The organism is Pseudomonas sp. TE3552, assembly GCF_056278945.1.
Genome location: NZ_JBWBQJ010000001.1, coordinates 5,632,493 through 6,090,429, shown reverse-complemented (window position 1 = coordinate 6,090,429; position 457,937 = coordinate 5,632,493). Strand labels below are relative to the sequence as shown.

Below are 457,937 nucleotides of genomic sequence, written 5' to 3'. Positions count from 1 at the left end.
CGGTCTTGTCACGCCACAGCAGCAGGTTGCGGTTAGGCTGCTTGATGCCGTTCCAGAAGAACTCTTTCTGCGAGTAAATCGCATAGTGAGCCGGGTCTTCGTGGATGATCGCGCGGGCCAGCACGGCCATGTCGTGAGCCGACGAGTAGTGTTCCGGGTTCGGCAGACCGGTCGGGTTCATGAAGTGGGTGTTGGTCATGCCCAGGTCGGCCACAGTTTTGTTCATCAGGTCGGCGAAGGCGTCTTCGCTGCCGGCGATGTGCTCGGAGAGCGCAACACTGGCGTCGTTGCCCGACTGAATGATGATGCCGTGCAGCAGGTCGCTGACGGTGACTTGCGAGCCGACCTTGATGAACATCCGCGAACCGCCGGTACGCCAGGCGTTCTCGCTGACGGTCACCGGATCGTTTTCGCCGATCTGGCCACGACGGATTTCCAGGGTCGCGATGTATGCGGTCATCAGCTTGGTCAGGCTGGCCGGTGGCAGACGCTGGTCACCGTTGTTCTCTACCAGCACGTTACCGCTGCTGGCGTCCATGAGTACGTAGGCTTTGGCGGCCAGTTGCGGTGGCGACGGCATCATCTCGACCGCGAAAGCGGCAGGCGAGAGGAGCAGCGGGACTAGCAGGCACAGGCGTTTGGCAAAGGTGGTGATGTTCATCCGTCTCTCGAAATCGCTAATGGAAACTGCCCTCGCGGGCAAAACTAATCAGACAACCCTGACGGGTCATCGCGTGTTCAGTTGCTCACTCTGTAACCCTTGCCGGGCTTTTGTTCTTCAACGAGCCAACAACCCGGTGCGCCCCCCAAACCGCAAGCGAACCGTCAATCAAGTACTACGTATTACTCGGCGCTGACCAGGCTCGGCGAACCGAGATTGGCCAACCGCACGCTGTTCTGCACCTGCTGGATTTCACCCGGCGAACCAATCGGCCCCAGGCGCACCCGATGCAGTGTCTGTTGGTTGCGCACGATCGAGCTGATGAATACCGGAGCGCTCACCGTCGCGCTGAGCTTCGATCTCAGCAGCTCTGCAGCGTCCGGGTTGGCGAACGCGCCCACCTGCAGATACTGGCCAGAGGCTGGTGCAGAAGCGTTTTTTTTTGCATCGAGCTGCACCGGCACAACGGCCGCAGCGTGTTGCTGCGGCGGTGGCGTCCATTGTTCGACGGTGCCGGTAGAGGCCGTCACGGTCGGCGCGGTATTTTGCGCTACTTGTGGCTCGTTGAGCATCAACGGCGCCGGACGGCCTTTCTGTGCCCACCATTGCTGCGGGTCGATGCCTTCGACCTTGACCCGTGCCGTACCGGTTTCGGCATAGCCGAGCTTCTTGGCCGCCGCGTAGGACAAGTCGATGATCCGGTCCGAATAGAACGGCCCCCGGTCGTTGACCCGCAGGATGACCGTCTTGTTGTTGTCCAGGTTAGTCACCCGAACGTAACTTGGCAGTGGCAAGGTCTTGTGCGCGGCACTCATGCCGTACAGGTCATAGACTTCGCCGTTGGCGGTGTTCTGACCATGGAACTTGGTGCCATACCAGGACGCAGTGCCCGAGGCCACGTAGGTCTTGGATTCTTGCATCGGGAAATAAGTCTTGCCCAGCACCGTGTACGGGTTGGCCTTATAGGGGCCGGAGTGCAGGGTCGGCGTGGCGTCCGGGATGCGCGAAACGTCGACGTCCCACCAAGGTGCGCCGTCTTTGTGCGCGCGATTGATGTCCAGCCCCGGCGCTGAACGCACGGCGCTAGAGGATTTCTGAGTCGGCGAGCGGCTGGTCGAACAACTGGCGACCAGTACCGCCAACGCGGCGAACGCCATGAGCTTCAGGGGTTTATTCATAGGCAATGCCCGCATTACTTGACGCCCCGTGCTTGGACCAGCTGTTCAGACAGTTGATGTACGGCCATGGCGTACATCACGCTGCGGTTATAACGCGTGATCGCGTAAAAATTCGTCAGGCCCATCCAGTATTCAGGGCCATTGTCACCTTCCAGGCGGAAAGCCGTGACCGGCATATCATCGCGCAGCGCATCATGACTCGACCAGCCCAGCGCCCGCAACTCCCCGACGGTTTTCGTCGGTTCGATGCCGTCGGTCAGCCCGTCGTCCACCTGATCGCCGCGCACATCGGCACGGCTGACCACAGGTTCGCCGGCGACCCAGCCGTGGCGCTTGAAATAACTGGCGACGCTGCCGATGGCATCAATCGGGTTGGTCCAGATATTAATGTGCCCGTCACCGTCGAAATCCACCGCATAGGCGCGAAAACTGCTCGGCATGAATTGCGGCAAGCCCATGGCCCCGGCGTAGGAGCCTTTGAGGGTCAACGGGTCGACCTGCTCTTCACGGGCCAGCAGCAGGAATTCACGCAATTCCTTGCGGAAGAATTCAGCACGGGGAGGATAGTCGAAACCCAGGGTCGACAAGGCGTCGATCACCCGATAATTACCGGTATTGCGCCCAAAAAAGGTCTCGACGCCGATGATCGAGACGATCACCTGCGCCGGCACGCCGTATTCCTGCTCGGCACGGGCCAGCACCGCTTCGTGCTGGCGCCAGAAGTCCACGCCACGGGCGATGCGCGCGTCGGTGATGAACATCGGGCGATATTCTTTCCACTGTTTAACCCGTTCGGCGGGTTTGGAGATCGCGTCCAGAATCGACTGCTTGCGCTCGGCTTCGCGGAACACGCCCATCAGCTGTTCACCGGCAAAGCCGTAGTCGCGGGTCATTTCACCGACGAACTCGGCCACCTGGGGTGAGCCTTCGTAATCGCCGGCCAACGCTTGCTGCGCGGAACCAAGGATGCCTACCAGGCCGACCCACGGTGCGTATCGAGTCGCCCAGCCGCGCATTACCTGCATTGAAATCTTCACCTTATTCAAACCTGTGCGATCCACTTACGATGGGTATGGATCGACATCAAAACCCCAAACGCTGACAGTAGCGTCACCAGCGAAGTTCCTCCGTAGCTAATGAACGGCAACGGCACACCCACCACCGGCAACAGGCCACTGACCATACCGATGTTGACGAAAACATAAACAAAAAACGTCATGGTCAGGCTGCCCGCAAGCAGTTTGCCGAACAATGTCTGAGCCTGGGCGGTAATCACCAGCCCGCGGCCGATCAACAGCAGGTAAATCAGCAACAGAGCGCAGATGCCCACCAGGCCGAACTCTTCGCCCATCACCGCAATAATGAAGTCGGTGTGGCTTTCCGGCAGGAAGTCCAGGTGCGACTGGGTGCCAAGCAACCAGCCTTTGCCGAACACGCCGCCGGAACCGATGGCCGCTTTCGACTGAATGATGTTCCAGCCCGTACCCAGCGGATCACTCTCTGGATCGAGGAAGGTCAGGATTCGCTGCTTTTGATAGTCGTGCATGATGAAGAACCACATCGCCACGGCCACCGGCACTGCTGCAGCGACCACGCCGATGATCCAGCGCCAGCGCAGGCCGCCCATGAACAGCACGAACGCGCCACCGGCGAGGATCAGCAGCGAAGTGCCGAGGTCGGGCTGACGCACGATCAGAATGAACGGGATGCCGATCAGCACCAGACTGATCCCGACATGCTTGAGCTGTGGCGGCAAGGAGCGCTTGGCCAGGTACCAGGCGATGGTCGCCGGCATCAGGATCTTCATGAATTCCGAGGGCTGGAAGCGGATCACCCCGGGGATATTGATCCAGCGGGTGGCGCCCATGGCGTTGTGGCCCATCACGTCCACCACTACCAGCAAGATCACGCCGACCACATAACCGAGCGGCACCCAGCGGGCCATGAAACGCGGTTCGAACTGGGCAATGACGATCATCGACACCAGGCCGATGCCAAAGGAAGTGGCTTGCTTGGCCAGCAGATCCCAGCTCTTGCCGCTGGCCGAATACAGCACGAACAGACTGCCGGCGGCGAGGGTCAGCAGCAGGATCAACAATGGGCCGTCGATGTGCAGGCGTTGCAGCAGCGTCGCCCGGCGACGCATCACATCCTCGCTGGAGAGCATGCGATCGAAATTATTCTTCACGGGCCGTAGCCTCCGCACTGATAGGGCTGGCGTATTCGGCTTTCAGTCGGCCGTCCTGGTCCAGGAGCCAGGCGTCCATGACTTGACGCACCACCGGCGCGGCGACGCCAGAACCGGACTCACCGTTCTCGACCATCACCGACACCACGATTTTCGGGTTGTCGGCCGGGGCGAAGCCGACGAACAAGGCGTGGTCGCGGTGGCGTTCCTGAACCTTGGAGCGGTCGTACTTCTCGCCCTGCTTGATCGCGACCACCTGGGCCGTACCCGACTTGCCGGCGATTCGGTATTGCGCGCCGATCGATGCCTTGCGCGCCGTACCACGGGCACCGTGCATCACCTGCTGCATGCCGTGGTTGACCTTGGTCCAGTCCGACGGGTCGCGCAGGATGATGTCCGGCATCGGATTTTCATCCTTCGGCTTCTCGCCCTCGATGGTCTTGGCCAGGTGTGGACGATTCCAGACACCCTTGTTGGCCACCAGTGCCGTGGCCTGCGCCAGTTGCAACGGCGTGGACTGCATGTAGCCCTGCCCGATCCCCAGAATCAGCGTCTCGCCCGGGAACCAGGCCTGACGACGGGTCACGCGCTTCCATTCCCGTGTCGGCATCAGCCCCGGCGACTCTTCGAACATGTCCAGGGAGACCTTCTGGCCAATGCCGAATTTGCTCAGGTAGGACGACAACCGATCAATCCCCAGCTTGTGCGCCAGGTCATAGAAGTAGGTGTCGTTGGAACGCATGATCGCCGTGTCGAGGTCGACGAAGCCGTCACCGGTACGGTTCCAGTTACGGTATTTGTGGTCATAGTTGGGCAGCATGTAGTAGCCCGGGTCGAACACCCGGCTCGAGGCCGTGACCACGCCCGCATCCAGGCCGGCAATCGCCACCGCTGGCTTGATGGTCGAACCCGGCGGGTACAGACCGCGCAGCACGCGGTTGAACAGTGGCCGGTCGATGGAGTCACGCAGCTCGGAGTAGGCCTTGAAACTGATGCCGGTGACGAACAGGTTCGGGTCAAAACTCGGCTGGCTGACCATCGCCAGCACTTCGCCGGTCGCCGGATCCAGCGCCACGACTGCGCCACGGCGACCGCCGAGTGCAGCTTCGGCGGCTTCCTGCAATTTGATGTCCAGGCTCAGGACGATGTCCTTACCGGAAATCGGTTCGGTACGTTTGAGTACCCGCAGCACGCGGCCACGGGCGTTGGTCTCGACTTCTTCGTAACCGACCTGACCGTGCAATTCGGGCTCGTAGAAGCGCTCGATGCCGGTTTTGCCAATTTGATGGGTGCCGCTGTAACTCACCGGATCCAGAGACTTGAGCTCTTTCTCGTTGATCCGCCCCATATATCCCACCGAGTGCGCAAAGTGCGCGCCCTGCGGGTAATGCCGTACCAACTGCGCGACCACTTCCACACCGGGCAGACGGAACTGGTTCACCGCGATGCGGGCGATCTGCTCTTCGGTCAACTCGAACAGGATCGGCACCGGCTCGAATGGCCGACGCCCCTGACGCATGCGTTTCTCGAAAATCACCCGGTCTTCGGGCGTCAGCTCCAGCACTTCGACGATTACGTCGAGCACTTGCTGCCAGTCGCCGGAGCGTTCGCGGGTCATGCTCAGGCTGAAGCTGGGCCGGTTGTCGGCCACCACCACGCCATTGCGGTCAAAGATCAGCCCGCGAGTCGGCGGAATCGGCTGCACATGGACGCGGTTGTTTTCCGACAGGGTCGAGTGGTACTCGTACTGGATCACCTGAAGGAAATACAGCCGCGCGATCAGCACGCCGATCAGCGTCACTACCGCAATAGCCCCGAACACGACGCGGCCACGCACCAGACGGGCGTCTTTTTCGTGGTCCTTGATGCGGATCGGCTGGGGCATGAGGGCAGAACTACTTGTGGTAAGGGTGGCCGGACAGCACTGTCCAGGCACGATACAGCTGTTCGCCGATCAGAATCCGCACCAGTGGGTGCGGCAACGTCAACGGTGATAACGACCAGCGTTGATCTGCCCGGGCACAGACTTCCGGCGCCAGCCCCTCGGGGCCGCCGACCATGAAATTCACCGTGCGCGAGTCCAGCCGCCAGCGATCGAGTTCGACCGCCAGTTGCTCGGTGCTCCAAGGCTTGCCGTGGACTTCGAGGGTGACAACGCGCTCGTTCGGCCCGACCTTGGCCAGCATGGCTTCGCCTTCCTGACGGATAAAGCGCGCCACGTCAGCGTTCTTGCCGCGGGTGTTGAGCGGAATTTCCACCAGTTCCAGCGCCAGCTCGGAAGGAAGACGCTTGGCATATTCATGCCAGCCTTCTTCCACCCACTTGGGCATGCGTGAACCGACGGCGATCAGTCGCAGTCGCACAGCGTTCCCTTATTGCTGGTCTTTGTTGAGCTTGGTGAAATGCTCATGGGTGTTTTCCGGGCTGTGATGCGCAGCGCTGGCCGAACGGCTTTGCTCGGCGCCGGCCCACAGGCGCTCCAGGTCATAGAACTGGCGAGCCGAGGCAGTCATCATGTGCACGATTACGTCATCCATATCCAGCAACACCCAGTCGCTGTCGCCCTTGCCTTCTTCACCCAGCGGCTTGACGCCTTGGGCTTTGACGGCTTCGCGGACCTTGTCCAGCATCGCGCCGATCTGGCGGTTGGACGTACCGGTGGCGATGATCATGTAGTCAGTGATGCTCTGCTTTTCACGAACGTCGATCACCTGGATGTCCTGGGCCTTGACGTCTTCCAGGGCTGCTACGGCAACCTTGACCAGCTCTTCGCCGGCCAGTGGCGCGCCAGTTGGTGCTTCTACTGGCAGCGGTGCGCTCTTGAATGTGCCCTTGCGCTTTACTTTGTTTACGTCTTTGTCAGTCATATAAAACTCGTTTTGCTCGTATGTTCGGGCGCTTCGATACACGCATTCACGTGCCTTGAAGCGCGCCCTTTTTCAGTTCGACGCACGGTAAAGTCCGTGCGCATCGATGTAGGCCAGGACCGCGTCGGGCACCAGGAAACGTACCGACTTACCGCTGGCCAGCAGTTGACGGATCTGGGTGGCGGATACCGCGAGCGGCGTCTGCCAGACGAATGCAATCTGTCCGCTCGGCCCTTTGAGGGCCAGCGGGTCGCTCACCGAACGCGCTGCCAGCAGGTTGCGCAAGGCATCCGGCGGTTCGCTGTCGGCATCCGGGCGTTGCAGCACCAGGATGTGGCAATGCTGGAGCAACTCTTCCCAGCGGTGCCAAGTGGGCAGGCCGCAAAATGCGTCCCAGCCCAAAAGTAGAAAAACCTGATCTTGTGCGGCCAGTTCGGCGCGCATCAGTTCCAGGGTGTCGATGGTGTAGGACGGTTTGTCCCGCTGCAATTCACGGGCGTCCACCACCAACGGTGCCACACCGGCCACCGCGCACTTGACCATCGCCAGACGGTCCTTCGCCGACACCTGCGGCGTGCCCCGATGGGGCGGCCTGGCACTGGGTGTCAGGCGCAACTCATCGAGCGCCAGCGATTCGGCGACTTCCAGCGCACCGCGCAAATGGCCGATGTGCACCGGGTCGAAGGTCCCGCCCAGTACGCCAATGCGTCGAGGTCGGGGCTCGTTCGCGTTCGCTTGGGCCGACAGGTCGAGGTCGCCCAAGTCAGACCGACGCCTGGCCGCGCAACTGACCGTCACCGACCACGATGTACTTCTCGCAGGTCAGACCTTCGAGGCCCACCGGGCCGCGGGCGTGCAGCTTATCAGTAGAAATGCCAATCTCGGCACCCAATCCGTATTCGAATCCATCGGCAAAGCACGTCGGGGTGTTGATCATCACCGAAGATGAATCGACTTGCGCCACGAAACGCCGGGTGTCGGCCAGGTTTTCGCTGACGATCGAGTCGGTGTGATGGGAGCCGTACTTGTTGATGTGTTCGATGGCCTGATCCAGCCCGTCGACCACGCGAATCGAGAGGATCGGCGCCAGGTATTCGGTGTGCCAGTCTTCTTCAGTGGCCGCAACGGCCTCGATGATTGCCCGGGTGCGCTCGCAACCGCGCAGCTCAACACCTTTTTCGCGGAACTGTGCCGCCATCGATGGCAGGAAATCCCGGGCGACGGTTTGGTCCACCAACAGGGTTTCCATGGCGCCGCAGATACCGTAACGGTAAGTCTTGGCGTTGAACGCGATACGCTGGGCTTTCGCCAGATCGGCGTGGGCACTGACGTAGACGTGGCAGATGCCGTCCAGGTGCTTGATCACCGGCACGCGCGCGTCACGGCTGACCCGTTCGATCAGGCCACGGCCGCCACGGGGCACGATGACGTCGACGTATTCAGGCATGGTGATCAGCGCGCCGACGGCGGCACGGTCGGTGGTTTCGACCACTTGCACCACAGCGGCCGGCAGACCGGCTTCGGCCAGGCCGCGCTGGATGCAGGCGGCAATGGCACGGTTGGAATGAATTGCCTCGGAGCCGCCACGCAGGATGGTCGCGTTGCCGGACTTCAGGCACAGGCTGGCGGCATCGATGGTCACGTTCGGCCGCGACTCGTAGATGATCCCGATCACGCCCAACGGCACGCGCATCTTGCCGACCTGAATGCCCGACGGCCGAAAGCTCATGTCGCGAATCGCGCCAACCGGGTCCGGCAGTGCCGCAACCTGGCGCAAACCGACGATCATTCCGTCGATACGCTCAGGGGTCAGTGCCAGACGTTCCAGCAAAGCAGGCTCCAGACCATTGGCGCGGCCGGCGGCCAAATCCAGTTCGTTGGCCGCGCTCAGTTCGGCGCGCGCGGCGTCCAGCGCATTGGCGGCCGCCTGCAAAGCGCGGTTTTTCTGCGCGGTGCTGGCACGGCCGATCACGCGGGAAGCCTCGCGGGCAGCGCAACCCAAACGGGTCATGTAGTCAAGAACGGACTCAGTCATGGTCTGTAGTGGTCTTTGCTAAGGTCTTGGTAAAGAGTAAAGCGGCAGATTATAGCTGTCGCGTCCCGGGACTAACAGCGGTGACAGGCGGATGGTCGAAATGGAGGGCAATTTGCCGACGTTCAGCCGGGATTAAGCTGGTTATTGTTATCATCACGACTCAATCAGCCTTGATAAACGCTGTTCATCATGACCAACCTGCCTGTTCGTGCGTCCGCTACGCGCCTGCCCAAGGGACTGCCGGATGCGTTTTTCGACCGCGACGCCCAAACGCTGGCGCGGGATTTACTGGGCAAAATCATTCGTCATAAGGTCGGCGACCTATGGCTCAGTGCCCGGATCATCGAGACCGAAGCCTATTACTGCGAAGAAAAAGGCAGCCATGCCTCCCTTGGCTACACAGAAAAGCGTAAGGCTTTATTTCTGGATGGCGGCCACATCTATATGTACTACGCCCGGGGCGGCGACTCCCTGAACTTCAGCGCCCAGGGGCCGGGCAACGCCGTATTGATCAAATCCGCCTATCCATGGGTCGATGAACTGAGCGGGCCTGCGAGCCTGGCGCAGATGCTGCTGAACAATCCCGATGCCCAGGGCCGCCCTCGCCCCTCGCAAAAGCTATGTGCCGGGCAGACGCTGCTTTGCAAGGCGCTGGGGCTGAAGGTACCAGTCTGGGACGCCAAACGCTTCGACCATGAAGTGCTGCTGGTGGAAGATGTCGGGCCAGCGCCCGGCCACGTCATCCAGACCACGCGCCTGGGCATTCCCCACGGGCGCGACGAACATTTGATGTACCGTTTCGTCGATGCGGCTTATGCGCCTTACTGCACGCGCAACCCGCTGCGCCGGGGCCAAATGGAAGGGCGCGATTATTTTTTGCTGTCCTGAATATTGATACGGGTTTGATGCAACCAAAATCCCTGTGGGAGCGGGCTTGCCCGCGATGAGGCCATATCGGTCGATATCAATGTCGACTGAGCCACCGCCATCGCGGGCAAGCCCGCTCCCACAGGTGTTTTATGGCGTTGTTTAAATTGTGTTCGCCCACCAAGGGCCAATTGAATCAGACGGAGTTGTTTTTATGGGCCCATGGCTCGATAGCGTGACCGGTTGGCTGACGGTCAATCCACAGTGGCTGGCCGCGGCAGTGTTCATCGTGGCTTGTGTGGAATGCCTGGCGATCGCCGGGCTGATCGTGCCCGGCACGGTGTTGCTGTTTGCCGTGTCGGTGCTGGCCGGCAGCGGCGCGCTGTCGCTGGGTGAAACGCTGCTGCTGGGTTTCCTCGGCGGTGTGCTGGGCGACATCGTTTCGTACTTTTTGGGGCGACACTTCCACCAGAACATCCGGCGCCTGCCGGGGTTGCGCCATCATCCGGAATGGATGGCCGGGGCCGAGGCGTATTTCGAGCGTTATGGCATCGCCAGCCTGTTGGTCGGACGCTTTATCGGCCCGCTACGCCCGATGCTGCCGATGGTCGCCGGGATGTTCGACATGCCGTTCCCGCGCTTCGCCGTCGTCAGCCTGCTGGCCGCCGCGGGCTGGAGCGTTGCGTATCTGCTGCCCGGTTGGGCTACGGGGGCGGCCATTCGCTTGCCGTTGCCGGATGGTTTCTGGGCCGAGGCCGGAATTGTCGCGGGCAGTATTGCGGTGATGGTGGGGCTGAGTGCAACCAGCAGTCTGCGTCGGCATCGCAAGGCCACGATGTTCATCACCGGTATGAGCTTTCTGATTCTGGCGGGGCTGTTCATCGGCTATCCGCACCTGACTGCCCTCGACCAAGGCCTGATGACCCTGATACAGGAACACCGCAACCCGATGCTCGACGAAGCGGCCGTGGTGTTCACGCTGATCGGCGAGTTCCGCAACATGCTGATATTCAGTGTCCTGCTGACAGCGTTGCTGTTGCTGACGAGACAATGGCGGCATGCACTCTTCGCTGGCGGCACTTTGCTCTTCACCGCGCTGGGCAACACCGCGACCAAGCACTTTTTCGCTCGCCTGCGCCCGGAAGTGCTGAGTGATCCACTCACCAGCTACAGCATGCCCAGCGGCCATGCATCAGGGTCTTTCGCACTGTTCCTGACGCTCGCGGTGCTGGCCGGCCGCGGGCAACCACCAAGAATGCGCCTGACCTGGTTGCTGGTGGGCTGCTTGCCGGCACTGACGATTGCCTTGTCGCGGGTCTATCTGGGAGCGCACTGGCCGACCGATGTGCTGGCCGGCGCGATGCTGGCGGCGTGCATCTGTGCAGCCAGCCTGTGGCTGAGTCAGCGCCAGACACCGCTCAACGCCATGCCACCGAAAATCTGGTGGCTGGTACTGCCGTCGCTGGTGGCATTGTTCGGGTTTTTCGTGTTGCGGCATTTGCCGCATACGTTGTTGCGGTATGCGTACTGATCAGTAGCAGCTGCGATCTTTCAGCGCAACGTCAGGCAAACAAGTCACCCTGCAACTTATCCAGCAACGCCTGAATCGCATCCAGGCGCTGCTGCGGATCATCGAGCTGCAGCAGGTCAATCTTGTCCATCTCGGAAAACGGCAACAGATACGCCAACTGATTGGCCAGCGACTGTTGCCCCGTCGCTTCGGTGCCCATGCTCAGCGCTTCGACCATCGGGTGTTCCGCCAGCGCCTTGAGCAACGCGACCAGGTCGGCGTCTTCACTCTGTAGCGGTTGCCCAGGCTCATCTTTGAGCCACTCGACTTCGGCGACGATCAACTGGTCGCGCTGCACCTCGGTGCGCACAACGTGGAAACGCCGCCCGCCCTTCACCCGAATGCCCAACAGGCCGTTGTCCTGCTGGTGAAAATCGGTGATCAGTGCCTCGCACCCCACCCGTGCATAGCCTTCGGGGGCGATGCCGACTTCTTCGCCTTCGAGAATGCACACCACGCCGAAGCCGCCGCCCTGCTTCATGCAGCGACCGATCATGTCCAGGTAGCGCGCCTCGAATATCTGCAAGTCGAGGATGCAGTCCGGAAACAGCACCGTGTTCAGCGGAAAAAGCGGCAGACTCATAGACATTTCCTTACACCACCATCGACACCGCCAACGGCAGGAAGACCGCCGTGGCCACGCCCATCAGACTCATCGCCAACGCCGCGAAGGCGCCGCACTCTTCACTTTCCTGCAAGGCCACCGAAGTGCCGACCGCATGGGCAGTCATGCCAAGGGCCATACCACGGGCCTCTGGGCTGTGGACACCGAGCCGGGTCAAAAGACTCGGCCCGAAGATCGCCCCGATCACTCCGGTAATCAATACGAACACCGCCGCCAGCGCCGCGACACCGCCGATCTGCTCAGCCACCAGCATGGCAATCGGCGAGGTGACCGACTTCGGCGCCATGGTCATCAGGATCATGTGTTCGGCGCCAAACCACCAGCCCAGCAATACGCCCATGCCCGTGGCGACCACGCCACCTATCACCAGCGTAGTAAATATCGGCCAGAACAACTGCCGGATCCGCCGCAGGTTGAGGTACAGCGGCACCGCCAGCGCAACCGTGGCGGGCCCGAGCAAGATGCTCAGGATCTCGGTGCTCTTGCGGTATTCGGTATAGCTCAGGCTGCAACTGACCAGGACACCGATGACCAGCAACATAGACACCAGCACCGGTTGCAGAAAGATCCAGCGGGTTTTCTCGAACGCCGCCAGCACCAATTGATACGCACCCAACGTAATGCCGATACCGAACAGAGGATGATGAATCACCGACGTCCAGGCGCCGTGCCAATCGAAAATCATTGGCTATCCTCGGGCTGGGAATGACGCTTGACCAGGCGCTGCATCAGCACGCCGGCAAAGGCCATCGACAGCAACAGCGATAGCACCAGCGCACCGGTGATCGCCCAGAAATCCGCGGCGATGTCGGCGGCGTAAACCATCACACCCACGGCCGGCGGCACCAGCAGCAACGGCAGGTAACGCAGCAGGCTGCTGGCCGCGAGGCTCAGCGGTTCACCGACTTGACCACGGATAATCAGATACCCCAGCAGCAACAGCAGGCCAATGATCGGCCCTGGCAGCACCGACAAAAACAGATGGTTGAGGGCGGTGCCGAGCAATTGAAACAGCACCAGCCAGGTCAGGCCACGTAACAACATCCACACCTCCCGCGCGCGCTCCCCACAAAGAAGGGGCCCGGCATTATAAGCACGCCAACGCTATGAATCGGCATTCGCCAAAAGCATGGTTAGTTGACCGGAGCAATTTGTCATGTTGATCTAAAGTGGTTCGCAGGGAGATCAAATACCCCACTCGAAAACTATAAAACCGATGACCCAAGGAGAGTCTCAATGCCCTATGTTCCAGTTGCAGAGCTCAAAGATTATGTCGGCAAGGAACTCGGACGTTCCGAATGGCTCACCATCGATCAGGAACGCATCAACCTGTTCGCAGAAGCCACAGGCGATTATCAGTTCATCCACGTCGACCCGGTCAAAGCCGCGCAAACCCCTTTTGGCAGCACCATCGCCCATGGTTTCCTGTCGTTGTCGCTGATCCCCAAGCTGATGGAAGACATCCTCATCCTGCCCCAGGGCGCGAAGATGGTGGTCAACTATGGTCTGGACAGTGTGCGTTTCATCCAGCCTGTAAAAGTCAATTCCAGGGTTCGGCTCAAGGTCGACATGAACGAGGTCACGGAGAAGAAACCCGGCCAATGGTTGCTCAAGGCCACCGCCACGCTTGAAATCGAAGGGTCGGACAAACCGGCGTATATCGCCGAGCCACTGTCCCTGTGCTTCGTCTGACACATGCCTGATTGCGAAACAGCTCACGCTGTTTCGCGCTGTGTCTGTGCCGTGTCTCTATAAATGCGACACATAGCTGCGGCATACTCGGTCGCCTAATTGCCCGGATCCCGCTATGCGCTCACTTGCACTCCTTGTTCTGACCCTGTTGCTCACCGCTTGCGGCGATGGCGAATCGCTGCTGCCCCCCGATGCCCGCCTGCCGGACGGCGGACGCTATCGTGGTGATCTGGTCAACGGGTTGCTGCAAGGCGAGGGCCGCATCGATTACCCGAACGGCAGCTGGTATGCCGGCCAGTTCGACAAGGGCCAATGGCATGGCCAGGGCGAATGGCACGGCAGCAACGGCGAGGTCTATCGCGGGCAATTCCAGCAGGGGCTGTTCGACGGCCAGGGCACGCTGACCACCACTGGCAGCAGCTACACCGGCGGCTTCAAAGCAGGCAGACGCGACGGTGAAGGTACCCTCAAAGAAAACGCCATGACCTACCGCGGCGAGTTCAAGGCCGACCAATATTCAGGGCTCGGTCGTCTGGAACTCGAAGACGGCAGCCAGTATCAGGGTCAGTTCGCCCACGGCAAACCCAACGGCGAAGGCCAGCGCAGCGATGCCAGCGGCAATCAGTTCACCGGGCATTTCGTCGACGGTCAGCTGGAAGGCAACGGCACCTTCAACAGCGCCGACGGCGATATCTATGTCGGCGGCTTCAAGAACAATCAACTGCACGGCAAGGGCCGCTACGAGAACGCCGATGGCGATGTCTGGCTCGGTCAGTTCAAGGAAGGCGTGTTGAGCGGCAAGGGCGAGTTGATCGGCGCCGACGGCAGTCACTACATAGGTCAGTTCAGCGACTGGCGCTTCACCGGGCAGGGCCGCTTGAACCTGGCCGATGGCAGCTTCTATATCGGCCAGTTCGACGGCGACAACTACCAAGGTAAAGGCACATTGGTGCTGACCGACGGCACGGTCCTGAGCGGCATCTGGATCAATAGTCAGCGGGTGCGCGATGCCGACGGCAAGCTACTGCCCGACACCCTCGAACTCGGCTTGCTGGCTCAGGGCCGCTTGCTCGACGAAGCATTGGCCGCCGTGCCGGCTTCGACCCCGGCGGTCGAGCTGTACACCTTGACCCTGGGCGGTGACGGCAAGCAAAGCGTATTCCTGCGCGAATCCGACTACGTCGCCAACATGCTTTCCAGCCGTTTCGGCGCCTTCGGCCAGATCCGCCTGGTCAACCATCGCGACCACCTCGGCGACCGGCCGATGGCCACCCGGGAGAACCTGCGCCGCGCTGTCCAGACCCTGGCCGAGCGCAGTGGCCCGGAAGACTTGCTGTTCATTTACCTGACCAGCCATGGCTCCAGTGAACACGAATTGGTGCTCGACCAGCCACGCATGGAACTGGCCGACCTCCCGGCCGACGAACTCGCCGCCGTCCTCGCGCCCCTGAAGAAGCGCGACAAAATCATCGTGATTTCGTCCTGCTATTCCGGCGGCTTCATCCCGGCCCTCAAGGACGAACGCACCCTGATCATGACTGCCTCGCGCGCCGATCGGGTGTCATTCGGGTGTTCGGAAGAAGCCAACTTCACGTATTTCGGCGACGCGCTGTTCGCCCAGGCGCTGAACCAGACCGATGATCTGGAGCAAGCCTTCAAACTGGCCAGCGCCACTGTGGCCGAGCGTGAGCTGGCCGATAATTTCGAAGCGTCCGAGCCGCAAATCTGGGCGCCGAAAACCGGTTCTCGCCCACTGGCAATTGTTACGCAAGCAGCAGGCACGAAAGGCACTGCAAAGTGTCTCTATCAGCAAGGATGAAAAGAGCAACTAAGCTGAATAGTATCAAGGGGAAAATATTATGTACTTGACGCCTCAGCATGTATTGCTTGCCGGAGCTACCGGGTTAACCGGTGAACATTTACTTGACCGTCTGCTTAATGAGCCAACGATTGCACGAGTATTGGCCCCCTCACGCCGGCCACTGGCCGAGCATCCACACCTGGAAAACCCGGTCGGTGACCCGACTGTGTTTCTGCCGCAATTGAACGGTCGCGTCGACGTCGCCTACTGCTGCCTCGGCACCACAATCAAGCAAGCCGGCTCCGAGGAAGCGTTTCGCGCGGTGGACCTGGACATGGTCGTGGCCTTCGCCAAACGGGCCCGGGAAATGGGCGCACGGCACCTGATCGTGATCAGTGCCTTGGGGGCCGACCGCAGATCGCCGATTTTCTACAACCGGGTCAAAGGCGAGATGGAACACGCATTGCGCGCGCAGAATTGGCCGCAGTTGACCATCTGCCGGCCTTCGCTGTTGCTGGGCGATCGCGCTGAGCCGAGACTGGCCGAACGGGTTGCCGGTCCGTTGTCGAAATTGATTCCGGGCAAATACCACGGCATCGAAGCCTGCCAACTGGCCCGCGCCATGTGGCGCCTGGCGCTGGAAGAGCAAGATGGCGTGCGGATTGTCGAGTCGGATGAGTTGCGCAAATTAGGCAAGTAATTCAGCGGACCTGTGGCGAGGGGGCTTGTCGGAACGCCGCATCGCCCCGTTCGGCTGCGAAGCAGTCGCAAATCCAGGCGACTCAGTGCAGCTGAAGAAACGGAGGGCCGCTGCGCGACCCAACGGGGGCAAGCCCCCTCGCCACATGGCTCTCTTACAATCCACCCGTCGCCTGAAAACTCACGCCAATCACCGTCAACAACGACAGCGGCAACAGCAGCGTGTCGAGCAACGCACTGGCCGGCAGGTCAACACCCGGATAACTCGGCGCCTCTGCGCCAAATCGGTCCATGGCGCAGCACCCACCGTTCATTGCATACAAATCCAGACGCGTCCCCGAATACACCACTGGCGCCCCCGGTTTGGCGGCATCAAGGGTGCGCGCCGTGGCGCAGCCCGCCAGTTGTACAGCCAACAGGATGATCAGTAGCTTATTCATCGCTGCTCAAATGGTGCTCACCCCAACGTGGCAGCATGTCTTGCGGAATGTTCAGCAGATTGAGAATTCGCGCCACGACAAAGTCGATCAAATCATCAATGGTCTGCGGCTGATGATAGAAGCCCGGTGATGCCGGCAAAATCGTCACGCCCATGTTCGACAACTTGAGCATGTTCTCCAGGTGAATGCTCGAATACGGCGCCTCGCGCGGTACCAGAATCAGCTGGCGACGCTCCTTCAACGTCACGTCGGCAGCCCGCTCGATCAAGTTGTTGCAGGCCCCGGTGGCGATAGCCGACAAGGTCCCGGTGGAACACGGGACCACCACCATCGCCGCTGGCGAGCCGGAGCCCGAAGCCACCGGCGACATCCAGTCTTCCTTGCCGTACACCCGAATCTGCCCGGCGGCGGCGCCGGTGTATTCGGTGAGGAAGGCTTGCATCATCTGCGGTTTGGACGGCAGCGAGACGTCGGTCTCGGTGGCCATCACCAGTTGCGCAGCCTTGGAGATCAGGAAATGCACCTCGCGGTCTTCACGCACCAGGCAGTCGAGCAGGCGCAAACCATACTGAGCGCCCGAAGCGCCGGTCATCGCCAGCGTGATGCGTTCCGGACCATTGTTCATTGCAGCGCCTCGGCCAGTTTGCCGTGCAGGCCGCCGAAGCCGCCATTGCTCATGATCACCACGTGAGTGCCGGGCTGGGCCTGGCTCTTCACACGCTCGATGATGCCTTCCAGCGAATCGCTGACGATCGACGGCACAGTGCACAATGCCGCGGTGGCGCCCAGATCCCAACCGAGGTTGGCCGGCGAATACCAGATCACCTGATCGGCATCGACCACACTTTCCGGCAAGCCATCACGGTGCGCGCCAAGTTTCATGGAGTTGGAGCGCGGCTCGATGATCGCGATCAGCGGCGCATCGCCGATACGTTTACGCAGACCATCAAGGGTAGTGGCGATGGCGGTCGGGTGATGCGCAAAATCGTCGTAGATCGTGATGCCACGAACTTCAGCGACTTTTTCCATCCGCCGCTTCACGCTTTTGAACGCGCTCAGTGCCGCGATCCCCATCGACGGCACGACGCCGACGTGACGCGCGGCGGCCAAGGTAGCCAAGGCGTTGGCGACGTTGTGCTGCCCGGTCATGTCCCACTCGACCACGCCTTGGGCGACGCCTTCGAACATCACTTCGAACTTCGAACCGTCTTCGCTGAGCAGTTTGACCTGCCACTGACCGCCGGCACCGGTGGTTTGCACCGGGGTCCAGCAGCCCATTTCGATGACACGCTGCAAGGCCGGTTCAGTGGTCGGATGGATCACCAGGCCTTCGCTCGGAATAGTCCGCACCAAATGGTGGAACTGCCGCTCGATGGCTGGCAAATCGGGGAAGATATCGGCGTGATCGAACTCAAGATTGTTCAGGATCGCCGTGCGTGGGCGGTAGTGGACGAACTTGGAGCGCTTGTCGAAGAACGCGCTGTCGTATTCATCGGCTTCAATCACGAAGAATGGCGTATCGCCCAGACGCGCCGACACCGAGAAATTCTGCGGCACGCCGCCGATCAGGAAACCTGGGCTCATACCGGCGTGTTCCAGGACCCAGGCAAGCATGCTGCTGGTGGTGGTTTTGCCGTGAGTACCGGCAACCGCCAGCACCCAGCGGCCTTGTAAAACGTGATCCGCCAGCCATTGCGGGCCAGAGACGTACGGCAGGCCTTTGTTCAGCACGTATTCGACGGCCGGGTTACCGCGGGACATGGCATTGCCAATCACCACCAGGTCCGGAGCCGGATCGAGCTGCGCCGGATCATAACCTTGGGTCAACTCAATGCCCTGGGCTTGCAGCTGAGTGCTCATCGGTGGATAGACGTTGGCATCGGAGCCGGTCACGTGATGGCCCAGCTCTTTGGCCAGAACCGCCATCGAACCCATGAAAGTGCCGCAGATACCAAGAATATGAATGTGCATAGTCGACCTCGTAAAACATGGCCGCAGGTTAGCGTAGGGTGGGAAAATTCGCACTCTTTAGCTGAACGTGACACAACCGCCGGGCTGATCGAGCGCGTTTTTTTGTGGCGAGGGAGCTTGCTCCTGCTGAGTTGCGAAGCAGCCCCAAAACCAGCCAACGCGGTGTATTAGTTGGATCACGGTTGCCAACTTTACGACTGCTGCGCAGCCGAGCGGGACGGTGCGGCGATCCGACAAGCTCCCTCGCCACAAAAGCAATTATCGGGCGATGCCGTGTTTGCGCAGCTTCCGGTAAAGGGTATTACGGCTGACGCCCAACTGTTCGGCGGTGTGGGTCATGTGCCAGCGTTGTTGCTCCAGCGCCGCCAGCAACGCCAACCGTTCGGCATCGTCCAGCGGATATGCGGACGGCTCTTCAACCGTCGCCACCGTCACCGGCCGGGCCTGGCGAATCATCGCCGGCAAATCTTCCAGCCCGATCCGACCGCCATCACACAACGCGGCCAGGGTGCGCAGCACATTGCGCAATTGCCGCACATTCCCCGGCCAGGCAAAGTCCAGCAACGCCTGCCGAGCCGTAGCATCAATCAGCACCGCCTCCCCGCCCGCCTCTTCGGCCAGCAAAAAGTCGAGCAACTGTGATTTGTCAGAACGCTCACGCAACGCCGGCAATGCGACTTCCAGTCCATTGAGCCGGTAATACAAATCCTCGCGGAAACTGCCGTCCCGCACCCTTTCGAGCAGGTTGCGGTGAGTGGCGCTGATGATCCGCACATTGACCGATTCCGGCTCGCCGCCAATCGGCACCACCTGACGGTCTTCCAGCACCCTTAATAGCCGGGTTTGCATGCTCAGCGGCATGTCGCCGATTTCATCGAGGAACAACGTCCCGCCATCGGCCTGCTGCAACTTGCCGCGCATGCCTTCCTTGCGGGCACCGGTGAAGCTGCCGCCGCGATAGCCAAACAGTTCGCTTTCGATCAGGCTTTCGGGAATCGCTGCGCAATTGAGGGCGACGAACGACTTTTCCGCCCGTTGACTGGCCTGATGCACGGCTTTGGCGAAAGCCTCCTTGCCAGAGCCGGTTTCACCGTTGATCAGCAATGGCACGTCTCGCTCGAATACACGCAAGGCCTTGCGGAAGTCTTCCTGCAACGCGACATCACCCAGGCAAATGCCCGACAGCCGTGGACGCTCGGCCACTGCCGGGCTTTGCACCACCGGTGCAGGAATGCTGCGCGGCTGCCCACGCAACACGGCAAACAACCGCCGCCCGTCACGGGTGCGCAATGGCCAACTGGCGGTGGCATTGGCGCTCGCGCGGCCGAGTAACTCATCCAGCGAGCAGTCGAAAAACGCCTCCACCGGTTTGCCCAACAACCCGCCGCGAATATGCCCCAGCAAATTCAGCGCACTCTGGTTGACCGCGCTGATCCGCCCTTCCCCGTCGAACGCCAGCAACCCTTCACTGAAGAGCCCGACGGATTCGGCCTGCAAGTGAAAACGCAGCAACCATTGATTGTCGAAATAACGCAGGAAATAACAGCTCTCGATCATCTTCGCCGAAAGGTTGACCAGTGCCATGGTGTGAAACTGGCTCTGACGCGAAACCTCATGACGCGCCGAAGACACGTCGAGCACCGCCAGCAGCTCGCCGTGCGGATCGAACACAGGGCTCGCCGAGCAGGTCAGGCCGGTATGACGGCCACGAAAATGTTCGTCCTGGTGAATGGTCAGGGGTTGGCGCTCCACCAGACAGGTGCCGATACCGTTGGTGCCTTCGCAGGCTTCGCTCCAGTCGGCACCAAGCCAAAGGCCGGCGCGCTCGAAAATCTTCCGTTCGGCGGGCGCGGTGACGCAGTTGAGGATCACCCCGCGGGCGTCGGTCAGCAGCACCGCGTGGCCGGCGCCGGAGAGTTGCTGGTGGAGACTGGTCATTTCGTTGCCGGCGATCTGCAGCACGTGCTGCAAACGTTCGCGGCTTTCCAGCACGCGGCCATGTTCGAGCACCGTCGGCGCCATGGTCAGGGCCGGATCGAGGTGATAGTCCTCAAGGCAACGCAGCCAGGAGCGGGCTATGGACGGGTCGCTGCCGGGACCGTGCAGGTGGGATTTACCCTGGGTCACGGTCAACACTTGCTGGGCATGGCGACTCAAATGGTTATCGTGCATTTCTTATTATTCTCCCCGATAGGTGAGGGCTTACCTATAGCCACTTCCTGTGGCGAGGGGGCTTGCCCCCGTTCGGCTGCGCAGCAGTCGTAAATCCTGTGTACGCGGTGTATCCGGGAAATCGAGGTGACTGGTTTAGGGGCCGCTTCGCAGCCCAACGGGGGCAAGCCCCCTCGCCACACAAGCCCCTCACCACACATCGCCCCTCACCACAGAGGATTACCTGTGTGGCAATTTGAGGCCCAGCATCCTCCAGCCATCGACGCATTGCAATGCTGGCAAGACCCATCGGTCACAGGCTGTGCCACAAGCGGTACAAAGTGTCACACGGGTTGTACCGCAAGCGTCACAAGCACCGGCCAGCCGTCCGACAAAAAATACACAAGCCCTTGATTTACCTGACCTGCAAGGCGCTGGCCCGACCTTTGCTCTACGCTTATGCAGCGCTCTGGCGCGTCCTCCCTTATAAGCACAAAAGCCAAGGAGAAACCCATCATGCGTTACGCTCACCCCGGTACTGAAGGCGCTATCGTTTCGTTCAAGAGCAAATACGGTAACTACATCGGCGGCGAGTTCGTCGCGCCTGTCAAAGGTCAGTACTTCACCAATACCTCGCCGGTCAACGGCCAGCCTATTGCCGAATTCCCGCGTTCCACGGCCGAAGACATCGAAAAAGCCCTGGACGCTGCCCATGCTGCCGCCGATGCCTGGGGCGCCACGTCCGCCCAGGCACGCTCGCTGGTCCTGCTGAAAATCGCCGATCGCATCGAACAGAATCTGGAACTGCTGGCGATCACCGAATCCTGGGACAACGGCAAAGCCGTGCGCGAAACCCTCAACGCCGACATCCCGCTGGCCGCGGACCACTTCCGCTACTTCGCCGGTTGCATCCGCGCCCAGGAAGGCAGCGCCGCCGAGATCGACGGCAATACCGTGGCCTATCACATCCATGAACCGCTGGGCGTGGTCGGGCAGATCATTCCGTGGAACTTCCCGATCCTGATGGCCGCCTGGAAACTCGCCCCGGCCCTCGCGGCCGGTAACTGCATCGTACTCAAGCCTGCCGAGCAAACCCCGCTGGGCATTACCGTGCTGATGGAGCTGATCGGCGACCTGCTGCCGCCGGGTGTGCTCAACGTGGTGCAAGGCTTCGGCAAAGAAGCCGGTGAAGCCCTGGCCACCAGCAAGCGCATCGCCAAGATCGCCTTCACCGGTTCGACCCCGGTCGGCTCGCACATCATGAAATGCGCGGCCGAAAACATCATTCCGTCCACGGTGGAGCTGGGTGGCAAGTCGCCGAACATCTTCTTCGAAGACATCATGAAAGCTGAGCCAAGCTTCATCGAAAAAGCTGCCGAAGGCCTGGTGCTCGCATTCTTCAACCAGGGCGAAGTCTGCACCTGCCCGTCCCGCGCCCTGGTGCAAGAGTCGATCTACGACGAGTTCATGAAAGTGGTCATGAACAAAGTCCTGCAAATCAAACGTGGCGACCCGCTGGACACCGACACCATGGTCGGCGCCCAAGCGTCCGAGCAGCAATTCGACAAAATCCTTTCGTACCTGGAAATCGCCAAGGGCGAAGGCGCCGAACTGCTGACCGGTGGCAAGGTGGAAAAACTCGAGGGCAGCCTGGCGACCGGGTATTACATCCAGCCGACCCTGCTCAAGGGCACCAACAAAATGCGCGTATTCCAGGAAGAAATCTTTGGCCCGGTGGTGAGCATCACCACCTTCAAGGACGAAGCAGAAGCCCTGGCCATCGCCAACGACACCGAGTTCGGCCTGGGTGCCGGCCTCTGGACCCGCGACATCAACCGCGCCTATCGCATGGGCCGCGCCATCAAGGCCGGTCGTGTGTGGACCAACTGCTATCACCTGTACCCGGCGCACGCCGCGTTCGGGGGCTACAAAAAGTCCGGCGTCGGCCGTGAAACCCACAAAATGATGCTCGATCACTATCAGCAGACCAAAAACCTGCTGGTGAGCTACGACATCAATCCGTTGGGCTTCTTCTAAAAACCGGGGGCGACACCGATGTTTCTGTGTCGCCCTTCAGATGGCTATCGCGGGCAAGCCCGCTCCCACGGTGATTTGGGTCACCCCCAATAGGTGAATTTACCCCATGACCCTGTGGGAGCGGGCTTGCCCGCGATGGCGTCCTTAAACGCACCGTAAATCATTGCCCTGCCTGTCTGGCATGGGCTTTGCGTGCCCGCATCACACATAAATGCCATACCCGAAAGTCCAACAGATCAAACAATAAAAAAGACAGAGAGGACTTATGACTTCTACGACACAGCTCAAACCCACACTCGGCACCCTGCACCTATGGGGCATTGCCGTCGGCCTGGTGATTTCCGGCGAGTACTTCGGCTGGAGTTACGGCTGGGGCACCGCAGGCACCCTGGGTTTTCTCGTCACCGCACTGATGGTGGCGACGATGTACACCTGTTTCATCTTCAGTTTCACCGAATTGACCACCGCCATTCCCCACGCTGGCGGGCCGTTTGCCTACAGTCGACGGGCCTTCGGCGAGCGCGGCGGACTGATTGCCGGCATCGCCACCCTGATCGAATTCGTCTTTGCACCACCGGCGATTGCCATGGCCATCGGCGCCTACCTCAACGTGCAATACCCGGAACTGGACCCGAAGGTCGCCGCCGTTGGCGCCTATTTCGTGTTCATGGGCTTGAATATCCTCGGCGTGAGCATCGCAGCCACGTTCGAGTTGGTGGTCACCGTGCTGGCGGTCGCCGAATTGCTGGTGTTCATGGGCGTGGTCGCCCCGGGCTTCAGCTTCAGCAATTTTGTACTCAATGGCTGGTCAGGCTCCAACGAATTCACCATGGCCTCGATTCCCGGCATCTTTGCGGCAATCCCTTTCGCGATCTGGTTCTTTCTCGCCATTGAAGGCGCCGCCATGGCCGCCGAGGAAGCCAAAGACCCGAAACGCACGATTCCCAGAGCTTATGTCAGTGGCATTCTGACCCTGGTGTTCCTGGCCATCGGCGTGATGGTGATGGCTGGCGGGGTCGGCGACTGGCGCCAACTGTCGAACATCAACGATCCGCTGCCTCAGGCGATGAAAGCGGTGGTCGGCAATAATTCGAGCTGGATGCACATGCTGGTATGGATCGGCCTGTTCGGCCTGGTGGCGAGTTTCCACGGGATCATTCTTGGCTATTCGCGACAGTTCTTCGCCCTGGCTCGCGCCGGTTACCTGCCCAAAGGGCTGGCCAAACTCTCGCGCTTCCAGACGCCGCACCGGGCAATTCTGGCTGGCGGCGTGATCGGCATCGCCGCGATCTACAGCGACGGCCTGGTCAACCTGCAGGGCATGACGCTGACGGCTGCGATGATCACCATGTCGGTATTCGGCGCCATCGTGATGTACATCATCAGTATGCTGAGCCTGTTCAAACTGCGTAAAACCGAGCCGAACCTGGAACGCACCTTCCGTGCGCCGGGCTACCCTATCGTGCCAGGGATCGCGCTGTTTCTGGCGGTGGTATGCCTGGTGGCGATGGCGTGGTTCAACACCTTGATCGGGTGCGTGTTCCTCGGGTTCATGGCGGCCGGTTACCTGTATTTCCAACTGACTGCCAAGCAGCGTTCCGACGCACCGGCGGATGCAATGCTCGAAGGCGTCTGAGTTGCACCGGCGCCGGGCTGATTCCCGGCGCCTGCCATATTGAAGTGCACGCAGTTCCCATGTGGGAGCAGGCTCGCTCCCACAGGGGTTCGGCGGTGCATTTGAGTTATTTATTGAATCAGAAGGACACCGCCCCATGGCCGTATTTGCCCATACCGTCGGCGCCCAGACCTACCGCTTCGACAGCCTCAAGGACGTCATGGCCAAGGCCAGCCCCGCGCGTTCCGGGGATTTTCTGGCCGGTGTTGCCGCCCTCAACGATGGCGAGCGAGTGGCCGCGCAGATGGCCCTGGCTAATCTCCCGCTCACCCACTTCCTGCAGGAAGTACTGATTCCTTACGAGACCGATGAAGTCACCCGGCTGATCATCGACACTCACGACAAGCAGGCTTTTGCCGTCGTCAGCCACCTCACCGTCGGCGGTTTTCGCGACTGGCTGCTCAGCGAGGCCGCTGACGAACAGAGCCTGCGCGCGCTCGCTCCGGGCCTGACCCCGGAAATGGTCGCCGCCGTGTCGAAGATCATGCGCGTACAGGATCTGGTGCTGGTGGCGCAGAAAATCCGCGTGGTCACCAAATTTCGCGGCACTCTCGGGTTACGCGGCCGGTTATCCACACGCCTGCAACCCAACCACCCTACCGACGAACCGGCCGGTATCGCCGCGAGCATTCTCGACGGCCTGCTGTACGGCAACGGGGACGCGATGATCGGCATCAACCCGGCCACCGATAGCATCGCGTCGATCTGCGCCATCCTGGAAATGCTCGACGCGATCATCCAGCGCTACGACATTCCGACCCAGGCCTGCGTGCTGACCCACGTCACCACCTCCATCGAGGCAGTGAATCGCGGCGTTCCACTGGACCTGGTGTTCCAGTCGATTGCCGGCACCGAAGCGGCCAACGCCAGTTTCGGTATCAACCTCAACGTACTGCAGGAAGGTTATGACGCGGGTTTGAGCCTGAATCGCGGCACACTGGGCCAAAACCTGATGTATTTCGAGACAGGGCAAGGCAGTGCCTTGTCGGCCAATGCCCACCACGGCGTCGATCAACAGACCTGCGAAACCCGCGCCTACGCCGTGGCACGCCATTTCAAACCGTTTCTGGTCAACACCGTCGTAGGCTTCATCGGCCCCGAATACCTTTACAACGGCAAACAGATCATCCGCGCCGGCCTCGAAGACCACTTCTGCGGCAAGCTGCTGGGCGTCCCCATGGGCTGCGATATCTGTTACACCAACCATGCCGAAGCCGACCAGGACGACATGGATACTCTGCTGACCTTGCTGGGCGTGGCCGGGATTAATTTCATCATGGGCATCCCCGGCTCCGACGACATCATGCTCAACTACCAGACCACCTCGTTCCACGACGCCCTCTACGCCCGACAAACCCTGGGCCTGAAACCGGCGCCGGAGTTTGAACAGTGGCTGGCGAACATGGGCATCTTCACCCAGGCAGACGGCAAAATTCACTTCGGCAACAGCCTGCCTCCGGCCTTCCGCCAGGCATTGGCGCAACTGGGATGAGTGTTGATATGGATAAACCACCCGTCGATCCGCAGAACCCGCTGCTGGAGCTGCGTCGCCTGACCCCTGCGCGAATTGCGCTGGGCCGCACCGGCACCAGCCTGCCCACCAGCGCGCAGCTGGATTTTCAGTACGCCCACGCACAGGCTCGGGATGCGGTACACCTGCCGTTCGACCATCCGGGGCTCAGCTCGCAACTGGCCGAGCGTGGCCGTGAGAGTTTGCTGCTGCACAGCGCCGCCACGGACCGGAACAGTTATTTGCAACGCCCCGATTTGGGGCGAAAGTTGAGTGATGAGTCGGCGCAGACGCTACGCAATTACGCGCGGGCCAATCCTGGCGGGGTGGATCTGGCGGTGGTGGTTGCCGATGGCCTCTCGGCACTGGCCGTTCATCGCCACACCTTACCGTTTCTGACGCGCATGGAAGAACAGACCGCCGCTGAAGGCTGGTCCCTGTCGCCGGTGATTCTGGTGGAACAAGGCCGGGTCGCGGTGGCCGACGAGATTGGCCAGCTACTGGGGGCGAAAATGGTGGTCATATTGATCGGCGAACGCCCTGGCTTGAGCTCGCCAGACAGCCTGGGGCTGTATTTCACCTATAATCCAAAGGTCGGACTGACGGACGCCTATCGCAACTGCATCTCCAATGTCCGGCTCGAAGGCTTGAGCTACGGTATGGCGGCACACCGTTTGCTGTATTTGATGCGCGAAGCCTGTCGGCGGCAGTTATCGGGGGTGAGTCTGAAGGACGAAGCCCAGGTTCAGACGCTGGAGTCGGACACAGGAGCAGACATGAAAGGTAATTTCCTACTGAGCCCGGCGAATGCCTGAACCGTTTCCGCATTGCGTTTCTATTCCGGTTTAAGGCAGGATCGATGCACGGCCGCCAGGGGGTTTCCCATCGCCGTCACCCAGTAAGACAGCCACTTGAAGACGAGACCTACCATGCGGATTATTCAAGCGACCCTCGAACACCTGGATCTGCTGACCCCGTTGTTCGTCAAATATCGTGAGTTTTACGGTTCTCTGCCGTATCCGGACTCGTCCCGGGCATTCCTCGAGAAGCGCCTGCGGCGCAAGGAATCGGTGATCTACCTGGCCCTGGCCGATGACGACAACAACAAACTGATGGGTTTCTGTCAGTTGTACCCCAGCTTTTCGTCCCTTTCGCTTAAACGCGTGTGGATCCTCAACGACATCTACGTCGCCGAAGACGCCCGCCGCCAGTTGGTGGCTGACAACCTGATCCGCACCGCGAAGAAAATGGCCAAGGAAACCAATGCCGTGCGCATGCGCGTTTCCACCAGCAGCAACAACGAAGTCGCGCAGAAAACCTACGAATCCATCGGCTTCAAGGAAGACACCGAGTTCAAGAACTACGTGCTGCCGATCAGCGACGGGCTGTAACGCACTGGGGGCCTCTGTGGCGAGGGAGCTTGCTCCCGCTCGACTGCGCAGCAGTCGTAAACCTGCCAAAGCGATTATCCTGATACACCGCCTCGTCGGACCAGGAGCGCCTCGCACTGGAGCGCCAGCCCGGTCCTGCGGGAGCAAGCCCCCCTCACCACAAGGACCGTGCAAAACCAACAGACTTGTGGTTGCCCCCTCGACATTCCTCGCTACAAACTCGACGCGTTTTTCACTTCTCTCCCCGTATAATGCCGATCTTCAAGGCTCGTAAGAAAAATCACACTCAGGTGTAGTCTTACGCGAAGCCATCCGCACAGGCCTGCCGAGTCGGGCCATCACCACAGGTGCTTTCCATGGATTTCAACCCGATCGACGTTATTCTGCATCTCGATGTTTACCTCGAGATGCTGGTGAACAACTACGGAGCATGGATCTACGCCATCCTGTTCATGGTGATTTTCTGCGAAACCGGGCTGGTGGTGATGCCGTTCCTGCCGGGCGATTCCCTGCTGTTCATCGCGGGCGCCGTGGCGGCCGGTGGCGGCATGGATCCGGTACTGCTGGGCGGCCTGCTGATGCTGGCGGCGATCCTCGGGGACAGTACCAACTACGTGATCGGCCGCACCGTCGGCGAACGGCTGTTCAGTAACCCGAACTCGAAAATCTTCCGCCGCGATTACCTGCAACAAACCCACGATTTCTACGACAAACATGGCGGCAAAACCGTGACCCTGGCGCGTTTCATGCCAATCATCCGTACTTTTGCCCCGTTCGTCGCCGGCGTTGGCAAAATGCCTTACCCGCGTTTCTTTGCCTTCAGCGTTTTCGGCACCATCCTCTGGGTGGGTGGCCTGGTAACCCTCGGTTACTTCTTCGGCAATGTACCGTTCATCAAGAAAAACCTGTCGCTGCTGGTCGTGGGCATCATCCTGCTGTCGCTGCTACCGATGATCATCGGCGTGATCCGCAGCCGCCTCGCCAATGCTGCGTCCAAAGCCGAACCACGCTGACCCACGATGTGGTCCCTTAGCGCCTGGCGACGCCAGCGCACTCTGGCCAGGCACCCGATTGCCGACGACATGTGGCAACGGGTGCGCCATCACCTGAGCTTTCTCGATGGCATCAGCGAGGCCGAAGACCGCTGGCTGCGCGAAGCCAGCGTATTGTTTCTGCAAGACAAACACCTGACCGCCTTGCCCGGCGTCGAACTCCACCAGGAGCAACGCCTGCTGCTGGCAGCCCAGGCCCAATTGCCGCTGCTGCACTTGGGCGATCTGAACTGGTATCAGGGCTTTCACGAAATCATCCTCTACCCCGACGATTTCCTCAGCCCCCAGCGCCATCGCGATGCCAGCGGCGTCGAGCACGAATGGGACGGCGAACACAGCGGCGAAGCCTGGCAGCAAGGCCCGATCATCCTCGCCTGGCCCGGCGTGATGGCCAGCGGTGGTTGGGAAGGCTACAACCTGGTGATCCACGAACTCGCGCACAAACTCGACATGCTCAACGGCGACGCCAATGGCTTGCCACCGCTGCATGCCGACATGCGCGTCAGCGACTGGGCCAGGGTCATGCAAGAGGCCTATGACGACCTCGACCGGCAACTGGACCGCAACCCGGACGCTGAAACTGCCATCGACCCGTACGCAGCGGAAAACCCCGCCGAGTTCTTCGCCGTCACCAGCGAATACTTCTTCAGCGCCCCGGATTTGCTGCACGAGGCGTATCCTCGGGTTTACGAGCAGTTGAAGCTGTTTTACCGGCAGGATCCACTTTCGAGACTGCGGCAACTTCAGGCCGAAGATCCGGTCTATCAGGCACACCACTAGGTCTCTACGACCTCTGGCGCATGGCATCGTCGGCAGAATATGCCTATAATCGCCGCCACTTTTTGGTCAATCCGGCCAAGTGTTTTTGGTCAACTAACGGGGGCACCGCCCAATGAGCTACAGCAAGATTCCGGCTGGCAAAGACCTGCCGAACGACATCTACGTCGCGATCGAGATCCCGGCCAACCACGCGCCGATCAAATACGAAATCGACAAAGACAGCGATTGCCTGTTCGTTGACCGTTTCATGGCCACCCCGATGTTCTACCCGGCCAACTACGGTTACATCCCGAACACCCTGGCTGACGACGGTGATCCCCTCGACGTGCTGGTCGTGACCCCTTACCCGGTTGCTCCAGGTTCGGTGATCCGCGCGCGTCCAGTCGGCATCCTGAACATGACCGACGACGGTGGCGGCGATGCCAAAGTGATCGCGGTTCCACACGACAAGCTGTCCCAGCTGTACGTCGACGTGAAGGAATACACCGACCTGCCTCCACTGCTGATTCAGCAGATCGAGCACTTCTTCGCGAACTACAAAGATCTCGAAAAAGGCAAATGGGTGAAGATCGAAGGCTGGGCCGGCGCAGATGCCGCCCGCGACGCCATCACCAAGTCGGTTGCTGCCTATAAAGGCTGAGAAGCTGCACTAAGCTTCCAGCCGCCAAGCTTCAAGAAGAACCCCGGTTGATCCGGGGTTTTTTGTGCGGCTTGCAATGCCTCTTTTAAACGTGTCGTTTAACACCCGACTGCTTTGGTTTTTTCTTGTTTAATTTCCCCTAAAAGCGTCTTACATCCAGTCTTAAATTTCCCTCGAAATTTGAACGGATCGTTTATTCAAACCCCCATCCTGCGCCCGTAAACTCGTGTTTATGAAAAAGAACACTAGCGGCCCACGGTTTAAAGCGCTCCTCGAAGCAGCGAACATCACCACGACAGGATTTGCCGCTTTCTTCGACACGGAAGCGCAAAACATCCATAACTGGTACACCCGCGGTGTGCCCGCCTACCGCATGGAAGAGGTCGCCAGACTACTGTCAGTAAACAGCGACTGGCTCAAAACCGGCGAAGGCCCAAAAGACTCCAAACACCTGCGCCTGCTCGACGAATCCGGCAACACCTTCGACGCCCAGGCCATCCGCGGCATCTACACGGTAATAGAACCCACCGATGTCGAACTGCCCTTCTACAAAGAAACAGCCACCGCCCCGGGGTCCAGCAAAACCCATGTCATCGAAGACCCCACCCAATCCATCCGCCTGCCCCGCAGCCACCTCGACTCCCTGGAAATCAACCACGCGGATGCCATCTGCATCCATATGATCGGCAACAGCATGGCCGAAAAGATTGAAGACGGTTCAACCCTCGCCATCGATCGCGGGCTTACACAGGTTATCGATGGAGAAATTTATGCGATCGAGCATGACGGAATGCTGCGGATCAAGTACCTGCACCGAATGCCGGGGAATGCGCTGCGGCTACGCAGCTACAACAAAACCGAGCATCCAGATGAGATTTTCAACGCCGAGCAGATCGACAAGCAGAACATCAGGGTATTGGGGTGGGTGTTTTGGTGGTCGACGCTCAATAAACGCAGGCCGTCGGTGCCCTTCCTGTAAGCATGCAATCCTGTAGCCGCTGGCGAAGCCTGCGTCCGGCTGCGCAGCGCGCCGTATACCCCTGCACCGCGGTGTTTCAGCCATACCGTGAATGATGGGTTTACGACTGCTTCGCAGCCGAACGCAGCCTTCGGCAACGGCTACACCTCGCCGCAATCGCTCTACCCCACACGCCAAGCTGGGAATTCCTCAAAAAAATCAGTATGCTGCGCCGCACATTTGCGCATCGACCCTTCCTAAGGCTCAGATCGCACCGACAAGGCAGATGACTTTCTCGCCAAGTCCCACAGCCGGACGCAAGATCCGGGTGTACGTTTTGAAGGCTGGCGCGGTTTACCAAAAATAAACCAAGCCAGTCCCCGAGAAGCCGGCCACAAGCCGGCTTTTTAATGCCTGAAAAATACAGCCCGCATTTGCTTTAACCAATTGACCTGGCCAACCCACATGCTGTGCGATTCGATCGCAGCCGCATGTGAGCGACATGCTGTCCGACAACTGGACGGTGAGCCGAATAGACGTCATATTCGGCTCACTATATGAGCCGAATAGCATTTTTAATCGGCTCACTCACTCCAAGAGTACCGACTCCATGGCACCTCACTGGATCTGGCAGCAGCCTGATTGGCCGAACTTTCAATGGCAAGCGGAGCGTTTGGCGCCACTGTTGCGCGACTGCGTTCAGGCGCAGGGTCGGTTGATGGGGATGGCCAGTTCGGTAGGCAGTTCGTTGAGCGCGCAAAACGAACTGGATGCGTTGTTGCAGAACATCGTGACCTCGTCCGCTATCGAGGGTGAACAGCTTAATGTTGGCTCCGTACGCTCCTCTCTGGCGCGACGGTTGGGGTTGGACCTGGTCAATGGCGGTAAGGTGAGCCAGCGCAGTGAGGGCCTGGCGCAGTTGATGCTCGATGCCACCCGGCATTTCGCTGAGCCACTGACATTGGTGCGATTGCTGGATTGGCATAAATGGCTGTTTCCTGAGCAAGACACGGATCTCGCCGCCCGGTCGATCCGTGTCGGTGCCTTGCGCGGCGACGAGCCGATGCAAGTTGTTTCGGGGCGACTCGACAGGCCGACCGTTCACTTCGAAGCTCCGCCTCGCCTTGGTCTTGAACGACAACTCGAAACCTTCCTGGCCTGGTTTGAAGCCAGCCGAAATCAGGTCGGCCTCGACCCATTGCTGCGGGCCGGCGTCGCGCATTTCTGGTTCGTGACGTTGCATCCTTTCGACGATGGCAACGGTCGCCTGACGCGAACAATCACTGATCTGGCCCTGGCTCAGGGTGAGGCTCAGGCCATCCGCTTCTACGCCATGTCGGCGAGCATTCTGGATGATCGTTCAGGCTATTACCGATTGCTGGAAACCAGCCAGAAAGCCACGCTGGATATCACCGAGTGGCTGGAGTGGTTCCTGCAAACCTTGTTGCGCAGCTTGCAGCAAGCCATGACGCGGATCGAGTCGGTACTGGGCAAGGCGCGTTTCTGGCAGGCGCATCGGGAATCCGGACTGTCGGTCGAGCAAACCAAAGTACTGAATCGCTTGCTCGATGGCGGGGAACGAGGTTTCGATAATGGCATCAGCGCCGCTCAATACCAGGCAGTGGCAAAGGTTTCCAAAGCCACCGCAACCCGTCATCTGGCCGAACTGCTGGAAAAGGGCTGCCTGAAACGCCTGCCCGGCGGCGGGCGCAGTACTCGATATCAAATCAGCTATCCCGATGACTCAACACATTAATCATGATCGATACCGCACTGTGGCGAGGGGGCTTGCCCCCGCTGGGTTGCGAAGCGTCCCCTAAACCATACGTGCGTTTGTCAGCCATACCGCATTCAGCAATTTGCGACTGCTTCGCAGCCGAACGGGAGCAGGCTCCCTCGCCACAGGGTGTGTTTTCACCCGGAAACTGCAGCGTCATAGACCCCGCTCATTTGCCCATAACCCCCATGTCTGCTAGTGTCGCGCCGGTTTAACGTCAACCGGAAATAGCCGCCATGGCCCGCAAAAAAGCTGCACTGGATTTCGAACAATCCCTCGCTGACCTGCAAACGCTGGTGGAGCGTCTGGAGAATGGCGAATTGTCGCTGGAAGACTCGCTGACCGCTTTCGAGCAGGGCATCGGCCTGACCCGTGATTGCCAGGCGGCGCTGGCCCAGGCCGAGCAGAAGGTTCAAGTGCTGCTCGAGCGTGATGGCGAGTTGGCCGAGGAACCCTTCGACGCGGATCAGCCAGAATGATTGCGGCGTATTCGGCGACCAGCCAGGCTCGTGTCAACGCGGCACTGGAAACCCTGTTCAACCCGCCGAGCCCCGAGCTCGCGCGCCTTTACGAAGCCATGCGCTACAGCGTGATGAACGGCGGCAAGCGCGTGCGTCCGTTGCTGGCTTATGCCGCGTGTGAAGCACTGGGCGGCAAGGCCGAGCAAGCCAACGGCGCGGCTTGTGCGGTGGAGCTGATCCACGCCTATTCGCTGGTGCACGACGATTTGCCGGCCATGGACGATGACGATCTGCGTCGTGGCCAGCCGACCACCCATAAAAAATTCGACGAAGCCTGCGCGATCCTCGCCGGTGACGGCTTGCAGAGCCTGGCCTTCAGCGCCCTGCTCGACCCGCGCCTGAGTTCGGCAGACGCCGAAATCCGGCTGCAGATGGTCAGCGCCCTGGCGTTGGCGGCAGGCCCGGCGGGCATGGTTGGCGGTCAAGCCATCGACCTTGGCTCGGTGGGCCTGAAGCTCGATCAAAAAGCCCTTGAATACATGCACCGGCACAAGACTGGCGCGCTGATCGAAGTCAGCGTCAAGCTTGGCGCCCTGGCCAGCGGTCGTGCGGCGAAGGACGAACTGAAGTCCCTGCAAAGTTATGCACAGGCCATCGGTCTGGCATTTCAGGTCCAGGACGACATTCTCGACGTCGAAAGTGACACCGAAACCCTCGGCAAGCGCCAGGGCGCCGACATTGCCCGGGACAAGCCGACCTACCCGGCCCTGCTCGGACTTGACGCGGCCAAGGCCTATGCACTGGAACTGCGTGACCAGGCCCTGCACGCGCTGCGACCGTTTGACGCGGCGGCCGAGCCGTTGCGCGACCTGGCCCGTTATATCGTCGACCGGCGCAGCTGACGGCGTATCCGCCAAAAAAAACCAACGCGTGGGCAGGGGGCGATGCATCAGGTAAACTGCCGCATCTTTTATACCTATAACGATTCGCCTGATGCCCACGACGTTTCATGAGATTCCCCGCAAGCGCCCGACCACGCCCCTGCTCGACCGTGCCAACACGCCGGACGGCCTGCGCCGGTTAGGCGAAGCCGAGCTGGAAACCCTGGCCGATGAGTTGCGCCTGGAACTGCTCTACACGGTCGGCCAGACCGGTGGGCATTTCGGTGCCGGCCTGGGCGTGATCGAGCTGACCATCGCGCTGCATTATGTCTTCGACACCCCGGACGACCGGCTGGTGTGGGACGTGGGTCATCAGGCCTATCCGCACAAAATCCTCACCGGCCGTCGCGAGCGCATGAGTACCCTGCGCCAGAAGGACGGCGTTGCCGCCTTCCCGCGTCGTTCCGAGAGCGAGTACGACACCTTTGGCGTCGGCCACTCCAGCACCTCGATCAGCGCAGCGCTGGGCATGGCGATTGCCGCCCGCCTGCAAAACAGTGATCGCAAGGCGATCGCGGTGATCGGCGACGGCGCACTGACCGCCGGCATGGCCTTCGAGGCGCTGAACCATGCGCCGGAAGTGGACGCCAACATGTTGGTGATCCTCAACGACAACGACATGTCGATCTCGCGCAACGTCGGCGGGCTGTCGAACTACCTGGCGAAAATCCTTTCCAGCCGCACTTACGCGAGCATGCGCGAAGGCAGCAAAAAGGTCCTGTCGCGCCTGCCCGGTGCCTGGGAAATCGCCCGTCGCACCGAGGAATACGCCAAAGGCATGCTGGTTCCCGGCACGCTGTTCGAAGAACTGGGCTGGAACTACATCGGACCGATCGACGGCCACGACCTGCCGACCCTGATCGCCACCCTGCGTAACATGCGCGATCTGAAAGGCCCGCAATTCCTGCATGTGGTCACCAAAAAAGGCAAAGGCTTCGCCCCGGCGGAAGTCGATCCGATCGGTTACCACGCCATCACCAAACTCGAACCTGTGGACGCTCCGGCCGCCACGCCGAAAAAATCCGGCGGGCCGAAGTACTCCGGTGTGTTCGGTGAGTGGCTGTGCGACATGGCTGCTGCCGATCCACGCCTGGTCGGGATCACCCCGGCGATGAAGGAAGGCTCCGACCTGGTGGCCTTCAGCGAGCGTTTCCCGCTGCGCTATTTCGACGTAGCGATTGCCGAGCAACACGCCGTGACCCTGGCTGCCGGCATGGCCTGCGAAGGCGCGAAACCAGTGGTGGCGATCTATTCGACCTTCCTGCAACGCGGCTACGACCAGCTTGTGCATGATGTGGCAGTGCAAAACCTCGACGTGCTGTTCGCCATCGACCGCGCAGGCCTGGTGGGCGAAGACGGCCCGACGCACGCGGGCAGCTTCGACCTGTCGTTCCTGCGGTGCATCCCTGGCATGCTGGTGATGACCCCGAGCGACGAAAACGAACTGCGCAAAATGCTCAGCACCGGCCACCTGTACAACGGCCCGGCAGCGGTGCGTTACCCGCGTGGCACCGGCCCGAATGCTCCGATCGAGAAAGACCTCGAACCGATCGAGATCGGCAAGGGTGTGGTTCGCCGCCAGGGCAGCAATGTCGCCCTGCTGGTGTTCGGCGTGCAATTGGCCGAGGCGCTGAAAGTCGCCGAGAAGCTGGATGCGACAGTAGTCGACATGCGTTTCGTCAAACCGCTCGACGAAGCACTGGTTCGTGAAATCGCCGGCAGCCACGAGTTGCTGGTGACCATCGAAGAGAACGCCATCATGGGTGGCGCCGGTGGCGCGGTCAGCGAGTTTCTCGCCCGCGAAAACATCCTCAAGTCGATGCTGCACCTGGGCTTGCCGGATGTCTATGTAGAGCACGCCAAGCCTGCGCAAATGCTGGCCGAATGCGGGCTGGACGAGGCCGGGATCGAAGAGGCGGTGCGTCAGCGCCTGCAACTGCTGAACCTCTAAGACATATACAAAACCTGTGGGAGCGGGCTTGCCCGCGATAGCGGAATGACAGTCGACTTATTCATTGACTGACACTCCGTCATCGCGGGCAAGCCCGCTCCCACAGAGTTTTGTGCAGCCTCAAGAATGTGCTCGCTTTAAAGCGCCAACGGATTGCCCATGAAACTCCCCCGCCTCGCCCTGACGCTGACGCTCCTGCCAGCCGGCCAACTTCTGGCTGACACCTTCGAACGCGATCAAGCCCTGAAACTGTCGGACGTACTGATCAGCGCCAACCGCCAGGTCGAGGCGCGCAATGACAGCAGCGCCGCCAACACCGTGTTCACCCGCGAAGACATCGACCGCCTGCAACCTGGCAGTGTCACTGACCTGCTGCGCCGGGTACCGGGCGTACAGGTCGGGCAAACCGGTGGGCGCGGCAGTTTGCCGGGAGTCTACATTCGCGGCACCAAGTCGGCGCAAAGCCTGGTGCTGGTCGATGGCCAGCGCATCGGCAACTCGACCTCCGGCGACAGCAACCTGCAACACATCAACATCGAACAGGTCGAGCGCGTGGAAGTGCTGCGTGGTTCGCGCTCAGTGATTTACGGCAGCGATGCGATTGGCGGGGTGATCCAGATCTTCACCCGCCGTGGTGGCGAACAGGGCTTGCAACCCCGCATGCACGTGGGGGTTGGCAGCAATCAGACCTGGGAGCGCAGCCTTGGATTGTCTGGCGGCGATGGGCAGACACACTTCAATCTCGGTGCCAGCCTCGATGAAACCGCAGGCATCAATCGCACCCGCGAGTCTTACCCCAGCGACGGCGATCACGACGAATACCGCAATAAATCGGTCAGTTTAAGCCTGAGTCATGCGCTCAACGATGACCTTGAGATCGGCGCCAACCTGCTGGATAACCGAGGCAAAAGCGCGTTCGACAATCCGTTCGGTCGCTTCGACATGAACACGTTCGAGTCGCTCCAGCAACAGCCCTACAGCGAGTTCACGGTGAGCAGCGTCAGCAGTTACGTCGACGCGCGAATCAATGACCAGTGGAAAACCCGCGTCGAGTTCGGCCACGGCGAAAACCGTGAGAAGACGCTCGACAAGCTCAGCGATGAGCGCAGCGTGTTCAACACCTACCGCGACTCGGTGAACTGGCAGAACGACCTGAGCGTTGATGAGCGCAATAGCCTGATCCTCGGCGGAGACTGGTACGAAGACCGAATCAACAGCAGCACAGCGTTCGATGAAGACAGCCGCTGGAACCGTGCGGCATTTATCCAGCATCGCTATCAGGCCGACAGCTTCTCCACCGAACTGGGCCTGCGCCGCGACCAGAACCAGCAGTTCGGTGGCCAGAACAGTTGGAGCGGCACCTTCACCCTGCCACTGAATCCGGATAACGACGTGCTGTTGACCTACAGCGAAGGCTTCCGCGCACCGACCTTCAACGACCTGTATTACCCGGATTTCAGTAACCCCGACCTGAAACCCGAAACCTCGAAAAGCTACGAGCTGCAATGGCGTAGCCAACTGACGCAGAACAGTCGCCTGGAAACCTCGCTGTACCGCACCGATCTTGAAGACGCGATTATTTTCGGCAGCAACAACCGCCCGGCGAATGTCGCCTCGGCGCGCATCAATGGTTTCGAAGCCGCTTTAAAACAAGAGTTGTTTGGCTGGCAGAGCAACCTCGGCGTAGCGATCATCGACCCACGGGATCGCGACAGCGACCACACCCTCGCCCGCCGCGCACGGCGAACCCTGAGCCTGGACCTCGACCGACAGTTCGATCGACTGGGCCTCGGCGCCAGTTGGCAAGCGGTGAGCAGCAGTTATGACGATGAGAACAACCAGCAACCGTTAGGCGGGTATGCGTTGCTGGGGTTGCGTAGCAGTTGGGAGCTGAATCGCGAGATCAAGCTGGAGTTGAAGGTCGATAACCTGCTGGACAAGGGCTACAGCCGGGCGTTGTACAGCCATGACGGCAGTCAGTATGGGTATCGCGAGGAAGGCCGGGCGTGGATGTTCGGGGTGACCTGGATGCCGGATATCTGAAGCCGTCACCCGATCACTGTGGCGAGGGAGCTTGCTCCCGCTCGGTTGCGTAGCAGCCGCAATCCAAGCTGATACGGCCCACCTGAATAGAACTCGCTGGCAGGTTTTGGGGCCGCTTCGCAGCCCAACGGGAGCAAGCTCCCTCGCCACAGGTTAGAGGTCGGGCGCGATCAACTGGCACAACTTGGCAGTCGCTTCGATCATCTGCCCGCTCGGCCGTTCCAGGCCTTTGTTCGTCACCAGCAACAATCGCCCCTGCACCACCGCCGTTACCTGAGGCCAGGCTTTCCACGCATCGAGTTGCGCCTGGTCACTGGCCAGGATCACCTCGGGATTGCGCTGCAACACCGCCTCCACACTGACCTGCGGTGCAGGCTGTGTCAGGTCGCCAAACACGTTGCGCGCCCCGCATACCTGCAGCGCATCGCTAATGATCTGACCGCCGCCCACGGTGTACAGCGGCCGATCCCAGACCTGGTAAAACACCCGTAGCGGTTCATCCCGTCGATAGCGCTGACGCAGGGAATTCAAGCGCTGACGCAGATTTTCGGCCAATGAAACGCCCCGCTCCGGCCGGCCAAGTTGCGTAGCGATCACTTCAATCTGGGCGGTAAGTTGTTCGAGGTTGTGGGGGTCTGCAACATAGGTGGGAATGTTCAGCCGTTTGAGCTGTTCCCGCTGAGCCGGCCCCACACTGCCCGGCCAAAGCAGCAACAAATCGGGCTTGAGGCTGAGCAATCGCTCCATGTCCAACTGACCGTAGCTGCCCACGGACGGAATGCCTTTGAGCTCGGCAGGACGTTCACCGGCATCCAGCACACCGACCAGCAGGTCAGTCGAGTTCAGCTCAATGACGATTTCAGACAGCGACGGTGCCAGACTGACGACCCGTTCGACCGCGGCGGCCGAGATGCTGACAGCCAACAACAAAACTGCCAGCCACAGGCTGCGCATCAGGCGAGTTGACGCGGGATACGGTAGAGGTAGAACAGCACCGCAGTCGACAACGCCAACAGCATCAGCGGCACGGCTTCCAGACCAACGAAGACTGCCAGTGCACCGATCCAGGCGGGCAGGCCGGCGACCAGAAACGCGATGCGCCGCTTCGCGGCCAGGGCGATCCAGGCAGCGGGTTCTTCAGGGGTATCGAGGGCTTTCTGCGTGGCGATCAGCGCATGTTTGTAGCCGCCAAAAAACTTCAGGCTGACAAACATCGACGCCACACCGGCGATGAACAATGGCATGGCCAGCACCGGCACAATTGCCTCGCTTTGGCCGAATACGCCGTTGATCACGAACAATGGCATCAAGGCCAGGGCCAGGTATTGCCACCAGTTGACGGACAGTCGCCGCCGTACCTGACCGCGGGTCACGCCCGGTCAACCTCGCCCTGGTGCTCGTTGCCCATCATGTGATCGAGCTTGCTGGCCTTGGTGGCCAGATAGAGTTTGTTATGCGGGTTGTGGCCGGTGTGCAACGGCACGCGCTCGGCGACCACGATGCCCATGTCGGTCAAGGCTTTGACTTTGCGTGGGTTGTTGGTCATCAGACGCAGGGACTTCACGCCCAGGTGTTCCAGCATCGGCAGGCACATGGCGTAGTCGCGCTGGTCGGCGGCGAAGCCCAGGCGTTCGTTGGCTTCAACGGTATCGGCGCCACCATCCTGCAATTCATAGGCGCGGATCTTGTTCAGCAGGCCAATGCCGCGACCTTCCTGACGCAAGTAGAGCAACACGCCACGGCCTTCACGGGCGATCGCCTGCAGGGCTGCCTCGAGTTGCGAACCGCAGTCGCAACGCTGGCTGAACAAGGCATCGCCAGTCAGGCATTCGGAGTGCAACCGGCCGAGTACCGGAGCACCGTCGGCAAATTCACCCAGGCTTAGTACTACGTGCTCGCGCCCGTTCTCTTCATCGAGAAAGCCATGCATGGTGAATTGCGCAAAAGGCGTTGGCAGCTTGGAAGCGGCGACAAAAACGACAGGCACCGGTGTGCTCCTGATCTATAAGTACTGAAGATTCGCAGAGGCGGCATTGTAACAGCACGTTCCTACAGACGCTTAGGCTGAATTATGGGGCATAACGATCAATAAGTTTGATCATCGGGTCGACGCGATACATCCCTGTAGCAGGGCGCAGCCTGCGTTCGGCGGCGCAACCGTCGTGAAACCTGTCGACTCGGTCAATCTGACATACCGCAGCGCCTGAATTTACGACGGCTTCGCCGCCGAACGCAGGCTTCGCCAGCGGCTACAAAGGCTGCATTCTGTTTGCAACGAATGGGTACGGCTGTTTCCACTTGGCAAAAATCGGTTTCAGCTGGCCACTTTTTACCAGCAATGCCATACGCTGATCGAACAGCGCCATCAGTTGCCGGGCCCCAGGGGTATCGGCGAAGCACAGGTACAGTGGCAAGTCCGCGATGTGCGTACGACGAAACTGCGACGGGTCCTTGGCTCGGCTGGCGATGTAATCGATTTCGGTCAGCGCGTCGATGTAGTAGTCGATGCGGTTGTGGGTCAGCATCGACAGAATCCCGGTACGCCGCGCGACTTCGTTATAGCGCTGCACGTTGGGCAGGTAAGCCTGGTACTTGTAGCCGCGTACCCAAGCCAATCGATAATTGCCCAGGGTTTCCGGGGTCGGTGCAGGATTGCTGGCCAGGCCCAGTGCATAGATCGGGTCGGTATCGAAACTCCAGCGCGGATAGAGCACATCGCTGACTTCATCCCGATAGGCACCGACACAGGCGTCCACTTCGCCACGCTGTGCCAGGCCCGTGGCCCGCGTGTACGGTTCGATTCGAATATCCAGTTTGACACCCGCCGGCTCGAACACTTCGCGCAACACGTCCCAGCCCAAACCTTGACCATCGGCGGCGGTGAAGTCTTCCCAGGCTTCGCTGGCAAGGTGAATCACGGATGGCGTCTTCGGTGCATCCTCCGCCCGGGCGAGCGAGCAAAACGTCGCGAACACCATCACCATCAACCAGCGAGCCATCTTTTGTCCTCAACTGCAGCCTTCAGGCGAACAGCCACACCAGCCCTTGCATCCCCAACCACGCAAACACCCCGGCCAGTACATCGTCGAGCATGATCCCGACGCCACCGTGCACATGCCGGTCGATCCAGCGAATCGGCCAGGGCTTGAGGATGTCGAAGAAGCGGAACATCAGGAACCCCGCCAGCAACCAATACCAACCTTCCGGCACCAACCACAAGGTGATCCACATCCCGACCATTTCGTCCCAGACGATGCCTTCGTGGTCGTGCACGCGCAAATCATCGGCAACCTTGCCGCACAGCCAGAAGCCGAACAGCATGGTGATGCCGAGCATCAGCCAATAGCCCCAATCGGGCAGCATCTGCCATAACGGAATGAAGGGTAGCGCCACCAACGAACCCCAGGTGCCCGGCGCTTTTGGCAGGGTGCCCGAACCGAAGCCGAACGCCAGGAAATGCCAAGGATTGCGCCAGACCGACGGCGGTACGAACTCTGCCGGGACCTGTTTGGGATGATCTGTCACGGTGTCTCCCGAAAATGTTGATAACCCCGGATTGACGGGGTGATGTCGTGTCCGTCGGCATCCAGCAATGTCACGCCCTGCCCTGCAACAACCTGCCCGAGCACATGGACCGGCCAGCCGTCCGCCAGCAACGATGGCAACTCGGCGGGCGGCAAAGTGAAGGCCAGCACATAATCGTCACCACCACTCAGGGCGGCGTGCTCAGCGCCAGCCTGACCGAGCAAGGCCAGCAGCGCCTTGGACAACGGCAGCTTACTGCGCTCCACCTGAATCGCGACGTTCGACGCCAGGGCAATATGCCCGCAGTCGGCGAGCAAGCCGTCGGAGATATCCAGCGCCGCAGTGGCTCTGCCGCGCAACGCCTGGCCCAGCGCCAGTTGCGGTTGCGGCGACCAGTAATGAGCCAGCAACGGATCGGCGATAGCCGCCTCGGCCGTCTGCTGGCCGAGCACCAGCGGCAATGCGCCCGCACCGTTACCCAGTTCACCGCCCACACACAGTAAATCGCCTGCCCGTGCGCCGCTGCGGGTCAACGCCAGACCGGTCGGCACCCGACCGAATACCGTCATGGTCAGGCTCAACGGCCCACGGGTGGTATCGCCACCCACCAGTGCCACACGGCAATGCTGCGCCATGAGGTTCAAACCACGGGCGAAAGCTTCCAGCCAATCGGAAGTCCCGCTCGGCAAGGTCAGGGCAAGGGTAAAGGCAACAGGGGTGGCGCCCATGGCGGCCAGGTCACTGACGGCCACGGCCAGCGAGCGCTGACCGAGCAGAAACGGGTCGCAAGGGTCGGCGAAATGCACACCGGCCACCAGCGTGTCGGTGGAAATCGCCAACTGCTCCCCGGGGGGAACAGCCAGCAAGGCGCAGTCGTCGCCGATCCCGAGGGCAACGCCTTCGCCGCCCTGCGCACAAGGCGCGGCGGCAAAGAAATTGCGGATCAGCTCAAACTCACCCATGGCTTCGTGTCGACATTCCAAGCGCCGATCAGCGCTTGAACGCCTTCACTTCAGCTTCACGCAGACGTGGGGCCAGCTTGTCGAGTACGCCGTTAACGAACTTGTGGCCGTCGGTGGAACCGAAGACCTTGGCCAGTTCGATACCTTCGTTGATCACAACGCGGTACGGCACGTCGACGCGCTTGAGCAGTTCCCAGGTGGACAGGCGCAGAACCGCCAGTTCAACCGGGTCCAGCTCTTCGATGGTCAAGTCCAGGCAAGGCTTGAGCGCGGTGTCGATCTCGGTCTTGAACTGCGGAACCCCATGCAGGATTTCGCGGAAGTACGCGCCGTCGACATCGGTGAAATCGTTATCGACCCGGAACTGCGCTTCGATCTCGTTCAGCGACTGCTTGGCCATATGCCACTGGTACAGCGCCTGAGTCGCGAGCTGACGGGCTTCGCGACGCTTAGCGCTTTTCGATGGCTTGCCGGCATCCGCAGGCTTTGGATCGCGCGGGTTGAAACGATCGCTATCGTCGCTAATCACTTGGCCTCCAACTGCGCCAGCAGGCTGACCATTTCCAGGGCGGACAGGGCAGCTTCAGCACCTTTGTTACCGGCCTTGGTGCCGGAACGTTCGATGGCTTGTTCGATGGAATCAACGGTCAGCACGCCGAAAGCGACCGGTACGCCGAACTCCATGGACACCTGGGCCAGGCCCTTGGTGCATTCGCCCGCCACGTATTCGAAGTGCGGAGTACCGCCACGAATGACCGCGCCCAGAGCGATGATTGCCGCGTACTCGCCCTTCTGAGCGACTTTCTGCGCAACCAGCGGGATTTCGAAGGCGCCAGGCGCACGGATGATGGTGATGTCGCTTTCGCTCACGCCATGGCGAACCAGGGCATCAACTGCACCGCTGACCAGGCTTTCAACGACGAAGCTGTTGAAACGGCCTACTACCAGAGCGTAGCGGCCTTTAGGGGCGATGAAGGTACCTTCGATGGTCTTCAGGGTCATTCGTTAGATCTCTTAAAGAGCCGGGACGCGTTTTCTACGCGTCCCTCAGTGATATTTGAACCGCGAATACAACGCCGGAAATCACGCATCGGTGTTCACTTGCAAATCGTTGTGGCGAGGGAGCTTGCTCCCGTTGGGCTGCGTAGCGGCCCCTCTTGTGGGCGCTGCGCACCCAAGCGGGAGCAAGCTCCCTCGCCACAGTAAATCAAACATGCCTTAAGTGAACAACGAGGACAGAACCCGGTGTCTTATTCGGAGGGCACGTATTCTACAACTTCCAGATCGAAACCGGATATCGCATTAAATTTCATCGGCGCACTCATCAGGCGCATTTTGCGCACGCCAAGGTCGCGAAGGATCTGCGAACCGGCACCGACGATGCTGTAGGTGGTCGGTTTTTTCACCGCGTTGTGGTCGGCGGTTTCGCGGATGTGCGCCAGCAACACGTCGCCGTCGAGCGGGTGACCGAGCAACAGCACCACGCCACTGCCAGCCTCGGCAACCGCGGCCATCGCGGCGCGCAGGCTCCAGCGACCCGGTTGCTTGACCATCAACAGGTCACGCAGCGGGTCCATGTTGTGCACCCGAACCAGGGTCGGTTCTTCGGCGCATACGGTGCCCAGGGTCAGGGCCATGTGCACGTCGCCTTCCACCGAATCACGGTAGGTCACCAGGTTGAACTGGCCCAGTTCGCTATCCAGCGGCTGCTCGGCAATCCGCTGAACGGTACGTTCGTGGATCATCCGGTAGTGAATCAGGTCGGCAATGGTGCCGATCTTGATATCGTGTTCGGCGGCAAACGCTTCGAGTTCGGCGCGACGGGACATGGTGCCGTCGTCGTTCATCACTTCGCAGATCACACCGCTCGGTTCGAAACCGGCCATGCGTGCCAGGTCGCAAGCCGCTTCGGTGTGGCCGGCGCGGGCCAACGTACCGCCGGCCTGGGCCATCAACGGGAAGATGTGGCCGGGGCTGACGATGTCTTCAGCCTTGGCGTCTTTGGCGGCGGCAGCCTGCACGGTGCGCGCACGGTCGGCGGCGGAGATACCGGTGGTCACGCCTTCAGCGGCTTCGATGGACACGGTGAACTTGGTGCCGAAACCGGAACCGTTGCGGGGCGCCATCAACGGCAGCTTGAGCAGTTCGCAGCGTTCGCGGCTCATCGGCATGCAGATCAGGCCACGGGCGTGCTTGGCCATGAAGTTGATGTGTTCAGGCTTGCAGCATTCGGCGGCCATGATCAGGTCGCCTTCGTTCTCGCGGTCTTCGTCATCCATGAGGATGACCATCTTGCCTTGGCGGATGTCTTCAACCAGTTCTTCGATGCTATTGAGCGCCACAAGGCACCCCCTTGAGTCAGGATTTGAGATAGCCGTTGGCGGCCAGAAAGCTTTCAGTAATATTGCCGGATGTTGGCTCAGCAGCCTTGTCGCCCAGCAACAGGCGCTCCAGGTAACGTGCCAGCAAGTCCACTTCCAGGTTCACCCGGCGACCTGGCTTGTAAGAAGCCATGATGGTTTCGCTCAGGGTGTGCGGAATGATCGTCAGCAGGAATTCGGCGCCATCGACCGCGTTCACCGTCAGGCTGGTGCCGTCGACGGTGATCGAACCTTTATGGGCGATATACTTGGCCAGTTCTTTCGGCGCGCGGATGCGAAATTCCACGGCGCGGGCATTGTCGGTGCGCGAGACCACTTCGCCGACACCGTCGACGTGACCGCTGACCAGATGCCCGCCCAAGCGGGTGGTCGGCGTCAGGGCTTTTTCCAGGTTGACCGGGCTGCCGCTTTTGAGGTCATTCATGGCGGTGCAGTCGAGGGTTTCGCGACTGACGTCTGCTGCAAAACCATTGCCCGGCAGTTCAACCGCGGTCAGGCACACGCCGTTGACGGCAATGCTGTCGCCCAGTTTGACGTCGCTCAAGTCGAGCTTGCCAGTTTCGACGTAAACCCGCACATCTCCGCCTTTTGGGGTCAATGCACGAATACTGCCGATGGATTCGATGATGCCGGTAAACATGGAGTCCTCCTCGAGAACAGGGCCGTCTGGGCCGCAGTCGGGAATTATACGCTGGCCGCTGGCAGAGGGATGGCAATGACTCGCCAGTCATCGCCAACCGCGCGGATTTCGGTGATTTTCAATTCGGGTGCGTCTTTCATTTGCTCCAGCGGCCAGTCCAGCAGCGGTCGCGCCGTGGAGCCCAGGAACTTGCCGGCGATGAAGATCTGGAACTCATCCACCAGCCCTTGCTGAGCAAAGGCCCCGGCCAGACGCGGGCCGGCCTCGACCAGCACCTCGTTGACGCCACGGGCAGCAAGCTCAACCAACAGTTTGTGCAGGTCGACCAAGCCATCGTCGCCGGCCACGATCAGGCATTCCGGACCGTTGGCATATTGTTCTTCGATCGCCATGCACGTGGCGACCAGTACCGGGCCAGCCTTGAAGAACGGCGCGTCCAGCGGCACCCGCAGGCGACCGTCGATCAGCACGCGCAGCGGTGGACGACTCATGGCCAAGGCTGTTTGCTCAGGGTCCAGGCCCAATTCATCGGCACGCACGGTCAACCGCGCGTTGTCCGCGAGCACCGTATCCGCGCCGGTCAGCACCACACTGGCCTGGGCGCGCAGCCGCTGTACCGCCGAACGCGCCGCCGGGCCGGTGATCCACTGGCTCTCGCCGCTTTCCATCGCCGTGCGGCCGTCGAGGCTCATCGCCAACTTGACCCGCACGAACGGCAAGCCGTGTTCCATGCGTTTGAGGAAGCCTTCATTGAGTTTGCGCGCCTCGCCTTCCAGCACGCCGCTTTCAGTGGCGATGCCGGCCTGGGCCAGACGTTGCAGGCCGCGACCGGCGACTTCCGGGTTCGGGTCCTGCATTGCCGCAACGACGCGCGCCACACCGGCATTCACCAGCGCATCGGCGCAGGGCGGCGTACGGCCGTGGTGGCTGCACGGTTCGAGGGTCACGTAAGCCGTGGCGCCCCGTGCCTTGTCACCAGCGGCGCGTAGCGCGTGGACTTCGGCATGGGGCTCGCCGGCGCGCACATGCCAGCCTTCGCCGACAATCTGCCCGTCACGCACCACCACACAGCCAACCCGCGGATTGGGGTGTGTCGTGTAATGACCTTTGCGCGCCAGTTCCAGGGCGCGGGCCATGTAATGCGCATCGAGGATGGCAAGTTCGGGGGAGGTGGTCATTCTTTCACCGGTTCACGGGCGAGGCGATCGATCTCTTCGCGGAACTCGTTGAGGTCCTGGAAGCGTCGATACACCGAAGCGAAGCGGATATAGGCGACTTCATCAAGTTTTTTCAGCTCGGCCATCACCAGTTCGCCGACCACGAGGGATTTGACCTCGCGCTCGCCGGTGGCGCGCAGCTTGTGCTTGATGTGCACCAGCGACGATTCGAGGCGCTCGACACTCACCGGGCGCTTCTCCAGCGCCCGCTGCATGCCGGCACGCAGTTTTTCTTCGTCGAACGGCTGGCGACTGCCGTCGGTTTTGATCAGGCGCGGCAACACCAGTTCAGCGGTTTCGAACGTCGTGAAACGTTCGCCGCAGGCCAGGCATTCACGCCGGCGGCGCACCTGTTCGCCCTCGGCGACCAGACGCGAGTCGATGACCTTGGTGTCGTTGGCACCGCAGAAGGGACAGTGCATGGTGGCTGGCAACAAAAAATGGGAGGGCCATGGTAGCGCATCCCCATGGCAAGACAAGCCATAGGGTTTGCGGTATACAGACTGGCTGTCTATGGATTTCATTTACTGGAGCCGCCAATGCCGTTACGACCGCTCGTTTTGCTCAGTCTTTTCAGCCTGCTGGTGGCCTGTGGCAGCGATGCACCCAAGCCCCAGCCACCAACACCAGGCCCAGCGCCACAACAGGCGCAGAAGAAAGCCAAGGCGTCTGTCGAGCTCGGCCCGCTGCCGGCTTACCAACGTGAAATCAGCGGCACCCTGCTGGGCGTGCCGGCCGATGCCGAAGTCGAACTGGCGCTGCTGGTGATCGACGACAAGGATCGCCCGCAACAATTGCTCGCCAGTGCCAACCTGATCGGCACCAATCAGGTGTTGCCATTTCGCCTGCGATTCAACCCTGAATCCTTCCCGGTTGGCGCTCGCGTTGAACTGCGCGGCCGCGCCAGCCAGTCCGGGCAGTTGATTCTGCATCTACCGGCACAAATCATCACTCAGCCAACGACCCAGGCGCTGGGTCAGCTGCAATTCGTCAAAGCGCCATGATTGCACCGCTCGACCTGCAACACGCGTTGGGTGAACTGCTCGGGGATGCACAGCTTGTCGCCTGTGAATTACCGGGCACCGAGCTGAAACTCTGGCTGATCGACGGCGACAATATGGACCGCGCCTTCAGCCCGGAAGAAACCCGGCGCATTCTTCACGAGCCACCGTACTGGAGTTTCTGCTGGGCCAGTGGCTTGGCCGTGGCCCGTTATCTCGCTGAGTATCCGCAATGGGTCGAAGGCAAGCGAGTGCTGGATTTCGGCGCCGGCTCCGGGGTGGCCGCGATTGCGGCGGTGAAGGCCGGGGCGCTGGAAGTGGTGGCCTGCGACCTCGACCCGCTGGCGATTGCCGCGTGCCGAGCGAATGCCGAACTCAATAATGTGCCCCTGCGCTACTCAACTGATTTTTTCGCCGAAGCGGATCGGTTTGATCTGATTCTGGTGGCCGACGTGTTGTACGACCGGGAAAATCTGCCGCTGCTCGATGAGTTTCTCAGCCGTGGCCGGGAGGCGTTGGTGGCGGATTCGCGGGTACGGGATTTTCGCCATCCGTTGTATCGGCGCATCGAGATGCTGGAGGCGATGACCTTGCCGGATCTGGCCGAACCCGAAGAGTTTCGGCATGTGAGCCTTTACCATGCGCGGCGTTGCTAAAAGCTTCGCGGGCAAGCCATCACTCAATGGTCACCCCGCTTTCAGCCGCCCCCCACCAAGCCGTATAGTTGACCCATCCACGCTTTTACGAGATCCCCCATGAGTCAGGAAACGCCGTACATTTTCGATGCCACGACTGCCGATTTCGACCAGTCGGTGATCGAGAACTCTTTCCACAAGCCGGTGCTGGTGGATTTCTGGGCCGAATGGTGTGCGCCGTGCAAGGCCTTGATGCCGATGCTGCAAACCATCGCCGAGAGCTATCAGGGCGAGCTGCTGCTAGCCAAGGTCAACTGCGACATCGAGCAAGACATTGTTGCGCGCTTCGGCATTCGCAGCTTGCCGACCGTGGTGCTGTTCAAGGATGGTCAGCCGGTGGACGGTTTTGCCGGTGCGCAGCCGGAATCCGCAGTCCGCACGATGCTTGAGCCGCACGTACAGATGCCGCCGCCGGCAGCTGCCGACCCGTTCGAGCAAGCTCAGACGCTGTTCGATGACGGTCGTTTCGCCGACGCCGAAGCCACGCTCAAAGTACTGCTGACTGAAGACAACACCAATGCCAAGGCACTGATCCTCTACGCCCGCTGCCTCACCGAGCGCGGCGAACTGGGTGAAGCGCAAATCGTGCTCGACGCAGTCAAGAGCGATGAGCACAAGGCCGCGCTGGCCGGCGCCAAGGCGCAGATCCAGTTCCTCGGCCAGGCCAAGGACTTGCCGGATGCGGCCGACCTGAAAGCGCGCCTGGCGAAAAATCCGCAGGACGATGAGGCGGTCTACCAACTGGCGATCCAGCAACTGGCCCGTCAGCAATACGACGCTGCGCTGGACGCGTTGCTGAAGCTGTTCATCCGCAATCGCAGCTACAGCGAAGGCTTGCCACACAAGACCTTGCTGCAAGTGTTCGATCTGCTGGGCAACGATCACCCGCTGGTGACCACGTACCGTCGCAAGTTGTTTGCCGCGCTCTATTAAGATTTTTTGCGGCTTACTCGATCCAGCTGTAGAGCGGCGTATCCCCGCCGCTCACCACTTTGACGTCTGCGCAGTGACGCAAGCGCACCAACAAGCGCTTGCCCGCCGCGGCACTGCCAGTCAGCCCTTCCAACTGCTCCAGCAAATCCGGCCCACTCAATTGCCCGGCCTTGCGCAGCAATTCTTTGGCGATCTGCCACAGCGCATCATCCTGATTCACCGGTTTGGCCGGTGTCGCACTCGCCTCGGGTTTTGCAGCCTGTAACTGCGCACCGAGCTGCGCCCAGTCGCCCTCATCCAGTTCCAGGGTCAAATCCACCGGCCAGTCGCCGATGCTTCCGCGTATTCGCAACATAAGTCTGCTCCTGCACATACCTGACTCGCATGCTCCCATGGGTCTTGCGCAACGCCAAGCAGACGGTCAAACTCTCGGCACTTTCGTTATAAGATTACATAACAAATCTTTCATTTTACTTTTCGGAGACCCGCCATGCGCCGTTTGTTGTTCGCTTTGCCGTTTGCCTTGTTGCCGCTGGCTGTCGCCCATGCTGCCGATGAACTTGATCATGAGCACGGCAGCCTCAGCGCCCACGAACATGGCGTCGGTCGCCTGAACGCGGCGCTGGATGGCCAGACCCTGGAGCTGGAGCTGGAAAGCCCGGCGATGAACCTGGTGGGTTTCGAACACGCCGCCACCACCGATGCCGACAAGGCCAAAGTCGCCGCCGCCCGTGCCCAGCTGGAAAAACCACTGGTGCTGTTCAACCTGCCGAAAGCCGCCGGTTGCGTGATCGCGACCCAGGAACTGGAAAGCCCGCTGTTCGGTGACAAGCCGGATGCCGACGATGACCACGACGAAGCGGACAAGGACGGTCACGAGCATCACCACGACCACAGTGAGATCCACGCCCATTACCAATTCAGCTGTTCGGCCCCAGGCGCGCTGAAGACCCTGGACCTGGCGAATCTTTTCAACACATTCCCGGCCACCCAGAAAATTCAGGTACAACTGATCAGCCCGAGCGGTCAGCAAGGAGTTGAAGTGACGGCCAAGGCTGCCGCCCTGAAATTCTAAACTCACCGAAGATCTCCTGTGGGAGCGAGCCTGCTCGCGATAGCAGCCGAACAGTCGACATCCATGTTGAAAGTAACGGCCTTATCGCGATCAGGCTCGCTTGTATGGTAGGACTTGAAGGGAGGAGAAGGGACAAGGCTCGATTCTGACTGTTGACGCAGTACAGACCGTGGGAGAGTTCGCCCCTCCTCCTTTCACCCAAGCGCCGATAAAGAATGCATCTGGCCTAGACCGACGATAGGAACAAGCCTGCGCCCCTGGGTGAGCCCTTCAAGTGCTTAAAACCATATCCCGGAGGAAATCCTATGGCAATGCCGGTTTCTGCTTCAAAGCCGATCGTGGGCGTGGATGTCGCCAAGAATGAGTTGGTGATTTATCACGCCGAACTGAGCCTGCTTGAAGAGATTCCCAACAACAAAACAGCCATCAAGAAGTGGTTGAAGGCCTTGCCGAGTACGGTGGCCATTGCCGTCGAAGCCACCAATATCTACCACTTGGAGTTCGCCGATCTGGCCTACGAGGCCGGATGCGTGATTTACATGGTGGGCGGCTATGAACTCAAGCATTACCGCGAAGGTGTGAAGGTCCGCGCCAAAACTGATGCACTGGATGCCAAGCTGCTTGCTCGGTATCTGAAAAATGAACATGAAGAGCTTCACCCATGGACCCCGCCATCCCCGCTATACCGCCAGCTTCTGGGTCTTTTCCGCCGCCGGGCGGCGTTGGTCCAGGCAAGGGTCGGCCTGGTGCAAAGCTGGGCCAATGAGCCGCTGCTCAAGACCGCTTTTGCCGAACAAGTGAAGTCCATGCAACAGCTTGAGATGCTGATCGAGAAGACGATCAACGATCAGCTCAAAGAAGCCGGTTTGCTGGGCCAGTTAAAACGCTGCCTGAAAGTGGAAGGCATTGGTTTTTTGACAGGAGCGCGTTTGATCACGGCGTTTCAGAGGGGTGACTTCAGAAACGCGGATGCTTTTATCGCCTTTCTGGGAATGGATTTGCGGGTATCAAAATCGGGGCAAAAAGATGGCCGCCGCAGTTTGACCAAGCGCGGTGACCCGGAAGCTCGGCGGCTGCTGCACAATGCGGCAATGTCGGCGAGTCGCACCGAGGCCTGGAAAGATTTTTATCAAGAACAAAGAGCTCGGGGTTTCAGCACGACTCAAGCATTGGTGATGCTGGCTCGAAAGCTCGCTCGGGTGGTATTCGCTCTGCTAAAGGGGCAGGACGAATACCAACCGAAAGTCAGTTGAGGGCTTCCCCTCAACCATAGAATCTCCCACAAGGGGTTGGTGTTGAATGTGAAGTCGAGACAAGTACCCAAATCCCATGAAATCGGCGATATGACCCAAGCACTCATCGAACTGTCCGACCTGGGCTTCAGCTGGCCCGGGCATCCGCCGTTGCTGGACATTCCGGCGTTTCGCCTGGAACCTGGTGAAACGCTGTTCCTCAAGGGCCCCAGCGGCAGCGGCAAAACCACCCTGCTCGGCCTGCTCGGCGGTGTGCAAAAGCCTGATCGCGGCAGCATTCGCCTGCTGGGCCAGGAGCTGACCGAACTCTCGGCCGGTGCTCGCGACCACTTCCGGGTCGATCACACCGGCTATATCTTCCAGCAGTTCAACTTGCTGCCGTTTCTGTCAGTGCGGGAGAACGTCGAACTGCCCTGCCACTTCTCGAAACTGCGCGCCGAGCGGGCGAAACAGCGCCACGGCAGCGTCGATCAAGCTGCCGCCACCCTGCTAGCCCATCTGGGCCTGAAGGATGAAAACATTCTGGGCCGCCGCGCCGATTCGCTGTCCATCGGCCAGCAGCAACGGGTCGCCGCCGCACGTGCGTTGATCGGTCAGCCGGAGCTGGTGATCGCCGACGAACCGACCTCGGCGCTGGACTACGACGCTCGCGAAAACTTCATTCGCCTGCTATTCGCCGAATGCCGTGAAGCCGGCTCGAGCCTGCTGTTCGTCAGCCATGACCAGAGCCTCGCGCCGCTGTTCGATCGCCACCTGTCGCTGGCCGATCTCAATCGCGCCGCCACTCCGTCCGAGGTTTGAGATGTATTTGTTTCGTCTAGCCATGGCCAGCCTGGCTAACCGTCGCTTCACCGCGATCCTCACCGCGTTCGCCATCGCCCTGTCGGTCTGCCTGCTGTTGGCGGTGGAGCGGGTACGCACCGAAGCCAAGGCCAGTTTCGCCAGTACCATCAGCGGCACCGATCTGATTGTCGGTGCACGCTCCGGTTCGGTGAACCTGCTGTTGTACTCGGTGTTCCGCATCGGCAACGCCACCAACAACATCCGCTGGGACAGCTTCGAGCACTTCGCCAACAACCCGAAAGTGAAGTGGGCGATCCCGATGTCCCTGGGCGATTCCCATCGCGGATATCGGGTGATGGGCACCACCGAGGCGTACTTCGAGCACTACCAGTACGGTCATCAACAGCACCTGGAACTGGCCGACGGCCGCGCCTTCGCCAGCGACCCGTTCGAAGTGGTGCTCGGTGCCGAAGTGGCCGATGCGCTGCACTACAAACTCGGCGACAAACTGGTGCTGGCCCATGGTGTGGCGGCGATCAGCCTGGTCAAACATGACGACAAACCATTCACCGTGGTCGGCATTCTCAAACGTACCGGCACCCCGGTAGACCGCACGCTGCACATCAGCCTCGGCGGCATGGAAGCGATCCACATCGACTGGCACAACGGCGTACCGGCGCGTGGTAACGGCCGGATCAGCGCCGATCAGGCGCGCAACATGGACCTGACGCCGCAAGCGATCACCGCGTTCATGCTCGGCCTTAACAACAAGATTTCGACCTTCGCGCTGCAACGTGAAATCAACGAATTCCGTGGCGAACCGATGCTGGCGATCCTGCCGGGCGTGGCGTTGCAGGAGTTGTGGAGTTTGATGAGTACAGCGGAAAAAGCCTTGTTCGTCGTCTCGCTGTTCGTGGTGCTGACTGGGTTGATCGGCATGCTCACGGCGATTCTCACCAGCCTCAACGAGCGGCGCCGCGAGATGGCGATTCTGCGTTCGGTGGGCGCGCGGCCATGGCATATTGCGACTTTACTGGTGCTGGAAGCGTTTGCCCTGGCACTGTCGGGAGTGATTGCCGGCGTGGCGCTGCTGTATGTGGGCATCGCCGTGGCGCAAGGTTACGTGCAGTCGAATTACGGCTTGTACCTGCCGCTGGCCTGGCCGAGCGAATATGAATGGACGCTGCTCGGTGGCATCCTGATCGCCGCGCTGCTGATGGGCAGCGTGCCGGCCTGGCGTGCTTATCGCCAATCCTTGGCCGATGGCCTGTCGATCCGCCTGTGAGGACGTTGAACATGCCCCGCGCTCTGTTTGCGCTGTTGATGCTGGTCGCCCTGCCGCTATGGGCGGCCGAGCCGAAAGACCTGACCTGGTCAGAAATGATCCCGCCGGATGCGGCGCCAGAAATACCGAACATGACGCCGCTGCATGACCTGTCGAAGATGAGCGATGCGTTGTCCGCGGAATCAGCCCCGGCCGCCAAACAGGACATGCCGAACGCCCCGGTGGTGAAAAGCCTCGATGGCCAGAACATTCGCTTGCCGGGGTACATCGTGCCGCTGGAAGTCAGTGAAGAAGGCCGCACCACGGAGTTTCTGCTGGTGCCGTATTTCGGCGCGTGCATCCACGTACCGCCGCCACCGTCGAACCAGATCGTGCATGTCAAAAGCGAAGTCGGCGTGAAGCTTGACGAGCTGTATCAGCCGTACTGGATCGAAGGTGCGTTGCAGGTCAAGGCGTCCAGCAGCGAGTTGGCGGATGCCGGGTATCAGATGGAGGCGGACAAGATTTATGTGTATGAACTGCCGCAGTGACCGGTAGTTATCTGTCGCCTACAAGACTGCCTTCGCGGGCAAGCCCGCTCCCACACGTTCTGCATTGCCTTTGAGGGAGCGGGCTTGCCCGCGAAGAGGCCATCAAAGGTTCCGCAAAAATCCGGGCCATCACTGTTTCATTGAGCTGAGTCAAAAGACCGTATCAGTTGGATCCCTACCATTGGACATCGAACATTTTTAACGTCCTCTGGAGCCCCCATGCACAAGTCCCTGCTCAGCGCTTCGCTGCTTGCCCTCGCGCTCGCAGCCCCGCTCGCCAATGCCCACAACGCCGGTGACATCATCGTTCGGGCCGGTGCGATCACCGTCAACCCTGAAGCCGACAGCTCCAGCGTCAAGGTCGATCAGGGCCCGCTGAAGGGCGCCGATCTGGGTGGCAAAGCCACCATGAGCAGCGACACGCAACTGGGCCTGAACTTCGCTTACATGATCACCAACAACCTGGGGATCGAACTGCTGGCCGCCTCGCCATTCGAGCATGACGTGAAGCTCAAAGGCACTGCGCTCGGCGCCGCCAACGGCAAACTCGGCACCCTGAAACACCTGCCGCCGACCCTGAGCCTGGTCTACTACCCGCTGGACGCCAACTCCGCGTTCCAGCCCTACATCGGCGGCGGTATCAACTACACCTGGATCTACGATGAGCAGCTCAGCAGCGAAGCGCGCGCCAACGGCTTCAGCAACTTCAAGACGGAAAATTCCTGGGGTCTGGCCTGGCAGGTCGGTGCTGACTACATGCTGACCGACAACGTGATGATCAATGCCCAGGTGCGCTACATCGACATCGACACCCGTGCGACCGTGGAGAATAACGCTGTTGCGCCGGGCACCCGCGCACGGGTGAACGTGGACGTCGATCCGTTCATCTACATGGTCGGTCTGGGTTACAAGTTCTAAAGAACCGTGGCGAGGGGGCTTGCCCCCGTTCGCCTGCGCAGCAGGCGCCATCCAGCCGATGAGGACGTCAGGCGAAATGCAGTGGGGCTGCTTCGCAACCCAACGGGGGCAAGCCCCCTCACCACAAGGAACTGCACCGGTCATATTCGACACACAAAAAAGGCGCCTTCAAGGCGCCTTTTTCACGGCTGTGTAAAACCTCAGCGCCCCAACAACCGCGCCAGGCCAACGCTCATTGGCGTCTGCTCCGGGTAGGTGAACCGCTCCAGCAAACGCCGGTTATTCGCTCGTGAATGGCGGATGTCACCGGAACGCGCCGGGCCGTAGCTAACGGGCGGCAGCTTGCCGACCACTGCTTCAAGGGCTTGAAGCATCTGCTTGAGAGTCGTCGCCTGATTCCAGCCGACATTCACCGCCCCGATCTCGACCTGCGGTTTCTCGATGGCTTGCACCAACACGTCCACCAAGTCCTCGACGTAGACAAAATCCCGAGTCTGCTCACCATCACCAAACACGGTGATTGGCAGTCCTTTCTGCGCGCGCTCGCTGAAAATGCTGATCACCCCGGAGTACGGCGAGGAAGGATCCTGGCGCGGGCCGAAGATGTTGAAGAAACGGAAAATCACCGGTTCCAGACCATGCTGGCGACGATAGAAATCGAAGTAATGCTCGCTCGCCAACTTGTCCGCCGCATACGGCGTCAATGGTGCCTTGGGTGTGTCTTCGTCGATCGACTCACCTTCGCCATTGTTGCCATAGACCGCTGCGCTGGAGGCGTACAACACCCGTTTGACGCCAGCCTGACGCATGGCTTCGCAGACATTCAGCGAGCCGATGAAATTGCTCTGATGCGTTTTCACCGGGTCATCCACCGAAGCCTGCACCGAAGCCACTGCGGCCAGATGCGCCACCGCGCTGCAACCGAGCATCGCCTGCGCCACCAGGGCAGCATCGGCGACGTCACCCACGATCAGTTCGACGAGGGGATTGTCCAGCGGCAGGTTGCTGCGTTTGCCGGTGGACAGGTCATCGAGAATCCGCACCGAATGCCCTTTGGCAAGCAAGGCGTCGGTCAGGTGCGAACCGATGAAACCGGCGCCGCCGGTGATTAAAACAGGGCCGTCAGCCATGGCGATAAAACCTATCCAGTAAGCCCGGGAGTGCCGCGCGCCAGGCGCGGGGCTTGATCCCGAAAGTGTGCAGAATTTTCTTGCAGGCCAACACCGCGTGTTGCGGTTCTTCGGCGGCGTCGGGCCGTGCGGCGTGAGCCTGGGCGGTCGGCGTTTCGATGGCCAGCGGGTGCAGGGCGCGAGCTTCGGTGAGGATCGCCTGCCCCAGTGCCAACGGCGTGGTCGCCTCATGCCCGGCGTAGTGGTAAGTACCCCACAGCGGGGCCGCGCAGTCGAGTTGCTTGAGCACCGAAATGATCACCCGGGCGGCGTCGTCTACCGGCGTCGGATTACCGCGACGATCATCCGCCATCAGCAGTTCTTCCGCTTTCTCGGCCCGGGCCAGGAATCGCCCGAGGGTGCCGTCGGGGCTGTCATCGAGCAGCCAGCCGAAACGCAGCAGCACATGCTGTGGACAGGTGGCCCGCACACTTTGCTCGATGCGCCACAAGGCCTGACCGCGCAGGCCCAGCGGTACCGGTTCGTCTTTCTCGCTGTAGGCGGTCGCCCGGGAGCCATCGAACACCCGATAACTCGAGGGTTGCAGCAGCACGATGTTGTGATGCTGGCACAATTCGGCCAGTCGCTCGATGGCTCGTTCCTGCCCGGCCAGACGCTGTTCGCTGACAGTCTCCGCCTGGAACCAGTCGAAGTAGTAGGCGAGATTGATCAACGCATCCGGACGGGTATCGTCGAGCAGTTGCGTCAGGCTCGCGGCGTCCCAGCCGTCTTGTGGTGGGCGGGGGGCGAGGAAACCGATGTCTTCCTCCGCACCGAGGCGAATCAGCGCCTGCCCAAGGGCATTTCCGCCGCCCAGTAACATAAGGCGCATTCGCATAGAGTCAGCAGGCCCAGTCTGATTGGAACGATGGTTTTATCGACAGCGCCCGCAGGCGATGTCCTCAATAATTGCCGGAATCGTTGCATTTTGCGGGTTTAGTTCGCAACCGTCATCCGTAAAGTGTAGTTCTCGGGGATTTGTGGTGCTGCTACTGGCCTCAGGATCAACACAGCCCCTGAGCGGTACTTGCAACTTCCCGCCCCCACCCGCATAAATTACTCCATGAATCTGCCCATCCCCACGGACGCTGCACTGGCAGGCTTCCACCCCGCCGTCAGCGCCTGGTTCAGCAACGCCTTCCCGGCGGCCACCGCCGCCCAGGCCCGGGCGTGGCCGCTGATCCGCCAGCGCCGCTCCACGCTGATCGCCGCGCCCACCGGCTCCGGCAAAACCCTTACCGCGTTTCTCGCCGTGCTTGACGATCTGGTCCATCGCGGCCTGGAAAACCCGGATGGCCTGCCAAACGAAACCCTGGTGGTCTACGTTTCGCCGCTCAAGGCGCTGTCCAACGACATCCGGATCAACCTGCAAAACCCGCTGGCCGGCATCACCGAGCAGTTACGCGTGATGGGCCTGCCCGACGTGCCGATCAGCACTGCCGTGCGCACCGGCGATACGCCGCAAAAAGACCGTTCGGCCATGCGCAAAACCGCGCCGCACATTCTGGTGACCACCCCGGAATCCCTTTATGTGCTGCTCGGCTCCGACTCCGGGCGGCAAATGCTCGGCACCACGCAAACGGTGATCGTCGACGAAATCCACGCCATCGCCGCCAGCAAACGCGGCAGCCACCTGGCCCTGAGCCTGGAGCGCTTGCAAGCGCTTTGCTCACACCCGCTGGTGCGTATTGGCCTGTCCGCCACACAAAAACCCATCGAAGCGGTGTCGCGCTTTTTGGTTGGCCGTGATCGCGCCTGCGAAATCATCGATATCGGTCACGCCCGCCCACGGGATCTCGATATAGAAGTGCCTCCCGTGCCGTTGTCGGCGGTGATGGCCAACGACGTGTGGGAGCTGGTCTATGACCGCCTCGCCGCCCTCGCCCGTGAACACCGGACCACGCTGATTTTCGTCAACACCCGACGCCTGGCCGAACGCCTGAGCCGGCACTTGAGCGAGCGCCTCGGCAAAGACGCGGTGGCCGCCCACCATGGCAGCCTGGCCAAGGAATTTCGCCTGGACGCCGAGCAACGGCTCAAGCGCGGCGAGCTGCAAGTGCTGATCGCCACCGCCTCGCTGGAGCTGGGGATTGATATCGGCGATGTCGACCTGGTGTGCCAGATCGCTTCGCCACGCTCGATTGCCGGTTTTCTGCAACGGGTCGGTCGCTCCGGGCACCAGGTCGGCGGCACGCCCAAGGGCCGGTTGTTCGCCACCACCCGCGACGACCTGATCGAATGCGCCGCCCTGCTCGATTGCGTCCGTCGTGGCGAACTCGACATCTTACAGATCCCCGAAGCACCGCTGGACGTGCTGGCCCAGCAGATCATCGCCGAGATCAGTTGCCAGGAATGGCAAGAGCAAGCGCTGCTGGAAATGCTGCGCAAAGCCTCGCCTTACGCCAACCTCGACGAAAAACATTACCAGGCACTGCTGCAAATGCTCGCCGAGGGCTACAACGGTCGCCTGGGTATTCGCAGCGCTTACCTGCATCGGGACGCCGTAAGCCGCACCTTGCGCAGCCGTCGAGGGGCCAAGCTGACCGCCGTGACCAGCGGCGGGACGATCCCGGACAACGCCGACTACAGCGTTTTGCTGGAACCGCAGGGGCTGAACATTGGCAGCGTCAACGAAGACTTCGCGGTGGAAAGCATCGCTGGGGATATCTTTCAGCTGGGCAACACGTCATATCGAATCCTGCGGGTCGAAACCGGCAAAGTCCGGGTCGAAGACGCTCAGGGTCAACCGCCAACGATTCCGTTCTGGCTCGGCGAAGCACCCGGTCGCAGCGATGAACTGTCGTTCGCCGTAGCACGCCTGCAAGCGCAACTCGATGAGCTGCTCGGCGCCACGCCCGGCAACCTGCAGCCAGCCCTCGACTGGCTGACCAACACCCTCGGCCTGAATCTCGCCAGCGCCGAACAATTGGTCGATTACCTGGCGCGGGCACGGCTGACCCTCGGCGCCTTGCCGTCGCAAGACACGTTGCTGATGGAGCGGTTTTTCGACGAGTCCGGCGGTACGCAACTGATCATCCACTCGCCGTTCGGCAGCCGCATCAACCGCGCCTGGGGCCTGGCCCTGCGCAAGCGCTTCTGCCGCACCTTCAACTTCGAATTGCAGGCCGCCGCCAGCGAGGACGCCATCGTGCTGTCGCTGTCCACCAGCCACAGCTTCGAGCTGGACGACGTCTGGCGCTACCTGCACAGCAACAGCGCCGAACATATCCTCATTCAAGCGGTGCTCGAGGCGCCGCTGTTCGGCGTGCGCTGGCGCTGGAACGCCGGGGTCGCTTTGGCGCTGCCACGCTACAGCGGTGGACGCAAAGTACCGCCACAGATCCAGCGGATGAAAAGCGAAGATTTGATCGCCAGCGTGTTTCCCGATCAGATCGCCTGCGTGGAGAATCTCGCCGGCGAGCGCGAGATTCCCGACCATCCGCTGGTGGAACAAACCCTCGACGATTGCCTGCACGAGGCCATGGACAGCGAAGGCTGGCTGGCGTTGTTGCGGCGCATGGAACAGGGCGACATCCGCCTGATAAGCCGTGATTTGCCGGCGCCTTCGCCACTGGCAGCAGAAATCCTCAGCGCTCGCCCCTACACCTTCCTCGACGACGCACCGCTGGAAGAACGGCGCACTCAGGCGGTACTCAACCGCCGCTGGAGCGATCCGCAATCCACCGACGACCTCGGTGCGCTGGACGCCGAGGCGATTGCCGCAGTGCGCGACGAAGCCTGGCCAACGCCAACCGGCATCGATGAAATGCATGAAGCACTGATGAGCCTGGCGTGCATTACCGAAAGCGAGGCCCAGGCCAACCCCAATTGGCTCGATTGGCTGAACACCCTGGCCGACAGTGGCCGCGCCAGCCGTTTGCAGATCAACATAGGGCAATCATTGTGGCTGGCGCTGGAACGACTGACCTGCCTGCGGGCCATTTATCCACAGGCCATATTGCTTCCACCGTTGGAGGCGTTGCCGGGTTTCGATGAAACCTGGGCGCCGGACGAAGCGCTGCTGGAAGTGATCCGTGCGCGGCTCAGCGCGTTTGGTCCGTTGCCGCTGAAGGCGATTGCCGAGCCGCTTGGATTACCGGCGCTTCAAGTCACTCAGGCCTTGGCACAACTGGAACGCGAAGGCTATGTACTGCGTGGGCAATTCAGCCCGGGCAGCCGTGAGGAAGAATGGTGCGAACGGCATCTGCTGGCGCGGATTCATCGCTACACGATCAAACGGCTGCGACGGGAAATCGAGCCAGTGGCCCTGCAGGATTTCATGCGTTTTCTGTTCGATTGGCAGCATCTGTCCGCCGCGAGCCAAGGCCAGGGCAGCGCGGTGTTGCCGGCGATCATCAGCCAGTTCGAAGGCTACCCCGCCGCCGCTTCAGCGTGGGACAGCGACATACTGCCGGCGCGACTCAAAGACTATTCGGCGAGCTGGCTGGATGAGTTGTGCCGCAGCGGCAAACTGGTCTGGACCCGCCTGACCGCGCGCAACAAGAGCGCCAGCACGGCATTGCGCAGCACACCGATTCTGCTGCTACCGCGCTCTCAGGTCGGGTTGTGGAGCGGTTTGACCGAACAGACGCCGGTCAGCGAACTGTCGCCAAAAACGCAAAAAGTCCATGCAGCGCTCAGCCAGCACGGCGCACTGTTCTTCGATGAGCTGATCCACGAAGCCCATCTGCTGCGCTCGGAACTGGAAATCGCCTTGCAGGAGCTGGTCGGTGCCGGATTGGTAAACGCCGACAGCTTCGCCGGCCTGCGGGCGCTGATTACCCCCGCCAGCAAACGCCAGAATCGCAGCAGCCGACGCGGGCGCGGTGCGTTTGTCGGCGGGATGGACGATGCCGGACGCTGGGCGTTGCTGCGACGCGGTGCCGCCGCGCCGGTTGTGGATAAGCAACGACCGGCGCCCACACCCAGCGAAACCCTGGAACACATCGCCATGACCTTGCTGCGCCGTTATGGCGTGGTGTTCTGGCGCTTGCTGGAACGTGAGGCAGACTGGTTGCCGAGTTGGCGGGAGTTGCTGCGCACGTTCCATCGGCTGGAGGCCAGGGGCGAGATTCGTGGTGGACGGTTTGTCAGTGGCCTGGCCGGTGAGCAGTTTGCGTTGCCCGAGGCGATTGCGTTGCTGCGCGAAGTCAGGCGGCGGCCCCATGACGCAAGTCTGATCGTGGTGTGCGGAGTGGATCCGCTGAACCTCGCCGGCACCCTGTTGCCGGGCGCGAAAGTGCCAGCGCTGGCGAGCAATCGACTGGTGTACCGCGATGGCGTGCCAGCCGCCGCCGAAATCGCCGGCCAGCAACATTTCTGGCTGGAGCTGGATCAGCAGGCCAGTGCCGAGGTGCGCAATAAACTGACCCGCCACAGTTGATCGGTGGTGTTTTGTCGAGTGTTTACCGTCCGTAGCCCCGTCGAAACTTTCCCGCACAACCCACAGTCATCAAAAGACAGGGTTGTCCGAGGACGGGAGACGACATGGCGGCGATTCATATCGGTATTTCAGGTTGGCGCTACACGCCCTGGCGGGGGGAGTTCTACCCGAAGGGGCTGACCCAGAGTCGCGAATTGCAATTCGCTTCACGGGCCGTCAACAGCATCGAAATCAATGGATCGTTCTACGCCCTGCAACGGCCCGAACGTTATGCCCAGTGGTACGCCGATACCCCGGCGGGCTTCGTGTTCAGCGTCAAGGCGCCGCGCTTTATCACCCACATCAAGCGCCTGCGGGACATTCATAAACCCCTGGCGAATTTCTTTGCCTCCGGGGTACTGGAACTCAAGGAAAAACTCGGCCCGATCCTCTGGCAATTTCCGCCCAACTTCAAATTCGACCCAGAGCTGTTCGAAAGTTTTCTCGAACAATTACCCCACGACACGGAACAGGCCGCCGCCCTCGCCCGCCAGCATGAGCCGCGCTTGAACGGTCACGCCAGCCTGAAGGCCTACGGAAAAAAGCCAGTGCGCCATGCCGTGGAAATCCGCCACGAGAGCTTCGTCGACCCGGCCTTCGTGCGCCTGCTCAAACGCTACAACACCGCTCTGGTCATTGCCGACACCGCCGGCAAATGGCCGTACCGCGAAGACCTCACCAGTGATTTCGTCTACCTGCGCCTGCACGGTGCCGAAGAGCTCTACGCCAGCGGTTACACCCCACAAGCGCTGCAACGCTGGGGCGACCGGATCGAGGCCTGGCATCGCGGCCAGCAGCCGGCGGACCCGCAACTGATCGCGCCCCGGCAAAAGCCAAAAGTGCGCAAATCCCGGGAAGTGTTCTGCTATTTCGATAACGACATCAAAGTCCGCGCGCCCTTCGATGCCCGCCGCTTGCTTGAACAGTTCCATCTCGACAAAGACCTTGCCACCGCACCCGGCGAGCCGGCTGCCGAAGGAGCGCTGCCATGAGCATTCCGGAACCTGTCGGGGCAACGGATGAACAACAGCAAATCATCACCTCGGTGAGCCGCTTCACCGTGCTGACAGTCAATACCCACAAGGGGTTCACCGCACTCAACCGGCGCTTCATCCTGCCCGAATTGCGCGAAGCGGTACGCACTGTATCCGCCGATGTGGTGTTTTTGCAGGAGGTCCACGGCACCCACGAGCATCATCCCCGGCGCTACAACAATTGGCCGGCGATGCCCCAGTATGAGTTCCTTGCCGATACCTTGTGGCCGCAATTTGCCTATGGGCGCAACGCGGTCTACCCGGCGGGTGATCACGGCAATGCGCTGTTGTCGAAATTCCAGATCATTCGTCACGACAACCTCGACGTGTCCATCAGCGGTCATGAAAATCGTGGAATCCTGCATTGCGTGCTGCGGATGCCCGGCGATGGCCGGGAAGTGCATGCCATCTGCGTCCATCTGGGGCTGCGTGAAAGCCATCGCACGGCACAACTCAAGCTACTGCGCCAACGTATGGAAGAGTTACCGCAGGATGCCCCGGTGGTGGTTGCCGGTGACTTCAACGACTGGCGCCTGCGCGCCGATGCGCAGCTCAACCCTTGCGGTTTACGTGAAGTCTTCGCTGAACTGCATGGCAAACCGGCCCGCAGTTTCCCCGCGCGTTTGCCGGCGTTACGCCTGGACCGCATCTACGTGCGCAACCTCAAGGCCAGCCATCCGCAAGTACTGGCGGCACGGCCCTGGTCACACCTTTCCGACCATGCCCCGCTATCGGTGGAGATCGAGCTATGACCGGCCCATTGATGGAAAAAACCACGGTCGAACACGTTTCCACACCTCCGCCGGTACGCAAGCCCGCTGTGGTTGATATCGAATACGGTTGGCACGGTAACAATCGGGTCGAATTACTGGAGAACGGCGAGGAATACTTTCCACGGGTGTTTGAAGCGCTGCGTCAGGCCCAGAGTGAAATCCTGCTGGAGACCTTCATTGTGTTCGAGGACAAGGTCGGCAATGAGCTTCAACAGATCCTGATTGAAGCGGCTCAACGCGGTGTGCGCATCACCGTCAGCCTCGACGGCTTTGGCTGTGGCGAATTGAGTACGGAGTTTCTCGCCGCCCTGAGCAATGCAGGTGTGCGCCTGCAAATATTCGACCCCGCTCCGCGTCATCTGGGCATCCGCACCAACTGGTTCCGCCGCCTGCACCGCAAGATTGTGGTGGTCGATGGCACGATTGCGTTCCTCGGCGGAATCAACTTTTCCGCCGATCATCTGGCCGACTTCGGCCCCGAGGCCAAACAGGATTACTCGGTGGAAGTACAAGGTCCGACGGTGGCTGACATTCATCACTATGCCCTGCTACAAAGCGGTCGCCCGGCCCGGGCCAAATACTGGTGGCAGCGCCGCAGGCAGAGGCACGAGGAACTGGCGGTCAACGATCATGATGGTCAGGTGCGGCTGGTGTTTCGCGACAACGCAGAACACCCCAGCGATATCGAAGATGTGTATTTGCAGGTAGTACGCAGTGCCCGCCGTCGCGTGGTAATCGCCAACGCCTACTTCTTTCCGGGCTATAGGCTGCTGCGCGAGATCCGCAATGCGGCGCGTCGAGGGGTCGAGGTGCGCCTGATTCTTCAGGGGCAGCCGGATTTGCGGGTGGCCAGGCTCGCCGCGCGCATGACCTACGACTACCTGCTGCGGGCCGGGGTGGTGATCTACGAATATTGCGACCGCCCCCTGCATGGCAAGGTCGCCCTGGTTGATGAAGACTGGAGCACCGTCGGCTCAAGCAACCTCGACCCGCTGAGCCTGTCCCTGAATCTTGAAGCCAACGTGTTGATCCGCGACCGCGCCTTCAATCGCGACCTGTTCCAGCGCCTCGACGAGTTGAGCAGCAATCACTGCAAGGTCATATCGGCTGACAAGGCGCCTCGCGGACGGGTCTGGGATATGACCATCGGCTTTCTGGTGTTTCACTTCCTGCGGCATTTCCCGGCATGGGCCGGTTGGCTACCGGCGCATAAACCGCGCCTGAAACCCTTCATCCATCCGACCGGGAGCGATAAGGCATGAGCCATTCCGATGCACAACCTGCCCCTCACTCCAACACGCCGACCAAATCTCACTGGCATCGCTGGAAGAGGCCGCTGACGTTGCTGTTTTTCCTGGCGTTGATCGTGCTATTCACGATGCTCGCCCAGCGCATCGAATGGGGCGAAGTGTTCGATACCCTGGTCGACTTCAAGGTGCGCACGCTGATCATCGCCTCAGCGGTGACGCTGATGAGCTTTCTGGTCTACGCCTGTTTTGACCTGATCGGCCGCACCTACATCCGGCAGAACCTGACTTGGCGGCAGATCCTCCCGGTGGGGATTATCAGTTATGCCTTCAACCTGAACCTGAGCGCCTGGGTCGGTGGCATCGCCATGCGTTATCGCCTGTACTCGCGGCTCGGCGTGAGCAAAGGCAACATCGCGAAAATCCTCGGGCTGAGCCTGGCGACCAACTGGTTCGGCTACATGGTGATTGCGGGTACGGTGTTCAGCAGCGGCCTGGTACGCATGCCACCAGGCTGGAAGTTGAGCAGCGATGCCCTGCAAGGTGTGGGCGTGTTGTTGCTGCTATTGAGCATGGGGTATCTGGTGGCGTGTCAGTTTTCCGGACAACGGGAATGGTCGATTCGCGGCGTGGAAATCAACCTGCCGTCATTGCCCATGGCAATCTTGCAACTGGCCCTCGGCGCGCTGAACTGGTCGCTGATGGCAGCGGTGATCTTCACCCTGCTGCCGAGCAAACTGGACTATCCGCTGGTGCTTGGCGTGTTGCTGATCAGCGCCATTGCCGGGGTCATCACCCACATTCCGGCCGGGCTCGGCGTGCTGGAAGCGGTGTTCGTGGCGCTGCTGCAACACGAGGTTTCGCGAGGAAGCCTGGTGGCAGGGCTGATCGCTTATCGGGCGATCTATTTCATCCTGCCGCTGCTGATTACCGTGGTGATGTACCTGGTGGTGGAAGCCAAGGCCAAGTCGTTACGGATCCCGAAGAAATCTTCTTGAGAATGATCGCAAGAACACCACACATCTCATGTCGACTGGATAATGCTCAACCGCTCGCCCACCACCATTTCCGTGATCCAGCCCACCAGGATCGAGGTATACGCCTGCTGCGAAACAGGCTCGCTCAGGGCGTGATCCGCACCGTCGATGATGCGGTGAGTCAGCGAATGGGTCTGCTGACACGCCGCGCGGTAACTCATGATGGTCGCGTGGGGCACATAGGCGTCAGTCTCGGACTCCACCAGCAACACATCCCCGGTAAATTGCGAGCAGGCATGCAGGGCACGATTGCTGTCGGCGCTGACCTGCGTACTGCGGTAATCATGTAGATCGACCTTGTCCAATTCACGCTTGGGCGTGTGCCACAAATCGTCGCGATACAACGCCGGCGCCCGCAGCGCCAGCCAGCGCACCGGGCGCAACGATGTCAGGATCGCCGCCAGATAACCGCCATAACTGGTACCGACCACCGCGATTGCAGAGGTATCGAGCGCCGGGTGGGCGAGCAAGCGGTCATAGGCCGCCAGCAGGTCGCGCAGGTTGTCTTCACGGGTCACCCGGGCCAACGGAATACCGGTGCCGCCAGTGTGCCCGCGCAAGTCGAACGTCAGGCACACACAACCCCAACCCGGCGATGCCTTTGGCACGCTCCAGGTCGCGCTCCTGACTACCGCCCCAACCGTGGACGAAAAGCACACCCGGAACTTTCGATTTGGGGCTGAGGAAGGTCCCGCTCATCTGCTCATCGTCAATGTCGATCGCAATGGTTTCACTTCTAGCCGTCATAGGATTTGACCGTTACGTACTTGAGAAGAAAGTCACTGTGTTGCGCTGGCCCGCGATAGACCTCAATGGCGTTGGCCGGCAGCGGCTGGTCGCTATAGGTTTCGACCGACGACACGCGAATCGCGCGAATGTCGGGGTTGTTGAGGAGGCTCTGCAGCGCCGCGACTTCGGCACTGCTGGCGCCGCCCAGACGCCAGGACTGTTCGAGCACTCCGCTGCGTGGTTTGCCGTTGCAGTCCAGCCCTTGGGCGATGTCGTAGTTGCGCCGCGAGGCATAGAAACCGGGGTAGGCTTCATCCGCCGCGCTGTCAAATACCTGTGCCTGCTGAATCGCCAGCCGCACGTCGTCCGGCAGCTCCAGCGCCAGCAGATCCTCGTAATACCCGCGAACCACTAACAGGTTGGAGCCTCCATAAACCTGCTCGCCCTGACCGTCTTCGGTCAAGTATTGATCACCGCAATAACTCAGCACTTTGTCGCCGATAAAACTCTGGCCGACGCTGTGGGTGGTCACCTCGGTCAAATCCTGTTCCAGCACCACGCCTTCAGTGAACAGTGTTTTGGCATCGGGACCAGCGAGGATAGCGTCGAACTGGTCGAGGCTTTTGATGACTGTCTGACCGCGCCCGGCGCAGGCATGAATAGGCTTCATGCGGATGGGGCCGCTGTAGAGCAGATGCTCCGCTGCCGGGCGAGCATCCTCCAGGGAAAACACGCTGAGGCCATCAAGCACGACGCTGCGCACCCGTTCGGAAAACAACGGCGCCCAGCCTTCGGGGGCGAACGCATGGCGGTTCAACAGCCCATGACTGATGGCTTTGGTGCAGATGAAAGCGTGGTCGACGTAACCGCCCCACAAATCCTCCGGCCCTTTGACGCCCAGTTGCCTTGCGGCAGCGACGCCCACCAGCGTCTGGGTCGGCAACAGATAAACGTCACGACCGCTGTGCAATTGGAGGTCGTAACTGCCGCCGTATTCGAGCCCGACGACTTGCGCCAGCCAACGAGCGAGCGCGCGATTGGTTTCGACCTCGTGCAGCGGGGCATCGGGGCGAACCGAATGGGCGAGCACCAGTTTCTTGCGGTTTGTTGGGGTCATGCGTTCCCCTTCAATTTGTGCTTGATGAATGTAGCTGAAGGAGGTGCAGAGATCAGGCCAATGGCGGCTGGAGAGAAACGGGTTTTAAATCAACCGCTTGTGAAATATGCGATAGCACAAGGCCTGTTTTATTCTGCACGACCCCTTTCCCTGCTCCCGGCATTTTGCACGATTCAAGCCTGCCACCAGCCCCATGTGGGAGCGAGCCTGCTCGCGATGTGGGCCTGACATTCAATGTTCATGTTGAATGACACACCCCACATCTTTTGATCTGGTGTGCTCTGGCTAGCGCGCCATGGCGGCAGTCGGCATCACCCCAAACCGCGCCCGGTAATCGCTCGGCGCCAGCCCGGTAATCTTCTTGAACGTTGCCCGAAACGCACTCGGGTCCTGGTAACCCACGGTCCAGGCAATGTGATCAATGGTGCCATTGGTGAACTCGAGCATTTCCCGTGCCTTGCCGACTCGCAGGTGCTGACAGTATTCGGTAGGTTTCAACCCGGTCGCCGCACGGAATCGGCGCAGAAAAGTGCGTTCTTCCAGCCCTGCCCGCTCGGCCATTACCGCCAGCGAAACATCGGTCGCCCCAGTGCTTTGCAGCCAATGCTGGACCTTGAGAATCGACGCATCGCCATGGCTGAGAATTGGTGAAAAGTTACTGCCGCACTCGCTCGCGCTGTCGCTGTGTTCCACCACCAGAAACCGCGCCGTGCCGGTGGCGATGCTCGGCCCCAGCAAGCGGTCGACCATGCACAAACCCAACTCGGACCAGGCCATTAGCCCGGCGGTGGTGATCAAGTCGCCGTCGTCGACGATGGGCGTTTCGGCCTTGAGCTTGATCGCCGGGTAGCGCTCGGCAAAGGCTTTGGCGGAGGTCCAGTGGGTGGTGGCGCTGCGGCCGTCAAGCAGGCCGCTTTCGGCCAGCAGGATCGAACCCACGCAAACGCCGCCCAGCGTCGCACCTTGCGCATGTTGCTGACGGATCCAGCGGATCAGCCCTTGCGGTGCCTGGGCCTCGGAAAACCCGCCAATCGATGGCGGGATCATCACCGCCACCAACGCGCAGTCCGGGCCGGGATGACTGTCGTACACCCGCTCGGGCACCTGATCGCCCTCAACCCGCCAGTGACTGACCCGCAGTAACGGTAACTGCGCAGCCTGATGCTCCGCGGCGATCCGGTTGGCCACCCCGAACAGGTCCGTCAGCCCATGCACCGCCGCCATCTGCGCACCGGGATAGATCAGCACTCCCAGTTCGGCGACTGCCCTTTCTACACCCATTGTCAGTTTTCCCCCTTCTATTGTCGGTGCGGCCAATCCTCGAACGAACGGCCAGCGCCAATACTTCATTCCACACCCGACACACACTTAGAGGAAACAGTCATGGCCAAGCAAGCACTCATCGTAGTCGATATCCAGAACGACTACTTCCCCCAGGGCAAGTGGCCGCTGGTGGGCGCGGACGCTGCAGCAGACAACGCGGCGCGGTTGATTCAGGCGTTTCGCGAGGCCGGTGATCCGGTGGTGCACATTCGCCACGAATTCACCTCCGACGCCGCCCCATTCTTCACCCCGGGTTCCGAAGGTGCGAAGTTGCACCCCAAAGTCCTCAACCGCGCCGACGAGCCGGTGGTGCTCAAGCACTTCGTCAACTCGTTCCGTGAAACCGAACTGGAAGCCGTCCTCGACCAGCAAGGCATTGAAAGCCTGGTAGTGGTCGGGAGCATGAGCCACATGTGCATCGATGGCATCACCCGCGCGGCCGCCGACCTTGGCTACACCGTCACAGTGATCCACGACGCCTGCGCCACCCGCGACCTGGAGTTCAACGGCGTCACGGTCCCGGCCGCCCACGTTCACGCCGCCTTCATGTCGGCCCTGGGTTTTGCCTATGCCAGCGTGGTGTCCACTGACGACTTTCTGGTTGGTTAGATGAGGAACCTGTGGGAGCGGGCTTGCCCGCTCCCACAGGGTTACGCGGCAGACACAATCGTCGGAAAAATCTCACGCGTGAGCTATTGAAGGTCATAAAAATTGCCTGTAGTGTTTCTCACGCGTGAGATTTTCACTACGGAGTCACCAGTATGAAAAGCAGCTCTCCATCAGATCCGCCTACCGGGTCTGTCACCGATTCAGCGAGCCGCAAGGGAGAGCGCTCGAAACCCTCCGCGAAAAAACCATCGAGCTTTTACATGAAGCAGATGCGCGCGGGCCTGGGTGCCGCCGGTTATGTGAAACACGAGACTTGGGTGCTTCCCGAAAACCGAAGCCTGCTCAAGCAGATGGAGAAACAGCTACGCCAACCGATCCTGGCTGGCTCATTCATGTCGGAGAATTACATGAGCGCAGGTAATAACTGGAACATCGATCGCCTCTACAGCGCCCTTCAGGCCCTCGACGAAGTGGTTTCGAACGAAATCACCCTCTCCCTCGTTCAAGGCTCCGAGTCCAGCATCAAGCTGGAAATGAACGATTTCGGTGGCTTGCCGATTTACATCGCGGTGGTTGGCGATCAGATCATCGTCGATACCGTTCTGGTCGATGTCGAGTCGATCAACGATGTGCCGGCCTTCAATGACGCGGTTTTGCGCAGCCGGGAAATGTTCCCGCTGTCCTCGATCGGTATCGAGTCCATGCCCAACGGGCAGGTCGTTTACAACATGTTCGGCGCGCTCAGCTCCGACTCCAGCCTGACCAACGTCGTGACCGAGGTCAAAACCCTCGTCGACAACGTTCAGCGCGCCAGCGAAGCCTTTGAACGCTTCTTTAATTAATTACTCGGGAACAGGAAATATCCAATGACTCAGTCCATCTGGAGCAAATTGTTCACCGCGCTGCGTGGCGGTGCCAACGAAGTCGGCGAATCGATCGTCGACCAACAGGCCCTGCGCATCCTCGACCAGGAAATTCGCGATGCTGACAGCGCGCTGGCCAACGCCAAGCGGGAGCTGGTCACCATCATGGCCAAGCACAAACTGTCGGCCGATCGCGTCAGCGAGTACAACGCCAAGATCAAGGACCTGGAATCCAAGGCCCTGGCCGCGATCCAGGCCAACCGCGAAGACCTGGCACTGGAAGTGGCCGAAGCCATTTCGACCCTGACCAATGAACTGGACGTCGAACAAAAGCAGGCCAGCGAATTTGGCGGTTACGCGGACAACATGCGTAAAGACATCACCAAGGCCGAAAGCCGCATCAAAAGCCTGCGTCAGCAAGTGGACATGGCCAAGGCTCGTGAAAGCGTACAGAAAGCCCAGGTCAGTGCGTCCATCGCCAGTGGCGGCGCCAACGGCAAGCTGGAAACTGCCGTCGGTACGCTGAACCGCCTGCAGGCCAAGCAGCAGCAACGCGCCGCTGAACTGCAAGCCCAGGACGAACTGACCGATGCGTCGACCGGCACCGACCTGGAACGCAAACTGCGCGATGCCGGTATCACGCCGAACGAAGGCAGCGCCAACGCGATTCTGGAACGCCTGAAGAAAAAATCGGCTGAGTAACCCGGTCACTGCGCAGAAGGAAGGGCATTCATTGCCCTGATGCCAGTCAGTCAAGCGCACTGAACCTGTGGCGAGGGAGCTTGCTCCCTCGCCACAAACTTACTCAGTGCTTGTTCTATCTCTTAACTGACAAGCATTAATTCCATGCCTTCTTTTTTGCCGACTCGAGGTCAAGGATGGATGCCCTGAAGGGTTTCAAGACAATCGCAGGCCTGGCCATCTTCATGGTTGTGCTGCAACTGCTCAATGTGGCGACCGGCTACAGTCTTAACGCCTTCGGCCTGGTTCCGAGAACCTTGCTCGGGCTGGCCGGCATTATCACCTCGCCTTTCTTGCACTCCTCCTTTGCGCACCTGAGTACCAACCTGATTGCCTTTTTGATCCTGGGTACCCTGGTCATCGTCGAAGGGCGCAACCGGTTCATGGCCGTCAGCGCTATCATTATTCTGCTGGGCGGTTCGCTGGTCTGGCTGTTCGGTTTTAGAGGCGTACATATCGGTGCCAGCGGATGGGTATTCGGGTTGTGGGCGTATCTCCTGGCGCGCGCCTGGTTCCAGAGGAGCTGGAGTAATCTGATAACGGCCAGTGTCGTGGTCCTGCTCTATGGCGGCCTGATTTTTGGCTTCCTTCCTCGCCAGGGTATTTCCTTCGAAGGACATATCTTTGGCGCGATCGCCGGGTTTATTGCAGCCAAGGTACTGTTATCTACACCGCGCAGCAGGTTTAATGCCGTCCAGTAACCGCAATCGAGCGCTCAGACGTCGTGGCGATGCGTCGCCAGGAATGAGCACCCCATGGAGTCAGGGACGATATGTCGATTTTTCTTTTATTGCGCGCGTACGCTTCGTCCTTCTTTCATCGGTTCGGTTGGGCAGGCCTGGCCATCGCGTTGGGCGTGCACCTGAGCACGGCCTACATCGGCCTGGTACTTTTGGGCGAACAACACCTCACCGCCCCCGCCACGTTCATCTACTTCTATCTCACTACCACGCTTACCGTCGGCTATGGCGACCTTGCGCCACAGACATCCGCAGGACGGATTTTCGTGGCCACCTGGGTCATGCTCGGGGGCATTGCGCTGCTGACGGCAGCCATCGGCAAAACCACCAGCAGTGTCATCGATGTATGGAGAAAAGGCATGAAGGGCAAAGGCGATTTCACCGGCAAGGTCGGCCACACCGTTCTCATCGGCTGGGAAGGTGCGTCCAGCGAGCGGGTCATTGAGTTGTTACTGCTGGACGAAACCTCCAATGACAACCTGATCGTCATTTGCGATTGCGACCTGGAAGAAAACCCCATGCCGGGTAAAGCGGCCTTTATCAAAGGCGAGAGCCTGTCCTCTGCCGCGCTGTTGCTGCGTGCCGGCGTGCCTGGCGCCGAGCGCGTCCTGGTGCGAACCCACTCAGACGATCTGACCCTGGCCACCGTGCTGGCGGTCAATCAACTGAGCCCGCTCGGGCATGTGGTCGCCCACTTCAACGCAAGTGAAATCGCTACGCTCGCCAGCGCCTATGCGCCGAGCCTGGAATGCACCTCAAGCATGGCCATCGAGATGTTGGTGCGTGCCTCCCAGGATCCGGGCTCGTCAGTGGTCATCAATGAATTGCTGTGCGTGGGTCAAGGCGCCACCCAATACCTGATGCGACTGCCCGAGACCTTTGAAGCAACATTCGGCGACCTATACGCCCAGATGAAAGAACAGCACAACGCTACTCTTATCGGCTACCGCGCCAAAGGCGCCCGACAGCCTGCGATCAACCCGCCCGGCGCCACTCGCGTCGAGGGCGGTGAACTCTTCTACATCGCCTCCACTCGCCTCAAGGAAATCTCCAATGGGATGGTTTAAACAGTTGATGGGGCTTGAGGCCCCGAAAGCGACTACAGATTCGAAATGGACAGCCAGCCAAACCCTGCCTGTCACCGGCCCGCTGGGCCTGGCATTGGGCAAGGGCGTGATGTTCGATACCACCCTGAAATTGCTGCTCGACGAAAAAACTGCTGTGGTCATCCCGGGCTCCCAGCAGGTCTGGAGCGCCGGCACCATCGAGCTTGGGCAGTCGAACTGGCTGTCGCGCTATTACATGAACGATGAAGACTACTGGCTGCAAGTGCACACCACGGGTGACATCGCCGGACAGGTCGAGTCGGTGATCCTGTTCAACTACCTCAGTTACGTCACCATCAACAGTGAAGCGGAGCTGCGTCGACTGGCCGGCCCTCAAAGCCTGATCGGCCTGCCGACCTACACCCACAACGGTGTCGAATACACCCGCGAGTGGGGCACCGAGAACGGCCAGACAGAACTGGTGACGTTGAGCGAACGTCTGAACAATCCGGATGAGTCGTACAGCATCGAGCACCGTTCGATGCTGTACGCCCGCGAAACCGGCCTGACCGATCGCCGGGAATTCCTGCTGTTTTCCGTCGAAGAAGACGCCGAAGGCACCATCAGCTTGAGCACTTCGCTGGGCATTTCACTGTACACGACCGACCTGAACACTTTTTAAAAAGGAAGAAGTCCATGCTTGAAGCGCTCTCCATCTCCCTGAACAAAGCCGCTGTGCTCGGGTTTGTTGCGTACATCCTCGGCGCCGCCGTGCTGTTCGCGCTGTTCCAGTTCATCTACACCCGAATCACGCCACACAGAGAGTTCGAACTGATCCGTTCGGGCAACGTCGCGGCCGCGATCGCGCTGGGGGGCGCCATCATCGGTTTCGCCATTCCGGCCAGCAATGTGATTGCCTACTCGATCAGCATTCTGGACTTCGTCGTCTGGGCGGTGATCGCAGCTTTTGTACAACTGCTGGCGTTCCTGGTGACCAGCCTGGTGCTTAAAGGCGCCTCTGAACGCATCAAAAAAGGCGAAATCGCTGCGGGTATTTATATCGCGGCAGTGGCCATCAGCGTCGGCATGTTGAACGCCGCCTGCATGACCCCTTCCCAGAACTGATTGCGCCACGGAGATCCCGATGAAACGAAGCAAGTACGTTCAGCTCTCGCTGGCCGCGTCGGTCGCCATGGCGATATCAGGCTGCGGGCCGACGGAAAAAACCTACGAGATACACAAAAAGTACAACTTCCAGTCCGTCCAGCAGTGCGCCGATGAAAAGCTCCCGGTCGACATCTGTTCTGACGCCTATATGAAGGCCATGGCCCAGCATCGAAGCATTGCGCCGGTGTACGACAACCAGGCTGATTGCGACGCCGACTTTGTCGCCGACTGGTGTCAGCAGGATTCCGCCGGCAAGTTCATCCCCAAGCTCGGCGGTTTCGAGCTGAGTGCCGATGGCGAAGTGACGCAGTCCGAAGTGGACGCGGCCAAGGCTAAATTGCCCGCATCGGAAGCGACTGCCGCAGGGTCGGGCTTCTCCGGCAGTAGCCTGCTGACGGGGCTGCTGATCGGCAACATGCTCAGTAACAACCGCAACAGTTACTACTCCGAACCGGTCTACCGCTATCGCGATGATCGCGGCAGCTACTCGTCCTCGACACTCAGCCAGCGGGTATCGTCAGGTGCAACCTTCAACAGGTCCAATCAGGCGCGCTACGGCAGCAGTAGCAGTTACACCGACACCATCACCCGCAGTAAGCCGGTGTCTGTTGCGGCCTCCACTTCCCGCGGCGGCTTCGGCAGCCAGGCCAGCGCACGCAGCGGCTGGGGTGGATCGAGCAAGGGTTTTGGCGGGTCGAGCAGTTAAGGAAACAGGGCCATGAAGAAAATCCTCTGCGCAGAGCGTCATGACTGGAAACAGACCGCTGAAAGCCTCGGTTTTCTGTTCCATACCATCGACGACGAACCCTATTGGGACGAGAGCGCGTACTACCAGTTCACGCTCAAACAGATCGAGAACGATCTCGAAGACCCGACCACCGAGATTCATGAGATGTGCATGGACCTGGTGGCCCGCGTGGTGCAGAGCGAGGAGTTGCTGGAGCGCCTGAGCATTCCCGCGCCGTTCTTCGACATGGTTCGCACTTCATGGCTCGAAGGCCACCCGCATCTGTACGGGCGCATGGACTTCTCCTATAACGGCACCGGGCCAGCCAAGCTGCTGGAACTCAACTACGACACGCCGACCAGCCTGTATGAGGCCGCGGCGTTTCAGTGGGGCTGGCTGGAGCAATGCATCGAACGCGGCTTGCTGCCCAAACACGCCGACCAGTTCAACAGTATTGACACCAAGCTGCATCAGGCCTTTGCCCAACTGCAGCTCAAACAGCCCTTCTATTTCGCCTCGATGAAAGGCTCGGTCGAAGATAAAGGCACCACCGATTACCTGCGCCTGGTCGCGGAAAAGGTCGGCATCGAATCGCGGCACATCGATATCGAAGACATTGGCCTCACCAGCGATGGACGTTTCGTCGACCTCGAAGATCGCTGGATCCCTCATTTGTTCAAGCTGCATGCCTGGGAGTTCATCTTCCACGAGCCCTTTGGTGCAGCAATTGCACAAAGCGATACACAGTTTTTCGAGCCGGCCTGGAAATCAATCATTTCCAACAAGGGCATCCTGCCGCTGCTGTGGGAGTTCAACAAAGGTCACCCGAACCTGCTCGCGGCGCACCTGGATGCCGACCCGGGCAAAGCGGTACCCAAGGGCTGGGTGCGCAAGCCGTTCTTCTCACGGGAAGGCGCGAACATCGAGCTGCAAACCGCTGACGGCCTGATCGTAAAAGAGGACGGGCCCTACACTGATGCGCCATTTATCCTTCAGGAGTTCGCCCCGCTGCCGAAATTTGGCGACAGCTACACGCTGATCGGCTCTTGGGTGATCGGGGATCAGGCGGCCGGTATCGGCGTGCGTGAGGACAACAGTTTGATTACCAAGGATTCGAGCCGATTCTTGCCGCATCTGATACTCGACTGACCCCGCCATCGCCCACTAAAAAGGCCTGGTGGCGACATATCGTCAGACACCCACAAGACTTACTGCGCAAATGCCGGATAATGGCGGCCATTCGTTTAGCCGCTATTCTGGTAATCCCCCATGGAAATCAAGGTCAACTTTCTCGACAACCTTCGACTTGAAGCCAAGTTCGACGACTTCACGGTGGTGGCCGATCAACCTATCCGCTACAAGGGCGATGGCTCGGCACCGGGTCCGTTCGACTACTTCCTGGCTTCGTCGGCGTTGTGTGCGGCGTATTTCGTAAAGTTGTACTGCGACACTCGCAGTATTCCCACCGAGAACATCCGCCTGTCGCAGAACAACATTGTTGATCCGGAAAACCGCTACAACCAGATTTTCAAAATCCAGGTCGAGTTGCCGGCGGACATCTCCGACAAGGACCGCCAGGGCATCCTGCGCTCCATCGACCGTTGCACCGTGAAAAAAGTGGTGCAAGCCGGGCCTGAGTTTGTGATCGAAGAAGTCGAAAACCTCGACGCCGATGCCCAGGCGTTGCTAATGCCTGCGTCCAGTTCAGAGGCGAGCACTTATATCGCGGGCAAGGATCTGCCGCTGGAGCAAACCATCGCCAATATGTCAGCCATTCTGGCGGACCTGGGCATGAAGATTGAAATCGCCTCGTGGCGCAATATCGTGCCCAATGTGTGGTCTCTGCATATCCGCGATGCGCACTCGCCGATGTGCTTTACCAACGGCAAGGGTGCGACCAAAGAAGGCGCGTTGGCATCGGCGTTGGGCGAGTTTATCGAGCGACTCAACTGCAACTTCTTCTACAACGACCAGTTCTGGGGCGAAGACATCGCCGACGCAGCGTTTGTGCACTACCCGGACGAACGCTGGTTCAAGCCTGGCCGTAAAGATGAGCTGCCAACTGAAATTCTCGACGAGTACTGCCTGAAGATTTACAACCGCGACGGCGAGCTGCGTGGCTCCCATCTGATCGATACCAACTCGGGCAATGAAGAGCGCGGCATCTGCTCGCTGCCGTACGTGCGCCAGTCGGACGGCGAGGTGGTGTATTTCCCGTCCAACCTGATTGAAAACCTGTTCCTGAGCAACGGCATGAGTGCCGGTAACACGCTGGCCGAAGCCCAGGTGCAGTGCCTGTCGGAGATTTTCGAGCGCGCGGTAAAACGCGAAATCATCGAAGGTGAATTTGCCCTGCCGGATGTGCCGGCCGATGTGCTGGCGAAGTACCCCGGGATACTAGCCGGTATTCAGGCGCTGGAAGAGCAAGGGTTCCCCGTGTTGGTGAAGGATGCGTCCCTGGGGGGTGAATTCCCGGTGATGTGCGTCACGTTGATGAACCCGCGTACCGGTGGTGTGTTCGCCTCGTTCGGCGCGCATCCGAGCCTGGAAGTGGCGCTGGAACGCAGCCTGACCGAATTGCTGCAGGGCCGCAGCTTCGAAGGCCTCAACGACTTGCCCCAGCCGACGTTTGAAGGGCATGCGGTGACCGAGCCGAATAACTTCGTCGAGCACTTTATCGACTCCAGCGGCGTGGTGTCGTGGCGCTTCTTCAGTGCCAAATCGGATTACGAATTCGTGGAATGGGACTTCTCCGGCCAGGGTGAAAACTCGAACGCTGAGGAAGCCGCGACCTTGTTCGGCATTCTCGAAGGCATGGGCAAGGAAGTGTACATGGCGGTTTACGAGCATATCGGCGCGAAGGCGTGCCGCATCCTGGTGCCGAACTATTCGGAAATCTATCCCGCGGACGATCTAATCTGGGATAACACCAACAAAGCGCTGTTTTTCCGCACCGATATCCTGAACCTGCATCGCCTGGACGAAGACGAACTGCAAGCGCTGGTTGAGCGCCTGGTGGAAAGTGAGCTGGACGACTACACCGACATCACCACCTTGATCGGCATCGAATTTGACGACAATACGGCTTGGGGTCAGCTGACGATCCTGGAGTTGAAGCTGCTGATTTATCTCGCCTTGCAGCAATTTGAAGAGGCGAAAGAGGCGGTGGAAATGTTCCTGCAGTACAACGACAACACGGTTGAGCGTGGCTTGTTCTACCAGGCCGTCAATGTGGTACTGGAGATGAAGCTGGACGAAGACCTGGAACTGGAAGACTACGAGGCCAATTTCCGCCGGATGTTTGGCAACGAGCGGACGGATGCAGCGATCGGATCGGTGGACGGCAGCGTGCGCTTCCATGGCTTGACGCCGACCAGCATGAAACTGGAGGGGCTCGACAGGCACCTGCGGTTGATCGATAGCTACAAGAAACTGCACATGGCGCGGGCCGGCGTGACTACTTTATCCAGTTAACAGCGCCCACAAAAAAGCGAAGCCAGATCACTGGCTTCGCTTCATATGTTGTTACTTACTGGATAGCTGCTTTTTAGAACGGAATATCGTCATCAAAGCTGTCGAAATCCGGAGCTGGCTGAGGAGCGGCCTGCGGTGGAGCCGGGCGCGACTGTTGCGGTGCCGACTGCTGCGGACGCGGAGCCTGCTGGCGTGGAGCCGGGGCGGACTGCTGGTAGTTATTGCCCCCGCCTTGTTGGTCACCCTGCTGTGGACGGCCGCCCAGCAGCTGCATGGTGCCTTGCATGTCGACCACGATTTCAGTGGTGTAACGCTTGATACCGTCTTTTTCCCACTCGCGGGTCTGCAGCTTGCCTTCGATGTATACCTGCGAACCTTTGCGCAGGTATTCGCCGGCGATCTCGGCAACCTTGCCGAACATCGAAACACGGTGCCATTCGGTCTTCTCGACCTTCTGACCGGTTTGCTTGTCGGTCCATTGTTCGCTGGTCGCCAGACTCAGGTTGGTCACGGCGTTACCGTTAGGCAAGTAGCGAACTTCGGGATCCTGGCCGCAAGTGCCGACCAATATGACTTTGTTAACCCCACGGGCCATAACGTTCTCCTAGGCTACGCACGCTGCCTCGGCCGGGTTGTTCACCAGGCGCTCAAGGGTCGTGCGATCCAATAGTTCTGTGTCCAATTTGATGTAAATCGCCGCTTCATCAGCAACGATCACCGCATCTGTTACCCCTACGACGGCCTTCAGGCGCTCGACCAGACCCGCTTCGCGGATCGCCTCGGGCGACAACGGCAAGCGCAGGCTCGTCACGTAAGGTGGTTCGCGCATGGTAACAGCAAAGGCCAGCCAGAGGGCAGCCAGGCCGGCGCATCCGAGGAATACAACCGACAAACCGCCGTGCTGGAACAGCCAGCCGCCGAGGATCCCGCCCAATGCCGAACCGAGGAACTGACTGGTGGAATAAACCCCCATCGCCGTGCCTTTGCCGCCTGCCGGTGAAACCTTGCTGATCAGCGACGGTAGCGAAGCTTCCAGCAGATTGAACGCGGTGAAAAACACCACCGTGCCGATCACTAGGGCCCGCAAGCTGTCACCAAACTGCCAGAAGAATAGCTCAGTGAGCATCAGCGTCAGGACGGCACCGAGCAAAACTCGTTTCATTTTGCGTCTTTTCTCGCCGTAGATAATGAACGGGATCATGGCGAAGAAGGAAATCAGCAGTGCGGTCAGGTATACCCACCAGTGCTGCTCCTTGGGCAGCCCGGCTTTTTCGACCAACGCCAGGGGCAATGCCACGAAGCTCGACATCAACATCGCGTGCAACACAAAAATGCCCAGGTCCAGGCGCAGCAGGTCCGGGTGCTTGAGCGTCGGTATCAGCGCCTGACGCGCGACACCGGACTCGCGGTGCTGCAATGGCCCCGTGGCGCGCGGCACCATGAACATCACGATGACGATACCGAGCAGCGCCATGCCGCCGGTGGCGAAGAACAGCCCCGAGAGGCCGAAGGCACGGGTCAGCAATGGCCCTACCACCATGGCGACAGCGAACGACAGACCGATGGTCATGCCGATCATGGCCATGGCTTTGGTCCGATGCTGTTCTCGGGTCAAGTCCGACAGCAACGCCATGACCGCCGCGGAAATCGCCCCGGCGCCTTGCAGGATACGTCCGGCGATAACGCCCCAGATCGAATCGGCATTGGCCGCCAGCACGCTACCCAGGGCGAAGACAATCAGCCCCAGGTAAATCACCGGACGTCGACCGATGCGGTCGGAAATGAAGCCAAAAGGAATCTGAAAAATCGCCTGGGTCAGGCCGTAAGCGCCAATCGCCAACCCGATGAGGGCCGGGGTCGCGCCTGCCAGGTCCATCCCATAGGTCGCCAGCACCGGCAACACCATGAACATGCCAAGCATACGGAATGCGAACACCAGGGCCAGACCGCTTGCCGCGCGGGTCTCACTGCCACTCATGCGTTCGCTGTGGGGATCGTGCATGGAAAAACCTCATGTGAACCGGCGGCGATTCTACCAGTCCCATCGATTGACGGGGTACATCGCGACGCTTTGACGCGCAGCTTTCATGTAAGGCTGCGACGCCCTCATTCGATAGTGTGCATCCATCCAGTATTTGGCCGTATACTCCTACGTTTTCGACGCCCGCCGAGCGAGGCCACTTTGGACAAGATCCTGATTCGTGGGGCCCGAACCCACAACCTGAAGAACATCGACCTGACCCTGCCACGGGACAAACTGATCGTTATCACCGGCTTGTCCGGATCCGGCAAGTCGTCCCTGGCCTTCGACACGCTGTACGCCGAAGGCCAGCGCCGTTATGTCGAATCGCTGTCGGCCTACGCCCGGCAGTTCCTGTCGATGATGGAAAAACCTGACGTCGACACCATCGAAGGTCTGTCGCCAGCGATCTCCATCGAACAGAAGTCGACCTCGCACAACCCGCGCTCGACGGTGGGCACCATCACCGAAATCTACGACTACCTGCGCCTGCTCTACGCTCGCGTCGGCATTCCGCGCTGCCCGGACCACGATATTCCGCTGGAAGCCCAGACCGTCAGCCAGATGGTCGACCTGGTGCTGGCACAACCGGAGGGCAGCAAACTGATGCTGCTGGCCCCGGTGATCCGCGAGCGTAAGGGCGAACACCTCTCGGTCTTCGAAGAACTGCGGGCCCAGGGTTTTGTGCGGGCCCGGGTCAACGGCAGGCTCTGTGAGCTGGACGAGTTGCCGAAGCTGGATAAACAGAAGAAGCACTCGATCGATGTCGTGGTCGACCGCTTCAAGGTCCGCGCCGATCTGCAACAACGCCTGGCCGAATCGTTCGAAACCGCGCTGAAACTGGCGGACGGTATTGCGCTGGTAGCGCCAATGGACGACGAACCCGGCGAAGAAATCATCTTCTCCGCGCGCTTTGCCTGCCCGATCTGCGGCCACGCCATCAGCGAGCTGGAACCCAAGCTGTTTTCCTTCAACAACCCGGCCGGTGCCTGCCCGACCTGCGATGGCCTGGGGGTTAAACAGTTCTTCGACACCAAACGTTTGGTGAACAGTGAATTGACCCTGGCCGAAGGCGCGATCCGCGGCTGGGACCGGCGCAACGTCTATTACTTCCAGATGCTTGGCTCGCTGGCCGCCCACTACAAGTTCAGCCTCGAAGTGCCGTTCAACGAGTTGCCTGCCGACCAGCAGAAATTCATCCTGCACGGCAGCGGCTCGCAGAATGTCGACTTCAAGTACCTGAACGACCGTGGCGATATCGTCAAACGCTCGCACCCGTTCGAAGGCATCGTGCCGAACCTGGAACGCCGCTACCGCGAAACCGAATCCGCTTCGGTTCGCGAAGAACTGGCCAAATTCCTCAGCACCCAGCCCTGCCCGGATTGCCGTGGCACCCGTCTGCGTCGCGAGGCGCGGCACGTGTGGGTTGGCGAGAAGACGTTGCCGGCGGTGACCAATCTGCCGATCGGCGATGCCTGCGAATACTTCGGCGTGCTGAAACTGACCGGCCGTCGTGGCGAAATTGCCGACAAGATTCTCAAGGAAATCCGCGAGCGCCTGCAGTTCCTGGTCAACGTTGGCCTGGACTATCTGTCACTGGATCGCAGTGCCGACACGCTGTCCGGCGGCGAGGCCCAGCGTATTCGCCTGGCCAGTCAGATTGGCGCCGGCCTGGTGGGGGTTCTGTACATCCTCGATGAACCGTCAATTGGCCTGCACCAGCGGGACAACGACCGGTTGCTGGGCACCCTCAAGCACCTGCGGGACATCGGTAACACAGTGATCGTGGTCGAGCACGACGAAGACGCGATTCGTCTGGCCGACTATGTGGTGGATATCGGCCCGGGTGCGGGTGTGCACGGTGGGCATATCGTCGCCGAAGGTACGCCGGCCGAGGTCATGGCTCACCCTGATTCGCTGACCGGCAAGTATTTGTCGGGTCGAGTTAAGATCGCAGTGCCAGCCAAACGCACGCCGCGTAACAAGAAGTTGTCGCTGTCCCTTAAAGGCGCCCGTGGCAACAACCTGCGCAATGTCGATCTGGAGATCCCGATCGGCCTGTTGACCTGCGTGACGGGTGTGTCCGGCTCGGGCAAGTCGACGCTGATCAACAACACGCTGTTCCCCTTGAGCGCTACCGCACTCAATGGTGCTACGACCCTGGAAGCTGCGGCTCACGACAGCATCAAAGGCCTTGAGCATCTGGACAAGGTCGTCGACATCGATCAAAGCCCGATCGGTCGCACGCCTCGCTCCAACCCGGCGACTTACACCGGGCTGTTCACGCCGATTCGCGAGCTATTCGCCGGGGTACCGGAATCTCGATCCCGCGGTTACGGCCCGGGGCGCTTCTCCTTCAACGTGAAAGGCGGACGCTGCGAAGCCTGTCAGGGCGATGGCCTGATCAAGGTGGAAATGCACTTCCTGCCGGACATCTATGTCCCGTGTGACGTCTGCAAGAGCAAGCGCTACAACCGCGAAACGCTGGAGATCAAGTACAAGGGCAAAAGCATCCACGAAACCCTTGAGATGACCATCGAGGAAGCCCGAGTGTTCTTCGACGCGGTTCCAGCCTTGGCGCGCAAGCTTCAGACGTTGATGGACGTAGGCCTTTCCTACATCAAGCTGGGGCAATCGGCGACGACGCTGTCGGGCGGTGAAGCCCAGCGGGTGAAACTGTCCCGCGAGCTGTCCAAGCGCGATACCGGCAAGACCCTGTATATCCTCGACGAACCTACCACCGGCCTGCACTTCGCCGATATCCAGCAACTGCTCGATGTACTGCATCGTCTGCGCGACCACGGCAATACCGTGGTAGTGATCGAGCACAACCTGGACGTGATCAAGACCGCTGACTGGTTGGTGGACCTGGGGCCGGAAGGTGGCTCCAAGGGCGGCCAGATCATTGCCGTCGGTACGCCGGAGGAAGTGTCCGAGATGAAGCAGTCTCACACCGGCTACTACCTCAAGCCGCTGCTGGAGCGTGATCGGGCCTGAATCCGGCTCTAAAAAAAAGCCCCTGTCACTTGCTCAGTGACAGGGGCTTTTTGTATCGGTGCAATCAGGCGTGGGATTGCAGGTAGTTCTCGAGACCGATCAACTTGATCAGACCCATCTGCTTTTCAAGCCAGTAGGTGTGGTCTTCTTCGGTGTCATGCAATTGAACCCGCAGCATCTCGCGGCTGACATAGTCCTTGTGCTGCTCGCAGAGTTCGATGCCCTTGCAGAGCGCGGCGCGGACTTTGTATTCCAGGCGCAGGTCAGCGGCGAGCATGTCCGGCACAGTGGTGCCAACATCAAGGTCGTCCGGACGCATGCGAGGCGTGCCTTCGAGCATCAGAATTCGACGCATCAGGGCATCAGCGTGCCCGGCTTCTTCTTCCATCTCGTGGTTGATACGTTCGTAGAGCTTGGTGAAACCCCAGTCCTCATACATCCGCGAATGGACGAAATATTGATCACGGGCTGCCAGTTCACCTGTCAGCAACGTGTTGAGGTAATCGATTACGTCTGGGTGACCTTGCATCGCCCTACATCTCCCTGCTTGAAAGTCTGTAGTTTGAACCAACCCGACCGGAAGGTCACTCGCCTGACGCAATAAAAGCGAAGATATTCTGAGAAAAGCGGTTTAAATAACGCAAAAACCGCCCAAATGAGGGCGGTTCTGCTTATCGTTTAGACTTAGTTAAGCTGTACGTTGAGTGCCTTTGCGATTCCTTCTCCATACGCCGGGTCGGCCTTGAAGAAATGCTGCAATTGGCGATCAACCACATCGCTGGAAACACCAGCCATTGCGCCGGCAATGTTGTTGATCAGCAGAGTTTTCTGCTCATCGCTCATCAGACGGAACAGCGCACCAGCGTGGCTGTAGTAGTCGGTATCTTCGCGATGATCGTAACGATCAGCCGCGCCACTCAAGGCCAAAGCGGGTTCCGCGTAGCGCGGTGCCTGTTTCGGTGATTCTACGTAGCTGTTCGGCTCGTAGTTCGGGGCTGCACCACCATTGCTGCCAAACGCCATCGAACCATCGCGCTGATAAGTATTAACCGGGCTGCGAGGCGCATTCACCGGCAGTTGCTGGTGGTTGGTCCCCACGCGGTAGCGGTGAGCATCGGCGTAGGCGAACACACGACCTTGCAGCATGCGATCAGGCGACAAACCAACACCCGGCACCATGTTGCTTGGACCGAACGCCGCCTGCTCGACTTCAGCAAAGTAGTTCAGCGGATTACGGTTGAGCTCCAGCTCACCCACTTCGATCAGCGGGAACTCTTTCTGCGACCAGGTTTTAGTCACGTCAAACGGGTTCTCGTAGTGAGCCGCGGCTTGAGCCTCAGTCATGATCTGGATGTTGACGCTCCATTTCGGGAAGTCACCGCGCTCAATGGCACCGAACAGGTCACGTTGTGCGTAATCCGGATCAGTACCGGCCAGGCGTGCAGCTTCTGCAGGAGCGAGGTTCTTGACCCCTTGCCTGGTCTTGTAGTGCCACTTCACCCAGTGACGCTCGCCATTGGCATTGATCAGGCTGTAGGTGTGGCTACCGAAGCCGTGCATGTGACGATAGCCGTCCGGGATGCCGCGATCCGAGAACAGGATAGTGACCTGATGCAACGCCTCAGGCGAATGCGACCAGAAATCCCACATCGCCTGCGCGCTTTTCAGGTTGCTTTGCGGCAAGCGCTTTTGGGTGTGGATAAAGTCGGGGAATTTCAGTGGGTCACGAATGAAGAACACTGGTGTGTTGTTGCCAACGATGTCCCAGTTGCCTTCTTCTGTGTAGAACTTCAGTGCAAAACCACGTGGATCACGCTCGGTGTCAGCCGAACCGCGTTCGCCGCCCACGGTGGAGAATCGCAGAAAGGTCGGGGTTTGTTTGCCCACGGACTCAAACAGCTTGGCACTGGTGTACTGCGTGATGTCGCGAGTCACGGTGAACGTACCGTAGGCACCCGAGCCTTTAGCGTGTACACGACGCTCCGGGATGTTTTCACGATTGAAGTGGGCGAGCTTCTCGATCAGATGGAAATCGTCGAGCAGCAATGGGCCTCGAGGGCCGGCGGAGCGGGAATTCTGGTTATCAGCGACAGGAGCGCCACTGGCGGTCGTAAGCGTTTTATTCTGGCTCATGCGATCTATTCCTCTGTCAGTCTTGGAACTGCCGGCTAATCGGCTGGGAGGGAGTATTGACCATCAAGGTGACTGCTACAAATTCATTAACCTGCAGGCATCGATAGAAAATTACTAATGATAGTTCCCCCGCATATAGTGCAGACATAAACAGGATCGAAGCTTGTACAAACCGCGCATTTATTACGGACACAAAAAACCGGGCACTAGGCCCGGTTCCTTGTTTCAGACTGACGTCTTACTCAGCGGATACAGCTTCACCGCCGACAGCACGATCAACCAACTCGACATACGCCATAGGCGCGTTGTCGCCAGCGCGGAAACCGCACTTGAGGATGCGCAGGTAGCCACCCTCACGGGTAGCGTAACGCTTGCCCAGGTCGTTGAAGAGCTTACCAACGATAGCTTTCGAACGAGTACGGTCGAAAGCCAGACGGCGGTTAGCTACGCTGTCTGTCTTGGCCAAAGTGATCAGCGGCTCAGCAACGCGACGCAGTTCTTTGGCTTTTGGCAGTGTAGTTTTGATCAGCTCGTGCTCGAACAGCGACACCGCCATGTTTTGAAACATGGCCTTGCGGTGCGAGCTGGTGCGGCTCAGGTGACGACCACTTTTACGATGACGCATGGTTCATTCCTTACCAAACACAACGTTCGGTGATTACGACGATCAGGCAGTCGCCTTGTCGTCCTTCTTAAGACTTGCAGGCGGCCAGTTGTCGAGGCGCATGCCGAGGGACAGACCGCGGGAGGCCAGAACGTCCTTGATTTCAGTCAAGGATTTCTTGCCAAGGTTCGGAGTCTTCAACAGCTCTACTTCGGTACGCTGAATCAGGTCGCCGATGTAGTAGATGTTTTCCGCCTTAAGGCAGTTAGCCGAACGTACAGTCAGTTCCAGATCGTCAACCGGGCGAAGCAGGATCGGATCGATCTCGTCTTCCTGCTCGACAACCACTGGCTCACTGTCACCTTTGAGGTCGACGAACGCAGCCAACTGCTGTTGCAGGATGGTTGCAGCACGGCGGATAGCCTCTTCAGGATCCAGGGTACCGTTGGTTTCCAGATCAATAACCAGCTTGTCCAGGTTAGTACGCTGTTCGACACGGGCGTTTTCCACCACGTATGCGATACGGCGAACCGGGCTGAACGAAGAGTCAAGCTGCAAGCGACCGATGCTGCGGCTTTCATCTTCATCGCTCTGACGCGAGTCTGCCGGTTCATAACCACGACCACGAGCTACAGTGAGCTTCATGTTCAGGGCGCCGTTAGACGCCAGGTTAGCGATTACGTGATCGGGGTTAACGATCTCGACATCATGATCCAGCTGAATATCGGCAGCGGTAACCACCCCCGAACCCTTCTTCGACAAGGTCAGCGTAACTTCGTCTCGACCGTGCAGCTTGATAGCCAGACCTTTAAGGTTCAACAGGATTTCAATTACGTCTTCCTGTACACCTTCGATGGCGCTGTACTCATGGAGCACACCGTCAATCTCGGCCTCGACTACTGCACAGCCGGGCATTGAGGACAACAGGATGCGGCGCAGCGCGTTGCCCAGGGTGTGGCCGAAACCACGCTCGAGAGGCTCGAGTGTGATCTTGGCGCGGGTTGGACTGACAACCTGCACATCAATATGGCGGGGTGTCAGGAACTCATTTACCGAAATCTGCATGGATGCACCTATTTTCTAGCCCTTACTTGGAGTAGAGCTCGACAATCAGGCTTTCGTTGATGTCGGCGGACAGATCACTGCGAGCAGGAACGTTCTTGAAAACGCCCGACTTCTTCTCAGTGTCTACTTCTACCCATTCTACGCGGCCACGTTGGGCACACAGATCGAGAGCTTGGACAATGCGAAGTTGGTTCTTTGCTTTCTCGCGAACTGCGACCACGTCACCAGCACGAACCTGGTAAGACGGAACGTTTACGGTCTGACCGTTAACGCTGATCGACTTGTGCGATACCAGCTGACGGGATTCGGCACGAGTAGAGCCAAAACCCATACGGTATACAACGTTGTCCAGACGGCATTCGAGCAGTTGCAACAGGTTTTCGCCGGTTGCGCCTTTCTTGCCAGCAGCTTCTTTGTAGTAGCCGCTGAATTGACGCTCGAGAACGCCGTAGATACGACGGACCTTCTGCTTCTCACGCAGTTGGGTGCCGTAATCGGACTGGCGACCGCGGCGTTGGCCGTGGATACCAGGTGCTGCTTCGATGTTGCACTTCGATTCGATCGCGCGCACGCCGCTCTTCAGAAAGAGATCGGTGCCTTCGCGACGAGCGAGTTTGCATTTTGGACCAATGTAACGAGCCATTCTTTACAATCTCCTGGATTACACGCGGCGCTTCTTCGGCGGACGGCACCCGTTGTGCGGGATTGGCGTCACGTCGGTGATGCTGGCGATCTTGTAGCCACAGCCGTTCAAAGCGCGGACTGCGGATTCACGACCTGGACCTGGACCTTTGACGTTGACGTCGAGGTTTTTCAGGCCGTATTCCAGCGCAGCTTGACCAGCACGCTCAGCAGCTACTTGAGCAGCGAACGGGGTGGACTTGCGGGAACCGCGGAAACCCGAACCACCGGAGGTAGCCCAGGAAAGAGCGTTACCTTGACGGTCGGTAATGGTCACGATGGTGTTGTTAAAAGAAGCATGGATGTGGGCGATGCCATCAACCACTGTCTTTTTAACTTTTTTACGAGGACGAGCAGCAGGTTTTGCCATGATTAATTTCCTGTCGATTCGCTGGGGCGATTACTTGCGGATCGGCTTACGCGGACCTTTACGGGTACGCGCGTTAGTCTTGGTACGCTGACCGCGTACTGGAAGACCACGACGATGACGCAGACCGCGATAGCAACCGAGGTCCATCAAACGCTTGATTTTCATGTTGATTTCGCGACGCAGGTCACCTTCAGTGGTGAACTTCGCCACTTCGCCACGCAGCTGTTCAATCTGCTCGTCGCTCAGATCTTTGATCTTTGCCGCTGGGTTTACCCCAGTCACTGCACAAATTTTCTGTGCAGTAGTGCGACCAACACCATAGATGTAGGTCAGCGAGATAACAGTATGCTTGTTATCTGGAATGTTAACGCCTGCAATACGGGCCATTCAGTGGGACTCCAATTGACAGCTACCTACGCCCCGGAAGCCAAGAAATAGGGCGCGAGATAATATCGCTGTAATAACAAATAATCAACCCGGCAGCGCACTAGCTGCCGGGCTTGAAGCACAATCACACTCAGCCTTGGCGCTGTTTGTGACGCGGTTCCGCGCTGCAAATTACTCGAACAACACCTTCGCGGCGAATAATCTTGCAGTTACGGCACAGCTTTTTCACCGATGCACGAACTTTCATCACCAACTCCTCGAACCTTATGGGTACTCAGCGCAACATGCCGCTGCCGTAACCCTTCAGGTTGGCTTTCTTCATCAGGGATTCGTACTGGTGCGAAACGAGGTGCGATTGTACTTGGGACATGAAGTCCATCACAACCACGACCACGATCAGCAACGAGGTCCCGCCAAGGTAGAACGGTACGTTTGCTGCAACCACCAGGAACTGGGGCAACAAGCATACGGCCGTCATGTAAAGAGCACCGAACATGGTCAAGCGAGTCAGAACGCCATCAATGTAGCGCGCAGACTGCTCACCTGGACGGATGCCCGGAATAAAGGCACCGGACTTCTTCAGGTTTTCCGCTACGTCTTTCGGATTGAACATCAACGCCGTATAGAAGAAGCAGAAGAAAATAATCCCTGCACTAAACAGCAGAATATTCAACGGCTGACCAGGAGCGATCGACTGCGAGATGTCCTGCAACCAGCCCATACCTTCAGACTGGCCGAACCAGGCACCCAACGAAGCCGGGAACAGCAAAATGCTGCTCGCGAAAATAGCCGGAATAACACCGGCCATGTTCACTTTCAGCGGCAAGTGGCTGGTCTGCGCAGCAAAGACCTTGCGGCCCTGCTGACGCTTGGCGTAGTGAACAGCAATACGACGCTGACCACGCTCAATGAACACCACGAAACCGATAATCGCTACTGCCAGCAAACCGATGGCAACCAGGGCGAAGATGTTGATATCACCCTGACGCGCAGACTCGAAAGACTGCCCGATCGCTCTCGGAAGACCGGCGACGATACCCGAAAAAATCAACATCGAGATACCGTTGCCAACACCACGCTCAGTAATCTGCTCACCCAGCCACATCATGAACATCGCACCAGCCACAAAAGTGGATACCGCGACGAAATGGAAGCCAAAGTCACCAGTGAACGCAACGCCCTGCCCTGCCAGACCAATGGACATGCCAATTGCCTGAACGAGAGCGAGGACGACAGTGCCGTAGCGGGTGTACTGGCTGATCTTGCGACGGCCAGCTTCACCTTCCTTCTTCAACTGCTCCAGCTGCGGGCTGACAGCGGTCATCAGTTGCATGATGATCGATGCCGAAATGTACGGCATGATCCCCAGTGCAAAGATGCTCATCCGCTCCAGCGCGCCGCCGGAAAACATGTTGAACAAGCTAAGAATGGTCCCCTCATTCTGTCGAAACAGGTCCGCGAGTCGGTCCGGGTTGATACCTGGAACCGGGATGTGTGCGCCTATTCGGTAGACGATAATCGCCAGGAACAGAAAACGCAGACGAGCCCAGAGTTCAGACATACCGCCTTTGCCGAGCGCAGAGAGAGCACCTTGCTTAGCCATTTATTCCTCGAACTTGCCGCCAGCTGCTTCGATAGCCGCACGCGCACCTTTGGTGGCGCCGATTCCCTTTCCGATGGTGACAGCGCGAGTAACTTCGCCGGACAGCATGATTTTCACACGCTGAACGTTGACGTTGATCACGTTGGCATCTTTCAGGGACTGCACGGTGACGATGTCGCCTTCCACTTTAGCCAGCTCGGACAGACGCACTTCTGCGCGGTCCATGGCCTTCAGGGAAACGAAACCGAATTTTGGCAGGCGACGATGCAGCGGCTGTTGACCGCCTTCAAAGCCTGGAGCAATGGTGCCACCGGAGCGAGAGGTTTGACCTTTGTGGCCACGGCCACCAGTCTTACCCAAACCGCTACCGATACCACGGCCCGGACGATGCTTTTCGCGACGGGAGCCCGGCGCTGGACTCAGATCATTGAGTTTCATCGATTAACCCTCGACACGCAGCATGTAGTAAGCCTTGTTGATCATCCCGCGATTCTCGGGAGTATCCTGGACTTCTACAGTGTGACCGATGCGACGCAGACCCAGACCCTTAACGCACAGTTTGTGGTTAGGGATGCGGCCGGTCATGCTTTTGATCAGCGTAACTTTAACGGTAGCCATGATCAGAAGATCTCCTTGACGCTTTTGCCACGCTTGGCGGCAATGGATTCAGGAGACTGCATAGCTTTCAAACCTTTGAAAGTGGCGTGAACCACGTTTACCGGGTTAGTCGAGCCGTAGCACTTGGCCAGAACGTTCTGAACGCCAGCAACTTCGAGGACAGCACGCATAGCGCCGCCAGCGATGATACCGGTACCTTCAGAAGCAGGCTGCATGTACACCTTCGAAGCGCCGTGAGCGGACTTCATTGCGTACTGCAGAGTGGTGCCGTTCAGATCAACTTGGATCATGTTGCGGCGAGCAGCTTCCATTGCCTTCTGGATCGCAGCAGGCACTTCACGCGACTTGCCACGGCCGAAGCCAACACGCCCCTTACCATCACCCACCACGGTCAACGCGGTGAAAGTGAAGATACGGCCGCCTTTAACGGTTTTGGCTACGCGGTTAACTTGAACCAGCTTCTCAATGTAGCCTTCGTCGCGCTTTTGGTCGTTATTTGACATAACTTAGAACTCCAGCCCAGCTTCACGAGCAGCATCAGCCAGCGCCTTGACGCGGCCGTGGTACTTGAAGCCAGAGCGGTCGAAAGCCACCTGCGAGACGCCAGCGGCTTTAGCACGCGTAGCGACCAGCTGGCCAACCTTAGTGGCCGCGTCGATGTTGCCAGTGGCGCCATCACGCAGTTCTTTATCCAAAGTCGAGGCACTTGCCAGGACTTTGTTGCCGTCGGCCGAAATGACCTGGGCGTAGATGTGCTGCGACGAGCGGAACACGCAGAGACGCACGACTTCGAGTTCGTGCATTTTCAGGCGTGCTTTGCGAGCGCGACGCAGTCGAGTAACTTTTTTGTCGGTCATTTGCTATGCCCTACTTCTTCTTGGCTTCTTTACGACGGACGACTTCGTCCGCGTAGCGCACACCTTTGCCTTTGTACGGCTCTGGTGGACGGAAGTCGCGGATCTCGGCGGCCACTTGACCTACCAGCTGCTTATCGATGCCCTTGATCAGGATATCGGTCTGGCTAGGAGTCTCAGCGGTGATGCCTTCCGGCAGTTCATAATCCACTGGATGCGAGAAGCCAAGAGCCAGGTTCAGCACTGTGCCTTTTGCTTGCGCCTTGTAACCAACACCGACCAGCTGGAGCTTGCGCTCGAAGCCTTGGCTTACGCCTTGGACCATGTTGTTCACCAACGCACGAGTGGTACCAGCCATTGCGCGAGTTTGTTGATCGCCATTGCGAGCAGCGAAACGCAGCTCACCAGCTTCTTCAACGATCTCAACGGACGAATGGATGTTCAGTTCGAGAGTACCCTTGGCACCCTTCACCGAAAGCTGTTGGCCTGCGAATTTGACTTCGACGCCGGCTGGCAGCTTAACGGGGTTCTTAGCGACGCGTGACATGCTTATCCCCCCTTAGAACACAGTGCAAAGAACTTCGCCGCCGACACCGGCAGCGCGCGCAGCACGATCCGTCATCACACCTTTGTTGGTGGAGACGATAGACACACCGAGACCACCACGAACTTTCGGCAGATCTTCGACGGACTTGTACTGACGCAGGCCTGGACGGCTAACGCGCTTCACTTCCTCGATGACCGGACGGCCTTCGAAGTACTTCAGCTCGATGGACAGCAGTGGCTTGATTTCGCTGCTGATCTGATAACCCGCAATGTAACCTTCGTCCTTCAGGACTTTGGCAACAGCTACCTTCAAAGTAGAAGATGGCATGCTTACGACGGACTTTTCAGCCATCTGGGCATTACGGATTCGAGTTAGCATGTCCGCTAACGGGTCCTGCATACTCATGGGCTAGACGCTCCTAATACACAAAAAATTAGCCTTGCGGCTACTACGTGTCGCCGAGTACATCCGCGCAAAAAAAGCACGGGCTCAGGCGAGCCGGGTATTCTAGACACACCCCACAAATGAATCAAGCCCCAAAAGGGGCTTGATTCAAGTTCAAGGTCACCGATGGTCAGGATCTTGCGATCCCGAACACCGAGACTTTGATAGTGCTTACCAGCTGGCTTTAACCAGACCAGGCACGTCACCACGCATTGCCGCTTCACGCAGTTTGTTACGGCCAAGGCCGAACTTGCGGTAAACGCCGTGTGGACGACCGGTCAGGCGGCAGCGGTTACGCATGCGCGAAGCGCTTGCGTCACGTGGCTGCTTCTGCAGAGCTACTGTAGCTTCCCAACGCGCTTCTGGACTTGCGTTCAGATCAACGATGATTGCTTTCAGTGCTGCACGCTTTTTGGCGTACTTGGCAACCGTGAGCTGACGCTTCAGCTCGCGGTTTTTCATGCTCATCTTGGCCATTTTCCTACTCCAATCAGTTGCGGAACGGGAATTTGAAAGCACGCAGCAGAGCGCGACCTTCATCATCGTTCTTGGCAGTGGTGGTCAGGGTAATGTCCAGACCGCGGAGAGCATCGATCTTGTCGTAGTCGATTTCCGGGAAGATGATCTGCTCTTTAACGCCCATGCTGTAGTTACCACGACCATCGAAGGACTTGGCATTCAGGCCGCGGAAGTCGCGAACCCGAGGCAGGGAGATCGACAGCAGACGATCCAGGAACTCGTACATACGCTCACGGCGCAGGGTCACTTTGACGCCGATCGGCCAACCTTCACGGACTTTAAAGCCAGCGATGGATTTCCGAGCGTAGGTCACAACGACTTTCTGGCCGGTGATCTTTTCCAGGTCAGCAACAGCGTGCTCGATGACTTTTTTGTCGCCGATCGCTTCGCCCAGACCCATGTTCAGGGTGATTTTAGTAACGCGCGGAACTTCCATCACGTTCGAAAGCTTAAGTTCTTCCTTAAGTTTCGGTGCGATTTCCTTCCGGTAAATCTCTTTTAGTCGTGCCATGGTCTTCTACCTAGCAGTGTTCAAGCATCAACCGCTTTTTGGGTCGACTTGAAGACACGAATTTTCTTACCATCTTCTACTTTGAAACCAACGCGGTCAGCCTTGTTGGTTTCGCCGTTGAAAATGGCGACGTTGGAAGCGTGCAGTGGCGCTTCTTTCTCGACGATACCGCCCTGTACGCCCGACATCGGGTTAGGCTTGGTATGGCGCTTGACCAGGTTCAGACCACCAACGACCAGACGGTCGTCAGCGAGAACCTTCAGCACCTTACCGCGCTTACCTTTGTCTTTGCCGGCGATCACGATGATCTCGTCGTCACGACGAATCTTTTGCATGTCGGATCTCCTTACAGCACTTCTGGGGCGAGCGAGACGATCTTCATGAACTTCTCAGTACGAAGTTCACGGGTCACTGGCCCAAAGATACGGGTGCCGATCGGCTCTTGCTTGTTGTTCAGAAGAACAGCAGCGTTGCCATCAAAGCGGATAATGGAGCCATCAGCACGGCGAACGCCGTGACGAGTGCGGACTACAACAGCAGTCATCACTTGGCCTTTTTTCACTTTACCGCGAGGAATTGCTTCCTTGACGGTAACTTTGATGATGTCACCGATACCAGCGTAACGACGATGGGAGCCACCCAGCACCTTGATGCACATAACGCGGCGAGCGCCGCTGTTATCGGCCACATCGAGCATGGATTGAGTCTGAATCATATAATTTCTCCGACCCCTAGTCCTTAGACTTCCACAGCGCGTTCGAGAACATCAACCAGCGCCCAAGACTTGGTCTTGGCCAAAGGACGAGTTTCACGAATAGTGACTTTGTCGCCGATGTGGCACTGATTGGTTTCGTCGTGCGCGTGCAGCTTAGTCGAACGCTTAACGTATTTACCGTAGATCGGGTGCTTAACGCGACGCTCGATCAGAACGGTGATGGTTTTGTCCATCTTGTCGCTGACAACACGGCCAGTCAGCGTACGGACAGTTTTTTCGGCTTCAGCCATGATTACTTACCTGCCTGCTGGTTGAGCACAGTCTTCACGCGAGCGATGTCACGCTTAACTTGCGAGAGCAGATGAGACTGCCCCAACTGGCCAGTTGCTTTCTGCATACGCAGATTGAACTGGTCGCGCAGCAGGCCGAGCAGTTGCTCGTTCAGCTGCTGTGCGGATTTTTCACGAAGTTCATTCGCTTTCATCACATCACCGTCCGTTTAACAAAGGAGGTGGCGAGCGGCAGCTTTGCAGCAGCCAGGGCGAAAGCCTCACGCGCCAGCTCTTCAGAAACACCCTCGATTTCATACAGGACTTTGCCTGGCTGAATCTGGGCAACCCAGTATTCGACGTTACCCTTACCTTTACCCATCCGAACTTCGAGTGGCTTTTTGGAAATAGGCTTGTCCGGGAATACACGGATCCAGATCTTGCCGCCACGCTTAACGTGACGGGTCAGTGCACGACGCGCTGATTCGATCTGACGAGCGGTGAGACGACCACGAGCTACAGACTTCAGCGCATACTCGCCGAAGCTGACTTTGCTACCGCGCAATGCCAGGCCACGGTTGTGACCAGTCATTTGCTTGCGGAACTTCGTACGCTTTGGTTGCAACATTTGGCGTACCCCTTACTTAGCAGCTTTTTTACGAGGCGCTGGTGCTTGTGGTTTCAGCTCTTCTTGGCGACCACCAATTACTTCGCCTTTGAAGATCCAAACCTTTACACCGATCACACCATAAGTGGTGTGAGCTTCGTAGTTGGCATAGTCGATGTCGGCACGCAGGGTGTGCAGTGGCACACGACCTTCGCGATACCATTCAGTACGTGCGATTTCAGCACCGCCGAGACGACCGCTCACTTGGATTTTGATGCCTTTGGCACCAATGCGCATGGCGTTCTGAACAGCGCGCTTCATAGCGCGACGGAACATTACGCGACGCTCCAGCTGCTGAGCTACGCTCTGCGCAACCAGCATACCGTCGAGTTCCGGCTTGCGGATCTCTTCGATATTGATGTGCACAGGCACACCCATTTGCTTGGTCAGGTCCTGACGCAGTTTCTCAACATCTTCACCTTTCTTCCCGATAACGATACCTGGACGAGCGGTGTGAATGGTGATACGTGCAGTCTGAGCCGGACGATGGATATCGATACGGCTTACGGACGCGCTTTTTAGTTTGTCTTGGAGATACTCACGCACCTTCAGATCAGCGAACAAATAGTCCGCATAAGTCCGACCGTCTGCGTACCAGACGGAGGTGTGCTCCTTGACGATTCCCAGGCGAATGCCAATGGGATGTACTTTCTGACCCATCTCTTCGACTCCGTTACTTGTCAGCAACCTTGACAGTGATATGGCAAGACCGCTTGACGATGCGATCAGCACGGCCTTTGGCACGTGGCATGATGCGCTTCAGCGAACGCCCTTCGTTGACGAAAACGGTGCTGACTTTCAGGTCATCAACGTCTGCGCCTTCGTTATGCTCGGCGTTGGCTACGGCCGACTCCAGCACTTTCTTCATGATCTCGGCGGCTTTCTTACTGCTGAAAGCCAACAGGTTGAGCGCTTCGCCCACCTTCTTCCCGCGGATCTGGTCGGCGACCAAGCGGGCTTTCTGGGCGGAGATTCGAGCGCCCGACAACTTAGCGGCTACTTCCATCGTTCCTTACCCCTTAACGCTTGGCTTTCTTGTCTGCCACGTGCCCACGATATGTGCGGGTACCGGCAAACTCGCCCAGTTTGTGGCCGACCATGTCTTCGTTCACGAGAACTGGAACATGTTGACGACCGTTATGCACAGCAATGGTCAGACCGACCATTTGTGGCAGGATCATGGAACGGCGCGACCAGGTCTTAACTGGTTTGCGATCGTTCTTTTCCGCCGCCACTTCGATCTTCTTCAGTAGGTGAAGATCAATAAAAGGACCTTTTTTCAGAGAACGTGGCACTGTCGTATCCCTCTATTTACTTGCGACGACGGACGATCATTTTGTCGGTACGCTTATTACCACGAGTCTTCGCGCCCTTAGTCGGGAAGCCCCATGGCGATACCGGATGACGACCACCAGAGGTACGACCTTCACCACCACCATGTGGGTGGTCAACCGGGTTCATGGCAACACCACGAACGGTTGGGCGAACGCCACGCCAGCGTTTGGCACCAGCTTTACCCAGCGAACGCAGGCTGTGCTCGGAGTTCGAGACTTCACCCAGGGTCGCGCGGCATTCAGCCAGCACTTTACGCATCTCACCAGAACGCAGACGCAGGGTCACGTAGACACCTTCACGAGCGATCAGCTGAGCCGAAGCACCAGCGGAACGAGCGATTTGCGCGCCTTTACCTGGCTTCAATTCGATGCCGTGTACGGTGCTACCAACTGGAATGTTACGCAGTTGCAGAGCGTTGCCCGGCTTGATCGGTGCCAGAGCACCCGCGATCAGCTGGTCGCCAGCACTCACGCCTTTAGGGGCGATGATGTAGCGACGCTCGCCATCTGCGTACAGCAGCAGAGCGATGTGAGCAGTACGGTTTGGATCGTATTCGATACGCTCGACAGTGGCAGCGATGCCATCTTTGTCGTTGCGACGGAAATCGACCAGACGATAATGCTGCTTATGGCCACCACCGATGTGACGAGTGGTAATACGACCATTGTTGTTACGACCACCAGACTTCGATTTTTTCTCGAGCAGCGGTGCGTGAGGAGCGCCTTTATGCAGCTCCTGGTTGACCACCTTGACCACAAAACGGCGGCCAGGGGAAGTCGGTTTGCATTTAACGATTGCCATGATGCACCCCTTCCTTACTCAGCACTGCTGCTGAAATCGAGATCTTGGCCTGGCTGAAGGGAGATAACTGCCTTCTTCCAGTCATTACGCTTGCCCAGACCGCGAGCAGTGCGCTTGCTCTTACCCAGGACATTCAGGGTAGTAACACGCTCTACTTTCACGCTGAACAGGCTTTCGACGGCCTTCTTGATTTCCAGCTTGGTTGCGTCGGTCGCAACCTTGAAAACGAACTGGCCTTTCTTGTCTGCCAGAACCGTAGCCTTCTCGGAAACGTGCGGGCCAAGCAGAACTTTAAATACGCGTTCCTGGTTCATCCCAGCAGCTCCTCGAATTTCTTCACGGCCGACACGGTGATCAACACCTTGTCGTATGCGATCAGACTAACTGGATCGGAACCTTGCACATCACGTACATCTACGTGCGGCAGGTTGCGAGCAGCCAGGTACAGGTTCTGATCAACAGCGTCCGACACGATCAGAACGTCGGTCAGGCTCATGTTGTTCAGTTTGCCCAGCAGATCTTTGGTTTTCGGCGTTTCAACAGCGAAATCCTGAACCACGACCAGACGATCAGTACGCACCAGCTCAGCAAGGATGGAACGCATTGCTGCGCGATACATCTTCTTGTTCAGCTTCTGGGAGTGATCTTGAGGACGAGCTGCGAAAGTGGTACCGCCGCCACGCCAGATTGGGCTACGGATAGTACCGGCACGAGCACGGCCAGTACCTTTCTGACGCCATGGGCGCTTACCGCCACCAGAAACGTCGGAACGGGTCTTTTGCTGCTTGCTACCTTGACGGCCGCCGGCCATGTAGGCCACGACTGCTTGGTGAACCAGCGTCTCGTTGAATTCGCCGCCAAATGTCAGTTCGGAAACTTCGATCGCTTGAGCGTCATTTACATTTAATTGCATGTCAGCTTCCCCTTAACCGCGAGCCTTGGCTGCTGGACGTACAACCAAGTTGCCGCCAGTAGCGCCAGGAACAGCGCCCTTGACCAACAACAGATTGCGTTCAGCGTCCACGCGCACTACTTCGAGGGACTGCACGGTCACGCGCTCAGCGCCCATATGACCGGACATTTTTTTGCCCTTGAATACACGACCAGGAGTCTGGCACTGGCCGATAGAGCCTGGAACGCGGTGGGACACGGAGTTACCGTGGGTGTTATCTTGCCCGCGGAAATTCCAACGCTTGATCGTACCCTGGAAGCCTTTACCCTTGGACTGACCGGTTACATCAACCAGTTGACCAGCGGCGAAGATTTCAGCGTTGATCAGATCGCCGGCCTGGTACGCGCCTTCTTCAAGGCGGAATTCCATTACGGTACGACCAGCGGCAACGTTCGCCTTGGCGAAGTGGCCAGCTTGAGCAGCTGTAACACGCGAAGCACGACGCTCGCCGACAGTGACTTGCACTGCACGATAGCCATCGGTCTCTTCAGTTTTGAACTGGGTGACGCGATTCGGTTCGATCTCAATGACCGTGACCGGAATGGAGACACCTTCTTCGGTGAAAATACGGGTCATACCGCATTTACGACCGACTACACCAATAGTCATGTTGTAAACCTCATGAGTGTACGGGGCTTTCACCCGCTATGGCCGCCCATTTCAGAGCGTTACACGACTAAGACCGAGTCTTAGCCGAGGCTGATCTGCACTTCCACACCGGCCGCAAGATCAAGCTTCATAAGAGCATCAACGGTTTTATCCGTTGGCTGGACGATGTCCAGAACGCGCTTATGAGTACGGATCTCGTACTGGTCACGCGCATCTTTGTTGACGTGCGGGGAGACCAGAACGGTGAACCGCTCTTTACGGGTAGGCAGTGGAATTGGACCACGCACTTGAGCACCAGTACGTTTCGCGGTTTCCACGATTTCCTGGGTGGATTGGTCGATCAGGCGATGGTCAAAAGCCTTCAACCTGATACGGATTTGCTGATTTTGCATTGGATTTCAGACTCCGGCTGCTATTCCCACCGGGCGCAATACGCCCGTTAAAAGGAGGCGCAATTCTATAGACGCCCCCGATAGGTGTCAACCCAATAAAAAAGCCCCCGCTAAGCGGGGGCTTTTTCAACTCATCGAAACTTACTCGATGACTTTGGCTACGACGCCAGCGCCGACGGTACGACCGCCTTCACGGATAGCGAAACGCAAACCATCTTCCATCGCGATGGTTTTGATCAGAGTGACAGTCATCTGGATGTTGTCACCTGGCATTACCATTTCAACGCCTTCTGGCAATTCGCAGTTACCGGTCACGTCAGTAGTACGGAAGTAGAACTGTGGACGGTAGCCTTTGAAGAACGGAGTATGACGGCCGCCTTCTTCCTTGCTCAGAACGTAAACTTCTGCGGTGAACTTGGTGTGCGGCTTGACGGTACCTGGCTTGACCAGAACCTGGCCACGCTCAACGTCGTCACGCTTGGTGCCGCGCAGCAGTACGCCGCAGTTCTCACCAGCACGACCTTCGTCGAGCAGCTTGCGGAACATTTCAACGCCGGTGCAGGTAGTTTTCTGAGTATCGCGCAGACCAACGATCTCAACTTCTTCCTGGATGCGGACGATGCCACGCTCAACACGACCAGTCACAACAGTACCGCGACCCGAGATCGAGAATACGTCTTCGATTGGCATCAGGAACGGCTTGTCGATCGCACGCTCTGGTTCTGGGATGTAGCTGTCCAGAGTCTCAACCAACTTCTTGACGGCAGTGGTACCCATCTCGTTGTCGTCTTGACCGTTCAGAGCCATCAGCGCCGAACCGATGATGATCGGAGTGTCGTCGCCTGGGAAGTCGTAAGTGCTCAGCAGGTCGCGCACTTCCATCTCAACCAGTTCCAGCAGCTCAGCGTCGTCTACCATGTCAGCCTTGTTCAGGAAGACAACGATGTACGGAACACCAACCTGACGGGACAGCAGGATGTGCTCACGGGTTTGTGGCATCGGACCATCAGCGGCCGAGCAAACCAGGATAGCGCCGTCCATCTGAGCAGCACCGGTGATCATGTTTTTTACGTAGTCGGCGTGACCTGGGCAGTCAACGTGCGCGTAGTGACGCACAGCCGAATCGTATTCAACGTGAGCGGTGTTGATGGTGATACCGCGAGCTTTTTCTTCCGGGGCGCTGTCGATCTTGTCGAAGTCAACCTTGGCCGAACCGAAAACTTCGGAGCAGACGCGGGTCAGAGCAGCGGTCAGAGTGGTTTTACCGTGGTCAACGTGACCGATGGTGCCAACGTTGACGTGCGGTTTGTTACGTTCAAATTTTTCTTTAGCCACGACAATTAACTCCTTGCCTAAAGGACTGAATCAGCCTTGTTTTTTGGTAACGGTTTCGACGATGTGCGACGGAGCCGTATTGTATTTTTTGAATTCCATAGAGTAGCTTGCGCGACCCTGGGACATCGAACGAACGTCGGTCGCATAACCGAACATCTCGCCCAACGGAACTTCAGCACGGATAACCTTACCGGAAACCGTATCTTCCATACCCAGGATCATGCCGCGACGACGGTTAAGGTCGCCCATCACGTCACCCATATAGTCTTCAGGCGTAACAACCTCTACTGCCATGATCGGCTCAAGCAACTCACCACCGCCCTTCTGGGCCAGTTGCTTGGTAGCCATGGAAGCAGCCACCTTAAACGCCATCTCGTTCGAGTCGACGTCGTGGTAAGAACCATCAAACACGGTAGCCTTCAGGCCGATCAGCGGATAGCCGGCAACAACACCGTTCTTCATCTGCTCTTCGATACCCTTCTGGATAGCCGGGATGTATTCCTTAGGAACCACACCACCCACTACTTCGTTCAGGAATTGCAGACCTTCCTGACCTTCGTCAGCAGGTGCAAAACGGATCCAGCAATGACCAAACTGGCCACGACCGCCGGACTGACGAACGAACTTGCCTTCGATTTCGCAACTCTTCGTGATGCGCTCACGGTACGAAACTTGAGGCTTACCGATGTTGGCTTCGACGTTGAACTCACGGCGCATCCGGTCAACCAGGATGTCCAGGTGCAGCTCGCCCATGCCGGAGATGATCGTTTGACCAGTCTCTTCATCAGTTTTGACGCGGAAAGACGGGTCTTCCTGAGCAAGCTTGCCCAGAGCGATACCCATTTTTTCCTGGTCATCCTTGGTCTTAGGCTCTACGGCAACCGAAATAACCGGCTCCGGGAAGTCCATGCGAACCAGGATGATTGGCTTGTCAGCGTTGCACAAAGTTTCACCAGTGGTGACGTCCTTCATGCCGATCAAGGCCGCGATGTCACCAGCGCGTACTTCCTTGATTTCTTCACGGGCGTTTGCGTGCATTTGCACCATACGACCCACACGCTCTTTCTTGCCTTTTACCGAGTTGATCACGCCGTCGCCGGAAGCCAACACGCCCGAGTAAACGCGGACAAAGGTCAAGGTACCCACGAATGGGTCGGTAGCGATCTTGAACGCCAGAGCCGCGAAAGGCTCGTCGTCGCTTGCATGACGCTCCATTTCCTCTTCCTCGTTATCCGGGTTGGAACCCTTGATAGCAGGAATGTCGGTTGGAGCAGGCAGGAAGTCGATAACGGCGTCGAGAACCAGGGGAACACCCTTGTTCTTGAAGGAAGAACCGCAAACAGCCAGAACGATCTCACCAGCGATAGTACGCTGACGCAGAGCGGCCTTGATTTCCTCGATGGAGAGTTCTTCCCCCTCGAGATACTTGTTCATCAGCTCTTCGCTGGCTTCGGCCGCAGCCTCGACCATGTTGCTGCGCCACTCTTCAGCCAGCTCTTGCAGCTCAGCAGGAATATCCTTGCGAACAGGGACCATACCCTTGTCAGAGTCATTCCAGTAGACAGCTTGCATGTTGATCAGATCGATCTGACCCTGGAAGTTGTCTTCGGAACCGATAGCCAACTGGATTGGCACCGGAGTGTGACCCAGACGCTGCTTGATCTGACCGATCACGCGCAGGAAGTTAGCGCCAGCACGGTCCATCTTGTTTACGTAAACAAGACGTGGAACGCCGTACTTGTTGGCCTGACGCCATACGGTTTCCGACTGAGGCTCAACGCCCGAAGTACCGCAAAACACAACGACAGCGCCGTCGAGTACGCGCAGGGAACGCTCAACTTCAATAGTGAAGTCTACGTGGCCCGGGGTATCGATAACGTTGAAACGGTGCTCGTGCGGGTACTGCTTTTCAGAACCTTTCCAGAAGGCGGTAATGGCAGCAGAAGTAATGGTAATACCACGCTCCTGCTCCTGAACCATCCAGTCTGTGGTCGCGGCGCCGTCATGCACCTCGCCCATCTTGTGACTTTTGCCAGTGTAAAAAAGGACGCGCTCGGTGGTGGTGGTTTTACCAGCATCCACGTGAGCAACGATACCGATGTTACGGTAGCGGCTAATCGGAGTAGTACGAGCCATAAAGCCCTCGCAAAATTAGTGAAGCTAAAATTAGAAGCGGTAGTGCGAGAAAGCCTTGTTGGCTTCAGCCATACGGTGCACGTCTTCACGCTTCTTAACAGCAGCACCTTTACCTTCAGCAGCGTCCAACAGTTCGCCAGCCAAACGCAGAGCCATAGACTTCTCGCCACGCTTACGGGCGAAGTCTACCAACCAGCGCATTGCCAGCGCGTTACGACGGGACGGACGAACCTCGACCGGAACCTGGTAAGTAGCACCGCCTACACGGCGCGACTTTACTTCGACCAGCGGAGCGATGGCGTCGAGAGCTTTCTCGAAGATTTCCAGGGGGTCGCTGTTCTTGCGTTCTTTAACCTTTTCCAGCGCGCCATAAACGATACGCTCGGCAACGGCTTTTTTGCCGCTTTCCATCACGTGGTTCATGAACTTGGCCAGGATTTGGCTTCCGTATTTTGGATCGTCAAGCACTTCGCGCTTGGCTGCTACGCGTCTTCTTGGCATGGATAAGCCCTCAAACGGTCTTCAGGTTCGCTCGGAATCGGTGCCCTTTCGGGACGCCTCCGACCTTACTCTTATCGACTCAGAAAAATAGAAATCGGTTTTTTGCTGCAAGCGACTATTACTTCGGACGCTTGGTACCGTACTTCGAACGACCTTGGTTACGACCTTTAACGCCGGAAGTATCCAAAGAGCCGCGAACGGTGTGGTAACGAACACCTGGCAAGTCTTTTACACGACCGCCGCGGATCAGTACCACGCTGTGCTCTTGCAGGTTGTGGCCTTCACCGCCGATGTACGAGGAAACCTCGAAACCGTTGGTCAGACGCACACGGCATACTTTACGCAGTGCCGAGTTAGGTTTTTTCGGCGTAGTGGTATACACACGGGTGCATACGCCACGACGTTGCGGGCAGTTCTGCAGCGCAGGCACGTCGGATTTCTCGACGATACGCTTACGCGGCTGACGTACCAGCTGGTTGATAGTTGCCATCTACTAGCTCCACTGTTGTCTTGCGACGCTATTGTCTTGCAAGAAAAGCAAAATGGCAGGAACGAATCCCCGCCAAATTTAGGGGTACAAGAGTCTAAAGAGGATCTTGCCCCTAGTCAAGGCAAGGCCCCGACCTCTCCCCCCATCCAACCTCGACAAATTGTCTCGACTGGATGAACGGAGCGATCAGGGCCTGCTCTCATTTACTACCGCAGAACTCAGTTACCGCTCGAGTTCAGCGCTTCGGTCAGTGCAGCTTCCACTTCACTGGCGCTCACGCGCAACGGTTTGTCAGCATCACGGCGGCGCTTGCGCTCGCTGTGATAAGCCAGACCGGTACCGGCCGGGATCAGACGACCCACGACCACGTTTTCTTTCAGGCCGCGCAGGTAATCGCGCTTGCCGGTTACCGCCGCCTCGGTCAGTACGCGAGTGGTTTCCTGGAAGGAAGCCGCCGAGATGAACGATTCGGTGGACAACGACGCCTTTGTGATACCCAGCAGAACGCGAGTGAACTTGGAGACAAATTTGTCTTCAGTGCTCAAGCGCTCGTTCTCTACCAGAACGTGAGTCAATTCCATCTGGTCGCCCTTGATGAAACTGGAATCGCCGGATTCAGCGATCTCAACTTTACGCAACATCTGACGCAGGATGGTCTCGATGTGCTTGTCGTTGATCTTCACGCCTTGTAAACGGTAAACGTCCTGGATCTCGTTCACGATGTACTTGGCCAGCGCACTCACACCCAGCAGACGCAGGATGTCGTGTGGATCGCTCGGGCCGTCAGAGATAACTTCGCCGCGGTTTACCTGTTCGCCTTCGAAGACGTTCAGGTGACGCCACTTCGGAATCAGCTCTTCGTACGGATCGCTACCGTCGTTCGGGGTAATGACCAGACGGCGCTTGCCTTTGGTCTCTTTACCGAACGCGATGGTGCCGCTGACTTCAGCCAGAATCGAGGCTTCTTTCGGACGACGGGCTTCGAACAAGTCGGCAACACGCGGCAGACCACCGGTGATGTCACGGGTCTTCGAAGTCTCTTGCGGAATACGAGCGATAACATCACCGATCGCGATTTTCGCACCGTCCGCTACACCGACCAGGGCGTTGGCAGGCAGGAAGTACTGAGCAATTACGTCAGTACCCGGCAGCAAGAGATCCTTGCCATTGTCATCAACCATCTTCACAGCAGGACGGATGTCTTTACCGGCAGCTGGACGGTCTTTGGCGTCGAGTACTTCAATGTTGGTCATACCGGTCAATTCGTCAGTCTGACGCTTGATCGTGATGCCTTCTTCCATGCCCACGTAGGTCACGGTACCTTTCATTTCGGTAACGATCGGGTGAGTGTGCGGATCCCACTTGGCCACGATTGCGCCAGCGTCGACCTTGTCACCTTCTTTAACCGAAATCACAGCACCGTACGGCAGCTTGTAGCGCTCGCGCTCACGACCGTAGTCATCAGCGATTGCCAGCTCACCGGAACGGGACACCCGCAACCAGGCAACCATCCACTCGCTCAACGTGCTTCAGGTTATGCAGACGGACGGTACCGCCATTCTTCACCTGAACGCTGTCGGCTGCGGAGGTCCGGCTTGCCGCACCACCGATGTGGAACGTACGCATGGTCAGCTGGGTACCCGGCTCACCGATGGATTGGGCAGCGATAACGCCGACCGCTTCACCGATGTTCACCTGGTGACCACGAGCCAAGTCACGGCCATAGCACTTGGCGCAAATGCCGTAGCGGGTTTCGCAGCTGATCGGCGAACGCACGATCACTTCGTCGATGCTGTTCAGCTCGATGAACTCGACCCACTTCTCGTCTACCAGCGTGCCGGCAGGAACGATAACTTCCTCGGTACCTGGCTTGAATACGTCACGGGCAATGACACGACCCAATACGCGCTCACCCAACGGCTCAACAACGTCACCGCCTTCAATGTGCGGAGTCATTACCAGGCCATGTTCGGTGCCGCAATCGATCTCGGTCACAACCAGATCCTGCGCCACGTCTACCAGACGACGAGTCAGGTAACCGGAGTTCGCAGTTTTCAACGCGGTATCCGCCAGACCCTTACGAGCACCGTGAGTAGAGATGAAGTACTGAAGTACGCTCAAACCTTCACGGAAGTTCGCTGTAATCGGCGTTTCGATGATGGAGCCGTCCGGCTTGGCCATCAGGCCACGCATACCGGCGAGCTGACGAATCTGCGCAGCAGAACCCCGTGCGCCCGAGTCGGCCATCATGTACATCGAGTTGAAGGATTCCTGGTCGACTTCGACGCCATGACGGTCGATGACTTTCTCTTTCGAGAGGTTGGCCATCATTGCCTTGGAAACTTCGTCGTTCGCCTTGGACCAAAGGTCGATCACTTTGTTGTACTTCTCGCCCTGAGTTACCAGGCCGGAGGCGTACTGACTTTCGATCTCTTTCACTTCGTCGGTGGCTGCACCGATGATGCGGGCTTTTTCATCCGGGATAACGAAGTCGTTAACACCGATGGAAACGCCGGAGATGGTCGAATAGGCAAAACCGGTGTACATCAACTGGTCAGCGAAGATTACTGTCTCTTTCAAACCAACCACGCGGTAGCACTGGTTGATCAGCTTGGAGATCGCTTTCTTCTTCATCGGCAGGTTGACGACGTCGAACGACAGACCTTTTGGCACAACCTGGAACAACAGCGCACGGCCGACGGTGGTGTCGACGATACGGGTGTTGGTCACGCTGCCGCCATCACGGTCGTTGACGGTTTCGTTGATCCGCACCTTGACCTTGGCGTGCAGTGCGGCTTCGCCAGCACGGAACACACGGTCAACTTCCTGCAGATCCGCGAACACACGACCTTCGCCTTTGGCGTTGATCGCTTCACGAGTCATGTAGTACAGACCCAATACAACGTCCTGCGACGGAACGATGATTGGCTCACCGTTGGCTGGCGACAGAATGTTGTTGGTCGACATCATCAACGCACGCGCTTCCAACTGGGCTTCCAGTGTCAGCGGTACGTGCACGGCCATTTGGTCGCCGTCGAAGTCGGCGTTGTACGCAGCACAGACCAGAGGGTGCAGCTGGATAGCCTTACCTTCGATCAGTACCGGTTCAAATGCCTGGATACCCAGACGGTGAAGGGTCGGTGCACGGTTGAGGAGAACCGGGTGTTCGCGAATCACTTCAGCGAGAACGTCCCAAACCTCTGGCAGCTCGCGCTCGACCATCTTCTTGGCAGCTTTGATGGTGGTAGCAAGACCACGCATTTCCAGCTTGCCGAAAATGAACGGCTTGAACAGCTCGAGAGCCATTTTCTTCGGCAGACCGCACTGGTGCAGACGCAGGGTCGGACCAACGGTAATTACCGAACGACCGGAGTAGTCAACACGCTTACCGAGCAAGTTCTGACGGAAACGACCTTGTTTACCCTTGATCATGTCAGCCAGGGATTTCAGAGGACGCTTGTTGGAACCGGTGATAGCGCGGCCGCGACGGCCGTTGTCGAGCAGTGCGTCGACGGCTTCCTGCAACATACGCTTTTCGTTGCGCACGATGATGTCCGGAGCGGACAGATCCAGCAGGCGCTTCAAGCGGTTGTTACGGTTGATCACTCGACGATACAGATCGTTGAGGTCGGAAGTCGCGAAACGACCGCCATCCAATGGGACCAGTGGACGCAGATCTGGCGGCAGAACCGGCAGAACGGTCAGCACCATCCACTCTGGCAGGTTGCCGGAACCCTGGAAGGCTTCCATCAACTTCAGACGCTTGGACAGCTTCTTGATCTTGGTTTCGGAGTTGGTTTGCGGAATTTCTTCACGCAGACGGCCAATCTCGTGTTCCAGGTCGATAGCGTGCAGCAGTTCGCGGACAGCTTCGGCACCCATGCGGGCATCGAAATCGTCGCCGAACTCTTCCAGCGCTTCGAAGTACTGCTCGTCGTTGAGCAGCTGACCTTTTTCAAGGGTGGTCATGCCTGGATCGATAACGACATAGCTCTCGAAGTAGAGAACGCGTTCGATATCACGCAGGGTCATGTCCATCAGCAAGCCGATACGGGACGGCAGCGATTTCAGGAACCAGATGTGGGCAACTGGCGAGGCCAGTTCGATGTGCGCCATGCGCTCACGACGAACTTTTGCCAGTGCGACTTCAACGCCGCACTTCTCGCAGATCACACCACGATGCTTCAAGCGCTTGTACTTACCGCACAGGCACTCGTAATCCTTTACCGGGCCAAAGATCTTGGCGCAGAACAGGCCGTCACGCTCAGGTTTGAACGTACGGTAGTTGATGGTTTCCGGCTTTTTAACTTCACCGAACGACCACGAACGGATCATCTCAGGCGATGCCAATCCAATACGGATGGCGTCGAACTCTTCGACTTGACCCTGGTTTTTCAGCAAATTCAGTAGGTCTTTCAAGGCCTTTCCTCCTGGCGGAGCAGAGAGCGGGCAATCCTGCCCCGCTCTCGATTCGCGTCACGTGTTATTCGGTTTCCAGATCGATATCGATGCCGAGGGAACGAATTTCCTTGATCAACACGTTGAAGGACTCGGGCATGCCCGGCTCCATACGGTGATCGCCGTCCACGATGTTTTTGTACATCTTGGTCCGGCCGTTCACATCGTCCGACTTCACTGTGAGCATTTCTTGCAGAGTGTAAGCAGCACCGTATGCTTCCAGTGCCCAGACCTCCATCTCCCCGAAACGCTGACCACCGAACTGTGCCTTACCACCCAGCGGCTGCTGGGTAACCAGGCTGTACGAACCGGTAGAACGAGCGTGCATCTTGTCGTCTACCAAGTGGTTCAGCTTCAGCATGTACATGTAGCCAACAGTAACCGGGCGCTCGAACTTGTTGCCGGTACGGCCGTCGGTCAGCTGCATCTGGCCACTTTCTGGCAGGTCTGCCAGTTTCAGCATGGCCTTGATTTCGCTTTCCTTGGCGCCGTCGAACACTGGAGTGGCCATTGGAACGCCGCCACGCAGGTTCTTCGCCAGATCCAGGATTTCCTGGTCGGAGAAGCTGTCCAGATCTTCGTTACGACCGCCGATCTGGTTGTAGATCTCGTCCAGGAAGGTGCGGAGTTCAGCAACCTTACGTTGCTCCTCGACCATCCGGTTGATCTTCTCGCCCAGACCTTTGGCCGCGAGGCCCAGGTGGGTTTCAAGGATCTGACCAACGTTCATACGCGAAGGTACGCCCAACGGGTTGAGGACGACGTCGACCGGGGTGCCATTGGCATCGTGCGGCATGTCTTCAACCGGCATGATCACGGAGACCACACCTTTGTTACCGTGACGACCGGCCATCTTGTCGCCCGGCTGGATGCGACGACGGATTGCCAGGTAAACCTTGACGATTTTCAGCACGCCTGGAGCCAGGTCATCGCCCTGCTGCAGTTTGCGCTTCTTGTCTTCGAACTTGTCGTCCAGCAGACGGCGGCGATCAACGATGTAGGCCTGAGCCTTCTCGAGCTGCTCGTTCAGAGCATCTTCAGCCATGCGCAGTTTGAACCACTGGCCATGCTCAAGACCGTCGAGAACTTCGTCGGTGATTTCCTGACCTTTCTTCAGACCGGCGCCGCCTTCGGCTTTGTGGCCGACAAGAGCGGAACGCAGACGCTCGAAAGTGGCGCCTTCAACGATACGGAACTCTTCGTTCAGGTCCTTGCGGATCTCGTCGAGTTGAGTCTTCTCGATCGACAGTGCACGAGCATCACGCTCAACGCCGTCGCGGGTGAAGACCTGTACGTCGATGACAGTACCCTTGGTGCCGGTAGGCACACGCAGGGAAGTGTCTTTAACGTCGCTGGCTTTCTCACCGAAGATCGCACGCAGCAGTTTTTCTTCTGGTGTCAGCTGGGTCTCGCCTTTCGGAGTGACCTTACCTACCAGAATGTCGCCTGCGCCAACTTCAGCACCTACGTAAACGATACCGGCTTCGTCCAGCTTGTTCAGTGCAGCTTCACCCACGTTCGGGATATCTGCGGTGATTTCCTCTGGCCCAAGCTTGGTATCACGTGCCACACAGGTCAGTTCCTGAATGTGGATCGTGGTGAAACGGTCTTCCTGAACAACACGCTCAGACAGGCAGATGGAGTCTTCGAAGTTGAAGCCGTTCCATGCCATGAACGCGATGCGCATGTTCTGACCCAGAGCCAGCTCACCCATATCGGTGGACGGACCGTCGGCCATGATGTCGCTGCGCTGAACCCGATCACCCTTGCTCACCAGCGGACGCTGGTTGATGCAGGTGTTCTGGTTGGAGCGGGTGTACTTGGTCAGGTTGTAGATGTCGACACCAGCTTCGCCGGTTTCAACTTCGTCATCAGCAACACGAACCACGATGCGGCTAGCGTCGACGGAATCGATCACGCCGCCACGACGAGCCACGACGCAAACGCCGGAGTCGCGAGCCACGTTACGCTCCATGCCGGTACCTACCAGCGGCTTGTCAGCACGCAGGGTTGGTACAGCTTGACGCTGCATGTTCGAACCCATCAACGCACGGTTGGCGTCGTCGTGCTCAAGGAACGGGATCAGCGACGCAGCAACCGAAACTACCTGCTTCGGCGATACGTCCATCAAAGTGACGTCTTCCGGCGCCTTGACGGTGAACTCGTTCAAGTGACGAACAGCTACCAGCTCGTCGATCAGGACTTTCTTGTCGTTCATCGTGGCCGAAGCCTGAGCGATCACGTGATCGGCTTCTTCGATGGCGGACAGGAACACGATCTCGTCGGTGACCAGAGCGTCTTTCACCACGCGGTACGGGCTCTCAAGGAAGCCGTACTGGTTGGTGCGCGCATAGGCGGCCAAGGAGTTGATCAGGCCGATGTTCGGACCTTCCGGCGTTTCGATCGGGCATACACGACCGTAGTGAGTCGGGTGTACGTCACGCACTTCGAAGCCTGCACGTTCGCGAGTCAAACCGCCCGGGCCGAGTGCAGAGACACGACGCTTGTGGGTGATCTCGGACAGCGGGTTGTTCTGGTCCATGAACTGAGACAGCTGGCTGGAACCGAAGAACTCTTTCACCGCCGCAGCCACTGGCTTGGCATTGATCAGGTCTTGCGGCATCAGGCCTTCGCTTTCAGCCATCGACAGACGCTCTTTGACCGCACGCTCAACACGTACCAAGCCAACGCGGAACTGGTTCTCGGCCATTTCGCCTACGCAGCGAACACGACGGTTACCCAGGTGGTCGATGTCATCGACGATGCCTTTACCGTTACGGATGTCGACCAGAGTCTTCAGAACCGCAACGATGTCTTCTTTGCACAACACGCCCGAACCTTCGATCTCGGTACGACCGATACGACGGTTGAACTTCATCCGGCCGACCGCAGACAGGTCATAGCGCTCAGGGCTGAAGAACAGGTTGTTGAACAGAGTCTCGGCAGCGTCTTTGGTTGGCGGCTCGCCTGGACGCATCATGCGATAGATCTCGACCAGCGCTTCCAATTGGTTGCTGGTGGAATCGATCTTCAGGGTGTCGGAGACGAACGGACCACAATCGATATCGTTGGTGTACAGAGTTTCGATGCGAACAACGCCCGCCTTGGCAATCTTTGCCAGGATTTCGGTGTTCAGCTCGGTGTTGCACTCTGCCAGGATTTCGCCGGTAGCCGGATGCACGATGACCTTGGCGGTAGTGCGACCCAGGACGTAGTCCAGAGGCACTTGCAGCTCTTTGATCCCGGCCTTTTCCAGCTGGTTGATGTGGCGAGCGGTGATACGACGACCCTGCTCGACAATAACCTTGCCTTTGTCGTCCTGAATATCGAGGACAGCAATTTCACCACGCAGGCGCTGAGGCACCAGTTCCAGGCTGAGGTTTTCACCCTGCACGTGGAAGACGTTGGTGGTGTAGAACGCGTCCAGCACTTCTTCAGTGGTATAGCCCAGCGCACGCAGCAGTACCGATGCAGGCAGCTTGCGACGACGGTCGATACGCACGAATACGCAGTCTTTCGGGTCGAACTCGAAGTCCAGCCACGAACCGCGGTAAGGAATGATGCGCGCGGAGTACAGCAGTTTACCGGAGCTGTGCGTCTTGCCACGGTCGTGGTCGAAGAACACGCCCGGAGAACGGTGCAGCTGGGAAACGATTACACGCTCGGTACCGTTGATTACGAAGGTACCGTTCTCAGTCATCAGGGGGATTTCACCCATGTAGACTTCTTGCTCTTTGATGTCCTTGATCGCTTTGTTCGACGATTCTTTGTCGAAAATGATCAGTCGCACTTTTACCCGCAAAGGTACGGCGTAAGTTACACCGCGCAACACGCATTCTTTGACATCAAATGCCGGTTCGCCCAGGCGATAACCGACGTACTCCAGCGCAGCATTGCCGGAGTAGCTGATGATCGGGAAAACGGATTTGAAGGCCGCATGCAGGCCCACGTCGCGGAACTGATCTTTAGTCGCTCCCGCTTGCAAGAATTCACGATACGAATCCAGCTGGATGGCCAGGAGGTACGGCACATCCATGACGTCCGGCAACTTGCTAAAGTCCTTGCGGATACGTTTTTTCTCAGTATATGAGTAAGCCATCAGCGTTCCCCAGCTTGGTCACCTGCTTGTTTGGCCCCTCCCGACGGGAGCAGCCAGAAAATCGTGCAAACCCCATGGTTTGCGCCACCACATCGGGTGGTTACAGCTCGTTACCGGCACCGACCCAGTCGGCTGCCAATAACGGAAAAAGGCCGGTGGCAAGAGCCACCAGCCATCAGCCTTTCGCTTAACGCTCGGGCTGGAGGAGCAAAGTCGATGCTTACTTCAGCTCGACTTTAGCGCCTGCTTCTTCCAGAGTTGCTTTGGCTTTGTCAGCTGCTTCTTTGGCAACAGCTTCCAGAACCATGGCAGGAGCGCCGTCAACTACAGCCTTGGCTTCTTTCAGGCCCAGACCGGTCAGTTCACGTACAGCCTTGATCACGTTAACTTTCTTCTCGCCAGCTTCGGTCAGCATGACGTTGAATTCAGTTTGTTCTTCAACAACGGCAGCAGCAACAGCTGGGCCAGCGGAAGCAGCAGCAGCGGAAACGCCGAACTTCTCTTCCATTGCCTTGATCAGCTCAACGATTTCCATTACGGATTTTTCGCCGATTGCTTCGATGATTTGGTCGTTAGTCAGAGACATGACTATAAATTCCTGTATTGGGGTGACAGCCTACGCGGCTATCGAAATAAACAATAAACGCTGAAAGGAGTCGCTCAGCCTTAGGCTGCGGCGGCTTCTTTCTGGTCGCGAAGGGCCGCCAGAGTACGAGCCAACTTGCTGGTTGCGCCTTGAATCACGCTCATCAGCTGAGAAATTGCTTCGTCACGGGTCGGCAGAGTTGCCAGCACGTCGATTTGGTTAGCTGCGAGGAACTTGCCCTCGAACGCAGCTGCCTTGATCTCGAACTTATCCTGACCTTTTGCGAACTCTTTGAAGATACGGGCAGCAGCGCCCGGATGCTCTTTGGAGAATGCAATCAAGGTAGGGCCGGTGAACACGTCATTGAGAACACTGTACTCAGTGCCAGCAACAGCGCGCTTGAGCAGGGTGTTACGTACAACACGTACGTAAACGCCAGCTTCACGAGCCTCTTTACGGAGTCCGGTCATCGCGCCTACTGTTACGCCACGGGCATCAGCCACGACAGCGGACAGAGCGACTTTGGCAGCCTCGTTGACTTCAGCGACGATGGCCTTCTTGTCTTCGAGTTTAATTGCCACGGGTTTAACTCCTGCTTGTTACCGTTTCATCCAACCTAAGCCGGATGTCGTTTTGGTGTCTGATTCGGTAAGGAACCGGGAGCACCATCTGCGTAGGCTTGAGGTTTAAGACTTGCGTCGCCTACGGTCTTGGATAGCCCCCGCCAGGCAGGGACCCCAATCTTTCAAATTGGCGCAACTACTTGCGCCAACTTTTGTCTTACGCGTCCAGCGAGCTCTGGTCGATGACCAGACCTGGGCCCATGGTGGTGCTCAGGGTAACGCGCTTGACATAAATACCTTTCGAGGAAGCTGGCTTGATACGCTTCAGGTCAGCGATCAGCGCTTCAACGTTTTCCTTCAGCTTGACGGCATCAAAACCGATCTTGCCAACGGAAGTGTGGATGATGCCGTTTTTGTCGGTGCGATAACGAACCTGACCAGCCTTGGCGTTTTTAACCGCGGTAGCTACGTCTGGAGTTACAGTGCCGACTTTAGGGTTAGGCATCAGACCACGTGGGCCGAGGATCTGACCTAACTGACCTACAACGCGCATTGCATCCGGGGATGCGATCACTACGTCATAGTTCAGGTCGCCGCCTTTCATTTCGGCAGCCAGGTCGTCCATACCTACGCGATCAGCGCCGGCAGCCAGAGCGGCTTCAGCAGCTGGACCCTGGGTGAACACAGCAACGCGAACAGTCTTGCCAGTGCCGTGTGGCAGCACAGTAGCGCTACGAACAACCTGGTCGGATTTACGCGGGTCTACACCCAGGTTTACAGCAACGTCGAACGACTCGCTGAACTTGACAGTCGACAGCTCGGAAAGCAGAGCAGCAGCGTCTACAAAGTTGTAGGCCTTGCCTGCTTCGATTTTGCCGGCGATAGCCTTTTGACGCTTGGTCAGCTTAGCCATTACACACCCTCCACGTTAAGGCCCATGCTACGAGCAGAACCGGCGATAGTACGCACGGCTGCTTCCATATCAGCTGCAGTCAGATCCGCGTTTTTGGTTTTCGCGATTTCTTCCAGCTGAGCACGAGTCACGGTGCCAACCTTAACGGTGTTCGGACGAGCGGAACCGCTAGTCAGACCAGCAGCCTTCTTCAGCAGAACCGAAGCAGGTGTGGATTTGGTTTCGAAAGTGAAGCTACGGTCGCTGTAGACAGTGATGATCACTGGAGTCGGCAGACCTGGCTCAAGACCCTGGGTACGGGCGTTGAAAGCCTTGCAGAATTCCATGATGTTCACGCCGTGCTGACCCAGTGCAGGACCAACAGGTGGACTTGGGTTAGCCTGAGCGGCCTTCACTTGCAGCTTGATGTAAGCGGTAATCTTCTTGGCCATGAGGCACTCCAATTACGGGTTCAAACGCCTCGAAAGGCTCCCCGGTTACTTGCGCGTTTATCCCAGTGACGACAAAACCCCACAGCCTAGGGCTGCGGGGTTGGGATGCTTGCTCAGCTAGACCTTTTCGACCTGACTGAACTCCAACTCTACCGGGGTAGAGCGACCGAAAATGAGCACCGCCACTTGGATCCGGCTCTTTTCGTAGTTAACCTCTTCAACCGTGCCGGTAAAATCAGCAAACGGCCCGTCATTGACACGCACCGACTCACCCGGCTCGAACAACGTCTTCGGCTTTGGCTTGTCGCTACCATCAGCAACACGACGCAGAATCGCTTCTGCTTCTTTATCTGTGATTGGTGCAGGCTTGTCGGCAGTACCACCGATGAAACCCATCACCCGAGGAGTGTCCTTGACCAAGTGCCAAGTACCCTCGTTCATATCCATCTGAACCAGCACATAACCAGGGAAGAATTTGCGTTCGCTTTTGCGCTTCTGGCCATTACGCATTTCAACCACTTCTTCAGTGGGAACCAGAATTTCGCCGAAACCATCTTCCATGCCAGCCAGTTTTACGCGCTCGATCAACGAACGCATGACATGCTTCTCGTAACCGGAGTAAGCATGCACAACGTACCAACGCTTAGCCACGGGACACCCTTAGCCGACGATCAAGGAAACAAGCCAACCGAGCAGGGAATCAAGCCCCCACAACAGCAACGCCATAACCAGAACAACAGCCACAACGATCAACGTGGTCTGCGTGGTTTCTTGGCGAGTTGGCCAAACGACTTTACGAATCTCGGTGCGCGCTTCCTTAACCAGTACAAAGAAAGACTTGCCCTTAACCGTCTGCAGGCCTACAAAGGCAGCTACAGCAGCAATGACCAGTAAAGCGAGCACGCGGTACAGGATCGGCGAAGCAGAGTAATACTGATTGCCAACAACGCCAACAATCACCAAAGCGACTACTACCAGCCACTTGAGCAGATCGAAGCGAGAGCCTTGAGCTTCAGCTTTAGGAGTCATCTATGAAGATCCTGTGAAAAGAAAGCCAGACACACCTAGTGAATCTGGCAGGTCAGGAGGGAATCGAACCCCCAACCTACGGTTTTGGAGACCGTCGCTCTGCCAATTGAGCTACTGACCTAAAACAAAATCAGGCCGACCATTATGCCGGCCCGAAAAAGACTTTACAACAATTTACTCATCGATCCTGGTTATGCACACCAGCACCGAAGATGCACAACACCCTCTCAGGCAACAACGCGCATCTACAAGCCATTAAAACAAAGGCAGATATTTTCATATCTGCCTTGTTATATGGAGCTCTTGAGCGGATTTGAACCGCTGACCTCACCCTTACCAAGGGTGTGCTCTACCAACTGAGCTACAAGAGCGTAACACTTTGCAGGACCTGCAAACCTGGAGCGGGTAGCGGGAATCGAACCCGCATCATCAGCTTGGAAGGCTGAGGTTCTACCACTAAACTATACCCGCGGAGCTTGCAGCTCTCGCTAAAAATGGTGGAGGGGGAAGGATTCGAACCTTCGAAGTCGTAGACGTCAGATTTACAGTCTGATCCCTTTGGCCGCTCGGGAACCCCTCCTAAGCGAGCCGGCATTCTATATCATGCCAGCCTTCTGTCAAGCATTTTCTCATTAAAAACCTGAGGTTAGCTGCGTTGACCTCGCTTTGCACCGTCAACCTTTAAAAGGTCTTCACTGCGAAGCGGGCGCCATTCTATGCAAACTATCCGGCGGGCGCAACCCCCTCACAAGGCATTATTTTATGTTTTAACTCATTGAATTCTTTAGAAAGGTTTTGCAACTGCAAGTCATCCAGCAAACGCCGGCTTTCCGGTGCCACGCGGACCCAATAACCCGCATATTCAGGGAGATCCTTCGGCAAGGCTTGGAACTTGATGTCCATACCACTCAAGCGACGCTCGATTGCCTGAGCCACTTCCTGTCGAGCAGCCCCCCCAAGATAGAGACAACTGCTGTCCACCTGCGTGGATTTTGCTTTGTCTCGAGTCACATCAGTCGCTTCGCTCAACAAGCGAATATCCTGCTGTGAGCCCCGATACAAACTCAAAGGAGTTACATCCTTCGCGCGAAGCGGGGCCTCCTGTTGGTGCCAGACGTAATAGAACCCATTGAGAACAAGCAGCAGCAGGAACAACCAACGCATAAAAACCTCAGGACAAAGGGCACGCCATAGCCAAACCTATAAATACCAGGTCTGGAACAACCCTGGCCTTGGGCACGATCCCGGAGACCAGATCAGCATCCCCCCCAGTGAGAAATACAGCGAAATCTTCTCCCCAATAGCTGCGCGCCAACTCTAGCTGAGTAAGGACAAAGCCTCTCAACATCAGCGAGCAACCTCGCTCGACAGCCTCGACGGTTGTGCGCCCAGGAACGAGGCTCTCCAAAGCACGCTCAGCGGCAAGATCTCCATAGCGAATTCTACGAGTGTGGGTGCGCAACTGGTTGCGCATCAAAGGCATTCCCGGACAGATAAATCCTCCGAGATGCTCCCCATCCCCGGCGATAAAGTCCGCCGTAACAGCAGTACCAAAGTCGAGCACCAGGCAAGCCCCCGATGCCAGATGAAATCCCCCGAGCATTGCAAGCCAGCGATCGAGCCCTAGCCGTTCAAACTCCTCGTAACCATTTCGAACCCCGGACATTTCGCGAGCCGGTGCCGCGCAAACTACAGACACACCGAAAGCCTCTGTAAGCAGAGAAATCAATGCACTGGTCTCTTCGGCAGTCCTGACGCTGACTAACCGACAATGTTTGAGGGCGAGCCCCTTGAGCGCTTTCAGGCTCTCCAGCAGTGCGAGATCCGAATCAACGACACCCTCACCAATCACCCGCCGCACATCCGCGCCAAGTACACGCCACTTGATGAAGCTGTTTCCGCAATCGAGCTCAAGAATCATCACGCAACCTCAGGCTGAGCTCACCACCACTAAATACTTTTTCCACACCATTTACCTTCAAGCGCAAGGCACCCTGACTATCGATACCTAGCACTTCTCCATCTATCTGACTAATACCAGCAATCAACGACACCGCCCGCCCCTGCCATAGATGATTTTGCTCCCACTCCGCCTGAATAGCCGGGAACCCACCGGCCTGGTGGCGATTCAAGTATGCCTGGAGCATCAATCCTAACTCTGCAACCAGGTGATTGCGATCAACAGCCAGACCCGACTCGAGCCGCATGGATGTCCACTGCTGATCAACCTCATCACTCATCTGCATGTTCACATTGATTCCGACGCCAATCACCACATGACACACATCGGCAGGATCCCCCACCAATTCGAGCAATATTCCAGCAATTTTTTTCTGACCAACCAGAACGTCATTGGGCCACTTCAAGCCCACACCCGAAATACCAAGTCCTTGCAAGACCCGCATTACGGCGAGCCCGACAACAAGACTCAAGCCTTCCAGCTGGCGCATCCCACCATCAATACGCAACACCAGACTGTAATAGATGTTTTCTGCGAACGGACTCACCCACTTACGCCCCCGCCGCCCACGACCAGCAGTTTGCCGCTCGGCGAGCACTAGAAATGGCGCAGCCTGGCCACGGTCGATAGTGCGCAAGGCTTCAGCGTTGGTAGAGTCGATGGAATCGAAGACTAGAATGGGCCAGTCACAAGAAGGCGCCCGCGCTCTTATATCGACAGGATCAAGCAGCATCAATGGCGCAGCCAGTTGATAGCCGCGACCACGCACCTTGTGAATGGATAAACCGAGTTCAGCTTCCAAATGCTGAAGCTGCTTCCATACGGCGCTACGACTGATGCCCAAGGCAGCGCCCAGGGCCTGACCCGAATGGAATCGGCCATCCTTAAGAAGCTTTAACAACGTCAGCATGCAAGTCTCGCCTCACAATGAGGCCCGCATGATAGCCATGCCCCGAGCCGTTGCATAGAAACCCTACCAGCCAGATTTTCCTGCGGACAAAACAAAACCCCTACCTGCAGATGCAGATAGGGGTTTCGGAATTTAATCTTGACGATGACCTACTCTCACATGGGGAAACCCCACACTACCATCGGCGATGCATCGTTTCACTGCTGAGTTCGGGATGGGATCAGGTGGTTCCAATGCTCTATGGTCGTCAAGAAATTCGGGTACCGAACCGTCTTTCGACGCTTCAGCAAATTGGGTATGCGATAGTTTGTGTGTTTGCTTCTCGAACTTTCGGTTCATTGCGTCTTCACACACCGCAATCTGGTGCCCTTTCGCTCTTCAGCTCGAAGCATACAAATTGCTTGGGTGTTATATGGTCAAGCCTCACGGGCAATTAGTATTGGTTAGCTCAACGCCTCACAGCGCTTACACACCCAACCTATCAACGTCGTAGTCTTCGACGGCCCTTCAGGGGACTCAAGGTCCCAGTGAGATCTCATCTTGAGGCTAGTTTCCCGCTTAGATGCTTTCAGCGGTTATCTATTCCGAACATAGCTACCCGGCAATGCCACTGGCGTGACAACCGGAACACCAGAGGTTCGTCCACTCCGGTCCTCTCGTACTAGGAGCAGCCCCTCTCAAATCTCAAACGTCCACGGCAGATAGGGACCGAACTGTCTCACGACGTTCTAAACCCAGCTCGCGTACCACTTTAAATGGCGAACAGCCATACCCTTGGGACCGGCTTCAGCCCCAGGATGTGATGAGCCGACATCGAGGTGCCAAACACCGCCGTCGATATGAACTCTTGGGCGGTATCAGCCTGTTATCCCCGGAGTACCTTTTATCCGTTGAGCGATGGCCCTTCCATACAGAACCACCGGATCACTAAGACCTACTTTCGTACCTGCTCGACGTGTCTGTCTCGCAGTCAAGCGCGCTTTTGCCTTTATACTCTACGACCGATTTCCGACCGGTCTGAGCGCACCTTCGTACTCCTCCGTTACTCTTTAGGAGGAGACCGCCCCAGTCAAACTACCCACCATACACTGTCCTCGATCCGGATAACGGACCTGAGTTAGAACCTCAAAGTTGCCAGGGTGGTATTTCAAGGATGGCTCCACGCGAACTGGCGTCCACGCTTCAAAGCCTCCCACCTATCCTACACAAGCAAATTCAAAGTCCAGTGCAAAGCTATAGTAAAGGTTCACGGGGTCTTTCCGTCTAGCCGCGGATACACTGCATCTTCACAGCGATTTCAATTTCACTGAGTCTCGGGTGGAGACAGCGCCGCCATCGTTACGCCATTCGTGCAGGTCGGAACTTACCCGACAAGGAATTTCGCTACCTTAGGACCGTTATAGTTACGGCCGCCGTTTACCGGGGCTTCGATCAAGAGCTTCGCGTTAGCTAACCCCATCAATTAACCTTCCGGCACCGGGCAGGCGTCACACCCTATACGTCCACTTTCGTGTTTGCAGAGTGCTGTGTTTTTAATAAACAGTCGCAGCGGCCTGGTATCTTCGACCGGCGTGGGCTTACGGAGCAAGTCCTTCACCCTCACCGGCGCACCTTCTCCCGAAGTTACGGTGCCATTTTGCCTAGTTCCTTCACCCGAGTTCTCTCAAGCGCCTTGGTATTCTCTACCCAACCACCTGTGTCGGTTTGGGGTACGGTTCCTGGTTACCTGAAGCTTAGAAGCTTTTCTTGGAAGCATGGCATCAACCACTTCGTGTTCTAAAAGAACACTCGTCATCAGCTCTCGGCCTTAGAATCCCGGATTTACCTAAGATTCCAGCCTACCACCTTAAACTTGGACAACCAACGCCAAGCTGGCCTAGCCTTCTCCGTCCCTCCATCGCAATAACCAGAAGTACAGGAATATTAACCTGTTTTCCATCGACTACGCTTTTCAGCCTCGCCTTAGGGACCGACTAACCCTGCGTCGATTAACGTTGCGCAGGAAACCTTGGTCTTTCGGCGTGGGTGTTTTTCACACCCATTGTCGTTACTCATGTCAGCATTCGCACTTCTGATACCTCCAGCAAGCTTCTCAACTCACCTTCACAGGCTTACAGAACGCTCCTCTACCGCATCACCTAAGTGATACCCGTAGCTTCGGTGTATGGTTTGAGCCCCGTTACATCTTCCGCGCAGGCCGACTCGACTAGTGAGCTATTACGCTTTCTTTAAAGGGTGGCTGCTTCTAAGCCAACCTCCTAGCTGTCTAAGCCTTCCCACATCGTTTCCCACTTAACCATAACTTTGGGACCTTAGCTGACGGTCTGGGTTGTTTCCCTTTTCACGACGGACGTTAGCACCCGCCGTGTGTCTCCCATGCTCGGCACTTGTAGGTATTCGGAGTTTGCATCGGTTTGGTAAGTCGGGATGACCCCCTAGCCGAAACAGTGCTCTACCCCCTACAGTGATACATGAGGCGCTACCTAAATAGCTTTCGAGGAGAACCAGCTATCTCCGAGCTTGATTAGCCTTTCACTCCGATCCACAGGTCATCCGCTAACTTTTCAACGGTAGTCGGTTCGGTCCTCCAGTCAGTGTTACCTAACCTTCAACCTGCCCATGGATAGATCGCCCGGTTTCGGGTCTATTCCCAGCGACTAGACGCCCTATTAAGACTCGCTTTCGCTACGCCTCCCCTATTCGGTTAAGCTCGCCACTGAAAATAAGTCGCTGACCCATTATACAAAAGGTACGCAGTCACCCAACAAAGTGGGCTCCCACTGCTTGTACGCATACGGTTTCAGGATCTATTTCACTCCCCTCTCCGGGGTTCTTTTCGCCTTTCCCTCACGGTACTAGTTCACTATCGGTCAGTCAGTAGTATTTAGCCTTGGAGGATGGTCCCCCCATATTCAGACAAAGTTTCTCGTGCTCCGTCCTACTCGATTTCATGGCCAAGAGATTTTCGCGTACAGGGCTATCACCCACTATGGCCGCACTTTCCAGAGCGTTCCGCTAATCTCAAAGCCACTTAAGGGCTAGTCCCCGTTCGCTCGCCACTACTAAGGGAATCTCGGTTGATTTCTTTTCCTCAGGGTACTTAGATGTTTCAGTTCCCCTGGTTCGCTTCTTAAGCCTATGTATTCAGCTTAAGATAACCATCTTATGATGGCTGGGTTCCCCCATTCAGACATCTCCGGATCAAAGTCTGTTTGCCGACTCCCCGAAGCTTTTCGCAGGCTACCACGTCTTTCATCGCCTCTGACTGCCAAGGCATCCACCGTATGCGCTTCTTCACTTGACCATATAACCCCAAGCAATCTGGTTATACTGTGAAGACGACATTCGCCGAAAATTCGCGATTAAACTCACAAATTTTACCTTAGCCTGATCCGTTACCAGTGAAAGTAACGTTCAGTCTATCTTTCTATCACATACCCAAATTTTTAAAGAACGATCTAATCCAAAGACTAGAAATCAACATTCACCATCATCACGATGGAATGCTCATTTCTAAGCTTTCAACAAACAGAAGCAGTAGTGGTGGAGCCAAACGGGATCGAACCGTTGACCTCCTGCGTGCAAGGCAGGCGCTCTCCCAGCTGAGCTATGGCCCCGTATTTCTACAGGCGTTTCCCACACAAGCAAAATTGGTGGGTCTGGGCAGATTCGAACTGCCGACCTCACCCTTATCAGGGGTGCGCTCTAACCAACTGAGCTACAGACCCAATTTCGGGCTGCTTCTTATCGTCTTCTTCAATGAATCAAGCAATTCGTGTGGGAACTTATGGAGCAGCTGATGTCGTCGATTAAGGAGGTGATCCAGCCGCAGGTTCCCCTACGGCTACCTTGTTACGACTTCACCCCAGTCATGAATCACACCGTGGTAACCGTCCCCCCGAAGGTTAGACTAGCTACTTCTGGTGCAACCCACTCCCATGGTGTGACGGGCGGTGTGTACAAGGCCCGGGAACGTATTCACCGCGACATTCTGATTCGCGATTACTAGCGATTCCGACTTCACGCAGTCGAGTTGCAGACTGCGATCCGGACTACGATCGGTTTTATGGGATTAGCTCCACCTCGCGGCTTGGCAACCCTCTGTACCGACCATTGTAGCACGTGTGTAGCCCAGGCCGTAAGGGCCATGATGACTTGACGTCATCCCCACCTTCCTCCGGTTTGTCACCGGCAGTCTCCTTAGAGTGCCCACCATAACGTGCTGGTAACTAAGGACAAGGGTTGCGCTCGTTACGGGACTTAACCCAACATCTCACGACACGAGCTGACGACAGCCATGCAGCACCTGTCTCAATGTTCCCGAAGGCACCAATCCATCTCTGGAAAGTTCATTGGATGTCAAGGCCTGGTAAGGTTCTTCGCGTTGCTTCGAATTAAACCACATGCTCCACCGCTTGTGCGGGCCCCCGTCAATTCATTTGAGTTTTAACCTTGCGGCCGTACTCCCCAGGCGGTCAACTTAATGCGTTAGCTGCGCCACTAAGAGCTCAAGGCTCCCAACGGCTAGTTGACATCGTTTACGGCGTGGACTACCAGGGTATCTAATCCTGTTTGCTCCCCACGCTTTCGCACCTCAGTGTCAGTATCAGTCCAGGTGGTCGCCTTCGCCACTGGTGTTCCTTCCTATATCTACGCATTTCACCGCTACACAGGAAATTCCACCACCCTCTACCATACTCTAGCTCGACAGTTTTGAATGCAGTTCCCAGGTTGAGCCCGGGGATTTCACATCCAACTTAACGAACCACCTACGCGCGCTTTACGCCCAGTAATTCCGATTAACGCTTGCACCCTCTGTATTACCGCGGCTGCTGGCACAGAGTTAGCCGGTGCTTATTCTGTCGGTAACGTCAAAACAATTACGTATTAGGTAACTGCCCTTCCTCCCAACTTAAAGTGCTTTACAATCCGAAGACCTTCTTCACACACGCGGCATGGCTGGATCAGGCTTTCGCCCATTGTCCAATATTCCCCACTGCTGCCTCCCGTAGGAGTCTGGACCGTGTCTCAGTTCCAGTGTGACTGATCATCCTCTCAGACCAGTTACGGATCGTCGCCTTGGTGAGCCATTACCTCACCAACTAGCTAATCCGACCTAGGCTCATCTGATAGCGCAAGGCCCGAAGGTCCCCTGCTTTCTCCCGTAGGACGTATGCGGTATTAGCGTCCGTTTCCGAGCGTTATCCCCCACTACCAGGCAGATTCCTAGGCATTACTCACCCGTCCGCCGCTCGCCACCAGGTACAAGTACCCGTGCTGCCGCTCGACTTGCATGTGTTAGGCCTGCCGCCAGCGTTCAATCTGAGCCATGATCAAACTCTTCAGTTCAAACATCTTTGGGTTTTTAAGAAACCCTAAACTTGGCTCAGCAATCGTTGGTTACATCTTTGATTTCTCGCGGAGTAACTTGTGATGCTGATAATCTTGTTGACTATCAGTCTGACTCCACAAGCACCCACACGAATTGCTTGATTCAGTTGTTAAAGAGCGGTTGGTTAAGAGCTTTCGTCTCAACCGAGGCGCGCATTCTACAGCAGCGCTTGTTGCTGTCAAGTGATTATTTTCAGAAGCTTTCAAAGTTTCGCTTGGAAATCTTTAACAACTTCAACCACTTGCGCTTCCGATCTCTCGTTAGCGGGAGGCGAATTCTACAGCGTTACTCGCTGCTGTCAACACCTGTTTTTCACCGCTTTCGACCGAGACGATCGAACCGTCAAAAGAGCCAAACAACACCGCCCTTTCAACTCCTTCTGGCCTCGATAAACTGAAGCGTAACCGCTGTCGAAAACTGCGTAACTCTTTGTTTACCAAGGAGTTTTCCGTTTCGACTGCGCCGGAAGTGGGGCGAATTATAGGCTTCTAAAATTCGCCGTCAACACTTTATTTCAAGTTTATTCAGCCTTGAGCGTAATACGCGCAAATGCCTTCTTCCCGGCCTGGCAAACATGGGTCGCACCTAGTGCGTATATAAAGGTGCGATCGACCACCTCCCCATCTATACGCACGCCACCAGAACCCAGAAGGTCGCGCGCCACGGCGGAGTTCTTCACCAGGCCGGCCTTATTAAGGACAGCAGCGATTGGCATATCTTCGGTGGCGGTCAATTCGATTTCTGGCAGATCATCCGGCAGCTCACCGTCTTTCATACGGTTGCCCGCGGCACGGTGAGCATTAGCTGCAGCCTCTTCACCATGGAAGCGCGCGACGATCTCTTCAGCCAGCTTGATCTTGATGTCACGTGGATTCGCACCCGCTTCGACATCAGCCCGCAAAGCATCGATCTCCCCCATGGAGCGGAAGCTGAGCAACTCGAAGTAACGCCACATCAGCACATCAGGAATAGAGACCAGCTTGCCGTACATGACGCCCGGCGCCTCCTGGATACCAACATAGTTGCCCAACGACTTGGACATCTTCTTCACGCCATCCAGACCTTCAAGCAACGGCATGGTCAGAATGCATTGAGCCTCCTGACCATAACTACGCTGCAACTCACGCCCCATCAGCAGGTTGAACTTCTGATCGGTACCACCCAGCTCGACATCCGCACGCAAAGCGACCGAGTCGTAACCCTGAACCAGCGGATAGAGGAACTCGTGAATGGCGATTGGCTGATTGGTTGTGTAGCGCTTGTCGAAGTCGTCGCGCTCGAGCATGCGAGCCACAGTGTATTGCGAAGTCAGGCGAATGAAGTCGGCTGGCCCCATCTGATCCATCCAGGTGGAGTTGAACGCCACTTCGGTCCTGGCCGGATCAAGGATCTTGAAGACCTGAGTCTTGTAGGTTTCGGCATTCTCGAGAACCTGCTCACGAGTGAGCGGAGGACGTGTCGCGCTCTTGCCACTCGGATCGCCGATCATCCCGGTGAAGTCACCTATAAGGAAGATCACCTGGTGACCCAGCTCCTGGAACTGGCGCAGCTTATTGATAAGCACGGTATGACCCAGGTGCAAATCCGGCGCGGTCGGATCGAAGCCTGCCTTAATACGCAGTGGCTGGCCACGCTTGAGCTTTTCGATTAGCTCGGACTCGACCAACAGTTCTTCTGCACCACGTTTGATCAGCGCTAGCTGCTCTTCAACCGACTTCATAACAGACCCGCAAGGCTCAGATTCAAAGGGGAACAACCATACAAGATCGCGCACCAAATACAAGTTTTGCCCGGCGCACGGACGCCAATCCACGGACAGAGCATCCGCGGGCTTGCTTCAGAGATGATTTGGTTATATTTTATACAGTTATTTCGTCTTCATCATGTCATTCATCTTTTCCAATTCATCTTTTCAAAGTCAAAACTACTTATGACCCAAGAATCGTCTAAAGCGCCGCCGCTTTACCCGAAGACCCACCTGCTCGCAGCAAGTGGCATCGCCGCTCTTCTGAGCCTGGCACTTCTGGTATTCCCTTCCAGTGATGTTGAAGCCAAAAAAACGACCCTGAGTCTTGAACTGGAAAGCCCTGCAGAACAACTGACACAAGATCAAGACGCCGCCGATACCGTCCAAGCCACAAATGAGCCGGCAGCCTCCCCTTTCGCGCAGATCGAAAACAGCGCCGAAGACACTCAGCAAGCCGCCCAGGTCGCACCCGCGCCAGTCGTCGAAGAAAAGAAGGCGCCAGGCCACAGGGAAGTGATCGTTGCCAAAGGCGACACTCTCTCGACATTGTTTGAGAAAGTCGGCCTTCCGGCCACTTCGGTGCATGAAGTGCTGGCCAGCGACAAGCAGGCCAAGCAGTTCAGCCAGCTCAAACATGGCCAGAAGCTCGAGTTCGAACTCGGCCAGAATGGCCAGCTGACCAATTTGCACAGCAAAGTCAGCGACACGGAAAGCATCAGCCTGACCAAGAACGACAAGGGTTATACGTTCAACCGCATCACCGCCAAGCCCACCGTCCGATCCGCCTATGTACATGGCGTGATCAACAGTTCGCTGTCGCAATCCGCAGCCCGTGCCGGTTTGTCCCATAGCCTGACCATGGATATGGCCAGCGTGTTTGGCTATGACGTCGACTTCGCCCAGGATATTCGCCAGGGTGACGAGTTCGATGTGATCTATGAACAGAAGGTCGTCAACGGCAAAGCGGTCGGTAACGGTCCGATTCTTTCCGCACGCTTCACCAACCGTGGCAAGACTTACACTGCTGTGCGCTACACCAACAAACAAGGCAACAGCAGCTACTACACGGCTGACGGCAACAGCATGCGCAAGGCATTCATCCGTACTCCGGTAGACTTCGCCCGCATCAGCTCGAAATTCTCCATGGGCCGCAAGCACCCGATCCTGAACAAGATCCGCGCCCACAAGGGTGTCGATTACGCAGCACCGCGCGGCACACCGATCAAGGCTGCCGGCGACGGCCAGGTATTATTGGCCGGTCGCCGCGGCGGTTACGGCAATACCGTGATCATCCAGCACGGCAGCACCTACCGCACGCTATACGGCCATATGCAGGGCTTCGCCAAAGGCATCAAGACTGGCGGCAGCGTCAAGCAAGGTCAGGTGATCGGCTACATCGGCACTACCGGCCTCTCCACCGGCCCGCACCTGCACTACGAGTTCCAGGTCAATGGCGTGCACGTCGATCCACTGGGCCAGAAAGTAGCGATGGCCGATCCGATCTCCAAAGCTGAACGCGCACGCTTCCTGGCGCAAAGCCAACCGCTGATGGCACGCATGGATCAAGAGAAAGCCACCCTGCTAGCCTCGAGCAAACGCTAAGCCATGGCGCTCTATATAGGTGTGATGTCCGGGACCAGCCTTGATGGCCTGGACATTGCGCTGATCGAACAAGCCCCGGCGATCAAACTGATCGCCACGCATTACATCCCCATGCCCGAATCCCTGCGCGCCGAGCTACTTGGCTTGTGCGCCAGCGGGCCGGACGAAATAGCCCGCTCCGCCATCGCTCAGCAGAATTGGGTGAAACTGGCCGCACAGGGAATTCATACCCTCCTCGACCAACAGAACCTGAAGCCGGACAACATTCGTGCGATTGGCAGCCACGGCCAGACCATTCGCCACGAACCGGCACGCGGGTTTACGGTGCAGATCGGCAACCCAGCCTTGCTCACCGAGCTGACCGGCATCACCGTGGTCAGTGATTTCCGCAGCCGCGATGTGGCTGCGGGCGGACAAGGCGCGCCATTGGTTCCGGCCTTCCACGAAGCTCTGTTTGAACAACAACCTGGTAACCGCGCGGTCTTGAACGTCGGTGGGTTCAGCAACCTCAGCCTGATCGAACCCGGCAAGCCTGTTGCCGGGTTCGACTGTGGCCCGGGGAACGTTCTGCTGGATGCCTGGATTCACCAGCAACGCGGCGACAACTTTGATCGTGACGGCCAATGGGCTGCCAGCGGCAAGGTTGATCCTGTTCTGTTGAACGAGCTGCTCAGTGATCCATTCTTTGTGACTCAAGGCCCCAAGAGCACCGGCCGCGAAGTGTTCAACCTGCCATGGCTGATACAGCATCTGTCACAGCTGCCAACCTTTGCTGCCGAAGACGTACAGGCCACGCTGCTTGAATTGACCGCGCTGACCATCGTCGAGTCATTGCAAAGCGCCCAATCGGCGACCCAGGAACTGCTGGTCTGCGGCGGCGGCGCGCACAACGCCACACTGATGAAGCGGTTGGCCAGCCTGCTGCCGAACGCAAAAGTCAGCAGCACCGCGACCCATGGTGTAGACCCGGACTGGGTCGAGGCCATGGCCTTCGCCTGGCTGGCTCATTGCTGCCTGGAAGGCATCGCAGCCAACCGCCCGAGCGTCACCGGTGCCCGTGGCTTGCGTGTTCTCGGCGCCATCTACCCCGCCTGAACCCCAGACAGCAAAACGCCGCAAAATCCTGAGATTCTGCGGCGCCTGGTAATGCGATGAGGTGCGATCAGATCGAGAACGAAGAGCCGCAACCGCACGTGGTGGTAGCGTTCGGGTTCTTGATCACGAAACGCGAACCTTCCAGACCTTCCTGGTAATCCACCTCGGCACCTGCCAGGTACTGGAAGCTCATAGGGTCGACCACCAGGCTTACGCCTTCGCGCTCGACGATGGTGTCGTCATCGGCCACTTCTTCATCGAAGGTGAAGCCGTACTGAAACCCTGAACAACCGCCGCCCGTAACGAATACGCGCAGCTTCAAGCGATCATTCCCCTCTTCATCGACCAGGCTCTTCACCTTGTGCGCAGCACCGTGGGTGAATTGCAAAGCCGTGGGGGTGAAGGATTCGACGCTCATGCTGACTATCTCCCGGCGTTACGCCGCCATAATGCGTGATGACGCGCATTATCCGCTTGTCCTAGAAAATCGGTCAACTATTGTTACGGTATATCAATCAACCCAATCACCAGACCAAAATGCAAAAAGGCCCATTCAGGGCCTTTTTGCCGAGCGGATAAAACCTTACGGCAGCATGCCGGCATGGGAAAGGCCCAGGCGCTCATCCAGACCGAACAGGATATTCAGGTTCTGCACCGCCTGACCCGACGCGCCTTTGACCAGGTTATCGATCACCGACAATACCACCACCAGATCACCATCCTGTGGACGATGCACGGCGATACGGCAAACGTTGGCACCGCGCACACTACGGGTTTCCGGATGGCTGCCAGCCGGCATCACATCGACGAACGGTTCGTTGGCATAACGTTTTTCAAACAGCGCTTGCAGATCCACCGAGCGGTCCACGACGGTCGCGTAAAGAGTCGAGTGGATGCCGCGAATCATCGGCGTCAGGTGCGGAACGAAGGTCAGACCGACGTCCTTGCCCGCAGCACGACGCAGACCCTGACGGATTTCCGGCAAGTGACGATGCCCTTTGACGGCGTAAGCCTTCATGCTCTCCGACGTCTCGGAATACAGCGAACCCACCGAGGCACCACGACCGGCACCGCTGACGCCGGATTTGCAGTCAGCAATCAAACGAGTGGTATCGGCCAGACCCGCTTCGAGCAATGGCAGGAAACCCAATTGCGTGGCGGTGGGGTAGCAACCCGGCACAGCGATCAGGCGCGCCTGCTTGATCTGCTCACGATTGACTTCCGGCAAGCCGTAAACCGCCTCTTCCAGCAGTTCCGGCGCGCCGTGCGGCTGGCCGTACCATTTGGCCCACTCATCGGCGTCTTGCAGACGGAAGTCTGCCGACAGGTCGATGACCTTGGTTCCGGCCGCCAGCAACTCACCCGCCAGGGCATGGGCGACACCGTGTGGCGTAGCGAAGAACACCACGTCGCAAGCGCCGAGGGTCTTGATGTCCGGAACGCTGAACGCCAGGCCGTCGTAATGGCCTCGCAGGTTGGGGTACATGTCGGCCACGGCCAGGCCGGCCTCGGATCGGGAAGTGATCACTACCACTTCAGCTTGCGGATGCTGTGCCAACAAACGCAGCAGTTCGACACCGGTGTAACCCGTGCCGCCGACGATACCGACCTTGACCATAAACCTGCCCTCAAACGAACCCACTGGAAAGCCGTCGATAATAGGGGCCGCGCGGCCCTGCGACAACCGTCAAGGTGACGTGCGGGCGCTCTACCCCCTACTATCTTCACTACCGTGAACCTGGGAATAACTGAAAATGCTTTATCTGTGGCTCAAAGCGCTTCATATCGTCAGCATGGTCTGCTGGTTTGCCGGCCTGTTTTACCTGCCGCGCCTGTTCGTCTATCACGCGCAAAGCGAAGACACCGTCAGCAAGGAACGCTTCAGCATCATGGAGCGCAAGCTATACCGGGGCATCATGGGGCCGGCGATGATCGCTACGCTGGCATTCGGCATCTGGCTGATCAGCCTCAACCCAAGCGCTTATTTCACCCAAGGTGCGTGGATGCACGCCAAGTTGACTCTGGTGGTGATCCTGATCGGCTATCACCACATGTGCGGTGCTCAGGTAAAACGTTTTGCCCGTGGCGAAAACACCCGCAGCCATGTCTTTTATCGCTGGTTCAATGAAGTGCCGGTTCTGATATTGCTGGCTATCGTAATTCTGGTCGTCGTTCGGCCGTTTTAAATCCGACAAGCACAACTCACCGGGGTACTTCCAATGTCGCTGCCCGCTTTGCTCGATCAACGTTTGCGTCTGCCCGTGGTGGTGGCGCCGATGTTCCTGATTTCCAATCCTGAGCTGGTGCTCGCCTGCTGCCGTAATGGCGTGGTGGGCAGTTTCCCAGCGCTGAATCAGCGTGAGAGCAGCGGTTTCAAGGCCTGGCTGGAAGAAATCGAAGCAGGACTGGCGACACTGGAAAACCCCGCGCCTTACGCGGTGAACCTGATCGTCCACAACAGCAACCCACGATTGCAGGCGGACCTGGCGATCTGCATCGAGCACAAGGTGCCGATCGTAATCACCAGCCTCGGTGCCGTGAAAGAACTGGTCGACGCGGTACATAGCTACGGCGGCCTGGTGTTTCACGACGTGACGACCCGTCGCCACGCGGAAAAAGCCGCCGAGGCTGGCGTGGACGGCTTGATCGCCGTAGCGGCGGGCGCCGGTGGTCACGCCGGAACCTGGAGCCCGTTCTCGTTGATCGCCGAGATACGCCAGTTTTTCGACAAGACCCTGCTGCTGGCGGGCTGCCTGAACCATGGACATGAGATTCTTGCCGCGCAATTGCTCGGTGCGGATTTGGCCTACTTCGGTACGCGATTTATCGGCACCACGGAAAGTCATGCGCCTGACGCCTATAAGGAGATGCTGCTGGCTTCCAGAGCCGCAGACATCGTCCATACTCCAGCGGTATCGGGAGTGCCGGCAAGCTTTATGCGTCAGAGCCTGGAGGCCGCCGGTTTCGACATGGCGGCGCTGCAGGGCAAGGGCGAGGTGGATTTCGGCTCCAAGCTCAAGCCGTTGAGCGATGAAGCCAAAGCCTGGAAAACCGTGTGGTCCGCAGGCCAGGGCGTCGGAGAAATCGACGACCTGCCGAGTGTCGATCAACTGGTCGCACGTCTCGACACCGAATACCGCAAGGCGCTGGAACTGGCGGCGGCGCTGCCCAAGCGCTGGCCGCGCTGACAGGAAAACTTGGCCAGCCCCTCCCGGCGGGCCTTACACTCGATACTTGCAGCAGCCTCTATTACAAACTATAGCGACAAGGATGCCTCGGCCATGAGTGAAACCCGTTTCAAGATTGTCTTCGACGGCGCTCTGCTGCCAGGTGTCGACGCCACCACCGCGAAGCTCAATCTCGCCGAGCTGTTCAAGACTGATGTCGCGGCCATCGAGCGCCTGTTCAGTGGCCGGACGGTTGCGCTCAAGCGCGACCTGTCGCACGCCGACGCGCAGACCTATCTTCAGGCGCTGACGAAAACCGGCATCGATGCCCGAATCGAAGCCGAACCCTCGATCGAGCTGGACCTGTCCGACGTTCATGTCAGCCCTTCGGCAGAGCCGGAGTCCCCCTATGCACCGCCGCGAGCCACTGTTGGCGAAGCGCTGCCGGCGTTTTCTGTGCTCAAGCCATTCAGTTTCGATGGACGCATCGGCCGATTGCGTTTTCTGGCCTGGACGATGGCCCTTACGCTGGTGACGCTTGGTATTGGCGCCGTATTGTCCGTGTTCGGCTTCGCCCTTATCGGTACTGACTCGACCGCCGGCCTTATTCTCGCGGGTCTGCTGGCCGTTATTCTGGTCGTGGTACTCGCGTTCATCAGCATCCAGTTCAGTGTGCAGCGCCTGCACGATATCGGATGGTCTGGCTGGCTCTGGCTGCTGAACCTTGTACCGTTCGTGGGGAGCGTTTTTCCGTTCGTGATGGCGATTGTGCCGGGCAACAATACTGCCAATCGGTACGGTGCACCGCCGCCGCCCAACAGCAACGCGGTCAGAGTACTGGCTTCGCTGTGGCTGGTGTTTATCGCGATCATGTTCGTTGGCGGGCTGACCGGAGGTCTTACAGCGATCCAGGATGAGTATGAAAGCGCCGCTGATAGAGCCTATCAAAGTAGCTCCGTGACCATCGATGAAGTCGAAGAAGTGCCTGTCGAGACCGAGTCAGAGCCGAATTCAGCCGACGATGCAGCCGAAGCGGCCCAGCCCCCTGTAGACTCTGCGAAAGAATGAACAGCGCTCCCCGCCCGTGACACCGCGTCGCCGGCGCGGAGCCGTTGCGATGGAGAACTGCATGACCCGTTACGCTCTGATCACTGGCGCTTCCAGCGGCATCGGCCTGGCGATGGCCGAAGCGCTGGCCCGGCGCGGCCGTAGCCTGATTCTGGTGGCCCGACAGCGTGATCAGCTGGAAAGTATTGCGATTGAACTGACGCAACGTTTTGGTGTGGAAGTATTGTTTCGTGCCTGTGACCTGGGCGAGCCGTTAAGACTGTCCGGATTTTTGCTGGAACTGGAGGAAGGCGACCGGCAGATCGATTTGCTGGTCAACTGTGCCGGCATCGGCACTTGCGGCCCATTCCTGGCCCAGGACTGGATGACCGAGCAGGACTTGATCGAAGTGAATATCCTGGCCCTCACTCGCTTGTGCCATGCCGTCGGTAACAGCATGGCCCTACAGGGCGGTGGGCAGATACTGAATGTCGCCTCGGTCGCGGCATTTCATCCCGGCCCATGGATGAGTACTTACTACGCCAGTAAGGCTTATGTACTGCACTTTTCCGAAGGTTTGCGCGTTGAACTGAAAAAATGCGCGGTCAAGGTGTCGGTGCTCTGCCCTGGCCCGACACGCACAGCGTTTTTCCGCACCGCACAACTGGACGCCGACAAACTGGTCGAGAGCAAACTGCTGATGAGTCCAGAAGAAGTCGCGCTCTATACCGTACGGGCCCTGGAAAAAAATCGCGCCATTATCATTCCCGGTCGCCTGAATCGCTGGTTCGCGTTCCTGCCGCGGCTCGGCTCGCGCTGGCTGACCCGGACAATCGCGGGCATGGTCAACAAGGCGCACTGCCCGCGCTGACTGCTTTCAAGGTAAAAAACTGGGCTCAAGCAAGGCCCATGAGTACACTCAAGCCAGCCAAATAACGGAGAAAACAGCTGTGGATACTCTGTTCACCAAGATCATCAACCGGGAAATCCCGGCGAAGATCATTTACGAGGACGACCAGGTACTGGCCTTCCACGACATCGCGCCACAGGCCCCCGTGCACTTCCTGGTGGTCCCGAAGAAACCGGTACGCACCCTGAACGACCTCACCGAGGACGATAAGGCGCTGGCCGGGCATATTCTGTTCACCGCGCAGCGTCTGGCCAAGGAACTGGGCTGCGAAGACGGTTTCCGTGTGGTCATGAACTGTAATGAACTGGGCGGGCAGACGGTCTATCACATTCATATGCACGTACTGGGTCAGCGCCAGATGCACTGGCCGCCGGGCTGATGTGGCGAGGGAGCTTGCTCCTGCTGGGCTGCGCAGCAGCCCCCATCCATGCGTCGTATTTTCAACCCGAGCTATGGGCTGAATTTACGACCGCTTCGCGGTCGAACGGGAGCAAGCTCCCTCGCCGCAGATGACCCAGCGCAAACCCTCCCTCGGCCGATTGGGTTAAACTGGCCGCCGAGATTCTTCCCGGAGGTCAGCATGACTACCCAACGTCACTACTCGCCGATTGACCGTCTTCTGCTGCAAGCCGATGCCGCGATGCGTACTTTGCTGCCTTTCAGTGGTCAGCCTTACCGTCCGTCGCCTGCCATCGTGCAGCCGGATGCGCAAATGAGCGACGAAGATACCCGACACGTCGCCGGTTTGATGCGCATCAACCATACTGGCGAAGTTTGCGCCCAGGCGCTGTATCAAGGTCAGGCCCTGACCGCCAAGCTGCCGCAAGTGCGCGCGGCCATGGAACATGCCGCCGAAGAAGAAATCGATCATCTGGTCTGGTGCGAACAACGCATTCACCAGTTGGGTAGCCACACCAGTATCCTCAATCCGCTGTTCTACGGTATGTCGTTCGGGATTGGCGCGGTGGCCGGGTTGATCAGCGACAAAGTCAGCCTGGGTTTCGTTGCCGCCACCGAGCATCAGGTCTGCAAACACCTGAACGAACACCTTGAGCAACTGCCGGCCGAGGATGAAAAATCCCGAGCGATCCTTGAGCAGATGCGCATTGATGAGGAACACCACGCCGAAAGCGCGCTGGATGCCGGGGGGTTCCGTTTTCCTGCACCGGTGAAGTTCGGCATGAGTCTGTTGGCCAAGGTGATGACCAAGAGTACGTATCGGATCTAAGTATTGCAGCGCCCGCGACGTCCCCATCGCGGGCAAGCCCGCTCCCACAGGGACCGCGTTTCGGCAATAAAAAAGGCGACTACCTCGAGGTAGTCGCCTTTTTTTGTACTCGGAACTCTTAGTTCGGCATGTTGCGCGCGTAGAAAACTTGCATCACCTGAGTCTGCACTGCCTTAACGATAGTTGAATGTCGATTCAACCGAGCTCGATGATTTCGTAGTCATGGGTAATCGCCACGCCGGCCGCGCCGAGCATGATCGAGGCCGAGCAATACTTCTCGGCCGACAGCTCGATGGCGCGCTTGACCTGTGCTTCTTTCAGCCCACGGCCCTTGACCACAAAGTGCATGTGGATCTTCGTGAAAACCTTCGGATCTTCGGTCGCACGCTCGGCTTCGAGGAAGGCTTCGCAGCTTTCCACAGCCTGACGGGACTTCTTGAGGATGCTGACCACATCGAAATTGCTGCATCCGCCAACACCCAGCAGGAGCATTTCCATCGGCCGGACACCCAGGTTACGACCGCCGGCATCGGGCGGACCGTCCATGACCACGACATGACCGCTGCCGGATTCACCGAGGAACATGGCTTCGCCAGCCCATTGGATGCGTGCCTTCATCGCCAAGACTCCACTGTATAAAAAAGGGTCGCCAGCTTAGCACAGGGCCCTTGATTGGCAGTGCTTCGCCTTCCTAGGACATAACCGTATGCGCTGTAGGTAAATTCTCAAATCTTCTAGGAATGTGTCTGTTAAGCTGGCGCCAATTCGCTGGCGCATAGCCATCTTTGTAGCGCATAAAACATTGCAGGCTTCGCCAGCTCCTACAAAAAAATAAACACACCGTGCAGTCTTTACGGGATACAACCATGGTTGCTATTACCCCCACACCAAAAATCAAGAACCTCGACAAACTGTTGATGCACTGCCAGCGCCGTCGCTATGCCGCCAAGAGCAACATCATTTGTGCGGGCGACCGCTCGGATACGCTGTTCTTCATCATCAAAGGCTCGGTAACCATCCTGATCGAGGATGACGACGGCCGTGAAATGATCATTGCCTACCTCAACTCCGGCGATTTTTTCGGCGAACTGGGTCTGTTTGAACAAGCCGGGCTGGAACAGGAGCGCAGCGCCTGGGTTCGCGCCAAAGTCGAATGCGAAGTCGCGGAAATCAGCTACGCGAAATTCCGCGAGCTGTCCCAACAGGATCCAGACATTCTTTACGTGCTCAGCGGACAAATCGCACAACGCCTGCGTAATACCACGCGCAAGGTCGGCGACCTGGCATTCTTCGACGTGACCGGTCGTGTCGCACGCTGCCTGCTGGAACTGTGCAAGCAGCCAGATGCCATGACCCATCCGGACGGCATGCAGATCAAGGTGACCCGTCAGGAAATCGGCCGCATTGTCGGTTGTTCCCGAGAGATGGTCGGCCGCGTGCTCAAGGATCTGGAAGAGCGCAATCTGGTCGACGTCAAGGGCAAGACCATGGTGGTTTTCGGTACGCGCTAAACCCGAAAATCAAGCTCCGAGAACTTAAGCCCCGAGCATTTCTGCCAGTAACTGTCGGTACAACGTGTCGAGCCGTTCCAGCGCATGAGGAGCGGCAAACTTTTCATGCAGGGCGATATGGCTTTCAGCGCGGACCCGCTGATCCAGGCCACAGGCTTCATTGAACCGATTGACCGCCGCGACCATCGACTCTCGCTCGTCATCGATCAACATTGCCCCGTGCACCAGACCAACCGGGCGCTGACCGCCCTTGCTCTGGCGCCAACGTTGAGCGGTGCCGACCATCTTTCGACCATCAAGGTTGACGTTGAAACGGCCGTCGCAGAACGCACCCTCGATTTCGCCCAGAGACGAAGTGCCGCCCAGCTCATCCAGTAACTGACAGATCGGATCGCACAGACGCCGGTAGCCGGTTTCGATACGGTTCAGATCGCCTTCGTTACGCGCAGGGGCATAAACCAGCGCGATGTTGATGGTGGAGGCCGATTGCGGCACCGGCTCACCACCGGTTTCACGCAACAGCACCGGCCAGCCGGCGGCGGCGGAGACTTCGCACGCCGCCTCGAACTGTGGCAGACGATTCAAGCGCCGGGGCATGACCAATGCGCGGTCAGTGGGTTGCCAGAACAGCAGACCGAACTCTGACTCACCGGTGCACACGTGGCCCAGCAGATCCTGTTCGGCGAGCAGGCCGGCTTCGATGGTCAGGGGGATTGGCAGCGACATGGACGACTCGGCAGACTTGAGGTCTTTGGGAAATTTGAGGGCCTCATCGCGGGCAAACCCGCTCCCACAGGGGATCGGGTTGCCTGCAAAATGGTCTTCAGTCGAGGGTAGAACCGCTCACTGGAGTGCCGCGCTCGGGAAAGAACAGACGCTGCAGTTCGGTACCCGGGCTTTCAGCGCGCATGAATGCTTCGCCGACCAGGAACGCATACACGTCGCTGATTTCCATCAGCTCGACATCGGCCCGGTTAAGAATGCCACTCTCGGTGATCACCAGACGATCTCGCGGAATACGCGGCAACAGGTCGAGGGTGGTTTCCAGATTGACTTCGAAAGTGTGCAGGTTGCGGTTGTTCACGCCCACCAGTGGCGTGTCGAGGGTCTTCAAGGCCCGCTCCAGCTCATCGCCGTCGTGGACTTCCACCAGCACATCGAGACCGACGCTTTTGGCGACGGCCGCCAGCTCGGCCATTTTCACGTCATCCAGTGCGGAGACGATCAACAGCACGCAGTCAGCGCCCAGTGCACGGGACTCGACGATCTGGTACGGATCAATCATGAAATCCTTGCGGATCACTGGCAGCTTGCATGCCGCCCGAGCCTGTTGCAGATACGCATCGGCGCCCTGGAAGTAATCGATGTCGGTGAGTACCGACAGGCAGGTCGCGCCGCCCTTCTCGTAGCTTTTGGCGATGTCGGCAGGCACGAAGTTCTCGCGGATCACGCCTTTGCTCGGTGAAGCCTTCTTGATTTCAGCGATGACCGCCGGCTGTTTCTTCTTGGCCTGATCGATCAATGCCTTGGCAAAACCACGGGGTGCATCGGCCGCCTTGGCCAGGTTTTCCAGCTCTGCCAGGCTCACACGAGCGCTACGCTCGGCGACTTCCTGGACTTTGCGGGCCAGAATATTTTCCAGAACCGTCGGTACACTCATCCCTCATTCTCCACTTTGAATACCGCGGTAAATGCACCCAATTCCTCAAGTTTTTCCCGAGCGAGGCCTGTGTGCAGCGCATCGTGCGCCAGGGCAACGCCTTCTTTCAAACTGCTGGCAACATCAGCGGCGTACAGCGCGGCACCGGCATTGAGCACGATCATCTCGGCTGCTTTCTGACCGTTCTCGGTCTTGCGCTTGCCCAAGGCATCGCGAATCAGCTCAAGGGAGGCCGCCGGGCTTTCCACCGCCAGGCCGTGCAGGCTTTGGCTCTTCATCCCCAAGTCTTCGGGTTCGACCCAATACTCGGTGATCTGGTCATTCTTCAATTCCGCTACAAAGGTCGGTGCTGCCAGACTGAACTCATCCAGGCCATCCTTCGAGTGCACCACCAGCACGTGTTTGCTGCCCAAGCGTTGCAAGACTTCGGCCAACGGCCGGCACAACGCCTGACTGAATACACCCACCACCTGATGTTTCACGCCGGCCGGATTCGTAAGCGGGCCGAGCATATTGAACAAGGTGCGCAAGCCCAACTCGCGGCGCGGGCCGGCGGCGTGCTTCATGGCGCTATGGTGAGTCTGGGCAAACATGAAACCGATGCCCACGTTGTCGATGCAACGCGCCACCTGGACCGGAGTCAGGTTCAGGTAGATACCGGCGGCTTCCAGCAGGTCGGCGCTGCCGCTTTTGCCCGACACCGCACGGTTACCGTGCTTGGCCACGGTGCAACCGGCCGCCGCGACCACAAACGAGGAAGCGGTGGAGACATTGAAAATGTTCGCTCCGTCGCCGCCAGTGCCGACGACATCGACCACGCCGTCGAGAGTGTTGAGTTCGACCTTGTCCGCCAACTCGCGCATCGCCGTCACGGCGCCGACGATTTCATCAATGCTCTCGCTCTTCATGCGCATGGCCATCATGAACGCGCCGATCTGCGCATCCGTGCATTGCCCGGTCATGATTTCGCGCATGACATCGCGCATCTCTTCGGTACTGAGGTCGAGGTGGCCGACGATACGGCTCAGGGCTGTCTTGATATCCATGGAAAGTCCTTAGCGCGTGCCGCCGGTTTGTTTGAGGAAGTTGGCGAACAGTTCGTGGCCCTGCTCGGTGAGGATAGACTCCGGGTGAAACTGAACACCCTCGATATTCAGCGTCTTGTGACGCAGGCCCATGATTTCGTCGACCGAACCGTCTTCGAACTGGGTCCAGGCGGTCAGCTCCAGGCAATCAGGCAGGGTTTCGCGCTTGACGATCAGCGAGTGATAACGGGTGACCGTCAACGGGCGATTCAGACCCTCGAATACGCCCTTGTCCTCGTGGAATACCGGGCTAGTCTTACCGTGCATGACTTGGCGAGCACGAACCACATCGCCGCCAAAGGCCTGGCCAATGGACTGATGGCCCAGGCAAACACCGAGAATCGGCAGCTTGCCGGCGAAGTGCTTGATCGCTTCGATGGAAATACCGGCTTCGGTCGGGGTGCAAGGACCCGGGGACACGACGATGCGCTCAGGGTTGAGGGCTTCGATTTGAGCAATGGTGAGTTCGTCGTTGCGCACAACTTTAACCTCCGAGCCCAGCTCGCCGAGGTATTGCACAACGTTGTAGGTAAAAGAGTCGTAGTTATCGATCATCAGCAACATGGCGTTAAGAACCTCTTGAATTCACTGACTTTTAATACGGCCTTCGAATGATTTACCCGCAGTGCGCTGCGCTTTGTCAGGTGCTGGAGTGGCGCCAGCAAAGCGGCATTTCATACAGGTAAAGAAGGCAAAGCGGTACAGGTCCGGCCAGGCCGGCAGAAAAGATTCAGGCGCGCCAACGCCAACGGGCGTGTGCCTTGATGACTTGATCCAGGAGTTTGCTGACGATCAACACGGGGAAGGTCTCATTCATACGTCTCGGCACAGTAACTTAGCTGGGCAGAGCGTGCAATATGGCCGGGGCGGCAGCTCGCGAAACAATCGATCGGTTCGCGATGGATGGCAAAAGGCCGGAAGTTTTTGGTACTGTCGTTTCGTTTACTACAACAATAAATAAACGGACTTGCTCATGATCAAACAGACGTTGTTTGTACCGCTCGCCGGATGCCTGCTCGCTGCTGCCTGCGCCCAGGCAATCGCCGCACCCAACCCTTATTCGAATTTCGTCGTCTTCGGCGACAGTCTCAGCGATGCCGGGACCTTCACCGATACCGGCGGGCCTGCCGGGGCGACCCAGCGTTTCACCAATCGTACCGGCCCGGTCTACCTGGACGGCAGCGGTGAAGTGCGCTCGCTCAATGCCACGCAAATTCTCGGCGGGAGACTGGGGTTCTCACCGGACCAGACGGCGTCTTCTTCCTCGGCGGTACGTGCCAACGAAGGCTTGCCCGATGGCAACAACTGGGCGGTTGGCGGTTATCGCACCGACCAGATTCTCGATTCGATCACCAGCACCTCCGCCACAGGCGAACGCACCCGTGCGGGTTATCTGCCGTCGAACAATTTCCGCGCCGACCCGAATGCACTGTATTACCTCTCGGGTGGTGGCAATGACTTCCTTCAGGGGCGTGTGACCAGCCTGCCCCAGGCCAGCGCCGCCGCCGATCGCCTGGCCAGTAGCGCGCAGACCCTGCAACAGGCCGGTGCCCGCTACATCATGGTCTGGCTGCTGCCGGACATTGGCTTTACCCCAGCTTTCAACGGCACACCATTGCAGGCCTTCACGTCCCAGCTCAGTTCTCAGTTCAACACCGAACTGGTCAGCCAACTGCAAAGCATTAACGCCAACATCATTCCGCTGAACATTCCGGTACTGCTCAAAGAGACGTTCGCCAACCCTGGCCAGTTCGGCCTCGCCATCGACCAGAACCTGAGCGCCACCTGCTTCAGCGGCAACAGTTGCACCGAAAACGCTCGATACGGCATCAACAGCGCCACCCCCGACCCGACCAAGCTGATCTATAACGACTCGGTCCACCCGACCGAAACCGGGCAGCGCTTGATTGCCGATTACGCCTACTCCCTGCTGGCCGCGCCATGGGAAGCAACCCTGCTGCCACAAATGGCCCAGGGCACTTTGCGCTCTCATCAGGATGAGCTGCGCAACCAGTGGTTGGCCGATTGGGAAAACTGGCAAGGCGTGGGTCAATGGCGGGCGATTGTCGCCGGCGGTGGCCAGCATCAGGACTTCGACAGCCAGCGCAGCGGCGCCAGCGCTGATGGCAATGGTTACAACCTGAATATCGGTGGCAGCTATCGGCTCAATGACGCATGGCGCGTTGGCTTGGCGGCGGGCTTCTATAATCAGAAACTCGAAGCCGGCGATAACGATTCGGATTACAAACTCAACACCTACATGGGCACCGCTTTCGCCCAATACCAGCAGAATCGCTTTTGGGGTGACGCGGCACTGACGGCCGGGCATCTGGACTACGACAGTCTCAAACGCAAATTCCAGTTGGGGGTCAATGAACGCGGGGAGAAAGGCGACACCGACGGTTACCTGGTCGCCATCAGCGGCCGCCTGGGTTATGACATCGCACCAGAAGCAACCAGCCCTTGGCACCTGTCGCCGTTCGTCAGCGCTGACTTCGCCAAGGTTGAAGTCGACGGGTACTCGGAAAATGGCGTTGACTCCACCGCGCTGACCTTCGATGACCAGTCGCGCATCTCTCGGCGCCTGGGTCTCGGGATTCAGGGCAAGTACCAGATCACCCCGCAGACCCAGGTGTTTGGCGAACTGGCTCACGAACGTGAGTACAACGACGACACCCAGGACGTGACCATGAACCTCAACAGCCTGCCGAACAACCACTACACCCTGGCCGGCTACACTCCGCAGACCAACCTGAACCGTTTGAACCTGGGCGTGAGCCACAACCTCACCAAGGACCTGGCGTTGCGGGCCAGCTACGATATCCGCAAGGATGATGACTTTACCCAGCAAGGTATTAACGTTGGGGTAGCGTTGGACTTCTGAACCGTCGCACACGGTTTGCGCAGGAGCTGGTGCAGCCTGCGATCTTTTGGCGGCACTGGGAGCGACCGAGGTACAAGATCAAAAGATCGCAGCCTTCGGCAGCTCCTACACGGAAATGTCAGGTACAAAAAACGCGGCGCCCTCACAGGCGCCGCGTTTTTTAATGAAGTACTCATGTGGCGAGCGAGCTTGCTCGCGCTCGGCTGCGTAACAGTCGTCAGAAGGTCTGCTTCGCAGGCCAGCGGGAGCAAGCTCCCTCGCCACAAAAGCCCGCTCCCACAGGTTTTTCGTACTTAGTTGTCCGGCGTCTGCTCGGCCAGGGCCACGGCGCGGAACATGGCGCGGCGCTTGTTCAGGGTTTCTTCCCATTCCAGCGCCGGTACCGAATCAGCGACGATGCCGCCACCGGCCTGTACGTGCAGTTCGCCGTTCTTGATCACTGCGGTGCGAATCGCAATCGCGGTGTCCATGTTGCCGTTCCAGGCGAAGTAACCGACCGCGCCGCCGTAGACGCCACGCTTGACCGGTTCCAGCTCATCGATGATTTCCATTGCACGAATCTTCGGCGCGCCCGACAAGGTGCCGGCCGGCAGGATCGCCCGCAGTGCGTCCATTGCCGTCAGCCCAGCCTTCAATTGACCGGTAACGTTGGACACGATGTGCATCACGTTGGAATAACGCTCGATGACCATTTTCTCGGTGAGTTTCACCGAACCGATTTCCGAAACGCGACCGGTGTCGTTGCGGCCCAGATCGATCAGCATCAAGTGCTCGGCGATTTCCTTGTCATCAGACAGCAAGTCTTTTTCCAGCGCCAGATCAGCCTCTTCGTTGGCCCCGCGTGGGCGAGTACCGGCAATCGGACGCACGGTAATCAGGTTGTCTTCGACCCGCACCAGCACTTCCGGCGAACTGCCCACGACGTGGAAGTCACCGAAGTTGAAGAAGTACATGTAAGGCGTCGGGTTGAAGCAACGCAGCGCCCGGTACAGATCGATGGGCGCGGCCTTGAAGTCGATCGACATGCGCTGGGACGGCACGACTTGCATGCAGTCACCGGCCAGGATGTATTCCTTGATGGTGTCGACGGCTTTTTCGTAATCGCTTTGGGTGAAGCTCGAACGGAACACCGGATCGGCCGACTGCTGTTTGCTGAAGTCCAGGCCACGGCGCGGAGTGATCGGCTGACGGAGTTTTTCCAGCAGCGCTTGCAGGCGCGCCTGACCTTGCTCGAAAGCATCGTCCTGCGACGGATCGGCCAGCACAATCGCATGCATCTTGCCGGCCAGGTTGTCGAACACCACCACCGCGTCGGACACCATCAGCAGAATGTCTGGCACGCCCAGCGGATCCGGGTTCGGGCATTTGCCCAGACGCTTCTCCACATAGCGCACGCAGTCGTAACCGAAGTACCCCACCAGACCGCCATTGAAACGCGGCAGACCAGCGATGGTCGGCACGTTGTAGCGCGCCTTGAAGGCTTCGACGAAGGCCAGCGGGTCTTCAACGTCGTGGCTCTCGATCTCGACGCCGTCGTGGGTCACGCTGACGTGGTGATCATGAACCCGCAACACGGTCCGGCACGGCAGGCCGATGATCGAATAACGGCCCCATTTCTCGCCGCCCTGCACCGATTCCAGCAGGTAGGAGTTGGGCTCGTCGGCCAGTTTCAGATAGATCGACAACGGCGTGTCGAAGTCGGCCAGGGTTTCGCAGGCAAGCGGGATGCGGTTGTAGCCGGCAGCGGCCAAACGCAGGAATTCTTCGCGGATCATGAGGTGCCTCGTGGCTTGAGGGTCTAACGGTCAGGTATGCAAACGCGCCGGTACGCCGGCCAGGAACAAGTCAGGCGCGCCAACGCCAGCGGGCCAGGGCCTTGATGACTTTCATCCAGAGTTTGCGAGTGACCACCACGATGGCGTTTCCAGGAGGGGATTGAACAGCGTCGGGCAACGTTATCTCAGCGGCCTGATCGAGGCAACCGGGAATTAGTTTGCGCAGATCATCAATCACCAGCGCCGGCGATTCTTCGGCAATCGGCCGACCATGGTTATAGCCGTAGCTGAGGGCCACGCATTTGACCCCCGCCGCTTTCGCCGCCAGCACATCGCTGCGCGAGTCGCCGACGAACAACGATTGCGATGCCGGAATGTTGGCCATTTTCATCACGAAAAACAGCGCGGCCGGGTCAGGTTTCTGTTGTGGCAGAGTGTCGCCGCCGATGATCCATTTGAAATAACGACCGATCTTCATCTGATCCAGCAGCGGCGCGACGAAACGCTCCGGTTTGTTAGTGATCAGTGCCATCGCCACGCCCTGCTTGTGCAGCCATTTCAGGGTGTCGCGCACGCCGGGATAGACCGCGGTCAGCTCATGCCCCTCACCGTAGGCCTCCATGAAAATCTGCAACGCGCCTTCGGCTTCGCCATCATCGACGGCCGAATGATCGATGCCGCCGGCCAGTGCACGGCGCACCAGCACCGGCGCGCCGTTGCCAACCCATTCACGCACCGGTGCGATACCAACGGGGGTACGCCCGAGTTTGAGCAGCATGTTATCCACAGCCGCCGCGAGGTCGGGGACCGAATCGACCAGCGTGCCGTCCAGATCGAACATCACCAGCCGCGGCAGACGCCCGGGGAACAGCTGCTCAAAGCCACTCATGGGCGAGCCAGCGCCAGTTCGGAGCGCATTTTTTCAATTACTTCCTGATAGTTCGGCGCATTGAAGATCGCCGAACCGGCAACGAAGGTGTCGGCGCCTGCGGCGGCGATTTCGCGAATGTTGTTCACGTTCACCCCACCGTCGATTTCCAGGCGGATGTCACGCCCCGAAGCATCGATCAGCGCCCGCGCCTCACGCAGTTTGTCGAGGGTGCCGGGAATGAACTTCTGCCCGCCGAAACCCGGGTTGACGCTCATCAGCAAAACCATGTCGACCTTGTCCATCACGTACTTGAGTACGTCCAGCGGGGTCGCCGGGTTGAACACCAGGCCGGCCTTGCAGCCGCCTTCGCGGATCAGTTGCAGGGAACGGTCGACGTGCTGCGTGGCTTCCGGGTGGAAGGTGATGTAGGTCGCACCGGCTTCGATGAAGTCACCGACGATGCGATCCACCGGGCTGACCATCAGGTGCGCGTCGATCGGCGCGGTCACGCCGTACTTACGCAGTGCGGCACAGACCATCGGGCCGATGGTGAGGTTCGGCACGTAGTGGTTGTCCATGACATCGAAGTGCACGAAGTCGGCACCGGCGGCCAGGACGTTGTCCACTTCCTCGCCCAGGCGGGCGAAGTCGGCGGAGAGAATCGACGGAGCAATGACGAAGGGCTGCATGACGCACCTTTTTTGAGCAGAATCACGATGGCGCGCATTGTATACCTCATGCTTTGACGCGCGCACCGTGCCGCGATGATTGGGGCTAATAAGCCGCTCGGTAGATCTTCTCGATATCGGCAGCGGTCAATTTGCGCGGATTGTTGCGCATCAGGCGTTCGATGCCGGCGGCTTCCAAGGCCATGGCCGGGATTGCGTCCTCGGGCACCCCGAAACTGCGCAGGCCCAATGGAATTTCCACCGCCGCACACAGCTCGGTCATCGCCTCCACGGCTTTGTCCGCTGCGTCATTGGCGCTCAGGTGGGCGGTCTTCACCCCCATCGCCTCGGCAATATCCTGCATGCGCTCCACGCAGGCCATCTTGTTCCAGGTCATGACATAGGGCAGCAGCAAGGCGTTGCTGATGCCATGGGCAATGTTGAAACGCCCGCCCAGGGGATACGCCAACGCATGCACCGCGCCGACCCCGGCATTGCCGAACGCCATGCCGGCCATCAGGCTGGCGGTGGCCATATCTTCGCGGGCTTGCAGGTGGGATGGATTGGCGTAGGCCTTGGGCAACGCCTTGGTAATCAGCTTGATCGCGCCAATGGCCAGGGAATCGGTGATGGGCGAGGCATTGAGCGACAGGTAGGACTCAATGGCGTGCGCCAGCGCATCGACGCCACTGGCGGCGGTGACACTGCGCGGGCAGGTCAGGGTCATTTGCGGGCTGACCAGCGCCACGTCCGGCAACAGGTAATCGCTGATGATGCCCTTCTTCATCTGCGCGACCTTGTCGGAGAGGATGGCCACGTTGGTCACTTCCGAACCGGTGCCAGCGGTGGTCGGAATGGCGATCAGCGGCGGGCCTTTGCGTGGCACCTGATCAATGCCGAACAAATCCTCCAGCTCACCGTGATAACCGGCGTAGGCTGCCACGCTCTTGGCGATGTCTATGGCGCTGCCGCCGCCCAGACCGATCAGCCCGTCATGCCCGCCTTCGCGGTAAACCCGCATGCAATCTTCGACGATGGCGATTTCCGGGTCTGGCAGTACCCGGTCGAAAATCTCATAGCTGCGCTCGCCCAACTGCGCCAACGCCAGCTCTACCGTGCCGGACTTGACCAGTGCCACGTCGGTGACGATCAGCGGGTTGTCGATATCCAGGCGCGTCAACTCGGCCGCCAGTTGCTCGATGGCTCCTGCGCCGGTGATCAGTTTGTGAGCGATTTTGAAAGAGGAAAGACTCATGTGCGCAGCCTCTTATAGATAGGGGAGCTGGGCACAATAGTAGCTGGGGATTGGGGTTTGTCTGTTATTAAGTTGGCGAATGATCGAGGTGCTTCTGAGCGAGGCTTGCCCGCGAAGAACGATAACGCGGTCTTTCAATTCAACCGGGGCGTCCCCTTCGCGGGCAAGCCTCGCTCCTACAGAGATTGATCGTTCCCGCAGTGTGTGGGAACGATCATTGCGTACGGTCAGACCTGGGCAGTGCGCAATTTTTCGCTACGGCCACGCAGCCATTCCAGCGTCAGCAACAGGACCACCGAGAATGCAATCAGCAGCGTCGCGGCAGCGGCAATCGTCGGGCTGAGGTTTTCACGGATGCCGCTGAACATCTGCCGAGGCAAGGTCGCTTGTTCGGGACCGGCGAGGAACAGCGTCACCACCACTTCATCGAATGAGGTGGCGAAGGCAAACAGCGCACCGGAAATCACACCGGGCGCAATCAACGGCAACGTCACCCGGCGGAACGTGGTCAGTGGCGAAGCACCCAGGCTTGCAGCGGCCCGAACCAGATTCTGGTTAAACCCCTGTAAGGTCGCCGACACCGTGATGATCACGAACGGCACGCCCAACACGGCGTGCACCACGATCAACGAGGTATAGCTGTTGCCGAATCCCAGTGGCGCAAAGGTCAGGTAACTGGCCACACCAATGATCACCACCGGCACCACCATCGGCGAAATCACCAGCGCCATCACCAGCGGCTTGCCCGGAAAATCGCCACGGGTCAGGCCGATCGCCGCCAGCGTACCGAAGATCATCGCCAACACGGTCGCTGCCGGGGCCACGATCATGCTGTTCTTCAACGAGCGCATCCATTCCGCCGAGGCAAAGAAGTCCTGGTACCAGTGCAGCGAGAAGCCTTGCAGCGGGTAGACCAGAAAGCTCCCGGAGTTGAACGACAACGGAATGATCACCAGCACCGGCAGGATCAGGAACAACAAAATCAAGCCGCAGAGGATCCGCAAGCTGTAGAACCACACCCGTTCGATGGGCGACATATAAGGACTCAGCATTTCACTCTCCCCTTAGCTCAGACGCAGGCGACTGGCGCCCACCAGCCAGCTGTAAATCAGATAAAGCACCACGGTCGCCAGCAGCAACAACCCACCGAGCGCGGTCGCCATGCCCCAGTTGATGCTGGTGTTGGTGTAGAAGGCGACGAAGTAACTGACCATCTGATCGTTCGGGCTGCCCAGCAACGCCGGGGTGATGTAGTAGCCGATGGCGAGGATGAACACCAACAGGCAACCGGCGCCGACACCGGCATAGGTCTGCGGGAAGTACACCCGCCAGAAACTGGCAAACGGGTGGCAGCCGAGGGAAATCGCCGCACGCATGTAAGTCGGCGAGATGCCTTTCATCACGCTGTAGATCGGCAGAATCATGAACGGCAGCAGAATGTGCACCATCGAGATGTAGACCCCGGTGCGGTTGAACACCAATTCCAGCGGCTTATCGATGACGCCCATAGCCATCAGGCCGCTGTTGATCAAGCCGCCCGATTGCAGCAACACGATCCACGCGGCGACCCGCACCAGAATCGAGGTCCAAAACGGTAACAGCACCAGAATCATCAGCAGGTTGCTTTGCCGCGAGGGCAGGTTTGCCAGCAGGTAGGCCAACGGATAAGCCAGCACCAGGCAGATAACGGTGATAATCAGGCCCATCCAGAAAGTACGGGCAAAGATGTCGAGGTAGATCGCCTGGTCGGGAGTGGCCCGGGCCAGTTCACCGAGATCGTCGATACGGTGGTCGACGGCGGCCAGCAGGTAATAAGGCGTCACTCCACTGGTGTTGCGGCGCACGACTTGCCAATAGGCAGGATCGCCCCAACGCTCGTCCAGCCCTTCCAGCGCTGCTTTGTAAGACGCTGGCTCAGTGGCGAACGGCAAGGCGCGTGCGGTTTTGGTCAGCAGGCTGCGGTAGCCGGCCAACTCCATGTTCAAGCGCTTGGACAAGTCGCCCAAGGTCTGATTCTTGCGGGCTTCGGCGAGGTCTTCGCTGGCGGCCTTGTACACAGGCTCCGCCGGCAGGCCTCGACCATCCCAACTGGCAATGGCCGCCACGGTGCGTGGCATCACGCCGACTACTTCCGGGTTACCGACGCTTTTGTAGAGCAGCGCCACGATCGGCACCAGGAACACCAGCAACAGAAACAGCACCAACGGCGCGATCAAGGCTTGTGCTTTCCAGCGGTTGACCCGCTCGGCGTGCTTGAGCCGCTGCTTCAAGGTGGGGTCGGTACCCGCGTTCACGGGAACGGCGATAGCCATGGCGTACTCCGGAAATCTTTGATCAATCGAAAATGTGGGAGCGAGCTATTGTGGCGAGCGAGCTTGCTCGCGCTGGGCTGCGAAGCGGCCCCAAAATTTTGTTAACCACTTTCAATTTTGTGAGTGCGCGCACTCAAGCGGGAGCAAGCTCCCTCGCCACAAACGCCCGCCCTCACAGGAGGGCGAGCCCTCTAATTACTTCGCAGCCCAGGAATTGAAGCGCTGCTCCAGTTGCTCGCCGTTGTCAGCCCAGAAGCTGACGTCGATCTGCACCTGGTTGGCGATGTTTTCCGGGGTGGTCGGCATGTCTTTCAAGACATCCTTGGCCAGCAACGGCACAGCCTGGGTGTTGGCCGGACCGTAGGCGATGTTTTCCGAGTAGGTCTTCTGCTGTTGCGGCTGTACCGAGAAGGCGATGAACTTCTTCGCCGCTTCGGCACGGGTTTTATCCAGGCCTTTTGGAATGGCCCATGCGTCGAAGTCGTAGATGCCGCCGTTCCACACCACTTTCAGGTTGCTTTCTTTCTGTACCGCTGCGATCCGGCCGTTGTAGGCCGAGCTCATGACCACGTCACCGGAGGCCAGGTATTGCGGCGGTTGTGCACCGGCTTCCCACCACTGAATGTTTGGCTTGAGTTCATCGAGTTTCTTGAACGCACGGTCCTGACCGTCTTTGCCGGCCAGCACTTTGTAGACGTCTTTCGGCGCCACGCCGTCGGCCATCAGAGCGAATTCCAGGGTGTACTTGGCGCCTTTACGCAGGCCACGTTTGCCCGGGAATTTCTTGGTGTCCCAGAAATCGACCCAACTGGTCGGTGCGGATGCCAGCTTGTCAGCGTTGTAGGCCAATACGGTCGACCACACGAAGAAGCCCACGCCGCACGGCTGGATAGCGCCTTTGACGTAGTCTTCAGACTTGCCGAACAGCTTCGGATCAAGCTGCTCGAACATGTCTTCATCGCAACCACGGGACAGTTCTGGCGATTCAACTTCCACCAGGTCCCAGGACACGCTCTTGGTGTCGACCATGGCTTTGACCTTGGCCATCTCACCGTTGTATTCGCCCGCAACGATCTTGCCGTTGCCCGCCGCTTCCCACGGTGCGTAAAAGGCTTTCACCTGCGCGGCTTTGTTCGCCCCGCCAAAGGACACCACGGTCAGGTCCGGGCCCGCCGCCATCGCGTGTGCCGCACCGATCATACCCATGACCAAAGCGGTGAATTTCAGGGATCTCAACATTTATTGTTCTCTCCACGTGCAGGGTTGGTGTTGGTGAAGCAGGGGGCGATCAATGCGCCTCTAGAAGTGGGTCGAGCGCGCGAACGTGTTCGACCTGCCAGCCAAGCGGTACCACGTCGCCGACAGCCAGCGCGGGATCGAGCTCGGCAATCGGTTGTTTCACGAAGAAGTCGGTCTTGCCGCAGACTTCCAGGCGAACCCGGACGTGGTCGCCCAGATAGATGAATTCCGCCACTCGCCCCGAGAAGCGGTTGACGCAGGATTCGCTCGAACCATTGAGACTCACGCGCTCCGGACGAATCGACAGTGTGACGGGCTCGCCGGTCTTGCCGACGTTGACCGCCAGCGCCTCGACCTTTTCACCACGGCCGAGCTCGACCACGCAGCGGTCGCCGGTGTGGCTGTGCAAGCGGCCATTGAGACGGTTGTTCTCGCCGATGAAGTTGGCGACGAAGGTATTTTTCGGCTCTTCGTAGAGCGTGCGCGGGGGCGCGATCTGCTGAATCTCGCCCTGGTGGAATACGGCGACGCGGTCAGACATGGTCAGGGCTTCGCCCTGGTCGTGGGTCACGTAAACCACGGTCACGCCGAGGCGTTGGTGCAGGTGCTTGATCTCCATCTGCATGTGTTCGCGCAGTTGTTTGTCCAGTGCGCCGAGGGGTTCGTCCATCAGCACCAGTTGCGGTTCGAACACCAGGGCGCGAGCCAGGGCCACACGCTGCTGCTGGCCGCCGGACAATTGCCCCGGATAACGCTGGGCGAAGGCATCGAGCTGAACCATGCTCAGCACACGTTTGACCCGGTCACTGACATCGCTTTTGTTCAAGCCGCGCACGGTCAGCGGGAACGCCAGGTTCTCGGCCACGGTCATGTGCGGAAACAACGCGTAGTTCTGGAACACCATGCCAATGTCGCGCTTATGCGGTGGCACGTTGTTGATGGAACGCCCGGCCAGTTGAATCTCCCCGGCGGTCGGTGTTTCGAAACCGGCGAGCATCATCAGGCTGGTGGTCTTGCCGGAGCCCGACGGCCCGAGCAAGGTAAGAAATTCGCCTTTGCGAATGTCCAGGTTGAGGTCTTTGACGATCAGGTTCTCGCCGTCGTAGCTTTTTTGCACTCCACGAAAGCTGACCAGAATGTCATTGGCCCCTGCGCTTGAATCGACCTGGCTCATACCCACACCTTTGTTGTTGATGACTGCTGTGGATTAAGCCTAGTGGACGCTGGGAGTCGCGCAAATCGGGGCGCAGGAGAGAATTGCCTCAGCCGGATGGAAGGTTGGGGGTAGGGATTGCCCTACAAGGATGGCGGGGATGGATATGTCGATTCGCGATAGCGACAGGCGGTGAGCTGCAGGTCGCAGGAACCGGTAAAAGCGGCTTTGCGCGCATGTCGCAAATGGACATGCCACAACAATCCCGAGCGAGGCTTGCCCGCGAAGGCGTCCTCACTGACGCTAAAGCTTCGCGGGCAAGCCTCGCTCCTTGGGACCGCGTAAAGAATCAGAGGAGTTTGTGTTCCATGGCGTACTTCACCAGTTCGGCCAGGGAGGTGATATTGAGTTTCTGCATCAGCCGCGCCTTGTGGGTACTGATGGTTTTGCTGCTCAAGGCCAGTTGCTGGGCGATGTCGTTGACGTTGGCGCCCTGGGCCAGGCGTTCGAACACCGAAAACTCACGCTCCGACAGCAACGAGTGCAACGGCCGCGCATCGGTCAGGCCGACTTCGAAGACCATGCGATCGGCCAGGTCCGGGTCGATGTAGCGCCCGCCCGCCGCCACCTTACGGATCGCCGTCAGCAGCAATGCCGGATCGCTGTCCTTGGTTGCATAGCCGGCGGCGCCGACCTTCAACGCCCGGGCAGCCATTTGCGCTTCATCGTGCATCGACAACACCAGAATGGCCGGTGGATTGTTCAAGGCGCGAATCCGCGGAATCGCTTCCAGGCCGTTGACCCCGGGCATGGAGATGTCCAGCAATACCACCTCACACGGCACATGGCGCAAGGTATCGAGCAGCTGTTCGCCATTGCTCGCCTCCCCTACCACCAGCAAGTCCTTGGCCAGGCCGATCAATTGCTTGATGCCTTCGCGAACGATGGTGTGGTCTTCGGCTACCAGTACACGGATCACGTTCTGCTCCATTCTTCTTATGTCAAAGACAAGATCTATCGCGGGCAAGCCCACGAAGGCGCCAGCTCAAACAACACAAGACCATCAGGCCTCATCCAGCGGCACGCGCACAGTCAGGGTCGTGCCCTCCCCTGGCTCACTCTCAAGCGACAACTGCCCACCCATGATCAGTACCCGCTCACGCATACCCACTAAACCAAAGGATGTCGGCCTGCCAGTGGCGGCGACAAATCCTACGCCATCATCGCTGACAGTCAGACAGAGTTCATTGCCCTCAAGGGCCAGCGTCAGTTCAACAGTATGCGCCTGGGCGTGGCGCATGACATTGGTCAGCGCTTCCTGAAGGATCCGGAACAGCCCGATGGCCTTGGCATCGCTAAGCACCGGCAAGTTATCCGGCACCTGTACCAGACACGGAATTTGCGTACGCGCCTCGAATCGCCGGGCCTGCCATTCGATGGCCGAGGCGATCCCGGCGTCGAGAATCGGTGGCCGTAGCGCCGTGGCCACATCACGCACCAGTTGAAACAGCTGAGCGATCAAACGTTTCATGCTGTTCAAGCGCTCGTGCAGGCCTGGGTCGAGCTGGGCGTAGGCCAGTTCGCACATGGACGTTTCCAGCTTGAGCACGGTCAGCATCTGACCCAGCTCGTCGTGAACTTCCCTGGCGATCCGGGCCTTTTCCTCTTCCCGCACACTCTCCAGGTGCGCAGACAACTCGCGCAATTGCTCGCGGGAGCTGGCCAGTTCCAGTTCGATGCGCTTGCTCTCGGTAATGTCCCAGACAATCCCGTCCCAGACATAGGCACCGTCTTCGAGCCGACGGGTGATGGCCTTGATCTCAGCCCAACGCTGTTCGCCTTGACGGGTCAGAATCCGCCCCTGCCATGACCAGTCACTGTCGGTATCCAGGGCATGGTCCTGAGTCTGGTGATAACTGGCTTTGTCATCCGGGTGCACCAGACTGCGCAAGCCTTTGTCCCGATGGGCCAGGGTGGCCGGCGAGTAGCCCACCAGGCTCTCGCTGCCTTCACTGATGTAGGCAAAGTCGATCTGCCCGGTCACCGGCGCGCGCTCCAGACGAAAGACCAGCCCTGGCACGTTGGCGGCAATCCCTTGCAATCTCGCCTCGCTTTCCTGCAATGCAGCCAGGGCGCGACGACGCTCTGTGACGTCATTGAGGTAAACCACCAGGTATTCGCCATCGCGAAAACGCAAGAAACTCAACGAAACATCCGCCGGCAGGATACTGCCGTCCGCTCGCACGCAGTTGGTTTCGAAACTTAACGGCCCTTCCTCGCTGGCCCGGGCGCGTTTCCACAGGTTCAGCCAGCGGTCCATGTGCAAGTCAGGCTCGAAATCGATCAATGGCCGATCAATGATCCCGCCCGCCGGGTAGCCGAGCATGGTTTCGGCTGCGCGGTTGGCGTAGCGCACATGGCTGTCCCAGTTGACCCAAAGGATGCCGACGGTGCTTTGATCGATGGAGAACTGCGTGAGGCGCAAGGCCTCTTCGCTGGCCTCGCGCAGGGCAATGTCTTCGCGCGCCGCCAGCAAACGTTGCTCCAGACTGTGTTGCTGACGACGCTGCCAGAACACAATGGCCATGCTGCTCAGCAGCAACACCAGCAAGAGCAGGCAGAGGTTTTTCCAGAAGCCCGGTGAATCGGACAGCCGCGGATACTTGGGTTGCAGCCATTGATTGTGCAGTTGCTCCAGGTCCTTGGCCGGAATCGCCCGCAGCGCGTTTTCGACGATGCCGGCCAGTTCCGGCCAGTCCCGGCGCGTGGCCACTCGCAGCAGTTGCGGGAAACCGATGTCGCCCACCACCGCCAGTCCGGCGAACTCAGGCTCGGCTGACAGACGCCCGAATTGCGCTTCATCGACCACCGCGTAACCGGCCTGCTGACTCAACAACAGTTGCAACGCCTGGCGCTCCAGAGGCACGCCCTGCAGGTTCAAATGCGGATAGGTGCTACGCAAAAAATCGGCGGTGACGCTGGGCATGCGCACGGCGACGCGGGTCTGACTGTCGAGTTTTTCCAGCTCCACCACACCGGTGCGCTTCTGGTCGCTGACCACCAGTTGCGGTACCCGCATGTAAGGATCGGAAAACTGCCAGAGCCGTAAACCGGCAGGGGTTTGCGTCAGCCCCGGTGCGATATCGATGTCGCCTTCACGCGCGGCGGCTTCCAGTTGCGCAAGATCAGGATAATTACGCCAGCTCAGCTCGACCTTGAGCGCCTTGGCCAGCCACTTCATCAGTTCGACGTTAACCCCGGACAAGCGCTGCAAGCGGCGATCGTATTGGGCATAGGGCGCCTGCAACACCACCCCGACCCGCAACTCTTCATGCTGCGCCAGCCATTGCTGTTGCGCCGAAGATAATGACACGACGTGCGCCGGTGGCGCGGGCGCCGCCCAGCCCATCAAGGGAAACCACAAACAGCCGATAACCCACAGGCAGCGAAAATGCATCATCGAAGTCTCACACACTGACAAATACTGACCAACCCATTAGGCTGCCGGAATAACTTCTGGCCTGGAATATCCGATGCCCCCTGTCTACCGCCTGGCACTGCCAGCATTGTGCCTGTCGTTGATCCTGCCTTGCGCCTTTTCCGTCGAAGCGGCCGACCCGGCACCTGCCGCTGCGGAAAAACCCGCAGAAGAAAAACCGCTCGAACGTCAGCCGCTGCTTGAGCGTAGTCAGGAAGAAGCAACAGCTCTTGAGCGAAACATCCCTGCGCAGGAACAGCAACAACTGCAAGCAGGCGCCGACAGTTTTCTCGCCTTATGGAAACCGGCCAATACCGCCGAACCCAAGGGTGCGGTGATTATCATCCCGGGCGCCGGTGAAACCGTTGACTGGCCGCAAGCAATCAGCCCATTGCGCCGTAAATTGCCGGACGCCGAGTGGAGCAGCCTGAGTATCACCTTGCCGGACCTGCAAAGCGAAGCTATTGCACCACGTATTGTCGAAGTGGCACCTGCGCCCAAAGCGCCTGATGCCGGCAGCAAGGACTCCACTACCGCGGCGCCCATCGAACAGGCGGCCGGCGGCGAAGCGGAGGTGGCCGACAAAGCCATCGCCGAAACCACCGAAGAACAGGCCAAAGCCGACGCCGAGCGAATCTTCGCGCGCATCGATGCCGCCATCGCTTATGCCGAGCAGCAAAGCGCTCGTCGTATCGTCGTGCTGGGGCATGGCACCGGCGCTTACTGGGCCGCGCGTTATCTGAGCGATAAACAGCCATCGCAAGTCGAGAAGTTCGTGATAGTCGCCGCCCAGACGCCCGTTACGGCGAAGCCCGGGCTGGCCGAATTGACGCCAACGATCAAACTGCCTGTCGCCGACATCTTCTATATGGACAAACCGCTGGATCGCAACGCGGCACTGGAGCGCTTGCAGGCCAACAAACGCTTGAAGACTTCGGCGTTCAGCCAGGTATCGCTCAAGGCGTTGCCGGGGAATGCCAAGGCCGAGCAAGAGCAGTTGGTTCGTCGGGTGCGGGGATGGTTGAATCCGCAGTCTGCAGCGCAATAGACCGCGTCGCCCCATTCGCGGACAAGCTCGCTCCCACAGGACTTGAGTCGTAGGCAATTTTTGCAATCGACATAAAACCTGTGGGAGCGAGGCTTGCCCGCGATGGCGGTATCCTTGGCGACACAAATCGTTGTTGCTATCGAAAATCCCGCCGCTCACGAATCAACGTGTAGGCATTGTGCAATTCACGAGTCTTGTCTGTCGCCTCGCGAACCTGCAACGCCGTCGCACCGCTGCCGGCAATCTTGTCCGGATGATGCCGACTGAGCAGGCGTCGATAGGCGCGCTTGATCTGTGCCGGCTCACTCGTGGCGGACACTCCCAACAGCTGCAAAGCAGCCTGATACGTGATCGCGCTGTTGACCAACGGTCGTTTCTGCGGCTCGTAGTCGCTGGCCAGTGCCTGCACCTGATGCGACGTCCAGCCCAGCCATTTGCCCCACTGGGCAATCAGTTCGCGCTCACTGCTACCGGCGCGACCATCGGCCCAGACCATCCGCCAACACGCACGCAACACACCTTCCGCGGCATGGGGTTGAGTACTCAAGCGTCGCAGGTAACCGCGCAACCGGTCATGCCCCGACTTACCACGGTTGAACGCCGCAATGGCCCGACGTTGCGCCGGTTCGCTCATTTCCAGTGAACGCATTTCCTGCCGCGCCTGCTGGATGTGGCCATCCACTACCCGCCCATCACTCTTGGCCAATCGGCCCAGCAACACGAACAGCAGTTCATCGTTGCGCAGCACCGAGCGACCACCGAATTTTTCCCATAAATGCGCCCAGCTCTGCAGGTGCAGGCGCCGATCCAGCGCCTGTCCCAACAAAGCGCCGAGCATGGCCCCCGGAATGCTGGCTATGGCAAAGCCCGCTCCGGCTCCAATCAGAGTCCCTGGCCACAACATGTCAGCTTCTCGCTTCTATCAGAGTTTCTACTTCAGCCAAGCGCTCGTGAGTGCCGACATCCACCCAATGCCCGCTCAGGCGTTCGCCAGTCACTTGCCCATCGGCCATGGCTTTGCGCAGCAGCGGCGCGAGCTTGAAGGCCCCGCCCGAGCAACCATCAAACAGATGTGGGTGCAGCACGGCGATGCCGCTGTAAGTCAGGGTTGATGTATCCGGCCGACCGTCCTGCACCTGACCATCGATCAAAGTGAAATCCCCGGCCGGATGATGAGCCGGGTTGTCCGTCAGCACCAAATGCGCAAGCCCGATGATGGGCTGATGCAACACACTGAAATCATAGTCAGTCCAGATGTCACCGTTGACCACCACAAAAGCCTCGTCACCCAACAACGGCAACGCACGGAAAATACCGCCACCGGTTTCCAGCGGTTCACCTTCCGGCGAATACTGAATACTCACGCCATACCGCGCACCATCGCCCAGATAATCTTCGATCTGCTGACCAAGCCAGGCATGGTTGATCACGATCTCGGTAAACCCTGCAGCCGCCAGGGCGTGCAGGTGATACTCGATCAAGGGCGCTCCGCCGGCGCGAACCAGCGGCTTTGGCGTGGTCAGGGTCAGCGGACGCATGCGCTCGCCTTTACCCGCCGCCAGAATCATTGCCTTCATGCCTTCACTCCAGCACGCAGACTGGCCAGCAATATCCCCAGTTCCGCCAGTTCAGGGCGACGAGCAACGACTGCCTCTATATAAGCAAAGAAGCGCGGCACATCGCCGAGGTAGCGTGGCTTGCCGTCGCGATGGCAGATGCGGGCGAAGATGCCGATGACTTTCAAGTGACGCTGCACGCCCATCAGGTCGCTGGCGCGCAGGAAATCTTCAAAGTCTGGCTGAACCGGGATGTCGAGCGCGCCGGCTTGCTGCCAGTAATTTTCCAGCCAGCCACGCACGCGCTCTTCAGGCCAACTGAGAAAGGCGTCCTTGAACAGGCAGGTCACGTCATAGGTCACTGGCCCGTAGACCGCGTCCTGGAAATCCAGCACGCCGGGATTCGGTTCGCTGAGCATCAGATTGCGCGGCATGTAGTCGCGATGCACCAGGACTTTAGGCTGAGCCAGAGCGCTGTCGATCAGCAGGTCGCTGACCTGCTGCCAAAGTGTTTGTTGCGCCGAGTCGAACTCAATGCCCAGCTCACGTTTCACGTACCACTCAGGGAACAGTTCCAGCTCGCGACGCAGCAGCGCCACGTCGTAACTTGGCAGCGGCGCCACCATCGGCAACTGCTGGAAAGCCAGCAGCGCTTGCAGGGCATCCTTGAACAAATCGTCGGCATTTTCGCTGTCGATCACGTCCAGGTAAGTCTTGTTGCCCAAGTCATTGAGCAAAAGAAAACCGCGCTCCAAATCTTCGGCATAAATTTTCGGCACGTTTATTCCGGATTTCGCCAACAGAAAAGCGATATCCACGAAGGGTTTGCAGTTTTCCTGAGGCGGCGGCGCGTCCATCACGACGAAACTTCTGCCTGCGCCTTCCCAGCGGAAATAGCGCCGGAAACTCGCGTCACTACTGGCCGCAGTCAACGTGGCCGGGGGCACGGCGCCCCAGTCTTGTTCTGCAAAGAGGATAGCCAACTGTTCATCGAGCCAAACTTTCAGGTGTTGCAAGCGTACATCTTGGTCAGGCATTGTAAGGGTCTCCGACGGCGCTAGCCGTCAAGCGGGTCATGCTTTATTATCCAGCATCTTTTTCAGACCATCGAGAGGCGTGCGGCCCACACCGCGGGCAGATGGCACGCAGGAAGCCCGGACTAATAAGATGGCATTGAAATCCCCCGCGTTTCGTAAAAAATTTCCGTTGTTGGTCACCGGCAGTCTGCTGGCCCTGCAACCTCTAGCCACTTCGTTCGTGGTCGCTGCGGAACAGTATGACTGCTCAGTCTCTGCTTCGGGTGCCTGGGACTGTGCGCCAAAGACGCCGGCAGCTGCATTGCCGCCGCGTCCCGTCCATGACGGCAGCGCGGTTTCCGCCACTGGCGAAGCCCCGGCTGGCACCGCCTCCAGCGAAGAAACCGGCGCCAAGCCTGTGCTGGTTACCGAGTCCAAGGGCCGCGGCCTGAAGTCGCGTAGTGAAGACTACAGCCACCTCGACTGGGTTCCGCGCGAGAAGCTCACCGCAGCGCAATTGGCCGAAACCGGTCCTTACTGCTCTGGTTCCTATATCGAACCGATTCGTCCTGGCATGAATGACAAGACGAATAAAAGTGACGCACCGACCTTCCTCGGCGCCAAGGCCTCCCGCTATAAGCAGGATGAACAGATCGCTACCCTGGCCGGTGACGTGGTCATGCGTCAGGGCAGCATGCAGGTCGAAGCCGACGAAGCGAACCTGTACCAGGCCGAGAGCCGTGGCGAACTGAGCGGCAACGTGCGCATTCGCGACAATGGCGCACTGATCGTGGGCGACCACGCCGACGTGCAACTCGACACTGGTGAAGCCAAGGTCGACAACGCCGAATACGTGATGCACAAATCCCGTATCCGCGGTAACGCGCTGTACGCCAAACGTGCCGAGAACGCGATCATCCGCCTCAAGGATGGTACCTACACCACGTGTGAACCGAACAGCAACGCCTGGCAACTCAAGGGCAACAACATCACCTTGAACCCGGCGACCGGCTTCGGCACCGCGACCAACGTGACACTGCGGGTCAAGGACATCCCCGTTCTGTACACGCCGTACATCTATTTCCCGATCGACGACCGTCGCCAGTCCGGCTTCCTGCCGCCGACCATCGGCACCGGCAGCGATACCGGCTTCATGCTGGTCACCCCGTACTACTTCAACCTGGCACCGAACTACGATGCCACGTTGTACCCGCGCTACATGAGTAAGCACGGGCTGTTGATGGAAGGCGAATTCCGCTACCTGACCAAGACCAGCGAAGGTCAGTTCGGCGCTGCGTACCTCAACGACGAAGACACCGATCGCAGTGGTCAGACCGACTACCAAAAAAAAACCGCTACATGTACAACTGGCAGCACAAGGGTGGTCTCGACTCCCGCGTCTTCACGCAGGTCGATTACACCAAGATCAGCGATCCGTATTACTTCCAGGATCTGCAGACTGATCAAATCGGGGTGAAAAGCGCTGATTACGTGAACCAGCAGGGTTCTGTCACCTATCGTGGCGACAGCTACACCGCTCGTGTGAATGCCCAGGCTTATCAGCTGGCAACCGTTTCGAACATCACGCCGTACGATCGTTTGCCGCAGATCACCTTCAATGGACAGCTGCCTTATCATCCGGAAGGTCTGAATTTCGATTACGAGACAGAGGTCGTGCGGTTTGACCGTGATTTGAAGAACGGCAACTTCGTGAACGAAGACGGCACTGTCGCATCGCGCCTTGATAACAACGTTCAAGGCCTGGCACGTGCCAACGGCGACCGCTTGAATCTCAAACCGGCTGTCAGCCTGCCGTTGAACTGGACTTATGGCTTCCTGAAGCCTTCGCTCAAGTACCAATACACCCAGTACCAACTGGATCTGGACGGTACTGGCAAAAACCAAATCGTGGCCCAGGATCAAGCCGCAGCTGCAGCCGGGACTGAAAACATCAATGGTCATTTCGGCAGCAACCAGAATCGTGGCGTGCCGATTGTCAGTATCGACAGTGGCCTGTATTTCGATCGCAACACCCAATGGTTTGGCAAGAATTATCGCCAGACCCTCGAACCGCGCCTGTTCTACCTCTATGTACCTGAGGAAGACCAGAAGGATATTCCAGTATTCGACACCGGCGAATACACCTTCAACTATGCCTCGCTGTTCCGCGACAACCGCTTCTCCGGCTCCGACCGCGTCGGCGACGAGAACAAACTGTCCCTGGGCGTGACCAACCGCTGGATCGAAGACAACGGTTTTGAACGCCAACGCATCAGCGTCGGCCAGGCGTTGTACTTCAAGGACCGCGAAGTCCAGTTGCCAGGTATCGATGCGAAAACCCGCGCCGATGCTCAAGCCAACGTTTCACCGTACGCTCTGGAATACGAGTACCGCTGGAACCGCGACTGGCGCACCACGGCTGACTACAACTGGGATCCGGACAGCCGCAGCCCTCGCTCGGGCAGCGCGATGTTCCACTACCAGCCTGAAGACAACCCGAACAAGGTCATCAACGCCGGTTATCGCTATCGCAATGACCAGGTCCGTTATGACCAGAACACCGGTAAATGGTCGGTGGGCGGCGGTGACTATGGCACCCCGGGCACTCCTGGCTACGTGAAGGATTACTACAAGATCAAGCAGCACGACTTCTCGGTGATCTGGCCGATCGTGCCACAGTGGAACGCCATCAGCCGCTGGCAGTATGACTACAACCGCAACCGTACTCTGGAAGCCTTCGGTGGTTTCGAGTACGACAACTGCTGCTGGAAACTACGCCTGATCAACCGTTACTGGGTTTCCTATGACGAATTCAGTCAGGAAGCTCCACAAAACGAAAAAGGCGACCACGGCGTCTTCCTCCAAATTGTTCTGAAGGGACTCGGCGCCCTCACTGGCGCCAAGGTAGAGAGCTTCCTCGACAAAGGCATCCAAGGTTATCGTGAACGTGAAGACCAAGCTTTCTGATTGTCTGCGCCCGCTGATGCTGGGCGCGCTGTTCCTGGGTACCGCGGCCAACGCCGCGGTACAGTCCATCGATAAGGTGGTGGCCATCGTCGACAACGACGTGGTCATGCAGAGCCAACTGGACCAGCGCGTTCACGAAGTTCAGCAAACCATCGCCAAACGTGGTGCTGCCGTACCGCCTGCCGGCGTACTGGATCAGCAGGTACTCGAGCGCCTGATCGTCGAAAACCTGCAATTGCAGATTGGCGAACGTTCCGGCATCCGCATTACCGATGAAGAACTGAACCAGGCCGTCGGCACCATTGCCCAGCGCAACAACATGTCGATTGATCAATTCCGCGCCGCCCTGGCCCGCGATGGCCTGTCTTACGACGCTGCTCGTGACCAGATTCGTCGCGAGATGATCATCAGCCGTGTGCGTCAGCGTCGTGTGGCAGAGCGCATCCAGGTGTCCGAGCAGGAAGTGAAGAACTTCCTGGCATCCGACCTGGGCAAGATGCAGCTGTCCGAAGAGTTCCGTCTGGCCAACATCCTGATTCCTACGCCGGAAAGCGCCAACTCCGACGCCATTCAGAATGCCGCCAAACAAGCCGACGCGGTTTACCAGCAGCTCAAGCAAGGCGCTGACTTCGGTCAGTTGGCAATCGCCAAATCCGCCAGCGAAACCGCTCTGGAAGGTGGCGACATGGGCTGGCGTAAAGCCGCTCAACTGCCACCTCCGTTCGATCGCCTGCTCAGCACCATGGCTGTTGGCGACGTAACCCAGCCAATGCGCACCCCGGGCGGCTTCATCATCCTGAAGATCCTCGACAAGCGTGGCGGCGAGACCCAGGTGCGTGACGAAGTGCACGTGCGTCATATCCTGGTCAAACCAAGCCCGATCCGCGACGAAGAAAAAACCAAGGCCCTGGCCCAGTCGCTCTACTCCCGTATCGAAGCGGGCGAAGACTTCGGCGAGCTGGCGAAAAGCTTCTCGGAAGATCCGGGTTCCGCCCTCAACGGCGGCGACCTGAGCTGGATCGACCCGAACGCATTGGTACCTGAATTCCGCGAAGTGATGGCCAAGACCCCACAAGGTCAGCTGTCCAGGCCGTTCAAGACCCAATATGGCTGGCACGTTCTGGAAGTCCTTGGCCGTCGCGCCACCGACAGCACCACCCAGGCCCGCGAGCAGCAAGCGATGACCGTACTGCGTAACCGCAAATACGACGAAGAGCTGCAAACCTGGTTGCGTCAGATCCGTGACGAAGCGTACGTGGAAATCAAACTCCCTGGTGCAGACCAGGCAACGCAGTGAAACCCAAGCGTTTCGCGCTGACCCCTGGCGAACCGGCCGGCATAGGTCCTGACCTGTGCCTGCTGCTCGCCTCGCAAGCCCAGCCACACCCCCTGATTGCCATTACCAGCCGCGACCTGCTCATCGAGCGGGCCGCGCAGCTGGGTGTGGCTGTCAATCTGCTGCCGGTAACACCGGACAACTGGCCAGACGTTCCTGCCCCCGCTAACAGCCTGTATGTGTGGGATACACCACTCAACGCCAAGGTCAACGCCGGGCAACTGGACAAGGCCAATGCGGCTTTCGTCCTGGAAACGCTGACCCGCGCGGGGCAAGGCTGCCTGGACGGGCATTTCGCCGGCATGATCACCGCCCCTGTACACAAGGGCGTGATCAATGAATCCGGGATCGCGTTTTCGGGGCATACAGAATTTCTCGCTGACCTGACCCACACCGCGCAAGTGGTGATGATGCTCGCCACCCGCGGATTGCGCGTGGCGCTGGTCACCACTCACCTGCCCCTTCGCGAGATCGCCGACGCGATCACGCCGGAGCGCCTGGAGCGGGTCACGCGGATTCTGCACGCCGACCTGCAAGAGAAATTCGGCATCGCCCAGCCACGCATCCTGGTGTGTGGGCTCAACCCGCACGCCGGTGAAGGCGGTTACCTGGGCCATGAAGAAATCGACATCATCGAACCTACATTAGAGCGCCTGCGCGGCGAGGGCATGGACCTTCGCGGTCCCCTGCCCGCCGACACTCTGTTTACCCCCAAATATCTGGAGCACTGCGACGCAGTGCTGGCGATGTACCACGACCAGGGCCTGCCCGTGCTGAAATACAAAGGCTTCGGCGCGGCAGTCAACGTGACCCTTGGCTTGCCGATCATCCGCACGTCGGTCGACCACGGCACTGCCCTGGACCTGGCCGGCAGCGGCAAAATCGACACCGGCAGCCTGCAAGTCGCCCTGGAAACCGCCTACCAGATGGCCGAGACCCGTTTATGACCGAGCATTACCAGCACCGGGCGCGCAAGCGCTTCGGCCAGAACTTCCTGCACGATGCCGGCGTTATCGACCGCATCCTGCGCTCTATCCACGCCAAGCCTGAAGACCGTCTGCTGGAAATCGGCCCGGGCCAGGGCGCATTGACCAAAGGCCTGCTCGACAGCGGCGCCCAGCTGGACGTAGTAGAGCTGGACAAGGATCTGATCCCGATCCTCAACCAGCAGTTCGCCGGCAAGAGCAACTTCCACCTGCATCAGGGCGACGCGCTGAAGTTCGACTTCAACAGTCTGAACGCCGCGCCGAACAGCCTGCGAGTGGTCGGCAACCTGCCGTACAACATCTCTACGCCGCTGATCTTTCATCTGTTGCACAACGCAAGCCTGATTCGTGACATGCACTTCATGCTGCAAAAGGAAGTGGTCGAGCGTCTGGCGGCGGGCCCAGGTGGCGGTGACTGGGGTCGCCTGTCGATCATGGTTCAGTACCATTGCCGGGTTGAGCATTTGTTCAACGTTGGCCCGGGGGCGTTCAATCCTCCGCCGAAGGTCGATTCCGCGATCGTGCGCCTGGTACCCCACGCGGTGCTGCCGCACCCGGCCAAAGATCACAAACTGCTGGAGCGCGTCGTGCGCGAAGCCTTCAACCAGCGCCGCAAAACATTGCGCAACACTCTCAAATTGCTGCTAAGCAACGCCGAAATCGAAGCCGCCGGCGTCGATGGCAGCCTGCGCCCCGAGCAGCTCGACCTGGCTGCCTTCGTGCGTCTGGCCGACAAGCTCAGCGAACAAGTCCTACAAAAGCCTGCCACCACCGACTGACAGGCGATGAGCGCTATCGGGTAGGACGCCACTCTGGTTTACTACCCGATACTTGGCCTAGACTGACTTCTATCAGCTACGCCCCGCGTCCCGCTTCGTTTCTAAGGCCTTTTGCATGTCCGATCCTCGTTATCAGGTCGACGTCAGCGTCGTCACCCGCTATCTGGCAGAACAATCGCAACCCGAGCACAATCGCTTTGCCTTCGCCTACACCATCACCGTGCAGAACAATGGCCTGGTACCCGCCAAACTGCTTTCACGGCATTGGGTGATCACCGACGGTGACGGGCATGTCGAGGAGGTTCGCGGTGCAGGCGTCGTCGGCCAGCAGCCGTTGATCGACGTGGGCAAGAGCCACACTTACAGCAGCGGCACCGTCATGACGTCCAAAGTCGGTACCATGCAGGGCACTTATGAGATGGTCGCCGACGACGGTAAACACTTCGATGCTGTCATCGCTCCGTTTCGTCTGGCGGTGCCCGGAGCCCTGCACTGATGGCGACGTATGCCGTCGGCGACTTGCAAGGTTGCCTTGAGCCGCTGCAATGCCTGCTCAAGCAAGTCGCTTTCGACCCGGCAAAGGATCGTCTGTGGCTTGTAGGCGACCTGGTCAATCGAGGCCCACAGTCGCTGGAAACCTTGCGCTTCCTCTATAGCATCCGCGAGTCGCTGGTGTGCGTACTCGGCAACCATGACCTGCACTTGCTGGCCGTCGGGCAAAACATCGAACGCCTGAAGAAGGCCGACACTCTGCGCGAAATTCTGGACGCACCCGATTGTGCAGAGCTGCTGGAGTGGGTTCGGCAACAAAAGCTCATGCATTACGACGAACAGCGAGATATCGCCCTGGTCCATGCTGGCATCCCACCGCAATGGTCGCTGCGCAAAGCCTTGAAGTGTGCCGCCGAAGTCGAAGAAGCCCTGCACGACGACAACCGCTTCGCGCCTTACCTTGATGGTATGTACGGCAACGAACCGGTGAAATGGGACAGCGACCTCAAAGGTGCGGCCCGCCTGCGAGTCATCACCAACTATTTCACCCGGATGCGTTTTTGCACCAGCGACGGCAAACTCGACCTCAAGGGCAAGGAAGGCATCGACACCGCGCCGCCGGGTTATGCGCCGTGGTTCACTCACAAGGAGCGCAAGACCAGAGGCCTGAAGATCATCTTCGGCCATTGGGCGGCGCTCGAAGGCCAGTGCAACGAGCCGGGGCTCTTTGCCCTCGATACAGGTTGTGTCTGGGGTGGCGCCATGACCCTGATGAACATCGACACCGGTGAGCGCCTGCAATGTAAATGCGACGCCCGAGGTAATACCCGACCGCCAGTCGCCACCTCTATCCCCGAACAAACGTCAGCCAGCGCCCCGCGCTAGACTGCGCTTTCAGCCGAGCCACAGGAGCCCGCCATGAGCGAATTCAAACGTATCCCCCCAGAACAGGCCCAGGCCCTGCGCGAACAAGGCGCGGTGGTGGTCGATGTCCGCGATCCAGCAACTTTTGCCGCGCTGCACATCGCAGGCTCCAGGCATCTGGACAACCATTCTCTGCATGCCTTCATTCAGGGCGCTGACCTGGACGCGCCGACGGTAGTGGTCTGCTATCACGGTAATTCCAGCCAAGGCGCGGCTGCCTATCTGGTCAGTCAGGGCTTCTCCGACGTCTACAGCATGGACGGTGGTTTTGAGCTATGGCGTACGACTTATCCTTCGGAAACGGCGCAAGGCACTTCCGAATAATTTTTTTGTACCGCGCAAGCCCCCAGCTGCCGCGGGCTAGCGCGGTGGCAGACGAACGGTCTGCCATAACTAATTACGTATCTTGCCTTTCTCTCCCGAATTCCCAACTATCCTTAAGCGCAGGCCATCCAAAACAGGGGAGAGCCGGTACACCGGCGCACGGGTCATCGGGAGTAGCTTTCGGAGTAGTCAGCTCTGGAAGAGTTCTGGGGGGTAAACAGCAACTGCCTGTTCGGTTGCTGCCAGCATCGACTGAGTGATCCGGCGTCGGCTCCACGTATCGAGCGAGGTGACGTCATGAGTATCTTTAGCCACTTCCAACAACGCTTCGAGTCCACGCGCCAGGAAGAACTCTCGCTGCAAGAGTATCTGGAACTGTGCAAAAAGGACCGCAGCGCCTACGTTTCCGCCGCCGAGCGTCTCTTGCTGGCCATCGGAGAACCGGAGCTGCTCGACACCTCGACCAACTCGAGGCTGTCGCGAATCTTTTCCAACAAGGTGATCCGCCGCTATCCGGCCTTTGAAGACTTCCATGGGATGGAAGAATGCATCGACCAGATCGTGTCGTATTTCCGCCATGCCGCTCAGGGTCTGGAAGAAAAGAAACAGATCCTCTACCTGCTTGGTCCTGTCGGTGGCGGTAAGTCGTCCCTGGCTGAAAAGCTCAAGCAACTGATCGAGAAAGTGCCCTTCTATGCGATCAAGGGCTCGCCGGTTTTCGAGTCGCCCCTGGGTCTGTTCAACGCCACGGAAGATGGCGCGATCCTCGAGGAAGACTTCGGCATTCCCCGGCGCTATCTCAATACCATCATGTCGCCATGGGCCACCAAGCGCCTGGCCGAATTCGGCGGCGATATCAGCCAGTTCCGCGTGGTGAAACTCTATCCGTCGATCCTCAACCAGATTGCGGTGGCGAAAACCGAGCCGGGCGATGAAAACAACCAGGACATCTCGGCACTGGTGGGCAAGGTCGATATTCGCAAACTGGAAGAGTTCCCACAGAACGACGCCGATGCCTACAGCTACTCGGGCGCGCTGTGCCGGGCCAACCAGGGCCTGATGGAATTCGTCGAAATGTTCAAGGCACCGATCAAGGTGCTGCACCCATTGCTGACCGCCACCCAGGAAGGCAACTACAACAGTACCGAAGGTCTGGGGGCAATTCCGTTTACCGGAATCCTGCTGGCCCACTCCAACGAGTCGGAATGGCATACCTTCCGTAACAACAAGAACAACGAAGCATTCATCGACCGGATCTACATCGTTAAAGTGCCGTATTGCCTGCGCGTCAGCGACGAGGTGAAGATCTACGACAAGCTGCTGTTCAACAGCTCGCTGGCCAAGGCCCATTGCGCGCCCGACACCCTGAAGATGCTCGCTCAATTCACCGTGCTCTCGCGCCTCAAGGAACCGGAGAACTCCAACATCTACTCCAAGATGCGCGTGTATGACGGCGAAAACCTCAAGGACACCGATCCGAAGGCCAAGTCGATCCAGGAATACCGCGACGCAGCGGGTGTCGATGAAGGCATGAATGGTCTGTCGACCCGCTTCGCCTTCAAGATTCTGTCGAAGGTCTTCAACTTCGATCCACACGAAATCGCTGCCAACCCGGTACATCTGCTCTACGTGCTGGAACAGCAGATTGAACAGGAACAATTCCAGGCTGAGACCCGCGAGCGCTATCTGCGCTTCCTGAAAGAGTACCTGGCGCCGCGTTATATCGAATTCATCGGCAAGGAGATCCAGACTGCCTACCTCGAGTCTTACAGCGAGTACGGCCAGAACATCTTCGATCGCTACGTGCTGTATGCCGACTTCTGGATTCAGGATCAGGAATATCGCGATCCGGAAACCGGCGAAATCCTCAACCGCGTGGCCCTGAACGAAGAACTGGAGAAAATCGAAAAACCGGCCGGCATCAGCAATCCGAAGGATTTCCGCAACGAAATCGTCAACTTCGTACTGCGCGCCCGAGCCAACAACAACGGCAAGAACCCAACCTGGCTCAGCTACGAAAAACTGCGGGTGGTCATCGAGAAGAAAATGTTCTCCAACACCGAGGACCTGCTGCCGGTCATCAGCTTCAACGCCAAGGCCAGCAAAGAGGACCAGCAGAAGCACAACGACTTCGTCACACGGATGGTCGAGCGGGGCTACACCGACAAACAGGTACGACTGCTGTCCGAGTGGTACCTGCGGGTCAGAAAATCACAGTAACCCGCTGCCGGTCAGACCGGTTGTCGTTAGCCAGAGGCCTGTGTACGCTTTTTCTGTTACACAGACCTCTGGGAGGTGTTCGAAAGTCGGTAACGAGGTTCAGGCAGCATCCAGAAGCGCTTGGGGGAGCGTGAACATCCCTTGGCACAGAGTCGATGCTGCATAACCGCTCGCCCCTTTCAGGACAGCTTCTAAGGAGCAGTCATGAGCTATGTGATCGACCGACGTCTCAATGGCAAGAACAAGAGCACGGTAAACCGTCAGCGGTTTCTGCGGCGTTACCGTGATCACATCAAGAAGGCCGTCGAAGAGGCGGTCAGCCGGCGTTCCATTACCGATATGGAGCACGGCGAGCAGATCAGCATTCCCGGCCGCGACATCGACGAGCCGGTGCTTCACCACGGCCGTGGCGGCAAGCAGACCATCGTGCACCCGGGCAACAAGGAGTTCACCAGCGGCGAGCACATTGCCCGTCCGCCCGGAGGTGGCGGTGGCAGAGGTCCCGGCAAGGCCGGAAACACAGGTGAGGGAATGGACGAGTTCGTCTTCCAGATCACCCAGGAAGAATTCCTCGAATTCATGTTCGAGGACCTTGAACTGCCTAACCTGGTCAAACGCCACCTGAGCGGCACCGATACCTTCAAGACCGTACGCGCGGGCATCAGCAATGAGGGTAACCCGTCACGGATCAACATAATCCGCACGCTACGCTCGGCCCATGCCCGGCGAATCGCCCTGTCGGGCAGCAGCCGGGCAAAATTGCGTGAAGTCAAAGAGGAGCTGACGCGGCTTAAACGAGAAGAGCCGGACAACTTCGGTGATATTCAGGACCTCGAAGCAGAAATCGAAAAACTCAGCGCGCGCATTCATCGAGTGCCGTTCCTCGACACGTTCGACCTCAAGTACAACCTGCTTATCAAACAGCCGAACCCCAGCTCCAAAGCGGTGATGTTCTGCCTGATGGACGTGTCTGGCTCCATGACCCAGGCGACCAAGGACATCGCCAAGCGTTTCTTCATCCTGCTTTACCTGTTTCTCAAGCGCAATTACGACAAAATCGACGTCGTGTTCATCCGCCACCACACCAGCGCCCGCGAAGTGGATGAGGAGGAGTTCTTCTACTCCCGGGAAACCGGCGGCACCATCGTCTCCAGCGCCCTGAAGCTGATGCAGGAGATCATGGCCGAGCGTTATCCGAGCAACGAATGGAATATCTATGCCGCTCAGGCGTCCGACGGCGACAACTGGAACGACGATTCGCCGATCTGCCGCGACATCCTGATCAATCAGATCATGCCGTTCGTGCAGTACTACACTTATGTTGAGATTACCCCGCGCGAACACCAGGCTCTGTGGTTCGAGTACGAACGCATCGCCGAAGCCTTCTCTGACACTTTTGCCCAGCAGCAACTGGTCTCGGCCGGGGATATCTATCCGGTCTTTCGTGAACTCTTCCAGCGCAGGTTAGTGACATGACCGCCAAAGAGCAGAAGCGCCAACCCATTTCCACCGGCTCCGAATGGACGTTCGAGCTGATCCAGGCCTACGACCGCGAAATCAGTCGTCTCGCGGCCCGCTACGCCCTCGATACCTACCCTAACCAGATCGAAGTGATCACCGCCGAGCAGATGATGGATGCCTACGCCTCTGTCGGCATGCCCTTGGGTTATCACCATTGGTCCTATGGCAAACACTTCCTCAGCACCGAAAAGTCCTACAGTCGCGGCCAGATGGGGCTGGCCTACGAGATTGTGATCAACTCGGACCCTTGCATCGCCTATCTGATGGAGGAAAACACCATCTGCATGCAGGCACTGGTGGTAGCTCATGCCTGCTATGGCCATAACAGCTTCTTCAAGGGCAACTACCTGTTCCGCACCTGGACCGACGCCAGTTCGATCATCGATTACCTGGTATTCGCCAAGCAGTACATCATGCAATGCGAAGAGCGCCACGGCATCGACGCGGTAGAGGACTTGCTCGATTCCTGCCATGCGCTGATGAATTACGGGGTCGACCGTTACAAACGCCCTTATCCGATTTCCGCCGAAGAGGAACGCCGTCGGCAGAAGGATCGGGAAGAGCATCTGCAAAAGCAGATCAACGATTTGTGGCGGACCATTCCAAAAGGCGCGGACAAATACAGCGACAAGGACAACGCGCGTTTTCCCGCCGAACCTCAGGAAAACATCCTGTACTTCATCGAAAAACATGCCCCGCTGCTGGAGCCCTGGCAACGTGAAATCGTGCGGATCGTGCGCAAGATCGCCCAGTATTTTTATCCACAGCGCCAGACCCAGGTGATGAACGAAGGCTGGGCCACGTTCTGGCATTACACGCTGATGAACGACCTGTACGACGAAGGCCTGGTCACCGACGGTTTCATGATGGAGTTCCTGACCTCCCATACCAGCGTGGTCTTTCAGCCCGGTTTCGACAGCCCCTACTACAGCGGGATCAACCCCTACACCCTGGGGTTTGCCATGTATCGCGATATCCGGCGCATATGCGAACAGCCCACCGAAGAGGACTACCGCTGGTTCCCGGAAATCGCCGGCACCGACTGGCTGTCCAGCATCAAATTCGCCATGAGCAGCTTCAAGGACGAGAGCTTCATCCTGCAGTACCTGTCACCCAAGGTGATCCGCGACCTGAAACTGTTCAGCATCCTCGATGACGATCAGAAGGACGATCTGCTGGTTCCGGCCATACACGACGAAGAAGGCTATCGCACCATTCGCGAAACCCTGGCGGCGCAGTACAACCTGGGCAACCGCGAACCCAACATACAGATCTACAGCATCGATCGGCGTGGCGACCGCTCCCTGACTTTGCGGCACCAGCAGCACGATCGCAAACCACTGGGCGACTCAACCGAGGAAGTACTCAAGCACCTGCACCGGCTCTGGGGCTTCGACATTCACCTGGAAACCCTGCAAGGGGATCAGGTGGTGAAAACCCACCACGTCCCCCCTAAAGGCGAGCATGGCGAGGGGGATTATGGCCGCCTGGATCTGGCAGTCATTCATCTTTGATCCTGTTTTCTGCCTCCGTAAGTTCGACGCAAAGGTTATTCTGTCGGGCTAACGGAGGTTTTTTATGCAGATTTATAAAGTCGGTGGCGCGGTCCGCGATCGCCTGCTGGGCAAGCCTGTCACCGATATCGACTGGGTCGTGGTAGGCGCCACCACCGAAGAAATGCTCGCCAAGGGTTTCCGCCCGGTGGGTACGGATTTCCCGGTGTTTCTTCACCCCAAAAGCAGTGAGGAATACGCCCTCGCCCGCACCGAGCGCAAAAGCGGGCGCGGTTACGGCGGCTTCACCTTTCACGCCAGCCCCGAAGTCACACTCGAAGAAGACCTGATTCGTCGCGACCTGACGATCAACGCCATGGCGGAAGATGATCAGCAGAACCTGACCGATCCCTACCATGGGCAGCGCGATCTCGAGGCTCGCCTGCTGCGTCACGTTTCCCCCGCGTTCGCCGAAGATCCGCTCCGGGTTCTACGCGTTGCCCGCTTCGCCGCGCGTTATGCCGGACTGGGTTTCACCGTCGCCCCCGAGACACTTGAACTGATGCGTCAACTCAGCGAGTCAGGCGAATTGGAGGCGCTGACCCCGGAACGCAGCTGGAAAGAAATCTCCCGTGCACTGATGGAAGACCAACCCCAGGTGTTCATCGAGGTGCTGCGCGAGTGCGGCGCACTCAAGGTGCTGATGCCGGAAGTCGACGCCCTGTTCGGCGTACCGCAACCCGAAGCCCATCACCCGGAAATCGACACTGGCGTACACACCCTGAGCGTTTTGGAGCAAGCCGCGCAGCACAAACAACCGCTGACCGTGCGCTGGGCCTGCCTGCTGCATGACCTGGGCAAAGGATTGACGCCCGAGGAAGAATGGCCCCGCCATATTGCCCACGAGCACAAAGGCCTGAAGCTGATCAAAGCGGTCAACGCACGCTTCAAGGCACCGAAGGACTGTCAGGAACTGGCGCTGCTGGTGGGCGAATATCACACCCATGGCCATCGTGCTCTGGAGTTGAAACCGTCGACCTTGCTGGAGTTGCTGCAGAGTTTCGACGTCTATCGTCGACCTCAGCGCTTTGAGGAATTTATCGCGGCATGCGAGATGGACGCTCGGGGACGCAAAGGCCTGGAGCAGAGAAGTTATCCACAGGCGGATTATTTACGTGGCGCGGCCACTGCGGCGCGAAGTATTGCCGTTCAGCCGCTGCTGGAGAAGGGATTCAAGGGACCCGAGCTGGGCGAAGCGATCAAGCGCGAGCGGCTCAAGGCGTTGAAGGCTTACAAAGACGCGGCGTCGACGTGAAAAGCTTCGCGGGCAAGCCTCGCTCCTACAGATTGGCGCCATTCACATGATCGACGCTACCCCTGTAGGAGCGAGGCTTGCCCGCGAAGAGGGTCACACTAAATTCGAAGGGGTCAATTGCTGGCCGCGCCATTCAAAAGCCACCGGCGCCAACACCTGATCGATCCGCGCCTCGCTCCACAAGGTCGCAAAGCTTTTGCCTACGCCTGGATGCACTCTGTCCGGCGCAATCAGCGACAACGGCCACAGCACAAAGGCATTTTTCAGAATCTCTGCACGCGGCAAAATCAAACCATCGAAATTGCCCACGAGGTCGCCAAACAGCAACACATCGATATCCAGCGGCAAACCCTTGCGGTCTGGAGCGTAACGGCCGTTGTCCGCTTCGATGAACTTCAATCGGCGGTCCAGCTCTATCAGCGGCAGATCAGTGAAGGCCGAGACCACAAAGTTGAAAAAAGGCCCGCTCTTGATCCCCACCGGCTGGCTTTCGAATACCGCCGAGCAGCGCATATCCACCAGGAAACCCGCCAGGGCGTCCAGGCCAGCCTGCAAATGGGATTCACGCTCGATATTGCTCCCGAGCCCGAGATACACCTGAGTCAGCGACATCCGCGCTCGATCTCCACGCCCACGCCACCGGTGGCCGCCGGGATAGCGCCCGGCTTGGTCAGCTTCAGGCGCATCCAGGTGATCTTGAATTCGCTCATCAGCACTTGCGCCAGACGCTCGGCAAACGTCTCGACCAGCTGAAACTGCGCCTGTTCGGCAAATGCCTGGATACGTGACGAAACGCTCGCGTAGTCCAGCGCCAGGGTCAGGTCATCACCGGCGGCAGCCGGACGATTGTCCCAGGCGAAGCTCAGATCAAGTCGCAGACACTGTCGGATGCCTCGTTCCCAGTCGTAGGCACCAATCACGGTGTCGACTTCCAGGCCCTCGATAAACACTCTGTCCAAGCACTTCTCTCCGCTGCACGACAAGGGCGCAATGCGCCGTTAGAATCAGGGCGTCCTCGCCCGGAATAGTTAGCATGTTTTGGTTACTGGCGATCCTCGCCTACCTGCTTGGCTCTCTGTCCTTCGCCATTTTGCTCAGCCGCCTGACCGGTAACCCCGATCCGCGAATGAGTGGTTCGGGCAATGCCGGTGCCACCAACATGTTGCGCCTGGCTGGCAAGAAACTCGCCATCCTGACCTTGCTCGGCGACCTGAACAAAGGCCTTCTGCCCGTGTTGATCGCGGGTGCGGCGGGCCTTTCACTGCAGGAACAAGCCTGGATCGGCGTCTGTGCCGTCATCGGTCACCTGTTTCCGCTGTACTTCCGCTTTCGCGGCGGCAAGGGTGTCGCCACCGCCGCCGGCATGCTGCTAGGGCTCTATCCACCCGCCGCACTGCTGGCGGTCTGCGCCTGGCTGCTGACGTTCTACCTGACCCGCACCAGCTCACTCGCAGCCCTGATTGCCACCCCCCTGACCCTGCCACTGCTTGCCTGGCAAGAACCGGCGGCATTGCTGCCCATGAGCGCGCTCACGGGGCTGATCGTCTGGCGTCATCGCGGCAATCTACGCGACCTGTTTGCCGGGCGCGAACGGCATTTTTAAATACCGTACATGAGCGCCGCTCATCACAGCGCCGACAACTGTTCCATCGGCCAGCGCGCCTGCACGCTGATCGCCAGGCTTTCATGCTGACCGGCCTGCAAACGCTGGCATCCGGCAAACGCAATCATCGCGCCGTTATCGGTGCAGAACTCCGGACGGGCATAAAACACGTCGCCCTTCATGTCGCCGAGCATTTTTTCCAGTGACACCCGCAGCGCCTTATTGGCGCTGACGCCCCCTGCGATCACCAGACGCTTGAGACCCGCCTGTTTCAGGGCACGCTTGCACTTGATGGTCAAAGTCTCCACCACGGCCTGCTGGAACGCCAGCGAGATGTCGCAACGGGCTTGATCGCCGTCGTCCCCGGCGCTGACGCATTGCTGCCAGGTGTTCAAGGCGAAGGTTTTCAAACCGCTGAAGCTAAACGCCAGGCCCGGACGATCACACATCGGACGCGGGAAGACGAAACGTCCGTCAACGCCTTGCGCCGCCAGACGAGCAATCTCCGGACCGCCCGGGTAATTGAGGCCCATCATTTTTGCAGTTTTGTCGAACGCTTCACCGGCGGCATCGTCGAGGGTCTCGCCCAAGAGCGTGTACTGACCGATCCCGTCGACCTGAACCAGCTGCGTATGACCCCCCGAGACCAACAAAGCGACGAACGGGAACTCCGGTGGCTGCGGCTCCAGCATCGGCGCCAGCAAGTGACCTTCCATGTGGTGCACGCCCAGCGCCGGGATACCCCAGGCAAAAGCCAGCGCCTGAGCGCAGGAAGCCCCTACCAGCAGGGCTCCGACCAGGCCGGGACCGGCGGTATAAGCGATGGCATCGATCTCGGTCGGCACGCAATCGGCCTCGGCCAGAACCTGACGAATCAAGGGCAGCATGCGTTTGACGTGATCACGCGACGCCAGCTCCGGCACCACACCGCCATAGGCACGATGCAGATCGATCTGACTGAACAGCGCGTCGGCCAACAACCCGCGTTCACTATCGTAAAGTGCGACACCGGTTTCGTCGCAAGAGGTTTCTAATCCCAGTACTAGCATGGGTTTGCGCCTTGTAGAGGCTGAATTCGAAGGCGCGCATAATAGTCGTCGCGTGATGCCCCGACCAGCGGTTTTCGATCAGAGGCTTTGCATTCCGAGCGATGAGGGGTTAACATCCGCAACCCTTAAAAACCGACGTCTTCAAGTGCTCTTTTGCCGCGAGGATGTTGACCCCGGTAATGAATGAAGGTAGCTCTGGATGCCAGCCGTCAAAGTTAAAGAGAACGAACCCTTCGACGTAGCTCTGCGTCGTTTCAAGCGCTCCTGCGAAAAAGCCGGTGTACTGGCTGAAGTTCGTAGCCGCGAATTTTACGAGAAGCCTACTTCTGAGCGTAAGCGTAAAGCAGCAGCCGCTGTTAAGCGTCACGCCAAGAAAGTACAGCGCGAACAGCGCCGCGCCGTTCGTCTGTACTAATACACAGACGATCGTAGCAAGCTTCTGCCAAGCCCGGCCCCAAGCCGGGCTAATGGCATTTGCGGACAACGCTTGATGCTTCACCGTCAAAGCCGCAGACGCGACCGAGACAAATCTGCTTCACAGCGTCAGACCTGGCTCTTCTGCCAGCGGTGCACGTCTTTTCTGACGAGCCTTCCAAGGCTACTGACGAGCACACCCACTGATTCCTCTCACGACGATCAGCCCAAGGCACCTTCTTGCGTGCCCGCTTATGAGCTATCCGAGGCCATTGACTGGCCGTCGCCGGATTCAGCGAAACACTTTCAAATAGTCGAATACTGATTGGTACTAACGTCAGTGGATTTTCGGCAGATACACTTCCCGACAGCGATTACGCAGACGACACTGGTCGAGCCGCACACCTTGCGCGCCTCAAACAACGACCCACGTTCGGCCGCCCTTCGCTTAGGGTCCATTTCAGCGCAGATGACGAGAACGCCATGGCCGGGCTAATTCCCCAGAGCTTCATTGACGACCTTCTGAACCGCACCGACATCGTCGACGTGGTCAGCTCGCGCCTGCAAATGAAAAAGGCCGGCAAGAACTACACAGCCTGCTGCCCGTTTCACAAAGAGAAAACCCCTTCCTTCAGCGTCAGCCCCGACAAACAGTTCTATTACTGCTTCGGCTGCGGCGCTGGCGGTAATGCCCTCGGCTTCATCATGGACCACGACAACCTGGACTTTCCCCAGGCGGTCGAGGAACTGGCCAAAGCCGCCGGCATGGAAATCCCCCGCGAAGAAAGCGGCCGAGCGCACAAGCCGCGCCAGCCCACTGATTCGCCGCTGTATCCACTGCTCACCGCTGCCGCCGATTTTTACCGCCAGGCCCTGAAAAGCCATCCGGCGCGCAAAGCGGCTGTGGATTACTTGAAAGGTCGCGGCTTGACCGGTGAAATCGCCCGGGACTTCGGCCTCGGCTTTGCTCCGCCCGGCTGGGACAATCTGTTCAAGCATCTGAGCAGCGACACCCTGCAACAAAAAGCCATGATCGATGCCGGCCTGCTGGTCGAGAACGCCGAAACCGGTAAGCGCTACGACCGCTTCCGCGATCGCGTGATGTTCCCGATCCGTGACAGTCGCGGGCGCATCATCGCCTTCGGCGGCCGGGTATTGGGCGATGACAAGCCGAAATACCTGAACTCACCGGAAACCCCGGTTTTCCACAAGGGCCAGGAACTCTACGGTCTTTTTGAAGCACGCAAGAACAACCGCAACCTCGACGAAATCATCGTCGTCGAAGGCTACATGGACGTCATCGCCCTCGCCCAGCAGGGCCTGCGCAATGCCGTGGCAACCTTGGGCACCGCCACCAGCGAAGAACACTTGAAACGACTGTTTCGCGTCGTTCCCAGCGTATTGTTCTGTTTCGACGGCGACCAGGCAGGCCGGAATGCGGCCTGGCGAGCGCTGGAGGCCACCCTTCCGAGCCTGCAGGATGGGCGCCGGGCGCGCTTTCTGTTTCTGCCCGAAGGTGAAGACCCGGACACCCTGGTTCGCTCTGAAGGCACTGACGCCTTCCGCGCACGGATCAATCAGCATGCCCAGCCATTGGCCGACTACTTTTTTCAACAGCTGACCGAGGAATCAGACCCGCGCTCACTCGAAGGCAAGGCCCACATGGCCACCCTCGCCGCGCCGCTGATCGACAAAGTCCCTGGCGCCAACCTGCGCACCCTGATGCGCCAGCGCCTGACCGAAATTACCGGGCTCAGCGGTGAAGCTGTGAGCCAGCTGGTGCAAAGCGCACCTCAGGAAGCACCACCAGCGTACGACCCGGGCATCGATTACGACGCCATGCCGGATTACAGCGACTACCATCAGCCACAGGCGCAAGAGATGTATGTGCCGCAGCAGGAGTGGACGCCGAAGAAGCCTGGCGCAGGCGGCAAGAAATGGGACAAGAAGCCGTGGGACAAGAACGGCAAGCGAGGCGGCGATCGCGATCAGCCGCGCGCACCACGGATACCAGCCGCTGTAGAGCCACCCACACTGGCGGCCTTGCGCACGTTGTTGCATCACCCGCAATTAGCCGAGAAAGTCGAGGATGCCGGGCACTTCGCTGCCGAGGACCATACCAACACACAACTGCTGGTCGCCCTGCTCGAAGCCGTACAGAAGAATCCCAAGCTAAACTCATTTCAACTGATTGCGCGCTGGCACGGCACCGAACAAGGCCGACTGCTAAAAGCGCTGGCAGAAAAGGAATGGCTGATTGATGGAGATAACCTTGAACAACAGTTTTTCGACACCATTACTAGCTTGTCAGCACGCCAACGCGAGCGAAACCTGGAACAACTTCTTCGAAAAGCACGTCAAAGTGAATTGAGTGCCGAAGAGAAAAATCAACTGCGCGACCTTTTAAGCCGCAATGTTTGCGCATCAAGCCCGACCTCAACTGGCGCGTGAGGTCATAGCTCAGGTATAATCCTCGGCTTGTTTTTTGCCCGCCAAGACCTTCAGTGGATAGGGTGTTATGTCCGGAAAAGCGCAACAGCAGTCTCGTATCAAAGAGTTGATCACACTTGGTCGTGAGCAGGGCTACCTGACTTACGCGGAGGTCAACGACCACCTGCCGGAGGATATTTCAGATCCGGAACAGGTGGAAGACATCATCCGCATGATCAATGACATGGGGATCAACGTATTCGAGGTTGCGCCAGATAAGGATTCCCTTATGCTGGCCGACGCCGATACCGACGAAGCCGCGGCCGAAGAGGCAGCAGCAGCGTTGGCAGCGGTCGAGACCGACATTGGTCGCACCACCGACCCAGTGCGCATGTACATGCGTGAAATGGGTACGGTAGAGCTCCTCACACGTGAAGGCGAAATCGAAATCGCCAAACGTATTGAAGAGGGTATCCGCGAAGTGATGGGCGCAATCGCGCACTTCCCTGGCACGGTTGACCATATTCTCTCCGAGTACACTCGCGTCACCACCGAAGGTGGCCGCCTGTCCGACGTCCTGAGTGGTTATATCGACCCGGACGACGGCATTGCGCCGCCTGCAGCCGAAGTGCCACCGCCTGTCGATTCGAAAGCCGTGAAAGCGGACGACGACACCGATGACGATGACGCCGAAGCAAGCGATGACGAAGAAGAAGCCGAAAGCGGTCCGGATCCGGTCATCGCCGCACAGCGTTTTGGCGCTGTCGCCGATCAGATGGAAATCACCCGCAAGGCTCTGAAAAAGCACGGTCGCCACAACAAGGCAGCGATTGCCGAGCTGTTGGCCCTGGCTGAGCTGTTCATGCCGATCAAACTGGTGCCGAAGCAATTCGAAGGCCTGGTCGAGCGTGTTCGCAGCGCCCTGGATCGTCTGCGTCAGCAAGAGCGCGCGATCATGCAACTGTGTGTTCGTGACGCCCGCATGCCGCGTGCCGACTTCCTGCGCCAGTTCCCGGGCAACGAAGTCGACGAAAGCTGGTCCGACGCTCTGGCCAAAGGCAAAAGCAAATACGCTGAAGCCATTGGTCGCCTGCAGCCGGACATCATTCGTTGCCAGCAGAAGCTGACCGCGCTGGAAACCGAAACCGGTTTGACGATCGCCGAGATCAAGGACATCAACCGTCGCATGTCGATCGGTGAGGCCAAGGCCCGCCGCGCGAAGAAAGAGATGGTCGAAGCGAACTTGCGTCTGGTGATCTCCATCGCCAAGAAGTACACCAACCGTGGCCTGCAGTTCCTCGATCTGATCCAGGAAGGCAACATCGGTCTGATGAAAGCGGTAGACAAGTTCGAATACCGCCGCGGCTACAAGTTCTCGACTTATGCCACCTGGTGGATCCGTCAGGCGATCACTCGCTCGATCGCCGACCAGGCCCGCACCATCCGTATTCCGGTGCACATGATCGAGACGATCAACAAGCTCAACCGTATTTCCCGCCAGATGCTGCAGGAAATGGGTCGCGAACCGACCCCGGAAGAGCTGGGCGAACGCATGGAAATGCCTGAGGACAAGATCCGCAAGGTATTGAAGATCGCTAAAGAGCCGATCTCCATGGAAACCCCGATCGGTGATGACGAAGACTCCCATCTGGGTGACTTCATCGAAGACTCGACCATGCAGTCGCCAATCGATGTTGCAACCGTTGAGAGCCTTAAAGAAGCGACTCGCGAAGTCCTGTCCGGCCTCACTGCCCGTGAAGCCAAGGTCCTGCGCATGCGTTTCGGTATCGACATGAATACCGACCACACCCTCGAAGAGGTTGGTAAGCAGTTCGACGTGACCCGTGAACGGATTCGTCAGATCGAAGCCAAGGCGTTGCGCAAGCTGCGCCACCCGACGAGAAGCGAGCATTTGCGCTCCTTCCTCGACGAGTGATCACAGAACCCCCGGCCCAGGCCGGGGGTTTTGCTTTATGCAGATTAAATGCCCCGCACGTCCCCCCCGCCGAATAGCCCGTCTACACTCGAAACATTCCCCCAAGCCATAACGAGACCGTTATGCCCAGATTGCCGACCGTGTTTTTTTTGCTGTCGCTGATGACCTGGACCGCAACGGCTGGCGCGCTGACTCTGACCGACGAAGAACGTAGCTGGCTGGCGGCTCATCCAGAATTGCGCCTTGGCGTCGACGCATCTTGGCCGCCGTTTGAATTTCGCGACGAATATGGGCGTTATCAGGGCCTGGCAGCGGACTATATCAACGTCATCCGTCAACGGCTGGCCATCAAGCTCACGCCCATCGAGCCGGTCAGCTGGACCGAAGTCTTGCAGCAGGCCAAAAAAGGCAAGCTAGACATCTTGCCGGGCATCATGTCGACCCCCGAGCGCCAGACGTACCTGTCGTTCACTCGCCCTTACCTCGACTTTCCGATTGTCATTCTGGCTCATGCCGGAGGTCCTCAACCGCGCAAACTCGAAGACCTGTACGGGCTGAAGATCGCGGTGGTGGAAAACTACGCCCCGCATGAACTGTTACGCTCCCACCATCCTGACCTGAATCTGGTGGCAATGCCCAACGTCAGCTCGGCGCTACAGGCACTGGCCACCGACGCGGTGGACGCCGTAGTAGGCGATCTCGCCTCCAGCGTCTGGAGCCTGCGTCAACTCAAGCTCGAAGGGCTCTACGTCAGCGGTGAAACACCCTATCGCTATCAATTGGCGATGGCCGTCCCCCCAAATAACAAGGTGCTGGTCAGTATCCTGGACAAAGTCCTGGCAGACATGACCCCGAGCGAAATCAGCGCCATCCAGGAACATTGGGTCGGTAATGTCCTGGATCATCGAACCTTCTGGTTTGATTTGCTGATTTACGGCCTGCCAGGATTACTGCTTCTGATGATCGTGCTGGCAGTGGTTATCCGGATCAATCGCCGACTGAGTTCGGAAATTGCCCGCCGGGTCGATCTGGAACAAGAGCTGCGCAGCAGCGAATACCACTACCGCGGGCTGGTGGAGAGTCTTTCAGCTATCGCCTGGGAAGCGCAGATCAGCGACTACACCTACAGCTACGTGTCCCCCCATGCCCAGGACCTCCTCGGCTATCCCCTGTCCCATTGGCTGATTCCAGGCTTCTGGCGCAACATCATCCATCCCGCAGACCTGACCCGGGCCCAGGCCTTCTGCGACCGTGAAGTGGCGGCCGGGCGCGATCACAGCGTCGATTACCGGGTCATCACCGCCGATGGCCGCTGCCTGTGGGTCCGCGATCTCGTCAGCCTGATCGAGCACGGCCATGAACCGGTACTGCGCGGGCTGATGATCGACATCAGCGAGGCCAAGCGCACCGAAGAGGCCCTGCGCCTGTCGGAACAGAAGTTCGCCTCGGTGTTCCAGCAATGCCCGGACATTCTGGTCATTGCGCGGCTTTCCGACGGCTGCCTGCTGGAAGTCAACGAAGCGTTCGAAGAACAGATCGGCCTCAAGGCCGAAGACGTCATAGGCCAGACGGCCACCGACCTGAATATCTGGGGCGTACCCGGCGTGGGACCGGGTTTGCTGCAGCGGTTGCAGGCCGGCAGTATCCGCAACCTGGAGATGCCCTTTCGCCGCAGCAATGGCCAGGTGTTCACCGGCCTGATTTCCGCCGAGCCTTTCGATCTCGATACAACCCCGGCCCTGGTAGTCGTTGTGCGGGACATCAGTCAACTCAAGGAAACCCAGCAACAGTTACAAACCTCCGAAGAGAAATTCGCCAAGGCCTTCCATGCCTCTCCTGACGGCTTGCTACTGTCCCGGCAGAGTGATGGCCTGCTGTTGGAGGTCAACGAAGGCTTCAGCCGTATTACCGGCTTCAACAGCGCGATGTCCGTGGATAGGTCGGCGCTGGACCTGGGGATCTGGGTCAATCTCAACGAACGCAAACAAATGCTCGAGTTGCTGCACCGGGACGGTTTCGTTCGCGACTTCAGTTGCCACATCCGCCGCAAAGACGGGCAGATCCGGCTCTGCGAGGTTTCAAGCCGCCCGCTGCCCATCGGCGATGAAGATTGCATGCTGACAATTGCCCGGGACATTACCGAGCGCCACCTGATGCAGGAGAAACTGCAACAGGCCGCCACGGTGTTCGAGAGCACCGCCGAGGGCGTGTTGATCACCGACACCCAACAGCACATCAGCGCGGTCAATCGCGCGTTCACCGAAATCACCGGCTACAGCGAGGCCGAGGCATTGGGCCACACCCCTCGCCTGCTCGCCTCGGGTCTGCACGACAGCGCATTCTATGCGGCGATGTGGCATCAACTAACGGCCGAAGGTCATTGGCAAGGCGAAATCTCCAACCGGCGCAAGAATGGCGAGCTCTATCCGAGCTGGCTGACCATCAGCGCGGTGCGCAACCGGAACAAATTCATCACTCACTTTGTTGCGGTATTCGCGGACATTTCCAGCCTCAAGCACGCTCAGGCCAAACTCGACTACCAAGCGCACCACGACCCTCTGACCGGCCTGCCAAACCGCACGCTATTCGAGAGCCGGCTGTTGACCGCACTGAACAACCAACAGGAAAACGGTGGCCAGGGCGCGGTGTTGTTCCTGGACCTGGACCGCTTCAAACATATCAACGACAGCCTCGGCCACCCGGTCGGCGACCTGCTGCTCAAGGGCATTGCCGTGCGCCTCAAGGAGCAGTTACGCGATATCGACACCGTAGCGCGCTTGGGCGGCGATGAATTCATCATCCTGCTTCCCGGCCTGCAACAGTCCAGCGATGCCGACAACATTGCCACCAAACTGCTCAATTGCTTCGCCGCCCCTTTCCAGGCCGGCGAGCACGAGTTTTTCATCAGCGCCAGCATCGGCACCAGCCTGTATCCCAAGGACGGCGGCGACGTTGCCACGTTGATCAAGAACGCCGATGCCGCGATGTATCGCTCCAAGGCCAAGGGCCGTAACCGGGTTGAAAGCTACACCCGCGACCTCACCGCCCAGGCCAGCGAACGGGTGGCGCTGGAGCATGAACTGCGGCGCGCCATCGAGCGCAATGAGCTGTTTCTGTACTACCAGCCCAAAATCAGCCTCGACGACCATCGAGTGGTCGGTGCCGAAGCGCTGATACGCTGGCATCACCCCACCTTCGGCGATGTCCCCCCCGAGCACTTCATCCCCTTGGCCGAAGAAAACGGCATGATCCTGCAAATCGGCGACTGGGTACTCGAGACAGCCTGCCGACAGATGTACGAGTGGAACCAGGTCTATGAGTGCCTGGGCCCACTCTCGGTCAACCTCGCGGGCGCTCAATTGCGCCAACCGAACCTGCTCGGCCGGATCGAGCAATTGCTCAAGGACAACCGCCTCAAACCCGGCTTCCTGCAACTGGAGATCACTGAAAACTTCATCATGAGCCAGGCCGAAGAAGCGCTGACAGTGCTGCATCAACTCAAACGCCTGGGCGTGCAACTGGCAATCGATGATTTCGGTACCGGCTATTCCTCCCTGAGCTACCTCAAACGCCTGCCTTTGGACATCCTCAAGATCGACCAGTCCTTCGTCCGCGGCCTGCCGGACGACCCGCATGACGCGGCAATTGTTCGCGCAATCATCGCCCTGGGCCGCAGCATGCAATTCACCGTCATCGCCGAGGGCGTCGAAACCCAGGCCCAGCAACAATTCCTCACTGCCGAAGGCTGCGAACAGATCCAGGGCTACATCGTCAGCCTGCCACTTCCCCCCGACGAATACGCCGCGACGTTTCTTCGTACAGCCGTATTGGATTTTTCGGATAGCACAGCCGAGAAACCATCGCTATAATCCGCGACCTACTGAGGGCCTATAGCTCAGTTGGTTAGAGCAGAGGACTCATAATCCTTTGGTCCACGGTTCAAGTCCGTGTGGGCCCACCAACTCCAAAGCCGCGCATTGCGCGGCTTTCGTGTTTCTGGATGGACCGCCGCAGATACAGTCCTATGGTCCAAGGGTACAAATTAGGTACAGTGCTGGTTCGCCAGCCGCCTAGGAGCCCCCTCTCATGGCAACTCTCGTCAAAACTACTTCCGGCACCTGGAAGGCCCTGATTCGCAAAACTGGCTGGCCAACTGTGGCTAAAACCTTCCGCACCAAGCGTGATGCGGAGGACTGCTCTCGTCGTACCGAAGACGAAATGGTCAGAGGTGTGTACATCCAGCGCAGCGGCTCCGAGCGCATGACGCTGGAAGCAGCGCTCAAGCGCTACTTGAGCGACATTACCCCCACCAAGAAGCCCACCACTCAGCGTGGCGAAACCTCGAAAGCCAAGAAGCTCATCGAGCACCTGGGCAAATACTCACTGGCTGCCCTCTCCGCTGACATCATCGCCGGCTATCGCGACAAGCGCCTGAACGAACCCAGCCGTGGTGGAAACATCAGCAACAACACCGTACGCCTCGCAGGGCTCACCCTACGCGGAATCGCAAGCGGTGCCGCCTCACCGATCACCAAGGGGCTTAACCGACAGTCCACGCGCCGCGACATGCAGTCGGGGCAAATGGTCACTGCTGGAAGATTGAACCACCTTGCGGCCGGTAACACAGCTTGGAACCCAGCCTATCGACAGCACGTCATGCAGAACATGGGTAAAAACTGGGGAAGTGCTACCGGGGGCAAAGTAAATCAGTAGCCCCTGACGCACGGCTCATCAGACCTCGCTTCGGCGGGGTCTTTTTTTGAGCGTCAGGCATGGCGCGTTGCGCGCAAACGCAACCAGCTTGGCTGTGGTGGCCACACTGGTGACTTGGAGGCGGAAGTCTTCTACGCACCGGCAAGGGGAAGTGTTAGCCAAAAGCAAGGGGCGCGGGCAACTGCGAATCTGAAGGAAGCCTGAGGCAAAATGCTGGCCAGACGAACAGCAAGCGAATAGAGGCGACCAACATCGTCAAAGCCCGATAATTACGCGGAACGCTGCGACGTAGATACGATCCACCGGCTTAGCCGTATAACCTGAATCGCCATTTGCGAAACGGACGCACGGTGGTATGAGAGGGCGGCGGATGTGAATCCGCCTCCTGGTGGATGCTGGTTACACGGCGCCACAGCCAATGATGCATTGGACTGCTGTGCTTTATTTTTCGGCAGTGTGCCAAGTGGCACATCAGAAGATTTTCAGGGTTAACTGACTCAGGTCCAAATGGCTTTGCAGCAGCATCACCAGCAGGATCAGTGACGTGCATGTCGCCTGACCTAAAACCCCCAGATGGATCTTCTGAGCAGCCGGCAGCCATTGCTCGGCGCTTGGGCTCGTTGCCTCGAGGACTTCGTTGGCCGGGTCGCGCAAACGTTTTTCGAACACCGAATCAAGGGCAAAGATGGCGACGCTGAGCAGAAACCATACCTCGAAACAACGCTGCCAATCCTTCAGCCAGAACATCAGAATGCCGCTAAGGATCAGCCCCCAACCGGCAACGTTATACAAGCGGTCACTGAAAGCCAGGCCTCCCAGCAACAACGGTTTGGTCGCGTCGCTGCAGCTCTTGAGCCTCGCCGAAAGCCAGGGGGCAAACAGTAACGGGCCGGTAGCGGCTACCGCAGCCAGTGCGTGAACGATTTTCAACCCTTCGTAATGGATCATCAGCTATCAACCTCATTGATTGGAGGTGTCTAGGCTAAGGCAGTACGTTGTTGTCTAAAATGATTCGGAGGGACGGATGATCGAACAAAACCGACATGTCTAAGCCAGGCCCTCCAGTGCTCCCGTGCTCGCAGCCTGCAAGGTACTGCGTACCTTGCCTGGGCTGCTGCCGGTGATGCGCCGAAACCAGTGACCAAACGAATCGCCCGAGGCAAATCCCAAGTGCTGCGCCAGGGTCTCGTTGGTGTTCTCGACCGCCAGGCCACGGTATGCCTCCACGAGCAGCAGGCGGTTGTGCCAGTCCGTGTAACGTAAACCGGTATCCTTTCGAAACAGACGTGCCAGAGTCCGCTCGGTGGCGCCTACCTCGCGACCCCATTCGGTCAGGTTCTTACGCATCCCAGGCCTGGCAATCAGTTGCTCGGTGACACGTTTGAGCCGTGTGTCCCGCGGTAAAGGCAGGACCATATTGCTGGGCGCCAGGTCTTCGATGTCCTCGAACAACAATTGCAACATGCTGCCGCGCCGTTGTTCGGAAAGCGGCCGAGTGCTTTCCTCGGCCAATCGGTCGCACAGGGCGATAATCAGCAGGGATGCATCGATCAGCTTGATGCTCGGAGAGAAGCGTTCGCACAACTCCGGGCCAAGGTACAAGACCGTGAGGTCTACCTGGGTGTAAGCCTCACCAGAGTGCAAGGTCTGTGGCGGAATCCAGACCGCCATTCCCGGTTTGAGTAACCAGCGTTGCTCGACGGCATTGCCATGGAGCACGCCCTTTTTCACTAACACGAATTGCCCGAGGTGGTGTCGATGAGGCTCGCTCTCCTCATCGGCCATCTTGGTCAACTGCCTTTCAATAACTAATGCTGTGTGATCCATGTCAGCGAAATGCATTGTTACTCCGTCTACCTTTTTTGCGGTCCGCCGCGCGAAGGCAGTCCAAAGGCAAAGAGTAAACCGACCGTCATCAAAAGACCTAGCAGCAGGAAAGTGATCTGGTAGGCCAGGCTGGGCGGCAGGTACAGCGCAATAGCCACCATCGCATTGACGCCGAACGCCGCCCCAAGGTTACGCAGAAATTGCACCGTGGACGTGTAGGCTCCCAACTGATCATGCGGGGCGCTGTTCTGCGCGAGCACCAGGGTCGTAGTGGCCGTCAAGCCCATCCCCAGCCCGACCAGTACCTGGCCTGCACCAATGGCCAACCACTGCGACCATTGCAGTCCTGCAGCCACCCCTATGCAACCGAGCATCAGCATCGACATCCCAACTATCGCCATGGGCCTGAAGCCGATGCTCGACAGACGCTTGCCACAGACGGTCGCTCCTACCACCCAGCCTAACGCGGCCAGCATGATCAGCACCCCTGTCGACAATGCGCTGCCCGCCGAACGGCTGAGAGCGATGGGCAACAAGCTGACTGTGGCGTACAAACCGATGCTCGAGATAACCACCAAGGCCATGACCGCTCCCAGCGCTGGCCGATCAAAGAACCCCAATGGCACCGGACTGCCGGCGGGTGCCGCGCGGACTCGAGCTACCAGTGCCACAAGACTGATCAGCATCACAATCGCCAGCGTCGGTATCGGGTGCGGGATCATCTCAAGGTGCTGACTGCTCAACATGAACAGTCCAGCACAGGCGGCGATGGCCAAAAAAAACTGCGCCATGGGATCCACAGTCCTGGCTGACTGACCTCGGCCGATCACGGGTGTGAAAAGCAGCACCATCAATGCCAGAAAGCCCAGTGGCAGATTGAGCCAAAAAACTGCACGCCAGCTCAAGGTGCTGCCCAGTACCGTACCAGCAACAGGGCCCAATACCGCAGCCAGGCCCCAGACGCTGCTGAGCATTCCCTGCATGCTGGCACGCTTTGGCCCTTCGAAGAGCGATGCCAGCATCGAGTAGGAAAGAACGATGATGCCACCTGCCCCGATTCCTTGCAGGGCTCTGCCTGCAATCAGCACGACCATGCTCTGGCTACTGGCAACCACTGCCGACGCGGCGATGAAGATCAGCAGGCTGACTTTCATCATCGAAGAAACCCCGAATCGATCAGCCAGTGCGCCGGCTAGCGGCGCAATGAGTGCCAAAGGTAGCAAGAAGCCCGAGACAACCCAGGGATAGAACGTTGTGTCCTGCATTTGCGCATTGATCTGCGGCAGTATGGTGCTGACCGCAGTGCTGTCCATGGCAGCGAGAAACAGGGCGACGAGCACTGCCAGGACGCTCAGGGAATGCTTCTCCTGTCTGACCGATTCAATTGGTGCAAGCGTTTGCGGCTTCATGCCTGCGTCCTTAGTGGAAGTATTGGGTGTGAACCGTGTTGGCCCTGGAAAATTCCCACACGATGGCCGTAGTATCGACATCCATGTGCTCATCGACATTGCGAATCAGGTCGTGCGACTGGATGATCTCTTTGAAGCGCAGCGTCATGTCCAGCTGAGTACTGGCGGCCTTGTTATCTTGCGCGTAATCCAGATTGAATGCCGCCTTGATTTGCTCGGCACTGGTAATGGCCAACTGAGTGTTCATTTCCTCGGTGTCTTGTATCAATTGGTGCATTCGCCGACGTTCAGACGCGGTGAATGAGGGGATCACATGCTCAAAGATGAAGTGATCACACTGGATGTGTCGCGCCTCATCCAGACCATGAAAATGCAGCAGGCGGGTCAGCAGGCTTTGCTGCATGGGGTCGAGCACCTTCAACCGACGTTCGAAGACCGTGATGACGGACTCACCTACATAGGCGGTTGCACAAAGGGCGGCCAGTTTGACGATAGGTGAGTCGTTGCCGTCGTAGAGTGCCCGCCGCTCGTTGAACAGATTGTCCTTGAGCTTTATATCGCGCCCGGACAGGTGCCTGATGTACTGATAGAAGCTACTGGCATGGTTGATTTCTTCCGAGGCGAAACACGACAACGCGCCATACAGGGCGTCGCCTGCAGCCAGGACATTATTGCTCTCGGCCTGCACTTCGCAGAGGATCCGCGTCATAGTGTTGGCAACGTGCATTTCGATTTCGGCCAACTGCCCCAGCTCCTTGTACAGATAAGCCACGGCCTTTTCCGGCTGGTCGGCTTGCCCGACCAGGGCTTTTGACAGGAACTGCAATTCGGCATCGGTACGTGCGCACTCCCAATCCATGCGATTGGGGTGAAGATAATTGATATGAGCCAGTTGGTTGATGGCTTTCAAGGCATTCATGGGCAAGTCTCTCAATCGATATAGGAAAGGGCGTTGAAAATGGTTCGGGCTGGATCGTCGATAGGTCGACGCCCATGCATGACCCGGGTGTTGTCGATCAGCACCACGTCACCGCGCTGCCAGCCGACGTCTACCGTCAAGCGCTGGCAAATCGCGTCCACCTCCTCCAGTAACTGCGGGTCGATAGGCTCACCATCTGCGTAGGTGATCCGCGGTGCCTCGTAATGGTTGGACGGGCCGAAAATACTGTTGGCGAAATGCAGTTCTTCCGCGCTGCCAAGCCGGCTGGTGCGGATGGCGGGTGTGTGAAAGCGATAGGTAATCGAGCCGTCCTCGTTGAGATCGATCTGCGAGGACGCGTCCCCGGCGGTGAGCGACAGCAGGTCCTGCAAGGTGACGGCCTCGACGCTGGCTGGCGTATTTTTGCCTTGCGCCAGCGCGTGGAAGGCATAGGTCTTCCACTTGAGTGCTTCTACTCGTCGGGCATACATGATGTCCCGCTCGGTAAAAGCCGCACGCTGCGCGGGGCTCAAGTGCTGGTAGACGGCATTGCCATCGCACAAGGTCGTTTGCGATCCCCGTGCAGGCGCTATCTGGCAATAGAACCAGCAAAGGTCCGGCCAGAATGGGCTATTACCGTTTTCACAGTGCAAACCAACGCCATCCAGACCGGCATCGACTTTCTGAGCCGTATCGCCATCGAAGCTGCGCGCCGGGTCCAGACTGATCCTGCTACTGGTCTGACGCACCAGCCGGGAAAAGCTTTCGATACTGTGCTCGAATCCGCGTAGTACCAGATAGCCATGGTTGGCTAACAGGTGCTTCAGATAGTGCGGCGCCAGCGCGCTCAATTCCTGTGGTGCGCCCGGCATCACAATCAGGCCGCCATGCGCGGTATGGGCCAGGGTGTCGAGCTTCATGCACAAATCCTCACAGTTGAATCCTTCAGGAACGCCGACAGCTCAGTGCGGCGTGGTCGTCCGGTGACCGTGAACAGCCGCCCCATGACCTCTTCGCTATGGGCAATCAGTACGGGATGCGGAATCTGTTCGATTTCGTTGAGATGCTCGCGGGCAAAACGCGCGATTGCCGCTCTGACCTCGGCCGGCCTTGCGTGGGCATTGATAATGAACAGCCCACCCAGAAACGCCTGGCGATCGCCAAAGACAATCACCTGTTCGACGCCCGGTATCTGGCGGTAGGCCGACTCGAGCCACTCCGGCGACACGTTGCGACCATTGGCGGTAATGATCATGGTTTTCTTGCGGCCAATGATGCTGACGAACCCATCCGGGTCGATGCTGGCCAGGTCTCCGGTATGCAGCCAGCCTTCGGCGTCGATGACGCAGCTGCTGGGATCCTCGTTGGAGTAGCCGGCAAACAGCGAACTGCTGCGCAGGCACAATTCACCATCCTCGGCCAGGCGTAACTCCACATGGGGCAATGCCTGTCCGACACTGCCCAGGCGGTTGGCGCCACGGAAGTTCCAGGTCGCCACCGAACTGTTCTCACTGAGGCCATAGCCTTGGAAAATGTCGATGCCCAATTGCTGCAGACGGAACAGAACCTCATGGTCCACGGGCGCCCCGCCGGCTGCCAATAATGGTAATCGAGGTGTACCAAAGAGTTGTTCGATACGTTGGTGCTCTGAGGGGCCCAAGGTTTCAGCGCGGTGGGCAATGGCTTCCACCAGCGCGGGCGTCAAGGTCATCGCCGTTGGCCGGGCGCTGCAAATCAGAGCCAGGCGTTCGTCGGCGATCGCACCGGGGCTGCCCAATGGCGGCAGACTGGCGGGCGGCAGCACCACCGCACCGCCGGAGGTCAATGGCATGTAAAGTGCCGTGACCTGTTCAATCAGCAGGCTCAAAGGCACCAGCACCAGATAGCGCTGGTAATCATCGCGCCGGGCTCTCTGCCATAGGGCCTGGACTAATGCACTCAAGCCGTCGCGCCGAATCTTTACGCCCTTGGGTTTTGAAGTCGTGCCGGAAGTATGAATGACCTTGATCACGCTGTCGGCGCCCGCTTCGCAAGCGACGGGGTCCGGTATGGGGTGCGCTGCGGCCTGAGTCTCCAAGGCTACCGAGCGCACGGTTGCCGACAACTCGAGCCCGTTAGTGCGCCACTCCTGAAGCTTGCGCGCACCCATTTCATCGATCAGGACCAGCGCGCACCCCTGTAACAAATGCGCCGCCTGGTCTGCGGAAAAAGCCAGCGGCACCGGCACCTCCACACGCTTGCTTATCATCAGCGCCAGATCGGCCAGCACCCACTGGGTGCTGTTGCCCATCACAATGCCGACGGAGCTTGACGGTAGCGTCTCACCCTCAATTTTCCAGGCCAGGTTTTGAGCTTGTGTCACCAACTGCTGGTACGTCAGGGCTACCGACTCGGTGATGGCGGGGTCCTCCGCCAATTGCACTACGGCCGCCGCGTCAGGAGTACGTTGCGCCTGGACCATTATTTCAGTAAGGACATTCATGCGGCGATCTGCTTGGTAGTAGCGGTGAGATGTTCAAAGGCAGAGAACGTCAGTCTTCCGCAAAACTGATTGAACAGGTGGGAGCATTCTTCCAGCAGGATCACTCCGGTCTTGGGCGATTGCGCGTAGTAACTCCCCCACTGTTGCCGCTCCAGCTCCGACAGGCGATTGATGTCGGCGTCCCCGATAATGCGCAGCGGGATACCGTGGTATTCGAATAAGGTGCGCAACCGGCGCGTCGAGGTGCACAAGATCGCCTTGACCCCCATGAACCAGGTGAGAATCGGCAAAGCACGGATGATCTCCGCCGCCGCATTGGGGTCGTCAGAAGCCAGCGAACCGATTTCCACGATTTGTTCACGGCGCGAAACCCGCTGAGTCAGCGACGCTAATACGCTCTCGACCGGGCTGTCGAAATAACGCTCGGAAAAAAGTTGGTTGGTGGGCGATGCAAAGGAAATCCCCGCGCAGGCGGTTAGCGTTCCGTTTGTGTGGTCGCGACGGGAAATCAGCAGGTCGGGGTTGGGAGTAATCTCGGCGTTGTAACGTCGTTGGTAGATATCCCGGATATAAGTCAATGCAGCGGTTGCGCCCTGATCGTTTCTTTTTATTATTTCGAGCCGCGCATGATCATTATCATCTCGATGAGATGTGTGAATAAAACTATTCAAGACGTATCCCTGTACTTGGCATTTACCTGTGATCAGGTTACGTAACGGCCAAGGTTACGAAAATGCTCAATCAGGACAACTAATCGAATGAAACGGACGACGGCCATCGGTCATGCTTCAGCACTCTCGACGTCCTGCCAATGACTCAATCAATGGTCTTTTTGAGAACCTGCATTCCGCTGGAAGCTGCTCAAAAGAAAAAGGCCAACACTCGGCATTGGCCTTTTTACGGTTCTTTCAACAAGCGGATGACGGGTCAAGGGGTTGGTGCGGCCCGCAGGAGCGAAGCGACGAGGACTCGGCCCCTTGACGCGGCAGGAGCGACCAACGCCGCCCTTGACACCACATCCAGCAAAAACCTTGGTACTTTGATCAATGCACGCTTTCACATGTGCCATGTACCTCCACCACATTCACAGTTTACAAGGCGTACTTGCGCGCAACCAGGAACGCTTCAAATCTGAAGTCTTTGTTCATGAACAAGACTTCTTAAAACTCGCCAGGAACCATCGGCTTCACGCCCTTCACCTATTGCTCGGATCAGCCACTGTTCCACGTCAGCGCTGGCGTCCCCATCGTCGACGCATTGACTCAGGCCTCCGATCTGCTGTTCCTCGCCAAATCATTTGCAGAGGACGCAGCCTACGCAAAAGACACCGACCGTCACGCTTGGGCCGCGCACTATCTGACGGCGATGAGCAAAGCGGTGATTGATGATGTGGTGAAAGTGCTTACACCGCGACCTGCTCGGACCAAAGACGAATCCGAGGTTTAGTCGGACCAACCAGAAAGCCACGCAATGCGTGGCTTTTTTGTGCTTTTTCAGACTCTACACTTGAGAAAAGATCAGTCTCCCGTCAATAACAGCAACGAGATCACTCATGCAAAACCCGGCATATCCGCCTATCGAGCCTTCAGCAAAAAACTTGCAAAGCGATGCGGTTGTACCTAGTCTTGCCCGCAACACACCCGCCATGCCTATGGTTGCGTCAGCAGCCAAGCACAAATTGCGCGGGTTTTTTTTGCCCGGAGCTTTTAGGGCATGAGAGTTTTCCATAAGCCCGTCATCGACATCACCGCACAGATCGAATTGCTCAAGCAACGCGGGTTGAATATCCAGGATGACACACGGGCTCGCCACTTTTTACAGGCAGTGAGCTTCTTTCGCCTAACCCCCTACATGCGAACTTTCCAGCAAGCGGAGGACGAAGACCACCCCTTCCGAAAAGGTGCCGGATTTCGTGACCTGACCACGCTTTATGATTTCGACCGCCGCCTGCGTCTACTTGTCATGGATGCCATCGAACGCGTCGAGGTTGCAGTTCGTTCTCTGATCAGCAATCACATGGGACCGAATCATGGTGGACATTGGTACACGGAAGCGCGGTTGTTTCAGCACTCCTATGACCATGCTCGATTGCTGGAAACCATACGTACCAAGCAAAACGCTGCTAGACGCGACTACGAAAAAGAGTGCCAACGGATAGATCGCTTGCAAACCGATGAAGGGCGAAAGGATCACCTAAAACGCCAACGAGCCAAGGAAAGCTACGCCCGGCACTATCCAGTAACGTATGACCAACCATCACTGATGCCGGGATGGGCCATGCTGGAAGAACTGACCTTGGGTGATCTGTCACATCTTTACAAAGGGCTGGCACGAGACGTCGACAAGAAAATCATCGCCAAAAGCCTCGAACTGCCAGCACCACTGTTGCAGTCATGGCTGCATACATTGACCACCATCCGTAACATTTGTGCCCATCATGCAAGGCTGTGGAATCGAGAGCTGGGTATACGGCCAGAACTGCCTAAGAAAACTCGCTTCCCGTGGCCGCTTGCGTTACTTCAGCAGGGACAGCATCCACGGATTTTCTCGGTTTTGTGCATTCTCAATCACCTGATGCGCCAAGTGAGCCCGCACACCAGCTGGGATCGTCGCTTGCGGGATTTGATGCGGGAGTTTCCAAATGTGAATCAGCGAGCAATGGGGTTTCCACAAGATTGGCACCAAGACCCGTTCTGGCAAATAGCTGAGTAATTCAATAGAAAACCAAAAGTCTCGCTGCTCACCAAGACCAAGACTCTAGTGAACATGAATAACAGCCGCTCATTTACGATGTCCCCAGCGCGCCACCGGGGTGCTTACTCCCAAACACTCAACGCTGGGATCGCCTGCACGGGCAGCAGCCCTTCAAGCCCTTCACCCGTCAACACAACCTCATACGAGTCCCCAGCCCTCCCCCAAAGGTCCACAAGGACCATGCGGTCTACCAGAATCTCTGCCAATCCGGTAATCGTGTCGGCCAATGCCTCCACGATCTTTTGAGTCCGCAACCACAAGCGATCATTAATCGCTGTCAGTTCAGCAATGATGCTGTCAGACGACGCTGGGTCCGTATCGGGGTAGGCGATATTTCGAAGCAAATACCGGAGCTCTCTTATTTTCGCGTAGTCCTGTTCCGCGCCAAGCTCTCCTTTGAGGATGGCTCCCGCTTTCGGCTCATCGACGTGTTTTTTGGGTGAGTGTTTTGGAGGCAATGTCTGCCCCATCGCTCCGGCGAAGAGGACCATGATCCGGCCTTCCAAATGCGCCTTCATTTGTTCGATCGACGAGATAGACCGGCTCAAGGTAATGGAAGCCCCCCCATGGTGCGTCAGGCCCATGGTCACTTTCAGGGTCACATCGCCCGTTTCAAAACCCAGGGCTCGGGCTATGACGTAATGCCCCATTTCGTGATTGGCAATCTGCAGTGCATAGTCGCGCAGAGACGCAGGCATGTTCTTCATTTCGATCCCCTCGCTTCACAGCCCCTAGTTGGGCATTCGACTACGAGTGACAATTTGTGTCCATCCAATTAACCCGTTGAGGGTATGGACTGCCTGTAATATGCCTGCCCATTGCTCTGTACCGCTGGAGATGCCCCTTTGCCTGACACTCGCCCGCCCGTTCTCGACGAAATCGACCGCCAATTGATCGCCGCTTTGCAGATCAATGCCCGTGAAAGTGTGGCCATGCTCGCCCGGCAGCTGGGCATCGCCCGCACCACCGTTACTTCGCGCCTGGCGCGGCTGGAAAAGGCCAAGGTAATCACCGGTTATGGTGTGCGCCTGGGTCAGCGCGTGATCGATGGAGGATTGCAAGCTTACGTTGGGATTACGGTGCAACCGAGGTCTGGCAAGGAAGTGCTGCGGCGTCTGAGTGCCATGGCGCAGGTTCAGCAGTTATGTGCTGTGAGTGGCGAATTCGATTATGTGGCGTGGTTGCGCACCGACTCGCCGGAGCAGCTGGATCAGTTGCTGGATCAGATCGGCAGTGTCGATGGGGTGGAGAAGACAACGACTTCGATCATCCTGAGCAGCAAGATTGATCGGGGGCAGCCGGTTTGAGTTTCTGCCGGTAGATCTTCGGCGTCTGGTCGGGCCTCTTCGCGGGCAAGCCTCGCCCCTGCAATGTGTAGCGATACGTCGTCATATTGATCAAGCAATTAGCAAAACGACGACACATTGCGTCTTATTAACGTGTTCTACGCTCTCTAGAATGGCTGCCATCTTTTCCTATACTCAGACGCGCATCCCGCGTCGGGTCGCCAGTAAGGTCAGCCATGAACAAGAACAATCGCCATCCTGCAGACGGTAAAAAACCGGTCACCATTTTCGGCCCGGACTTTCCTTTCGGTTTCGACGACTGGATCGAGCATCCGGCCGGCCTGGGCAGCATCCCGGCGCACAATCACGGGGCCGAAGTGGCGATTGTCGGGGCAGGTATTGCCGGTCTGGTAGCCGCTTACGAATTGATGAAGCTGGGCCTCAAACCCGTCGTCTACGAAGCCTCGAAAATGGGCGGTCGTCTGCGCTCCCAGGCGTTCAACGGCGCCGAAGGCATCATCGCCGAACTCGGCGGCATGCGCTTCCCGGTGTCGTCCACCGCGTTTTATCACTATGTCGACAAACTAGGTCTTGAGACCAAGCCTTTCCCGAACCCGCTGACGCCCGCATCGGGCAGCACGGTGATCGACCTCGAAGGTCAGACCCATTACGCACAGAAACTGGCGGATCTTCCCGCATTGTTCCAGGAAGTGGCTGACGCCTGGGCCGATGCGCTGGAAGCCGGTTCGCAGTTTTCCGATATCCAGCAAGCCATCCGCGACCGCGACGTGCCCCGCCTCAAGGAGCTGTGGAACACCTTGGTGCCGCTGTGGGACGACCGCACCTTCTACGACTTCGTCGCCACCTCCAAAGCCTTCGCCAAGCTCTCGTTCCATCACCGCGAAGTGTTCGGCCAGGTCGGTTTCGGCACCGGTGGCTGGGACTCGGACTTCCCCAACTCGATGCTGGAAATCTTCCGCGTGGTGATGACCAACTGCGACGATCACCAGCACTTGGTGGTTGGCGGCGTGGAACAAGTGCCACTGGGCATCTGGCGCCATGTGCCGGAGCGTTGCGCGCACTGGCCTGAAGGCACCAGTCTCAGCTCGCTGCACAATGGCGCACCCCGTACCGGCGTGAAGAAAATTGCCCACGCAGCGGACGGTCGTTTTGCCGTCACCGACAACTGGGGCGATACCCGTGAATATGCAGCGGTGCTGACCACTTGCCAGAGCTGGCTGCTGACCACCCAGATCGAGTGCGACGAAACCCTGTTCTCGCAAAAGATGTGGATGGCCCTGGACCGCACCCGCTACATGCAGTCGTCGAAAACATTCGTGATGGTCGATCGCCCGTTCTGGAAGGACAAGGATCCGGAAACCGGCCGTGACCTGATGAGCATGACCCTCACCGATCGCCTGACTCGCGGCACGTACCTGTTCGATAACGGCGACGACAAGCCCGGGGTAATTTGCCTGTCGTACTCGTGGATGAGCGACGCCCTGAAAATGCTTCCGCAGCCGGTGGAAAAACGCGTGAAGCTGGCGCTGGATGCGTTGAAGAAGATCTACCCGAAAGTCGATATCGCCGCGCGAATCATCGGCGATCCGATCACCGTGTCGTGGGAAGCCGACCCGCACTTCCTCGGGGCCTTCAAAGGCGCCCTGCCCGGCCACTACCGCTACAATCAGCGCATGTACGCGCACTTCATGCAGGACGACATGCCGCCCGAGCAGCGCGGGATTTTCATCGCCGGCGATGACGTTTCGTGGACACCGGCCTGGGTCGAAGGCGCGGTACAGACTTCGCTTAACGCGGTGTGGGGCATCATGAAACACTTCGGCGGTGAAACTCACGCCGAAAACCCGGGTCCAGGAGATGTGTTCAACGAAATCGGTCCGATCGCCCTTCCTGAGTAAGAGGAATCCGAAATGCGCGTAGCCCTTTACCAATGTCCACCGCTGCCCCTGGATGTCGCAGGTAATCTGCAACGCCTGCATCAACTGGCGCTGGAGGCCAAGGGCGCAGACTTGCTGGTGCTGCCGGAGATGTTCCTGACCGGCTACAACATTGGCGCCGATGCGGTCAACGTACTGGCAGAGGTGCACAACGGTGAATCGGCGCAGCAAATCGCGCGCATTGCCAAAGCGACGGGGATCGCCATTTTGTATGGCTACCCGGAGCGCACCGAAGACGGGCAGATCTACAACGCCGTGCAGTTGATCGACGCCAATGGCGAGCGGTTATGCAACTACCGCAAGACTCACCTGTTCGGTGACCTCGATCACTCGATGTTCAGCCCCGGGCCGGATGAGTTTCCGCTGGTTGAGCTCAACGGCTGGAAGCTTGGCTTTTTGATCTGCTACGACCTGGAATTCCCAGAGAACGCCCGGCGCCTGGCGTTGACCGGAGCCGAATTGATCCTGGTGCCGACGGCGAACATGACTCCCTATGACTTCATCGCCGACGTCACCGTCCGGGCTCGGGCCTTCGAAAACCAGTGTTATGTGGCGTACGCCAACTACTGCGGGAGCGAAGGCGAGATCCAGTATTGCGGCCAGAGCAGCATCGCTGCCCCGGACGGCAGCCGTATCGCCCAGGCCGGTCTTGATGAAGCATTGATTGTCGGGGAGCTGGACCGTCAGCTGATGATCGATTCCCGCGCCGCCAATCGCTACTTCCTCGATCGTCGTCCCGAGCTTTATGGCGAGCTGAACAAGCGCTGATCCACTTAGGGGGCGTTCCCAATCAGTTTCCCCGGCACGGCGTGGAAACTGATTGAGAACGCCCCCTAATCCGCTAGCATTAGCGCTTCTCTGCTCTGGAAGTGCTCATGCCTGCGCTGAATCACCCCAACCTTCACTCTGAAACCCTGGCCAACGGCCTGCGGGTGACGCTGCGTCATGCGCCCGATTTGAAGCGTAGTGCCGCTGCGTTGCGGGTCGCCGCCGGCAGCCACGACGTGCCGCTTGCCTGGCCGGGGCTGGCGCACTTTCTTGAGCATTTGCTGTTCCTGGGCACAGAACGCTTTCCCGCAGGCCAAGGGCTGATGGCCTACGTACAAGGTCATGGCGGGCAGGTGAATGCACGAACCAGCGAACGTACGACGAATTTCTTTTTCGAGCTGCCGCCTCAGGCGTTTAGCGGTGGACTGGAGCGTCTGTCAGACATGCTCGCCCATCCGCGTATGAATCCGGACGATCAGCGGCGGGAACGGGAAGTGCTGCACGCCGAATTTGTCGCCTGGTCGCGGGATGCGACAGCCCAACAGCAATTTGCATTGTTTGACGGGCTCTCGGCGGCTCACCCGTTACGGGCATTTCATGCCGGTAACCGTTACAGCCTGCCAGTGCCGCAGCCCGAGTTTCAGCAAGCGCTGAAGGACTTCTATCAGCGGTTTTATCAGACCGGGCAGATGACGCTAAGCCTGGCCGGGCCACAGAGTCTTGATGAATTGAAGGGGATGGCGCAGCAGTTTGCCATGGCCATTACTGCCGGTGAAAAAGTCCCTCAGACAAAACCCGCTCTGTTGATGGAATCTTCAAACAATAGTTATCAACAGGCTGGAGAACGGCGGCTGGATCTGCTGTTCACCTTCGAAGCGCTGCCCGACTCATCGCCCGAAGCGCTGGCGTTCCTGTGCCATTGGTTGAATGCTGCAAAACCCGGTGGCCTGTTGGCCCACCTGCGAGACTGCGGGCTGGCGGACCACCTGAAAGCCGCGCCTCTCTACCGCTATGCCGGACAAGCCTTGCTGCACATCGAATTCACACTGCCCGCCAACGCCCCGCAAGCGGGCAGCGTGATTCGCGAACGGCTTGTGGATTGGCTGGGCTTTTTTGCCTCCCATCTGGATTGGGCCGAACTGCGCGCAGAATATGCCGCCCTATTGCAGCGCCAACAGAAAGTCAGCAGCGCCTTGCAGCTGGCCCAACGAGACAGTGAGCAGCTTGAAACAGGGCTATCCGAGCCGGGCGTTGTCGCCCTCAAGGCAGTCCTGAAACAGATCGGCGCTGTGGATAACTTCACCGGCCACTGGCAACTGCCGTCCGCCAACCCGTTTTTGCGTGCTGAGGCACCGGCCGCGAATGCCGGTTTGATTCGCGGCCAGACCAGCGCTCACCGCGGCCTGCGGACCTTCGCCCAGGATCGCTCGCGCAGCCGTCGCGAACGTTCGCCGATGCAGTTCAGTCAGGCGTTGCCGGATAACACGGATGAAGGGGCGGTTTATCTGCGCTGGCGTCTGGAATCCGCAGTTCACGAGCGTCTTCAGTCGGATCTGGAAAACAGCCTGCGGCCGTTACGCGAAGATGCACGGCAGGCCGGTGTCGACGTTTCCTTCAGTGCATCGGGCAATGAATGGCTGTTGAACATGAGCGGGCTGCAGGAACCGATGCCGACAGTCCTGGAACATGTGCTGAAAGCGCTGACAACACCTGGTGCGCACGTCTCACAGGAAACGCCGATGGCCAGTGCGTTGATGCCGATTCGACAGCTGCTCAACGCACTGCCCGGTCTGTGCCTTGCGCACACCGCAGCCTCGGAGGATTTGCAGCAACTGTGGTCGAGCGCACGCTGGGATGGTCTGGCGACAGGCCTGTCTGCCCAGACACAAGCGGCGATGGGGCTTGCCCTGAGCCGTGTGCCGGGGACTCCAGACAATCAACCGACGACGCCGTTATCGATCGGCTCACAGTATCTCTGGAACGCCGTCGATACCGGCTCCAGCGAACACGCGTTGTTGCTCTTTTGTCCGACGGCAACCCATGACATTGCTGACGAGGCCGCCTGGCGCTTGCTCGCACACCTGTTCCAGACGCCGTTCTACCAGCGCCTGCGGGTGGAGTTGCAACTCGGCTACGCCGTATTCAGCGGACTACGCCAGATAAACGGTCAGACCGGGCTGCTGTTCGGCGTGCAATCGCCGAGCGTCGCCCCTGTGGATCTTTTGGGACATATCGGGCATTTCCTGCGCGGCTTGACTGAGATGATTGGCGGCTTCGATGACGCAACTTTCATCGATCAACGCCAGGCCCTGGCCGATCAATTCGATAGAACAGCCCTGCCCAACGCCCAAGCCGCCGAACTGCTCTGGCAAGGCAAACTGGCCGGCCACCCGTCGGATTACCTGAAACGCCTGCCTCAGGCGATTCTGATGCTCGACCGTGAAGCCTTGCTGGCGGCGGCACAACGACTGAACCAGGCCGAAGGTGGCTGGCGCTGTCTGGCCAGCGGGCCCTGCCCCGGGACGCCTTGGCAAGTGGCAAAATGATCATTACCGGGGCTGCAATTAGCTTTCTCAAAGATTCGCGGCCAATCGCTCAGTAATTTTGAGTAACATAGCCACCTATCTATCTGAACATCTCCTGCTGGAGGTGGACTATATGTATAGGTCTCAACTGTCCCATCCACCTGAAGGAGCGCTCCCATGTCCTGGTCCAAACCTGCTTACACCGACCTGCGTATCGGCTTCGAAGTCACCATGTACTTCGCAAGCCGCTAAGCTCCGCCATTTGGTAGAGAACGCAGTGCTACGCCTCGGCTCGCCGGGGCGTTTTTATTTTCAGCTTTCAATGATGGAGCGGCCATGTTTGTCCAGATTCTAGGTTCCGCCGCCGGCGGCGGTTTCCCCCAGTGGAACTGCAACTGCGTGAACTGCGCGGGTTTTCGCGACGGCAGCCTGCGGGCCAAGGCGCGTACCCAGTCGTCCATCGCGATTTCCGATGACGGCGTGAACTGGGTGCTGTGCAATGCTTCACCGGACATCCGCGCCCAGCTCCAGAGTTTTGCACCCATGCAACCGGGCCGCGCCCTGCGTGATACCGGCATCAGCGCAATCATCCTGATGGACAGCCAGATCGACCACACCACTGGCCTGCTCAGTCTGCGCGAAGGCTGCCCGCACCAGGTCTGGTGCACCGACATGGTCCATGAAGACCTGAGCACCGGTTTCCCGTTGTTCACCATGCTGACGCACTGGAATGGTGGGCTGACCTGGAACCGAATCGAACTCGATCAGAGCTTCACCGTCTCGGCCTGCCCGAACCTGCGTTTCACCCCGCTGCCCTTGCGCAGCGCCGCCCCACCCTACTCGCCGCATCGCTTTGACCCGCATCCGGGCGACAACATCGGCCTGATCGTCGAAGACCTGAACACCGGCGGCAAACTGTTCTACGCACCGGGCCTGGGCAAGGTCGATGCTCCGTTACTCAAGATCATGGCCAGCAGCGATTGCCTGTTGGTGGACGGCACGATGTGGGACGACGACGAAATGCAGCGCCGTGGTGTCGGCACGCGCACTGGCCGGGAAATGGGCCACCTGGCGCAGAACGGCCCCGGCGGTATGCTGGAAGTGCTGGGGCAATTGCCCAAACAGCGCAAAGTACTCATCCACATCAACAACACCAACCCGATTCTCGATGAGGATTCGCCGGAGCGTGCGGAGCTGGTTCGGCGCGGGGTTGAAGTGGCGTATGACGGCATGAGTATTGTGCTGTAGCGAAGGCGTCAGACCAGACACCAAAGAATCCACCGGTTGTTCCCGGAGAACCGCAATGACTGACATTCCAATGTCCCCCGCCGAATTCGAAGCGGCCCTGCGCGCCAAGGGCGCCTACTACCACATCTACCACCCTTATCACGTGGCAATGTATGAAGGCCGGGCAACCCGCGAGCAGATCCAGGGCTGGGTCGCCAACCGTTTCTACTATCAGGTGAACATCCCGCTCAAGGATGCCGCAATCCTGGCTAACTGCCCGGACCGCAAGATTCGTCGCGAATGGATTCAGCGCCTGCTGGACCATGACGGCGCCCCCGGCGAAGAGGGCGGCATCGAAGCCTGGCTGCGTCTTGGGCAAGCGGTCGGCCTCGACCCGGATCAGCTGCGCTCTCAGGAACTGGTGCTGCCCGGCGTGCGGTTCGCCGTGGATGCCTACGTCAACTTCGCCCGCCGGGCCCGTTGGCAGGAAGCCGCCAGCAGCTCGCTGACCGAGCTGTTCGCACCGCAGATCCACCAATCGCGCCTCGACAGCTGGCCGCAGCATTACCCGTGGATCGACCCGGCCGGCTACGAATATTTCCGTACACGTCTGGGCCAGGCGCGCCGGGATGTGGAGCATGGTCTGGCGATCACTTTGCAGCACTACACTACCCGGGAAGGCCAGGAGCGCATGCTGGAAATTCTCCAGTTCAAACTGGACATTCTTTGGAGCATGCTCGATGCCATGAGCATGGCCTACGAACTGAACCGCCCGCCGTACCACAGCGTGACCGAACAGCGGGTCTGGCATAAAGGAATTACCTTATGAGTTTTGATCGCAGCAAAACCCCGACCTGGCGCCCAGGCTACCGTTTCCAGTACGAGCCGGCACAGAAAGGCCATGTGCTGCTCTACCCGGAAGGCATGATCAAACTGAATGACAGCGCCGCGCTGATTGGCGGCTTGATTGATGGCGAGCGGGACGTCGCGGCGATCATCGCCGAGCTGGGCGCGCGATTCCCCGACGTGCCTGAGCTCGGTGACGACATCGAGCAATTCATGGAGGTCGCCCGTGCTCAGCACTGGATCGAACTTGCCTGATTGCGTGTCAGACAAGTTACCGCCCAAGCCCGAAATCGGCCTGCCACTGTGGTTGCTGGCCGAGCTGACGTATCGCTGCCCGCTGCAGTGCCCGTACTGCTCCAATCCATTGGATTTCGCCGAGCAAGGCAAAGAATTGACCACCGAGCAGTGGCTCAAAGTCTTTCGCGAAGCCCGGGAGATGGGCGCGGCGCAGTTGGGTTTTTCCGGCGGTGAGCCGCTGGTGCGTCAAGACCTCGCCGAGCTGATCTTTGAAGCACGCAAGCTGGGTTTCTACACCAACCTGATCACTTCGGGCATTGGTCTCACCGAGCAGAAAATCAGCGATTTCAAGAAGGCCGGGCTCGACCACATCCAGATCAGTTTCCAGGCCAGCGACGAGCAAGTGAACAACCTGCTGGCCGGCTCAAAAAAAGCCTTCGCGCAGAAACTCGAAATGGCCCGCGCGGTGAAGGCTCACGGCTACCCGATGGTACTGAATTTCGTCACCCATCGGCACAACATCGACAAGATCGACCGGATCATCGAGTTGTGCATTGCTCTCGAGGCGGACTTCGTCGAACTTGCGACATGCCAGTTTTACGGTTGGGCCCAGCTCAATCGGGTCGGCCTGTTGCCAACCAAGGAACAACTGGTTCGCGCCGAACGCATCACCAACGAGTACCGCGCCAAGCTGGAAGCCGAAGGACATCCCTGCAAGCTGATTTTCGTGACGCCGGACTATTACGAAGAACGGCCGAAAGCCTGCATGAACGGCTGGGGCAGTATTTTTCTGACGGTCACGCCGGATGGAACCGCCCTGCCCTGTCACGGCGCCCGACAGATGCCGGTGCAGTTTCCCAACGTGCGCGACCACAGCATGCAGCACATCTGGTACGACTCGTTCGGCTTCAACCGTTTTCGCGGTTACGACTGGATGCCCGAGCCATGCCGCTCCTGCGACGAGAAAGAAAAAGACTTCGGCGGCTGCCGCTGCCAGGCATTCATGCTCACGGGTGACGCGAGCAACGCCGACCCGGTGTGCAGCAAGTCGGAACATCACGGCGTGATCCTCAAGGCCCGCGAAGAAGCCGAGCACGCGACCCAGACCATTGAACAACTGGCCTTTCGCAATGAACGAAACTCACGCCTCATCGCCAAAAGCTGAACCCTTGAGCGCCGCCAGGGCCGTAGCCGCCGGCATCGACTTCGCCGAGTTGCAGGTCGGGCAACATGGCCTGTTCTGGAACGAGTACCGCCCGGAGGATGCCGCCTGCCGGATCTGGCAGTGGCGCGACGGCCAGGCTCATTGCCTGACACCACCCACGTTCAGTGCGCGCAGCCGAGTGTACGAATATGGCGGTGGAGCGTTTTGTCTGACCGATGACGGGATTGTTTTCGTCAACGAGGCTGATCAGCAGCTGTATCGGCAATCGCTGACAGGTGAAACGCCTGAGGTGCTGACTTCAAGTGAATGCCGTTACGGCGATCTGCAATTCGCCAACGGGCAGGTACTGGCGGTGGAAGAAAACCGTGACCGACATCGCCTGGTGGCGATCGATCTGGCTGACGGCCAACGTCATCTGCTGGCCGAAGGCGCCGATTTCTACGCGGCACCGACCCTGAGTCCCGACGGTCAGCGTCTGGCCTGGATCGAGTGGAACCGCCCGGATCAGCCGTGGACCGCGACTCGCCTGATGGTTGCCGAACGCCAGAACGATCGCAGTTTTGCGCAGCCTCGTTGTGTGGCGGGCGATGGTGCTCAGGAGTCACTGCAACAACCTCGATTCGATGACAGCGGCCGTCTGTTTTGTCTGACCGATCGCGGCGGTTTCTGGCAGCCGTGGGTGGAGTCGACCGGCGGTCTGAAGCCACTTCCAAGCGTTGCTGCCGATCATGGACCTGCGCCTTGGCAACTGGGTGGTTGCACCTGGTTGCCGTTGAGCGAAGACACTTACCTGGCGAGTTGGACTGAAGGCGGTTTTGGTCGACTGGGGCGTTGTCATGGCGATGGTTCCTGTGACGATTTCACTGGCGACTACAGCCGTTTCCGCCATCTCGCACAGGATGAGCAATTCATCTACTGCATTGCCGCTTCGCCGATCAGTTCGTCTGCGGTGATCGCCATCGACCGTAGAACCCGGCAGGTCAAGATTCTGGCTGGCGGTGTTGCGCCATTGCCCGCCGAACAGATCAGCCGCCCACAAACCCTGCGTTATCCGAGCGGTTCCGGCGAAGCTCACGGCTTCTTCTATCCGTCGATGACCGGTGATACGAAACCGCCATTGGTGGTGTTCATTCATGGTGGCCCGACATCGGCCTGCTACCCGATGCTCGACCCGCGGATCCAGTATTGGGCACAACGCGGCTTCGCCGTGGCCGATCTCAACTACCGAGGCAGCAGCGGCTACGGTCGGGCTTATCGCCAGGCGTTGCACCTGAGCTGGGGTGAGGTGGATGTGGAAGATGCCTGCGCGGTGGTCGCCTACCTCGCCGAACGTGGATTGATCGACGGCGACAAGGCATTTATCCGTGGCGGCAGCGCCGGCGGGTACACCACGTTGTGCGCACTGGCCTTTCACAAAGTCTTTCGTGCGGGGGCCAGCCTGTATGGCGTCAGCGATCCCGTCGCGCTGGGCCACGCCACCCACAAGTTCGAAGGCGATTATCTGGATTGGTTGATTGGCGACCCGATGCAGGACGCTGAACGCTACGCGGCGCGCACGCCATTGCTGCACGCGCACAACATCGGCGTTCCGGTGATTTTTTTTCAGGGTGAACTGGACGCCGTGGTCGTCCCGCAACAGACCCGAGACATGGTCAGGGCGCTACAGGACAATGGCCTTCTGGTCGAAGCCCACTACTACGCCGACGAACGCCATGGCTTTCGCAAGGCCGGCAATCAGGCCCATGCGCTGGAGCAGGAATGGTTGTTTTATCGACGGGTGATGGCGTTGGCGGACTGAAATCGGCCCCTCCAAATACCTCAATGAAGACAAAAAAACGCCCCACGCCAAAAAAATCAGGCGTAGGGCGATGCGTTATACCGCGAGACGGTTCGGGAATTCGTGCAGGGCGCATCTGATCAGACCGCAATACCTTTGCGGCACTGCAGTTGCGCGGTGCGTACGCGGGAGAAGGCGCGGGCCAGGCGCAGGAGCATTTCGTCGATATTGGCCTTGCTGACGGTGAGGGCTGGGGTAAAGCGCAAGCAATCGGGTTGCGGGGCGTCGAGCAACAAGCCTTCGTACAACGCAGCTTTGACTACGGCGTCAGCCGAATCGTCGGACAGATCGAGCCCCCAGAGCAGCCCTTGCCCGCGCAATTCGCCGTGACCATGGCGATGGGCCAGACGACTCAGGCCTTCGCCCAGGTGCTGAGCGGTTTCCCTCATATGATCGAGAAAGCCCCTGTCCTGCACGTTGTCGAGTACGACAAGCCCGGCGGCACTCAGCAACGCATTGCCATGATGAGTGCCGCTCATTTCGCCTGTTTCGAAACAACAGGCCTTGCCTCGCGCCAACAAGGCCGCCAATGGCACGCCACCGCCGAGCCCTTTGCCGAGTACCACGATATCTGCCCGCACGCCGTAGGACTGTTCGGCAAGCAAGGTGCCGCAGCGACCGATGCCGGTCTGCACTTCGTCGAGTATCAGCAAGATGCCCAGCTCACGACACAGACGCTCGACGCCTTTGAGGTAGTGCCCGGTGGCCGGAATCACACCAGCCTCGTTCTGGATCGGTTCGAGCATGATTGCGACAGTCCGGGCGTCCACCGCCGCATGCAATGCCGGCAGGTCATTGAACGGAACATGGCTGAAGCCCGGCAGTTGTGGCTCGAATCGGTTGATCAGATTCGAACTGTCCGACGCCGAAATCGTCCCGAGACTACGGCCATGACAACCTTTACTGGCAACGATGATCCGCGAAGCGCCGCCACGATGTCTCTGGCCCCATTTGCGTGCCAGTTTGATCGCCGCCTCACAGGCTTCGCTGCCACTGTTGAGCAGGTACGCCTGGTCACTGCTGGTACTGGTACAGAGCCGCTCGGCGAGGCTGCGCACGCCACGGTTGTGCAAACCGAAACCCGGGTTGATCAGCGATTGAGCCTGCTCCGAGATTGCCTTGACCAGTGCTGAAGGGCTGTGTCCGAGGCTATTGGCGCCGCCACCCTGTGAGAAATCCAGATAAGCGCGGTCATCGCTGTCCCATAACCAGGAGCCTTGGCCACGCACGAAAATCTGTTTCGGCCGTTCGACACTGGGCATCAGGCACTCGCTGGAAAAGTTTTCGCTTCTGGACGGCAGGGAGGTAGCCATTGCCAGGTCGTCAAGACTCGGGGGTTTACGTCGCAAACTGAACAGATTCATCGGAGAAAACCTTGTCCGAGGTTTTTTGCCTTGCCTATGTAAACACTATCGACGTAAACGGTATTCATCGTCTTCTATGGCCCTGCAAGCCCTGTGAATGCGGTTAGACTAGGCTCAGGCAAGGCTTTGAGCCATTTCGATTTCCCAGCATTTTCGATAAGTATTATTTATGGATTTCAAGCAACTGCGTTACTTCGTCGCAGTCTACGAAGAAGGTCACGTCGGCCGGGCCGCCGAGCGACTTTCAATCTCCCAGCCAGCGTTGTCCCAGCAGATTCGCCAACTCGAAACAAACCTCGAGGTGAGCCTGTTCGAACGCAGTAGCAAACGTCTGCTGCCAACCCTGGCGGCCCATACGCTGTACAACCATGCCCTGCCCTTGCTCGATGGCCTGCAACGCGCTCGCGAAGCCTTGGGCAATTTCAAGGGCAAGGCGCTGCGAACCTTGGCCATTGGCGTGCTGCAGACCGTCCACTCCAGCCTGGTACCGCAAATGCTCGAACGCCTGCGCAAGGCACAGCCGCATTTAGTGGTGCAGATCTATGAGCTGACCGGCCTGGAAATCGAGCGGCGGCTACTCAATGGTTCGCTGGACATTGGCATCGGCTATCTGCCGCCCCGTCAGCCGGGCTTGCATGGCGTGCAGTTGTACGAAGATGAGCTGACCCTTGTCATCCCGGCGGACCATCCGTTGCGCGAATTCAAGAAGGTCTCCATGAGCCAGGCAGCCGAGTTGCCAATGTTGCTGCTGGGAGAAGAGTTCCAGGTGCGGCAGATCTGGCAGGCACAATTGGCCAATCTGGGACGCCGGCCGCAGGTGCAGGCCGAGCTGAACAACATGGCGGGGATTCTCGACAGTCTGCCGCACACGCGGCTGGCGACCGTGCTGCCCGGACGCTCACAAAAGACCCATGGCGACCAAGAGCTGCTGTGGAAACCACTGAGTGAGCCGCGGGTGCCGCTGAAAGTGGGGTTGGTGTGTCGGGATGTGCAGCGGCAACAGGCTTCGCTGGCATTGCTGCGGACATTGCTGGAAGAGGTGATGGATGAGCACTTGCGTAGCCCGGCGACACTGGACGGATTGAGCTGAGTACTTTTTCGCAGGCAAAAGAAAACCCCGCCGAAGCGGGGCTTTGCAGACTGTTTCCCTGACATCCATTTCACTCCGCCGTCCTGGCAGAATCCTACGTGTCCGTGTTGTTGCTTTGCGCTTCCTGCGCGACGTCCATGTGAAGTAGATTAGCTCTGGATCCAATTTACGCCTATGGGAAAACAGCAGCACGTCATGTAAGAGAATGCTTACATAACGTTCCCGGGTCAGAACTGTCCTGCATCCAACAGGAACAACGATTCGCTACCGGCCTTTACCGAGGCGCTCAGCGAGTGAATACGCGGCAGCAGACGGGCGAAATAGAACCGCGCCGTACCGAGTTTGCTCGCGTAGAAGTCGTCCTGCGCTTCTTTGCCGAAGGCTGCCTTGGCCATCAGTGCCCACATGTAGGCATAAGCCGTGTAACCGAATACTTGTAGATACTCGACCGAAGCAGCGCCGATTTCGTTCGGGTTATTTTTCGCACGGTCCAGCAACCACGCAGTCAGTTCGTCGAGGGTGTCCACTGCATCATTGAGCGGCTTGGTGAACTCCGCCAGGTCAGCACTGGCCGTCGCGGTGAAATGGCGAATCTCGTCAGCGAACAGTTTGTAGAACGCCCCGCCACTACCGACGATCTTGCGTCCTACAAGGTCCAGCGCCTGAATGCCGTTGGTGCCTTCGTAGATCTGCGTGATGCGCACATCACGAACCAGTTGCTCCTGGCCCCACTCACGGATGTAGCCGTGGCCGCCAAAAATCTGCTGGCCGTGAACCGTGGTTTCCAGACCCAGGTCGGTCAGGAATGCCTTGGCCACAGGCGTCAGCAATGCAACCAGATCTTCTGCGCGCTTGCGGGTGGTGGCATCTTCGCTGAACTTGGCGGTGTCCAGTTGCATCGCCACGTAAGTGGAGAATGCACGGCCGCCTTCGTTCGAGGCTTTCATGGTCAGCAGCATCCGGCGCACGTCCGGGTGGACGATGATCGGGTCAGCCACTTTGTCTTTGTTCTGCGCGCCGGTCGGTGAGCGGCTTTGCAGGCGGTCGCGAGCGTATTCGATAGCGTTCTGGTATGAGCGCTCGCCAGTGGCCAGGCCCTGGATGCCAACGCCCAGACGCTCGTAATTCATCATGGTGAACATTGCCGCCAGGCCTTTGTTCGGTTCACCCACCAGGTAACCCACGGCTTCGTCGAAGTTCATCACGCAGGTCGCGGACGCCTGGATGCCCATCTTGTGTTCGATCGAACCGCAGTTCGCCGGGTTGCGTGCACCCAGGCTGCCATCGGCATTGACCATGAACTTCGGCACCAGGAACAACGAGATGCCTTTCGGTCCCGCTGGCGCGTCTGGCAGTTTGGCCAGTACCAGGTGGATGATGTTCTCGGTCAGGTCGTGTTCGCCGCCGGTGATGAAGATTTTGGTACCGCTGACTTTGTAGGAACCGTCGGCCTGAGGCTCGGCCTTGGTGCGGATAATCCCCAGATCTGTACCGGCATGCGGCTCGGTCAGGCACATGGAACCGGCCCATACACCGGCGTACATGTTCGGCAGGTACGCGGCTTTCAGCTCTTCGCTGGCGTGGGCGTTGATCGACAGGCAAGCGCCAGCGGTCAGCATCGGGTACAGACCGAACGACAGGCTTGCGGAGTTGACCATTTCTTCGACCTGCGCCGAAACCGCCTTGGGCATGCCCATGCCGCCGTAGGTCGGATCGCCACCGACACCGACCCAACCGCCTTCAGCGTAAGTCTGATAAGCCTGTGGGAAACCGGTCGGGGTGGTGACGGCACCGTCGGCCCAGCGGCAACCTTCTTCGTCAGCCGCGCGGCTCAGGGGCGCGATGCTTTTGCTGGTGACCTTGCCGGCCTCTTCCAGAATGGCTTCAACAGTCTCAGCATCGACAGTCTCGGCCAGCGCAGGCAGTTCGGCCCAGAGTTTGGCGACCTCGAAAACTTCATTGAGGACGAAGCGCATATCGCGCAGGGGCGCTTTGTAGTCAGCCATGGCAAACCTCGCAAGATCTAAACAGGTGGTTCGTAGAATAGTGATTTCGTTGTGTCCGAGTGTACCTCAACAACTTTTACGACACATAGGGTCAACTCATGACTGTTTTGTTATTTTTAGTCATCAGCATTTCAGCTGAGATTATTCTCGCCTGCCAGAACGCATTCGCGGGCAAGCCTCGCTCCTACGGTCGTGTCGCACGCATTTCACGTGAACGACCTAGAACCGTAGGAGCGAGGCTTGCCCGCGAAGCTTTTCAAGCCTGATCGTCAGAGCGCAAACAACTCCGCCGGCAGTTTCATCAAACAATCGCTGCCTGCCTCGATGGCCGCCCGATGAGCGGCGGTACGTGGCAGTAAACGCTTGAAGTAAAACTCGCTGGTCGCCAGTTTGCCCTGGCAGTAACCGGCATCACCGTTGCCTGCCTCCAACTGCGCCTGAGCCACTAGCGCCATGCGTAGCCACAGGTAGCCGAGGATGATGTAGCCGCTGTACATCAGGTAATCCACCGAGGCGGCGCCGACTTCATCCGGATTTTTCATCGCCGCCATGCCGACCTTGGTGGTCAACTCGCCCCACTGCTGATTCAGACTATTGAGCTGCGCCACATAGCTGCCGAGTTGCGGATGCTCAGCGTTTGCTGCACAGAACTTGTGGACGATTTTAGTGAAGCCGCGCAGCAGTTTTCCCTGACTGCCAAGGACTTTGCGTCCAAGCAAGTCCAGCGCCTGAATGCCGTTGGTGCCTTCGTAGATGGGCGCGATCCGGCAATCACGAACCAGCTGTTCCATGCCCCACTCACGAATGAAACCATGACCGCCAAGCACCTGCATGCCGAGGTTGGTCACCTCCAGCCCGGTATCGGTCATGAAGGCTTTGCAGATTGGCGTCAGGAACGCCAATAAATCCTCAGCGTCCTGACGCGCCGTTTCATCCGGGCTCATGTGCGCAACATCCAGCAACTGTGCGGTGAAGTAAGTCAGCGCCCGATTGCCCTCGTTGAAGGCCTTCATGGTCAGCAACATCCTGCGCACATCAGGATGAACGATGATCGGGTCGGCGACTTTTTCCGGTGCTTTCGGCCCCGTCAGCGAGCGCATTTGCAGACGATCATTGGCGTACTTGATCGCGCCCTGGAAACTTGCCTCACCCAGACACAGACCTTGCATGCCGGTGCCGAGCCGCGCGTGGTTCATCATGGTGAACATGCAGTTCAGGCCCTTGTTCGGCTCACCGATCAAGAAGCCCTTGGCGTCGTCGAAATTCAGCACGCACGTGGCCGAGGCCTTGATGCCCATCTTGTGTTCGATCGAACCGCAGGAAACACCATTGTGCTCGCCCGCCTCGCCCTCGGCACTGGGTAGGAATTTAGGAACGATAAACAGCGAAATGCCCTTGGTACCGGCAGGCGCGTCCGGCAGTTTGGCTAGCACCAGGTGAATGATGTTGTCACTCATGTCGTGCTCGCCGGCGGAGATGAAAATCTTGCTGCCGGAAATCGCGTAACTGCCGTCAGTCTGAGGCACGGCGCGGGTCTTGATGATGCCCAGGTCGGTGCCGCAGTGGGCTTCGGTCAGGCACATGGTGCCGGTCCATTGGCCGGCGGTGAGCTTGCTCAGGTAGGTCTGTTTCTGTTCTTCGGTGCCATGGGCGTGAATCGCCGACATCGCACCGTGAGTCAGGCCTGGGTACATGCCCCAGGAGGTATTGCTGGAACCGACCATCTCACTGATGACCAGCCCCAAAGAACTGGGTAAACCCTGGCCGCCATAAGCCGGATCAGCCGCCAGACCATGCCAGCCACCTTCAACGTATTGTGCGAATGCTTGCTTGAAGCCTGTAGGCGTAGTCACCACACCGTTGTCGAAATGGCAGCCTTCTTCGTCGCCGCTGCGGTTCAGCGGTGCGAGAACGTTCTCACAGAATTTCGCGCCTTCTTCGAGGATCGCATTGACCATGTCCGGGCTGGCATCGGTGGCCCCGAGCGCGGCGTAGTTGCGGTGGAAATCGAAGACGTGGTCGATCAGAAAGCGCATGTCGCGCAGGGGAGCTTTGTACTCGGGCATGGTCATTTCTCCGGCAGCAGTTTGCTCAAACCTACTGCCGCCAACCATGCCTCACAATCACAGTCCAGACGCTGAATGCGCCATCATCACTCAACCCGTAGCGACGTCCATGCGCACCGCGCCACGGCGGTTCTGACCGAAGGCCATCACACAGTTCCGCCCCGCACCCTTGGCGCTGTAGAGCGCCTGGTCTGCGGATTTGAGTACTTCTTCAGGCGTGCGCTGTTCCAGCCGTTCGGCGACGCCGATGCTGACGGTGACCGACACACTCGAGGCACCTGAACCTGCGCGGCGCTGGCGTCCCTGCTGGTCATCCTGGGGACGACTGTCTTGATTGCGCAGCTGGATGTTGTAGGTGGCGATGGATTCGCGGATGACTTCCAGGTGCGGCATGCACTCTTCAAGGGTCTTGCCCGCAAATACCAAAGCAAATTCCTCCCCCCCGTAGCGATATGCCCTACCGCCTCCGCTGATCTTCGACAGCTTGCTGGCGACAAGTCGCAGCACCTGGTCGCCGACATCGTGGCCATGTGTGTCGTTGAATTTCTTGAAGTGATCGACGTCACTCATGGCCAGCACGTAATTGCGCCCCAGCCGTTGCATACGTTCGTTCAGGGCGCGGCGACCCGGCAGGCCGGTAAGCTCATCGCGGAACGCCATCTGATAGGCCTCATGGGCAACCGCGGCGGCAATCATCAACATCACCTGGCTGCACATAATGTTCAGGGTGAAAGGCAGGATGAAGGTTTTCGGCAACATCCAGAACAATCCCAACAGCCCCACCAATTGCGCAGCGTGCAAGGGTCTTGGGTTGCGCCAGTATTGCCAGGCCAGTAACAGGAACGAGGCGATGAACACGGGATAAGACAATTGGATCAAGCTCATCCACGCACCATGCAACGCTGGCCAGCGGATCTCGGACAGCCACATCAGCAGCGCCTGTGGGTAACTTTGCTCCAGCCCCAGCGCCACGCTGCCGAACGCCAGCAACACAGCGAAGCGCGCCACCATGTCCTGGAACAGGTGGGTGCGCTCTTGCCAGGCGGCGAACAAGCCAAACAGCAACGGCAACAACAGACAGCACAGATGGAACACCACCGCGGCGTCTTCACGAACCTTGCCGTTATCGCGGTAGTAGTCAGTCTGGGTGTCGAGCAGGAAGTAGGCGATGTACACCGTGACCATCAGAAACAGTTCACGCTGACGTCGGTAAACCGCGCAATATGCACCGCCGAGCAACAGCACCAACGTAGGCAGCACGTTAAACAGCGAAGTGAAGAAGACGTTGAGATCCTTGACGTAGGCAGCCGCAAGCCCCGCCAGCAACAACAGCAGCGACGGCAAAAAATGGCTGAAACGTACAGCGGAAGAACGCAACAAGGGTAAAGCTCCGACCCGGCAAACAAAGATGGCATTGTGCTTTCAGTTAGGACAATTAAGCACATTCAATGTGACGTGTGTCACATCGCCATCCTCTTTAACGGCAGCAATGCCGTTCTTCTTAGCGTTTTAGTCGGGAATATTTACAGACGTGATCGTTTGCGCCAGGCACAAAAAAACCGCTGCTCCCGAGGAAGCAGCGGCTTTGTGAAGGAGACTGCGTAGGGCTTAGTAACCCAGTGCGAAGTCTTCTTCTTTCATGTCCATCAGGTTGTTGGCGCCCGACAGCATGGTTGCAACGTGAGTGCGGGTACGCGGCAGGATGCGCTGGAAGTAGAAGCGCGCAGTCTGCAGCTTGGCGGTGTAGAACGCCTCTTCGGTGGTGCCGGCAGCCAGTTTCTCGGCAGCCAGACGTGCCATGTCGGCCCAGAAGTAAGCAAGGCAGGCGTAACCGGAGTACATCAGGTAGTCCACCGACGCCGCGCCGACTTCTTCACGGTCTTTCATGGCAGCCATACCGACCTTCATGGTCAGCTCGCCCCATTCTTTGTTCAGCGCAGCCAATGGCTCGACGAACTCTTTGACCGCGTCGTTGCCTTCGTTGGTCTGGCAGAACTTGTGGACGATCTTGGTGAAGCCTTTGAGTGCTTCGCCTTGAGTCATCAGCACTTTACGGCCCAGCAGGTCGAGTGCCTGGATACCGGTGGTGCCTTCGTACAGCATCGAAATACGGCTGTCGCGAACGTTCTGCTCCATGCCCCACTCGGCGATAAAGCCGTGGCCGCCGTAGATCTGCACGCCGTGGTTAGCGGATTCGAAACCGACTTCGGTCATGAAGGCTTTGGCGATTGGCGTCATGAACGCCAGCAGTGCGTCAGCTTTCTTTTTCTCTTCTTCATCGACGCCGTACTTGACGATGTCGACTTGCTTGGCGGTGAAGTAAACCATCGCACGGTTGCCTTCGGCGAACGCCTTCATGGTCAACAGCATGCGACGTACATCAGGGTGAACGATGATCGGGTCTGCGGCTTTGTCCGGCGCTTTCGGGCCAGTCAGGGAGCGCATTTGCAGACGATCACGAGCGTATTTCAGACCGCCCTGGAAGCCGATCTCGGCGTGAGCCAGACCTTGCAGCGCAGTACCCAGACGTGCGGTGTTCATGAAGGTGAACATGCAGTTCAGACCTTTGTTCGCCGGGCCGATCAGGTAACCGGTGGCCGCATCGAAGTTCATCACGCAGGTAGCGTTACCGTGGATGCCCATCTTGTGTTCCAGGGAACCACAGCTCACAGCGTTGCGCGGGCCGATCGAGCCGTCTGCGTTCGGCAGGAATTTCGGAACGATGAACAGCGAAATGCCTTTGGTGCCGGCCGGTGCATCCGGCAGACGTGCCAGAACGATGTGGACGATGTTGTCGGCCATGTCGTGTTCGCCGGCCGAGATGAAGATCTTGGTGCCGGACACTTTGTAGGAACCGTCGGCCTGAGGCTCGGCCTTGGTGCGCAGCATGCCCAGGTCGGTGCCGCAGTGCGGTTCGGTCAGGCACATGGTGCCGGTCCATTCGCCGGAGACCAGTTTGGTCAGGTAAGCCTGTTGCTGCTCGGGCGTACCGTGCTCGGAAATGGTGTTCATCGCGCCATGGGACAGGCCTGGGTACATGCCCCACGACCAGTTGGCTTCGCCAACCATTTCGCTGACGGCCAGACCCAAAGACTCTGGCAGGCCTTGGCCGCCGTGCTCTACGTCGTGAGCCAGGCTTGGCCAGCCACCTTCGACGAATTGCTTGTAGGCTTCTTTGAAGCCAGTCGGGGTTTTAACGCCGGACTCGCTCCAGGTGCAGCCTTCGGTGTCACCCACGCGGTTCAACGGCGCCAGCACCTGCTCACAAAACTTGGCGCCTTCTTCGAGAATGGCGTCAACCATGTCCGCAGTTGCGTCCTGGCAAGCCGGAAGGCTCTGATAGTGCGCTTCGTAGCCGAGCAGTTCGTCACGAACGAAGCGAATATCACGCAAGGGGGCCTTGTAGTCAGGCATAGCGATAAACCTCTGCTGATGTAACCGGGAATGAACGACCGCGTTGATTTATTGTGACGGTCAAACAGTTGTTTGAAACATACGTTTACGCCCAATTCTTGTCAAGCGCCGATCTTTTGCCGTTCGTCTTCGATCTATGGAAATCTCGGGCGCGCAGTTGCGCAACGTCGTTGATTGAGCAACACGTCATGTAGAAGAGATTAGTTGAGGCACAAGGACTTACGCAGAAAAACGCCGCGAACAGTCGCGGCGTTTGGAGTAGCGGATTACGCGAAGGGTCAGGCGAAGGTATCGATCAACGTACCGAGCATTTCATCAGAGGCCTTGGCGACTTTTACGCCCAGTTCCACCTGGAACTTGCCTTGGGACATCTCGACCACACTGCTGGCCAGATCCGATTGCTGGCTGCGGTCTACCGAGCGCAGACGATCGACCTGAACCTCGGAGGACTGACTGGTGACCGAACGCTCGATGGTGTTGTTGGCGATCTGCCCCGAAGCCTGATCGACACGGTTCTGCCCTGTCTGAATAGTGCTCAGACCGGCATAAAAAGCGGTGTTTCCTGAGATTTCCATGGGGGAACTCGTCCTACAAAGGATCAACAGCGGCCATTGAACCAGACACGCCGCCAAAAGGCCCGACAAAAACACTAATGGCACAGTGCCTTATCATAGGTAAAACCCAAGCCAGAAACTTCAGTCCAGCAGATCCAGCTGTAGATGCTCCGCCACCGCTTCGGCTGTCACCGACTTGAGTTTCGGCACCCGTCCCAGGCACGGCGCGGGAATGCGCTCGGCCAGCGTCGCAAGGTTCTCTTCCAGGCGCGAAGTCTTCGGATCGATGATGTTGGCCACCCACCCCGCCAACTGCAAACCATCCCGAGCAATCGCCTCGGCCGTCAGCAGTGCATGGTTGATGCAGCCCAGACGCATGCCAACCACCAGGATCACCGGCAGACCCAGCGCCATCGCCAGGTCCGACAAATTATCCTGATCCGCCAACGGCACTCGCCAGCCGCCAGCGCCTTCGATCAAGGTGAAGTCCGCCTGCAGATCGAGAACCTGTCGCATCGGTGTCAGCAACGATTGCACGGTCAACGCCACGCCAGCCTCCCGCGCCGCCAGATGCGGTGCGATCGCCGGTTCGAACGCGACCGGATTGACCTGATCGTAGGTCAACGGTACCGAACACTCGGCTAGCAGTGCCAGTGCGTCGGCGTTGCGTAATCCCTTGGGTGTCAGCTCACACCCGGAGGCTACGGGCTTACCTGCCGCCGTACTCAAGCCCGCCACTCGAGCGGCATGCAGCAAACCTGCGGCGACGGTGGTCTTGCCGACATCGGTGTCAGTACCGGTGATGAAATAGGCTGCACTCATAAGGGTTTCTCCAGCACGGCGTAAACCACTTGATAAGTCGCCGGCAGTCCCTGTGCCTGACGATATTGCTCGTAAGCCTCGATCAGGCCCAGGATCCGCGCCCTGCCGGTCAAACCGCCCGGCCGACCGGGGTTCAGGTTATGCGCCCCGAGTGCCTTGAGCTCATGGGTCAAGTTGCGGACATCGGGGTAATGCAGCACATGCGCACGCGTTTGGAGGTTGATGGCCTTCAAGCCACTGCCCGCGCAAAGCTGTTGGTAAACGCCGAACTCGCGGAAGCGGTTGACGTGCACCATGCCATCCACCTGACGCCAGCTGTCGCGCAACTCGTACAGCGTGCCTACACACAGACTAGCAAACGCAAAAACACCGCCCGGTTTCAGTACCCGATACGCTTCGTTGAGCACTGAGGCGAAATCCGCGCACCATTGCACCGCGAGGCTGGAGAAGATCAGGTCGCAGGTTGAATCCTGTAATGGCAAGCGCTCGGCATCGCCCGCGATGAAATGTGTGGCACCGCCCAAGGGGCGTGCGTGATTGAGCATCCCTTCGGCGATATCTAGCGCCAGCCCATTACCGGCAGGAAAACGCTCAGCGAGCGCGCGGCTGAAATACCCGGTGCCGCAGCCCATATCCAGCCAACGAGCGGGCACAAAACCCTCCGGCAATCGACTCAACAATTCACTGCCCACGTCGCGTTGCAACTCGGCCACGCTGTCGTAGCTCGCCGCCGCTCGGGAAAAGGACGCCGCTACCTGGCGTTTATCGGGCAAGCCGCCGGGCAAGTTGGGAAGGGACAAATCAGTCATCACCGGACTCATGCAAAAAGGCCTGAATCGCCCCCGCCACACCGTGGGGGTCTTCCAGAAGAAACGCGTGGCTGGCCTGTTCAATCAGACCGATTTCGACATCCGGCAGCAGCGCCAGCAAATCCCCCGCTGCTTCGGCCGGGACCAATCCGTCGAGGCCACCAAACAAGTGCAATTGCGGACCGCGAAACGCCTGCAATGCTTGCCGTGTATCCAGTTGTGCGAGCAACTCCAGGGCGCTCATCAGCACTGACGAAGAGGCATGCGGTGCGCCAGCGAGCAACAGCCGCGATATCCCGCGCGGGTCTTCGGCACCTTGGGCGCAAAGCAGCGAGAAACGTTTCAACGTCATGCGCGAGTCAGCCTTGCAGCCGGCCAGAAACGCATCGAAAGTCTCGCCCGGCATCGCACTCGGCCACTGCTCATGGGCGACAAAAGAAGGGTTACTCGCCAGGGTCAGCAAACCGCAGCAACGGTCGCCACGCCTCGCCGCCAGCTCGGACGCCAGCATGCCGCCCAATGACCAGCCACCGAGCCAGGCATCCTGGGGCAGCGTCGAGTCCAGTTCATCGAGCCATTCTTCAAGGTCACTCGACTCCAGCTCCGGCAGTGGCTCGATCTCAACGCGCAGGTGTTCATCCAGGCCTTGCAAGGCAGCCGCCAAGGGTTCCAGTGGCGAAATCCCGAGACCCCAGCCCGGCAGCAGAATCAGACGATCACGCATGGCTTGGCTCCGGTCCCAGTTGTTGAAAACAATCGGCCAGTCCATTTAACAATAGCTGTACCTGCGCCTCGCTGTGGGCCGCAGTCAGGGTGACACGCAAGCGTGCGCTGCCAGCGGGTACCGTCGGTGGGCGGATCGCGGTCACCATCAGACCGCGCTCGCGCAGCATTTGCGACAACCGGACCGCGCGCCCGGCATCGCCAATCATGATCGGCTGGATCGGCGTAAAGCTGTCCATCAACTCCAGGCCAATCTGTTCGGCGCCATGGCGGAACTGACGAATCAGCGTCTGCAGATGTTCACGTCGCCAGTGTTCGCTGCGCAACAGTTCGAGGCTTTTGAGCGTCGCGCAGGCCAGCGCTGGTGGCTGGCTGGTGGTGTAGATGTAAGGGCGGGCGAACTGGATCAGGCTCTCGATCAACTCTTCACTGCCAGCCACAAAAGCACCGGCCGTACCGAACGCCTTGCCGAGGGTGCCGACCAGTACCGGCACATCGTCCTGACTCAGGCCGAAATGCTCGACGATTCCGCCGCCATTGGCACCCAGCGGACCAAAACCGTGCGCGTCATCGACCATCAGCCAGGCACCTTTGGCCTTGGCTTCCCGCGCCAGCGCCGGCAAGTCGGCGATGTCGCCGTCCATACTGAACACACCGTCGGTGACCACCAGCGTATTGCCGGTGGCCTTCTCAAGGCGCTTGGCCAGACTGGCCGCGTCGTTATGCAGATAGCGATTGAAGCGCGCACCGGACAGCAGCCCTGCATCGAGCAGCGACGCATGATTGAGCCGGTCTTCCAGCACCGTATCGCCCTGCCCGACCAACGCGGTGACCGCGCCGAGGTTGGCCATGTAACCGGTGGTGAACAGCAACGCTCGCGGGCGGCCGGTGAACTCGGCGAGGGCTTCCTCCAGTGCGTGATGCGGGCCGCTGTGACCGATCACCAGATGCGAAGCGCCCCCACCCACGCCCCAACGCGACGCGCCGGCGCGCCAGGCTTCGATCACTTGCGGGTGATTGGCCAGGCCCAGGTAATCGTTGTTACAGAACGCCAGCAACGGCTGACCATCGACCACCACTTCCGGGCCTTGGGGGCTTTCGAGCAATGGGCGCTGGCGATAAAGGTTTTCGGCACGACGGGCAGCAAGGCGTGCGGCGAGATCGAAAGACATGCAGGCCTCGCGAGTAGGCAAAAAACATAGCTTCTGTAGGAGCGAGGCTTGCCCGCGAATGAAGCGCCACGGTCATTCAGATTGACCGAGGTGCCTGGTTCGCGGGCAAGCCTCGCTCCTACAGGTTTGGTGTCGATCAGACAGCAGCGTTATAGAACTGCTCGCTGCTCTTCTGCTCCACCAGTGCCTGTTCGATGGCGGCCTGATGCACTTCGTCGGCGTGCTCTTCGCGGGCTTCCGGCAGGATGCCCAGACGCGAGAACAGTTGCATGTCCTTGTCCGCCTGCGGGTTGGCGGTGGTCAGCAGTTTTTCGCCGTAAAAAATCGAGTTGGCGCCGGCAAAGAACGCCAGGGCCTGCATTTGCTCATTCATCGCTTCGCGGCCGGCGGACAGGCGCACGTGGGATTTGGGCATCAGGATCCGTGCGACAGCGAGCATGCGGATGAAGTCGAACGGGTCGACGTCGTCAGCATTTTCCAGTGGCGTACCGGCAACTTTCACCAGCATGTTGATCGGTACCGATTCTGGATGCTCAGGCAGGTTGGCCAACTGGATCAGCAGGTTGGCACGGTCGTCGAGGGACTCGCCCATGCCGAGAATGCCGCCGGAGCAGATCTTCATCCCCGAATCACGCACGTAGGCCAGGGTTTGCAGGCGCTCGCTGTAAGTGCGGGTGGTGATGATGCTGCCGTAGAACTCCGGCGAGGTGTCGAGGTTGTGGTTGTAGTAGTCCAGGCCGGCTTCGGCCAGGGCGACGGTCTGGTCCTGATCGAGACGACCGAGGGTCATGCAGGTTTCCAGGCCCATGGCTTTCACGCCTTTGACCATCTGCAGCACGTAAGGCATGTCTTTGGCCGACGGGTGTTTCCACGCCGCGCCCATGCAGAAACGGGTCGAACCGATGGCCTTGGCGCGAGCGGCCTCTTCGAGGACCTTCTGCACTTCCATCAGTTTTTCTTTTTCCAGGCCAGTGTTGTAGTGGCCGGACTGCGGACAATATTTGCAATCTTCAGGGCACGCACCGGTCTTGATCGACAGCAGTGTCGAGACCTGGACGCGGTTAGCGTCGAAATGCGCGCGGTGCACCGTCTGCGCCTGGAACAACAGGTCGTTGAATGGCTGAACGAAGAGTGCTTTGACTTCAGCCAAAGACCAGTCGTGACGCAGGGTAGCAGTGGTGCTGGCGCTCATGGGCGATTCCTTGGTTATGCTTGGCAAGCGGCTGGGGAATGGAATACCCACAGACGCGACACGGATGTTCGGCATATTTAAGGAAGACTCATGCGCTGTCAACCACAGTACGAAGGACCGGTTTACATCTGGTTAAAAAACAAACAATCCTGTTTGCTCTGCACAGAAGTCGCGGACGACACCACACCGATCTGCATGGCCTGCGAAACCGAGCTGCCGTGGTTGGGCGAGCACTGTCAAACCTGCGCCCTGCCCTTACCCGCCATGGGGCTGACCTGCGGCCAATGCCTGAAACAGCCGCCAGCTTTCGAGCGGGTCGCCGCGCCCTGGACCTACAATTTTCCCGTCGACAGTTTGATCACCCGCTTCAAGCACAGCGCGAAGTGGCCGTTTGGCCGCCTGCTCGCCGAACTTCTCGCTCAGTTCCTGCAACATCGCTTCGATGAAGACCTGGATCGGCCCGATGTGCTGATACCCGTACCGCTGGCCTCCAAACGTCTGCGTCAGCGGGGGTTCAACCAGGCGGCGATGCTCGCCCGCTGGCTCAGCGTCAGCCTCGACATTCCTTGCGACGAAACGCTGGTACTGAGGATTCAAGACACCAGCGCGCAACAAGACCTGAATGCCGACGCCCGTAAAAAGAACCTGCGCCATGCCTTTGCCCTAGCGCCTGTAGCCTCGATCAAGGGCCGCCACTTCGCATTGGTGGATGATGTGCTGACCACCGGCGCCACCGCCCAGGCCCTGGCCCGCCTGTTGCTGGATGCCGGCGCCAGGCGAGTCGACGTTTACTGCCTGGCCCGCACTCCCAGACCTGGCGAGGGGGCCTGACTTGACTCCCGCGCGCCAAGCCGCCAACGTCCTCCCCATCGCCACAGCTCAAAGCGCCTTGCCATGTCCTTGCCTACGTTGTTGTCCCAGCACATTGTCCGTCGCCCGCAGCGTATTGCGTTGCTGCAACACATCGCCGAACAGGGCTCGATCACCCGCGCCGCGAAAAGCGCCGGCCTGAGTTACAAGGCGGCGTGGGACGCCATTGACGAGCTGAACAACCTCGCGCAGAAACCGCTGGTGGAGCGCAGCGTTGGCGGCAAGGGCGGTGGTGGCGCCAAATTGTCCAGCGAAGGCGAGCGCGTGTTGCGCCTTTATCAAAAGCTGCAAGCCTTGCAGGCCCAAGTACTGGAAGCCGCCGAAGAGGCCAGCGACCTGGACCTGCTCGGTCGATTGATGCTCAGAACCAGCGCGCGCAACCAACTGCACGGCAAGGTCATGGCGATCGATTCACAGGGGCGCAACGATCGGATCCGCCTTGAACTGGCCGAAGGCTTGTGTATCGACGCGCAGATCACTCACGACAGCACCCTGCGCCTGGAGCTGGAAACCGGCACCGAAGTGGTGGCACTGATCAAGGCCGGCTGGCTGGAACTGCTGGGTGTCGATCAAGCCGCCACACCCGGCAGCAATTGCCTGAAGGGCACCATCGAAGAAATCCTCGACGCCGAAGACGGTCCTTGCGAAGTGCGCATCGGCTTGCCCAATGGCCAGACACTCTGCGCCCTGGCCGAGCCGCTGCACTTGAAAAGCCTGGAACTTACCGCCGGAAAACCGGTGCTGGTGCAATTCGCGCCGTCGAACATCCTGCTGGGTACACCGCTCTAGATCAGACACCACACAACCCTGTAGCAGCTGCCGAAGTTTGCGTTCGGCTGCGCAGCAGTCGCCATCCGACGTTGGGAATCGCGGTGGCAGGTTTACGACCGCTTCGCGATCGAACGCAGCCTTCGGCAGCTGCTACAAAAAATCAATGCAGCGGCTGCAACATAACGTTCATCGACCACCATTAAGGTGGCTGCAAAAACCCGCAGGGAGCCAGATGTGAGCCTATTAGAAGACAACCAACCCACCGATCTCGAAAAAATGGTCGGCCTCAGCCGTCGTGGCTTCATCAGCGCCGGCGCCCTCTGCGGTGCGGCGATGTTTCTCGGTGGCAACCTGCTGAGTCGCAGCGTGCTGGCCGCCAGCGTCAGCGCCGGCTCCAGCAAACTGTTGGGTTTCGACAGCATCGCCGCCGCCACAACCGACACCATCACCCTGCCGCCGGGCTACAAATCCTCGGTGCTGATCAGTTGGGGCCAGCCGCTGCAAAAGAATGGCCCGGCGTTCGATCCGAGCGGCAACGGCACGGCCGAGCACCAGGAAGTCCAGTTCGGCGACAACAACGACGGCATGAGCCTGTTCGAATTCCCCGGCGACAAAGACCGGGCGCTGATGGCGATCAACAACGAATACACCAACTACCGCTACCTCTATCCCCACGGCGGCATGCCGCAATCGGCGGCAGAGGTGCACAAGGCCCTGGCCTGCGAAGGCGTGTCGGTGATCGAGGTACAGCGCAAGAACGGTCAATGGCAATTCGTTCAGGGCTCGCGCTACAACCGGCGCATTCACGGTAACGCGCCGATCAGCCTGAGCGGTCCGGCTGCCGGTCACGAGCTGATGAAAACCAGCGCCGACAAACACGGCAAGAACGTCCTCGGTACTTTCCAGAACTGCGCCAACGGTAAGACACCGTGGGGCACTTATCTGACCTGTGAAGAGAATTTCACTGACTGCTTCGGCAGCAGCAATGCCGAGCAGAAGTTCGACGCCGCGCAGAAACGCTATGGCGCAGTGGCGGCCAGCAAAGAGATCAACTGGCACCAGCACGACGAACGCTTTGACCTGGCGAAGAATCCCAATGAACTCAACCGTCACGGCTGGGTAGTGGAAATCGACCCGTTCGATCCGCAATCGACACCGGTCAAACGCACCGCGCTGGGCCGCTTCAAACATGAAAACGCTGCCCTGGCCGAAACCAATGACGGTCGCGCCGTGGTGTACATGGGCGACGACGAACGTGGCGAGTTCATCTATAAATTCGTCAGTCGCGACAAGATCAACCACAAAAACCCCAAGGCCAACCGCGACCTGCTGGATCACGGCACCTTGTACGTGGCGCGCTTCGACGCGGGCGACGGCAACGCCGATCACCCCAAAGGCCAGGGCCAGTGGATCGAACTGACTCACGGCAAGAACGGCATCGATGCCAGCAGCGGTTTTGCCGATCAGGCCGAAGTGCTGATTCATGCACGCCTCGCAGCCAGTGTGGTAACCGCCACGCGCATGGACCGTCCGGAATGGATCGTCGTCAGCCCCAAGGACGGCCAGGTTTATTGCACCCTGACCAACAACGCCAAACGCGGCGAAGAAGGCCAACCGGTGGGCGGGCCGAACCCGCGCGAGAAGAACGTCTACGGGCAGATCCTGCGCTGGCGCACCGACCGCGACGATCACGCGTCGAAAAGCTTTGCCTGGGACTTGTTTGTGGTCGCCGGCAACCCGGGTGCCCATGCCGGTACGCCAAAGGGTGGCTCGTCGAACATCACCCCGCAGAACATGTTCAACAGCCCGGATGGACTGGGCTTCGATAAAGCCGGACGCTTGTGGATTCTCACGGATGGCGACACGAGCAACGCAGGCGACTTCGCCGGCATGGGCAATAACCAGATGCTCTGTGCCGACCCGGTGACCGGTGAGATCCGCCGCTTTATGGTGGGGCCGATAGGCTGCGAAGTGACGGGGATCAGTTTCTCGCCGGATCAGAAAACCTTGTTTGTCGGGATTCAGCATCCGGGGGAAAACGGTGGGTCGACGTTCCCCGAGCACCTGCCCAACGGCAAGCCGCGGTCTTCGGTGATGGCAATTACCCGCGAGGATGGTGGGATCGTCGGCGCCTGATAGGCCCTCTTCGCGGGCAAGCCTCGCTCCTACTGTAGGAGCGAGGCTTGCCCGCGATGGCGTCGGTGTGAACAACACATACCTCAACCCCAACCCCTAAAGAAGCCCCGTCTGCGCTACCATGTTTGGCCGGACGCGGCAGCCTGCTGCGCGCAGGAGTCAGCATGGCCCACCCGTTTGCAACCCTCACCCCAGACCTCGTGCTCGATGCCGTCGAAAGCATCGGCTTTCTCAGCGACGCGCGTATTCTGGCGCTCAACAGCTACGAGAACCGCGTCTATCAGGTCGGCATCGAAGACTCCGAGCCACTGATCGCAAAGTTCTACCGCCCGCTGCGCTGGACCAACGAAGCGATCCTCGAAGAGCATCAGTTCACCTTCGAACTCGCAGAGTGCGATGTGCCGGTGGTCGCGCCGATGATCCACAACGGTGCCAGCCTGCACGAACACAACGGTTTCCGTTTCACCCTGTTCCCCCGCCGTGGCGGCCGTGCGCCGGAGCCGGGCAATCTCGATCAGTTGTATCGCCTGGGCCAGTTGCTGGGTCGACTGCATGCGGTCGGTGCTACAAAACCGTTCGAACACCGTGAAGCGCTGGGGGTGAAGAACTTCGGTCATGACTCGCTGACCACATTGCTCGAAGGCAATTTCGTTCCCAAAAGCCTGCTGCCAGCCTACGAATCCGTGGCTCGCGACCTGCTCAAGCGCGTGGAAGAGGTCTACCAGGCCACCCCGCACCAGAACATCCGCATGCATGGCGATTGCCACCCCGGCAACATGATGTGCCGCGACGAGATGTTCCACATCGTCGACCTCGACGACTGCCGCATGGGCCCGGCGGTGCAAGATATCTGGATGATGCTCGCCGGTGATCGTCAGGAATGCCTGGGGCAGTTGTCGGAATTGATGGATGGCTACAGCGAGTTCCATGACTTCGACCCACGGGAACTGGCACTGATCGAACCGCTGCGCGCCTTGCGGCTGATGCACTACAGCGCCTGGCTCGCCCGTCGCTGGGACGACCCGGCCTTCCCTCGCAGTTTTCCGTGGTTCGGCACCGAGCGCTATTGGGGCGATCAAGTGTTGGCATTGCGTGAGCAATTGGCGGCGCTCAATGAAGAGCCACTGAAACTGTTCTAACCACACCGGCCCCTGTAGGAGCGGGCAAGCCTCGCTCCTACAAAAATCACAACACATCTATACAATCCCCTCTTTGTTAGCTGCCTAAGCAAGGATTCTCATGCAAGCCGCCAACCCGCGTCGCGGGTACATTCTGGGCCTGAGTGCCTACATCATCTGGGGATTGTTCCCGCTCTACTTCAAAGCGATCGCCAGTGTGCCCGCCGTGGAGATCATCATCCACCGAGTGCTCTGGTCCGCGCTGTTCGGCGCTTTGTTGCTGCTCGTCTGGAAGCACCCCGGCTGGTGGCGCGAGCTGCGTGAGAACCCGCGACGGCTGGCAATCCTGGCCCTGAGCGGCACGCTGATCGCGGCCAACTGGCTGACTTACGTCTGGTCGGTGAACAATGGACGCATGCTTGAGGCCAGCCTCGGTTACTACATAAACCCGCTGGTAAACGTGTTGTTGGGGATGCTGATCCTCGGCGAACGGCTAAGGCGCATGCAGTGGATTGCGGTTGGCCTGGCGGCGGTCGGTGTCGCGCAGCAAGTGTGGCAGGTCGGCAGTCTGCCCTGGGTGTCGCTGGTGTTGGCATTGACCTTCGGCTTCTACGGCCTGATCCGCAAACAGGCGCCGGTCAAGGCGTTGCCGGGGCTGGTGGTGGAAACCTGGATGCTGGTGCCGATTGCTGTCGCCTGGCTACTTTTCAACCCGACGGCGACCAGTGCGCAAGCCGAATTCTGGACCAGCTCCGAAGCCTGGTGGCTGGTGGCAGCCGGCCCGGTGACGCTGGTGCCGCTGGTGTGTTTCAACGCCGCCGCCCGGCATTTGCCCTACACCACGCTTGGATTTCTCCAGTACCTGGCACCGACACTGGTATTGCTGCAAGCCGTCTTGCTGTTTGGCGAGCACTTGTCGTCCAGCACACTGGGGGCGTTCATCTTTATCTGGGCAGGTCTGGCGGTTTACAGCGTCGACGCGTGGATAAGTCTGCGTCGCCGCAGCTGATCAGAAAACGTACAGATCCCTACAGGCCACGCCCGACGTGGCCTGCATCCATCCTTCCCAAGGTTATCCACAGCGTGATCCCCGGCGATTGTGCGCAAGTCACTGAAACTGCTGGTTTTTTGATCAGATCCTGAAGAGCCCCGGCCGACGTGGCCTGGCGAGGTGTCTCTACAGGTTATCCACAGGCAGGTGCACGTATAACTTGGATAACCTTTTCAAGGTTCGCTGCGCAGCACCAATTCGACCATCAGATCATCCGCCAGGGTTTCCAGGCGCGATTGCAGCACCTCCAGCGACAAGGTCAGCGGCACCGCGAGAATCGCTTCAGCATGGAACAAAGGCTCGCTGCTCATCGGCGCCGGGCGTACTTCGGTCACCAGACTTTCCAGGTTCACGCCCTGTTCGCTCAGCAGGCGCGTAATGTCTCGCACGATGCCCGGACGATCATTGCCCACCAGTTCCATGGCAATCGGCTTCCAGGTGCAGGATTGTTCGATGCCGCTTTCGGCGATCGTCACGTGGATGCCCTGGGTCGACAGTCCCTGTAGGGCGTCTACCAGTTCATTGTGAGCCTCGGCCGGTACACCCACCCGAAGAATCCCGGCGAACTGCCCGGCCATCCGCGACATGCGGCTCTCCAGCCAGTTGCCACCATGCTCGGCAATGCATTGGGCAATGCGTTCGACCTGCCCGGGCTTGTCCAGAGCGAAGACAGTGAGTACGAGGTGGTTCATGGCGCAGCCCTCTTGTCATGACTTTTGTTATAGAAAAGCAAGTATAGGCAAGGGGCTGGATTCGGTGCGGTACTGCTTTGGCTCTTGTGGCTAGGGAGCTTGTCGGATCGCCGCACCGTCCGGTTCGGCTGCGAAGCAGTCGCAAGAAACAGCGAATGCGGTCTGTCTGAATAAATGCAGGGGGCCGCTTCGTGCCCCAGCGGGAGCAAGCTCCCTCGCCACAAAAGCAACGCCCATAGCAGGGCATCGAAGACTATGTGTACAAGTTTTTATATTTAACTGGAACAATCCAATAGTTTTTTGAGAACATCCCGTGCCCCGACGTGACTGCAATGCGTCATGGGGTCGCAGAACGACGTAATTAGTCTAATTTTCACAACCGCAATTCATCATGTAGTATGCCGCAGCGCGCACTACATAACGTTGGATCGATGTCTGCCACAGGCGCAGTCGCAACCCTGAAAGCCCCGTCAGCAAGGCCGCAATGCCGTTGATCGGACCGAACCCAGCCGCCCGCAATGGCATGTACTGGTAAAAGGGTTTGTGGTTTAAATGGCCAGAGGCTTCATTGTTAAATTGAAGAGCTGAAAAGCGAAATAGCTGAGCAGAGTGAGGCAAGCAATGACTGAACACGTTCAAGTCGGTGGCCTGCAGGTCGCCAAAGTCCTGTTCGACTTCGTGAACAACGAAGCCATTCCCGGTACCGGCCTCACCGCCGACACGTTCTGGGCCGGTGCCGACAAGGTCATCCATGACCTGGCGCCGAAGAACAAAGCCCTACTCGCCAAACGCGATGATTTCCAGGCACGTATCGATGCCTGGCACCAGGCTCGTGCAGGTGTTGCGCACGATGCGGTGGCCTACAAAGCCTTCCTGCAAGACATCGGTTATCTGCTGCCAGAAGCGGCTGATTTCCAGGCAACGACGCAAAACGTCGATGACGAAATCGCCCGTATGGCCGGCCCACAACTGGTGGTGCCGGTGATGAACGCGCGCTTCGCGCTCAACGCCTCGAACGCCCGCTGGGGTTCGCTGTATGACGCGCTCTACGGCACCGACGCCATCAGCGAAGCGGATGGCGCGGAAAAAGGCAAAGGCTACAACAAGGTTCGCGGCGACAAGGTTATCGCCTTCGCCCGCGCCTTCCTCGACGAAGCCGCGCCATTGGCTGCCGGCTCCCACGTCGACTCCACCGGCTACAAGATGGTTGATGGCAAACTGGTGGTCGCCCTCAAAGGCGGCAGCAACACCGGCCTGCGCGACGATGCCCAATTGATCGGTTTCCAGGGCGATGCGGCGGCTCCGACTGCGATCCTGCTGAAGAACAACGGCCTGCACTTCGAGATCCAGATCGACGCCAGCACCCCGGTCGGCCAGACCGACGCGGCCGGCGTCAAAGACATCCTGATGGAAGCCGCGCTGACCACCATCATGGACTGCGAAGACTCGGTCGCCGCGGTCGATGCCGATGACAAAGTGGTGATCTACCGCAACTGGCTCGGCCTGATGAAGGGTGATCTGTCGGAGGAAGTCGCCAAGGGCGGTCAGACTTTTACCCGTACCATGAACGCCGATCGCACTTACACCGGTGTCGATGGCAAAGAACTGAGCCTGCATGGCCGTTCGCTGTTGTTCGTGCGCAACGTTGGCCATTTGATGACCATCGACGCGATCCTCGATAAAGACGGCAACGAAGTGCCGGAAGGTATTCTCGATGGTTTGGTGACCTGCCTGGCCTCGATCCACAGCCTCAACGGCAACAACTCACGCAAGAACAGTCGTACCGGCTCGGTCTATATCGTGAAGCCAAAGATGCACGGCCCGGAAGAAGCTGCATTCACCAATGAGCTGTTCGGTCGCATCGAAGACGTGCTGGGCTTGCCGCGCAATACCCTCAAAGTCGGGATCATGGACGAGGAGCGCCGTACCACGGTCAACCTCAAGGCCTGCATCAAGGCTGCCAGCGAACGCGTAGTGTTCATCAACACCGGTTTCCTCGACCGCACGGGCGACGAAATCCACACCTCCATGGAAGCCGGCCCGATGGTGCGCAAGGCCGACATGAAGGCGCAAAAGTGGATCAGCGCCTACGAGAACTGGAACGTCGACATCGGCTTGAGTACCGGACTGCAAGGTCGCGCCCAGATCGGTAAAGGCATGTGGGCCATGCCGGACCTGATGGCCGCGATGCTCGAACAGAAAATCGCTCACCCGTTGGCCGGCGCCAACACGGCCTGGGTTCCATCGCCGACCGCGGCTGCGCTGCACGCGTTGCACTACCACAAGGTCGACGTGTTCGCCCGTCAGGCCGAACTGGCCAAACGTGCTCGCGCTTCGGTGGACGACATCCTGACCATCCCATTGGCCGTCAACCCAGACTGGACCGCGGAGCAGATCAAGAACGAACTGGACAACAACGCCCAGGGCATTCTTGGCTACGTGGTGCGCTGGATTGACCAGGGCGTGGGTTGCTCGAAAGTGCCGGATATCAATGACGTCGGCCTGATGGAAGACCGTGCGACGCTGCGTATTTCCAGCCAGCACATTGCCAACTGGCTGCGCCACGGCATCGTCACTGAAGATCAGGTGATGGAAAGCCTCAAGCGCATGGCGCCGGTGGTGGACCGTCAGAACGCTAACGATCCACTGTACCGCCCGCTGGCACCGAACTTCGACAGCAACATCGCCTTCCAGGCGGCGGTCGAACTGGTGGTCGAAGGCACCAAACAGCCGAACGGCTACACCGAGCCGGTTTTGCACCGTCGTCGTCGCGAGTTCAAGACTGCCAATGGCCTTTGAGTAAACGCTGATGTCGGACGTGAAAAAGCCCTGATCGAGAGATCAGGGCTTTTTTTACACCGCGAATCCTGTGGCGAGGGAGCTTGCTCCCGCTCGACTGCGCAGTAGTCGTAAACGCTATGCATGCGGTGCATCAGGTACATCGAGAGCGCTGGTTTTGGGGCTGCTTCGCAACCCAGCGGGAGCAAGCTCCCTCGCCACAAAAGCTGCCAACCTGGAAGTCCGCGCTACACATCCATCCCCAGCTCATGCTTGACCAATTCAAGCAGTTTGCCGCTATCGATGGGCTTGAGCAGAAAGTCCACTACGTGCAAGTGCATGGCTTCGATCGCGTCTTTCACGTCAGCGTCACCAGAAACGATAATGACCGGCAATGCCGCACGAGCCGACTCACGCACCTGACGGATCAATTCCAGACCATCGACGTGCCCCATCCGCAGGTCGGTAATCAGCAGACCAATCGATGACTTCGCCTCCAGCAATTTGAGCGCCGTTTCGCCACTGGCCGCCGTCATGCAATGAATGCCGTCCAGCCCCAGAATTTCCGACAGCAGCTCCCGGGCATCCTTATCGTCATCGACGATCAGCACCCGCTGCGGCGGCAAGTCGGGTTCCAACATGACGGCACTAAGCGCCTCGCGCTCGGCATCACTCAAAATATCGTGGTCGGACATGGTTTTCTCAATGTTTTTCGGTTCGATCCCCTGGCACAGTGGTCAGACATCGCTCGGTATCGCTTCAATGTGCACTTCGTCGGAAGCTTTTCCAATAGACAATGTAGGAGGTTTTTCCCACATTTGTGTCAGACATTTCCCATATTCAGGCCGCTGCACTGCCTACCTAGACTTACGTCCAATGGGCACCCGTCCCACAGGGGTCGACCATGGCTGGAACAATCCGACACAACAATTCGAAAAAGACTGCGGTAATGGTTATGAGTAAAGCGGACGCCTTCACCCAGGCAGGGAAAACCGCGGTATTGCAGAACATCCAGGGCACTTTGCAATTCCTGCAGCGCTTCCCGCCGTTCAATCAGATGGAAAACGCCCACCTGGCCTATTTGGTCGAGCAATGTCAGCTGCGTTTTTATGCCCCCGGCGAAAGCATCATCAAACCCGCCGATGGCCCGGTTGAACATTTCTACATCGTCAAACAGGGCCGAGTCGTGGGTGAACGCCCGCACACGGCCAAGGGCGGGACCGAAACCACCTTCGAAATCACCACCGGCGAGTGTTTCCCTCTCGCCGCGCTGCTGGGAGAACGGGCGACCCGCACCGAACATCTGGCGGCCGAAGATACCTTTTGCCTACAGCTGAATAAGCTGGCGTTCATCAAACTGTTCGCACTTTCCAGCCCGTTTCGCGACTTTGCCCTACGCGGTGTCAGCAGTTTGCTGGACCAGGTCAACCAGCAAGTCCAACAAAAAGCCGTGGAAACCCTCGGTACCCAATACTCGCTCAATACCCGGCTGGGTGAACTGGCCATGCGTCACCCGGTGACTTGCAGCCCGATCACCCCGCTGCGTGAAGCCGTGACGCTGATGCACGATCAGCAAGTCGGCAGCATTGTGGTGGTCGATGAGCAGAAGGCGCCGCTGGGCATTTTCACCCTACGCGACTTGCGGCATGTGGTAGCCAACGGCACCAGCGATTTCAATGAATCCATCGAGCGGCACATGACCCGGGCGCCGTTTTTCCTGTCGCCGGACCATAGCGCCTTCGACGCCGCGATCGCCATGACCGAGCGACACATTGCCCACGTTTGCCTGGTCAAGGACCAGCGCCTGTGCGGCGTGGTCTCGGAGCGCGACCTGTTTTCCCTGCAAAGGGTCGATCTGGTGCACCTGGCGCGAACCATCCGCAGTGCGCAGAAGGTGGAAAACCTGGTGGCGATGCGCGGCGAGATTGGCCAACTGGTCGAACGAATGCTGGCCCATGGCGCGTCCTCGATGCAGATCACCCATATCATCACGCTGCTCAACGACCACACCGTGTGCCGGGTGATCGAACTGGCCCTCGCGGAGAAAGGCGACCCCGGCGTGCCGTTCAGTTGGCTGTGCTTCGGCAGCGAGGGCCGCCGCGAGCAGACGCTGCACACCGATCAGGACAACGGCATTCTGTTCGAGGCCCGTGACGCGGCCCATGCCGCCGAGATTCGTGGAAAGTTGCTGCCCATCGCCCTGCAGATCAATCAGAGCCTGGCGCTGTGCGGCTTCACCCTGTGCAAGGGCAACATCATGGCCGGGAATCCTGAGTTGTGTTTGTCCCGGGCCGAATGGGCGCGACGTTTTGCGGCGTTTATCCGCGAGGCGACACCGGAAAACCTGCTGGGGTCGAGCATCTATTTCGACCTGCGCGTGGTCTGGGGCGATGAGCGAGGCTGCGAGCAATTGCGCCGGGGCATTCTCGATCAGGTCGGCGACAACCGGTTGTTCCAGCGCATGATGGCCGAGAATGCCCTGCGCAACCGTCCGCCCGTGGGACGCTTCCGCGAGTTCGTGCTGGCGCGCAAGAATGGCGAGAAAGCCACCCTCGACCTGAAGCTCCAGGGCCTGACTCCCTTCGTCGACGGTGCGCGAGTGCTGGCCCTGGCCCACGGCATCGACGCCAACAATACCCTGGAGCGCTTTCGCCAATTGGTGGAAAAAGAGGTCATCGAACGGCTGGACGGTGCAGCGTACGAAGAGGCCTATCACTTCATCCAGCAAACCCGCATGCAGCAACATCAGCTACAGACCCGAGAGAATTTGCCCTACTCCAACCGGGTCGATCCCGACAGCCTCAATCATCTGGACCGACGCATCCTGCGTGAATCCCTGCGCCAGGCACAACGCCTGCAAAGCAGCCTGACCCTGCGGTATCAGCTATGAGCCTGTTTTCATGGTTGCGCCCGGCAAGTCCCATATTGCCCGGCGAACAAAAACAACGTCTGGAGTACTTGCCTGCGGTGTCGGAGTTGGGCGATTGCAGCCTGCGCGAGCAACGCTGGGTGGTACTCGACCTGGAAACCACCGGGCTGAACCTGAACAAGGACCGGCTGTTGTCCATCGGCGCAGTGGTGATCGAGGACGGCGCAATCGATTTCAGCCAGCAATTCGAACGCACACTGCAATGCACCGAACTCAAACTCGGCCCCAGCGTGTTGATTCACGGTCTGGGCCCGAGCGCCATTGCCGCCGGCAGCGACCCCGCGCAGGCCTTGCTCGAATTCATGGAGTTCGTTGGCGACAGTCCGGTGCTGGCCTTTCATGCGCCGTTCGACCAGCACATGCTCGGGCGCGCGCTGAAAGAACATCTGGGCTACAAGTTGCAGCATCCGTTTCTGGACGTGGCGGACATCGCGCCGTTGCTTTGTCCACAGGCGCATTTTCGCGAGGCCGGGCTGGACGAGTGGATCGACTGGTTCAAGCTCGAGGTTTTCGAGCGGCATAACGCCAGTGCCGATGCGTTGGCGACGGCGGAGCTGGTGCTGATTCTGTTCAGCCGGGCGCGACAGCAGCAGATTCATAGCCCGTTGAATTTGCAGCAGCGGCTGAGTCAGTGGAAGCGGCGGCGGCAGGCTCCTTCGCTCTGATCTGTGGCGAGGGGGCTTGCCCCCGTTGGGTTGCGAAGCGGCCCCCTGCATTTCGCCATAAAGACCGGTTTTACGACTGCTGCGCAGCCGGACGGGGGCAAGCCCCCTCGCCACAGGATTGCGCTCGACTCCAAATCGCATAGCCAAAACCACCCGACCAGCGCCAATTGCTTACCTCCCCCGCCTCTGCCACAATCGCGAACAATTCTCGTTACTTAACACTTCCCCATCGGTAATGCTGCGTGTCGTCAGTCCAAAGCCCCCAGAGTGAGCTCGTTGGTGCGTTATATCGCGACCATCGCGGTTGGCTATTGGCTTGGCTGCGGCGCAACGTGGCCTGTCCGCAACGGGCCGAAGACCTGAGCCAGGATACCTTCGTGCGGTTGCTGGGCCGTGACGGACTGAAGGCGCCTCGCGAACCCCGGGCGTTTCTGGTGGCGATCGCCAAGGGCCTGCTGTTCGACTACTTCCGCCGCGCCGCGCTGGAGCAGGCCTACCTCAGCGAGTTGATGCTGATCCCCGAAAGCGAACAACCGTCGGTGGAAGAGCAGCAACTGATCCTCGAAGACCTCAAAGCCATCGACCGCTTGCTGGGCAAACTCTCGAGCAAGGCCCGGGCGGCGTTTCTCTATAACCGTCTCGACGGCCTCGGCCACGCCGAAATCGCCGAGCGTCTGGGGGTGTCGGTGCCGCGTGTTCGTCAGTATCTGGCCCAAGGCATTCGCCAGTGCTACATCGCCTTGTACGGTGAGCCAGTATGAGCCCCCCGGTCAGTTCCAAGCCTGTGTCGGCGCAGGTGCTGGATGCCGCGATTGCGTGGCAACTGTCGCTGGATTCCGGCAACGCGGTCGAGCGCGAAGAGTTCGCCAAATGGCACGCTGCCCATGAAGAACACGCTCGGGCCTGGCGTCAGCTGGGCATGCTCGACCAGCGCTTCAGCGTTGCCAACGGCCCAGCCCGCACTGCCCTGCTGCAATCGCGCGAAAGCATCCGGCGACGGGTGCGCAAGCTGGGCAGCGGCCTGGCCAGCATCGTCGCGGTGATCGGCCTGGCGCTGTTCGCCGTTGATCGTTATCTGCCCATCGACTATTGGCTGGCCGACCAGCGCACCGCCACCGGCGAGCAGCGCACCCTGCGCCTGGCCGATGGCACGCTGATCAACCTCAACACCCACAGCGCGGTGGATGTGCGCTTCGACGAGAAGCAGCGGCGGATCGTCCTTCAGGAGGGGGAAATTCTCGTCGAAACCGGCCATGGCGATGCCCGGCCGTTTATCGTCGAAACCCGCGAAGGCAGCATGCGCGCACTGGGCACGCGGTTCCTGGTCAAGCGTGAAGACCAAGGCACGCGCCTGAGCGTGTTGAAATCCGCGGTAGCCGCCCATCCCGAATCGAGCCCCGAAGAACAGATCCTGCGCGAAGGCCAGCAAGTACTGATACGCGGCAATGGGCTGAGCCCCATCATCGCGCTCAACCCCGGCGCCGATGCCTGGACCCGGGGCATGCTGGTGGTGGACAACACACGGCTGGAGGATCTGGTTCAGGAACTCGGCCGCTATCGGCGCGGGCATCTGGGCGTCACGCCAGAAGTTGCCGACCTGCGCATCACCGGCAGTTTCCCGCTGAATGATACCGACAAAGCGCTGAGTGCACTTTTACCGACCCTGCCGGTGCAGATCGAACAGCACACGCCATGGTGGGTGACGGTGGCAGCGAAGGCCGAAGGCAAGCCCTGATAATTCTGTGTCTGAGCCGACGCCATCGCGGGCAAGCCACGCACACAGGTGTTATGTCGTCCACAAAATTACCGTTCGACACAAAACCTGTGGGAGCGTGGCTTGCCCGCGAAGAGGCCGTCAGCGTCACCGCTAATTGATGAACAGAAATTATTTTCATCCAGCCCTATCACTTTTTGAATCTCATCCGGCACCTAGGCAATTGAGAAATATTTCCATTCAGGAGCCGCTGTATGTCCCGTTCGCTAGACACCGTGTTGCGCCCCCGTTTGCTGGCGGTCGCCATTGCCCTTTGCGCCCCTCTGGCCAGCAGCCAACTGATCGCCGCTGAACAGGCGTCCAGCGTTCGCGCCTACAACCTGCCGGCGGCGCCATTGGCCAGCACCCTGAATCAGATTGCCAGCCAGGCCGGCCTGGCGCTGTCGTTGAATCCATCGCTGGCGGCGGGCAAGAATTCGGCGCCGGTGAAGGGCCAGTTCGACGCCACCGGCGCCCTGCGGGAAGCCTTGCGCGGCACCGGCCTGCAACTGGAACAGAGCAGCGCCGGCACCTACAGCCTGGTGGCCGTGCCCGAAGGTGTGATGGCCTTGCCGGAAACCGCCGTCATTGGCCTGGAAAATGCGGAAACTGCCTGGAGCCCGGTCGAAAGGTTACGTTGCCACGCGCACCGCCGCAGGCACCAAGACCGACACCGCGCTGGTTGAAGCGCCGCGTTCGATTTCCGTCGCCACCCGCCAGCAAATGGAAGATCGCGGTGTGCAAAACCTCGATGACGCCGTGCGCTATATGCCTGGCATCGTCGCCAGCAGCTACGGCAGTGACACTCGAGACGACTGGTTGCGGGTACGCGGTTTCGAGCCGACTCAGTTTCTGGATGGCCTGCCCCTGCCCAGAGGCGTTTACGCCAACCCGAAACAGGAAACCTGGAACCTTGATCGCCTGGCCCTGCTGCGCGGCCCGGCCTCTTCGGTTTACGGCCAGACCCCGCCGGGCGGCCTGCTGGACATGGTCAGCCGCCGTCCCAGCGCCGAGTCGAGCCATGAAATCCAGCTGCAATACGGCAGCGACAACCATCGTCAAATCAGCTTCGCCAGCACCGGCAAGATCGATGAAGAAGGCCGGTTTCTCTATGGTCTGAGCGGTGTATTGCGCGACAGCGGCACGCAGGTCGATCACATCGACAACAAACGCTACAACATTGCACCGAGCCTGACCTGGAACATCGACCCTGACACCAGGTTCACGCTGCTGACGCAATTTACCCGCGACGACACAGGCATCACCAGCCAGTTCCTGCCGGTGCAAGGCACGAAGATCCATTCGCCGCTCGGCGATATCTCCCATCACAAAAACCTTGGAGACCCGGACTGGGAATACTACGACCGTACCTACTACGCACTGGGCTACGCCTTTGAACACCGCTTGAATGATGTCTGGCAGTTCAAGCAGAACCTGCGTTACACCAAGACGGACCTGTCCTTCCAGGCCCTCACGCCGGGCGCCTACCCGTTCACCCAGGTCGATGCCCAGGGCAACGTGGGTCGTTCGAGTACCAGTGTCGACGAGGACATCAGCCAGTTCGCCGTGGACAACAACTTCCAGGGCGACTTCGCGACCGGCGACATCCGTCACACCCTGCTGATCGGCCTCGATCACCAGCGCACCAATAGCAACTACACCTCGATCTTCGGTGACGGTCTGACCACTAACGTCAACAACCCGATCTATGGCCAGCCAATCGTTCGCCCGTCACGCTCGACGGCGTTCTATGACTATGACCAGAAGACCTACCAGACCGGTTTGTACGTCCAGGACCAAATGGCCCTCGACCAATGGCGTCTGACCCTCGGTGGTCGTGAGGACTGGGTTCACACAGGCACCAGATTCTTCAACAAGGGTGATGCCACCAACACCGAACGGGACAAGAAATTCAGCGGCAACGCAGCGATCAGCTATGTGTTCGACTCAGGTCTAGTGCCCTACCTGTCCTACGCCGAGTCGTTCCAGCCGACCAGCAAAGCCACGGCATCGCCAACCGAGTCGTTCAAGCCGACTGAAGGCAAGCAGTGGGAACTGGGCATCAAGTACCAACCGCCGGGCAGCAACACCCTGCTGACGGCTGCGGTCTATGACCTGACCCAGAAAAACATCTCCGTCACCACGACCAACTCGGACAACGTCTCGATTACCAGCCAGACCGGCGAAGTGAAGGTCAAAGGCCTGGAGCTGGAAGCCGTTTCCGACGTCACCGACAACCTGAAAGTCATCGCCGCCTACACCCTGGCCAAGTCCGAAGTGCAAAAGGGTGACTTCAAGGGCAATCGCCTGCAACTGATGCCTAACCAGCAAGCGTCGCTGTGGGCCGATTACACCTGGCACAACGGTGTGCTGGATGGTTTCGGCATCGGTGCCGGTGCACGCTACACCGGCAATACTTATGGCGACCAGGCCAACACCTGGCTGGGCAAGGCTGATGCCTACACGGTGTTCGACGCGGCGGTCCATTACGACTTGGGCCGTCTGGATAACAGTCTGAAAGGCGCGTCTCTGGCACTGAATGCCACCAACCTGTTCGACAAGGACTACATCTCCACTTGCGACAGTTTCTATTGCTACTACGGCGACCAACGCAGCGTCGTCGCCAGCGCTACGTACAAGTGGTAATCGCCTGAACTGACACGCGCCACGACCAGGCCGTCCTTCGAGGACGGCTTTAGTCTTTCTGAAGGCAATGAAATGAAGAGTAAAACCATCCGCCGCTGGTCCTGCATTCACACCTGGACCAGCCTGATCTGCACGGTATTCCTGCTGATGCTGGCCCTCACCGGCCTGCCGTTGATCTTCCACCATGAAATCGACCACCTGCTGGGCGATGCCGCCGAGTTGAAATCGATGCCGGCCGATACCCCGCTGCTGGATTTGCAGCAGTTGGTGCAGGCAGCCGAGAAACATCGTCCCGGCGAGGTCATGCAGTATTTCGGCTACGACGAAGAAGACTCCAACGGCGTCATCGCGATCATGGCGCCTACCGCCGGCACCGAGCCGAACGCGTCCCACACCTTCATGCTCGACGCTCGCACCGGCGAAGCACTGGAAATGCCGTCGGCCAACGGCGGGCTGATGATGGTCATGCTGCGCCTGCACGTGGACATGTTCGCCGGCCTGCCGGGCAAGTTGCTGCTGGCGTTCATGGGTAGCTTGTTTGTGCTGGCAATTGTTTCCGGGACGGTGCTGTACCTGCCGTTCATGCGACGCCTGACATTCGCCACCGTGCGCCACGACAAATCCACCCGTCTGCGCTGGCTCGACCTGCATAACCTGATCGGCGTGGTGACCCTGACCTGGGCGTTGGTGGTCGGTGTCACGGGCGTGTTCAGCGCCTGCGCCGATTTGCTGATCGCCGCGTGGCGCAACGACAGCCTGAGCGCAATGATCGCACCTTACCGCGATGCGCCGCCGCTGACTCAATTGGCCCCCGCGAGCCGTTTGCTCGACATCGCCAAAGAGGTTGCACCGGACATGCAACCAGACTTCATCGCCTTCCCCGGCACCCGGTTTTCCAGCGAACACCATTACGCCGTATTCATGAAAGGCAGCACGCAACTGACCTCGCACTTGCTGACGCCGGTGTTGATCGATGCGAGCACCCTGCAAGTCACGGCGGTGGCCGAGCGGCCGTGGTACATGGACGCCATGGGCATGTCGCAGCCGCTGCATTTCGGTGACTACGGCGGCATGCCGATGAAGATTCTCTGGGCGGTGCTGGATGGGCTGACCATCATCGTGCTCGGCAGCGGCGTTTATCTGTGGGTGGTGCGACGCAAGGCCGTGAGACCTTCGCTCGAAGAAGCGCAGAGCCCAGCATGAGGCCGAGGCAGTCGAGTTTCTGGAAGGTTTTCGCCACACCCACCGTCATTGCCCTGTTCAGCGCTGCGGGGCTGTTTGCCGCGTTGCTGGGCGATGGTGTGTGGGATGCATTGAGCTGGCTCGGGCTGGGGATCCCTGCCGTCATCGCCTTGCGCGGGCTGCTGCAATGCCACTGAAGGGTATAAAACCTGTGGGCTTGGGGGCTTGAGATCAAACATTAAAGGGCTATGCTGCGAGACTGCCCATGATCGAGATGTTGCCATGTCCGTTCCCAGCATGACCTTGTTCCACAACCCCGCGTCGCCCTTCGTTCGCAAAGTCATGGTGCTGCTGCACGAAACCGGTCAAACCGGTCGTGTGGCGCTGCAAGCCAGCCAGCTCACCCCGGTCAGCCCTGATCCGGCACTCATCGAAGACAATCCGCTAGGCAAGATTCCGGCCCTGCGCCTGGCCGACGGCAATGTGTTGTACGACAGCCGGGTGATCCTCGACTATCTCGATCATCAGCACGTCGGCAATCCGTTGATTCCTCGTGAAGGTTCAGCGCGCTGGCGGCGCATGACGCTGGCCTCCCTGGCAGACGGAATCATGGATGCCGCGGTGATGATTCGCTATGAAGTGGCCCTGCGTGTTCCGGAAAAACACTGGGACGAATGGCTCGACGGTCAGCGCGACAAGATTCGTCGCGCCCTGGCGCTGCTGGAAGCCGACGCGATTGCCGAGCTGACCAGCCATTTCGATGTCGCGGCAATCAGTGTTGCCTGTGCCTTGGGTTATCTGGATCTGCGCCATCCGGATCTGGAGTGGCGCAAGGCGAATCCGAAGCTGGCCGAGTGGTATTTTGAGGTGAGTCAGCGGCCTTCGATGATTGCGACGATGCCCAAGGTCTGAAACTTTCGGTGACTGGTCTGCCGTCTTCGCGGGCAAGCCTCGCTCCTGCAGGGAATTTGTGTTGTTCACACCATCGGTGCAGCAACTCAAGTCTCATGTGGGTGCGAGCCTGCTCGCGATGGCACCACACCGGATCCAACGCAAACAACTCGGCAATCCGCGTCGCCAACACCTCGCCCACCCGCTGATCCTCACGCAACCCCAACGACCGGCTCATTCCACGGCGCCTATATCAAAGGCCAAGGGTTTCGCGGTTTTCTGCCCGATCCCGTACCAGTCAAGCTTGCGGGTCAGCACCATGAACACGCCCAGCAGGCCGAACAACAGCAACGAGCCCATCAACAGCGCGTAATCCTCGGCACTCAGCAAGCCATAGAGCAAACCGTACAACGCCGCCAACCCCGCCGAAAAACTCAAGCCGTGGCGCACGCTGCGCAGCACATGGCAGACATAGAAGCCGATCAACGCCACACAACCACTCGCCGACAGCAGGTACGCCAGGGTAAAGCCGATGTGTTCGGACAGCGACAACAGCAACAGGTAGAAGAACGCCAGTGCCACGCCCACCAGCGCGTATTGCACCGGGTGTACCGCCAGGCTTTTCAGCACTTCGAAGAGGAAGAAACCGGCGAAGGTCAGGACGATGAACAACAACGCGTATTTAATCGCCCGGTCGCTTTTCAGGTACTGGTCCACCGGGTCGATGAAACTCACGCCGAAGCTGCGACCGCTGAACGCCTCGCACTGGCCGCCAGACACACAACTGTTCAACGCCTCTTGCAGGTTGGTGGAGAAAAACGAGGTCTGCCAGTTGGCGGTAAAACCCTGATCGGTGATTTCACGCTGTGCCGGCAGGTAGTTGCCAATGAAGCTGGGGTGAGGCCAATTGGCGGCCAATGCAACCTTGCTGGTTTTGCCCACCGGCAGAACCTGCAACTGGCCGGTGCCTTGCAGACGCAAGCTGAAACCGAATGCCAGTTCTGTGGCCTGTTTGGTGTCCAGCGCCGGCAACGTCACATGTACACCCTCGCCCAACCAGCCCACTTGGCTACCCGGGACAAAATCCAGATTCTGGCCATTGAGTTCGAGCTTCAGCGCATTCTCGATGCCGCGAATGTCGCTGATGCCGACCGCCAGGAACGGTTGGTCGAAGCGGTAATCGGCGAAGTCTTCCTTGATGCCCAATTGCGCCGGGACCGAGAAATGCCCGCTGATGCGATTGTCGGCATGGAACAGCCGCGCCTCGTAGATACCCCGGGCGCGCAATTCGGTCTGGACCTGGCCGTCCAGTTCAAAGCGCTCCGGCAGGAAATACAAACGGCCGCGCTCCTCGCCGACGTCCTGGTAACGCTGGTTGGTTTTTTCGTTGGTTTTCCAGATGCGTACCGTTTTGCGGTAGGGCACCACCATCAGAGGGCCGCTCAGTTGCTGGCTGTAGCTGGAACTGCGGGCGATGTCTTCAAGCACACCGTCACGCAGTTGCTGGCGCTCCTGGATCACGCCGTTGATCATCAGCAGCGGGATCAGCAACAACAGAATCAAAAGGGCAATCGCCCCGAGTTTCAAGGTCAGGCTACGGTTCATGGGACTCTCCCTGTTTGGATGGGGAGAGTCTGGGATGGGTGTGTGAGGGTTTTATGGGAGAAATGTGGGGATTATGTGGAGACTTGGCCGGCCCCATCGCGACTCGGTCCTAAGGCAAGCACAATATGACTTCAACGCCCCCGTCGACATTCCCGATGCTCATCGCGCCACCATGCAGCTTGACCACCTCTTCAACGAAGTTAAGCCCCAACCCGGTACTTTTACGCCCACTGTCCGGACGTGGCAGCGAGTAGAAACGCTCGCTCAAACGCGGCAATGCATAGTCGGGAATCGCCTCGGCCTGGTTGAATATCCTGAATTCAATGTGTTCACCGACTCGTTCGGCACTCAAGCGCAGTACACCCTGCGCCGGGGTGAAGTCCAAGGCATTCTCCAGCAGATTGCCCAGCGCCTGGCGCAACAGAAACGGTTCGCCGAGCAGATTCAGATCCGCTGCAATCCGCTGCTCCACGTGCAACTGCTTGCCTTCGATTCGCGCAGCCTGCGCATTCAACAGTTCTTCCATCAAACCCGCCAGCGGCACCGCCACCCGCTCTTCCAGGCCTTGACGCTGTTCTACTTGCGCCAGGTTCAACAGTCGTTCGATCAACTGCTGCATGCGCGCACTTTCGCTGTCGATGTTGCTGACAAAGCGCTGCCGCTGGGCCGGCGGCATCTCGCCTTGCAGTAACTCCGCCGCACCACGAATCGCTGCCAGCGGGCTTTTCAATTCATGGGTCAGGGTGTGCACATAACGCTCGACGTAGGCTTTGCCCTCAAGCTGGGTGCGCATCTGTTCCAGCGCCGTGGCCAGTTGCTCCAGCTCGCCGCCACGATAATGCGGCACCTCGACCCGCCGCCCTTCGCTGACTGCCTGGGCATACGCCGTCAACCTCCGCAGCGCCGCGCTCAGCCACCACGACAACAGCGCACCGAACAGCAAACCGAGGCCGACCAGCCCGGCGCCATAAGCCAGCAATCGCCGCTCGGTGCGATCAACGTAAGGCTGCAGCGAGCTATTGGGCTTGGCCACCGTCACCACGCCGATTATCTGGCCGTTGTCGCGAATCGGCGCCCCGACATGCATCACCGACGAATTCGAATCATCCGGGTTGCTGCGCGTCGAACGTGCGCCGTACTCGCCGCGCAGGGTCAGGTAGACGTCGTTCCAGCGCGAGTAGTCCTGGCCCACCGCGATGCCGCTGGAATCCAGCACCACGATGCCCTTGGCATCGGTCACGTAAATCCGGTGGTTGACCTGATTCTTCGGCATTCCCCAGATATTCGCCTTCGGCTGCCGTTCACCCGTAAGCCTTGAGCAGCTCGGGCCAGCGGTTCTGGCTGAGGGTGCCGGCCTTGAAGTCATCGCGCAGGATCTCGGCCATCAGGTTGGCGGTGTCCACCAACGTTTCTTCGGTGGATTGGCGCACACCGGGGCGGATTTCTTCCATCACGGTGTTGAGCACGAAGTAGCCGGTCAGGCCGATGAACAGCACGTAGACCAGAAAAATCCGGATCCCCAGTGACATCAGCTGTGCCCCGGGCTGTAGCTGTAACCGAGGCCGCGATGAGTCTGGATCGGCTCGGCGTCGGCTTTTACCTGGCGCAACTTGGCGCGCACGCTTTTGATGTGGCTGTCGATGCTGCGCTCATAGCCCGCGTCGGCGGCCACACCCAACGCATCGAGCAATTGCTCGCGGCTGAAGACTCGCTCGGGTTGTTCCAGCAGGCATTGCAGCAAACGAAACTCATGGCGAGTCAGGCTCAGCGGCTGGTTGCGATAGCTGATCTGCACCCGTTCGCTGTCGATGCGAAACAGCGCTGACGCCACCTCCGCCACCGGACGTGGCGCCATGCGCTTGAGAATCGCCCGGACCCGCGCCGCCACTTCCCGGGGGCTGAACGGTTTGACCACGTAGTCGTCGGCGCCGATCTCCAGACCCACCACGCGGTCGATCTCGGCGTCACGGGCACTGAGAAAGATCACCGGCACTTCGCTGAAACGCCGCAACTGCTTGCAGGTCTCGAAGCCACTGATATCCGGCAGGCCGATGTCGAGAATGATCAAGTCAGCCGGCGTGGCGCGCTGATGTTCGAGCGCCGCCGCGCCAAGGCTCAACCAGGTGGTGGTAAAGCCCTCGCCCTGCAAGGCGAAAATCAGGGTGTCGGCAATCGCCGCTTCGTCTTCGACAATCAGGATATGAGGCATGGCGTCCGAGCCCGGAAGTTAAGTTGCCGAACGGTGCCCCAAGGCTGATTCGCCGTCAATCAGCAGTCGGGCTTGTCTGCCGTGAAGCGTCGTGCCGGGTTAACCGCCGCGCCGAATTCACGCAGCGCTTTGGCGCCGATCAGCAACGGGTAATTGAAGCTGCTGCGGTCGGTCAGGTTGACCTCTACCGTGCGCTTGACGTTGCCCAGGCACAGTTCCAGATCGACCACCGGACGCTTGGTGGGCTCGATCACTTCCTTGTCATCCTCGTCTTCTTCGGAGCGGGTCTTGATCTTGCTGATCCGCGCGACCTTGTGTTCGTAGACCTTGTTGCTCGCGCCTTTGGTGGCGAGGCGGAAACGCACCCATTCGTCGCCGTCGCGGGTGAAGGTTTCGATGTCTTTGGCCGACAGCGACGCGGTCAGGGCGCCAGTGTCCATTTTGGCCTTGAGGACTTCGCCGCCGATTTCCGGCAGCGCGATGTATTCGTAGCGCCCGTACAGGGTTGGCTCAGCAGCCAGGACCGGCAGGGCCACGAGGGAAAGCAGTGCAAGGAGAGATTTCACGTAATGGGCTTCCTTGAGGAATTGAGGCGCAATGACCGAATTCTAGACCGCAAAAAACCACGATAGTTGGACCACCACAAACCTTTGTGGCGAGGGAGCTTGCTCCCGTTCGGCTGCGTAGCAGTCGTAAATGGTCCATGCGGTGTACCTGAAGGGTTTTGGGGCTGCTTCGCAGCCCAGCGGGAGCAAGCTCCCTCGCCACAGGGGATCTCGTACCGCTGGAAGCATAACCAGGCGAACGTGAAACATTCGTCGTCAGCGATTTGGCCTGCCGTGCGAAGCTGCTTATCATGGCGCGCCCACACGCTTTCAAGAGTGACCTATGCGCCGCCTGCTCACCGGCTGTTTCGTTACCCTGCTGCTATTGCTCAACACCTTGGTCCTGTTCGGGCCTTTGATGGTGTTCGCATTGCTCAAACTGATCCTGCCCGGGCGTTTTCGCGATGATGCCTCATGGGCAGTGATGTGGATTGCCGAAACCTGGGCCGAGATCGACAAACTGATTTTCCATCTGTGCATTCCCACCCAATGGGACATCCGCGGTGGCGATGATTTGCGCGGCGACACCTCGTATCTGGTGATCGGCAACCATCAATCCTGGGTCGATATCCCGGCACTGATCCAGACGCTTAACCGGCGCACGCCGTTCTTCAAATTTTTTCTCAAGAAAGAACTGATCTGGGTGCCGTTCCTGGGCCTGGCCTGGTGGGCGTTGGACTATCCATTCATGAAGCGCTACACCAAGGCATTTCTGGCAAAGAACCCGGAGCTGGCCGGCAAGGACCTGGAGATTACCAAACAAGCCTGTGAGTTGTACAAGCGCCAACCGGTGACGGTGGTCAATTACCTGGAAGGCACCCGCTACACCACGGCGAAAAGCGCCCAACAGCAATCACCGTTCACCCACCTGCTCAAGCCCAAGGCTGGCGGCGTGGCGTTCGTGCTGGCGGCGATGGGCGAACAGCTGGATGCCATTCTCGATGTGACGGTGGTGTATCCGCAGCAGAAGATTCCGGGGTTCTGGGATTTAATCAGCGGTAACGTGCCCAAGGTGATCATCGATATCCAGACGCGGGAACTGGACCCGGCGCTGTGGCAAGGCGATTACGAAAACGATCCGGTGTTTCGCGAATACGTCCAGAACTGGGTGAACCAGCTCTGGATCGAGAAGGACCGGCGCATCAAGGCACTGCGCGCCGAGGGCTGACTCAGCTACCGGCGCCTGTGCCCCAGATCCCGCCGAGGTTTTGCAACAACGAACCGGCAACGCCTTGCTGACCGAGGTATTGCAGGATCACCGGGGCAAACACGCCGACCATCCCGGTGTCCATGCCCAAGGCGCTGAAGGCGTTGTTCAGGTCCTTGGTGTCCTTGACGTTACCCAGCAAGCCATCGAGCAACGCATTCTTGTCCGAGCCCGCGCCGAGCAGCCCACCCAAGCCAGTCAGACCACTGATCGCGCTGTTGCCGGCGATCTGAGCGAGGCCCGGCACGGTTTTGCTCAGTTCGGAGAAGTCCTGGCCGCTGAGCTGATTCCTCGCCAGCCCCAGCATCGCACCGGCACCGCCGATGGCCTGCTCCGGGGTGATGTCGAGCTGCGAACCCAGGGTATTGAGCAAACCGGCCGCCTTGGGCGCCGCCGCCACGATGCCATCGACATCATCGGCCTCGACACCCTCGACATCCTCGTCGTCCTGCATCGTCGACACCGCCTTGACCGCATCGCTGAGGCTTAACTGTGCAAAGGCCGGGCTGGCGGCCAGCGTCGTCAACGAAGCGACAGCCATGAGCGATGCCAGTGCAAAACCGCGTGAAACGTTCATCCAGACATCCTCTTGTGCCATGAAAAACCGCCCGGTAACGGGGGGGCGGCAAAACTGCTGATTGGACCGGGTGTACGCCAGCATGTTCCTCGTCTGCGTGGGCATTTTTCCTCAGGTGGCGCCTATAAAACGCGCCTCCTGAGACGCGACCGACGAACGGTACGACCGAACCGGCTGCGCTTTGGTTCTGGTGCCACTCGCCATAAAAAAAGGGCGACATCACTGTCGCCCTTTTTTCCGTCTTGCTCCAGGCCTTACGCCGCGCTGAACAACTTGTGCGGATCGATCACAAACTTCTTCGGCACGCCCGCATCGAACTCGCCGTAACCACGCGGGGCGTCGTCGAGGCTGATGACTTCGACACCCACGATGTCGGCAATCTTGATGCGGTCCCACATGATGGCTTGCATCAGTTGGCGGTTGTACTTCATCACCGGGGTCTGGCCAGTGTGGAAGCTGTGGGATTTGGCCCAGCCCAGACCGAAGCGAATGCTCAGGCTGCCCATTTTCGCGGCAGCATCCACTGCACCCGGATCTTCGGTGACGTACAGGCCAGGAATACCGATTTTGCCAGCGACGCGAACCACGCCCATCAGCGAGTTGAGTACGGTGGCCGGAGCCTCGTGCTTCACGCCGGCATGGCCGTGACCGCGAGCTTCGAAGCCTACGGCATCGACGGCGCAGTCCACTTCCGGTTCGCCCAACAGTGCAGCGATTTGTTCGTGCAGTGGGGTGTCTGTCGACAGGTCGGCGATTTCGAAACCCTGAGCCTTGGCATGGGCCAGGCGGATCGGGTTGACGTCACCGATGATCACCACCGCAGCACCCAGCAGGCGAGCGGAAGCGGCAGCTGCCAGGCCAACCGGGCCGGCCCCGGCGATGTACACGGTGCTGCCAGGGCCAACGCCGGCAGTCACTGCGCCGTGGTAACCGGTGGGCAGGATGTCGGAGAGGCAGGTCAGGTCACGGATTTTTTCCATGGCCCGGTCGCGATCTGGAAGTTTCAGCAGGTTGAAGTCGGCATACGGCACAAACGCGTATTCGGCTTGGCCACCGGTCCAGTCACCCATGTCGACATAACCATAGGCACCGCCCGGACGCGCCGGGTTAACGCTCAGGCAGACGCCAGTATGTTGCTCTTTGCACGAACGGCAACGGCCACAGGCAACGTTGAAAGGAACCGACACCAAGTCGCCGATCTGCAGGTTCTCGACACCGCTGCCCTTCTCGATCACTTCACCCGTGATCTCGTGGCCCAGCACCAGACCGGTCTGAGCGGTGGTGCGACCGCGCACCATGTGCTGATCGGAACCACAGATGTTGGTGGAAACTACGCGCAGGATGACACCGTGCTCGATCTTCCTGCCGCGCGGGTCCTGCATTTTGGGATAGTCGATTTTCTGTACTTCGACCTTGCCAGCGCCGAGATACACCACACCACGATTACCAGACATGCTTTCACCTCGCTGTTGTTTTTATGTAGCGGTCGCGTCGCCAGGAAGCGGCGGCGCGTTGATTGCTCGGTAAATCAAAAGATCGCCGCCTTCGGCAGCTCCTACAGAGCCATGCGATCTTTTCAGGCAGTGAAAACGCTAGAGAACAACTGTCCTGTTAGCGTTAAGGAACACGCGTCTTTCAATGTGATAACCCACGGCCCGCGCCAGGGTCAGCCCTTCGATATCACGCCCCTTGGCGATCAAGTCTTCGGGATAGTGGCTGTGATCCACAGCCTCCACGCCCTGGGCGATGATCGGGCCTTCATCCAGGTCGTTGTTGATGTAATGCGCCGTAGCGCCGACCAGTTTCACGCCTTTGTTGTAGGCCTGGTGATACGGCTTGGCGCCCTTGAAACCCGGCAGCAGGGAGTGGTGGATATTGATCGCCTTGCCATCGAGCTTGCGGCACAGCTCTGGCGACAGGACCTGCATGTAGCGGGCAAGAATCACCAGTTCGGCGCCGGCCTCTTCGATCACCTGCCAGACCTGACGCTCCTGGGACGGCTTGTCGTTCGGGTCCAGCGGAAAATGGTAGTACGGAATCTGATGCCAGTCGGCCAACGGCTTGAGGTCCGGGTGGTTGGAGACCACGGCGACCACGTCCATCGACAACTGACCGATGCGCTGGCGGTAGAGCAAGTCGTTGAGGCAGTGATCGGCCTTGGACACCATGATCACCACTTTTGGCCGGTGATGCGGCGGGGTCAGTTCAAAGACCATCCCGAAGGCATCACCACGTTCCGCCAGACCTGCACGAAAAGCTTGTTCGTCGAAACCGTCGGGCTGACGGAATTCCACGCGAATGAAGAAACGGCCCGAGAGCCGGTCATCGAAAGAATGGTGCTCGGTGACGTAGCAGCCCTGCTCGAACAGAAAGCGGGTCACCGCATCCACGGTGCCGAGGACGCTTGGGCAATCGGCGGTCAGAATCCATGTGTCTGGGGCGCGGCTCATAGTGCGGTGACTCCTGTTCGAAAATACCTACACGACTGCGAAGACTGGCGATGACCTTGTGGAAAGGGGCTTGCCTGTGGCGAGGGGGCTTGCCCCCGTTCGGCGGCGAAGCCGTCGTAAACCAGTCAACTCAATCTGCCTGACAAACCGCGTTCTGAGGTTTTAGGGCCGCTTCGCAGCCCAACGGGGGCAAGCCCCCTCGCCACAAAAGCTCCCTCACCACAGATGGGAACGATCGTTACGCCTGAACGCTAAGGCCGTATTCGGCGGCCGCATCCTGCAACCACAACCACCAGTAATCCGAGAAGCTGCGACGAATCAGCAGTTCCCAAGTGTCTTCGGCGGTGTGGCGGATCATCAGTTGCGACTTGGCGAACACCGTGCCGACAGCCTTGCCCACCGGGAAGTTGTTGGGGTGCACGTCGTAGCTGGTGGACTTCATCAGCACCTGGCGTACGTTCGGGCCGCTGAGTTCGAGGATCTGCTGGCCACCGCTGACGTTGACGATCTGGATGTGCAGGTCGCCCAGCGCTTCACGGAGTTTTTTCTCGGCGGCGAATTCTTCACCGGTCGGGACGATCAGCAGCCATTCATCCGGCCCCATCCATTGCAGGCTGGTTTCGCCTTTGATGACCACGGTCAGCGCAGGCGGCAATTCCAGGCCAAGGGCCTTGTGCACGCCAGCGGCGAACGCCGCGTCGTGGCCATCGCCACGAATGGTCAGGTGACCGAGGAGTTTTTTCTCACGCACGATCACACCGGCGTTCTTGCGACCCTTGCCCACCAGGCTGGCGAGGTCGGCATGATGCAGCGACGACTCGGCCTTGGCCCCAGTGGTTGGGCGTTGTTGGTAAACATTGGCTGCGGTCATAAAGCACCTTTCCTGTATTCGTATCCCTGTGGGAGCGGGCTTGCCCGCGATGGGAGCAACTCGGTCTGCCTGAGGCACCGCGTTATCGTTCATCGCGGGCAAGCCACGCTCCCACAGGTACTGTGGTGTTAGACGTTCTGGCGATCGCCTTTCGGATCGAAGAACACCGAAGAAACGATTTCCGCCTCGATCACGCTGCCGTCGGCCAGCGGTGCGAACACCCGCTCACCCATGCGCTTCAAGCCGCCTTTCACCACGCCCATGGCAAACGAATAGCCCAGGGAGTTGTGCAGGTAACTGGAAGTCACGTGACCGACCATGGTCATCGGGATGGTTTGCTTGGTGTTGAACACCAGTTGCGCACCTTCGGGCAGCCACTTGGTCGGATCGATCGGCTTCAGACCAACCAATTGTTTGCGTTGATCACGCACGCAGTCTTCGCGGTTCATGCCACGCCAGCCGATCCACGAGAACGGTTTGGTGCGACCGACACACCAGCCCATGTTCAGGTCGTCCGGGGTCATCGAGCTGTCAGTGTCCTGACCGACGATGATGAAGCCCTTCTCGGCCCGCAGTACGTGCATGGTTTCGGTGCCGTACGGGGTCAGGTTGTATTTCTTGCCGGCCTCGACGATTTTCTCGAGCACGCCCATGGCGTAGTCGGCCTGCACGTTGACTTCGTACGACAGCTCACCGGTAAACGAAATCCGGAATATCCGCGCCGGTACGCCACCGACCAGGGCTTCTTTCCAGGTCATGAACGGGAAGGCATCGTTGCCCAGATCGGCGTCGGTGACTTCGCTGAGCAGCTTGCGGCTGTTCGGCCCGGACAGGGTCATGGTTGCCCAATGATCCGTCACGGAAGTGAAGTACACCTTCAGGTCTGGCCATTCGGTCTGGTGGTAGATTTCCAGCCATTGCAGCACGCGTGCAGCGCCGCCGGTGGTGGTGGTCATCACGAAATGGTTGTCGGCCAGGCATGCGGTCACGCCGTCGTCGAACACCATGCCGTCTTCTTTACACATCAGGCCGTAACGGGCCTTGCCCACGTCGAGCTTGGTCCAGGCGTTGGTGTAGATGCGGTTGAGGAACTCGCGCGAATCCGGGCCCTGGATGTCGATCTTGCCCAGGGTCGAAGCGTCCAGCAGGCCGACGCTGTCGCGCACGGCTTTGCATTCGCGTTTTACCGCAGCGTGCAGGTCTTCACCGTTTTTCGGGAAGTACCAAGGACGTTTCCACTGACCGACGTCTTCGAATTCAGCACCGTTCTTCACGTGCCAGTGATGCAGCGCGGTGAAACGCACCGGCTCGAAGATGTGCCCACAGTGACGGCCGGCCACGGCGCCGAAAGTCACCGGCGTGTAGTTCGGACGGAACATGGTGGTGCCCATCTGCGGGATGGTCACGTTCAACGAACGGGCGGCAATGGCCAGGCCGTTGACGTTGCCGAGCTTGCCCTGATCGGTGCCGAAGCCCAATGCGGTGTAGCGTTTGACGTGCTCGACCGACTCGAAGCCTTCGCGGGTCGCCAGTTCGATGGCGGCAGCGGTGACGTCGTTCTGCAGGTCGACGAATTGCTTCGGCGCACGGGCAGTGGCTTTTTCGTGAGGCACCTGGAACAGCGCCAAAGTCGGCTCTTCCAGACGGCTCAGGGCTTTGGGCAGTACGCCTTCGACCTTGCCGAAACCGGCTTCGCTGGCAGCGCGAGCACCGCCTTCAAAACCATCGGCCAGCGAATCGCCGAGGCTGTAGACGCCATTGATGCCACCGACGCATACGCGTTTTTGCGGTGCTTCGCCCGGTACGAAACCGAGGATATCTTCACGCCAGATCGGCTTGCCACCCAGGTGCGACGCCAGGTGAACCACTGGGCTGTAACCGCCGGAACTGGCGACCAGGTCGCAATCGAGCCACTCGCCCGGACTGGTCACGGTGTGTGCTTTTACATCAATCGCGGCAACACGAGCGGCGGTCACGTGCTTGCTGCCACGGGCCTCGATCACGGCGCTGCCGGTCAGGATGCGGATGCCTTTGGCGCGCGCTTCTTCCACCAGCGCACCGCGCGGGTTGCTGCGGGCGTCGGCGATGGCCACCACTTGCAGGCTGGCGTCGAGCCAGTCCAGGGCAACGCGGTAGGCGTGGTCGTTGTTGGTCGACAGCACCAGTTTCTTGCCCGGTGCCACGCCGTAGCGACGTACATAAGTCGACACAGCGCCGGCGAGCATGTTGCCCGGCACGTCGTTGTTGCCGTAAACCAGTGGACGCTCATGAGCGCCGGTCGCCAGCACCACACGCTTGGCGCGAACCCGGTGGATGCGCTGACGCACCTGGCCAATCGGGGCACGGTCACCGAGGTGATCGGTGAGGCGCTCGTGAATGGTCAGGAAGTTATGGTCGTGGTAACCGTTGACCGTGGCGCGCGGCAACAGCAGCACGTCCGGGGTGTTTTTCAGTTCTGCGATGACGCTGGCGACCCACTCGGTGGCAGGCTTGCCGTCGAGGCTTTCGCGGGAATCGAGCAGGCTGCCGCCAAACTCTTCCTGCTCATCGGCCAGGATCACACGCGCACCGCTACGGGCAGCCGCCAGTGCAGCCGCCAGACCCGCAGGGCCAGCGCCGACGATCAGCACGTCGCAGTGCTGGTTCATGTAGTCGTAGGTGTCCGGATCGTTCTCGGTCGGCGAACGGCCAAGACCTGCTGCCTTACGAATGTACTTCTCGTAAGTCATCCAGAACGATTGCGGGTACATGAAGGTTTTGTAGTAGAAGCCCGGCGGCATCAGCTTGCCGCCGACCTTGCCGAGAATCCCCATCATGTCGTTGTTCACGCTTGGCCAGCCGTTGGTGCTGGTGGCAACCAGGCCTTGATACAGCGCTTGTTGCGTGGCGCGTACGTTCGGGATCTGCGTGGCTTCGGTCGCACCGATCTGCAGCACAGCGTTCGGCTCTTCGGCGCCGGCGGCGAAGATGCCGCGTGGACGCGAGTACTTGAAGCTGCGGCCGATGATGTCGACACCGTTGGCCAGCAACGCTGCAGCCAGGGAATCGCCTTCAAAGCCTTTGTAGACCTGGCCGTTGAAGGTGAAGCTCAGCACTTTGTTGCGGTCGATGCGTCCGCCGTTGGACAGGCGATTGATCTGGCTCATACCTTCTCTCCCAGAGCCGTGGCGGCCGCTTTCGGGCTGTCGGTCTTGTCGGTGAACTGCGGCTTGGTGCCGATCTTGTAGGTTTCGAGAATCTCGTAGGTCACGGTGTCACGGGTGACGTTGAAGTACTGATGGCAACCGGCGACGTGATCCCACAGCTCGTGGTGCAGACCGCGAGGGTTGTCGCGGAAGAACATGTAGTCGCCCCACTCCTCGTCGGTGCAGCTGTTCGGGTCCAGTGGGCGCGGGATGTGCGCCTGGCCGGATGCATGGAATTCCTCTTCGGAGCGCAGTTCGCCACAGTGAGGACAGAAGATATGCAACATAGGGATTTCTCCTGTTAGTGGGCGACTGCTGCAGCGCCGTGTTCGTCGATCAACGCACCGCTATGGAAACGGTCGATGGAGAAAGGTGCAGCCAATGGGTGCATTTCACCCTTGGCCAGGCTGGCGGCAAACACGTTGCCCGAGCCAGGTGTGGCCTTGAAGCCACCGGTGCCCCAACCGCAGTTGAAGAACATGTTCGGTACCGGGGTTTTCGAGATGATCGGGCACGCGTCCGGGGTGGTGTCGACGATGCCGCCCCACTGACGGTTCATGCGTACGCGCGACAGCACCGGGAACATCTCGACGATGGCCTGAATGGTGTGTTCGATCACCGGGTACGAACCACGCTGGCCGTAGCCGTTGTAGCCGTCGATACCGGCGCCGATCACCAGGTCGCCCTTGTCGGACTGGCTGATGTAACCGTGTACGGCGTTGGACATGATCACGCTGTCGATAATCGGCTTGATCGGCTCGGACACCAGCGCTTGCAGCGGATGAGATTCGATCGGCAGACGGAAACCGGCGAGTTTGGCCATGTGCCCGGAGTTACCGGCAGTCACCACGCCGACGCGCTTGGCGCCGATGAAGCCCTTGTTGGTTTCAACACCGATACACACGCCGTTTTCCTTGCGGAAACCGATCACTTCGGTCTGCTGGATCAGGTCCACGCCCAAGGCGTCGGCGGCACGGGCAAAGCCCCACGCCACGGCATCGTGACGGGCCACGCCGCCGCGACGCTGGACGGTTGCGCCCATCACCGGGTAGCGAGTGTTTTTCGAGCAGTCGAGGTACGGAATCTCGTCGGCTACTTGTTTGGCATCGAGCAGTTCACCGTCCACGCCGTTGAGGCGGTTGGCGCTGACCCGACGCTCGGAATCACGAATGTCCTGCAGGGTGTGGCACAGGTTGTAGACGCCACGCTGGGAGAACATCACGTTGTAGTTCAGGTCCTGGGACAGGCCTTCCCACAGTTTCATGGCGTGTTCGTACAAGTGAGCCGACTCGTCCCACAGGTAGTTGGAGCGCACGATGGTGGTGTTGCGCGCGGTGTTACCGCCGCCCAGCCAGCCTTTCTCGACCACGGCCACGTTGGTGATGCCATGTTCCTTGGCCAGGTAGTAGGCGGTCGCCAGACCGTGCCCGCCACCGCCGACGATGACCACGTCATAGACCTTTTTCGGGGTCGGCGTGCGCCACATCTTCTGCCAGTTTTCATGATGGCTGAGGGAGTGTTTGAAGAGGCCGAAGCCCGAATAGCGTTGCATAGTCATTTACTCCAAAACCGCGCTCAGCGATAAACCGGGAAGTCCGCGCACAGGGCTGCCACATGCTTGGCGACATTGGCCTCGACATCGGCGTCGCCGAGGTTGTCGAGGATGTCGCAGATCCAGCCGGCCAGTTCCGTGCACTGGGCAACCTTGAAGCCGCGAGTGGTCACCGCCGGGGTGCCGATACGCAGGCCGGAGGTCACGAACGGCGACTGTGGATCGTTCGGCACAGCGTTCTTGTTCACGGTGATGTGGGCGCGACCGAGTGCAGCGTCCGCCTCTTTGCCGGTGAGGCCCTGACGGATCAGGCTGACCAGGAACAGGTGGTTATCGGTACCGCCGGACACTACATCGTAGCCGCGTTTGATAAATACGCCGGCCATGGCCTGGGCGTTGTCGATCACTTGTTGCTGGTAAACCTTGAAGCCAGGCTCCAGCGCTTCCTTGAAGCACACGGCTTTACCGGCGATGACGTGCATCAGCGGGCCGCCCTGGGCACCGGGGAACACGGCAGCGTTGAGTTTCTTCTCGATTTCTTCGTTGGCCTTGGCCAGGATCAGGCCACCACGCGGACCGCGCAGGGTCTTGTGGGTGGTGGTGGTCACTACGTCAGCGTAAGGCAGCGGATTGGGGTACAGGCCAGCAGCGACCAGACCGGCAACGTGAGCCATGTCGACGAACAGCAGCGCACCGACCTTGTCGGCGATCTGACGGAAGCGTGGGAAGTCGAGGGTCTTGGAGTAGGCAGAGAACCCGGCGACGATCATCTTCGGCTTGCATTCAACGGCCAGGCGCTCAACTTCGTCGTAGTCAATCAGCCCGGTCTTGGTGTCGATGCCGTACTGCACGGCGTTGTACAGTTTGCCCGAGGACGACACCTTGGCGCCGTGAGTCAGGTGGCCGCCATGGGCCAGGCTCATGCCCAGGATGGTGTCGCCGGCTTGCAGCAGGGCCAGGTACACGGCGCTGTTGGCCGAAGAACCGGAGTGCGGCTGAACGTTGGCGTAATCGGCACCGAACAGTTGCTTGGCGCGTTCGATGGCCAGGGCTTCGACCTTGTCGACGTGCTCGCAGCCACCGTAGTAGCGCTTGCCCGGATAGCCTTCGGCGTATTTGTTGGTCAGGCCGCTGCCTTGCGCTTCCATCACGCGCTTGCTGGTGTAGTTCTCTGACGCGATCAGCTCGATGTGATCTTCCTGGCGTTGCTCCTCGGCATTCATCGCCGCCAGCAGTGCATCGTCGTAACCTTTGATCTGGTCTTGCTTGCTGAACATCGCGTCTCTCCCAGCGGCATCTATGCGCCATTCGTCTCGGTAAGGCACTGGCGTTACGGCAGTGCCCTTTGGATGCGATGGTATGACCGGCGCAGACAGGTCAAATGCCTATGGACGCCACGCAAAGGTGCGTTTACGACATGGGCCGAAATGGGTGACGGGACGAACCTCCCTGTGGCGAGGGAGCTTGCTCCCGCTCGACTGCGAAGCCGTCGTAAAACCGACAAATTCGATCTAACTGGCTAACCGCATGCGCTGGGTTTGGGTCTGCTGCGCAGCCCAGCGGGAGCAAGCTCCCTCGCCACAGAGGACGGGGGTCAGGCGATGAGTTGGCGCAAAGCCAGAAGTGCGAGGAAATGCCCGGGATAAAGTGCATAAGCCCAGCGGCGCATCGGCGGTGGCTGGATGCCTTGGGCATGTCGCAATAGCAGCAGGCCCGACAATGGCGCAATCAGACAAACGGCAATGCCGAGGATCGCCGCACCGCTGCCGAACCGGGCAGCGGAATACAGCACTTGCCACTGATTGGCCGCCAGGCACACCAACCCCGGCAGCAGGCTGAAATACCAGGGACGCCTGATCACCAGCAGCATCGCCAGCGGCAACAGCACGCCGAAGAAACCGAACATCAGTCGCTGCGGGAACAGTGCCGCCAGCAACAAGGCAGCCGCCGCCAACAGTCGCGACTGAACTGCCTCGTGCTGCCAGCCCCGGGCCACCAATAAACCGAGGGTAAGCGTGGGCAACACGTTCAAGGTGTCGTGGTCAGGGATGTATAACCGGTAGGGAATTTCGCTCAGGGCACTAAACAGCAACAACCAACCGAGGTAGCGCCATTGGCCGTCGGTCGTTACTGCCTGTGCCCGCGACAAGTTCGCCGCCATCGCCAGGCAGAACCACGGGAACGCCAATCTGCCCGGCACATACAGCAGATCGATGGAGTAACCGACATATCGCAGGTGATCGAGCACCATACTCAGTAGCGCCAGCCACTTGAGCAGATCCAGTGCCCCATCCCTTGGAGTCATGTGCATAATTGCCCGTCGTCTTTGTATTTTTCTGACAGCATCATCCCGTGTGCTCCCCGGACGATCTTCGGTAAAGTGCGCACCATCATTGACCACGATGCTCTTCACCATAAGAGCCTCGACCACGGAAGCCGGCCATGACCGATAAGAGCCAACAATTCGCCAGCGACAACTATTCCGGTATCTGCCCTGAAGCCTGGGCCGCCATGGAACAGGCCAACCACGGCCACCAACGTGCTTACGGCGACGATGAGTGGACCGCACGCGCGTCCGACGATTTCCGCAAACTGTTCGAAACCGACTGCGAAGTGTTCTTCGCCTTCAACGGCACAGCGGCCAACTCGTTGGCCCTGTCATCGTTGTGCCAGAGTTACCACAGCGTGATCTGCTCGGAAACCGCCCACGTCGAAACCGACGAATGCGGCGCGCCGGAGTTTTTCTCCAACGGCTCAAAACTGCTCATCGCCCGTACCGAAAACGGCAAGCTGACGCCGGAATCGATCCGCGAAATCGCCCTCAAGCGCCAGGACATTCACTACCCCAAACCGCGCGTCGTCACCCTGACCCAGGCCACTGAAGTCGGCAGCGTGTACACCCCGGAAGAAATCCGCGCCATCAGCGTCACTTGTAAAGAACTGGGCCTGAACCTGCACATGGACGGCGCACGTTTCTCCAATGCCTGTGCATACCTGGGCTGCTCGCCAGCCGACCTGACCTGGAAAGCCGGGGTGGACGTGTTGTGCTTCGGCGGCACCAAGAACGGTATGGCGGTGGGCGAGGCGATCCTGTTCTTCAACCACACACTGGCTGAAGACTTCGACTACCGCTGCAAACAGGCCGGGCAACTGGCGTCGAAAATGCGTTTTCTCTCAGCCCCCTGGGTCGGGATTCTGGAAAACGACGCCTGGCTCAAATACGCCCGCCACGCCAACCATTGCGCGCAGTTGCTGGCCGAGCTGGTGAGCGACATTCCTGGCGTGGAGCTGATGTTCCCGGTGCAGGCCAACGGCGTGTTCCTGCAACTGTCGGAACCGGCCATTGCCGCACTGACAGCCAAGGGCTGGCGCTTCTACACCTTCATCGGCAACGGCGGCGCGCGGTTCATGTGCTCCTGGGACACCGAAGAAGAGCGCGTGCGGGAGTTGGCCACAGATATTCGGCACGTAATGGCAGCCTGACACCCCACCAACTTTTGTGGCGAGGGAGCTTGCTCCCTCACCACAGGCTTGCACGCTCCCCCTTCCTCCTGCGCCACTGACTTGGTCTACATTGTTTGTCGAGCCTCCGCTCAGATAACAACGATCAGGAGCGTACGCATGTCACTACAAGGCAAAACCCTGTTCATCACCGGCGCCAGTCGCGGGATTGGTCGTGAGATTGCGCTGCGGGCCGCGCGCGATGGGGCCAACATCGTGATTGCCGCGAAAAGCGCCGCCCCTCACCCCAAACTGCCCGGCACCATCTTCAGCGTGGCGGCGGAAGTCGAAGCTGCGGGCGGTAAGGCGCTGGCACTGGAGGTGGATGTGCGCGATGAAGCCATTGTGCGCCACGCGATGGCTGACGCCTGCGAACATTTCGGTGGCATCGACGCGCTGGTCAACAATGCCGGGGCGATCAAGCTGACCGGCGTGCAACACATCGAACTCAAGCGCTTCGACCTGATGCACCAGATCAACACCCGCGCCGTGCTGCTGTGCAGCCAGGCCGCCTTGCCCTATCTGAAAAAAACCGCTGGCCACATCCTCAACCTGTCGCCGCCGCTGAACCTTGCGACCAAGTGGTTTGCCCAATACAGCCCCTACACCGTCACCAAGTACGGCATGAGCATGCTGACCCTGGGCATGAGCGAGGAATTCGCCGCCTATGGCATCAGCGTCAATTCCCTGTGGCCGCAGACGATGATCGCCACGGCCGCCATCGAGTTTCAACTAGGGTCGCGCGAGTCTTTCAAACATGCCCGCACGCCGGCGATCATGGCGGATGCCGCCTATGCGATTCTGAACAGCAGCGGTCGCAGCATTACCGGGCGGCTGCTGATCGATGAGGAGATTTTGGGCGAGCATGGGGTGACGGATTTTGAAGGGTATCGGTTTGCGCCTGATTCCACCGACCAACTGATGCCAGATCTGTTTGTCGATTGATTGAAGCATGCCCTCTGCAGGAGCAGCCTTCAGCAGCTCCTGCAGAGGTTATTCAACGATCATCTCGACCGATCAATACTCAATCCGCACGTCACCCTTCGGCACACTGCAGCATGACAGGATGAACCCTTCGGCTTCGTCTTCCTCGGTAATCCCGCCGTTGTGCTCCATTTCCACTTCGCCGGCAAGCTTCATCACCTTGCAGGTGCCGCAGATGCCCATGCCGCAGGCCTTGGGGATCATCAGGCCAAGTTTGGCGGCAGCGGCGTGGACGGTTTCGCCCGGGGCCACGCGGATGCTCTTGCCGGAGGCAGTGAATTCCACCTGGTGCAGATCCGCCGCGTCGACTTCCGGCGCGTCCGCTGCTTGTTCGGCTTGTTCCACCGCGTCAGCACGGGCTTCCGGCGGCGTCGCGCCGAAGGATTCTTCGTGATAACGCTTCATGTCGAAACCCGCCGCCTCGAGCATGCGCTTGACCGCATTCATGTACGGGGTCGGGCCACAGCAGAAGACTTCACGATCGAGGAAGTCCGGCGCCATCAATTCGAGCATCTTGTGATTCAGGTAACCGCGATAACCGGCCCACGGCTCGCCCAGACCGTGCTTCTCGCAGATCAGGTGCAGGCTGAAGTTATCGATCCGCGACGCCATGTGTTCCAGCTCGCGGTGGTAAATGATGTCTTTGGGCGAGCGGGCGCTGTGGATAAACACCATGTCGACATTGCCGTTGGTGTCATAGAACCAGCGGGCCATGGACATGCATGGCGTGATGCCGACGCCGCCGCTGAGGTAGAGCACTTTCGGCGCCGGGAAGTCCATGGCGTTGAACAGCCCGACCGGCCCGTGCACCGCCAGCTCCTGGCCTTCGTGCAGGGTGTCGTGCAGCCAGTTGGAGACCTTGCCCCCCGGCACGCGCTTGATGGTCACCGAAAAGCTGTACGGCACCGACGGCGAACTGGAAATGGTGTAGGAGCGCATGATCGGCACGCCGTCGATTTCCAGCTCCAGGGTGACGAACTGCCCGGGTTTGAAGAAGAACAGGATCGGCTGGTCGGCCATAAAGCAGAAGGTGCGCACATCCCAGGTTTCCTGGATGACTTTGACGCAACGGACGATGTGCCGACCATTGGCCCAGGTCTGGGTGGTTACCGGATTCAGGAAACTATTGGACATGCTGATCTCCACGGCCGACTACCGGCCTCTATGTTGGCGATTCTGCGTATAGCGCAGCCCCGCCATTTACCTATCTGCGACATTCACATACTTATCGCGACCAGCCCCCAATTACCGGGGGTTGCGCGTCGGGAACAGATTGGGCCATGTCGCCCATGGATAAGGTTCTGGTGCGCGCCGGCCCCACACTCGCCCCATACCAAGACACAACCTTTACACCTTGCGTAGCAAACCGGTGGCCGGTGTAGCGGGGTTGGGTGGAGCAGGTTCGGATGCGTGAAGTTCTGAGCCAAGGCGCCGCGACGACTCATAGCTAGCTATGGGGAGGAGCGGCAACGCAGGATCAGGACTTCATGCGCCGGACCTGCCCGCCCAACCCCGCTACACCGGCCACATAGCCACTTTCGCCGGCCACACAGAATGGCCTTGAGGATTAAATGATGGACGTCACCACTACCCTGAGCCTGGGCGATCCACTGGAACCCGCACGCAAGGCCACCGCGCAGATGCTGCAAGAGCGCGAGCGCACTTTCTCGCTGCCGCAGCCGTTTTACTCTGACGAGCGGCTGTTTGATATCGACATGCAGGAAATCTTCCAGAAAGAGTGGTTGATCGCCGGCATGACCTGCGAGATCCCGACCAAGGGCAACTACCTGACCCTGCAAGTCGGCAAGAACCCGATCATCGTGATTCGTGGCGCCGATGGCGTGGTCCATGCGTTCCACAACGTCTGCCGTCACCGTGGTTCACGGCTGTGCACCAGTGAAAAAGGCAAGGTCGCCAAACTGGTCTGCCACTACCACCAGTGGACTTACGAGCTGGACGGTCGCCTGCTGTTCGCCGGCACCGAAATGGGCGCCGACTTCGACATGAAGCAATACGGCCTCAAGCCGGTGAACGTGAAGACCGCCGGCGGTTACATCTTCATCAGCCTGGCAGAAAACCCGCCAGCCATTGATGACTTCCTGTCGACGCTCAGCCATTACATGGAACCGTACGACATGGAGAACACCAAGGTGGCGGTGCAAACCACACTTGATGGAAAAGGCCAACTGGAAACTGGTGCTGGAAAACAACCGCGAGTGCTACCACTGCAACGCGTCGCACCCGGAACTGCTGAAAACTCTGTTGGAATGGGACGACGTCACCGACCCGCGTGCCGACCAGGCCTTCAAGGACCACGTAGCCGCTTCCGCCGCTGCCTGGGAAGCCGAGAAGATCCCTTACGCCCACGCCAGTTTCGGCCTGCGTAACCGCATCGTGCGCATGCCGCTGCTCAAGGGCACCGTGTCGATGACCATGGACGGTAAACAGGGCTGCGCCAAACTCATGGGCCGTATCAAGAACCCGGACCTGGGCTCGATGCGCATCCTGCACCTGCCGCACTCGTGGAACCACTGCATGGGCGACCACATCATCGTGTTCACCGTGTGGCCAATCAGCGCTCAGGAAACCATGGTCACCACCAAGTGGATCGTGCACAAGGACGCAGTCGAAGGCGTGGACTACGACGTGGAGCGCATGCGCCAGGTCTGGGATGCGACCAACGACCAGGACCGTCGCCTGGCCGAAGAGAACCAGCGCGGGATCAACTCCACTGCCTACCAGCCTGGGCCTTACTCCAAGACCTATGAGTTCGGTGTGGTGAACTTTGTGGACTGGTACAGCGAGCGCCTGCTGAACAATCTTGGGGCCGAGCCTGCGCCATACCTCAAAGGCGTGCCGGTTCAGGGTTAATCAAGATCTGATCGTTCCCACGCTCCGCGTGGGAACGATCCTTCCCCGCTAAATTGAAGACCACCGCACCGACCCATCCTCGCCAATAAACGTCTCTTCGATGTTCTCCCCCACCAGCCGCACCTTCACATAACCGTTCAGCACCCGATCAGGGTACGCCTCATCCCGCGCATTCTGCGTTTCCGACCACAGCACCCGCGAATGCCCGTTCAGCTCACTGGCATTGCCGTAGGGAATCGCCCCATGCCCGGCGCAGCGCGCATGCAAGCCACCTTGAGTGGCGTAGCAGATGCCATTGTGCAAGTGCCCCCAATACCAGTAATCCGGCTCGCGTCCCAAGGCATCGCACACCGGCTTATACAACGCGGTCTTGTCGTGCCCGGTAATGTCGAAGCCCTGATGGTGACTGAGCACCATGATCTTCTTGCGTTGGGGCAGGTCTTTCATCCAGACGATCTGCTGCTTGTTCAGCGCACCGTCCATGTACAGGTTAATCGGATCCGAGGCATAAGCCGTGTCGAGCCCGATCACCAGCCAGTCATCGTTGTATAACGCAAAATAACTGGTGCCCTGCTGCGCCGGAAAACGCTTGGCCAGTTCCTTGAAGTAGCCATGGGCACCGCTGTACATCTCGTGGTTGGAGTTGAGGGTGAACGAGCCTTGCTTGCCCATGGGCCAGCCGACCATGTCGACGTCTTCCTGGGAGCGGGTGCCGGCGTAATACACATCCCCCAAATGGATGGTGAAGTCGGCCTGGGCCAGTTGCATCTGGCTGGCCACCGCCACCGCCGGGGCATGGCTGTCGAACGGCCCGGTGCCCCAGTCACCGGCAATGGCCAGCGTCACGTCACTGTCCATGCGCATCAGCGCCGGGTTGGTGGCGAACGGCGCGTGATGCCGCAGGTTCTCGATCCACTTCAGTAGCGCCTCGCTCCACAACAGATCCAGCAGCTCCCATTTGCGACAACCGAGCAGGCTGCCGTCCTTGAGTACCCGGGTTTGCAGCTCGTCCACCGATTGCGGCAAGGGGCTGGCATTACCAATGTGCAGGATCGACAAGCCATGGGCCAACTCCCACGGCACACTCGGTTGATCGTCCGGCAAGTCGCCGTGCTTGAGCACGTATTGCGCCTGATCGTGCCCCCGTTGCAGTAGCGCGACGATGGCCTGGTACTCCTGCGGTTCAAGCTCGCTGACGAGCTTCTTCCAGGCCATTTCCAGGCGGGTGAACAAGCCATGCAGGCGCAGCTTGACCTTGTCGTACTCGTGTTCCCAATGACTGACCAATGACATGTCGTTTACCTCCATCCGTAGTGGAATCACAGGGTTTTCATGTACTCGATGAGCGCTCGTTTATCGAGTTCCGACAGCTGCGTGCCGTACAGGTGGCCACCGTTGTGGTTGCCCTCCAGGCGCGTGTCGTATTTGAAGTCCACCGAGGCTTTCATTTGCTCGCCACTGGTGACAAAGCCGACCTTGTCCTGGTCGTAAATGTCGGAACCGGTGAAGAACACCAGCGGCCTTTTTTCCGGTGGTTGCAGCAAATCCCACAGGGTCGGCACCGAACCGTTGTGCAAGTACGGCGCACGCAACCAGATGCCGTCGGTGGGCGTGTTGCTGTAGCTCTGGGTCTTGCGGTAGGCGCCAAAGTCGAACGGCGCTTTCTTGAAGCCGTGGAAGGCTGTCACTAAACCGCTGGTGAACGAGTTCAGCCGATGGGGATCGGTGCCCAGTTCATCGATGTTGGTGGTGACCTGGCCGGTGTCGGTGCGGCCGAAATCATGGCAACCGGCGCAGTTGTTTTCCCAGACCGGCTTGCCCCGGGCGACCTTGGCCTGATCCAGCGCGAACGGCCAGGCCGGCGCCTTGTGGCCCAGCAACCAATTGGTCACCCGGTTGAAACTGTCCGGCAGCACAGACTCCGGCGTCGCGCCAACGGCCATGGCCGCCGCGTAGTTGCGCTCATGGATGTCGTTGTTGTTGCCGTCCCAGTGCAGGTACAGCGACTCCCGGGGTTTCTGGTTCCAGACCTGCGGCAAATCGACGGTGCCGATGGTCGAGTCATCCGGGAAGCCGAACACCACCATTTTCGTCGGGTTGAAGGTGTCGGTGCGCCCCGGACCCTGCGGTGCGCGCAGTTGCTGCCAGGCATAGGCTTGCTTCTGCTTGACCAGTGCGCTCGTGGCCATCGGGATGATCAGATAACGGTTGTACAGGCGCTCGAAAAAACCGAGCTGGAACTTGCTGTTGATCGCGGTCATCACCGCGTCGGTGGTGAATTTCGGGTCGCTCGCGCAATCGTAGGCGAACCACTGAAAGGCCTGCAGTTGCAGGGTATTGGCCGGCGCGGAGGCCACCGGGATGGCGACATCGCTGGCATTGGCCCGGTAGGAGCCGGTGTGGCACAGGGCGCAGTTGGGCTCCACGGTCGGGTAGCCGATCTGCCGCTTGGCCATGCCGATGGGCAGGTCCTTGCCGTTTTCGTAGAGGAAACCGAAGACTTCGTAGCCGCCGGGCTTCGGCATTTTTTCCGGGCACATCTGCGGCAAAACGGCGAACAGGTAATAGGGAATCCGCGCTTCGATGCCCAGGCCGATGGCGGCATATTTGTAGTGGTCTTCGTCGGAGGCGTATTGCTCCGCCGGTACCACCCGCAGCATCTGATACCAGGTTTCGTAGCCGATAAACCCCAATGCCAGTACCACGACCAGTGTGGCGACCTTGAAGCTGTGCCGCTGCCAGCGTCGCGCCCAGGCTGCGCGCCACTCACGCCAGCCGTCGCGAAGCAGCGCCCAGGGCCGATTGGCCGGCGCGCTGCCCAGGTACAGCAGAATCCCGAGGATCAGGAACATGCTCAGATCGCCCAGCAGCATCGGCACAAACACCTGGGCCTGGTTGCTGGTGTTGATCAGGTAGATCCAGAACGCCACGGCAACCAGTCGCGACAACACGCACAACCACGAATGCACGACGTATTTGCGCGCGTTGAAGCCTGACGGCATGTAAAACAGGCTGATCCCCACCAGCAACATGCCGGCGTTCTCCAGCCAAGGATCGGAGAGTTGCGGCGGCATCCCGAGCATCGAGGTCAGCAACGCCGGCACGAACAGCGCCGGAATCGCGAAGACCATGTTCATCACGATGCCTATCCAGATGAAGCGTTGAAACCAGCGGATGTAACTGTCCATGGCATCCATTTCCTTTTTGTCCCAATCCACCAACAAATCTTGAGTGGGCACATACCTGTGGCTAGAGGCTTTTGTGGCGAGGGGGCTTGCCCCCGTTCGGCTGCGAAGCAGTCGTGAAACCTGCAATCGCGGTGTTCCTGAATGACCGCATTTGCCGATTTTGGACCGCTTCGCGGCCCAACGGGGGCAAGCCCCCTCGCCACAACAAGCCCCAGGCCACAGGTAAGCAGTGTCAACCGAGAGCCGTTTTCTCCAGGTGTTGCAGGATGATCGGGTACACATCGACCACTGCATTTTTGCCGAACATGCAGTCGATATGCCCGTAACCCGGCACCACATGCCGGCTGTAGCGTTCCGGCCCATGGACTTTGCACACGCGCTCATAGGTCTTGAGCGTGCTTTCGGGCAAATAGCACTGGTTGTCTTCACCGCTGATGAAGCAGATCGGCATGGTCAGCCGATCGAAGTGCGGCATGTAGACGTCCTGGCCCTTGAAGTCCACCAGATGGCCTTTGCGCAGGATCAGCGCCAGATGCTCGAAGGTCTGCATGTTCGACTCGCCGAACAGCTCATGCAGGTTGTCGTGCAAGGTTTCGTTGAGCGTGTCGTGGCGGTACAGCGACGCATACATGAAGGTGATGCGGTGGCACACCGGGTTGGTGCAGTAGCCCTGAGCCTCAATGCGGGCGTAGATGTTGAGGGCCTTGTCGTAGAGTTTGTTGAACCAGCTCTCCTTGTTGTCGGCATAAGCGGTGAGGGATTTGATGCCGATGGCGTCGAGCATCCCCGGAAGGTGCAGACCGGCCTTGAGCCCCGTTGCCGTGGCGACCACCGTGTCCGCGGCAATCTGCGAACAGACCACCGAACGCACGCCCTGCAACCCGGCCAACAGCGACATGAAGAAGGTCGTCGCGCCGTAGCAATGCACCACGCACTGCACGTCCGGCGCCTTGGTTGCCTGCTGGATCTGCTCGATGGCGGCCTTGAAGTCGTACTGGGCGATCTGATCGCCGTTCCATTCATGCTTGCTGGCCGGTATCAGAATGCTGACCCGGAAATCCAGCAGCCAGACGTCGTACTCGTGCTTGCACAAGTACTCCAGCAGGTTGGTCTGGATGGTGTCAGTGGAGAAAATATTCGAGCCCACACCCAAGCCATGCACCAACATCACTGGCCCTTTGCTGCCGCTCTGATAGCGGGTCAGGCGTAGCTGGACGCTGTCTTCGGTCTGGAAGAACTGCACACTCGGCGTCGGCGCGTCCAACGGACGTTTCTGCCGGGGCGGCGCATCGGGGTTGAAGTAGATGTCACCGGCGAACACCCCGCCGTAGCTTTCCCACAAGATGCCGGCGAAGAACTTGCCGAACCGCGCCAGCCCTTCAATGCGCTCGCGTTCGTTGCGCGCGTTGAGCACCTTCATGGTGGTCATCTGCTTGGCGAAATCGGCCGGCTCGATGTGCATCACCCCCGAGCCGATCACCTCGCCCGTCTTGTCCGGCCCGCGATACAGCGTCACGTAGAGGGTGCTGGTGTCGTGCCAGACGTTCAGCACGCCGTTGTCTTCGGGCACGGTCTTGAACGCGCTGAAGTAGTAATCGCTGCCGTCCTCGGCGGTCAGTTTCATGTCGTAATTCATGTGCCGCACGCCAACCTGTTCCTGATATTCCTCGAACAGGTTGAACACGCCGTTGCTGGCGGTCAGTGGCTCCGGTGACAGGCCCGGCGCATTCAACGTGCCAACCAGCGTCGCGGCGTGTTGCGGCTCCCTGATCATGCGATTGAGATCGTTGGCGGTGATGGTCAGGGTGAACTCAATCGGCGAGTTGTCCGACTCGCCACGTTTGGCCGCCGCTTCATAGCGTTTGAGATCGGTGCCCTGAGGCTGGGTGAAGTCCTTGGAGAAATAGCCCGTCATGGTTTCGGTGAACTGCACGCCGAGGGTCGGCGGCGCCACCGCTTTGCGCGGTGCCGAAGGCAACGTGTAGTCGATATGCCAACCGCGATCGGCGGCCAGCAGGCCCATGTTGCGCTCGCTGACGGCGGAGATGGTCAGCAGCGGATTGACCGCCAGGGAGGTCGGAATCACCGCTCCGTCGGTCACGTACAACCCGGCATAGACATCAGTGCCACTGGCGCCGCTGAACACCTGGCCCTTGTGGTTGACCACGCCCTGCACCGCATCCTCGCCCATCACGCAACCGCCCAACGGGTGAACGGAAACGATGCTGTGTTTGAGCAACTCGGTCCAGATCGGGTTCTCGACCCAGATCCCGCCCAATGCCTTGGTGCTCTGGTGCAGCCGGTCGTTGCCAATCTTCACGTTTTCCTGCTCGCCGACGCCTGGCCAGTCGATGCGCAGTTGATCCTTGCTGTCGAGCACCATACGACCCTTGCCGTCGTCGTGGCTCATGATCAGGTAGGTCTGCATGTTGTGCAGGGCGCCGTGATACGGGCCACGCAGGAAGCTCTCGGTTTCACGCTCGGCATACTTGAGCTTGCCGGTGAAACTGTCATCGGTGGGTTTGCCAATCAATCCGGCAAACGCCGCCATGCTCGGCACCATGGGCCGGCCGAGCGCACCGGGAATCGAACCTTCTTCGATGACCATGCGGCTGCGCCAGTCGCCTTCGGTGCGCATGTCGATGATCGAGGTGATGCAAGGGCCGACCGGCTTCATTTCCTTGGCCGGATGCGCACCAAAACCGATGCCGTTGATCGTTTCATCACAGTTGTGGCCGAAACCGAGGATGTCGCCGTTGCCGCTCATGTTTTCGCCGAGCTGACTGGACGTCGACAAACCTTTATCCCGCGAGCGCAGGAGGATTTCGGTGGAACCCAGGGTGCCGGCCGATACCACAACAATGTCGGCCTTGACGAACAGCGTCGGCGCGGAGAATTTCTCGCGGCCGCTGTCCAGGTATTGGAAGTGCACGATCCAGCCATCACCGTCGCGCTCCAGATGCCGCACCTCGGCCTGGCAGAAAATCTCTGCGCCGTGGTTCCAGGCATCGGGCAGGTAATTCATCAACGTGGTGTTCTTGGCCTTGTTGTTACAGCCTGAAACGCAGTCGCCGCAGTGGTTGCATGGCAACTGCTCGACGCCAACGTGGTTGAGGTTGTTCGGCAATTTGTCGAAGGTCACGTTGATCGGCGGCTTGTAGAAGTGCGCGTCTTGCTTGAGGTACTCAGCGGACTTTTTGTTGGCGTCGAGCTTGGGCAGGTTTGGTGCGGCGTTCGGGTACGGATTGGGCTTGAGCATCTCACGAGCCCGGGCGAAACCGTCCTTGAGCAAAGTGTCGCGGTGCTCCCGTATCGCCAACGGCCAACGTGGGTCGTCGAACACACCGGGTTCCGGCTCCAGCGCGACGTTCGCATTGATCAGCGACGTGCCGCCCAGGCCACAACCGACCACCACGTTCTGCTGGGCATTGACGTGCAGGTCGAACAGCCCGGTGCGCGAGCCGATGTGCCCGTCCGGGTCATGGACTTGCAGCTCTTCGGTAGCCGCCAGCATCGTATTGGGGTATTCGCCCGGCTGGATTTCCCGGCCTCGCTCCAACAGGCACACCCGCTTGCCGGCCCGGGACAGGCGCGACGCCGCGATTCCGCCGCCGTAGCCGGAGCCGATGACGATCACGTCGTAATGTTCCTTGATGTCGCTGATGGGCGTAGCAATCCGTGTCATGGGTCATTTCCTCTCAGGCAGATAGGGCAGCTCTGCGGTTGCCGCAATCAATGGATGAACCAACACTGGTCACCGGGCACGGTCGGGCCTCAATGGCAGCTGCGTTTGGGCATGGATAAAAGTTCAGGCGCTATAGGCGAGCGCGCTGATTGGCGGCGCGACGATGAATTCGTTTATGCAGCAGGGAGGCGGGCGCTGGAACACAGGTCATGCAGGGGCTTGGGTGCGAGCGATATCGCTGGCTATCCATCACGCGTTCTCCCTGAACCAGATGTGGATAAGAGACGGCTGTCCTTATGCCGTGAAAGTGAAGACAGGCGACAGATCGAAGTCAAGGAAGTGCCTTAGACCTGTATGAAATCTGATCTATCGCGTTCGAGCCTATACAGACCGTGGCTTACAGGGTTCAGCGAACAAGTTATCCACATCTCCACCCACAGCTAATGGGGACAACTGTGGAAGAGCAGTCAATTCTCTTCACAAAAACCGAAAAAAAACCGTGACTTATCCAGAAGCAGGGTTTTAGCCAGGCACTGGTTGTTTTTTAACCGAAAGCTTACAAGCCACGTTTTATATGGCGTGCAGATGATGGCAAACACCTTATCCACAGAAGCGCCAACAGACTTTGGGGGAAACTTTGCAGGTTCTGTGGAAAACCCCTGAAAGCCCGCAGAATTCGGGGTTTGCACGAGGATCAGCGAGGGAAAACCTCAAATTGAGCATTATTTGATCAACCCACTGAAAGCCACGTTATATATGGCTTGTAGCGGACAGCAAACATCTTATCCACAGAAGCGCCAACAGAGATTGGGGGCAAGTATCGGCCAGTGAGCGACGTTACTCTGTGGAAAAAGCCCGAAAAAACCGTGGCTTAGGTTGGTTGTTTTTTGTACGGAGGGCTGTAGGGCTTGATTGGCATGGGGTGTAGCGAGGGGCGAACATGTTATCCACAGAAGCACTAACAGGGATTGTGGGTAACAGAGATTCACTGTCGGGGCCTGGTGTTGGGAGTACATATCCATTGCCGCGGTAACGGCCACTTAGGGTTCCGCCCTTACGGCGGGTCACTTTCGAAAAGCGCGAAAGTAACCAAAGCGCTTTGCCCCGCCATTCGGTGCCTCGCTTAGGCTCGGCATGCCCTCACTCCGGCATTGCTCCGGGGGCCCGCCGCCATCGGCCATCCATGGCCGGGGGCGGCTACCGCGGCATCCCTGCCGCGGTGCCCCCTGCACAATACCTGCGTTCGGCCTCTGGGAAAGGGGCGTGCAGATCAAGATCAAAAGCAAGATCAAAAGATCGCAGCCTTCGGCAGCTCCTACAGGGGGAATACGTACCCGTCCGACCAGGCCGGCCGGTAGGCCGCCTCGCTTTTGCTTTTGCGGTATTCGCCCCCTCGAGAGGCTGAGTGGAGGTTCTGCGCAGTGGGCAACCCGGCATGGATGCCGGGTTAGCCGCCCCCGGCCATGGATGGCCGATGGCGGCGGGCCCACGGAGCAGGACCGGAGCGAGGGCACCCTGAGCCTAGGCGAAGGGCCGAACGAAAGGGGCAAGAGCCTTTGGTTACTTTGGGCTTTTCAAAGTGACTCGCTGTAAAAGCGAAACCGCCAGCCGCCATTACCGCAGCAACGGATATGTGCACCATCAAAAACGGGGAACCCTTAAGGCCGATGCATGAGATAGGCATCACCCGTCACCCGAATCATCGGATGAGGAACGACCTGGCAGGTTTTGACAATGCTGAAACCCTGGCGCTCATAGAAACGTCGGGCCCCGGTATTCGCCGCATAGTCGATCAGGCTCAGACCTTCGAGTTCCAGTTGATCGGCGCGCTGTTGAGCGTGCTCCAGGAAGCGCACACCCAGCCCCTTGTTGCGCCACCCCTCATGCAGGGCCAGGCTCGAAATATAAAGGGTATCGGGGATTTCCATGTCGGCGTAAGGCGCCAGGATCGGGTCGGTCACGGGAGCCGCCAGCGGATCGTGACGCATCACATAGCTGTGCATCATGCCGATGACCTGTCCCTCTACCTCTGCGACCAGGCAGTTCTGATAGGAGAAATCAACATCTTCACGGGCGTAACGAGTGGCCCCCACTTCCAGCAGATCCTGCCCGGGCTCCGCCAGCTGGCTCCAGATGTAATCCGAGGCGCCCTCTGATGAAATCTGGAACAAACGAGCGATTTCGCGCGCATCCGTGCGCAATGCCGGACGAAATTCAACTTCCATTGATGTGGCTCCACAGAATACGAGCGACCTTTTTGGCGTGCAGGTTGATGCGTCACAACCGGTCAGGCAGGCGGTTTTATGACCGGTTGTTGCAGTCGCTCAACCCTGACGGACCACGCCTTCTTCAATCAGCAACTTGAGAATGGCTTCAGCGCCCGCCTGCGCGGTCACGCCCTTGAGCACTTGCCCGCCTCCGCCACTGGCCTTGGCCGTCGCGGCCTTCATGCGGTCTGCACCGCTCTTGGCCTTGATCACTTTCAAGCGTTTGGGCCGTGGCTTGGCCGGTTGCAGCGTGGCCACTGCCAGCAGTTCATCGTCGATCACTTCAACTTCATCCGCCTGCAACACCCCGCGCCGCGCCGGACCGTAGGCGCTCTGCCGAGGCTTGGGCGCTGCGTTATCCACAGTCGCCAGAAACGGCAGGCGCACTTTCAAGCGACGACGCTGACCGCGAGGCAAGGCCTGCAGCACCAGCGCCGAACCGCCGTCGATGGATTCGACTTGGGCCAAACCCACCACCAGCGGCCAGCCGAGGCTTTCGGCCAGCAGGAACGGCAACATGCCCGAGCCTTCGCCGGTTTCCGCCTGGCTGCCGGTCAGCACCACTTGAGCGCCCGCATCGCGCAGATAAGCGGTCAGCGCTGGCAGCGCATCGGCGCCTTCCGGTTGCTCCAGCACATGCAATTGTTCCAGGCCCATGCCCAGATAAGCGCGCAGCGCCGGTTCCGCGACGTCGCCGGCATGCAGCACTTGCAGGTTATCCCCAGCCAGTTGCAGACCCAGCTCCACCGCCCGCGCGTCCTGCTCGGCGCGGCGCGGCCGGCCGGAGGTCGGGTGGGCGCCGATGGACACCAGGCTGATGATTTTCGTGCTCATAACCCTTTCCTTCCCTTAAGCCGCATCGCGCTTGGCGTCGTTGCGGTAAGCCTCTACCGCATCGATCAAGGCTTGAAGAATCTCGGCGCTCTCACCGATCACCGACAGGTCGGCCCGTTTGATCATGTCGCAGCCAGGATCGAGGTTGATCGCCACCACCTTGTCGCAGGCACCGATGCCTTGCAGGTGCTGGATCGCCCCGGAAATGCCCACCGCCACGTAAACCCGTGCCGTGACCCAGGTGCCGGACGCTCCGACCTGCCGGTCGCGCGCCATGAAACCATCGTCCACCGCCACCCGCGATGCACCTTCGGTCGCGCCCAACGCTTCGGCCGTCCTGTGGAAAAGTCCCCAGTCCTTGACCCCGTTGCCGCCAGAGAAGATGAACTCGGCTTCGGCCATCGGAATCGCCGCCGGGTCCACCGCCACTGCGCCCAGATCTTCGATCCGCGACAGGCTGCGAGCGACCGCTGTGGATAACTCCACCGGCAACGCTTCGTGACGGGTTTCGCTGACCGGTTCGGCGCATTCGGCAGCCGCCAGGATCAAGCGTGCCACCGGACGTGCAAGGTCCTGCAAACCAGCACCGGCGCGGCCGATGCATTCCTGATCCTTGACCTGCCAGACCCGCGTGGCCGGGCGCTCGCCCAGTGCCGCGGCAAAGCGTCGACCCAGTTCGCCGCCACCGCTGCGGCTGTCCGGCAGCAACCAGTGACGGGGGCTGAATTGGTTATCCACAGCCCGCAAGCCCTGGACCCGTTGTTCCGGTGCATAACCGCTGAATTCGTCGCCTTCCAGTACCAGCAAGCGGTCAACGCCTGCCGTGGCGAAGGCGTTTTCCTTGTGTTCGCCAAAGACCACAGCCAGTACCGCGCCGTCCTTGCCGGCCAACTGATGGGCCAGGCCGAGCAAGTCACGGTCGTGGCTGCTCAAGCGGCCACCGACCATGTCCGGCACCACGCTGATGTAGAACACCGGTTGCGGCACTTGATGCAGCGGCAATTGCACTTCAACCGCGGCCGAGCGTTTAGTCGCCCCGCCCTGTTGAGCGCCGCTGCGGTCGATCCGCTTGATGCCGTTGGGACCGATAAAACCGATCCCGTGGGGATTCTTGCGGATGATGCCGTTAGGCCCCATCCAGCTGTGTTGCGCCGGTTGCATGGCCGTGTGCAACGGGTGCAAGCGGTTGCGGGCGATCCATTCAGCGCGTGGGTCGCGGCGGATAATGTCGCTCATCAATGCACCTCCGCAGGTTCACGTTTGGCCGGTGCCGAAGGCTTTCCCGGCGCGGCGTCTTCGAGCAGCGCATCAGCCACCAGTTCGGCGATGTCCTTGATCAACGGCCGTGGTTCGACCACGCCTTCAAGCATCGCGGTGCACTGTGGACAACCCACGGCCACCAGTTCGGCGCCCGTCTCGCGGATGTCTTCCATACGCATGTCAGGGATCCGTTGCTTGCCCGGAATGTCGGTGATCGGCGCACCGCCACCACCGCCGCAGCAGCGCGAACGGAAACCGGAGCGTTGCATTTCCTTGATCTCGATGCCCAGGGCGCGCAGCACTTCGCGCGGAGCCTCGTACTCACCGTTGTAGCGGCCGAGGTAGCACGGATCGTGATAGGTCACGCTGCTGCCTTTGTGCTGGCCGAGATTCAGTGCGCCTTCGCCAATGATCTCTGCCATGTAGGTGCTGTGGTGCTGCACGAGGTAGTTGCCGTCGAAGGCGCCGTACTCGTTTTTCAGCACGTGGAAACTGTGCGGGTCACAGGTGACGATGCGGTTGAAGCTGTACTTGGCCAGGGTCTGAATGTTGCGTTTGGCCAACAGCTGGAAGGTCGCTTCGTCGCCCAGACGCCGGGCCACGTCACCGCTGTCGCGCTCTTCAAGCCCCAGCACCGCGAAGTCGACCTTGGCCGCTTTCAGCACTTTGACGAAGGCGCGCAAGGTGCGCTGGTTGCGCATGTCGAAGGCACCGTCGCCGACCCAGAACAGCACGTCGGTGGATTTCTTCTCGCTGAGCAGGTTCAGGTTCAAATCCGCCGCCCAGTTCATCCGCCCGCCCGGCGCAAAACCGCCCGGGTTGTCGGTGGCGATCAGGTTTTCCAGGACTTCGGCGCCCTTGTTCGGGGTCGCGCCTTTTTCCAGGGTCAGATGGCGACGCATGTCGACGATGGCGTCGACGTGCTCGATCATCATCGGGCATTCCTCGACGCAGGCGCGGCAGGTGGTGCACGACCACAGGGTTTCAGCGTCCACCAGACCGTTGACGATCGGTTGATGCGGATTGCCACTGTGTTCGCCAATGGCCTTGCCTGGATAAGGGCTGCCAGCGAATTTGGCATCGGTGCCACCGGCCAGGCCGACGACCATGTCCTGAATCAGCTTTTTCGGGTTCAGCGGCTGACCCGCAGCGAAGGCCGGGCACGCCGCTTCGCATTTACCGCACTGCACGCAGGCATCGAAGCCCAGCAGTTGGTTCCAGGTGAAATCCTTGGGTTTTTCCACGCCCAGTGGCGCGGTCGGGTCGTTCAGATCCAGCGGCTTCAAGCCGGTGGAACGACCGCCGCCAAAACGTTCTGAGCGACGGTGCCAGGCCAGATGCAAGGCACCGGCGAAGGCGTGTTTCATCGGCCCGCCCCAAGTCATGCCGAAGAACAGTTCCGACACGCCCCAGAGCACGCCGACGCCGAGGATCGTTGCCAATACCCAGCCACCGAAGTTTTCCGGAAGGATGCCGGCCACCGGCAGGGTCAACAGGAAGAACGACACCGAGAACGCCAGCAGGCTTTTCGGCAGGCGCATCCACGGACCTTTGGACAACCGGGCCGGCGGGTTGCGACGACGCAGGTAAACAAAGATCGCGCCGACGAACATCACGGCCGTCATCAACAGCAGTGCATAACCGAGGATGCGGTTATGCAGGCCAAAACCATGCACCAGAATCGCCAGCACAATGGACGCCACCGCACCACCGGCCGTGGCGACGTGGGTGTTGGCAATGTATTTGTCCCGCGCGACAACGTGGTGCAGATCGACCATGTAGCGTTTGGGCATGGCGAACAGACCGCCGATCAGGTCGACTTTCGAAGCCCGGCCCTGACGCCACATAGCCACCCGCCGCAACGCGCCCAGGACAGCCAGGCCCAAGGCAGCGAACAACAGGATTGGAAGAAGGGTGTTCAACATGGTGGAGCTCCCAAAGACCTCGGGGTCATGTGCGTGCCGATGAGAGCGACGCACCTACTTGTGGCGAGGGAGCTTGCTCCCTAAACAGTCTCAGGTGTACACCTGATACACCTCGACTGCAGGTTTTGGGGCTGCTTCGCAGCCCAGCGGGAGCAAGCTCCCTCGCCACAGGTGATGGTGGTAAATCCGTTAGAAATCCTTGCACAACCGCAGCGCGTCATAGATCGCCGCGTGGGTGTTGCGCTGGGCCACGCAGTCGCCGATGCGGAACAGCAAGTAGCCGTCTCCTGCCTGGCTCAACGAAGGCTGAGGCTTGATCGCGAACAAAGCTTCGATGTCCATCTGGCCTTTGTTGCGCGAGCCTTCCTTCAGCGCGTAGTAGATTTCTTCGTCCGGACGCACGCCGTTTTCAACGACCACCTGGTCCACCACCCGCTCCTCTTTGGCGCCGGTGTATTCGTTTTCCAGGACCGCCACCAGCTTGTCGCCTTCGCGGTAGACCTTCTCCAGCATCATGTCGCCGGTCATGATCACTTCTTTGGGGTACATGCTGCGGTAGTAAGTCGGGAACGACGTACCGCCGATAGCCACACCCGGCTTGATGTCGTCGGTGACGATCTCGACCTGGCTGCCCTTGTCGGCAAGGAAGTCGGCAACCGACATCCCCGTGAACTCGCAAATGGTGTCGTACACCAGCACGTTCTTGCCCGGCGCGACTTTGCCGTCCAACACGTCCCAGCTGCTGACCACCAGGCCTTCAGCCGCGCCCCAGTGTTCGTTCTGTTCCAGGAATGGATGGCCGCCGACAGCGAGTACCACCACGTCCGGACGCAGGTCGAGAATGGTCGCTGCATCCGCCGCCACGCCCAGGCGCAGATCGACTTTCAAACGCGCCAGTTCCAGCTGGAACCAGCGAGTGATGCCAGCGATCTGGTCCCGCTGCGGGGCTTTCGATGCGGTGGTGATCTGCCCGCCGATGAATTCTTTCTTCTCGAACAGGGTCACGTCGTGGCCACGTTCGGCCGCCACGCGAGCGGCTTCCATCCCGGCAGGACCGGCACCGACCACCACGACTTTGCGCTTCACACCGGTCGATTTCTCGATGATGTGCGGCACGCCCATGTATTCACGGGAGGTCGCGGCGTTCTGGATGCACAAGACGTCCAGGCCCTGGTACTGACGGTCGATGCAATAGTTGGCGCCGACGCACTGTTTGATCTGGTCGACCTGGCCCATCTTGATCTTGGCGATCAGGTGCGGGTCGGCGATGTGAGCGCGGGTCATGCCGACCATGTCGACGTAGCCGCCTTCCAGAATACGGGTCGCCTGGTTCGGGTCCTTGATGTTCTGCGCATGCAGTACCGGGGCCTTCACCACTTCCTTGATACCGGCTGCCAAATGCAGGAATGGCTCCGGTGGATAACTCATGTTCGGAATAACGTTGGCCAGGGTGTTGTGGGTGTCGCAACCCGAACCCACGACGCCAATGAAGTCGATCATGCCGGTGTCGTCGTAGTACTTGGCGATCTGCTTCATGTCCTCATGGCTCAGGCCATCAGGGTGGAATTCGTCACCACAGATACGGATGCCGACGCAGAAGTCCGGACCGACTTCCTTGCGCACAGCCTTGATCACTTCCAGGCCGAAACGCATGCGGTTCTCGAAACTGCCGCCCCATTCGTCGGTACGTTTGTTGACCCGCGGGCTCCAGAACTGGTCGATCATGTGCTGGTGCACGGCAGACAGCTCGACGCCATCCAGGCCACCGGCCTTGGCCCGCGCCGCGGCGCTGGCGTAGTTGCCGATCACCCGCCAGATTTCTTCCGGCTCGATGGTTTTGCAGGTCGCGCGGTGCACCGGCTCGCGGATGCCCGACGGCGACAGCAGGGTTGGCCAATGCTCGCCGTCCCAGCGCGAGCGGCGGCCCATGTGGGTAATCTGGATCATGATCTTGGCGCCATGCTTGTGCATGGCATCGGCCAGGTTCTGGAAGTGCGGAATGATCCGGTCGTCGGCCAGGTTGACCGACTTCCACCAGCCTTGCGGGCTGTCGATGGCCACGCTGGAGGAACCGCCGCAAATCGCCAGGCCGATCCCGCCCTTGGCTTTCTCTTCGTAATACTTGACGTACCGGTCGGTGGTCATGCCGCCGTCGGTGGCGTAGACCTCGGCGTGCGCGGTGCTGAGCACGCGGTTGCGGATGGTCAGTTTGCCGATTTGAATCGGTTGAAACATTGCTTCGAAAGCCATGGCGGGTTCCTCGACTTACAACGGCTTGACGGTGAACAAACCGTCGTCGTGGCCTTCTTCGGAGCCACCGTAAACCTGTTCTGCAACGGTGCGGATCGAGCTGCCACGGGCCTGAAGAATCTGGTCCATGGCGCCGGCGAACCAGCCAGTGAACATGTAGTCGACCTTGCGCCCGACCTTGCCGTACACGTAGACGAATGCGGAGTGTTCGAGCTTGACGCTGGCGGTGCCTTTGTCGAGGTCGATGTCCTGGATCTTGAACAGGCCCCAGCCGCGCTGCGACAGGCGCTTCATGTAGTGTTCGAACACCGCAACGCCTTCCAGGCCGTGGCACTCGGCTTCTTTTTCGCACCAGTGCCAGGCGGACTTGTAGCCGGCCTTATAGAGGATTTCAGCGTAGGCGTCGGCGCCCAGCACTTCCTCGATGCCCATGTGGTTGTTGACGAAGAAGTGACGCGGTACGTACAGCATTGGCAGGGCGTCGGAAGTCCAGACACCGGTTTCGCTGTCGACTTCGATTGGCAATTGCGGGGCGATTTTGGCCATGGAAACTTAACTCCAGAAAATTCGTGGTTAGTGCTTAGCAAAGCTTTTGCTTTGCTCTTATAAACAAGCCGTGTGAATGACTTTGGAGCCGTAGCGAGCACGTCGAGAGCAAGGAAGGACCGGAGCGACAAGCGAGACAGTACGGGACGTACGGCGAGCTTGGCGCGAGGACCTGACGCAGCTATCGGCGAGCGGAGTAGGCTCCAGAGTTATTCACTCGCCCCAGACGTCTTTCAGGACGCTGACCCAGTTCTCGCCCATGATCTTGCGCACCACTCGCTCGGAGTGACCGCGCTTGAGCAGGGTCTCGGTCAGGTTCGGGAACTCGCCCACGGTGCGGATGCCCAGCGGGTTGATGATCTTGCCGAAGCTGGTCAGACGGCGGGCGTAGCCCTTGTCATGGGTCAGGTATTCGAAGAAGTCCTGGCCATGGCCCTGGGTGAAGTCGGTGCCGATGCCGATGGCGTCTTCGCCGACGATGTTCATGGTGTATTCGATCGCTTCGGCGTAATCGTCGATGGTCGAATCGATGCCCTTGGCCAGGAACGGCGCGAACATGGTCACACCGACGAAACCGCCGTGATCGGCGATGAACTTCAGCTCTTCATCGGATTTGTTGCGCGGGTGGACTTTCAGACCCGACGGCAGGCAGTGGGAGTAGCAGACCGGTTTCTTCGACTCGAGGATGACTTCTTCGGAAGTCTTCGAGCCGACGTGGGACAGGTCGCACATGACGCCGACGCGGTTCATCTCGGCAACGATTTCACGACCGAAGCCCGACAGGCCGCCATCGCGCTCGTAGCAGCCAGTGCCCACCAGGTTCTGGGTGTTGTAGCACATCTGCACAATACCGACGCCCAGCTGCTTGAAGACCTCGACATAACCGATCTGGTCTTCGAAGGCGTGAGCGTTCTGGAAGCCGAACAGGATGCCGGTCTTGCCCTGCTCCTTGGCCTTACGGATGTCGGCGGTGGTGCGCACCGGAATCACCAGGTCGCTGTTCTCGCGGATCAGCTTCTGGCTGGCGGCGATGTTGTTGACGGTGGCCTGGAAGCCCTCCCACACCGACACGGTGCAGTTGGCTGCAGTCAGACCGCCTTTGCGCATGTCTTCAAACAGCTCGCGGTTCCACTTGGCAATAATCAGCCCGTCGATAACGATGCTGTCGGCGTGCAATTCGGCTGGGCTCATCAGGCTGTCCCCTATTAGCGATTCATGCGCCGAATCGTGTGCCGGCGCTTTGGGGCCAGCATATGCCTGAGGGACGGGGTAGCCGGGTGCAAAAACGACAGGGGGTTTGCCGAAAGCGTCAATCCGCGACAAAGGGTCGTCGACAGGCGTGATTGCCCACCTGTTCAAGCCCCTCCGCTTGGGCCAGAATTCCCCGCATTACTGGATTTATTACTGAATTGAGGGGCGGCGACGCAATGAAATCGATCTTCCTGGCTTTGGCACTGATAGCGACTGGAGTACACGCAGCCGAAGAGGCCGACGATAACCCCTGCGACAAAGTCGAAAACGAGGTTCAGACCCTGGAATGCTCGGTCTACAGCAGAACCACCGCCGAACAGCTGCTGAGCGAAAACTACAAAAGCCTGAGCGAGCGCATGCAGACGCGCTACGGCAGTAACAAGGCGCAACTGGCCGACATCACCGCAAAAATCAAAACTGCGCAACAGCAGTGGCTGAAAACCCGTGACGCCGATTGCGCAGTGGAAGCGTTCCCGGCGACGAGCGGCAGTAAAGCCTTCAACATTGCGCAAAATGATTGCGTGGCGCGGATGAGTGACGAGCGGTCGGAGTTTTTGGAGTCGATTGGGCAGGAGTAATCCTGAATCGTCCGTCGAAAGCTGGTAGCCCTACCAGCTTTTACCCTTAATAAAGACCTTTCCCACAAGCCTCACTGAGCAAGCCTACAACTCCCCGCCGAGTAAGGCTTAACGCAGTTTTTTCGAGCAACATGCTGACAAATTTCATTTGTTGGTCACCTGAAAAATATAAGCAAAGATTCGCAAATCTTATAAAAGACTTATATTCTTCTATGAACAGCATTCACTGGACTCGAAAGGCCGTTAAGCAGCTCTTGAAATTGCATTCCGTTCATCAGATCCAGGTTCGTGGCCATCACGGCGCTAGCTGGCATGCCTGATGTAGGCAACGTCAAAGCACTGGTCGGTCATGACTACGCCTATCGACTGCGAGTCGGTAGTTATCGGGTTATGTTCGACTGGGATGGCGCGATCAAAGTGGTCAGTATTCAAGAGGTCAAAACGCGATGAACGCACCTACTGAGATTCAAATCATCAACGACGCGGAGGGAAAACCGGCGTTCGTGGTCATTCCCTACGCGCAGTATGTGGCGCAGAAGATCGAGCCCGATCTGATCCCACACGAAGTGGTCAGTCGCATCGTCGATGGTGCGACGCCTATTCGCGCCTGGCGCGAACACCTGAACCTTACGCAGGATGAAGTTGCCAAGCGCATGGGCATCTCCCAACCAGCCTTCGCCCAGCAGGAGACGGTTGCCAAGCCCCGCAAGGCCACGCGTGAGAAAATCGCCGCGGCTTTTGGCATCACCGCCAATCAACTAGAGCTGTAAGCTGCATGCCAGCATCAGGAAAAGGGATCGAAATGAAAATCTGCGGTATCGAAATCAAAGGCAGCGAAGCAATCCTCGCCGTGGCCTCCCTCGACGATCAGGGGCTGACCCATGTCGCGCTGGCCACCAAGAAAATCGCCCTCGACGATGACGACGAAGCCGCCAACGTTAAAGTCTTTGCCGCTCAGGTGGCGTCGTTTATTCGTGAGAATTCAATCGACCGGATCGCGATCAAGAAGCGCAGCAAGAAAGGTGAGTTCGCCGGTGGGCCGACCACGTTCAAGATCGAAGGGGTTTTCCAGTTGCTGGAAAATTGCGAGGTGGTGCTGCTGTCGCCGCAGACGATCAATGCGCAGAACAAGAAGTTCGATTTTGCACTGCCGGAGACGCTGAACAAGTATCAGCATGAGGCTTTCAAAGCGGCCTGCTCGGCACTGATGGAGAAGTAAAAACAACACATCTCCTGCAGGGGGAGTCGGTTTCAGGCTTTTTGGCTTTGCCGCCGGTCTTCACGTGGGCAGCGCTCGAATCTCGCCCGATAACTGCGGGTGAAATACGACGGTGATTCAAACCCGCAGGCGATGCTCACTTCCAACACACTCATATTGGTCTGCCGCAGCAACTGCTGTGCCTTTTCCAGCCGTAGTCGCAGATAGAAATTGCTCGGCGTGTCGTTCAGATGCAGCCGAAATAGTCGTTCGAGCTGACGTCGGGTCACCTTGATCGATTCCGCCAGCTCCAGCGTACTGAGCGGCGGTTCGCTGTGTTGCTCCATCTCCCCGATCACCTGCACCAGTTTCTTGTTGCTGATGCCATACCGCGTGGCGACTTCCATGCGCTGGTGGTCTTTGCGCGGGCGAATGCGCCCGAGGACGAATTGTTCGCTGACCTGGATCGCCAGTTCCGGGCCGTGGGCCTGGCCGATGAGGTCAAGCATCAGGTCGATGGAGGCCGTGCCGCCGGCAGAGGTGATGCGCCGACGGTCGATCTCGAACAGCTCCTGAGTGACGCTGAGCTGTGGATAAGACTCCTTGAAGGCGTCGATGGCTTCCCAGTGCAGCGTCAGGCGATGGCCATCGAGCAGACCGGCTTCAGCGAGGATGAAGCTGCCGGTGTCGATGGCGCCGAGGGTCACGCCTTCGATGTCCAAACGACGCAACCAATGCTCCAGTGCCGGAGTGGTGAACTTCAGCGGTTCGAAACCGGCGACCACCAACAGGGTTGCGCCTTTCTTCAGGGGTTCCAGCGCCGCATCGGCGTTGACCGACATGCCATTACTGGCCAGAACCGCCCCACCATCGGCGCTCAACACATGCCAGCGGTACAACTCGCCACGAAAGCGATTGGCGACCCGCAGCGGCTCGATGGCCGAGATAAAACCGATCGCCGAAAAGCCCGGCATCAACAAGAAGTAGAAATCCTGGGACATGGAGCGCACTCGCTTAGCAGGTAAAAAGAGGCCAGGTAACGAGAGGGCGGTTAGCGTGTGGACGTTGATACGCCACTTGCAAGCGGCATTCAAGGGCTCAGGTCGCTGCAGTGCAAGAGCTGGTCGCCGCAGTGCGTTTTCACGGGGGCTTTGCTGCGTAACTTGGGCATCACCGGAGCATCAGACTCCGGAACCCACAATAACGACCTGCCGAGGAACCCCGACATGAAACGACTGATCAGCAGCTGTGTTCTTGCACTCAGCGGTACCGCTTTCTTGAGCGCCAGTGTCATGGCGGCCGAACCCGCGTCGTGCCAGAACGTGCGCATGGGCGTGGTGAACTGGACCGACGTGATCGCCACTAGCGCCATGACCCAGGTCTTGCTCGACGGCCTCGGCTACAACACCAAACAGACCAGCGCCTCCCAGCAAATCGTCTTCGCCGGCATTCGTGACCAGCGCCTGGATTTGTTCCTGGGCTACTGGAACCCGCTGATGACCCAGACCATCACCCCGTTCGTCGATGCCAAGCAGGTCAAAGTGCTGGAAGCGCCAAGCCTCAAGGATGCCCGCGCCACCCTGGCAGTACCGACTTACCTCGCCGACAAGGGCCTGAAAACCTTCGCCGACATCGCCAAGTTTGAAAAAGAACTGGGCGGCAAGATTTACGGCATCGAGCCTGGCTCGGGCGCCAACACCCAGATCAAGGCAATGATCAGCAAAAACCAGTTTGGCCTGGGCAAGTTCCAACTGGTGGAATCCAGCGAGGCTGGCATGCTCGCGGCGGTGGATCGTGCGGTACGCCGCAAGGAAGCCGTGGTGTTCTTCGGCTGGGCACCGCACCCGATGAACGTCAACGTGCAGATGACCTACCTCACCGGCAGTGACGACGCCCTCGGCCCGAACGAAGGCATGGCTACCGTCTGGACCGTCACCTCGCCGAACTACGCACAGCAATGCCCGAACATCGGCCGCCTGCTGAGCAACCTGACGTTCACCGCCGAAGACGAGAGCCGGATGATGCAGCCATTGCTCGATCACAAAGACGCCTTCGAATCGGCCAAACAATGGCTTAAGGATCACCCGCAAGACAAGCAACGCTGGCTCGAAGGCGTGACCACTTTCGATGGCAAACCGGCCGCTGAAAACCTCAAGCTGACCAGCAAATAACCCTGATTGAACCACCGATTCGCAGCCCGACAGGGCTGCGAACCTGACTAATCACGCCTGCAAGGAACCACCCAATGAACCACGACGTCATCATCACCTGCGCACTCACCGGTGCTGGCGACACGACCGCCAGAAGCCCACACGTGCCGGTCACCCCGAAACAAATCGCCGCGGCCGCCGTGGAAGCCGCCAAGGCTGGCGCCACTGTGGTCCACTGCCACGTTCGCGACCCGCAAACCGGCAAGTTCAGCCGTGACGTGGCGCTGTACCGCGAAGTGATGGAGCGCATCCGCGAGGCCGATGTCGACATCATCGTCAACCTCACCGCCGGCATGGGCGGCGATCTGGAAATCGGCGCGGGCGAGAACCCGATGGAGTTCGGCCCGAACACCGACCTGGTCGGCCCGCTGACCCGTCTGGCCCACGTTGAAGAACTGCTGCCGGAAATCTGCACCCTCGATTGCGGCACCCTGAACTTCGGCGACGGCGACACCATTTACGTCTCCACCCCGGCGCAGCTGCGTGCCGGCGCCAAACGTATTCAAGAGCTGGGCGTGAAGGCCGAGCTGGAAATCTTCGACACCGGTCATCTGTGGTTCGCCAAACAGATGATCAAGGAAGGCCTGCTCGATAACCCGCTGTTCCAGCTGTGCCTGGGCATCCCGTGGGGCGCGCCGGCTGATACCACCACCATGAAAGCCATGGTCGACAATCTGCCGGCCGATGCGGTCTGGGCCGGTTTCGGTATCGGTCGCATGCAGATGCCAATGGCCGCACAAGCCGTCCTGCTCGGCGGCAACGTGCGGGTCGGTCTGGAAGACAACCTGTGGCTGGACAAGGGCGTACTGGCAACCAACGGCCAACTGGTCGAACGCGCCAGCGAGATCCTCAGCCGCCTCGGCGCCCGCGTTCTGACGCCGGCTGAAGGCCGCAAGAAAATGGGCCTGGCCAAACGCGGTTAACCCGAACCTGCACCTTCCCCTGTGGGAGCGGGCTTCTCCAAGACCTTTAGGAAGTGACCATGAGCTTTATCACTGATATCAAAACCTTCGCCGCTCTGGGTAGCGGCGTCATCGGCAGCGGCTGGGTGTCCCGCGCCCTCGCCCACGGCCTCGACGTGGTTGCCTGGGACCCGGCGCCCGGTGCCGAAGCGGCCCTGCGCAAGCGCGTCGCCAATGCCTGGGGCGCGCTGAAGAAGCAAGGCCTGGCACCCGGTGCATCGCAGGATCGGCTGCGCTTTGTCGCCACCATCGAAGAATGCGTTCGCGACGCGGACTTCATTCAGGAAAGCGCCCCTGAGCGCCTGGAACTGAAACTGGAGCTGCACAGCAAAATCAGCGCGGCGGCCAAGCCCAATGCACTGATCGGTTCCAGCACTTCGGGGCTGTTGCCGAGCGAGTTCTACGAGAGTTCCACCCACCCGGAACGTTGCGTGGTCGGGCACCCGTTCAACCCGGTTTATCTGTTGCCATTGGTGGAAGTGGTCGGCGGTAAAGACACCGCGCCAGAAGCGGTGCAAGCGGCAATGAAAGTTTACGAGTCCTTAGGGATGCGCCCGCTGCATGTGCGCAAGGAAGTGCCAGGTTTTATCGCCGACCGTTTGCTCGAAGCGTTGTGGCGTGAGGCGCTGCATCTGGTCAACGACGGCGTGGCAACCACCGGTGAAATCGACGATGCGATTCGCTTTGGCGCGGGCCTGCGCTGGTCGTTCATGGGTACTTTCCTGACTTACACCCTGGCGGGCGGCGATGCGGGTATGCGGCACTTCATGGCGCAGTTCGGGCCGGCGTTGCAGTTGCCCTGGACGTACCTGCCGGCACCGGAGCTGACCGACAAACTGATCGATGATGTAGTGGATGGCACCAGCGATCAGTTGGGCAAGCACAGCATCTCGGCGCTGGAGCGCTATCGTGACGATTGCTTGCTGGCAGTGCTGGAAGCGGTGAAGACCACCAAAGAGAAGCATGGAATGGCGTTCAGCGAATAAACACACACCCTGTGGCGAGGGAGCTTGCTCCCGCTCGGCCGCGAAGCGGTCGTAAACCAGCAAACGCGATTTGACTAATACCTCGCATCCACCGGTTTTGGGACTGCTTCGCAGTCCAGCGGGAGCAAGCTCCCTCGCCACAAATGTGTACACCAGCAATTATCTGTGGAGTTCCACCATGCCCACCCTCACCACCTACCAAACCAGAATCATCCCCGACTGGGTCGACTACAACGGCCATCTGCGCGATGCCTTTTACCTGCTGATTTTCAGCTACGCCACCGACGCACTGATGGATCGGCTGGGCATGGACAGCAACAACCGTGAAGCCACCGGCAACTCGCTGTTCACCCTCGAACTGCACCTCAACTACCTGCACGAAGTGAAGCTCGATGCTGATGTCGAAGTGCATACCCAGATCATCGGTCACGACAGCAAACGTCTGCACCTCTACCACAGCCTGCACTTGGTGGGCGGGGACAAGGAGCTGGCGGGCAATGAACAAATGCTGCTGCACGTCGACCTCGCCGGGCCGCGGTCCGCACCGTTCAGCGAGCAAACCTTGAGCACGCTGCAAGCCATTGTCGCCGAGCAAACCGACTTGTCCGCGCCCGCCTACATTGGCCGCGTGATTGCCCTGCCCCCTGCAAAATAGCCACCACAGAATAAGGAGATCGCCATGAACACCGCTGCCGCTTTTGCCGATTTTCGTACCTACCCGTTGATCAGCGCGTTGACCGCCGTGGACACCCTGGCGGACCGAATTCAAGTGAAGTGGTCGGACGGTCGGGTCAGTCCTTTTCATCATCAATGGCTGCGGGATAACTGTCCGTGCCCGCTGTGCGTCTACACGGTGACCCGCGAGCAAGTGCTGGAAATCGTCGATGTCGCGCCAAACCTGAGGCCCGACAACGCTCGAATCGATGCCGAAGGTTGCCTGTGTATCGATTGGCAGGACGGCCACCTCAGCCGCTTCGATCCGGGCTGGCTGCGCGCCCATGCCTATGACGACGAATCCCGCGCCGAACGCCGGGCGGCCAAACCGAAAAGCCGACTGTGGGACAGCCAGCTGAAGCTGCCGGTGTTCGACTATCAGGCGCTGATGGACGACAACGATGCCTTGCTGCAATGGCTGCTGGCCGTGCGCGACACCGGCCTGACCCAGGTTCGCGGCGTGCCCACGGAGCCGGGCTCGCTGAAGCTGATCGCCCAGCGGATTTCCTTCATCCGCGAGAGCAATTTCGGCGTGCTGTTCAACGTGCAATCCAGGGCCGATGCCGACAGCAATGCCTACACCGCTTTCAATCTGCCGCTGCACAGCGACTTGCCGACCCGGGAGTTGCAACCGGGGCTGCAATTTCTGCATTGCCTGGTCAATGACGCCGACGGTGGCGAGAGTATTTTCGTCGACGGGTTTGCCATCGCCCAAGCCTTGCGTCAGGAAGATCCCGAGGCGTTTCAAGCCTTGTGTGAAATTCCCGTGGAGTTCCGCAACAAAGACCGCCACAGCGACTACCGCTGTCTGGCGCCGATCATCGCCCTGGATGCGTTCGGGCAAGTGTCGGAAATCCGCATGGCCAACTTTCTGCGCGGGCCTTTCGAGGCTTCAGTCGAGCAGATGCCCAGGCTCTACCGCGCGTATCGACGCTTCATTGCGATGACCCGCGAGGCGCGCTTCCGGGTGATGACGCGACTCAACCCCGGCGAGCTGTGGTGCTTCGACAATCGCCGCACCCTCCACGCCCGCAACGCCTTCGACCCCGCCACCGGCGCCCGGCATTTCCAGGGTTGTTATGTCGATCGGGATGAATTGCTGTCGCGCATTTTGGTGCTGCAACGGTAAACCGCGTCATCGTTCATCGCGAGCCTGCTCGCGATGGCGCCCGCCCAGACACCACCTTCCCCACTAATTCACAGGCAAAAAAAACCCCGATCAAGCCGTGACAGGATCGGAGCTGAGGAGGGTACTGTTGAGGAGCTGTTGCGCGAGGGTGACCAAACCTTCGTGAAGCCAGCTGAATCCAGTGTGCCCATTCCCATGCATAGCAAGTTAGCCGAAAACGACCTGTTCATAGGTATTGCGGCCATTGCGACAAATCGTCCTTGCCGCCGTCCCCAGCCCCTACCAGAATCGAGCCACGACACCGTTCCCTGAAGAAGGATTGCGTCATGATGCACGCCGATTTGATTGACCAGGAAGACCTGTTGGGCCAGCTAAAGTCATTGGGCTTTCAAGTACCTAGCGGCTCCACAGCCGAGCAAGCTTGCGAGTGCGCAGTGCGAGGCTTGAACGATGAACGGGCGATGACGCTGCGCACCATGGTCAAGCAGATGTACACCAGCAGCGCGACCATCCTGCCGGCCGTGCGCCAGGCGATCGACAAACAACTGCTGCCGGCGTTGGCGGAGTATCAGCAGAGCCGCAACGCCTGATTTCTGGGGGGTGAACACTTTGTGGCGAGGGGGCTTGCCCCCGTTGGGTCGCGAAGCGACCCTGAAATCTTTGCGACTGCTACGCAGCCGAACGGGGGCAAGCCCCCTCGCCACAATAGCCCGCGCGGTTAGAGCCTTACGCTCGCGAAAGTCGACTCATTACGCGCCTGGCTCAACGCCGACAGCGGCCCGGACAACGGCGACAGCACCAGTGCTTGCGGCAGCGGCATCATCGCAACCTGCTGAGTCGTGTTGGAACCCACGCGCTCGTCACGCGGCGGAATGCCGAAGTATTCGCGGTAGCACTTGGAGAAGTGCGGCGTGGACACGAACCCACACACCGACGCCACTTCGATGATCGACATCGGCGTTTGCTTGAGCAATTGCCGAGCGCGGATCAGGCGCAGCTTCAGGTAGTAACGCGACGGCGAGCAGTGCAGGTATTTCTGGAACAGCCGCTCCAGCTGACGACGCGAAACGGCGACGTACACCGCCAGTTCGTCGAGGTCGATCGGCTCTTCGAGGTTGGCCTCCATCAGCGCGACGATTTCCTGCAACTTCGGCTGGTTGGTGCCAAGCATGTGCTTGAGCGGTACACGCTGGTGATCCTGCTCGTTGCGGATGCGCTCGTAGACGAACATTTCCGAGATGGCAGCCGATAGTTCACGACCGTGATCGCGGCTGATCAGGTGCAGCATCATGTCCAGCGGCGCGGTGCCGCCGGAGCTGGTGAAACGGTTACGGTCGAGGGTGAACAGCCGGGTACTCATGGCCACCCGCGGGAAGGCTTCCTGCATCGACGCCAGACATTCCCAGTGCACGCTGCAATCGAAACCGTCCAGCAGGCCGGCGCATGCCAGGGCCCAACTGCCGGTGCAGACCGCGCCGAGACGACGGTGCTGACGCGCCTGGCTTTGCAGCCACGACACGTGCTCGCGGGTCACGGTGCGCTGAATGCCGATGCCGCCACAGACAATGACGGTGTCCAGGGGCGGTGCTTTGTGCATGGCGGCGTCGGGGGTGATCTGCAGACCGTCACTGGCCCAGACCTGACCGCCATCGACGGTGAGTGTGGTCCAGCGATACAGCTCGCGGCCGGACAATTGGTTGGCCATGCGCAGGGGTTCTACTGCGGAAGCCAGAGAAATCAGCGTGAAATTGTCCAGCAGCAAAAAGCCGATGGATTGAGGCGCACGGTTCTGGGGTTGAGCCCCGGAGTTGAACGTCGTCATCGCGGTATCTCCTCACACAAAGCGGGTGATGGCCTCAGGCGGAGGCTCTTTTTATTGCCATCGTTCTCGCGTGGGAGACGGGCTTTGTAATGACAGAGCAATTGCCATGCCTAAAATTGAATGCGCGTTCAATAACTCCTGAAAACGACGTCGCGATGCGTCTAGATATGGCGCGCAGAGATAAGAGGTTACAAGTGCTATCAGAGCCCCCAAACCCGCGCCCCCATTGCGTGTGAGCAAATCGGTAGCACTTGTGGGAACAGGTCTGCGACGCGCCGTTAAAGAGTGTCACCGCAGGCACAGGTGACGAACGGTCAGGGCTTGAACTGGATCCCTGACCGGGGAAACAGGCTTACCTGTTTGCGACGCGCCAAAAGGTGGCGCGTTTTGGTGCGAGTGTTCAGTTGGCGCGCAGTTTTGACTGGTCTGGTGTGGCACATGAGGTCTTTGTGGCGAGGGGGCAAGCCCCCTCGCCACAGGTCAGCTCGGTGTCAGCACTCCACCGCACTGACCGCCAACCCACCACGCGATGTCTCTTTATACTTGTCGTGCATGTCGGCACCGGTATCACGCATGGTGCGGATCACCCGATCCAGCGAGATAAAGTGCTGACCGTCGCCCCGCAGCGCCATTTGGGCCGCGTTGATCGCTTTCACCGCGGCAATCGCGTTGCGCTCGATACACGGCACCTGCACCAACCCGCCCACCGGGTCGCAGGTCAGGCCGAGGTTATGTTCCAGGCCGATTTCCGCCGCGTTGCACAACTGCTCAGGGGTGGCACCGAGAATCTCCGCCAACCCGGCTGCAGCCATGGCACAGGCCGAACCGACTTCACCCTGGCATCCGACTTCGGCACCGGAGATCGAAGCGTTCTTCTTGCACAGAATCCCTACCGCCGCGGCACTGAGGAAGTAATCGACCACGTTGGCGTCGGTCACTGCCTCGCTGAATTTCATGAAGTAGTGCAACACCGCCGGAATGATCCCCGCCGCGCCGTTGGTGGGCGCCGTGACCATGCGCCCGCCGGCGGCGTTTTCTTCGTTGACCGCCAAGGCGAACAGGTTGACCCACTCCATGGCGCTCAGGGTCGAACCGATCACGTTAGGCTTGTTCAACTCCTGCAGGCTGCGATGCAACTTGGCCGCACGACGGCGCACATTAAGGCCGCCGGGCAGGATGCCTTCGTGCTTGAGGCCCTGTTCGACGCAATCCTGCATGGCGCGCCAGAGCTTCATCAGGCCGGCGCGAATTTCCTCTTCGCTGCGCCAGACTTTCTCGTTGGCCATCATCAGCTCTGCAACGCGCAGGTTGTGCTGCTTGCAGAGACTGAGTAGCTCGACGGCACTGGAGAAGTCGTAAGGCAGCACGGTGCTATCCAGATCCACCACGCCACTGGAGGCCTGGGCCTCATCGACGACAAAACCGCCGCCAACTGAATAGTAGGTGTCGCGATGCAGCTCGCCGTGATCGCCTTCGGCAACCAGGGTCATGGCGTTCGGATGGAACGGTAGGTTCTCGTCGATCAAGCGCATGTCCCGGGCCCAGATGAACGGGACCGACAAGCGACCGTCGAGCAATAGCGTTTGGGTTTCGCGCAGAGCTTCTATGCGAATGCCGATTTGCGACGGATCGATCGCGTCCGGCCATTCGCCCATCAACCCCATGATCACCGCGTTGTCGCTGCCGTGGCCGATGCCGGTGGCCGAAAGCGATCCATAAAGCTGAACTTCGACGCGACACACCTGCTCCAGAAGTCCCCGCTCGCGCAAACTTTGCACGAACAGCGCCGCGGCGCGCATAGGCCCCACGGTGTGCGAACTGGAAGGGCCGATGCCGATTTTGAACAGGTCGAAAACGCTGATAGCCATTACTGCTGAACTCCTGGATGTGCCTGCTCCAGGCGCAAAAGCGCCCAGTGACGGAGCTGCTACGCTCAAGCTGCAATCCGTCGAGATGGCCGCATCATCAGGCTTTTACCATGTCGTTCAACGTCTCACACCGACGCACTCATGCCCACTAGCGCCGCGGGTCTCTTACGCAATGTTTTCGCCGTTTTTTTGCGGATCAGAGGAGCAAAACGGGCTGAAAAAAGCTGTAAACGACGTCACCGACACTGGATGCGACCATCCCTGTACTGGTTACGACGCACCCTGTAGGCGTCAGATTTTCACTGGTACATGATCGTATCGACTCGATTGCAAGGCGCCGTGGTAGAGCTGTCTCCAAAACGCCATCCAACCGCAACAGATAAGTGCGGTGGTCCAGTCGGAACACTGCCAAAAAAAACACTTAGGAGTCGCCCCTATGAAAGGTTCCCCGTCGTTGTTGTTGGCCGCCATGCTGAGTCTGCCGTTCCTGGCTCAAGCCGCAGAACCGGCCCAATGCAGCACCGTAAACTTCTCCGATGTTGGCTGGACGGACATTACCGTCACTACCGCCACCACCAGCGTCGTTCTCGATGCCCTGGGCTACAAGACCAAGACCACGATGATTTCCGTGCCGGTGACCTACAAGTCGCTGGCCGATGGCAAGAACATGGACGTGTTCCTCGGTAACTGGATGCCGACCATGGAAAACGACATCAAGGCCTACCGCGATGCCGGCACCGTGGATGTCGTGCGCACCAACCTCACTGGCGCCAAGTACACCCTCGCCGTGCCGCAAGCGCTGTATGACAAAGGTCTTCACGACTTCGCCGACATTCCGAAATTCAAGAAAGAACTCGATGGCAAGATCTACGGCATCGAGCCGGGTAACGATGGCAACCGTCTGATTCAGAGTATGATCGACAAGAACGCCTTCGGCTTGAAAGACGCCGGATTCAAGATCGTCGAGTCCAGCGAAGCCGGCATGTTGTCGCAAGTCGACCGCGCCCAGAAACGCGACACCGCCGTGGTGTTCCTCGGCTGGGCGCCGCACCCGATGAACAAGCGCTTCAAGATCCAATATCTCACCGGTGGTGACGATTTCTTCGGCCCGGACTTCGGTGCCGCCACCGTGGCGACCAACACCCGCAAGGGTTATGTCCAGGAATGCAGCAACGTCGGTCATCTGCTGAAAAACCTGGAGTTCACCGTCGACATGGAAAGCACCCTGATGGGCAACGTCCTGGACGACAAAATGAAGCCTGAAGCGGCCGCCAAGGCCTGGCTCAAGAAGAATCCACAGGTACTCGATACCTGGCTGGCTGGCGTGACCACCATTGACGGTAAACCTGGCCTGGAGGCCGTGAAAGCCAAGCTTGCGCAGTAATGCTTACGCCGGGCGAGTTCGCTCGCCCGGGCTGTTTATTCCCTTGCATGCGGACGTTCACTACCATGCTGATTGATCAGAAAATACCTTTAGGCCAGTACATCGCAGGCTTCGTTGAATGGTTGACGCAACACGGCGCCAGCACCTTCGACGCCATCGCCGTGTCACTGGAAACGATGATCCACGGTGTGACTTTTGCGCTGACCTGGTTCAACCCGCTGGCATTGATCGGCCTCATAGCGCTACTGGCACACTTCATCCAACGCAAATGGGGCCTGACCGTTTTCGTCATCGCCTCCTTTCTGCTGATCCTCAATCTGGGGTACTGGCAGGAAACCATGGAAACCCTCGCCCAGGTGTTGTTCGCCACCCTGGTCTGCGTACTGATCGGCGTGCCGTTGGGCATCGTCGCCGCGCACAAACCAATGTTCTACACGCTGATGCGTCCGGTACTCGATCTGATGCAGACCGTGCCGACCTTCGTGTACCTCATTCCTACCCTGACCCTCTTCGGTCTGGGTGTGGTCCCGGGTCTGATCTCGACGGTGGTGTTCGCGATTGCCGCGCCCATCCGCCTGACCTACCTGGGTATCCGCGATGTTCCGGACGAACTGATGGACGCCGGCAAGGCCTTTGGCTGCTCGCGCCGTCAGCTGCTCTCGCGCATCGAACTGCCCCACGCCATGCCAAGCATCGCGGCCGGTATCACCCAGTGCATCATGCTGTCGTTGTCGATGGTGGTGATTGCAGCACTGGTGGGCGCCGACGGCCTGGGCAAACCCGTGGTCAACGCACTGAACACTGCTGATATCGCCCTGGGCTTCGAAGCAGGCCTGGCGATCGTACTGCTGGCGATCATGCTCGACCGTATCTGCAAACAACCCGAAGCCAAAGTAGGGGGTGACGCATGAGCATTATTCGCTTTGAAGACGTGGACGTGATCTTCTCCAAAGACCCGCGCGCGGCCCTCAAACTTCTCGACCAGGGCATGACCCGCAACGAGATCCTGAAAAAGACCGGGCAAATCGTCGGTGTCGAAAAGGCCAGCCTGGACATCGAGAAAGGTGAAATCTGCGTACTGATGGGCTTGTCCGGCTCTGGTAAATCCAGCCTGTTGCGCTGCATCAACGGCCTCAACACCGTCAGCCGTGGCAAGTTGTTCGTCGAGCACGAAGGCAAGCAGATCGACATCGCCTCATGCACCCCGGCGGAACTGAAAATGATGCGCACCAAGCGCATCGCGATGGTGTTCCAGAAGTTCGCCCTGATGCCTTGGCTGACAGTGCGCGAGAACATCAGCTTCGGCCTGGAAATGCAAGGGCGTCCAGAGAAGGAACGCCGCAAACTGGTGGACGAGAAGCTTGAGCTGGTGGGCCTGACCCAGTGGCGCAACAAGAAACCCAATGAGCTCTCCGGTGGCATGCAACAACGTGTCGGCCTGGCCCGCGCCCTGGCGATGGACGCCGACATTCTGCTGATGGACGAACCGTTCTCGGCCCTCGACCCGCTGATCCGGCAGGGTCTGCAAGACGAACTGCTGGAACTGCAACGCAAACTGAGCAAGACCATCGTCTTCGTGAGTCACGACCTCGATGAAGCCCTGAAGCTGGGCAGCCGTATTGCGATCATGAAAGACGGCCGGATCATCCAGTACAGCAAACCGGAAGAAATCGTCCTCAACCCTGCGGACGATTACGTGCGCACCTTCGTCGCCCACACCAACCCGCTGAACGTATTGTGCGGTCGCAGCCTGATGCGCACCCTGGACAACTGCAAACGCATCAACGGTTCGGTGTGCCTGGATCCGGGCGGCGATTCGTGGCTGGACCTGGCCGAAGGCAACACCATCAAAGGCGCACGCCAGAACGGTTCGAGCCTGGACCTGCAGAACTGGATACCGGGGCAAGCGGTTGAAGGTTTGGGCCGTCGTCCAACGCTGGTGGACTCCAACATCGGCATGCGCGATGCGCTGCAGATTCGCTACCAGACCGGCAACAAGCTGGTACTGCACGACAACAACAAAGTGGTCGGGATCCTTGGCGACAGCGAGCTGTACCACGCGCTGCTCGGCAAGAACCTGGGGTAAGAGTCAGCAGACACAAAAACGCCGCGAGATGATCGCGGCGTTTTTGTTTGTGCAGATGTTTAGCCTGGAATACTGACAACTGTGGCGAGGGCGCTTGCTCCCGCGGGGTTGCGAAGCAGCCCCAACCCCAGACACTGCGGTATTTCAGAGAGATCGCGTTATCCGGATTTGCGACTGCTGCGCAGTCGAACGGGAGCAAGCTCCCTCGCCACATAAGATCTGCGGTGCAACTGACGCCACCGCCGACCTCAAACCTCAGCTATAAGCCCGGCCAAGCAACTGCCGATGGCTTTCAAACTGATCGGCAAAAACCTGAGGTAATCAAGACAGCAGACACAAAAACGCCGCGAGATGATCGCGGCGTTTTTGTTTGTGCAGATGTTTAGCCTGGAATACTGACAACTGTGGCGAGGGAGCTTGCTCCCGCTGGGTTGCGAAGCAGCCCCAAACCCAGACACTGCGGTATTTCAGAGAGATCGCGTTATCCGGATTTGCGACTGCTGCGCAGTCGAACGGGAGCAAGCTCCCTCGCCACAATGGAGCTGCGGTGCATTCACTGCACCGCATCTCCTCAAACCTCAGCTATAAACCCGGCCAAGCAACTGCCGATGGCTTTCAAACTGATCGAGCACGTCGCGGGTGATCTGATCCTGCGTGAAGCCCATCAAGTCATAGTCCTGACTGCCGTTGTGCAGGTACACCTCGGCGCGGTAGTAACGCGCGCGCGGCTCATCGGCACTTTCGGCCGACACCGTTTCACTCGCCGCCGCCAGATAACCGTCCAGGCTCACTTCGTAGACGAAAGGGTTGCCCTCTTCCATCTCGATCCGCACACCCATGCAACGCTTGGCCTTGCCCAGCAACGTCTGCACGTCCAGGCCCTTGCCACGCAGTTGCACCACGGCCTCTTCCAGCGCCGGGCTGACTTGCTTGTCCATGAAGCGCTGAACGATCGACTGGTTCGGTTGCAGGTCCAACTGAGTCAAACGCTCGCTGAAACCACGACGACCACGTGCCGCCAGCTCCGCTTGCTCCTGTTCGATCTGCACGTCCTGGCGCATGGCCTTGTGCAAGCCGAACATGAAGAACACCAGCACCACCGAGAACGGCAGACCGGCCAGCACGACCATGGTTTGCATGGCTTCGAAGTTACCGGCGAACAACAGACCGATGGTCACCAGGGTGATCACCACCGACCAGAAAATCCGCAGCCAGTGCGGGGCGTCTTCGTCGACGTTGCCGCCCTTGCAGGAAAGGTTGGCCATCATCACCGCGCCGGAGTCCGCCGGGGTCAGGAACAGCACGAAACCGACAAAAATCGACACGCCGATCACGATCTTCGACGCCGGGTAATGCTCAAGCAACTGGTAGATCGCCATTGACGGCTGTTCCAGCGCCGTCTTCCCGAGTTCCACCGCCCCATGGTTCATCACCAGGTCCAGGGCCGAGTTACCGAAGATCGACAGCCATGCCAGGGTGAAACCCAGCGGAATCAGCAGCACGCCGGCTACCAGTTCACGCACCGTACGACCACGGGAGATACGCGCGATGAACATGCCTACAAATGGGGCCCAGGAAATCCACCAGGCCCAGTAGAACAGAGTCCACAGGCCCAACCAGCGGTCGGACTTCTCACTGTCGCCTTCATACACATAGAGGTCGAAGGTCTTCAGCACCACGCCATTCAGGTAGTCACCGATGTTCTGCACAAAGCCGTTGAGCAGGTGCAGGGTCGGGCCGAACAACAGCACGAAAATCAGCAGACCGCTGAACAGCACGATGTTCAGGTTGGACAGACGGCGAATACCATTTTCCACACCAGACACGGCAGCGATGGTCGCCACGGTGCTCATCACGATGATCACGATCAGCAGGTTGGTGTTGCTGTGCTCCATGCCGAACAGGTTTTCCAGCCCCGAAGACACTTGCAGCGAACCGATCCCCAGGTTCGTCACCAGCCCCAGCAGGGTCACGAACATGCCGAAACCGTCCACCGCATGGCCGGCCGCGCCTTTGACCCAACGCTCGCCAACCAGCGGATACAGCGCCGAACGCAGCGCCAGCGGCTGGTTATGACGGTAAGCAAAGTACGCCACGGCCAGACCGACCAGCGCATAGATCGCCCAGCCATGCAGGCCCCAATGCAGGAACGTGAGCTGCACCGCCTGACGTGCCGCAAGGTTGCTGCCGGCCACGCCTTCCGGCGGATTGAAGTAGTGATCCAGCGGCTCGGAAGCACCAAAGTACAGCAAGGAAATGCCGATACCCGACGAGAACAGCATCCCCGCCCAGGCACCGTAGCTGAAATCCGGGGTATCGTCCTTGCTGCCCAGTTTGAGCTTGCCATAGGACGAAAACGCCAGGCCAACCACAAACACCAGGTAGGCGGCGATCACCACCATGTAGTACCAGCCGAAGCTGCGGGACAACCAGGCTTGGGCAATGCCGAGCATTCTGCCGGCCTCTTGCGGGGCGATGATCAGAATGGCGGTCAACAACAGAATCAACGCGGTAGAGGTGTAGAACACCCAACCGTTGACCATCACCTTCTCGGGTGGGGTCTTTATTAGAGAGGCAGAACTCATGGCACAGATGCTCCGGGCAGTGCGAGAGAAGAACACAAGGCAACGCGTTACCCGACCAATCGATTAGTTGGCAGCCGACCGGCGGGTGATATAAAGACACCCCGAAAAAAGCCCGAAGCCCATGGAACGCCAGTGCGTGTGGATTTCGAGCATGTTCAGATGTCGTTTTTCCGCCCACTACACGTAGGAAAAACCTGTAGGCAGCGACGAATTGTCGCAGATCTTATTCTTTGTTGATTGAACGTTCAATCAAAACAAAATAGACTGGCCCTCAATCCGGTAGGCGTATTTCGTCCACCGGAAGGCCTAAGGAGATGTGCAAGATGCCCAAGGTCGGTATGCAACCCATCCGCCGCCAGCAATTGATCGAAGCCACGCTACAGGCCGTCGATCAGGTCGGCATGGGGGACGCCAGCATTGCGCTGATCGCCCGTTTGGCCGGTGTCTCGAATGGCATCATCAGTCACTATTTTCAGGACAAGAATGGCCTGATCGCCGCCACGATGCGGTATCTGATGAGCGTCCTCAGCGAGAACGTCACCGCGCGCCGTCAGGCGATGGCAGATGACAGCCCACGGGCGCATCTGCAGGTGATTATCGAAGGCAACTTCGACGCCAGCCAGGTCAATGGCCCGGCAATGAAAACCTGGTTGGCCTTCTGGGCCACCAGCATGCACCAGCCGTCTTTGCACAGGTTGCAGCGGATCAACGATCACCGTCTGTATTCCAACCTGTGCTGCCAGTTCCGCCGTGCGTTGCCGCTTGATCAAGCGCGCAGCGCCGCCCGTGGCCTGGCAGCCCTCATTGACGGCTTGTGGTTGCGCGGCGCGCTGTCGGGAGATGCTTTCGACACCGAGCAGGCGCAACGGATCGCTTACGAATACATGGATATCCAATTGGCCAAGCAGGTGAGTTAGAGCACACATAAAACCGCTCAGCCCCTGAACCGCCACTGATCAGCGTCGCCCCCGCAACACGGCACGCCCAGTGGTCAACGCCAACCACTTAATGCACTTGCGAGGACACTATGGCCCGTTTCGAACTGCAAAAACTCTACATCGACGGCGGTTACACCGACGCCAGCAGCGACGCCACCTTCGAAGCCATCAACCCGGCTAACGGTGAAGTCCTCGCAACCGTACAACGTGCAACCAAGGAAGACGTTGAGCGTGCAGTGGTCAGCGCCGAAAAGGGTCAGAAAATCTGGGCTGCAATGACCGCCATGGAGCGTTCGCGCATCCTGCGTCGTGCCGTCGACATCCTGCGCGAGCGCAACGATGAACTGGCCGCGCTGGAAACCCTGGATACCGGCAAGGCGTACTCCGAAACCCGTTACGTCGACATCGTCACTGGCGCTGACGTGCTGGAATATTACGCAGGTCTGGTACCGGCCATCGAAGGCGAGCAGATCCCGCTGCGCACCACGTCGTTCGTCTACACCCGTCGCGAGCCGCTGGGCATCGTGGCCGGTATCGGCGCGTGGAACTACCCGATCCAGATCGCACTGTGGAAATCCGCGCCAGCCCTGGCAGCCGGCAACGCGATGATCTTCAAGCCAAGCGAAGTCACCTCGCTGACTACCTTGAAACTGGCCGAGATCTACACCGAAGCCGGCCTGCCGGCTGGCGTGTTCAACGTGTTGACCGGCAGCGGCCGTGAAGTCGGCACCTGGCTGACCGAGCACCCACGTATCGAAAAAATCTCCTTCACCGGCGGCACCGACACCGGCAAGAAGGTCATGGCCAGCGCTTCGGGCTCTTCGCTCAAAGACGTGACCATGGAACTGGGCGGCAAATCCCCGCTGATCATTTTCGACGACGCCGACCTCGATCGCGCCGCCGACACCGCCATGATGGCCAACTTCTACAGCTCCGGTCAGGTCTGCACCAACGGCACTCGCGTGTTCGTGCCGAGCCACCTGAAAGCCGCATTCGAAGCCAAGATCGTTGAGCGCGTTGCACGCATTCGCGTCGGCAACCCGGAAGACGAAAACACCAACTTCGGCCCGCTGGTCAGCTTCGCCCACATGGAAAGCGTGCTCGGCTACATAGCCAAGGGCAAGGAAGAAGGCGCTCGCCTGCTGTGCGGCGGCGACCGTCTGAGCGATGGCGAATTCGCCAAAGGCGCGTTCGTGGCACCAACCGTGTTCACCGACTGCACCGACGAGATGACCATCGTTCGCGAAGAAATCTTCGGCCCGGTAATGAGCATCCTGACTTACGAAACCGAAGAAGAAGTGATCCGTCGCGCCAACGACACCGAGTTCGGCCTGGCCGCGGGTGTCGTCACCAAAGACCTGAATCGCGCTCACCGCGTGATTCATCAACTGGAAGCCGGTATCTGCTGGATCAACGCCTGGGGCGAATCCGACGCCAAGATGCCGGTCGGCGGCTACAAGCAGTCGGGCGTGGGCCGTGAGAACGGCATCAGTTCGCTGAACAACTTCACACGCATCAAATCGGTACAGGTCGAACTGGGCGATTACGCCTCGGTGTTCTGATCTGACGCGTACCTGAGGCTGGGGCCTTCTGTGGCGAGGGAGCTTGCTCCCGCTGGGCTGCGAAGCAGCCCCAACTTCAGGTTCAGCGCTCATTCAGACAGAACACGGTCGCTGATTTGCGACTGCTGCGCAGCCGAACGGGGGCAAGCCCCCTCGCCACAGTTGCGCGGCCTCCAGGCGACCCGCGACCTGACCAACTTCAAAGAGGGTGCATTCAATGTCCCAAGAATTCGATTACATCATCATCGGTGCCGGCTCGGCCGGTAACACCTTGGCGACCCGTCTGACTGAAGACGAAGGCGTCACCGTCCTGCTGCTCGAAGCAGGCGGCCCGGACTACCGTCTGGATTTCCGCACGCAAATGCCGGCCGCCCTGGCATTCCCGCTGCAAGGTCGTCGCTACAACTGGGCCTATGAAACCGATCCAGAACCACACATGGATGGCCGCCGGATGGAATGCGGTCGTGGCAAGGGCCTGGGCGGCTCCTCGCTGATCAACGGCATGTGCTACATCCGCGGCAACGCCATGGACTACGACAACTGGTCGAAACTGCCCGGCCTGGAAGATTGGACCTACCTCGACTGCCTGCCGTATTTCCGCAAGGCGGAAACCCGCGACATCGGCCCGAACGACTACCACGGTGGCGACGGTCCGGTCAGCGTGACCACGCCAAAAGCCGGCAACAACCCGCTGTTCCATGCGATGGTTGAAGCAGGCGTACAAGCCGGTTACCCGCGTACCGTAGACCTCAACGGCTACCAGCAGGAAGGCTTCGGCCCGATGGACCGCACCGTGACGCCGAACGGCCGTCGCGCGAGTACCGCTCGCGGTTACCTGGACGTCGCCAAGAAGCGTTCGACCCTGACCATCGTCACCCACGCCCTGACCGACAAGATTCTGTTCGAAGGCAAGCGTGCGGTCGGCGTGCGTTACCTGGTCGGCGCCGCCGAAGAGCGCGTTGAAGTCCGCGCCCGCAAAGAAGTGTTGCTGTGCTCCGGCGCCATTGCGTCGCCGCAGATCCTGCAACGTTCTGGCGTCGGCCCGGCCGAACTGCTGAAGAAACTCGACATCCCGGTGGTCCATGACCTGCCTGGTGTCGGTGAAAACCTGCAGGATCACCTTGAGTTGTACCTGCAATACGCCTGTACCCAACCGGTCTCGCTGTACCCCTCGCTGCTGCTGCACAACCAGCCGGCCATCGGTGCCGAGTGGTTGTTCAACGGCACCGGTATCGGCGCCAGCAACCAGTTCGAAGCCGGCGGTTTCATCCGCACCCGTCCGGAATTCGATTGGCCGAACATCCAGTACCACTTCCTGCCGGTGGCGATTAACTACAACGGCAGCAACGGTGTGAAAGAGCACGGTTTCCAGGCACACATGGGTTCCATGCGCTCGCCAAGCCGCGGTCGCATCCAGGCCAAGTCCAAGGACCCGCGCCAGCACCCGAGCATCCTGTTCAACTACATGGCCACCGAGCAGGACTGGCAGGAATTTCGCGATGGCATCCGCCTGACCCGTGAAATCATGCAACAGCCTGCGCTGGACGCCTACCGTGGTCGCGAAATCAGCCCGGGCATCGACGTGCAAACCGACGAGCAGCTCGACAAGTTCATCCGCGAACACGCCGAAACCGCGTTCCACCCGTCCTGCTCGTGCAAGATGGGCACCGACGAGATGGCCGTGGTCGATGGCGAAGGTCGTGTGCATGGCATGCAAGCCCTGCGCGTGGTCGATGCCTCGATCATGCCGATCATCACCACCGGCAACCTGAACGCACCAACGATCATGATGGCCGAGAAAATCGCCGACAAGATCCGCGGTCGCAAGCCATTGCCGCGTAGCAAGGCCGATTACTACGTCGCTGGTGATGCACCGGTGCGTGGCAAGCCGTTGCGGGATGTGGGTACTGCTGTTCAGTAAGCCGTAACACCGCATCGCGGCCAATCGCGGGCAAGCCCGCTCCCACAGGTTCCGGGGTGGATTCGCAATTTGTGATCCACCCAAGTCCACTGTGGGGCTTGCCCGCGATGGGGTCCGACCAAACACCACACCTTTCCCTGCTGCTGGCCAGGTAAACCCTTCCTACACCCGCTACGCCCTTGATCCTCCCCCCACGCAGGCCTAATCTAGCGCCACGCAAACGTTACACCCCCTCGTAGTACCGATACGCCGCTACTCCATTCCAAGGAGGTTCACGAATGTTCGATTTCCACCCCCAGCTCAAGCAGCGCTTCGCTGCGTTGCGCACGGGCGCTGAATTCTTTTCGCTGCGTTATGTACGCGAATCCGGCCAGTACCTGTCGGTGCGCAAGAACGTCGCCGAACCTCCGAGCCTGAGCCGGGACGAAGGCGTGATGCTGACCGTTCGGGTCAACGGCGTCGAAGCCTACGCCGCGACCAACGACCTGTCCCAATCCGGCCTTCAGGCCGCACTGGAGAGGGCCGAGCAACAAGCCCGTCGACTCAAGCCCCACGCCCTGCTCGATCTGAGCGAGCAAGCCGTTTCCAGCGACCGTGCCGACTATTTCTCACCCAGCCTCGATCAGCCCTTCCCGTCCCTGAGCGATTGCTACCAATTGCTCGGTGCCGAATCCGCCGCCGTGCCCAAGGACGAGCGCCTGGTGAACTGGCAGGCGAGCATCGGCATCACCAACGTCGAGCAAATCTATCTCAACAGCGCCGGTGCCGAATTGCGCCAGGCCCAGCGTTTCGTCTACCCGAGCATGGAGGTCACCGCCTACAACGGCAACGACAGCCAGACCCGCACCCTGGGCCGCGAGAACTTCGGCCAACAGGGCGGCTTTGATGTGATCAGCCGTTGCGGCCTGATCGGTGCCGGCCCGAAAATCGCCGATCAGGCCCTGCAATTGCTGCTGGCGCCGAATACTCCGCAAGGCCCGCGCGATCTGCTGCTGATGCCCGACCAGATGATGCTGCAGATCCACGAGTCCATCGGTCACCCGCTGGAACTGGACCGCATTCTTGGCGACGAGCGCAATTACGCCGGCACCAGCTTCGTCAAGGCCGAAGACTTCGGCAGCCTGCAATACGGCTCCGAACTGCTCAACGTGACGTTCGACCCCGACATCCCCGAACAACTCGCCAGCTACGCTCATGACGACGATGGCACCGCCGCGAGCAAGCAATTTCTGATTAAAGAAGGTTTGCTGCTGCGCCCATTAGGCGGGGCACTTTCACAATTCCGGGCCGGCATGGAGGGCGTCGCCAACAGTCGCGCGTGTGGCTGGAACCGTCCGCCGATCGACCGCATGGCCAACCTCAATATCGAGCCTGGCGATCAGCCGCTGGAACAGCTGATCGGCGATATCGAACACGGCATTTTAATGAGCACCAACCGATCGTGGTCCATCGACGATGCGCGCAACAAATTCCAGTTCGGCTGCGAATGGGGCCAGTTGATCGAAAATGGCGAACTCAAAGGCGTGGTGAAAAACCCGAACTACCGGGCAATTTCCGCACAGTTCTGGAAGAGCCTCAGCGCCGTCGGTGACGCCAGCACGTTCAAGGTGCTGGGCACGCCGAACTGCGGCAAGGGCGAACCGAACCAGGTGATCCGCGTCGGCCATGCGTCGCCGGCTTGTGTGTTCAGCAATGTTGATGTGTTTGGAGGAGACGCCTGATGAGTACGTCGAACAATCAGAGCGATTCGTTCAAGGCCCTGGTCAACTGGTTGCGCGATGCGGTGCGTGAGCCTGAGCAGTTCACCCTCAGCTATGCCGCCGAGTCGTCGGCCTTTGTGCGTTTCAATCATGCCAAGGTCCGTCAGGCCGGGCAGGTGCAGCAGGCGAGTGTCGGCTTCAAACTGATCAATGATGGGCGTCACGCCAACCTCGACATCACCTTGTCGGGCAACACAGAAGGCGACCTTCAACGCTTGGCCGAGGGCCTGCAACAGCTGCGCGAAACCTTGCCGTTGCTGCCTCAGGATCCGTACCTGCTGCTCAACCATAACGGCTGGCAGAGCAAGAACGTACAGGATCATCCGCTGCCGGACACCGAACAGGTGGTCGCGCAAATCACTCAGGCTGCCGACGGGCTGGACCTGGTCGGTTTCTATGCCGCCGGACCGATCAGCCGCGGTTTCGCCAGTTCTTCCGGCGCTTTCGGCTGGCATCAGGCCAACAGCTTCAACTTCGATTTCAGCCTGTTTCATGAAAACGGTCAGGCAGTGAAGGCCAGCTATGCCGGGCACGACTGGAACAGCGAAGGCTTTGCCAGGCGCTTCCAGCAGGCCCGCGAGCAATTGGCGTTTCTGGGTCGTCCGTTGCGCACGTTGGCGCCCGGCGAATACCGCGCCTATCTCGCGCCGGCAGCGCTGGAAGAAATCATGGGCATGCTTAGCTGGGGCGGATTTTCGGCCCAGGCGATTGCCAGCAAACAGAGCCCGTTGCAGAAACTCTACGCCAGCGAAACCTGCTTCAATCCCGGTGTGTGGTTAAGTGAGCAGGTCAGCGGTTCCTTGAGCCCGGCGTTTTCCGACGAAGGTTATCCCCGCGATGATCTGGGGTTGATCGCCAAAGGCATGGCCAATGCCCGACTGATCAACTCCCGCAGCGCCGCCGAATACGGCCTCACTGCCAACGGCGCCAGCAGCCATGAATACCCGACGGCGCTGGTCATGAACGGCGGCGATCTGGAGCAGAAGGACATCCTCAAGCGCCTCGGCACCGGGCTTTACATCAGTAACCTCTGGTACCTGAACTACTCGGATCAACCAGCGGCCCGCCTGACCGGCATGACACGCTTTGCGACCTTCTGGGTCGAGAACGGCGAGATTCAGGCACCGGTCAGCACCATGCGTTTCGATGACAGCGTCTACAGCCTGCTCGGTTCGCAGCTGGAAGCGTTGACCGAGGAGCGTGAATTGCTGCTTTCGGCCAGCACCTACAGTCAGCGCGCGACTGCTTCGGCACTGTTGCCGGGCGCGCTCGTCAGCCGACTGACCTTGACCCTGTAAACACAAACCCTGTGGCGAGGGGGCTTGCCCCCGTTGGGCTGCGAAGCGGCCCCAGATCGGCAAACGCGTTCCGTCAGACAGAGCGCCTTCGCCGGATTTACGACTGCTTCGCAGCCGAACGGGGGCAAGCCCCCTCGCCACAGGGGTCAACGTCAGCCATGAATCTGCATTAACCCACAAGAGGTCCCATGCCCAACCGCCTACCTCTCGATGCTGTTACCACCCGCTGGTTGCCGTGGGTCGTCGCCATTGCCTTCTTCATGCAGTCCCTCGACGGGACGATCCTCAACACCGCCCTCCCCGCCATGGCTCGGGACCTGGCCGAAGACCCGCTGCGCATGCAGGGCGTAATCATCGCCTACATGCTCACCGTCGCCTTACTGATCCCCGCCTCCGGCTGGATCGCCGACCGTTTCGGCACCAAAAAGATCTTTTTCGGCGCCATCCTCCTGTTCAGCCTCGGCTCATTGCTCTGCGCCTTGTCGAGCACCCTGAGCATGCTGATCGGCGCCCGGGTGATCCAGGGCCTGGGCGGCGCCTTGATGTTACCGGTCGGACGGTTGGTGGTCCTGCGCGCGTACCCGCGCTCGGAGCTGGTGCGGATCATGGGATTCATCACCATTCCCGGCCTGCTCGGCCCGCTGATCGGCCCGACCATGGGCGGCTGGATGGTGCAATACCTGACCTGGCACTGGATCTTCCTGATCAACCTGCCGGTGGGCGCCGTCGGTTGCTACGCGGTGTGGAAATTCATCCCCGACCTGCGCGGCAGCGAACGCACGCGCTTCGACAGCCTCGGCTTTTTGTTGTTCGGCGCGGCAATGGTATTGATCACCATCGCCATGGAAGGCCTGGGTGAATTGCATCTGCCGCACTTGCGGGTGATGTTGCTGCTGTTCGGCGGCATGGCCTGTCTGGCGGCGTATTGGCTGCGGGCTGGGCACGTCGATAATCCGTTGTTCGCGCCATCACTGTTCAAGACCCGGACCTTCGCCGTGGGCATTCTCGGTAACCTGTTCGCCCGTCTGGGCAGCGGCGCCCTGCCCTTTCTGGTGCCGTTGCTGCTGCAGGTCGCGCTGGGTTATTCGCCGTCTCAGGCCGGGATGAGCATGCTGCCCCTGGCGGCAGCCGCGATGGTCGCCAAATCGGTGGCGCGGCCGCTGATCGAACGGTTCGGCTACCGCAGCGTGCTAACCGGCAACACACTGGCGCTGGGGATCATGCTGGCAAACATGGGGCTGGTCAGCGAGCAGACCCCGTATGGGCTGTTGCTGGCTCAGTTGGCGATTCTGGGGGCGATCAACTCCTTGCAGTTCACCGCGATGAATACCGTCACCCTGATCGACCTCGACGACGCCAGCGCCAGCAGCGGCAACAGTCTGCTGTCGGTGGTCGCGCAATTGTCCCTGAGCCTCGGTGTAGCCTGCGCTGGCGCCCTGCTCGGCGGTTTCACGGCAGAGATCGGCAATGATGGCGTGGACACGGTTCTGGGCGCATTCCAGCTGACTTTCGTGACGGTCGGAATCATGGCGATGCTGGCGGCAACCATCTTCTCGCAACTGTCACCAAAAGATGGCCGACGGATGGTCAGCCGTGAGCACGATATCGAGCACTGACCCTACGACTTCTCGTCCGGAAACTTCAGGCGAATGGCCATGAGACTGATACACTGCGCGACATTTTGTTTTGCAGGCCAGTCCCGTGACCACCATCGCCACCGCTTTTAACACTTTGCCGCTGTCCGCCGCCATGCTGGCTAACCTCGACTCCCTCGGTTATGCCCAGATGACGCCGATCCAGGCGCAAAGCTTGCCGGTGATCCTCAAGGGGATGGACCTGATCGCCCAGGCCAAGACCGGCAGCGGCAAGACCGCGGCCTTCGGTATCGGCCTGTTGAACCCGATCAATCCGCGCTTCTTCGGTTGCCAGGCACTGGTCATCTGCCCGACCCGTGAACTGGCCGACCAGGTTGCCAAGGAAATCCGTCGCCTGGCCCGCTCCGAAGACAACATCAAGGTTCTGACCCTGTGCGGCGGCGTGTCCTTCGGCCCACAGATCGCTTCGCTGGAGCACGGCGCGCACATCATCGTCGGCACCCCGGGGCGCATTCAGCAGCACCTGCGCAAGGGTTCGCTGGTACTCCATGGCCTGAACACCCTGATCCTCGACGAAGCCGACCGCATGCTCGACATGGGTTTCTACGACTCCATCGAAGAAATCATCGCCCAGTGCCCGGAGCGTCGTCAGACCCTGCTGTTCTCCGCCACTTACCCGGTGGGCATCAAGCAGCTGGCGTCGAAATTCATGCGCAACCCGCAGCAAGTAAAGGCCGAGGCGTTCCACGACGACACACAGATCGAGCAGCGCTTCTACGAAATCTCCCCGGAAGAACGCATGAGCGCTGTGACCAAGGTCCTTGGCCACTTCCGCCCGGCCTCTTGCGTGGCTTTCTGCTTCACCAAGCAGCAGGTGCAGGAAACCGTCGATCACCTGACCGCCAAAGGCATTTCCGCGGTGGGCCTGCACGGCGACCTGGAACAGCGTGATCGCGACCAGGTACTGGCGATGTTCGCCAACCGCAGTACTTCGGTACTGGTCGCCACCGACGTCGCCGCCCGCGGCCTGGACATCGATTCGCTGGACATGGTGATCAACGTCGAGCTGGCCCGTGATTCGGAAATCCACATCCACCGCGTCGGCCGAACCGGTCGCGCTGGCGAGAAAGGCATCGCGATCAGCCTGGTCGCGCCGTCCGAAGCGCACCGCGCCCAGGCCATCGAGCAGTTGCAGAAGTCGCCGTTGAATTGGGATCAGGTGGACAACCTCACCTCCCAGGGCGGTGGTCCGCTGCTGCCGCAGATGAGCACCCTGTGCATCGGTGCCGGCCGTAAAGACAAAGTGCGTCCGGGTGACATTCTCGGCGCACTGACCGGCGATGCCGGCATCCCGGGTGCCCAGGTCGGCAAAATCGCAATTTTCGACTTCCAGGCCTATGTGGCCGTGGAGCGCGGGATCGCCAAGCAAGCCTTGCAGCGCCTGAACGACGGCAAGATCAAAGGCCGCTCGTTGCGCGTGCGCATCCTGTAAAACCGCCACCGCCCGCCCCCTGTAGGAGCGAGGCTTGCCCGCAAAGAACGATAACGCTGTCTACCTGCTTAGACCGCGGCGCCTGGTTCGCGGACAAGCCTCGCTCCTACGGGATCTGGGTTAGCCCTGAGATTTGTGTGAGGACACCGTTTTGCGCTCTACCGAAGTCATGATCATTGGCGCTGGCGCCGCAGGGTTGATGTGTGCACTGACCGCCGCCGGGCGTGGGCGCAAGGTGATGTTGCTCGACCACGCGAACAAGGCCGGCAAGAAAATCCTGATGTCGGGCGGTGGCCGCTGCAATTTCACCAACATGTACACCGAACCGGGCAATTTTCTCTCGCAGAACGCCCATTTCTGCAAATCCGCCCTGGCGCGCTACACCCAGTGGGATTTCATCGGCATGGTCGCCAAACACGGCGTGCCCTACCACGAGAAAAAACTCGGCCAGCTGTTCTGCGATAACAAGTCCAGCGATATCCTTGAAATGCTCCTCGACGAATGCAGTCAGGTCGGTGTCAGCCTGCACCTGGACACCTCGATCCAGACCATCGAGAAGCTTGAAAGCGGTTATCTGCTGGAGACCACGCTGGGCCAGATCACTTGCGAGTCGTTGGTGATCGCCACCGGCGGCCTGTCGATCCCGACCCTGGGCGCCACCGGCTTCGGCTATCAGGTGGCCAAACAGTTCGGCCACGACCTGCTGCCGACCCGCGCCGGCCTCGTGCCATTCACCATTACCGATCAGCTCAAAGAGCTTTGCACCGAGCTGTCCGGTACGTCGGTGGATTGCCTGGTGAGTTGCAACGACCAGAGTTTCCGCGAAAACATCCTGTTCACCCACCGAGGCCTCAGCGGCCCGGCAATTTTGCAGATTTCATCGTTCTGGGAATCCGGCGATACGGTGGAGATCAACCTGATGCCGGATCATGACGTTCCGGGCTGGCTGCAACAGCAGCAAGCCGAACGCCCCAACAGCGAGCTGAAAACCCTGCTCGGTGAAATCTTCACCAAGAAAATGGCCAACCTGCTGGCAGACAACTGGTTCGTTTCCAAGCCGATGAAGCAATACACCCACGCCGAACTGGCAGGCATCGCCGAAAAACTGGCGAGCTGGAAAGTCGTGCCGGCCGGCACTGAAGGCTACCGCACCGCCGAAGTGACCCTGGGTGGCGTCGACACCCGTGAAGTGTCGTCCAAGACCATGGAATCGCTGAAAAGCCCCGGCCTGTATTTCATCGGCGAAGTGCTCGACGTCACCGGGCACCTGGGCGGATTCAATTTCCAGTGGGCCTGGGCTTCCGGATACGCCGCCGCGCAATTCGTCTGATCGACCGCGAAGGCGTCCCGACAGGCAACACAGAGTGCGCAAGGAACAGATTTTGCTATCAGATGTGATCGGCGCCATTGCGTCGGCGTCATTACTGGCTCAATTTAGCGTCATCGCCTCGGAAGGCCTTCGCACTTCATGTCATCGACCACATTTCGGCAATCTCTGCGTCGCCTCTGGGCGCTGGATAAATTCAGCTACAGCGTGCGGGTATTCATCGCCCTGACCGGCAGCATGGCGCTGTGCTGGTATCAGGATCAAATGGGGCTGCTGATCCCGTTGTTCCTGGGGATCATCGCGAGCGCCCTGGCTGAAACCGACGACAGTTGGCAGGGTCGCCTCAACGCGCTGGCCGTGACGCTGGTGTGTTTTATGGTCGCCGCCCTGTCCGTCGAACTGCTCTTCCCCTACCCCGTCCTCTTTATCATCGCCTTTGCCCTGGCCAGCTTCTGCCTGACCATGCTCGGCGCGCTGGGCGAGCGGTATGGCGCGATCGCTTCGGCGACGCTGATTCTGTCGGTCTACACCATGATCGGCGTAGACCAGCGCGGCGGCGCGGTCACTGATTTCTGGCACGAGCCGGTGCTGCTGGTGGCCGGTGCGGCGTGGTATGGCCTGCTCTCGGTGCTGTGGCAGGCGATGTTTTCCAACCAGCCGGTGCAGCAGAGCCTGGCGCGGTTGTTCCGTGAACTGGGTTATTACCTGAAACTCAAATCGTCGCTGTTCGAACCGATCCGCCAGATGGACGTGGAAGCGCGGCGCCTGGAACTGGCCCAGCAGAATGGTCGGGTGGTGGCGGCCCTGAATGCCGCCAAGGAAATCATCCTGCACCGGGTCGGCGATGGCCGGCCAGGCTCGAAACTCAGCCGTTACCTGAAGTTGTACTTCCTTGCCCAGGACATTCACGAGCGCGCCAGCTCCTCGCACTATCCCTACAACGCGCTGGCCGAGGCATTCTTTCATAGCGACGTGTTGTTCCGCTGTCAGCGCCTGCTGCGCCAGCAAGGCAAGGCTTGCCGCGCACTGGCCGAATCGATCCAGATGCGTCAGCCCTTTGTCTACGACGCCGGTTTTGCCGAAGCACTGAACGACCTGCACGCCTCCCTCGAACATTTGCGCATCCAGAGCAACCCCGCCTGGCGTGGACTGTTGCGCTCGCTGCGGGCACTGGCCGCCAACCTCGGCACCCTCGATCGGTTGCTCAGCGACGCCAGCAACCCCGACGCCCTGGCCGACGCCACCGACAGCAGTCTGCTGGACCGCTCGCCGCGCAACCTCAAGGACGTCTGGACCCGCTTGCGGACCCAGCTGACACCGACCTCCCTGTTGTTCCGCCACGCCCTGCGATTGCCTCTGGCACTAAGCATCGGCTACGGCATGGTGCACTTGATTCACCCGTCCCAGGGCTACTGGATCATCCTCACCACGCTGTTTGTCTGCCAACCGAACTACGGCGCCACCCGCCGCAAACTCGGCCAGCGGATCATCGGTACGGCTATCGGCCTGACCGTGGCCTGGGCACTGTTCGATCTGTTTCCGAGCCCGCTGGTGCAGTCGCTGTTCGCTATTGCCGCCGGCGTGGTGTTCTTTACCAACCGTACCACCCGTTACACACTGGCTACCGCAGCGATCACCCTGATGGTGCTGTTCTGCTTCAACCAGGTCGGGGATGGTTACGGGCTGTTCCTGCCGCGGCTGCTCGATACCTTGCTCGGCAGCCTGATCGCCGGGCTGGCGGTATTCCTGTTCCTGCCAGACTGGCAGGGTCGACGCTTGAATAAAGTGCTGGCCAACACCCTGACCTGCAACAGCATTTACCTGCGCCAGATCATGCAGCAATACGCTGCCGGTAAAAGCGATGACCTGGCTTATCGCCTGGCCCGACGTAACGCGCACAACGCCGACGCCGCGTTATCGACGACGCTGGCCAACATGCTGATGGAGCCGGGGCATTTCCGTAAGGAGGCAGATGTCGGGTTCCGTTTCCTGGTGCTGTCGCACACCTTGCTCAGCTATTTGTCGGGGCTGGGGGCACACCGCGAAACCCAATTACCGGCGGACGCACGCGCACACTTGATCGACAGCGCTGGCTTGGGCCTGGCCGCCAGCATCGACGAAATCGCCCAAGGCCTGGCGAGCAAACAGCCGATTGCGATTCAGAGTGATGAGGAAGAAGCACTGGCCAATGAGCTTGAACAGATGCCGGATGAAATCGATGAAGGGCAGCGCTTGGTGCAGACACAACTGGCGCTGATCTGCCGGCAACTGGGGCCGTTGCGGACGTTGGCGGCGCATTTGATCAAGGATACGAGCGAGGCTTGAGATTTGTAGTGACAGGGCCGGCCCCTTCGCGGGCGAGCCTTGCTCCTACGGATCCAGCGTAAATCTGTGGGAGCGGGCTTGCCCGCGAAAGCGTCAGCTCAGACACCACAGGCCTTTCAGATCACATCCCATGCTGCCTCATCAACTTCTCATAACTCCCATCCACCTTCATCGCCGCAATCTCGCGATCAAAACCGGCGACGATCTGTTCATGCTGCGGATTTTTCAGGCTCACCAGAATATGCAGGCTGTTCTCGCTCAACGGCTTGGGCAAAAACTCCACGGCATTGCGCACTTTGGATGATTCCCGAGAAAGGTAATACCGGGCGACGAACTCGTCTTCCAGGGTCAGCTTGACCCGGTCGGCCGCGACCATGCGCACAGCCATGGCGAAGCTATGCACCGGGACTTTCTGCAGCGACGCATCGTCGTCGAATTCGTGCGAATAGGCATAACCGCGTACCACCGCTATCGGGTACGTATGCAGTTGTTGCAGGTTATTGAATTCGATTGGCGCGTCCTTGCGCTTGAGAAAGCGCACGCGGTTGAGCAGGTACTCGCTGGAAAACTGTCCCAGCTTCGTACGCTCGTCGGTGTACCAGGCGTTGACCAGCACGTCATAACGCCCCTCGCCTACCCCAAACAAGGCCCGCGCCCACGGCACCTGCTCGAAATCACTGGCATAACCGGCCCGGGCCAGTGCGGTACTGACGATGTCCGTGGCCAATCCGCCATTGACCAACGTGGCGTCGGTAAAGGGTGGCCACGCATCGGCTACCAATCGCAGCTTTTCCGCTGCCGCGGTCTGTGTCAGCAACAGCAATCCAATCAAAGCCAACGCTCGATGCAATCGCGGCATGCCAGAAATCCTTAGCGGGCGGCTGCCCGACGTGTTTTTCAGCCAAAACTCCAAGGGCCCCTTACCGACGAAACCCAAGTCCTAACACTAGCTCATTGAGGCCATTGCACAGCGCTTCATCGCAGATTACACAAAGAAGACAATTTCGCGAGAAATGAATGATGGCATTTTGGTCCTTGTCACAGATTTCTCCGCCTTGAAGACATCCCGCCTCAGGACGCTTAGTATCGGAATGACGTTGTTCAAGGAATGTGAAGATGACAATCGATTGGGTCTGCAAACACCACAGTGACCTGGGTAAAGAGCAGCTATATGCCATTTTGCAGCTGCGGGCCGAGGTGTTCGTCGTCGAGCAGAAATGCGTTTATCAAGACATCGATGGCCAGGACCTGGAAGGTGACACCTGCCATTTGATGGGCTGGGATGCAGACCAACTGGTGGCCTACCTGCGATTGCTCGACCCGCAGTTACAGGGCGGCGACGTAGTGATCGGCCGGGTGATCATTGCTCCCGCTGCACGCGGCACCGGGCTTGGACATGAGTTGATGAGTCAGGCGTTGAAACAGGCCGAGAAGCACTGGCCAGAAGTACCGATCTATCTCTCGGCCCAGGCGCATTTGCAGGGGTATTACGGGGGGTATGGGTTTGTGGTGGCGGGCGAGGAATATTTGGAGGATGGCATTCCGCATATCGGGATGCGTCGCTCATAAGGGCCCCATCGCGGGTAAGCCCGCGATGGCGTCAGCACCGACGCAGCAATACTCAGGGATACTCAAGCACCGCTTTGATCTGCCGCAGATTACGCTCGATCCATCCCCGATCAATCGCCCCCCACTCGCGAATCCGATAGCGCCCCGCATGGTTGCGCGCACCTTCTTCCTGCTCGAATTCACAGATGATATCCAGGTCCGCCAACGCCGCGATGGTGTCCTGGGCTGTGCGCCGGGGCATGCCGGTGACCTCGGTCAATGCCGGGACGCTGCTGGCCAGCCCGCTGTCGATCAGGTACGCCACGTACAACCGGCGGTAGAAGCTGCTCTTGGTCTTGCTCACGTCCATCCATGCGCTCCTTGTTAATCAGAGAATCAAAAGACCCTACGCGCCCGTGGCTGCGGACATATCCCGCCACGTCAGGTACACCCGCAAATCGAACTCCACCTGGTGATACCCCGGCAGCATGTGCTCGCACAGCTTATAGAACGCCTTGTTGTGATCCGACTCTTTGAAGTGCGCCAGCTCATGCACCACGATCATCTTCAGAAACTGCGGCGCCGCGTCCTTGAACAGCGAGGCGATGCGAATTTCTTTCTTGGCCTTGAGCTTGCCGCCCTGCACCCGGGAGATCGCGGTGTGCAGGCCGAGCGCACGATGGGTCAGGTCCAGGCGATTGTCGAATAACACCTTGTCGATGGCCGGGGCGTTACGCAGGAATTCCTGCTTGAGGTCCAGGGCATAGGCGTACAACGCCTTGTCGCTCTGCACCCCGTGCTTTTGCGGATAGCGTTGGCTCAGGTAATCGCCCAGCCGACCTTCGGCGATCAGCTGGCGCACCTGGTCCTGCAACGCAGCGGGATAGGCCTGGAGGTATTTCAACGCGGTCATTGGGGCGGCAACACGAATCACGAAAAGGTCGCCAGTGTAGCGAATTCAACTCGTCAGCGCGCCCCAGTCGAACGGCTCCACAAAGTGCCCGGTGTCCTCGGCCATCAACGGCCGTGCTACCAGGAAACCTTGCACATACTGGCAACCGTTGGCTTGCAGCCATTCATATTGCGCCACCGTTTCAACCCCTTCGGCGATCACCAGCAGACCGAACTGATCGCACAAGTCGATGACGCTGCGTGCCAGCGCCGCATCCCGTTCAGACCCCGGCAACCGGGCGATCAGGTGACGGTCGAGCTTGAGCGTGTCCAGCTCCAGGTCTCGCAGATGGGCCAGCGAACATGCCCCGGAGCCAAAGTCATCCAGCGCCACCCGCACCCCCAGATTACGCAGCAAACGCAGTTGCTTGCGGGTTTCGTCGGGGTTAAGCATCAAGGCTTCTTCCGTGACCTCGACCTCCAGCTGCCGCGGCTTTAGACCATGGCGCTCCAGCACCTGACGCAACTCGGTGACCAGATTGGGCAAACCGAACTGTGTGCTGCTCAAACTGACGCCCAGCACCAGATCTTCGGCAAACAAGGTTTCCCAGGCTTTGCGCTGTCTGGCTCCGCGATGGTAAATCCAGCTGCCCAGTCGACTGATCAAACGCGCCTCTTCCAGCAATGGCAAAAACAGCCCCGGCGGTACATCGCCGACACTCGGATGCTGCCAGCGCAGCAACGCCTCGAACCCGCGAATCTGCCCGTTGGCGATCGCCACCTGAGGCTGATACACCAGGTTGAAATCACGGTTCTCGATGGCCGTGCGCACGCTTTCTTCGAGCATCAGCCGCGAACGCGCCCGGCCGTTCATTTCGTGATCGTAGAAGCGATATTGCTGACGCCCGGCGCGTTTGGCTTCGTACATGGCAATGTCGGACGCCCGCATCAACCCGTCGAGATTAGCCCCGCAATCGGGGTAAGTGGCAATGCCGATACTGGCGCCCAAGGCGATGTCCATGCCTTCGATCTGCTGACAGATCGACACCCGCTCAATAAGTTTCTCGGCAATTTTTGCCGCCTGCTCGGGCAGCTCAAGATCCAGCAACGCGGTGAACTCATCACCGCCCATCCGCGCCAGAATATCGAAGGGCCGCAGGCACGCCTTCAACTGCTCGGACACCCAGCGCAGCACCCGGTCACCGGCATCGTGGCCGAGGGAATCATTGACCCGCTTGAAGCCGTCAAGGTCCAGGTACAACAGCACCCAAGTGCTGTCGGAACGTTCGCCGCGCAGCAGCAGGTTTTCAACGGTCTGGTAAAAGCCCCGGCGATTGAGCAGGCCGGTCAGCGGGTCGGTCACCGCCTGAAACTCCAGCTGCTGATGCAGATGGCGCACCACCGACATGTCCAGCACCGTCACCACCATGGCATGTTGCTCGGCGGGTAACGGCGCACAGGACAACGCCACCGGCACTTGCTGACCGGGCGCCGTACGCAGCGACGCATCGTGCAGGCGCAAGGTTTCACCGCGTTTGTAGCCGGCAAACAATTCGGAATCGGCCCAGATCGGGATGTGCGGTTTCTGCAGGAAATCCAGAAACTCTCTGCCTTGCAGCTCATGCACCGTGGCATTGAGCAGGCGAGATATGGCCGGGTTGGCAAAGCGAATCAGCCCGTCCTCGCTCACCACCAGAATGCCTTCGGCGGCGTTATCCAGCACCGAAGCATTGAAGGCCCGGGCGATTTCCAGGTCATGACTCAACTGCTGCAAGGCACGGCGATTACGCTGATGCTCGAGCAACGCCTGGACTTTGGGTTTGAGAATTTGCGGGTCGAACGGTTTGAACAGGTAATCCACCGCGCCACTGGCATAGCCCTTGATCACAGCGTCCTGGGACTGTTCATTGGCAGTGAGAAAAATGATTGGCGTGAGGCGGGTCCGCTGGCTGCCACGCATCAGCCGCGCCACTTCGAAACCGTCCATGCCCGGCATCTGCACATCCAACAGCACCAGGTCGACATCGTGTTCGAGCAACTGGCCAAGGGCCTCGAAACCGGAGGCCGCGGTGATGACCTGCCAGTCCTGGCGCTGTAATAACGCGCGCATGCTGATCAGGTTTTCAGGGTAATCATCGACAATTAAAAGGATTGAGTTGCCTTCAGCTGGCGTAGGTTGTGCGCATTCCATGCTGCATCTCTTGTTCGGGACCTCAGGCCGGCCTCTTGTGAAAACCGGACACATATTGCGACTTCACTCTAGACCCGGATCCACGAAAGCAGAAGCTGCCGGTGTGCCATCATTTAAGCAAAGTTTCACAAGCCGACTAACGGTCGGTCCTGCAGCCCCCGGAAACCGGGAAAGATGGCATTTCGACAGGATGTTGACGTCAGCCATTTGCCAAACGGGCATTAACAAAGATCTCTTCTACGCTTATAAAGACCCCCCCGAAGGCGCAGGCTAGAGCTTCTGGTACGCGCGTGCAGCAAAAAAAAGTGGAAGCTTGAATATGATCGATCTCGCAACCTGGAACCTCAGTGTTCCTGTCGGCAGCCCGCCGTACACCGTCGAAACCGCCAAGCTGGTAGACGGCTTCAAGGATCAATACTTCCACTCCGACACCGGCACCTTGTTTTTCTGGTCCCCGGTCACCGGCACCCGCACTGAAAACGCGATCTACCCTCGCACCGAACTGCGCGAAACCTACAGCAACGGCACACTGAAAAACTGGTATTACCCCGACGCGGACAACTCCCTGCGTGCCACCCTCTCGGTCAGCAAGGTGCCCAGCTCGGGCAAGATCGTCATTGGCCAGATCCATGCCTACAACAGCCAGAAGCCGATGGTGAAAGTCGAGTATCAATACAAAGACTACAGCGCGACCGGCAACATCGTCGCCAAAGTCCGCATGCACCCCGACGACGACACCGCCCGGGTCATCACCATCGCCACCGGCGTGAAACTCAATCAGGAGTTCTCCTACCTCATCCACCTAAGCCCCGGTGGTGCATTGGGCATCAGTGCGGCAGGCTATCAGTGGGACACCGACATCAGCGCGATGTGGCGTGATAAACCGCTGTACTTCAAGGCCGGCGTCTACGTGCAGGACAACACCGGGTACACCAGCGAAGGCGGGGAAGTGACATTCAGCAAGCTGGATATCGATCACGACACCTAATCCCTGAAAGACCGCAGCCTGCAGCTCGAGTTACGAGTCCTCTGTAGGAGCTGCCGCAGGCTGTGATCTTTTGATCTTCAGCTCCGAAAACTTCGTAGGAATCCACCCATTGTGACGAGGGAGCTTGCTCCCGCTGGGCTGCGCAGCAGTCCCTCTTTTTGGGGGGCCGCTTCGCGCCCCAGCGGGAGCAAGCTCCTTCGCCACAGGTTCTTTATGTCCAACTCCATCTCTTCACTGACCGGCATCTGGCCCCATTTAAACGCCCACGTTTAAAGACACTCAGCGTTACCTCATGAAGCCTACAACGGCTTGCGTCACCGCCTACAGGTACGCCAGAATCCGCCGGCTTGTGCGCCTTGAAGCCCACCGGTAACTTGATTCGCGTCACTGATTTCCAGTGATCGGGTTTAGTAGCCCGTGGTTTCGAGCTTGGTGCACAAGCATCTGTCAGTCAGGGATTTCGATTCCTGCGCTTGATGGTAACTGTGCGCAGGGCACCCTCGGGTGCGCCGGCCTGCTCGAAACCCCGGTCTACTAACCTGCGTACAGTTGCCTCCACTTTGATTAGTAGCCAAAGAGGGGGCACTCCAATCAGGTTTCGAGCAAATGACCAAATCCACGCCGCATCCGCCGGTCACCGACCCGGCATCACCCTACGAATCACGCGACTCAAAAAAATTCCACGAAGCCGCCGAGCGCGCCCTCGACCATTACCTCAACCCGGCCGCTCAGATCATGGCCTCCACCAACGAACCCGAGCCCATGTACTTGGCCAATCCGAAGTACAACACCAAATCCCTGCTGGCCAACGCCAGCGAAACATTGGGCTCGGCTACCACCATGCTCAACAATTTCGCGGCGCTGCTGGAGACCTCCCATCGCAAGACCCTGCTGGGCATCGCCCAAGTGGTCATGCTCGGCGAACTGGCGGTGAACCAGGCGTTGGACCACGTCGAATTGAAGGAGTAATCGCGGCTCGGCTGATGCGAACAACTTGCCCCCAATAAAACCCCGCCTCTCGGCGGGTTTTTATCAATGCAGCTTAACGCTCAGGCTTAATTAACCTTAGCGTTCAACTCACTGAATAAGGGACGATTAAATAAATCAGCCACTTTTTGGTTTCTACTCTGCCTTTACTTTGCCGCCTTCTTACTTTCGGAAAAGTCGAGCCGATACCTTCCTTCCATGGCTGACTTATCCGTATCACCCTCCCGACGCTTGTTTACATGAAAACTACCTCGATAGTCAGCGACATCATTATTTTCGATATTCACATATCCCGACTGAGCGTACCAAGGCTCGCCCCCAGGATCAGACATAAATAAAAATTCCCCCTCGTCCGTCAATTTGTGCTTTTTGATACCAAAATCCTGCGGAATCTGGAATTTTATAAGATTATTATCTTTATCGTATGCATTTACATTGAATATATCGCCATCCATTACCCCACTAATTCGATCTACCTTGAAGTCTCCTGACTTATTGCCGAACTCATCGTAAAAAGTAGCCGTGAATTCACCGTCCACACTCTTCATACCGCTCTTATCCTCCTTAACTTTCATTATCCACCTCAATATATAAACGGAGACAAAGGGAACCTATCTATTTAATTGGCTCCTCTGTGATTGCACGACCAGCATAGGTAATATCTCTCACCCAATCACCTGTAATAAATGACAGCGCTTAATACATCTTTGAAATAATCGATATAACCAAAGAACCAAGGCTTTACTTTCATCTACACGGGGTTAACGCAAAATCCACCCACAGCCCACAAAAAAACCCGCCTCTCGGCGGGTTTTTCGTGCAACTCAAACGCAGAAGGCTTAGTTGACCTTAGCGTTCAACTCACCCTTCAAATACCGCTGGAACATCGCTTCCAACGAGATCGGTTTGATCTTCGAAGCATTGCCCGCAGTACCAAACTGCTCATAACGTGCGATACACACATCACGCATTGCAGTCACGGTCGCGCCGAAGAACTTACGCGGGTCGAACTCGCTCGGGTTGGTAGCCATCAGGCGACGCATGGCGCCGGTGGAGGCCAGACGCAGGTCGGTGTCGATGTTGACCTTGCGCACGCCGTGCTTGATGCCTTCGACGATTTCTTCAACCGGTACGCCGTAGGTTTCTTTGATGTCGCCGCCGTACTGGTTGATGATCGCCAGCCACTCTTGCGGAACCGAAGACGAGCCGTGCATCACCAGGTGGGTGTTCGGGATGCGTTTGTGGATTTCTTTGATGCGGTCGATGGCCAGCACGTCGCCGGTAGGTGGCTTGGTGAACTTGTAGGCGCCGTGGCTGGTGCCGATGGCGATGGCCAGGGCGTCGACCTGGGTGCGTTTGACGAAGTCAGCGGCTTCTTCCGGGTCGGTCAGCATTTGGCTGTGATCCAGAACGCCTTCGGCGCCGATGCCGTCTTCTTCACCGGCCATGCCGGTTTCCAGCGAACCCAGGCAGCCCAGCTCGCCTTCTACCGAAACGCCGCAGGCGTGAGCCATGGCTACGGTTTGTTGGGTAACACGGACGTTGTAGTCGTAGTCGGTCGGGGTCTTGCCGTCTTCGCCCAGGGAGCCGTCCATCATCACCGAGCTGAAGCCCAGTTGGATGGAGCGCTGGCAGACGTCAGGGCTGGTGCCGTGGTCCTGGTGCATGCACACCGGGATGTGCGGGAATTCTTCGATGGCTGCCAGGATCAGGTGACGCAGGAACGGGGCGCCTGCGTATTTGCGAGCACCGGCCGAAGCCTGGACGATCACCGGGGAGTCAGTCTTGTCAGCGGCTTCCATGATGGCGCGCATCTGCTCAAGGTTGTTGACGTTGAAGGCTGGAACGCCGTAGCCGAACTCGGCTGCGTGGTCCAGCATCTGGCGCATGCTGATAAGTGCCATTGTGTGTGTCTCTCCCGGTTGAGGGTCGTTAATCGTGCCAGCCTGCCGTAGCGGCGGCGGCTATTCAAGTTATTGCAGATCGGGGGATGGCCCGGGCTGCGAATTCGGTACAACAAAAAACCTGTGTCGCTGAAACCTTGTGGCGAGGGGGCTTGCCCCCGTTCGGCTGCGCAGCAGTCGCAAATCGGATGACGCGGTCTAATTGAAGCATCGCGTCCGCTGGCCTCGGGAGCGCTTCGCACTCCAACGGGGGCAAGCCCCCTCGCCACAAAAGCCCGCTCCCACATTTGGAGCGCTGTGAATCAAATCAATCGTGTTACTCGGCTTTACAACCGCGGCCGATCAAATCATTGGTGACGACCCAGTACACCAGGCCTTCCTCACCTTTTACGTGAAATGCCAGCATGTCGTTGCTGTACAGCGAACCTTCGGCGCCCGGCTCTAGCTTCAAGCGGTAGACCTGATCAGCACCGCCCAGGCGAACGTCGACTTCCTTGCGGTTGATGTCAGTGTAGCGCCAGAGCACTTTGGCCTGGCTATCACAAGTCCAGGTGGTCCAACTGTCCGCTGGCTCGGCAGCGTTGAACAGGTTCAAATGGGTGCAACCTGCCAGCAATGCCAATGCCGCAACGGCGATAAAGCCTTTCATCCGTGTTCCTCGACTGACGGCGCACGCCGCCCGCCTTGAGTAAAGAGTCAGACCCCTCAAGGACAACCATGTTCCTTGGCCGGGGTCTGCGTCTCATATTTGTCCAGGCCGTCCGGCCCGGAACGCTTGTTGATCACCGGGTTGGTTTCCGCTTGCCAGTCGGCCTGGTAGCAGCCTTTTTCTGGCGCGCGCGGCTCGGATTCCGGCGTGGCCTTCGGGTTACTCCCGCAAGCCGCCAGCATACCCGCGGCGATCAACAGCACTAAGGTCCTGACCACGTGAACACTCCTTTGCCTGGTCAAATCGGCGGCCTCAGGCCTTGGCCCGGCTTTCCAGGACTTCAACGGCCGGCAGTACTTTGCCTTCGACGAATTCGAGGAACGCGCCGCCGCCGGTAGAAATGTAGGAGATTTGCTCGGCAACGCCATATTTATCGATGGCTGCCAGGGTATCGCCGCCGCCAGCGATGGAGAATGCCGAACTTTCGGCGATGGCCTGGGCCAGCACTTTGGTGCCATTACCGAACTGGTCAAATTCGAACACGCCCACCGGGCCGTTCCACAGGATGGTCTTGGACGACTTCAGCAGCTCGGCGAAATTCGCCGCGGTCTGTGGGCCAATGTCCAGGATCATGTCGTCGGCGGCCACATCGGCAATCAGCTTGACGGTCGCGGTCGCGCTTTCAGCGAATTCCTTGGCGACCACCACGTCCACTGGCAGCGGCACGCTGACTTTCGCGGCGATTTCACGGGCGGTGTCCAACAGGTCCGGCTCGTACAGGGATTTGCCGACCGGGTGACCGGCAGCGGCCAGGAAGGTGTTGGCAATGCCGCCGCCAACGATCAGTTGATCGCAGATCTGGCTCAGGCTGTTGAGTACGTCGAGCTTGGTCGAAACCTTGGAGCCGGCAACGATGGCAGCCATTGGCTGGGCCGGGGCGCCCAGGGCCTTGCCCAGTGCGTCCAGTTCAGCGGCCAGCAACGGGCCCGCGGCGGCGACTTTGGCGAACTTGGCCACGCCGTGGGTCGACCCCTCGGCGCGGTGAGCGGTGCCGAAAGCATCCATCACGAACACGTCGCACAGGGCGGCGTATTGCTTGGCCAGTTCGTCAGCGTTCTTTTTCTCGCCCTTGTTGAAGCGCACGTTTTCGAACAGCACGATGTCGCCGGCTTTCACGTCGACGCCGCCCAGGTAATCGGACACCAGCGGCACTTCGCGGCCCAGGGCCTTGCTCAGGTAGTCAGCAACTGGCTTGAGGCTGTTCTCGGCCGAGAACTCGCCTTCGGTCGGACGGCCAAGGTGCGAGCAGACCATCACGGCCGCGCCTTTTTCCAGGGCCAGCTTGATGGTCGGCAGCGAAGCAAGGATTCGCGCATCGCTGGTGACAACACCGTCCTTGACTGGGACGTTGAGGTCTTCGCGGATCAGTACGCGCTTACCTTGCAGATCGAGGTCGGTCATCTTCAACACGGTCATGGGTCGCAATTCCTGGATAGCTGTTTTAGAGAGCAGGTTTTTTGGAAATAGCTGTTTGCAGATAATGTGTAGCAACGTCCAGCATTCGATTGGCAAACCCCCATTCGTTGTCGAACCAGGCCAGGATGTTCACCAGCCGTGGGCCAGAAACGCGGGTCTGACTGGCATCGACGATGGCCGAATGTGGGTCATGATTGAAATCACAACTGGCGTGAGGCAACTCGGTGTAGGCCAGAAGGCCTTTGAGCGGGCCATGGGTGGCGGCTTCGCGCAGAATCCGGTTGACCTCGGTGGCGTCGGTATCGCTTACGGTCTGCATCGTAATATCGAGGCAGGACACGTTAACCGTCGGCACCCGCACGGCTTTGGCCTGAATTCGCCCGGCAAGTTCCGGCAACAGACGTTCAATGCCTCGCGCCAGACCAGTGGACACCGGAATCACCGACTGGAACGCCGAACGGGTGCGGCGCAGGTCTTCGTGGTGATAAGCGTCGATCACCGGCTGATCGTTCATCGCCGAGTGGATGGTGGTGATCGACACGTATTCCAGACCAATGGCCTGATCCAGCAGGCGCAACAGCGGCACGCCGCAATTGGTGGTGCAGGAGGCGTTGGACACCAGCAGTTCGTCGCCGGTCAGGCAATCCTGGTTCACACCGTAGACGATGGTGGCGTCGACATCTGCCTCGCTGGCCATCGGCTGGGAAAACAACACCCGTGGCGCGCCGGCGTCGAGGAATCGCTGGCCATCCTGGCGGGTGTGGTAAGCGCCGGAGCATTCCAGCACCAGATCGACACCCAGTGACGCCCAATCGATGCTTTCAGGGGTGGCACTGCGCAGGACCTTCACGCAGTCGCCATTAATATGCAGACAATCGCCCTCGACCCTCACCTCACCGGGAAACCGCCCGTGTGTGGAGTCAAAGCGTGTCAGGTATTCGATGCTGGCCATGTCGGCCAGATCGTTGATCGCAACAATTTCAAACCCGGCCGTCGAACCTCGCTCAAACAACGCACGCAAGACGCAACGACCAATCCGGCCGTAGCCGTTGAGTGCAACTTTGTAAGGACGCGGTTGAGGCATGGGGTTCTCGATAAAGCTTGGGAATGTAGTCGCAGGTCTGCCGCCTTCGCGGGCAAGCCTCGCTCCTACAGATCTTGCGTCTGTTTTGCCGGATCGGGGTAATTCCGATTCCGCAAAACGACGCGATCCCCTGTAGGAGCGAGGCTTGCCCGCGAAGACGTCAGCACAGACAACGCAACTGTCGGACTTAGTCTTCCAGCAGCTCTTCAGCCTGGCCCAGGATGTTTTCCAGGGTGAAGCCGAACTCTTCGAACAAGGCAGGCGCAGGCGCCGACTCGCCGTAGGTGGTCATGCCGATCACGCGGCCTTCCAGGCCCACGTACTTGTACCAGTAGTCCGCGTGGGCGGCTTCGATGGCGATACGCGCGCTGACCTGCAACGGCAGAACCGATTGCTTGTAACCGGCATCCTGGGCTTCGAAGACGCTGGTGCATGGCATCGACACCACACGGACCTTGCGGCCCTGCTCGGTCAATTTGTCGAAGGCTTGAACCGCCAGGCCGACTTCCGAACCGGTGGCGATCAGGATCAGCTCAGGCTCGCCTGCGCAGTCCTTCAACACGTAACCGCCACGGGCGATCTCTTCGATCTGGATCGCATTGCGGGTTTGGTGCTGCAGGTTCTGACGGGAGAAGATCAGCGCCGAAGGACCATCGTCACGCTCCAGGGCGAACTTCCAGGCCACCGCCGATTCAACGGCATCGGCCGGACGCCAGGTGTCGAGGTTCGGCGTGCAGCGCAGGCTGGCCAGTTGCTCGATTGGCTGGTGAGTCGGGCCGTCTTCGCCCAGACCGATGGAGTCGTGGGTGAACACATAGATGATGCGTTTCTTCATCAGCGCCGACATGCGCACCGCGTTGCGGGCGTATTCCATGAACATCAGGAAGGTCGCGCCGTAAGGCACCAGGCCGCCGTGCAGGGCCACGCCGTTCATGATCGCGCTCATGCCGAACTCGCGAACGCCGTAGTACATGTAGTTGCCGCTGGCGTCTTCGGCGGTGACGCCTTTGCAACCTTTCCACAGGGTCAGGTTGGAACCGGCCAGGTCAGCCGAACCGCCAAGCAGTTCCGGCAACAGCGGGCCGAACGCGTTCAGGGCGTTCTGGCTGGCTTTACGGCTGGCGATGGTTTCACCCTTGGCCGCGACTTCAGCGATGTACGCCGAGGCTTTTTCAGCGAAGTCTTCCGGCAGGTCGCCGCTCAGACGACGAACCAGTTCGTTGGCCAGCTCCGGGAAGGCCGCGGAGTACGCAGCGAAACTCTGGTCCCACTCGGCTTCGGCTGCGCGACCGGCTTCCTTGGCGTCCCACTCGGCGTAAATGTTGGCCGGGATTTCGAACGGGCCGTGGTTCCACTTCAGTGCTTCGCGGGTCAGGGCGATTTCCGCGTCACCCAACGGAGCACCGTGGCAATCTTCCTTGCCTTGCTTGTTCGGCGAACCGAAGCCGATGGTGGTCTTGCAGCAGATCAGCGTCGGGCGCTCGCTTTTGCGCGCCGTGTCGATGGCGATCTTGATTTCTTCCGGGTCGTGACCGTCGACGTTGCGGATCACTTGCCAGTTGTAGGACTCGAAACGCTTCGGCGTGTCGTCGGTGAACCAGCCTTCGACTTCGCCGTCGATGGAGATACCGTTGTCATCGTAGAAGGCGATCAGTTTGCCCAGGCCCAAGGTACCGGCCAGGGAGCTGACTTCGTGGGAAATGCCTTCCATCATGCAGCCATCACCCAGGAACACATAGGTGTGGTGATCGACGACGTTATGGCCGGGACGGTTGAACTGCGCCGCCAGCACTTTTTCCGCCAGGGCGAAACCCACGGCATTGGCCAGGCCCTGGCCCAGTGGGCCGGTGGTGGTTTCAACACCCGGGGTGTAACCGTATTCCGGGTGACCCGGGGTGCGGCTGTGCAGCTGGCGGAAACTTTTCAGGTCATCGATCGACAGGTCGTAGCCGGTCAGGTGCAACAGCGAGTAGATCAACATCGAACCGTGACCGTTGGACAGCACGAAGCGGTCACGGTCGGCGAACGATGGATTGCTCGGGTTGTGCTTGAGGTAGTCACGCCAAAGTACTTCGGCGATATCTGCCATACCCATAGGGGCACCGGGATGGCCGCTGTTGGCTTTTTGCACGGCATCCATGCTGAGGGCACGAATGGCGTTGGCGCGCTCACGACGGCTAGGCATCGCTGTTCTCCTGCGGATATTGAATCGAGAGTGAATAAAACGAAACGGAAAAAAGGCGAGCATTTTCCCTCACCGGGCGGCCTCGGGGCAATGACAGATAGTCATCCGAAGGCGTTTTTCCGGTGGATAACGTCGCATTAACCTGATGAAACCTTTCTGCTATTCGTTTGTTGACTGAAACTAACGTTCAGAAGTGCCACCCATCGAGCAATATCAAAACTTTTTGATATTGGCCTTGCAGTGATTTCTGACCGTCACTAGACTGCTGGCCCTATGAATTTACGCGCGCCTTCCATTCAACATGACGATTGCGACGATCTGGCGGCCCTGTGCAAGGCCGGCGGCGATCCTCTGCGGCTGAATGTATTGCGCGCACTGGCCAACGATTCGTTCGGCGTGCTGGAACTGGCGCAGATCTTCGGCATCGGCCAGTCCGGCATGAGCCATCACCTCAAGGTATTGGCCCAGGCCGGCCTGGTGGCGACCCGCCGTGAAGGCAATGCGATTTTCTACCGTCGCGCCCTGCCCCACACCGATCTGCTGGGCGGCAAGTTGCATGCTGCGCTGCTGGACGAAGTGGACAACCTGACCCTGCCGACGGATGTTCAGTCACGAATCGCTCAGGTCCACGGACAGCGCGCGGCGGCCAGCCAGGACTTTTTCTCACGGGTCGCGGAGAAGTTTCGCGCCCAGCAAGACTTGATTGCCGGCCTGCCGCAGTACCGCGACAGCGTGGTGGCACTGCTCGACAAGCTGAGTTTCGGCCCTGGCGCCACGGCGATCGAAGTCGGCCCCGGCGATGGCGGTTTTCTGCCGGAACTGGCGCGTCGCTTCACTCAAGTCACGGCGCTGGACAACAGCCCGGCGATGCTCGATTTGGCCCGCCAGGTCTGCGAACGTGAAACGCTGGCTAACGTCTGCCTGCAATTGGCCGATGCATTGAACGGTGTGAGCCTTCAGGCCGATTGCGTTGTACTGAACATGGTGCTGCACCATTTTGCCGCGCCGGCCGAAGCGCTCAAGCACATGGCCGCCTTGCTGCAACCAGGCGGCAGCCTGTTAGTGACAGAGTTATGTAGCCACAACCAGAGTTGGGCCAGGGAGGCCTGCGGTGATCTCTGGTTGGGGTTTGAACAGGACGATTTGGCCCGCTGGGCCACCGCTGCGGGACTCGTTCCCGGGGAAAGTCTGTATGTAGGCTTACGTAATGGTTTCCAGATTCAGGTCCGCCATTTTCAGCGACCGGCTGGCGACACTCACCATCGGTAAATTCAGGAAAAAATCGAGATGAGCGAATACTCCCTCTTCACCTCCGAGTCCGTGTCTGAAGGGCATCCGGACAAAATCGCCGACCAGATTTCCGATGCGGTGCTGGACGCCATCATTGCTGAAGACAAGTTCGCCCGCGTGGCGTGCGAGACGCTGGTGAAAACCGGCGTGGCAATCATCGCAGGTGAAGTCACCACGTCGGCCTGGGTCGATCTGGAAGACATCGTCCGTAACGTGATTCTGGACATCGGCTACAACAGCTCCAATGTCGGTTTCGACGGTGCGACCTGCGGCGTGATGAACATCATCGGCAAGCAGTCCCCCGACATCAACCAAGGCGTTGACCGCGCCAAGCCTGAAGACCAGGGCGCCGGCGACCAGGGCCTGATGTTCGGCTACGCCAGCAACGAAACCGACGTGCTGATGCCAGCACCGATCACCTTCTCGCACCAGTTGGTTAAACGTCAGGCTGAAGCCCGTAAATCCGGCCTGCTGCCTTGGCTGCGCCCGGACGCCAAGTCGCAAGTGACTTGCCGCTACGAAGGCGGCAAGGTTGTCGGTATCGACGCCGTTGTACTGTCGACCCAACACAACCCTGACGTGTCCTACAAAGACCTGCGCGAAGGCGTGATGGAGCTGATCGTCAAGCATGTACTGCCTGCCGAGCTGCTGTCCAAGGACACCCAGTTCCACATCAACCCGACCGGCCAATTCATCATCGGTGGCCCGGTGGGCGACTGCGGCCTGACTGGTCGCAAGATCATCGTCGACAGCTACGGCGGCATGGCCCGTCACGGCGGCGGCGCATTCTCCGGCAAGGACCCATCGAAGGTTGACCGTTCGGCAGCATACGCCGGTCGTTACGTGGCCAAGAACATCGTCGCGGCCGGCCTGGCCGAGCGTTGCGAGATTCAGGTTTCCTACGCGATCGGCGTTGCACAGCCTACGTCGATTTCGTTGAACACCTTCGGCACCGGCAAGATCAGCGACGACAAGATCGTCAAACTGGTTCGCGAAGTGTTCGACCTGCGTCCATACGCGATCACCACCATGCTTGACCTGCTGCACCCGATGTACCAGGAAACCGCTGCGTACGGCCACTTCGGTCGCACCCCGGGCACCAAGACTGTGGGCGACGATACGTTCACCACTTTCACTTGGGAAAAAACCGACCGCGCCGACGACCTGCGTGTCGCCGCCGGCCTGTAAGACTTTTCCTGCGGTACCCAAAGCCCTGCACGGTTCGCCGTGCGGGGTTTTTTATTGCCCTGCACCTGGAACCGTGTCACTGCCATCAGAAACACCAGGCAAAACACTCAGCCATCTCGCCCGAAAATACTGACTAGCCTTGTAGCATCTCCCCGAGCAAGGACGCTCTCGATGCTGCCCAACCTGCGCCTGTTTTTCGCTTTCCTGCTGACCTTCGCCTGCCTGATCGCCAATGCCACCGAATGCCCCGACTGGCCAGAGCCCCGCGCGCTGGACGAAATCACCACCCTGCAACAGCAAATCGACCTTTGGGACGACAGTTACCACCGTGAAGGCCAATCGCTGATCGCCGACGAGCTCTACGATCAATCCCGTGCACGACTGACCGAATGGCGCGAGTGCTTTGATTCAGCCCCCTCGGCCGAACCGCTGCGTACGGCCGGCGGCACGGTTGCTCATCCCGTCGCCCATACCGGCCTGGAGAAACTTCGCGATGGGCGCGCCGTCGAAGCCTGGCTAAAAGACCGGGAGGAGGTCTGGATTCAGCCCAAGGTCGATGGTGTAGCGGTAACGTTGACCTATCGCAACGGTTGGCTGCACCAGGCGATCAGTCGTGGTGACGGGGTAAACGGCCAGGACTGGACTGCCTCGGCGCGACAGATCGCCGCCATCCCGCAAAAACTTTCGCAGCCGCTGGACCTGCTGCTGCAAGGCGAACTCTATTGGCGCCTGACCGAACACGTGCAAGCCCAGGCCGGCAGCCTCAATGCCCGCGCCACGGTGGCCGGATTGATGGCGCGCAAAACCCTGAGCCCTGAGCAAGCCGCCGGTATCGGGTTGTTTGTCTGGGACTGGCCACAAGGCCCGAAAAACCTGCCCACCCGCGTGGCGGCTCTGGATGAGTTGGGATTTCCCAGCACGGCACCCTACAGTCAGCCGATCGAAGCATTGGCCGATGCCGAACGCTGGCGCGATCATTGGTATCGCTCACCCCTGCCCTTTGCCAGCGATGGCATCGTCTTGCGTCAGAGTCTGCGCCCGCCGGCCGAGCGCTGGCAGGCGAAAACGCCGTACTGGGCCGTCGCCTGGAAATACCCGTTCGCCCAAGCGCTGGCCGAAGTGCGCAAAGTCCACTTCAAGATCGGACGGACGGGCCGGATCACACCGGTGCTGGATCTGACCCCAGTGCAACTCGATGACCGGCAGATCAAGCGCGTCAGTGTCAGCTCCCTGCAACGCTGGGAAGCGCTGGACATTCGTCCGGGCGATCAGGTGGCCGTCAGCCTGGCGGGGCTGACCATTCCCAGGCTTGACGGTGTCGTATTGCGCAGCACCGAACGCCCTGAGGTGAACATACCGCGGGCAGCGGACTTTCATTCTTTAAGCTGCTGGCAGCCGACTCCGGGCTGCGAGAGCCAATTCCTCGCTCGCCTGAGCTGGCTCAGCGGCAAACAGGGGCTGGCCCTGCCTCATGTCGGGCCGGGCACCTGGGAAAAACTGCTCAAGGCCGAACGCCTCGGCAGCCTGCTCGATTGGATGACCCTCGATGAGCAAGAGCTTGCTAACATTGACGGCTTCGGCGATCGCAGTAGTGCTCGTCTTTTAAACAGTTTCAACAGCGCCCGGCAACGCCCTTTCGCTCGCTGGCTCAAAGCCCTGGGCTTGCCACCGACCGGCCAGGCACGCCTCGCCGACTCATGGCAGGCGCTGGCGCAACGAAATACCGAACAATGGCAGGCCGAAGCCGGCATCGGCCCGGGACGCGCGGCACAATTGAGCGCTTTTTTTCGCGACCCTCAGGTCCTGGCCTTGAGCGAGACATTACGTGTTGCCGGGATTGACGGCTTTTAGCAGCCGGTGATGCCCGCCAGACCGGGAACCCAAAGGTACCGATGCGCTCAAACAGCCCATCGCTACATCGTTTTTTTCATCTGGAGCTTTTATGAAACTTCTTTCACCGCTCGCCTTGTTGACCCTGTGCAGCGTGATGGCCGCTCCATTGATGGCCGCCGAAGACGCACCCGGCCTGACCGGCTGCGCCGCCAAGAAACAAGGCATCATCAACCAGATCGAACTGGCCAAGTCCCACGGCAACGCCGATCAACAGGCGGGCCTGGAAACTGCCCTGAGCGAAGTCACCGCCCATTGCACCGATGCCTCCTTGAAGAAGGAAAGGGAAAACAAGGTGCTCGACGCCAAGCACGAAGTCAGCAAGCGTCAGGCCGACCTCGACAAGGCGATGAAAAAAGGCGACGCCGAGAAGATCAACAAGCGCAAAGACAAACTGGCTCAATCACGCAAGGAGTTGCAGGAAGCGCTGGATGAGCTGGATAAATAAGCAATCATTTTGAGTTTTCTGGAATCAATGATCCCGAAACTCTTTATGGCAGGCACTGCACGCGTCTTCGACTTTCTGCACCGCCGGCCCCAGGTTACTGACCTTGTAGGGCTGAACCTTGCTGGCAATCACCAGCTCACCGGTGGCGCCTTCAAGGGTGCGGGCCATTTCCTGGAAGCGTGCCTGCTTCTGCCAGACATCATCCTTGGCGCTGGTGTGATCATCTTCGCGCACCTGCGGGAAATGCTTCCACGGCTCATGGGACAACGCGTCGAGTTTCACGGCGCCGTCGGCGAATTTCGGACCATCGAACGGAATACGCCCACGCAACATGCCGCCCAGGTCTTCGCCGGTCTTGAGCATTTGCTTGAAGATCGCCTTGCGCTGACCCAGTGGCGAGTTCGGGTCGACACCGCCGCAGGCAGACAACGTCAGGCAGGCCAGCAATACAACGGAAAGTCTTTTAAGAGTCATGGTGGCTTCAGGTCACTGGAAACGGCGGCCAGTATCCTCGCGTCACCCGCAAAGACCAATAGCCCTATTATCAATACGGGTTGCTTGAGCGCATGGAGCACTCAGGCAACCGACAAAGGAATTACTCCATGAACAGCCGTTTCAAGGCATGGCGTCACAATCTGGCCTGGACCCTTCCGATGGTGGCCATGCTGGCAGGTTGCACCGGTGGTGACAGCGGCAAACCGAAAACCCATGCATTGGCGACTTACTCCAGCGCCACCTGGGAAGCGCTTCCGGCGGTGTCCGACAACGACCTTGTCGCCGGCTTCGGCTCGTGGCGCAGCGCCTGCACCCGACTCAAAGCCGACCCGGTCTGGGGCTCGACCTGCGCGGCTTCCGCTAAAGTGCCGGCAACCGCAACCGCCAACGACATCCGCGGGTTTCTCAAACAGAACCTCGACGTCTACGGCTTGCGTGCCGCCAATGACAACCCCAACGGCCTGATCACCGGTTACTACGAGCCGGTGTATCCCGGCAGCCTGACCCAGACCGAGCAAGCCAACATCCCGGTGTACGGCGTGCCCGAGGACATGATCATCGTCTCGCTGGACAGTATCTACCCGGAACTCAAGGGCAAACGCCTGCGCGGACGACTCGAAGGTCGCGTGCTCAAACCTTACGACGATGCAGCGACCATTGAAACCAAAGGCGTGAAGGCGCCGGTGATTGCCTGGCTGACCGACCCGATGAACCTGCAGTTTCTGCAAATCCAGGGCTCGGGTCGCATCCAGCTCGACGATGGCCGGCAATTGCGCATCGGTTATGCCGACCAGAACGGCCACCCCTATCGACCCATCGGCCGCTGGCTGGTCGATCAGGGAGAGCTGAAAAAAGAAGACGTGACCATGAGTGCCATCGATAACTGGGCCAAGGCCAATCCGACGCGCATTCCCGAACTGCTCGGCAGCAACCCCAGCTACGTGTTCTTCAATCGCAACCCGGACAGCAACGAAGGGCCGCGCGGCTCGCTGAATGTGCCATTGACCGCAGGTTATAGCGCAGCGGTGGACCGCAAGGTGATTCCGCTCGGCAGTCTGTTGTGGTTATCGACCACGCGACCGGATGGCAGCGCGCTGGTACGCCCGGTGGCGGCCCAGGACACCGGCGGCGCGATTGCCGGCGAGGTCCGCGCGGATCTGTTCTGGGGCACCGGCGAGGCCGCCGGGCAATTGGCCGGAGACATGAAACAGCAGGGGCAGATCTGGATGCTTTGGCCAAAAGGGGCGGCGTTGCCGCAAGTGCCGCAGGTGGCTGACACACTTTAAAAGCAAAAGATCGCAGGCTTCGCCAGCTCCTACATTGACCGCGTGCACCGCAATATCGCGGACGAACATCGATCCCTGTAGCTGCCAAAGGCTGCGATCTTTTGGTCTTGCCTTTAAACCGACACCACAAAGAAACTGACAATCAACCCCACTCCAATGGCCCATACCAACGACCGCAGAATCGCCCAGTCCGCCAGATAGCAAATGATGTAGAGCAGCCGACTGGTGATAAACAACACCGACAGCACATTGATCGTCACCAGTTCGGCATTTCCGGCCAGGTGCGCGACGATCACCGCCGCCGCAAACGCCGGTGTCACTTCGAAGCTGTTCAACTGCGCCGAATGCGCACGCCTGGCCACCCCTTCAAGCGAATCCAGAAACGCCCGCGGGTCGTGATTCTGTTTCAGCCCGAACTTGCCGCCGCTGAACTTGGCGACGCCTGTGCATAGATATGGCAAGCAGATCGCAATCAAAATGCACCACAGAGCAACCGTCATAACGCAGTCCCTTCTTTCAAGTTATAGAGAGTCGAGCTCCATCAAAGGTGACTAAAACTTCATCACCAACATGCCGATCAGCACCAGCCCACAGGCTAAGAGCCGCGGCCTGCCGAAAGGTTCTTTCAGATAGCGCATGCCGAACAGCACCACCAGAATCACACTGATCTCGCGCAGCGCCGCCGCTTCGGCAATCGAGCCGAGCTGCATGGCCCACAGCACCAGAGCGTAGCTGAACAACACGCAAAACCCGACCGCCAACCCCAACCGCCACTGCTCACGCCAGAACAGCATGAACGCCGGGCGTTTGCGCACCAATGCCAGCAACGGGAACGGCCAGGCACTGAGCAATGTGACCCAAACCAGGTAGTCCAGGGGATAGGGCCAGCGCCGCAAGGCCTGGCCATCGATGAAGGTGTAGCAACCGATGCACAACCCGATCAGCGCCACCACCGGCAGAATCGACCACGGCAGGCGCACCCCGCCACCGCCCTGCCAGAGCAAGCACAGCATGCCGAACGGGATCAGCAAAATGCCGAAGATCTGCTGAGCCGTCAGCACTTCTCCAGCGAAGATCAGCGTCAGAGCCAGCACCACCAGCGGCGACAAGCCACGCATCAACGGATAGACCAGACCAAGATCGCCAACCCGATAGGCCTGGATCAACAGATAGCGATAGAGCAACTCGAACGCCGCCGACGCCAGGATCCATGGCCACATCTCTATCGGTGGCAACGCCACGAAAGGCAGCATCAGGGCGACAAACAACAGCGCCACGCTGTCCATGCAGGCCACCACCAACAGCCGCTCCGCGCTGAATTTGATCAGGGTATTCCACGCCGCGTGCAACAACGCCGCCACCAACACCAGAACCGTCGCAAGCACGACACACTCCTTATTGTTGCTTGCCCTCCCCCTACATAAAACGAGGGCAGAGGAATTGATTCGCCATATATCCGCAGCTGTTTATACTGCAAGCGACCACGCCGCACTCAGTTGCGCACAGACTAATTCCAATAATTTCTGCCTCTGCCCGCTCTCATCGAGAACGGTCGATGGCCTGCGTACGCCTGATCAAAGCGTCAAGACTACCGACGGAGACCTTGCGCATGCCTCTCGCCTTGCTTGCACTGGCCGTTGCCGCTTTCGGCATCGGCACCACTGAATTCGTCATCATGGGCTTGCTGCCCGATGTCGCCCGCGACCTCGCCGTGAGCATCCCTCACGCGGGCTTGCTCATCACCGGTTACGCGCTGGGGGTGGTGTTCGGTGCACCGATCCTCGCGGTCGGTACTGCCAACATGCCGCGCAAAGCCACGCTCCTGGGCATGACGCTGATGTTCATTCTCGGCAACATCCTCTGCGCCCTGGCGCCGAACTACGCCACCCTGATGGCTGCACGGGTGATTACTGCTTTGTGCCATGGTGCGTTTTTCGGCATCGGTTCAGTGGTCGCTGCCAGTCTGGTGGCACCGAACAAACGAGCCCAGGCGATTGCCATGATGTTCACCGGCCTGACATTAGCCAACGTGTTGGGCGTGCCATTGGGCACCGCGCTGGGGCAATACGCCGGCTGGCGCTCGACCTTCTGGGCGGTGTCGGTAATTGGCGTGATTGCGGCTATTGCGCAGTGGGTCTGGCTGCCAAAGGAAATCCCCATGGACAAAGCCAACCTGGCCAGCGAGTTCAAAGTGCTGGGCAAGGTCAACGTACTGCTGGCGCTGGGCATGAGCGTTCTGGCGTCGACCAGCCTGTTCAGCGTGTTCACCTACATCGCGCCGATCCTGCAAGACATCACCGGTGTCAGCCCGCATGGCGTGACCATCATGCTGTTGTTGTTCGGGGTCGGTTTGACGGCGGGCAGCATGCTCGGCGGCCGATTGGCAGACAGCCGTTTGCTGCCTTCGCTGGTGGGTATGGCGTTGGCGGTGGCCGTCGTGCTGGCCGCCTTCAGCCAGACCAGCCATTCGGTGATCCCGGCGGCGATCACGCTGGTGTTGTGGGGTATCTTCGCGTTCGCGCTGTGCCCGATCCTGCAATTGCTGATCATTGATGAGGCTCATGAGGCGCCGAACCTCGGTTCGACGCTGAATCAAAGCGCCTTCAATCTCGGCAACGCAGCCGGGGCGTGGATTGGCGGGCTGGTGGTGGCCAGTGGTGCGGACCTGGCGGACTTGCCGTGGACCGGCGCACTGGTCAGCGGGTTGACGGTGCTGACGGCGCTTTTGTTCATCTACCTGCAACGTCGCAGTGCTGCCGCCGTCAGTATGCCCGGCTGACAGGAGCGGAAGTTTTTGCCATTGATCATTTTTTGATCTTCTGCGGTTCGGGTACCTGTTCCCGCTCCGCGGATGTCTTGGGCGCCCCGCTTTCGCTGCGGATCTGCGCGTGACTGATCAGCGCGAAGATAAAACTGCCACCGATGATGTTCCCCACCAGCGTGGGCCCTGCAAACACTAGCCAGAAATCCCTCCACGGCAACTCGCCGGCAAACACCAGGTAGGAGACTTCGACCGATCCGACCACGATGTGGGTGAAATCGCCCAGTGCCATGAAATAGGTGATGAGGATAATGATCCACATCTTGGCGCTCTCCATGGACGGGATCATCCAGACCATGGTGGCGATCATCCAGCCGGAGATGATGCCTTTGGCGAGCATTTTTCCGGCGTCGTTTTCCATGACCTTGCGCCCGATCTCAAGAAAGGCCAGATCGGTCTTGCTGTCGAAAATCGGCAGATGCAGCATCACATACGCCACCAGCAAAGTGCCGCAGAGATTCCCCACCAGCACCACCGTCCACAGTCGCAAAAGCCGACCAAAGTTACCCAGCGTAGGCTTGCTCATGATCGGCAGCACCGCGGTCAGGGTGTTTTCGGTGAAGAGTTGCTGACGGGCGAGAATTACCGCGAGAAAACCTGCGCAGTAACCGAAACTGGCGATCACCTTGAAGCCTTCGCCGTCCGGCAGACGCGAGTTGAGCAGCCCCATGCCCATCAGCGACAAACCCATGGTCAGGCCGGCAGCCAGGGCCGACCACCACAGCGCTGCAACGCTGCGCTCGAGTTCCTGATTGCCTTGGGTACGAATGATTTCGTGCAACACCGCCGCGCGCGGTGGCTGGTTCTTGTCGACCTCGCGCTGTTCTTGCGCCGAGAGGTCCGGGGTCTTGCCGTCTTTGGACGTGTCCATAAAGCTCCTGAACCGGTGGCGTGTCGTTTAGTTACGACACGCGGGGATCGGAGCTGTTCACTACCCGGGGGAACGCAGCAAACCCTGTGGCGAGGGAGCTTGCTCCCGCTGGGGCGCGAAGCGGCCCTAAAACCTTTCACCGGGCTCCTCAGACAGACTTCATTGCCGGCTTACGACTGCTTCGCAGCCCAACGGGAGCAAGCTCCCTCGCCACAGAGCGACAATTACCCGCCGATGTCATCATCCTTGAACTGGTCTTTGACATACCTGATCTCGGTCCGGCCGTGCGGCACGGGCAGGCCGTCTTCGCCCAGGTTCACGAAAACCATTTTCTCCACCGTCAGGATGCTCTTGCGGGTGATCTTGTTACGCACTTCGCAAGTCAGCGTGATCGAGGTGCGACCGAACTCGGTGGCGGTGATGCCCAGCTCGATGATGTCGCCCTGGCGCGAAGCGCTGACGAAGTTGATTTCGGAAATGTACTTGGTGACCACGCGCTGATTACCCAGCTGGACGATGGCATAGATCGCCGCTTCTTCGTCGATCCAGCGCAGCAGACTGCCACCGAACAGCGTGCCGTTAGGGTTGAGGTCTTCGGGTTTTACCCACTTGCGGGTGTGGAAATTCATGTTCACTCCTGACCGTCTTGCCGATTGATGCCGGCCATCATGGCAGAGCCCGGACTAGAGCTCTATCAAGCATCGACTATGGTCTCGATTACCGTTCGGGCATTGACCTTGCAGAAAGGCTTTGGAAGATCAGCATAGCCCGCTATAATCGCCCCCGTTTCAAAACGGTAACGTTCCATTGATACCGTTTTCCCGCCACCTGTCCGAGGGGCGCTGCAGCAGGTTCGACCTGTCAGGCTCGGATGGGGCGTTGACTGGCCATCACTGGCTGGACACTAAACGCACAACGGCGCCCATTCGCATACATTACGAATGGAGGCTCTTTATGAGCGCTGTTATCACGCCTGCAGATTTTAACGATTACAAAGTCGCCGACATGTCCCTGGCTGCCTGGGGCCGTCGCGAAACCATCATCGCCGAATCCGAAATGCCAGCCCTGATGGGTCTGCGTCGCAAATACTCCGTCGAGCAACCGCTCAAGGGCGCGAAGATTCTCGGCTGCATCCACATGACTATTCAGACTGCCGTGCTGATCGAAACCCTGGTTGCCCTGGGTGCCGAAGTACGCTGGTCGTCCTGCAACATTTTCTCGACTCAGGATCAAGCCGCCGCTTCCATCGCCGCTGCCGGCATCCCGGTATTTGCCTGGAAAGGCGAGACTGAAGAAGAGTACGAGTGGTGCCTGGAGCAAACCATCCTCAAAGATGGCCAGCCTTGGGATGCCAACATGATCCTCGACGACGGCGGTGACCTGACCGAGCTGCTGCACAAGAAGTATCCGCAGGTGCTGGATCGCGTCCACGGCGTCACCGAAGAAACCACCACCGGCGTTCACCGTCTGCTGGACATGCTGGCCAAGGGCGAGCTGAAAATCCCGGCCATCAACGTCAACGACTCGGTAACCAAAAGCAAGAACGACAACAAGTACGGCTGCCGTCACAGCCTGAACGATGCGATCAAGCGCGGTACCGACCACCTGCTGTCCGGCAAGCAAGCGCTGGTCATCGGCTACGGTGACGTGGGCAAGGGCTCGGCCCAGTCCCTGCGCCAGGAAGGCATGATCGTTAAAGTCTCCGAAGTCGACCCGATCTGTGCCATGCAAGCCTGCATGGACGGTTTCGAACTGGTTTCGCCGTTCATCGACGGTATCAACAACGGTACCGAAGCGAGCATCGACAAAGCGCTGCTGGGCAAGATCGACCTGATCGTGACCACCACCGGCAACGTCAATGTTTGCGACGCGAACATGCTCAAAGCCCTGAAGAAGCGCGCCGTTGTCTGCAACATCGGTCACTTCGACAACGAAATCGACACCGCTTTCATGCGCAAGAACTGGGCATGGGAAGAAGTCAAACCTCAGGTTCACAAGGTTCACCGTACCGGCGCGGGCGCTTTCGACGCTCAGAACGACGACTACCTGATCCTGCTGGCCGAAGGCCGTCTGGTTAACCTGGGCAACGCCACCGGCCACCCAAGCCGCATCATGGACGGTTCGTTCGCCAACCAGGTTCTGGCTCAGATCTTCCTGTTCGGCCAGAAGTACGCCGACCTGTCGCCAGCCCAGAAAGCCGAGCGCCTGACCGTTGAAGTACTGCCGAAGAAACTCGACGAAGAAGTGGCCCTGGAAATGGTCCGCGGTTTCGGCGGCGTGGTCACTCAACTGACCAAGCAACAGGCTGACTACATCGGCGTCACCGTCGAAGGCCCGTTCAAGCCGCACGCTTACCGCTACTGATTGGTCCTGCTGTCCGCTTCCTCAAGGGGAGCGGACTCATGCAGGAACCACGCGCTCTCGGTAGGAGCGAAGCTTGCTCGCGAACGCTTCACCACGGCGCTTCTGAAACACTGCGGCGCCTGTTTCGCGAGTAAGCTTCGCTCCTACAGAGAACGTAGCGGCCTGCAAGGCTTATACGCTTCCAAGGATATGACCATGTCCCAAGACCGTCGCTACAGCTTCGAATTCTTCCCGACGAAGACCGATGCTGGGCATGAAAAACTGATCGCCACTGCCCGTCACCTGGCGACCTTCAATCCCGACTTCTTCTCCTGCACCTATGGCGCTGGCGGTTCGACCCGTGATCGCACCCTCAACACCGTGTTGCAGCTTGAAAGCGAAGTCAAAGTCCCTGCCGCACCGCATCTGTCTTGCGTGGGCGACAGCAAGGACGACCTGCGTGGCCTGCTGAGCCAGTACAAGGCAGCCGGCATCAAGCGTATCGTTGCGCTTCGCGGTGACCTGCCCTCGGGCATGGGTATGGCCAGCGGCGAGATGCGTCACGCCAATGACCTGGTTGAATTCATTCGTGAAGAGACCGGTGATCATTTCCACATCGAAGTCGCCGCTTACCCGGAAATGCACCCGCAAGCGCGCAATTTCGAAGACGATCTCAACAACTTCGTGCGCAAGGCCAACGCCGGCGCCAACAGTGCGATCACCCAGTACTTCTTCAACGCCGACAGTTATTTCTACTTCGTCGAGCGTGTACGGGCCAAGGGTGTGAACATCCCGATCGTGCCGGGGATCATGCCGATCACCAACTACAGCAAGCTGGCGCGTTTTTCCGACGCTTGCGGTGCAGAAATCCCGCGCTGGATCCGCAAGCAACTGGAAGCCTACGGCGACGACACCCAGAGCATTCAAGGCTTTGGTGAGCAAGTCATCACCGAAATGTGCGAACGCCTGTTGCAAGGTGGCGCCCCCGGGTTGCACTTCTACACGTTGAACCAGGCTGAGCCGAGCCTGGCGGTGTGGAACAACCTGAAGTTGCCGCGCTAAAAGTCGTTAAACAAAGATCAGAAGATCGCAGCCTTCGATGGTCCCGCAGGGAAAACGTATCTCTGTGGAGCTGCCGAAGACTGCGATCTTTTGCTATTCGGTGCCCTTTTATTGTGCAGCAATGTCTTGAACCAGAGCTTCTGGATCCGGTTTCTGGCTCTTTATGATTTCTCGTCGTAATCTCAAGCCATGCCCCTGATCGCTCAGTTACTGACCGTGCTTCTGTTCACTTGCCTGAGCCTCACCGCCCGGGGCGAGAAGTTGCGTATTGTCACCGAACCCTGGGCGCCTTACGTGTATGAGGAAAACGGCACGTCTCTGGGGCTCGACTACGAAACCACCGCCATCGTCTTCAAGCGTCTGGGGATCGATGTGGAATGGCAATTCCTGCCGTGGAAACGCTGCCTGTCGATGCTTGAGCAAGGCCAGGCAGACGGTGCGCTGGATATTTTCCACAGCGATGAACGCGATGCGACCCTGCTCTATCCCAGCGAACCGCTCTCGCAAGTCGAGTTCGTGATGTTCTACGCCAACAAACGGCCCTTTCCATTTCGCACGCTGGACGATCTGAAAGGCCTGACCATCGGCACCTCGCCGGGCTACCTGTACAGCAAGGACTTCAGCGAGTCGACGCTGTTCACCCGGGAACCGGCGCCAACCCATGAAGCCAATTTCGGCAAACTGGTGCGCGGCCGGATTGACTTGCTGATCACCGATCGCCGGGTCGGCCAGTACCTGCTCGATCAATTGAACATCCGCGACAAAATCACCGAGAACCCGACCATCATCAGCCAGCAGAGCCAGTATCTGGCCGTACGCCGCAATGCCGGGATGGATTTGCTGGTGCAGCGCTTCGGTGCCGAGCTCAAACGTTTCAAGCGCGAGCCGGCCTATGCCGAACTCAGCGCCCGTTATGGCGCCAGCCCGGCCAGCGAAGCCCGGGCCGCCAGCGCCAATGCAACCGGCAAAAAAACCGTTGAGCAGCAGGAAAGCAGCGCGCAGTGATTGCTCTGTTATACTCCGGCCTTCCCGCCAGGCTCACGCCCGGACGCTCGGACTTGTTCAAGGCATCTCGATACCGCTACAGCGCAGCTTTTCAGCCCGCGCGGGCGCTCCAGACGAGCCTTCGAGACCCAGCAGGACCGGACGGGATTGCGTCCTCTTAAACGCCATTCGCGCCAGGCAAGACTCCCATTGGGCCAAGCCCTAACTAAAACAGGATTACTCATGTCCTTTGCTTCCCTCGGTCTCTCCGAGGCTTTAGTCCGCGCCATCGAGGCAGCGGGCTATACCGAGCCTACTCCGGTGCAACAGCGGGCCATTCCCGCCGTGTTGCAAGGTCGCGACCTGATGGTTGCGGCACAGACAGGTACTGGTAAAACCGGCGGCTTCGCCCTTCCGATTCTGGAGCGGTTGTTTCCCAACGGTCACCCGGACAAATCCCAGCGTCACGGCCCGCGCCAACCGCGCGTACTGGTCCTGACCCCAACCCGCGAACTCGCGGCCCAGGTACACGAAAGCTTCAAGGTCTATGCCCGTGACCTGAAGTTCGTCAGCGCCTGCATCTTCGGCGGTGTCGGCATGAACCCACAGGTTCAGGCCATGTCCCGCGGTGTCGACGTGCTGGTGGCCTGCCCCGGCCGTCTGCTCGACCTCGCTGGCCAAGGCAGCGTCGATTTGTCCCACGTGGAAATCCTCGTGCTGGACGAAGCCGACCGCATGCTCGACATGGGCTTTGTCCATGACGTGAAAAAGGTCCTCGCCCGCCTGCCGAGCAAGCGCCAGAACCTGCTGTTCTCGGCGACGTTCTCCAAGGACATCACCGACCTCGCCGGCAAACTGCTGCACAACCCGGAACGCATCGAAGTCACGCCGCCGAACACCACGGTCGAGCGGATCGAACAGCGCGTGTTCCGCCTGGCCGCCAACCACAAGCGTTCGTTGCTGGCGCACCTGATTACCGCCGGTGCCTGGGAACAGGTGCTGGTGTTCACCCGCACCAAACATGGCGCCAACCGCCTGGCCGAGTACCTGGACAAACACGGCCTCACCGCCGTCGCCATCCATGGCAACAAGAGCCAGAACGCCCGCACCAAAGCACTGGCCGACTTCAAGGCCGGTGATGTGCGCATCCTGGTCGCCACCGACATCGCCGCCCGCGGCCTGGACATCGACCAGTTGCCCCATGTGGTCAACTTCGAACTGCCAAACGTCGACGAAGATTACGTGCACCGTATCGGTCGTACCGGCCGTGCCGGTCGTTCGGGCGAGGCGATCTCGCTGGTGGCTCCGGACGAAGAAAAACTGCTCAAAAGCATCGAGCGCATGACCAAGCAGAAAATCGCCGATGGCGACCTGATGGGCTTCGACTCCAGTGCCGTGGAAGCCGAGAAGCCGGAAGTTCGCGAGCGTCCGGATGTTCGTAACCCGCGCAACCCACGTGGCCCGCGCGGCGACGGTCCGAACGGCAGCGGTGGCGGCGGCGGTCGTAAAGACAAAGGCAAGGACAAGGGCGGCAAGGAAAAACCGGCGGCGACTGGTCGTGGCGACCGTCCTGCACGTGAACACAAGCCTCGCGAAGGCACCCCGGCCCGCGAGCAACAGCGTCCGGCACCTCGCGCCGCCGCCGACCGTGCTCCGGACGAGTTCCTGGACGACGACATCGATAACTTCGGTAACCGCGTCGACTACGTGCCTCAAGCCAAACCGGCTCAGGGCCGTGGCCGCCGTCCGGGCGCTCCGGCACAAGGCGCAGGTGCGCCGCGCACCGGTCAGCCACAAGGTCGCCAGAACGGCCCGCGCAACAGCAGCGGCGCAACCACCGGCACGCCACCGGCCAAGCGCAGCGGCCCACGCAACGGCGCTCCACGTGACGGCCAGGCCCGTCGCGAAGAGTCCCGCAACCGCCGCCCGGCCCGTGACGAGCAGTCTCGTTCGGAACCGGCCGTGCAGAACCCGCGGGGTCCGGCACCGAAGATCATCCACAAGGAGTCGAAAAGCGATCGCTTCCCGACACCTGAGCAACTGGATCAACTGCCAGGCCGTCCACGCGGCGAAAAACCAGCGTTGCTGACCCGCAATCGCTGAGTTTTCCAAAGCCATGAAAAATGCCCCGGATCTCACGATCCGGGGCATTTTTTATGCCTCAACAAAAAACTTGTAGGAGCGAGGCTTGCCCGCGAAGACGTCATCCGCTGCACCGCAAAAACCGAGTCGCCCCCTTCGCCGGCAAGCCTGGCTCCTACAGGGTTATGTGCCGATCGGCCCTAATCCATCAGAAACAAAAAACGCCCCGGATCGCGAGATCAGGGGCGTTTTTGTTCAAGCAGCGAAATTCACTTCGCTTTCACACCTTCAAACGTAATGTACAGTTCGACCGCGTCGGACGCTGGGCCCAGGTCTTTCTGCTTGCCGAAATCGGAGCGCTTGATGCTGGTGGTGCCTTCGAAGCCGGCACGGTAGCCGCCCCATGGATCCTTGCCTTCACCCAGGAATGTGGCCTTGACCACGATTGGCTTGGTCACACCCAGCAGGGTCAGGTTGCCGGTTACGTCGGCAGTGTCTTTGCCTGCGGCGTTTTTACCGGTGGGTTTAACGCTGGTGGAGACGAACTTGGCGTCGGCGAATTTGCCCACGTTCAGGAAGTCACCGCTGGCGATGTGCTTGTCGCGTTCGGCGTGGTTAGTGAACACGCTGGCGGTGCGCACATTGAATTCGATCTTGCTGTCTTCTGGCTTGGTAGCGTCGAAGTTGAACTTGCCGTCGATATCCTTGAAGGTACCGATGATGTAGCTGTAGCCCAAGTGGCTGATCTTGAAGTCAACGAAGGCATGCTGGCCTTCTTTGTCGACCACATAGTCGGCCGCCATCACGTTGGCGGACAGCAGAGCAGAACCAATTGCCAAAGCGGCGAACGTTTTTTTCAACATGCTTTCTATACCTTTGGAGTCGAGGTTGAACATCAGGCTTTGCGCCCCAGCATTCGCGCCAGGGTCGCATCGCGATCGATAAAATGGTGTTTCAATGCTGCCAACGCATGGAGGCTGGAAAAAATTACCAACACCCAAGCCAGGTACAAATGAATTACACCCGCGGTGTCTGCCTGGTCCGGTAGTCCGGAAACCAGTGCAGGAACTTCAAACAGACCAAACACCGGAATCCCGACACCGTCTGCGGTGGAAATCAGGTAACCGGCAATCATCACAGCGAACAGACTGAGATAGAGGAAGGAATGGCCGAACCTGGCGCCAAGGCGCGTCATGCGGCTATAGCTTTGCAGGAGCGGTGGCGGTGGGCTGATGAAGCGCCACAACACCCGCAGCAACATGACGGCGAATAACACCAGGCCAATGCTCTTGTGCAGATCCGGTGCGTCTTTGCGCCAGGTGCTGTAGTAATCGAGACCGATCATCCACAACCCCAACGCGAACAGACCGAAGACCGCGAGCGCCACACCCCAGTGCATGAAGATGCTGACCCAACCGTAGCGGGAAGAAGAGTTACGTAGCTGCATTGCCCAAATCCTGTAAGAACTGCGCCCAAGACTATCGAGTTATCTATCGATTTAAAGCGGAAAATTTCGCTCTGAAATATCGAGAAATACGATCAAGACCTTGGAGTCGAGATGTTAAGAGAGTGTTAACCAAACCAAAATACCTTCAGGTGCAATCCCCATCTCCACCTCCAAAAGCTTCTACCACTCGTCAGAACTGTCATATCTGGCAGTAGATGCCATTACTGGTCATTGATGATCTTTAGCTCGGGTATTTGTCCGAGCGGCCGAAAAGGAGTTCTACCATGAGTCACAATTCGAGTTCACTCCCGTGATAACGCACAATCAATCCAATTCGATATCCGTAGGAGAAGGACCGCGTGGGATAGCCATCAGCAGTGATGGATCACGCGTTCTTGTTTGCAATTACATTTCAGGCAATGTGTCAGTCATCGATACCCGCAACAGAAAGGTAATCCACACCATTGCGGTCGAGCGTTACCCCCAAAGCATCGCCCTTAGCCCCGGCGGTAAAAGAGCTTACGTAACCAACTACGGTTCCGGTTCGGTTTCGGTTATTGATACCGAAACATACGCAGTGGGTAACGTTGCAGTGGGGACACACCCGTGGGGAATCGTCGCGAGCCGGGACGGCAAGCATATTTACGTCACGGTTCGACAGGATAAAGAATGGCTGGCAATTATTGATGCCCGCACTTATGCGGTAACCAGACTGCGAGGGTTGCCCTCACCGTCCATCAGTGTGGATATCAGCCAGGACAATTCACGTCTTTATGTTTCCAGCACCAACGCCCCTGGCGGCCCGTATCAGGACGCACTAACGGTCATCAGTAGCGAGACCTTCAAAGTCATCGGCATCTTCAAAACCGAACAATATCCATCAGCCGTTACCGTCAGTCCCGACGGCAGAAAAGTGTATGTCGTGGGCCTGGACGCCCGAAAACTTACCGTGCTGGACACCCGGTCATCGACTACCCGGCATTTCGATTTTGTGACTTGCGAAGGAAAAATAGTGTTCGGCAAAAATAACGCTTATGCCGTTGATCAAACCAACAAGGAGATCGTGGAAGTGAATACCGCCACGCATGAGATTGTTCGCAGGCTGCCCATCCCTGGTGCTGTAGAACCGTATGACATGGTTCTTGGTCGACGCAACCGTGCCTATGTCAGCGACTATCAAAGCGACGAAGTTCATATCGTCGATCTGCCTAAGGCATAAAAAAACGCGGCATCACTGCCGCGCTTCTTTTGATCCCGAAACTTACTGCGTCTTGGTTTCAGTCGCCGCCGGGGTCTTCGCAGCGGTAGTCACCGCTGGTTTCTTCACCGGTTCAACCTTTTTCGCCGTCGCCTTGGTCGGAGCCTTTTTGGCCTCGGCTTTGGCAGCAGGTTTTTTCACTGGCGCTTTGGCCGGTGCCTTTTTGGCAGGCTCCGCCTTCACCGGTTCCACAGGCTTGGCTGCCTCAACCGGTGCTGGCGCCGGGGTTGGAGCAACGACTGGGGCGGGTGCCGGAGCAACCGGTGCCACGGGCGCTGGCGCCTTGGCCGGTTCCGGTTTGTCGTCAGAACCACCGAACAGGTTGGTGAAGAAGTTGCCTTTCTTCGCCGCCACTGCACCTGCCGCTGCTGCGGTCGCTGCCGGCACAACTTTCGCCGGCTCAAACGATTTGCCCGCTGCCAGGTCTTCCAGCTGACTGGCTGCACGCTGACCGGTGCGCAAGGCGCCTTCCAGGGTGCCTGGGTACAAGGTGTCAGTGTGCTCGCCGGCAAACGCTACACGTTGCAGCGGACGCTCCCACAGGCGCCAGTATTTGCTGATCTGCCCCGGGCCGAAGGCCAGGTAAGCGCCGCCCATTGACGGGTCGGTGCTGTAGCGGCGGATTTCATAACCGGTGAACGAACCGCGTGCCTGTGGATAAAAGGCGTGCAAACGAATCAGCACCTGATCGGCCATTTGCTTGTCGCCGAAGGCCTGCATCACCCGCGCGTTGTCGCCGGAAATGTTGATCACCACGTTGGCGCCGCCCTTCAAGGCCGGCTCGATCCACAGCATGCCCAGACCGGCGTTGCTGTAGATCTCGCCAGACATGCGCGCCTTGCTTTCCCACACTGGCGTCTTGAACTTCAGCATGATCTGGTCACGCCAGCCGTAGTTGGTGCCTTTGATGGCGCCCATGTGCTGGGCGTCCAGCGCCGGAGTCATCTGGATTTTGTTCAGTGCGCGCAATGGCACGGCCAGCACGACGTAGTCCGCCTGATAGCCAACGCTGCCGACCTTCACGGTCACGCCGTCCTTGTCCTGGGTAATGGACGAAACCGGGGAGCTGGTCTTGATGGTTTTCAGTTGCTTGACGAAGGCCTGGGCCAGCACCGGGCTGCCGCCGGGCAGGCGCGAGGCACGCAGGTCACGGTCGGCAACGCCACGGTAGACGCGGCTTTGTTGTGCGAAATACAGCAGCGACAGGCGCGAAGGTTCGTCGTAACGGGTACGAATCTCCTGATTCACCAACTGACGCGCAGTGGCTGGCAGGTTCAAGCGATCGAGCCAGTTGGCTACGTTGATCTGGTCCAGGGCGAACAGCGTGCTGTTGGCGGCCGGGTTCTGCGGGTCTTCGATCGAGCGCGCCAGATCATCCAGAGTCTTTTCGTAGCGTTTCAGCGCATCGGCGGTGGCCGGCTGTTTAGTCGCCAGATCGGCGGCGCTGAAGTATTCACCATCGATCAGGTAACCCGGGGTCCGCACGAACTCAGGGGCTGGCGTGGTGCTCAGTTTGAACGTCGAGATGTACTTGTTCAAAACCGGCTGGGTCTTGTCGTTGCCGATCCACTCACTGGTGGCCATGCCGGAGCGACCGCCCAGGGTCGGCTTGGCTTCCAGCAGGGTGACCTGCCAGCCTTTGTTCTGCAGCTCGTACGCCGCGGTGAGGCCCGAAAGCCCGCCGCCGACCACGATCGCCGTTTTATCCTTGGCCAGCGCCGAAACGCTGAACAGCCCCAACATCACCAACGCACAGGCGCGCAGCCAACCAGCAGACATTCAGCGAACTCCGGAAATACACGAGGAAATAGCGGTTTTACGAGTCAGACGACTCAAAGAACCGCGAAGAATACGTCAGCCATCAAAACGCCGCCAGCGACGTCTATCTCCTTATACAAAGTAGCTCAATCGACACAATGGGTTGTCCCGATGACGCGCATTGCATAGGCTTGCGCGATTGTTTGCCCGCGCACCAAGCGAGCCGCCTCGAGGAGACTGAACATGGGCCTGAATAATCAGTGGATGCAACGCGATCTCGCGGTGTTGTGGCATCCCTGCACCCAGATGAAAGACCACGAACAGCTGCCGCTGATCCCGATCAAGCGCGGCGAAGGCGTCTGGCTGGAAGACTTCGAAGGCAAACGCTACCTCGACGCGGTCAGCTCCTGGTGGGTCAACGTGTTCGGCCACGCCAACCCGCGGATCAACCAGCGCATCAAGGATCAGGTCGACCAGCTGGAACACGTGATCCTCGCCGGTTTCAGCCATCAGCCGGTGATCGAACTGTCCGAGCGTCTGGTGAAGATGACGCCCGAAGGCCTGACCCGGTGCTTCTATGCCGATAACGGTTCGTCGTGCATCGAAGTCGCGCTGAAAATGAGCTTTCACTACTGGCTCAACCGCGGCCAGCCGAACAAGAAACGCTTCGTCACCCTGACCAACGGCTACCACGGCGAGACCATGGCGGCGATGGCGGTGGGCGACGTGCCGCTGTTCACCGAAACCTACAAAGCCCTGCTGATGGACACCATCAAGGTGCCAAGCCCCGATTGCTACCTGCGCCCCGAGGGCATGACCTGGGAAGAACACTCGCGCAACATGTTCGCCGCCATGGAGCAGACCCTGGCCGACAACCACGACACCGTGGCCGCGGTGATTCTGGAGCCGCTGATTCAGGGCGCCGGCGGCATGCGCATGTACCACCCGGTGTACCTCAAGCTGCTGCGTGAGGCCTGCGACCGCTATGGCGTGCACCTGATCCACGATGAAATCGCCGTTGGCTTCGGTCGTACCGGAACGATGTTCGCCTGCGAACAGGCCGGCATCCGCCCGGACTTCCTCTGTCTGTCCAAGGCCCTGACTGGCGGTTACCTGCCACTGGCGGCGGTGCTGACCACCGATGAGGTCTACAGCGCCTTCTACGACGACTACCCGACCCTGCGCGCCTTCCTGCACTCTCACAGCTACACCGGCAATCCGCTGGCGTGCGCGGCGGCATTGGCGACGCTGGATATCTTCGAAGAAGACAACGTCATCGAGAACAACAAGGCCCTGGCTCAACGCATGGCCTCCTCCACCGCGCATCTGGTCGATCACCCGAACGTTGCCGAAGTGCGCCAGACCGGCATGGTGCTGGCCATCGAGATGGTCAAGGACAAAGCCAGCAAGACCGCTTACCCGTGGCAGGAACGTCGCGGTTTGACGGTGTTCCAGCATGCACTGGAACGCGGTGCTCTATTGCGGCCGCTGGGCAGCGTGGTGTATTTCCTGCCGCCGTACGTGATTACCCCGGAGCAGATCGATTTTCTGGCCGAGGTGGCCAGCGAAGGCATCGACATCGCCACCCGTGACAGCATCAGCGTGGCGGTGCCGAAGGACTTTCATCCGGGTTACCGTGATCCGGGCTAACAGCCTTATGCAAATCCCTGTGTGAAAGAGCTTCTGTGGCGAGGGGGCTTGCCCCCGTTGGGTCGCGAAGCGGCCCTAAAACCGGCCACCGGGTTTTGTCAGTTAAAACGCATCAGCCAGATTTACGACTGCTGCGCAGCCGAACGGGGGCAAGCCCCCTCGCCACAAAAGCCGTTGCCGCAGATCAGTGCCAAGCTACATTCGACTTTTTACAGAGACCCAAGATGAGACTGTCCCGCTTCTTTATCGACGCCCCCTTGAGCACCGGCGAACACGAGTTGCCCGAAGCCCAGGCGCATTACATCAGCCGCGTGCTGCGCATGGCCGAGGGTGATGCGGTGCAACTGTTCGATGGCTCGGGCCATGAGTTTCGCGGCACGCTGGCGGAAGTCGGCAAGAAGCGCGTCGTGGTGAACATCGATGAAAGCTTCGCCGGGCAGGTCGAGTCGTCGCTTGCGGTCCATCTCGGCCAGGGTTTGTCCCGTGGCGAGCGGATGGACTGGGCGATTCAGAAAGCCACCGAACTGGGCGTCAGCGAAATCACCCCGATCTTCACCGACCGCTGCGAAGTCCGCCTCAAGGACGAGCGTGCCGACAAGCGCTTAATGCATTGGCGTCAGGTCGCGATCAGCGCTTGCGAGCAATGCGGGCGCTCACGGGTGCCGGTGATTCATCCGCCGCTGCTATTGGCTGATTGGCTGAAGCAGACGCAAGCCGAATTGAAACTGGTGCTGCACCCGGTGGCCGAGCCGCTGGTGAGCCATGCGAAACCGGCGACGCTGGCGTTTTTGATCGGCCCGGAAGGCGGGTTGTCCGACACTGAAGTCGAACAGGCCAAGGCCGGCGGCTTTCACGCCGCCCGCCTCGGCCCTCGAGTGTTGCGCACCGAAACCGCGCCTGTGGTGGCGCTGGCGGTAGCCCAGCAGTTGTGGGGCGACTTCTAGGTTTCAGGAATTACTGCACCGGATCACTCACCGGCTTGGCGATGATCGCCTTGAGTTCGCTGGTCATCGGAAACTCAAGGTTCAAACCTTTAGGCGGAATCGGCTGCTGGAACCAGCGGTTGTAGATGCCGTTGATTTCCCCTGAACGGTACAAATCGGCGAGCGTCGAGTTCACCAACTCGAGAAATTGCGGATCGCCTTTGCGCACCATGCAGCTGTAGATTTCCCGCGATTGCTCCTCGCCCACCACGACCCAGTTATGCGGATCGCGAGCCTTGGCTCGTTCGCCGTAGAGCAGCGCATCATCCATATAGAACGCCGCCGCCCGCCCTGACTGCAGCATCTGGAATGCTTCGCCGTGGTCCTTGGCGCTGATCACGAACATATCGATCTTGTGATCGACGTTGTAACTCTTCAGAAACCGCTCATTGGTGGTGCCGGCGGTGGTCACAACGTTCTTGCCGCGCAGATCGGCGAAGCGCTTGATGCCGCTGTCCTTCGCCGTGAGCAATTGCCCCTTCACGTAGATAAACCCGTAGGAAAATGCCACTTGCTGCATGCGCTCGGCGGTCACGCCGGTGGAGCCGCATTCAAGGTCGACCGTGCCGTTCTGCACCAGTGGAATACGCGTTTGCGAGGTCACCAGGTTGTACTTCACCTGCAGATCCGGCCGCTCGAGTTTTTGTTTGATGCGCTCGACAATCTTGCTTGCCAGGTCCACCGAATAGCCCATCGGCTGCCCCGTGTGATCACCCACGTAAGAGAACGGCACCGACGCGTCGCGATAACCCAGCGTGATGCTGTTGGCATTGGCGACCTTGTTCAGCGTGCCGGTCAACGGCGCTTCATTGGCCTGGACCTGGCTGCCGAGTAGCAGACCGAGGGTGCAGCCGATCAACGTGATTTTTTGCATTGTTATTCTCCGTTGTGGGTTAAGCGTTTAGCAGCGGGCGACACGGGGTGCGAGGCCCTGCATTTCGATCGAGGGGGCGCGCTGGGTAATTAAATCGCCAAGCAGCCGAGCGCTACCGCAGGCCAGGGTGAAGCCCAGGGCGCCATGGCCAAGGTTGAGCCAGAGGTTGCGGTACGCCGTGGCGCCAATCAACGGCACGCCGCTGGGGGTGGCCGGGCGCATGCCGGCCCATTCGATGGCGGCGTCGTAATCGCTGGCATTGGGCAAGGTCTCCCGGGCCTGGCGTTTGATCAGCGCCAGACGCTTGGGATCGAGCGCCGGGTCGAAGCCGACAATGTCGACCATCGCCGCCACACGCAGTTGTGCACCGATGCGGGCGTAAACGATCTTGCGGTTGTAATCGGTGATGCTCAGCTCTGGCGCGCGGTGTTCGGCGCGGATCGGCATGGTCAGGCTATAGCCCTTGAGTGGGTACAGCGGCAGGTTCATGCCCGGCAACGCCAGCGCCGGGCTGCGATGACCGGCAGCGATCACCAGGTGCTCGACCGGCAGCACCTGCGCGCCCATTTCGACGGCCTGCACCGCGCCGTCCCCGTGGCGAATGCCGGTGACCGTGCGGCCCAGCAAGAATTCGCAACGCCCCGACGCCTTGAGCCGGGCTACCAGTTGCATACAGAAAGCATGGCAATCGGCGACTTCTTCATCGGGCGTGTAGATCGCGCCCACGAATGGCGCCTCGGCGAGCGCTGGCTCCAGCTGCGCACACTCGACGCGGGACAACACCTGTTGCTGTTGCGGATCAGCCAGACATTGGTGCGCATGCTCGAAACTCGCGGCTTCCCGAAACGTCACCAGTTTGCCGTTGCGCCGCCAGTCGAAACCGTCGAGGCGATCTTCGTCGCGCCAGCCTTGCAGCGTGGCCTGGCTCAGCAGCGCCAGGCGCAGCAGATGTGCGCCGTTGCGCTGATTCACCGAACGACGGCAGGCCGCCAGAAAGGACGCCATCCAGCGCCATTGTGCCGGGTCCAGGCGCGGGCGCAGCTTCAGGGGCGAGTCACCGCGCAGCATCCAGCCAAGCGCCTGCAACGGTACGCCAGCATCGGCCAGTGGCGCGACATAGCGGTAGGACAACTGGCCGCCGTTGGCGAAACTGGTCTCGCTGGCAAACGAATCCCGGGCCTCGATCAGCGTCACGTCGATGCCGTCGCGAACCAGTGCGTAAGCCGTTGTCAGCCCGATGACGCCGCCACCGATGATGCAAACCCGCTGAACCATGTCTGTCCTTAAGCGTTGTCGGAACATGCCTCAGGTTAGGACCAGGTGACAGACGTTGAACAATGCATAAAGATGCCTGCCCCATAAACAAAGGTTATGGACTTGCCATGCGACTGCGACACATAGAGATTTTCCAGGCCATTCGCCAGACCGGTTCGGTCAGTGGCGCCGCCCAGTTGCTGCACGTGTCGCAGCCGGCGGTGAGCAAAGTGCTGCAACACGCCGAACAGCAATTGGGTTTTCCGCTGTTCCTGCGGGTGCGCGGCAAATTGCAGCCGACGCCCGAAGCCCTGGAGCTTGAACGCGAGGTCGACAAGGTCACTGAAAGCCTGCAAGGCGTGCGACGCCTGGCCCAGAGCCTGCGCCGCAAGCCGGGCCACAGTGTACGGATCGGCGCGATCCCGGCGCTGGCCTTGTCGCTGCTGCCGCCGGCGATCAACGAATGGACGCAACGCTACCCGGAAATCGCCTGCGAACTGTCCAGCGCCCATAGCCGCGAGCTGATGCAGAATTTGTTGATGCGCGAAGTGGATGTCGCCCTGACGCTGCAACCGCCGGATCATCCAGGCCTGAAGGCGCAGGCCCTGGCCTGTGGAATGCTGGTGGCGCTGGCGCCAAAGGGCTATTGGGCCGACGACACCCTCGGTAAACCGCTGCCGTTGATCGAACTGGCCGGTGCGCCGCTGATCGGCCTGTCCAGCGCCGACCCGCTGGCCGCCAGGCTCGACAGCTACCTTGAGGCAGTCGATCCGCCGCCAAAGGTACGCATCGCCGTGCAAACCTATTCGCTGGCACGGGCGATGGTTGAATCCGGGGCCGGGTTGGCGGTGATCGATCCCTTCACCGCACTCAGCGCGTCCCCCTCCACCACGGCGATTCGCCCTCTGGCACCAGCGCTACCGATCACCCTGTACGCGGTGACCCGCGCCGACGAACCGCCGCCGCACACCTTGAACGATTTATTGCAGGTGTTCAGCCGACGGGCGCAAGCGCAACTGGATCGCTTGATCCCGTAGCGGCCTCAAAGGACATAAAACAGAATCGCCACAAAGTGCAGCAAACTCCCGGCGATCACGAACAGATGCCAGACCCCATGGGCATGGCGCAGACGATGGTCGAGGGCAAAAAAGATAATGCCTACGGTATAGAGCACCCCGCCCGACGCCAGCCAGGCAAAGCCGACAGGGCCCAGCGCCGCCAGCAGTGGCTTGACCGCCACCAGCGCGATCCAGCCCATCACCGCATAAATCACGATCGACAGAATCCGCGCTTCCGAGCGCGGCTTGATCTCTTGCAGGATGCCGATCAGCGCCAACCCCCAGACTATCCCGAACAGCGTCCAGCCCCACGCCCCGCGCAGGGTCACCAGGCAGAACGGTGTGTAACTGCCGGCAATCAGCAGGTAGATCGAAAAATGATCAACCTTCTGCATGATCGCTTTCTTGCGCCCGCGCACGCTGTGGTACACGGTCGAGGCGCTGTAGAGCACCAGCAAGGTGAACACATAAATCGCCACGCTGACGATCTTCCACGGACTGCCGTCCATGCTGGCGATCACCAGCAGCCACACGCCCCCGACAACCGCCGCCACCGCCCCGACCAAATGCGTCCAGGCGTTCAATCTTTCTCCGTGATACATGTGTTGCTCACCTCGAAATTCATTCCCGCAGTGCGCAAGGCTCAAGCCTTGAGACTAAAAGCGCAATGTTTCAGAACACAATGCTCCCTACAAAAACCCACATACGTGCACAATCGAGCCATTCGAATAAGAGTCTGGCCCATGCTGATCGATGAAGAGTTGACCCTAAAAAAACTCGAGGTGTTCCTGGCCTTCATGCGCACCGGCAACCTGGCCCGCGCGGCTGCCGAATTGCAGACCAGTAACGTCAGCGTACACCGCGCCATCCACTCCCTGGAAAGCGCCCTGCGTTGCCCGTTATTCAAACACGAAGGCCGCAACCTCACGCCGCTGGAAAGCGCTTATGTGCTGGAAGAACGGGCACAGAAGCTGATTCAGGATGTACTCGAAAGCGTGCGCCTGACCCGCGAAGCCGCCGGGTTCTCCGCGGAGCGTTTCAAACTTGGGTCGCTGTATTCGCTGACGGTGAAGACCGTGCCGCAGCTGATCATGGGCCTGAAAATCCGCCGCAGCGAACTCAATATCGACCTGATCCTGGGCTCGAACATCGACCTGTTGTACAAGCTCAAGAACATGGAAGTCGACGCGATCCTGGTGTCGCTGGACGACAGCGTCAACGACCCGGATTGTGAGCACATCCCGCTGTTTTCCGATGACATCTTCCTCGCCACCCCGGCTGATTCGCCCTTTGCCCAGCGGACCGAAGTCGATCTGGCCGAGGTGCGCGACGAGACATTCATCACCTTGACCCAAGGCTTCGCCACGCATCAGGACGGTATTCGGGTGTTCAAGCAGGCGGGGTTCGAGCCGAAGGTGGCGATGCAGGTCAACGACATCTTCACCCTGCTGAGCATGGTCAGCTCCGGGGTGGGCTATGCGTTGCTGCCGGGAAGAATCGCGGCGGTGTATGAGAACCGGGTGAAGCTGATTCCATTGCAGGAAAAGTATCGGTTGCAGCAGCACATTGGTGTGGTGTTTCTGAAGGCCAAGGAGCGTGACCCGAATTTGCTGGCGTTGTTGGCGGAGTGCCGGATGTATGCCAATCGGCAGGTTTGAGTGTGGCGAGGGAGCAAGCTCCCTCGCCACAAGAAGCAGTGATTCGTTAGCCGACAATCCCGCGAACAATGAAGTACAGCAACGAAGGCCCAAGCAAACACCCAAGCCCGGTATGGAACGTCGCCGTCAGCGCGCCATACGGCACCAGCCGCCGATCCGTCGCCGCCAGCCCTGCCGTCACCCCACTCACCGTCCCGGCCAAGCCGCCAAACACCATCGCCGAGCGCGGGTTATCCAGGCCCATCCAGCGTGCCGCCACCGGTGTGCCGACCATCACCAGAATCGCCTTGATCAGCCCGGTGGCAATCGACAACGCCATCACATCGGACGTGGCACCAATCGCCGCTCCGGTGACTGGCCCGACGATGTACGTCACCGCGCCCGCGCCAATGGTGGTCATGCTGATCGCATCGCGATAACCGAACACCCAGGCCATGCTCGCCCCGACAATGAACGGCAGAATCGTGCCCAGCAGCAGCGCGATGACGCCAATCATCCCGGCCTTTTTCGCTTCGGTGGCCTGCACCTCGAACGCCGTGGCGACAATGGCGAAGTCCCGCAGCATGGCGCCGCCCATCAAACCAATACCGGAAAACAGCGACAAATCCGCCAGGCCTTTTTGCCCGCCGGTCAGGGTGCCGCCGACCCAGGCCAGCACCAGGCCGATGACGATGGCAATCGCCGAGCCGTGAATCCTCCCGAAGGTCAGGCGCTTGGACAACACCACCGACACCCACATGATCACGCCAACGAAGGCGAATGCCGTGATCAGACCGTTATGTTCCAGACCTTTCTCGATGAGATCCCACATATCAGCGGCCTCCTGCAGGCGCGACAACCGACGTTACGTCCGTCGGTTCATCGGGTAAGGGTTCGCCCTTGTGGGTCCGGCTGATCAGCGCAATGGTGCAGCCACAGAGCACCACCGAACCAATCGCCGCCAACACCGCCACCGGGCCGCCGTGCAGGGCCGTGACTACGTTCTGTTGCGCGGCCATCGCCACCACCACCGGAATGTACATGGCGCCCCAGAAGCCGACGCCCATCTCGCAATCCTTGGTCATGCCGCCGCGTTTTTGCATCCACAACCGCGCGCAAATCAGCAGGATCATCGCGATCCCGACCCCGCCGACGTTGGATTTCACACCCAGCAACACGCCGAGCATGTCACCCATGATCACCCCTGCCAGCGTACAGATCGCCAACAGCGCCACACCGTAAATAATCATTGTTGTAGTCCTCAAAGTGCATCGTCGGAATTGTTGTTCTTGTAGTTCGCAGCCTGAGTCGGTGGTCTAGGGTTGGCGGCTTCCCTCCTCACGCAACAGCGCCTGCAAGGTATCGAGCCGCGCACCGTCGAAGGCAATCACGGTGCCCTGCTCGAAGACCCGGCGCGCCAGCCCGGTCAACACCGCACCGGGCGGCAGTTCGATCTGTAGACGTACGCCACGCTCGTAAGCGCTTTGTACCGTGCCGCGCCAATCCACCACGCGGCACATGTTGAACGCCAGGTCGTCACGCAGGGCGTCGGTATGGGTGACAGGCCGTGCGCGGCTGCCGCTCAAATAACCCAGTGTCGGCGCCTTCAACTGCACCTTGGCGAAGGCTTCGGCCAAGGCTCTTGCCGGTGTATCCAGCAACGGGCAATGGGACGGCACGCTGACCGCCAGACGCTTGGCCAGACCGGCGCCACGCCCCTTCGCCAACTCGGCAACCGCTTTCATCGCCTCGTCGCTGCCAGCAATCACCACTTGGGTATCGGCGTTGATATTGGCCAGGTAAACCGGGGTGTCGACGCTGTGAACCTGCGCCAGCAAGCCTTCCACCGTCGCCAGATCCAGACCGATGATCGCGGTCATGCCATAGCCCTGAGGATAAGCCTGCTGCATCAGCTCACCGCGCAGCCTGACCAGATGCAACGCATCACTGAAGCTCAAGGCGCCGGCAACCACCGCTGCCGGATAGGCGCCGATGGACAATCCGGCCACGTAGTCCGCCTTCAATGAGAACTGGCGTGAAGCGGCGACTCCGGCGATCAGCAGGCATAACTGAACCGCCCTCGTCGACTGCAACGCCTCGGCAGAATCGAGCAACAAAACATCTTCACCCAGCACCTCGCTCGCCTCGATCAGCGTTTCCCGAGGCAAGCGATGGAGCATGCCTGGTTGCTGCGCACCTTGGCCCGGGAACACCAGCAAGCTGCTCATGCTGCTTGCTCCTGCGGGTTCCAGGGATCGATCACCAGGCAGGCGACCTGAGCATTTTTGAGCAGCACCCGATGCGGCGGGCCGGCCCATTCGCGCAGGGCGACTGCGCCGTAAGGCGTCTGCAATTGCATGTCCACCAGGCACTCCGCGGTGCCCAGCAGAGTCACCAATGCCTGCGATTGAGGTCGGCTCAACGGCTGCGGAGTACGCAGAATCAAATCGAGATCGCTGCGCTCATGGAGCGCCGCAAAACCGCTGGCCAATTCAAACCCGGCGCTGCCGCTGACACCCCACACCCAACCACAGGCGTCGAGCATTGGCCGCAGCTGCGCCAGCGCTCGCAACGCCGGCAGGTCCCGAGCCGTCTCGACATGACACAGCTCTTCCGGCCTTACCCGACGTGAAATCGCCGTGATCGCCATCGACGTTGCATAACGCTGCTCGCGCAAGCGTCCGCGCACGCCGACCGCGATTTGATCCGGTGCGGTAATCGCGCGCCGAACCACCACTGGCTGACCCGCGCTGACCGACTCGACTACCCACCCAGGCGCATCTGCAGGCAGCTGCTCCGGGGTCATCCCCCAAAGCAGGTCGTGGGCCAGAAACGTATTCACCACTGCTCTCTCAGCAGTTGGCGAACCTTGCTCGACGCGGCGCGATTGCTCGCACCCAAGCGGCCGCTCAAATCGCGACGACCTGCCCCGACATCCTCAATCGCCTGAACCAGACACTCGTTCACTCGCGCCAGATCCGCCGTCGTCGGCTGCTCGATCTGATCCACCGACAAGGTTTCCCAGAGCAGGCCCAGGCTGGCAAAGCTGTCGATGTCATAGGCCATCGGCGGCACGCTGGCGGCCAAGGCTTCAAGCTCTTCGACACTGCGCAAGGTGACCCGCGCCGCCGAAGCCTTGCCCATCGCATGCACCATCACGCCCGGATCGCGTAGCGCGATCAGCCGGTTGGCCTGATAGCCATGAGCGAGAAAGGCCCCGGACATTGCTTTGCCCACCAGCAAACCGATCACCGCATGCCCGGCCAGTCGGGCACGGGCATAACTGTCCGCAGCACCGGCCAAGGCTTGATGAATGCCAAGGGCCTCTTCGCGTCGACCGTAAGCCTGGCTCGGCACATCGACGATGGCGATCAGGGCACGCTTTTGAGGTTTGTCGTTATCCGCGGCAATGACGTCATCCACCGCTTTGGCCAGGCCCCAGCCTTCCAGTAAACCGACCTCGCCATTGCGGGCGCGGACGAAACGGTTGTCGGGATCGGCCACCACCGCAATAAATCGCACGGGCTGGTCACCCAGCGCACCATCGGCGACTTTCAACGACGCCGGCAAAGCCGCGACCGATTTCGCGCCGGCACTCAAGGCGTTGAACCAGTTCAAGCCTCTCAGGGAATACGAACTCATGAGCGCTCTCCTTGATACAGATCGCGAACCGTCGCCGGCTCGATTTGTGGTTTGGCGTCCAGACGCGCCAGCCGTTGCAGAAACCATTCGGCCTGGCGGCTACGTTGCTGCGCTGGCAAACCCTGCTGGAGCAACTCGCTAACCTGCTGCTGAATCTGCGCCACGTCGTCAGCCACGTAGCGATCCACCAACCCACTGGCGAAACGTTGCTCACCGCCGGTCAGGCTCCAGATAAACGGCCGGTCACGGGAGTCGTATTCCTCAAGACCGGCTTCCTGCTCAATCACTTGGGGGCCGTTGAGGCCGAGCCGCGCTTCCTGAGTCACCAGTAAATAGCTGCACAACCCGGCGGCAATCGACATGCCGCCAAAGCAACCGACGCTGCCGGCAACCACGCCGACTACCGGCTGGTACTGGCGCAGATCAACGATCGCCGCATGAATATCGGCAATCGCCGCCAGCCCCAGATTGGCCTCCTGCAATCGTACGCCACCGGTTTCCAGCAACAACACGGCGCGAGTGGGAATGCCTTTGCGGTTGTCCTCGGCGGCCAGTTCCAGCGCACCGGCAATCTTCGCCCCACCGACTTCACCCAAGCTGCCGCCCTGAAACGCGCCTTCGATGGCCGCGATCACCACCGGCAAACCGCCGAGGCTGCCCTTGGCGATCACCACGCCGTCATCGGCTTGCGGCACCACGCCCTGGCGCGACAGCCATGGCGACATGACCCGCTGAAACGGGTCGAGCAATTCGCGGAAGGAGCCGGCGTCGAGCAAGGCCTTGGCCCGTTGCCGGGCACCGAGTTCGACGAAGCTGTGTTTATTCAGCAAGGCTGCGCTATCAGTCATGACCGATCTCCTCGAAGCCTTGTTCCAGGCGCAAACGCACCACACCGGGAGTGGCGCCGAAATCGTGGATATCAATCGCCATCGCGGGCGGTGTCTGGCCGTCGAACATCCGCGCGAACAGATGCTGCCAGCGTTGTTCACTGCCGTTGACCGAGGTCTGCACCTGGATCGTCAGCTTGCCGGCCAGCCCCGGCTCGATCAGCACTTCCAGATCGCCCGAGCCGACGCAGCCCACCAGCGCCCTGCCCCGTGGCGGCTGCCCGGCGGGGAATTCAAAGGATAAGGTTTCCATCAAAACGCTCCCTGGAGGACGTCGACGCCCGACTCGATGCGGTCGATAAACAGGCAGGCTGCGAGCAAGTCCGCAGCACCGCCGGGCGAGGCATTCAACGCGATTAATTGTTGGTCCAGCTCATGCAAACGGCGGCGACCGGCCAGGCTCGCACTGCCGCCGGCGTCGAGTACTGCCTGGGCGCCGAGTTGCATGGTCTGCAGGCCGAGTTCGCCCGCACGGTAGAGCACGCAGGTGTCGGCCAGTGTCGTCATAATCGCCAGCAAGGCGTCGAGCCGGGCGTTCTGTTCGCCATGGCCGGCGGCGCGGCTGCGCTTGAGTTGCGGCAGGCCAAGTTGCAGCACGGCCGGGAAACCAAGCTGCGCTTCTTCACGGGCACCACGAACGCCGTAACGTTGGGCCACTTGAGCGCCATGGCTTAGGGGGCGCGGAGCGTAACGATCGTCTAGTAAGGCCAGGCGTGCGGCGCGCAACGTGATGCCGCTGGCGGTGCTGGATTCAGGTTCCAGCGCAGCGGCGGCTACCAACAACCCCAGCGCCCAGATCGCCCCACGATGAGTATTCACACCGTTGGTGGTAGCGAGCATCGTTTGCTCACCGTCACGACCAATCCGCCCAAGGGCTTCGCGCAGGGGTAAACCGACGTCGCCAAACTCGCTGGCCGCGTCCGCCATTGCCTTGAATGTCGGCCATAAAGACAACGCGGAAGCGTGCATCAGCCCGAGGTGCAAGTCGGTATGAGCACCATTGCCACGACGGTCCACCAGCGCCGGTTTCGGCGACAGATCCGCTTCATCGATCAGCGCGTCCACGGCCAGGTCCGCCAGCCGTTCGGCCAGGGTTAACGTTTTCGGTTGCAGGTTGAATGCGTGCATTACCAGCTCCTGAACTTGGCGGGCGGGTTGTAGAGGCCACCGGACCACTCCACCAGATCGGCCACGCTTTTCGCTGCGAGCAATTCGCGGGTGGCGTCAGTGCGGCGGATGCCGAGGTCTTCGGGCAAGGCGATCAAACCTTCGCGGCGCATACGGGCGGTGTCTTTCGGGTTGTGGCGCAGGCCGATGGCGGTCACTCCGGCGACGGCGGCGATCATCGCCTGACGTTCTTCCAGCGAACGCGCCTTGTACAAATAGGCAATGCCTTCTTCGGTCAACAGGTGAGTGACGTCGTCGCCGTAGATCATGATCGGTGCCAGCGGCATGCCGCTTTTCTTCGCCACTTCCACTGCGTCGAGGGTTTCAACGAAGGTCGGTTTGCCGCCCTCCTGAAAGGTCTCGACCATCTGCACCACGAGTTTCTTGCCGCGTTCGAGCATCGGCTCGGCGACGTCGGTGTGGCGCATGTCGAGCCACGCCGGTGTGCCGTGACGACGACCGCGCGGGTCGTGGCCCATGTTCGGCGCACCACCGAAACCGGCCAGGCGGCCGCGAGTCACGGTGGAGGAATGGCCATCGCCATCGACTTGCAGGGTCGCGCCGATGAACAGGTCCACCGCGTACTGCCCGGCCAATTGGCAGAACATCCGGTTGGAACGCAGTGAACCGTCGCGGCCGGTGAAGAACACATCGGGCCGGGCAGCGATGTAGTTTTCCATGCCCAGTTCGGTGCCGAAGCAATGCACGCTTTCGACCCAGCCGCTTTCGATGGCCGGGATCAGGGTTGGATGCGGGTTAAGGGTCCAGTTGCGGCAGATCTTGCCCTTCAAACCGAGGGATTCGCCGTAGGTCGGCAGGATCAGTTCGATGGCGGCGGTGTTGAAACCGATGCCGTGGTTGAGGGACTGGACGTTGTGTTTTTCGTAGATCCCACGGATCGCCATCATCGCCATCAACACATGCACAGGCTTGATGTGCCGTGGGTCGCGGGTGAACAGCGGTTCGATGTAGAACGGCTTGTCGGCCACCACCACGAAATCGACCCAGGACGCCGGGATGTCGACGCGAGGCAGGTCGCTGACGTCGTCCACCAATTGGTTGACCTGAACGATGACGATGCCATCGCTGAAGGCGGCCGGTTCGATCAACGCCGGGGTATCTTCGGTGCTGGGGCCGGTGTAGATGTTGCCGGCGCGGTCGGCCATGAAACCGGCCGAGAGCACGACGTTGGGAATCAAGTCGACCACCAGCCGCGCATAGAGCTCGATGTAGGTGTGGATCGCGCCGATTTCCAGCAGGCCGTCTTCAAGCAACTGGCTGATGCGCAGGCTCTGGGTGCCGGCGAAAGAGAAGTCGAGCTTGCGCGCAATGCCGCGCTCGAACAGGTCCAGGTGCTCGGAACGCCCGACGCTGGGCATGATCATGTGCAGATCATGCAGCTTCGCGGGATCGGCCTTGGCCAGGGAGCGAGAGAGGAAATCCGCCTGCTTCTGGTTATTGCCCTCCAGCACCACACGGTCGCCGGGCAGGATCAATGCCTCCAGCGCCGCAACGATCTTGTCGGTGGGCAACACCACACCGTCGGCAAGCCCCTTCACCAATTCGAGGCGCCGCTGCTTTTCGCTGCGCCGCCGCGTCCATCGCGAGTCGGGGGATATTGTTGTTGTCATGACCACTCCACGGGTTCGCTGTCGTGGGAGTCACCTTAGGAGGGTGGGGGCGGGGCATCAATCAAGCAGAGTGTTGGATTGTTACGGTCAGGGTAACGATCAGCGATAAGTCCCAAAATAGGACCGATCGGTCCCTTTTTGGGAATCTTCAACCTGACGCAGAAACCTTTGTGGCGAGGGGGCTTGCCCCCGCTCGGCTGCGCAGCAGTCGTAAAACCATTGCGTGCGGTGTACCTGTTACACCTCGATTGCAGGTTTTGGGGCCGCTCCGCGACCCAGCGGGAGCAAGCTCCCTCGCCACAGGGATCCGGTCAGACCGATCGGGGTTTTGTGTTTAAAAGTTTGTCCGCAGGAACGGTGAGAGGCTACACAACCTTGCGTCGCTGCCTACAGCAATGCCGGAACCCGCCGACTGGTGCGGTTTTGCGTTGATCTTTATCGTTTGTGTGTCGCTGGCAATTCAGCGACCGGGCTTGGAACCCCGAGGTGTGGAAGGCGCAAAAGCGCCCCTCATGACGTATGCTTGCGCACCTTTAATGTGTGTACTCCGTTATGGCGGCTGTGCGCGGGAGACCTTCGGGTCTGCCGGGTTTTCTCCACCTCGGGTTCCAACCTGCGTACAGCTGCCACCCCTTCGCTTGGAACCGATGGAGCAGCTGAAACTCATTACTGGAGATGCACAATGTTCAAAGCTACTCCCAACCCGCCAGAATCCGGGACCGATTCCCAAGCCTCCCTCGAAGCCGAGAAACTCAAGGAAGCCGCCGACCGCGCCTTCTCCCATTACTTCCCGTCACCCCACGAAAAACCGGCCAAGCGCCGTAAATCCCGGCTTTTCACCGTCTCCCCGGACATCGACACCGAAGCCCTTCTGGCCAATGCCTCCGAAGACCTGCTGTCCATCAGCGCCATTGCTGCCGATCTGGCGGACGATGTGGAAGGCTCACGCCGCTCTGTAGCCTTGGCGCTCAGCCGTTTGGCAGATGGCGTGCAGTTGTTGGTCGAGCGAGTGCTGGATCATCATGAGTCGTTGCAGATGAAGGCTCGGGCCGGGGTTTAGCGCAGAACCCCTGTGGCGAGGGGGCTTGCCCCCGTTCGGCTGCGCAGCAGTCGTAAAACCATTATTCTCGGTGTACCTGATACACCTCGATTGCAGGTTTTGGGGCCGCTTCGCGACCCAACGGGGGCAAGCCCCCTCGCCACAGGAAAATGCATGCGGTTTACCTGACAGACCTCGATTGCAGGTTTTAGGGCCGCTTCGCGACCCAGCGGGAGCAAGCTCCCTCGCCACAGGAAAATGCATGCGGTTTACCTGATACACCTCGATTGCAGGTTTTGGGGCCGCTTCGCGACCCAGCGGGAGCAAGCTCCCTCGCCACAGGAAAATGCATGCGGTTTACCTGATAGACCGCGATTGCAGGTTTTGGGGCTGCTTCGCAACCCAACGGGGGCAAGCCCCCTCGCCACGGGGATCCGGTTAGACCAGACCCGCACTTACAAGCAGTTCCTCCAGCGCGAGCAAGTCAGGCACTTTGGCCACTTGCTCCCCCACCTGCACCGCCGCCTGCTCCAGCGAACACAACGGCACATCCACATAACTCAACTGACTGTCGAGCTTGTAAGAGCGCGGAATCCCCTGCACCAGCAGCGCAATGAACTTCAGCTCAGGCCGTCCGCCGAGGGCATTGAGGATGACGATCCGTGCTCGCTCACCGATCACCACTTTATTGCCACATGCCGATTCGAAACTGAGTAATGGAATCTGTCGTTCACGCCATGTCACCCGCCCCAGGTACCACGGCGGCGTGTCGAGGTCGAAGGCGCCGGGTTGGTAGTCGATGAGTTCGGCGACGGCGATGTTGGGCAGGATCAGGTTGCGGTCGGCCAGGGGCAGCAGCAGGCCGGTGAGGTTGCTGGAGCGGTGTTCATGCATGGGTTTTGCTCCAGCGGGTGATGCTGTCGAGCAGCACCGATTCCTGGTATGGCTTGCCGAGGTAGTCGTTGACGCCGATGGCCATGGCGCGGTCGCGGTGTTTCTGGCCGGTGCGGGAGGTGATCATGATGATCGGCAGATGCCGCAAGCGCTCGTCGGCGCGCACTTGGGTCGCCACTTCGAAGCCGTCCATGCGCGGCATTTCGATGTCTAGCAGCATCAGGTCGGGCATGTGCTCTTCGAGCAGTAACATGGCGTCGACACCGTCCTTGGCGGTCAGCACGTTCATACCGTGGCGTTCCAGCAGACGGCTGGTGACCTTGCGCACGGTGACCGAATCGTCGACCACCAACACCAGCAAGGGCCGTTGCGGCTCGGGCTCTACTTCCTGAGTCACAGGCCGCTTCGGCACCTGTGCTTGCATCGCGCGGATCGGCGACAGCAAGTCGAGAATCAGCACCACCCGACCATCGCCGAGAATCGTCGCGCCGGACAAACCCTGCACCGCCGCAAACTGCGGGCCGAGGCTCTTCACCACGATTTCCCGGGTGCCCGCCATGGCATCCACCTGCACCGCGACATGCCGCTCATTGCACTGCACCAGCAATACCGGCAACGGCAGGCTCTGGCCCAGCAGTTTTGGGCGGGTGCTGGTTTTCAGCAGTTCACCGAGATAGCACAACTCGTAACGTTGCCCGGCGTATTCGTAGGTCGGTGGATCGAGCCGGTAATGCCCTTCGAGTTCGTTGGGCAATACACGCACGATGCCGTCGATGGTGTTCAGCGGGATCGCGTATTGATCCTCCCCACACTGCACCATCAGCGCACGGTTGACCGACACGGTGAACGGCAGGCGAATCCGGAAGTGCACGCCCTGCCCCGACGTCGAGTCGATGCTCATGCTACCGCCCAGCTGCCGGACTTCTTCGTGAACCACGTCCATCCCCACGCCACGCCCGGAAATCTGGGTGATTTTCTCAGCGGTGGAGAACCCCGGTTGCAGGATGAATTGCAGCACGTCACGGTCGCTGATGTCGCTGTCCGGGTCGAGCAGCCCGCGCTTGATCGCCTTGCGCCGCACAGCGTCCAGCGGCACGCCGGCACCGTCATCGCGGATGTCGAAAATGATGTCGCCGCCCTCTCGGGACAGGTCCAGGGTGATCCTGCCCTGAGCCGGTTTACCCGCCGCGACACGCACCTCGGCCGATTCCAGCCCGTGGTCGACGGCGTTGCGCAGCATGTGTTCCAGCGGCGCGGCCATGCGTTCGAGGACATTGCGGTCCATCTCGCCTTCGGCGTTGCCGACAATGAACTCCACGTCCTTGCCCAGCTCGCCGGAGACCTGACGCACGATGCGTTTCAAGCGCGGCAACATCCGTTCGAACGGCACCATGCGCGTGCGCATCAGACCTTCCTGCAATTCGGTGTTGATGCGCCCCTGCTGTTGCAGCAGGTTTTCCGCGTCCTGATTACGCCGGTCGAGGGTTTCCTTGAGGTCAAGCAGGTCGGAGGCGGACTCGAACAGCGCCCGTGACAGTTGTTGCAGCTGCGAGTGGCGGTCCATCTCCAATGGGTCGAATTCTTCGTAGCCCAGGCGTTCGGCATCGACTTGCTGACGGCTGAGAATCCGCCCCTGGGTTTCGGTGTCGAGGCGGCGCAACTGGTCGCGGATACGCTCGATGGTGGTTTCCATCTCGCTCAAGGCCACGCGTGCGTCGTTGACCTGTTGTTCGATACGCCCGCGGAAGATTGAAGTTTCCCCCGCCAGGTTGACCAGATCGTCGAGCAATTCCGCCGAGACCTTGACCGTGTCAGTGCCTTCGGGTTGCGGTGCGGGCGGTTCGGCCTTGGGTACTGCGGGCATCACCTCCGGTGCCGGTGTTTCGGGCACTGCCGGATGGCTGAAATTCTTGATCGCGTCGATCAGTCGATCAGCCGGCGGCAACGGCTGACCGGCGCGGGTAGCGTCGAGCATCTGCGCCAGCCGGTCATGGCTGCTTTGCAACAGCGTAAACAGTGCCGTAGTCGGTTGCAGCGCCCCCGCCGACAAGCCTTCGTAGAGGAATTCCAGTTCATGGGCCAGGTCGCCAATCGGCGCAATTTCCACCATCCGCGCGCCCCCTTTGAGGGTGTGCAGGTCGCGCAGCAGGGTTTCCACCTCCTGGCGATTCGAAGGCTCGGCCTGCCAGCGCAACAGCGCCGCGCCGGAATTTTCGATGATGTCGAAACCTTCCTCGAGGAAGATTTCCAGAAGCTCTGGATCATGGCCCGCCGAATCATTGCTGGCCGCCGGTTCGATCACTTCGGCGCTGCCGGCATTGCCCAGGCGAAACGCCCGAATGGCCTCGATCAATTCGCCCGGGTCACCCAGGGAGCGGTTGCTCTGCAACTGCTCAAGGAACAGCGCCAGTCGGTCATGGCTCCGTTGCAGCAACTGCGCCAGCGCCTCGCTGTGGCTGTAACGGCGGTCCACCAGGCCTTCGTAAAGGCTTTCCAGTTCATGGGCCAGATCGCCGACCGGCTCGACCTCGGCCATTCGTGCACCGCCCTTGAGGGTGTGCAAATCGCGCTGCAAGGACAACAACGGTGCAGCGTTGTCCGGGTCGCTCAGCCAGCGCTGCAAGGCCTGGCCGACGCTTTCGAGGATATCCACCGCTTCTTCAAGGAAGATCGAAACGATTTCGTCATCCAGTTCCACCTGAGTCGCGGCCTGCTCCAGCTCGGCTGTGGCGCTGCCTAACTCGCGAATGCTCAGGGTGCGGCTGCCGTCACTGCGGATCAGGCCCATGGCGGAGGGGTCGAGACTCGCATCAAGCAAGCCACGCAAGGCTTGCACCCGCTGCGGTTGCGCCGTGACTTCCTGGCCCGCGGCCAGTTCGTCGAGCATGTTGATCAGCGCTTCGTGGGCACTTTGCGCCTCATGGAAAAACGCCTCGCTGACCGCCAGGCTGCTTTCTTCCACCGCGCCATAGAGGTCGAGCAAGGCTTCGCAGAGTTCATCCACCGGATGCAGGTCGGCCAGGTGTGCGCCTTCGCCCAAGGTGGTCAATTCATCCAGCAGCGCGCTGAGTTCCAGGCGCTCACCGGGGTGTTGCTGCCAGCGCTGCAACAGACTTTCGGCGTCCAGCAGGATGTCCATGCCCTGGGCAAGGAAGTTATTGATCAGTTGCGGATCACGCTTGATGCGCAGCTTCGTATTGGGCGTACTCAAGAGGCTTTCCAGACGCTCGGCCAGCAATGCCCGGGTTCGCTCGATCAACGAGCGGGCGTCGGGGATTTCGGCCTGCGGGTCGTTCTTGAGCTGTCGCAGCCCAAGGCGGAACAAGCCTTCGGCTTCCAGCAGCAATTCGACTTCATCGAGGTCGAGGGCAATCCGGTGCGCCTTGTACTCCCGAGTGAGTTGATCCAGCGACGCCGCCAGCTCGGCAATCGGCAGCACGCCGGCCATCGAGGCGCTGCCCTTGAGCGTGTGCAAGGCCCGCTGCAACTCGTCGCTGGCCTGCAGCGGTACGTGCTCGGCGGCCTGATCGAGGAAGCGATTGAGGCTGTTCAAATGGGTTTGCGCTTCGTTACGGAAGATCTCCAGCAACAATGGATCGAGCGCCGCGACATCCTGCGCGTCTTCATCGGACACTGGCTCATCCCCCTTGGCGAGGGCATGGGCGCGCGCGGCCAATTGATCGACATCGTTACGCTGGCGCTGGGCATTGGCGGCAAATTCAGCCACCAATTCCGGCAGCAACTTCAACGCATCGCCCACCAGGTGTTGCACCGCAGGTGACGGCGCAACGCTGTGTTCAAGCACGCGGTTGAGCAGGTTTTCCACCGCCCAGGCCAGCTCGCCCAGCACCAGCGCGCGGACCATCCGGCCACTGCCTTTGAGGGTGTGGAAGGCGCGACGCAATTCACTCAAGGCCGATGTGTTGTCGGGATTGGTCGTCCAACGCGGCAGGTATTCCCGGAGAATTTCCAGCACCTCGTCGGTTTCTTCGAGGAAGACCTCACGCAGCTCATCGTCCACCGGCTCTTCATCGGCGGGCGGCGGCAACAGGCTGCCCGGCGTCGTCAGCGCTGGCGGGTTGACGGACGACACCGGACTGGCCAGCACATCAGCCAACGACTGGACGATTTCGGGGTCATCCAGTTCCAGCATGTCCTGCATCACCAGGGCTTCACTGGAGTTGAGCACATCCTCAAGCATCGGCACGTGCTGTTCGCTGGGGAAGAAGCCGAGTGAGACCAGGCCTTTTTCCGCAACGTCGAGCAGGTGTTCCCCCGGTGCTTCGGGGTCGTCGCCGAGGCGCTCCAGGTAATACTCGATGCTGGTGATGACATCGGCCAAGCTGTCCAGTTGCTGCCAGCCGGGCTGGCCCGGGTCCACCAGCAGATGTTCGCGGATGAAGCCGTTGCAGGCCTCGACCAGGCTCGCCGCGCGGGCCAACGGAATCATCGCCAGCGCACCGCGCACTTGGGTCAGTAACGCCGGCAAGGGCTGCAAATACTGGCGGTCCCAGTCGGCGTCGATGTAGTCGACGATCATGTCTTTGGCCTGTTGCAGGCAGATGCGCGCTTCCTTGATCACGATCTGGTGGATCTGCGTCAGGTCGGTGGTCGGCAGACGGCTGTCTTCCTGGCTTTGCGGCTCCACGGTGCCGACCATGCCGGCCAGGTTCGCTTCGACGTAGAGCAAGGCCCCGGCGACGTCCATGAGGGTCGCATCGTTGGGCTCGCGTTGGCCCTGGGCGAGGCTCAGCACCACCGCCAGTTGATCGATGATGACCTTGCGCGGCTGGCCGAAACCGAGCACCGCCAGGGTGTCGGCGATTTGCCGCAGGGGCGCCAACAGGCTTTCGAGGTCTGAGGTGTGCTGGCGGTCGCTGCGCACGAACAGGTCCAGGCGTTCCTTGACCCGCACCAGCTCTTCGCACAGCGCCGCCAATACCGAGCGCATGGCGTCGCGGTCAGGGCCGGCCAGCCGTGCCCGTTCTTCATCGACCATCGCGCCGTCGGGTAGCGCATCGTCAAGTGAGTAGCGATCTTTCATGGTCAGCATCTGCCCGGTGGGGTGTTCGGCCTTGGCAATATAGAACAACAAACTCTTGAGCAACTCCGGCGGCGCCGGTTGATTGATTCCGGCCATGCCCTGTTCGAGCAAACGCTTGAGCTCTTTGTCTGCCTCCTTGAACAGGCTGCGCAACGCCGGGCTATTGGCGATCGAGCCATTGCGCATGCCTTCGACCAGCGCCGAAGCGACTTGCCATAACGGGCTCAGGGGCGCATTGGCGCACAAGTCTTCGAGGCGCGTAAAAACCCTGGCCAGATAACCGAAGTGGGTTTCGTCATCCTGCTCGCGCAGCAAGCCGGCCAGTGCCATCTGCACCATCTGCCGCAACTTGCGCAGCACGTTCGGCAAGTCGGGCGGTTCCAGCAGCGCCAGGGCTTCTTCGCTCAGGGGCGGCAGGTCCGGCAGTTGCGGGCTGAACAGGCTGGTTTCCGACAACAAGCTTTCACCACGGGCGCTGCGCAGGTCGTTGATCAGCGGCAACACCACCAGCGGCAAGTCACGACGGGCGCCTTGTACCCGATCGAGGTAAGTCGGCAGTTGCCCCAGGGCTTGCAGCAAGAGATGGATCGCCTCGTCGCGATGGCTGACGCGGTTCTGCTGCAAGGCCGTGGTCAGCTGCTCGATCTCTTCGGCAAGCAGGGCCGCGCCGTAGAACTCGACCATCTGCAAACCGCCGTGAACCTGATGGACACAGGCCAGACACTCACTCAGGGCGTGCGTCGCCTGCGGGTCATCGATCAGGGTTTCGATTGCCTGATGAGCCTGCTTCAGCGTTTCGGCAATCTCGCCTTTGACCCATTCGAGGGCCACATAGTCGTGCCGATCACCCATAACTACTCCAATCAAATGCATACGCCCTTAGGCGTTTCAAGCTTTGTCCGCAGCCTGCGCTTTAGCGGCCGGCAAGGTGAAACCGGACACCGAACGCCGCAACTGGCTGGCCATTTTCGCCAGGTTGCCAATGCTCTCGGCGGTGGCGGTGGAGCCGGACGAGGTCTGCGTGGTGATCTGCTGGATCACGTTCATCGTCAGGGAAATCTGGCCGGCCGAAGACGTCTGTTGCTGCGCGGCGTTGGAAATACTCTGGATCAATGCTGCGAGGGTCTTCGAGACACCTTCGATTTCTTCCAGGGCTACCCCCGCATCCTGCGCCAGACGCGCGCCGCGCACCACTTCGGTGGTGGTCTGTTCCATGGAAATCACCGCTTCGTTGGTGTCGGTCTGAATCGCCCGCACCAGCGTTTCGATCTGCCGGGTCGCTGCGGACGAACGCTCGGCCAGGCGCTGCACTTCGTCGGCCACCACCGCAAAACCGCGCCCGGCATCGCCGGCCATGGACGCCTGAATCGCCGCGTTGAGGGCGAGGATGTTGGTCTGATCGGCAATGTCATCGATCAGGCTGACAATATCGCCGATTTCCTGAGAAGACTCACCCAGGCGCTTGATCCGCTTGGCGGTGTCCTGGATCTGTTCGCGAATATTGTCCATGCCGTGGATGGTGTTGTGCACCACCTCATTGCCCTTGTTGGCAATTTCCACCGAGCGTTCGGCCACCGCCGAGGATTCAGCAGCGTTGGCTGAAACCTGATCGATGGACTGGGCCATGTCGTTGATCGCCGTGGAGGCCTCGGAAATCTGTTGAGCCTGGTGCTCCGAGGCCTGGGCCAGGTGCATCGCGGTGGCCTGGGTTTCCTGCACCGCAGCGGCGACCTGGCCGGCGGTGAGGTTGATGGTCGCCACCAGATCGCGCAATTGGTCGACGGAATAGTTGATCGAATCCGCGATGGTCCCGGTGAAGTCTTCGGTCACCGAGGCGGTCACGGTCAGGTCGCCGTCGGCCAGGTCTTCGATTTCATCGAGCAGGCGCATGATCGCGTTCTGGTTGCGTTCGTTCTTCTCGGCGGTTTCACGCAGTTGCCGATTGGTTTCGCGCACCATCACCAAGCCGATGAGAATGATCGACATCAGCGCCAACAAGCCCAACACGTAGCCGCCGATGGTATCGGTGTCGCGCCCGCCAGCAAGGTTTTCGAAACGGCTGGCCAGGTGCGAGGCTTCATCGAGCAGGGTTTGCGACAGGGTAAAAATGTTGCTGGCCGATTCGCGGACCTTGAACAGCTCCGGCGAGGTTTCAAGGATTTCATCCACCGAACCTGAAACGAATTCGAACAGTTCAGCAATCTCGGTCAACCGGGCGCGCGCATCACGGTCTTCGACCTGGCTGACTTTCAGTGCCGCATTGCCTTGAAGCATGCCGTTGAGCACCTGGCCGAAACGCGCCGCGTCGCGACCAAAGGCGTCGGCCGCCTGCTGCGAGTTTTCATCGCCGGACAGTACGGTGTTCACCGCACCAAGAATCCGCTCGGCCAGCAGCGACTGACGCTGAGCCATCGCCACCTGAGCAGCCGGGGCGCCACGCTGCAGGAGGGTTTCGACCACTTTTTCGTATTCGACCTGCAACTGCGGCACGGTTTCGGCCAGCGTCGCGGCGACTTGATGCAAGGACAGCACGGTCTGCTCGCTGGAGAGAATGGCGTCGGTATTTTTCAGCAGACGCTCCCAATCCAGCTGCACGGCGCGCATTTCCGGGCGCACGGCGGACGGTGCCGGCGGCAGGCCGGTGGAAGGATCGCCTTTCTTCAGATAGCTCCAGCGCAGGGCGAAATCGTTGCGCGCATCGCCGAGCAACTTGAACGCGGCAGCCTTGCCGGCGGCGGCTTCAGTGGCATTTTTGGCGATACGTTGGGACAGCACGCGCAGCTCGCCGGCGTGGCCGATGTACTGCTTGTCATAATTCGCCTGGGTGTTGAGGTACGCGAAGTTGGCGAACAGCAGCATGATGAAGACGATCAACGCGATGAACAGCGCAATGATCTGCGACCGGCTGCGCGACCCTTCTGGCTTGTCTGTTTTTGCTTTTATCATCGGTCCTCGCCTGTCCTGCTCAATTCACTCAATGCCCTTGTAGGAGCGAGGCTTGCCCGCGAAGCAGGCGCTGCGGTCCCGCAGGAACACCGAGTTATCGTTCTTCGCGGGCAAGCCTCGCTCCTACAGGATTGCGGCGTCGCCCCGCGCTACGTTCATGAAGCTCTGTGACTGCGCCAGCGCAAACGGGCTGAATACGTGCCAATTCTGCTCACGCGGGAACCGGCCTTTGATGAACGGTGCAATCGGGCCGTTCAAGGTATCTATCGGTTCCAGGCTGTCCTGGGCAAAGTGCTGCAAGCCGAACACTTCATCGACCAGCAACCCGGCAAACACCTCGTTGTGCTCCACCACCAAAACCCGCCGCTGCTTGCGCAGGTTCGACAGCTCATGGCCGAAGAAACCACTCAAATCCATGATCGGCAGCAATCGCCCCCGCAGGTTCGCCACGCCCTTGACCCAGGGCTTTACCCCCGGCAATTGCGTAACGCGCGGTTCGTGCAGGACTTCGCTGACTTCACCCATGGGCGCGACGTACCAATGCTCACCCAAGCGAAAGCCAATGCCGCTCCAGCTGTCCTGTCGGGTCGGCTGGGACGGCAGATCCGCCGCCAACAGACGACAGCGCTGGTCAATCTGCAGCAGCAGTTCGAAGGCCGTCAGCGATTCGGTCATGGCCGGACGATCAACCGGCCAGCACGTTGTTCAGGGTCTTGATCAGGGTGTCTTCGTCGACCGGTTTGGTCAGGTAGTCCTTGGCGCCCTGGCGCGTGCCCCAGACTTTGTCGGTTTCCTGATCCTTGGTGGTGATGATGATTACCGGGATGTGCCCGGTTTCCGGGTCTTTGGTCAACTGACGGGTCGCCTGGAATCCATTGAGGCCGGGCATGACGATGTCCATCAGCACCGCGTCGGGTTTTTCCTGACGGGCCAGGGCCACGCCGTCGGCGCCGTTTTCGGCTTTCAACACTTCGTGACCGTGCTTTTCGAGCATGCCGGTCAGTTTGTACATTTCAGTCGGCGAGTCATCGACGATCAGAATACGTGCCATGGTCTTCCCCATTCTTGTCGACACCAGGCCCCATGGCCGAGCGTCACTGTGCGTGTCCTACTGCGGCGAAACAGCGGCGAAGCCCGGTACATGGGCCTGGATCGCATTCAGCAGTTCTTCCTTGCTGAAAGGCTTGGTCAAAAACTGGTCGGAACCGACGATCCGCCCCTTGGCCTTGTCGAACAACCCGTCCCTGGACGACAGCATAATCACTGGCGTGGACTTGAACGCACTGTTGTTCTTGATTAAAGCGCAGGTCTGATAGCCATCCAGACGCGGCATCATGATGTCGACAAAGATGATGCCGGGGTGATTGTCGGCAATCTTGGCCAGGGCATCGAAACCATCGATTGCGGTGATGACTTCACAGCCCACGTTCTTCAACAGCGTTTCGGCGGTGCGACGAATCGTTTTCGAATCATCGATCACCATGACCTTCAAGGCGCTGGATTGCTGTCCCATAGTGGCTCTACCGTCGCCTTTGTGAATCAATTTGTCCATTTGCGGGTATCGAGGGCCCGAAACCCTTATTGATCAAGGGCCAACACGACATGGCAGCCTTTTTAGCACAGTCTCCCCATCCGATCTATCAGGCGACCTTTGCTGTGGTTTTTCCTTGACCGGGAACCCACTCAGCGCCACTCTGACGCCACTTTTTCACTGCACTTTCCACCCCAATTTCGAGGAAAACCCCATGAGCGTTCGCGTCGGGATTGTCATGGATCCTATCGCCAGCATCTCCTATAAAAAGGATAGCTCGCTGGCCATGCTGCTGGCCGCGCAAAAGCGTGGCTGGGAACTGTTCTATATGGAACAGCGCGATTTGTATCAAGCCGAAGGCGAAGCACGCGCACGGATGCGTCCGCTGAAAGTCTTCGCCGACCCGCATAAATGGTTCGAACTGGGCGCCGAATCCGACGCGTTGCTGAGCGATCTGGACGTGATCCTGATGCGCAAGGATCCGCCCTTCGACATGGAATTCGTCTACTCAACTTACTTGCTGGAGCAGGCCGAACGCGCCGGCGTGCTGGTGGTCAACAAGCCGCAAAGCCTGCGCGACTGCAACGAAAAACTGTTCGCCACATTGTTCCCGCAGTGCACGCCGCCGACCATCGTCAGCCGTCGCCCGGACGTGTTGCGTGAATTCGCCGACCATCACGGTGACGTGATCCTCAAGCCGCTGGACGGCATGGGCGGCTCGTCGATCTTCCGCCACACCGCTGGCCACCCGAACCTGTCGGTGATCCTCGAAACCCTGACCCTGCATGGCCGACAGCAGATCATGATCCAGGGTTACCTGCCGGCGATCGTTGATGGCGACAAGCGCATCCTGATGATCGACGGCGAGCCTGTGGATTACTGCCTGGCGCGGATTCCGGCCGCCGGTGAAACCCGTGGCAACCTCGCCGCCGGTGGCCGTGGCGAAGCCCGACCGCTGACCGAAAAAGATCGCTGGATCGCCGCGCAAGTCGGCCCGACCCTGCGCGAGAAAGGCTTGCTGTTCGTCGGCCTGGATGTGATCGGTGAGCACCTGACCGAAATCAACGTCACCAGCCCGACGTGCATTCGCGAGATCGATAACGCGTTCGGCACCGACATCGGCGGCCTGCTGATGGATGCCATCGATCAGAAGCTCAAGGCTCGTTGACAGAGAACAACCAAGAATCAACCAACATTGCGTTATCATCCCCGGCCTGTAAAAAACGCGATGTTGGTTTTCTTGTCATGACACTCCCGTCCGATCTGCCCGTTGAACTCGCCCATCGTGGCGTGCGCCCGGCTGATCGCCTCGGTTTTACCCTGTTTCTCGCAGTGCTGATTCACCTGGCCTTGCTGTTGGGCGTCGGGTTCACCATGGTCGAACCCAGGCAAATCAGCAAAACCCTGGAAATCACCCTCGCCACTTTCAAAAGCGAAAAGAAGCCTGCGAAAGCTGACTTCCTCGCCCAGGAAAATCAGGAAGGCAGTGGCACCCTGGAGAAAAAGGCGATTCCAAAGACCACCGAGGTCGCGCCCTTCCAGGACAACAAGGTACAGAAAGTCACTCCGCCGCCAGCGGCCCAGCCTCAAGTGCAGGAAGCCGCGCCCAAGGCGTCTGTGACCACCGTCGCGCCGAAGCCGAAAAAAGCCGCGGCCAAGACTGAAGAACCCAAGCCCCAAGCCAAACCCCTAGTGGCGGCACCGACGTTCGACAGCTCGCAGCTGTCCAGCGACATCGCCAGCCTGGAAGCGGAACTGGCCAACGAACAACAGCTGTACGCCAAGCGCCCGCGCATCCACCGTTTGAGCGCCGCATCGACCATGCGCGACAAGGGTGCCTGGTACAAGGATGAATGGCGCAAGAAGGTCGAGCGCATCGGCAACCTCAACTACCCCGACGAGGCTAGGCGCAAACAGATTTACGGTAATTTGCGACTGATGGTCTCGATCAACCGCGATGGCTCGCTGTATGAAGTGCTAGTGCTGGAGTCTTCCGGCCAGCCGCTGCTGGACCAGGCCGCCCAGCGCATCGTGAGGCTGGCGGCGCCGTTTGCACCGTTTACCGGGGATCTGTCGGACATCGATCGCCTGGAAATTATTCGGACGTGGAAGTTTGCGCGTGGGGACCGGTTGTCCAGTAATTGATCAGCACAAACCCCCTGTGGGAGCGGGCTTGCCCGCGATAGCGGTCTGTCTGACACTTCAATTTTGAATGTACCGCCGTCATCGCGGGCAAGCCCGCTCCCACAGGGAACAGGTTGTTTGCGGGGATTCTGGGCATTTCCTGTGCATCCTCAGCTTGTCAGTTCGCCCCTCCAACGCCACACTAGCGCTCATGAAGAACGTCAGCCCCAGCTACCTCAAGCATCACTTCCTGATCGCCATGCCTCACATGGCCGACCCGAACTTTGCGCACACCTTGACCTACATCGTCGAGCACACGGCCAATGGTGCCATGGGGCTGGTGGTCAACCGTCCGCAGGACCTGAACCTGGCCGATATCCTCGAGCAATTGCGCCCCGATATCGAACCGCCGGTACTCTGCCAGCATGTGCCCATTTTTATTGGCGGCCCGGTGCAAACCGATCGTGGTTTTGTCCTGCACCCGTCGGGAAAAACCTATCAGGCAACCGTTGATCTGGACGGCGAATTATCGTTGTCGACTTCGCAGGATGTGCTGTTCGCCATCGCCGACGGTGTCGGCCCCGCGAAAAGCCTGATCACCCTCGGCTACGCCGGTTGGGAAGCCGGGCAACTGGAAGCCGAACTGGCCGACAACGCCTGGCTGACCTGCCCGTTCAGCGCCGACATTCTGTTCAACACCAGCAGCGAATTGCGTCTTGAAGCGGCGGCCAGGCATCTGGGTATCAATCTCAGCCTGCTCACCAGCCAGGCGGGGCACGCCTGATGGCCCTGCGGCTGATTTTGGGTTTCGACTACGGCACCAAACAGATCGGCGTTGCGGTCGGCCAGGTGATTACCGGCCAGGCCCGCGAGCTGTGCACCTTGAAGGCACAAAACGGCATTCCGGACTGGAATCAGGTCGAAGCCCTGATCAAAGAGTGGAAGCCCGACGCCGTGGTGGTCGGCCTGCCGCTGAACATGGACGGCACACCCAGCGACATGTGCCTGCGGGCCGAAAAGTTCGCCCGCCGCCTGAACGGTCGCTACAACCTGCCCTTCTATACTCACGACGAGCGCCTGACCACCTTCGAGGCCAAGGGCGAACGCCTGGTCCGTGGCGGCCAGAAGGGCAGTTACCGCGACAACCCGGTCGATGCCATCGCCGCCGCCCTGCTGCTGCAAGGCTGGCTCGACGAAAACACCGCACTGTTTGAATCCTGACCGCACCTGATCCTGATGAGCCGTTGCGCGTCTCTTTTAGCTACAACCCGAGCCATACCCAACCGCTTTCCCCAAAAGCAGGGCTCGGGACAAAGAAGGAGCAAACCATGAGCCTGCCTAATCCCGCCGAACTGATCAGCCAGATGGCGACCCGCCTCAAGGCGCATCTTGCCCAGCGTGGCATCAGCGAACCGCGTTACATCGGCATTCGCACGGGTGGCGTCTGGGTCGCTCAGGCATTGCTCGATGAACTGGGCAGCGATTCGCCCCTGGGCACCCTGGACGTTTCCTTCTACCGCGACGACTTCAGCCAGAACGGCCTGCACCCGCAAGTACGTCCTTCGGCATTGCCGTTCGAGATCGAAGGCCAGCATCTGGTGTTGATCGACGATGTGCTGATGAGCGGTCGGACCATCCGCGCCGCGATGAACGAACTCTTCGATTACGGCCGCCCGGCCAGCGTGACGCTGGTGTGCCTGCTGGACCTGGACGCCGGTGAACTGCCGATCCGTCCGAACGTGGTCGGCGCGACGCTGGCGCTGGCCGCCCACGAACGAGTGAAGCTGTCCGGCCCGGAACTCAAGCTCGAACTTCAAGACCTCGCCCTTTAATCCGCCCTATTGAGAGTCCCCCTCGCGATGACGCCTCTAGAAACCAAGCGCCCGCTGCAGCTCAATGATCAGGGCCAGCTGCGCCACTTCCTCTCGCTCGACGGTTTGCGCCGCGAGCTGCTGACGGAAATCCTCGACACCGCCGACTCGTTCCTCGAAGTCGGCGCCCGGGCGGTGAAGAAAGTCCCGCTGCTGCGCGGCAAGACCGTGTGCAACGTGTTCTTCGAGAACTCCACCCGCACCCGCACCACCTTCGAACTGGCGGCCCAACGGCTGTCGGCCGACGTGATCACCCTGAACGTGTCCACGTCGTCGGCGAGCAAGGGCGAAACCCTGCTCGACACCCTGCGCAACCTGGAAGCCATGGCCGCCGACATGTTCGTCGTGCGCCACGGAGATTCCGGCGCGGCGCACTTCATCGCCGAACATGTCTGCCCACAAGTGGCAATCATCAACGGCGGCGACGGCCGTCACGCCCACCCGACCCAGGGCATGCTCGACATGCTCACCATTCGTCGGCACAAGGGCGGCTTCGAAAACCTTTCCGTAGCCATCGTCGGCGACATCCTGCATTCGCGGGTGGCACGCTCGAATATGCTGGCGCTGAAAACCCTCGGGTGCCCGGACATCCGCGTGATCGCGCCGAAAACCCTGCTGCCGATCGGCATCGAGCAATACGGCTTGAAGGTCTACACCGACATGACCGAAGGCCTGAAAGACGTCGACGTGGTGATCATGCTGCGCCTGCAGCGCGAACGCATGACCGGTGGCCTGTTGCCGAGCGAGGGCGAGTTCTACCGCCTGTTCGGCCTGACCACCGCGCGCCTGGCCGGGGCCAAGCCGGATTGCATCGTGATGCACCCCGGGCCGATCAACCGTGGGGTGGAGATTGAGTCGGCGGTGGCCGACGGTCCGCATTCGGTGATCCTCAACCAGGTGACCTACGGTATCGCAATTCGTATGGCTGTGCTGTCCATGGCCATGAGCGGGCAAACAGCCCAGCGCCAATTCGAGCAGGAGAACGCCCAGTGAAGCTCAGCATTCTCGGCGCACGCGTTATCGATCCAGCCAGCGGCCTGGATCAAGTGACTGATATCCACGTTGAAGCCTGCAAAATCGTCGCCCTTGGCGCCGCCCCCGCCGGTTTTGTTGCCGTCGACACGATCGACGCCAAGGGCCTGGTGGCCGCCCCCGGCCTGGTTGACCTGAACGTCGCCCTGCGCGAGCCGGGTTACAGCCGCAAAGGCTCAATCGCCAGCGAAACCCGCGCAGCGGCTGCCGGTGGCGTGACCAGCCTGTGCTGCCCACCGAAAACCAAACCGGTGCTGGACACCTCGGCCGTGGCCGAACTGATCCTCGACCGCGCCCGCGAAGCCGGCAACACCAAAGTCTTCCCGATCGGCGCCCTGAGCAAAGGCCTGGATGGCGAACAGCTGGCCGAACTGGTCGCCTTGCGCGATGCCGGCTGCGTGGCCTTCGGCAACGGTCTGGAGAGCTTCCGCAACACCCGTACCCTGTGCCGGGCGCTGGAATACGCGGCGACGTTCGATCTGACGGTGATTTTCAACTCTCAGGATCACGATCTGGCCGAAGGTGGCTTGGCTCATGAAGGGCCAACTGCAAGCTTCCTCGGTCTGCCAGGCATTCCGGAAACCGCCGAAACCGTAGCCCTGGCCCGGGATCTGCTGCTGGTCGAGCAAAGCGGCGTACGCGCACACTTCAGCCAGCTCACCAGTGCGCGCGGCGTAGCGCTGATCGCCCAGGCCCAGGCCCGTGGCCTGAAGGTCACCGCGGACGTGGCGTTGTATCAGCTGATCCTCACCGACGAAGCACTGATCGACTTCAGCAGCCTCTATCACGTCCAGCCGCCGCTGCGTACCCGTGCCGACCGCGACGGCCTGCGGGCCGCGGTGAAATCCGGCGTGATATCAGCCATCTCCAGCCATCACCAGCCCCATGAACGCGATGCCAAACTGGCGCCGTTCGGTGCGACCGAGCCGGGCATCAGCAGCGTTGAACTGCTGCTGCCGCTGGCGATGACCCTGGTGGAAGACGGTTTGCTCGATTTACCGACCCTGCTCGCGCGGTTAAGCGCCGGACCTGCCGAGGCGTTGCGCCTGCCGGCGGGTAAATTGGCGGTGGGGGGTGCGGCGGATATCGTGCTCTTCGATCCGACGGCCTCGACCGTCGCCGGCGAGGCCTGGCTGTCCAAGGGCGAAAACTGCCCGTTCATTGGCCACAGCCTGCCGGGCGTGGTGCGTTACACCTTGGTGGATGGACGAATCAGTCACCCGGCGTAAGACCCTGTGGCGAGGGAGCTTGCTCCCGCTGGGCTGCGCAGCAGACCTGTTTTGGGGTCGCTTCGCGACCCAGCGGGAGCAAGCTCCCTCGCCACAACTTACTGGAAGGCGCCTCTGTTCTGCGCGTTGCGAATCGACACCTGGTCATTCAGCGTCCAGAAGTCATACAACACCCCCAGAAAGAACAACCCGCCCGTCACCAGGTACAGCAACCCGCTGATCCATTTCCCCTGATACATCCGGTGTACGCCAAACACACCAAGAAACGTCAGCAGAATCCACGCAACGTTGTATTCGATGGGGCCGGCGGTAAAACGCAGGTCTGCTTCACGATCCATGGCCGGAATCAGGAACACGTCGATCAACCAGCCAATGCCCAGCAAGCCCAAGGTCAAAAACCAGATCGTCCCGGTCACCGGCCTGCCGTAATAGAAGCGGTGAGCCCCGGTAAAACCGAAAATCCACAGCAGGTAACCGATCACTTTACTGTGCGTGTCTTGCTGTGAAACAGGTTGTCGATAGGGGTTCATGGATGACCTCGATTCACACGATAGAGAAATATTCTTGAATTCTTTGTGACTTTTTTACAGGCAGCCGACATACGGCAAATGCTACCTTGGGTCCCGTCAAAGCCTTGTAACACCTGACTTGTGTCCGACAATTGCGCCAAATTGCCGCTTATTTGGTTCCGTTGACCCCAAGGTTGAATCGACCAACGGCCTCGGAAGGGACAAAAAAGCTGTTATAAAGTTGCGCGCTAACCCATATGAGCCTTGCCTAATGCGTCCATTTTTCAAGACATGGCTAACCATTTGCCTATTATTGCCCCTGGCCGCCCACGCCACCAATCGTGAGCAACGTCTTCCTAACGTTAATGGTTACACCCCCAAATCCCATGTTTCTGCTCCGTCGAGCAAAAACAAACAGACAGTGACACGCTCCACCGAACTGAGCAGCACCAACCGCATGGTCCCGCCAATGGCGACCAAGGAAAGCAGCAATGTATTGAGCCGCGCGGTCAACGTACTCGGTACGCCTTATCGTTGGGGTGGCAGCAGCCCAAGTAAAGGGTTCGATTGCAGCGGTCTGGTGAAATACGCATTCAACGATGCCACCTTCGACCTGCCACGTACGTCCAATGCCATGGCCAGCGGACATGGCGAGAAAGTCGATCGCGACGATCTGAAGCCAGGCGACCTGATTTTCTTCAACATCAAGAGCCGCCGGGTCAATCACGTCGCCATCTATCTGGGCAACGACCGCTTCATCCACGCACCACGCCGTGGCAAGTCGGTGACCATCGACACCCTGAAGAAACCGTACTGGGAAAACCACTATGTGGTTGCCAAGCGGGTTCTGCCGAAAGAACCGAATCAACTGCGCGTCGTACAGCGCTGATCCGATTGTGGCGAGGGGGCTTGCCCCCGTTGGGCCGCGGAGCGGCCCCAAAACCTGCCACCAAGCGTTACTAGAAAGACCGCATCGCCCGAGTTTGCGACTGCTTCGCAGCCGAACGGGGGCAAGCCCCCTCGCCACAGGTCCCGCGCTGCTCTCCTCAAAAATTATCTGGCGACCGCGCCTTGTCCCGCGCATGCTCGCGGCTGATCACGCCTTTGGTCACCAGCTCCTTCAGGCACATATCCAGCGTCTGCATCCCCAACGACCCTCCGGTCTGAATCGACGAGTACATCTGCGCCACCTTGTCTTCGCGGATCAGGTTACGGATCGCCGAGGTGCCCAGCATGATTTCGTGAGCGGCAACACGCCCACCGCCGATTTTCTTGATCAATGTCTGGGACACCACCGCCAGTAACGACTCGGAGAGCATCGAACGCACCATCGATTTCTCATCGCCCGGAAACACGTCCACCACCCGGTCGATGGTTTTCGCCGCCGACGTGGTGTGCAGCGTGCCGAATACCAGGTGACCGGTCTCGGCGGCAGTCAATGCCAGCCGAATAGTCTCCAGATCCCGCATTTCCCCCACCAGGATCACGTCCGGGTCTTCGCGCAGGGCCGAGCGCAGGGCCGTGGCGAAGCTGCGGGTATCGCGATGGACTTCGCGCTGATTGATCAGGCATTTGCGCGATTCGTGGACGAACTCGATAGGGTCTTCGATGGTGAGGATATGGTGATGGCGATGGCTGTTGAGATAATCGATCATCGCCGCCAGCGTGGTGGACTTGCCGGAACCGGTGGGGCCAGTCACCAGCACCAGGCCCCGGGGCGCTTCGGTAATCTTGCGAAACACTTCTCCCATGCCCAGGTCATCCATGCTCAGGACCTTGGAGGGAATAGTCCGGAACACCGCGCCCGCGCCACGATTATGGTTGAAGGCGTTGACCCGAAAACGCGCCACGCCGGGCACTTCGAAGGAAAAGTCGGTTTCAAGATGCTTTTCGAAGTCCACCCGCTGGAGGTCGTTCATGATGTCGTAGATCAACTCATGCACTTCCTTGTGATCGAGAGCCGGCAGGTTGATCCGCCGTACATCGCCGTCGACACGGATCATCGGCGGCAGGCCGGCGGACAGGTGCAGGTCGGACGCGCCCTGTTTGGCGCTGAAAGCCAGCAGTTCAGTGATATCCATAGCGCTCCTCAATTCCAGTAGAATGCCGCGAACCTTCAGACCGCTGGCGCCTCTTGATGTCCACGATAGCAGACAACATCGCTCAGGTTAGTTCACGCATCCGTGCTGCCGCCCTCGCCGCCGGGCGCAACGAGCACAGCATCCAGCTGCTAGCCGTGAGCAAGACCAAACCCGCCGAAGCCCTGCGTGAAGCCTACGCCGCCGGGATCCGCGACTTTGGCGAAAATTACCTGCAGGAAGCCTTGGGCAAACAGCTCGAATTGGCCGACCTGCCCTTGATCTGGCATTTCATCGGCCCCATTCAATCGAACAAGACTCGCGCTATCGCCGAGCACTTCGCTTGGGTGCACTCCGTGGATCGCTTGAAAATCGCACAACGCCTGTCAGAACAACGTCCTGCCGATTTGCCGCCATTGAACATCTGCATCCAGGTCAACGTCAGCGGTGAAGCCAGCAAATCCGGCTGCACCCCGGCCGACCTGCCCGCCCTGGCCAACGCCATCAGTGTTTTGCCGCGCCTGAAACTGCGCGGGTTGATGGCGATTCCCGAGCCGACTGAAGATCGCGCCGCCCAGGACGCCGCTTTTGCTGCCGTGCAGAGCCTGCAAGCCAGCCTGAACCTGCCGCTCGACACACTTTCCATGGGCATGAGCCACGACCTCGAGTCGGCCATTGCCATGGGCGCCACCTGGGTCCGCATCGGTACGGCTCTGTTTGGCGCCCGCGATTACAACAAGCCATAACGTGGCTGACACCCCTCTCTATAAGGACCTGACATGAGCAAGACTCGTATTGCCTTTATCGGTGCCGGCAACATGGCCGCCAGCCTGATCGGCGGCCTGCGCGCCAAAGGTCTGGACGCCGCGCAGATCCGCGCCAGCGATCCGGGTGAACAAACCCGTGCCCGCGTACATGCCGAACACGGCATCGAAATGTTTGCCGATAACGCCGAAGCGATTCAGGGCGTGGACGTGATCGTGCTGGCAGTCAAACCCCAGGCGATGAAAGCCGTTTGCGAAGCCCTGCGCCCAAGCCTTGCGCCGAATCAACTGGTGGTTTCGATTGCCGCCGGCATCACCTGCGCCAGCATGAACAACTGGCTTGGCGCCCAGCCAATCGTGCGCTGCATGCCCAATACCCCGGCGCTACTGCGCCAGGGCGTGAGCGGTTTGTACGCCACGGCCAACGTCAGCGCCGAGCAACGCCAGCAAGCGCAAGAGCTGCTGTCGGCGGTCGGCGTTGCTTTGTGGCTGAACGAAGAACAGCAACTGGACGCGGTCACCGCCGTTTCCGGCAGCGGCCCGGCCTACTTCTTCCTGCTGATCGAAGCCATGACCGCCGCAGGCGTGAAACTCGGTCTGCCAGCGGATATCGCCACACAACTGACCTTGCAAACCGCACTGGGCGCTGCGCACATGGCTGTCGCCAGTGACGTCGATGCCGCTGAACTGCGCCGCCGCGTGACATCGCCTGCGGGCACCACGGAAGCGGCGATCAAATCGTTCCAGGCCGGTGGCTTCGAAGCCCTGGTGGAAAAAGCACTCGGCGCCGCCGCGCACCGCTCGGCCGAGATGGCCGAACAACTGGGTCGCTAATCAGCTCTTACAAAGGAATCAATGATGCTCGGACTCAATGACGCTGCCATTTTCATCATCAAAACCTTGGGCAGCCTGTACCTGCTGATCGTGCTGATGCGCTTCATCCTGCAATTGGTTCGGGCGAATTTTTACAACCCGCTCTGCCAGTTCATCGTGAAAGCCACTCAACCGCTGCTCAAGCCCCTGCGCCGGGTCATCCCGAGCATGTTCGGGCTGGACATGTCGTCACTGGTACTGGCACTGGTCGTGCAGATGGTGCTGATAGCGGTCATCCTGCTGCTCAAGGGCTTTGCGGTGGACTTGCTGCTTTTGGTGCCTTGGGCACTGATCGCAATCTTCTCGCTGTTCCTGAGTGTTCTGTTCTACGCGATGATCATCAGCGTGATCCTGTCCTGGGTCGCTCCGGGGAGCCACAATCCGGGCGCAGAGCTGGTCGCTCAGATTACTGAACCGGTACTCGCCCCGTTCCGCCGTATCATTCCGAACCTGGGTGGCCTCGACATCTCGCCGATCTTCGCGTTTATCGTGATCCAGTTGCTGCAAAGCTGGCTGATCCCGCGACTTGCGTACTATGCCCTCATGCCGCAGGGGCTGCTCGGCCTGATCTGATGAGCTACTTTCGCTGGGACGGTGATGACCTGATTCTGGAATGTCACCTGCAACCTGCGGCCCGCAGCGATGATTTCTGCGGGCTGCACGGTGACCGCTTGAAGATCCGCCTGACCGCGCCGCCGGTCGAGGGCAAGGCCAATGCGTATCTGATGGCGTTTCTGGCCAAGGCGTTCGGGGTTTCCAAGAGCCAGGTCAGCTTGATCAGCGGGGAGTTGAACCGGCAGAAACGGGTGCGGATCTGTTCGCCGAAGAAGCTACCGGATCTGCCGGATCTGCTGCGCCCGGCCTGACCTCAATGTGGCGAGGGAGCTTGCTCCCTCGCCACAGGTACACCAGGAAAAAATCAGGCCCGGCCTTTGCTTGCCGCTAGCCACAGCGGTCTTTAGACTTACGCCTCATTTCAACGAGAGCAGGGTCGATGCCAGCTGCCTTCCCCCCCGATTCTGTTGGTCTGGTGACGCCGCAACTGGCGCACTTCAGTGAACCCCTGGCCCTGGCCTGTGGACGCTCGCTGCCCGCCTATGACCTGATCTATGAAACCTATGGCACGCTGAACGCTACGGCGAGCAACGCCGTGCTGATCTGCCACGCGTTGTCCGGTCATCATCACGCCGCCGGTTTCCACAGCCCCGACGACCGCAAACCCGGTTGGTGGGACAGCTGCATCGGCCCCGGCAAACCGATCGACACCAACAAATTCTTCGTGGTCAGCCTCAACAACCTCGGCGGTTGCAACGGTTCCACCGGCCCCAGCAGCATCAATCCGGACACCGGCAGGCCATTTGGCGCCGACTTCCCGGTGCTGACCGTGGAAGACTGGGTGCACAGCCAGGCTCGCTTGGCCGACAGGCTCGGCATTTACCAATGGGCGGCGGTGATCGGCGGCAGCCTCGGCGGCATGCAGGCCTTGCAGTGGACCATCACTTACCCGGACCGCGTGCGGCACTGCCTGGCAATCGCCTCGGCACCGAAGCTGTCGGCGCAGAACATCGCGTTCAACGAAGTCGCACGCCAGGCGATCCTCACCGACCCGGAGTTCCACGGCGGCTCGTTCCAGGAAGCGGGTGTAATCCCCAAGCGCGGCTTGATGCTGGCGCGGATGGTCGGGCACATCACTTACCTGTCCGATGATTCCATGGGCGAGAAATTCGGTCGCGGCCTGAAGAGCGAAAAGCTCAATTACGACTTCCACAGCGTCGAGTTCCAGGTCGAAAGCTACCTGCGGTATCAGGGCGAGGAGTTTTCCGGACGTTTCGACGCCAACACCTACCTGCTGATGACCAAGGCGCTGGACTACTTCGACCCGGCGGCGAACTTCGACGATGACCTGGCGAAAACCTTCGCCAATGCCCAGGCCAGGTTCTGCGTGATGTCCTTCACTACCGACTGGCGCTTCTCCCCTGCCCGCTCGCGCGAGCTGGTGGACGCGCTGATGGCGGCCAGGAAAGACGTCTGCTACCTGGAGATCGATGCTCCGCAAGGCCACGATGCCTTCCTGATTCCGATCCCGCGTTACTTGCAGGCCTTCAGCAATTACATGAACCGTATAGTGCTTTGAGGAAGACATGAGAGCCGATCTGGAAATCATCCAGGAATGGATCCCCGCCGGCAGCCGCGTGCTCGACCTCGGCTGCGGTGACGGCGAGTTGCTGACCTGGCTGCGCGATAACAAGCAGGTCACCGGCTATGGCCTGGAAAATGACCCGGACAACATTGCCGAGTGCGTGGCCAAGGGCATCAACGTCATCGAGCAAGACCTGGACAAAGGCCTGGGCAACTTCGCCAGCAACAGCTTCGACATCGTGGTCATGACCCAGGCCCTGCAAGCTGTGCACTACCCGGACAAGATCCTCGACGAAATGCTGCGGGTCGGTCGCCAGTGCATCATCACCTTCCCCAACTTCGGTCACTGGCGCTGCCGCTGGTACCTGGCGAGCAAGGGCCGGATGCCGGTTTCGGAGTTTCTGCCGTACACCTGGTACAACACGCCGAACATTCACTTCTGCACCTTCGAAGACTTTGAAGCGCTGTGTCGCGAACGTGAAGCCAAGGTCATTGATCGGCTTGCCGTGGATCAACAGCATCGACACGGGTGGGCCAGTAAGCTATGGCCTAATCTGTTAGGTGAAATCGGTATTTACCGAGTCAGCAGCCCCGGGCTGCAGGACCACAAGGTCGCGGTCTGAATCACGACATTTCGAGGAGAACGATCATGGGTCGTCTAGCGCTGTTTTTACTTACTGCCTGCCTGAGCGTCACCGCCATGGCCGCCGATGTCATCAAAGGCGAGCGCAAGGAAACCTTTGGCGACGTGACGGTACACTACAACACCTTTAACTCGACCTTCCTGACACCGGACATCGCCAAAGCCGCCGAGCTGACCCGCAGCAAGAACCAGGGCGTCATCAACATCTCGGTACTCAAGGATGGCAAACCGCAAACAGCCCAGGTCAGCGGCACGGTCAAAGACCTGACCAGCCAAAGCATCCCGCTGAAGTTCAAACAGATTACTGAAACAGGCGCGGTGTACTATATCGCCCAGTTCCCGGTGGACCAGCAGGAAGTCCGCACCTTTGACATCAAGGTACAAACCGGCGACAAAACCAACACCATCAGCTTCCAACAAGAGCTTTTCCCCGGCGAATGATGAACTTCACGCAACTCGTACTGGCCAGCCACAACGCCGGCAAACTCAAGGAACTCCAGGCCATGCTCGGCGAATCGGTGCACTTGCGCTCGATTGGTGAGTTCAGCAGCGTCGAGCCTGAAGAAACCGGCCTGTCGTTCGTCGAGAACGCCATCCTCAAGGCCCGCAATGCCTCGCGCCTTTCCGGGCTGCCGGCATTGGCCGACGATTCGGGGCTGGCGGTGGATTTCCTCGGCGGTGCGCCAGGCATCTACTCGGCCCGTTATGCCGACGGTAAAGGCGATGCGGCGAACAACGCCAAACTGCTCGACGTCTTGAAAGACGTGCCACAAGCCGAACGCGGCGCGCAATTCGTCTGCGTATTGGCGCTGGTGCGTCATGCCGACGATCCGCTGCCCATTCTGTGTGAAGGCCTGTGGCATGGGCGCATCCTGACCCAGGCCAGTGGCGAACACGGTTTTGGCTACGACCCGCTGTTCTGGGTGCCGGAGCGCGAATGCTCCAGCGCCGAACTGAGCCCGAGCGACAAGAACCAGATCAGCCACCGCGCCCGTGCAATGGATCTGCTGCGCCAGCGTCTGGGCCTGAAATGACCCATGACTCGTCCGCGTCGCCGCTGATCTTCGGCGGCGCCGCACAATCGCCTCGGGCAGCGTTGCCCGTGCTGCCGCCCCTGGCGCTGTACATCCATATCCCGTGGTGTGTACGCAAATGCCCTTATTGCGACTTCAACTCCCACACTGCCAGCCCCGTGTTGCCGGAAGAAGAGTATGTGGATGCCTTGCTGGCCGACCTCGATCAGGACCTGCATGCGGTCTATGGACGCGAGCTGGCTTCGATCTTCTTCGGTGGCGGCACGCCGAGCCTGTTCAGTGCTCAAGCGCTGGGCCGCTTGCTCAAGGGGGTCGAGCAACGTATTCCGTTTGCCAGCGACATCGAAATCACCCTGGAAGCCAACCCCGGGACCTTCGAACAGGAGAAGTTCGTCGCTTACCGGGCGCTGGGCATCAATCGCCTGTCTATCGGCATCCAGAGCTTTCAGGAAGAGAAACTCAAGGCCCTGGGGCGGATTCACAACGGTGATGAAGCCTTGCGTGCCGCCGGCATGGCGCGTCAGGCCGGTTTCGATAACTTCAATCTGGACCTGATGCACGGTTTGCCCGATCAGTCGCTGGACGATGCCCTGAACGACCTGCGCCAGGCCATTGCCCTGAAGCCAACGCACCTGTCCTGGTATCAGCTGACGCTGGAGCCGAACACGGTGTTCTGGAACCAGCCGCCGACGCTGCCGGAAGATGACACCCTGTGGGACATTCAAGAGGCCGGCCAGGCGCTGTTGGCCGAGCACGGTTACGCACAATACGAAGTCTCGGCCTATGCCCTGCCCGGCCGTCCGGCGCGGCATAACCTCAATTACTGGAGTTTCGGTGACTTCATCGGCATCGGCGCCGGTGCCCACGGCAAGCTCAGCCATCCGGACGGGCGCATCGTGCGCACCTGGAAGACTCGCCTGCCGAAGGACTACCTCAACCCGGCCAAAAGCTTCCAGGCCGGTGAGAAAGCCCTGACCAACGAGGAACTGCCGTTCGAATTCCTGATGAACGCCTTGCGCCTGACCGAGGGTGTCGAAGCGCGGTTGTATCCAGAGCGCACCGGGCTGCCTCTGGAAAGCCTCGCTGAAGGCCGTCGGGTGGCCGAACAAAGTGGCTTGTTGCAGGTCGAACCGTCACGTCTGGCGGCCACGCTGCGCGGACAACTCTTTCTCAATGACTTGCTGCAGAATTTTCTGACTTAAGGAAATCGAATGGATCTGGTACTCGACCTGCTCGCCACCGTGTCCCGCTGGAGCCGTAGCAACCTGTCAGAAATCTCGCTGGCGCTGGTGGGCTGCCTGCTGGTGCTGTTTGGCGCCGACATCAAAGGCTGGGTCGACCAACGCCTGGGCAGCATCGCCGGCGCCTTGCGCGTCCCGCTGATGGCCCTGCTGTGCATGGTCGGCAGCGGCGTGGCGCTGATCTATGCAACGCCATGGATCGTCAAAGGCCTGAGCCAGTTCAACAACTACAGCCTGGCACCGGTGCTGTTGGTGGTGCTGGTGTTGATCGGGGTTGTGGCAGACCGCCGCTGATTTCAGTTACAACCGAAAACAACTGTGGGAGCGAGCAGGCTCGCTCCCACAGTTTTTACAGCGTTGTACTTAAGACTGCTTCTCGAACTTCAAATCCCACACGCCATGCCCAAGACGTTCGCCACGGCGTTCGAACTTGGTGATCGGGCGCTCGGCCGGGCGCGGGACGCATTTGCCGTCTTCGGCGAGGTTGCGGTAGCCCGGCGCGACGTTCATCACTTCCAGCATGTACTCGGCGTACGGTTCCCAGTCGGTAGCCATGTGCAACACACCGCCGACCTTCAACTTGCCGCGTACCAGCTCTGCAAACGATGCCTGGACAATACGACGCTTGTGGTGACGGCTCTTGTGCCACGGATCCGGGAAAAACAGCATCAGGCGATCGAGGCTGTTGTCGGCGATGCAACGGTTAAGCACTTCGATCGCATCGCAATCGTAGACGCGCAGGTTGGTCAGGCCCTGGGTCAGCACGCCATTGAGCAGCGCGCCGACACCCGGACGGTGAACCTCAACGCCAATGAAATCCTGCTCCGGTGAAGCCGCGGCCATTTCCAGCAGCGAATGGCCCATGCCGAAACCGATTTCCAGCGAACGCGGCGCCGAACGCCCGAACACCTGATCGAAGTCCACCGGCGCATCGGCCAGCGGCAGCACGAACAGTGGCGTGCCCTGCTCCAGACCTTTTTGCTGGCCTTCAGTCATGCGCCCGGCGCGCATCACGAAACTCTTGATGCGGCGGTGTTGGCGCTCTTCGCCTTCTTCCGTCTGGATAGGCGTGTCGTTTGATTCAGTCATCAATGGCTCTTACTTGATCAGACCATCCAGCGGCGAGGAGGCGCTGGCATAGAGTTTTTTCGGCATGCGGCCGGCGAGGTAGGCCAGACGGCCCGCCACGATGGCGTGTTTCATGGCTTCGGCCATCATGATCGGCTGCTGGGCATTGGCGATGGCCGAGTTCATCAGCACCGCTTCACAGCCCAGTTCCATAGCGATGGTGGCGTCGGAGGCAGTACCGACACCGGCATCCACCAGCACCGGAATCTTGGCTTCTTCGAGGATGATCTGCAGGTTGTACGGGTTGCAGATCCCCAGGCCCGTACCGATCAGACCAGCCAGCGGCATGACCGCGATGCAGCCGATTTCCGCCAGTTGACGGGCAATGATCGGGTCATCGCTGGTGTACACCATCACGTCGAAGCCTTCCTTGACCAGCACTTCGGCGGCCTTGAGGGTTTCGATCACGTTGGGGAACAGGGTTTTCTGATCCGCCAGCACTTCCAGCTTCACCAGGTTGTGGCCGTCGAGCAGCTCACGAGCCAGGCGGCAGGTACGCACGGCTTCGATGGCGTCGTAGCAACCTGCGGTGTTCGGCAGGATGGTGTAGCGATCCGGCGGCAGGATATCGAGCAGGTTCGGTTCGCCCGGGTTCTGGCCGATGTTGGTCCGGCGCACGGCAACGGTCACGATCTCGGCGCCCGAGGCTTCGATGGCCAGGCGGGTTTCTTCCATGTCACGGTACTTGCCGGTGCCTACCAGCAAACGCGACTGGTAAGTACGACCGGCCAGGACGAAGGGCTTGTCGCTACGAACGATGCTCATGGGAAATCCTCTGTTGGGGTGAGGTTCTTGCAGAATAATTCTGTGGCCGCTTGGGCCGGAGGGCTAGCCGCCGCCGATGGCGTGCACCACTTCGACGCAATCGCCGTCGTTCAGCGTGGTTTCAGCGTGCTGGCTGCGCGGGACGATATCCAGATTGAGCTCGACCGCCACCCGGCGCCCGGTCAGTTCCAGACGGGTCAGCAGGGCCGCAACGGTTTCACCGTCGGGCAGTTCAAGGGATTCGCCGTTCAATTGAATGCGCATACCGAATGCCGCCATCATTTTTAGGGGCTGGCATTCTAGCCCGATCAGTCAGGTCGACCCAAGCCATTCGTCACGAAATGGACCGCGTAGTCAGCTCAACCGCCAGGCGGCAAGCCCCAGGCAAACCCAGCCGACCAGGAACGCCAGGCCACCGAAGGGCGTAACGATCCCGAGCTTGCTGACGCCTGTGATCGTCAGCAGGTACAGGCTGCCGGAAAACAACACAATGCCGATAGCAAAGGATGCGCCGGCCCAGGTGATCAGTCGACCGGGAATCTGCGTGGCGAGCAGCGCCACACCCAGCAACGCCAGGGTATGCACCAGTTGATAGGTGACCCCCGTATGGAATATCGCCAGGTATTCGGCGCTCAGACGGGTTTTCAGGCCGTGGGCGGCGAATGCGCCCAAGGCAACACCGGTGAAGCCGAAAAAGGCAGCCAGCATCAGGAAGCCACGCAACATGAAAAACTCCAGTCAGACTCGATCAACAGGGTCTGTATAATGGCCGGCTCAACGGGTTCGGCCAAGCCATCTCTATGCTGCAGTTAATTTTCCGCCGTTTCACGAAGGCCCTGCTCTGGTTCGCGGCTGGCAGCGTATTGCTAGTGTTGCTGTTTCGGGTGGTGCCGCCACCGGGAACGGCATTGATGGTCGAACGCAAGATCGAATCCTGGCTCGACGGCGAACCCATCGACCTGCGACGCACCTGGAAACCCTGGGATGAGATCTCCGACGACCTGAAAGTCGCGGTGATTGCCGGTGAAGACCAGAAGTTTCCCGAGCATTGGGGCTTTGATTTCAGCGCGATTCAGGCGGCATTTGCGCATAACGAGCGCGGTGGCTCGATTCGCGGCGCCAGCACCCTGAGCCAGCAAGTGTCGAAAAACCTGTTCCTGTGGTCTGGCCGCAGCTGGCTGCGCAAAGGCCTGGAAGCCTGGTTTACCGGACTGATCGAAGTGTTCTGGCCCAAGCAGCGGATTCTTGAGGTATACCTCAACAGCGTCGAGTGGGATGAAGGCGTGTTTGGCGCCGAAGCGGCGGCCCGACATCACTTTGGCGTGGGCGCTGGTTCGCTGTCCCGGCAGCAGTCGAGTTTGCTGGCGGCTGTATTGCCGAACCCACGGGTGTGGAGCGCCAGCCATCCGACGTCTTACGTTGCAAGGCGGGCCGGGTGGATTCGCCAGCAGATGAGTCAGTTGGGTGGGGACAGCTACCTGGTTGGCCTCAACGATTCGCGCCGGGCACCTTGGGCTCAATAACCGCTCCCACAGAGATCAAGGCGAGCCTGAAAAATGGGTACAAACAAAAACGCCCCGATCAATGATCGGGGCGTTTTTTTATTGTCGGCGCTGCGGTTATGCGGCGATCGACAACTTGAGCTTGTTCATCGCGCTCTTCTCGAGCTGACGAATACGCTCGGCCGACACGTTGTACTTCTGCGCCAGGTCGTGCAGCGTGGCTTTTTCTTCTGCCAGCCAGCGCTGGTAGAGGATGTCGCGGCTACGGTCGTCCAGCACTTCGAGCGCTTCGTGCAGGTTGTGATTGGAGTTGTCGCTCCAGTCGGCGTCTTCCAGTTGACGGGCCGGGTCGTACCGGTGGTCTTCCAGGTAGTTGGCCGGCGATTGGAAAGCACTGTCGTCGTCCGCTTCCGCGGCCGGGTCGAAAGCCATGTCATGGCCGGTCAGGCGACTTTCCATCTCGCGCACTTCCCGAGGCTCTACACCGAGGCTTTCCGCCACGCGATGGACTTCCTCGTTGTTCAGCCAGGCCAGACGCTTCTTCTGGCTGCGCAGGTTGAAGAACAGCTTGCGCTGGGCCTTGGTGGTCGCGACTTTCACGATCCGCCAGTTGCGCAGGATGAACTCGTGAATTTCCGCCTTGATCCAGTGCACTGCAAAGGACACCAGGCGTACGCCCATTTCCGGGTTGAAGCGCTTGACCGCCTTCATCAGGCCGACGTTGCCTTCCTGGATCAGGTCAGCCTGGGCCAGGCCGTAGCCGGAATAGCTACGGGCAATGTGTACGACAAAACGCAGGTGGGCGAGCACCATCTGCCGAGCCGCCCCCAAATCCTGCTCATAATAGAGACTCTCGGCCAGTTCACGCTCCTGCTCCGGCGTCAGCAATGGAATGCTGTTCACGGTGTGCACATAGGCCTCCAGGTTCGCACCCGGGACCAGAGCATATGCAGGCTGCAAAGAATTGGTCATACGAAAAAACCTCCGACTTACATAACTCGTGCAGTTCAGCACTGCGAAAATTGACCGGAAACCAAAAAACAAGTTCCCATAAACGCTGAAAGGTCAATACGAGCGAAATGATATTACTTTGGCGCAAGCTCCCGGAGGTGGCGTGCGACTGCAATCCATGCACCGATATACCCCAACAGCACCGCGCCAAGCAAGAGCGACAGACCGTCGGCAACTGGCACTCCGGCCAGCGCAAAATCACTGCCGTACAAACCGGCCAGTCCAACCACCGCGTCGTTCAGCCAGTTCAGGCCGAACGCCAATACGCCCCAGGAAAGAATCCCCGCACCGAAGCCATAAAGCGCACCCATGTACAGAAAGGGCCTGCGTACATAGCTGTCAGTGCCGCCGACGAGTTTAATCACTTCTATCTCTGTGCGGCGGTTTTCAATATGAAGACGAATGGTATTGCCTATCACCAAAAGTAATGCAGAAACCAAAAGCACGGTCAGACCGAAGACAAATCGGTCGCCCAGCTTGAGGATGGCCGCCAGACGCTCGACCCAGACTAGATCAAGTTGCGCCTGTTGTACCTTCGGCAACTCGGAAAGTGTTTGTCTCAATGCTTCAAGCGCCGGCTTGTCGACCTCCTTCGGGGTCACCAGGACCACGCCCGGCAGCGGGTTTTCCGGCAGCTCCTTGAGCGCTTCGCCCAGGCCGGACTGCTGCTGGAACTCTTCCAGCGCCTGATCTCGACCGACGTATTCGGCGTCGGCCACGCCCGGCATGCCCTTGATTTGCTCGCGCAACGCCTCGCCCTGCGCGGGGCCGGCATCGAGTTGCAGGTACAGGGAAATTTGCGCCGCACGCTGCCACGAACCACCGAGACGCTCGACGTTACTCAGCAAAAGTGACAGGCCCATCGGCAAACTCAGGGCAACCGCCATCACCATACAGGTGAAAAAACTACCGATCGGGTGTTTACCCAAGCGGCGCAAGCTGTCCAGCAGACTGGCACGATGGCTTTCGACCCAGGCGCGGCACAGCGTGGCGAAGTCCGGGCCGTCGTCATCGTCGCGCTTTTTCTTCTGCGGTTGCGGATCGGCGGCCTTCGGGGCCACACGCTCGGAAACCTTGGGGCTACGTGTCGCACTCATACGCCAGCCTCCCCGTCGCCGATCAATCGGCCGCGCTGCAGGGTCAACATGCGATGACGCATGCGGGCAATCAGTGCCAGGTCGTGACTGGCGATCAGCACGCTGGTGCCCAGACGATTGATGTCTTCGAACACACCCATGATTTCTGCCGCCAGACGTGGGTCGAGGTTACCGGTCGGTTCGTCGGCCAGCAGCAAGGCTGGACGGTGAACGATGGCGCGGGCGATGCCGACGCGCTGTTGCTGGCCGGTGGAAAGGTCGCCGGGGTAGAGATCGGTTTTGTCCGAGAGCGCCACGCGTTCCAGGGCCGAATCCACGCGTTTGGCGACTTCGGCCTTGGACAGGCCAAGGATCTGCAACGGCAACGCGACGTTATTGAACACCGTGCGATCGAACAGCAACTGGTGGTTCTGGAACACTACGCCGATCTGCCGGCGCAGGAACGGAATCTGCGCGTTGCTGATGGTGCCCAGGTCTTGCCCTGCCAGCAGCAATTTGCCGGTGGTCGGTCGCTCCATGGCCAGCAATAGCCGCAACAAGGTGCTTTTACCGGCGCCGGAATGGCCGGTGACAAACAAGAATTCGCCCCGACGGACTCGAAAGCTCAGCTCATGCAAGCCGACGTGACCGTTCGGGTAGCGTTTACCGACCTGTTCGAAACGAATCATGAACGCTCCCGCTCGGCAAACAATGCCTGGACAAAGGGTTCTGCTTCAAAAGTACGCAAATCGTCGATGCCTTCACCGACGCCGATGTAGCGAATCGGCAAGCCAAATTGCTTGGCCAAAGCGAAAATCACCCCGCCCTTGGCCGTGCCGTCGAGCTTGGTCAGCGCCAGGCCGGTCAATTCGACGGTCTGGTTGAATTGCTTGGCCTGATTGATGGCGTTCTGGCCGGTACCCGCGTCGAGTACCAACAGCACTTCATGAGGGGCATCGGCATCGAGCTTGCCGATTACTCGACGAACCTTTTTCAGCTCTTCCATCAGGTTGTCTTTGGTGTGCAGACGACCGGCGGTGTCGGCGATCAAAACATCGATCCCACGGGCCTTGGCGGCCTGCACGGCATCGAAGATGACCGAAGCCGAGTCGGCGCCGGTGTGCTGGGCGATGACCGGAATCTTGTTGCGCTCGCCCCAGACCTGCAATTGTTCGACTGCGGCGGCGCGGAAGGTATCACCGGCGGCGAGCATGACCTTCTTGCCCTCGAGTTGCAGTTTCTTCGCCAGTTTGCCGATGGTAGTGGTTTTGCCGGCACCGTTGACACCGACCACCAGAATCACGAACGGCTTGTTCTGCGAGGTGATTTTCAGCGGTTGCTCGACGGGCTTGAGCATCGCTGCCAATTCCGCCTGCAAGGATTTGTACAGCGCGTCGGCATCGGCCAGTTCTTTGCGAGCAACTTTCTGAGTCAGGCGCTGAATGATCACCGACGTCGCTTCGACGCCGACATCAGCGGTCAGCAAACGGGTTTCGATGTCTTCGAGCAGCTCGTCATCGATGATTTTCTTGCCGAGGAACAGGCTGGCCATGCCCTCGCCAATGCTGGCGCTGGTCTTGGACAGGCCCTGCTTGAGGCGGGCGAAGAAACCGGCTTTGGACTCTTCGGTACGCACAGGCTCGACCGGCGTTGCGGCGAGCGCAACAGGTTGGGCGACAACGGGAGCGATGATCGGTGCAGGTGCAGGTGCAGGCTCTGGCGCTTGAGCAACCGGAGTAACTGGAGCAACCGGCGCAACGAATGCTGGCACTACAGGCTCTGGAACAACCGGTGCACGCTCGGCCACGAACACGGGTTCGGTTACCGGGGCAACCACTGGCGCCCGAACCGGCTCGGGAGTAAACACAGTCGGAGCAGGAATCGGTGGGGCAATGTGAGGCGCTTGCTCATCTTCGACCAACGCCACCGGCTCTTCCGCCACTGGTAACGTCAGCCATGGCTCGGCGGTTGGCGTCAGCGGCAATGGGGCCACGACTTCGGTTTCAGGCTTGAACCCGACCGCGGATTGCAGCACCGGCTCGGCGATCGGCGGGGCAATTGGCGCAGGCTCTTGTTCCATGGCCGGCGCAGGTGTTGGCTCAGGAAGTGGTTGTGGCTGTTCGACAACGGGTTCCTGCGGCTTTTTGCGCAGCCATCCGAACAGGCTTTTCTTCTCGCCAGCCGCAGCTGGGGTCTTCTTGTCGTCGTTGGAACCAAACATGGAGGACGGCTATCTCACGGTAGCGACGCGCCAAAGGGCGCCTCGGCAATAAATAATTCGATGCAGAACAGACTGCGATTCATCCAGCTTGTTCACGCGCAACATTTTGTCGAGGTGCAAACGGCACCTTGCAAAAAACGATTTCACGAAGGACTGAAGCGGCAAAATCGGCGAAAAAGCAGAGTTTAGTCGATAAACCCCAGCCTTCTGCCGTAAACCCATACAACCTGATCAAACGTAAAGGCCTGATAGGCGTGGCCGCCAGTAAAACGGATCAGTATCCTAGCACCTCCTCGCCCGCCTAGGCTAAGACCAAGCGGGCAGCCCAACAGGTTTAAAAACGAATGAATGCTCTAGCCCGCCGCGCTGCAGGCCTGCTGTTCAGCACAGTTTGTCTGCCCCTCTCGGCCCTGGCTGCCGATCCACAACCCACCCACGAATTCACCCTCGACAACGGCTTGAAGGTTGTCGTGCGCGAAGACCATCGTGCGCCGGTCGTCGTTTCCCAGGTCTGGTACAAGGTCGGCTCAAGCTACGAGACCCCGGGCCAGACCGGGCTGTCTCACGCGCTGGAGCACATGATGTTCAAGGGCAGCGAGAAAGTCGGCCCCGGCGAAGCCTCGCTGATCCTGCGCGACCTCGGTGCCGAAGAGAACGCCTTCACCAGCGATGACTTCACCGCGTATTACCAAGTGCTGGCCCGCGACCGCCTGGGCGTGGCCTTCGAGCTGGAAGCCGACCGCATGGCCAACCTGCGCCTGCCGGCCGACGAGTTCACCCGCGAGATCGAGGTTATTAAAGAAGAGCGTCGCCTGCGCACCGACGACAAGCCGATGTCCAAGGCCTATGAACGCTTCATGGCCATCGCCTACCCCGCCAGCGGCTACCACACGCCGACCATCGGCTGGATGGCGGACCTGGACCGCATGAAAGTCGAAGAACTGCGCCACTGGTACCAATCCTGGTACGTGCCGAACAATGCCACTCTTGTGGTGGTCGGCGATGTGACCCCGGACGAAGTCAAAACCCTGGCCCAGCGCTACTTCGGCCCGATCGCCAAGCGCGACGTGCCGTCGGCGAAAATCCCGCTGGAACTGGCCGAACCCGGTGAGCGGAAGATCACCCTGCATGTGCAAACCCAATTGCCGAGCCTGATGCTGGCCTTCAATGTGCCAAGCATCGCCACCGCCGAAGACAAACGCTCGGTGAACGCCCTGCGCTTGATTTCCGCCCTGCTCGACGGCGGCTACAGCGGGCGCATCCCGACGCAACTGGAACGCGGCGAAGAGCTGGTGTCCGGGGGTTCGTCGAGCTACGACGCCTACACCCGTGGCGACAGCCTGTTTACCCTGTCGGCCTCGCCAAACACCCAGAAAAAGAAAACCATGGCCCAGGCTGAAGCCGGCCTGTGGAAACTGCTCGAACAGCTGAAAACCACCGCACCGTCCCCGGAAGAGCTGGAGCGGGTGCGGGCGCAGGTCATTGCCGGCCTGGTCTACGAGCGTGACTCTATCACCAGCCAGGCCACCGCCATCGGCCAACTGGAAACCGTCGGCCTGTCCTGGAAACTGATGGATACCGAGCTCGCCGACCTGGAAAGCGTGACCCCGGAAGATATCCAGAAGGCTGCCAAGCTGTATTTCACTCGCGAACGTCTCAGCGTCGCCCATGTACTGCCACAGGAGACGACTCATGAGTGAGCGTAAAACATCGCGCCTGGCCCTGATCGGCCTGGTCGCTGTCGCACTGATCGGGTCTGCCGCTTTCTATTTGTCCAAATCCGACGAATCCAGGGCCAGCGAAGCCCTCGACAAAGCCAAGGCCACCCAGAAGCTGCAATCGCTGGCAGAACTCGACAGCAAGGCTCCAAGCCATCGCTCGCTGAACGTACAGACCTGGAACACCGCCGAAGGCGCCAAGGTACTGTTCGTCGAAGCCCGTGAGCTGCCGATGTTCGACATGCGCCTGATCTTCGCCGCCGGCAGCAGCCAGGACGGCAATGCACCCGGTCTGGCGCTGCTGACCAACGCCATGCTCAACGAAGGTGTGGCCGGCAAAGATGTCGGCGCCATCGCTCAGGGCTTCGAAGGATTGGGCGCTGACTTCAGCAACGGCGCGTACAAAGACATGGCGCTTGCCTCCTTGCGCAGCCTGAGTGCCGTGGACAAGCGTACGCCTGCCTTGAAGCTGTTCGCTGAAGTCGTCGGCAAACCGACCTTCCCCGCCGACTCCTTCGCCCGCATCAAGAACCAGATGCTGGCCGGCTTCGAATATCAGAAACAGAACCCCGGCAAACTCGCCAGCCTGGAGCTGATGAACCGCTTGTATGGCGATCACCCGTACGCGCATTCCAGCGACGGCACGGCGAAAAGCATTCCACCAATCACCCTGGCGCAGTTGCGAGCCTTCCATGAGAAAGCCTACGCCGCCGGCAACGTGGTGATTGCGCTGGTAGGCGACCTGTCGCGTGCCGAGGCCGAGGCGGTTGCCGCACAAGTGTCCGCCGATCTGCCCAAAGGTCCGGCGATGGCGAAAGTCGAACAACCGACCGACCCCAAGTCCAGCATCGGTCACATCGAGTTTCCGTCCAAGCAAACGAACCTGATGATCGCGCAACTGGGCATCGACCGTGACGATCCGGATTACGCGGCGCTGTCCCTAGGCAACCAGATTCTTGGTGGCGGTGGTTTCGGCACCCGGTTGATGAGCGAAGTGCGCGAGAAGCGCGGCCTGGCCTACGGCGTGTATTCGGGTTTCAGCCCGATGCAGGTTCGCGGCCCGTTCATGATCAACCTGCAAACCCGCGCCGAGATGAGCGAAGGCACCCTGAAACTGGTGCAGGATGTACTCGCCGACTACCTTAAGACCGGCCCCACCCAGAAAGAACTCGACGACGCCAAGCGTGAACTGGCCGGCAGCTTCCCGCTGTCCACCGCCAGCAACGCCGATATCGTCGGTCAGCTCGGCGCCATGGGTTTCTACGACTTGCCGTTAAGCTATCTGGAAGACTTCATGCAGCAGTCCCAGAGCCTGACCGTCGAACAAGTCAAAGCCGCACTGAACAAACACTTGAGCACGGACAAACTGGTCATCGTCAGCGCTGGCCCGACCGTGCCACAAAAGCCGTTGCCGGCCCCTACTGATAAACCTGCCGAGCAGCCGCTCGGGGTTCCGGAGCATTAATGGCCCATCCATCGCGTCCTAAAAAACCTGTTCACAACGTGCACAACGGCGTGAATCAACTGCGCATCATCGGCGGCGAATGGGGCAGCCGAAAACTGAGCTTCCCCGATGCGCCAGGCTTGCGTCCAACGCCGGACCGAGTCCGTGAAACCCTGTTCAACTGGCTCGCGCCTTATGTCGCAGGGGCCAAGGTACTTGATCCATTTGCCGGCAGCGGTGCGCTGTTTCTGGAAGCTTTGTCCCGTGGCGCAGCAATGGGCCAGGCACTGGATGCCAGCAACATTGCGGTAGCGAGCATCAAGGAACATCTGGGCACCCTGCGCTGCACCACCGGCCAGGTACAGACGGCCGACGCCTTGCGTTATCTGGAAACCCAACCGGCCACGGCGTTCGATCTGGTATTCCTCGACCCGCCGTTCAATCAGAATCTGTTGCCGGTCGTTTGCACCCTGCTTGAGGAGCGTAACTGGCTGGCCAACGATGCGTGGGTCTACACTGAAAGCGAAACCGCACCATCGATACTTGGCTTGCCGGGAAACTGGCGCCTGCATCGGGAGCAGAAATCCGGACGGGTGTATTACGCATTGTGGCAACGTATGGCAGGGATCGCCGGCTAGTCCGGCCTGAGAAACGGTGCGAAGCTCAGTCAGCTAACGCTGCGGGTAAGCACCGCTGCATCGAGAGCAATCGTGTCCCATCTGCCAGAACGTTTCACCCCCGCCTTCACGCCCGCCTACGGCCTGGGCAATCCGCACTTACAAACCCTTTGGGGACCGCTATGTCGCAAAACCACGCATATCGAGCGTGAGCGAGAACGCTTGTGGCTTGAAGACGGCGATTTCCTTGACCTGGACTGGCACGGTCCCCACAGCGCCAATGCGCCGTTGGTACTGGTGCTGCACGGTCTGACCGGCTCATCGAATTCGCCTTACGTGGCTGGCATGCAAAAGGCGTTGGGCACCCAGGGTTGGGCCAGTGTCGCGCTGAACTGGCGAGGCTGCTCCGGCGAGCCCAATCTATTGCCGCGCAGTTACCATTCCGGGGCCAGCGAAGACCTGGCGGAAACTATCAAACACCTGCGCACCCAACGCCCCCTCGCGCCGCTGTATGCGGTCGGTTATTCCATGGGCGGTAACGTGTTGCTCAAGCATTTGGGCGAAACCGGCAGCAACAGCGGAGTGCTAGGCGCCGTGGCAGTGTCGGTGCCGTTTCGCCTCGATCATTGCGCCGATCGTATCAGCCAGGGTTTTTCCAAATTCTATCAAGCGCATTTCATGCGCGAGATGGTCGCCTATATCAAGAACAAGCAGCGCAAGTTCCAGCATGACGGACATGAGGATGGCCTGGCGGCGTTGGCAGCGTTGGGCTCGCTGGAGAACTTGCGCACCTTCTGGGAGTTCGATGGCCGGGTCACCGCACCGCTGAATGGTTTCGCCGATGCCGCGGATTACTATCGTCGCGCTTCGAGTCGTTATTTCCTTGGAGAAATTCGCACGCCGACCCTGATTATCCAGGCGGCCGATGACCCGTTTGTGTTTCCCCATAGCCTGCCGCTAGCCGACGAATTGTCCGCTAGCACTCAATTCGAGTTACAGGCCAAAGGTGGGCACGTCGGTTTCGTCGAGGGCTCGTTCCGGCAGCCGGGTTACTACCTGGAACGGCGCATTCCCCAATGGCTGGCCACCACAGGGCGCAAGTAAAGCATGGGTAGCGATCAGGGCGAATCGAGGCGCTATTGCAGGGTGGCTGCCAGCCGCTGGAAGTCGCGACGCAGCTGGGTTTTGCCGACCAGAGCCATCTGAGTCGGCAATTCAAGCAGGTTTATGGCGTAGGGCCGGGGGCGTATCGCAGCGCGCGGCAGCTGTGAATCTCAAAAGCACCTTCTCGCCCCACATTACTGGATCTGCGTTTACTCGCCCTTGGCGACGCCTCGCGCGGGATCGTTGATCCACTCGCTCCACGACCCGGCATACAACGCCCCCAATGGATAACCCGCCAGGCACAGCGCGAACAGGTTGTGGCAAGCCGTCACCCCGGAACCGCAATACGCGACCAGCTCCGTCGGCGAACGACTACCGAGCTTCGCGGCAAACCGCTGCTTGAGTTGATCGGCCGGTAGGAACCGCCCATCGCTGCCCAGGTTGTCGGTGAACGCGGCACATTGTGCGCCGGGGATGTGCCCGGCAATCGGATCGATCGGCTCCACTTCGCCCTTGAAGCGCGGCAGGCCGCGGGCGTCGAGCAAGGTCAGCGCTGGCTGGCCGAGACGTTGCTGGAGCTGTTCGGCGCTGAGCACCAACGCAACATCTGGCGTCCCGGTGAAGGTGCCGCGGGTGACCGATGGCGGATCAAGACTCAGGGGCAGTCCGGCGGCGTGCCAGGCTTTCAACCCGCCATCGAGAATGAACACACCGTCGCGTTTGCCCAGCCACGCCAGCAACCACCAGGCCCGCGCCGCGTAGGCACCGGGACCGTCATCGTACAAAACCACTTCGCTGTCGGCGTTGATGCCCCAGGCTTGCAAGCGCTCGATCAAGTCGGCGGGCTCAGGCAACGGATGGCGCCCGGTCACACCCTTGACCACCGCCCCGCTCAAATCACGCTCAAGATCGGCAAAGCTCGACCCGGCAATATGCCCTTCGGCATAGCTGCGCTGACCGTAATCCGGGTCTTCGAGGGCAAAACGACAATCCAGAATCACCAGCCCCGGCGCCTCCTTTTTCAGGTCCAACGCTTGCGGGCTGATCAGTTGCGCAATGGGCATAACGGGCTCCTGTGATGGGTCGACTTTCAATCCTGCAGCACTTGCTGATTCATTGCTGCCAGCCTAATTCACTTCTTCCAGGGCTTGGGCCAGCGGTACGTAAAACTCTTCGAACAAGGCATTTACCGCGTCGCGCGATTGATCGGTGACGAACCCGGCCTCCAGCACCAACACCTGATAGACGCCCCGCTTGATGGCCTGTTCGCTCAGATGGTTTGAGTTCTCGCGCGTGGTGCACAGAAAACGCACCCAGGACGTGAGGATGATCCAGGCATTGAGGGTCAGGGATTCGATCTGCACGCGGTCCATGTTCAAGATGCCAGCCGTAACAAACCCTTCGTATATGGCCGTGCCCTGGATCAGGCAGCGCTGGGAAAAGCGCCGGTAACGGGCGGCCAGCTCGGGATCGCTGTCGAGTAAATGCTCGAGGTCGCGATGCAAGAACCGGTATTGCCACATGGCGGCGAGCAATTCCTTGAGATAGAAGCGCTTGTCTTCGACTGTCGCGGCGCGGCCCTGGGGTGGGCGCAGGAAGCTGTCCACCAGGTTTTCGTACTCACTGAACAACACGGCGATGATCGCCTGCTTGTTGGGGAAGTGGTAGTACAGGTTGCCCGGGGAAATCTCCATGTGGGCAGCAATGTGGTTGGTGCTGATGCTGCGCTCGCCCTGTTGATTGAACAGCTCCAGGCTGTTCTGCACGATGCGCTCGCTGGTTTTGATCCGAGGGGCCATGGCTTGAGCTTTAATTCAGAGTGCGATGACAGGCATCTTACGACCTATCCGCGGATGGATAAAACAAAGCTGCACCAGGAAGGTACATTTGACTTTCTAGAGCATAGACTCTAAAAAGTTCCTCATTCTAATAAATCCCGGAGCCGATCATGCCTGCTGACATCGCCTACCTGAATAATCTGCAGCAGCCCCTGGACGAACTCCAAACCCTGTTCGACTCCCAACGCGCAGCGTATGCAGGCAACCCGATGCCACCCGCAGCCCAGCGTCAGCAATGGTTGAAGGCATTGCGGGACCTGTTGAGCAATGAGCGCCAGGCCCTGATCAATGCGATCAGCCAGGATTTCAGCCACCGCAGCGCCGATGAAACCCTGCTCGCCGAACTGATGCCCAGCCTGCACGGCATTCACTACGCCAGCCGGCACCTCAAAGACTGGATGAAAGCCTCGCGACGCAAAGTCGGCATCGCCTTTCAGCCCGCATCGGCCAAAGTCGTTTACCAACCGTTGGGCGTGGTCGGGGTGATCGTGCCGTGGAACTATCCGCTTTACCTGGCCATCGGGCCGCTGGTGGGGGCGTTGTCGGCGGGTAACCGGGTGATGCTCAAGCTCAGCGAATCGACCCCCGCCACCGGCTTGCTGCTCAAGGAACTGCTGGGGCGAATTTTCCCCCAGGACCTGGTCTGCGTGGTGCTGGGCGAGGCCGATATCGGTGTGGCGTTCTCGCGGCTGCGTTTTGATCATTTATTGTTCACCGGCGCCACCAGCATCGGCAAACACGTGATGCGCGCGGCGGCCGAGAACCTGACTCCGGTGACCCTCGAGCTGGGCGGCAAGTCCCCGGCCATCGTTTCCCGCGATGTGCCGCTCAAGGACGCCGCCGAACGCATCGCTTTCGGCAAGACCCTCAACGCCGGGCAAACCTGTGTTGCCCCGGATTACGTGCTGGTGCCGGAAGACCGTGTCGGCTCGTTCGTCGAAGCCTATCGTCAGGCGGTTCGCGGGTTTTATCCAACGCTGGCCGACAACCCGGACTACACCGCCATCATCAATGACCGACAGCTGGCGCGGCTCAATGGCTACCTCAGCGACGCCACCAGCAAGGGCGCGCTGCTGATTCCGCTGTTCGAGCAGGGCCAGGGCCGGCGCATGAGTCATAGCCTACTGCTCAATGTCAGCGACGACATGACGGTGATGCAGGACGAAATCTTCGGTCCGCTGCTGCCGATCGTGCCGTACAAAGATCTCGATGAAGCGTTTGCCTACATCAACCAACGGCCTCGTCCGCTGGCGCTGTACTACTTCGGCTACGACAAGCGCGAGCAAAACCGCGTCCTCCACGAAACCCATTCGGGCGGCGTTTGCCTCAATGACACCTTGCTGCACGTTGCTCAGGACGACATGCCGTTCGGCGGTATCGGTGCCTCGGGCATGGGCCACTACCACGGTCGCGAAGGTTTCCTGACCTTCAGCAAGGCTAAAGGTGTGCTGATCAAACAGCGCTTCAACGCGGCGAAGCTGATCTATCCGCCGTATGGCAAAGCCATTCAGAAACTGATCCAGAAGCTGTTTATCCGCTAATCACCATCGCCGCCGGGTAATAACAATAATGAGCCCAAGCCTGTTCGATACACCCGCGCTGTCACGGCGCGGCCTGCTTAAATTCAGCCTGGGCGCCAGCGCCTTTCTGGCCACGGCCGGATTAGGCGCGAGCCTCGGCGGCTGCTCGTCGAGCGTCCCGGCCAGCGGTTTCGCGATTTTGCGCAGCGGCGACCTGCCGTTTCTGCGCGCACTGATCCCGGTAATGCTTGATGGCGCCGTGGCGGTTGAAAAAATGTCGGTCGCCGTTGCCGAGACCCTGCACTCCCTGGATAACGGCCTGAATCACCTGTCGCCGGAAATGCTCAAGCTGACCCGGCAATTGTTCGATGTGTTGGGGATGAGCATCACTCGCGGACCACTGACCGGGATCTGGGGCAGTTGGGAAAACGCCAGCAGCGAAGCGATCCGGCACTTTCTCGACCGTTGGGAAAACAGCTCATCGAGCCTGCTGCGCATGGGCCACAACTCGTTGCTGCAAATGGTGATGATGGCGTGGTACAGCCGGGCGGGGTCGTGGGCGCATTGTGGGTATCCCGGGCCGCCCACGGTTTGAGACCGAGTCGACCCTATCGCGGGCAAGCCACCAAATCCAAATAATAAGAGAACCCGAACATGCCCGTACCCGATCCGTTCCGCGAAGGCCTGGCCCGTGGCTGGAAAACCTACAACGGCGCCCGACTGAGCCAGGACCTGACCCTCGAAGCAGACGTGGCGATCATCGGCAGCGGTGCCGGCGGCGGAACCACCGCCGAAATCCTCAGCGCCGCCGGCTACAAGGTGTTGCTGATCGAAGAAGGCCCGCTCAAGACCAGCAGCGACTTCAAGATGCTCGAAGACCAGGCCTACACCAGCCTCTATCAGGAAGGCCTCGGGCGCATGAGCAAGGACGGTGCGATCACTATCCTCCAGGGCCGGGCAGTGGGGGGCACCACGCTGATCAACTGGACCTCGAGCTTTCGCACCCCCGGATCCAACCCTCGTTCATTGGGCCAGGGAACATGACGTCAAAGGCCACACACCGGCCGAGATGGCGCCCTGGTTCGAACACATGGAACAGCGCCTGGGCGTCGCCCCATGGCCAGTGCCGCCCAACGCCAACAACGACGTCATCCGTAAAGGCTGCGAAAAGCTCGGCTACGCCTGGCATGTGATACCGCGCAACGTGCGCGGCTGCTGGAACATCGGCTATTGCGGCATGGGTTGCCCGACCAACGCCAAGCAATCGATGCTGGTCACGACCATTCCGGCGACCCTGGAAAAAGGTGGCGAGTTGCTCTATCTGGCCCGTGCCGAAAAGCTCTCGATCCAGGACGGCAAGGTCACTGGCCTGCAATGTGTGGCGATGGATGAGCGTTGTGTCGCGCCCACTGGTCGCATGATTGCGGTCAAGGCACGGCATTACGTGCTGGCCGGCGGCGGGATCAACAGCCCGGCGCTGCTGTTGCGCTCAGAGGCGCCGGATCCGCATGAGCGACTGGGAAAACGGACGTTCCTGCATTTGGTCAACATATCCGCCGGGCTGTTCGACGAGGTGATCAACCCGTTCTACGGCGCGCCGCAGTCGATCTATTCCGACCATTTCCAATGGCAGGACGGCGCTACCGGCAAGATGTCCTACAAATTGGAGGTCCCACCGCTGCATCCGGCGCTGGCCACCACCCTGCTTGGTGGCTTCGGCACGGAAAATGCCCGGCACATGGAGAACCTGCCGCATACCCACGCGATGCTGGCGCTGCTGCGCGATGGCTTTCACCCGGACAGCCCTGGTGGCCGTGTCGAATTGCGCGGTGACGGCACGCCGGTACTCGACTATCAGGTTTCACCGTATGCCTGGGACGGGTTGCGCCGGGCGTTCCATAGCATGGCCGAGATCCAGTTCGCCGGTGGCGCCAACGCGGTGATGCCGGTGCACGCCGACGCTCGTTACGTAAAAACCCTCGCCCAGGCGCGCACGCTGATTGATGACCTGAGCCTTGAGCTGTATCGCACGCGCCTGGGCAGTGCTCATGTGATGGGCGGTTGTGCCATGAGTGAAGACCCGAAAAACGCCGTGACCGACAGCCTCGGCCGACATCATCAATTGCGTAATCTGTCGATTCACGACGGCTCGCTGTTCCCCACCAGCATTGGCGCAAACCCACAATTATCGGTTTACGGACTGACGGCGCAATTGGCGACATCATTGGCTGAACGTTTGAAAAACCCATGAAAACGCGGAATATTCCCATCGTCTATAGTGCTTTCTTACCCAACAGGCGACTTGGCCGACCGGGAAGGCTGCGATACCATCCGACTCCCCAACGGACTCCCGCCAGGACGACGCGATGAACCGAGTGTTGTACCCAGGTACCTTCGACCCTATTACCAAGGGCCATGGCGATCTGGTCGAACGCGCCTCGCGCCTGTTCGATCATGTGATCATCGCCGTGGCCGCAAGCCCGAAGAAAAACCCGCTGTTCCCCCTGGAACAACGTGTGGAGCTGGCTCGCGAGGTCACCAAGCATTTGCCGAACGTTGAAGTCGTCGGCTTCTCGACGCTGCTCGCGCACTTCGCCAAAGAGAAGAACGCCAACGTGTTCCTGCGTGGTTTGCGCGCAGTCTCGGACTTCGAATACGAATTCCAGCTGGCCAACATGAACCGCCAACTGGCACCGGATGTGGAAAGTCTGTTTCTTACCCCGTCCGAGCGTTATTCGTTCATTTCCTCGACGCTGGTCCGTGAAATCGCAGCCCTGGGCGGCGATATCACCAAGTTCGTCCATCCGGCGGTCGCTGACGCCCTGACCCTGCGCTTCAAAAAGTAGGCGCTGGCGCTGGCTGCAAGCTTTTGCAGCCACCGCAGTCTGTGATCTGCTGCACTTGATCGCGCCCGCGTGCACTGCGGGCGCCAATGCGGCACAATTACGCGCATTGGTTTATTGCGCCCGGGCCTGCCGCCCTGGCTGGAGTTAGCATGTCCCTGATCATCACCGACGATTGCATCAACTGCGACGTCTGCGAACCCGAGTGCCCGAACGCCGCCATCTCCCAGGGCGAAGAGATCTACGTGATCGACCCCAACCTGTGCACGCAATGTGTCGGCCACTACGACGAACCGCAGTGCCAGCAGGTCTGCCCGGTGGATTGCATCCCGCTGGACGAGGCCCATCCGGAGACTGAAGAACAGTTGATGGAGAAGTACCGCAAGATTACCGGCAAGGCTTGAGTCATTCGGCGCCTGTCAGGGCGCCGAAGCTTTTACAGTCTCACTCCCGCTGCTCAAACCCCTCCCCGACACACCCCAGACACCGTACGAATGCCGCTTTCGCCGGGTCAACCACCAGCGCCTGCCCCGCATCGCCAATGCCGCCACCCAGCGCGGTAAACGGCAACGACACCACAAACACGCCCGCACCAATCACCGTCGCCGCGACCAACAAAGGTCGGGCAATCAGCAAGTCGCCGATCATGGCGTAGGCCGGTGGGTTCTGGATGGTGTAACGCGGATCGCCGCTGCCGTTCTCAGCCGCCAGCGCGGGCGCTCCGACACTTAGCAGCAGCATGACGACAAGGGTTCGAAACAGATTCATGGCACGGTCCTTCGGCTAGGCAATGAGAACACTGACTATAGACCGTAGGCGATATCAGCTCTGACAACGCGGGCAAAAGACGCTCGCGCGCTGCCCAAGCTTGACTTCCCGCAGCCCGGAGCCACAAACCTTGCAGTGTTCACCGCCACGGCCATAGACGAACAGCTCCTGCTGGAAATAACCCGGTTGGCCGTCGCCACCGATGAAATCGCGCAACGTGGTACCGCCCCGTTCGATCGCAAGAGCCAGAATGCGCTTGATCTCGATCGCCAGCCTCAAATAGCGTGCCCGGGAAATACTCTTGGCTTCGCGGCGCGGGTCGATGCCGGCGGCAAACAGCGCTTCGGTCGCGTAGATATTGCCGACGCCGACCACTACCGCGTTATCCATGATGAACGGTTTGACCGCCATGGACCGCCCGCGGGATTGCTGGAACAGACGCTCGCCGTCAAACAGGTCGGTCAACGGCTCCGGCCCCAGGCGAACCAGCAGCTCGTGATTAAGCGGGTCGAGGCTCCAGAGCATCGCCCCAAACCGTCGCGGGTCGGTGTAACGCAGGGCCAGGCCCGATTCCAGTTCGATGTCCACATGCTCATGTTTGGCCGCCGGCAGGCCGACTTCCACCAGCCGCAGATTGCCCGACATGCCCAAATGACTGATCAGCGTGCCGACCTCGGCGTTGATCAGCAGGTATTTGGCGCGCCGCTCCACCAGCACGATGCGCTGGCCGGAGAGCCGCACATCCAGGTCTTCGGGGATCGGCCAGCGCAGACGGCGCTCACGCACGATCACCCGGCTGACGCGCTGGCCTTCCAGGTGCGGTGCAATCCCGCGGCGGGTGGTTTCGACTTCCGGCAGTTCAGGCATGGGGCTCTCGAATCAGGCGAGTTCGACACTCAACGTGTGGCGAGGTCGCGAATCTCTTGTTTCTGGGTTTCGAAATCGTATTCCGATAAACCGATGTAATCGAGCACCAAGTGGCCGACAGTGTTCCATTCATGGTCTTCGGACTGGATGCCCAGTACCCGATAGGAGGCGCAAATGTGCTCGGCCATCTTCAGGATTGCCAGCAGGTTTTTCAGCGGCGTATTGCGGGATGATTCATCGCTGAAAATGGCCAGGGCATTGTGATGGTTGGCAATGGCCTGGGTGACATGTTCCGGCAGGCGCCAGGACTTGGCGGTGTAATACCCGACCACGGCGTGGTTGGTGTTGTATTGCTTGTTTTCGGTATCCACCACCCGGCATTCGGCGCTGGCATTGCCATAGGCCTGTTCCAGCACTTTCATGTAGTCGGGGAATTTCTTGAGCATCAACGGGATGCCGCAATCGTGGAACAGGCCCAGCGCATAGGCTTCATCACCGGCCTGGACACCGACGCGCTTGGCCAGGGTCAGGCACGTCATCGCCACGTCCTGCGCCGTGTCCCAGAAACGGTTGAGGGTGACGATCGCGTCGTCGTTCAGCTCGCCCTTGATCGACTGCGCATTGATCAGGTTGATGATCGAACGGCTGCCCAACAGGTTCACTGCCCGCTGGATCGCGGTGATCTTGTTACTCAAGCCGTAGTACGGCGAATTGACGATTTTCAGCAAGGCACCGGACAGGCCTGGATCCTGGGAGATCAGCTTCGCGATCACCTCCAGGTCCGGGTCGGGCATGTACTGCTCCATCTGCAGATCCACCATGATCTGCGGCTGGGCCGGCACGCTGATGCCTTGCAGGGACTGTTGAATCTGTTCAGAAGACAGCTCTTGGGACATAAGTACACACTCCGGGTCAGGCGGGGATTCTAACCCTTAAAAAGATGGATCCGACACCTTGGCCGGCACACCGCTTGAAGTTTCATCAGCAAATGCTCAGCCCCTCTCCCGGGTACAAAGCAACCTACTTTGACGAGGGAGTTTGCTCCCGCTCGGCTGCGAAGCAGTCGCAAATCCTGCGAATGCGGTTTGCCTGAGTGCACTAACTACCGCTTATGGGACGGCTTCGCCATCCAGCGGAAGCAAGCTCCCTCGCCACATGTCCACTCACCGGCCTATCCGGGATCTCAACACGCTATACTCCCGCTCTTTTTTCCGGAGCGACGTCATGTCCCTGCCTAGCCTGCGCCTCAAAGCCAACGCCGACCGACGCCTGCGAAATGGCCACCTGTGGGTCTACAGCAACGAAATCGATGTAGCCGCTACTCCTTTGCACGGTTTCAAGGCTGGCGATCAGGCGATCCTCGAAGCCGCCGGCGGCAAACCGCTGGGCATCGTGGCCATGAGCCCGAACAACCTGATCTGCGCCCGCCTGCTGTCGCGCGACATCAAGTTGCCGCTGGACAAGTCGCTGCTGGTGCATCGCCTGAACGTTGCCCTGTCCCTGCGCGAGCGCCTGTTCGACAAGCCGTTCTATCGCCTGGTCTACGGTGATTCCGACCTGTTGCCAGGCCTGGTGGTCGACCGTTTCGGCGACATTCTGGTGGTGCAGATCGCCTCGGCGACCATGGAAGCGCATAAAGATGATGTGATCGCGGCGCTGACCCAAGTACTCAAGCCAAGCGGCATTCTGTTCAAGAACGATTCCGCTGCCCGCGACGCTGAAGGCCTCAACCGCTACGTCGAAACCGTGTTCGGCCTAGTACCGGAGTGGGTCGCGCTGGAAGAGAACGGCGTGAAATTCGAAGCGCCAGTCATCCAGGGACAAAAAACCGGCTGGTTCTACGACCACCGCATGAACCGCGCGCGTCTGGCACCTTATGCCAAAGGCAAACGCGTACTCGACCTGTACAGCTACATCGGCGGCTGGGGCGTGCAAGCGGCGGCGTTCGGCGCCAGTGAAGTGTTTTGCGTCGACGCGTCGGCCTTCGCCCTCGACGGCGTCGAGCGCAATGCCGCGCTGAACGGTTTTGCCGACAAAATGACCTGCATCGAAGGCGACGTGTTCGAAGCCCTCAAAGAGCTGAAAGCCAGCGAAGAACGTTTCGACGTGATCGTGGCTGACCCGCCGGCGTTCATCAAACGCAAGAAAGACATGAAGAACGGCGAAGGCGCCTACCGTCGCCTGAACGAGCAAGCCATGCGCCTGCTCAGCAAGGACGGCATCCTGGTCAGCGCTTCGTGCTCGATGCACTTGCCCGAGGACGATCTGCAGAACATCCTGCTGACCAGCGCCCGTCACCTGGACCGCAACATCCAGATGCTCGAACGCGGCGGCCAGGGCCCGGACCATCCGGTTCACCCGGCCATCGCCGAAACCCGCTACATCAAGAGCATCACCTGCCGCCTGCTGCCAAACAGCTGAGTACGCTGATTTGACGGGGAGCCAACAGGCTCTCCGTCAGCCCTTCTGGCCACAACATCTATTCTTCAGCCCCACTTCTTACTTTTGCAGTCCTTCTGACTTGCAGGACGTTTCCCTGCATTTTTTATTTTAAAGAATACGACTTACAAATTTCCTCCATTCGTAAGATCGCTCCGACAAAATTACTGGAACATTCCTACTCAATACCCCCTTGATAAGAATGCATTACAGCCTATGATTAAGTTGTCACCGCGAAGTGACACTCACTTTCAACAAAATCAATGACAAGGAGTCAAAACATGAAAGCAATTACTCTGGAAGCTAACAAGATCGCTAACCTGGCCTTTCTGGTTGCACCAAAAGCCCGCTAAGTAAATGAGACGCTGGGGAGTGCCGGCTACCCAGCGTTTTCTATGGCATTGCCCAGAGCGAACTGTCCATCATGCAGATAAATCCATATTTATTCATACTTCCTCGCACACCCGGCCAAATAGTCTGGAACTACAAAAGCCACAAACAATTTGAACTGAGCCTGGAATATTCAACCCGACTCGCACAACTTATCGACGACCCCGAGCTGTATAGCGACAGCAACATAATAGACACTCAACTTCTAAGTGCCGAAATACTGACAATTTCAAAACAAGACACTATTGAATGGGGTTGGGATGAACTGTCGAAGATATTCCATATCGGCACCAAGAACATTCCCTGCGAACATGTTCCTCAGAACATTCATGAATGGTCGAGGCACTATCTGGACCATTGCACCGAAGTACTGGCTGCACCCGCGCCGGGCACCAGGCGCACAGAATGCCAGGCACGCGAGCTGATTGCCCTGCCAAAACCCTCCTGCCTGCCGCAAGGTTCGCTTGCCAACGCCCTGATCGGCCGAAAAACCTGCCGCACTTTCACCGATGAAGCGGTTTCACTGGAAGATCTTGGCACACTGCTTTACCTGTCCCTGGGTTACTTGCATGAGCGCGAAAATGACGTCGACGACTGCCTTGCCGAAGGTCTCGATGCCCGGCGCAGCAGTCCCTCCGGTGGCGGGCTGAATGCCTGCGAAGGCTTTCTTCATGTACAAAACGTCTGCGGCCTGAAACCCCGGGCTCTACGCCTATCATCCCGCCGACCACGCACTGAGTTTCGTCAACCCGGCACCTGACTCGCCACTAGGGCAATTGCTGTGTGGGCAACACTTCATCGATAACTTGCCCGTGGGTCTGTTTATCACCAGTCGATTCGACAAGCTGTGGTGGAAGTATGAACACTCGCGCGCCTACCGAATGGCCTTCGTGGAGGCGGGGCACCTTTCCCAGACGTTCCAGTTAGTGGCCACCGCGCTGGGGTTGAACACTTGGCTGACCGGCGCACTGGCAGATGATCGGGTAGAAGCCTTGTTGGGGCTCGAGGACAGTGCGGAACAACCGCTGTTTTTTGTCGGCTGTGGCAAAAGCGACGGTCAGGCAATGTGCAAGGAATTGAAGGCGCTGCTCAGCAGCCAGGAGCTGGCGCAATGAATGCCATCATTGAGCGGTCGGAGCATCCCGCTTCCCGGGCCCTTCGTTTCACCCTCGGCGACTGGAATACCCGCGCGTCGGTGCGAACCAGCGAGCACGACTATCTATTGCCGCCAGACCTGGAACAACAGCTGGAAACACGCCACTGGTTTCCCCCGGCCTTCCTCGCTTACCTGAAGCACCCGGCTATCGAAGCGCTGGGCCAAACCGTCATCCATCGGCTGTCGGCCAATCATCTGGTGTATTTCCTCGACTACACCACCTTGCTCGAACACCGCATCGTCAACCGAGCCGTGGAAACCATCATCCATGGTGAACTGAAGGCCTACATCCCTCCACGGATGAAGACCGCCGCACTTCAGCTTTATACCGACGAGGGCTATCACGCGCTGTTCTCCAACAGCCTTGCCGAGCAGGTTGCCGGGATCTACGGGATCAGTCCGCGCCCGGTCATGCCCCACCGCATCACGCAGTTGAACACCCTGCTCGACCGCACACCTGAAAAAAACAGGGCATTGGCCTGGTTTCTTGTCGGGTTCGTGTCGGAGACGATCATTGCCAAGGAGCTGCTCGACATCTGTCGTGACGACCTGGTGTCCAGCGTCCAGGCAATGCTCAGGGATCATCTTTCGGACGAGGCGCTTCACAGCCGCTATTTCTCTGAAGTGTTCCATTACCTGTGGCTGCCCCTGAACAGTCGTCAACGCACGCTCGCCAGCAGGTTGCTGCTGGACATCATCCGGGTTTTCTTCGAAGCCGATGAGCGATGGATGCGGGAAAGCCTGCACAGCGCGGGTGTCGACGAGACCGCCGCCACCGAGATTCTCGGGGAGCTGACTAGCCGCCAAGCCACCCTTCAGCGTGCGCGATCCGGTGCTGGCGCGACGCTTGAGGCTTTGAGAAAAGCCGGCTTCTTCGCCCTGCCATACAACCAGCAACTGTTCACGAGGGCAGGGCTTATCGATGGATGAAGGACACTCTGCGGCAACCCTCAGACAGCGTCGTGGGGCGGTCAGCCTGTTGTTGGCAATGATGCTGCTTGGCGTATTCCCGCTGGATGTCCTGCTTCCCTCGTTCCCGGCGCTCGCCGAACATTTTCGCAGCCCGCCCGCCGACATTGCCCTGTCGATCAGTCTGTTTGCGGTCGGCATCGCGGCCTCTCAACTGCTGATCGGGCCGCTGTCGGATGTGGTTGGACGCAAAGGGCTGTTGCTCGTCGGAATCACCGTTTCGATGCTGGGGGCGGTGGGCTGCATACTGACCACGGACTATGTCCACTTCCTGCTGCTGCGTGTCATTCAGGCACTCGGCTGCGGGTGTTTCGTGCTCTCACAAGCCCTGATTCAGGATCTGTTCGAGGGTGAGGAACGTGACCGGTTGCGGATCCTGATGGTCACCGCCACCGGCATTTTCATCTCGGTCTCACCGTTGGCCGGTACGTTGCTGCAAGCCACGCTGGGCTGGCAGGGTAGCTTCTGGGTGTTTACCGCACTGGCCGGCGTGGTACTGCTCAAAGCCTGGCTGTTTCTCGAAAACACCCGCCCGCCAGCAACCCGCGTGCGGCCGAATATCCTCCAGTCCTACAGTCGGGTCTTGCGTGATGCCGATTTCCTGCCCTACTGGTTGATTTCAGGCTTTGCCTTCGCCTGCCATTTCTCGTTCATCGTGATTTCGCCACTGATCTTCATGGACCAACTCCAGTTATCGGCCTATGACTACTCGCTGATCCTGCTGGTATATGGCGGTGCCTACATCGTCGGCGGCACGGCTGCGATTGTGCTGGGTAAACGCATCAGTCCCGGTCATCAGATCATCAGCGGGCTGAGCCTGATTCTGCTGTCCGGCCTGATCATGCTTTACCTTTCAAACCACGTTGCACTATCACCGCTCACCGTCCTGGTACCGATGCTCATCTGTACCGCCGGCACCACCATCGCCCGACCCGCCGCCACCTCCAAAGCCATGAGCCTGTTCCCTGAAAATGCAGGCACCTCGGCATCGGCCGGCAGCACGGTGATTTTCATTTGCGGCGGGTTGATCAGTGCGCTCATCAGTTTGAGTCCGGCCAACCTGCAATCCACCCTTGGATACAGCTTTGTCATCCTGAGCAGCGTGGCGCTGGCGCTCAACAGTCGCATCAATAGCCGCGCCAAAAGCCCAAGAGCCAGCCCAAGCGTCGAATAACCCCGCCGATCGTCACCCTACGCATTCCATCGACGCTGGATCAGCACTTTCCGGCATTCCCTCCTGACGCCAGCGGTGTAGAATCGCGAGATTCATCGCCAGTCATCCCCCGGCGGGTTTATGAGCTCAAGCTGAAGCGCGCGGCGATCCCGCAAAGTTATCGGCAACCTCCGGACACACGGCCATTTCTGAGTGTTCCAGACGTCAATAGAAGCTCACTTCCCTTTTGATACCTGTTTAGCCGCCCGGAGTGCTCCATGCCTGATTACCGCTCGAAAACATCCACCCACGGCCGCAACATGGCCGGTGCTCGCGCACTGTGGCGCGCCACGGGGATGAAAGATGACGACTTCAAGAAGCCGATCATCGCCATTGCCAACTCCTTTACCCAGTTTGTACCGGGCCATGTGCACCTCAAGGACCTGGGACAACTGGTCGCTCGCGAAATCGAGCGGGCCGGCGGCGTCGCCAAAGAATTCAACACCATCGCCGTGGATGACGGCATCGCCATGGGCCACGACGGCATGCTCTATTCGCTGCCGAGCCGCGAGATCATCGCCGACTCCGTCGAATACATGGTCAACGCCCACTGCGCCGATGCCATTGTCTGCATCTCCAACTGCGACAAGATCACCCCAGGCATGCTGATGGCCGCCCTGCGCCTGAACATCCCGGTGATCTTCGTTTCCGGCGGCCCGATGGAAGCTGGCAAGACCAAACTGGCCAGCCACGGTCTCGACCTGGTCGATGCCATGGTGATCGCCGCCGACTCCAGCGCCTCTGACGAGAAGGTCGCCGAGTACGAGCGCAGCGCCTGCCCTACTTGCGGCTCCTGCTCCGGCATGTTCACCGCCAACTCGATGAACTGTCTGACCGAAGCCCTCGGCCTCGCGTTGCCGGGCAACGGTTCGACCCTGGCCACCCACAGCGACCGTGAACAGCTGTTCCTGCAAGCCGGCCGCACCATCGTCGAGCTGTGCAAGCGTTACTACGGCGAGAACGATGAGTCGGTGTTGCCGCGCAACATCGCCAACTTCAAGGCGTTCGAAAACGCCATGACCCTGGACATCGCCATGGGCGGTTCCACCAACACCATCCTGCACTTGCTGGCCGCGGCCCAGGAAGCCGAGATCGATTTCGACCTGCGCGACATCGACCGTCTCTCCCGTCACGTACCGCAACTGTGCAAGGTCGCGCCGAACATCCAGAAGTACCACATGGAAGACGTGCACCGTGCCGGAGGGATCTTCAGCATCCTCGGTTCCCTGGCCCGTGGCGGCCTGTTGCACACTGATCTGCCGACCGTGCACAGCAAGACCATGGCCGAAGGTATCGCCAAGTGGGACATCACCCAGACCACCGACGAAGCCGTGCATCACTTCTTCAAGGCCGGTCCTGCAGGCATCCCGACACAAACTGCGTTCAGCCAGTCGACCCGTTGGGAAACCCTGGACGACGACCGTGAAAACGGCTGCATCCGCAGTGTCGAACACGCTTACTCGAAAGAAGGCGGCCTGGCCGTTCTGTACGGCAACATCGCGCTGGACGGTTGCGTGGTGAAAACCGCCGGCGTCGACGAGTCGATCCACGTCTTCGAAGGCAACGCGAAGATCTTCGAAAGCCAGGACAGCGCGGTACGCGGCATCCTCGCCGACGAAGTGAAGGCCGGCGACATCGTGATCATTCGTTATGAAGGTCCGAAAGGCGGCCCGGGCATGCAGGAAATGCTCTACCCGACGTCTTACCTGAAATCCAAAGGCCTGGGCAAAGCCTGCGCCCTGCTCACCGACGGCCGTTTCTCTGGTGGTACTTCGGGCCTGTCCATCGGCCACGCATCGCCAGAAGCCGCTGCAGGCGGCGCGATCGGTCTGGTGCAGGATGGCGACAAAGTGCTGATCGACATTCCAAACCGCTCGATCAACCTGTTGATCAGCGATGATGAAATGGCCGCGCGCCGTGCCGAACAGGACAAGAAAGGCTGGAAACCCGTGGAAGTGCGTCCACGTAAAGTGACCACGGCGCTCAAAGCCTATGCCCTGTTGGCCACCAGCGCCGACAAGGGTGCGGTACGTAACAAGGCGATGCTCGACGGGCTGTAATACTTAACCGTCGAACAAAAAAATGCCCCGCCAAGTGCGGGGCATTTTTTTGTTGGCCCCGGTTAAATGTGGGGGCGACTCGGTCTTACTGAATCTCTTCCGGCTTCACGATCACCCAATTCTTGTCCGCCGTCACTGCCAAGCCTTCTTTGGCCTGGGCTGCGGCGTTCTTGGCCATCATGCCGTTGATCTGGGTCATGTACTTGTCTTTACGGTTGACCCACAAATGGATGCCGCCCTTGGACACGTCGACGCTGTGGAACAGCATGTAACCGTCGCTGGTCGGGGTATCGCCGCCCACGAGGACCGGTTTCTTCCATTCATCGATGTAGGTCAGGATCGCCGCCTGCTTGCCGGCCATCCAGGTTGCTGGAGTCCACAGGTACGGAGTCAGTTCCAGGCCCAGGTTAGCCTTCTCGTCATACTTGCCGGCAGTAATCTGCTTACGCGCCGTGGTCAGCTCGCCAGTCTTGCGGTCCTTGAGCAGCGTGGTCACGCCGATCACGTTCTGTGGTTTGACGTTGTAGCCATATTTCGGATCGGACGCGACCATGCGCACCAGCTCTTCGGAGGCGGCGGTCATCACGTAGACCTCGATGCCGTTCTCCATCAGTTTGTTGTAGAGCTCTTTCTGACCGGTAAAGATTTTCGGCGGGTTGACGTCGATGGTCTTGACCACGTCGCCGTCGTAATAAGTGCTCGATACCGGTTTGCCAGACGCCATCAGCTCATCGACATTGCCTTTGAGCTCTTGAAGTGTGAAGCCGGAAAACACTTGGGCGACCCATGGGTAGCACACCATGTCGTCGATTTCGCAGAGGCGATAGTAGTAGCTGAACAGGCTTTCCTTGTGGTCGGCGGTGTCCTTGAACGGCATCAGTTTCAGGGAGGGATCAAGTGACTCGCGGGTGATCAGGCCCTTGTTTTCCATGAACGGCAGCAATGACTCTTCGAGGTCGTAGCGGTAACTGGTGTTGTCCATGTCGAACACCGCGAAGTTACCTTTGTTGGCATTGGCCGCGATCATCGCGTCCAGCGCCTTGGCCTGATCGGCTGGCCAGTGCTTCAAATCCGTGGCGAAGACCTGGCCGGCAAGGCCCAGTCCCAAACTCAGTGCGGCAGCCAGAATTTTCGGTGCGAGCTTCATCTGCGTTTCTCCCTGATTCAAAGATATCGACGCTAACAAATCTGTATGACAGTCCTCGCCTGCCCGCGACCGCTTACATCCTGATTCCGTCAACGGCATTCCCCACAGCGTCAGTGGCTTATTCCAAAAACGACAGTCAACCGCTGTTTTTGATATTAAATCATTACATATCAAGCTGTTAGGCTTGCCGGTTCGCAGTCACACACGAAGGTGGCTGGCACAAGTCTATGGAGCTTCTATGAATCTGCCGCTGATCCTCAATCTGCTGGTGTTCCTCGCCTTGCTTTTTGGCCTGGCGCAAACCCGTCACACCACCTGGAGCCTGGCCAAAAAGGTTCTGCTGGCGCTGGCATTGGGTGTGGTATTCGGTGTCGCTCTGCACACGATTTATGGTGCGGGCAACCCGGTACTGAAAGCCTCGATCGGCTGGTTCGATCTGGTGGGCAACGGTTATGTGCAGTTACTGCAAATGATCGTGATCCCGCTGGTGTTCGCCTCGATCCTCAGCGCCGTGGCGCGCCTGCACAATGCTTCGTCGCTGGGCAAGATCAGCTTCCTGACCATCGGCACGCTGCTGTTCACCACCGCCATCGCCGCGCTGATCGGTATCGGCCTGACCAACCTGTTCGGCCTCACCGCCGAAGGTCTGATCGCCGGCACCCAGGAAATGGCTCGCCTGCAAACCATCCAGACCGATTACGCGGGCAAGGTCGCCGACCTGAATGTGCCGCAGCTGCTGCTGTCGTTCATCCCGCAGAACCCGTTCGCAGACCTGGCTCGCGCCAAGCCGACCTCGATCATCAGCGTGGTGATCTTTGCCGCGTTCCTTGGGGTCGCCGCGCTGCAACTGCTCAAGGATGATGTCGAGAAAGGTCAGAAAGTGATCAACGCCATCGACACCCTGCAAGCCTGGGTGATGCGCCTGGTACGCCTGGTGATGAAGCTGACCCCGTACGGCGTATTGGCGCTGATGACCAAAGTGGTCGCCGGCTCCAACCTGCAAGACATCATCAAGCTCGGCAGTTTCGTGGTGGTGTCCTACATCGGCCTGGGCCTGATGTTTGTGGTCCATGGCGTGCTGGTGTCGGCCGCCGGGATCAACCCGCTACGGTTTTTCCGCAAGATCTGGCCGGTGCTGACGTTTGCCTTCACCAGCCGCTCCAGCGCCGCCACCATTCCACTGAGCATCGAAGCCCAGACCAGCCGTCTGGGGATTCCACAGTCCATCGCCAGTTTCGCCGCCTCGTTTGGCGCGACTATTGGCCAGAACGGCTGTGCCGGTCTGTACCCGGCAATGTTGGCGGTGATGGTCGCGCCGACCGTGGGCATCAACCCGCTGGACCCATTGTGGATCGCGACGTTGGTGGCGATTGTGACGCTGAGTTCGGCCGGTGTGGCCGGGGTCGGTGGCGGCGCGACCTTCGCCGCATTGATCGTGCTGCCGGCGATGGGCTTGCCGGTGTCACTGGTGGCGTTGCTGATTTCGGTTGAGCCGCTGATCGACATGGGGCGTACGGCATTGAACGTCAGTGGTTCGATCACCGCCGGGGCGATCACCAGCCAGATCATGCAGCAGACCGACAAGCAATTGCTGGACGCGGATGAGCATGGGGCGTTGGCTCAGGCTTGATGCCTGTTAGATCGCCTTCGCGGGCAAGCCTCGCTCCTACAGGATTTGTGTCGATCACCTAATGTGGTTCACCACAACCCTGTAGGAGCGAGGCTTGCCCGCGAAGCTTTTAGACTTTTTCCCAAACCTCGAAGCTGTACGCCGGCTTGTCGCCTTCTGCCGGATTCGGAACATTCGACACCAGTTTCCACTGGTTCAAATCAAACTCCGGAAACCACGCATCCCCTTCCGGGCTCAGCGCCACGCGCGTCAGGTACAGCCGATCGGCCTGCTCCAGCGCTTGCGCATACAACTGCGCGCCACCAATCAGCATCAATTCATCGACGCCCTGCTCCCGCGCCCATTCCTCAGCGCGAACCACCGCTGCCTCCAGCGACGGATAAACCTCCGCGCCTTCCAGCTGCAGATCCGCTTGACGGCTGACCACGATGTTCAACCGCCCCGGCAGCGGACGACCGAGAGAATCCCAGGTCTTGCGACCCATGATGATCGGCTTGCCGAGGGTGGTGGCCTTGAAGTATTTGAAGTCCCCCGGCAAGTGCCAGGGCATGCTGTTGTCGACGCCGATCACACGGTTTTCACCGAGGGCTGCGATCAGGCTGAGGGGGAGTGATTTAGTCATGCCGGCGAGGATACCAGAGCCTCCCTTACCCCGATAAGCGCCACAGCGGTTATGCTCACTGCTCAATTAAGCGACGGGATGCCGCGTGACTGAACTGACGCCCCTGCAAAACCTCTGGCTGAGCGAAACCATACGCCTGCGTGAAGAACACGCCGGGCCCCTGGATGATCTGGAAGCCAACCGAGTCGCCCGTAGCGCTGGCGGTGACCTGCCGACGCGCATTCAATGCCGCGCCCGGTGGCTGGCCGAGCGCGATGGACAGACCAGTGCCCTGAAACACTGGTTGCAAGGCGCGCGACTGGCGCTGATCGTACTGGCCGTACTGGCCGTGATCAGCGGCGCCGGCCTGGCGTTTGCTGCGCTAGGCGACGGTCAGATTCCGGTCAATGTGTTCTGGGCTTTGGGCAGTCTGCTCGGGCTGAATCTGATCCTATTGCTGAGTTGGGCCTTGGGCCTGGTATTCGCCGGTGAACAGGGCGCCACCCTCGGACGCTTGTGGCTGTGGCTCAGTGAAAAACTCGCCCGCGATGCCAGCGCCGCACAACTGGCGCCGGCCTTGCTGCTGTTGCTGCAACGGCAGAAACTCAATCGCTGGGCGCTTGGCGTGCTGGTCAACGGCTTGTGGTTACTGGTGATGCTCAGTGCCTTGGTGATGGTGCTAACGCTGATGGCGACCCGGCGCTATGGCTTCGTCTGGGAAACCACCATTCTTGGCGGCGACACCTTCGTCGCCATCACCCAAGCCCTCGGTGCCGTGCCGGCCTTGCTCGGTTTCAGTGTGCCCAGCGTGGAAATGATCCGCGCCAGCGGCGATGCTGCGCTGAACATCGAAAGCGCCCGCCAGGCCTGGGCGGCCTGGCTGGTTGGGGTGCTGCTGGTCTACGGTCTTTTGCCGCGTTTACTGCTTGCACTGTTCTGCCTGTGGCGCTGGAAAACCGGTCAAGCGACCTTGCATCTGGATCTGAACCTGCCCGGCTACGCCCAACTGCGCGAACGGTTGATGCCCACCAGCGAACGCCTGGGCATCAGCGACGCCGCGCCTGCGCAACTGCATCAGATTGAAAACACCGCCAGCGATCTGCAAAGCGATGGCGCGCTGCTGGTGGCCATCGAGCTGGACGATCAACGCCCCTGGCCGCCGCAGCTGCCGAAAAGCGTCAACAACGCAGGCGTCCTCGACAGCCGCGAATCCCGGCACAAGCTGCTCGAACAACTGAGTCGCTTTCCCCCGGCCCGGCTGGCCATCGCCTGCGATCCACGGCGTTCGCCAGACCGTGGCAGCCTGGCACTGATTGCCGAACTGGCCCGTAGCGCCACCGCCACCCGCGTGTGGCTGCTGCAAGCGCCGCCCGGCGAAGCGCTGGATGCCGAACGCCTGGGCGACTGGCATGTTGCGCTCCAACAACTGGACCTGCCATTCGCCGATTGCGCGCCGTTGAACTGGCTGGAGACGGGTCATGACTGATACCTGGAAACAGCCTTTGAAACTCGCCGTGGTCGGCCACACCAATGTTGGCAAGACCTCGTTGCTGCGAACGCTGACGCGCGACGTCGGCTTCGGCGAAGTGTCTCATCGCCCCAGCACCACGCGCCACGTCGAAGGCGCGCGCTTGTCGGTAGAGGGCGAGCCGTTGCTCGATCTGTTCGACACGCCGGGCCTGGAAGATGCCATCGCCCTGCTCGACTACCTCGAGCGTCTGGAACGACCCGGCGAACGCCTCGACGGCCCGGCACGACTGGCGCGATTCCTTGAGGGCAGCGAAGCCCGGCAGCGTTTCGAGCAGGAAGCCAAGGTGCTGCGGCAACTGCTCGCCTCGGACGCCGGCCTCTATGTGATCGACGCCCGGGAACCAGTGCTGGCCAAGTACCGCGACGAACTGGAGGTACTGGCCAGTTGCGGCAAGCCACTGCTGCCGGTGCTGAATTTTGTCAGCAGCGCCCAGCATCGCGAACCGGATTGGCGTGAAGCCCTGGCGCGTCTGGGCTTGCATGCCTTGGTGCGTTTCGACAGCGTTGCACCGCCGGAGGATGGCGAACGTCGACTGTATGAAAGCCTCGCGCTGCTGCTGGAAAACTCCCGCGAACAACTGGAGCGCTTGATCGCCGATCAGCAGGCCCAACGCCTGGCCCGTCAGCAGAGTGCAGCGCGGCTGATTGCCGATTTATTGATCGATTGTGCCGCCTGCCGCCGCAGCGTGGTCAGCGAGGCAGAGCAGGAACAGCACGCAATCAGCGAACTGCGCAAAGCAGTGCGTCAGCGCGAACAACGCTGCGTCGAGGCCCTGCTCAAGCTCTACGCTTTCCGCCCACAGGATGCGGCGGCCAGTGACCTGCCGCTGCTCGATGGTCGCTGGGGCGATGATCTGTTCAACCCGGAAACCCTGAAGCAGCTCGGTGTGCGGGTCGGCGGTGGTATCGCGGCGGGCGCGGCGGCCGGGGCCGGGGTTGACTTGCTGGTGGGTGGCCTGACCCTCGGCGCGGCGGCATTGGCCGGCGCGATTGCCGGCGGCGCACTGCAAACCGCCCGCAGTTACGGCAGCCGTTTGCTGGGCAAGATAAAGGGGCAGCGAGAACTGACCGTCGACGACAGCGTGCTGCGGCTGTTGGCCTTGCGTCAGCGGCAATTGCTACAAGCCCTGAACCAGCGCGGGCATGCGGCGATGGACAGCATTCAGGTCGCCACACCGCAAGACAAAACCTGGCGCGAAGGCAAACTGCCTGAAGCGCTGAACAAGGCGCGGGCGCATCCGCAGTGGTCGTCGCTTAATCCGAATTCGAAGTTGAGTCAGGCGGAGCGTCAGGAGCAGGTTGAGGTGTTGGCGCAACAGCTTTAAAGACCCGCAATCTGCGGTGTCAGCTCTGGCCCCATCGCGGGCTTGCCCGCTCCTCGGCAACAACCGCGCGCTTTCGTCGCTGACGCTGAGGCGGCGGCCGCCACGGTAGAACAGTTCAACCGAATACTGGCTTTCCAGATGCCGAATATGGGTCGTCACCGTCGGTTGGCTCAGACCGAGCTTTTTCGCCGCCAGGGTGATGCTGCCCAGCCGGGCAACCATGTAAAACGCCTTCAGCCCGGCACTCAGCACACCCTTCCCTCATCGTTTATTTGCGCAGCAGGCGCAAACCGTTGAACACCACCAACAGGCTTACGCCCATGTCAGCGAACACCGCCATCCACATGGTGGCGATCCCGGCGAAGGTTACCCCAAGAAAGATCGCCTTGATGACCAAAGCGAGGGCGATGTTCTGTTTCAGGATGCTTGAGGTCTGCCGCGACAGGCGAATAAAGGCCGGAATCTTGCGCAGATCGTCGTCCATCAGCGCGACATCGGCAGTTTCGATGGCGGTATCGGTACCGGCCGCCGCCATGGCGAAACCGATCTCGGCCCGCGCCAGTGCCGGAGCATCGTTGATGCCGTCGCCGACCATCCCCACCCGATGGCCCTGGGCATACAGCGTTTCGATGGCTTGCAGCTTATCGGTCGGCAACAGATCGCCCTGCGCCTGATCAATGCCCACGTGGGCGGCGATGGCCTGAGCGGTGTGAACGTTGTCGCCGGTCAGCATCAGGGTTTTGATACCCAGCTCATGCAATTGCTGGATCGCCTCGCGACTGGACGCCTTCACGGTGTCTGCCACGGCGAACAGCGCCAAGGGGCCCGACTTATCGAGCAACAGCACCACGGATTTGCCCTGTTTCTCCAGAGCAAACAGCTGCTCTTCCAGCGCTGGCGAACACAGGCCCAACTCTTCCACCAGGCGGTGATTGCCCAAGTGGTAGAGCTCACCGTTGATCTCACCGCGCACTCCACGACCCGCCAGGGCTTCGAAGTTATCCACAATCAGCGGTTCCGGATGTTTATCCACAGCCGCATTGGCGATGGCCAGCGACACCGGGTGATCCGAACGACCGGCCAGTGCCGCCGCAATGGCCGGGGCTATTTCATCCGCGATTGGGTCGAGGGACAAATAGTCGGTCTGCACCGGTTTGCCGTGAGTGAGGGTGCCGGTCTTGTCGAGGGCCAGGTAATCGAGTTTGTGGCCGTGCTCCAGATAGACGCCGCCCTTGACCAGAATCCCTTTGCGCGCCGCCGCCGCGAGGCCGCTGACGATGGTCACCGGGGTGGAAATCACCAAGGCGCATGGGCAGGCAACCACCAGCAACACCAGCGCCCGGTAGATCCAGTCGAACCACAGCGCATCCATGAACAACGGCGGAATCACCGCCACGGCCAAGGCCAGGATAAACACGGCCGGTGTATAGATTTTCGAGAAACTGTCGACAAAACGCTGGGTTGGCGCTCGCGCCCCTTGGGCCTGTTCGACCGCGTGAATGATCCGCGCCAGGGTCGAATTGTTCGCCACGGCAGTCACAACATATTCCAGCGAACCGGACTGGTTGATGGTGCCGGCGAACACCTTGTCGCCGATAGTCTTCTCGACCGGCAGGCTTTCTCCGGTAATCGGCGCCTGGTCGATGGTCGAGCTGCCGGACAGCACTTCGCCGTCCAGACCGATCCGCTCGCCGGGACGCACCCGCACCCGTGCGCCCAGCTCGATGTTTTTCACCGGTTGTGCGACCCAACTGCCGTCGGCCCGCAGCACCGTGGCTTGTTCCGGGGTCATCTGCATCAGCCCGCCGATGGCATTGCGCGCCCGGTCCAAAGACCTGGCTTCGATCAGCTCGGCCACGGTGAACAGGAACATCACCATCGCCGCTTCCGGCCATTGACCGATCAGGACCGCACCGGTCACCGCGATGCTCATCAGCGCGTTGATGTTCAGGTTGAGGTTTTTCAGGGCGATCCAGCCCTTTTTATAGGTACCCAGGCCGCCACTGAGGATTGAGATCAGCGCAATAACCGCCACCATCCAGTTCGGCGCCGCGTTGGTGAAGTGGATAACTTCGGCTGCCAGCGCGCCAACGCCGGACAACGCCAATGGCCACCAGGGCTTTTTCTCAGGCGCCGGGGCTGGCGCTTCGACGCCCGGCTCCAGCGGCTCGGCGTGCATGCCGAGCGACTTGATCGCATCGATGATCGGTGCGGTGCCTGGCAGGTCGTGGGTCACGCCCAATACCCGATTGATCAGGTTGAATTCCAGTTGCTGCACACCCGAAAGCTTTCCGAGTTTGTTCTGGATCAGCGTCTGCTCGGTCGGGCAGTCCATGGCTTCGATGCGGAAGCTGCTCAGCCGCGCGCCGGTGGTCGGTGTCTCGCTCAACTTGATCAGCGATGGCGCCGCAACTTTGGAGGAACAGCAGGAATCGCCGTGACTGCCATGATCATGCTTGGGCACAGGCTGCAGCTTGTGGCTGTGATCGTGATCGTGATCGTGATCGTGATCGTGATCGTGATCGTGATCGTGATCGTGATCGTGATCGTGATCAGCCTCGGGTTTGTGGGTGTGAAGAGAATCGCTCATTGGTCGCGTCCATGAAGGTGCCTGTTGCCAAGTAAAGACCCTGTAGCCACTATAGGGTCAAGCACCCTTTTGGAGATTGACGCGATGAAAATAGGAGAACTGGCGAAACTCACCGACTGCGCCGTGGAAACCATCCGCTACTACGAGCGCGAAAACCTGCTGCCGGAACCGGCCCGCAGCGACGGTAATTACCGCGTCTACACCCAGGCTCACGCTGAGCGCCTGACCTTCATCCGCAACTGCCGAACCCTCGACATGACCCTGGAGGAAATCCGCAGCCTGCTGGCCCTGCGCGACAGCCCGCAGGACCAATGCGAAAACGTCAACGCGCTGATCGACGAACACATCCACCATGTAAAAGCGCGGATCGACGGCTTACTGGCCTTGCAGACACAATTGCTCGACCTGCGCCAACGCTGCAGCGAAGGGCCGGATATCGATCAGTGCGGGATTTTGCAGCGGCTGGAAGTGAGCGGTGGGGTTGTGGCGACGGAGGTTGAGCATTCTCATGTCGGTAGGAGTCATGGGCATTGAATCCATCACCATTCAAGCCGATTACACCAATTTGAACTCGAGGATTCCGTTGTTTCCCATGCCATAGCTGATGCCGGGCACCATCCCGGACCCCAGAAAAAGGCTGCAAAATAGATGAACGAGCTCACCGCGATGGCCTTGATAGACAGAAGGCTCAATCCGGAACTCCAGGGGTGAGTCGGGGCTAACGGCCAATTTACGCTGATAGTCTCTCCAGGCTCCGCCTGCCCCGCCATTCGGGCCACTTTTCCAGAACATTTCGATGGCGTTGTTTGTTTGCAGGTTTTCAATCCGGGGGATGGTCAGGATAACGCCGTCGGGATGTTGATCGATCTCCAGTACATCTTCCAAGACCCCTTCAATAGACACCCGGTCGGTTTGAATCAGTGCCGGGGCCAACGTCATGAACAAAGAGCGAGAAGGTAGAGGGTTTTCCTCTCTCACGATCACAAAAATGACTTCACACCTCTTTCCTTCAAACTTCCGGGCTTCCTCATCTGGAACAACAAAATGCAGCGCGGTGAAATTCAGTACCCATTGGGGTAATGACTGGAAGCTCTCGCCGGTCCCGTCCAATGCCTGCCATTGCACTCGAACCTGATCGTATAGCTGAAACTCCAACTCGTTCGGATACACCACCACTCGCAACGAATCAACGAAGATGGGCGTCCCTGTGAGTATTTCCATGGGTACCACACATCCCCATGGAGCGAGGCTCGGAATGAAATGAAAGAGCCCCGAGCGGCTTTCACAGCCAATGAGCGGTGAACTGGCCAATTCGGCGCGCAAGCGCTTCGGCGCAAGGCTTGAATGTTTCTCCGAAAAGCCGGCAGGCGCATGAGGCACGTTGATCGTCATGAAGAGGCTCCTGAACAAGAAGAGGGTGTTGCTGACCCGGCCTGATGGCCTTGGGATCAGTCAAACACCCTCTCGTTTATTCGCCTACTGTCATAAATGACAGTTCAACAGACCTTTTCCTAATAAAAAGATCGCCGATCAAAACTATCAAACCGCCATCGGCGCGGTCATCGGCGCGTGGTGCTCGTAACCTTCGAGCGAGAAATCACTCGGCTCGATCTGCTCCAGCCACTCCGGCTGATAAATACCGGTCTTGGCAAACTCCGGCACGCGGTTGGAAATCACCAGTTTTGGCATCGGGAACGGCTCGCGCTTGAGCTGTTCGTTGAGCATGTCCAGGTGGTTTTCGTAGACGTGGGCGTCGCCGATGAAATAGGTGAACCAGCGTGGCGTGTAACCGGTCAGGCGACCGATCAGGCTCAACAACGCGGCGCCTTCGGTGAGGTTAAACGGCGTGCCCAGACCCAGGTCGTTGGAGCGGATGTAGAGGGTCAGGGAGATTTCCTTGGTCTCGACATTCGGGTGGAACTGGTACAGCAAGTGGCACGGCGGCAGAGCCATCTCATCAAGCTGCGCAACGTTCCAGCCGTGGAACAGGATGCGACGGCTGCCCGGATCCTTGATGATGGTGTCGATGCACTGGCGGATCTGGTCGATCGCCTTGTACAGCACCACGTAGGCCTGGCCGTCTTCTTCGCCTTCGGCGATCTGCCGATAACCCTGGCTCAAGGTTTGCTCGATCGCGGCCTGGTTGCTGACCGGAATCTGCTTGTACGCCGGCCATTTGCGCCATTGCACACCGTAGATCTCGCCGAGGTCGTCTTCACCCTGACGGAACGGGTTGGCCAGCCATTGGGCGTTTTCGTTGGCGTTCTGGTCCCAGACCTTGCAGCCCAGCGCCCGGAATTCGGCGGCGTTGTTCACCCCGCGTAGAAAACCGCACATCTCGCCGATGGCGGATTTGAAGGCCATCTTGCGAGTGGTGATTGCCGGGAAACCTTCCTGCAAATCGAAGCGCAGCATCGCACCCGGAAAGCTGATGGTGTTGACGCCGGTGCGGTTGGCCTGCTTGGTGCCGTTCTGGATGACGTGGGCGACCAGTTCGAGATATTGCTTCATGAGTTACCTGTGTCCTTGAACCCGGAGCTGTCGCCCCGGGGTTCGAATTTTTAGCGCCTGCTTCTTACACAGCAGCTGCGGGGGCCGCCGGGGCGCGTCGATAGGCCAGCCAGATCAGGAACAGACCGCCGACGATCATCGGTACGCACAGCACCTGACCCATGGTCAGCCAGTTCCAGGCCAGATAACCCAGTTGCGCATCCGGCACGCGAACGAATTCGACGATGAAGCGGAAGATGCCATAGAACAGCGCGAACATCCCGGACACCGCCATGGTCGGCCGCGGCTTGCGCGAGAACAGCCAGAGGATGGCGAACAGCGCCACGCCTTCTAGTGCGAACTGGTACAGCTGCGACGGGTGACGCGGCAACTGCGCCGGATCGCTGAACGGCGGGAAGATCATCGCCCACGGCACGTCGGTCGGCTTGCCCCACAACTCGGCGTTGATGAAGTTACCGATGCGCCCGGCACCCAGGCCGATTGGCACCATCGGTGCGACGAAGTCCATCAGCTGGAAGAACGACTTGCCATTCTTTCTACCGAACCACAACGCCGCCAGCATCACACCGATAAACCCGCCGTGGAATGACATGCCGCCCTTCCACACTTCGAAAATCAGCGTCGGGTTGGCCAGGTAGGCATGCAGATCGTAGAACAGCACATAACCCAAGCGACCGCCGACGATGACGCCCATCGACATCCAGAACACCATGTCGGAGAGTTTCTCCTTGGTCCAGGTCGGGTCGAAGCGGTTCAGCCGACGGGACGCCAGCAGCCACGCGCCGCCGATGCCGACCAGGTACATCAGGCCGTACCAGTGGATTTTCAGCGGACCGATGGCCAGGGCCACCGGGTCGATCTGCGGGTAAGGCAGCATTGCGACTCCTCGTTAGAGTTGAAACCTTTAAAATTCCCGGGCGACGCTGTCACGCCAGGATTAAGCCAGGATTGCGCTACGCGTCAGAGCAAGAAGCTCAGGCCGACGCAAAACAGCAAAGCGGCAAACAGTCTTTTCAGCAAGCGCGCCGACAGCTTGTGGGCCAATCGCGCACCGAGACGGGCGAAAACCATGCTGGTCAGGGCGATCCCCAGCAGCGCCGGCAAATAAACAAAACCGAGACTATGGGCCGGCAACAATGGATCGTGCCACCCCAGAATCATGAAACTTAATGCACTTGCCAAAGCGATGGGCAGGCCACAGGCCGACGATGTGGCCACCGCTTGTTGCATCGGCACGCTGCGCCAGGTCAGGAACGGCACGGTCAACGAGCCGCCGCCAATCCCGAAAATCGCCGAAGCCCAGCCAATCACACTGCCGGCCACGGTCAGACCGACTTTACCGGGCACCGTTCGGCTGGCCTTGGGTTTGAAGTCCAAAGCGAGTTGAACGGCGATGATCAACGCGAATACGCCAATGATCTTCTGTAAATTCGGCCCGGAAATCGCTTCGGCAGTCAGCGCGCCGAAACCGGCACCGATCAGAATGCCAAGGGTCATCCAGGCAAAAATCGGCCAACGCACGGCGCCGCGGCGATGGTGCTCGCGAACCGCATTGACCGACGTAAAGATGATCGTCGCCAGGGAGGTGCCGACTGCCAGATGCGTCAGGATCGACGCATCAAATCCCTGCAAGGTGAAACTGAACACCAGCACCGGGACAATGATGATCCCGCCGCCTACCCCGAATAGCCCGGCCAGCACGCCCGCACAGGCGCCCAGCGCCAGATAGAGCAGAAATTCCATGGCCGCATCCCCAAGCATCCCAAAACAGGAGCGGCATGGTAACGGATGGATGGCCTCGGGCTCCACTGTGGATGGCGATGGATCGATGAGCGATGTCTGCGTAGAGTGAGCAAAAAACACACAAGGACCACCTTATGTGCCTGATTGTTTTTGCCTGGCGGCCGAGCCACGCCCAGCCACTGATCGTGGCGGCCAACCGCGACGAATTCTATGCCCGGCCCAGCCTGCCCCTGGCGCAATGGCCGCATTCCCCCCACGTGTACGCCGGGCGCGACCTTGAGGCCGGTGGTACGTGGCTCGGCGTCGGCGCCAATGGGCGCTTCGCCGCGCTGACCAACATCCGCGATCCGCTTCAGCCACCGGCCGCCAGGTCGCGAGGTGAACTGGTGGCGCAGTTTCTCAGCGGCGACATGCCGATTGACGACTATTTAAATGACGTTGTCCGACGTTCGCCTGAATATGCCGGGTTTAACCTGCTGATTGGCAATGCCAACGAGTTGTGGCACTTCAATGCCCGGGAAACGGAGGCAGTCATGCTCAAGCCTGGCGTTTACGGATTATCCAACGCAGGGCTGGATACGCCGTGGCCAAAAGTGCTCAAGGCCAAGGCCGCATTAAGCGAGGTGCTGAACGATCCACAGCCGCAGGCGCTATTGGCCTTGCTGAGCGATCCACAGACCGCGCCGCTTGCCGAGCTGCCGGACACCGGCGTAGGACAGACCACCGAGACGCTGTTGTCGAGTGTGTTTATCAAGAGCCCGACTTACGGAACACGAGCGAGCACGGCGTTGATCGTTCAGGCGGATGGGGTGCGGCATATGGTCGAACGGAGTTTCGGGCCGTATGGGGGGCATCTGGGGGAGGTAGAGATCAGGATTTGAAGGTCGAGCGATTAATTGTGGCGAGGGAGCTTGCTCCCGCTGGAGTGCGAAGCGCTCCCGATCCGGCCGATGCGTTCTTTCAGAAAGATCGCATTAGCCGGTTTACGACTGCTTCGCAGCCGGACGGGAGCAAGCTCCCTCGCCACAAGGGCCCTCAGCGTTTTAGAGGGTCTTGACCGAAGCCGGATTGATCATCCGCGCCAATCCAAGGTTCTTCAGCGCCAGTTGCAGCGAGCTGTGGATAACTTGCGGATTGTCGATGGTCATCAGTTCCGCCAGCAATTCCTTGGCCTTGCTCAGGTTGATCTGACGCAGCATCCACTTCACTTTCGGCAAGTTGGTGGCGTTCATCGACAGGCTGTCGAAGCCCATCGCCATCAACAACACCGCCGCTGCCGGGTCACCGGCCATTTCGCCGCAGATACTCACCGGCTTGCCTTCGGCATGGGCGTCGCGCACTACGTTCTGCAAGGCTTGCAGCACCGCCGGGTGCAGGTAGTCGTAGAGGTCGGCCACCCGCGGGTTGTTACGGTCCACGGCCAGCAGGTACTGGGTCAGGTCGTTGGAGCCGACGGACAGGAAGTCCACTTGCCGCGCCAGTTCCTTGGTCTGATACACCGCTGCCGGAATCTCGATCATCACGCCAACCGGCGGCATCGGCACATCGGTGCCTTCGTCGCGGACTTCGCCCCAGGCCCGGTGGATCAGGTGCAAGGCTTCTTCCAGTTCATGGATGCCGGAAATCATCGGCAGCAGAATCCGCAGGTTATTCAGGCCTTCGCTGGCCTTGAGCATGGCCCGGGTCTGCACCAGGAAGATTTCCGGATGGTCGAGGGTCACACGAATGCCGCGCCAGCCGAGGAACGGGTTGTCTTCCTTGATCGGGAAGTACGACAACGCTTTGTCGCCGCCGATGTCCAGGCTGCGCATGGTCACCGGTTGCGGATGGAACGCGGCGAGTTGCTCGCGATAGATCGCCAACTGCTCCTTTTCGCTCGGGAAGCGCTGGTTGATCATGAACGGCACTTCGGTGCGGTACAGCCCCACGCCCTCGGCACCGCGTTTTTGCGCCCGCGCCACGTCCGCCAGCAGACCGGTGTTGACCCACAGCGGCATGCGGTGACCATCGACCGTTACGCACGGCAGGTCGCGCAATGCATCCAGCCCGAGGGCCAGTTGCTTTTCTTCCTCGACCACGTCGGCGAACTGCTTGCGCAGCACGTCACTGGGGTTGGTGTAGACCTCGCCGTGATAGCCGTCGACGATCATCTGGATGCCGTCGACCTTGGAATATGGCAGGTCGACCAGGCCCATCACCGTCGGAATGCCCATGGCCCGCGCCAGGATCGCCACGTGGGAGTTACCGGAACCGAGTACCGACACCAACCCCACCAGCTTGCCTTCCGGCACCTCGCCGAGCATCGCCGGCGTCAGTTCTTCGCTGACCAGAATGGTGTTGTCGGGGTAGACCAGCGTCTGCTGCCGCTCTTCCTGCAAGTAGGCGAGCAAGCGGCGACCGAGGTCCTTGACGTCCGAGGCGCGCTCACGCAGGTAGGCGTCGTCCATCAATTCGAAACGGTTGACGTGTTCCGTGACCACCTGGCGCAACGCGCCCTGGGCCCACTGGCCGGTCTTGATCACCGTGGTGATTTCGCTTCCCAGCGAGGCATCGTCAAGCATCATCAGGTAGACGTCGAACAGCGCGCGCTCTTCGGGCCGCAGCTGAGTCGCCAGCTTGGCGGACAAGGCACGCATGTCGGCGCGCACGCCTTCGATGGCGGTCTTGAACAGCGCAAGCTCCGCATCAATGTCGGTAATGGTCTTGTCCGGCACCACATCCAGATCGGCCGGTGGCAGCATGACGACCGCAGTCCCGACCGCCGCGCCCGGCGAACCCGGTACGCCGATGAACTTTGCTTCCTGGATACCTTTGCCCTGACGGCCCAGGCCGCGGATCGAACCGGTGGCCTCGGCGTGGGCGATAACGCCGGCGAGCTGCGCGCTCATAGTCACGAGGAAAGCTTCTTCACCTTCATCGAACTGGCGGCGTTCTTTTTGCTGAATGACCAACACGCCGACAACACGACGGTGGTGAATGATCGGCGCCCCAAGGAACGAGGCGTAGCGTTCTTCACCGGTCTCGGCGAAGTAACGGTAGCGCGGGTGATCCGCGGCGTTTTCGAGGTTCAGGGGTTCTTCACGCGTGCCGACCAGGCCGACCAGACCTTCGTTGGGTGCCATGCTGACTTTGCCGATCGAGCGCTTGTTCAAGCCCTCGGTGGCCATCAGCACGAAGCGATTGGTCTCTGGATCAAGCAAGTAGACCGAGCAGACCTGGCTGCCCATGGCCTCTTTGACGCGCAACACAATAATCCCCAACGCCGCCTTGAGATCCTTGGCGGAGTTAACTTCCTGGACGATCTTGCGCAGCGTATTGAGCATGGCTCGGGGTCGAACTCCGTCGTCAGTCGCGCGCTAAAAGGCGCGGGGCAAGCTCTTTGAGAGCGCGTCGATACACCTCGCGCTTGAATGTCACCACCTGGCCCAACGGATACCAATAGCTGACCCAGCGCCAGCCATCGAATTCCGGTTTACCGGTCAAATCCATCCGCACCCGCTGCTCGTTGGAGATCAGGCGCAGGAGAAACCATTTCTGCTTCTGGCCGATACACAGCGGTTGGCTGTGCGTCCTGACCAGACGTTGCGGCAAACGATAACGCAACCAGCCCCGGGTGCAGGCGAGAATTTCAACATCTTCGCGCTCCAGGCCCACTTCTTCGTTCAACTCGCGGTACAAGGCGTCTTCCGGCGTCTCCTGGGGATTGATCCCGCCCTGTGGAAACTGCCAGGCATCTTGATTGATACGGCGAGCCCATAGCACCTGGCCGGCATCATTCGTCAGAATGATCCCGACATTGGGGCGGAAACCATCGGGGTCGATCACGGCAACAACCTCGCAAACGCATGTCGCCGCATTGTTCCACAAAGGTTGTGAAAGCAGCAACGAGCCGACCTACCTTATGTGCACTCTTGTGAAAAGTCCGTATTCTGGACACCTTTCTACAGACTTTTCAGCGAGTAACTGCAATGCGGCTGGCTTTATTCGACTTGGACAACACGCTTCTGGGCGGCGACAGTGACCACGCCTGGGGCGATTATCTGTGCGAACGCGGTTTCCTCGACGCCGTCGCCTACAAGGCACGCAACGACGAGTTCTATCAGGACTACCTGGCCGGCAAGCTGGATAACGACGCGTACCTGAACTTCTGCCTGGAAGTCCTCGGTCGCACCGAGATGGCCACGCTGGATCAATGGCACATGGACTACATGCGCGACTGCATCGAACCGATCGTGCTGCCCAAGGGCCTCGAACTGTTGGCCCAGCACCGCGAGGCCGGCGACAAGCTGGTGATCATCACCGCCACCAACCGCTTCGTTACCGGGCCGATTGCCCAGCGTCTGGGCGTCGACACCCTGATCGCCACCGAATGCGAAATGATCGACGGCCGTTACAGCGGCCGCAGCACCGATGTCCCGTGCTTTCGTGAAGGTAAGGTGACCCGCTTGAATCGTTGGCTGGAAGAGACCGGCCACAACCTGCAAGACAGCTATTTCTACAGCGATTCGATGAATGACTTAGCGTTGCTGGAGCAGGTGGCGAATCCGATCGCGGTCGATCCGGACCCTAACTTGCGGGCCGAGGCCGAGAAACGTGGCTGGCCCGTGATCAGTCTGCGCGATTGATTAAGCCTGTAGCAGCTGCCGAGGTACGAGGCTGCGTTGCGGTCCGCAGGACCGCCCTTTGGGGCCGCTTCGCAGCCCATCGCAGCCTCGTACCTCGGCAGCTGCTACAGATTCCGCGCTATACCGGCTTGGCCCCCATCAACCCCGCAATGGCGATAAAGCAGACAAAGCTGAACAACGCCAACGCAAACGTAAACTTCCCATTGCCCCCCGCAGGCAGAGTGCGCAGCCGATTGAGCCGTACCACCAGCCAGAACCAGCCCAGCGCCGCCAAGGTGTAGAGCACACTGGAAGCCAGCAACCAGGTCTGCCCCAATGGCCAGCCCACCAGATGCACCATCCACCAACCGGTGAACGGCATGCTCAGCAGCGCCAGGCCCATCAGTAGCCAGATGAACACCTGTGGCCGTTGCAAGGTACGCGCATGAGCCGTCGCGTCACCGTTACGGCGTGTGCGCCAGACCCAGATCGCCAGCCCCAGCGCGCTGATCAACAGCAGCACCGTCGCCATGGTATGGGCGATTTTGAGGGCGGTTAACGTTTCCATTGTCCGGTTTCCTTATGGTTTGCCCATCAGCGTAGCCGCTCAGCCAAGAAACAGCTGATAGGCCGGGTTGTCGCTTTCGTCCCAGTATGGATAACCGATTTCTTCCAGCGCCGCCGGTACCAGATGACGCTCGTCGTGGGGCACTTGCAGGCCCGCGACCACACGGCCATCTGCCGCGCCGTGGTTGCGGTAGTGGAACATCGATATGTTCCAGCGCCCGCCGAGCTTGTTGAGGAAGTTGAATAGCGCACCCGGACGCTCCGGGAACTCGAAACGCAGCACCACTTCATCGACCACATGAGCGGCGCGCCCGCCGACCATGTGGCGGATGTGCAGCTTGGCCAGTTCGTTATCGGTCAGGTCGAGTACCGGGAAGCCCTGCTCGGTGAGGCTGGCGAGCAGCGCACTGCGCGGGTCGCTTTCCGGATGCGTCTGCACGCCGACAAAAATGTGCGCTTCGCTACCGGTGTTATAGCGGTAGTTGAATTCGGTGATCTGGCGCTTGCCGATGGCTTCGCAGAATGCCTTGAAGCTGCCCGGTTTCTCGGGGATGGTCACAGCGATGATGGCTTCGCGGCCCTCACCCAGTTCGGCGCGCTCGGCGACGTGACGCAGGCGGTCGAAGTTGACGTTGGCACCGGAATCGATGGCCACGAACGTTTGGCCGGTGACACCACTTTGCTCGATGTACTTCTTGATCCCGGCCACACCCAAGGCGCCGGCAGGTTCGGTGATCGAGCGGGTATCGTCGTAGATATCCTTGATTGCCGCACAGATCTCATCAGTGCTGACGGTGATGACTTCGTCTACGTAGTCTTTGCAGATATCGAAAGTGTGCTGACCAATCTGCGCCACAGCGACGCCGTCGGCGAAGAGGCCCACGGTAGGCAGGATCACGCGTTCACCAGCGGCCATGGCGGCTTGCAGGCAGTTGGAGTCGTCCGGCTCGACGCCGATGATTTTGATTTCAGGCCGCAGGTACTTCACGTACGCCGCAATCCCGGCGATCAATCCGCCACCGCCCACCGGAACGAAGATCGCGTCCAGGCGCCCGGGGTGCTGGCGCAGAATTTCCATGGCCACCGTGCCCTGCCCGGCAATGGTGTGGGGATCGTCGTAGGGGTGAATGTAGACGTAACCTTTTTCGTCGACCAGTTTCAGCGAGTAGGCCAGGGCTTCCGGGAACGAATCTCCGTGCAGTACCACTTTGCCGCCGCGCGAACGCACGCCTTCGACCTTGATCTCAGGGGTGGTCTTGGGCATCACGATGGTCGCCTTCACGCCCAGCACTTTGGCTGCCAGGGCCAGGCCTTGCGCATGGTTGCCCGCCGAAGCAGTGACCACGCCACGGGCGCGCTCTTCATCGCTCAGCTGCGTCAGCTTGTTGTAGGCGCCGCGAATCTTGAACGAGAACACTGGCTGCAAGTCTTCACGCTTGAGCCAGATATCGTTGCCCAGCCGCTCGGAGAGCTGGCGGGCAGTCTGCAATGGGGTTTCTACGGCAACGTCATAAACGCGCGAGGTGAGGATCTTTTTGACGTACTGTTCGAGCATCGGAAAGCATCACTGAGCGGGTTGGGCAGGGTCAAGGAGTCTAACCCGGCTTTCGGGCGGGCGACCACACTAAACAGGTGGTTTTAAGGTAAGACGCGATACCTGTGGCGAGGGGGCTTGCCCCCGTTCGGCTGCGAAGCAGTCGTAAAACCTATGAATCCGATGCGGCTGGAATTATGCAGAGGAGTGCTTCGCACTCCAACGGGGGCAAGCCCCCTCGCCACAAAAGCCAATGTGCGCCGCCCGCCAATCGGGCAATGACCTTCCCAACCCCGAAGCCTATAATGCCGGCCTTTCGTTCCCCCTCTTCGGCACCTCGGAGCCCGCATGACCCAGGATCAACTCAAACAGGCAGTGGCTCAGGCCGCCGTCGACTACATCCTTCCGAAACTCGATGACAAGAGCATCGTCGGGGTCGGCACCGGTTCCACCGCCAACTGCTTCATCGACGCCCTGGCCCAACACAAAGGCGCGTTCGACGGTGCCGTTGCCAGCTCCGAAGCCACCGCCGCCCGCCTCAAGGGCCACGGCATTCCGGTATATGAACTCAATACTGTCAGCGATCTGGAGTTCTACGTCGACGGCGCCGACGAAAGCGACGCGCACCTGAACCTGATCAAGGGCGGTGGTGCGGCCCTGACCCGCGAGAAGATCGTGGCAGCCGTGGCCAAGACCTTCATCTGCATCGCCGACGCCAGCAAACTGGTGCCGGTCCTCGGCGCGTTCCCGCTGCCGGTGGAAGTGATCCCGATGGCCCGCAGCCACGTGGCCCGCGAACTGGTGAAGCTTGGCGGTGACCCGGTTTACCGTGAAGGGGTGTTGACCGACAACGGCAATATCATCCTCGACGTGTTCAACATGCAGATCACCAACCCGGTGGAGCTGGAAACACAGATCAATGCCATCGTCGGCGTGGTCACCAACGGTCTGTTCGCGGCTCGCCCGGCTGATTTGCTGCTGCTAGGCACGAGTGAAGGCGTGAAAACCCTGCGCGCCGAGTAAGCGAGATCGCCCACACATCTGCGGGCAAATGAAATACCTGTGGGAGCGGGCTTGCCCGCGATGAGGCCGTAACATTCAACATTGATGTTGACTGAAAGGCCGCCATCGCGGGCAAGCCCGCTCCCACAGTGTTTTGGGGTGTTGGTTAGGGTTGTGCCGGTTTTTTGAAGACGTAGAACAGATTTGGCTCGCTGACGAGGTACAGGGTACCGTCTTCGTCCATGGCGATGCCTTCCGCTTGCGGCACAGCCTTCTGCAATCCCTGACGGCCCTTGCTTAGTGACAGGGTGGTCAGCGGTCGCCCGTCGACATCCAGCTCCAGAATCAGTCGCGACTCATCGGACAGCGCCAGCAAATGACCGCTGCGCTCGTCGTACTGCAGGCTCGACAGGTCTCGCACGAACATCCCTGCATCGCGCTTGGGGTTATTCACCACGTGTACCGCGTAGGATTTCTCCGGGTTGTAGTGCGGAAAACCCTGTACTTCGTAGATCAACATCGGGTCGCGCTCCTTCGCGACGAACAAGCGCTTGCCCACCGAGTCATAGGCCAACCCTTCGAACCCCTTGTTGCCACTCATGTGCACGCCGAGGGTCATCTGTTCGGCGTCCGCCGCATCGAGGAACGTCGTGTCCTTCTGCAGATGAATCTTGATCAGCCGTTGCTCGCGCTCATCAGTGATCACGTAAGTGTCGGCGCTGATGAATTCCACCGCCTCCGGATCGCCAAACCCAATCAGCGCCACACGCCGCAGGATTTTGCCTTCCAGGGAAAGCTCGATCAGTTCGGCATTTTTGTTGGTGACGGTAAACAGGCTTTTGCGTACGGGGTCGAAGGTCAGCGCCGAAACATCGTCGTCCAGACCGTCAATGACTCGCGCCTCGACCGCTACCTGATACTGATCCAGGCCAATCGACTGGGCATTCATCGGCTGCCATAGCGTCTGCACATTGAACCAGGTGCGCTCGAACAGGCGCAGGTACTGGCCGACGGCAACCAGCACGATCAGCGCAATGACCGACAGGATCAGCATCAGGAATTTGGCACGGGCAAGTCGGCGCATTCAGGCAGCTCGGAAGAACAGGACGGGCGAATGAAATACCACGACTGTCTGAATTCAAGCTTAATGGCCAGTGGCCGCGGCCCCGCAGGTTTACCCCAACGAGCGACCGCGCGCCACCCTCATGGCGGGGTTATTTCTGTTTTTCGAAGCGGTAGAACAGGTTCGGTTCGCTCACTATGTACAGCGTACCGGCTTCATCCATGGTCACGCCTTCGGCACGGGGAATGGTTTTCTTCAGACCATTGAAACCACCAAGCAAGGTCATGAAACTGACTTGCTCGCCCTTTTCGTCCAACTCCAGCAACAGGTGAGAATCGGCGGACAGCACCAGGGTGTGACCGGTACGCGGGTCAATGGCCAGGGCCGACAGGTTGCGGATATCCAGTTCGTCGCTGGACAGTTTCTGCTTGTCGCCCTTGAGGATTTGGCTGCCGTCGCTTTTCCAGCTGAACAGCGCCGGCGGACGTTCTTCCCCCAGCAGCAGTTGCTGGTTGTGCGCATCCCAGACGACGGCTTCAAAGGCTTTATTCTGGTCTTTCGAGGGGCCGAGATCGTATTTCGGGAAATTGGCGATGTTCAGCTCGCGAGTATCGGCATCGACCTTGACGATGGACAGCAGGTGTTCACGCTCATCGGTAATTGCCAGCAAACCATTGCCCATGACCGTCACCCCTTCCGGGTTGCTCCAGCCCACCAGCGGCATTTTGCGCAACACATCACCCTGCAAGGTCAGCTCGACCAGAAACGGGTTCTTGCCCATCACGGCAAACAGGGTTTTGGTCTGCGGGTCGTACGACACGTCCGAGGCTTCGTCTTTCTCCATGCCCGGCAGCAGCTTGGCGTCGATGACCGCCCGATAATCCGGCAGCCAGATACTCTCTTCTCGTTTGGCTGGGCTTTCGAAGCCCTCCTTCACCCAGAGCACACCGCGATCATCCCAATGCATCGCAAACGCAAGGCCATAAGCAGCGACCGCCACCAGTAAAAGCCAGGAATACCAACGCATGACAAAACGCGAGCGGCGGGCAGTTTTCAGCTTGGGCAGCGATTCGATGGCCATTCGGGGATGCGTTCCAGAAATTCAGGCTATGGGTAATAGCACATTGGGACTGGCTCAGACGCCAGAAGCCCGGAATTATCCAGACAAAATGTGAAAAAAACGGGAAATGGCGGGATTGCCCTGCGTGGGCGATCACGAAAACCAATGTGGGAGCGAGCCTGCTCGCGATGAGGCCCACACATCCAACATTGATGTTGAATGGCAGACCGCTATCGCGAGCAGGCTCGCTCCCACAGGTTTTTTGCGGTGTTTGTGCTAGAGAACGCTGCTGGTGAAGCGGCTGACGCCCGGCAATTCGAGTACCAGTTCGTCACCGACATTCAGCGGACCAACGCCCACCGGCGTCCCGGTGAGAATCACGTCACCGGCCTGCAACGAGAAGCAGCCGGCCATGTACTGGATCATCGGCACGATCGGGTTGAGCATCGCGCTGCTGTTGCCATCCTGGCGGACTTCGCCATTGATGGTCAGACGGATGCCGATGTCGGTCAGGTCGGCAAACGTGCTGCCCGCCACGAACGGCGCAATCACCGCCGCGCCATCGAACGACTTGGCGATTTCCCACGGCAGGCCCTTGGCCTTCAGCTCGGCCTGCTTGTCGCGCAAGGTCAGGTCCAGCGCCGGAGCGAAGCCGGAGATGGCATCCAGCACTTCTTCACGGCTCGGCTTGGTCGACAATGGCTTGCCGATCAGCACCGCGATTTCCGCTTCGTAATGCACCGAGCCACGCTCGGCTGGAATGCTGAAACCACCTTCCAGCGGCACCACGCAACTGCCCGGCTTGATGAACAGCAGGGGTTCGGTAGGCACCGGGTTGTCCAGTTCCTTGGCGTGTTCGGCGTAGTTGCGGCCGATGCACACCACTTTCCCCAGCGGGAAATGAATACGCGTACCGTCGACATACTGGTGCTGATAGCTCATTGACCGACTCCTTTGATTCAAACAGCGAAAATCTTGCCCGGGTTCATGATGCCGTTCGGGTCGAACACCGCTTTGACCGCTTTCATGTACTCGATCTCAACCGGGGAACGACTATAGGTCAAGTAATCACGCTTGGTCATGCCCACGCCGTGTTCGGCGGAAATCGAACCGTTGTACTTCTCGACGGTTTCGAACACCCACTTGTTGACCGTCGCGCACTTGGCAAAGAACTCGTCCTTGCTCAGGTTATCCGGCTTGAGGATGTTCAGGTGCAGGTTGCCGTCGCCGATGTGACCGAACCAGACGATTTCGAAATCCGGGTAGTGTTCGCCGACGATCGCGTCGATTTCCTTCAGGAATGCCGGGACTTTCGACACAGTGACCGAAATGTCGTTTTTGTACGGCGTCCAGTGGGAGATGGTTTCGGAGATGTATTCGCGCAGTTTCCAGAGGTTCTGCAACTGGGTTTCGCTCTGGCTCATCACGCCGTCCAGCACCCAGCCCTGCTCGACGCAGTACTCAAAGGTTTCCAGGGCCTGGTTGGCCACTTCTTCAGTAGTCGCTTCGAATTCCAGCAGCGCATAGAACGGGCAATCGGATTCGAACGGTGCCGGCACATCGCCGCGTGCCATGACTTTGGCCAAGGCTTTATCGGAGAAGAACTCGAAGGCTGTCAGGTCAAGTTTGCTCTGGAACGCGTGCAGCACCGGCATGATCGAGTCGAAATCGGCGGTACCGAGGACCATCGCGGTGAGGTTTTTCGGCGCGCGGTCCAGGCGCATGGTGGCTTCGACCACAAAGCCCAGCGTGCCTTCGGCGCCGATGAACAGCTGACGCAGGTCGTAGCCAGTGGCGTTCTTGATCAGATCTTTGTTCAGCTCCAGCAAATCACCTTTGCCCGTGACGACTTTCATGCCGGCCACCCAGTTGCGGGTCATGCCGTAGCGAATCACCTTGATCCCGCCGGCATTGGTGCCGATATTGCCGCCAATCTGGCTGGAACCTGCCGACGCGAAGTCCACCGGGTAGTACAGACCGTGCTCTTCGGCCTTGTTCTGCAATTGCTCGGTGACCACGCCCGGCTGGCACACGGCCGTGCGGTCAGTCAGGTTCACGTCGAGGATCTGGTTCATGTAGTCGAAAGACACAACCACTTCGCCATTGGCCGCCACCGCCGCAGCAGAAAGTCCGGTACGACCGCCGGACGGCACCAGCGCCACCTTGTGCGCATTGGCCCAACGGACGATGGCCTGGACCTGCTCGATAGTTTTGGGGAACACAATGGCCGTCGGGGCCGGGGCGAAATGCTTGGTCCAATCCTTACCATAAGCATTCAGGGAGTCGGCGTCGGTCAGCACCTTGCCAGGCTCAACCAGGGTCTTCAGCTCTTCAATCAGGGCAGGATTGGTCATCGACAGAACTCTCGAACAATTCATGGTCATCCTGAAGACGCTTCACGTCGCAGGAATGAGTGTTTAGCGGGGCGCATATGCTAGCATATCGACCCCGCAGGATAGTGCCCAACGGCTGCCCTGCGGCGACGGCTTTCCTGCCGCTCGGGTCAGCGTCTGTTGACCATTTCCTGCCAATTTTCTCCGGGATACAGGTTTACGCAGATGAGCAAGACTTCTCTCGATAAGAGCAAGATCAAGTTCCTTCTTCTCGAAGGCGTCCACCAATCGGCTGTCGACGTCCTCAAGGCGGCGGGCTATACCAGCATCGAGTACCTCACAGGTTCTCTGCCGGAAGCCCAGCTCAAGGAAAAGATCGCTGATGCTCACTTCATCGGCATTCGCTCCCGCACTCAACTGACCGAAGAGATTTTCGATCACGCGAAGAAACTGGTCGCTGTCGGCTGTTTCTGCATCGGCACCAACCAGGTCGACCTGGACGCGGCTCGCGAACGCGGTATCGCGGTGTTCAACGCGCCGTACTCCAACACCCGCTCCGTTGCCGAGCTGGTGCTGGCCGAAGCAATCCTGTTGCTGCGCGGTATCCCTGAGAAGAACGCTTCCTGCCACCGTGGCGGCTGGATCAAAAGCGCCGCCAACTCCTTCGAAATCCGCGGCAAGAAGCTGGGTATCGTCGGTTACGGCTCGATCGGCACGCAATTGTCGGTCCTGGCCGAAGGCTTGGGCATGCAGGTGTACTTCTACGACACCGTGACCAAGCTGCCACTGGGTAACGCCACCCAGGTCGGCAACTTGCACGAGTTGCTGGCCATGTCCGACATCGTGACCCTGCACGTTCCGGAAACCGCTGCCACCCAATGGATGATCGGCGAGAAGGAAATCCGCGCCATCAAGAAGGGCGGCATTCTGATCAACGCCGCGCGCGGCACCGTGGTCGAGCTGGACCACCTGGCTGCCGCCATCAAGGACAAGCACCTGATCGGCGCGGCCATCGACGTTTTCCCGGTGGAGCCGCGCTCCAACGAAGAAGAGTTCGAAAGCCCGCTGCGTGGCCTGGACAACGTGATCCTGACCCCGCACATCGGTGGCTCCACCGCTGAAGCGCAAGCCAACATCGGTCTGGAAGTGGCGGAAAAACTGGTCAAGTACAGCGACAATGGTACTTCGGTGTCGTCCGTGAACTTCCCGGAAGTGGCACTGCCGGCTCACCCTGGCAAACACCGCCTGCTGCACATCCACGAGAACATCCCGGGTGTGATGAGCGAGATCAACAAGGTCTTCGCCGAAAACGGCATCAACATTTCCGGTCAGTTCCTGCAGACCAACGAGAAAGTCGGCTACGTAGTGATCGACGTAGACGCCGAATACTCGGAACTGGCGCAAGAGAAGCTGCAGCACGTCAACGGCACCATCCGTAGCCGCGTGTTGTTCTGATCGCTACTTGAGCGACAAAAAAGGGAGACCTCTGGTCTCCCTTTTTCATGCCTGTGGAAAAGTTATTTCACATTCACGGTGATTTTCTTCGAAACGATCGGCGGATCGAACGGCATGTGACCGCTGTCGCCCAGTTCGAGCTGCAAGGTGTGCTTGCCCGGTGTCAATTTGACTTCAGCCTGGGTCTGCGCCTTGCCAAAGTGCAAATGGTTGGCATCATTCGGAATCGGGGCGCCAGCGGCTGGCAGCTTATCGACATCGATCAGCAAATGGTGATGGCCGGTGTTCTTGGTGACATCGCCCGCCGGGGCCAGCGCAATGTTCTCGACAGCGAACTTGACGACGACAGTTTGCGGAACCGTGGCACCGTCCGCAGGAGAAACAATGGACACTTCTGCACCTTTGGGAGCCGGTGTAGCAGCAACTGCCAGCATCGAAGCACTCAACAACAGCCCAGCCAATGCTGCACGTGACATAAAGCTTTTCATTCTCTTCTCCAGTTTTTCCGTAAAATTCGCTCAGCCGTGAACAACTTAACGGCCATTCGTTGTCGAAGGCACTCAATAACCATAGCAAAGCGAGCCTGAACAGCGCGTCGCGATAAATGAATTCAAAGGAGTGACCATGCGCTTTTTGCCTGGCCTGATCTGCCTGCTACCCCTTTTGAGCCCTTTGGCTCATGCCGAACTGATTGACGATGTAAACGACCGCGGCGAATTGCGCATTGCCCTTGAGGCTAATACACCGCCCTTCAATTTCAAGGATGACGGCAAACTGACCGGGTTCGAGGTCGAGTTGGGTCAACTGCTGGCCGATGAACTGGATGTACGGGCCGACTTCGTTGTCACCGATTCCGACGATCTGTTGACCGGCGTCGAAAGCGGCAAATACGACGTCGCCATCAATCACGTAGCTCCGACTCCGGACCTGAAGGATCGTTTCGACTTCAGCGAACCTTACATTCACACCAATGCGCAATTGATCGCGCAGAAAGAAGAGCAACCGCGATCAATCCTGTTGGTGCAGTCGCTGACGGAGGAAAAGCCGAAAGCCGCCCCGGCTGTGAGCCTGGCCATTCCGTTTCAGAAGGGTAACCCGGCGTTTCATGTAAGCCTGGAAAACGCCTTGCAGCGAATCAAGGCGGATGGCCGGTTGGAGGCGCTGTCGCAGAAGTGGTTCGGGGCGGATACGGGTGTGTCGCCGAAACCCTGATTCAAGGTTGACGAATAACCCTGTGGTGACTGCTAGTCCTGCGTGGCCAGCGCCTGCACCGCTTCGGCCAATTCCAGCTCGCTGAAAACCTGCACGCCATGGCGTTTGAGCAGCGCGGCGGTCACGCCCTCACCGCTGACCTTCACGCCACTGAACGTCCCGTCATAGGTCAACAGGTTCCCGCAGGACGGGCTGTTGGCCTTGAGTACGGCAATCCGGATGCCGTGCTGGCGCACCAGTTCCAGCGCCTGACAGGCCCCGGAAAGAAACTCGGCACTGACGTCCTCGCCCTCGGTGGTGATGACCGATGCCAGGCCATCAAGTACTTCACCGCCCTGCCCGCCGGGAATCTCCGCCGCAGCCCTTGGTGTCGGCAACCCGCCAGCGACTTCCGGGCACAACGGCACCACCCGGCCTTCGGCGACCCATTGCTCCAACAGATCGAATGGCCCACTGGCCGCGCCGTCGTAACGCACGCGATGACCGAGCAAACAGCGGCTTACCAGAATCTTTTGCATGATCAGAATGGCTCGTTGCCACGACGGCGGAACCAGCCTGTCAACGACAGGCGCTCGCGGGTCGCGGGCAGGACTTCGTGGGGCACTTCACCCGACAGGAACACCACCAGGCATCCGCCGGTGGGCACCACATCGCGCTCGACGCTGTCATCCAGGTACATGCGCAACTGACCGCCATGTTCAGGCAGCCAGGCGTCATTGAGGTAGATCACCGCCGAAACCATGCGCCGATCGTCGTCACGAAAACGGTCGACATGCTTGAGGTAGAAAGCGCCGGGCGGGTACAGGGCGAAATGGCTTTCGAAATCTTCCAGGCCCAAAAACAAATCGCGATTCATCGCCTCACGCAGGCTGTCCATCAACCCCAGATAGCGGTCGCAGGCTTCGACCTGACCGGGTTCGAGCCACTGGATATGATCACCGCGAATGCCCTCGCGAATCTCCGAAAACGGCCCGCGCCCGACGGCGGCCGGGGCGAGTTCCCCCTCGGCGGCACGTTTACGGCACTCGGCCGCCAGCGCCCGGGTCAGGTCCAGGGGCAGGAAAATATTCTGCTGCGACCAGCCCTGAGTGGCCAGGTCGTCGACGATCCGTAACAGCAGCGGGTGATCAGAGGGTATGTGCATGGCGCGCATAGTATTCCTGTGCCCGCAAATCCGACAGAGCCACGCAGCGGAGGATTGGTCGGATAAGGTACTCAACCTGATACGAATTCTCGACAAGTACGAATGCCGCACGGAGAATAGTCGCCTGCTGACAGGAGCCCCTATGCGTCGCTTGCTTTTCTCACTGTTGATGTTCTGCGTTTTGCCCGCCTGGGCGGACGGCCACGACCAGTTGTACAAGGTCGCCGGTTGGCCAGAACAACGCGCGCATTTCAACGATGCTCTCTCCACCGCTCAGCAGCGCTATCAGAACAGCTTGCCGCCGGCAGTGTTCCAGGCCCTGGTCAACAACAGCAACCAGCGGTTCGCCCCCAAGGCCATGGATCAGCGCGCCGAAGCGCAACTGCGCAAGAAACTCGCCGATCCGAAACCTGCGCTGACCTTCTTTCAAACGCCCCTGGGCAAGAAAATCGTCGCCGCCGAACTGCTGGCGACCCGTCGCGATCAATTGGCGAAAAACGCCAAGGGCTTGCCGAAGATGCAGGCCAGCGATACCCGTCAGCTGATCATCGGCCACCTGGCCCAAGCCCTGCCCGCCCGCGAGGCCGGTGCGGAAGTCAGCCTGGCGATCGCAGGCGTAGCGGCCGACAGCTTGAGTTCGATGATCCCCGGCCTGCTCGGCGGCGGTCAGGCTCAAGGCATGTTGAACGGCCAGCGCCAGCGCCTGATGGAGCAGATTGGCGCCGACCTGAACAACACGTTGTTGTATGTCTATCGCGACCTGTCGGATGAAGAGCTGGAAGAGTTCGCCACGTTCGCCGAGTCCACTGAAGGCAAGGCTTATTATCAAGCCGCATTGGCGGCGATTCGGGCAGGGTTGGCGGTGGGGCAGAGTACGTCGAGCCTGGCTCAGTAATTTCCAGCGTCAGGTAGATCGCTATCGCGAGCCTGCTCGCGATGAGGCCCGAACGACCGCTAAAGATTCCGTCCCTTCATCCGCTTGGTCAAAAACCCGAAATACTCCTGCCGCAACTCCAGCGACTCATTCGCCAGATGATGCCGTGCCTCGGGCAGCATCAGCACCTGCGGCCGATCGAACTTGCGCCGCAACACTTCAAGGTTGTGCTGCCAATCCACGGTCATGTCTGCCTGCCCCTGCACAATCAGCGGGCGCCGTGGGCTACTCGGTGCCGCTTCGATACGCTTGATCCAGCGCCCCAGCGCACCGACCCAGGCCGTGGGCAGACGCAGCGGCTGTAGCGGATCGGCTTGCAGGAACGATAAGAAACCAGGGTCGTTGGAGTTCTCGCTGAAACGCCGGGCGATGCCTTTGACGAATGGCTTGAGCAGGTAATAACTGAGCTGCGACCAGCCCCAGGCTCGCGGCCGCACCAGTGGCGACAGCAGAATCACCTGCCCCTGGGCCGGACTGTTTGCGCCCTGATTGAGCACATGATCGATCACGATCGCCCCGCCGGTGCTTTGCCCGCACAAGTGCCAGGGCTGCGGAAGGCCCAGCGACTGCGCCTCGGTCAACAGCCCTTGCAGCGTGTTCTGGTACTCGGCGAAATCCTTGATGCTCGCCCGTTCGCCGCTGGACAGACCATGCCCCGGCAAGTCGCAGGCAATCACCGCAAACCCCTGATCCAATGCCCACTCGATTACATGCCGGTAGAGCCCGGTGTGATCGTAGAAGCCGTGAAACAAAAACAGCGTCGCCTTCGCCTGCTCGGGCCACCAGAGCTGGCTGACCACTTCATAGCCATCAACCTCGAAACGTCCCAGGCCTCTGAGCAAGGTTCGTTGCACAAAATCCAGCCCATAAAAACGTTGATAGGCCATGGCCTCCGTCGACAGCGGCTGCCACTCGGCCAATGGCCGCAGGCTGGCACGCAAATGATCGGGGTCGAAAGTGGCGGACATGGGCAATTCCAGAGCGCAAAACGGACTTTATGGGCCTGCGATATTCATCTGTCGCGGCAAGCATGGCAAGCTAGCCGGCCCTTGAGGATTGAAACCCATGCGTCCGGTCTATCGCACCACACTGCTTGCCAGCCTGCTCGCCCTTGTGTGTGCCGGCGTGCTGTGGGCCGCCTACGACTGGTTTCAGGGGCGCTACTTGCGATCCTTCAGCTCGCACACCGCCGTTTTCTCCGGCGACCCGTTGCGCCTGCCAGACGAACTCGCCGGCCCCGGCGCCATCCGCCTGGTGCACTTCTGGGACCCGGCCTGCCCATGCAATGTCGGTAACCAACAACACCTGGCCGAACTGGTTGAGCAGTATGTACCGCAGGGCGTGGAGTTTTATGCGGTACAAAAGCCCGGCAGCCATGGTCAGTTGCCCAGCACCTTGAGCCGCCTTAAAACCCTCGCGGTCCTGCCAGGCTCCGAACAGATTCCTGCCAGCCCGGCAGTGGCGATCTGGGACCGCAGCGGCAAGCTGGCGTATTTCGGTCCATACAGCGAAGGCCTGACCTGCAATTCGAGCAACAGTTTTATCGAGCCCATTCTGCAAGCGCTGAACGAAGGCCGGACGGTGAACGCCACCCACACGCTGGCGGTGGGTTGCTACTGCCCGTGGCCTGCGCAAGTGAAGTAAGGCATTCCTGACTTTTCCAGGACCGCGATGCCCGGCACGGAAGGTCTGTGCTACACGTCTGCAGCCCACACGGGCGGCAATCCCGAAAGAACAAGGAGTCACCATGAAACGCGTCCTGACCGTACTTGCCTTGTTGATCGTCGTGCTCGTCGCCGGGGGTGGCTGGTATGTGTACAGCAAGCAACCGACGCGCCAGGGCCAGGTAGAGTTGCAGCACCTGCAGGGGTCGGTGACCGTGCGCTACGACGAACGCGGCGTGCCGCATATCCGAGCCGACAACGAAACCGACCTCTACCGCGCCCTCGGCTACGTGCACGCCCAGGACCGGTTGTTCCAGATGGAAGCCATGCGGCGCCTGGCCCGTGGCGAACTGGCCGAAGTCCTCGGCCCGAAACTGGTCGACACCGACAAACTGTTTCGCAGCCTGCGCATCCGCGAGCGGGCCGAAAGCTATGTGGCCGCTCTGGATCGTCAGTCGCCAGCATGGAAGGCCCTACAGGCCTATCTGGACGGCATCAATCAATATCAGGACAGCCACGCGGCGCCGGCAGAGTTCGACGTGCTGGGCATCCCCAAGCGCCCTTTCACCGCCGAAGACAGCATCAGCATCGCTGGCTACATGGCCTACAGCTTTGCCGCGGCGTTTCGTACCGAACCCTTGCTGACTTATGTGCGTGACCAACTGGGCGTCGAGTACCTGAACATCTTCGATCTCGACTGGCAGCCCAAGGGCGTGCTGGCCAAAGGGCGCGCCAACCCTGCGCCGATCCTTACCGCCAATGACTGGAAGGGTCTGAATGCCCTCGCCCGTTTGAGTGAGCAGACCCTGGCCGACAATGGCCTGCCGCAATTCGAAGGCAGCAATGCCTGGGTGATTTCCGGCAGCCGCACCCAAAGCGGCAAGCCGCTGCTGGCCGGTGACCCGCACATTCGCTTCTCGGTGCCGTCAGTGTGGTACGAGGCGCATCTGTCGGCGCCGGGCTTCGAGCTTTATGGCTACCATCAGGCGCTGGTGCCGTTTGCGTTTCTGGGGCACAACCTGGACTTCGGCTGGAGCCTGACGATGTTCCAGAACGACGATCTGGACCTGATCGCCGAGAAGGTCAACCCGGACAACCCGAACCAGGTCTGGTATCGCGGCAAATGGGTGGACATGGTCAACAGCGAACAACAGATCGCTGTGAAAGGTCAGTCACCGGTGACATTGACCCTGCGCCAGTCGCCCCACGGCCCGATCGTCAACGATGCGCTCGGCACTGCCGCCGGCAAGACGCCGATCGCCATGTGGTGGGCCTTCCTCGAGACCCCGAATCCGATCCTCGACGGTTTCTACCAGCTCAACCGCGCCGATACCCTGGCCAAAGCCCACGCCGCGTCGGCCAAGGTTCAGGCGCCGGGGCTGAACATTGTCTACGCCAACGCCAAGGGCGACATCGGCTGGTGGGCCTCGGCGCTGCTGCCCAAGCGCCCGGCCGGGGTGAAGCCCGGTTTCATCCTCGACGGCAGCACTCCTCAGGCGGACAAGGAAGGTTTTTACCCGTTCAGCGCCAACCCACAGGAAGAGAACCCGGCGCGGGGCTATATCGTCTCGGCCAACTTCCAACCCGTGTCGCCGACCGGCATGGAGATTCCCGGTTATTACAACCTCGCCGATCGCGGTCAGCAGCTCAATCGTCAGCTCAGCGACAAGAACGTGAAGTGGGACAACGAGTCCAACCAGAAGCTGCAACTGGGCACCACCACCGAATACGGTCCACGTTTGCTGGCGCCGTTGCTACCGGTGCTGCGTGAAGGGGTGAGCGATCCCGCCGAGCTCAAACTGGTGGAGCAACTGGCGCAGTGGAGCGGCGATTACCCGCTGGACTCCATCAGCGCCACGCTGTTCAACCAGTTTCTGTTCAACCTTGCCGACGCAGCGATGCGCGATGAACTGGGCAATGACTTCTTCGAAACGCTGCTCCCGACCCGGGTGATCGATGCAGCACTGCCGCGTCTGGCGGCCTCCGCCGATTCACCGTGGTGGGACAACCGCAACACCCCCGGCAAGGAAACCCGCGCCGATACGGTCAAGGCGGCCTGGCAAGCGAGCATGGCTCACCTCAAGAGCACCCTTGGCGCCGATCCCGCGCAATGGCAATGGGGCAAGGCGCACACCCTGACCCATGGCCATCCGCTGGGGATGCAAAAACCGCTGGAGCGGATCTTCAACGTTGGCCCGTTCGCGGCACCCGGCACCCACGAAGTGCCGAACAACCTCTCGGCCAAGATCGGCCCGGCGCCGTGGCCGGTGACCTACGGCCCGTCGACGCGTCGACTGATCGACTTCGCCGACCCGGCCCACAGCCTGACCATCAACCCGGTCGGCCAGAGCGGCGTACCGTTCGACCGTCACTATGACGACCAGGCCGAGGCGTATATCGAAGGGGTTTATTACCAGGCGCATTTCAATGATGAAGAGGTGACGGCCAATACCCGCAGTACGTTGAAGCTGTTGCCGGCCAGGGCTGCTCATTAGTTTTGTGGTGTGACTGCGGGCAATGCAAATTACCGCTAAACCATCGCCGCAAAATTCAACCTGAACTGCTGCGGCGTAACCCCCAGCCTGCGGTTGAACACGCTGCGCATGTGCTGGGCATCACGAAAACCGCACTGGTACGCCACGGTTTTCAGCGGCGCACGGGTGCTTTCGAGCATCACCCGCGCCGCATCCACCCTCGCCCGCTCGACGAATTCCGCCGGGGTGATTTTCGCTTCCTTGGCGAACACCCGGGAAAAGTTGCGCGCGCTCATGTTGGCGGCATTGGCCAGGTCGGCGATGGTCAGGTCGCCAGTAAGGTTGGCCAGCACGTAGAGCTGGACCAGCGCCACCGCCGAAGTCGGTTCGGCATGGGGCACAAGGAACGGGCTGAACTGCGATTGCCCGCCCGAACGCTGCGTGAACACCACCAGCCGCTTGGCCACGCTGAGAGCCACGTCCGGTCCGTGATCCCGGGCCAGCAGATACAGCGACAGATCGATCCCCGCGGTAACCCCGGCCGAGGTGTAAAGCTCGCCGTCCTGCACGTACAAGCGATCAGCCTCGACCTGAGTCGACGGACACAAATCCGCCAATGCCGCGGCGTCGCCCCAATGAGTGGTGACTGTTCGCCCGTCGAGCAATCCGGCCCGAGCGAGCATGAAGGCGCCATTGCAGATCGAGCCAAACCGTTGCGCCAGCCCGCAGGCATCGCGCAGCCAAGCATCGAACGCCGCACCAAAATTGATGAACGGCAACTGCGGCCCACCCGCCACCAACAGCAAGTCATAAGCCTCTAGCGCTTCGCTGAAATGCCGGTGGGCATTGAGCAACAAACCGTTGGAACACGCCATTACCCCACGCTCGATACCGATCACCTCCAGCCGATAGTGATCCTCCGGGGCCAGGAAACGATTGGCTTCGGAAAACACATCCATGGAGCCGGTGACGTCCAGTGACTGGACGCCTGGGAACACTACGATGGCAACGGTTTTGTGCATGGCAGGAAGCCACCCTCAATTGATCAGGATTAACACTCACTTGTGGCGAGGGGGCTTGCCCCCGTTGGGCTGCGCAGCGGCCCCATTTCAGGTTCATGTACGGGGATGGGAGTGCTGCGCACTCCAACGGGGGCAAGCCCCCTCGCCACAGCAAGCCCCCTCGCCACAAAAGCGTAATTACCGCGTTGAACCCTAGCCAATCCAGGCACAACAAGCGAGGTTGGCGCGATATGCATGCTCATTGGCCGGGATCGCAGCCATGGATCGATTGTCCGGTTTCGGGTGCGCGAACAGACTGAGCCCATCAGCGCCGCCACGGCGTTCCCCATGAGGAAAGCACCATGAGCAGCATCATCGCCGGCGTCGAAATGGACGTGCTGGGCATCGACTATGCGGCGTTTTCCACCGTGCAGCGCGAAGCCGTGGTGCATGCGCATCCACGGGGTGAAGGGTTCAAGGAGTGCATCCTGTGTGCGTTCGCCAACGGCTTCAAGCACAAACCGGACAGCACGTTTGGCACCGTGAACGCGGATGTGCTGGTGGACAGCGAGCCGGGGTTCAAGGCGATGAACTTCGTCGAGATCATCCGCAAATCGCCTTGGATTTCCTAAAAACCTGTGGGAACGGGTTGGCCACACAACGGTGGTCAACCCAACATCAAGCTCAAGCCGCTTCCGGCGCCTGCGCCCGACGTACGTCCGGTTGCTTCCAGGAGTCGGCAGCGGCTTCCTCGATGGCTTGCTGGATCGCACGCTTGCGGCTTTCTTCGGCACGACGGCTGAAGAACCAGACCAGGAAGGTCACCAGCGACACCGCCAGCAGAATCAGGCTGGCCACCGCATTGATCTCGGGTTTCACGCCCAGGCGCACCGCCGAGAACACTTCCATCGGCAGGGTCGTCGAGCCTGGCCCCGACACAAAGCTCGCCAACACCAAATCATCCAGCGACAAGGCAAACGACATCATGCCGCCGGCCGCCAGTGACGGCGCGATCATCGGGATAGTGATCAGGAAGAACACCTTCCACGGCCGCGCACCGAGGTCCATGGCCGCTTCTTCGATCGACAGGTCCAGCTCACGCAAGCGCGCCGACACCACCACCGCCACATACGCCGCACAGAACGTGGTGTGGGCGATCCAGATGGTGACGATGCCGCGCTCCTGCGGCCAGCCAATCATCTGCGCCATGGCCACGAACAGCAGCAGCAGCGACAGACCGGTGATCACTTCGGGCATCACCAGCGGCGCGGTGACCAGGCCACCGAACAGCGTGCGGCCCTTGAAGCGGGTGATACGGGTCAGCACGAACGCGGCCAGCGTCCCCAATGCCACCGCGGCAATCGCCGTGTAGCAGGCGATTTCCAGCGAGCGCACCACCGAGCCCATCAGTTGTGTGTTGTCGAGCAGGCCGACGTACCACTTGATCGACCAGCCGCCCCACACCGTCACCAGTTTGGAGGCGTTGAACGAGTAGATCACCAGGATCAGCATCGGCGCGTAGATGAACAGCAAGCCCAGCACCAGCATCAGGTTCGAGAAACGGAAGCGCTTCATTCTTTACCCTCCATTTCCTTGGCCTGACTGCGGTTGAACAGGATGATCGGCACAATCAGGATCGCCAGCATCACCACCGCCAGGGCAGATGCCACCGGCCAATCACGGTTATTGAAGAACTCTTGCCAGAGCACTTTACCGATCATCAGGGTTTCCGGACCACCGAGCAGTTCCGGGATCACGAATTCCCCCACTACCGGGATGAACACCAGCATGCAGCCGGCGATAATCCCGTTTTTCGACAGCGGCACGGTGATCTTCCAGAAACTGTTGAAGGTACTCGAACCGAGGTCCGACGCGGCTTCCAGCAGGCTGATGTCGTGTTTGACCAGGTTGGCGTAGAGCGGCAGGATCATGAACGGCAGATAGGAGTAAACAACCCCGATATAGACCGCGAGGTTAGTGTTGAGAATCTGCAGCGGTTCGTCGATCCAGCCCATGCTCATCAAAAAGCCGTTAAGCAGACCGTTGTTGCTGAGGATGCCCATCCACGCATACACGCGGATCAGGATCGCGGTCCAGGTCGGCATCATGATCAGCAGCACCAGCACCGTTTGCAGTTCTTTGCGGGCGCTGGCGATGCCGTAGGCCATCGGATAGCCGATCAGCAAGCAGAGGATCGTGCTGAACAGCGCCATCTTCAGCGAGCCAAGGTAGGCGGCGATGTACAACTCGTCGTCGCCCAGCATCGCGTAGTTGCTCAGGTTAAGCAGCAACTGCACCTTCTGGTCGAGGTAGCTGTAAATCTCGGTGTACGGCGGAATGGCTACGTCGGCTTCGGCGAAGCTGATCTTCAGGACGATGAAGAACGGCAACATGAAGAACAGGAACAGCCAGATGAACGGAACCCCGATGACCAGCTGACGGCCACCGGGAATTATTCGATTGAGCCGGCGTTTGAGTTTGCGCAGGTTCATGAGCGAAGTACCACGCCGCTGTCGTCTTCCCACCACACGTAAACCTGATCGCCCCAGGTCGGGCGCTGGCCACGGCGTTCAGCGTTGGCGACGAAGGACTGGACGATCTTGCCGCTCGGCAGTTCGACATAGAACACCGAATGGCCGCCCAGGTAGGCAATGTCATGCACCTTGCCGCTGGACCAGTTGTGTTCGCAGGTCGGCATGTCGGCCGTCACCAGCAGTTTTTCCGGACGGATCGCGTAGGTGACGGACTTGTCTTGCACCGAGGTGCTGATGCCGTGACCCACGTAGATGTTGCGGTCCAGGTCCTTGCAAGTGATCAGCGCATGGCCCTCGGCGTCGTCCACCACTTCGCCTTCGAAGATGTTGACGTTGCCGATGAACTCACAGACCAGACGGCTGGTCGGGGTTTCGTAGATGTCGATCGGGCTGCCGATCTGGGCGATCCAGCCCAGGTGCATGATCGCGATGCGTTCGGCCATGGTCATGGCCTCTTCCTGATCGTGGGTCACCATCACACAGGTCACGCCGACCCGCTCGATGATTTCCACCAGCTCCAGTTGCATTTGCGAACGCAGCTTTTTATCCAGTGCGCCCATCGGTTCGTCGAGCAACAACAGCTTCGGTCGTTTGGCCAACGAACGCGCCAACGCCACACGCTGACGCTGGCCACCGGACAACTGATGCGGCTTGCGCTTGGCGTACTGACTCATCTGCACCAGCTTGAGCATTTCCGCCACGCGAGAATCGACCTCGGCCGTCGGGATTTTGTCCTGCTTGAGGCCGAAGGCGATGTTCTGCGCCACCGTCATGTGTGGGAACAAGGCGTAGGACTGGAACATCATGTTGATCGGCCGCTCGTACGGCGGCATGTCAGTGATGTCTACGCCATCGAGGAAAATGCGCCCCTCCGTGGGCCGTTCAAAACCCGCCAGCATCCGCAGCAAGGTGGATTTGCCCGAACCCGAGCCGCCGAGCAAGGCGAAGATTTCGCCTTTCCTGATTTCCAGGGACACGTCGTCCACGGCAATCGTCTCGTCGAACTTTTTGGTGACCCGGTCGATTTTGACCAGCACCTGTTTAGGTGTCTGGTCGCCCTCGAGGGCTTTCTTATAGGCGCCGGAGGCAACTGCCATTTACGAAACTCCCAACAGAATTTGCAGTTCGCTCAACGTGGCGAACCTGGATAGTTTGAAGCTATTTGCCCGACTTGACCTTGGTCCAGCTGCGAGTCATCAAACGTTGAATGTTCGGTGGCAGCTCGATGGACACATACGTTTTGTCGAGGACCGCTTGCGGTGGATAAACCGATGCATCGGTGCGTATCGACTGTTCCATCAGTTTGTCCGACCCAGGGTTCGGGTTGGCGTAGCCTACGGAATCGCTGACCTTGGCGATCACCTCAGGCTTGAGCAAATAGTTGATGAAGGCGTGGGCTTGCTTGACGTTGGCCGCATCCTTGGGGATAGCCAGCATGTCGAACCAGAGTGCGCCGCCCTCTTTGGGAATCGAGTAGACAATGTTCACGCCTTTGCCCGCTTCAGCCGCGCGGGCCTTGGCCTGGAACATGTCGCCGGAAAAACCGATCGCGACGCAGATATCACCGTTGGCCAGGTCTGCGATGTACTTGGACGAGTGGAAATACGTCACGTAAGGCCGAACCGCCAGCAACTTGGCTTCGGCCTTTTTGTAGTCTTCGGGATTGGTGCTGTTGGCATTCAGGCCCATGTAATTGAGGACCGTGGGCATCATTTCATCGGCGGAGTCGAGGAACGCGACGCCACAGCTGTGCAGCTTCTTGATGTTCTGCGGCTCGAACACCACATCCCAGGAGTCGATCTTGTCGAGGCCCAGTACAGCCTTGACCTTGTCGGCGTTGTAACCAATACCGTTGGTGCCCCACAGGTACGGCACGGCGTACTGGTTGCCCGGATCATTCTGCTCCAGGCGCTTGAGCAGCACCGGGTCGAGGTTGGAATAGTTGGTGAGCCTGGACTTGTCGAGCTTCTGGAAAGCACCGGCCTTGATCTGCTTGCCAAGGAAGTGGTTGGACGGCACGACCACGTCATATCCGGTACGCCCGGCCAGCAACTTGCCTTCCAGGGTTTCGTTGGAATCGAATACGTCATACACCGGCTTGATGTCGGCTTCTTTCTGGAAGTCGGCCAGGGTGGTTTCACCAATGTAGTCCGACCAGTTATAAATATGCACTGTGCCGGCGGCCTGAACACTGACGGCAAGCGTCAGCCCGGCGCCGACCAGCAGGGCATTGCGCAACAAAGAAAAAACAGGCAAGTGGAGGTCCTCCAAAATTAGTTGGGCCCAAGTTGCCCCGCGTTACATGACAGCCATGGCTGCCTGACAACAAAACCGGCGCGCAACTTACCCTCGAAAAACCGTTCCAGCAAACTTTATGAAGATCCTGTAGCAGCCGCCGCAGGCTGCGTTCAACTGCGAAGCAGTTGTGCTGTCGAAAAGCGGAGGTCCTTCGGACCTCAACGCAGCCTTCGGCAGCTGCTACAGGGTTTAGTACTTATTTACCGGATTTGATCTTGGTCCAGCTGCGGGTCAGTTCACGCTGGGTTGCGGCTGGCAAATCAGCGATCGCATACAGCTTGGCCTGTACTTCGGGAGTCGGATAGATGCCCGGATCCGAAGTGATGTCCTTGCTCACGTACTGGGTGGCTTCAGCATTACCGTTAGGGAAACGCACAGCGTTGGTGATGTCAGCCATCACTTTTGGTTGCAACAGGTAGTTCATGAACTTGTAGGCCCCTTCGACGTTTTCCGCATCCTTGGGGATTGCGACCATGTCGTAGAAGCTGCCAGCGCCTTCTTTTGGAATGGCGTAGCTGACTTTCACCTTGTCACCGGCTTCGGCGGCGCGGGACTTGGCTTGCTGGACGTCACCCGAATAGCCGACTGCTACGCAGATGTTGCCGTTGGCCAGGTCCGAAATGTACTTCGACGAATGGAAGTAGGTCACGGAAGGACGGATCTTCAGGAACAGCTCTTCGGCTTTCTTGATGTCTTCCTTCTTCTGACTGTCGGTTGGCAACCCCAGGTAATGCAGGGCGACCGGCAGCATTTCGGTAGGCGAATCGAGGAAGCTCACACCGCAGCCCTTGAGCTTGGCGATGCTTTCAGGCTTGAACAGGACGTCCCAGGAATCGATCGTGTCGACGCCCAG

410 protein-coding genes, 7 tRNA genes, 3 rRNA genes, 14 pseudogenes and 1 riboswitch (2 of these 435 running past the window's edge) are annotated in these 457,937 nt (G+C 59.5%); of the genes and pseudogenes, 193 read left to right on the top strand and 241 right to left on the bottom strand.

What is annotated here, in order from left to right:
- From ACZ9BB_RS27630 to ACZ9BB_RS27590, 9 genes are all read right to left on the bottom strand, one after another.
- A protein-coding gene (locus tag ACZ9BB_RS27630; RefSeq protein WP_018925757.1) for a D-alanyl-D-alanine carboxypeptidase family protein crosses the window boundary here: on the bottom strand, positions 1-661 show its 5' portion. The gene continues 497 nt to the left of window position 1, outside the view; the window shows 661 of its 1,158 coding nt (coding positions 1-661); it begins with the start codon at positions 659-661; its stop codon lies off the left edge, out of view.
- Positions 662-843: 182 nt separating this feature from the next.
- Positions 844-1,854 carry a septal ring lytic transglycosylase RlpA family protein gene (locus ACZ9BB_RS27625; protein ID WP_476217871.1) on the bottom strand — a complete coding sequence of 337 codons (1,011 nt, stop codon included), beginning with the start codon at positions 1,852-1,854 and terminating at the stop codon, positions 844-846.
- Complete coding sequence (gene mltB, locus ACZ9BB_RS27620) at positions 1,854-2,864, bottom strand: lytic murein transglycosylase B (RefSeq protein WP_476217869.1); 1,011 nt, start codon at positions 2,862-2,864, stop codon at positions 1,854-1,856. The genes ACZ9BB_RS27625 and mltB overlap by 1 nt, the downstream gene beginning before the upstream one ends.
- A 17-nt stretch (positions 2,865-2,881) precedes the next feature.
- A complete protein-coding gene (gene rodA, locus ACZ9BB_RS27615; protein ID WP_476218440.1) occupies positions 2,882-3,985 on the bottom strand; it encodes a rod shape-determining protein RodA in 1,104 nt (367 codons plus the stop codon).
- Positions 3,986-4,016: 31 nt separating this feature from the next.
- A complete protein-coding gene (gene mrdA / locus ACZ9BB_RS27610) occupies positions 4,017-5,912 on the bottom strand; it encodes a penicillin-binding protein 2 (protein ID WP_476217867.1) in 1,896 nt (631 codons plus the stop codon).
- A 10-nt stretch (positions 5,913-5,922) separates the two neighbouring features.
- On the bottom strand, positions 5,923-6,390 hold the full coding sequence (gene rlmH / locus ACZ9BB_RS27605) for a 23S rRNA (pseudouridine(1915)-N(3))-methyltransferase RlmH (protein ID WP_007937439.1): 468 nt from the start codon (positions 6,388-6,390) through the stop codon (positions 5,923-5,925).
- A 9-nt stretch (positions 6,391-6,399) separates the two neighbouring features.
- The gene (rsfS, locus tag ACZ9BB_RS27600; RefSeq protein WP_019581345.1) at positions 6,400-6,894 is read right to left on the bottom strand and encodes a ribosome silencing factor; all 495 of its coding nucleotides are present in this window, start codon (positions 6,892-6,894) and stop codon (positions 6,400-6,402) included.
- 72 nt (positions 6,895-6,966) lie between these two features.
- Positions 6,967-7,656: a nicotinate-nucleotide adenylyltransferase gene (gene nadD, locus ACZ9BB_RS27595; protein ID WP_476217865.1), complete on the bottom strand. Its 690-nt coding sequence runs from the start codon at positions 7,654-7,656 to the stop codon at positions 6,967-6,969.
- A 1-nt stretch (position 7,657) separates the two neighbouring features.
- Positions 7,658-8,929, bottom strand: coding sequence for a glutamate-5-semialdehyde dehydrogenase (locus ACZ9BB_RS27590; protein WP_476217863.1), 1,272 nt, complete (start codon positions 8,927-8,929; stop codon positions 7,658-7,660).
- Between the two features lie 189 nt (positions 8,930-9,118).
- Here ACZ9BB_RS27590 and ACZ9BB_RS27585 point away from each other — a divergent pair, with 189 nt between their 5' ends.
- The gene (locus ACZ9BB_RS27585; protein WP_476217861.1) at positions 9,119-9,817 is read left to right on the top strand and encodes a DNA-3-methyladenine glycosylase; all 699 of its coding nucleotides are present in this window, start codon (positions 9,119-9,121) and stop codon (positions 9,815-9,817) included.
- Positions 9,818-10,010: 193 nt separating this feature from the next.
- Positions 10,011-11,327 (top strand): bifunctional DedA family/phosphatase PAP2 family protein, encoded by a 1,317-nt coding sequence (locus tag ACZ9BB_RS27580; protein WP_476217859.1) that lies wholly within the window; start codon positions 10,011-10,013, stop codon positions 11,325-11,327.
- A 31-nt stretch (positions 11,328-11,358) separates the two neighbouring features.
- Here ACZ9BB_RS27580 and ACZ9BB_RS27575 read toward each other — a convergent pair whose 3' ends face one another.
- From ACZ9BB_RS27575 to ACZ9BB_RS27565, 3 genes are read right to left on the bottom strand one after another with little or no spacing between them, the layout of a single operon-like run.
- Complete coding sequence (locus ACZ9BB_RS27575) at positions 11,359-11,949, bottom strand: LON peptidase substrate-binding domain-containing protein (RefSeq protein WP_476217857.1); 591 nt, start codon at positions 11,947-11,949, stop codon at positions 11,359-11,361.
- A gap of 10 nt (positions 11,950-11,959) precedes the next feature.
- A complete protein-coding gene (locus ACZ9BB_RS27570) occupies positions 11,960-12,676 on the bottom strand; it encodes an LrgB family protein (protein ID WP_476217855.1) in 717 nt (238 codons plus the stop codon).
- The gene (locus ACZ9BB_RS27565; protein ID WP_476217854.1) at positions 12,673-13,035 is read right to left on the bottom strand and encodes a CidA/LrgA family protein; all 363 of its coding nucleotides are present in this window, start codon (positions 13,033-13,035) and stop codon (positions 12,673-12,675) included. Before ACZ9BB_RS27565 ends, ACZ9BB_RS27570 begins: the two co-directional genes overlap by 4 nt.
- 192 nt (positions 13,036-13,227) lie before the next feature.
- Between ACZ9BB_RS27565 and ACZ9BB_RS27560 the strand changes: the two genes are divergently transcribed.
- The 3 genes and pseudogenes from ACZ9BB_RS27560 to ACZ9BB_RS27550 all read left to right on the top strand — a co-directional run bounded on the left by ACZ9BB_RS27560 (position 13,228) and on the right by ACZ9BB_RS27550 (position 16,184).
- Positions 13,228-13,683, top strand: coding sequence for a MaoC family dehydratase (locus ACZ9BB_RS27560; RefSeq protein ID WP_149660901.1), 456 nt, complete (start codon positions 13,228-13,230; stop codon positions 13,681-13,683).
- A gap of 115 nt (positions 13,684-13,798) precedes the next feature.
- A pseudogene (locus ACZ9BB_RS27555) lies at positions 13,799-15,515 on the top strand (C13 family peptidase).
- A gap of 27 nt (positions 15,516-15,542) precedes the next feature.
- Entirely contained in the window at positions 15,543-16,184 is a 642-nt protein-coding gene (locus ACZ9BB_RS27550) for an oxidoreductase (protein WP_019650883.1), read from the top strand.
- 154 nt (positions 16,185-16,338) lie between these two features.
- Here ACZ9BB_RS27550 and ACZ9BB_RS27545 read toward each other — a convergent pair whose 3' ends face one another.
- The 4 genes from ACZ9BB_RS27545 to ACZ9BB_RS27530 all read right to left on the bottom strand — a co-directional run bounded on the left by ACZ9BB_RS27545 (position 16,339) and on the right by ACZ9BB_RS27530 (position 20,766).
- Entirely contained in the window at positions 16,339-16,623 is a 285-nt protein-coding gene (locus ACZ9BB_RS27545; protein WP_476217851.1) for a YceK/YidQ family lipoprotein, read from the bottom strand.
- The gene (gene ubiX / locus ACZ9BB_RS27540) at positions 16,616-17,248 is read right to left on the bottom strand and encodes a flavin prenyltransferase UbiX (RefSeq protein WP_030129554.1); all 633 of its coding nucleotides are present in this window, start codon (positions 17,246-17,248) and stop codon (positions 16,616-16,618) included. The genes ACZ9BB_RS27545 and ubiX overlap by 8 nt, the downstream gene beginning before the upstream one ends.
- Positions 17,245-18,594, bottom strand: coding sequence for a UDP-N-acetylmuramate:L-alanyl-gamma-D-glutamyl-meso-diaminopimelate ligase (gene mpl, locus ACZ9BB_RS27535; protein WP_476217849.1), 1,350 nt, complete (start codon positions 18,592-18,594; stop codon positions 17,245-17,247). Before mpl ends, ubiX begins: the two co-directional genes overlap by 4 nt.
- 258 nt (positions 18,595-18,852) lie before the next feature.
- Positions 18,853-20,766 (bottom strand): sigma-54-dependent Fis family transcriptional regulator, encoded by a 1,914-nt coding sequence (locus ACZ9BB_RS27530; RefSeq protein ID WP_476217847.1) that lies wholly within the window; start codon positions 20,764-20,766, stop codon positions 18,853-18,855.
- A gap of 495 nt (positions 20,767-21,261) precedes the next feature.
- Between ACZ9BB_RS27530 and exaC the strand changes: the two genes are divergently transcribed.
- The 14 genes from exaC (at position 21,262) to ACZ9BB_RS27460 (ending at position 37,961) form a co-directional block, all read left to right on the top strand.
- On the top strand, positions 21,262-22,782 hold the full coding sequence (gene exaC / locus ACZ9BB_RS27525; protein ID WP_007894337.1) for an acetaldehyde dehydrogenase ExaC: 1,521 nt from the start codon (positions 21,262-21,264) through the stop codon (positions 22,780-22,782).
- A 265-nt stretch (positions 22,783-23,047) separates the two neighbouring features.
- Positions 23,048-24,418 (top strand): ethanolamine permease, encoded by a 1,371-nt coding sequence (gene eat, locus ACZ9BB_RS27520; protein WP_476217845.1) that lies wholly within the window; start codon positions 23,048-23,050, stop codon positions 24,416-24,418.
- Positions 24,419-24,554: 136 nt separating this feature from the next.
- Positions 24,555-25,949, top strand: coding sequence for an ethanolamine ammonia-lyase subunit EutB (locus tag ACZ9BB_RS27515; RefSeq protein WP_476217843.1), 1,395 nt, complete (start codon positions 24,555-24,557; stop codon positions 25,947-25,949).
- An 8-nt stretch (positions 25,950-25,957) separates the two neighbouring features.
- Positions 25,958-26,782, top strand: a complete 825-nt coding sequence (eutC, locus tag ACZ9BB_RS27510) for an ethanolamine ammonia-lyase subunit EutC (protein ID WP_476217841.1) — start codon at positions 25,958-25,960, stop codon at positions 26,780-26,782.
- Between the two features lie 114 nt (positions 26,783-26,896).
- Positions 26,897-27,358, top strand: a complete 462-nt coding sequence (locus ACZ9BB_RS27505) for a GNAT family N-acetyltransferase (protein ID WP_030129561.1) — start codon at positions 26,897-26,899, stop codon at positions 27,356-27,358.
- Between the two features lie 356 nt (positions 27,359-27,714).
- The gene (locus ACZ9BB_RS27500) at positions 27,715-28,371 is read left to right on the top strand and encodes a DedA family protein (RefSeq protein WP_476217838.1); all 657 of its coding nucleotides are present in this window, start codon (positions 27,715-27,717) and stop codon (positions 28,369-28,371) included.
- Positions 28,372-28,377: 6 nt separating this feature from the next.
- Positions 28,378-29,190, top strand: a complete 813-nt coding sequence (locus tag ACZ9BB_RS27495) for a M90 family metallopeptidase (protein WP_476217836.1) — start codon at positions 28,378-28,380, stop codon at positions 29,188-29,190.
- A 112-nt stretch (positions 29,191-29,302) separates the two neighbouring features.
- Positions 29,303-29,830, top strand: a complete 528-nt coding sequence (gene ppa / locus ACZ9BB_RS27490) for an inorganic diphosphatase (protein WP_008052339.1) — start codon at positions 29,303-29,305, stop codon at positions 29,828-29,830.
- A gap of 232 nt (positions 29,831-30,062) precedes the next feature.
- Positions 30,063-30,809 (top strand): S24 family peptidase, encoded by a 747-nt coding sequence (locus ACZ9BB_RS27485; RefSeq protein ID WP_476217834.1) that lies wholly within the window; start codon positions 30,063-30,065, stop codon positions 30,807-30,809.
- A 589-nt stretch (positions 30,810-31,398) separates the two neighbouring features.
- Positions 31,399-32,544, top strand: a complete 1,146-nt coding sequence (locus ACZ9BB_RS27480; RefSeq protein ID WP_476217832.1) for a Fic family protein — start codon at positions 31,399-31,401, stop codon at positions 32,542-32,544.
- A gap of 257 nt (positions 32,545-32,801) precedes the next feature.
- On the top strand, positions 32,802-33,044 hold the full coding sequence (locus ACZ9BB_RS27475; protein WP_007894317.1) for an exodeoxyribonuclease VII small subunit: 243 nt from the start codon (positions 32,802-32,804) through the stop codon (positions 33,042-33,044).
- Positions 33,041-33,928: a (2E,6E)-farnesyl diphosphate synthase gene (gene ispA, locus ACZ9BB_RS27470; protein ID WP_476217829.1), complete on the top strand. Its 888-nt coding sequence runs from the start codon at positions 33,041-33,043 to the stop codon at positions 33,926-33,928. The genes ACZ9BB_RS27475 and ispA overlap by 4 nt, the downstream gene beginning before the upstream one ends.
- Positions 33,929-34,019: 91 nt before the next feature.
- On the top strand, positions 34,020-35,918 hold the full coding sequence (gene dxs / locus ACZ9BB_RS27465) for a 1-deoxy-D-xylulose-5-phosphate synthase (RefSeq protein ID WP_476217828.1): 1,899 nt from the start codon (positions 34,020-34,022) through the stop codon (positions 35,916-35,918).
- Between the two features lie 159 nt (positions 35,919-36,077).
- A complete protein-coding gene (locus tag ACZ9BB_RS27460; RefSeq protein WP_476217826.1) occupies positions 36,078-37,961 on the top strand; it encodes a TonB-dependent receptor domain-containing protein in 1,884 nt (627 codons plus the stop codon).
- 153 nt (positions 37,962-38,114) lie between these two features.
- Here the strand turns inward: ACZ9BB_RS27460 and ACZ9BB_RS27455 are convergent, their stop codons facing one another.
- The 12 genes from ACZ9BB_RS27455 to nrdR all read right to left on the bottom strand — a co-directional run bounded on the left by ACZ9BB_RS27455 (position 38,115) and on the right by nrdR (position 47,108).
- On the bottom strand, positions 38,115-38,915 hold the full coding sequence (locus tag ACZ9BB_RS27455) for a cobalamin-binding protein (protein ID WP_476217825.1): 801 nt from the start codon (positions 38,913-38,915) through the stop codon (positions 38,115-38,117).
- Complete coding sequence (locus ACZ9BB_RS27450; protein ID WP_476217823.1) at positions 38,915-39,334, bottom strand: MFS transporter; 420 nt, start codon at positions 39,332-39,334, stop codon at positions 38,915-38,917. Before ACZ9BB_RS27450 ends, ACZ9BB_RS27455 begins: the two co-directional genes overlap by 1 nt.
- Entirely contained in the window at positions 39,331-39,948 is a 618-nt protein-coding gene (gene ribA, locus ACZ9BB_RS27445; RefSeq protein WP_007906827.1) for a GTP cyclohydrolase II, read from the bottom strand. The genes ACZ9BB_RS27450 and ribA overlap by 4 nt, the downstream gene beginning before the upstream one ends.
- A 262-nt stretch (positions 39,949-40,210) precedes the next feature.
- Positions 40,211-40,960: a substrate-binding periplasmic protein gene (locus tag ACZ9BB_RS27440; RefSeq protein WP_476217821.1), complete on the bottom strand. Its 750-nt coding sequence runs from the start codon at positions 40,958-40,960 to the stop codon at positions 40,211-40,213.
- 22 nt (positions 40,961-40,982) lie between these two features.
- Complete coding sequence (locus ACZ9BB_RS27435) at positions 40,983-41,486, bottom strand: phosphatidylglycerophosphatase A family protein (protein WP_258617383.1); 504 nt, start codon at positions 41,484-41,486, stop codon at positions 40,983-40,985.
- Positions 41,483-42,448 carry a thiamine-phosphate kinase gene (gene thiL, locus ACZ9BB_RS27430; protein ID WP_476217818.1) on the bottom strand — a complete coding sequence of 322 codons (966 nt, stop codon included), beginning with the start codon at positions 42,446-42,448 and terminating at the stop codon, positions 41,483-41,485. Before thiL ends, ACZ9BB_RS27435 begins: the two co-directional genes overlap by 4 nt.
- A gap of 28 nt (positions 42,449-42,476) precedes the next feature.
- On the bottom strand, positions 42,477-42,977 hold the full coding sequence (gene nusB, locus ACZ9BB_RS27425; protein WP_007933632.1) for a transcription antitermination factor NusB: 501 nt from the start codon (positions 42,975-42,977) through the stop codon (positions 42,477-42,479).
- Entirely contained in the window at positions 42,974-43,450 is a 477-nt protein-coding gene (gene ribH, locus ACZ9BB_RS27420; RefSeq protein WP_003185938.1) for a 6,7-dimethyl-8-ribityllumazine synthase, read from the bottom strand. Before ribH ends, nusB begins: the two co-directional genes overlap by 4 nt.
- 248 nt (positions 43,451-43,698) lie before the next feature.
- Positions 43,699-44,790, bottom strand: a complete 1,092-nt coding sequence (ribBA, locus tag ACZ9BB_RS27415) for a bifunctional 3,4-dihydroxy-2-butanone-4-phosphate synthase/GTP cyclohydrolase II (protein ID WP_476217815.1) — start codon at positions 44,788-44,790, stop codon at positions 43,699-43,701.
- Between the two features lie 16 nt (positions 44,791-44,806).
- Entirely contained in the window at positions 44,807-45,469 is a 663-nt protein-coding gene (locus ACZ9BB_RS27410; protein ID WP_105343507.1) for a riboflavin synthase, read from the bottom strand.
- 44 nt (positions 45,470-45,513) lie between these two features.
- Positions 45,514-46,647, bottom strand: a complete 1,134-nt coding sequence (gene ribD / locus ACZ9BB_RS27405; protein WP_476217812.1) for a bifunctional diaminohydroxyphosphoribosylaminopyrimidine deaminase/5-amino-6-(5-phosphoribosylamino)uracil reductase RibD — start codon at positions 46,645-46,647, stop codon at positions 45,514-45,516.
- Positions 46,644-47,108, bottom strand: coding sequence for a transcriptional regulator NrdR (gene nrdR, locus ACZ9BB_RS27400; protein ID WP_007906838.1), 465 nt, complete (start codon positions 47,106-47,108; stop codon positions 46,644-46,646). The genes ribD and nrdR overlap by 4 nt, the downstream gene beginning before the upstream one ends.
- 117 nt (positions 47,109-47,225) lie before the next feature.
- On the opposite strand from nrdR, the gene ACZ9BB_RS27395 reads away from it, so the two are divergent.
- From ACZ9BB_RS27395 to trxA, 3 genes are all read left to right on the top strand, one after another.
- Positions 47,226-47,690, top strand: a complete 465-nt coding sequence (locus ACZ9BB_RS27395) for a YbaY family lipoprotein (RefSeq protein WP_476217810.1) — start codon at positions 47,226-47,228, stop codon at positions 47,688-47,690.
- Entirely contained in the window at positions 47,687-48,343 is a 657-nt protein-coding gene (locus tag ACZ9BB_RS27390) for a class I SAM-dependent methyltransferase (RefSeq protein WP_476217808.1), read from the top strand. Before ACZ9BB_RS27395 ends, ACZ9BB_RS27390 begins: the two co-directional genes overlap by 4 nt.
- Before the next feature lie 99 nt (positions 48,344-48,442).
- A complete protein-coding gene (gene trxA, locus ACZ9BB_RS27385; RefSeq protein WP_476217806.1) occupies positions 48,443-49,315 on the top strand; it encodes a thioredoxin in 873 nt (290 codons plus the stop codon).
- 13 nt (positions 49,316-49,328) lie between these two features.
- Here the strand turns inward: trxA and ACZ9BB_RS27380 are convergent, their stop codons facing one another.
- A complete protein-coding gene (locus ACZ9BB_RS27380) occupies positions 49,329-49,670 on the bottom strand; it encodes a hypothetical protein (protein ID WP_476217804.1) in 342 nt (113 codons plus the stop codon).
- Positions 49,671-49,805: 135 nt separating this feature from the next.
- On the opposite strand from ACZ9BB_RS27380, the gene ACZ9BB_RS27375 reads away from it, so the two are divergent.
- From ACZ9BB_RS27375 to ACZ9BB_RS27350, 6 genes are all read left to right on the top strand, one after another.
- Entirely contained in the window at positions 49,806-50,390 is a 585-nt protein-coding gene (locus ACZ9BB_RS27375; protein ID WP_476217802.1) for a DUF2796 domain-containing protein, read from the top strand.
- A 305-nt stretch (positions 50,391-50,695) separates the two neighbouring features.
- Entirely contained in the window at positions 50,696-51,643 is a 948-nt protein-coding gene (locus ACZ9BB_RS27370; protein WP_476212610.1) for an IS110 family transposase, read from the top strand.
- Between the two features lie 90 nt (positions 51,644-51,733).
- A complete protein-coding gene (locus ACZ9BB_RS27365; protein ID WP_019650853.1) occupies positions 51,734-52,444 on the top strand; it encodes an ABC transporter ATP-binding protein in 711 nt (236 codons plus the stop codon).
- A gap of 1 nt (position 52,445) precedes the next feature.
- Entirely contained in the window at positions 52,446-53,711 is a 1,266-nt protein-coding gene (locus ACZ9BB_RS27360) for an ABC transporter permease (RefSeq protein WP_476217799.1), read from the top strand.
- Between the two features lie 11 nt (positions 53,712-53,722).
- On the top strand, positions 53,723-54,241 hold the full coding sequence (locus ACZ9BB_RS27355) for a DUF3299 domain-containing protein (protein WP_476217798.1): 519 nt from the start codon (positions 53,723-53,725) through the stop codon (positions 54,239-54,241).
- 219 nt (positions 54,242-54,460) lie between these two features.
- The gene (locus tag ACZ9BB_RS27350; protein ID WP_476217796.1) at positions 54,461-55,159 is read left to right on the top strand and encodes an OmpW/AlkL family protein; all 699 of its coding nucleotides are present in this window, start codon (positions 54,461-54,463) and stop codon (positions 55,157-55,159) included.
- 200 nt (positions 55,160-55,359) lie between these two features.
- Here ACZ9BB_RS27350 and ACZ9BB_RS27345 read toward each other — a convergent pair whose 3' ends face one another.
- Positions 55,360-56,289, bottom strand: a complete 930-nt coding sequence (locus tag ACZ9BB_RS27345) for an NAD-dependent epimerase/dehydratase family protein (RefSeq protein ID WP_476217794.1) — start codon at positions 56,287-56,289, stop codon at positions 55,360-55,362.
- Positions 56,282-57,166, bottom strand: coding sequence for a sugar nucleotide-binding protein (locus ACZ9BB_RS27340; RefSeq protein ID WP_237885354.1), 885 nt, complete (start codon positions 57,164-57,166; stop codon positions 56,282-56,284). The genes ACZ9BB_RS27345 and ACZ9BB_RS27340 overlap by 8 nt, the downstream gene beginning before the upstream one ends.
- Before the next feature lie 225 nt (positions 57,167-57,391).
- Here ACZ9BB_RS27340 and ACZ9BB_RS27335 point away from each other — a divergent pair, with 225 nt between their 5' ends.
- From ACZ9BB_RS27335 to ACZ9BB_RS27315, 5 genes are all read left to right on the top strand, one after another.
- Positions 57,392-61,711 (top strand): Lhr family helicase, encoded by a 4,320-nt coding sequence (locus ACZ9BB_RS27335; RefSeq protein WP_476217791.1) that lies wholly within the window; start codon positions 57,392-57,394, stop codon positions 61,709-61,711.
- A 104-nt stretch (positions 61,712-61,815) separates the two neighbouring features.
- Complete coding sequence (locus ACZ9BB_RS27330) at positions 61,816-62,742, top strand: DUF72 domain-containing protein (protein ID WP_476217789.1); 927 nt, start codon at positions 61,816-61,818, stop codon at positions 62,740-62,742.
- On the top strand, positions 62,739-63,536 hold the full coding sequence (locus ACZ9BB_RS27325) for an endonuclease/exonuclease/phosphatase family protein (protein ID WP_476217787.1): 798 nt from the start codon (positions 62,739-62,741) through the stop codon (positions 63,534-63,536). The genes ACZ9BB_RS27330 and ACZ9BB_RS27325 overlap by 4 nt, the downstream gene beginning before the upstream one ends.
- Complete coding sequence (clsB, locus tag ACZ9BB_RS27320; protein WP_476217786.1) at positions 63,533-64,819, top strand: cardiolipin synthase ClsB; 1,287 nt, start codon at positions 63,533-63,535, stop codon at positions 64,817-64,819. The genes ACZ9BB_RS27325 and clsB overlap by 4 nt, the downstream gene beginning before the upstream one ends.
- The gene (locus ACZ9BB_RS27315) at positions 64,816-65,802 is read left to right on the top strand and encodes a lysylphosphatidylglycerol synthase domain-containing protein (RefSeq protein WP_476217784.1); all 987 of its coding nucleotides are present in this window, start codon (positions 64,816-64,818) and stop codon (positions 65,800-65,802) included. The genes clsB and ACZ9BB_RS27315 overlap by 4 nt, the downstream gene beginning before the upstream one ends.
- Positions 65,803-65,828: 26 nt before the next feature.
- Here the strand turns inward: ACZ9BB_RS27315 and ACZ9BB_RS27310 are convergent.
- The 3 genes and pseudogenes from ACZ9BB_RS27310 to ACZ9BB_RS27300 form a co-directional block, all read right to left on the bottom strand.
- A pseudogene (locus tag ACZ9BB_RS27310) lies at positions 65,829-66,588 on the bottom strand (alpha/beta hydrolase family protein).
- Positions 66,578-67,687: a DUF3182 family protein gene (locus tag ACZ9BB_RS27305; protein WP_476217782.1), complete on the bottom strand. Its 1,110-nt coding sequence runs from the start codon at positions 67,685-67,687 to the stop codon at positions 66,578-66,580. The pseudogene ACZ9BB_RS27310 and the gene ACZ9BB_RS27305 overlap by 11 nt, the downstream one beginning before the upstream one ends.
- Before the next feature lie 285 nt (positions 67,688-67,972).
- The gene (locus tag ACZ9BB_RS27300) at positions 67,973-68,968 is read right to left on the bottom strand and encodes a GlxA family transcriptional regulator (protein ID WP_476217780.1); all 996 of its coding nucleotides are present in this window, start codon (positions 68,966-68,968) and stop codon (positions 67,973-67,975) included.
- Positions 68,969-69,070: 102 nt separating this feature from the next.
- Between ACZ9BB_RS27300 and ACZ9BB_RS27295 the strand changes: the two genes are divergently transcribed.
- The 10 genes from ACZ9BB_RS27295 (at position 69,071) to ACZ9BB_RS27250 (ending at position 78,377) form a co-directional block, all read left to right on the top strand.
- Positions 69,071-69,619, top strand: a complete 549-nt coding sequence (locus ACZ9BB_RS27295; RefSeq protein WP_476217779.1) for a cysteine hydrolase family protein — start codon at positions 69,071-69,073, stop codon at positions 69,617-69,619.
- Between the two features lie 260 nt (positions 69,620-69,879).
- A complete protein-coding gene (locus ACZ9BB_RS27290) occupies positions 69,880-70,461 on the top strand; it encodes a YjfI family protein (RefSeq protein ID WP_476217778.1) in 582 nt (193 codons plus the stop codon).
- Positions 70,462-70,485: 24 nt separating this feature from the next.
- The gene (locus tag ACZ9BB_RS27285; RefSeq protein ID WP_476217776.1) at positions 70,486-71,184 is read left to right on the top strand and encodes a PspA/IM30 family protein; all 699 of its coding nucleotides are present in this window, start codon (positions 70,486-70,488) and stop codon (positions 71,182-71,184) included.
- Positions 71,185-71,360: 176 nt separating this feature from the next.
- The gene (locus tag ACZ9BB_RS27280; protein WP_476217774.1) at positions 71,361-71,924 is read left to right on the top strand and encodes a rhomboid family intramembrane serine protease; all 564 of its coding nucleotides are present in this window, start codon (positions 71,361-71,363) and stop codon (positions 71,922-71,924) included.
- Positions 71,925-71,995: 71 nt separating this feature from the next.
- A complete protein-coding gene (locus ACZ9BB_RS27275; RefSeq protein ID WP_476217773.1) occupies positions 71,996-73,030 on the top strand; it encodes an ion channel in 1,035 nt (344 codons plus the stop codon).
- Positions 73,017-73,691, top strand: a complete 675-nt coding sequence (locus ACZ9BB_RS27270) for a DUF2491 family protein (protein WP_476217771.1) — start codon at positions 73,017-73,019, stop codon at positions 73,689-73,691. Before ACZ9BB_RS27275 ends, ACZ9BB_RS27270 begins: the two co-directional genes overlap by 14 nt.
- Positions 73,692-73,705: 14 nt before the next feature.
- Positions 73,706-74,134 carry a DUF350 domain-containing protein gene (locus tag ACZ9BB_RS27265; protein ID WP_476217770.1) on the top strand — a complete coding sequence of 143 codons (429 nt, stop codon included), beginning with the start codon at positions 73,706-73,708 and terminating at the stop codon, positions 74,132-74,134.
- 19 nt (positions 74,135-74,153) lie between these two features.
- Positions 74,154-74,882 (top strand): DUF1190 domain-containing protein, encoded by a 729-nt coding sequence (locus ACZ9BB_RS27260; RefSeq protein WP_476217768.1) that lies wholly within the window; start codon positions 74,154-74,156, stop codon positions 74,880-74,882.
- A gap of 12 nt (positions 74,883-74,894) precedes the next feature.
- Positions 74,895-76,052, top strand: a complete 1,158-nt coding sequence (locus ACZ9BB_RS27255) for a glutathionylspermidine synthase family protein (protein ID WP_476217767.1) — start codon at positions 74,895-74,897, stop codon at positions 76,050-76,052.
- Positions 76,053-76,172: 120 nt separating this feature from the next.
- Positions 76,173-78,377, top strand: coding sequence for an OsmC domain/YcaO domain-containing protein (locus ACZ9BB_RS27250; RefSeq protein WP_476217765.1), 2,205 nt, complete (start codon positions 76,173-76,175; stop codon positions 78,375-78,377).
- A 73-nt stretch (positions 78,378-78,450) separates the two neighbouring features.
- On the opposite strand, the gene ACZ9BB_RS27245 is transcribed toward ACZ9BB_RS27250, so the two are convergent.
- A complete protein-coding gene (locus tag ACZ9BB_RS27245; protein ID WP_007933689.1) occupies positions 78,451-78,972 on the bottom strand; it encodes a single-stranded DNA-binding protein in 522 nt (173 codons plus the stop codon).
- A 9-nt stretch (positions 78,973-78,981) separates the two neighbouring features.
- Positions 78,982-80,379 carry an MFS transporter gene (locus ACZ9BB_RS27240; RefSeq protein WP_476217763.1) on the bottom strand — a complete coding sequence of 466 codons (1,398 nt, stop codon included), beginning with the start codon at positions 80,377-80,379 and terminating at the stop codon, positions 78,982-78,984.
- 180 nt (positions 80,380-80,559) lie between these two features.
- On the opposite strand from ACZ9BB_RS27240, the gene uvrA reads away from it, so the two are divergent.
- Entirely contained in the window at positions 80,560-83,394 is a 2,835-nt protein-coding gene (gene uvrA, locus ACZ9BB_RS27235) for an excinuclease ABC subunit UvrA (RefSeq protein ID WP_476217761.1), read from the top strand.
- A 64-nt stretch (positions 83,395-83,458) separates the two neighbouring features.
- On the opposite strand, the gene bfr is transcribed toward uvrA, so the two are convergent.
- From bfr to tyrS, 55 genes and pseudogenes are all read right to left on the bottom strand, one after another.
- The gene (bfr, locus tag ACZ9BB_RS27230) at positions 83,459-83,923 is read right to left on the bottom strand and encodes a bacterioferritin (protein WP_007896795.1); all 465 of its coding nucleotides are present in this window, start codon (positions 83,921-83,923) and stop codon (positions 83,459-83,461) included.
- 155 nt (positions 83,924-84,078) lie between these two features.
- Complete coding sequence (locus ACZ9BB_RS27225; protein ID WP_476217759.1) at positions 84,079-85,527, bottom strand: catalase; 1,449 nt, start codon at positions 85,525-85,527, stop codon at positions 84,079-84,081.
- Between the two features lie 238 nt (positions 85,528-85,765).
- The gene (gene rplQ / locus ACZ9BB_RS27220; protein WP_007955635.1) at positions 85,766-86,152 is read right to left on the bottom strand and encodes a 50S ribosomal protein L17; all 387 of its coding nucleotides are present in this window, start codon (positions 86,150-86,152) and stop codon (positions 85,766-85,768) included.
- Between the two features lie 42 nt (positions 86,153-86,194).
- Positions 86,195-87,196, bottom strand: a complete 1,002-nt coding sequence (locus ACZ9BB_RS27215; RefSeq protein WP_003186012.1) for a DNA-directed RNA polymerase subunit alpha — start codon at positions 87,194-87,196, stop codon at positions 86,195-86,197.
- 22 nt (positions 87,197-87,218) lie between these two features.
- A complete protein-coding gene (gene rpsD, locus ACZ9BB_RS27210) occupies positions 87,219-87,839 on the bottom strand; it encodes a 30S ribosomal protein S4 (RefSeq protein ID WP_003176404.1) in 621 nt (206 codons plus the stop codon).
- 18 nt (positions 87,840-87,857) lie between these two features.
- Positions 87,858-88,247 (bottom strand): 30S ribosomal protein S11, encoded by a 390-nt coding sequence (gene rpsK, locus ACZ9BB_RS27205; RefSeq protein ID WP_002555466.1) that lies wholly within the window; start codon positions 88,245-88,247, stop codon positions 87,858-87,860.
- A 30-nt stretch (positions 88,248-88,277) separates the two neighbouring features.
- Positions 88,278-88,634 carry a 30S ribosomal protein S13 gene (rpsM, locus tag ACZ9BB_RS27200; protein ID WP_003186020.1) on the bottom strand — a complete coding sequence of 119 codons (357 nt, stop codon included), beginning with the start codon at positions 88,632-88,634 and terminating at the stop codon, positions 88,278-88,280.
- A 130-nt stretch (positions 88,635-88,764) separates the two neighbouring features.
- The gene (gene rpmJ / locus ACZ9BB_RS27195) at positions 88,765-88,881 is read right to left on the bottom strand and encodes a 50S ribosomal protein L36 (protein WP_002555468.1); all 117 of its coding nucleotides are present in this window, start codon (positions 88,879-88,881) and stop codon (positions 88,765-88,767) included.
- A gap of 27 nt (positions 88,882-88,908) precedes the next feature.
- The gene (secY, locus tag ACZ9BB_RS27190) at positions 88,909-90,237 is read right to left on the bottom strand and encodes a preprotein translocase subunit SecY (protein WP_003228718.1); all 1,329 of its coding nucleotides are present in this window, start codon (positions 90,235-90,237) and stop codon (positions 88,909-88,911) included.
- Positions 90,238-90,675, bottom strand: a complete 438-nt coding sequence (rplO, locus tag ACZ9BB_RS27185) for a 50S ribosomal protein L15 (protein ID WP_003228720.1) — start codon at positions 90,673-90,675, stop codon at positions 90,238-90,240.
- A gap of 3 nt (positions 90,676-90,678) precedes the next feature.
- Positions 90,679-90,855 carry a 50S ribosomal protein L30 gene (gene rpmD / locus ACZ9BB_RS27180; RefSeq protein WP_003176408.1) on the bottom strand — a complete coding sequence of 59 codons (177 nt, stop codon included), beginning with the start codon at positions 90,853-90,855 and terminating at the stop codon, positions 90,679-90,681.
- A gap of 2 nt (positions 90,856-90,857) precedes the next feature.
- Complete coding sequence (rpsE, locus tag ACZ9BB_RS27175) at positions 90,858-91,358, bottom strand: 30S ribosomal protein S5 (RefSeq protein ID WP_003186035.1); 501 nt, start codon at positions 91,356-91,358, stop codon at positions 90,858-90,860.
- Positions 91,359-91,361: 3 nt separating this feature from the next.
- The gene (rplR, locus tag ACZ9BB_RS27170; protein ID WP_003186037.1) at positions 91,362-91,712 is read right to left on the bottom strand and encodes a 50S ribosomal protein L18; all 351 of its coding nucleotides are present in this window, start codon (positions 91,710-91,712) and stop codon (positions 91,362-91,364) included.
- A gap of 10 nt (positions 91,713-91,722) precedes the next feature.
- Positions 91,723-92,256, bottom strand: coding sequence for a 50S ribosomal protein L6 (gene rplF, locus ACZ9BB_RS27165; protein ID WP_003176412.1), 534 nt, complete (start codon positions 92,254-92,256; stop codon positions 91,723-91,725).
- Between the two features lie 12 nt (positions 92,257-92,268).
- A complete protein-coding gene (gene rpsH / locus ACZ9BB_RS27160; RefSeq protein ID WP_017848802.1) occupies positions 92,269-92,661 on the bottom strand; it encodes a 30S ribosomal protein S8 in 393 nt (130 codons plus the stop codon).
- A 210-nt stretch (positions 92,662-92,871) separates the two neighbouring features.
- The gene (gene rpsN, locus ACZ9BB_RS27155; protein ID WP_003176414.1) at positions 92,872-93,177 is read right to left on the bottom strand and encodes a 30S ribosomal protein S14; all 306 of its coding nucleotides are present in this window, start codon (positions 93,175-93,177) and stop codon (positions 92,872-92,874) included.
- 13 nt (positions 93,178-93,190) lie between these two features.
- Complete coding sequence (gene rplE / locus ACZ9BB_RS27150; protein ID WP_003210069.1) at positions 93,191-93,730, bottom strand: 50S ribosomal protein L5; 540 nt, start codon at positions 93,728-93,730, stop codon at positions 93,191-93,193.
- Positions 93,731-93,750: 20 nt separating this feature from the next.
- Positions 93,751-94,065: a 50S ribosomal protein L24 gene (rplX, locus tag ACZ9BB_RS27145; RefSeq protein ID WP_007896770.1), complete on the bottom strand. Its 315-nt coding sequence runs from the start codon at positions 94,063-94,065 to the stop codon at positions 93,751-93,753.
- Positions 94,066-94,076: 11 nt separating this feature from the next.
- Entirely contained in the window at positions 94,077-94,445 is a 369-nt protein-coding gene (gene rplN / locus ACZ9BB_RS27140; RefSeq protein WP_002555479.1) for a 50S ribosomal protein L14, read from the bottom strand.
- A 23-nt stretch (positions 94,446-94,468) separates the two neighbouring features.
- Entirely contained in the window at positions 94,469-94,735 is a 267-nt protein-coding gene (rpsQ, locus tag ACZ9BB_RS27135) for a 30S ribosomal protein S17 (RefSeq protein WP_003176419.1), read from the bottom strand.
- A gap of 2 nt (positions 94,736-94,737) precedes the next feature.
- The gene (rpmC, locus tag ACZ9BB_RS27130) at positions 94,738-94,929 is read right to left on the bottom strand and encodes a 50S ribosomal protein L29 (RefSeq protein ID WP_002555481.1); all 192 of its coding nucleotides are present in this window, start codon (positions 94,927-94,929) and stop codon (positions 94,738-94,740) included.
- Positions 94,929-95,342 (bottom strand): 50S ribosomal protein L16, encoded by a 414-nt coding sequence (rplP, locus tag ACZ9BB_RS27125; RefSeq protein ID WP_019409905.1) that lies wholly within the window; start codon positions 95,340-95,342, stop codon positions 94,929-94,931. The genes rpmC and rplP overlap by 1 nt, the downstream gene beginning before the upstream one ends.
- Before the next feature lie 12 nt (positions 95,343-95,354).
- Positions 95,355-96,041, bottom strand: a complete 687-nt coding sequence (gene rpsC, locus ACZ9BB_RS27120) for a 30S ribosomal protein S3 (protein WP_003176422.1) — start codon at positions 96,039-96,041, stop codon at positions 95,355-95,357.
- Positions 96,042-96,054: 13 nt separating this feature from the next.
- Positions 96,055-96,387 carry a 50S ribosomal protein L22 gene (rplV, locus tag ACZ9BB_RS27115; protein ID WP_003103908.1) on the bottom strand — a complete coding sequence of 111 codons (333 nt, stop codon included), beginning with the start codon at positions 96,385-96,387 and terminating at the stop codon, positions 96,055-96,057.
- 13 nt (positions 96,388-96,400) lie between these two features.
- Complete coding sequence (gene rpsS, locus ACZ9BB_RS27110) at positions 96,401-96,676, bottom strand: 30S ribosomal protein S19 (RefSeq protein WP_002555486.1); 276 nt, start codon at positions 96,674-96,676, stop codon at positions 96,401-96,403.
- A 16-nt stretch (positions 96,677-96,692) separates the two neighbouring features.
- Positions 96,693-97,517, bottom strand: coding sequence for a 50S ribosomal protein L2 (gene rplB / locus ACZ9BB_RS27105; protein ID WP_003186055.1), 825 nt, complete (start codon positions 97,515-97,517; stop codon positions 96,693-96,695).
- A 14-nt stretch (positions 97,518-97,531) separates the two neighbouring features.
- The gene (gene rplW / locus ACZ9BB_RS27100) at positions 97,532-97,831 is read right to left on the bottom strand and encodes a 50S ribosomal protein L23 (RefSeq protein WP_002555488.1); all 300 of its coding nucleotides are present in this window, start codon (positions 97,829-97,831) and stop codon (positions 97,532-97,534) included.
- Positions 97,828-98,430: a 50S ribosomal protein L4 gene (rplD, locus tag ACZ9BB_RS27095; protein WP_007924200.1), complete on the bottom strand. Its 603-nt coding sequence runs from the start codon at positions 98,428-98,430 to the stop codon at positions 97,828-97,830. Before rplD ends, rplW begins: the two co-directional genes overlap by 4 nt.
- A gap of 12 nt (positions 98,431-98,442) precedes the next feature.
- The gene (rplC, locus tag ACZ9BB_RS27090; protein ID WP_476217752.1) at positions 98,443-99,078 is read right to left on the bottom strand and encodes a 50S ribosomal protein L3; all 636 of its coding nucleotides are present in this window, start codon (positions 99,076-99,078) and stop codon (positions 98,443-98,445) included.
- Positions 99,079-99,158: 80 nt separating this feature from the next.
- Positions 99,159-99,470 (bottom strand): 30S ribosomal protein S10, encoded by a 312-nt coding sequence (gene rpsJ, locus ACZ9BB_RS27085; protein ID WP_003186070.1) that lies wholly within the window; start codon positions 99,468-99,470, stop codon positions 99,159-99,161.
- A gap of 141 nt (positions 99,471-99,611) precedes the next feature.
- The gene (gene tuf / locus ACZ9BB_RS27080; protein WP_003186103.1) at positions 99,612-100,805 is read right to left on the bottom strand and encodes an elongation factor Tu; all 1,194 of its coding nucleotides are present in this window, start codon (positions 100,803-100,805) and stop codon (positions 99,612-99,614) included.
- A gap of 30 nt (positions 100,806-100,835) precedes the next feature.
- The gene (fusA, locus tag ACZ9BB_RS27075; protein WP_476217750.1) at positions 100,836-102,941 is read right to left on the bottom strand and encodes an elongation factor G; all 2,106 of its coding nucleotides are present in this window, start codon (positions 102,939-102,941) and stop codon (positions 100,836-100,838) included.
- 30 nt (positions 102,942-102,971) lie between these two features.
- The gene (gene rpsG / locus ACZ9BB_RS27070; RefSeq protein WP_002555493.1) at positions 102,972-103,442 is read right to left on the bottom strand and encodes a 30S ribosomal protein S7; all 471 of its coding nucleotides are present in this window, start codon (positions 103,440-103,442) and stop codon (positions 102,972-102,974) included.
- Between the two features lie 118 nt (positions 103,443-103,560).
- Complete coding sequence (rpsL, locus tag ACZ9BB_RS27065; protein WP_003186084.1) at positions 103,561-103,932, bottom strand: 30S ribosomal protein S12; 372 nt, start codon at positions 103,930-103,932, stop codon at positions 103,561-103,563.
- Between the two features lie 218 nt (positions 103,933-104,150).
- Positions 104,151-108,351: pseudogene (gene rpoC / locus ACZ9BB_RS27060) on the bottom strand (DNA-directed RNA polymerase subunit beta').
- A gap of 64 nt (positions 108,352-108,415) precedes the next feature.
- Positions 108,416-112,489, bottom strand: coding sequence for a DNA-directed RNA polymerase subunit beta (rpoB, locus tag ACZ9BB_RS27055; RefSeq protein ID WP_018925655.1), 4,074 nt, complete (start codon positions 112,487-112,489; stop codon positions 108,416-108,418).
- Between the two features lie 220 nt (positions 112,490-112,709).
- On the bottom strand, positions 112,710-113,075 hold the full coding sequence (gene rplL, locus ACZ9BB_RS27050) for a 50S ribosomal protein L7/L12 (RefSeq protein ID WP_476217746.1): 366 nt from the start codon (positions 113,073-113,075) through the stop codon (positions 112,710-112,712).
- 80 nt (positions 113,076-113,155) lie between these two features.
- Positions 113,156-113,656 carry a 50S ribosomal protein L10 gene (rplJ, locus tag ACZ9BB_RS27045; RefSeq protein WP_476217744.1) on the bottom strand — a complete coding sequence of 167 codons (501 nt, stop codon included), beginning with the start codon at positions 113,654-113,656 and terminating at the stop codon, positions 113,156-113,158.
- 199 nt (positions 113,657-113,855) lie between these two features.
- Positions 113,856-114,551, bottom strand: a complete 696-nt coding sequence (gene rplA / locus ACZ9BB_RS27040; protein WP_092205577.1) for a 50S ribosomal protein L1 — start codon at positions 114,549-114,551, stop codon at positions 113,856-113,858.
- Positions 114,551-114,982 carry a 50S ribosomal protein L11 gene (gene rplK / locus ACZ9BB_RS27035; protein ID WP_007933726.1) on the bottom strand — a complete coding sequence of 144 codons (432 nt, stop codon included), beginning with the start codon at positions 114,980-114,982 and terminating at the stop codon, positions 114,551-114,553. Before rplK ends, rplA begins: the two co-directional genes overlap by 1 nt.
- A 117-nt stretch (positions 114,983-115,099) precedes the next feature.
- The gene (gene nusG, locus ACZ9BB_RS27030) at positions 115,100-115,633 is read right to left on the bottom strand and encodes a transcription termination/antitermination protein NusG (protein ID WP_007933727.1); all 534 of its coding nucleotides are present in this window, start codon (positions 115,631-115,633) and stop codon (positions 115,100-115,102) included.
- 9 nt (positions 115,634-115,642) lie between these two features.
- Positions 115,643-116,011, bottom strand: coding sequence for a preprotein translocase subunit SecE (gene secE / locus ACZ9BB_RS27025; protein ID WP_007933728.1), 369 nt, complete (start codon positions 116,009-116,011; stop codon positions 115,643-115,645).
- A 45-nt stretch (positions 116,012-116,056) separates the two neighbouring features.
- Positions 116,057-116,132 (bottom strand) — tRNA-Trp (locus tag ACZ9BB_RS27020).
- Between the two features lie 174 nt (positions 116,133-116,306).
- A tRNA-Thr gene (locus tag ACZ9BB_RS27015) sits at positions 116,307-116,382 on the bottom strand.
- 26 nt (positions 116,383-116,408) lie between these two features.
- Positions 116,409-116,482: transfer RNA gene (locus tag ACZ9BB_RS27010), tRNA-Gly, on the bottom strand.
- 24 nt (positions 116,483-116,506) lie between these two features.
- A tRNA-Tyr gene (locus tag ACZ9BB_RS27005) sits at positions 116,507-116,591 on the bottom strand.
- Positions 116,592-116,734: 143 nt separating this feature from the next.
- Entirely contained in the window at positions 116,735-117,175 is a 441-nt protein-coding gene (locus tag ACZ9BB_RS27000) for a hypothetical protein (protein ID WP_476217739.1), read from the bottom strand.
- A gap of 7 nt (positions 117,176-117,182) precedes the next feature.
- Positions 117,183-117,932, bottom strand: coding sequence for a pantothenate kinase (locus ACZ9BB_RS26995; RefSeq protein WP_476217737.1), 750 nt, complete (start codon positions 117,930-117,932; stop codon positions 117,183-117,185).
- Positions 117,922-118,881, bottom strand: a complete 960-nt coding sequence (gene birA, locus ACZ9BB_RS26990; protein ID WP_476217735.1) for a bifunctional biotin--[acetyl-CoA-carboxylase] ligase/biotin operon repressor BirA — start codon at positions 118,879-118,881, stop codon at positions 117,922-117,924. The genes ACZ9BB_RS26995 and birA overlap by 11 nt, the downstream gene beginning before the upstream one ends.
- Positions 118,882-119,017: 136 nt before the next feature.
- Positions 119,018-119,133: ribosomal RNA gene (gene rrf / locus ACZ9BB_RS26985) — 5S ribosomal RNA — on the bottom strand.
- A 160-nt stretch (positions 119,134-119,293) separates the two neighbouring features.
- Positions 119,294-122,185: ribosomal RNA gene (locus tag ACZ9BB_RS26980) — 23S ribosomal RNA — on the bottom strand.
- 237 nt (positions 122,186-122,422) lie between these two features.
- Positions 122,423-122,498 (bottom strand) — tRNA-Ala (locus ACZ9BB_RS26975).
- Positions 122,499-122,532: 34 nt separating this feature from the next.
- Positions 122,533-122,609: transfer RNA gene (locus ACZ9BB_RS26970), tRNA-Ile, on the bottom strand.
- An 82-nt stretch (positions 122,610-122,691) separates the two neighbouring features.
- Positions 122,692-124,230: ribosomal RNA gene (locus ACZ9BB_RS26965) — 16S ribosomal RNA — on the bottom strand.
- The 16S, 23S and 5S rRNA genes sit together here with 2 tRNA genes alongside, the layout of an rRNA operon.
- A 563-nt stretch (positions 124,231-124,793) precedes the next feature.
- Positions 124,794-125,993, bottom strand: coding sequence for a tyrosine--tRNA ligase (gene tyrS, locus ACZ9BB_RS26960; RefSeq protein WP_476217733.1), 1,200 nt, complete (start codon positions 125,991-125,993; stop codon positions 124,794-124,796).
- Positions 125,994-126,203: 210 nt separating this feature from the next.
- On the opposite strand from tyrS, the gene ACZ9BB_RS26955 reads away from it, so the two are divergent.
- Positions 126,204-127,622 (top strand): peptidoglycan DD-metalloendopeptidase family protein, encoded by a 1,419-nt coding sequence (locus ACZ9BB_RS26955; protein WP_476217731.1) that lies wholly within the window; start codon positions 126,204-126,206, stop codon positions 127,620-127,622.
- Positions 127,623-127,625: 3 nt separating this feature from the next.
- Positions 127,626-128,717 carry an anhydro-N-acetylmuramic acid kinase gene (locus ACZ9BB_RS26950; RefSeq protein ID WP_476217730.1) on the top strand — a complete coding sequence of 364 codons (1,092 nt, stop codon included), beginning with the start codon at positions 127,626-127,628 and terminating at the stop codon, positions 128,715-128,717.
- A gap of 67 nt (positions 128,718-128,784) precedes the next feature.
- On the opposite strand, the gene erpA is transcribed toward ACZ9BB_RS26950, so the two are convergent.
- Positions 128,785-129,135: an iron-sulfur cluster insertion protein ErpA gene (gene erpA, locus ACZ9BB_RS26945; RefSeq protein ID WP_007906865.1), complete on the bottom strand. Its 351-nt coding sequence runs from the start codon at positions 129,133-129,135 to the stop codon at positions 128,785-128,787.
- A 165-nt stretch (positions 129,136-129,300) separates the two neighbouring features.
- Positions 129,301-130,335 (bottom strand): N-acetyl-gamma-glutamyl-phosphate reductase, encoded by a 1,035-nt coding sequence (argC, locus tag ACZ9BB_RS26940; RefSeq protein ID WP_007941665.1) that lies wholly within the window; start codon positions 130,333-130,335, stop codon positions 129,301-129,303.
- Between the two features lie 136 nt (positions 130,336-130,471).
- Here argC and hemJ point away from each other — a divergent pair, with 136 nt between their 5' ends.
- The 6 genes from hemJ (at position 130,472) to coq7 (ending at position 135,069) form a co-directional block, all read left to right on the top strand.
- Positions 130,472-130,903 carry a protoporphyrinogen oxidase HemJ gene (gene hemJ, locus ACZ9BB_RS26935; protein ID WP_095630806.1) on the top strand — a complete coding sequence of 144 codons (432 nt, stop codon included), beginning with the start codon at positions 130,472-130,474 and terminating at the stop codon, positions 130,901-130,903.
- A gap of 33 nt (positions 130,904-130,936) precedes the next feature.
- Positions 130,937-131,905 carry an NAD(P)H-dependent flavin oxidoreductase gene (locus tag ACZ9BB_RS26930; RefSeq protein WP_476217728.1) on the top strand — a complete coding sequence of 323 codons (969 nt, stop codon included), beginning with the start codon at positions 130,937-130,939 and terminating at the stop codon, positions 131,903-131,905.
- 93 nt (positions 131,906-131,998) lie between these two features.
- Positions 131,999-132,952 carry a DUF805 domain-containing protein gene (locus ACZ9BB_RS26925; protein ID WP_476217726.1) on the top strand — a complete coding sequence of 318 codons (954 nt, stop codon included), beginning with the start codon at positions 131,999-132,001 and terminating at the stop codon, positions 132,950-132,952.
- A 61-nt stretch (positions 132,953-133,013) separates the two neighbouring features.
- A complete protein-coding gene (locus ACZ9BB_RS26920) occupies positions 133,014-133,802 on the top strand; it encodes an SDR family NAD(P)-dependent oxidoreductase (protein ID WP_476217724.1) in 789 nt (262 codons plus the stop codon).
- 79 nt (positions 133,803-133,881) lie between these two features.
- Positions 133,882-134,220 (top strand): histidine triad nucleotide-binding protein, encoded by a 339-nt coding sequence (locus ACZ9BB_RS26915; protein ID WP_476217722.1) that lies wholly within the window; start codon positions 133,882-133,884, stop codon positions 134,218-134,220.
- A gap of 201 nt (positions 134,221-134,421) precedes the next feature.
- Positions 134,422-135,069 carry a 2-polyprenyl-3-methyl-6-methoxy-1,4-benzoquinone monooxygenase gene (coq7, locus tag ACZ9BB_RS26910; protein ID WP_019580750.1) on the top strand — a complete coding sequence of 216 codons (648 nt, stop codon included), beginning with the start codon at positions 134,422-134,424 and terminating at the stop codon, positions 135,067-135,069.
- 195 nt (positions 135,070-135,264) lie between these two features.
- On the opposite strand, the gene ACZ9BB_RS26905 is transcribed toward coq7, so the two are convergent.
- Entirely contained in the window at positions 135,265-135,687 is a 423-nt protein-coding gene (locus tag ACZ9BB_RS26905) for an OsmC family protein (RefSeq protein ID WP_007941657.1), read from the bottom strand.
- 248 nt (positions 135,688-135,935) lie between these two features.
- Between ACZ9BB_RS26905 and crp the strand changes: the two genes are divergently transcribed.
- Positions 135,936-136,580, top strand: a complete 645-nt coding sequence (crp, locus tag ACZ9BB_RS26900; protein WP_007941656.1) for a cAMP-activated global transcriptional regulator CRP — start codon at positions 135,936-135,938, stop codon at positions 136,578-136,580.
- A gap of 24 nt (positions 136,581-136,604) precedes the next feature.
- Here the strand turns inward: crp and ACZ9BB_RS26895 are convergent, their stop codons facing one another.
- From ACZ9BB_RS26895 to ACZ9BB_RS26880, 4 genes are all read right to left on the bottom strand, one after another.
- Complete coding sequence (locus ACZ9BB_RS26895) at positions 136,605-137,306, bottom strand: lipoate--protein ligase family protein (protein WP_476217719.1); 702 nt, start codon at positions 137,304-137,306, stop codon at positions 136,605-136,607.
- 97 nt (positions 137,307-137,403) lie between these two features.
- The gene (gene trpC / locus ACZ9BB_RS26890) at positions 137,404-138,240 is read right to left on the bottom strand and encodes an indole-3-glycerol phosphate synthase TrpC (RefSeq protein WP_476217717.1); all 837 of its coding nucleotides are present in this window, start codon (positions 138,238-138,240) and stop codon (positions 137,404-137,406) included.
- Complete coding sequence (gene trpD / locus ACZ9BB_RS26885; protein ID WP_476217716.1) at positions 138,237-139,286, bottom strand: anthranilate phosphoribosyltransferase; 1,050 nt, start codon at positions 139,284-139,286, stop codon at positions 138,237-138,239. Before trpD ends, trpC begins: the two co-directional genes overlap by 4 nt.
- A 9-nt stretch (positions 139,287-139,295) precedes the next feature.
- Positions 139,296-139,889, bottom strand: a complete 594-nt coding sequence (locus ACZ9BB_RS26880) for an aminodeoxychorismate/anthranilate synthase component II (RefSeq protein ID WP_476217714.1) — start codon at positions 139,887-139,889, stop codon at positions 139,296-139,298.
- A 409-nt stretch (positions 139,890-140,298) separates the two neighbouring features.
- On the opposite strand from ACZ9BB_RS26880, the gene estP reads away from it, so the two are divergent.
- Positions 140,299-142,209, top strand: coding sequence for an esterase EstP (gene estP / locus ACZ9BB_RS26875; protein WP_476217712.1), 1,911 nt, complete (start codon positions 140,299-140,301; stop codon positions 142,207-142,209).
- 293 nt (positions 142,210-142,502) lie between these two features.
- On the opposite strand, the gene trpE is transcribed toward estP, so the two are convergent.
- The 10 genes from trpE to ACZ9BB_RS26825 form a co-directional block, all read right to left on the bottom strand.
- Positions 142,503-143,984, bottom strand: coding sequence for an anthranilate synthase component I (gene trpE, locus ACZ9BB_RS26870; protein WP_476217710.1), 1,482 nt, complete (start codon positions 143,982-143,984; stop codon positions 142,503-142,505).
- 70 nt (positions 143,985-144,054) lie between these two features.
- Positions 144,055-144,873 (bottom strand): phosphoglycolate phosphatase, encoded by an 819-nt coding sequence (locus ACZ9BB_RS26865; protein WP_476217708.1) that lies wholly within the window; start codon positions 144,871-144,873, stop codon positions 144,055-144,057.
- Positions 144,870-145,544, bottom strand: a complete 675-nt coding sequence (gene rpe, locus ACZ9BB_RS26860) for a ribulose-phosphate 3-epimerase (protein ID WP_052967174.1) — start codon at positions 145,542-145,544, stop codon at positions 144,870-144,872. The genes ACZ9BB_RS26865 and rpe overlap by 4 nt, the downstream gene beginning before the upstream one ends.
- Before the next feature lie 85 nt (positions 145,545-145,629).
- Entirely contained in the window at positions 145,630-146,778 is a 1,149-nt protein-coding gene (locus tag ACZ9BB_RS26855; RefSeq protein ID WP_476217705.1) for an iron-containing alcohol dehydrogenase, read from the bottom strand.
- A gap of 227 nt (positions 146,779-147,005) precedes the next feature.
- Positions 147,006-147,830, bottom strand: coding sequence for an ABC transporter permease (locus ACZ9BB_RS26850; protein ID WP_476217704.1), 825 nt, complete (start codon positions 147,828-147,830; stop codon positions 147,006-147,008).
- A 12-nt stretch (positions 147,831-147,842) separates the two neighbouring features.
- The gene (locus ACZ9BB_RS26845; RefSeq protein WP_476217702.1) at positions 147,843-149,090 is read right to left on the bottom strand and encodes an ABC transporter permease; all 1,248 of its coding nucleotides are present in this window, start codon (positions 149,088-149,090) and stop codon (positions 147,843-147,845) included.
- Between the two features lie 195 nt (positions 149,091-149,285).
- The gene (locus ACZ9BB_RS26840) at positions 149,286-150,329 is read right to left on the bottom strand and encodes an ABC transporter substrate-binding protein (protein WP_476217700.1); all 1,044 of its coding nucleotides are present in this window, start codon (positions 150,327-150,329) and stop codon (positions 149,286-149,288) included.
- 49 nt (positions 150,330-150,378) lie between these two features.
- The gene (locus tag ACZ9BB_RS26835; RefSeq protein ID WP_476217698.1) at positions 150,379-151,503 is read right to left on the bottom strand and encodes an ABC transporter ATP-binding protein; all 1,125 of its coding nucleotides are present in this window, start codon (positions 151,501-151,503) and stop codon (positions 150,379-150,381) included.
- Between the two features lie 328 nt (positions 151,504-151,831).
- On the bottom strand, positions 151,832-152,473 hold the full coding sequence (locus ACZ9BB_RS26830) for a response regulator (RefSeq protein WP_476217696.1): 642 nt from the start codon (positions 152,471-152,473) through the stop codon (positions 151,832-151,834).
- A gap of 72 nt (positions 152,474-152,545) precedes the next feature.
- On the bottom strand, positions 152,546-154,942 hold the full coding sequence (locus tag ACZ9BB_RS26825; protein ID WP_476217694.1) for a PAS domain-containing sensor histidine kinase: 2,397 nt from the start codon (positions 154,940-154,942) through the stop codon (positions 152,546-152,548).
- A 73-nt stretch (positions 154,943-155,015) separates the two neighbouring features.
- On the opposite strand from ACZ9BB_RS26825, the gene ACZ9BB_RS26820 reads away from it, so the two are divergent.
- Positions 155,016-156,008 carry an alpha/beta hydrolase family protein gene (locus ACZ9BB_RS26820; RefSeq protein WP_476217692.1) on the top strand — a complete coding sequence of 331 codons (993 nt, stop codon included), beginning with the start codon at positions 155,016-155,018 and terminating at the stop codon, positions 156,006-156,008.
- A gap of 136 nt (positions 156,009-156,144) precedes the next feature.
- On the opposite strand, the gene ACZ9BB_RS26815 is transcribed toward ACZ9BB_RS26820, so the two are convergent.
- Genes ACZ9BB_RS26815 through ACZ9BB_RS26805 form a run of 3 tightly spaced genes read right to left on the bottom strand, consistent with a single transcriptional unit; the run spans position 156,145 to position 158,601 of the window.
- Positions 156,145-156,912, bottom strand: coding sequence for a TerB family tellurite resistance protein (locus ACZ9BB_RS26815; RefSeq protein ID WP_476217690.1), 768 nt, complete (start codon positions 156,910-156,912; stop codon positions 156,145-156,147).
- A 1-nt stretch (position 156,913) separates the two neighbouring features.
- Entirely contained in the window at positions 156,914-157,585 is a 672-nt protein-coding gene (gene murU, locus ACZ9BB_RS26810; protein ID WP_476217688.1) for an N-acetylmuramate alpha-1-phosphate uridylyltransferase MurU, read from the bottom strand.
- Complete coding sequence (locus tag ACZ9BB_RS26805; RefSeq protein WP_476217686.1) at positions 157,582-158,601, bottom strand: aminoglycoside phosphotransferase family protein; 1,020 nt, start codon at positions 158,599-158,601, stop codon at positions 157,582-157,584. Before ACZ9BB_RS26805 ends, murU begins: the two co-directional genes overlap by 4 nt.
- 130 nt (positions 158,602-158,731) lie before the next feature.
- Between ACZ9BB_RS26805 and ACZ9BB_RS26800 the strand changes: the two are divergent.
- The 11 genes and pseudogenes from ACZ9BB_RS26800 to ACZ9BB_RS26750 all read left to right on the top strand — a co-directional run bounded on the left by ACZ9BB_RS26800 (position 158,732) and on the right by ACZ9BB_RS26750 (position 172,937).
- Positions 158,732-161,547, top strand: a pseudogene (locus ACZ9BB_RS26800) (LPS-assembly protein LptD).
- Positions 161,522-162,844 (top strand): peptidylprolyl isomerase SurA, encoded by a 1,323-nt coding sequence (gene surA, locus ACZ9BB_RS26795; protein ID WP_476217684.1) that lies wholly within the window; start codon positions 161,522-161,524, stop codon positions 162,842-162,844. The pseudogene ACZ9BB_RS26800 and the gene surA overlap by 26 nt, the downstream one beginning before the upstream one ends.
- Complete coding sequence (pdxA, locus tag ACZ9BB_RS26790) at positions 162,841-163,830, top strand: 4-hydroxythreonine-4-phosphate dehydrogenase PdxA (protein ID WP_476217682.1); 990 nt, start codon at positions 162,841-162,843, stop codon at positions 163,828-163,830. Before surA ends, pdxA begins: the two co-directional genes overlap by 4 nt.
- On the top strand, positions 163,827-164,648 hold the full coding sequence (rsmA, locus tag ACZ9BB_RS26785; protein WP_476217680.1) for a 16S rRNA (adenine(1518)-N(6)/adenine(1519)-N(6))-dimethyltransferase RsmA: 822 nt from the start codon (positions 163,827-163,829) through the stop codon (positions 164,646-164,648). Before pdxA ends, rsmA begins: the two co-directional genes overlap by 4 nt.
- Positions 164,649-164,763: 115 nt before the next feature.
- On the top strand, positions 164,764-165,144 hold the full coding sequence (gene apaG, locus ACZ9BB_RS26780; RefSeq protein ID WP_447794834.1) for a Co2+/Mg2+ efflux protein ApaG: 381 nt from the start codon (positions 164,764-164,766) through the stop codon (positions 165,142-165,144).
- Entirely contained in the window at positions 165,144-166,025 is an 882-nt protein-coding gene (locus tag ACZ9BB_RS26775; protein ID WP_476217678.1) for a symmetrical bis(5'-nucleosyl)-tetraphosphatase, read from the top strand. Before apaG ends, ACZ9BB_RS26775 begins: the two co-directional genes overlap by 1 nt.
- Before the next feature lie 33 nt (positions 166,026-166,058).
- Positions 166,059-166,388, top strand: coding sequence for a thiosulfate sulfurtransferase GlpE (gene glpE / locus ACZ9BB_RS26770; protein WP_476217677.1), 330 nt, complete (start codon positions 166,059-166,061; stop codon positions 166,386-166,388).
- Positions 166,389-166,685: 297 nt separating this feature from the next.
- Positions 166,686-168,608: a PrkA family serine protein kinase gene (locus tag ACZ9BB_RS26765; RefSeq protein WP_007904259.1), complete on the top strand. Its 1,923-nt coding sequence runs from the start codon at positions 166,686-166,688 to the stop codon at positions 168,606-168,608.
- 204 nt (positions 168,609-168,812) lie between these two features.
- Positions 168,813-170,084 (top strand): YeaH/YhbH family protein, encoded by a 1,272-nt coding sequence (locus ACZ9BB_RS26760; RefSeq protein ID WP_476217675.1) that lies wholly within the window; start codon positions 168,813-168,815, stop codon positions 170,082-170,084.
- Entirely contained in the window at positions 170,081-171,643 is a 1,563-nt protein-coding gene (locus ACZ9BB_RS26755; RefSeq protein ID WP_476217673.1) for a SpoVR family protein, read from the top strand. Before ACZ9BB_RS26760 ends, ACZ9BB_RS26755 begins: the two co-directional genes overlap by 4 nt.
- Before the next feature lie 64 nt (positions 171,644-171,707).
- Positions 171,708-172,937, top strand: a complete 1,230-nt coding sequence (locus ACZ9BB_RS26750) for a multifunctional CCA addition/repair protein (protein ID WP_476217671.1) — start codon at positions 171,708-171,710, stop codon at positions 172,935-172,937.
- Between the two features lie 93 nt (positions 172,938-173,030).
- Here ACZ9BB_RS26750 and folK read toward each other — a convergent pair whose 3' ends face one another.
- Positions 173,031-173,549, bottom strand: a complete 519-nt coding sequence (gene folK, locus ACZ9BB_RS26745; RefSeq protein ID WP_476217669.1) for a 2-amino-4-hydroxy-6-hydroxymethyldihydropteridine diphosphokinase — start codon at positions 173,547-173,549, stop codon at positions 173,031-173,033.
- Positions 173,540-173,896 (bottom strand): dihydroneopterin aldolase, encoded by a 357-nt coding sequence (gene folB / locus ACZ9BB_RS26740; RefSeq protein WP_007904249.1) that lies wholly within the window; start codon positions 173,894-173,896, stop codon positions 173,540-173,542. Before folB ends, folK begins: the two co-directional genes overlap by 10 nt.
- Before the next feature lie 74 nt (positions 173,897-173,970).
- Here folB and plsY point away from each other — a divergent pair, with 74 nt between their 5' ends.
- Positions 173,971-174,540, top strand: coding sequence for a glycerol-3-phosphate 1-O-acyltransferase PlsY (gene plsY, locus ACZ9BB_RS26735; protein ID WP_476217667.1), 570 nt, complete (start codon positions 173,971-173,973; stop codon positions 174,538-174,540).
- Between the two features lie 23 nt (positions 174,541-174,563).
- Here the strand turns inward: plsY and tsaD are convergent, their stop codons facing one another.
- On the bottom strand, positions 174,564-175,589 hold the full coding sequence (gene tsaD / locus ACZ9BB_RS26730; RefSeq protein ID WP_476217665.1) for a tRNA (adenosine(37)-N6)-threonylcarbamoyltransferase complex transferase subunit TsaD: 1,026 nt from the start codon (positions 175,587-175,589) through the stop codon (positions 174,564-174,566).
- A gap of 199 nt (positions 175,590-175,788) precedes the next feature.
- Here tsaD and rpsU point away from each other — a divergent pair, with 199 nt between their 5' ends.
- The 6 genes and pseudogenes from rpsU to ACZ9BB_RS26700 form a co-directional block, all read left to right on the top strand.
- Positions 175,789-176,004, top strand: a complete 216-nt coding sequence (gene rpsU / locus ACZ9BB_RS26725) for a 30S ribosomal protein S21 (protein WP_002551877.1) — start codon at positions 175,789-175,791, stop codon at positions 176,002-176,004.
- 482 nt (positions 176,005-176,486) lie between these two features.
- Entirely contained in the window at positions 176,487-178,454 is a 1,968-nt protein-coding gene (gene dnaG, locus ACZ9BB_RS26720; RefSeq protein ID WP_476217663.1) for a DNA primase, read from the top strand.
- Positions 178,455-178,521: 67 nt separating this feature from the next.
- Positions 178,522-180,369 (top strand): RNA polymerase sigma factor RpoD, encoded by a 1,848-nt coding sequence (gene rpoD / locus ACZ9BB_RS26715; protein WP_253418034.1) that lies wholly within the window; start codon positions 178,522-178,524, stop codon positions 180,367-180,369.
- A gap of 122 nt (positions 180,370-180,491) precedes the next feature.
- On the top strand, positions 180,492-184,238 hold the full coding sequence (locus ACZ9BB_RS26710) for a bifunctional diguanylate cyclase/phosphodiesterase (RefSeq protein ID WP_476217661.1): 3,747 nt from the start codon (positions 180,492-180,494) through the stop codon (positions 184,236-184,238).
- 15 nt (positions 184,239-184,253) lie between these two features.
- Positions 184,254-184,330 (top strand) — tRNA-Ile (locus tag ACZ9BB_RS26705).
- Positions 184,331-184,455: 125 nt separating this feature from the next.
- A pseudogene (locus ACZ9BB_RS26700) lies at positions 184,456-184,851 on the top strand (site-specific integrase); the annotation flags it as partial.
- Between the two features lie 702 nt (positions 184,852-185,553).
- On the opposite strand, the gene ACZ9BB_RS26695 reads toward ACZ9BB_RS26700, so the two are convergent.
- The 7 genes from ACZ9BB_RS26695 to ACZ9BB_RS26665 form a co-directional block, all read right to left on the bottom strand.
- On the bottom strand, positions 185,554-186,030 hold the full coding sequence (locus ACZ9BB_RS26695) for a hypothetical protein (RefSeq protein ID WP_476217659.1): 477 nt from the start codon (positions 186,028-186,030) through the stop codon (positions 185,554-185,556).
- Positions 186,031-186,129: 99 nt separating this feature from the next.
- Positions 186,130-186,867, bottom strand: coding sequence for an AraC family transcriptional regulator (locus tag ACZ9BB_RS26690; RefSeq protein ID WP_476217657.1), 738 nt, complete (start codon positions 186,865-186,867; stop codon positions 186,130-186,132).
- Positions 186,868-186,935: 68 nt separating this feature from the next.
- Positions 186,936-188,318, bottom strand: coding sequence for an MFS transporter (locus ACZ9BB_RS26685; RefSeq protein WP_476217655.1), 1,383 nt, complete (start codon positions 188,316-188,318; stop codon positions 186,936-186,938).
- 10 nt (positions 188,319-188,328) lie between these two features.
- The gene (locus tag ACZ9BB_RS26680; RefSeq protein ID WP_476217653.1) at positions 188,329-189,237 is read right to left on the bottom strand and encodes a diiron oxygenase; all 909 of its coding nucleotides are present in this window, start codon (positions 189,235-189,237) and stop codon (positions 188,329-188,331) included.
- An 11-nt stretch (positions 189,238-189,248) separates the two neighbouring features.
- A complete protein-coding gene (locus ACZ9BB_RS26675) occupies positions 189,249-190,157 on the bottom strand; it encodes a TauD/TfdA family dioxygenase (RefSeq protein WP_476217651.1) in 909 nt (302 codons plus the stop codon).
- The gene (locus ACZ9BB_RS26670) at positions 190,154-191,719 is read right to left on the bottom strand and encodes an AMP-binding protein (protein WP_476217650.1); all 1,566 of its coding nucleotides are present in this window, start codon (positions 191,717-191,719) and stop codon (positions 190,154-190,156) included. Before ACZ9BB_RS26670 ends, ACZ9BB_RS26675 begins: the two co-directional genes overlap by 4 nt.
- On the bottom strand, positions 191,716-192,390 hold the full coding sequence (locus ACZ9BB_RS26665; RefSeq protein ID WP_476217648.1) for a thermostable hemolysin: 675 nt from the start codon (positions 192,388-192,390) through the stop codon (positions 191,716-191,718). The genes ACZ9BB_RS26670 and ACZ9BB_RS26665 overlap by 4 nt, the downstream gene beginning before the upstream one ends.
- Positions 192,391-192,898: 508 nt before the next feature.
- Here ACZ9BB_RS26665 and ACZ9BB_RS26660 point away from each other — a divergent pair.
- Both ACZ9BB_RS26660 and ACZ9BB_RS26655 read left to right on the top strand, forming a co-directional pair.
- Positions 192,899-193,165 carry a DUF3077 domain-containing protein gene (locus tag ACZ9BB_RS26660; RefSeq protein WP_476218438.1) on the top strand — a complete coding sequence of 89 codons (267 nt, stop codon included), beginning with the start codon at positions 192,899-192,901 and terminating at the stop codon, positions 193,163-193,165.
- Positions 193,166-193,432: 267 nt separating this feature from the next.
- Positions 193,433-194,431 carry an Abi family protein gene (locus ACZ9BB_RS26655; protein ID WP_476217646.1) on the top strand — a complete coding sequence of 333 codons (999 nt, stop codon included), beginning with the start codon at positions 193,433-193,435 and terminating at the stop codon, positions 194,429-194,431.
- A 104-nt stretch (positions 194,432-194,535) separates the two neighbouring features.
- On the opposite strand, the gene ACZ9BB_RS26650 is transcribed toward ACZ9BB_RS26655, so the two are convergent.
- Complete coding sequence (locus ACZ9BB_RS26650; protein WP_476217644.1) at positions 194,536-195,180, bottom strand: peptidase M41; 645 nt, start codon at positions 195,178-195,180, stop codon at positions 194,536-194,538.
- A gap of 138 nt (positions 195,181-195,318) precedes the next feature.
- Between ACZ9BB_RS26650 and ACZ9BB_RS26645 the strand changes: the two genes are divergently transcribed.
- From ACZ9BB_RS26645 to ACZ9BB_RS26600, 10 genes are all read left to right on the top strand, one after another.
- Positions 195,319-195,780, top strand: a complete 462-nt coding sequence (locus ACZ9BB_RS26645) for an Lrp/AsnC family transcriptional regulator (protein WP_007936532.1) — start codon at positions 195,319-195,321, stop codon at positions 195,778-195,780.
- Between the two features lie 215 nt (positions 195,781-195,995).
- Entirely contained in the window at positions 195,996-197,678 is a 1,683-nt protein-coding gene (locus ACZ9BB_RS26640; RefSeq protein WP_476217641.1) for a flavin monoamine oxidase family protein, read from the top strand.
- Positions 197,679-197,690: 12 nt separating this feature from the next.
- Entirely contained in the window at positions 197,691-198,485 is a 795-nt protein-coding gene (locus ACZ9BB_RS26635; RefSeq protein WP_476217640.1) for a carbon-nitrogen hydrolase family protein, read from the top strand.
- Between the two features lie 107 nt (positions 198,486-198,592).
- Entirely contained in the window at positions 198,593-201,031 is a 2,439-nt protein-coding gene (pqqF, locus tag ACZ9BB_RS26630) for a pyrroloquinoline quinone biosynthesis protein PqqF (RefSeq protein ID WP_476217638.1), read from the top strand.
- Between the two features lie 156 nt (positions 201,032-201,187).
- Positions 201,188-201,262 (top strand): pyrroloquinoline quinone precursor peptide PqqA, encoded by a 75-nt coding sequence (gene pqqA / locus ACZ9BB_RS26625; protein ID WP_009045898.1) that lies wholly within the window; start codon positions 201,188-201,190, stop codon positions 201,260-201,262.
- An 84-nt stretch (positions 201,263-201,346) separates the two neighbouring features.
- Entirely contained in the window at positions 201,347-202,258 is a 912-nt protein-coding gene (gene pqqB, locus ACZ9BB_RS26620; protein ID WP_476217636.1) for a pyrroloquinoline quinone biosynthesis protein PqqB, read from the top strand.
- A gap of 55 nt (positions 202,259-202,313) precedes the next feature.
- Positions 202,314-203,066, top strand: a complete 753-nt coding sequence (pqqC, locus tag ACZ9BB_RS26615) for a pyrroloquinoline-quinone synthase PqqC (protein ID WP_476217634.1) — start codon at positions 202,314-202,316, stop codon at positions 203,064-203,066.
- Entirely contained in the window at positions 203,063-203,338 is a 276-nt protein-coding gene (gene pqqD / locus ACZ9BB_RS26610) for a pyrroloquinoline quinone biosynthesis peptide chaperone PqqD (protein ID WP_007904212.1), read from the top strand. The genes pqqC and pqqD overlap by 4 nt, the downstream gene beginning before the upstream one ends.
- Positions 203,339-203,342: 4 nt before the next feature.
- Positions 203,343-204,485, top strand: coding sequence for a pyrroloquinoline quinone biosynthesis protein PqqE (gene pqqE, locus ACZ9BB_RS26605; RefSeq protein WP_476218435.1), 1,143 nt, complete (start codon positions 203,343-203,345; stop codon positions 204,483-204,485).
- On the top strand, positions 204,451-206,283 hold the full coding sequence (locus tag ACZ9BB_RS26600; protein ID WP_476217632.1) for a S9 family peptidase: 1,833 nt from the start codon (positions 204,451-204,453) through the stop codon (positions 206,281-206,283). Before pqqE ends, ACZ9BB_RS26600 begins: the two co-directional genes overlap by 35 nt.
- Before the next feature lie 119 nt (positions 206,284-206,402).
- Here the strand turns inward: ACZ9BB_RS26600 and ACZ9BB_RS26595 are convergent, their stop codons facing one another.
- On the bottom strand, positions 206,403-207,686 hold the full coding sequence (locus ACZ9BB_RS26595; protein WP_476217630.1) for an aspartate aminotransferase family protein: 1,284 nt from the start codon (positions 207,684-207,686) through the stop codon (positions 206,403-206,405).
- 169 nt (positions 207,687-207,855) lie between these two features.
- Between ACZ9BB_RS26595 and ACZ9BB_RS26590 the strand changes: the two genes are divergently transcribed.
- A complete protein-coding gene (locus ACZ9BB_RS26590; protein ID WP_476217628.1) occupies positions 207,856-208,776 on the top strand; it encodes a LysR family transcriptional regulator in 921 nt (306 codons plus the stop codon).
- Between the two features lie 227 nt (positions 208,777-209,003).
- Here ACZ9BB_RS26590 and ACZ9BB_RS26585 read toward each other — a convergent pair whose 3' ends face one another.
- From ACZ9BB_RS26585 to bioB, 10 genes are all read right to left on the bottom strand, one after another.
- Entirely contained in the window at positions 209,004-210,782 is a 1,779-nt protein-coding gene (locus ACZ9BB_RS26585) for an acyl-CoA dehydrogenase C-terminal domain-containing protein (RefSeq protein WP_476217626.1), read from the bottom strand.
- A 269-nt stretch (positions 210,783-211,051) separates the two neighbouring features.
- On the bottom strand, positions 211,052-212,848 hold the full coding sequence (locus ACZ9BB_RS26580; RefSeq protein ID WP_476217624.1) for an acyl-CoA dehydrogenase C-terminal domain-containing protein: 1,797 nt from the start codon (positions 212,846-212,848) through the stop codon (positions 211,052-211,054).
- A gap of 90 nt (positions 212,849-212,938) precedes the next feature.
- Positions 212,939-214,228: a GGDEF domain-containing protein gene (locus ACZ9BB_RS26575; protein WP_476217622.1), complete on the bottom strand. Its 1,290-nt coding sequence runs from the start codon at positions 214,226-214,228 to the stop codon at positions 212,939-212,941.
- A 228-nt stretch (positions 214,229-214,456) separates the two neighbouring features.
- Positions 214,457-216,262 carry a phenylacyl-CoA dehydrogenase gene (locus ACZ9BB_RS26570; protein ID WP_476217620.1) on the bottom strand — a complete coding sequence of 602 codons (1,806 nt, stop codon included), beginning with the start codon at positions 216,260-216,262 and terminating at the stop codon, positions 214,457-214,459.
- Between the two features lie 278 nt (positions 216,263-216,540).
- Positions 216,541-216,837, bottom strand: a complete 297-nt coding sequence (locus ACZ9BB_RS26565) for a pyrroloquinoline quinone biosynthesis protein PqqE (protein ID WP_476217618.1) — start codon at positions 216,835-216,837, stop codon at positions 216,541-216,543.
- A 120-nt stretch (positions 216,838-216,957) separates the two neighbouring features.
- Entirely contained in the window at positions 216,958-217,638 is a 681-nt protein-coding gene (bioD, locus tag ACZ9BB_RS26560) for a dethiobiotin synthase (RefSeq protein WP_476217616.1), read from the bottom strand.
- Positions 217,635-218,447: a malonyl-ACP O-methyltransferase BioC gene (gene bioC, locus ACZ9BB_RS26555; protein WP_476217614.1), complete on the bottom strand. Its 813-nt coding sequence runs from the start codon at positions 218,445-218,447 to the stop codon at positions 217,635-217,637. Before bioC ends, bioD begins: the two co-directional genes overlap by 4 nt.
- Positions 218,440-219,171 (bottom strand): alpha/beta fold hydrolase, encoded by a 732-nt coding sequence (locus tag ACZ9BB_RS26550; protein ID WP_476217613.1) that lies wholly within the window; start codon positions 219,169-219,171, stop codon positions 218,440-218,442. Before ACZ9BB_RS26550 ends, bioC begins: the two co-directional genes overlap by 8 nt.
- On the bottom strand, positions 219,164-220,342 hold the full coding sequence (gene bioF / locus ACZ9BB_RS26545) for an 8-amino-7-oxononanoate synthase (RefSeq protein ID WP_476217611.1): 1,179 nt from the start codon (positions 220,340-220,342) through the stop codon (positions 219,164-219,166). Before bioF ends, ACZ9BB_RS26550 begins: the two co-directional genes overlap by 8 nt.
- Before the next feature lie 136 nt (positions 220,343-220,478).
- Positions 220,479-221,534: a biotin synthase BioB gene (gene bioB / locus ACZ9BB_RS26540; RefSeq protein WP_476217609.1), complete on the bottom strand. Its 1,056-nt coding sequence runs from the start codon at positions 221,532-221,534 to the stop codon at positions 220,479-220,481.
- Between the two features lie 90 nt (positions 221,535-221,624).
- Here bioB and ACZ9BB_RS26535 point away from each other — a divergent pair, with 90 nt between their 5' ends.
- From ACZ9BB_RS26535 to rarD, 5 genes are all read left to right on the top strand, one after another.
- Entirely contained in the window at positions 221,625-222,365 is a 741-nt protein-coding gene (locus ACZ9BB_RS26535) for a ComF family protein (protein WP_476217608.1), read from the top strand.
- A 63-nt stretch (positions 222,366-222,428) separates the two neighbouring features.
- Positions 222,429-223,193: a TOBE domain-containing protein gene (locus tag ACZ9BB_RS26530; protein ID WP_476217606.1), complete on the top strand. Its 765-nt coding sequence runs from the start codon at positions 222,429-222,431 to the stop codon at positions 223,191-223,193.
- A 216-nt stretch (positions 223,194-223,409) separates the two neighbouring features.
- On the top strand, positions 223,410-225,311 hold the full coding sequence (locus ACZ9BB_RS26525) for a PhoX family protein (protein ID WP_476217604.1): 1,902 nt from the start codon (positions 223,410-223,412) through the stop codon (positions 225,309-225,311).
- Between the two features lie 164 nt (positions 225,312-225,475).
- Positions 225,476-226,450: a serine/threonine protein kinase gene (locus tag ACZ9BB_RS26520; RefSeq protein WP_476217602.1), complete on the top strand. Its 975-nt coding sequence runs from the start codon at positions 225,476-225,478 to the stop codon at positions 226,448-226,450.
- 100 nt (positions 226,451-226,550) lie between these two features.
- Positions 226,551-227,438, top strand: coding sequence for an EamA family transporter RarD (rarD, locus tag ACZ9BB_RS26515; protein WP_476217600.1), 888 nt, complete (start codon positions 226,551-226,553; stop codon positions 227,436-227,438).
- Positions 227,439-227,653: 215 nt separating this feature from the next.
- Here rarD and ACZ9BB_RS26510 read toward each other — a convergent pair whose 3' ends face one another.
- The gene (locus tag ACZ9BB_RS26510) at positions 227,654-228,172 is read right to left on the bottom strand and encodes a glycine cleavage system transcriptional repressor (protein WP_476217598.1); all 519 of its coding nucleotides are present in this window, start codon (positions 228,170-228,172) and stop codon (positions 227,654-227,656) included.
- A 621-nt stretch (positions 228,173-228,793) separates the two neighbouring features.
- Between ACZ9BB_RS26510 and ACZ9BB_RS26505 the strand changes: the two genes are divergently transcribed.
- Positions 228,794-230,971 carry a malate synthase G gene (locus ACZ9BB_RS26505; protein ID WP_476217596.1) on the top strand — a complete coding sequence of 726 codons (2,178 nt, stop codon included), beginning with the start codon at positions 228,794-228,796 and terminating at the stop codon, positions 230,969-230,971.
- 227 nt (positions 230,972-231,198) lie between these two features.
- Here ACZ9BB_RS26505 and ACZ9BB_RS26500 read toward each other — a convergent pair whose 3' ends face one another.
- A complete protein-coding gene (locus tag ACZ9BB_RS26500) occupies positions 231,199-231,645 on the bottom strand; it encodes a response regulator (RefSeq protein WP_476217594.1) in 447 nt (148 codons plus the stop codon).
- Between the two features lie 254 nt (positions 231,646-231,899).
- On the opposite strand from ACZ9BB_RS26500, the gene ACZ9BB_RS26495 reads away from it, so the two are divergent.
- The 8 genes and pseudogenes from ACZ9BB_RS26495 (at position 231,900) to ACZ9BB_RS26460 (ending at position 241,037) form a co-directional block, all read left to right on the top strand.
- On the top strand, positions 231,900-233,840 hold the full coding sequence (locus tag ACZ9BB_RS26495) for a putative nucleotidyltransferase substrate binding domain-containing protein (RefSeq protein WP_476217592.1): 1,941 nt from the start codon (positions 231,900-231,902) through the stop codon (positions 233,838-233,840).
- Positions 233,837-234,544, top strand: coding sequence for a 3'-5' exonuclease (locus ACZ9BB_RS26490; RefSeq protein WP_476217590.1), 708 nt, complete (start codon positions 233,837-233,839; stop codon positions 234,542-234,544). Before ACZ9BB_RS26495 ends, ACZ9BB_RS26490 begins: the two co-directional genes overlap by 4 nt.
- A 242-nt stretch (positions 234,545-234,786) precedes the next feature.
- Positions 234,787-235,305, top strand: a complete 519-nt coding sequence (locus tag ACZ9BB_RS26485) for an RNA polymerase sigma factor (RefSeq protein ID WP_476217588.1) — start codon at positions 234,787-234,789, stop codon at positions 235,303-235,305.
- Entirely contained in the window at positions 235,302-236,279 is a 978-nt protein-coding gene (locus ACZ9BB_RS26480) for a FecR family protein (protein WP_476217587.1), read from the top strand. Before ACZ9BB_RS26485 ends, ACZ9BB_RS26480 begins: the two co-directional genes overlap by 4 nt.
- Before the next feature lie 233 nt (positions 236,280-236,512).
- Positions 236,513-238,943, top strand: a pseudogene (locus ACZ9BB_RS26475) (TonB-dependent siderophore receptor).
- 72 nt (positions 238,944-239,015) lie between these two features.
- Positions 239,016-240,146 carry a PepSY-associated TM helix domain-containing protein gene (locus ACZ9BB_RS26470; protein ID WP_476217585.1) on the top strand — a complete coding sequence of 377 codons (1,131 nt, stop codon included), beginning with the start codon at positions 239,016-239,018 and terminating at the stop codon, positions 240,144-240,146.
- A complete protein-coding gene (locus ACZ9BB_RS26465) occupies positions 240,143-240,322 on the top strand; it encodes a hypothetical protein (protein WP_476217583.1) in 180 nt (59 codons plus the stop codon). Before ACZ9BB_RS26470 ends, ACZ9BB_RS26465 begins: the two co-directional genes overlap by 4 nt.
- Before the next feature lie 85 nt (positions 240,323-240,407).
- Entirely contained in the window at positions 240,408-241,037 is a 630-nt protein-coding gene (locus ACZ9BB_RS26460) for a glutathione S-transferase (protein ID WP_476217581.1), read from the top strand.
- Positions 241,038-241,250: 213 nt separating this feature from the next.
- Here ACZ9BB_RS26460 and creD read toward each other — a convergent pair whose 3' ends face one another.
- The 4 genes and pseudogenes from creD to rloA2 form a co-directional block, all read right to left on the bottom strand.
- Entirely contained in the window at positions 241,251-242,621 is a 1,371-nt protein-coding gene (creD, locus tag ACZ9BB_RS26455) for a cell envelope integrity protein CreD (RefSeq protein WP_476217579.1), read from the bottom strand.
- Between the two features lie 109 nt (positions 242,622-242,730).
- Positions 242,731-244,150, bottom strand: a pseudogene (gene creC / locus ACZ9BB_RS26450) (two-component system sensor histidine kinase CreC).
- Positions 244,150-244,830 (bottom strand): two-component system response regulator CreB, encoded by a 681-nt coding sequence (creB, locus tag ACZ9BB_RS26445; protein ID WP_476217577.1) that lies wholly within the window; start codon positions 244,828-244,830, stop codon positions 244,150-244,152. The pseudogene creC and the gene creB overlap by 1 nt, the downstream one beginning before the upstream one ends.
- A 59-nt stretch (positions 244,831-244,889) precedes the next feature.
- The gene (rloA2, locus tag ACZ9BB_RS26440; protein ID WP_008008151.1) at positions 244,890-245,396 is read right to left on the bottom strand and encodes a retropepsin-like aspartic peptidase RloA2; all 507 of its coding nucleotides are present in this window, start codon (positions 245,394-245,396) and stop codon (positions 244,890-244,892) included.
- A 322-nt stretch (positions 245,397-245,718) separates the two neighbouring features.
- Here rloA2 and ACZ9BB_RS26435 point away from each other — a divergent pair, with 322 nt between their 5' ends.
- On the top strand, positions 245,719-246,603 hold the full coding sequence (locus tag ACZ9BB_RS26435) for an acyltransferase (RefSeq protein WP_476217575.1): 885 nt from the start codon (positions 245,719-245,721) through the stop codon (positions 246,601-246,603).
- A gap of 1 nt (position 246,604) precedes the next feature.
- On the opposite strand, the gene ACZ9BB_RS26430 is transcribed toward ACZ9BB_RS26435, so the two are convergent.
- The 9 genes from ACZ9BB_RS26430 to ACZ9BB_RS26390 all read right to left on the bottom strand — a co-directional run bounded on the left by ACZ9BB_RS26430 (position 246,605) and on the right by ACZ9BB_RS26390 (position 257,588).
- Positions 246,605-247,219 (bottom strand): DUF2780 domain-containing protein, encoded by a 615-nt coding sequence (locus ACZ9BB_RS26430; RefSeq protein WP_476217573.1) that lies wholly within the window; start codon positions 247,217-247,219, stop codon positions 246,605-246,607.
- Between the two features lie 254 nt (positions 247,220-247,473).
- Complete coding sequence (gene fdhA, locus ACZ9BB_RS26425; protein WP_008008145.1) at positions 247,474-248,673, bottom strand: formaldehyde dehydrogenase, glutathione-independent; 1,200 nt, start codon at positions 248,671-248,673, stop codon at positions 247,474-247,476.
- Between the two features lie 138 nt (positions 248,674-248,811).
- A complete protein-coding gene (purU, locus tag ACZ9BB_RS26420; RefSeq protein ID WP_095633662.1) occupies positions 248,812-249,669 on the bottom strand; it encodes a formyltetrahydrofolate deformylase in 858 nt (285 codons plus the stop codon).
- Between the two features lie 238 nt (positions 249,670-249,907).
- On the bottom strand, positions 249,908-250,540 hold the full coding sequence (locus ACZ9BB_RS26415; RefSeq protein ID WP_476217570.1) for a sarcosine oxidase subunit gamma: 633 nt from the start codon (positions 250,538-250,540) through the stop codon (positions 249,908-249,910).
- A gap of 128 nt (positions 250,541-250,668) precedes the next feature.
- The gene (locus ACZ9BB_RS26410; RefSeq protein ID WP_476217568.1) at positions 250,669-253,686 is read right to left on the bottom strand and encodes a sarcosine oxidase subunit alpha; all 3,018 of its coding nucleotides are present in this window, start codon (positions 253,684-253,686) and stop codon (positions 250,669-250,671) included.
- The gene (locus ACZ9BB_RS26405; RefSeq protein ID WP_476217566.1) at positions 253,683-254,012 is read right to left on the bottom strand and encodes a sarcosine oxidase subunit delta; all 330 of its coding nucleotides are present in this window, start codon (positions 254,010-254,012) and stop codon (positions 253,683-253,685) included. Before ACZ9BB_RS26405 ends, ACZ9BB_RS26410 begins: the two co-directional genes overlap by 4 nt.
- A 14-nt stretch (positions 254,013-254,026) precedes the next feature.
- Positions 254,027-255,277 carry a sarcosine oxidase subunit beta gene (locus tag ACZ9BB_RS26400; protein WP_007907561.1) on the bottom strand — a complete coding sequence of 417 codons (1,251 nt, stop codon included), beginning with the start codon at positions 255,275-255,277 and terminating at the stop codon, positions 254,027-254,029.
- A 23-nt stretch (positions 255,278-255,300) separates the two neighbouring features.
- Positions 255,301-256,554: a serine hydroxymethyltransferase gene (gene glyA / locus ACZ9BB_RS26395; RefSeq protein WP_476217563.1), complete on the bottom strand. Its 1,254-nt coding sequence runs from the start codon at positions 256,552-256,554 to the stop codon at positions 255,301-255,303.
- A 317-nt stretch (positions 256,555-256,871) separates the two neighbouring features.
- Entirely contained in the window at positions 256,872-257,588 is a 717-nt protein-coding gene (locus tag ACZ9BB_RS26390; protein WP_476217561.1) for a TraX family protein, read from the bottom strand.
- Between the two features lie 131 nt (positions 257,589-257,719).
- Between ACZ9BB_RS26390 and ACZ9BB_RS26385 the strand changes: the two genes are divergently transcribed.
- Both ACZ9BB_RS26385 and ACZ9BB_RS26380 read left to right on the top strand, forming a co-directional pair.
- On the top strand, positions 257,720-258,760 hold the full coding sequence (locus ACZ9BB_RS26385) for a threonine aldolase family protein (protein WP_476217559.1): 1,041 nt from the start codon (positions 257,720-257,722) through the stop codon (positions 258,758-258,760).
- 138 nt (positions 258,761-258,898) lie between these two features.
- Complete coding sequence (locus ACZ9BB_RS26380; protein WP_476217558.1) at positions 258,899-259,723, top strand: SDR family oxidoreductase; 825 nt, start codon at positions 258,899-258,901, stop codon at positions 259,721-259,723.
- A 72-nt stretch (positions 259,724-259,795) separates the two neighbouring features.
- Here ACZ9BB_RS26380 and gbcB read toward each other — a convergent pair whose 3' ends face one another.
- Positions 259,796-260,896 carry a glycine-betaine demethylase subunit GbcB gene (gene gbcB / locus ACZ9BB_RS26375; protein ID WP_476217556.1) on the bottom strand — a complete coding sequence of 367 codons (1,101 nt, stop codon included), beginning with the start codon at positions 260,894-260,896 and terminating at the stop codon, positions 259,796-259,798.
- Positions 260,897-261,336: 440 nt separating this feature from the next.
- Between gbcB and gbcA the strand changes: the two are divergent.
- Positions 261,337-262,633 (top strand): annotated as a pseudogene (gene gbcA / locus ACZ9BB_RS26370) (glycine-betaine demethylase subunit GbcA).
- Between the two features lie 48 nt (positions 262,634-262,681).
- Here the strand turns inward: gbcA and ACZ9BB_RS26365 are convergent.
- The 10 genes from ACZ9BB_RS26365 to ACZ9BB_RS26320 all read right to left on the bottom strand — a co-directional run bounded on the left by ACZ9BB_RS26365 (position 262,682) and on the right by ACZ9BB_RS26320 (position 279,779).
- The gene (locus ACZ9BB_RS26365; protein ID WP_476217554.1) at positions 262,682-263,926 is read right to left on the bottom strand and encodes a metallophosphoesterase family protein; all 1,245 of its coding nucleotides are present in this window, start codon (positions 263,924-263,926) and stop codon (positions 262,682-262,684) included.
- 26 nt (positions 263,927-263,952) lie between these two features.
- Positions 263,953-265,821 carry a c-type cytochrome gene (locus tag ACZ9BB_RS26360; RefSeq protein ID WP_476217552.1) on the bottom strand — a complete coding sequence of 623 codons (1,869 nt, stop codon included), beginning with the start codon at positions 265,819-265,821 and terminating at the stop codon, positions 263,953-263,955.
- A 232-nt stretch (positions 265,822-266,053) separates the two neighbouring features.
- Complete coding sequence (locus tag ACZ9BB_RS26355; protein ID WP_476217550.1) at positions 266,054-269,506, bottom strand: alpha/beta fold hydrolase; 3,453 nt, start codon at positions 269,504-269,506, stop codon at positions 266,054-266,056.
- A 1,658-nt stretch (positions 269,507-271,164) separates the two neighbouring features.
- Positions 271,165-271,731 carry an N-acetyltransferase family protein gene (locus ACZ9BB_RS26350; RefSeq protein WP_476217549.1) on the bottom strand — a complete coding sequence of 189 codons (567 nt, stop codon included), beginning with the start codon at positions 271,729-271,731 and terminating at the stop codon, positions 271,165-271,167.
- A 99-nt stretch (positions 271,732-271,830) separates the two neighbouring features.
- Positions 271,831-272,607 (bottom strand): electron transfer flavoprotein subunit beta, encoded by a 777-nt coding sequence (gene etfB / locus ACZ9BB_RS26345; protein WP_237884707.1) that lies wholly within the window; start codon positions 272,605-272,607, stop codon positions 271,831-271,833.
- Positions 272,608-272,622: 15 nt separating this feature from the next.
- Positions 272,623-273,843 carry an electron transfer flavoprotein subunit alpha gene (gene etfA, locus ACZ9BB_RS26340; protein ID WP_476217546.1) on the bottom strand — a complete coding sequence of 407 codons (1,221 nt, stop codon included), beginning with the start codon at positions 273,841-273,843 and terminating at the stop codon, positions 272,623-272,625.
- Positions 273,843-275,792: a dimethylglycine demethylation protein DgcB gene (gene dgcB / locus ACZ9BB_RS26335; RefSeq protein ID WP_476217545.1), complete on the bottom strand. Its 1,950-nt coding sequence runs from the start codon at positions 275,790-275,792 to the stop codon at positions 273,843-273,845. The genes etfA and dgcB overlap by 1 nt, the downstream gene beginning before the upstream one ends.
- Positions 275,793-275,981: 189 nt before the next feature.
- Positions 275,982-278,042: a dimethylglycine demethylation protein DgcA gene (gene dgcA / locus ACZ9BB_RS26330; RefSeq protein WP_476217543.1), complete on the bottom strand. Its 2,061-nt coding sequence runs from the start codon at positions 278,040-278,042 to the stop codon at positions 275,982-275,984.
- A gap of 15 nt (positions 278,043-278,057) precedes the next feature.
- Positions 278,058-278,588 (bottom strand): DUF5943 domain-containing protein, encoded by a 531-nt coding sequence (locus tag ACZ9BB_RS26325; protein WP_007907543.1) that lies wholly within the window; start codon positions 278,586-278,588, stop codon positions 278,058-278,060.
- 213 nt (positions 278,589-278,801) lie between these two features.
- Positions 278,802-279,779, bottom strand: a complete 978-nt coding sequence (locus ACZ9BB_RS26320) for a dipeptidase (protein WP_150658443.1) — start codon at positions 279,777-279,779, stop codon at positions 278,802-278,804.
- Between the two features lie 236 nt (positions 279,780-280,015).
- Between ACZ9BB_RS26320 and ACZ9BB_RS26315 the strand changes: the two genes are divergently transcribed.
- The 4 genes and pseudogenes from ACZ9BB_RS26315 to ACZ9BB_RS26300 all read left to right on the top strand — a co-directional run bounded on the left by ACZ9BB_RS26315 (position 280,016) and on the right by ACZ9BB_RS26300 (position 281,636).
- On the top strand, positions 280,016-280,417 hold the full coding sequence (locus ACZ9BB_RS26315) for a lysozyme inhibitor LprI family protein (RefSeq protein WP_476217540.1): 402 nt from the start codon (positions 280,016-280,018) through the stop codon (positions 280,415-280,417).
- 212 nt (positions 280,418-280,629) lie between these two features.
- Positions 280,630-280,880 (top strand): annotated as a pseudogene (locus ACZ9BB_RS26310) (type II toxin-antitoxin system RelE family toxin).
- The gene (locus ACZ9BB_RS26305; RefSeq protein WP_123719627.1) at positions 280,864-281,187 is read left to right on the top strand and encodes a helix-turn-helix domain-containing protein; all 324 of its coding nucleotides are present in this window, start codon (positions 280,864-280,866) and stop codon (positions 281,185-281,187) included. The pseudogene ACZ9BB_RS26310 and the gene ACZ9BB_RS26305 overlap by 17 nt, the downstream one beginning before the upstream one ends.
- Before the next feature lie 32 nt (positions 281,188-281,219).
- Positions 281,220-281,636 carry a DUF3010 family protein gene (locus ACZ9BB_RS26300; protein WP_476217538.1) on the top strand — a complete coding sequence of 139 codons (417 nt, stop codon included), beginning with the start codon at positions 281,220-281,222 and terminating at the stop codon, positions 281,634-281,636.
- Positions 281,637-281,668: 32 nt separating this feature from the next.
- Here the strand turns inward: ACZ9BB_RS26300 and ACZ9BB_RS26295 are convergent, their stop codons facing one another.
- Complete coding sequence (locus tag ACZ9BB_RS26295; RefSeq protein ID WP_476217536.1) at positions 281,669-282,616, bottom strand: GlxA family transcriptional regulator; 948 nt, start codon at positions 282,614-282,616, stop codon at positions 281,669-281,671.
- 225 nt (positions 282,617-282,841) lie between these two features.
- Between ACZ9BB_RS26295 and ACZ9BB_RS26290 the strand changes: the two genes are divergently transcribed.
- The 6 genes from ACZ9BB_RS26290 to ACZ9BB_RS26265 all read left to right on the top strand — a co-directional run bounded on the left by ACZ9BB_RS26290 (position 282,842) and on the right by ACZ9BB_RS26265 (position 288,206).
- Positions 282,842-283,786 carry a choline ABC transporter substrate-binding protein gene (locus ACZ9BB_RS26290; protein ID WP_476217534.1) on the top strand — a complete coding sequence of 315 codons (945 nt, stop codon included), beginning with the start codon at positions 282,842-282,844 and terminating at the stop codon, positions 283,784-283,786.
- 74 nt (positions 283,787-283,860) lie between these two features.
- Positions 283,861-284,748 carry a 3-dehydrocarnitine:acetyl-CoA trimethylamine transferase CdhC gene (gene cdhC, locus ACZ9BB_RS26285; protein ID WP_476217532.1) on the top strand — a complete coding sequence of 296 codons (888 nt, stop codon included), beginning with the start codon at positions 283,861-283,863 and terminating at the stop codon, positions 284,746-284,748.
- Between the two features lie 59 nt (positions 284,749-284,807).
- Positions 284,808-285,773 carry an L-carnitine dehydrogenase gene (locus tag ACZ9BB_RS26280; protein ID WP_476217530.1) on the top strand — a complete coding sequence of 322 codons (966 nt, stop codon included), beginning with the start codon at positions 284,808-284,810 and terminating at the stop codon, positions 285,771-285,773.
- A gap of 178 nt (positions 285,774-285,951) precedes the next feature.
- A complete protein-coding gene (locus ACZ9BB_RS26275; protein ID WP_476217528.1) occupies positions 285,952-286,428 on the top strand; it encodes a thioesterase family protein in 477 nt (158 codons plus the stop codon).
- Positions 286,429-286,452: 24 nt separating this feature from the next.
- Positions 286,453-287,616 (top strand): gamma-butyrobetaine dioxygenase, encoded by a 1,164-nt coding sequence (locus tag ACZ9BB_RS26270; RefSeq protein WP_476217526.1) that lies wholly within the window; start codon positions 286,453-286,455, stop codon positions 287,614-287,616.
- A 326-nt stretch (positions 287,617-287,942) separates the two neighbouring features.
- Entirely contained in the window at positions 287,943-288,206 is a 264-nt protein-coding gene (locus ACZ9BB_RS26265) for a hypothetical protein (RefSeq protein WP_476217524.1), read from the top strand.
- 128 nt (positions 288,207-288,334) lie between these two features.
- Here ACZ9BB_RS26265 and gbdR read toward each other — a convergent pair whose 3' ends face one another.
- Both gbdR and ACZ9BB_RS26255 read right to left on the bottom strand, forming a co-directional pair.
- Positions 288,335-289,438 (bottom strand): choline metabolism transcriptional regulator GbdR, encoded by a 1,104-nt coding sequence (gbdR, locus tag ACZ9BB_RS26260; RefSeq protein WP_258617744.1) that lies wholly within the window; start codon positions 289,436-289,438, stop codon positions 288,335-288,337.
- A 491-nt stretch (positions 289,439-289,929) separates the two neighbouring features.
- Positions 289,930-291,306 (bottom strand): L-serine ammonia-lyase, encoded by a 1,377-nt coding sequence (locus ACZ9BB_RS26255; RefSeq protein ID WP_476217521.1) that lies wholly within the window; start codon positions 291,304-291,306, stop codon positions 289,930-289,932.
- A 436-nt stretch (positions 291,307-291,742) separates the two neighbouring features.
- Here ACZ9BB_RS26255 and ACZ9BB_RS26250 point away from each other — a divergent pair, with 436 nt between their 5' ends.
- From ACZ9BB_RS26250 to choV, 3 genes are all read left to right on the top strand, one after another.
- On the top strand, positions 291,743-292,690 hold the full coding sequence (locus ACZ9BB_RS26250) for a choline ABC transporter substrate-binding protein (protein ID WP_476217519.1): 948 nt from the start codon (positions 291,743-291,745) through the stop codon (positions 292,688-292,690).
- A gap of 65 nt (positions 292,691-292,755) precedes the next feature.
- Positions 292,756-293,601 carry a choline ABC transporter permease subunit gene (gene choW / locus ACZ9BB_RS26245; protein WP_476217517.1) on the top strand — a complete coding sequence of 282 codons (846 nt, stop codon included), beginning with the start codon at positions 292,756-292,758 and terminating at the stop codon, positions 293,599-293,601.
- Entirely contained in the window at positions 293,598-294,776 is a 1,179-nt protein-coding gene (gene choV / locus ACZ9BB_RS26240) for a choline ABC transporter ATP-binding protein (protein WP_008008084.1), read from the top strand. The genes choW and choV overlap by 4 nt, the downstream gene beginning before the upstream one ends.
- Positions 294,777-295,354: 578 nt before the next feature.
- Here choV and ACZ9BB_RS26235 read toward each other — a convergent pair.
- The gene (locus ACZ9BB_RS26235; RefSeq protein ID WP_476218433.1) at positions 295,355-297,304 is read right to left on the bottom strand and encodes a BCCT family transporter; all 1,950 of its coding nucleotides are present in this window, start codon (positions 297,302-297,304) and stop codon (positions 295,355-295,357) included.
- 380 nt (positions 297,305-297,684) lie between these two features.
- On the opposite strand from ACZ9BB_RS26235, the gene betI reads away from it, so the two are divergent.
- The 9 genes from betI (at position 297,685) to yccS (ending at position 311,579) form a co-directional block, all read left to right on the top strand.
- Complete coding sequence (gene betI / locus ACZ9BB_RS26230) at positions 297,685-298,278, top strand: transcriptional regulator BetI (protein WP_018928769.1); 594 nt, start codon at positions 297,685-297,687, stop codon at positions 298,276-298,278.
- Positions 298,279-298,388: 110 nt separating this feature from the next.
- Positions 298,389-299,861 carry a betaine-aldehyde dehydrogenase gene (gene betB, locus ACZ9BB_RS26225; protein WP_476217515.1) on the top strand — a complete coding sequence of 491 codons (1,473 nt, stop codon included), beginning with the start codon at positions 298,389-298,391 and terminating at the stop codon, positions 299,859-299,861.
- Positions 299,862-300,078: 217 nt separating this feature from the next.
- Complete coding sequence (gene betA / locus ACZ9BB_RS26220) at positions 300,079-301,782, top strand: choline dehydrogenase (RefSeq protein ID WP_476217513.1); 1,704 nt, start codon at positions 300,079-300,081, stop codon at positions 301,780-301,782.
- 278 nt (positions 301,783-302,060) lie between these two features.
- Positions 302,061-303,503, top strand: coding sequence for a TldD/PmbA family protein (locus ACZ9BB_RS26215; protein ID WP_476217511.1), 1,443 nt, complete (start codon positions 302,061-302,063; stop codon positions 303,501-303,503).
- A complete protein-coding gene (locus tag ACZ9BB_RS26210; protein WP_476217509.1) occupies positions 303,503-304,840 on the top strand; it encodes a TldD/PmbA family protein in 1,338 nt (445 codons plus the stop codon). Before ACZ9BB_RS26215 ends, ACZ9BB_RS26210 begins: the two co-directional genes overlap by 1 nt.
- 188 nt (positions 304,841-305,028) lie before the next feature.
- Positions 305,029-306,456 carry a multidrug transporter subunit MdtD gene (gene mdtD, locus ACZ9BB_RS26205; RefSeq protein WP_476217507.1) on the top strand — a complete coding sequence of 476 codons (1,428 nt, stop codon included), beginning with the start codon at positions 305,029-305,031 and terminating at the stop codon, positions 306,454-306,456.
- Positions 306,457-306,589: 133 nt separating this feature from the next.
- Positions 306,590-307,927, top strand: coding sequence for an ATP-dependent RNA helicase DbpA (gene dbpA / locus ACZ9BB_RS26200; protein ID WP_476218431.1), 1,338 nt, complete (start codon positions 306,590-306,592; stop codon positions 307,925-307,927).
- Between the two features lie 151 nt (positions 307,928-308,078).
- Entirely contained in the window at positions 308,079-309,257 is a 1,179-nt protein-coding gene (locus ACZ9BB_RS26195; protein ID WP_476217505.1) for a BaiN/RdsA family NAD(P)/FAD-dependent oxidoreductase, read from the top strand.
- A gap of 138 nt (positions 309,258-309,395) precedes the next feature.
- Positions 309,396-311,579 carry a YccS family putative transporter gene (yccS, locus tag ACZ9BB_RS26190; RefSeq protein ID WP_476217503.1) on the top strand — a complete coding sequence of 728 codons (2,184 nt, stop codon included), beginning with the start codon at positions 309,396-309,398 and terminating at the stop codon, positions 311,577-311,579.
- Positions 311,580-311,700: 121 nt separating this feature from the next.
- Here yccS and ACZ9BB_RS26185 read toward each other — a convergent pair whose 3' ends face one another.
- A complete protein-coding gene (locus ACZ9BB_RS26185) occupies positions 311,701-312,438 on the bottom strand; it encodes a substrate-binding periplasmic protein (RefSeq protein ID WP_476217501.1) in 738 nt (245 codons plus the stop codon).
- A 257-nt stretch (positions 312,439-312,695) separates the two neighbouring features.
- Between ACZ9BB_RS26185 and ACZ9BB_RS26180 the strand changes: the two genes are divergently transcribed.
- Positions 312,696-313,148 carry a GNAT family N-acetyltransferase gene (locus ACZ9BB_RS26180; protein ID WP_476217499.1) on the top strand — a complete coding sequence of 151 codons (453 nt, stop codon included), beginning with the start codon at positions 312,696-312,698 and terminating at the stop codon, positions 313,146-313,148.
- Positions 313,149-313,200: 52 nt separating this feature from the next.
- Here the strand turns inward: ACZ9BB_RS26180 and ACZ9BB_RS26175 are convergent, their stop codons facing one another.
- From ACZ9BB_RS26175 to ACZ9BB_RS26165, 3 genes are read right to left on the bottom strand one after another with little or no spacing between them, the layout of a single operon-like run.
- Positions 313,201-313,497, bottom strand: coding sequence for a winged helix-turn-helix domain-containing protein (locus tag ACZ9BB_RS26175; RefSeq protein WP_090178776.1), 297 nt, complete (start codon positions 313,495-313,497; stop codon positions 313,201-313,203).
- 36 nt (positions 313,498-313,533) lie between these two features.
- On the bottom strand, positions 313,534-314,040 hold the full coding sequence (locus ACZ9BB_RS26170; RefSeq protein WP_476218429.1) for a M48 metallopeptidase family protein: 507 nt from the start codon (positions 314,038-314,040) through the stop codon (positions 313,534-313,536).
- A 45-nt stretch (positions 314,041-314,085) separates the two neighbouring features.
- Positions 314,086-316,209: a putative bifunctional diguanylate cyclase/phosphodiesterase gene (locus tag ACZ9BB_RS26165; RefSeq protein WP_476217496.1), complete on the bottom strand. Its 2,124-nt coding sequence runs from the start codon at positions 316,207-316,209 to the stop codon at positions 314,086-314,088.
- A gap of 319 nt (positions 316,210-316,528) precedes the next feature.
- On the opposite strand from ACZ9BB_RS26165, the gene ACZ9BB_RS26160 reads away from it, so the two are divergent.
- Together ACZ9BB_RS26160 and ACZ9BB_RS26155 are read left to right on the top strand one after the other, a co-directional pair.
- Positions 316,529-317,197, top strand: a complete 669-nt coding sequence (locus tag ACZ9BB_RS26160; protein WP_476217494.1) for a polysaccharide lyase family 7 protein — start codon at positions 316,529-316,531, stop codon at positions 317,195-317,197.
- A 606-nt stretch (positions 317,198-317,803) separates the two neighbouring features.
- A complete protein-coding gene (locus tag ACZ9BB_RS26155; protein WP_476217492.1) occupies positions 317,804-318,166 on the top strand; it encodes a DUF6124 family protein in 363 nt (120 codons plus the stop codon).
- A gap of 164 nt (positions 318,167-318,330) precedes the next feature.
- On the opposite strand, the gene ACZ9BB_RS26150 is transcribed toward ACZ9BB_RS26155, so the two are convergent.
- The 7 genes from ACZ9BB_RS26150 to tkt form a co-directional block, all read right to left on the bottom strand.
- A complete protein-coding gene (locus tag ACZ9BB_RS26150; protein WP_476217490.1) occupies positions 318,331-318,759 on the bottom strand; it encodes a hypothetical protein in 429 nt (142 codons plus the stop codon).
- A 264-nt stretch (positions 318,760-319,023) separates the two neighbouring features.
- Positions 319,024-320,088, bottom strand: a complete 1,065-nt coding sequence (gene fba / locus ACZ9BB_RS26145) for a class II fructose-bisphosphate aldolase (RefSeq protein WP_030130215.1) — start codon at positions 320,086-320,088, stop codon at positions 319,024-319,026.
- Between the two features lie 316 nt (positions 320,089-320,404).
- On the bottom strand, positions 320,405-320,737 hold the full coding sequence (locus ACZ9BB_RS26140) for an MliC family protein (RefSeq protein WP_476217488.1): 333 nt from the start codon (positions 320,735-320,737) through the stop codon (positions 320,405-320,407).
- A 56-nt stretch (positions 320,738-320,793) separates the two neighbouring features.
- Positions 320,794-321,015, bottom strand: a complete 222-nt coding sequence (locus ACZ9BB_RS26135) for a hypothetical protein (RefSeq protein WP_476217486.1) — start codon at positions 321,013-321,015, stop codon at positions 320,794-320,796.
- 34 nt (positions 321,016-321,049) lie between these two features.
- Entirely contained in the window at positions 321,050-322,213 is a 1,164-nt protein-coding gene (locus ACZ9BB_RS26130; protein WP_476217484.1) for a phosphoglycerate kinase, read from the bottom strand.
- 25 nt (positions 322,214-322,238) lie between these two features.
- On the bottom strand, positions 322,239-323,297 hold the full coding sequence (gene epd / locus ACZ9BB_RS26125; protein ID WP_476217482.1) for an erythrose-4-phosphate dehydrogenase: 1,059 nt from the start codon (positions 323,295-323,297) through the stop codon (positions 322,239-322,241).
- Between the two features lie 187 nt (positions 323,298-323,484).
- Positions 323,485-325,482, bottom strand: coding sequence for a transketolase (gene tkt / locus ACZ9BB_RS26120; RefSeq protein WP_476217480.1), 1,998 nt, complete (start codon positions 325,480-325,482; stop codon positions 323,485-323,487).
- A 273-nt stretch (positions 325,483-325,755) separates the two neighbouring features.
- On the opposite strand from tkt, the gene ACZ9BB_RS26115 reads away from it, so the two are divergent.
- The 4 genes from ACZ9BB_RS26115 to ACZ9BB_RS26100 all read left to right on the top strand — a co-directional run bounded on the left by ACZ9BB_RS26115 (position 325,756) and on the right by ACZ9BB_RS26100 (position 330,298).
- Entirely contained in the window at positions 325,756-326,751 is a 996-nt protein-coding gene (locus ACZ9BB_RS26115) for an ArsR/SmtB family transcription factor (RefSeq protein ID WP_476217478.1), read from the top strand.
- Between the two features lie 18 nt (positions 326,752-326,769).
- Positions 326,770-327,960: a methionine adenosyltransferase gene (gene metK / locus ACZ9BB_RS26110; RefSeq protein WP_476217476.1), complete on the top strand. Its 1,191-nt coding sequence runs from the start codon at positions 326,770-326,772 to the stop codon at positions 327,958-327,960.
- A 171-nt stretch (positions 327,961-328,131) separates the two neighbouring features.
- Positions 328,132-329,811 carry an NAD-dependent DNA ligase LigB gene (ligB, locus tag ACZ9BB_RS26105; RefSeq protein WP_476217474.1) on the top strand — a complete coding sequence of 560 codons (1,680 nt, stop codon included), beginning with the start codon at positions 328,132-328,134 and terminating at the stop codon, positions 329,809-329,811.
- Between the two features lie 91 nt (positions 329,812-329,902).
- The gene (locus ACZ9BB_RS26100) at positions 329,903-330,298 is read left to right on the top strand and encodes a DUF1090 domain-containing protein (RefSeq protein ID WP_476217473.1); all 396 of its coding nucleotides are present in this window, start codon (positions 329,903-329,905) and stop codon (positions 330,296-330,298) included.
- A 24-nt stretch (positions 330,299-330,322) separates the two neighbouring features.
- Here ACZ9BB_RS26100 and ACZ9BB_RS26095 read toward each other — a convergent pair whose 3' ends face one another.
- A complete protein-coding gene (locus ACZ9BB_RS26095; protein WP_476217471.1) occupies positions 330,323-330,772 on the bottom strand; it encodes a c-type cytochrome in 450 nt (149 codons plus the stop codon).
- Positions 330,773-330,900: 128 nt separating this feature from the next.
- Between ACZ9BB_RS26095 and mltA the strand changes: the two genes are divergently transcribed.
- Positions 330,901-332,079, top strand: a complete 1,179-nt coding sequence (gene mltA / locus ACZ9BB_RS26090; protein WP_476217469.1) for a murein transglycosylase A — start codon at positions 330,901-330,903, stop codon at positions 332,077-332,079.
- A gap of 113 nt (positions 332,080-332,192) precedes the next feature.
- Here the strand turns inward: mltA and ACZ9BB_RS26085 are convergent, their stop codons facing one another.
- Together ACZ9BB_RS26085 and ACZ9BB_RS26080 are read right to left on the bottom strand one after the other, a co-directional pair.
- Positions 332,193-332,579 (bottom strand): MAPEG family protein, encoded by a 387-nt coding sequence (locus ACZ9BB_RS26085; RefSeq protein WP_476217467.1) that lies wholly within the window; start codon positions 332,577-332,579, stop codon positions 332,193-332,195.
- A gap of 51 nt (positions 332,580-332,630) precedes the next feature.
- Positions 332,631-333,464 (bottom strand): EamA family transporter, encoded by an 834-nt coding sequence (locus tag ACZ9BB_RS26080; RefSeq protein ID WP_476217466.1) that lies wholly within the window; start codon positions 333,462-333,464, stop codon positions 332,631-332,633.
- Positions 333,465-333,688: 224 nt separating this feature from the next.
- Here ACZ9BB_RS26080 and ACZ9BB_RS26075 point away from each other — a divergent pair, with 224 nt between their 5' ends.
- Positions 333,689-334,858, top strand: coding sequence for an MFS transporter (locus tag ACZ9BB_RS26075; protein WP_476217465.1), 1,170 nt, complete (start codon positions 333,689-333,691; stop codon positions 334,856-334,858).
- A gap of 25 nt (positions 334,859-334,883) precedes the next feature.
- Here the strand turns inward: ACZ9BB_RS26075 and ACZ9BB_RS26070 are convergent, their stop codons facing one another.
- Positions 334,884-335,771 (bottom strand): formate/nitrite transporter family protein, encoded by an 888-nt coding sequence (locus ACZ9BB_RS26070; RefSeq protein ID WP_476217464.1) that lies wholly within the window; start codon positions 335,769-335,771, stop codon positions 334,884-334,886.
- Between the two features lie 224 nt (positions 335,772-335,995).
- The gene (locus tag ACZ9BB_RS26065) at positions 335,996-336,400 is read right to left on the bottom strand and encodes an acyl-CoA thioesterase (RefSeq protein WP_476217462.1); all 405 of its coding nucleotides are present in this window, start codon (positions 336,398-336,400) and stop codon (positions 335,996-335,998) included.
- Positions 336,401-336,599: 199 nt separating this feature from the next.
- Positions 336,600-336,702: riboswitch (S-adenosyl-L-homocysteine riboswitch) on the top strand.
- 23 nt (positions 336,703-336,725) lie between these two features.
- Between ACZ9BB_RS26065 and ahcY the strand changes: the two genes are divergently transcribed.
- From ahcY to ACZ9BB_RS26045, 4 genes are all read left to right on the top strand, one after another.
- Positions 336,726-338,135 (top strand): adenosylhomocysteinase, encoded by a 1,410-nt coding sequence (gene ahcY, locus ACZ9BB_RS26060; RefSeq protein ID WP_476217460.1) that lies wholly within the window; start codon positions 336,726-336,728, stop codon positions 338,133-338,135.
- Positions 338,136-338,330: 195 nt separating this feature from the next.
- Positions 338,331-339,176: a methylenetetrahydrofolate reductase [NAD(P)H] gene (metF, locus tag ACZ9BB_RS26055; protein ID WP_123719658.1), complete on the top strand. Its 846-nt coding sequence runs from the start codon at positions 338,331-338,333 to the stop codon at positions 339,174-339,176.
- Positions 339,177-339,365: 189 nt separating this feature from the next.
- Positions 339,366-340,181 (top strand): substrate-binding periplasmic protein, encoded by an 816-nt coding sequence (locus ACZ9BB_RS26050; protein WP_476217457.1) that lies wholly within the window; start codon positions 339,366-339,368, stop codon positions 340,179-340,181.
- A gap of 222 nt (positions 340,182-340,403) precedes the next feature.
- On the top strand, positions 340,404-342,263 hold the full coding sequence (locus ACZ9BB_RS26045; RefSeq protein ID WP_476217455.1) for a DEAD/DEAH box helicase: 1,860 nt from the start codon (positions 340,404-340,406) through the stop codon (positions 342,261-342,263).
- A gap of 248 nt (positions 342,264-342,511) precedes the next feature.
- On the opposite strand, the gene ACZ9BB_RS26040 is transcribed toward ACZ9BB_RS26045, so the two are convergent.
- A complete protein-coding gene (locus tag ACZ9BB_RS26040; protein WP_476217454.1) occupies positions 342,512-343,105 on the bottom strand; it encodes a YceI family protein in 594 nt (197 codons plus the stop codon).
- A gap of 32 nt (positions 343,106-343,137) precedes the next feature.
- Positions 343,138-343,689, bottom strand: coding sequence for a cytochrome b (locus ACZ9BB_RS26035; RefSeq protein ID WP_476217452.1), 552 nt, complete (start codon positions 343,687-343,689; stop codon positions 343,138-343,140).
- A gap of 421 nt (positions 343,690-344,110) precedes the next feature.
- Here ACZ9BB_RS26035 and ACZ9BB_RS26030 point away from each other — a divergent pair, with 421 nt between their 5' ends.
- Entirely contained in the window at positions 344,111-344,908 is a 798-nt protein-coding gene (locus tag ACZ9BB_RS26030; RefSeq protein ID WP_476217450.1) for a YncE family protein, read from the top strand.
- Between the two features lie 42 nt (positions 344,909-344,950).
- Here the strand turns inward: ACZ9BB_RS26030 and ACZ9BB_RS26025 are convergent, their stop codons facing one another.
- Positions 344,951-346,726: a flavin monoamine oxidase family protein gene (locus tag ACZ9BB_RS26025; RefSeq protein ID WP_476217448.1), complete on the bottom strand. Its 1,776-nt coding sequence runs from the start codon at positions 346,724-346,726 to the stop codon at positions 344,951-344,953.
- A gap of 222 nt (positions 346,727-346,948) precedes the next feature.
- Here ACZ9BB_RS26025 and ACZ9BB_RS26020 point away from each other — a divergent pair, with 222 nt between their 5' ends.
- Entirely contained in the window at positions 346,949-348,355 is a 1,407-nt protein-coding gene (locus ACZ9BB_RS26020) for an adenosylmethionine--8-amino-7-oxononanoate transaminase (RefSeq protein WP_476217447.1), read from the top strand.
- A 224-nt stretch (positions 348,356-348,579) separates the two neighbouring features.
- The gene (locus ACZ9BB_RS26015) at positions 348,580-349,299 is read left to right on the top strand and encodes a 16S rRNA (uracil(1498)-N(3))-methyltransferase (RefSeq protein WP_476217445.1); all 720 of its coding nucleotides are present in this window, start codon (positions 348,580-348,582) and stop codon (positions 349,297-349,299) included.
- A 10-nt stretch (positions 349,300-349,309) separates the two neighbouring features.
- On the opposite strand, the gene ACZ9BB_RS26010 is transcribed toward ACZ9BB_RS26015, so the two are convergent.
- Positions 349,310-350,212 carry a transporter substrate-binding domain-containing protein gene (locus ACZ9BB_RS26010; RefSeq protein WP_476217443.1) on the bottom strand — a complete coding sequence of 301 codons (903 nt, stop codon included), beginning with the start codon at positions 350,210-350,212 and terminating at the stop codon, positions 349,310-349,312.
- 27 nt (positions 350,213-350,239) lie between these two features.
- Positions 350,240-351,514, bottom strand: coding sequence for a D-amino acid dehydrogenase (locus tag ACZ9BB_RS26005; protein WP_476217441.1), 1,275 nt, complete (start codon positions 351,512-351,514; stop codon positions 350,240-350,242).
- 80 nt (positions 351,515-351,594) lie between these two features.
- Here ACZ9BB_RS26005 and ACZ9BB_RS26000 point away from each other — a divergent pair, with 80 nt between their 5' ends.
- A complete protein-coding gene (locus tag ACZ9BB_RS26000) occupies positions 351,595-352,503 on the top strand; it encodes a LysR family transcriptional regulator (protein WP_476217439.1) in 909 nt (302 codons plus the stop codon).
- Between the two features lie 5 nt (positions 352,504-352,508).
- Here ACZ9BB_RS26000 and trhA read toward each other — a convergent pair whose 3' ends face one another.
- The gene (trhA, locus tag ACZ9BB_RS25995; RefSeq protein WP_476217437.1) at positions 352,509-353,126 is read right to left on the bottom strand and encodes a PAQR family membrane homeostasis protein TrhA; all 618 of its coding nucleotides are present in this window, start codon (positions 353,124-353,126) and stop codon (positions 352,509-352,511) included.
- A 141-nt stretch (positions 353,127-353,267) separates the two neighbouring features.
- Between trhA and ACZ9BB_RS25990 the strand changes: the two genes are divergently transcribed.
- Complete coding sequence (locus ACZ9BB_RS25990) at positions 353,268-354,182, top strand: LysR family transcriptional regulator (protein WP_476217435.1); 915 nt, start codon at positions 353,268-353,270, stop codon at positions 354,180-354,182.
- 46 nt (positions 354,183-354,228) lie between these two features.
- On the opposite strand, the gene madM is transcribed toward ACZ9BB_RS25990, so the two are convergent.
- The 9 genes from madM to mdcA all read right to left on the bottom strand — a co-directional run bounded on the left by madM (position 354,229) and on the right by mdcA (position 361,488).
- The gene (madM, locus tag ACZ9BB_RS25985) at positions 354,229-354,993 is read right to left on the bottom strand and encodes a malonate transporter subunit MadM (RefSeq protein WP_476217433.1); all 765 of its coding nucleotides are present in this window, start codon (positions 354,991-354,993) and stop codon (positions 354,229-354,231) included.
- Position 354,994: 1 nt separating this feature from the next.
- Positions 354,995-355,411, bottom strand: coding sequence for a malonate transporter subunit MadL (gene madL / locus ACZ9BB_RS25980; protein WP_476217431.1), 417 nt, complete (start codon positions 355,409-355,411; stop codon positions 354,995-354,997).
- A gap of 66 nt (positions 355,412-355,477) precedes the next feature.
- A complete protein-coding gene (gene mdcH, locus ACZ9BB_RS25975) occupies positions 355,478-356,389 on the bottom strand; it encodes a malonate decarboxylase subunit epsilon (RefSeq protein WP_476217430.1) in 912 nt (303 codons plus the stop codon).
- On the bottom strand, positions 356,386-357,006 hold the full coding sequence (locus ACZ9BB_RS25970; RefSeq protein ID WP_476217428.1) for a malonate decarboxylase holo-ACP synthase: 621 nt from the start codon (positions 357,004-357,006) through the stop codon (positions 356,386-356,388). The genes mdcH and ACZ9BB_RS25970 overlap by 4 nt, the downstream gene beginning before the upstream one ends.
- The gene (gene mdcE / locus ACZ9BB_RS25965) at positions 357,000-357,803 is read right to left on the bottom strand and encodes a biotin-independent malonate decarboxylase subunit gamma (RefSeq protein WP_476217426.1); all 804 of its coding nucleotides are present in this window, start codon (positions 357,801-357,803) and stop codon (positions 357,000-357,002) included. Before mdcE ends, ACZ9BB_RS25970 begins: the two co-directional genes overlap by 7 nt.
- Positions 357,800-358,651, bottom strand: a complete 852-nt coding sequence (locus ACZ9BB_RS25960; protein WP_476217424.1) for a biotin-independent malonate decarboxylase subunit beta — start codon at positions 358,649-358,651, stop codon at positions 357,800-357,802. The genes mdcE and ACZ9BB_RS25960 overlap by 4 nt, the downstream gene beginning before the upstream one ends.
- Entirely contained in the window at positions 358,644-358,943 is a 300-nt protein-coding gene (locus ACZ9BB_RS25955; protein WP_007941972.1) for a malonate decarboxylase subunit delta, read from the bottom strand. The genes ACZ9BB_RS25960 and ACZ9BB_RS25955 overlap by 8 nt, the downstream gene beginning before the upstream one ends.
- Positions 358,943-359,818: a triphosphoribosyl-dephospho-CoA synthase gene (locus ACZ9BB_RS25950; protein ID WP_476217422.1), complete on the bottom strand. Its 876-nt coding sequence runs from the start codon at positions 359,816-359,818 to the stop codon at positions 358,943-358,945. The genes ACZ9BB_RS25955 and ACZ9BB_RS25950 overlap by 1 nt, the downstream gene beginning before the upstream one ends.
- On the bottom strand, positions 359,818-361,488 hold the full coding sequence (gene mdcA / locus ACZ9BB_RS25945; protein WP_476217421.1) for a malonate decarboxylase subunit alpha: 1,671 nt from the start codon (positions 361,486-361,488) through the stop codon (positions 359,818-359,820). Before mdcA ends, ACZ9BB_RS25950 begins: the two co-directional genes overlap by 1 nt.
- A gap of 682 nt (positions 361,489-362,170) precedes the next feature.
- Between mdcA and ACZ9BB_RS25940 the strand changes: the two genes are divergently transcribed.
- Complete coding sequence (locus tag ACZ9BB_RS25940) at positions 362,171-362,548, top strand: DUF6124 family protein (protein WP_476217419.1); 378 nt, start codon at positions 362,171-362,173, stop codon at positions 362,546-362,548.
- Between the two features lie 417 nt (positions 362,549-362,965).
- Here the strand turns inward: ACZ9BB_RS25940 and ACZ9BB_RS25935 are convergent, their stop codons facing one another.
- The 6 genes from ACZ9BB_RS25935 to pilG all read right to left on the bottom strand — a co-directional run bounded on the left by ACZ9BB_RS25935 (position 362,966) and on the right by pilG (position 372,924).
- Positions 362,966-363,421 (bottom strand): chemotaxis protein CheW, encoded by a 456-nt coding sequence (locus ACZ9BB_RS25935; protein WP_476217417.1) that lies wholly within the window; start codon positions 363,419-363,421, stop codon positions 362,966-362,968.
- Positions 363,414-369,317 carry an Hpt domain-containing protein gene (locus tag ACZ9BB_RS25930; RefSeq protein ID WP_476217415.1) on the bottom strand — a complete coding sequence of 1,968 codons (5,904 nt, stop codon included), beginning with the start codon at positions 369,315-369,317 and terminating at the stop codon, positions 363,414-363,416. The genes ACZ9BB_RS25935 and ACZ9BB_RS25930 overlap by 8 nt, the downstream gene beginning before the upstream one ends.
- Positions 369,318-369,353: 36 nt before the next feature.
- Entirely contained in the window at positions 369,354-371,411 is a 2,058-nt protein-coding gene (locus tag ACZ9BB_RS25925) for a methyl-accepting chemotaxis protein (protein ID WP_476217413.1), read from the bottom strand.
- Positions 371,412-371,534: 123 nt separating this feature from the next.
- Positions 371,535-372,086: a chemotaxis protein CheW gene (locus tag ACZ9BB_RS25920; protein WP_476217411.1), complete on the bottom strand. Its 552-nt coding sequence runs from the start codon at positions 372,084-372,086 to the stop codon at positions 371,535-371,537.
- Positions 372,087-372,096: 10 nt separating this feature from the next.
- Positions 372,097-372,462, bottom strand: a complete 366-nt coding sequence (pilH, locus tag ACZ9BB_RS25915; protein WP_007897961.1) for a twitching motility response regulator PilH — start codon at positions 372,460-372,462, stop codon at positions 372,097-372,099.
- A gap of 57 nt (positions 372,463-372,519) precedes the next feature.
- A complete protein-coding gene (gene pilG, locus ACZ9BB_RS25910; protein ID WP_476218427.1) occupies positions 372,520-372,924 on the bottom strand; it encodes a twitching motility response regulator PilG in 405 nt (134 codons plus the stop codon).
- A gap of 232 nt (positions 372,925-373,156) precedes the next feature.
- Between pilG and gshB the strand changes: the two genes are divergently transcribed.
- From gshB to ACZ9BB_RS25875, 7 genes are all read left to right on the top strand, one after another.
- A complete protein-coding gene (gene gshB / locus ACZ9BB_RS25905) occupies positions 373,157-374,110 on the top strand; it encodes a glutathione synthase (protein WP_476217408.1) in 954 nt (317 codons plus the stop codon).
- Between the two features lie 77 nt (positions 374,111-374,187).
- A complete protein-coding gene (locus tag ACZ9BB_RS25900) occupies positions 374,188-375,087 on the top strand; it encodes an energy transducer TonB (protein ID WP_476217406.1) in 900 nt (299 codons plus the stop codon).
- 190 nt (positions 375,088-375,277) lie between these two features.
- On the top strand, positions 375,278-375,850 hold the full coding sequence (locus tag ACZ9BB_RS25895) for a YqgE/AlgH family protein (RefSeq protein ID WP_476217404.1): 573 nt from the start codon (positions 375,278-375,280) through the stop codon (positions 375,848-375,850).
- The gene (ruvX, locus tag ACZ9BB_RS25890; protein ID WP_007897947.1) at positions 375,850-376,287 is read left to right on the top strand and encodes a Holliday junction resolvase RuvX; all 438 of its coding nucleotides are present in this window, start codon (positions 375,850-375,852) and stop codon (positions 376,285-376,287) included. Before ACZ9BB_RS25895 ends, ruvX begins: the two co-directional genes overlap by 1 nt.
- A 107-nt stretch (positions 376,288-376,394) precedes the next feature.
- Positions 376,395-376,898: a bifunctional pyr operon transcriptional regulator/uracil phosphoribosyltransferase PyrR gene (gene pyrR, locus ACZ9BB_RS25885; protein ID WP_476217403.1), complete on the top strand. Its 504-nt coding sequence runs from the start codon at positions 376,395-376,397 to the stop codon at positions 376,896-376,898.
- 27 nt (positions 376,899-376,925) lie between these two features.
- Positions 376,926-377,930, top strand: coding sequence for an aspartate carbamoyltransferase catalytic subunit (locus ACZ9BB_RS25880; protein WP_476217401.1), 1,005 nt, complete (start codon positions 376,926-376,928; stop codon positions 377,928-377,930).
- Positions 377,927-379,198: a dihydroorotase gene (locus tag ACZ9BB_RS25875; protein WP_476217399.1), complete on the top strand. Its 1,272-nt coding sequence runs from the start codon at positions 377,927-377,929 to the stop codon at positions 379,196-379,198. The genes ACZ9BB_RS25880 and ACZ9BB_RS25875 overlap by 4 nt, the downstream gene beginning before the upstream one ends.
- Positions 379,199-379,296: 98 nt before the next feature.
- Here the strand turns inward: ACZ9BB_RS25875 and ACZ9BB_RS25870 are convergent, their stop codons facing one another.
- Positions 379,297-379,728 carry an NINE protein gene (locus tag ACZ9BB_RS25870; protein ID WP_476217397.1) on the bottom strand — a complete coding sequence of 144 codons (432 nt, stop codon included), beginning with the start codon at positions 379,726-379,728 and terminating at the stop codon, positions 379,297-379,299.
- A 250-nt stretch (positions 379,729-379,978) separates the two neighbouring features.
- On the opposite strand from ACZ9BB_RS25870, the gene ACZ9BB_RS25865 reads away from it, so the two are divergent.
- Positions 379,979-380,596: a C40 family peptidase gene (locus tag ACZ9BB_RS25865; protein ID WP_476217395.1), complete on the top strand. Its 618-nt coding sequence runs from the start codon at positions 379,979-379,981 to the stop codon at positions 380,594-380,596.
- A 157-nt stretch (positions 380,597-380,753) separates the two neighbouring features.
- On the opposite strand, the gene ACZ9BB_RS25860 is transcribed toward ACZ9BB_RS25865, so the two are convergent.
- Positions 380,754-381,788, bottom strand: a complete 1,035-nt coding sequence (locus tag ACZ9BB_RS25860) for a type IV pilus twitching motility protein PilT (protein WP_476217393.1) — start codon at positions 381,786-381,788, stop codon at positions 380,754-380,756.
- A 56-nt stretch (positions 381,789-381,844) separates the two neighbouring features.
- On the opposite strand from ACZ9BB_RS25860, the gene ACZ9BB_RS25855 reads away from it, so the two are divergent.
- The 10 genes from ACZ9BB_RS25855 to ACZ9BB_RS25810 all read left to right on the top strand — a co-directional run bounded on the left by ACZ9BB_RS25855 (position 381,845) and on the right by ACZ9BB_RS25810 (position 388,773).
- Positions 381,845-382,531: a YggS family pyridoxal phosphate-dependent enzyme gene (locus ACZ9BB_RS25855; protein WP_476217392.1), complete on the top strand. Its 687-nt coding sequence runs from the start codon at positions 381,845-381,847 to the stop codon at positions 382,529-382,531.
- A 33-nt stretch (positions 382,532-382,564) separates the two neighbouring features.
- Positions 382,565-383,383 (top strand): pyrroline-5-carboxylate reductase, encoded by an 819-nt coding sequence (gene proC / locus ACZ9BB_RS25850; protein ID WP_476217390.1) that lies wholly within the window; start codon positions 382,565-382,567, stop codon positions 383,381-383,383.
- Positions 383,384-383,407: 24 nt separating this feature from the next.
- Entirely contained in the window at positions 383,408-383,995 is a 588-nt protein-coding gene (locus ACZ9BB_RS25845) for a YggT family protein (RefSeq protein ID WP_476217388.1), read from the top strand.
- Positions 383,995-384,288, top strand: coding sequence for a DUF167 domain-containing protein (locus tag ACZ9BB_RS25840; RefSeq protein WP_476217386.1), 294 nt, complete (start codon positions 383,995-383,997; stop codon positions 384,286-384,288). The genes ACZ9BB_RS25845 and ACZ9BB_RS25840 overlap by 1 nt, the downstream gene beginning before the upstream one ends.
- 128 nt (positions 384,289-384,416) lie before the next feature.
- A complete protein-coding gene (gene metX, locus ACZ9BB_RS25835; protein WP_476217384.1) occupies positions 384,417-385,556 on the top strand; it encodes a homoserine O-succinyltransferase MetX in 1,140 nt (379 codons plus the stop codon).
- 7 nt (positions 385,557-385,563) lie between these two features.
- On the top strand, positions 385,564-386,184 hold the full coding sequence (metW, locus tag ACZ9BB_RS25830) for a methionine biosynthesis protein MetW (protein WP_027926558.1): 621 nt from the start codon (positions 385,564-385,566) through the stop codon (positions 386,182-386,184).
- Between the two features lie 26 nt (positions 386,185-386,210).
- Positions 386,211-386,645, top strand: a complete 435-nt coding sequence (locus ACZ9BB_RS25825; RefSeq protein WP_476217381.1) for a DUF4426 domain-containing protein — start codon at positions 386,211-386,213, stop codon at positions 386,643-386,645.
- Positions 386,642-387,238, top strand: a complete 597-nt coding sequence (gene rdgB / locus ACZ9BB_RS25820; protein ID WP_476217380.1) for an RdgB/HAM1 family non-canonical purine NTP pyrophosphatase — start codon at positions 386,642-386,644, stop codon at positions 387,236-387,238. The genes ACZ9BB_RS25825 and rdgB overlap by 4 nt, the downstream gene beginning before the upstream one ends.
- Positions 387,235-388,440, top strand: a complete 1,206-nt coding sequence (gene hemW, locus ACZ9BB_RS25815; protein ID WP_476217378.1) for a radical SAM family heme chaperone HemW — start codon at positions 387,235-387,237, stop codon at positions 388,438-388,440. Before rdgB ends, hemW begins: the two co-directional genes overlap by 4 nt.
- Positions 388,441-388,449: 9 nt before the next feature.
- Positions 388,450-388,773, top strand: a complete 324-nt coding sequence (locus ACZ9BB_RS25810) for a DUF3392 domain-containing protein (protein WP_476217376.1) — start codon at positions 388,450-388,452, stop codon at positions 388,771-388,773.
- 69 nt (positions 388,774-388,842) lie between these two features.
- Here ACZ9BB_RS25810 and trmB read toward each other — a convergent pair whose 3' ends face one another.
- From trmB to ACZ9BB_RS25790, 4 genes are all read right to left on the bottom strand, one after another.
- Positions 388,843-389,568 (bottom strand): tRNA (guanosine(46)-N7)-methyltransferase TrmB, encoded by a 726-nt coding sequence (gene trmB / locus ACZ9BB_RS25805; RefSeq protein ID WP_476217374.1) that lies wholly within the window; start codon positions 389,566-389,568, stop codon positions 388,843-388,845.
- A gap of 9 nt (positions 389,569-389,577) precedes the next feature.
- Positions 389,578-390,372, bottom strand: coding sequence for a thiazole synthase (locus ACZ9BB_RS25800; RefSeq protein WP_052964984.1), 795 nt, complete (start codon positions 390,370-390,372; stop codon positions 389,578-389,580).
- A 63-nt stretch (positions 390,373-390,435) separates the two neighbouring features.
- On the bottom strand, positions 390,436-390,636 hold the full coding sequence (gene thiS / locus ACZ9BB_RS25795; RefSeq protein ID WP_168185100.1) for a sulfur carrier protein ThiS: 201 nt from the start codon (positions 390,634-390,636) through the stop codon (positions 390,436-390,438).
- 90 nt (positions 390,637-390,726) lie between these two features.
- Entirely contained in the window at positions 390,727-391,098 is a 372-nt protein-coding gene (locus tag ACZ9BB_RS25790; RefSeq protein ID WP_476217371.1) for a DUF423 domain-containing protein, read from the bottom strand.
- Between the two features lie 74 nt (positions 391,099-391,172).
- Here ACZ9BB_RS25790 and mtgA point away from each other — a divergent pair, with 74 nt between their 5' ends.
- Positions 391,173-391,895 carry a monofunctional biosynthetic peptidoglycan transglycosylase gene (gene mtgA, locus ACZ9BB_RS25785; protein WP_476217369.1) on the top strand — a complete coding sequence of 241 codons (723 nt, stop codon included), beginning with the start codon at positions 391,173-391,175 and terminating at the stop codon, positions 391,893-391,895.
- A gap of 96 nt (positions 391,896-391,991) precedes the next feature.
- Here the strand turns inward: mtgA and rpoH are convergent, their stop codons facing one another.
- From rpoH to ftsY, 4 genes are all read right to left on the bottom strand, one after another.
- Positions 391,992-392,846 (bottom strand): RNA polymerase sigma factor RpoH, encoded by an 855-nt coding sequence (gene rpoH, locus ACZ9BB_RS25780; RefSeq protein WP_007897890.1) that lies wholly within the window; start codon positions 392,844-392,846, stop codon positions 391,992-391,994.
- A gap of 113 nt (positions 392,847-392,959) precedes the next feature.
- Positions 392,960-393,982, bottom strand: coding sequence for a permease-like cell division protein FtsX (gene ftsX / locus ACZ9BB_RS25775; RefSeq protein ID WP_476217366.1), 1,023 nt, complete (start codon positions 393,980-393,982; stop codon positions 392,960-392,962).
- Positions 393,979-394,650 carry a cell division ATP-binding protein FtsE gene (ftsE, locus tag ACZ9BB_RS25770; RefSeq protein WP_105340799.1) on the bottom strand — a complete coding sequence of 224 codons (672 nt, stop codon included), beginning with the start codon at positions 394,648-394,650 and terminating at the stop codon, positions 393,979-393,981. The genes ftsX and ftsE overlap by 4 nt, the downstream gene beginning before the upstream one ends.
- Positions 394,647-396,182, bottom strand: a complete 1,536-nt coding sequence (gene ftsY, locus ACZ9BB_RS25765; protein WP_476217363.1) for a signal recognition particle-docking protein FtsY — start codon at positions 396,180-396,182, stop codon at positions 394,647-394,649. Before ftsY ends, ftsE begins: the two co-directional genes overlap by 4 nt.
- Before the next feature lie 344 nt (positions 396,183-396,526).
- On the opposite strand from ftsY, the gene ACZ9BB_RS25760 reads away from it, so the two are divergent.
- From ACZ9BB_RS25760 to ACZ9BB_RS25740, 5 genes and pseudogenes are all read left to right on the top strand, one after another.
- On the top strand, positions 396,527-397,882 hold the full coding sequence (locus ACZ9BB_RS25760; protein WP_476217362.1) for a M16 family metallopeptidase: 1,356 nt from the start codon (positions 396,527-396,529) through the stop codon (positions 397,880-397,882).
- Positions 397,875-399,365, top strand: coding sequence for a M16 family metallopeptidase (locus ACZ9BB_RS25755; protein WP_476217360.1), 1,491 nt, complete (start codon positions 397,875-397,877; stop codon positions 399,363-399,365). Before ACZ9BB_RS25760 ends, ACZ9BB_RS25755 begins: the two co-directional genes overlap by 8 nt.
- Complete coding sequence (gene rsmD, locus ACZ9BB_RS25750; RefSeq protein WP_476217359.1) at positions 399,365-399,982, top strand: 16S rRNA (guanine(966)-N(2))-methyltransferase RsmD; 618 nt, start codon at positions 399,365-399,367, stop codon at positions 399,980-399,982. Before ACZ9BB_RS25755 ends, rsmD begins: the two co-directional genes overlap by 1 nt.
- Positions 399,983-400,054: 72 nt before the next feature.
- Entirely contained in the window at positions 400,055-401,065 is a 1,011-nt protein-coding gene (locus ACZ9BB_RS25745; protein WP_476217357.1) for a hydrolase, read from the top strand.
- A gap of 11 nt (positions 401,066-401,076) precedes the next feature.
- Positions 401,077-401,232: pseudogene (locus ACZ9BB_RS25740) on the top strand (helix-turn-helix domain-containing protein); the annotation flags it as partial.
- 42 nt (positions 401,233-401,274) lie between these two features.
- Here the strand turns inward: ACZ9BB_RS25740 and ACZ9BB_RS25735 are convergent.
- Both ACZ9BB_RS25735 and ACZ9BB_RS25730 read right to left on the bottom strand, forming a co-directional pair.
- Entirely contained in the window at positions 401,275-402,129 is an 855-nt protein-coding gene (locus tag ACZ9BB_RS25735; RefSeq protein WP_476217355.1) for a sulfurtransferase, read from the bottom strand.
- A 63-nt stretch (positions 402,130-402,192) separates the two neighbouring features.
- The gene (locus ACZ9BB_RS25730; RefSeq protein WP_476217354.1) at positions 402,193-402,864 is read right to left on the bottom strand and encodes a TetR/AcrR family transcriptional regulator; all 672 of its coding nucleotides are present in this window, start codon (positions 402,862-402,864) and stop codon (positions 402,193-402,195) included.
- Between the two features lie 149 nt (positions 402,865-403,013).
- Between ACZ9BB_RS25730 and ACZ9BB_RS25725 the strand changes: the two genes are divergently transcribed.
- From ACZ9BB_RS25725 to ACZ9BB_RS25705, 5 genes and pseudogenes are all read left to right on the top strand, one after another.
- Entirely contained in the window at positions 403,014-404,444 is a 1,431-nt protein-coding gene (locus tag ACZ9BB_RS25725; protein ID WP_476217353.1) for a coniferyl aldehyde dehydrogenase, read from the top strand.
- A 28-nt stretch (positions 404,445-404,472) separates the two neighbouring features.
- Complete coding sequence (locus tag ACZ9BB_RS25720; RefSeq protein WP_476217351.1) at positions 404,473-405,018, top strand: twin-arginine translocation pathway signal protein; 546 nt, start codon at positions 404,473-404,475, stop codon at positions 405,016-405,018.
- Between the two features lie 59 nt (positions 405,019-405,077).
- A pseudogene (locus ACZ9BB_RS25715) lies at positions 405,078-406,674 on the top strand (GMC family oxidoreductase).
- Positions 406,675-406,789: 115 nt separating this feature from the next.
- The gene (gene coaD, locus ACZ9BB_RS25710; protein ID WP_007897855.1) at positions 406,790-407,269 is read left to right on the top strand and encodes a pantetheine-phosphate adenylyltransferase; all 480 of its coding nucleotides are present in this window, start codon (positions 406,790-406,792) and stop codon (positions 407,267-407,269) included.
- 149 nt (positions 407,270-407,418) lie between these two features.
- Complete coding sequence (locus ACZ9BB_RS25705; RefSeq protein ID WP_003195146.1) at positions 407,419-407,670, top strand: YfhL family 4Fe-4S dicluster ferredoxin; 252 nt, start codon at positions 407,419-407,421, stop codon at positions 407,668-407,670.
- Positions 407,671-407,710: 40 nt separating this feature from the next.
- On the opposite strand, the gene ACZ9BB_RS25700 is transcribed toward ACZ9BB_RS25705, so the two are convergent.
- Genes ACZ9BB_RS25700 through ACZ9BB_RS25690 form a run of 3 tightly spaced genes read right to left on the bottom strand, consistent with a single transcriptional unit; the run spans position 407,711 to position 409,743 of the window.
- Positions 407,711-408,034, bottom strand: a complete 324-nt coding sequence (locus ACZ9BB_RS25700; RefSeq protein ID WP_476217346.1) for a multidrug transporter — start codon at positions 408,032-408,034, stop codon at positions 407,711-407,713.
- 54 nt (positions 408,035-408,088) lie between these two features.
- On the bottom strand, positions 408,089-408,901 hold the full coding sequence (gene mutM, locus ACZ9BB_RS25695; protein ID WP_476217344.1) for a bifunctional DNA-formamidopyrimidine glycosylase/DNA-(apurinic or apyrimidinic site) lyase: 813 nt from the start codon (positions 408,899-408,901) through the stop codon (positions 408,089-408,091).
- A 29-nt stretch (positions 408,902-408,930) separates the two neighbouring features.
- Entirely contained in the window at positions 408,931-409,743 is an 813-nt protein-coding gene (locus ACZ9BB_RS25690) for an HDOD domain-containing protein (RefSeq protein ID WP_476218425.1), read from the bottom strand.
- Between the two features lie 382 nt (positions 409,744-410,125).
- Between ACZ9BB_RS25690 and ACZ9BB_RS25685 the strand changes: the two genes are divergently transcribed.
- From ACZ9BB_RS25685 to ilvD, 5 genes and pseudogenes are all read left to right on the top strand, one after another.
- Positions 410,126-411,322, top strand: coding sequence for a class I SAM-dependent rRNA methyltransferase (locus tag ACZ9BB_RS25685; RefSeq protein WP_205888710.1), 1,197 nt, complete (start codon positions 410,126-410,128; stop codon positions 411,320-411,322).
- A gap of 442 nt (positions 411,323-411,764) precedes the next feature.
- Positions 411,765-412,845: pseudogene (locus tag ACZ9BB_RS25680) on the top strand (SagB family peptide dehydrogenase).
- Complete coding sequence (locus ACZ9BB_RS25675) at positions 412,842-413,816, top strand: diiron oxygenase (RefSeq protein WP_476217341.1); 975 nt, start codon at positions 412,842-412,844, stop codon at positions 413,814-413,816. Before ACZ9BB_RS25680 ends, ACZ9BB_RS25675 begins: the two are co-directional and overlap by 4 nt.
- Complete coding sequence (locus ACZ9BB_RS25670) at positions 413,809-415,029, top strand: multidrug effflux MFS transporter (RefSeq protein WP_476217339.1); 1,221 nt, start codon at positions 413,809-413,811, stop codon at positions 415,027-415,029. Before ACZ9BB_RS25675 ends, ACZ9BB_RS25670 begins: the two co-directional genes overlap by 8 nt.
- 257 nt (positions 415,030-415,286) lie before the next feature.
- A complete protein-coding gene (gene ilvD / locus ACZ9BB_RS25665) occupies positions 415,287-417,128 on the top strand; it encodes a dihydroxy-acid dehydratase (RefSeq protein WP_476217337.1) in 1,842 nt (613 codons plus the stop codon).
- A gap of 85 nt (positions 417,129-417,213) precedes the next feature.
- Here the strand turns inward: ilvD and ACZ9BB_RS25660 are convergent, their stop codons facing one another.
- A complete protein-coding gene (locus ACZ9BB_RS25660) occupies positions 417,214-418,275 on the bottom strand; it encodes a haloacid dehalogenase-like hydrolase (protein WP_476217335.1) in 1,062 nt (353 codons plus the stop codon).
- Between the two features lie 238 nt (positions 418,276-418,513).
- On the opposite strand from ACZ9BB_RS25660, the gene ACZ9BB_RS25655 reads away from it, so the two are divergent.
- Positions 418,514-419,905, top strand: a complete 1,392-nt coding sequence (locus tag ACZ9BB_RS25655) for an L-cystine transporter (protein ID WP_476217333.1) — start codon at positions 418,514-418,516, stop codon at positions 419,903-419,905.
- 109 nt (positions 419,906-420,014) lie between these two features.
- Here the strand turns inward: ACZ9BB_RS25655 and ACZ9BB_RS25650 are convergent, their stop codons facing one another.
- Positions 420,015-420,527, bottom strand: a complete 513-nt coding sequence (locus ACZ9BB_RS25650; protein WP_476217331.1) for a dihydrofolate reductase — start codon at positions 420,525-420,527, stop codon at positions 420,015-420,017.
- A gap of 85 nt (positions 420,528-420,612) precedes the next feature.
- Between ACZ9BB_RS25650 and ACZ9BB_RS25645 the strand changes: the two genes are divergently transcribed.
- Positions 420,613-421,992, top strand: a complete 1,380-nt coding sequence (locus ACZ9BB_RS25645; protein WP_476217329.1) for a DUF2868 domain-containing protein — start codon at positions 420,613-420,615, stop codon at positions 421,990-421,992.
- Positions 421,985-423,361: a GTPase/DUF3482 domain-containing protein gene (locus tag ACZ9BB_RS25640; RefSeq protein WP_476217327.1), complete on the top strand. Its 1,377-nt coding sequence runs from the start codon at positions 421,985-421,987 to the stop codon at positions 423,359-423,361. The genes ACZ9BB_RS25645 and ACZ9BB_RS25640 overlap by 8 nt, the downstream gene beginning before the upstream one ends.
- Before the next feature lie 54 nt (positions 423,362-423,415).
- On the opposite strand, the pseudogene ACZ9BB_RS25635 reads toward ACZ9BB_RS25640, so the two are convergent.
- Both ACZ9BB_RS25635 and ACZ9BB_RS25630 read right to left on the bottom strand, forming a co-directional pair.
- A pseudogene (locus ACZ9BB_RS25635) lies at positions 423,416-423,613 on the bottom strand (LysR family transcriptional regulator); the annotation flags it as partial.
- A gap of 16 nt (positions 423,614-423,629) precedes the next feature.
- Positions 423,630-425,951, bottom strand: coding sequence for a heavy metal translocating P-type ATPase (locus ACZ9BB_RS25630; protein ID WP_476217325.1), 2,322 nt, complete (start codon positions 425,949-425,951; stop codon positions 423,630-423,632).
- A gap of 84 nt (positions 425,952-426,035) precedes the next feature.
- Between ACZ9BB_RS25630 and cadR the strand changes: the two genes are divergently transcribed.
- Positions 426,036-426,485 carry a Cd(II)/Pb(II)-responsive transcriptional regulator gene (gene cadR / locus ACZ9BB_RS25625; protein WP_007897786.1) on the top strand — a complete coding sequence of 150 codons (450 nt, stop codon included), beginning with the start codon at positions 426,036-426,038 and terminating at the stop codon, positions 426,483-426,485.
- Positions 426,486-426,506: 21 nt separating this feature from the next.
- Here cadR and ACZ9BB_RS25620 read toward each other — a convergent pair whose 3' ends face one another.
- The 4 genes from ACZ9BB_RS25620 to ACZ9BB_RS25605 form a co-directional block, all read right to left on the bottom strand.
- Positions 426,507-427,343, bottom strand: coding sequence for a hypothetical protein (locus ACZ9BB_RS25620; RefSeq protein WP_476217323.1), 837 nt, complete (start codon positions 427,341-427,343; stop codon positions 426,507-426,509).
- Between the two features lie 147 nt (positions 427,344-427,490).
- Positions 427,491-428,462, bottom strand: coding sequence for a thymidylate synthase (locus ACZ9BB_RS25615; protein WP_476217321.1), 972 nt, complete (start codon positions 428,460-428,462; stop codon positions 427,491-427,493).
- 64 nt (positions 428,463-428,526) lie between these two features.
- Positions 428,527-429,339 (bottom strand): prolipoprotein diacylglyceryl transferase, encoded by an 813-nt coding sequence (gene lgt, locus ACZ9BB_RS25610; RefSeq protein WP_476217319.1) that lies wholly within the window; start codon positions 429,337-429,339, stop codon positions 428,527-428,529.
- An 83-nt stretch (positions 429,340-429,422) separates the two neighbouring features.
- Positions 429,423-430,205, bottom strand: coding sequence for a sulfite exporter TauE/SafE family protein (locus ACZ9BB_RS25605; protein ID WP_476217317.1), 783 nt, complete (start codon positions 430,203-430,205; stop codon positions 429,423-429,425).
- Between the two features lie 134 nt (positions 430,206-430,339).
- On the opposite strand from ACZ9BB_RS25605, the gene ACZ9BB_RS25600 reads away from it, so the two are divergent.
- A complete protein-coding gene (locus tag ACZ9BB_RS25600) occupies positions 430,340-431,086 on the top strand; it encodes an NRDE family protein (RefSeq protein WP_476217315.1) in 747 nt (248 codons plus the stop codon).
- A 162-nt stretch (positions 431,087-431,248) separates the two neighbouring features.
- Here the strand turns inward: ACZ9BB_RS25600 and ptsP are convergent, their stop codons facing one another.
- Both ptsP and ACZ9BB_RS25590 read right to left on the bottom strand, forming a co-directional pair.
- Positions 431,249-433,528: a phosphoenolpyruvate--protein phosphotransferase gene (gene ptsP, locus ACZ9BB_RS25595; RefSeq protein WP_476217313.1), complete on the bottom strand. Its 2,280-nt coding sequence runs from the start codon at positions 433,526-433,528 to the stop codon at positions 431,249-431,251.
- Between the two features lie 22 nt (positions 433,529-433,550).
- Entirely contained in the window at positions 433,551-434,030 is a 480-nt protein-coding gene (locus tag ACZ9BB_RS25590) for an RNA pyrophosphohydrolase (RefSeq protein WP_007897732.1), read from the bottom strand.
- A 143-nt stretch (positions 434,031-434,173) separates the two neighbouring features.
- Here ACZ9BB_RS25590 and ACZ9BB_RS25585 point away from each other — a divergent pair, with 143 nt between their 5' ends.
- The gene (locus ACZ9BB_RS25585) at positions 434,174-434,830 is read left to right on the top strand and encodes a histidinol-phosphatase (protein WP_476217310.1); all 657 of its coding nucleotides are present in this window, start codon (positions 434,174-434,176) and stop codon (positions 434,828-434,830) included.
- A gap of 118 nt (positions 434,831-434,948) precedes the next feature.
- Here ACZ9BB_RS25585 and ACZ9BB_RS25580 read toward each other — a convergent pair whose 3' ends face one another.
- Positions 434,949-435,377 carry a DUF2269 domain-containing protein gene (locus ACZ9BB_RS25580; protein ID WP_476217308.1) on the bottom strand — a complete coding sequence of 143 codons (429 nt, stop codon included), beginning with the start codon at positions 435,375-435,377 and terminating at the stop codon, positions 434,949-434,951.
- A gap of 39 nt (positions 435,378-435,416) precedes the next feature.
- Positions 435,417-436,931 carry a threonine ammonia-lyase, biosynthetic gene (gene ilvA, locus ACZ9BB_RS25575; protein ID WP_476217306.1) on the bottom strand — a complete coding sequence of 505 codons (1,515 nt, stop codon included), beginning with the start codon at positions 436,929-436,931 and terminating at the stop codon, positions 435,417-435,419.
- 327 nt (positions 436,932-437,258) lie between these two features.
- On the opposite strand from ilvA, the gene rpiA reads away from it, so the two are divergent.
- A complete protein-coding gene (gene rpiA / locus ACZ9BB_RS25570; RefSeq protein ID WP_476217304.1) occupies positions 437,259-437,933 on the top strand; it encodes a ribose-5-phosphate isomerase RpiA in 675 nt (224 codons plus the stop codon).
- 145 nt (positions 437,934-438,078) lie between these two features.
- On the opposite strand, the gene ACZ9BB_RS25565 is transcribed toward rpiA, so the two are convergent.
- The 4 genes from ACZ9BB_RS25565 to ACZ9BB_RS25550 all read right to left on the bottom strand — a co-directional run bounded on the left by ACZ9BB_RS25565 (position 438,079) and on the right by ACZ9BB_RS25550 (position 442,389).
- On the bottom strand, positions 438,079-438,996 hold the full coding sequence (locus tag ACZ9BB_RS25565) for an SdiA-regulated domain-containing protein (RefSeq protein ID WP_476217302.1): 918 nt from the start codon (positions 438,994-438,996) through the stop codon (positions 438,079-438,081).
- Between the two features lie 130 nt (positions 438,997-439,126).
- A complete protein-coding gene (locus ACZ9BB_RS25560) occupies positions 439,127-440,056 on the bottom strand; it encodes an SdiA-regulated domain-containing protein (protein WP_476217300.1) in 930 nt (309 codons plus the stop codon).
- Positions 440,057-440,311: 255 nt separating this feature from the next.
- Positions 440,312-440,977 (bottom strand): fumarylacetoacetate hydrolase family protein, encoded by a 666-nt coding sequence (locus ACZ9BB_RS25555; protein WP_476217298.1) that lies wholly within the window; start codon positions 440,975-440,977, stop codon positions 440,312-440,314.
- 17 nt (positions 440,978-440,994) lie between these two features.
- Positions 440,995-442,389 carry an FAD-binding oxidoreductase gene (locus tag ACZ9BB_RS25550; protein ID WP_476217296.1) on the bottom strand — a complete coding sequence of 465 codons (1,395 nt, stop codon included), beginning with the start codon at positions 442,387-442,389 and terminating at the stop codon, positions 440,995-440,997.
- Positions 442,390-442,593: 204 nt separating this feature from the next.
- Here ACZ9BB_RS25550 and serA point away from each other — a divergent pair, with 204 nt between their 5' ends.
- A complete protein-coding gene (serA, locus tag ACZ9BB_RS25545; RefSeq protein ID WP_476217294.1) occupies positions 442,594-443,823 on the top strand; it encodes a phosphoglycerate dehydrogenase in 1,230 nt (409 codons plus the stop codon).
- 62 nt (positions 443,824-443,885) lie between these two features.
- Here serA and ACZ9BB_RS25540 read toward each other — a convergent pair whose 3' ends face one another.
- Positions 443,886-444,257: a DUF4399 domain-containing protein gene (locus ACZ9BB_RS25540; RefSeq protein WP_476218423.1), complete on the bottom strand. Its 372-nt coding sequence runs from the start codon at positions 444,255-444,257 to the stop codon at positions 443,886-443,888.
- Between ACZ9BB_RS25540 and ACZ9BB_RS25535 the strand changes: the two genes are divergently transcribed.
- Positions 444,208-444,351, top strand: coding sequence for a hypothetical protein (locus tag ACZ9BB_RS25535; protein WP_476218456.1), 144 nt, complete (start codon positions 444,208-444,210; stop codon positions 444,349-444,351). The genes ACZ9BB_RS25540 and ACZ9BB_RS25535 overlap by 50 nt on opposite strands.
- Positions 444,352-444,447: 96 nt before the next feature.
- Positions 444,448-445,035, top strand: coding sequence for a transporter substrate-binding domain-containing protein (locus ACZ9BB_RS25530; protein ID WP_476217292.1), 588 nt, complete (start codon positions 444,448-444,450; stop codon positions 445,033-445,035).
- A gap of 32 nt (positions 445,036-445,067) precedes the next feature.
- Here the strand turns inward: ACZ9BB_RS25530 and ACZ9BB_RS25525 are convergent, their stop codons facing one another.
- Both ACZ9BB_RS25525 and ACZ9BB_RS25520 read right to left on the bottom strand, forming a co-directional pair.
- Positions 445,068-445,553 carry a 2-thiouracil desulfurase family protein gene (locus tag ACZ9BB_RS25525; protein ID WP_476217290.1) on the bottom strand — a complete coding sequence of 162 codons (486 nt, stop codon included), beginning with the start codon at positions 445,551-445,553 and terminating at the stop codon, positions 445,068-445,070.
- 2 nt (positions 445,554-445,555) lie between these two features.
- Positions 445,556-446,188 carry a 2OG-Fe(II) oxygenase gene (locus ACZ9BB_RS25520; protein ID WP_476217288.1) on the bottom strand — a complete coding sequence of 211 codons (633 nt, stop codon included), beginning with the start codon at positions 446,186-446,188 and terminating at the stop codon, positions 445,556-445,558.
- Positions 446,189-446,321: 133 nt separating this feature from the next.
- On the opposite strand from ACZ9BB_RS25520, the gene ACZ9BB_RS25515 reads away from it, so the two are divergent.
- Positions 446,322-447,074, top strand: coding sequence for a DUF2059 domain-containing protein (locus ACZ9BB_RS25515; protein ID WP_476217286.1), 753 nt, complete (start codon positions 446,322-446,324; stop codon positions 447,072-447,074).
- A gap of 59 nt (positions 447,075-447,133) precedes the next feature.
- Here the strand turns inward: ACZ9BB_RS25515 and bipL are convergent, their stop codons facing one another.
- Positions 447,134-448,081: a phospholipase BipL gene (gene bipL, locus ACZ9BB_RS25510; RefSeq protein ID WP_476217284.1), complete on the bottom strand. Its 948-nt coding sequence runs from the start codon at positions 448,079-448,081 to the stop codon at positions 447,134-447,136.
- Positions 448,082-448,178: 97 nt separating this feature from the next.
- Here bipL and ACZ9BB_RS25505 point away from each other — a divergent pair, with 97 nt between their 5' ends.
- Both ACZ9BB_RS25505 and ACZ9BB_RS25500 read left to right on the top strand, forming a co-directional pair.
- Positions 448,179-448,757 (top strand): DUF6436 domain-containing protein, encoded by a 579-nt coding sequence (locus ACZ9BB_RS25505; RefSeq protein ID WP_476217283.1) that lies wholly within the window; start codon positions 448,179-448,181, stop codon positions 448,755-448,757.
- Positions 448,758-448,860: 103 nt separating this feature from the next.
- Positions 448,861-451,272, top strand: coding sequence for a penicillin acylase family protein (locus ACZ9BB_RS25500; protein ID WP_476217282.1), 2,412 nt, complete (start codon positions 448,861-448,863; stop codon positions 451,270-451,272).
- 35 nt (positions 451,273-451,307) lie between these two features.
- Here the strand turns inward: ACZ9BB_RS25500 and ACZ9BB_RS25495 are convergent, their stop codons facing one another.
- Positions 451,308-452,273 carry a GlxA family transcriptional regulator gene (locus ACZ9BB_RS25495; protein ID WP_476217280.1) on the bottom strand — a complete coding sequence of 322 codons (966 nt, stop codon included), beginning with the start codon at positions 452,271-452,273 and terminating at the stop codon, positions 451,308-451,310.
- A 353-nt stretch (positions 452,274-452,626) separates the two neighbouring features.
- Here ACZ9BB_RS25495 and ACZ9BB_RS25490 point away from each other — a divergent pair.
- Positions 452,627-452,884, top strand: a pseudogene (locus tag ACZ9BB_RS25490) (phosphohydrolase); the annotation flags it as partial.
- Positions 452,885-452,936: 52 nt separating this feature from the next.
- Here the strand turns inward: ACZ9BB_RS25490 and ACZ9BB_RS25485 are convergent.
- The 5 genes from ACZ9BB_RS25485 to ACZ9BB_RS25465 all read right to left on the bottom strand — a co-directional run.
- Positions 452,937-453,827: an ABC transporter permease subunit gene (locus tag ACZ9BB_RS25485; RefSeq protein WP_476217278.1), complete on the bottom strand. Its 891-nt coding sequence runs from the start codon at positions 453,825-453,827 to the stop codon at positions 452,937-452,939.
- A complete protein-coding gene (locus ACZ9BB_RS25480) occupies positions 453,824-454,705 on the bottom strand; it encodes an ABC transporter permease subunit (protein WP_476218421.1) in 882 nt (293 codons plus the stop codon). Before ACZ9BB_RS25480 ends, ACZ9BB_RS25485 begins: the two co-directional genes overlap by 4 nt.
- Positions 454,706-454,740: 35 nt before the next feature.
- Positions 454,741-455,883: an ABC transporter ATP-binding protein gene (locus tag ACZ9BB_RS25475; RefSeq protein ID WP_476217277.1), complete on the bottom strand. Its 1,143-nt coding sequence runs from the start codon at positions 455,881-455,883 to the stop codon at positions 454,741-454,743.
- A gap of 61 nt (positions 455,884-455,944) precedes the next feature.
- Positions 455,945-457,042, bottom strand: a complete 1,098-nt coding sequence (locus ACZ9BB_RS25470) for a polyamine ABC transporter substrate-binding protein (protein WP_476217276.1) — start codon at positions 457,040-457,042, stop codon at positions 455,945-455,947.
- Positions 457,043-457,280: 238 nt separating this feature from the next.
- Positions 457,281-457,937 carry the 3' portion of a polyamine ABC transporter substrate-binding protein gene (locus ACZ9BB_RS25465; RefSeq protein ID WP_476218419.1) on the bottom strand. It continues 438 nt past the right edge of the window, so only the last 657 of its 1,095 coding nucleotides appear in the window; the start codon falls outside the window, past its right edge — the gene reads right to left on this strand; it ends in the stop codon at positions 457,281-457,283.

What these genes read in the sequence shown, in the direction of transcription:
- ACZ9BB_RS27625 (WP_476217871.1), bottom strand. Translation starts at nt 1,854, where the DNA reads ATGCGGGCATTGCCTATGAATAAACCCCTGAAGCTCATGGCGTTCGCC.
- mltB (WP_476217869.1), bottom strand. Translation starts at nt 2,864, where the DNA reads ATGCAGGTAATGCGCGGCTGGGCGACTCGATACGCACCGTGGGTCGGC.
- rodA (WP_476218440.1), bottom strand. Translation starts at nt 3,985, where the DNA reads ATGCGTCGCCGGGCGACGCTGCTGCAACGCCTGCACATCGACGGCCCA.
- mrdA (WP_476217867.1), bottom strand. Translation starts at nt 5,912, where the DNA reads ATGCCCCAGCCGATCCGCATCAAGGACCACGAAAAAGACGCCCGTCTG.
- rsfS (WP_019581345.1), bottom strand. Translation starts at nt 6,894, where the DNA reads ATGACTGACAAAGACGTAAACAAAGTAAAGCGCAAGGGCACATTCAAG.
- ACZ9BB_RS27590 (WP_476217863.1), bottom strand. Translation starts at nt 8,929, where the DNA reads ATGACTGAGTCCGTTCTTGACTACATGACCCGTTTGGGTTGCGCTGCC.
- ACZ9BB_RS27585 (WP_476217861.1), top strand. Translation starts at nt 9,119, where the DNA reads ATGACCAACCTGCCTGTTCGTGCGTCCGCTACGCGCCTGCCCAAGGGA.
- ACZ9BB_RS27580 (WP_476217859.1), top strand. Translation starts at nt 10,011, where the DNA reads ATGGGCCCATGGCTCGATAGCGTGACCGGTTGGCTGACGGTCAATCCA.
- ACZ9BB_RS27575 (WP_476217857.1), bottom strand. Translation starts at nt 11,949, where the DNA reads ATGAGTCTGCCGCTTTTTCCGCTGAACACGGTGCTGTTTCCGGACTGC.
- ACZ9BB_RS27570 (WP_476217855.1), bottom strand. Translation starts at nt 12,676, where the DNA reads ATGATTTTCGATTGGCACGGCGCCTGGACGTCGGTGATTCATCATCCT.
- ACZ9BB_RS27565 (WP_476217854.1), bottom strand. Translation starts at nt 13,035, where the DNA reads ATGTTGTTACGTGGCCTGACCTGGCTGGTGCTGTTTCAATTGCTCGGC.
- ACZ9BB_RS27560 (WP_149660901.1), top strand. Translation starts at nt 13,228, where the DNA reads ATGCCCTATGTTCCAGTTGCAGAGCTCAAAGATTATGTCGGCAAGGAA.
- ACZ9BB_RS27550 (WP_019650883.1), top strand. Translation starts at nt 15,543, where the DNA reads ATGTACTTGACGCCTCAGCATGTATTGCTTGCCGGAGCTACCGGGTTA.
- ACZ9BB_RS27545 (WP_476217851.1), bottom strand. Translation starts at nt 16,623, where the DNA reads ATGAATAAGCTACTGATCATCCTGTTGGCTGTACAACTGGCGGGCTGC.
- ubiX (WP_030129554.1), bottom strand. Translation starts at nt 17,248, where the DNA reads ATGAACAATGGTCCGGAACGCATCACGCTGGCGATGACCGGCGCTTCG.
- mpl (WP_476217849.1), bottom strand. Translation starts at nt 18,594, where the DNA reads ATGCACATTCATATTCTTGGTATCTGCGGCACTTTCATGGGTTCGATG.
- ACZ9BB_RS27530 (WP_476217847.1), bottom strand. Translation starts at nt 20,766, where the DNA reads ATGCACGATAACCATTTGAGTCGCCATGCCCAGCAAGTGTTGACCGTG.
- exaC (WP_007894337.1), top strand. Translation starts at nt 21,262, where the DNA reads ATGCGTTACGCTCACCCCGGTACTGAAGGCGCTATCGTTTCGTTCAAG.
- eat (WP_476217845.1), top strand. Translation starts at nt 23,048, where the DNA reads ATGACTTCTACGACACAGCTCAAACCCACACTCGGCACCCTGCACCTA.
- ACZ9BB_RS27515 (WP_476217843.1), top strand. Translation starts at nt 24,555, where the DNA reads ATGGCCGTATTTGCCCATACCGTCGGCGCCCAGACCTACCGCTTCGAC.
- eutC (WP_476217841.1), top strand. Translation starts at nt 25,958, where the DNA reads ATGGATAAACCACCCGTCGATCCGCAGAACCCGCTGCTGGAGCTGCGT.
- ACZ9BB_RS27505 (WP_030129561.1), top strand. Translation starts at nt 26,897, where the DNA reads ATGCGGATTATTCAAGCGACCCTCGAACACCTGGATCTGCTGACCCCG.
- ACZ9BB_RS27500 (WP_476217838.1), top strand. Translation starts at nt 27,715, where the DNA reads ATGGATTTCAACCCGATCGACGTTATTCTGCATCTCGATGTTTACCTC.
- ACZ9BB_RS27495 (WP_476217836.1), top strand. Translation starts at nt 28,378, where the DNA reads ATGTGGTCCCTTAGCGCCTGGCGACGCCAGCGCACTCTGGCCAGGCAC.
- ppa (WP_008052339.1), top strand. Translation starts at nt 29,303, where the DNA reads ATGAGCTACAGCAAGATTCCGGCTGGCAAAGACCTGCCGAACGACATC.
- ACZ9BB_RS27485 (WP_476217834.1), top strand. Translation starts at nt 30,063, where the DNA reads ATGAAAAAGAACACTAGCGGCCCACGGTTTAAAGCGCTCCTCGAAGCA.
- ACZ9BB_RS27480 (WP_476217832.1), top strand. Translation starts at nt 31,399, where the DNA reads ATGGCACCTCACTGGATCTGGCAGCAGCCTGATTGGCCGAACTTTCAA.
- ACZ9BB_RS27475 (WP_007894317.1), top strand. Translation starts at nt 32,802, where the DNA reads ATGGCCCGCAAAAAAGCTGCACTGGATTTCGAACAATCCCTCGCTGAC.
- ispA (WP_476217829.1), top strand. Translation starts at nt 33,041, where the DNA reads ATGATTGCGGCGTATTCGGCGACCAGCCAGGCTCGTGTCAACGCGGCA.
- dxs (WP_476217828.1), top strand. Translation starts at nt 34,020, where the DNA reads ATGCCCACGACGTTTCATGAGATTCCCCGCAAGCGCCCGACCACGCCC.
- ACZ9BB_RS27460 (WP_476217826.1), top strand. Translation starts at nt 36,078, where the DNA reads ATGAAACTCCCCCGCCTCGCCCTGACGCTGACGCTCCTGCCAGCCGGC.
- ACZ9BB_RS27455 (WP_476217825.1), bottom strand. Translation starts at nt 38,915, where the DNA reads ATGCGCAGCCTGTGGCTGGCAGTTTTGTTGTTGGCTGTCAGCATCTCG.
- ACZ9BB_RS27440 (WP_476217821.1), bottom strand. Translation starts at nt 40,960, where the DNA reads ATGGCTCGCTGGTTGATGGTGATGGTGTTCGCGACGTTTTGCTCGCTC.
- thiL (WP_476217818.1), bottom strand. Translation starts at nt 42,448, where the DNA reads ATGGGTGAGTTTGAGCTGATCCGCAATTTCTTTGCCGCCGCGCCTTGT.
- ribH (WP_003185938.1), bottom strand. Translation starts at nt 43,450, where the DNA reads ATGACCCTGAAGACCATCGAAGGTACCTTCATCGCCCCTAAAGGCCGC.
- ACZ9BB_RS27410 (WP_105343507.1), bottom strand. Translation starts at nt 45,469, where the DNA reads ATGTTTACCGGCATCATCGAATCCATCGGCAGTATTCGTGCATTGACC.
- ribD (WP_476217812.1), bottom strand. Translation starts at nt 46,647, where the DNA reads ATGACCACCTCCCCCGAACTTGCCATCCTCGATGCGCATTACATGGCC.
- nrdR (WP_007906838.1), bottom strand. Translation starts at nt 47,108, where the DNA reads ATGCACTGTCCCTTCTGCGGTGCCAACGACACCAAGGTCATCGACTCG.
- ACZ9BB_RS27395 (WP_476217810.1), top strand. Translation starts at nt 47,226, where the DNA reads ATGCCGTTACGACCGCTCGTTTTGCTCAGTCTTTTCAGCCTGCTGGTG.
- ACZ9BB_RS27390 (WP_476217808.1), top strand. Translation starts at nt 47,687, where the DNA reads ATGATTGCACCGCTCGACCTGCAACACGCGTTGGGTGAACTGCTCGGG.
- trxA (WP_476217806.1), top strand. Translation starts at nt 48,443, where the DNA reads ATGAGTCAGGAAACGCCGTACATTTTCGATGCCACGACTGCCGATTTC.
- ACZ9BB_RS27380 (WP_476217804.1), bottom strand. Translation starts at nt 49,670, where the DNA reads ATGTTGCGAATACGCGGAAGCATCGGCGACTGGCCGGTGGATTTGACC.
- ACZ9BB_RS27375 (WP_476217802.1), top strand. Translation starts at nt 49,806, where the DNA reads ATGCGCCGTTTGTTGTTCGCTTTGCCGTTTGCCTTGTTGCCGCTGGCT.
- ACZ9BB_RS27370 (WP_476212610.1), top strand. Translation starts at nt 50,696, where the DNA reads ATGGCAATGCCGGTTTCTGCTTCAAAGCCGATCGTGGGCGTGGATGTC.
- ACZ9BB_RS27365 (WP_019650853.1), top strand. Translation starts at nt 51,734, where the DNA reads ATGACCCAAGCACTCATCGAACTGTCCGACCTGGGCTTCAGCTGGCCC.
- ACZ9BB_RS27360 (WP_476217799.1), top strand. Translation starts at nt 52,446, where the DNA reads ATGTATTTGTTTCGTCTAGCCATGGCCAGCCTGGCTAACCGTCGCTTC.
- ACZ9BB_RS27355 (WP_476217798.1), top strand. Translation starts at nt 53,723, where the DNA reads ATGCCCCGCGCTCTGTTTGCGCTGTTGATGCTGGTCGCCCTGCCGCTA.
- ACZ9BB_RS27350 (WP_476217796.1), top strand. Translation starts at nt 54,461, where the DNA reads ATGCACAAGTCCCTGCTCAGCGCTTCGCTGCTTGCCCTCGCGCTCGCA.
- ACZ9BB_RS27345 (WP_476217794.1), bottom strand. Translation starts at nt 56,289, where the DNA reads ATGGCTGACGGCCCTGTTTTAATCACCGGCGGCGCCGGTTTCATCGGT.
- ACZ9BB_RS27340 (WP_237885354.1), bottom strand. Translation starts at nt 57,166, where the DNA reads ATGCGAATGCGCCTTATGTTACTGGGCGGCGGAAATGCCCTTGGGCAG.
- ACZ9BB_RS27335 (WP_476217791.1), top strand. Translation starts at nt 57,392, where the DNA reads ATGAATCTGCCCATCCCCACGGACGCTGCACTGGCAGGCTTCCACCCC.
- ACZ9BB_RS27330 (WP_476217789.1), top strand. Translation starts at nt 61,816, where the DNA reads ATGGCGGCGATTCATATCGGTATTTCAGGTTGGCGCTACACGCCCTGG.
- ACZ9BB_RS27325 (WP_476217787.1), top strand. Translation starts at nt 62,739, where the DNA reads ATGAGCATTCCGGAACCTGTCGGGGCAACGGATGAACAACAGCAAATC.
- clsB (WP_476217786.1), top strand. Translation starts at nt 63,533, where the DNA reads ATGACCGGCCCATTGATGGAAAAAACCACGGTCGAACACGTTTCCACA.
- ACZ9BB_RS27315 (WP_476217784.1), top strand. Translation starts at nt 64,816, where the DNA reads ATGAGCCATTCCGATGCACAACCTGCCCCTCACTCCAACACGCCGACC.
- ACZ9BB_RS27305 (WP_476217782.1), bottom strand. Translation starts at nt 67,687, where the DNA reads ATGACCCCAACAAACCGCAAGAAACTGGTGCTCGCCCATTCGGTTCGC.
- ACZ9BB_RS27300 (WP_476217780.1), bottom strand. Translation starts at nt 68,968, where the DNA reads ATGGGTGTAGAAAGGGCAGTCGCCGAACTGGGAGTGCTGATCTATCCC.
- ACZ9BB_RS27295 (WP_476217779.1), top strand. Translation starts at nt 69,071, where the DNA reads ATGGCCAAGCAAGCACTCATCGTAGTCGATATCCAGAACGACTACTTC.
- ACZ9BB_RS27290 (WP_476217778.1), top strand. Translation starts at nt 69,880, where the DNA reads ATGAAGCAGATGCGCGCGGGCCTGGGTGCCGCCGGTTATGTGAAACAC.
- ACZ9BB_RS27285 (WP_476217776.1), top strand. Translation starts at nt 70,486, where the DNA reads ATGACTCAGTCCATCTGGAGCAAATTGTTCACCGCGCTGCGTGGCGGT.
- ACZ9BB_RS27280 (WP_476217774.1), top strand. Translation starts at nt 71,361, where the DNA reads ATGGATGCCCTGAAGGGTTTCAAGACAATCGCAGGCCTGGCCATCTTC.
- ACZ9BB_RS27275 (WP_476217773.1), top strand. Translation starts at nt 71,996, where the DNA reads ATGTCGATTTTTCTTTTATTGCGCGCGTACGCTTCGTCCTTCTTTCAT.
- ACZ9BB_RS27270 (WP_476217771.1), top strand. Translation starts at nt 73,017, where the DNA reads ATGGGATGGTTTAAACAGTTGATGGGGCTTGAGGCCCCGAAAGCGACT.
- ACZ9BB_RS27265 (WP_476217770.1), top strand. Translation starts at nt 73,706, where the DNA reads ATGCTTGAAGCGCTCTCCATCTCCCTGAACAAAGCCGCTGTGCTCGGG.
- ACZ9BB_RS27260 (WP_476217768.1), top strand. Translation starts at nt 74,154, where the DNA reads ATGAAACGAAGCAAGTACGTTCAGCTCTCGCTGGCCGCGTCGGTCGCC.
- ACZ9BB_RS27255 (WP_476217767.1), top strand. Translation starts at nt 74,895, where the DNA reads ATGAAGAAAATCCTCTGCGCAGAGCGTCATGACTGGAAACAGACCGCT.
- ACZ9BB_RS27250 (WP_476217765.1), top strand. Translation starts at nt 76,173, where the DNA reads ATGGAAATCAAGGTCAACTTTCTCGACAACCTTCGACTTGAAGCCAAG.
- ACZ9BB_RS27245 (WP_007933689.1), bottom strand. Translation starts at nt 78,972, where the DNA reads ATGGCCCGTGGGGTTAACAAAGTCATATTGGTCGGCACTTGCGGCCAG.
- ACZ9BB_RS27240 (WP_476217763.1), bottom strand. Translation starts at nt 80,379, where the DNA reads ATGCACGATCCCCACAGCGAACGCATGAGTGGCAGTGAGACCCGCGCG.
- bfr (WP_007896795.1), bottom strand. Translation starts at nt 83,923, where the DNA reads ATGCAAGGTCACCCAGACGTAATCGATTACCTCAACACGTTGCTGACA.
- ACZ9BB_RS27225 (WP_476217759.1), bottom strand. Translation starts at nt 85,527, where the DNA reads ATGAGCCAGAATAAAACGCTTACGACCGCCAGTGGCGCTCCTGTCGCT.
- rplQ (WP_007955635.1), bottom strand. Translation starts at nt 86,152, where the DNA reads ATGCGTCATCGTAAAAGTGGTCGTCACCTGAGCCGCACCAGCTCGCAC.
- ACZ9BB_RS27215 (WP_003186012.1), bottom strand. Translation starts at nt 87,196, where the DNA reads ATGCAGATTTCGGTAAATGAGTTCCTGACACCCCGCCATATTGATGTG.
- rpsD (WP_003176404.1), bottom strand. Translation starts at nt 87,839, where the DNA reads ATGGCTCGTTACATTGGTCCAAAATGCAAACTCGCTCGTCGCGAAGGC.
- rpsK (WP_002555466.1), bottom strand. Translation starts at nt 88,247, where the DNA reads ATGGCAAAACCTGCTGCTCGTCCTCGTAAAAAAGTTAAAAAGACAGTG.
- rpsM (WP_003186020.1), bottom strand. Translation starts at nt 88,634, where the DNA reads ATGGCCCGTATTGCAGGCGTTAACATTCCAGATAACAAGCATACTGTT.
- rpmJ (WP_002555468.1), bottom strand. Translation starts at nt 88,881, where the DNA reads ATGAAAGTTCGTGCATCGGTGAAAAAGCTGTGCCGTAACTGCAAGATT.
- secY (WP_003228718.1), bottom strand. Translation starts at nt 90,237, where the DNA reads ATGGCTAAGCAAGGTGCTCTCTCTGCGCTCGGCAAAGGCGGTATGTCT.
- rplO (WP_003228720.1), bottom strand. Translation starts at nt 90,675, where the DNA reads ATGAAACTCAATGATCTGAGTCCAGCGCCGGGCTCCCGTCGCGAAAAG.
- rpmD (WP_003176408.1), bottom strand. Translation starts at nt 90,855, where the DNA reads ATGGCTACCGTTAAAGTTACGCTGATCAAAAGCATGACCGGCCGCATC.
- rpsE (WP_003186035.1), bottom strand. Translation starts at nt 91,358, where the DNA reads ATGTCAAATAACGACCAAAAGCGCGACGAAGGCTACATTGAGAAGCTG.
- rplR (WP_003186037.1), bottom strand. Translation starts at nt 91,712, where the DNA reads ATGACCGACAAAAAAGTTACTCGACTGCGTCGCGCTCGCAAAGCACGC.
- rplF (WP_003176412.1), bottom strand. Translation starts at nt 92,256, where the DNA reads ATGTCACGCGTCGCTAAGAACCCCGTTAAGCTGCCAGCCGGCGTCGAA.
- rpsH (WP_017848802.1), bottom strand. Translation starts at nt 92,661, where the DNA reads ATGAGTATGCAGGACCCGTTAGCGGACATGCTAACTCGAATCCGTAAT.
- rpsN (WP_003176414.1), bottom strand. Translation starts at nt 93,177, where the DNA reads ATGGCCAAGATGAGCATGAAAAACCGCGAGCTGAAGCGTCAGCTCACG.
- rplE (WP_003210069.1), bottom strand. Translation starts at nt 93,730, where the DNA reads ATGGCACGACTAAAAGAGATTTACCGGAAGGAAATCGCACCGAAACTT.
- rplX (WP_007896770.1), bottom strand. Translation starts at nt 94,065, where the DNA reads ATGCAAAAGATTCGTCGTGACGACGAGATCATCGTGATCGCCGGCAAA.
- rplN (WP_002555479.1), bottom strand. Translation starts at nt 94,445, where the DNA reads ATGATTCAGACTCAATCCATGCTCGATGTGGCCGATAACAGCGGCGCT.
- rpsQ (WP_003176419.1), bottom strand. Translation starts at nt 94,735, where the DNA reads ATGGCTGAAGCCGAAAAAACTGTCCGTACGCTGACTGGCCGTGTTGTC.
- rpmC (WP_002555481.1), bottom strand. Translation starts at nt 94,929, where the DNA reads ATGAAAGCGAATGAACTTCGTGAAAAATCCGCACAGCAGCTGAACGAG.
- rplP (WP_019409905.1), bottom strand. Translation starts at nt 95,342, where the DNA reads ATGTTGCAACCAAAGCGTACGAAGTTCCGCAAGCAAATGACTGGTCAC.
- rpsC (WP_003176422.1), bottom strand. Translation starts at nt 96,041, where the DNA reads ATGGGTCAGAAAGTACATCCCATTGGCATTCGCCTGGGAATCGTCAAG.
- rplV (WP_003103908.1), bottom strand. Translation starts at nt 96,387, where the DNA reads ATGGAAGTAGCCGCTAAGTTGTCGGGCGCTCGAATCTCCGCCCAGAAA.
- rplB (WP_003186055.1), bottom strand. Translation starts at nt 97,517, where the DNA reads ATGGCAATCGTTAAATGCAAACCGACTTCCCCTGGCCGCCGTTTTGTG.
- rplW (WP_002555488.1), bottom strand. Translation starts at nt 97,831, where the DNA reads ATGAACCAGGAACGCGTATTTAAAGTTCTGCTTGGCCCGCACGTTTCC.
- rplD (WP_007924200.1), bottom strand. Translation starts at nt 98,430, where the DNA reads ATGCAATTAAATGTAAATGACGCTCAAGCGATCGAAGTTTCCGAACTG.
- rplC (WP_476217752.1), bottom strand. Translation starts at nt 99,078, where the DNA reads ATGACTATTGGTGTAGTCGGTCGTAAATGCGGTATGACCCGTATTTTC.
- rpsJ (WP_003186070.1), bottom strand. Translation starts at nt 99,470, where the DNA reads ATGCAAAATCAGCAAATCCGTATCAGGTTGAAGGCTTTTGACCATCGC.
- fusA (WP_476217750.1), bottom strand. Translation starts at nt 102,941, where the DNA reads ATGGCTCGTACTACTCCGATTAGCCGCTACCGTAACATCGGTATCGTT.
- rpsG (WP_002555493.1), bottom strand. Translation starts at nt 103,442, where the DNA reads ATGCCAAGAAGACGCGTAGCAGCCAAGCGCGAAGTGCTTGACGATCCA.
- rpsL (WP_003186084.1), bottom strand. Translation starts at nt 103,932, where the DNA reads ATGGCAACTATCAACCAGCTGGTACGTCAGCCGCGTAAGCGTATCGTC.
- rpoB (WP_018925655.1), bottom strand. Translation starts at nt 112,489, where the DNA reads ATGGCTTACTCATATACTGAGAAAAAACGTATCCGCAAGGACTTTAGC.
- rplL (WP_476217746.1), bottom strand. Translation starts at nt 113,075, where the DNA reads ATGTCTCTGACTAACGACCAAATCATCGAAGCAATCGGCGAAAAATCC.
- rplA (WP_092205577.1), bottom strand. Translation starts at nt 114,551, where the DNA reads ATGGCTAAGCTGACCAAGCGTCAAAAGGCTATCGCCGGCAAAATCGAA.
- rplK (WP_007933726.1), bottom strand. Translation starts at nt 114,982, where the DNA reads ATGGCCAAGAAGATTACCGCTTACATCAAGCTGCAAGTGAAGGCCGCT.
- secE (WP_007933728.1), bottom strand. Translation starts at nt 116,011, where the DNA reads ATGACTCCTAAAGCTGAAGCTCAAGGCTCTCGCTTCGATCTGCTCAAG.
- ACZ9BB_RS27000 (WP_476217739.1), bottom strand. Translation starts at nt 117,175, where the DNA reads ATGCGTTGGTTGTTCCTGCTGCTGCTTGTTCTCAATGGGTTCTATTAC.
- ACZ9BB_RS26995 (WP_476217737.1), bottom strand. Translation starts at nt 117,932, where the DNA reads ATGATTCTTGAGCTCGATTGCGGAAACAGCTTCATCAAGTGGCGTGTA.
- birA (WP_476217735.1), bottom strand. Translation starts at nt 118,881, where the DNA reads ATGCTGACGTTGTTAAAGCTTCTTAAGGATGGCCGATTCCATTCGGGT.
- tyrS (WP_476217733.1), bottom strand. Translation starts at nt 125,993, where the DNA reads ATGAAGTCGGTTGAAGAGCAGCTAGCGCTGATCAAACGTGGTGCAGAA.
- ACZ9BB_RS26955 (WP_476217731.1), top strand. Translation starts at nt 126,204, where the DNA reads ATGACCCAAGAATCGTCTAAAGCGCCGCCGCTTTACCCGAAGACCCAC.
- ACZ9BB_RS26950 (WP_476217730.1), top strand. Translation starts at nt 127,626, where the DNA reads ATGGCGCTCTATATAGGTGTGATGTCCGGGACCAGCCTTGATGGCCTG.
- erpA (WP_007906865.1), bottom strand. Translation starts at nt 129,135, where the DNA reads ATGAGCGTCGAATCCTTCACCCCCACGGCTTTGCAATTCACCCACGGT.
- argC (WP_007941665.1), bottom strand. Translation starts at nt 130,335, where the DNA reads ATGGTCAAGGTCGGTATCGTCGGCGGCACGGGTTACACCGGTGTCGAA.
- hemJ (WP_095630806.1), top strand. Translation starts at nt 130,472, where the DNA reads ATGCTTTATCTGTGGCTCAAAGCGCTTCATATCGTCAGCATGGTCTGC.
- ACZ9BB_RS26930 (WP_476217728.1), top strand. Translation starts at nt 130,937, where the DNA reads ATGTCGCTGCCCGCTTTGCTCGATCAACGTTTGCGTCTGCCCGTGGTG.
- ACZ9BB_RS26925 (WP_476217726.1), top strand. Translation starts at nt 131,999, where the DNA reads ATGAGTGAAACCCGTTTCAAGATTGTCTTCGACGGCGCTCTGCTGCCA.
- ACZ9BB_RS26920 (WP_476217724.1), top strand. Translation starts at nt 133,014, where the DNA reads ATGACCCGTTACGCTCTGATCACTGGCGCTTCCAGCGGCATCGGCCTG.
- coq7 (WP_019580750.1), top strand. Translation starts at nt 134,422, where the DNA reads ATGACTACCCAACGTCACTACTCGCCGATTGACCGTCTTCTGCTGCAA.
- ACZ9BB_RS26905 (WP_007941657.1), bottom strand. Translation starts at nt 135,687, where the DNA reads ATGAAGGCACGCATCCAATGGGCTGGCGAAGCCATGTTCCTCGGTGAA.
- crp (WP_007941656.1), top strand. Translation starts at nt 135,936, where the DNA reads ATGGTTGCTATTACCCCCACACCAAAAATCAAGAACCTCGACAAACTG.
- ACZ9BB_RS26895 (WP_476217719.1), bottom strand. Translation starts at nt 137,306, where the DNA reads ATGTCGCTGCCAATCCCCCTGACCATCGAAGCCGGCCTGCTCGCCGAA.
- trpC (WP_476217717.1), bottom strand. Translation starts at nt 138,240, where the DNA reads ATGAGTGTACCGACGGTTCTGGAAAATATTCTGGCCCGCAAAGTCCAG.
- trpD (WP_476217716.1), bottom strand. Translation starts at nt 139,286, where the DNA reads ATGGATATCAAGACAGCCCTGAGCCGTATCGTCGGCCACCTCGACCTC.
- ACZ9BB_RS26880 (WP_476217714.1), bottom strand. Translation starts at nt 139,889, where the DNA reads ATGTTGCTGATGATCGATAACTACGACTCTTTTACCTACAACGTTGTG.
- estP (WP_476217712.1), top strand. Translation starts at nt 140,299, where the DNA reads ATGATCAAACAGACGTTGTTTGTACCGCTCGCCGGATGCCTGCTCGCT.
- trpE (WP_476217710.1), bottom strand. Translation starts at nt 143,984, where the DNA reads ATGATCCGCGAAGAATTCCTGCGTTTGGCCGCTGCCGGCTACAACCGC.
- ACZ9BB_RS26865 (WP_476217708.1), bottom strand. Translation starts at nt 144,873, where the DNA reads ATGAGTGGCTTTGAGCAGCTGTTCCCCGGGCGTCTGCCGCGGCTGGTG.
- rpe (WP_052967174.1), bottom strand. Translation starts at nt 145,544, where the DNA reads ATGCAGCCCTTCGTCATTGCTCCGTCGATTCTCTCCGCCGACTTCGCC.
- ACZ9BB_RS26855 (WP_476217705.1), bottom strand. Translation starts at nt 146,778, where the DNA reads ATGAGTCTTTCCTCTTTCAAAATCGCTCACAAACTGATCACCGGCGCA.
- ACZ9BB_RS26850 (WP_476217704.1), bottom strand. Translation starts at nt 147,830, where the DNA reads ATGCTGAGTCCTTATATGTCGCCCATCGAACGGGTGTGGTTCTACAGC.
- ACZ9BB_RS26845 (WP_476217702.1), bottom strand. Translation starts at nt 149,090, where the DNA reads ATGGCTATCGCCGTTCCCGTGAACGCGGGTACCGACCCCACCTTGAAG.
- ACZ9BB_RS26840 (WP_476217700.1), bottom strand. Translation starts at nt 150,329, where the DNA reads ATGTTGAGATCCCTGAAATTCACCGCTTTGGTCATGGGTATGATCGGT.
- ACZ9BB_RS26835 (WP_476217698.1), bottom strand. Translation starts at nt 151,503, where the DNA reads ATGAGCCAGGTCGATTCAAGCGCAGGGGCCAATGACATTCTGGTCAGC.
- ACZ9BB_RS26830 (WP_476217696.1), bottom strand. Translation starts at nt 152,473, where the DNA reads ATGGAGCAGAACGTGATCCGTGTACTGGTAGCCGAAGACCACACCATC.
- ACZ9BB_RS26825 (WP_476217694.1), bottom strand. Translation starts at nt 154,942, where the DNA reads ATGATGCATTTTCGCTGCCTGTGGGTTATCGGCTGTTTGTGGTTTCCC.
- ACZ9BB_RS26820 (WP_476217692.1), top strand. Translation starts at nt 155,016, where the DNA reads ATGCCCCCTGTCTACCGCCTGGCACTGCCAGCATTGTGCCTGTCGTTG.
- ACZ9BB_RS26815 (WP_476217690.1), bottom strand. Translation starts at nt 156,912, where the DNA reads ATGTTGTGGCCAGGGACTCTGATTGGAGCCGGAGCGGGCTTTGCCATA.
- murU (WP_476217688.1), bottom strand. Translation starts at nt 157,585, where the DNA reads ATGAAGGCAATGATTCTGGCGGCGGGTAAAGGCGAGCGCATGCGTCCG.
- ACZ9BB_RS26805 (WP_476217686.1), bottom strand. Translation starts at nt 158,601, where the DNA reads ATGCCTGACCAAGATGTACGCTTGCAACACCTGAAAGTTTGGCTCGAT.
- rsmA (WP_476217680.1), top strand. Translation starts at nt 163,827, where the DNA reads ATGACCGAGCATTACCAGCACCGGGCGCGCAAGCGCTTCGGCCAGAAC.
- apaG (WP_447794834.1), top strand. Translation starts at nt 164,764, where the DNA reads ATGTCCGATCCTCGTTATCAGGTCGACGTCAGCGTCGTCACCCGCTAT.
- ACZ9BB_RS26775 (WP_476217678.1), top strand. Translation starts at nt 165,144, where the DNA reads ATGGCGACGTATGCCGTCGGCGACTTGCAAGGTTGCCTTGAGCCGCTG.
- glpE (WP_476217677.1), top strand. Translation starts at nt 166,059, where the DNA reads ATGAGCGAATTCAAACGTATCCCCCCAGAACAGGCCCAGGCCCTGCGC.
- ACZ9BB_RS26765 (WP_007904259.1), top strand. Translation starts at nt 166,686, where the DNA reads ATGAGTATCTTTAGCCACTTCCAACAACGCTTCGAGTCCACGCGCCAG.
- ACZ9BB_RS26760 (WP_476217675.1), top strand. Translation starts at nt 168,813, where the DNA reads ATGAGCTATGTGATCGACCGACGTCTCAATGGCAAGAACAAGAGCACG.
- ACZ9BB_RS26755 (WP_476217673.1), top strand. Translation starts at nt 170,081, where the DNA reads ATGACCGCCAAAGAGCAGAAGCGCCAACCCATTTCCACCGGCTCCGAA.
- ACZ9BB_RS26750 (WP_476217671.1), top strand. Translation starts at nt 171,708, where the DNA reads ATGCAGATTTATAAAGTCGGTGGCGCGGTCCGCGATCGCCTGCTGGGC.
- folK (WP_476217669.1), bottom strand. Translation starts at nt 173,549, where the DNA reads ATGTCGCTGACTCAGGTGTATCTCGGGCTCGGGAGCAATATCGAGCGT.
- plsY (WP_476217667.1), top strand. Translation starts at nt 173,971, where the DNA reads ATGTTTTGGTTACTGGCGATCCTCGCCTACCTGCTTGGCTCTCTGTCC.
- tsaD (WP_476217665.1), bottom strand. Translation starts at nt 175,589, where the DNA reads ATGCTAGTACTGGGATTAGAAACCTCTTGCGACGAAACCGGTGTCGCA.
- rpsU (WP_002551877.1), top strand. Translation starts at nt 175,789, where the DNA reads ATGCCAGCCGTCAAAGTTAAAGAGAACGAACCCTTCGACGTAGCTCTG.
- dnaG (WP_476217663.1), top strand. Translation starts at nt 176,487, where the DNA reads ATGGCCGGGCTAATTCCCCAGAGCTTCATTGACGACCTTCTGAACCGC.
- rpoD (WP_253418034.1), top strand. Translation starts at nt 178,522, where the DNA reads ATGTCCGGAAAAGCGCAACAGCAGTCTCGTATCAAAGAGTTGATCACA.
- ACZ9BB_RS26710 (WP_476217661.1), top strand. Translation starts at nt 180,492, where the DNA reads ATGCCCAGATTGCCGACCGTGTTTTTTTTGCTGTCGCTGATGACCTGG.
- ACZ9BB_RS26695 (WP_476217659.1), bottom strand. Translation starts at nt 186,030, where the DNA reads ATGATCCATTACGAAGGGTTGAAAATCGTTCACGCACTGGCTGCGGTA.
- ACZ9BB_RS26690 (WP_476217657.1), bottom strand. Translation starts at nt 186,867, where the DNA reads ATGGCCGATGAGGAGAGCGAGCCTCATCGACACCACCTCGGGCAATTC.
- ACZ9BB_RS26685 (WP_476217655.1), bottom strand. Translation starts at nt 188,318, where the DNA reads ATGAAGCCGCAAACGCTTGCACCAATTGAATCGGTCAGACAGGAGAAG.
- ACZ9BB_RS26680 (WP_476217653.1), bottom strand. Translation starts at nt 189,237, where the DNA reads ATGAATGCCTTGAAAGCCATCAACCAACTGGCTCATATCAATTATCTT.
- ACZ9BB_RS26675 (WP_476217651.1), bottom strand. Translation starts at nt 190,157, where the DNA reads ATGAAGCTCGACACCCTGGCCCATACCGCGCATGGCGGCCTGATTGTG.
- ACZ9BB_RS26670 (WP_476217650.1), bottom strand. Translation starts at nt 191,719, where the DNA reads ATGAATGTCCTTACTGAAATAATGGTCCAGGCGCAACGTACTCCTGAC.
- ACZ9BB_RS26655 (WP_476217646.1), top strand. Translation starts at nt 193,433, where the DNA reads ATGAGAGTTTTCCATAAGCCCGTCATCGACATCACCGCACAGATCGAA.
- ACZ9BB_RS26650 (WP_476217644.1), bottom strand. Translation starts at nt 195,180, where the DNA reads ATGAAGAACATGCCTGCGTCTCTGCGCGACTATGCACTGCAGATTGCC.
- ACZ9BB_RS26640 (WP_476217641.1), top strand. Translation starts at nt 195,996, where the DNA reads ATGAACAAGAACAATCGCCATCCTGCAGACGGTAAAAAACCGGTCACC.
- ACZ9BB_RS26635 (WP_476217640.1), top strand. Translation starts at nt 197,691, where the DNA reads ATGCGCGTAGCCCTTTACCAATGTCCACCGCTGCCCCTGGATGTCGCA.
- pqqF (WP_476217638.1), top strand. Translation starts at nt 198,593, where the DNA reads ATGCCTGCGCTGAATCACCCCAACCTTCACTCTGAAACCCTGGCCAAC.
- pqqB (WP_476217636.1), top strand. Translation starts at nt 201,347, where the DNA reads ATGTTTGTCCAGATTCTAGGTTCCGCCGCCGGCGGCGGTTTCCCCCAG.
- pqqC (WP_476217634.1), top strand. Translation starts at nt 202,314, where the DNA reads ATGACTGACATTCCAATGTCCCCCGCCGAATTCGAAGCGGCCCTGCGC.
- pqqD (WP_007904212.1), top strand. Translation starts at nt 203,063, where the DNA reads ATGAGTTTTGATCGCAGCAAAACCCCGACCTGGCGCCCAGGCTACCGT.
- ACZ9BB_RS26600 (WP_476217632.1), top strand. Translation starts at nt 204,451, where the DNA reads ATGAACGAAACTCACGCCTCATCGCCAAAAGCTGAACCCTTGAGCGCC.
- ACZ9BB_RS26595 (WP_476217630.1), bottom strand. Translation starts at nt 207,686, where the DNA reads ATGAATCTGTTCAGTTTGCGACGTAAACCCCCGAGTCTTGACGACCTG.
- ACZ9BB_RS26590 (WP_476217628.1), top strand. Translation starts at nt 207,856, where the DNA reads ATGGATTTCAAGCAACTGCGTTACTTCGTCGCAGTCTACGAAGAAGGT.
- ACZ9BB_RS26585 (WP_476217626.1), bottom strand. Translation starts at nt 210,782, where the DNA reads ATGGCTGACTACAAAGCGCCCCTGCGCGATATGCGCTTCGTCCTCAAT.
- ACZ9BB_RS26580 (WP_476217624.1), bottom strand. Translation starts at nt 212,848, where the DNA reads ATGCCCGAGTACAAAGCTCCCCTGCGCGACATGCGCTTTCTGATCGAC.
- ACZ9BB_RS26570 (WP_476217620.1), bottom strand. Translation starts at nt 216,262, where the DNA reads ATGCCTGACTACAAGGCCCCCTTGCGTGATATTCGCTTCGTTCGTGAC.
- ACZ9BB_RS26565 (WP_476217618.1), bottom strand. Translation starts at nt 216,837, where the DNA reads ATGGAAATCTCAGGAAACACCGCTTTTTATGCCGGTCTGAGCACTATT.
- bioD (WP_476217616.1), bottom strand. Translation starts at nt 217,638, where the DNA reads ATGAGTGCAGCCTATTTCATCACCGGTACTGACACCGATGTCGGCAAG.
- bioC (WP_476217614.1), bottom strand. Translation starts at nt 218,447, where the DNA reads ATGACTGATTTGTCCCTTCCCAACTTGCCCGGCGGCTTGCCCGATAAA.
- ACZ9BB_RS26550 (WP_476217613.1), bottom strand. Translation starts at nt 219,171, where the DNA reads ATGCGTGATCGTCTGATTCTGCTGCCGGGCTGGGGTCTCGGGATTTCG.
- bioF (WP_476217611.1), bottom strand. Translation starts at nt 220,342, where the DNA reads ATGTCTTTCGATCTCGCCGCACGCCTTGCTGCCCGTCGTGCCGAAAAC.
- bioB (WP_476217609.1), bottom strand. Translation starts at nt 221,534, where the DNA reads ATGAGCGCCAGCACCACTGCTACCCTGCGTCACGACTGGTCTTTGGCT.
- ACZ9BB_RS26535 (WP_476217608.1), top strand. Translation starts at nt 221,625, where the DNA reads ATGCGCTGTCAACCACAGTACGAAGGACCGGTTTACATCTGGTTAAAA.
- ACZ9BB_RS26530 (WP_476217606.1), top strand. Translation starts at nt 222,429, where the DNA reads ATGTCCTTGCCTACGTTGTTGTCCCAGCACATTGTCCGTCGCCCGCAG.
- ACZ9BB_RS26520 (WP_476217602.1), top strand. Translation starts at nt 225,476, where the DNA reads ATGGCCCACCCGTTTGCAACCCTCACCCCAGACCTCGTGCTCGATGCC.
- rarD (WP_476217600.1), top strand. Translation starts at nt 226,551, where the DNA reads ATGCAAGCCGCCAACCCGCGTCGCGGGTACATTCTGGGCCTGAGTGCC.
- ACZ9BB_RS26510 (WP_476217598.1), bottom strand. Translation starts at nt 228,172, where the DNA reads ATGAACCACCTCGTACTCACTGTCTTCGCTCTGGACAAGCCCGGGCAG.
- ACZ9BB_RS26505 (WP_476217596.1), top strand. Translation starts at nt 228,794, where the DNA reads ATGACTGAACACGTTCAAGTCGGTGGCCTGCAGGTCGCCAAAGTCCTG.
- ACZ9BB_RS26500 (WP_476217594.1), bottom strand. Translation starts at nt 231,645, where the DNA reads ATGTCCGACCACGATATTTTGAGTGATGCCGAGCGCGAGGCGCTTAGT.
- ACZ9BB_RS26495 (WP_476217592.1), top strand. Translation starts at nt 231,900, where the DNA reads ATGGTTATGAGTAAAGCGGACGCCTTCACCCAGGCAGGGAAAACCGCG.
- ACZ9BB_RS26490 (WP_476217590.1), top strand. Translation starts at nt 233,837, where the DNA reads ATGAGCCTGTTTTCATGGTTGCGCCCGGCAAGTCCCATATTGCCCGGC.
- ACZ9BB_RS26480 (WP_476217587.1), top strand. Translation starts at nt 235,302, where the DNA reads ATGAGCCCCCCGGTCAGTTCCAAGCCTGTGTCGGCGCAGGTGCTGGAT.
- ACZ9BB_RS26470 (WP_476217585.1), top strand. Translation starts at nt 239,016, where the DNA reads ATGAAGAGTAAAACCATCCGCCGCTGGTCCTGCATTCACACCTGGACC.
- ACZ9BB_RS26465 (WP_476217583.1), top strand. Translation starts at nt 240,143, where the DNA reads ATGAGGCCGAGGCAGTCGAGTTTCTGGAAGGTTTTCGCCACACCCACC.
- ACZ9BB_RS26460 (WP_476217581.1), top strand. Translation starts at nt 240,408, where the DNA reads ATGTCCGTTCCCAGCATGACCTTGTTCCACAACCCCGCGTCGCCCTTC.
- creD (WP_476217579.1), bottom strand. Translation starts at nt 242,621, where the DNA reads ATGAACCGTAGCCTGACCTTGAAACTCGGGGCGATTGCCCTTTTGATT.
- creB (WP_476217577.1), bottom strand. Translation starts at nt 244,830, where the DNA reads ATGCCTCATATCCTGATTGTCGAAGACGAAGCGGCGATTGCCGACACC.
- ACZ9BB_RS26435 (WP_476217575.1), top strand. Translation starts at nt 245,719, where the DNA reads ATGCGCCGCCTGCTCACCGGCTGTTTCGTTACCCTGCTGCTATTGCTC.
- ACZ9BB_RS26430 (WP_476217573.1), bottom strand. Translation starts at nt 247,219, where the DNA reads ATGAACGTTTCACGCGGTTTTGCACTGGCATCGCTCATGGCTGTCGCT.
- fdhA (WP_008008145.1), bottom strand. Translation starts at nt 248,673, where the DNA reads ATGTCTGGTAATCGTGGTGTGGTGTATCTCGGCGCTGGCAAGGTCGAA.
- purU (WP_095633662.1), bottom strand. Translation starts at nt 249,669, where the DNA reads ATGAGCCGCGCCCCAGACACATGGATTCTGACCGCCGATTGCCCAAGC.
- ACZ9BB_RS26415 (WP_476217570.1), bottom strand. Translation starts at nt 250,540, where the DNA reads ATGACCGCAGCCAATGTTTACCAACAACGCCCAACCACTGGGGCCAAG.
- ACZ9BB_RS26410 (WP_476217568.1), bottom strand. Translation starts at nt 253,686, where the DNA reads ATGAGCCAGATCAATCGCCTGTCCAACGGCGGACGCATCGACCGCAAC.
- ACZ9BB_RS26405 (WP_476217566.1), bottom strand. Translation starts at nt 254,012, where the DNA reads ATGTTGCATATCTTCTGTCCTCACTGTGGCGAACTGCGCTCCGAAGAG.
- ACZ9BB_RS26400 (WP_007907561.1), bottom strand. Translation starts at nt 255,277, where the DNA reads ATGCAACGCTATTCGGGCTTCGGCCTCTTCAAACACTCCCTCAGCCAT.
- glyA (WP_476217563.1), bottom strand. Translation starts at nt 256,554, where the DNA reads ATGTTCAGCAAGCAAGACCAGATCAAAGGTTACGACGATGCACTGCTG.
- ACZ9BB_RS26390 (WP_476217561.1), bottom strand. Translation starts at nt 257,588, where the DNA reads ATGCACATGACTCCAAGGGATGGGGCACTGGATCTGCTCAAGTGGCTG.
- ACZ9BB_RS26385 (WP_476217559.1), top strand. Translation starts at nt 257,720, where the DNA reads ATGACCGATAAGAGCCAACAATTCGCCAGCGACAACTATTCCGGTATC.
- ACZ9BB_RS26380 (WP_476217558.1), top strand. Translation starts at nt 258,899, where the DNA reads ATGTCACTACAAGGCAAAACCCTGTTCATCACCGGCGCCAGTCGCGGG.
- gbcB (WP_476217556.1), bottom strand. Translation starts at nt 260,896, where the DNA reads ATGTCCAATAGTTTCCTGAATCCGGTAACCACCCAGACCTGGGCCAAT.
- ACZ9BB_RS26365 (WP_476217554.1), bottom strand. Translation starts at nt 263,926, where the DNA reads ATGTCATTGGTCAGTCATTGGGAACACGAGTACGACAAGGTCAAGCTG.
- ACZ9BB_RS26360 (WP_476217552.1), bottom strand. Translation starts at nt 265,821, where the DNA reads ATGGACAGTTACATCCGCTGGTTTCAACGCTTCATCTGGATAGGCATC.
- ACZ9BB_RS26355 (WP_476217550.1), bottom strand. Translation starts at nt 269,506, where the DNA reads ATGACACGGATTGCTACGCCCATCAGCGACATCAAGGAACATTACGAC.
- ACZ9BB_RS26350 (WP_476217549.1), bottom strand. Translation starts at nt 271,731, where the DNA reads ATGGAAGTTGAATTTCGTCCGGCATTGCGCACGGATGCGCGCGAAATC.
- etfB (WP_237884707.1), bottom strand. Translation starts at nt 272,607, where the DNA reads ATGAGCACGAAAATCATCAGCCTGGTGTCCATCGGCGCCCACCCGACC.
- etfA (WP_476217546.1), bottom strand. Translation starts at nt 273,843, where the DNA reads ATGAGCGACATTATCCGCCGCGACCCACGCGCTGAATGGATCGCCCGC.
- dgcB (WP_476217545.1), bottom strand. Translation starts at nt 275,792, where the DNA reads ATGTTGAACACCCTTCTTCCAATCCTGTTGTTCGCTGCCTTGGGCCTG.
- dgcA (WP_476217543.1), bottom strand. Translation starts at nt 278,042, where the DNA reads ATGGCTTTCGAAGCAATGTTTCAACCGATTCAAATCGGCAAACTGACC.
- ACZ9BB_RS26325 (WP_007907543.1), bottom strand. Translation starts at nt 278,588, where the DNA reads ATGGCCAAAATCGCCCCGCAATTGCCAATCGAAGTCGACAGCGAAACC.
- ACZ9BB_RS26320 (WP_150658443.1), bottom strand. Translation starts at nt 279,779, where the DNA reads ATGAGCCCAGCCGAATTGCACGCCGACAGCATCGTTATCGACGGGCTG.
- ACZ9BB_RS26315 (WP_476217540.1), top strand. Translation starts at nt 280,016, where the DNA reads ATGAAATCGATCTTCCTGGCTTTGGCACTGATAGCGACTGGAGTACAC.
- ACZ9BB_RS26305 (WP_123719627.1), top strand. Translation starts at nt 280,864, where the DNA reads ATGAACGCACCTACTGAGATTCAAATCATCAACGACGCGGAGGGAAAA.
- ACZ9BB_RS26300 (WP_476217538.1), top strand. Translation starts at nt 281,220, where the DNA reads ATGAAAATCTGCGGTATCGAAATCAAAGGCAGCGAAGCAATCCTCGCC.
- ACZ9BB_RS26295 (WP_476217536.1), bottom strand. Translation starts at nt 282,616, where the DNA reads ATGTCCCAGGATTTCTACTTCTTGTTGATGCCGGGCTTTTCGGCGATC.
- ACZ9BB_RS26290 (WP_476217534.1), top strand. Translation starts at nt 282,842, where the DNA reads ATGAAACGACTGATCAGCAGCTGTGTTCTTGCACTCAGCGGTACCGCT.
- cdhC (WP_476217532.1), top strand. Translation starts at nt 283,861, where the DNA reads ATGAACCACGACGTCATCATCACCTGCGCACTCACCGGTGCTGGCGAC.
- ACZ9BB_RS26280 (WP_476217530.1), top strand. Translation starts at nt 284,808, where the DNA reads ATGAGCTTTATCACTGATATCAAAACCTTCGCCGCTCTGGGTAGCGGC.
- ACZ9BB_RS26275 (WP_476217528.1), top strand. Translation starts at nt 285,952, where the DNA reads ATGCCCACCCTCACCACCTACCAAACCAGAATCATCCCCGACTGGGTC.
- ACZ9BB_RS26270 (WP_476217526.1), top strand. Translation starts at nt 286,453, where the DNA reads ATGAACACCGCTGCCGCTTTTGCCGATTTTCGTACCTACCCGTTGATC.
- ACZ9BB_RS26265 (WP_476217524.1), top strand. Translation starts at nt 287,943, where the DNA reads ATGATGCACGCCGATTTGATTGACCAGGAAGACCTGTTGGGCCAGCTA.
- gbdR (WP_258617744.1), bottom strand. Translation starts at nt 289,438, where the DNA reads ATGACGACGTTCAACTCCGGGGCTCAACCCCAGAACCGTGCGCCTCAA.
- ACZ9BB_RS26255 (WP_476217521.1), bottom strand. Translation starts at nt 291,306, where the DNA reads ATGGCTATCAGCGTTTTCGACCTGTTCAAAATCGGCATCGGCCCTTCC.
- ACZ9BB_RS26250 (WP_476217519.1), top strand. Translation starts at nt 291,743, where the DNA reads ATGAAAGGTTCCCCGTCGTTGTTGTTGGCCGCCATGCTGAGTCTGCCG.
- choW (WP_476217517.1), top strand. Translation starts at nt 292,756, where the DNA reads ATGCTGATTGATCAGAAAATACCTTTAGGCCAGTACATCGCAGGCTTC.
- choV (WP_008008084.1), top strand. Translation starts at nt 293,598, where the DNA reads ATGAGCATTATTCGCTTTGAAGACGTGGACGTGATCTTCTCCAAAGAC.
- betI (WP_018928769.1), top strand. Translation starts at nt 297,685, where the DNA reads ATGCCCAAGGTCGGTATGCAACCCATCCGCCGCCAGCAATTGATCGAA.
- betB (WP_476217515.1), top strand. Translation starts at nt 298,389, where the DNA reads ATGGCCCGTTTCGAACTGCAAAAACTCTACATCGACGGCGGTTACACC.
- betA (WP_476217513.1), top strand. Translation starts at nt 300,079, where the DNA reads ATGTCCCAAGAATTCGATTACATCATCATCGGTGCCGGCTCGGCCGGT.
- ACZ9BB_RS26215 (WP_476217511.1), top strand. Translation starts at nt 302,061, where the DNA reads ATGTTCGATTTCCACCCCCAGCTCAAGCAGCGCTTCGCTGCGTTGCGC.
- ACZ9BB_RS26210 (WP_476217509.1), top strand. Translation starts at nt 303,503, where the DNA reads ATGAGTACGTCGAACAATCAGAGCGATTCGTTCAAGGCCCTGGTCAAC.
- mdtD (WP_476217507.1), top strand. Translation starts at nt 305,029, where the DNA reads ATGCCCAACCGCCTACCTCTCGATGCTGTTACCACCCGCTGGTTGCCG.
- dbpA (WP_476218431.1), top strand. Translation starts at nt 306,590, where the DNA reads ATGCTGGCTAACCTCGACTCCCTCGGTTATGCCCAGATGACGCCGATC.
- yccS (WP_476217503.1), top strand. Translation starts at nt 309,396, where the DNA reads ATGTCATCGACCACATTTCGGCAATCTCTGCGTCGCCTCTGGGCGCTG.
- ACZ9BB_RS26185 (WP_476217501.1), bottom strand. Translation starts at nt 312,438, where the DNA reads ATGCCGCGATTGCATCGAGCGTTGGCTTTGATTGGATTGCTGTTGCTG.
- ACZ9BB_RS26180 (WP_476217499.1), top strand. Translation starts at nt 312,696, where the DNA reads ATGACAATCGATTGGGTCTGCAAACACCACAGTGACCTGGGTAAAGAG.
- ACZ9BB_RS26175 (WP_090178776.1), bottom strand. Translation starts at nt 313,497, where the DNA reads ATGGACGTGAGCAAGACCAAGAGCAGCTTCTACCGCCGGTTGTACGTG.
- ACZ9BB_RS26170 (WP_476218429.1), bottom strand. Translation starts at nt 314,040, where the DNA reads ATGACCGCGTTGAAATACCTCCAGGCCTATCCCGCTGCGTTGCAGGAC.
- ACZ9BB_RS26165 (WP_476217496.1), bottom strand. Translation starts at nt 316,209, where the DNA reads ATGGAATGCGCACAACCTACGCCAGCTGAAGGCAACTCAATCCTTTTA.
- ACZ9BB_RS26160 (WP_476217494.1), top strand. Translation starts at nt 316,529, where the DNA reads ATGATCGATCTCGCAACCTGGAACCTCAGTGTTCCTGTCGGCAGCCCG.
- ACZ9BB_RS26155 (WP_476217492.1), top strand. Translation starts at nt 317,804, where the DNA reads ATGACCAAATCCACGCCGCATCCGCCGGTCACCGACCCGGCATCACCC.
- ACZ9BB_RS26150 (WP_476217490.1), bottom strand. Translation starts at nt 318,759, where the DNA reads ATGAAAGTTAAGGAGGATAAGAGCGGTATGAAGAGTGTGGACGGTGAA.
- fba (WP_030130215.1), bottom strand. Translation starts at nt 320,088, where the DNA reads ATGGCACTTATCAGCATGCGCCAGATGCTGGACCACGCAGCCGAGTTC.
- ACZ9BB_RS26140 (WP_476217488.1), bottom strand. Translation starts at nt 320,737, where the DNA reads ATGAAAGGCTTTATCGCCGTTGCGGCATTGGCATTGCTGGCAGGTTGC.
- ACZ9BB_RS26130 (WP_476217484.1), bottom strand. Translation starts at nt 322,213, where the DNA reads ATGACCGTGTTGAAGATGACCGACCTCGATCTGCAAGGTAAGCGCGTA.
- epd (WP_476217482.1), bottom strand. Translation starts at nt 323,297, where the DNA reads ATGCCTCAACCGCGTCCTTACAAAGTTGCACTCAACGGCTACGGCCGG.
- tkt (WP_476217480.1), bottom strand. Translation starts at nt 325,482, where the DNA reads ATGCCTAGCCGTCGTGAGCGCGCCAACGCCATTCGTGCCCTCAGCATG.
- ACZ9BB_RS26115 (WP_476217478.1), top strand. Translation starts at nt 325,756, where the DNA reads ATGAATTTACGCGCGCCTTCCATTCAACATGACGATTGCGACGATCTG.
- metK (WP_476217476.1), top strand. Translation starts at nt 326,770, where the DNA reads ATGAGCGAATACTCCCTCTTCACCTCCGAGTCCGTGTCTGAAGGGCAT.
- ligB (WP_476217474.1), top strand. Translation starts at nt 328,132, where the DNA reads ATGCTGCCCAACCTGCGCCTGTTTTTCGCTTTCCTGCTGACCTTCGCC.
- ACZ9BB_RS26100 (WP_476217473.1), top strand. Translation starts at nt 329,903, where the DNA reads ATGAAACTTCTTTCACCGCTCGCCTTGTTGACCCTGTGCAGCGTGATG.
- ACZ9BB_RS26095 (WP_476217471.1), bottom strand. Translation starts at nt 330,772, where the DNA reads ATGACTCTTAAAAGACTTTCCGTTGTATTGCTGGCCTGCCTGACGTTG.
- mltA (WP_476217469.1), top strand. Translation starts at nt 330,901, where the DNA reads ATGAACAGCCGTTTCAAGGCATGGCGTCACAATCTGGCCTGGACCCTT.
- ACZ9BB_RS26085 (WP_476217467.1), bottom strand. Translation starts at nt 332,579, where the DNA reads ATGACGGTTGCTCTGTGGTGCATTTTGATTGCGATCTGCTTGCCATAT.
- ACZ9BB_RS26075 (WP_476217465.1), top strand. Translation starts at nt 333,689, where the DNA reads ATGCCTCTCGCCTTGCTTGCACTGGCCGTTGCCGCTTTCGGCATCGGC.
- ACZ9BB_RS26070 (WP_476217464.1), bottom strand. Translation starts at nt 335,771, where the DNA reads ATGGACACGTCCAAAGACGGCAAGACCCCGGACCTCTCGGCGCAAGAA.
- ACZ9BB_RS26065 (WP_476217462.1), bottom strand. Translation starts at nt 336,400, where the DNA reads ATGAATTTCCACACCCGCAAGTGGGTAAAACCCGAAGACCTCAACCCT.
- ahcY (WP_476217460.1), top strand. Translation starts at nt 336,726, where the DNA reads ATGAGCGCTGTTATCACGCCTGCAGATTTTAACGATTACAAAGTCGCC.
- metF (WP_123719658.1), top strand. Translation starts at nt 338,331, where the DNA reads ATGTCCCAAGACCGTCGCTACAGCTTCGAATTCTTCCCGACGAAGACC.
- ACZ9BB_RS26050 (WP_476217457.1), top strand. Translation starts at nt 339,366, where the DNA reads ATGCCCCTGATCGCTCAGTTACTGACCGTGCTTCTGTTCACTTGCCTG.
- ACZ9BB_RS26045 (WP_476217455.1), top strand. Translation starts at nt 340,404, where the DNA reads ATGTCCTTTGCTTCCCTCGGTCTCTCCGAGGCTTTAGTCCGCGCCATC.
- ACZ9BB_RS26040 (WP_476217454.1), bottom strand. Translation starts at nt 343,105, where the DNA reads ATGTTGAAAAAAACGTTCGCCGCTTTGGCAATTGGTTCTGCTCTGCTG.
- ACZ9BB_RS26035 (WP_476217452.1), bottom strand. Translation starts at nt 343,689, where the DNA reads ATGCAGCTACGTAACTCTTCTTCCCGCTACGGTTGGGTCAGCATCTTC.
- ACZ9BB_RS26025 (WP_476217448.1), bottom strand. Translation starts at nt 346,726, where the DNA reads ATGTCTGCTGGTTGGCTGCGCGCCTGTGCGTTGGTGATGTTGGGGCTG.
- ACZ9BB_RS26020 (WP_476217447.1), top strand. Translation starts at nt 346,949, where the DNA reads ATGGGCCTGAATAATCAGTGGATGCAACGCGATCTCGCGGTGTTGTGG.
- ACZ9BB_RS26015 (WP_476217445.1), top strand. Translation starts at nt 348,580, where the DNA reads ATGAGACTGTCCCGCTTCTTTATCGACGCCCCCTTGAGCACCGGCGAA.
- ACZ9BB_RS26010 (WP_476217443.1), bottom strand. Translation starts at nt 350,212, where the DNA reads ATGCAAAAAATCACGTTGATCGGCTGCACCCTCGGTCTGCTACTCGGC.
- ACZ9BB_RS26005 (WP_476217441.1), bottom strand. Translation starts at nt 351,514, where the DNA reads ATGTTCCGACAACGCTTAAGGACAGACATGGTTCAGCGGGTTTGCATC.
- ACZ9BB_RS26000 (WP_476217439.1), top strand. Translation starts at nt 351,595, where the DNA reads ATGCGACTGCGACACATAGAGATTTTCCAGGCCATTCGCCAGACCGGT.
- trhA (WP_476217437.1), bottom strand. Translation starts at nt 353,126, where the DNA reads ATGTATCACGGAGAAAGATTGAACGCCTGGACGCATTTGGTCGGGGCG.
- ACZ9BB_RS25990 (WP_476217435.1), top strand. Translation starts at nt 353,268, where the DNA reads ATGCTGATCGATGAAGAGTTGACCCTAAAAAAACTCGAGGTGTTCCTG.
- madM (WP_476217433.1), bottom strand. Translation starts at nt 354,993, where the DNA reads ATGTGGGATCTCATCGAGAAAGGTCTGGAACATAACGGTCTGATCACG.
- madL (WP_476217431.1), bottom strand. Translation starts at nt 355,411, where the DNA reads ATGATTATTTACGGTGTGGCGCTGTTGGCGATCTGTACGCTGGCAGGG.
- mdcH (WP_476217430.1), bottom strand. Translation starts at nt 356,389, where the DNA reads ATGAGCAGCTTGCTGGTGTTCCCGGGCCAAGGTGCGCAGCAACCAGGC.
- mdcE (WP_476217426.1), bottom strand. Translation starts at nt 357,803, where the DNA reads ATGAGTTCGTATTCCCTGAGAGGCTTGAACTGGTTCAACGCCTTGAGT.
- ACZ9BB_RS25960 (WP_476217424.1), bottom strand. Translation starts at nt 358,651, where the DNA reads ATGACTGATAGCGCAGCCTTGCTGAATAAACACAGCTTCGTCGAACTC.
- ACZ9BB_RS25955 (WP_007941972.1), bottom strand. Translation starts at nt 358,943, where the DNA reads ATGGAAACCTTATCCTTTGAATTCCCCGCCGGGCAGCCGCCACGGGGC.
- ACZ9BB_RS25950 (WP_476217422.1), bottom strand. Translation starts at nt 359,818, where the DNA reads ATGCACGCATTCAACCTGCAACCGAAAACGTTAACCCTGGCCGAACGG.
- mdcA (WP_476217421.1), bottom strand. Translation starts at nt 361,488, where the DNA reads ATGACAACAACAATATCCCCCGACTCGCGATGGACGCGGCGGCGCAGC.
- ACZ9BB_RS25940 (WP_476217419.1), top strand. Translation starts at nt 362,171, where the DNA reads ATGTTCAAAGCTACTCCCAACCCGCCAGAATCCGGGACCGATTCCCAA.
- ACZ9BB_RS25935 (WP_476217417.1), bottom strand. Translation starts at nt 363,421, where the DNA reads ATGCATGAACACCGCTCCAGCAACCTCACCGGCCTGCTGCTGCCCCTG.
- ACZ9BB_RS25930 (WP_476217415.1), bottom strand. Translation starts at nt 369,317, where the DNA reads ATGGGTGATCGGCACGACTATGTGGCCCTCGAATGGGTCAAAGGCGAG.
- ACZ9BB_RS25925 (WP_476217413.1), bottom strand. Translation starts at nt 371,411, where the DNA reads ATGATAAAAGCAAAAACAGACAAGCCAGAAGGGTCGCGCAGCCGGTCG.
- ACZ9BB_RS25920 (WP_476217411.1), bottom strand. Translation starts at nt 372,086, where the DNA reads ATGACCGAATCGCTGACGGCCTTCGAACTGCTGCTGCAGATTGACCAG.
- pilH (WP_007897961.1), bottom strand. Translation starts at nt 372,462, where the DNA reads ATGGCACGTATTCTGATCGTCGATGACTCGCCGACTGAAATGTACAAA.
- pilG (WP_476218427.1), bottom strand. Translation starts at nt 372,924, where the DNA reads ATGGGACAGCAATCCAGCGCCTTGAAGGTCATGGTGATCGATGATTCG.
- gshB (WP_476217408.1), top strand. Translation starts at nt 373,157, where the DNA reads ATGAGCGTTCGCGTCGGGATTGTCATGGATCCTATCGCCAGCATCTCC.
- ACZ9BB_RS25900 (WP_476217406.1), top strand. Translation starts at nt 374,188, where the DNA reads ATGACACTCCCGTCCGATCTGCCCGTTGAACTCGCCCATCGTGGCGTG.
- ACZ9BB_RS25895 (WP_476217404.1), top strand. Translation starts at nt 375,278, where the DNA reads ATGAAGAACGTCAGCCCCAGCTACCTCAAGCATCACTTCCTGATCGCC.
- ruvX (WP_007897947.1), top strand. Translation starts at nt 375,850, where the DNA reads ATGGCCCTGCGGCTGATTTTGGGTTTCGACTACGGCACCAAACAGATC.
- pyrR (WP_476217403.1), top strand. Translation starts at nt 376,395, where the DNA reads ATGAGCCTGCCTAATCCCGCCGAACTGATCAGCCAGATGGCGACCCGC.
- ACZ9BB_RS25880 (WP_476217401.1), top strand. Translation starts at nt 376,926, where the DNA reads ATGACGCCTCTAGAAACCAAGCGCCCGCTGCAGCTCAATGATCAGGGC.
- ACZ9BB_RS25870 (WP_476217397.1), bottom strand. Translation starts at nt 379,728, where the DNA reads ATGAACCCCTATCGACAACCTGTTTCACAGCAAGACACGCACAGTAAA.
- ACZ9BB_RS25865 (WP_476217395.1), top strand. Translation starts at nt 379,979, where the DNA reads ATGCGTCCATTTTTCAAGACATGGCTAACCATTTGCCTATTATTGCCC.
- ACZ9BB_RS25860 (WP_476217393.1), bottom strand. Translation starts at nt 381,788, where the DNA reads ATGGATATCACTGAACTGCTGGCTTTCAGCGCCAAACAGGGCGCGTCC.
- ACZ9BB_RS25855 (WP_476217392.1), top strand. Translation starts at nt 381,845, where the DNA reads ATGTCCACGATAGCAGACAACATCGCTCAGGTTAGTTCACGCATCCGT.
- proC (WP_476217390.1), top strand. Translation starts at nt 382,565, where the DNA reads ATGAGCAAGACTCGTATTGCCTTTATCGGTGCCGGCAACATGGCCGCC.
- ACZ9BB_RS25845 (WP_476217388.1), top strand. Translation starts at nt 383,408, where the DNA reads ATGCTCGGACTCAATGACGCTGCCATTTTCATCATCAAAACCTTGGGC.
- ACZ9BB_RS25840 (WP_476217386.1), top strand. Translation starts at nt 383,995, where the DNA reads ATGAGCTACTTTCGCTGGGACGGTGATGACCTGATTCTGGAATGTCAC.
- metX (WP_476217384.1), top strand. Translation starts at nt 384,417, where the DNA reads ATGCCAGCTGCCTTCCCCCCCGATTCTGTTGGTCTGGTGACGCCGCAA.
- metW (WP_027926558.1), top strand. Translation starts at nt 385,564, where the DNA reads ATGAGAGCCGATCTGGAAATCATCCAGGAATGGATCCCCGCCGGCAGC.
- ACZ9BB_RS25825 (WP_476217381.1), top strand. Translation starts at nt 386,211, where the DNA reads ATGGGTCGTCTAGCGCTGTTTTTACTTACTGCCTGCCTGAGCGTCACC.
- rdgB (WP_476217380.1), top strand. Translation starts at nt 386,642, where the DNA reads ATGATGAACTTCACGCAACTCGTACTGGCCAGCCACAACGCCGGCAAA.
- hemW (WP_476217378.1), top strand. Translation starts at nt 387,235, where the DNA reads ATGACCCATGACTCGTCCGCGTCGCCGCTGATCTTCGGCGGCGCCGCA.
- ACZ9BB_RS25810 (WP_476217376.1), top strand. Translation starts at nt 388,450, where the DNA reads ATGGATCTGGTACTCGACCTGCTCGCCACCGTGTCCCGCTGGAGCCGT.
- trmB (WP_476217374.1), bottom strand. Translation starts at nt 389,568, where the DNA reads ATGACTGAATCAAACGACACGCCTATCCAGACGGAAGAAGGCGAAGAG.
- ACZ9BB_RS25800 (WP_052964984.1), bottom strand. Translation starts at nt 390,372, where the DNA reads ATGAGCATCGTTCGTAGCGACAAGCCCTTCGTCCTGGCCGGTCGTACT.
- thiS (WP_168185100.1), bottom strand. Translation starts at nt 390,636, where the DNA reads ATGCGCATTCAATTGAACGGCGAATCCCTTGAACTGCCCGACGGTGAA.
- ACZ9BB_RS25790 (WP_476217371.1), bottom strand. Translation starts at nt 391,098, where the DNA reads ATGTTGCGTGGCTTCCTGATGCTGGCTGCCTTTTTCGGCTTCACCGGT.
- mtgA (WP_476217369.1), top strand. Translation starts at nt 391,173, where the DNA reads ATGCTGCAGTTAATTTTCCGCCGTTTCACGAAGGCCCTGCTCTGGTTC.
- rpoH (WP_007897890.1), bottom strand. Translation starts at nt 392,846, where the DNA reads ATGACCAATTCTTTGCAGCCTGCATATGCTCTGGTCCCGGGTGCGAAC.
- ftsX (WP_476217366.1), bottom strand. Translation starts at nt 393,982, where the DNA reads ATGAGTGCGACACGTAGCCCCAAGGTTTCCGAGCGTGTGGCCCCGAAG.
- ftsE (WP_105340799.1), bottom strand. Translation starts at nt 394,650, where the DNA reads ATGATTCGTTTCGAACAGGTCGGTAAACGCTACCCGAACGGTCACGTC.
- ftsY (WP_476217363.1), bottom strand. Translation starts at nt 396,182, where the DNA reads ATGTTTGGTTCCAACGACGACAAGAAGACCCCAGCTGCGGCTGGCGAG.
- ACZ9BB_RS25760 (WP_476217362.1), top strand. Translation starts at nt 396,527, where the DNA reads ATGAATGCTCTAGCCCGCCGCGCTGCAGGCCTGCTGTTCAGCACAGTT.
- ACZ9BB_RS25755 (WP_476217360.1), top strand. Translation starts at nt 397,875, where the DNA reads ATGAGTGAGCGTAAAACATCGCGCCTGGCCCTGATCGGCCTGGTCGCT.
- rsmD (WP_476217359.1), top strand. Translation starts at nt 399,365, where the DNA reads ATGGCCCATCCATCGCGTCCTAAAAAACCTGTTCACAACGTGCACAAC.
- ACZ9BB_RS25735 (WP_476217355.1), bottom strand. Translation starts at nt 402,129, where the DNA reads ATGCCCATTGCGCAACTGATCAGCCCGCAAGCGTTGGACCTGAAAAAG.
- ACZ9BB_RS25730 (WP_476217354.1), bottom strand. Translation starts at nt 402,864, where the DNA reads ATGGCCCCTCGGATCAAAACCAGCGAGCGCATCGTGCAGAACAGCCTG.
- ACZ9BB_RS25725 (WP_476217353.1), top strand. Translation starts at nt 403,014, where the DNA reads ATGCCTGCTGACATCGCCTACCTGAATAATCTGCAGCAGCCCCTGGAC.
- ACZ9BB_RS25720 (WP_476217351.1), top strand. Translation starts at nt 404,473, where the DNA reads ATGAGCCCAAGCCTGTTCGATACACCCGCGCTGTCACGGCGCGGCCTG.
- coaD (WP_007897855.1), top strand. Translation starts at nt 406,790, where the DNA reads ATGAACCGAGTGTTGTACCCAGGTACCTTCGACCCTATTACCAAGGGC.
- ACZ9BB_RS25705 (WP_003195146.1), top strand. Translation starts at nt 407,419, where the DNA reads ATGTCCCTGATCATCACCGACGATTGCATCAACTGCGACGTCTGCGAA.
- ACZ9BB_RS25700 (WP_476217346.1), bottom strand. Translation starts at nt 408,034, where the DNA reads ATGAATCTGTTTCGAACCCTTGTCGTCATGCTGCTGCTAAGTGTCGGA.
- mutM (WP_476217344.1), bottom strand. Translation starts at nt 408,901, where the DNA reads ATGCCTGAACTGCCGGAAGTCGAAACCACCCGCCGCGGGATTGCACCG.
- ACZ9BB_RS25685 (WP_205888710.1), top strand. Translation starts at nt 410,126, where the DNA reads ATGTCCCTGCCTAGCCTGCGCCTCAAAGCCAACGCCGACCGACGCCTG.
- ACZ9BB_RS25675 (WP_476217341.1), top strand. Translation starts at nt 412,842, where the DNA reads ATGAATGCCATCATTGAGCGGTCGGAGCATCCCGCTTCCCGGGCCCTT.
- ACZ9BB_RS25670 (WP_476217339.1), top strand. Translation starts at nt 413,809, where the DNA reads ATGGATGAAGGACACTCTGCGGCAACCCTCAGACAGCGTCGTGGGGCG.
- ilvD (WP_476217337.1), top strand. Translation starts at nt 415,287, where the DNA reads ATGCCTGATTACCGCTCGAAAACATCCACCCACGGCCGCAACATGGCC.
- ACZ9BB_RS25660 (WP_476217335.1), bottom strand. Translation starts at nt 418,275, where the DNA reads ATGAAGCTCGCACCGAAAATTCTGGCTGCCGCACTGAGTTTGGGACTG.
- ACZ9BB_RS25655 (WP_476217333.1), top strand. Translation starts at nt 418,514, where the DNA reads ATGAATCTGCCGCTGATCCTCAATCTGCTGGTGTTCCTCGCCTTGCTT.
- ACZ9BB_RS25650 (WP_476217331.1), bottom strand. Translation starts at nt 420,527, where the DNA reads ATGACTAAATCACTCCCCCTCAGCCTGATCGCAGCCCTCGGTGAAAAC.
- ACZ9BB_RS25640 (WP_476217327.1), top strand. Translation starts at nt 421,985, where the DNA reads ATGACTGATACCTGGAAACAGCCTTTGAAACTCGCCGTGGTCGGCCAC.
- ACZ9BB_RS25630 (WP_476217325.1), bottom strand. Translation starts at nt 425,951, where the DNA reads ATGAGCGATTCTCTTCACACCCACAAACCCGAGGCTGATCACGATCAC.
- cadR (WP_007897786.1), top strand. Translation starts at nt 426,036, where the DNA reads ATGAAAATAGGAGAACTGGCGAAACTCACCGACTGCGCCGTGGAAACC.
- ACZ9BB_RS25620 (WP_476217323.1), bottom strand. Translation starts at nt 427,343, where the DNA reads ATGACGATCAACGTGCCTCATGCGCCTGCCGGCTTTTCGGAGAAACAT.
- ACZ9BB_RS25615 (WP_476217321.1), bottom strand. Translation starts at nt 428,462, where the DNA reads ATGAAGCAATATCTCGAACTGGTCGCCCACGTCATCCAGAACGGCACC.
- lgt (WP_476217319.1), bottom strand. Translation starts at nt 429,339, where the DNA reads ATGCTGCCTTACCCGCAGATCGACCCGGTGGCCCTGGCCATCGGTCCG.
- ACZ9BB_RS25605 (WP_476217317.1), bottom strand. Translation starts at nt 430,205, where the DNA reads ATGGAATTTCTGCTCTATCTGGCGCTGGGCGCCTGTGCGGGCGTGCTG.
- ACZ9BB_RS25600 (WP_476217315.1), top strand. Translation starts at nt 430,340, where the DNA reads ATGTGCCTGATTGTTTTTGCCTGGCGGCCGAGCCACGCCCAGCCACTG.
- ptsP (WP_476217313.1), bottom strand. Translation starts at nt 433,528, where the DNA reads ATGCTCAATACGCTGCGCAAGATCGTCCAGGAAGTTAACTCCGCCAAG.
- ACZ9BB_RS25585 (WP_476217310.1), top strand. Translation starts at nt 434,174, where the DNA reads ATGCGGCTGGCTTTATTCGACTTGGACAACACGCTTCTGGGCGGCGAC.
- ACZ9BB_RS25580 (WP_476217308.1), bottom strand. Translation starts at nt 435,377, where the DNA reads ATGGAAACGTTAACCGCCCTCAAAATCGCCCATACCATGGCGACGGTG.
- ilvA (WP_476217306.1), bottom strand. Translation starts at nt 436,931, where the DNA reads ATGCTCGAACAGTACGTCAAAAAGATCCTCACCTCGCGCGTTTATGAC.
- rpiA (WP_476217304.1), top strand. Translation starts at nt 437,259, where the DNA reads ATGACCCAGGATCAACTCAAACAGGCAGTGGCTCAGGCCGCCGTCGAC.
- ACZ9BB_RS25565 (WP_476217302.1), bottom strand. Translation starts at nt 438,996, where the DNA reads ATGCGCCGACTTGCCCGTGCCAAATTCCTGATGCTGATCCTGTCGGTC.
- ACZ9BB_RS25560 (WP_476217300.1), bottom strand. Translation starts at nt 440,056, where the DNA reads ATGGCCATCGAATCGCTGCCCAAGCTGAAAACTGCCCGCCGCTCGCGT.
- ACZ9BB_RS25555 (WP_476217298.1), bottom strand. Translation starts at nt 440,977, where the DNA reads ATGAGCTATCAGCACCAGTATGTCGACGGTACGCGTATTCATTTCCCG.
- ACZ9BB_RS25550 (WP_476217296.1), bottom strand. Translation starts at nt 442,389, where the DNA reads ATGACCAATCCTGCCCTGATTGAAGAGCTGAAGACCCTGGTTGAGCCT.
- serA (WP_476217294.1), top strand. Translation starts at nt 442,594, where the DNA reads ATGAGCAAGACTTCTCTCGATAAGAGCAAGATCAAGTTCCTTCTTCTC.
- ACZ9BB_RS25535 (WP_476218456.1), top strand. Translation starts at nt 444,208, where the DNA reads ATGGACACTTCTGCACCTTTGGGAGCCGGTGTAGCAGCAACTGCCAGC.
- ACZ9BB_RS25540 (WP_476218423.1), bottom strand. Translation starts at nt 444,257, where the DNA reads ATGCTGGCAGTTGCTGCTACACCGGCTCCCAAAGGTGCAGAAGTGTCC.
- ACZ9BB_RS25530 (WP_476217292.1), top strand. Translation starts at nt 444,448, where the DNA reads ATGCGCTTTTTGCCTGGCCTGATCTGCCTGCTACCCCTTTTGAGCCCT.
- ACZ9BB_RS25525 (WP_476217290.1), bottom strand. Translation starts at nt 445,553, where the DNA reads ATGCAAAAGATTCTGGTAAGCCGCTGTTTGCTCGGTCATCGCGTGCGT.
- ACZ9BB_RS25520 (WP_476217288.1), bottom strand. Translation starts at nt 446,188, where the DNA reads ATGCGCGCCATGCACATACCCTCTGATCACCCGCTGCTGTTACGGATC.
- ACZ9BB_RS25515 (WP_476217286.1), top strand. Translation starts at nt 446,322, where the DNA reads ATGCGTCGCTTGCTTTTCTCACTGTTGATGTTCTGCGTTTTGCCCGCC.
- bipL (WP_476217284.1), bottom strand. Translation starts at nt 448,081, where the DNA reads ATGTCCGCCACTTTCGACCCCGATCATTTGCGTGCCAGCCTGCGGCCA.
- ACZ9BB_RS25505 (WP_476217283.1), top strand. Translation starts at nt 448,179, where the DNA reads ATGCGTCCGGTCTATCGCACCACACTGCTTGCCAGCCTGCTCGCCCTT.
- ACZ9BB_RS25500 (WP_476217282.1), top strand. Translation starts at nt 448,861, where the DNA reads ATGAAACGCGTCCTGACCGTACTTGCCTTGTTGATCGTCGTGCTCGTC.
- ACZ9BB_RS25495 (WP_476217280.1), bottom strand. Translation starts at nt 452,273, where the DNA reads ATGCACAAAACCGTTGCCATCGTAGTGTTCCCAGGCGTCCAGTCACTG.
- ACZ9BB_RS25485 (WP_476217278.1), bottom strand. Translation starts at nt 453,827, where the DNA reads ATGAAGCGCTTCCGTTTCTCGAACCTGATGCTGGTGCTGGGCTTGCTG.
- ACZ9BB_RS25475 (WP_476217277.1), bottom strand. Translation starts at nt 455,883, where the DNA reads ATGGCAGTTGCCTCCGGCGCCTATAAGAAAGCCCTCGAGGGCGACCAG.